The sequence below is a fragment of the Enterobacter sp. Crenshaw genome, from assembly GCF_024734705.1.
GTDB classification, from domain to species: Bacteria; Pseudomonadota; Gammaproteobacteria; order Enterobacterales; family Enterobacteriaceae; genus Enterobacter; species Enterobacter asburiae_B.
In genome coordinates this window covers 979524-1439288 of sequence record NZ_CP102932.1, presented here as the reverse complement: position 1 = coordinate 1439288, position 459765 = coordinate 979524, and the positions used below count along the sequence as shown (strand labels likewise).

The following is a 459765-nucleotide window of genomic DNA, read 5'->3' as shown; positions in this document are numbered from 1 at the left end:
CCCTTTCGCCTCTTCGATGTACTCCTGCACCAGGATGTGGGCATTGAGGCCCCTAAAGGCGTCAATCACGCTCTCCGCCGCCTGACGCGTTTCCGCCAGCACCACGCCAATGCCCTGCGTGCCTTCCACCAGCTTGATGACCAAAGGCGCGCCGCCCACCATGTCGATGAGATCGCTGGTGTCGTCAGGTGAATGGGCAATCCCCGTGACGGGGAGATCGATCCCCTGACGGGCGAGGAGCTGCAGCGAGCGCAGCTTGTCGCGGGCGCGCGAAATGGCGACGGATTCGTTAAGCGGATAGCTGCCCAACATCTCGAACTGGCGCAGCGCGGCGGTGCCGTAATAGGTGATCTGGGAGCCGATGCGCGGGATCACGGCATCAAAGTGCGGCAGCTTGCGGCCTTTGTAGTGAATCGATGAGGCGGCCGGGTCAATGTTCATATAGCAGGACATCGGGTCGAGGATCTCAACCTGATGCCCGCGTTTCGCCGCCGCGTCTCGCAGGCGCTTACATGAATAGAGCGTTCCATCCCGGGACAATATGGCAATTTTCACCCTGCACCTCTCTGAAGACATGGAAAAAGCCTGCATATCATATACGCAGGCAGGCGCAGGCGGAATGGACTATCGCGTCGCCCAGCCCTGTTTGTGCAGGTAATCAAGAATAAACGGGCGGTTTTCTTTAATGATGGTGCGACGAATATGGTCAGTCCAGGTATCCCGACGGTTATTGCTGCCGCGCGTCAGGTAGTAGTTCGCCAGCTCTTCATCATATTGATTCAGGACGTCCTGATCGACCGGCTGGTAGTGGTTTTCGTGCACCAGCATGGCGGCAGGAATGCGCGGCTTCAGATCCGGGTTATCCGCCGGCCAGCCGAGGCACAGGCCGAACAGCGGCAGGACGTGTTTTGGCAGCTTCAGCAGCTCGGTCACGCTTTCGATGTTATTACGCAGGCCACCGATGTAGACACCGCCTAATCCCAGCGACTCCGCCGCCGTAAAGGCGTTTTGCGCCATCAGCGCGGTATCCACCACGCCCAGCAGCAGCTGTTCGGCCAGCCCCAGCTCGGCCTCAGGGCAGATCTGCAGGTGGCGGTTAAAGTCGGCGCAGAACACCCAGAACTCCGCGGCCTGGGCCACATGCTTCTGTCCGCCGGTCAGCGCGACCAGCTGTTCACGCATGGCCGGGTCGGTAATGCGGATAATCGAGCTGCACTGCAGGAAGCTGGAGCTGGAGGTCGCCCTGGCGCTGTTAATAATCGCTTCGCGCTGCGCCTCGGTAATCGGCTCGTCGGTGAAGTGGCGAATGGAACGGTGGGATGTGAGCAGGTCTATGGTTGGCGTCATCTTGTCTCTCTTTGTCTTGCTTAAACCTTATGGCAGCCAGTATAGGCAATGATTTGCGCGGTGTAATTGGCGAAACATAGCCTTACTGTATCAAAGCGACAGGCGAAACCTTCTTTAATGGCGACAGGTTATCGGGCACTATATGTCCTATTCGCCGTCAGGCTTGTTTTTTGAGGAGAGAGAAATGTTTGCAGTAATTTTTGGTCGTCCAGGGTGCCCTTACTGTGTGCGCGCGAAAGAGCTGGCTGAGAAACTGACCGAAGAGCGCGATGACTTCAACTTCCGCTACGTGGATATCCACGCGGAAGGCATCACCAAAGCGGATCTCGAAAAAACCGTCGGTAAGCCGGTTGAAACCGTACCGCAGATCTTCCTCGATCAGAAACACATCGGTGGTTGCACTGACTTTGAAGCTTACGCCAAAGAGCATCTGGGCCTGTTTGCCGCCCAGTAATGCGAAGACGCCCTCACCCGGAGGGCGTTTTTATTTGTGGTGCCGTCGATGCTTAATCAGGCTGCACACAAACAAATAGCACAGCGCGCCGAGGGCGCACCAGAAGACGCCGCTCAGCAACCACGCCATCTCCTGCCAGAAACTTCGCGTTGACACATACAGCATGCGCATCAGCAGCAGACACAGCGGTGCCGCCAGCATTGCGCCAATAAGCGGCTTGACCACCTCCCCTTTACGGGAAAGAAAACTGGCTGCCGCTCCCGGCAGGGTAAAAAAGAGCAGCCCCAGCTCCGGGTGTCCGGCAGCCCTGAATGCCCCCTTCACATTAAAAGCGAGCGACATGCACACGACGGTAAACAGCAAAAAGCAGCTGATCACCCCCGCCCAGTTTCGTTTAATGTTCAAACTATCCTCCTGACTTATCTCTATCAAATACACCTTCGTCGGGTAGACGCCCAGTCAGATAAAGCAATGCGGCAATCCTTGCCAAAGTACGCACAGGGTGATGCGATAATAGGTAGCTGTCAGTAGCTAATACGATTAAACTATCGGCCAGCTAATGTTTTAGGGAATAAATTACGTAACAGGGAGGGTTGAACGCGTTCCCTGGCTCAGAAAACAGTAGCCCAAATAGTCCTTTCATTCAACAACTTACTGGTAAACAAGAAGTTAGCCTCCGTGAATATAAACGTCGCAGACTTGTTAAATGGGAATTACATCCTGTTATTATTTGTGGTACTGGCGCTGGGCCTCTGCCTGGGTAAATTGCGCCTGGGTTCAGTTCAACTTGGTAATTCCATTGGCGTTTTAGTCGTCTCCTTATTATTAGGCCAGCAGCACTTCAGCATTAACACGGACGCGCTCAACTTAGGCTTTATGCTGTTTATTTTTTGTGTTGGCGTGGAAGCGGGACCGAACTTTTTTTCAATTTTCTTCCGCGACGGCAAAAATTATCTGATGCTGGCGCTGGTGATGGTCGGCAGCGCGCTGCTGATCGCGTTAGGACTGGGTAAACTGTTTGGCTGGGATATCGGGTTAACGGCCGGTATGCTGGCAGGCTCCATGACCTCCACCCCCGTGCTCGTGGGTGCCGGTGATACCCTGCGCCATTCCGGTATGGCCGGCGCGCAGCTCTCTACCGCCCTCGACCACCTGAGCCTGGGCTATGCCCTGACCTATCTGATTGGTCTGGTGAGCCTGATCGTCGGCGCGCGCTACCTGCCAAAACTTCAGCATCAGGATCTGCAGACCAGCGCCCAGCAAATCGCGCGCGAGCGCGGTCTCGATACCGATTCCAAACGTAAAGTCTATCTCCCGGTGATCCGCGCCTATCGCGTCGGGCCAGAGCTGGTGGCATGGGCTGACGGCAAAAACCTGCGCGAGCTGGGGATTTATCGCCAGACGGGCTGCTATATCGAACGTATCCGCCGCAACGGCATTCTGGCGAACCCGGACGGCGACGCGGTGCTGCAGATGGGCGACGACATCGCGCTGGTGGGTTACCCGGACGCCCACGCCCGTCTCGACCCGAGCTTCCGTAACGGCAAAGAGGTGTTCGATCGCGATCTGCTCGACATGCGTATCGTCACCGAAGAGATCGTGGTGAAAAACCATAACGCCGTGGGCCGCCGTCTGGCGCAGCTGAAGCTGACCGACCACGGCTGCTTCCTCAACCGCGTGATCCGCAGCCAGATTGAGATGCCGATCGACGATAACGTCGTGCTCAACAAAGGCGATGTTTTGCAGGTCAGCGGCGACGCGCGACGCGTGAAAACCGTTGCCGACCGCATCGGCTTTATCTCCATTCACAGCCAGGTCACCGACCTGCTGGCCTTCTGCGCCTTCTTTATCGTTGGCCTGATGATCGGGATGATCACCTTCCAGTTCAGCAACTTCAGTTTTGGCATCGGTAACGCCGCCGGGCTGCTGTTCGCCGGGATCATGCTGGGCTTCCTGCGAGCCAACCACCCAACCTTCGGCTACATTCCGCAGGGCGCGCTGAACATGGTGAAAGAGTTCGGTCTGATGGTGTTTATGGCGGGCGTCGGCTTAAGCGCGGGAAGCGGCATCGGCCACAGCCTGGGCGCCGTTGGCTGGCAGATGCTGGTTTCCGGACTTATCGTCAGCCTGGTGCCGGTGGTGATCTGCTTCCTGTTCGGCGCCTACGTGCTGCGCATGAACCGCGCCCTGCTGTTCGGGGCGATGATGGGCGCACGTACCTGTGCGCCGGCCATGGAAATCATCAGCGACACCGCGCGCAGCAACATCCCGGCGCTGGGGTATGCGGGCACGTACGCTATCGCTAACGTGCTGCTGACCCTGGCGGGTACGCTGATCATCATCATCTGGCCCGGACTCGGATAACTCCTAAGTTTGCGCGCGGGGAAAATTATTTTCGTCACGCGCAGAACTTTTTTATCAGGGGGCAGTCATAACTATTGCCACTGCTTTTCTTTGATGTCCCCAATTTGTGGAGCCCATCAACCCCGCCGTTTTGGTTCAAGGTTGATGGGTTTTTTGTTGCCTGAAATTTCCGTACCTCTCATCTCCGCTTCTATCCTGCAATCAAAACATATATGATTAAACATATATAAATCATTCCACCTGCAGGAACGCCCATGCTCCACCCACTCCAGCTCTTTAAAACCCTCTCCGACGAAACGCGGCTCGCCATCGTCATGCTGCTCCGCGAAGCGGGCGAGCTATGCGTATGCGATCTCTGCTCCGCAACCACCGAGTCTCAGCCTAAGGTCTCCCGCCACATGGCGTTGCTGCGCGAGTCCGGGCTGGTTATCGACCGTCGCGAGGGGAAGTGGGTCTATTACCGTTTGTCTCCCAACATGCCTGCATGGGCGGCAACCGTTATCGACAACAGCTGGAACTGCCTGCGGGACGAGACGCGCATGAAGCTTAAAAACCGACTCTCAGGCTCGTGCTAGGCAAAACACATTCACAAAAACAGATATAACGGAGTAGAAGATGTTTCTGGCAGGGGCTATTTTTCTGTTTACGCTGGTACTGGTCATCTGGCAGCCCAAAGGGCTCAGTATCGGCTGGAGCGCGACTATCGGCGCCGTACTGGCGCTGGCCAGCGGCGTGATTCACATTAACGATATTCCGGTCGTGTGGAATTTCGTCTGGAACGCCACGGCAACGTTCATTGCCGTCATCATCATCAGCCTGCTGCTGGATGAGTCCGGCTTTTTCGAGTGGGCGGCGCTGCACGTTGCCCGCTGGGGGAACGGTCGCGGGCGATTGCTGTTTACGTATATCGTGCTGCTGGGCGCAGCCGTGGCGGCGCTGTTTGCCAATGACGGTGCGGCGCTGATCCTGACCCCTATCGTGATCGCCATGCTTCTGGCGCTGGGGTTCAGCAAGCAGGCCACGCTGGCGTTTGTGATGGCGGCAGGCTTTATCGCCGATACCGCCAGCCTGCCGCTGATTGTGTCTAACCTGGTCAACATCGTGTCGGCAGACTTCTTTAAGCTGAGGTTCAGCGAATACGCCTCGGTGATGATCCCGGTAGATATCGCCGCGATTGCCGCAACGCTGGTGATGCTGCATCTGTTCTTCCGCAAGGAAATCCCCCCGGAATATGACCTGGCAAAACTCCGCGAGCCCGCGCGGGCCATTCACGACCTCCCGACGTTCAGAACGGGCTGGATCGTCCTGCTGCTGCTTCTCGTCGGTTTCTTTGTGCTTGAACCTCTCGGCATTCCGGTCAGCGCCATCGCGACCGTCGGCGCGCTGATTTTATTCGCTGTCGCAAAACGCGGACATGCGATAAACACCGGAAAAGTGCTGCGCGGCGCGCCGTGGCAGATCGTTATCTTTTCGCTGGGGATGTATCTGGTGGTGTATGGCCTGCGCAATGCCGGGCTGACGGACTCTCTCACAGGCGTACTGGATAGCCTGGCCGGACACGGGCTGTGGGCCACCACGCTGGGAACCGGGTTCATCACCGCGTTTCTGTCATCCATAATGAACAATATGCCCACCGTGCTGATTGGCGCGCTCTCCATCGAGGGCAGTACAGCGACAGGACTAATCAAGGAAGCGATGATTTACGCCAACGTGATTGGCTGCGATCTGGGGCCGAAAATCACGCCTATCGGCAGCCTCGCCACCCTGCTCTGGCTCCACGTGCTGGCGCAGAAAAACATGACGATCACCTGGGGCTACTATTTCCGGACGGGCATCGTTATGACGCTGCCCGTCCTGTTTGTGACGCTCGCCGCGCTGGCGCTACGTCTCTCCTTCACACTGTAATGAGCCACTGATATGAGCCACATCACCATTTATCACAACCCGGCCTGCGGAACCTCGCGCAACACGCTGGAGATGATCCGCAACAGCGGCACGGAGCCAGAGATTATCCTTTATCTGGAAACCCCGCCGTCGCGCGATAAGCTGACCACCCTGATTGCCGAGATGGGCATTTCAGTGCGGGATCTGCTGCGTAAAAACGTGGAGCCCTATGAACAGCTCGGCCTTGCCGACGATAAGTTCACCGACGACCAGCTTATTGATTTTATGCTGCAGCACCCGATCCTGATTAACCGTCCGATCGTGGTGACGCCGCTGGGCACCCGCCTGTGCCGACCGTCTGAAGTCGTCCTCGACATCCTGCCGGATGTGCAGAAAGGGGCGTTTACGAAAGAAGATGGTGAAGCCGTCGTGGACGCCAGCGGCAAAAAAATCTCGCCAAAGTAACCCGTTGATAATGGCGCAGTAAGGCCTTCCAGCCGCATACCCCACCCATCTGCCAGGTTGCATCAGCCGAAACCCGGCACATACTTCTGAGGGTTAATCCTGGTGAGGGTATGCAGCTATGGGCTTTAAGAACAAAACCGCCGTTATCTTCGGCGGAAGCGGCGCCATCGGCAGTTCAGTGGCGCACGCTCTGGCGCGTGAAGGGGCGGATGTGTACCTCGCCGCACGCGACCACGCCAGGCTGGAGCAGGTCGCCAGCAGCATTCGCGCCGCGGGCGGTTCTGCCAGCACGTTTGTTTTCGATGCGCTCGAGGAGTCCTCGCTGCTCCCCGACCTTGCCCGCATTGATATCGTCGTCAACGCCACGGGCTTTATGCACGATCAGGGCAAACGCCTTGAGGCGTTAACGCTCGATGAGTTCAGGCAGGGTTTTGATCCCTTCCTGGCTGCCTACTTTAACATTGCGAAAGCCGTGTCGCCCCGCATGGGCGGCGAGCATGGTGGAGTCATTATTACCGTCGTCGCGCCTGCCGCGAACATGACGATCGCGGGCCACCTCGGGCATATCGTCGGCTGCGCGGGAACGGAAGCCTTGACCCGGGCGCTGGCGGCGGAGCTGGGGACACAAAATATTCGCGTGCTGTGCGTGCGTTCGCACGCGATAGCAGACGCGGTGCAGGCGGGTTCGTATGTGGGAGCCATTTTCGCCGCCAGGGCGCAGACGATGGGGATTACGGTTGAGCAGTTTCTCAGCGGTGCCGCGCAAAGCACCCTGACGCGTCGCCTGCCGACGCTGGCACAGGTGGCAGACACGATTACGTTTCTGGCCTCAGATGCGGCAGGCGCTATGACGGGAACCACCGTCAATATGACCGCGGGCGCAACCTAGCGGCCGCCCTCGCCCGCAATTCTCCCCACCATCGCCCGGATCTCCTCCCGGGTTAACGGCGCCCGGTCGGTGACATAGTGCAGCGTCATCCCTTCGATAAACGCGTCCAGGGCGCGGGTGGTAACCGGGTCGAACCACTGCTCCAGCGTGGTCTGGCTCATCTTCATCCAGTCCTGCATCACCGTTTTCAGCGCCGCGCTGCGGTGCATAAAGGCGTAGAGCTGATACATCAGCGCCATGTTGTGCGGCGTGGTCACCTGCGAGCTGTGTATCAGGGTGGTGATGGATTCGCACGCCATTTCCGGCCCGGTGACGCCCGCAAAGAAATCCCGGTACTGCTGCGACATCTGCCGGGTAAACCACGTGAAGGCCTCCTCCAGCAGCGGCTCCATGCCGTCGAAATAGTAGGTCATCGACCCCAGCGGCACGCCCGCGCAGGTGGCGATTTTACGGTGCGTGACGGCGTGAATACCGTGCTCGGCGATAGTATCGAGCGTTGCCTGCAGGATCTTCTCCCGGCGATGCGGATCGTTCGGTGGTCTGCTCATATATTCCTCACGTGGTTTGTGTACAAATGTACACAAACTTGCTAGTGTTGTCGCTATTGTTGTACTTCTGGTGCTACCCCAATGACGCTGACTTCTCCCCGTAAAGCCCTGCAGCGACGCCTGTGGGCGCTGTTTATGTTCTTCTTTATTCCCGGCCTGCTGATGGCCTCCTGGGCCACGCGCACCCCCGCCATTCGCGATATTTTGTCCGTTTCTACCGCCGAGATGGGCATCGTGCTGTTCGGCCTGTCGATAGGCTCCATGAGCGGCATCCTCTGCTCCGCGTGGCTGGTAAAGCGCTTTGGTACGCGAGCGGTGATCCGCACCACCATGTGCTTTGCCGTGTTCGGGATGGGCATATTAAGCGTGGCGCTGTGGTGTGCCTCGCCGGTGCTGTTCGCCCTGGGCCTGACGGTATTTGGCGGCAGCTTCGGTTCGGCGGAAGTTGCCATCAACGTGGAAGGGGCGGCGGTCGAACGTGAGATGAATAAAACCGTGCTGCCGATGATGCACGGTTTTTACAGCCTCGGCACGCTGGCCGGTGCGGGCGTGGGGATGGCGCTGACGGCCACCGGCGTGAGTGCGAATCTGCATATCCTGCTGGCAGCGCTGGTGTGCATCATTCCGATCCTGACCGGCATCCGGGCCATCCCGGACGGCACCGGTAAGAATTCCGCTGACGAACAGCACTCGGCCGAAAAAGGGCTGCCCTTCTACCGCGACTTCCAGCTGATGCTGATCGGCGTGGTGGTGCTGGCGATGGCGTTCGCGGAAGGTTCCGCCAACGACTGGCTGCCGCTGCTGATGGTGGACGGTCACGGCTTTAGCCCGACCTCCGGCTCGCTGATTTACGCCGGGTTTACGCTGGGGATGACCGTCGGGCGCTTCACAGGCGGCTGGTTTATCGACCGCTACAGCCGCGTGGCGGTGGTGCGCGCCAGCGCCCTGCTGGGCGGCCTGGGTATCGCGATGATCATCTTTGTGGATGTGGACTGGATTGCGGGGGTTTCCGTGATCCTCTGGGGACTGGGGGCATCACTTGGCTTCCCGCTGACCATTTCCGCCGCCAGCGACACCGGCCCGGATGCCCCGACGCGCGTCAGCGTGGTGGCGACCACGGGCTATCTCGCCTTCCTGGTCGGGCCGCCGCTGCTCGGCTTCCTCGGCGAGCACTACGGGCTGCGCAGCGCCATGCTGGTGGTGTTAGGGTTGGTCATCATCGCGGCGCTGGTGGCGCGCGCGGTGGCAAAGCCGGAAACGAATCAAACGACACTGGAGAAGGGATATGAGCGTTAAACTGATCGCCGTCGACATGGATGGTACTTTTCTGAGCGATGCCAAGACCTATAATCGGCCGCGCTTTCTGGCGCAGTACGCCCGCATGAAGGCGCAAGGCATTCGCTTCGTGGTCGCCAGCGGCAACCAGTATTACCAGCTGATCTCCTTTTTCCCGGAGATAGCGCATGAGATCGCGTTCGTCGCCGAAAACGGCGGCTGGGTCGTGAGCGAAGGTGAAGACGTCTTTAACGGCGAACTGCCGAAAGCCCATTTCGAGACCGTCGCGAACGTGTTAAACGAGGTTCCGGGCATTGAGATTATCGCCTGCGGGAAAAGCAGCGCGTACACGCTGAAATGCTATGACGAGGGCTTTAAGGATATCGCGGCGAAGTATTACCACCGCCTCGAAATGGTCAGCGATTTCGATAACCTGAACGATATTTTCTTCAAGTTCGGGCTTAACGTGTCTGACGATGAAATTCCCCGTATTCAGGCGCTGCTGCATGAAAAGCTGAGCGACATCATGGTGCCCGTCACCACCGGTCACGGCAGTATCGACCTGATTATCCCCGGCGTGCACAAAGCTAACGGCCTGCGGATACTGCAAAAGCGCTGGGGCATAGACGATAGCGAAGTGGTGGCCTTCGGCGACAGCGGCAACGACGTGGAGATGCTGCGCCAGTCCGGGTTCAGCTTTGCGATGGCGAATGCCAGACCGCACATCAAAGAGGCGGCGCGTTTTGAAGCGCCGCACAATAACGATGAAGGCGTTTTAAACGTGATTGAGAAGGTGTTGAACGGGGAGGCACCGTTTAATTGATACCGTGCGGTCTGGTGCCCTCGCCCCTCACCCTGGCCCTCTCCCCAAAGGGGAGAGGGAAAAAAGATTATGGTTGCAGGGCGTTCCCGACGCGTTTATCTTTCAGGAACACCACCATCAGGCCAACCCACAGCGCGCCGTTGGCGAGGTTAAACAGGCTGAACAGCCCGTTGCCGCCCATCGCGTAGGCATGCTTGCTCACTTCAATACCGACGGTAAAAATCAACATCTGCAGCATTCCCATCGCCGCTGACACCGTGCCTTTACTCATCTCGCTGGCAAACAGCGTCAGGCGCACCAGCCCGGCGTTGGCCACGCCAATTCCGAAGGCATAGAGGCTGAGCCCCGCCGTCATCCACAGGTAGGCGTGGGATGACGCGACGGTCGCCACTGCAGCCAGAATCAGCCCTGCCGCAATCGGCCAGCCGCCCATGATAATCAGTGAACGCACGGTGCGGCGTGACGTCAGGCGTGCCAGCACCAGGTTCCCGATAATCAGCGCGCCAAAGATCGGCACCTGCAGCAGGCCATACTCGTAGCTGCTGAGCTTTTCACCGCTGATGATAATGACCGGCGACTGCGCGATCCACGCCAGCAGCGGCAGGCTAACGAACCCGGTCGCCAGCGCGCCCGCCACAAAGCGGCCGTTCTTCAGCACTTCTTTATAATCCCGACCCAGCTCTTTCAGCGAGAGTTTCTCGCCGATGCGGGTGGCCGTTTCCGGCATCGCCCGGTGCAGGCCAAAGAACGCGAAGGCGGCGAGAAGCGCAAAGAGCACAAACATCCCTTCCCACGGCGCAACGTGCACCCACGCGGCACCCACCAGCGGCCCGAGTAAGGGGGCGATCAGCGCCACGTTCGCCATCAGCGCGGTAATTTTGATACACACCGCCTCTTCAAACGACTCCTGAATGGCGGCATACCCCACGGCGCCGATAAAGCACAGGCTCACCCCCTGCAGGAAACGCAGCAGGGTAAATTGTTCAATGTTTTGCGCCAGCAGCGTGGCGAGACAGGTGACGATAAACCACACCACGCCCGTCAGCATTACCGGACGACGGCCAATACGATCCGACAGCGGGCCTAACAGCCACTGTAAAAACATGCCGCCGGCCAGATAGGCGGTCATGGAGGTCGGCACCCACTCAATACCCGCGTTGTACTGCGCCACAACGGCCAGCATACCGGGCTGGATCATATCGTTGCCGATATAGGTAGAGAATTCGTAGAGCACCAGACACAGAGGGAAAAGCAACGCCTGACGACCCAGACGTGAACCAGAAGAAGAACGGTTTAACATGCAATCTCTTTATAATGACAAAATCGCGACGAGTTTAATGAAATGCCGCAGCCCGAGATAGTGATTTATTGAGGATAAACAGAAATAAAGCACATATCGTCTTCGTTTAAGGTTTCCTTAAGTTGACACTTTTATGATAGCGCGATTACTCGTCAACGATCCCAAATTATGGCACTCACCTCCAGCCGTTCAGAATTGTCTAACTTACAGACAAATAAGACAAAACGACTTTACCGCTTGCCGACCCGCTTTTATGGTTATCAGCTTTTCGTACTGATTGCCCTTGCCGTGGTGTTTACGTGGCTATCGCGCAGTGAAGCGCTCGACAGATGGATCACCGGCTTTTGGTATGACGCGGCAACGCAGAGCTTTCCGCTGCAGAAGGACCACCTGCTGGATTTGCTGAACCACCGCCTGGCGAAGTACATCGCCATCGGCTTAGGTGCCGTGGCGCTGTTTTACGGCGCCTACAAGCGCAACGCAAGGCTGGTGACGGCGGCGCTACTGATGGGCGTTGGCGCGCTGGTGGTAGGCGCGCTGAAAAGCGTGAGCCATCACAGCTGCCCGTGGGATCTGGTGGAATATGGCGGAAAGGCTATGTCTTATCCCCTGTTCAGCGCCGTCCCTGCTGACAGCGGTCCGGGGCGCTGTTTTCCCGGCGGTCATGCCTCCAGCGGCTTTATGGTGATGGGGCTGTTTTTTGCCTTCTGGCGCGAGCGTCCGCGTCTCGCCTGGTGCTTCGTCGCGCTGGGCGTGGTGTTAGGTCTGGCGATGGGCTACGGCCAGGTCATGCGCGGGGCGCATTTTTTCTCTCACAACCTGTGGGCCGGGTGGTGGGTCTGGTTTTCCCAGGTGGTGGTCTACGGACTTATTTCCATCCGGTTTGCTAAAGAGTGATAACGCTATGTTAGAGAATCTGAATTATCAGCTGTTTTATCTGATCAACGCCACGCCAGCCTCGCCTGAGTGGTCGATCGATTTTGCCACCTTTCTGGCAAAAGATCTGATCAGTATCGTGCCTGCACTGGCTGCGATTCTCTGGCTGTGGGGTCCCCGCAGCCAGGTGAAGGCGCAGCGCCAGCTGGTGATTAAAGTCGCGATGGCGCTCGGGGTAAGCGTCCTGGTCAGCTACATTCTGGGTCACGCCTTCCCGCACGATCGTCCTTTTGTCGATCGCGTCGGCTATACCTTCCTGCACCACGCGCCGGATGACTCGTTCCCGAGCGATCACGGAACGGTGATCTTTACCTTCGCGCTGGCTTTCCTGTTCTGGCATCGCCTGTGGTCCGGTGCGGTCCTGATGGTGGCGGCCCTGGCAATTGCCTGGTCTCGCGTTTACCTGGGCGTTCACTGGCCGCTGGATATGGTGGGCGGTTTCCTGGTGGGGCTGATTGGCTGCGTGAGCGCGGCTATCCTGTGGAGCCTCTTTGGCGAAGCGCTTTACCGCACGCTGTCTTCGCTTTATCGCGCCATTTTCGCTATCCCGATCCGCAAAGGCTGGATACGTGACTAACCCCAACCTGACAGGTTACACTTGAGCCCCCGCCCTGCGGGGGTTCACTTTTTTATCCCGAGGAACTATGGAAACACGTCGCGATGACCGCATTGCTCAGCTGCTACAGGCGCTGAAGCGCAGCGATAAGCTGCATCTTAAGGAAGCCGCCAACCTCCTCGGCGTCTCAGAGATGACCATTCGTCGGGATCTGAACAGCGAAAGCGCGCCCGTCGTGCTGCTCGGCGGGTATATTGTGCTTGAGCCGCGTAGCGCCAGCCATTATCTGATCAGCGACCAGAAGACGCGCCTGGTGGAAGAGAAGCGCAAAGCCGCCCGGCTTGCGGCCTCACTGGTACAGCCGCACCAGACGCTGTTTTTTGACTGCGGAACCACCACACCGTGGATTATCGAAGCCATCGACAACAGCATCCCTTTTACCGCCGTGTGCTACTCCCTGAACACCTTTCTGGCGCTTCAGGAGAAACCGGAGTGCCGGGTGATCCTCTGCGGCGGCGAGTTTCACGCCAGCAACGCCATCTTTAAGCCGCTCAACCTGCAGGACACGCTCAGCAATCTCTGCCCGGATATCGCGTTTTATTCCGCCGCAGGCATCAACGTGCGTCAGGGTGCGACCTGCTTTAACCTGGAAGAGCTGCCGGTGAAACACTGGGCGTTAAGCGCGGCCCAGTATCATGTGCTGGTGGTCGATCACAGCAAGTTTGGCAAGGTGCGTTCGGCAAGAATGGGTGAGCTGGCGCAGTTTGACGCCATCGTCAGCGACTGCCGCCCGGACGACGAGATCGTGGCCCACGCGAAGGCGCAGCAGGTGAAGTTAATGTATTAAGGGGGTGCGGTCTGATGCCCGCACCCCGCCCCTCTCCCACAGGAGAGGGAGAAAAAACGTAGGCCGGGTAAGCGCAGCGTCACCCGGCAAAAAACTTAGCTAAACCAGCTGCCAAACCACCCGTGGAATTTCATCATCACGAAATCCCACATCCGGCTGAAGAAGCCGCCCTCTTCCACCGCCTCCATTACAATCAGCGGACGCTGTTCAATCGACTTACCGTTTAGCTGGAAATCAATCGTCCCGACCACCTGACCTTTTTTCAGCGGAGCCGTAAGCTGCGGGTCGGTCAGGGTATAGCTGGCCTTCAGGTTTTTCAGCTGACCGCGCGGAATGGTCACCGAGCCGCCTTCACCCGCCCCGAGATTAACTTCACTCTTGTCGCCAAACCAGACGCGCTGGCTGACGAACGTGGCATCCGGTTTAATCGGCGTCACGGTTTCATAGAAGCGGAAGCCCCAGGTCAGCAGTTTTTCTGACTCATTAAAGCGAATACGGTCGGTTTTGGTGCCCAGCACCACCGAAATCAGACGCATGTCGCCCTGGGTCGCGGAGGCCACCAGGTTATAGCCCGCGCCCGCCGTAGTGCCGGTTTTCATTCCGTCCACGTTAACGTTACTGCTCCACAGCAGGCGGTTGCGGTTCGGCTGGCGGATTTTATTGAAGGTAAACTCTTTCTCTTTATGGATGGCGTATTCATCCGGCACGTCGTGGATCAGCGCTTTCCCCAGCAGCGCCATGTCGCGCGCGGTACTGAACTGTCCCGGCGAATCCAGACCGTGAACCGTTTTGAACGTGGTGTTGGTTAAGCCCAGTTTCTGCGCGTAGCCATTCATCAAGCCAATGAAAGAATCCTGGCTGCCGGCAACGTAATCGGCCAGCGCGATGCACGCATCATTTCCCGACTGAATAATTACCCCTTTGTTCAGATCGGAAACGGAGACCTGATCCCCAGGCTTCAGGAACATCACCGAAGAGCCCCGCAGCGCCGGGTTGCCGGTCGCCCAGGCATCTTTCCCGATGGTGACCATATCGTCCAGCTTGATCTTGCCCGCTTTCAACGCCTGGCCGACCACATAGCTGGTCATGATTTTGGTCAGGCTTGCCGGATCGAGTTTCTCATCCGCGTTGCCTTCCGCCAGCACTTTACCGCTGGAGTAGTCCATCAGGATCCAGGCGCGCGCATCCACAGGCGGCGCTTCGGGCGCAGCCTGTTCAGCTGCGTAGAGCGTTGGTGCAAACAGGAAAAGGAGCGCAGAGCCTGTCGCAAGGCTGCGCAGAGAAGTCATTTTACGCGTCATAAATGCCACCCGAGTGTCCATTCAAAAATTACGTCACATCACCGTGTCGCAAGAAGCGATGAGTAATAGCGCACTAAAACGGTTAAAGAAACCCAACGAGGGTAAAGTTATTAAAGTTTATGCAATAACATTCAGATACGCTTTGATTCAGACGATTTTTTTGTCTTCTGTTGCGTAATTGTTAGGTTTATCTCACCATGGCGAAAGCTGACCCGGATTCACATCTCATCAGGAGTAAATATGATTACGCTATGGGGCAGGAACAACTCGACCAACGTTAAGAAAGTGCTCTGGACGCTCGAAGAGCTGGATTTACCGTTCAATCAAATCATGGCCGGCATGTCGTTCGGCGTGAACAAAGAGGCCGACTATCTGGCCATGAACCCGAACGGCCTGGTGCCGCTGCTGCGCGATGATGAAACCGACGCGACGCTTTGGGAATCCAACACCATTGTCCGTTACCTCGCCGCTCAGTACGGTCAGGGCCGCCTGTGGGTGGAAAGCCCGGCCCGTCGCGCCCAGGGTGAAAAGTGGATGGACTGGGCGAACCAGACGCTATCGCCAACCCACCGCGTGATCCTGATGGGGTTAGTCAGAACCCCTGAAGCCGAGCGCGACTACCCTGCCATTCATGCCGCTCAGGATGCGTGTGAAAACCTGTTTGCGATGATGGATGACGAACTGGCGAAGCACGCCTGGTTCTCCGGTGAGGCGTTCGGCGTGGGCGATATTGCCGTGGCGCCGTTCGTCTGGAATCTGACCAACCTCGGCCTGAAGTGGACGCCGCGCCCTCACCTTGAGCGCTGGCTAAAACAGCTGAGCGATCGCCCGGCGTACCGCAACGTGGTAATGATCCCGGTCACCTGATTACGCACCGGACGGGCTGACTTTTAACAGCTGCCCGTCCGTCTCGTCGGTCAGAACGTATAAATAGCCGTCCGGCCCCACCCGCACATCACGAATACGTTTATCCCGATCGCCCAGAATTCGCCCATCCTCCGTGACCTTATTGCCGTCCACGCTCAGCACGATAACGTCCTTTTCCTTCAGCGCGCCGATAAACAGCTTGTTTTTCCACTGCGGGAAGACGTCGCTGTTGTAAAACGCCATACCGCTCACGGCGGGCGACACTTTCCAGACGAACAGCGGTTTTTCGGTTCCCTCAACGTGCTCGCCTTTGGCTTCCGGAATTTTCAGACCGCTATAGTTAATGCCGTGCGTCGCCAGCGGCCAGCCGTAGTTCTTTCCTTTCTCCGGGATGTTGATCTCATCCCCGCCGCGCGGACCGTGCTCGTTCAGCCACAGCGCGTCGCTCCAGGGATTCATCGCCATCCCCTGCGGGTTGCGAATGCCGTAAGACCAGATTTCGGGTCGCGCGCCGGGGGTATTCACAAACGGGTTATCCGGCGGCACTTTTCCGTCTTCGGTGAGGCGCACCACTTTACCCTGCAATTTATCCAGATCCTGCGCCGTCGGACGCTGGTTATTCTCGCCGAGTCCGATAAAGAGCGAGCCTTTGCCGTCGAATACCAGTCGCCCACCAAAATGGTTCCCGGTGGAGAGTTTCGGCATCTGGCGGAACACCACCTGGAAGGCTTCAATGCGCGTCAGATCGTCACTCAGTCGGCCATAGCCCACCGCCGTTCCGGCCTTGCCGTCACTCCCGGCTTCGGCGAAGCTCAGCCAGATGCGGCGTGATTTTTTAAAATCCGGGGCGAGGACCACGTCCAGCAATCCTCCCTGACCGTTTGCCCAGACCTTCGGCACGCCGACAATCGGATCGGACAGCCCTTTTCCGGCCTGCCAGCGTTTGAGCTGACCGCCCTTCAGGGTCACCAGCAGGCCTTTATTGTCCGGCAGAAACGCCAGAGACCAGGGATGATCGAGTTTGTTTTGCAGCACCTCAACCTTGACCGCCTCTGGGGCAGCAAGAAGCGAAAACGGAATGAACAGCGCAGGCAGGGAAATTAGCGAGGATCGAGGCATAACGCGCTCCTTTATAGGCATATGGCATAAAGGTTAGCCACTGCATCCGGGCGCGTTACCACTTTTACAAAAGCTTAATCAGAAGGGGGAGTTGCCTCCCCCTGGGTCAGTGCTGTTCAAGCTTCTCGTGCTCGTTCAGGCACATGATGCATAGAGAGAGCGTGGTCAGGCAGTTTTCAAGCTTCTCCGCGTTAACAGCGATAAAATTCGGGCAGTCGTGGCGTCCGTTCATCAAACATACCCCAGCGATGGAAAGTACCTCAGCGGCGCGGCGCAGGGCGATCAGCTCACTTTCGCCGTATTTCGCCTTCAGGGTCGGTGCTTTTTCACGCATGAAATTGCAAAGTTCAAACAGGTTATCACGCAGATGTTCGCTTTCGCTGACTGACATATACCCTTTTGCCTTCCTCAACTGCAGGTACGCGGCCAGGTCGATTCGGGCGTTGATCAGCTTGTTAAGCAGATCGCGTTTTAGTCTGTCAACGGTCATGCTCTTTCCTCCTCTGTCAGCCATTGTGCATAATCAGGATAAGTACATTTTTTGTACAGTTTAATGCCTGGGATCAATTTTTATTAACTGATTAACATTATTTACAATGTTACAACGTCTGCCCGGCGCATCCGCCTTGCAAAGAGTGTATAAATCCCCCGCGATACGCTGTAAAATCCCGCCCTGATAACTCCATAATTGATGAATTTTTAACCTATGAGCAATGTTACGCACCAGCCGAAAATCGGCTTCGTCTCCCTGGGCTGCCCGAAAAACCTCGTGGATTCCGAACGCATCCTGACCGAACTGCGCACCGAGGGCTATGACGTGGTGCCAAGCTACGACAACGCCGATATGGTGATCGTGAACACCTGCGGATTTATCGACAGCGCGGTTCAGGAATCACTGGAAGCCATCGGTGAGGCCCTGACGGAAAACGGCAAAGTGATTGTTACCGGCTGTCTGGGCGCGAAAGAAGACCAGATCCGCGAAGTGCACCCGAAGGTGCTGGAGATCACCGGCCCGCACAGCTACGAGCAGGTGCTGGAACATGTTCATCACTACGTGCCAAAACCAAAGCACAACCCGTTCCTGAGCCTGGTGCCAGAGCAGGGCGTGAAGCTGACGCCGCGCCACTACGCTTACTTAAAAATTTCCGAAGGCTGCAACCATCGCTGCACCTTCTGCATCATCCCGTCCATGCGCGGCGATCTGGTGAGCCGTCCGATTGGCGAAGTGCTGGCGGAAGCTAAACGTCTGGCCGACGCGGGCGTGAAGGAACTGCTGGTCATCTCCCAGGACACCTCGGCTTACGGCGTGGACGTTAAACACCGCTCCGGTTTCCACAACGGCGAGCCGGTGAAAACCAGCATGGTAGGCCTGTGCGAACAGCTGTCTAAACTCGGTATCTGGACGCGTCTGCACTACGTCTATCCGTATCCGCACGTTGACGACGTGATCCCGCTGATGGCGGAAGGCAAAATTCTGCCGTACCTGGATATCCCGTTGCAGCACGCCAGCCCGCGTATCCTGAAGCTGATGAAGCGTCCTGGATCCGTTGATCGCCAGCTGGCGCGCATCAAGCAGTGGCGCGAGATCTGCCCGGATCTGACCCTGCGCTCCACCTTCATCGTCGGCTTCCCGGGTGAAACCGAAGAAGACTTCCAGATGCTGCTCGACTTCCTGAAAGAAGCCCGTCTGGACCGCGTAGGCTGCTTCAAGTACAGCCCGGTTGAAGGCGCTACCGCCAACGAGCTGGCGGACCAGGTGCCGGAAGAGGTGAAAGAAGAGCGCTGGAACCGCTTCATGCAGCTGCAGCAGCAGATCTCTGCCGAGCGTCTGCAGGAAAAAGTGGGCCGCGAGATCATGGTCATCGTTGACGAAGTGGACGAAGAAGGCGCGATTGGCCGCAGCATGGCGGACGCCCCTGAGATCGACGGCGCGGTGTACCTGAACGGCGAAACCAACGTTAAGCCGGGTGATATTATTCGCGTGAAGGTTGAAAACGCGGACGAGTATGACCTGTGGGGTAGCCGGGTTTAATCTCCTTTCCCCCTCACCCTAACCCTCTCCCCACTGGGGAGAGGGGACTGCTGGGTGCGGTTTTTCACCCTCGCCCCTTTGGGGAGAGGGCCGGGGTGAGGGGCAAGCAAAAGCCTACCCCTTAATCCTCGGATCCAGCGCGTCGCGCAGCCCGTCCCCCAGCAGGTTAAACGCCAGCACGGTGAGGAAAATCGCCAGACTCGGGAAGATCGCCACGTGCGGCGCAATCACCATATCCGCCCTCGCCTCGTTCAGCATCGCGCCCCACTCCGGCGTCGGTGGCTGCGCGCCTAACCCCAGAAACGACAGGCTGGCCGCCGAAATAATCGACACGCCAATACGCATGGTGAAATAGACCACGATGGACGATACCGTACCCGGCAAAATATGGCTGAACAGGATGGTGGCATCGCTGGCCCCCATGCTGCGCGCGGATTCGATAAACGTCTGCTGTTTCAGCACCAGCGTATTGCCGCGCACCAGCCGCGCGAACGCCGGAATCGAAAAGACCGCGACCGCAATGATGACGTTCGCCATGCCGCTGCCCATGATCGCCACCACGGCAATCGCCAGCAGAATGCCGGGAAAAGCAAACAGCACGTCGCAGATGCGCATGATGATGCGGTCCCACCAGCCTTCGTAATACCCGGCAACGAGACCCAGCACGGTACCGATGGCCGCGCCAATCAGCACCGCGAACACCCCGGCGGCAAGCGAGATCTGCGCCCCGACCAGCACGCGGCTAAAGATATCGCGCCCGAGTGAGTCCACGCCGAACCAGTGAAGCATCGACGGTCCGTCGTTCAGACGGTCGTAGTCAAAATAGTTTTCCGCATCAAACGGCGCCACCCACGGCGCAATCACCGCCACCGCAATCAGCAGCAGCACAAACAGCCCCGCGGTCATCGCGACCGGCTGACGGCGAAAACGCCGCCAGAATTCAGACCACGGGGTGCGGACGTGGTCCGGTTTTAGCCCCGGCATCGCGTTTAAAACGGCCTGACGTCGCCAGTTCAACAATCGCATCTTACTTGTACCTGATGGCCGGGTTAATGGCGGCGTAGAGCACGTCCACCACTAAGTTGATAAGAATAAACTCCAGTGAGAAAAGCAGGACTTCCGCCTGAATCACCGGGTAGTCGCGCATCTCGACGGAATCAACAAGCAGGCGTCCCAGCCCCGGCCAGTTGAAGACCTTTTCCACGACGATCGAGCCGCCGAGCAGAAAGCCAAACTGCAGCCCCATCATCGTCACCACCGGGATCATCGCATTGCGAAACCCGTGCTTGAGAATGACCCACTTCTCGCTGACCCCTTTCGCCCGTGCGGTGCGAATATAATCTTCGCTCAGCACGTCAACGAACGAGGCGCGGGTAAAGCGCGCCATCACCGCCGAAACGGCAGCGCCCAGCGTCATGGAAGGCAGGATGTAGTGCTTCCAGGTATCAGCCCCGACGGTCGGCAGCCAGCCCAGTTCGACGGAGAAGATCTGCATCAGCAACATTCCCAGCGCGAACGCCGGGAAGGAGATGCCGGTCACCGCCAGCGCCATGCCGAGCTTGTCCGGCCAGCGGTTGCGCCAGACGGCCGCGATAATCCCGGCGCCAAGCCCGAACACGACCGCCCAGCTCATGCTGGCTATCGTTAACCAGAACGTCGGCATAAAGCGGCTGGCAATCTCCTCCGACACCGGACGGCGCGACACCATCGAGATACCAAAATCGCCCTGCAGAACGTTGCAAATGTAATGGATGAACTGCATATACAGCGGCTGGTCGAGGCCAAGCTGCTTACGCACCAGGTCAATAACGGTGGCATCCGCCTCAGGCCCGGCGACCAGACGCGCCGGATCGCCCGGCAGCATATGGACAAACAAAAACACCAGGACCGCCACAATCAGCAGCGTCGGAATAAGCCCCAGCAGGCGTTTACAAACATAATTCAGCATGAGGTTTATTTTAAATCCGCATCGTCAAAGCTAAAGCCCGTGTCCGGCATGATGTAGAACCCGGTCAACGCTTTGTTATGGGCTGACACCAGTTTCTCCACCACCAGCGGCACCCACGGTGACTCTTTCCAGATAATATCCTGCGCGTCTTTATAGAGACGCGCCTTCTCTTCCGGTTTGGTGGTTTTCAGGGCATCGGCCAGGTCTTTGTCCACCTGCGGGTTGCTGTAAAACGCGGTGTTGAACAGGGTTGGCGGCCAGTTTTGCGAGGCAAACAGCGGCGACAGCGCCCAGTCGGCTTCACCGGTCGAGGCCGTCCAGCCGGTGTAGAACATCCGCACGCCGCTCTCTTTCTGCCCTTTCCCTTCCACTTCTGCCGCACGCTGTCCCGCATCCATTGCGGTGACCTGTACCTTGATCCCCACCTGCGCCAGCTGCTGCTGGGTAAACTGCAGCACCTTCTGGGCGGTACTGTGATTATGCGAGGACCACAGCGTGGTGCTGAAACCGTTCGGGAAGCCCGCCTCTTTCAGCAGCTCGCGCGCTTTAGCCGGATCGTACGGCCACGGCTGATAGCTTTGCGCATAGGCGATCGCCGGCGGCAGCACGCCGGTGGCCGGAGTGGCATAGCCGGCAAAAGCGACCTTCACCAGCGCCTGACGGTTAATGGCGTAGTTGATGGCTTCACGCACCTTCGGGTTATCGAACGGCTTTTGCGTGACGTTCATGCTGATGTAGCGCTGCATGATCGACGGGCTGGCGACCAGCTCCAGCTTGCTGTTTTTCTGCAAAATGGCCGCCTGCTCGTAAGGGATCGGGAAGGCAAACTGCGCCTCGCCGGTTTGCAGCATCGCCGCGCGGGTGTTGTTGTCCACCACCGGGCGCCAGGTGATGGTGTCGAGCTTAGGCAGCCCCTGCTGCCAGTATCCCGCGAATTTCTTCACCTTCACAAAATCGGTCTGGTTCCAGGTGAGCAGTTCGTAAGGGCCGGTGCCAACAGGATGGAAACCAATCTCCTTGCCGTATTTCTTCAGCGCGGCAGGGGAAATCATCGCCGTTGCCGGATGCGCCAGAATATTGATAAACGCGGAGAACGGCTCTTTCAGGGTGATTTTGACCGTCGCCGGGTCGACCACCTCGGTGCTGGCGATATTTTTATACAGGTTATAGCGCTTGAGGCTATTTTCCGGATTGCTGGCGCGGTCCAGGTTAACCTTCACCGCCTCCGCATTGAAGTCTGTCCCGTCATGGAACTTCACGCCGGTCCTGAGCTTGATGGTATACACCAGCCCGTCGTCGGACACGGTGTACCCCTCCGCCAGCACGTTTTTGAGCTTCATCTCTTTATCGAGGCCAAACAGGCCCTGATAGAACGATTTCGCCACCGCCTGAGAGAGCGTGTCGTTGGCGTCATACGGATCGAGCGTGGTGAAATTGGAGCCGACGGCAACCACCACGTCTTTGGCAGCGAACGCGGGGGCAGCGGCCAGGGCTGCCGTCACGCTCGCGGCTAACAACCATCTACGCGCTACAAATGTAACCATTGTGTTCTCCTGCCTGTTGTAAGTTATAACCGCGAAAAAGCGTTGTCCTGACGCGGGGGAGCGACGAAATGACCCGGCCCGACCTCGCGCAGCGTCACGCGCTCCACGGCCTCGCCGCGTTTATGAATATTGCTCGGCATTTCATCCTGCAACAGCACGCGCTGGCCGTGACGATGCGCGGGATCGGCAACCGGGACCGCCGCAATAAGCTTGCGGGTGTACGGGTGCTGCGGGTTTTCAAACACCGCCCTTCGCGGCCCAATCTCCACGATCTGCCCCATAAACATCACCGCCACGCGATGGCTGATGCGCTCGACCACCGCCATATCGTGCGAGATAAACAGGAAGGCGATGCCCATATCCCGCTGTAAATCCAGCAGCAGGTTGATGATTTGCGCCCGGATAGAGACATCCAGCGCCGAGACGGACTCATCGGCAATCACCACTTTCGGGTTCAGCGCCAGCGCGCGGGCGATGCAGATACGCTGCCGCTGTCCGCCGGAAAACTCGTGCGGATAACGCCATGCGTGCTCCGGCTTCAGGCCGACGCGCTCCAGCAGCCAGGCCACGCGACGCTGGGCCGCTTCGCCGTCGAGCAGGTTATGTACCCGCAGCGGCTCCATGATCGAATACCCCACCGTGTGGCGCGGATCGAGGGAGGCATACGGATCCTGGAAAATAAACTGAATATCCCGCCGCACCGCCTGCAGCCTGCTGTCCGGAAGGGTATCAATGCGCTCGCCGTTAAAGGTAATGCTGCCTTCCTGTGATTCCACCAGACGGAGCAACGCGCGCCCGGTGGTGGATTTACCGCAACCGGACTCCCCCACCAGCGCCAGCGTTTCGCCCGGCCAGAGATCGAAACTGACGTTTTCCACCGCGTGCACTTCGCGCTTAACGCGGTTCAGTACGCCGCTGCGCAGCGGAAAACGGGTGACCAGATCGCGCACTTCCAGAATGGGCTTACCCGGCACCACGGTGTCCTGCTCTCGCTCCTCCTCCTGCAGCTCAGACGCCTCAAGAGAAATCAGCGGGAAGCGGCGCGGCAAATCGCTGCCGTTCATCGCCCCCAGGCGCGGAACCGCCGCCAGCAGCGCTTTGGTGTAAGGATGCTCGGGCACATGAAAAATCTGCTCAACCGGGCCGGTTTCCACCGCGCTGCCCTTGTGCATCACCAGCACCCGATCGGCGATATCGGCGACTACGCCCATATCGTGGGTGATGAATATCACCCCCATCTCCATCTCCTGCTGCAGCACTTTAATGAGCTGCAGGATCTGCGCCTGAATCGTCACGTCCAGCGCCGTCGTCGGTTCATCGGCGATCAGCACCGCCGGACGGCAGGAGAGCGCCATGGCAATCATCACCCGCTGGCGCATGCCGCCGGAAAGCTGATGCGGGTAGCGACCCAGAATGGCCTGCGCCTCCGGGATGCGCACCAGCTCCAGCATCCGTCGGGCCTCTTTGAGCGCTTCATCGCCGCTCAGCCCCTGATGCAGGCGGATGGACTCGGCGATTTGTTCCCCGACCGGGAAAACCGGGTTCAGGGAGGTCATCGGCTCCTGGAAGATCATAGCAATGTCCGCCCCGCGCACGCCCTGCATCTGCGAACCGCTCAGCTCATTTAAATCAATGACCTGACGGTTACGGCGGCGCAGGAGCATTTTCTCGCTGCTGATTTGCCCGCCCGTCTGTTCCAGCAGGCGCATCAGCGCCAGCGCCGTGACCGATTTACCGGATCCGGATTCACCAACAATCGCCAGCGTCTCGCCGCGCCTGAGCGTGAACGATAAATTCTGTACTGCGGGGATGAACTGCCGCTCTTCCTGAAACGCAATATTGAGCTGATGGACAGCCAGCACTTCGCGGTTGTCCAGTTCTTCACTGTGCGGCACGCGCTGCCCCCTTATTCACGATAGATGCCCGTGCTCGGTTCATCACCGGCATAGCCCCAGGCGCGGTACATACCTTCGCTGTTGAACGGCAGGGCCACGTTGCCCTCACGATCCACCGCAATGAGCCCGCCGACGCCGCCCAGGGCAGGCAGTTTCTCCATCACCACGCGCTCGCAGGCTTCGCTGAGGCTTAAACCGCCGTAATCCATCAGCGCGGTGATGTCGTAGGCCGCGAGGGCGCGAATAAACACTTCCCCGGTTCCGGTACACGACACCGCCGCCGTCGCGTTATTGGCGTAGCAGCCGGCGCCCGGCAGCGGGCTATCGCCGACGCGCCCGGGCAGCTTGTTGGTCATCCCGCCCGTTGAGGTTGCCGCCGCGAGGTTTCCGGCCTTATCCAGCGCCACCGCGCCGACCGTGCCCATTTTGGTGGTTTCATCAAGCGGCGCTGTATGGTCAAGCTGCGTCATGCCCGCCGAACGGGCTTCCAGCAGCTGCTGATAGCGCTCCTCGGTGGAAAACAGATCCGGCGATACCGGTTCCATTCCGTGCCCGAAGGCAAACGCCTCTGCCCCGGCCCCTGTGAGCAGGACGTGCGGACTCGCCTCCATCACCAGACGCGCCGCCAGCACCGGATTGCGCATATGACTCACGCCCGCCACGGCGCCCGCTTTCAGGGTGACGCCGTCCATCACGCAGGCATCCAGCTCGTGCGTTTCATCCCGGGTAAAGACCGAACCGATCCCCGCATTAAATAACGGGCACTCTTCCAGCAGGCGCACCGCCTCGGTGACCACGTCCAGCGCGCTTTCGCCCGCCTCCAGCATTTTCTGACCCGTTTCCACAATGGCGTACAGCGCGTCGATATAGCGCTTTTCCTGCTCGGGACTGAGCTGTGCTCGGGTGATTGCCCCGGCGCCACCATGAATTGCGATTACCGCATTAACCATTCGCATCACCCGTTAGCCTGATTTGCGGCTTTTTCTATAAATATCATTATCGTCGATGAAACTTCAGATGATTTTTGAATATAGAAAGACGTAACTGTGATGTAAAGCGTACACCCATCGGGTCATACAGTTAGCCGCACTTTTCTGCCATAATGAGCGCTTTCGTTGTTACTCCGCAGGAGCCCACCATGGATTTTACCGCCGGACTGATGCCGCTTGAGACGGCACTCACGCAGATGCTTGACCGTATTTCCCCGCTGCATGACGTTGAGACGCTGCCCCTCGTGCGCTGTTTTGGCCGTATTGCCGCGCGCGATATCGTCTCTCCGCTTAACGTGCCGGGGTTTGATAATTCCGCGATGGACGGTTACGCGGTGCGCCTGGCGGATCTCCAGACGGGTAACGCCCTGCCGGTGGCGGGTAAAGCCTTTGCGGGTCAGCCGTTTAGCTGTGAATGGCCTGCGGGCACCTGCGTACGCATCATGACCGGCGCGCCGGTTCCGGCCGGCTGCGACGCCGTGGTGATGCAGGAAGAGACCGAACAGGCCGACGGCGGCGTGCGTTTTACCGCGAACGTTAAAGCGGGCCAGAACATCCGCCGCACGGGTGAAGATATCACCCTTGGCGCAACGGTCTTTGCCGCCGGACAGAAGCTGACGGTAGGTGAACTGCCGGTGCTGGCCTCGCTCGGCGTTGCTGAAATCGACGTTATCCGTAAAGTGCGCGTCGCCGTTTTCTCCACCGGCGACGAGCTGCAGCTTCCGGGCCAGCCGCTGCAGGACGGCCAGATTTACGACACCAACCGCCTGGCGGTACACCTGATGCTGGAGCAGCTGGGCTGCGAGGTGATTAACCTCGGCATTATTCCTGACGATCCGGAAAAACTGCGCGCCGCGTTTATCGAGGCGGATAACGCCGCCGACGTGGTCATCAGCTCCGGCGGCGTCTCCGTGGGCGAAGCGGATTACACCAAAACCATCCTTGAAGAGCTGGGTGAAATCGCCTTCTGGAAGCTGGCCATCAAGCCGGGAAAACCGTTCGCGTTTGGCAAGCTCACGCGCGGCTGGTTCTGCGGCCTGCCGGGTAATCCGGTCTCGGCGGCACTCACCTTCTACCAGCTGGTGATCCCGCTGCTGGCGAAGCTTTCCGGCAACAGCGCCAGCCCGCTGCCGGAACGCCAGCGCGTGCGCGCTTCCACGCGCCTGAAAAAATCGCCGGGCCGCCTCGATTTCCAGCGCGGCATCCTGGCGCGCAACGCGGACGGCGAGCTGGAAGTGAGCACCACCGGGCACCAGGGCTCACACATTTTCAGCTCCTTCAGCCAGGGCAACTGCTTTATCGTCCTGGAGCGCGAGCGCGGCAATGTGGAAGCAGGCGAGTGGGTTGAGATCGAGCGTTTTAACCACCTGTTCGGAGGCTGACATGACGGTGGAGCTGAGCGACCAGGAGATGATGCGCTACAACCGCCAGATTGTGCTGCGCGGGTTTGATTTCGAAGGCCAGGAAGCGCTTAAGGCAGCAAGCGTGCTGGTTGTCGGTCTGGGCGGTCTGGGCTGCGCCGCCGCGCAGTATCTTGCCGCGGCGGGCGTGGGCAGAATGACGCTGCTGGATTTTGATACCGTGTCGGTGTCAAATCTCCAGCGCCAGACGCTGCACAGCGACGCGACGGTTGGCCAGCCGAAGGTGGACTCTGCCCGCACGGCGCTGGCGCGCATCAACCCCAACGTTCAGTTCACCCTGATTGACGCGATGCTGGATGACGAGGCGCTGTCCGCGCAGATTGCACAGCACGACCTGGTGCTGGACTGCACCGATAACGTCACCGTCCGTAACCAGCTGAACGCAGGCTGCTTTGCCCACAAAATCCCGCTGGTTTCCGGCGCGGCGATCCGCATGGAGGGGCAAATCAGCGTCTTCACGTACGGGGAAGGCGAACCCTGCTACCGCTGCCTGAGCCGTCTGTTCGCCGAGAACGCCCTGACCTGCGTTGAGGCGGGCGTGATGGCGCCGCTGGTCGGCGTGATTGGCTCCCTGCAGGCGATGGAAGCGATCAAAGTGCTGGCGCGCTACGGCACGCCTGCCGCGGGGAAAATCGTAATGTATGACGCGATGACCTGCCAGTTCCGCGAGATGAAGCTGATGCGTAACCCGGGGTGTGAGGTTTGCGGAGGTTAAAGCAAACGGCAACCTTCAGGTTGCCGCTTTAGTGTGTGCTCCCTCTCCCTGTGGGAGAGGGTTGGGGTGAGGGCATAAGGCCGCACCCGTCAGATCGACATCCGTCCAAACGCGCCCTGCCAGTCCTGCTCAAACTTCACAATCGCCGCATCCACGGCCGGAGAAGTAATAAACTGCTGCGCCACGTCCAGCGGCAGCGTGATGGACTCGCAGCCCGTCAGCAGGCAGTCCAGCGCCTGACGCGGCGTTTTGAAGCTCGCGGCCAGCACCTTTGACTGCGGGGCGTGCAATGTCAGCAGCTGTTGCAGTTCAACCACGGTCTGGATCCCGTCCCCGCCCTGCGCGTCCACGCGGTTAACGTAAGGCGCTACATACTCCGCCCCCGCCAGCGCGGAGAGCATCCCCTGCGCAGCACCGTAAACCGCCGTACCCAGCGTCGGGATCCCTTCCGCTTTCAGCATCTTGATTGCCGCCAGTCCTTCTGCGGTCACCGGCACTTTCACCACCAGATCGTTGATGATGGCGCGCAGCTTGCGCGCGTCCTCCACCATCCCTTCAGCGGTGGTCGCCATCACCTGGGCGAAAAGACGGCCTTTGCCGCCCAGCGCGTCGTGCAGCGCTGGCAGCAACACGTCCAGCGGCGTTTTACCTGCCGCCACAATGCTTGGGTTGGTGGTTACGCCCGCCAGCGGGAAAATGCGCGCCAGCTTTTTGACTGCCGCAACGTCAGATGTGTCGAGATAAAGTTCCATGGTGTCACCCTCAAATTTAGCCTGCACTTACCCTATCACGACAAAACCTGCTCAGTAGTTGACCTGCATCAAGATAACTTTCATTCGAAAGTAATTTAATCTTCATATGCAATTCGAGAGGCGAAATCATGATCTTCAATATTCAGCGTTACTCTACCCACGATGGCCCCGGTATTAGAACCGTGGTGTTCCTGAAAGGCTGCTCGCTGGGCTGTCGCTGGTGCCAGAACCCGGAAAGCCGCTCCCGCAGCCGGGACGTGCTGTTTGACGCGCGCCTGTGCCTTGACGGCTGCGACCTGTGCCAGCAGGCGGCACCGGGCTGTATCGAACGCGCGCTGAATGGCCTGGTTATCCACCGCGAGAAGCTTGATGAAGCGACGCTCAACGCCCTCACCGACTGCTGCCCGACGCAGGCGCTGACCGTCTGCGGTGAAGAACAGCAGGTCGAGGAGATCATGGCGACCGTACTGCGCGATAAACCCTTCTACGACCGCAGCGGCGGCGGGATCACCCTCTCCGGCGGCGAGCCGTTTATGACCCCTGAGCTGGCACATGCCCTGTTTAAAGCCAGCCACGAACAGGGGATCCATACCGCCGTGGAAACCTGCCTTCACGTGCCGTGGCACTATATCGAGCCGTCATTACCGTACGTCGATCTGTTCCTCGCCGACCTGAAGCACGTCGACGGTGAGGTGTTCAAACAGTGGACGGACGGCTCGGCTAAGCGAATCCTGGACAACCTGAAACGCCTTGCCGTCGCCGGAAAAAAAATCACCATCCGCGTGCCGCTGATCCAGGGCTTTAACGCTGACGAAGCGTCCATCACCGCCATTACCAACTTCGCCGCCGACGAGCTCGGCGTCGACGATATTCATTTTCTGCCGTATCACACGCTGGGCATGAACAAATACACCCTGCTCGGCCAAGCCTACTCTGCCCCTGACAAACCGCTGGATAACCCTGCCCTGCTGGATTTCGCGCAGCAATACGCCTGCCAGAAAGGGTTAACCGCGACCTTACGAGGATAAACCTATGACAACCCTGAATCTCAACACCCTCAGCGAGCGCATTAAAGCGCACAAAACGGCGCTGGTGCATATCGTTAAGCCGCCGGTCTGTACCGAGCGCGCCCAGCATTACACCGAAATGTACCAGCAGCACATGGACAAGCCGATCCCGGTGCGTCGCGCTCTGGCGCTGGCGCATCACCTGGCCGAGCGTACCATCTGGATCAAACACGACGAGCTGATTATCGGTAACCAGGCAAGCGAAGTGCGCGCCGCGCCGATTTTCCCGGAATACACCGTTTCCTGGATTGAGAAAGAGATTGACGATCTGGCGGACCGCCCGGGCGCGGGCTTTGCGGTGAGCGAAGAGAACAAGCGCGTGCTGCACGACATCTGCCCGTGGTGGCGCGGCCAGACGGTGCAGGACCGCTGCTACGGCATGTTCACCGACGAGCAAAAAGGCCTGCTGGAAACCGGCATTATCAAAGCCGAAGGCAACATGACCTCCGGCGACGCGCACCTGGCGGTCAACTTCCCGCTGGTGCTGGAAAAAGGCCTCGACGGCCTGCGCGCTAAGGTGGCCGAGCGCCGCACGCGCATCAACCTGACGGTGCTGGAAGACCTGCACGGCGACCAGTTCCTGAAGGCGATCGATATCGTGCTGGAAGCCGTAAGCCTGCACATCAAACGCTTTGCCGATCTGGCGCGTGAAATGGCGTCCACCGAAACCCGCGAAAGCCGCCGCGACGAGCTGCTGGCGATGGCGGAAAACTGCGACGTGATTGCCCACGAGCCGCCAAAAACCTTCTGGCAGGCGCTGCAGCTGTGCTACTTCATTCAGCTGATCCTGCAGATTGAGTCAAACGGCCACTCCGTCTCCTTCGCGCGTATGGACCAGTATCTCTATCCGTACTACCGCCGCGACGTCGAGTTGAACCAGAGCCTCGACCGCGAACACGCTATCGAGCTGCTGCACAGCTGCTGGCTGAAGCTGCTGGAAGTGAACAAAATCCGCTCCGGCTCGCACTCCAAGGCTTCCGCCGGTAGCCCGCTGTACCAGAACGTCACCATCGGCGGCCAGAAGCTGGTCAACGGTGAGCCGATGGACGCGGTGAACCCGCTCTCCTACGCGATTCTGGAATCCTGCGGCCGCCTGCGCTCCACCCAGCCGAACCTGAGCGTGCGCTACCACGCGGGCATGAGCAACGACTTCCTCGACGCCTGCGTGCAGGTGATCCGCTGCGGCTTCGGGATGCCCGCGTTCAACAACGATGAAATCGTCATTCCGGAATTCATCAAGCTCGGCGTTGAACGAGACGACGCCTACGACTACGCGGCCATCGGCTGTATCGAAACCGCGGTGGGCGGCAAGTGGGGCTACCGCTGCACCGGCATGAGCTTTATCAACTTCGCCCGCGTGATGCTGGCCGCGCTGGAAGGCGGGCGCGACGCCACCAGCGGCAAGGTGTTCCTGCCGCAGGAGAAAGCGCTCTCCGCCGGTAACTTCGACAACTTCGACGAAGTGATGGCGGCGTGGGACAGCCAGATCCGCTACTACACCCGCAAATCCATCGAGATTGAGTACGTGGTGGACACCATGCTGGAAGAGAACGTCCACGACATTCTCTGCTCGGCGCTGGTGGACGACTGCATCGAGCGCGCGAAAAGCATCAAGCAGGGCGGCGCGAAGTATGACTGGGTCTCCGGCCTGCAGGTGGGCATCGCCAACCTCGGCAACAGCCTGGCTGCGGTGAAGAAGCTGGTGTTCGAACAGGGCACTATTGGTCAGCAGCAGCTGGCGGCGGCGCTGGCGGATGACTTCGACGGGCTGACCCACGAGCAGCTGCGTCAGCGTCTGATCAACGGCGCGCCGAAGTACGGCAACGACGACGACAGCGTGGACATGCTGCTGACGCGCGCCTACCAGACCTACATCGAAGAGCTGAAGCAGTACCACAACCCGCGCTACGGCCGCGGCCCGATTGGCGGTAACTACTACGCGGGCACCTCTTCCATCTCCGCAAACGTGCCGTTTGGCGCAGCAACGATGGCCACGCCGGACGGACGTAAGGCGCACACCCCGCTGGCGGAAGGGGCAAGCCCGGCCTCCGGTACGGACCACCTCGGCCCGACGGCGGTAATTGGCTCGGTGGGTAAACTGCCGACGGAAGCTATTCTCGGCGGCGTGCTGCTTAACCAGAAGCTGAACCCGTCGACGCTGGAAAACGACAGCGATCGCCAGAAGCTGATGGTGCTGCTGCGCACCTTCTTCGAGGTGCATAAAGGCTGGCATATCCAGTACAACATCGTCTCGCGCGAAACGCTGCTGGAAGCGAAGAAACATCCTGACCAGTATCGTGACCTGGTGGTGCGCGTCGCGGGCTACTCGGCGTTCTTCACCGCCCTGTCGCCGGATGCGCAGGACGATATTATCGCCCGTACTGAGCATACGCTGTAACGGCATATCCCCTCATCCCGACCCTCTCCCACGGGGAGAGGGAGAAAACACTAACAACGGCAACCTCGGTTGCCGTTTTGCTTTTACTTTCGAATGAAATTAAATTTGTGCTCCCCGTCACCTTGTTATTAGAATGTTTCAAAACGCAGTGACCCAGGAGCACAGTATGACCGTTAAAGTTATCGTCACCGATATGGACGGAACTTTCCTTGATGATGCCAAGCAGTACGATCGTGACCGCTTCCAGGCACAGTTTGAACAGCTTAAAGCCCGCGATATTGAATTCGTTGTCGCCAGCGGCAACCAGTATTACCAGCTCATCTCCTTCTTTCCGGCGCTGAAAGACAGGATCTCCTTCGTGGCGGAAAACGGCGCGCTGGTGTTCGATCGCGGCGAACAGATTTTCCACGGCGAGCTGACGCGTCATGAATCGCAGATCGTGATTGGCGAACTGCTGAAGGACAAAGGGCTGAACTTCGTGGCCTGCGGGCTGGAGAGCGCCTGGGTCAGCGACCAGGCTCCTGAAGAATTCGTGGCGCTGATGTCAAAGCACTATCACCGCTTAAAGCGCATCAGCGATTACCGCGAAATTGACGACGTGCTGTTTAAGTTCTCCCTGAACCTGCCGGACAGCGATATCCCTAATCTGGTGGATAAACTGCACGTCTCCCTGGACGGCATCATGAAGCCGGTCACCAGCGGCTTTGGATTCGTGGATTTGATTATCCCCGGCCTGCACAAGGCCAACGGCATTAGCCGTCTGCTGAAACGCTGGAAAATCTCCCCGCAGGAGTGCGTGGCCATTGGCGACAGCGGCAACGATGCCGAGATGCTGAAGCTGGTGAAATATTCCTTTGCGATGGGCAACGCGGCAGAGAGCATCAAAGAAATCAGCCGCTACGGCACCGACGACAACAACCATCAGGGCGCGCTGAACGTCATTCAGACCGTGCTCGACAACCATTCCCCGTTCGACGTCTGATCCTTTCCTCGCCGGAGCGTCGCTCCGGCCTCTCACTCTTTTTCCGTCCTGTGGCTTGCGTCAAGTTTTTAAACTTGCATTAACTTATTTTTAACTTAAAGTATCACTTGTAGACATTTTTACTTTCGAATGAAAGATGCGAGGCAGTTATGACCTTTACCAGTGAAACCTTGCCAGCGGATCACAAAGCGGCAATCCGTCAGTTAAAACGTGAGCTGCGTGCGCAGATCGGCGACGTGCAGGCAGTGTTTAATAAGCTCAGCGACAAAATTGCCACCCGCGTGGCGGAAATCAACGCGCTTAAGAACAAGGGCAAATCCGTCTGGCCGGAGATCCCGTTTGCGGATGTGAAAAACGGCACCATTACCGACGCACAGCGCGAGGCCGTTAAACGCCGCGGCTGCGCGGTGATTAAAGGTCACTTCCCGCGCGAGCAGGCGCTGGCGTGGGATCGGTCGATGCTCGACTACCTCGATCTGAACAAGTTTGACGAGGTGTACAAAGGCCCGGGCGATAACTTCTTCGGCACCCTGACGGCCTCTCGTCCGGAGATTTACCCGATTTACTGGTCTCAGGCGCAGATGCAGGCGCGCCAGAGCGAAGAGATGGCGCAGGTGCAGTCGTTCCTGAACCGTTTGTGGACATTCGAGAGCAACGGCAAACAGTGGTTCGACCCGGACGTGAGCGTGATTTACCCGGACCGTATCCGCCGCCGCCCGCCGGGAACAACCTCGAAAGGGCTTGGGGCACATACCGACTCCGGCGCGCTGGAGCGCTGGCTGCTTCCGGCTTATCAACAGGTGTTCGCCCGCGTGTTTGACGGCAACGTTGAGAAATACGATCCGTGGAACGCCGCGCACCGTACCGAAGTGGAAGAGTACACCGTCGATAACACCACCAAATGCTCGGTGTTCCGCACCTTCCAGGGCTGGACGGCGCTGTCGGATATGATCCCAGGTCAGGGGCTGCTGCACGTGGTGCCAATCCCGGAAGCGATGGCCTACATTCTGCTGCGGCCGCTGCTGGACGACGTGCCGGAAGACGAGCTGTGCGGCGTGGCGCCGGGGCGCGTGCTGCCGGTTTCAGAGAAATGGCACCCGCTGCTGATCGAGGCGCTGACCAGCATTCCGGCACTCGAGGCGGGCGATTCCGTGTGGTGGCACTGCGATGTGATCCATTCCGTCGCGCCGGTGGAAAATCAGCAGGGCTGGGGCAACGTGATGTACATTCCTGCCGCGCCGATGTGCGAGAAAAACCTCGCCTACGCGAAAAAGGTCAAGGAAGCGCTTGAAACCGGCGCGTCGCCGGGAGACTTCCCGCGCGAGGATTATGAAAAAAGCTGGCAGGACCGCTTTACCGTGAACGATCTCAACATCCACGGCAAGCGCGCGCTGGGCATGGTTTAACTGTCGTACAGCCCTTCCCGCTCTACGGCGGTGCGTCGTTTCCCCTGACGTATCCGCCGTACCGATTCCCGCACGGCCAGCGTGCCGTTAAGCAGCAAGGTTCCCACCGGCGCGTCCGGGCGCATCAGCCGCTGCTGGAGCATATATACCGCTTCGGTTCCCAGCTCATCGCGCGGAACGTGCACCGCCGTTAATGGAACATCCTGAATCGCCGCCAGGTTAAAGCCGTCAATGCTCATCACCGACACGTCCTGCGGCACGCGCAGGCCGTGGTTTTGTAATGCGCTAATGGTGCCCGCCGCCATAAAATCGCCGCCGACCAGGAACGCGGTAGGTAAATCCTTCCCCTGCACTTCACTGAGCCAGCCGCTGACCATCTGTTCCGTTTCGCGCGCGCTGAAGCTGGGCACTACCAGCAGATCGCGTTTATCGTTGAATTGCAGGTTGTGAGACTGCCACGCGTCGCGGATCCCCGCCAGGCGCAGCTCCATGGTGTAGCGGCGCAGGCACAGCACGTTCATCACCTCACGGTGTCCCATCTCGAACAGATATTCCGCCGCCCGCTCGCCGATAGCGCGATGATCCGGCGCGACGGCAGGCAGACGCATGTGCCGGTCGCGGCAGTTAATCAGCATGCAGGGTTTACCCACATCCACCGCCAGATCTTGGATATGGGGATCGTCGATGCCAAGAAGGATTGCCGCCTGAGTGTCCGCTTCGTTCATGCGTGCCAGAAACAGCTGGGCGTCGCTGTCGTTCTCCTCCAGCGCGCAGTAGCGAAGACGCACATCGTGGGACGCCAGGCCTTTACTCACGCTCTGGATCACGCGGTAGTAAAAGATGTCGGACCGCTCGTCAAACGCCCGCTGCGGGGCAAAAACCACCAGGCTGTTAAGCAGCAGACGCCCTGCCGCCATGCCGTCCATCACCCCCAGCTCCCGCGCGCACGCCAGCACCTTTGCGCGCGCTTTTTCACTGGTATTCGCTTTTCCCGCCAGCACTCGCGACACGGTGCTGATCGAGAGCTGCGTCCGGGCCGCGATTTCGGTGATTTTTAGCCTTTTGTCCATTTTGTGATCTGGCTCCATTTGCGGAATGAAAAAATTTTCATAGCGTATTGGTCAGACAATAGCTGACATAAAGGCCATCATGCCAGAGGGTATACGTCAGTTATGAGAAATTTTGCACAAAATCCACTTTTGCCCACTCATTTTCTTCCTTAAGGTGAACTTGTCACACAACTTCCATACTAGTTGTATACCAACTTAAGCATTTTAAACGGATATAAATCAAAGGCATAAAAATCCGTGTGACACCTGAACCTCCGTCCCCTTACCGTCCGTCTTGTGGAGAGTGAAATGAGTCAGGACATCAATAACACCGTAGCGACAAGCAAAACCCGTCGCGTCATCAAGAACCTGCGCTGGTACGTGCTGGTGCTGTTCTTACTTGGCGTCACCGTTAACTACATCACCCGTAACTCACTCGGGATCCTCGCCCCGGAACTGAAAGAGAGCCTCGGGATCACCACCGAGCAATACTCCTGGATCGTCGGTGCGTTCCAGATCGCCTATACCATTTTCCAGCCCCTGTGCGGCTGGCTGATTGACGTCATCGGCCTGAAGATTGGCTTTATGGTCTGCGCCGGGATCTGGGCGCTGATGTGTATTTTCCACGCGGGCGCCGGAAGCTGGCTGCACCTCGCTATTCTGCGCTTCTTTATGGGTGCCTCTGAGGCCGCCGCTACCCCGGCAAACGCCAAAACCATCGGCGAATGGTTCCCGAAATCAGAGCGACCCGTTGCCGCCGGCTGGGCGGGCGTGGGCTTCTCCATCGGCGCGATGCTGGCCCCGCCCATCATCTATTTCGCTCACGCGTCGTTCGGCTGGCAGGGCGCATTTATGTTTACCGGCGTGCTGGCGCTGCTGTGGGTGATCCTGTGGTGGGCGTTCTACCACAACCCGGAGCAGCACCCGAACCTGAGCAAGGACGAGCTGGCGTTCATCAAGCAGGATAACGAACCGCCTGCGGTGAGACTGCCCTTCCTGACCGCGCTGAAAACCGTCTCGAAAAACAAACGCTTTTACGGTATCGCCATCCCGGCCTTTATGGCGGAACCGGCCTGGGCAGTGCTGAGCTTCTGGGTGCCGCTGTACCTCGCCAAAGAGCACGGCATGGATCTGAAGCAGATTGCGATGTTTGCCTGGCTTCCGTTCCTCGCCGCCGACCTCGGCAGCGTGGCGAGCGGCTACCTGACGCGTCTGTACACCCGTCTGTTCGGCTGCTCGCGCGTTAACTCGGTCGTTGCCAGCTCCGTGACGGGCGCGTTTCTGATGATCTCGCTGGGCATCGTGGCCATTACCCGCGACCCGTACATCACCATCGTGCTGATCTCCATCGGCGGTTTCGGGCACCAGATTATCTCCTGCATGCTGAGCGCCCTGGTCGTTGAGTCGTTCGACAAAGGCCAGATGGCGACCGTCAACGGCATGCGCGGCTCTGCGGCGTGGATCGCCAGCTTCCTGTTCTCGCTGTTAATCGGCGTGACCGCCGACAAAATCGGCTTTAACCCGCTCTTTATTGCCATGGGCTTCTTTGACCTGATTGGCGCTGTCTTCCTGGTAGCATTTATTGCTGAACGTCGCGCCAAGCGCGCCTGATAGTGGATGTATTGCATATGAAAACCCTGAAAAACTGGACCCTTGATACGCAGTCGGCAAACCATCTGGAACTGCTGGTCGATAACCAGCACCGCCTGTGCCTGTATGTGCTGGAAGAGAACCTGTTCCGCGTGCTGATTAAACGCAAAGGCGAGCTGGCGCTGGACCGCACCTGGAGCATCGCGCCGGAAAAAGACGTGCCGTGGGAAGGCCGCCGTCGTGAGAATATAAGCGGTTTTTCCTGCCCGGCCTGGACCCTGACGCAACAGGATGAGACGCTCACGGTGGCAACCGAACAGCTGCGCGTGACGGTCCACCAGCCGCTGTGGCTGGAGTGGCACTACCGCAATGAGGCGGGCGAGTGGCAGCCGCTGGTCAACGACCGTCCAACCAGCGCCTACCTGCTGAACGCCCACGGCGACGGCGTGGCGCACTACCTCAGCCGCCGCAAGGACGAGCGTTTCTACGGCCTGGGCGAAAAAGCGGGCGATCTGCAGCGCAACGGCAAGCGCTATGAGATGCGCAACCTCGACGCAATGGGGTACAACGCGGCCAGCACCGACCCGCTCTACAAGCATATTCCGTTCACTATCGCCCGCCGCGACGACGTCAGCTACGGCCTGTTCTACGACAACCTGAGCAGCTGCTGGCTGGATCTGGGTAACGAAATCGACAACTACCACACCGCCTACCGTCGCTGGCAGGCGGAAGCGGGCGATATCGATTACTACATTTTTACCGGCAAGCGCGTGCTGGACGTCACCAAAGCCTTCGTGCGCCTGACCGGGAAAACGCTGTTCGGACCGAAATGGAGCCTGGGCTACAGCGGCTCGACCATGCACTACACCGACGCGCCGGACGCGCAAAACCAGCTGATGAACTTCATCCGCCTGTGCGAAGAGCACGCCATTCCGTGCGACTCGTTCCAGCTCTCCTCCGGCTATACCTCTATCAACGGCAAGCGCTACGTCTTCAACTGGAACTATGACAAGGTGCCGCAGCCGAAGGTGATGAGCCAGGCCTTCCACGACGCGGGGCTGAAGCTGGCGGCAAACATCAAGCCGTGCCTGCTGCAGGACCATCCGCGCTATAACGAAGTGGCGGAGAGCGGCCTGTTCATTCGCGATTCAGAAACCGATGCACCGGAACGTTCCAGCTTCTGGGATGACGAAGGCTCGCACCTCGACTTTACCAACCCGCAGACGGTGCAGTGGTGGCAGAACGGCGTGACCACGCAGCTGCTGGAGATGGGCATCGACTCTACCTGGAACGACAACAACGAATATGAAGTGTGGGACGGGGAGGCGCGCTGCTTTGGCTTCGGCAAAGAGATCGCCATCAAGCACATTCGCCCGGTGATGCCGCTGCTGATGATGCGCGCCTCGCTGGAAGCGCAGCAGCGTTTCGCGCCGGAAAAACGTCCGTACCTGATCTCCCGCTCCGGCTGCGCCGGGATGCAGCGCTACGTTCAGACCTGGAGCGGCGACAACCGCACCAGCTGGGACACCCTGCGCTATAACATCCGCATGGGTCTGGGCATGAGCCTGTCCGGTCTGTTCAACGTCGGTCACGACGTCGGCGGTTTCTCCGGCGACAAGCCAGACGCCGAGCTGTTCGTGCGCTGGGTGCAGAACGGCGTGATGCACCCGCGCTTTACCATTCACTCGTGGAACGATGACCACACCGTGAACGAGCCGTGGATGTACCCGGGCGTCACGCCAGCCATTCGCGGTGCGGTTGAGCTGCGCTACCGCCTGCTGCCGTACCTCTATACCCTGCTCTGGCAGGCGCACGCCGACGACGAGCCGATGCTGCGCCCGACCTTCCTCGATCACGAGCATGATGCGCAGACGTTTGAGGAGTGCGATGACTTCCTGCTGGGCCGCGACCTGCTGGTCGCCAGCGTCGTCGAAGCCGGGCAGCGCGAGCGCCGCGTCTGGCTGCCGGATAACGCCACCGGCTGGTATGATTTTTACACCCACGCGTGGTATGCGGGCGGCCAGTCAATCGTCCTCGACGCGCCGCTGGAAAAACTGCCGCTGCTGGTGCGCGCCGGTGCCGCTCTGCCGCTGAGCGAACGCATTACGCATGTGAGTGCCGAAAACGATACGACCCGCGAGCTGAAGCTGTTCCCGGTGAAGGGCGTCGGCACGACCACCGGAATGCTGTTTGAAGACGACGGCGAAAGCTGGGGCTACCAGAACGGCAACGCGCTGTGGGTGGAGTGGGAAATGGTGTGCGACGGCGCAACCATCAACCTGAAGGTCAACGCGCGCGGGGATTATCGTCCGGCGTGGAAATCGCTTAAGGTGTCGCTGCCTGCAGGGGAAAAACGTTCGCTGCTGGTGAACGGGGTCGAAGGGGGCGAGTGGGTGGTCTAGTGCGGCCTGATGCCCTCACCCTAACCCTCTCCCACGGGGAGAGGGAATAGAACGTAGGCCCGGTAAGCGTAGCGCCACCGGGCTTTTTTTTAGCCGTCGATACCTTTACTGCGCAGGTAATCTTCGTAATTACCGGTGAAGTCCACCACGCGCTCTGGCGTAATTTCGATCACGCGGGTCGCCAGCGAGCTGACGAACTCACGGTCGTGAGAGACGAAGATCAGGGTACCCTGATACATCTCCAGCGCCATGTTCAGGGATTCGATAGATTCCATGTCCAGGTGGTTGGTCGGTTCGTCCATCACCAGGATGTTTGGTTTTTCCATCATCAGCTTGCCGAACAGCATGCGGCCCTTCTCACCACCGGAGAGCACCTTAGCCGGCTTTTTGATGTCGTCCTGGCTGAAAAGCAGACGACCCAGGATGCTGCGCACCGCCTGCTCGTCGTCGCCTTCCTGCTTCCACTGGCTCATCCAGTCGAAGACGGTGAGGTCGTTTTCGAACTCATATTCATGGTCCTGCGCGTAGTAGCCAATCTGCGCGTTTTCAGACCACTTCACGGTGCCGTTATCCGGCTGCAGTTCGCCGACCAGGGTTTTCAGCATGGTGGATTTACCCACGCCGTTGGCACCGAGGATGGCAATCTTCTCGCCCACTTCCAGCAGCAGGTTGAATTTTTTAAACAGCGGACCGTTCTCAAAGCCTTTTTCAAGGGCTTCCACTTCCAGCGCGTTACGGAACAGCTTCTTGTCTTGCTCGAAGCGGATGAACGGGTTCTGACGGCTGGAGGCTTTGACTTCGTCCAGCTTGATTTTGTCGATCTGACGCGCACGCGAGGTCGCCTGACGCGACTTAGAGGCGTTGGCGCTAAAGCGGCTGACGAAGGACTGCAGGTCAGCAATCTGCGCTTTCTTCTTGGCGTTATCCGCCAGCAGACGTTCACGCGCCTGGGTGGCCGCCGTCATGTACTCGTCATAGTTGCCCGGGTAAACGCGCAGCTCGCCGTAGTCCAGATCCGCCATGTGCGTACAGACCATGTTCAGGAAGTGACGGTCGTGCGAAATGATGATCATGGTGCTGTCGCGATCGTTCAGCGTCTGCTCCAGCCAGCGGATGGTGTCGATGTCCAGGTTGTTCGTCGGTTCGTCGAGCAGCAGGATGTCCGGGTTAGAGAACAGCGCCTGTGCCAGCAGCACGCGCAGCTTCCAGCCTGGCGCAACTTCGCTCATCGGGCCGTAATGTTGTTCAACAGGAATACCCACGCCGAGCAGCAGCTCGCCCGCGCGCGCTTCCGCAGAGTAGCCGTCCATCTCGCCGTACTGCGTTTCCAGATCGGCTACTTTATAGCCGTCTTCTTCGCTCATTTCGGCCAGCGCGTAGATGCGATCGCGCTCCTGCTTCACTTCCCACAGTTCCCCATGCCCCATGATCACGGTGTCGAGCACGGTGAACTCTTCGAAGGCGAACTGATCCTGACGCAGCTTACCGATACGCTCGTTAGGGTCGAGCGATACGTTACCGAGCGTCGGCTCCAGGTCACCGCCGAGGATCTTCATAAAGGTGGATTTTCCGCTACCGTTGGCACCAATCAGGCCGTAACGGTTGCCGCCGCCAAATTTGACGGAAATGTTTTCGAACAGCGGCTTACTGCCAAACTGCATAGTGACGTTGCTGGTAACTAACACGGGGAGATTCCTGCGAAAAGTGTGATAAACACGGCATTATGCCACAATTCCGAATTGAGATCCCGTGTTGCGGCAATCCACTAAACTTTAACAAAATCGAAAAAAATGTGATTTCGTACACATCTGAATTCCCTGTTAGCGGGAATGCACATATAATGCGCTCCCATCACAGATTCAGACTTATCAACTCATCGCCAGAATGGCTTAGATACCTCGCACAACATGAACATGAAATTAACAACGCTTTTAGCGGCGGCGTTAGCCGTAGTAGGTTTTTGTAAGACCGCGTCTGCGGTGACGTATCCCCTGCCAACAGACGGTAGCCGTCTGGTAGGCCAGAACCAGGTTGTGACGGTACCAGAAGGTAACTCTCAGCCACTGGAGTATTTCGCTGCGCAGTACCAGCTGGGCCTGTCTAACATGCTGGAAGCGAACCCGGGCGTTGACCCGTATCTGCCGAAAGCGGGCACCGTGCTGAATATTCCTCAGCAGCTGATCCTGCCGGATACCGTTCATGAAGGTATCGTGATTAACAGCGCCGAAATGCGTCTGTATTACTACCCGAAAGGCACCAACACCGTTATCGTGCTGCCAATCGGTATCGGCCAGCTGGGTAAAGACACCCCAATGAACTGGACCACCAAAGTTGAGCGTAAGAAAGCGGGCCCAACCTGGACGCCGACTGCCAAAATGCACGCGGAATACATCGCTGCGGGCGAACCGCTGCCAGCCGTTGTACCGGCAGGCCCGGATAACCCAATGGGTCTGTACGCGCTGTACATTGGCCGTCTGTACGCTATCCACGGTACCAACGCCAACTTCGGTATCGGCCTGCGCGTAAGCCACGGCTGCGTGCGCCTGCGTAACGACGACATCAAATTCCTGTTCGAAAACGTGCCGGTCGGTACGCGCGTGCAGTTCATCAACGAACCGGTGAAGGCGACCTCTGAGCCAGACGGCAGCCGTTACATCGAAGTGCACAACCCGCTGTCCACCAGCGAAGACCAGATCAACAACAACGAAATCGTCCCTGTTACGCTGAACAGCGCGGTGCAGGCGGTGACTTCTCAGCCAGACGTAGAAACGGCGATTGTTGACCAGGCCGTGCAGAACCGCTCCGGTATGCCGGTGCGTTTGAACTGATAGCGAAGCATTAAAAAAGCGGGCCTCGTTGCCCGCTTTTTTTTATCCGTTATTCACGATCACGATCCCGCCGTGGTCGTACCGATAGTGGCAGTGGGCATACTCCAGCGGCGTGCCGTCCTCCAGATAAATCACCTGCTCCACTTCCAGGACGGGATCGGTCTGCTCGCAGACCAGATGCTCCCTGTCCAGCGCGTTGGGCTTAAGCGCCCGCACAACCCGATACGACCCCATAATTTTCAGCCCCAGCGTCTCCTGCACGTACTGGAACACTGAACCTTCAAGATGGTTTTTCGTCAGGCCCGGCACCAGATTCATCGGCATCACCGTGGAATCCAGCGACATCGGTTCGCCGTTCAGCAAACGGAGGCGAATGAAGTCATAGATCGGCGCATCGGCGTTAATCATCAGCGACGCCTGCTCTTTTTCGTTCGGGAAGCGCAGCTCGAAATGCACTACCCGGCTGGTCACCGTGCCCAGATGCGCCCAGGTTTTGGTCGCGCCAAAGTAGTCGCTGCCGGAGAGGTCCCACTGCGAGAGCTGAAGGAAGTTTTTGCGGATGAACGTGCCCTGGCCCTGGCGGGTATAGACCAGACCTTCGACGATCAGCTGGCGCATCGCCTGCTGAATGGTCATCCGGCTGGAGTTGAACTCCGCCGCCAGCGCAAACTGGTCCGGCAGGGGTTCATTGGCGGCGTACTGCTGGCTGATAATGCGTTTCTTAATTTCCCGCGCTATGGTGATGTACTTCGCCGCCATCGTTCTTCCTTTCAGTTAGTTTTCTATCCCGCTGTTTTTCAACGCCACTCTCTCGGCAATCTTGAGGAAAGGCAGGTAGAAGAATACACCAAATACGATGATTGCCAACTGCACCACCACCGCCCGCCAGTCCCCCGCCGTGGCCAGCCAGGCGCTGAGAATGGGCGGCGTGGTCCACGGGATCATCACCACGCAGCGCGACATTAGCCCCAGCGTGGTACAGAGCCAGGCGAAGTAAATGCCGATGGCGGGCAGCAGCACAAACGGGATCATCAGCGGCAGGTTAAACACGATCGGCAGGCCGAAAATCACTGGCTCGTTGATGTTGAACAGACCGGGCGCCAGCGACAGACGCGCCACCTGCTTCGCCGACTTTTGTCGGGAGAAGATAAAGATGGCGATCAGCAGCGAGATCGTGCTGCCCGTGCCGCCCACCATGCCAAACGTCGGCACGAAGATGTTGTTGATGATATGCGGGATGGGCTGACCGTTGGCGAAGGCCAGCATGTTCTCGTTGGTGTTGATCAGCAGGAACGGCTCCAGCACCACGCTGTTAACGACTGACTGATGAATACCGAGCGTGAACAGGAAGTTACCGAAGCTGTAGATAAAAATCGTCCCCGGCAGGCTGGTGTTGATCAGCCGCAGCGGCTGCTGGATAAAGGTGGTAATAAGATGGATCAGGTCCGTGTGCAGCACGTTTGCCAGTATCGCCGCCAACACCGCGAACAGGGAGAGCGTGAGAATGGTCGGGATCAGCGCGGTAAAGGATTTGCTCACCGCCGGAGGCACGTTTTCCCCGAGGGAAATGTGCAGCGCCTTCAGGCGCGAAATGGCGATAAACAGTTCCGTTGAGAGCAGCCCGATCAGCACCCCGGCGAAAATCCCGGTTGAGCCAATATTGGTGAACGTCAGCACCTGGGTGACGTTCACCGCGGCATCGCTGCCGACGGGCGTAATCTGCAGGCGCATCGGCATCATGATGATGAAGCTGCTGACGGCGATAACCACTGCCGAGACCGGATTGTCGAAATCTTTGTTGCGCGCCAGCGACCAGGCAATCATCGGAGCCAGCAGCAGCGCGGCGATGTTCAGCGTGCCGTTGATAATCGCCTCGCCCCATACCTTAAACTGCGCGAGCGTGTCGCCGTGAAAAATCCACGGAAATACCACGTTGTTCACCAGCACCGCCAGACCGGCGAGGATGAAGATGGGCATCACCGTGGCGAAAGCGTCGCGCAGGGAGCGCAGGTGCACCTGATTAGCCAGGCGCGCCGAGAACTCTACAAATTTATCGACAAAAGACTGCATGTGCGGTGTTATTTTTGTTTCAGACATAGCGGATAGTTCCCATCAATCAGTCACAAAAACGGCCCGGCAGCGTACGGCTTACATCTCGCGTCCGTTGGTATGGATAACCTGTTTTAACCACGCGTAGCTCTTCTTCGGCACGCGCTTCAGGTCTTTCAGGTCATGGTTTTCACGGTTGACATAGACCACGCCGTAGCGCTTACGCATGTCGCCCTGGGAGCTGAGAATGTCGATTAACCCCCAGCCGAGGTAGCCGATCACCTCTGCCCCGTCCTCGAACATCGCCTCCTTCATGGCATTGATATGCGCCCGGTGGTAGTCGATGCGGTAGGTGTCCTCGATCGGATTGACGCCGTCCCAGGACTCAATCACCCCGATGCCGTTTTCGATCGGGAAGACCGGCATCCGCCAGTCGTTGGCGTAGCGGGTGATGATGGTGCGAAAGCCCAGCGGATCGATCTGCCAGTTCCACTCGGTGGCCTTCAGGTACGGATTGTTTTTCTCGCCGTGCAGCAGGTAATAGTTCACCGGCGTGCCTTCCGGGATCGCATCGCTGTCCAGCGTTTTGCTGGCGTAGTAGCTGAAGGCCATATAGTCGTTTTTAGTCCGCGCCAGCAGCGCTAAATCCTCGGCGCGGTAGATATCGCCAAAGCCCTCCTGCTCCACCACCGCCATCACCGCCGGGCTGTAGCCCTGCCCTGCGAAGACGCGCAGCAGGTTCTGGTTGAGGAACTCGTCGTACTGCTGGGCGCAGAAGATATCGCGCGGTTTGCAGGTGGCCGGGTAGATCAGCTGGTGCGCCAGCATGCCGCCCATCAGCTGGCCCGGTCTGGTCTGATGCAGATATTCGGTCAGCGCCATGTGCGCCACCATCGTATGGTGCTGCAGCTCGTACAGCTCGCGCAGGGTTTTCTCACCGTGCATATAGCCGGAAATGCGGAACGCTTCAGGCATATGGAAGATGTTCTGCTCGTTGAAGGTCAGCCAGTACTTCACGCGGTCGCCATAGCAGTCGATCATCTTTTTGCCGTAGCGGATAAAGGCCTCCATCACGCGGCGGTCGTTGAAGCCGTTGTACTCCTGCGCCAGCGCCAGCGGCATATCGAAGTGGTACAGGCAGACCATCGGCTCGATGCCGCGGGCGATGAGATCGTCAATAAAGCGGTCGTAAAACGCGATGCCCTCGTCGTTGAACGCGCCGTCGCCCTGCGGGCAGACGCGGCTCCATGAGATCTGAAAGCGATAGCAGTTCATGCCCAGATCTTGCATCAGGTCGAAATCTTCCCGGTAGCGGTGGTAGGAGTCGGTCGCGACTTTCCAGTCGGAGACGTTCTCCCCGGCTTCGCGAATGTCGTACACCGACATCCCTTTCCCGCCCTCGTTCCATGCCCCTTCCGTCTGCATGCTGGACACCGAGTTGCCCCATAAAAAATTGGCCGGCAGCGAATTGTTCATGCTCTCTCCCTATATGACTAGTCATTTAAAATTTCATGACTAGTCATATAGGCGAAGATGAAATGGGGATCAAAGAGGAGGATCGTTTTTTGTGAGCAATGCGGGAAAAAAAGCCCCGGTTAGCGATGCACTACCGGGGCAAGGAAGGTTATTGTTGCGCGAGCTGATTGCGGCGATATTCCCCCTGCCGCTCCAGCATCCAGCCCGGGTATTCGCGCGGCAGCGCGCTCACCGCATCAAGCTGCTTAAGCTCGTCTTCGCTCAGTCGGATCCCGGTCGCGGCGATATTGTCGTCCAGCTGTTCGACGCGTTTCGCGCCAATGATGACGCTGGTCACCGCTTTCTGATGCAGCAGCCAGGCCAGCGCGATTTGCGCGACGGAGACGCCCTTGCTTTCGGCGAGAGTGCGCATCACGTCCACGCAGTCGAAGGCGCGTTCTTTGTTCACAGGCGGGAAGTCAAACTCCAGACGACGACCGCCAGCTTCACTCTGCCCGTCGCGGCCATATTTTCCGCTCAGCAGACCGCCTGCCAGCGGGCTCCAGACCATCAGCCCGACGCCTTCGCTCTGCATCATCGGTACCAGCTCGCGCTCCAGATCGCGCCCGGCAATGGTGTAATACGCCTGCAGCGACGCGAAACGCGCCAGCCCAAGACGTTCAGAAATACCGAGCGCTTTGGCAATCTGCCACGCCGCCCAGTTAGAGACGCCGATGTAGCGCACGTGGCCGTGCTGCACCAGGTTATCCAGCGCGTAGAGCATCTCTTCAATCGGCGTTGCGGGGTCGAAGCCGTGAAGCTGGTAGAGATCGATATGATCGAGCTGCAGGCGGCGCAGGCTCTCCTTCACGCTGCTGATGATGTGATAGCGCGAGCTGCCGCGCGAGTTCACCCCTGCCGTTCCCGTTTCGCCGAACACTTTCGTCGCGACCACCACGTTCTCGCGAGGGATCTTCAGGTTTTTCAGCGCCTGACCGGTGATCTCCTCCGAGCGTCCTTCCGAGTAAACGTCCGCGGTGTCGATAAAGTTGATCCCGGCATCCAGCGCGCGGCCCACCAGCTGCTCGGCTTCACTTTGCTGGAGCTGGCCAATCTTGCCCCACATGCCGCCCTCACCGCCAAAGGTCATGGTGCCGAGGCACAGTTCAGAAACAAACAGACCGGTGTTGCCCAGTTTTTGATAACGCATAAGTTATTCCTCGCATGTCGATTGGGTACCCGATAGTTATACCCGCCCCTCAGCCATCGCGAATGTGGTGTTCCTGTCCGTTTCTTGCCCAATCCTCTGAATTTATCCGCGCGGGGCGTCGCCAAAGACGCTGTAGTCTGGTAACTGCACCTGCTGATACGGCTCCCAGCCGCCGCCGAGGGCCTTGTAGAGCGCCACCAGATCGAGCGCGCTCTGCACCTGCGCCTGTGCGCGCTGCTGCTGGGCCTGCGCCAGCTGACGCTGGGCGTCCAGCACGTCGATAAAGCTGGCGATCCCCTGCCGGTAGCTGTCGCTCGCTAAATCAAAGGCGTTTTGCAGGGCGTCGATCGTTTTTGCGAGACCCGCTTCACGCTGCTGGTCGGTGCGATAGCTCACCAGCGCGTTTTCGACATCGCCGAGCGCGGTCAGCACCGTCTGGCGATAGTCCAGCACCGCCGCCCCCTGCTGCGCGCGCGCCACCTTGACGCTGGAGACCAGTCGACCGCCCTGGAAGATGGGAATGGAGACCTGCGGGCCGAAGCTGTAGAAGTGGCTGCTCCAGTCGGTCAGCCAGTTGGTTTCGCTGTTGCGCAGGCCAAACTGCCCGGAGAGCGTAAAGCTCGGGAACAGCTCCGCCACCGAGACGCCGATTTGCGCCGTGGCGGCGTGGAGGTTCGCCTCCGCTTCGCGCACGTCCGGACGGCGTCGTGCCAGCGTGGACGGAATGCCGGTCTGCACAATATCCGGCAGGGCCGGCATCGGCTGCACGCTTTGCAATTCCGCATCCAGCGCCCCTGGCGGCTTGCCGAGCAGGATCGCCAGGCCGTTCATCGCCTGCCGCTCCTGCGCCTGATATTGCGGAAGCTGGGCCTCAAGATTGCCTAACTGCGCCCGGGCGTTTTCCACGTCCATCTGCGGCGACAGCCCGCCGCGCTGGCGGCTTTCGGTGAGATCCAGCGTCTGCTGCGCGCTTTTAATCTGGGTGTTCAGCGTGGCGATAATGCTCTGCGCCCCGCGCAGCTGGAGCCACGCGCGCGCCACTTCGGCCTCCAGCGATACCAGCGCGTCGTTACGCTGCTCGATAGCCGCTTTCTGCTGCGCTTCGGCGGCTTCCACCTGACGACGCACCTTGCCCCACAGGTCGATTTCCCACTGGGCGTCGAAGCTGCCCTGGTAGAGGTTAATCGGCTGCGTCAGCGGCCCTAGCGCGCCCTTCAGGTTGGGATCGATACTATCCACCTGGTCATACACGCCGTGGGATTTCAGCTCTCCTTCCAGGCCAAGCTGCTGGCGCGTCGCCTGCAGATTGCCGTTGACCGACGGATAAAACGCCCCGCCCGCCTGGTTAATCTGCTCTCGCGCCCCGGCGATGCGCAGCACCGTCTGCTGCAGCGTCAGGTTTCCGGCAATGGCGCGCTCAACCAGGCTGTCGAGCTGCGGCGAGCCGAAGGTCTTCCACCAGCGCGGATTGGTCGCAGCGGAAGTAGTTTGCGATTTCACCGCGCTGTCGCCCTTATCGTTCCAGTGCGTAACGGCGGGCGGCGCAGGCTGCTGGTAGTCAGGCCCGACGGCGCAGCCCGCCAGCAGCATCATTATCATCAGGGGGTGTAAACGTCTGTGTATCATCAATGTGCTCCTGCACTCCCCTCGCTCTTAACCGGCGAGAGCAACAAACAAAACGGAATCAGTAACAAGGCCACCGCGCTCAGGATGGTAAAGACGTCGATGTAGGCCAGGATGCGTGACTGCTCAATCATGGTCTGGTACATGCGTCCGGTGGCGATGCCGGTGGGGTCGCCCACCTGGGTGGTGAAGTTCTGGATCGCCTGGGCGCTTTCGCGTATCGCCTGCTGGAACTGCTCGTTAAGCGGCGAGGCGTGGTACGCAAGATGCGCGCTGTGCGCCTGGGCGCGTTCGGTGATGGCCGCCGTCGAAAGGGATATGCCAATCGAGCCCGCGACGTTGCGGAACATGGTAAACAGCGCCGCCGCATCGGCATTCAGCCGCCTCGGTATTGAGATAAACGCAATCGTCGTGAGCGGCACAAACAGGAACCCCAGCCCTATCGACTGGGCGCTGCGGAACAGCACCAGGGTTTCGAAGTCGATATCCGGCGTCAGCGTTCGCGACCAGAAGAACGACACCGCCAGACAGGTAAAGCCAAAGGCGATGATCCAGCGCGTCTGCACCACCGGCATCAGCTTCAGCACCAGCGGAATGGTTAAAACAATCAGCACCGCGCCGGGCGACAGCACCAGCCCGGACCAGGTAGCGGTGTAGCCCAGGTCCTGCTGCGCCAGCTGCGGGATCACCACCGAGCTGCCGTACAAAATCATCGCCATCCCCGCCATCAGCAGGCTGGAGATGGCAAAGTTGCGGTCCTTCATGCAGTGCAGATCCACCACCGGCTTTCTGGCATACACCAGCCAGTAGATGGCGCCGATAATGCCGACAAGCGTCAACACGCCGAAGGTGCGGATAAAGTTCGAGTAGAACCAGTCCTCATCTTCTCCCCGGTCGAGCATCACCTGCAGACAGCCCAGCCCCAGCGCGATCAGGCCGATCCCCGTCCAGTCGATAGTCAGCTTCTCTTTTGATTTGCTCTCCCACGGCGGATCTTCCAGCAGCTGGTAGATCGCCAGCACCGTGACAATCCCCACCGGAATGTTGATAAAGAACACCCAGCGCCAGGAATAGTTATCGGTGATCCAGCCGCCCAGCGTCGGGCCAAGCACCGGCGCAACGATAATCGCAATGGAGGACAGACCAAACGCTTTGCCCCTGTCTTCGGGTTTGAAGTAGTCGAGCAGCACCGACTGCTGCGTGGGCTGCAGCCCGCCGCCAAAAAAGCCCTGCATCACGCGGAACAGGATGATCTGCCACAGCTCGGTGGCAATCCCGCACAGGAACGAGCAGACGGTGAACATGACGATGCAAATCAGGAAGAACTGCTTGCGGCCAAACACCCGGCTCAGAAAAGCCGAGATGGGCAGCACGATGCCGTTCGCGACCAGATAGCTGGTTAACACCCAGGTGGATTCGTCATAGCTGGACGAGAGCGAGCCTGCCACGTGGGGGAGCGCCACGTTGACGATGGTGGTGTCCAGAATTTCCATGAATACCGCCAGGGTGACGACAATCGCCACCGCCCACGGATTGCTGGCGGGTTTCCAGCTGTCGTGGCTGTGATCCGTCATTCCACCGTCACCTTCGGTGCAACCGACAGCCCCAGCGGCAGCGGTTTGTTTGGATCCAGGCCCTTATCAATCACGATTTTGACCGGCACGCGCTGCACAATTTTGACAAAGTTACCGGTGGCATTTTCTGCCGGGAAGGCGGAGAAGCGCGAGCCGCTGCCCTGCTGGATACTGTCTACGTGCCCTTCAAGCTTCATATCCGGCCACGCGTCGACGGACACGTTGACCTTATCGCCCGGCGTCATGCGCTCAAGCTGCGACTCTTTAAAGTTCGCGACCACCCACACGTTCGGGGAAACCAGCGAGAACAGCGCCGTTCCCGCCTGCACCAGCGTACCGGGCTGTACGTTGCGTTTGGTGACGACGCCGTCGAACGGGGCGCGGACTTCGGTATAGGAGAGATTAAGGTTGGCCGTTTCCAGCTGCGCTTTAGCCTGATCGACCTGACGCTCGCGCGCTTCAACGTTGGTTTCCTGCTGGCGGATTTGCAGCTGGACCTGCTCTGCCACTTCCAGCTGCGCCTGAGCGCTGGCCAGCCCCGCCTGTGCGCTACGCAGCTGTGCGTTCGCGGAATCGATACTTTGCTGAGTGGTCGCACGCGGGTCGACGCCGCGCTGACGACGGTACTCTGCCTGCGCGTTCGCCAGATCGGCCTGCGCTTTCAGCACCTGCGCTTTGGCTTCGTCACGCTGGGCGGGATATTGCACCTTCGAGAGCGCCAGCTGTGCCTGCGCCTGATGCAGTTGCGCGATAGCCAGCCCAAGCTGGGCCTGAGCCTGATCGCGCTGCGCGGTGGTGTCCCGCGGATCGATAACCACCAGCAGATCGCCCTTTTTCACGCGCTGGTTATCGCGCACGCGCAGCTCGGTAACGTAGCCCGCCGTTTTGGGGGCAATCGTCACCACGTCGCCGTCGGTAAAGGCGTCGTCGGTCGTCTCTTCGTTACGGGTTAAAAACCACCAGACCAGCGCCACGACGACCATCACCACCACGACAATGCCGAGGATAATTAACGGTTTCTTGCCCGGGCGCTTACGCTCATTATTGTTTTTGTCCTGCTCGTCAGCAGGCGGGTTTTGATCTTCAGCCATAGTTCAGCAACGGTCCTGTCAGTGAGCGGCATCACACTATGCCGTTCACTAAAGCTAGGACGTTGCTATACGTTTGCCAGGAAAAACTGACAAATTGCGCACTATATGAGAAGGAATATTCCGAAACCGATCGCCGCGGCCCAAACCAGCATCGGAATCGACCAGACGTGGAAACGCCACCAGATACGACGGTCGTTGGCCATGCGCAGAGCGATCAGGTTTGCCAGCGAGCCGGGCAGCAGCCCAAACCCGCCGATGTTCACCGCCCAGGCCAGAAGCGTATCGGGCGGAACATAGTTGAGCAGCAGAATGGTGGACGGTACGTTGCTGATAAACTGCGACAGGCCAATCGCCGTCAGCCACAGTCCCGGCTGAGACAGCGTGCTGACGCTGTGCAGAACGTTCTGCAGTACCGGAAGCTGGATAAGGAGATGCACATCAATAAACATCGCCATAAAGACCAGCAGCAGCGTCCAGTCCACGCTCACCAGCACGCGACGCGCCAGGACGACAAACCCCGCGGCAACGAGCAGGACGCCCGCCAGCTCATACTTCAGCTCCAGCGCGAACAGAAAGACGATGTATAACCCGAGACAGCTCCACACCAGGCGCGGCTGCCACTGCGGGCCCGTTGTGCCGCTGTGGTACTGCAGCTTTTTATCCGGAAACGCAAACCAGCACACCGCCAGCAGCGACAGCATCATCACCAGCGCCAAAGGGGCCATCTGCCAGGTAAAGGCGGCGAACGACAGCCCGGACCGTCCCCACAGAAGGATATTTTGCGGGTTGCCGATTGGCGTCAGAAGCGAGCCAGCATTGACGGCCAGCGCTTCAAAGATGATCAGCCGGCTGACGGGGATCTCGCAAAGCTTACGCAGCGTAAGCGTCAGGGGCACGATGATAAACAGCGCCACATCGTTGGTCAGAAACGTCGACAGCACCGCGGCGGAGAACACCATAAACAGGGACAGCCTGCGCTCGGTGGCAAAGCGGCGCACCATCTTACGGCCCAGAACGTCAAAGTAGCCGCTCAGCTCGACCCCTTTGGTGAGCATCATTAAACCGCTCAGGGTAATGATGGTGCGCCAGTCAATTGCAGCGGGCCAGGCGTGTGGCGCAAACGGCACAAAGAGGCTTAACGCTGCGCCAATGATTAATAAGAGATGGAAGAAACGATCGCGTGCCAGGGCCTGCAGTCCGGGGATTTTCATTCAGCGGAGGGACCATATTTAAGGGTAAATTCGCGAAACTTCACCAGCGTCTCTTCGCTGACGTGGTGTTCCATACCTTCCGCATCCCGGCGGGCGATCTCCGGGCTGACGCCCAGCACCAGTAAAAAATTCTCGACAAGCTGATGGCGCTCGCGGCTCTCCTGCGCGAGTTTCTCCCCTTCCGGCGTCAGAAAAACACCGCGCCAGGGGATCATTTCAATTAAGCCCACGGAAGCCAGGCGTTTTAACATTTTAGCGACAGTTGGCTGTGAAACCCCCAGCCTGGCGGCCATATCGACCTGGCGCGCTTCACCGACCTCACGAATCAGATCGGAAATGAGTTCAACATAATCATCAATCAGTTCACGCCGGTGCGCTTCACGGACCTGGCGAAAACCTTCGACATGTTCTTCAACATTCACCAGTTGCGTCGTTTTCCTCATTGTCGGATGACCTGCGCGACGGTTCATTGTACTTCCTCAGTGGGGTGACGCTTCCAGCGCCCGGATTCGAGAGCGCACATTGTAAACCATAGCTCCGCAAGCACAAAAAATTAACGAAATAGCCATAGCTATACAATATAGCCTGTGCTATATCTGTATGTAATGCAGTCACCCTTCACGGATCGAAGGGATCAAAACTCAGGAGGTCTTATGAACGAATTCAAGAGGTGCATGACCGTGTTTACCCACTCTCCCTTTAAAGTGCGCTTAATGCTGTTGAACATGCTGTGCGATATGTTTAACACCAAACCGCATCAGGACGACAAACCTACCCACTAAGCGGCGTTGCGGTACGCCGCTTCATTTTCCCGTCACAATCTCGCTGTAAACTGGCTTCCAGCCGCCTTATTCCCGATCTTTTTTACGGATTTGCAGTCCCCTTCTCAAAACATCTGCTTAGCAACTGTTGATATTATTCAGCGCTCGCACTATCTTCTTGCAGCCCTGCACAATTTGCGGCTCGCTGAAGCGGACCCTCATTCCCTCTCCACGCACTGTCAGGCAGGTTATGACCCTTGACGCCAGGGTGAGCACATGGCGTTTTCATCCATGATAGTGACCTATGAATGTAACCCTGATAGATACCGTTGTGACCCGCAGCCGGGCCTTAAGCCCGTGGACGGGTTTTTACTTTTTGCAGTCATTACTGATTAACTTTGCGCTGGGTTATCCCTTTAGTCTGCTCTACGCGGTGGCTTTCACCTGCGTTCTGCATGTGCTGTGGCGAACCGCACCGCGCGTGCAAAAAGCGTTAATCGGGATCTGCTCGCTGGTCGCTGCACTCTATTTCCCGTTTGGTCAGGCTTACGGCTCGCCAAACTTTAATACCCTGCTGGCGCTGCACTCGACCAATATGGAAGAGTCAACGGAGATCCTGACGATCTTCCCGTGGTACAGCTACGTGGTCGGGCTCTTTATCTTCGCGCTGGGCGTCATCGCCATCCGCCGTCAGCCGGGCGAGAAAAAACCCTGGGGTAAGATCGAAATACTCTGTCTGGTGTTCAGCGTTGCCGTGGCGTTTGTCGCTCCCATCCAGAATATTCCCTGGGACGGTAAGCTAAGGCTCACCAATATCGGCTATCCGGTTTTCCGCTTCGTGAAGGACGTCGTTGTCAATAATAAAGAGGTTCTCGACGAGCAGGCGCGCATGGCTGAGCTTTCCAATATGAAAGACACCTGGAACGTGCTGGCCGTTAAGCCGAAATATCACACCTATGTGGTGGTGATTGGCGAAAGTGCCCGTCGCGATGCAATGGGAGCCTTCGGCGGACACTGGGATAACACACCGTTTGCCAGTTCGGTTAAAGGCACGCTGTTTACCGATTATGTCGCGGCCAGCGGCTCGACGCAGAAATCGCTCGGCCTGACCCTAAACCGTGTCGTCGACGGCAAACCCCAGTATCAGGATAATTTTGTCACCCTGGCAAACCGCGCGGGTTATCAGACCTGGTGGTTCTCCAATCAGGGGCAAATTGGCGAATACGATACGGCCATCGCCAGTATCGCCAAACGTGCCGACGAAGTGCAGTTCCTGAAGAACGGCGACTTTGAAGCCGACAAAAACACCAAAGACGAAGCGCTGTTGAAAATGACGGCACAGGTCTTCGCCACTCCGCGCACCCAGCCTCAGCTGATCGTCCTGCACCTGATGGGGTCGCACCCGCAGGCCTGCGATCGGACCGGCGGGAAGTACGCGGAGTTCGTGCAGTCCAAAGAGACCTCTTGCTATCTCTCCACCATGACGCAAACCGATGAGCTGCTGAGCAAGCTGTACGATCAGCTGCGCAATACGGGCGACAGCTTCTCCATGGTCTATTTCTCGGATCACGGGCTGGCGTTTAAAGAGCGTGGTAAAGAGGTGCAGTACCTGGCGCACGATGACAAGTTCCAGCAGAACTTCCAGGTGCCGTTTATGGTGCTGTCGAGTGATGATAAAACGCATCGCGTGATTAAAGCGCGCCGTTCGGCTAATGATTTCCTGCAGTTCTTCTCGCAGTGGACGGGGATTACAGCCGAGCAGATAAAAACGGCTTACCCGTTTGTCTCTAACAAGAAAGCTCCCCCAGTGTACGTTACCAACTTCAAGTTACAGAAAGTTGACTACAACCATCTGGGTACGGATATTTTTGATATTAAGAGTAAGTAATTGCCGTCTCGTGCGGACTGATGCCCTCACCCTGGCCCTCTCCCACGGGGAGAGGGAACAAACACTAAAAACGGCAACCTGGGGTTGCCGTTTTGCTTTTACCTTCAAAAAAAAATCCGCCACAGTGGGCGGATTTTTTATTTAATCACCGAAGTGATTAGAAGCGGTAACCTACGCCCGCGATCCAGGTGCCAACGTCAACGTTGCGGATACGGCTCTGCTCATAGGAGAAGTCCAGAGCAACGTCCTGGATTGGGTTGAACTGCAGGCCTGCGCCATAGGAGAAGCCATAGTCGCTGTTGCTTGCAGTGCGGCTTTCGCTCTGGTTTTCAGTCTGCTGGAATTTACCGTAGCCAACACCTACAACACCGTAGATGCTCGCCCAGTCATTCAGACGGTAAGCTGGACCAGCGGTGATACCGTAGTACTGGCCTTTGTTGTATGCGCCGTTTTCAGAACGATCTTTCTCGGTGTAGGTGAAAGAACCGATCACGCCCAGTGGGTTGTTATCCTGCTCGTAGCGATACTTCAGGTTGAAACCGTTAGCTTTGTTCATCACGCCCTGATAGTCGCTCTGAGCGTAACCACCAGTAACAGTAGAAGTAGCAGCTACAGCGGTACCTGCGGAAACAGCCAGTACAGCGGCCAGTGCTGAAAGACATGCAATTTTTTTCATAACCACCTCAAATGTGCTTCAAGTAAGTCCGTAAGTTTTAAATATATCAAAAAAATTTGCGAAACTCTTTGTGATTCGTGATGTCTAATGAAACCTTTCCTGTAACAGAACGTTTCCAGCATCAGCTATCTCTTTCAAATCACATGCAATTTTCACTACTAAATGCGCATATTGCGCGTACGCGCCGTTACATTCATCCAGATTATTCCTAATCTATCAGGCGATAAATCCACCAGCGCTTAACCATTTTACGGATTTGACACGGTTTTTTTTCAACAGCACCTCAACCGTTGCCGCTTATTTCCTTTACACTGCAACCTTTACCTCATTTGACATAAGCTGACAGGAGAAAGGATGCCTGGGTTATCCCGCACGTCGTCGGTCTGGTTGCCGGTGGCAGTCATACTCATTGCCATGTTGTCCATTCAAAGCGGTGCTTCGCTGGCAAAATCACTTTTCCCGCTGGTTGGTGCGCCAGGCGTGACTGCCCTGCGTATCGTGCTGGGCACGGCGATACTGGTGGTCATTTTCAAACCCTGGCGTCTGCGCTTCAAAAAGGAGCAGCGTTTACCCCTGCTGTTTTATGGACTTTCCCTCGGGGCAATGAACTATCTGTTCTACCTCTCTATTCAGACGATACCGCTGGGGATCGCCGTCGCGCTGGAGTTTACCGGCCCGCTGGCGGTGGCGCTTTTCTCCTCGCGACGTCCGGTCGATTTTATCTGGGTCGTGTTAGCCGTTCTGGGCTTATGGTTCCTGCTGCCGCTGGGCCAGAGCGTCGCTGAGATCGATCTGACGGGCGCAGCCCTGGCGCTGGGTGCTGGCGCCTGCTGGGCCGTCTATATACTTACGGGCCAGCGTGCAGGAGAAGAGCACGGTCCGGCGACCGTCGCGTTAGGTTCCCTGATCGCAGCCATCGTCTTCGTGCCTATCGGCATGGCGCAGGCGACCGAATCTATCTGGCAATGGTCCGTCATGCCCATCGGGCTGGCGGTCGCGATTCTCTCTACCGCACTCCCCTACTCTCTGGAGATGATTGCCCTTACGCGTCTGCCGACGCGTATATTTGGCACCCTGATGAGCATGGAGCCTGCGCTAGCCGCCATTTCCGGAATGGTGTTTCTCGGCGAAACCCTGACATTGACCCAGACGCTGGCGCTCTGCTCGATTATCGCGGCATCAATGGGCTCGACGCTCACCATGCGCCCGGAACCTAAAGTTGAGAAAGTGGATATCAGCTAAGGCCATATATTCTGCATGGCTTCCATGCCATGCAGAATAAAGGCCAGAAAGACAGTCGTTATAATTTCTTACACACTTTGTTCTATTTCCGAAATATCCCTCTGCGTTTACATCCCCATCCAGCAATTAAGATTGATCTGTATCAATTTTAAAATTACCCATTCATTTCAATGAATTAAATTCACAAGCCACTTCTCGCTATTAAACCGATAGGCACAGCCAAACCGCAGAGAAAAAATCCGGTGCTATACTTAATTCCGTAATTACCTGGGACATAAACATCAAGAGGATATGAGATTATGAGTACCGCTAAACTGGTGAAAACGAAAGCGTCTAATCTGCTTTATACCCGTAACGATGTATCGGATAGCGACAAAAAGGCGACCATTGAGTTGCTGAATCGCCAGGTGATCCAGTTCATCGATCTTTCGCTGATCACCAAACAGGCCCACTGGAATATGCGCGGTGCAAACTTTATTGCCGTTCATGAAATGCTGGATGGCTTCCGCACAGCACTGGTGACCCACCTCGATACGATGGCTGAACGCGCCGTTCAGCTGGGCGGCGTGGCGCTGGGCACCACGCAGGTGATCAACAGCAAAACGCCACTGAAGAGTTATCCGCTGGATATCCATACCGTTCAGGATCACCTGAAAGAGCTGGCGGACCGCTACGCGATTGTGGCCAATGACGTGCGCAAAGCGATCGGCGAAGCCAAAGACGAAGATACCGCAGATATTTTCACCGCCGCCTCCCGCGACCTGGACCAGTTCCTGTGGTTTATCGAATCTAACATCGAATAATTCATACGAATTTTCTATCAAACCCTCGCCCTCCGGTGAGGGTTTTGCACATCTATGGTGCACAGTTTTTGTCTGCACACCTGCAAAAGTGAACGAAATGTAATAATCACCTCACACAACCGTTAACGGAAGATTGTTTTTTCGTCAGAATTTACGCTAAATATCTCCCCGTCAGTTGAGCCAAACGAAGCGCACCAAAACGGTGCTCCACTTTGGTGCAATAAAGCCTCATTGCCCCATTTATTGTGCAATGCATGACATCATCCCCTTTGCAAAACAATAGCTTGTAAAGTTGGCACGATTTTTTCATTGTGCCACCTGTTCTCGCAGGGGATCGCCCCGTGGATATAAAAGGAAATGCTATGAAGTCTGTATTAAAAGTTTCACTGGCTGCACTTACCCTGGCTTTTGCAGTGTCCTCTCAGGCTGCCGACAAACTGGTTGTGGCGACCGACACGGCGTTCGTTCCGTTTGAATTCAAACAGGGTGATAAATACGTTGGTTTTGATGTGGATCTGTGGGCCGCTGTCGCAAAAGAACTCAAGCTGGATTACACCCTGAAGCCTATGGACTTCAGCGGCATCATCCCGGCACTGCAAACCAAAAACGTTGATCTGGCGCTGGCAGGCATCACCATTACCGATGAACGTAAAAAAGCGATCGACTTCTCTGACGGCTACTACAAAAGCGGCCTGCTGGTCATGGTCAAAGCCGATAATAACGACGTAAAAAGCGTGAAAGATCTCGACGGCAAAGTAGTGGCAGTGAAGAGCGGCACCGGTTCTGTTGATTACGCGAAAGCAAATATCAAAACCAAAGACCTGCGTCAGTTCCCGAACATCGACAACGCGTACATGGAACTCGGCACCAGCCGTGCTGACGCTGTTCTGCACGACACGCCTAACATCCTGTACTTCATCAAGACAGCCGGTAACGGCAAGTTCAAAGCCGTTGGCGAGTCTCTGGAAGCACAGCAGTACGGTATCGCCTTCCCGAAAGGCAGCGACGACCTGCGCACGAAAGTTAACGGCGCGCTGAAAACGCTGAAAGAGAACGGCACCTATAACGAAATCTACAAAAAATGGTTCGGTACCGAGCCTAAATAATAAGACGTAAAAATGACGTTCACTCGGGGGCGACCTTTCGCCCCTGCTATTTTTGAAACACGGTAACAGTAACAGGAAATTATCATGCAGTTTGACTGGAGCGCCATCTGGCCTGCCATTCCTATCTTGCTTGAAGGCGCTAAAATGACCCTGTGGATTTCGGTCCTGGGTCTGGTTGGTGGGTTGATTATCGGTCTTGTCGCCGGTTTCGCCCGCACCTACGGCGGCTGGATCGCAAACCACATCGCACTGGTTTTCATCGAAGTGATCCGCGGCACCCCAATTGTCGTGCAGGTCATGTTCATCTACTTCGCCCTGCCAATGGCGTTCACCGACCTGCGCATCGACCCGTTCAGCGCAGCCGTCGTCACCATTATGATCAACTCAGGCGCCTACATTGCGGAAATCACCCGCGGTGCGGTGCTGTCGATTCATAAAGGTTTCAGTGAAGCCGGTCTGGCGCTAGGTCTTTCTCGTCGCGAAACGATCCGCCACGTTATTCTGCCGCTGGCGCTGCGTCGCATGCTGCCGCCGCTCGGTAACCAGTGGATCATCAGCATTAAAGATACGTCGCTGTTCATTGTTATCGGCGTGGCCGAGCTGACCCGTCAGGGGCAGGAGATCATTGCTGGCAACTTCCGCGCGCTGGAAATCTGGAGTGCGGTAGCCGTTGTCTACCTGATCATTACTCTGGTTCTGAGCTTCGTTCTGCGTCGTCTTGAAAGAAGGATGAAAATCCTGTGATTGAATTTAAAAACGTTTCCAAGCACTTTGGCCCAACCCAGGTGCTGCACAATATCGATCTGAACATCAAACAGGGTGAAGTGGTGGTGATTATTGGGCCATCCGGCTCCGGTAAATCCACCCTGCTTCGCTGCATCAACAAGCTGGAAGAGATCACCAGCGGCGATCTGATCGTCGACGGCCTGAAGGTAAACGACCCAAAAGTGGACGACCGTCTGATTCGTCAGGAAGCGGGCATGGTGTTCCAGCAGTTCTACCTGTTCCCGCACCTGACGGCGCTGGAAAACGTGATGTTTGGCCCACTGCGCGTGCGCGGTGCCAGCAAAGCGGCGGCGGAAGCGCTGGCAAAAGATCTGCTGGCGAAAGTCGGCCTGGCAGAACGTGCGCACCACTTCCCTTCCGAGCTGTCCGGCGGTCAACAGCAGCGTGTGGCGATTGCCCGCGCCCTGGCGGTCAAACCGAAAATGATGCTGTTTGATGAGCCTACGTCCGCACTCGACCCGGAGCTGCGCCACGAGGTGCTGAAAGTCATGCAGGATCTGGCGGAAGAAGGGATGACGATGGTTATCGTAACCCACGAAATCGGCTTTGCCGAGAAAGTGGCGTCCCGCCTGATCTTTATTGATAAAGGCCGTATCGCGGAAGACGGTAACCCGCAGGAATTGATTGCGAACCCGCCGAGCCAGCGTTTGCAGGAGTTCCTGCAGCACGTCTCCTGATCCATCGCTTTACGCTAAGCCGGGCTTGCCCGGCTTTTTTACGCCAGATTGTTCCCAAAAATCCCCCTCCTCGTCTCGACTTCTATACTTATCATTTTGTTCGACATTTTCACCGGAGGACGCCGTGCCGTGGATCCTGCTGCTGTTGATTAGCCTGTTTAGTGCGCCTTCGTTCGCCGTCGCGATCCCCGGCGTCACCACCGGAACCCCTGCGACCCGGCAAAATACGCCGCCTCCGGAACCCGATGTTGAACAGAAAAAAGCCGCCTACGGTGCGCTTGCCGACGTCCTTGAAAACGACACCTCCCGGCAGGAGCTCATTGGCCAGCTGCGCAAAGCCGCCGCCACGCCGCCGCAGGAGTCGGTGCCAACCCTCACCCCGCCGCAGGTTGAGGAGCAAAAAACGGTGCTGGAAAACGTCACCGACGTGAGCCGCCACTATGGGGAAGCGCTCTCCTCACGCTTCGCTCAGCTGTACCGCAACCTGATTGGCTCACCGCACAAGCCGTTTAACCCGCAAACGTTTACCGCCGCCGCCACGCAGTTCCTGATGCTGGCGGGTGCGGTATTTCTTTTTTACTGGCTGGTGCGCCTGTGCGCGTGGCCGCTTTACCGCAAAATGGGGCAATGGGGACGCAGGAAGAATCAGCATAAAAGCAGCTGGCTGCACCTGCCGTTGATGATAGCCTCAGCGTTTATCATCGATTTACTGCTGCTGGCGTTGACGCTGTTTTTAGGCCAGATGCTGGCCGACAGGCTGAATGCAGGCAACAAAACCATCGCCTTCCAGCAGTCGCTTTTCCTGAATGCCTTTGCCCTGATTGAGTTCTTCAAGGCGCTGCTGCGGTTACTCTTTTGTCCGCACGTGCCGGAGCTGCGGCCTTTCTCCATTCGGGATGCGAGCGCGAAGTACTGGGCGCTGCGTCTGAGCGTGCTCAGCGGGCTGATTGGCTACGGCCTGCTGGTTGCCGTGCCGATCATCTCCAACCAGGTGAACGTCCAGTTTGGCGCGCTGGCAAACGTCCTAATCATGATCTGCATTACCGTCTGGTCGCTGTATCTGATCTTCCACAATAAAAAAACCATTACCCAAAGCCTGCTGAATCTGGCCGATCGCTCCCTCTCGTTCTTTAGCCTCTTTATTCGCGCGTTCGCCCTGGTGTGGCACTGGCTGGCAAGCGCTTACTTCATCGTGCTGTGCTTCTTCTCGCTGTTTGACCCGGGCAATAGCCTGAAATTTATGATGGGGGCGACGTTCAAAAGCCTGGCCATTATCGGCATCGCGGCGTTTGTGTCGGGGCTGCTGTCGCGATGGATCTCGAAAACCATCACCCTGTCGCCGCAGGTGCAGCGTAATTACCCGGAACTGCAAAAACGGGTAAACGGCTGGATGTCGGTATCGCTCAAAGTGGCGCGCATTCTCACCGTCTGCGTGGCGATTATGCTGCTTCTGAATGCGTGGAGCCTGTTTGATTTCTGGAACTGGCTGCACAACGGTGCGGGTGAAAAAACGGTCGACATCCTGATTCGCATCGCGCTGATCCTGTTCTTCTCCGCCGTCGGCTGGACGCTGCTGGCGAGCCTTATTGAGAACCGCCTGGTATCGGATATTCACGGCAGGCCCCTGCCCAGCGCGCGGGCAAGAACGTTGTTAACCCTGTTCCGCAACGCGCTGGCGGTGATTATCAGCACCATCACCATCATGATCGTGCTGTCGGAAATCGGCGTGAATATCGCCCCGCTGCTGGCGGGTGCCGGTGCCCTGGGGCTGGCCATCTCCTTCGGCTCACAAACGCTGGTGAAGGATATTATTACCGGCATCTTTATCCAGTTTGAGAACGGGATGAACACGGGCGACCTGGTGACCATCGGGCCGTTAACCGGCACCGTGGAGAGGATGTCCATCCGTTCGGTTGGCGTGCGTCAGGACACCGGGGCCTACCACATCATCCCCTGGTCTTCGATCACCACCTTCGCCAACTTTGTGCGCGGGATTGGTTCCGTTGTGGCGAACTATGATGTGGATCGCCACGAGGATGCGGACAAAGCGAAGCAGGCGCTGCGCGATGCGGTAGAAGAACTGATGGAGATGGAGGATATCCGCGGGCTGGTGATCGGAGAGCCGTCATTTGCCGGCATCGTCGGGCTGACGAACACGGCGTTTACCCTGCGCGTGTCGTTCACCACCCAGCCGCTGAAGCAGTGGACGGTGCGCTTTGCCCTCGACAGCATGGTGAAAAAACACTTCGATCTGGCGAACGTGCGGATGCCCGTGCAGACGTATCAGGTATTGCCGCCGCCCGCATCGCCGCTCCCGCCGCAGGAGCCGACGCTGTAACCGAGCCGGGTGGCGGCTTTCACCTTACCCGGCCTATGACAGGGTGCTATTTGCGACGTTTGTTATTGTCCATAAACGTCCAGGCGATAAACCGGCTCTGTTTCTGGCCCTGCGCCATCTCTTTTTTCACCACTTTTACGGCGCCCGCTTCGGTCAGCGCGCGGTAGAGCGGCGGCAGGTTATCCCCGCGGGAAACCAGCGTAGTGAACCATTTCACCTGGCGGCCAAACTGTTTGCTTTCCGCAATCATGCGCAGGATAAACGCCACTTCGCCCCCGTCACACCAAAGCTCCTGCTGCTGTCCGCCGAAGTTCAGCGCGGCGTCTTCAGCCTGACCCAGGTTACGGCGCTTGCGCTCGCTGCCCGCACGGGCCGATGCCGCCGAATCATGGAACGGCGGGTTGCACATCGTGGCGTCATAGCTTTCGTTTTTGTGAATAATGCCGTTGAAGATCGACGCCGCGTCTTTCTGACGACGCAGGCGAATGGCGCGGCTTAATCCCGGGTTAGCGCTGATAATCGCCTGGGCGCTGGCAAAGGCCTCGTCACCGATTTCGCTTCCGGTAAAGCGCCACTGATATTCATGCGCCCCGATCAGCGGGTAAATCAGGTTCGCCCCGGTGCCAATATCCAGAATGGTAGCCTGCTGTGGCACGACACCCTCATTGCCTTCGGCAAGAAGGTCGGCAAGGTGATGAACGTAATCCGCGCGGCCCGGCACGGGTGGACAGAGAAAGCCTTCCGGAATATCCCAGTGAGCCACACCGTAAAAATGCGCCAGCAGGGCTTTGTTCAGCATTTTAACCGCCTGCGGGTCGGCAAAGTTAACCGAGGGCTCACCCGCTGGGGTCTGAACAAGATAGTCCTGCAGCGGCGGGCAGCTCAGGCATAACGCGTTCATGTCGTAGCGGCTGCGGTGGCGATTTCGCGGGTGCAATCCCGGCTTTTGGGCAGTCATGGCATTCTCCTTTAAACAGCGGCGTAAGATACCCTTTGCTGGCCCAACGGTAAATCTTTCTCTGCGGCGTTCAAAAAATAGCCATAAATCAAACACCTTTATGTCTATGATCCGTCAGCGAATTGTCAATTTATATCGTTCAAAAAATAAGCAGATCATCATCAAATATTTGCGCTAAGTCACACTCGTCAGGCTTCTAAACTTAAAGGGAATCACCTGTTGTTTCCTCATGAGGATGTGATTATGAAAAAGTACCTGACCCTTGCTGTTATCGCAGCCGCCCTCGCGACCGCGTCCTTCTCTGCCATGGCCGTCCAGTCGCTGACCCAGAGTACTGACACCAGCCAGCTACGCCCTGCGGGCACCGTTTCGGTAAGCCGTGCCAGTAACCTTGACGATCTGCAGGCTAAGCTCGCCGAAAAAGCCCGTCAGGAAGGTGCAAAAGGATTCGTAGTGAACTCCGCTGGCGGAGATAACCATATGTACGGCACTGCGACCATCTATAAATAACCTGTCTCTTCCGCAAGACTGCATCTGTCCAACGGGTGCAGTTCTCTTCTCCCTTCGCCTTGATTGTTCATTTTTTAACCCCATAGTAACCATATGGCCTAAACCGATTTCAGGAGGACGCTATGGCTTCCGGCTGGGCAAATGACGACGCTGTTAACGAACAGATCAACAGTACCATTGAAGATGCGGTTGCGCGTGCCCGCGGTGAAATTCCGCGCGGCGAAAGCTTAACGGAATGCGAAGAATGCGGAGAACCCATTCCGGAGGCGCGTCGAAAAGCCATCCCCGGCGCGCGGCTTTGCATTACGTGCCAGCAGCATAAAGATTCGAAAAACTCATCTCACTCAGGATATAATCGCAGAGGTTCGAAAGACAGCCAGTTGCGTTGACTTTACTTTACCCAGGCTAACCGAGCCCGCACGTTCCTTTACGCTCACGGTTTTTAGCCAGACGCGTAGCAAAACGTGCCCTTCGTATTGCTTCTGTAAAGCGCATCCACAAGAAGTGTAAAGCGGCACTTTGAATTTATTAATATTCAATAAGTTATTTGTCATTCAATTTTTTTGAGCAACCAAGTCAATTCTCTTCGATTTTATCTCTCGTAAAAAACCGTGATACTCATCACATCGACGGAACATCGTCCCCTTAACAGAAACACCTGCGAGAGATTAATTATGAAAACCATCAAATATGCTGTAGCTGCTGTTGCCCTGTCCGCTCTGTCTTTCGGCGCTTTCGCCGTAGAGCCTGTCTCTTCTACTCAGGCACAGAACATGAACAAAGTTGGTGTGGTCAGTGCTGATGGCGCCACCACGCTGGACGGCCTGGAAGCCAAACTGGCTGAGAAAGCCGCTGCTGCCGGTGCAAGCGGATACACCATTACCTCCGCTAACGGCAATAACAAGCTGAGCGGTACCGCGGTTATCTACAAATAATCGACTGAATGAATGCTGTACCCTCGCCATACCCTCTGGTGAGCTGCTCCACCCTCATTGACCCTGTTGTTGTTACCCTTGCTTGCCCGTCCGCCACTGGACGGGCTTTTTTTTGTCTAAAACGCCTGCGCCACGCGTTCAAGCCCGGCCTGAACGGATTCCACTTCTCCGGTAGCCAGCAAACAGCAGGCCATCTGCAGCTTGATCGAATGCGGAACAGGAACATTTCCGGCAAGGCACTGCTCAATCCAGTGGGCTGTAGTATGCGGATCTTTTGCCTCAGGCAGTATCACACCGGTATTCTCTTCCCCGCGCTCAAGAATGGCGCGCGTGCCTGCAGAATCAATCAGCATCACCTGCGGGCAGCGCTGCGGGTTCGCATAAACCTCGCCCTCCGTGCCGTGCATCAGCAATGCCCTTGCGCCAATTGCCTCAAAGAACTGCCCCACGCGCGCCACGTATTCCGGGTGCGAAACGCTGGAGAGACGCAGGGCGGCATCTTCGCCAAACGGCGTGGCCAGTTTCGCCAGCGTGTGCGCGCTGTTGCGCACGCCCATGCGCCAGCGCATATCGAGCTGCTTTTCCAGCGGCGGGCAAAGCGTGCCGACCGGGATATAAACAGGCTGATGACCATCCAGCTTCGCCTGCGCCTGGCCGGCATGACGCGTTGGCTCGATGCCCAGCATCCCGAAAATGGTCTCCGTCAGCACGCGAGTGGGATCTTCGCTAACGCCATGCACCACCACCGGGAACCCCAGCTTGTGTAACAGGATAGCGAGCAGCGGGGTTAAGTTTGCCTGCTTGCGCGCGCCGTTATAGCTCGGGATCACAATCGGCATCGGTTTCGCCACCGGCGGCGTTAAGCGCAGCGTTTGCGCCTGCATGGCATCATAGAAGCCGCGCATCTCCGCTTCACCTTCGCCTTTAATACGCAGCGCAATCAGGATACCGCCCAGCTCCAGCTCCGGTACCTCGCCGTTAAGCATGCGGGTATAAAGCGCACGCGCGGTTTCATGGTCCAGATCGCGGGCGTGGTTTTTACCTCTGCCTACCTCTTTGATAATTTTACGATAATCCACGACATTTCTCCTTACAGCAGGTTATCAACAATATAGCCCTGATGATGACTCCGCTGTTAGTTTTTTTGCCCACCCTGCGTTTTTTTATAATCAGTTGTTTTAGTAAGAAAAATTATTTTTCAAGAATTAATTGAATTATTTGGAAGCCGCGCGGGACCTTTCCCGGCCTGAATTTTCTGATTAAATAGCCAGCGGTGAGTAGTTGAGACATAACTTCGAATAATGCGGGATGCAGATGTCGAAAGGAGAAACATACAGGTTTAAATATGAAAAAAGTCACTTTAGGTATATTCATTGCTGCCGCTTTGGGATGCTCTGCATCTTCTTTCGCAGCATCCACCGGTGAAGGGCAAATTAACTTCACAGGTGAAATTATCGATTCCGCCTGTCAGGTGGTTAACGGCTTAAGCAGTCCGCTAAATGTTGCGCTGGGCAAAGTCTCCAAAACAGCGTTTACCGGCGCAGGCTCTACCAGCACCTTAACGAAATTTGATATTCAGTTAAAAAACTGCCCGGAAACGGTCACATCAGCAGCCATCAACTTCGGCGGTACGCCAGATGCGGATAATAACACCACGCTGGCCTTGACCCCGGGTGCGACGACGGCAACTGGCGTGGCGATTCAGCTGGTGGATTCTTCCGAACAGCCCGTCAGTTTATATACGCCTTCGAAGCAGTATCCTTTAGCTGCTGGCACGACGGTAAATAATCTGGAGTTTGGCGCACGTTATATACAGACTCAGGCATCGATCACTGCCGGCCAGGCTAACTCAGCGTCTACTTTTACAGTTATTTATAACTGATACGATCAATAAGGAGATATTCGCCTTCACGCGAAGGTTAATATCTCCTCTTTCTTTGAGACAGATTTATGCGACACAGTTATTTATTAAGCGCACTTTTACTGACCGCAGTAACAGCCCATGCAGGTGTGATTATTAATGGCACCCGACTGGTTTATCAGGGAGAGAAAAAAGAGTCTTCGATTGGGATTTCCAATCCGGATGATATTAACTATCTGGTACAGTCCTGGGTGGATACCGGTTTGAAAAAAGGCGGTAAAGCGCCATTTCTGATTACCCCGCCGCTGTTCCGTCTGAACGCTAAAGAAGATAACGTGCTGCGCGTGGTGCGCACCGGCGGAAATATGCCAGAAGATCGCGAGTCGTTGTACTGGTTAAATATTAAAGCCATTCCTTCTTCAAGTCATGAAGAGGGCGTTAATACATTACAAATAGCCATTAATACCCGTATTAAATTGCTGTATCGCCCTGCATCGATTAAAGGCAAACCTGAAGCAGTGGCTGATAAACTGGAATGGCACCGCGAAGGTAATGATCTGGTGGTAAACAACCCCACGCCTTTCTATATGAATTTCCAGAGCGTAACGCTGAACGGCCAAAAAGTGGCAAAAGCTACCTGGGCTGTGCCAGATACCTCTACCCGCTTTGCCCTTCCGGCAAATATGAACGGTAACACCGTAAGCTGGTCGGTCATTAACGATTACGGAAGCATCAGTAAAACCTGGTCTGCATCCGTTCGTTAATACTCTATTCAACGCCTGGATAATCATGTACAGCACAACTAAGCCGCTATTACGTCGACTGCGTGAAATGCTGCCCACTTTTTGTGGGATAGCGGTGACATGCTGCGCGCTGCAGGCCCACGCTGATGATTATTTTAACCCTGCCCTGCTGGATATTGATAATCCAGAGCAGGCAAAGACCGATCTCTCTGTTTATGAAAACGGTCCCGGTCAGGCGCCAGGTAAATATCAGGTCACGATGTTCGTCAATAATAATAAAATCGACACTCGTGACGTCCTTTTTATATTACAAAAAGATGCGCAGGGAGATGATTCCCTGCAGCCATGCCTGAGTCTGGATGAATTAACGCATCTGGGCATCAAAACCAAAGATTATCCAAAGCTGGCGGCAAAAGGGGAATGCGCGGATCTCAGCGCCATCCCTTCGGCCTCGGCGACTTTCCGTATCAAAAACCAGCAACTACTGCTGAGTATTCCCCAGTCGGCGCTGGGCCAGGTGCCTCGCGGCTACATCGATCCGAAAGAGTATGACGAAGGGATCACCGCGGGCATCCTGAACTATAGCGTTAACGCCAGCCAAAGCCACGCCCGCCAGCATGGGAAAGCGGACAACAGCAGCCAGTTTATTAACCTGCGCCCCGGTTTTAACACCGGTGCCTGGCGCGTGCGAAATTACAGCACCTGGAACCACAATTCGGATGGCGGTCAGGGCGACGGCAAGCTGACCCCGGTCTATACCTATGCCCAGCGCGATATCGTGGGGCTGAAGAGCGAGCTGACCGTGGGACAGAGCAGCACCCAGGCCGACGTTTTCGACAGTGTCTCTTACACTGGCGCACAGCTGGCTACCGAAAGCGACATGCTGCCCGACAGCGAGCGCGGGTATGCCCCGGTGGTACGCGGTACGGCGCACAGTAACGCCCAGGTGGTGGTTCGCCAGAATGGCTACGTTATCTACCAAAACACCGTTGCCCCCGGCGCGTTTGAGATTAACGATCTCTACCCCACCGGCAGCAGCGGCGATCTGAACGTCACGGTAAAAGAGACCGACGGCAGCGAGAGTCACTTCGTGGTGCCGTTTGCCTCCGTGCCGGTGCTGCAGCGGGAAAAACACCTCAAGTACAGCATCGCTGCAGGGCGCTACCGTTCATATGATAAAGAGGTTGAGAAGACCCCTTTCGCCCAGGGCAGCGCCATCTATGGCCTGCCACACGGCGTCACCGTTTACGGCGGTACGCAGCAGAGTTCGCATTACCACTCCACCGCGCTCGGCGCAGGGAAAAACGTTGGTGACCTCGGCGCGTTCTCCGTAGACGTTACCCGCGCCAAAGCGTTACTGAAAAAGCGCAAAACCAGCAAAGGGCAATCCCTTCGTCTGCGCTACAGCAAAAATTTTATCGCGACCGGCACTCACTTTTCGCTGGCGGGTTATCGCTACAACAGCAAAGGCTTTTACACCCTGCAGGACACCATGGAGTCCTGGACCAGTGCAAACGACTGGTCCGCTCCACAGCAGCGCCGCGCACGGGCGGAGGCCACCGTCGACCAGACGCTGGGCGAAAAGTGGGGTTCGGTGACGCTAAGCCTGGTGAAAGAGAGTTACTGGAGCCAGCGTCAGGATATGACCTCCCTGAGCGTTAACTACAACAATAGCTGGCACGGCGTGAGCTATAGCCTGAGCTACAGCATCAATAAAAACAGCGACGACACGGACGAGGACGGTAAATCCATCAGCTATGACCGACAAATCGGCCTTAACGTGTCGGTTCCGCTCGACCGCTGGCTGCCTAACACCTGGGCAAACTACAGCCTGAACAACGGTAAAGACGGCACCACCCACAACCTGGGCCTGAATGGTACCGCGCTGGAGGGAGACAAGCTGAGCTGGAACGTTCAGCAGGGACTGGACAGCGCTAATAACAACACCTCCACCAGTATGAATGCGGATTACAAAGGCACCTACGGTGAAGTGCGCGGCGGCGTAAGCCAGGACAGCCATCAGTACACCGTGAACGCCGGGATCCAGGGCGGCATCGTCGCCCACTCTGACGGCGTCACCTTCGGTCAGACCCTGGGAGAAACCGTGGTGCTGATTAAAGCGCCGGGAACGCACGGCACGCACGTTGCCAACCAGACGGGCGTGGAAACGGACTATCGCGGCTATACGCTGGTGCCCTTTGTCACTCCGTGGCGTCACAACCCAATTTCGCTGGATACCGAGACGCTGCCAGACGATGCCGACGTGACACACGCCTCGCAGACGGTAACACCAACGCGCGGCGCGATAGTTCGCGCCAGCTTCGATACTCGCGTGGGCAACCGCGTCTTAATGACGCTGGCCTGGAAAGACAAACCGCTGCCCTTTGGCGCAACGGTCACCACGGAAGACAAGAGCAGCGAATTTATCGTCGGTAACGACGGCCTGGTGTATCTCACCGGACTGCCGCAGCAAGGACGCCTTTTCGTTTCGTGGGGCAAGGAGGCGAGCGAGCATTGCGTCGCCGATTACGCCCTGACGCAAGAGAAGGATGACACCAACATTATTAACGCTGCCGCGCAGTGTCACTGATTAACACCGGACCGATCATAATGCAGATAGCAAAATCGTTTTTCTTACTTTTAGTTCTGGCGACGGCAGCACTCTTCATGCCGCACGCAAAGGCCAACTGTGTCTCACCAAATTTACCAGCGCTGCTGTCGTTAGCGTCTATTTCAGTACCTACCAGCCTTCCCGTGGGAGAGACCATCCCGGGAACGGAACGTTCGGCTCACATTGCGGGGGGCTGCTATACAGCCGAAGACGCAGGCCGTCAGATCATTGCCTGTTACCACGGCCTGGGTAGAGAGACTCCCAATATCCCTGGTGTTTATGAGTCGGGTGTTGCCGGGATCGGCGTGTCGCTCCGAAACAGTAAAGGGGAGCGTGTGATGGGAGCAGCAGACCAAATCTGCACAACTAAGTCTTCCGTGGGTCAGGTGTCTGATTCGAGCGGTAGCGATGGTTCATTTGCGTTTAGCTTCGACGTCTCTCTGGAACTGGTGAAAACCAGCGAGGTGGTAACCGCCGGTACACTCACATCCAGTAATACACAATTTGGCTTTGGTGTTGAGCAAGTAGAAAGCTTGAGTTATCCAAACACCCTCTCCTACTCAGGTAACGTGGTGGTTAAAGCAGTCACCTGCACCGTATCACCCAAATCTCTGACCGTCACGCTGGGGGATTTTCCGGTGAGCCGTTTTACCGGTCCGGGAACCCTGGTCTCCCAGTCGGTATTCAATATCGACATGCTCTGCGATCAGGATGTACAGCCGGAAATGATGATCACCAGCGCCAATGGCTATGAAACGAATTTTCCTGGCGTGATCAAATTAACGCCGGAAAACGGCGTGGCGACCGGCGTGGGGGTGAGAATGCTCTTTAACGGTCAGATACCTGTTTTCGGGCAATATATGGATACCTTTACCGCCTATGCCAATATCCGCTCGCAATATCCCTTCAGCGTCTCTTACGAACAAACCAGTTCGGAGGTGACGCCCGGAACGGCGAATGCCGTCGCAACCATTACGGTGGCCTACAAATGAAAACCTTATTAGCCCTTTTACTCCTTGGAGTCGCCAGCCAGAGCCTGGCGGAAGAGATTCAGCTCGATATTCGCGGAAACATTTACGCCAACGCCTGCCAGGTAGACAGCGCCAGCCAGAACCTGACGGTCAATCTGGGCAAAGCGAATACCGGCGATTTTAAGGATGTGGGCGATACCGGACAATGGCATTCATTCGACTTAACCCTGTCGAAATGCCCAACCACTTCCGTGCTGGCCACGGCCACCTTTCACGGTCAGCCAGACAGCATTCATCCGACTAAATTCGCCAGCACCGGAACCGCGAAAGGACTGGCGCTGGAGCTTGCCGACCCGCAGGATCAGATCTCGCTTGCCCCGGACGCCAGCTTCAGCGTGTTGATCAACCAGGACAATCACACGGCGGATTTCCCGCTGGCCGCCCGCTATTACGCCACCTCATTGCCGGTCACGGCAGGAACGTTCAGCAGCGTGGTGCAGGTGACCTTCATTTACCAGTAGGACCGCGCCCCTTAGCACGGAGGCTTTTCTTACGCCCGGAAGTCAGTGTTGCCGGGCGTTTTTTTACCTCAGGCACCTCTGGCCGTTCAATCGGGAAGATCGGCAGCGCGTTCAGGAGCCGTTGGCCGTAATTTTTGGTGAGCAGACGTTTGTCATAAATCACCACCTCGCCCCAGCAGCCGTGGCTACGAATCAAGCGCCCGACCTGCTGAATCAGGTTAAACGACGCCGCAGGCAAACTCTGTACCTCAAACGGATAGCGGTTGAGGCTTTTCAGCCACTCCCCCTCGGTGATCACCACCGGGCTATCGATAGGCGGGAAGGCGATTTTATGGATATGCACCTGCGTCAGGTAGTCGCCTTTCAAATCCAGGCCTTCAGCAAACGACTGCAACCCCACCAGCACGCTGCGCTCGCCGTTATCAATGCGCTTACGGTGGGTTTCCACCAGCCGGTAGCGCGGCTGATCCCCCTGCACCAGCAGGAGTAAACGCAGATCGGTGACGTGTTCGAGGAAACGCTGCATCGCCCGCCCGCTGGCAAACAGCACCAGCATACCGGGGTACTTTTTACTCTCGACCTGCTCGCGGAAGTAGGCCGCCATTTCCGCGATGTGCTGCTCTTCGTTGTCGATGAGCGGCTCGAATTTCATGCGCGGAATGACCAGCTTGCCCTGCTCGCAGTGGTTAAACGGCGAGTCCAGCGCCACGAAACGGTCGCCCGCTTTCTCTTTTAGCCCGCTCATCTCCTGCAGCCTTGAGAAGCTGTTCAGGGAACGCAGCGTGGCAGAGGTGACAACCACGTGCGGCACGCTGCGCCAGATCAGCTTTTCCAGCTGATCTGCCACGCGGATGCCCACACAGTGGAAAAAGAGGTGCACCTGCCCGTCCCGCACGTCGCGGGTGGCCCATTTGGTGACCGGCGCGCCGGACGCCTGCGCCATCGAGGCCAGCCGCCAGAGCTTGCTCTGCGCTTCGAACATCCCCAGCGCGCGGTTCATCTGCAGCAGAACGCGGTGCAGACGCACCGCGTCATGCGAGCCGGTTTTCTCGCTGAGATCGTTTAAGAACATCTCCGCCAGCCCGCGCAGCTTTTCCAGATGTTTCGCCAGCTGCTGGCAGATCTCCATCACCTCTTCCGGTAGCTCACCCATCGCAAAGCGGTGTTCGGCTTCCTGGGTTGCCGGAAGATAAAGATTCAGGATGTTGTTCAGGGATGAAATGAGGCTATAGACCTCTTCACAGTGGTCGCTCAGCCGCTCCGGCACCGCCAGCGGCGGCGTGGTTTTCGGGCGGAACTGCTCCATGCAGGTCGCCACCAGCTTACAGAAGAGATCCAGCTGCAGGCGGAACCACGGAGCGGTGATTTCGGCGCTCATCTCCAGCGCATCCCGCGCCACGTCCGGCAGATGGTGGCCTTCATCGAGCACCAGCAGCAGGTTTTTGGGCTCCGGCAGCACCGCTTCGCTCTCCAGCGCCGCCATCACCAGCGCGTGGTTTGCGACCACAACCTCCGCCTCCTGAATCTCGCGCCGGGCGACAAAGAACGGGCACTCGCGGTAGTAGTGACAGTTGCGGTTCAGGCAGCTGGCTTTGTCGGTGCTGAGCCTGCGCCACAGGTCGTCGCTGATGGCCTGGCTGGTGTGATCCCGCAGGCCGTCCCACTTATAGCCGTCGAGCTCGACTTTGAGTTTTGCACATTGCTCCTGCTCGGCCTTATTGTTTGGCGTTAGCTCGTCATCCAGAAACGCGAGCAGATCCTGCTGATTCGGCTCGCTGCTGGCCAGCGCCGCCAGGTTACGCGGGCACACGTAACGCCCGCGCCCAAAGGCTGCCGTAAACCGCAGGTCGGGGATGATTTTGCGCAGCAGGGGCAAATCTTTGCTGAAGATCTGGTCCTGCAGCGCCACGTTGGCGGTGCTGACCACCAGCGTTTTGTCCTCTTCCCGCGCAATCGCGATGCCGGGAATGAGATACGACAAGGTTTTCCCGACGCCGGTCGGGGCTTCAATCGCCAGATGTCGCCCGTCGTCCCCGGCGAGCGTTTTTGCCACGTCAGCAATCATCTGCCGCTGCGGCGCTCGGGGGATAAAGTCGGGGATCTGCTGCTGTAGCGCCTTATACCATGCGCCAATTTGCGCCTTGAGCGCAGCGGTTAAAGCCATTGGAAAACCTGAAATACTGTATAAACAGCCACTATTGTGGCACTTTCTCTTCGCTGCCGCAAAAAGAAAAGCCCGGCTTTACGACCGGGCTTCCAGATTACTGCGGGTTAGCAGGCTTGCGCGGGCGGCGTCGACGCTGCCCTTCTCCTGCCGGTTTCCCCTCGCCGCTGCGCCACGGGTTTTCACCCGCCGGTTTGCTGTCGTTGTTACGACGCGGCGGTTTGCCGGATGATTTCGGCGCACCGCCTTCGGCACGACGCGGCTGCTGACCGCGACCGCCGCCGCCCTGACCACGTCCACCGCCGCCCTGACGACCGTTCTGAATCGGCTCGGCTTTGATCGACGGATCCACTTCGTAACCCGGGGTTTCGATGCGCGGGATCTCTTTCTTCAGCAGGCGCTCGATGTCGCGCAGCAGCTTGTGCTCGTCCACGCAGACCAGAGAGAGCGCTTCACCGGTTGCCGCCGCGCGGCCGGTACGGCCGATACGGTGAACGTAATCTTCCGGCACGTTTGGCAGCTCGTAGTTCACCACGTGCGGCAGCTCTTCAATGTCGAGGCCACGGGCGGCGATGTCGGTCGCCACCAGCACGCGGATGTCGCCGGATTTGAACTCAGCCAGCGCACGGGTACGCGCGCCCTGGCTCTTGTTGCCGTGGATCGCCGCACTGCGAATGCCGTCTTTGTTCAGCTGTTCCGCCAGGTGGTTGGCGCCGTGCTTGGTGCGGGTAAAGACCAGCACCTGCTGCCAGTTGCCCTGGCCGATCATCTGGGAGAGCAGTTCCCGCTTGCGCTTTTTATCCACAAAGTGAACGTGCTGCGTCACCTGTTCGGAGGCGGTGTTGCGGCGCGCCACTTCCACTTCCAGCGGGTTATGCAGCAGCTTTTCCGCCAGCGCCTTGATCTCGTCGGAGAAGGTCGCGGAGAAGAGCAGGTTCTGACGACGCGCAGGCAGCTTGGCCAGCACGCGACGAATATCGTGGATAAAGCCCATGTCGAGCATGCGGTCGGCTTCGTCCAGCACCAGAATTTCAACCTGGTCCAGCTTCACCGCATTCTGGTGCTCCAGATCCAGCAGGCGACCTGGAGTCGCAACCAGAACGTCGACGCCGCTGCGCAGCTTCATCATCTGCGGGTTGATGCTTACCCCGCCGAAAACCACCAGCGAACGAATGTTGAGATAGCGGCTATAGTCACGCACGTTCTCACCAATTTGCGCCGCCAGCTCGCGGGTTGGGGTCAGGATCAGGGCACGAACCGGACGACGGCCTTTGGCGTGCGGCTGGTTTTTTACCAGCAGTTCCAGCAGCGGCAGGGTAAAACCGGCGGTTTTGCCGGTACCGGTCTGGGCGCTCGCCATCAGGTCACGGCCCTGAAGAACGGCGGGGATCGCCTGCTGCTGGATTGGGGTTGGCTCAACGTAGCCCTGCTCTGCGATCGCGCGCAGAATTTCCGGGTTCAGGCCAAGGGAATCAAAAGACATAAAAACTCCGAACCGCCCCGACCATCACAGGTGTAGTTTTCAGGGAGATATAACGAATAGGGGAGGACAAAAACCACAATGTCGCGAAGGAGCGGAGTGTAGCAGCTTTTGTGACGTGGCGCATAAAATATCCCTCAGCGTTCCCTCGACGTTAGCGTGAATCAGGCATAATCTTAATCAATCGATTGATTAATTCTTAATGCCGCCATGAATACGACACCCACAACAACCAAAGGTGAACAGGCCAAAAATCAGCTTATCGCCGCCGCGCTGGCGCAGTTTGGTGAGTACGGGCTGCATGCCACCACGCGCGATATTGCCGCGCTGGCCGGGCAGAACATTGCGGCGATTACCTACTATTTTGGCTCAAAAGAGGATTTATACCTCGCCTGCGCCGAGTGGATCGCCGATTTTATCGGCACGCAGTTTCACCCGCACGTTGAGGAAGCCACCGCGCTGCTCGGCCAGCCGTCGCCCGATCGCGCCGCCGTTCGCCAGCTTATTCTCAATGCCTGCCACGATATGATCCGCCTGCTGACGCACGACGATACGCTCAACCTGAGCAAGTTTATCTCCCGGGAGCAGCTCTCACCGACCGTCGCCTACCAGCGGGTACACGATCGGGTGATTGAGCCAATGCACTCGCACCTGACCCGGCTGATCGCCGCCTATACCGGTCGGGACGCCAGTGATACCGAGACAGTTTTGCATACCCACGCCCTGCTGGGTGAAATCCTTGCCTTCCGTCTGGGCAGGGAAACCATCCTGTTACGCACCGGCTGGACACAATTTGATGAGGATAAAGCCGCGCAGATTAGCAAGGTGATCGCCTGTCACGTCGATCTGATCCTGCAAGGCTTAACGCAAAGGAGCCTGAAGTCATGAAAAAACCTGTCGCCATCATTCTGGTGGTTGTTTTTTTGCTTGCCGCCGGAGTCGGTGGATGGCTGTGGTATCAGAGCCATCAGGATAAAGGCCTGACGCTGTACGGTAACGTGGATATTCGCACGGTGAACATGAGCTTCCGCGTGGGCGGTCGTCTCGCCTCGCTGAGCGTTGACGAAGGCGATGCCATTAAAAGCGGGCAGACGCTGGGGATGCTGGATAAAGCGCCCTATGAGAATGCGTTGCTGCAGGCCAAAGCGGGGGTGTCCGTCGCCCAGGCGCAGTATGATCTGATGCTGGCAGGCTATCGCGACGAAGAGATCGCTCAGGCCGCCGCCGCAGTTAAGCAGGCGCAAGCCGCCTATGACTACGCGCAGAACTTCTACGCGCGCCAGCAGGGATTGTGGAAAAGCCGCACTATTTCTGCCAACGATCTGGAAAATGCGCGCTCGTCCCGCGACCAGGCGCAGGCAACGCTGAAGTCCGCGCAGGATAAATTAAGCCAGTACCACACCGGTAACCGCCCGCAGGATATCGCCCAGGCGAAAGCCAGCCTTGAACAGGCGCAGGCGCAGCTGGCTCAGGCAGAGCTGGATCTGCACGACACCACCTTAATCGCGCCGTCTGACGGCATGCTGATGACCCGCGCCGTGGAGCCGGGCAGCATGCTCAGCGCGGGCAGCACCGTCTTAACGCTCTCCCTGACCCGCCCTGTCTGGGTACGCGCCTACGTTGATGAGCCGAACCTCGGCCAGATGCAGCCGGGCCGCGAGCTGCTGCTCTATACCGACGGTCGCCCGGACAAGCCGTATCACGGCAAAGTGGGCTTTGTCTCCCCTACCGCCGAATTCACGCCGAAAACCGTTGAAACACCGGACCTGCGTACCGACCTGGTGTATCGCCTGCGCATCATCGTGACCGATGCTGACGACGCGCTGCGTCAGGGCATGCCCGTCACCGTAAAAGTGAACAACGGGGAACGACATGAATGACGCGGTTATTCAGCTCAACAATCTGGTTAAACGCTTCGCGGGAATGGACAAACCGGCCGTCGCGCCGCTGAACTGCACCATCCGGAAAGGCTATGTGACCGGGCTGGTCGGTCCGGACGGCGCGGGGAAAACCACGCTGATGCGGATGCTGGCGGGGTTGCTCAAGCCGGATGAAGGAAGCGCCAGCGTGCTCGGCCTTGACCCGATCGAGGATGACGGAGCCCTTCACGCCATGCTCGGCTATATGCCGCAGAAGTTTGGCCTGTATGAAGACCTGACGGTGATGGAAAACCTGAACCTGTACGCCGACCTGCGCAGCGTCACCGGCGAAACGCGGCAAAAAACCTTCGCGCGCCTGCTGGAGTTTACCTCCCTCGGCCCGTTCACCGACCGGCTGGCGGGCAAGCTCTCCGGCGGGATGAAGCAGAAGCTGGGGCTGGCCTGCACGCTGGTTGGCGAGCCGAAAGTGCTGCTGCTGGACGAGCCCGGCGTCGGCGTAGACCCGATTTCGCGCCGTGAACTGTGGCAGATGGTGCACGAGCTGGCGGGCGACGGGATGCTGATCCTCTGGAGCACCTCCTACCTCGACGAAGCTGAACAGTGCCGGGACGTGCTGCTGATGAACGAAGGCGAACTGCTTTATCAGGGCGAGCCGACGACGCTGACGCAGAGCATGGCCGGGCGCAGCTTCCTGCTGCACAGCCCGCAGGAGTCCAACCGCAGGCTGCTGCAGCGGGTGCTCAGGCTGCCGCAGGTCAGCGACGGGATGATCCAGGGCCGCTCGGTGCGCATTATTCTCAAAAAAGAGGCCACCGCCGACGACGTTCGCCAGGCGTCCGGCATGCCTGAGATCGAGATGGAAGAGACCGCGCCGCGCTTTGAGGACGCGTTTATCGACCTGCTGGGCGGCGCGGGTACGTCAGAGTCGCCGCTTGCCGCCATTCTGCATACGGTGGAAGGCACGCCGGGCGAAACGGTGATTGAAGCGAAATCCCTCACCAAAAAGTTCGGGGATTTCGCCGCCACCGACAACGTCAACTTTGCGGTTAAACGCGGGGAGATTTTTGGCCTGCTCGGGCCGAACGGCGCGGGAAAATCGACCACCTTTAAGATGATGTGCGGCCTGCTGGTGCCGACGTCCGGCAAGGCGCTGGTGCTGGATATGGATCTGAAGGTCAGCTCCGGCAAGGCGCGCCAGCATCTGGGGTATATGGCGCAGAAGTTTTCCCTGTACGGCAACCTGACGGTCGAGCAGAATCTGCGCTTTTTCTCCGGCGTGTACGGCCTTCGCGGGCGTGCGCAGAACGAGAAAATCCGGCGCATGAGCGACGCCTTCGCCTTAACCAACATCGCCTCCCACGCCACCGACGAGCTGCCGCTCGGCTTTAAGCAGCGGCTGGCGCTGGCCTGCTCGCTGATGCACGAGCCGGATATTCTGTTTCTTGATGAACCCACTTCTGGCGTTGATCCCATTACCCGCCGCGAGTTCTGGCTGCACATCAACAGCATGGTGGAAAAAGGCGTGACCGTGATGGTGACCACCCACTTCATGGACGAGGCGGAGTACTGCGACCGCATCGGGCTGGTGTATCGCGGCAAGCTGATTGCCCACGGTACCCCGGACGACCTGAAAAACCAGGCCGCCGACGATGAGGTTCCGGATCCGACCATGGAGCAGGCGTTTATCACCCTCATCCATGACTGGGATAAGGAGAATGCCCATGCGCAGTAATGCCATTTCCTGGCGCAGGGTGCGCGCGTTATGCATTAAAGAGACGCGGCAGATCGTGCGTGACCCCAGCAGCTGGCTGATTGCGGTAGTCATCCCCCTGCTGCTGCTGTTTATTTTTGGCTACGGCATTAACCTGGACTCCAGCAAGCTGCGGGTCGGGATTTTGCTGGAGCAGCAGAGTGAGGATGCGCTGGACTTTACTCACGCCATGACCGGATCGCCCTACATTGACGCCACCATCAGCGATAACAGGCAGGAGTTGATCCAGAAAATGCAGGCCGGGAAAATTCGCGGCCTGATCGTCATTCCGGTGGATTTCGCCGCCAACATGGCGCGGGCGAATACCGATGCGCCGATCCAGGTGATTACCGACGGCAGCGAGCCAAACACCGCAAACTTTGTACAGGGCTACGCGGAGGGGATCTGGCAGCTGTGGCAGATGCAGCGCGCGGAGGACCGGGGTGAGGAATTTAAACCGCTGATCGACGTGCAGACGCGCTACTGGTTTAACCCCGCCGCCATCAGCCAGCACTTTATTATTCCGGGCGCGGTGACGATTATCATGACGGTGATTGGCGCGATCCTGACCTCGCTGGTGATCGCCCGCGAGTGGGAGCGCGGGACCATGGAGGCGCTGCTCTCTACCGAAGTGACGCGCGTCGAGCTGCTGCTGTGCAAGCTCATCCCCTACTATTTCCTCGGCATGCTGGCGATGCTGCTCTGTATGCTTGTCTCGGTCTTTATCCTCGGCGTGCCGTATCGCGGCTCGCTGGTGGTGCTGTTTTTTATCACCAGCCTGTTTTTACTCAGCACGCTGGGCATGGGGCTGCTCATCTCCACCATCACCCGCAACCAGTTCAACGCCGCGCAGGTGGCCCTCAACGCCGCCTTTTTACCGTCGATTATGCTGTCCGGGTTTATCTTCCAGATAGACAGTATGCCTGCGGTGATCCGCGCCGTGACCTATGTTATTCCGGCGCGCTACTTTGTGAGCACGTTGCAAAGCCTGTTCCTGGCGGGGAATATTCCGGTGGTGCTGATCGTCAACACGCTGTTTTTAATGGCGTCAGCGGCGATGTTTATCGGATTGACGTGGATGAAAACCAAACGGCGGTTAGATTAAGGAGCGAACATGTTTCACCGATTATGGACGTTGATACGCAAAGAGCTGCAATCCCTGCTGCGCGAGCCGCAAACCCGCGCCATTCTGGTCTTGCCGGTGCTGATCCAGGTTTTACTGTTCCCGTTTGCCGCCACCCTTGAGGTGACCAACGCCACCATTGCCATTTACAACGAAGACAACGGCAAGCATTCCGTCGAGCTAACGCAGCGTTTTGCCCGCGCGAAGGCCTTTACCCACATCCTGCTGCTGAAAAGCCCGCAGGAGATCCAGCCCACTATCGACACGCAAAAAGCGCTGCTGCTGGTGCGGTTCCCGGCGGATTTTTCCCGCAATATCGATACCTTCCAGACCGCGCCGATGCAGCTGATCCTCGACGGGCGTAACTCCAACAGCGCCCAGATAGCGGCCAACTACCTGCAGCAGGTGGTGAAGGATTACCAGCAGGAGCTGATGGAGGGCAAACCGAAGCCCAACAACAGCGAGCTGGTGGTGCGTAACTGGTACAACCCGAACCTGGACTACAAGTGGTTCGTGGTGCCGTCGCTGATCGCCATGATCACCACTATCGGGGTGATGATCGTGACTTCCCTTTCCGTCGCCCGCGAGCGCGAACAGGGCACGCTGGACCAGCTGCTGGTCTCCCCGCTCGCCACCTGGCAAATTTTCGTCGGCAAAGCGGTCCCGGCGCTGATCGTCGCGACGTTTCAGGCCACCATCGTGCTGGGGGTGGGAATTTGGGCCTATCAGATCCCGTTCGCCGGTTCGCTGGCGCTGTTTTACTTCACGATGGTCATTTACGGGCTGTCGCTGGTGGGATTTGGACTGCTGATCTCGGCGCTCTGCTCGACGCAGCAGCAGGCGTTTATCGGGGTCTTCGTCTTTATGATGCCCGCGATTTTGCTCTCGGGTTATGTTTCACCCGTCGAGAACATGCCGGTGTGGCTACAGGACCTGACGTGGGTAAACCCGATTCGGCACTTTACGGACATCACCAAGCAAATCTATCTGAAGGATGCGAGTCTGGATATTGTCTGGGGAAGTTTGTGGCCGCTACTGGTCATAGCGGCCACGACGGGCTCAGTGGCGTACGCGATGTTTAGACGCAACATTGCGTAGCTTTTTCTCTTTGGTCAGCAGCGAGACGACCGCAGGCCCTGCGAGGATAGCCAGACCCGCCAGGGCCAGCAGCAGGTTGTTTTGCAGCACGCGCGACAGCAGCCAAAGCACGATCATCGCCGCACCAAAATACCAGGTGGTGGTGAGCTCTTCGAGCACATCACCCACCTCGCGCCAGCGCGCTTCATGGTGGCGCTGTAAGAACAGCATCGACAGCACGGTGACGCCATAAAGGACGCATAGCCCCAGGCCAACACGCACCAGCGTGCCGCTCATCCAGCCCATCACCAGTACGGCCACGACCAGTAAATGCAACATTATCTGCCAGCAACTCAGGCCAGTTGCGACACGAACACGTTGTTGCCACTTCATGGCTTCTCTCCTGAAGGATTTTTCTCTGCTTAATCAGACTACCGCACTTTACGGAAAATTCCGTAACGCCGCATCTTTTTGTGACGACGACTACACTTTATTTTCATTGGGATAGTCACTCAGGAAGGAGCTTATGACTCAAAAAATGCAGCATTTCTCGCTTAAGGTGCTGACGATAAACATTCATAAGGGCTTCACAGCATTTAACCGCCGCTTCATTTTACCGGAGCTGCGCGACGCGGTACGCACCGTCAGCGCGGATATTGTCTGCCTGCAGGAGGTGATGGGCGCACACGAAGTGCACCCGCTCCACTTTGAGAACTGGCCAGATACGCCGCACTATGAATTTCTGGCCGACACCATGTGGAGTGACTACGCCTACGGCCGCAACGCGGTCTATCCGGAAGGGCATCACGGAAACGCGGTGCTGTCCCGCTACCCCATTGAACATTACGAAAACCGCGACGTCTCCGTCGGGGAAAGCGAAAAACGCGGCCTGCTTTACTGCCGCATTACGCCGCCAGACCTCGAGCGACCTGTCCATGTCGGCTGTGTTCACCTGGGCCTTCGCGAAGCCCATCGTCAGGCGCAGCTGAAAATGCTGGCCGAATGGGCCAACGCCCTTCCCGAAGGCGAACCTGTGGTGGTAGCGGGCGATTTCAACGACTGGCGACAGAGGGCAAACCATCCGTTGAAAGTGGATGCCGGGCTGGAGGAGATTTTTACTCGCGCCAACGGCAGGCCTGCGCGCACTTTCCCGGTCCGTTTCCCGCTGCTTCGGCTTGACCGCATCTACGTGAAAAATGCCCACGCCAGCAGCCCGACCGCCCTGGCGCTCCTTAACTGGCGACATCTTTCCGACCATGCCCCGCTCAGCGCGGAGATCCACCTATGAAATGTTCCTGGCAGGAAGGCAACCGAATCACGCTGCTGGTCAACGGGGACGAGTATTATCCGGCCGTGTTTAAAGCGATTGACCATGCACAGCAGAAGGTGATCCTCGAAACCTTTATCTGGTTCGAAGACGACGTCGGCAAACAGCTGCACGGCGTGCTGCTGCGCGCCGCCCGGCGCGGCGTCAAAATTGAAGTATTGCTTGATGGCTATGGCTCGCCGGATCTCAGCGATACGTTTGTGAATGAGTTGACCGCTGCGGGCGTAGTGTTCCGCTACTACGATCCCGGCCCTCGCCTGTTCGGCATGCGGACCAATCTTTTCCGCCGGATGCATCGCAAAATAGTGGTGGTGGACGAGACGGTGGCGTTTGTCGGCGGCATTAACTACTCCGCTGAGCATATGTCCGACTACGGCCCGGAGGCGAAGCAGGACTACGCTATTCGCATTGAAGGCCCCGTGGTTCAGGACATCTTACTGTTTGAGCTGGAGAACCTGCCGGGTAAAGAGGCCGTTCGCCGCTGGTGGAGACGTCGCCATCGCCCGGAAGAGAACCGGAAGCCCGGCGAAGCACAGGCCCTTTTCGTCTGGCGGGATAACGGCGAACACCGGGACGACATTGAACGTCATTATCTCAAGATGCTCGCCAACGCGAAGCGCGAAGTGATTATTGCTAACGCCTACTTTTTCCCCGGCTATCGTCTGCTGCACGCCATGCGCAATGCGGCCCGACGCGGGGTACGCGTGAAGCTGATTGTGCAGGGCGAGCCGGATATGCCCATCGTCAAAGTCGGCGCACGCCTGCTGTATAACTACCTGGTGAAGGGCGGCGTGCAGATCTACGAATATCGCCGCCGACCGCTGCACGGCAAAGTGGCGCTGATGGACGATCACTGGGCAACCGTGGGTTCGAGTAATCTCGATCCGCTGAGCTTATCGCTCAATCTCGAGGCTAACCTGATCATTCACGATCGCCAGTTTAACCAGACCCTGCGGGATAACCTGCAGGCGCTAATCGTTAACGACTGCGTGCGCGTGGACGAATCCATGGTCCCCAAACGCACCTGGTGGAATCTGGGCATCAGCGTGGTGGTGTTCCACTTTCTGCGTCATTTCCCGGCCATGGTCGGCTGGCTGCCGGCGCATACGCCTAAGCTTGCGCAGGTGGACCCGCCGGTACAACCGGAAATGGAAACCCAGGACCGTATTGAAGCGGAAGACGGAGGCAAACCCTGATGTCGAAATCGCATCCACGCTGGCGGCTGGCAAAAAAGATCCTGACCTGGCTGTTTTTTATTGCGGTCGCGGTTCTGCTGGTGGTCTACGCGCAGAAAGTTGACTGGGAAGAGGTGTGGAAAGTCATCCGCAACTATAACCGGATGGTGCTGCTGGGCGCTGTGGGGCTGGTTATCGTCAGCTACCTGATGTACGGCTGTTATGACCTGCTGGGCCGCGCTTACTGCGGCCACAAGCTGGCCAAACGTCAGGTTATGCTGGTGTCGTTTATCTGCTACGCCTTCAACCTGACGCTGAGCACCTGGGTCGGCGGCATTGGCATGCGCTATCGCCTCTACTCGCGGCTCGGCCTGCCGGGCGGGACCATCACGCGCATTTTCTCGTTAAGCATCACCACCAACTGGCTGGGCTATATTCTGCTCGGCGGGGTGATATTTACTATCGGCGTGGTACAGCTGCCCGCGCACTGGTATATCGATGAGGCCACGCTGCGCATTCTGGGCATCGTACTGCTGCTGATTATCGCCGTTTATCTGTGGGCCTGCGCCTTTGCCCGACGCCGCCATATGACCATTAAAGGGCAAAAGCTGGTGCTGCCCTCGTGGAAGTTTGCGGTGCTGCAAATGGCCGTCTCCAGCGCCAACTGGATGGCGATGGGGGCGATTATCTGGCTGCTGATTGGCGAGGACGTCAATTACTTCTTCGTGCTGGGCGTGCTGCTGGTGAGCAGTATTGCGGGCGTGATTGTACATATTCCGGCGGGGATCGGCGTGCTGGAGGCGGTGTTTATCGCGTTGCTGGCCGGGGAGCATGTCTCTCAGGGAACGATTATCGCCGCACTGCTGGCGTACCGGATGCTGTATTACTTCCTGCCGCTGGCGCTGGCAACGGTCTGTTATCTGGTGCTGGAGAGTCGGGCGAAAAAGCTGAGAGCGAAGAACGAGAAGGCGTTAGCGAAATGAATAGTGTCGTTTGAGGCTGCGGTCTGATGCCCTCACCCCGGCCCTCTCCCACAGGGAGAGGGAGAAATACCCGCACCGTACAATCCCCTCTCCCATAGGGAGAGGGTTAGGGTGAGGGAAAATAACTAGCGACGGTTGCCGAAAATACGCAGCAGCATCAGGAACAGGTTGATGAAGTCCAGATACAGCGTCAGCGCGCCCAGAATCGCGTATTTGCGCAGGTTCGAACTGTCGCGTACGTCGATCTGCTCGCCGATGTTTTTCAGCTTCTGGGTGTCATACGCCGTCAACCCAACGAAGATCACCACCCCGATGTAGGTCACGGCCCACATCAGCGCGTCGCTCTTCAGCCACAGGTTTACCAGCGACGCCAGCACAATCCCAATCAGCCCCATAAACAGCATGCTGCCAAAACCGCTCAGATCGCGCTTCGTGGTGTATCCGTACAGGCTCATCGCACCGAACATCCCGCCGGTGACCACAAAGGTGCTGGCGATGGAGGAGTAGGTGTAGACGATGAAAATACTGGAAAGCGTCAGCCCCGTTAGCGCCGAATAGAGCATAAACAGCGTGGTCGCCATTCCGGCACTCAGCTTTTGCACCAGACCCGAAAGCACAAACACCAGCGCCAGCTGCGCGATAATCAGCCCAAAGAAGGTAATTTTGCTGGAGAAGATAAACATCATCAGTTCAGGCGTGTTCGCCGCATACCACGCGATAAACGCGGTAAGCAGCAGGCCAACCGTCATCCAGCCGTACACCTGAGCCATATACGTCTGCAGGCCGCTACGGGTCTGCTGTACTATTGAATCGGAACGCGGAAATCGGTCCATGATTCACTCCTGATTAAGATTAAGTAGACACACACGTTAAGGTTAACACATCCACGTAAACCGACTACCAACGGCTGGCAGCTTGTTTATCGCTGTCGCGAGATTCTACCCAGCGGTCACCTTCCGGCGTGGCTTCGCGCTTCCAGAACGGCGCTTTGGTTTTGAGGTAATCCATAATGAACTCCCCTGCCGCAAACGCGCTGCTGCGGTGCGCGCTGGTCACCCCGACGAAGACAATCTCCTCGCCAGGCCACATCTCGCCGATGCGGTGAATAACCGTGACGCGGCCAAGCGGCCAGCGGCCTCGCGCCTCGTCGACAATCTCCGCCAGCGATTTCTCGGTCATCCCCGGATAGTGCTCCAGCGTCAGCGCCTTCACGCTGTCACCGAGGTTGTGGTTGCGCACCTTGCCGGTGAAAGTGACGACCGCGCCGTCTTCATCACGTTCCGCCAGCCAGCTGTATTCGGTCCCCACGTTAAAACGCTCGGGACTCACCAGAATTCGGGTTTCAGCCATCTTAGCCCCCCGTAACCGGAGGGAAGAAGGCCACTTCATCGCCCTCCTTCAGCGGATGGGTGAACTCCACCAGCGTTTGGTTAACGGCGGCCAGCAGCTTGCCTTCGTCCAGCGCCAGCGCCCAGCGGTCGCTTTGTGCCGCCAGATGCGCGCGCAGGGCGGCGACGTTTTCGAAGGACGCATCCAGCGTCAGGTTGTCGGTATTCACCAGCTCGCGCACCTGCGCAAAAAAGAGCACCTTAATCATGGCTGTCCACCTTAAAATCACCGGATTTGCCGCCGCTTTTTGCCAGCAGGCGAACCGGGCCAATCACCATATCTTTCTGCACCGCTTTGCACATGTCGTAGATGGTCAGCGCGGCGACTGAGGCCGCCGTCAGCGCCTCCATCTCCACGCCGGTTTTGCCGGTTAAGCGGCAGAGTGACTCAATGCGCACGCGATTATGCTCCGGCTGCGCCTGCAGGTTCACTTCCACCTTGCTCAGCATCAGCGGATGGCACAGCGGAATGAGATCCCAGGTCCGTTTGGCGGCCTGAATACCGGCGATGCGGGCGGTGGCAAAGACGTCGCCCTTGTGATGGCTGCCGTCGATAATCATAGCCAGGGTTTCCGGCAGCATGGTGACGAACGCTTCCGCGCGCGCCTCGCGCACCGTTTCCGCTTTGGCGGAGACGTCCACCATATGCGCTTCGCCGGCGGCGTTAATATGGGTCAGTTGTGACATAGCTTATTTCTTTAAATGGGGATGGAAATTACACGGACGGGTACGGGCGTCCAGCTGCGGGGCGATGATGTTTTCCCACGCGGTGCGGCAGGCTTTGGTCGAGCCCGGCATAGCGAAAATCAGGGTTTTGTTAGCCACCCCGGCAATGGCGCGCGACTGGAGCGTGGAGGTACCAATCTCTTCAAAGGAGAGCATGCGGAACACTTCGCCGAAGCCTTCTACCTCGCGATCGAACAGCGGGATCAGCGCTTCAGGGGCCTGATCGCCTGCGGTAAAGCCGGTGCCGCCGGTGATTAGCACCACCTGCACCTCATCACTCGCAATCCACTGCGAAACCTGAGCGCGAATGGCGTAGCGGTTCTCCTTCACGATCGCTTTATCGACGATGTGATGCCCCGCGTCATGGGCCGCCTCGCGCAGCCAGTGGCCAGAGGTATCATCCTCTTCGCCACGGCGGTCGGAAACGGTAAGGATAGCAATGCGTGTCGGGATAAATTCTGCGCTTACCTGACTCATCTTCTGGTTCCTTCTTAAGCCTGATTACCCGCCGATGTAGGACAGGTTCTGAGTAATACCGGTATTGCCCTGATGCAGGAAGTGGGTCTGTTTTTTATGCGTCAGCGCGTCAGAAATGCGTGCTTCAAGCGCGGCCTGCTGCGCATCGTCCTCCAGCAGATCCCGAAGGTCCACGCCGCCGTCGCCGAACAGGCAAAGATGGAGCTTGCCAACGGAGGAGACGCGCAGGCGGTTGCAGCTGGCGCAGAAGTCTTTCTCATAGGGCATGATAAGCCCAATCTCACCTTTGTAATCCGGGTGGCAGAAGACCTGCGCCGGGCCGTCGCTGCGCTGGCGGATCTGGTGGATCCAGCCGCGTCTCAGCAGCGCGTCGCGCAGCACCATGCCGGAGATGTGATGACGACGGAACAGCTCGCTGCCCTCACCGGTTTCCATCAGCTCGATAAAACGCAGCTGAATGGGGCGTGATTTGATCCACGCCAGGAAGGTATCGAGCTGGTGATGGTTCACATCACGCATCAGCACCGTGTTGACTTTGACTTTTTCGAAGCCCGCCGTGAACGCGGCGTCGATGCCGTGCATGACCTGCTGGAATTTATCCTGGCCGGTAATGGCATGGAACTGACGAGCGTCCAGGCTATCGACGCTGACGTTGATCGCCGTCAGCCCCGCATCGCGCCAGTTCGCCACGTCACGCGCCATACGGTAACCGTTGGTGGTCACCGCAATCTGGCGGATACGTTCGTTTTCACGCACGGCGGCAATGATGTCGGGGAAATCGCGGCGTAGGGAGGGTTCGCCGCCGGTCAGACGCACTTTTTCGGTGCCGAGCTCAGAGAAAGCGCGCGTGACGCGGCGCACTTCATCCACGGAGAGAAAGCCGTTATTGGTGACGCTGCCCGGTTTGTAGCCATCGGGCAGGCAGTAGGTGCAACGGAAATTGCACACATCGGTAATCGACAGACGTAAGTAATAAAACTTACGCGCGAAAGCATCAGTAAGTTGTGAAGCCATGTACACCTTTCCAGTTCGGGAGGCACAGTCATTTCTTTCTGTACCCTGGTGGCAAATTCGCCACGGCCAGAGCGCCATATCTTTCGACACAGGCACAAGGGCTAGAGTGTATGTTTTCAATTTTGAAAACGTGGTTAGGGCGATAGTAGCGCGGAAATTCTGACGACGCCATTATCGCTTCACGCTATATAATTATCTATATAGCGAATCGTTCCTGCATTTTCGCTACAGAATACCTAAAAACCGCATTTTCACATTGATATACGTCATTTTGCATTGGGTGAGGCATCGTCTTTTAGGGGTAGTTAGGTTACTGTTACGCGATCGAACGTGATAAGGAATACGTATGCGCAATCGCACTTTTGCGGATCTTGACCGAGTGGTCGCTCTTGGCGGAGGACACGGCTTAGGCCGGGTTATGTCCTCTTTGTCGTCACTCGGCTCAAGGCTGACAGGGATAGTAACCACCACCGACAACGGCGGCTCAACCGGGCGCATTCGACGTGCCGAAGGCGGCATTGCCTGGGGAGATATGCGCAACTGCCTGAACCAGTTAATTACCGAGCCGAGCGTCGCGTCGGCGATGTTTGAGTACCGTTTTGGCGGTAATGGCGAACTTTCCGGACATAACCTCGGAAATTTGATGTTAAAGGCGCTCGATCACCTGAGCGTAAGGCCTCTGGAAGCCATTAATTTAATCCGTAATCTGCTCAAAGTGGACGCATTCCTGATCCCCATGTCAGAACAACCGGTAGACTTGATGGCCATCGACGCCGAAGGGCATGAAGTTTACGGCGAGGTGAATATCGACCAGCTCATCCTGCCGCCCACGGAGTTAATGACCTATCCGAGCGTACCCGCCACGCGAGAAGCGGTGGAGGCCATCGGAGAAGCGGATCTTATCCTGATCGGTCCGGGCAGTTTTTATACCAGCCTGATGCCCATTCTGCTGGTGAAAGAGCTGGCGCAGGCGCTGCGCCGCACCCCTGCCCCGATGGTTTACATCGGTAACCTGGGACGTGAGCTGAGTCCGGCGGCGGCGAGCCTGTCGCTGGCTGACAAACTGGAATTAATGGAGCATTACGTCGGCAAGAAAATCATTGACGGCGTAGTCGTGGGCCCAAAAGTGGATGTGTCAGGGATTGGCAATCGTCTGGTGGTGCAGGAGCCGCTGGAAGCGAGTGATATTAAATATCGCCATGACCGTCACCTGCTGCGCGAGGCGCTGGAGAAGGCGATTCAGGCGCTAGGCTAGGTTCGTTTTGCGCGGCCTGATGCCCTCATAATAATGCCCGCACGGACGACCCCCTCTCCCTTGAGGGAGAGGGCTGGGGTGAGGGGGAACATACGACTCTGGTGGTCATTCCGTTCACTTTATGTTCCTTGCTACTCTGTAACGACATGGCCTGTGAACGTGCCAGGGTGGCTCAATCGCCACCACCCTGGCGACCCGGGCTCCCGGCGGTAAATCGCCGCTGCGCGGATTGTTCGCCCCATCCCTGGGGCTCACCCCTTCGGGGCCAGCGCAAGCGCTGTCCAAAATTGCTCCCGGCAATTTTGTCATCGGCTTATTCCTTTCGGCTTATCGGGTACGGGCGGAGGTAACGTCCCTGTAAAGCCCGCCCTCTCGGCGCATCCATGCGCCTCGCCCCGGCCTGCAGGAAACGCCTCAGCGATTTACAGCCGGACCAGAGCATCGCTGATAGCCTTCAATCGCTTTGAAATAACATTATTGCTTCTGTTCAAAAATTACTGGGGATCCCTCTCCCACCGGGAGAGGGAGAAAACCACGCTTTACTCAGGATGCCGCGATGAAAAGATCCCGCAGCTGATGAAGCTGGTCGCGGATCTGTGCCGCCTCTTCGAACTCCAGATTCTGCGCGTGCTGCATCATCTGCCCTTCCAGCTCGTGGATTTTCTGCTGCAGCGCTTTCGGCGTCAGCACGACGGTATCCTCTTCCACCACTGAACGCGCCTTGCCGCGGCCTTTCGCTTTGGTTTTGGCGATGTTCTGCCCCAGCGCCAGAATATCCACGACCTTCTTGTTCAGCCCCTGCGGGGTAATGCCGTGCTCTTCGTTGTAGCGCTGCTGTTTCTCGCGGCGGCGCTCCGTTTCGCCAATCGCTTTCGCCATCGACGGGGTGATTTTGTCACCGTACAGAATCGCTTTACCGTTGACGTTACGCGCCGCACGGCCGATGGTCTGGATCAGGGAGCGTTCAGAACGCAGGAAGCCCTCTTTGTCCGCATCCAGAATTGCCACCAGCGAGACTTCCGGCATGTCCAGACCTTCTCGCAGCAGGTTGATCCCCACCAGCACGTCAAACTCGCCCAGACGCAGGTCGCGGATAATCTCCATGCGCTCCACGGTGTCGATATCCGAGTGCAGATAACGTACCTTCTCGCCGTGCTCTTCGAGATATTCAGTGAGGTCTTCCGCCATACGCTTGGTGAGCGTGGTCACCAGCACGCGCTCGTTGATGGCGGAACGGGCGCGGATTTCCGAGAGCAGGTCGTCCACCTGCGTGGCCACCGGACGAACTTCAATAATTGGGTCGAGCAACCCGGTCGGACGCACAACCTGATCGACAACGTCTTCACCGGATTTCTCCAGCTCGTAGTTGCCCGGCGTGGCCGAGACGTAAATGGTTTGCGGCGCTAATGCCTCAAACTCTTCAAACTTCATCGGACGGTTATCCAGCGCCGACGGCAGGCGGAAGCCGTACTCCACCAGCGTCTCTTTACGCGCCCGGTCACCGCGGTACATCCCGCCGATCTGCGGGATCGTGACGTGGGATTCGTCGATTACCAGCAAACCGTCTGCCGGCAGGTAATCAAACAGCGTCGGCGGCGGCTCGCCCGGCCCGCGTCCGGAGAGGAAGCGCGAGTAGTTTTCAATGCCGGAGCAGTAGCCGAGCTCGTTCATCATCTCAAGGTCGAACTGGGTGCGCTGGCTGAGGCGCTGCTCTTCCAGCAGCTTATTGTTCGCCAGCAGCACCTTACGGCGCTCGGCCAGCTCCACTTTGATCTCTTCCATCGCCTGCACGATACGCTCGCGCGGCGTCACGTAGTGCGTTTTCGGGTAGATGGTGAAGCGCTGGATCACTGACTCAACGTGTCCGGTCAGCGGGTCGAAGAGCGACAGGCGTTCAACCTCTTCGTCAAACAGCTCGACGCGCAGCGCCATATCGTCCGATTCCGCCGGGAAGATGTCGATCACTTCGCCGCGTACGCGGAAGGTGCCGCGCTGGAACGCCTGATCGTTACGGGCGTACTGCAGCTCTGCCAGACGACGGACGATGGCGCGCTGGTCGATAATCATCCCCTGCGTCAGGTGCAGCATCATCTTGAGATAGAGATCCGGATCGCCCAGACCGTAGATCGCGGAAACCGATGCGACGACGACCACATCGCGACGCTCCAGAAGCGCCTTCGTGGCCGACAGACGCATCTGCTCGATGTGTTCGTTCACCGAGGCATCCTTCTCGATGAAGGTGTCAGAGCTCGGCACGTAGGCTTCTGGCTGGTAGTAATCGTAGTAGGAGACGAAATACTCCACCGCGTTTTCCGGGAAGAACTCTTTCATCTCGCCGTAAAGCTGTGCGGCCAGGGTTTTGTTGGGTGCCAACACCATCGTTGGACGCTGGAGATCCGCAATCACGTTGGCGATAGTGAACGTTTTACCCGAGCCGGTTACCCCCAGCAGCGTCTGGTGCGCCAGCCCGTCTTCCAGCCCCTCTTCCAGACGACGGATCGCCTCAGGCTGATCGCCAGATGGACGGAAAGCAGAATTCAATTTGAACGGTTTACTCATGGGCGACGACCTGATGACGTTATAAGCGGCAGGTGAGTAATTTTACTCGTTGTTGCCAGGAATGCCAGTAAAAAACACTGGATGAAAAACCAGTAGCATGTCAGGATATTTAGCATAGCGCCTGAATGATTAGCGCGATAGCGGCCAAAATTTGGACTGTGACAATATAAAACACCAGTCAGGTCAGGTTATCCCCAGAACTTTTTCTTTTTTAACATTTGTCAAGCCAGGTAATGATAGTTTTGTGGCAACGGGTGACACTTTCATGACGGGAATTGCTTTTATCTAAGCAATTAAATAATAAACGATATTTTCTAAAGCCGCGTTTCGCGCCAATTTGGGCGTAAGCCGCGTCTTCTCTCGCTTATCGCGTGTTTTCTAACTCTAATGCACATGGTTATCCACAGGAATAGTGGATAACTGCTTCCAGCCCATACAGACTGGCGCTCGGCAAATTCCCGGTTTTTCCCACGAGACGGTAGTAAAAAATTTTTATAGCTATTTTTTGATGATTAACAGTTGCGTCATTCATAACCAACCGATGGGATCTTGCTCACATTTTCATCATTTTGGGTTCTGCACCACAACTCACCACCTCCAGCACCGTCGCTGTGCAATCCGGTTTTTTATAAATCGCTTTCTGGTGATTCATTCCTAAAAAAGCCGTTTTTTTGAACACTTTTCGGTTTCTGGCAGGGGTTTTGCAGATTCAAACACGAGCCTCACCTACACTCATTTTTAAGGAGAAAAAGATGTTGAGTCTGCGTGCTGTGAATCAGTTTTACGGAAGCCAACATACGCTATGGAACGTGAATTTGGATTTTCCGCAAGGGATGTGTACAGGCGTCGTTGGCCTGCCGGGGATGGGGAAAACCACCCTCATGAATTGCATCGCCGGGAGAGTGCCCGTTGAAAGCGGCAGCATCATCTGGCACGAGGCGGGCGCGCCGCCGCGCGATTTGCTTAACCTGCCGCCAGAACAGCGCTCAGGACCGGGAATAGGCTATGTCCCGCAGGACAGGCGGATCTTCTCCCAGCTAACGATTGAGGAGAATCTGCATATCGCCATGCGGGCGATGGGGAAACCCAACCCGGAGGCGAAAAGTGACGTTTACGACCTGTTTCCGGCGCTCTACGCATTGCGGCAGGCCCGCGCCAATACGCTCTCTCCGGACGATCAGTATCAGCTGGCGCTGGCTAATGCGCTGGTGAACCGTCCGCACCTGCTGATCCTCGATGAGCCCCTGCACGGCGCAGGGCACAGCTTCGCCCAGAAGCTGGGGCAGCTGCTGGCGCGCTTAAACCGGGAGTTAGGTATGACGGTGCTATTAGCGGAGCAGCAGCTGTCGTTTATCCGCCGGGTTGCGGACCGTTTCTGCATGCTCTATCGCGGGCGTAACGTGGCGCAGGGCCACGTTAACGAACTGGATGACGAGCTTATCGCGCACTGGATGTCGCGGGAAGCAAGACGCTGAGATCGAGATAACGCCCGGTGTCGGCATTTTCCGCACCCTCAGCAAGCCAGGGAATTTCCCCGAGGCACGGGGCGGGAAGTACGCGCCTGAGCGTCGCCAGATACTCCTGGTGTCGTTTACCCGGCGCAACCACGTCGTTGGCTATCCAGCCCGCCAGCGTCAGCCCGGCCTGCTGGACGGCCTGCGCGGTCAACATGGCGTGATTGATGCAGCCCAGCCTGACGCCGACGACCAGAATGACCGGAAGCTGCTCGGCCTGCACCCAGTCAGCAAACGTCTGCGTCTCCGAAAGCGGCGTAAACCAGCCGCCTGCACCTTCCACCAGCACCCAGTCGGCATGGCTTTCCAGCGTCCGTAACCCGGCTGACAGCACGGTGAAATCAATCGGACGACCTTCGTCAGCGCTGATGATGTGCGGCGAGGTCGGTTCGGCAAAGGTGTACGGATTGACCGCTGAATAGGCGAGTTCAAGGGTGCTGTTACGCTGGAGCGCCAGCGCGTCGGTGTTGCGTAATCCTTCCGCCGTCACCTCGCTGCCGGAAGCAATGGGCTTATATCCGGCGGTGTTTTTTCCGAGCAGTCGTGCCGCCTGCAGCAGCGCCGAGCTGGCCACCGTTTTGCCCACTTCCGTATCCGTGCCGGTAACAAAATAACGTTCAGTCACGTTCGATAATCCCATGAAAAAGTTGATAAGAGAGCGGGAAATGTCCCCGCTGCTGCGGCCAGGCCAGCTCCAGACGCTGCAGCTGGCCCCGGGTCAGCGGTTTTTTCTCCCGTCCGGCGTGCAGGTGCGTGGCGCCGATGCCCTTCAGCGAACGCATAGCGCTGAACGCATCGCCAAAATTGAGGGTGATGGTCTGCACCGTGCTGCGGTAACGCCAGCCTGCCAGCGCCTGCATCACCTGCTCATGCGATAAAAAGCGGTTAGCGTGAGGCTGCTCATCCACCGCTTTCCACGCCTGATTCAGCTCCGGCAGCGAGCTTTCCAGCAGGGTGGTAAAGGCCACCTTCCCGCCCGGTCGCGCCACGCGATAAAGCTCGCGCAAGGCCTGCGGCAGGCTGCTGCACCACTGGACCGCCAGATGACTCCAGACCAGATCGAACTGCGCATCCGCCAGCGGGATCGCCTCGATATCCGCCAGCAGATAATGGTCCGCGGCCTGCCGCTGTCGCGCCTCGTCGAGCATCTGGTCCGAGAGGTCGATAGCCGTGACCTGGCTTCCCGCCCCGCGCCAGTAGCGGCTGTTGCTGCCGGGACCACAGCCCGCGTCCAGCACCTGCGGAAAACGGTTCTCGCCAAGCGCGACCAGAAGACCCTGCGCGCTCTGACGCTGCAGCTCATCGTGCTGCGAATAGCTCTGCGCGGCCCGGCCAAATGCCGCCGCGACGGCCTGCTTATTCACCGGCGTCATTGAGCGCCTCCAGCAGCGTCTGGATATCCCGTGCCTCATGTGCCGCCGTCAGGGTTAAACGCAGCCGCGCGGTACCCGGCGGGACCGTTGGCGGGCGGATGGCGGTCACCCACATCCCGCGCTCGCGCAGCGCCTGTGCCAGCGCCAGCGCGCGGCCGTTTTCGCCGACAATCACCGGCTGGATGGCGCTTTGCGAATCGGGACTGTGGAAGGGCAGCGCCGCTAACCCCTTGCGGAAGCGGGAGATATGCTCTGCCAGCCGCTGACGACGTTCATCCCCTTCTGCGCTGCGGATCACCGCCAGCGACGCAGACAGCGCCACGGCCTGCGCCGGGGGCATGCTGGTGCTGTAGATCAGGTGTCGGGCAAACTGCAGCAGATAGTCGGCGACGGACTCGCTGCACAGCACGGCGGCGCCGCTGGCGCCAAAGCCCTTGCCGAAGGTGACGATCAGCAGCTCCGGCTTCACGTTTTGCTGGTATGCGCTGCCGCGACCTTCGTCGCCCATTACGCCAATGCCGTGGGCATCGTCGACCAGCAGCCAGGCGTTTTGCCGCTTTGCTGCCTCGTGCAGCGCGGCAAGCGGCGCGCTGTCGCCGTCCATGCTGAACACCCCTTCCGTAACCGCCAGCTGTTGTCCGTCGCAGGGTTTATCCAGCAGCCCGGCGAGCTGCCCCGCATCGTTATGGGCAAAGCGGCGCAGCTGCGCCGGGCTTAAACTTGCCGCCTCCAGCAGCGAGGCGTGGCTCAGGCGGTCGGCGACAATACGGTCCTCTTTTCCCATCAGGGCGGTAATGACCGCCTGGTTGGCGGCAAAGCCGGAGATGAACAGCAGCGCGCGCGGGTAGCCGAGCCAGTCGGCAAGCGCCTCTTCCAGCGCCTGATGCGCGGTGGTATATCCGCTGACGTGTCCCGAGCCGCCGCTGCCCACGCCAAACCGCTCCGCACCCTGCTGCCAGGCGCGGATGATGGCCGGATGCTGGCTCAGCCCGAGATAGTCGTTGCTGGAGAAATTACAAAACTGCCGCCCCTCGCGGGTAAGAAAACGGCCCGCGCCGTTTTCCACCACCCTGCGAACGCGAAACGCCTCTGCCGCCCGGCGTTCGTCCAGCGCGGTATTTATTCGTGCCTGCCAGGTCATACGGCTGCCGCGTTGTAGAACTGGTCGGTGTCGGCGTTGAAAATCTGCTGCTCCAGCTGCTGCTGTTGCTCGTTATCGCCCGTCAGCACTTCGGTCTGATGCGGGTTAAGCCCCAGCTTGCGGAACAGCTGAACGTCTTTGTCTTCTTCCGGGTTCGGCGTGGTCAGCAGCTTGCAGCCGTAGAAGATGGAGTTGGCTCCGGCCATAAAGCACATCGCCTGGGTCTGCTCGTTCATCTGCTCGCGACCGGCAGAGAGGCGCACGAAAGAGGTCGGCATCATGATGCGCGCCACCGCGATGGTGCGAATAAAATCAAACGCATCCACGTCGTCGTTGTCCGCCAGCGGCGTGCCCTTGACCTTCACCAGCATGTTGATCGGCACGCTTTCCGGCGGGGTCGGCAGGTTCGCCAGCTGCAGCAGCAGGCCCGCGCGGTCTTTCACCGTTTCGCCTAAGCCCACGATACCGCCCGAGCAGACCTTGATCCCCGCGTCACGCACTTTATCCAGCGTGTCCAGACGCTCCTGATAGGTCCGCGTGGTGATGATGTTGCCGTAAAACTCCGGCGAGGTGTCGAGGTTATGGTTGTAGTAGTCCAGCCCCGCCGCAGAGAGGCGCTGCGCCTGCTCCTCGTTCAGCGTGCCGAGCGTCATACAGGCTTCGAGGCCCATCTCCTTCACGCCCTTCACCATCTGCTCCAGATACGGCATGTCGCGGTCGTGAGGGTTCTTCCACGCTGCGCCCATGCAGAAGCGGGTTGAACCGGCGTTTTTCGCCTTGCGAGCGGAGTCGAGCACCTGCTCCACCTCCATCAGCCGTTCGGATTCGAGACCGGTTTTGTAGCGCGCGCTCTGCGGGCAATATTTGCAGTCTTCAGGACAGGCACCGGTTTTGATCGACAGCAGCGTGCTGACCTGAACATGGCGCGGATCGAAGTGCTGACGATGCACCTGTTGGGCTTCGAACATCAGCTCAAGGAAAGGTTTGTTGAATAATTCAGTGACTTGCGACATCGTCCAGCGTGCGTGGTGAGCCATCGGGCTTCTCCAAAGGGTTTTGTTAATTTTCGGTTCGGTTTATACTCGTAAACCTAAAACTTTTCAAAATGGTTTACAAGTCGATTATGACCCAGGACGATCTCGCCTTCGACAAGCAGCATATCTGGCACCCTTACACCTCCACTACCCGCCCTCTTCCCGTCTATCCGGTGGCTTCGGCCCACGGCTGCGAGCTGCACCTCGCCAGCGGCGAGCGGCTCGTTGACGGGATGTCTTCGTGGTGGGCGGCCATTCACGGGTACAACCACCCGCGCCTGAATGCGGCGATGAAGGCCCAGATTGATCAGATGTCGCACGTGATGTTTGGCGGAATCACCCATCAGCCCGCGGTGGATTTATGCCGTCGCCTGGTGGCGATGACGCCTGAATCGCTGGAGTGCGTGTTCCTGGCCGATTCCGGCTCCGTGGCGGTGGAAGTGGCGATGAAAATGGCGCTGCAGTACTGGCACGCGAAGGGCGAAACGCGCCAGCGGTTCCTCACCTTCCGCAACGGCTATCACGGGGATACCTTCGGGGCGATGTCGGTGTGCGATCCGGACAACTCCATGCACAGCCTGTGGAAGGGCTATCTGCCGGAAAACCTGTTCGCCCCTGCCCCGCAGAGCCGCTTCGACGGCGAGTGGAACGAGATGGACATGGTCGGTTTCGCGCGGCTGATGGCGGCGCATCGCCATGAAATCGCCGCCGTGATCCTGGAGCCGATTGTGCAGGGCGCAGGCGGAATGCGGATGTACCACCCGGAATGGCTGAGGCGCATTCGCAGGATGTGCGACCGCGAGGGCATTCTGCTGATTGCCGATGAGATCGCCACCGGCTTTGGCCGCACCGGCAGGCTGTTTGCCTGCGAGCATGCGGGCATTGCGCCGGATATTCTGTGTCTGGGTAAAGCGCTGACCGGCGGCACCATGACGCTCTCCGCCACGCTCACGACCCGCCAGGTGGCCGACACCATCAGCGACGGCGAGGCGGGCTGCTTTATGCACGGCCCGACGTTTATGGGCAACCCGCTGGCCTGCGCCGTCGCAAGCGAAAGCCTTGCCATTCTGGAGAGCGGCGAGTGGCAGACGCAGGTTGCGGCGATTGAGGCGCAGCTGAAAGATGAACTGAATGCCGCCTCGGGCGCGAATTTTGTGGCAGACGTGCGCGTGCTGGGCGCCATCGGCGTGATTGAAACCACCCATCCGGTGAATATGGCGGCGCTGCAGCGCTTCTTCGTTGAGCAGGGCGTCTGGGTGCGGCCTTTCGGCAAGCTTATCTACCTGATGCCGCCGTACAGCATTACGCCGGAGCAGCTGCGTAAATTAACCGACGCGGTTGTAACAGCCGTTAACATTCCCGCGCATTTCACGATGTAACCCTATGCATTACACTTGCTGAACGAGCGATCAACGAGGGTAAACCGTATGAAAATCATCAGTAAAGATCTGCGCGACGGTGAAAAACTGCCGGAACGCCACGTATTCAACGGCATGGGGTATCAGGGAGACAATATCTCCCCGCACCTGGCGTGGGACGAGGTTCCGGCCGGAACCAAAAGCTTTGTCGTGACCTGCTACGACCCGGATGCGCCGACCGGCTCCGGCTGGTGGCACTGGATTGTGGCGAACCTGCCTGCCGACACGCGCGTCCTGCCGCAGGGTTCCGGTTCAGACCTGGTTGCCCTGCCTGAAGGCGCCATTCAGACGCGCACCGATTTTGGTAAAGCGGGCTACGGCGGCGCGGCGCCGCCAAAAGGGGAAACCCACCGCTATATCTTCACGGTGCACGCGCTGGATGTGGAGAAGATTGAGGTCGATGAAGGGGCGAGCGGCGCGATGGTCGGGTTTAACGTGCATTTCCATTCGCTGGGCAGCGCGTCGATTACGGCGATGTATTCATAATAGTGCGGGCTGATGCCCTCACCCCGGCCCTCTCCCACAGGGAGAGGGAGAAAACCTGGCAATTCCCTCTCCCTGTGGGAGAGGGTTAGGGCAAAAAATCACAGCACCGAAGGTAACAGCCCCACCAGCCGCCCTTCTTCCAGAAGCTGCATCGCCTTATCAATATCCGGCGCAAAGAAGCGGTCGTCATCGTAGTGCGATACGTGCTCGCGCAGCGCATGACGCGCCTGCTCCAGCAGCGGGCTGGATTTTAGCCCTTCACGCAGATCGACACCCTGACTTGCCGCCAGCCATTCCACCGCCAGCACGCCGCGAGTGTTGGAGGCCATTTCCCACAGACGACGTCCGGCAGCCGGTGCCATCGAAACGTGATCTTCCTGGTTCGCTGACGTTGGCAGGCTGTCCACGCTGTGCGGGTGCGACAGGGCTTTGTTCTCGCTCGCCAGCGCCGCTGCGGTCACCTGGGCAATCATAAAGCCCGAGTTGACCCCGCCGTTACGCACCAGGAACGGCGGCAGCTGGGACATATGTTTATCCATCATCAGCGCGATGCGGCGCTCGGACAACGCACCGACTTCGGCAATCGCCAGGGCGATATTATCCGCCGCCATTGCCACCGGCTCGGCGTGGAAGTTACCCCCGGAAACCACCTCGTTTTCCTGGGCGAACACCAGCGGGTTATCGGACACCGCGTTGGCCTCCACCAGCAGCACTTCTGCCGCCTGGCGCAGCTGCGTCAGGCACGCGCCCATCACCTGCGGCTGGCAGCGCAGGGAATACGGATCCTGCACCTTTTCACAGTTGTGGTGTGAATCCGCGATCTCGCTGGTGTCGGTAAGCACGTGACGGTACATCGCGGCGGCATCAATCTGCCCGCGCTGACCGCGCACCTCGTGGATGCGGGCATCGAACGGGCGACGCGAGCCCAGCACGGCTTCGGTGGTCAGCGCACCGCACACCACCGCCGAGGCAAACAGATCTTCCGCTTCAAACAGGCCGCGCAGCGCGAAGGCCGTCGATGCCTGCGTGCCGTTCAGCAGCGCCAGCCCCTCTTTCGCCGCCAGGGTGATCGGGTTTAACCCGGCTTTTTTCAGCGCCTCTTTCGCAGGAAGCCACTCGCCCTGCCAGCGCGCTTTGCCTTCGCCCAGCAGCAGCAACGACATGTGCGCCAGCGGCGCAAGATCGCCGGATGCGCCGACGGAACCTTTTGCCGGGATCCACGGATAGACTTCCGCATTGACCAGCGCCATCAGCGCCTGAATCACGCTCAGGCGAATGCCGGAGAAGCCGCGCGCCAGGCTGTTGATTTTGAGCACCATCATCAGACGGACAATCTCATCGTCCAGCGGCTGACCCACGCCCGCCGCATGTGACAGCACCAGCGAACGCTGTAAGTTTTCCAGATCGTGCGTGGCGATGCGGGTCTGCGCCAGCAGGCCAAATCCGGTGTTAATCCCGTAGGCGGTGCGCCCTTCTGCAACGATGGCTTCGACGCAGGCAACGCTGTCGTTAATGGCGGCGTGGGCGCTTTCATCAAGCGACAGGGTGACCGGCTTACGCCAGACGTTACGCAGCTGCTTGAGCGTCAGCGAGCCGGGAGTGAGTGTTAGTGCGTTCATTAATGCTTTCCTTGTGTGGCAGGGATCATCGGCAGGTTAAGGCCCTGCTCTTTGGCACAGTCAATGGCAATCTCATAGCCCGCATCCGCGTGACGCATCACGCCGGTGGCCGGGTCGTTGTGCAGCACGCGAGCGATACGCGCGGCGGCTTCATCGGTTCCGTCGCAGACGATGACCATCCCGGAATGCTGGGAGAAGCCCATCCCCACGCCGCCGCCGTGGTGCAGCGACACCCAGGTCGCGCCGCTGGCGGTATTCAGCAGAGCGTTCAGCAGCGGCCAGTCTGAGACCGCATCCGAGCCGTCGCGCATGGCTTCGGTTTCGCGGTTCGGGCTGGCGACGGAGCCGGAATCCAGGTGGTCGCGGCCGATGACGATCGGCGCGGAGACTTCACCGCTGCGCACCATTTCGTTGAAGGCGAGGCCGAGTTTTTGACGCCACTCCAGCCCTACCCAGCAGATACGCGCCGGCAGGCCCTGGAAGTTAATGCGCTCGCGGGCCATGTCCAGCCAGTGATGCAGGTGTTCGTCATCGGCGACGATCTCCTTCACTTTGGCGTCGGTTTTGTAGATGTCCTCCGGGTCGCCGGACAGGGCAACCCAGCGGAACGGACCGATGCCGCGGCAGAACAGCGGGCGAATATAGGCAGGAACGAAGCCCGGGAAGTCAAAGGCGTTATTCACGCCCATCTCTTTCGCCATCTGGCGGATGTTGTTGCCGTAGTCAAAGGTCGGAATGCCCATCTGGCTGAAGGCCAGCATGGCGGAGACGTGCTCAGCCATGGCGCGTTTCGCGGCAAGCACCGTGCCTTCCGGGTCGGTTTCCGCCTTTTGCTGATATTCTTCCCACGTCCAGCCTTTTGGCAGGTAACCGTGCAGCGGGTCATGGGCGCTGGTCTGGTCGGTGACCAGATCCGGACGCACGCCGCGGGCGACGAGCTGCGGGAGAATGTCCGCCGCGTTGCCGCACAGGGCAATCGACACCGCTTTGCCTTCGGAGGTGTATTTTTTGATGCGCGCCAGCGCATCGTCCAGATCGGTTGCCTGCTCATCGACGTAGCGGGTGCGCAGACGGAAATCAATGCGGCTCTGCTGGCACTCAATGTTGAGCGAGCACGCGCCAGCAAGCGTGGCGGCCAGCGGCTGCGCGCCGCCCATGCCGCCAAGACCTGCGGTCAATACCCAGCGGCCTTTGAGCAAGCCGTTATAGTGCTGGCGACCGGCTTCCACGAAGGTTTCGTAGGTGCCCTGCACGATCCCCTGGCTGCCGATGTAGATCCAGCTACCCGCGGTCATCTGGCCATACATCGCCAGCCCTTTCGCGTCCAGTTCGTTGAAGTGTTCCCAGGTGGCCCAGTGCGGCACAAGGTTAGAGTTAGCGATCAGCACGCGCGGCGCGTTTTTGTGCGTTTTGAACACGCCAACCGGCTTGCCGGACTGCACCAGCAGGGTTTCGTCGTGTTCGAGTTCGGTCAGGGATTTTACAATTGCGTCATAGCATTCCCAGTTGCGCGCGGCGCGGCCTATGCCGCCGTAGACCACCAGCTCGTGGGGGTTTTCCGCCACCTCAGGGTCGAGGTTGTTCATCAACATGCGCAGCGGGGCTTCGGTGAGCCAGCTTTTGGCGGTAAGCGTGGTGCCGCGCGCGGCGCGGACGTCCTGCTGGCGGTATTTACCTGACGACATTGTGTGCTCCTCATAGGGGACAGATGATGCATTTAGATATACTTGTATAGACAAGCACACACAAGGTCAGATTTAACAAAAAAGATACAATTTTGTTATATTGCGTTAGCGATCACGCTTATAAAACTTATGACATGAAGTGGCCCTGCAGCCGGTAGCGATTCCCCGGGAAAAGCAGCCGGGCATGCGACACAATGTGCGACGAGGACCAGGTTCGACGGCGGATCAGCAGGCACGGATCGTGCTCTTTAATGCGTAGCCTTTCGCACTCCTGCGGCGTGGCGCGCACGGCCTCCACAATGTGCTCCCCTTCCGTCAGCGGTGCGACGAGCGAGAGATAGGCATGCGGCGTGGTCTGGGTGTAATCCTGGTTCAGATAGTCCGGTATCCGCTCAGCGTTCACGCAGCGATCTTCAATCTGCACCGGAATGTCGTTTTCGAAATGCACCATCACGGAGTGGAAGATGCGGCTGCCTTCCTTGACGTTAAGCTCTGTGGCCTGCTCGGCGCTGGCCTGAGTCTCTTCGAGCACCAGCACCTCACAGTGGTGCTGATGATTACGCGCGGCAATCTCGTCCGCAATGCTGCGGATTTCAAACAGCGCCGACTGTCCTTTCGGTTCCGCCACAAACGTCCCCACGCCCTGCAGGCGCACCAGAAGCCCTTCGTCGGTCAGCTCGCGCAGCGCCCGGTTGACGGTCATCCGGCTAAAACCAAACTGCGCCACCAGCTCGGCCTCCGAAGGAATGCGATCGTGCGGGCGCCAGACGCCGGTAGCGATTTTTTCGCTAATTGCCTGCTTCACCTTTTCATAGAAAGGCGCGGGAGGGCTCGACTGCGGCAGAGGTGAGCGTGAAAACATCGTGACTCCTTGAATAGTGTTATGCCCACCAGTGAGCAATTTGCCAGGCCAGGCGGGCGGCGAGCTTAGCGCCCTGTCCGTCCCGATCGTACTGCGGGTTAAACTCTACCAGATCGGCGGCCTGTAGCTTACCGCTACGGCAGATTTGTTCGATAACCGGGAGAAGATCCAGCGCCGGTATGCCTAACGCAGCCGGTGCGGACACGGCAGGCATTTCGCTGGCGGAGAGGACGTCCAGATCGATCGTCAGATAGATACGATCGGCCTGCGCCAGCACCCTTTCCAGGGCGGATAGCGCATCGCGCCTGAAATGGAGATCTTCCACCAGCGTGACGTTCAGGCGTTCGGCCTCGTCCCACAGCGCCAGCGTGTTCGCCGCCCGGCTCACGCCAAGGCAGGCGTAGTGAAATTCCCGCCCGCGCTCATCGCAGTAGCGCGCCAGCTGGCGAAACGGGGTGCCGGATGTGGCCCGGTCGGCCTTGCGCAGATCGAGATGGGCATCAAGGTTGATAATGACAACCCGCTCGTTCGGGAAGGCGTCCAGCACGCCGCGACCGTGCGCCCACGCGGTTTCGTGCCCGCCGCCAAACACCAGCGTCCGCATCCCGGACTGCTGGCAGGCCGTGACGGCATCGCTTAACGCCTGCTGTGCCGCTTCCAGCTCGTGGCCTTCAACATACACCGAGCCCATATCCGCCAGCCGATCATGTCCCTCATGGCTTGCCATATTTGCCAGCGCCTTTCGCAGCATATCCGGTGCCTGCACGGCGCCGGGCCTGCCCTGATTGCGTTTTACCCCTTCATCACATTCAAAGCCTATCAGCGCGATGCCGGATGAAAGCGGCGTGAACTGGCCCTGCTGCTTTATCGTCTGGAAAATGCGCTTTGCACTGCTGGCCTCGGCGCTGTCATCGCGCCCCTGCCAGACGGTTTCGGCTACGGGCCGCCATAACCTCATACTGCCTCCCCACGGAAAATACGTTGATACAGCGGATTGCGTCCCGGCTCGTAGACCATCTCAACCGGATGATGAGCATCCCAGACGATAAAATCGGCGACAAACCCTGCCCGCAGCTGCCCGTGGGTTGCGCCACGGCCCAGCGCCTGCGCGGCATGGCGCGTGACGCCAGCCCAGGCTTCTTCCGGAGTCAGGCCAAACTGGACGCAGGCCATGTTCATCGCCAGGTGCAGGCTCGCAAACGGGCTGGTGCCGGGGTTATAGTCGGTGGCGACGGCCATCGGCACGCCCTGTTTTCTGAGCCGTTCAACCGGCGGACGCTGGCGCTCCTGCAGAAAATAGAACGCACCCGGCAACAGGACGGCAACCGTGCCGCTTTCCGCCATCGCCTGAACGCCTGCGTCGTCGAGATACTCAATATGATCGGCGGAAAGGCCCTTATACTGGCTGACCAGCGCCGCGCCGCCCTGATTCGACAGCTGCTCGACATGCCCTTTCACCGGGATACTCAGCTCGGCGGCGGCCTTGAAGAGGCGCTCGGTCTGCGACGGGGTAAAGCCGACGTTTTCACAAAACACGTCGACTGCTTCATATAACTCTTTTTGCCACAGCGTGGGCAGTATCTGCTCGCAGACCAGCGTGAGGTAGGCATCCGGATCCTGCCGGTATTCCGGCGGAACCGCATGGGCCGCCAGCAGCGTTGGGCTGATATCGATCGGATTATTGAGGCCCAGCTGGCGGGCAACCTGCAGCATCTTCTCTTCGGCCTCGGCGTTGAGCCCGTATCCCGATTTGATTTCAACGGTCGTCACGCCTTCATTCATGAGACGCTGGAGCCGCTGCTGCGCCAGTTTCAGCAAGGTTTCGGCTGAGCTGCTGCGCGTCGCCGTCACGGTCGCGTTAATCCCGCCCCCCTGGGCGCTGATGGTTTGATAAGAGACGCCGTTCAGACGCTGCTCCCACTCCGCCGCGCGGTCGCCGCCAAATACCAGGTGGGTATGGCAGTCAATCAGGCCAGGCGTGACCAGACGTCCCTGAAGATCGACACAGTGACGGTGTCCGGAAGGAATGTCAGATTCAGGGATCGCGGCCAGAATAGTGTGGCCGCGCACGACCAGGGCGTGTTGCTCTTTCAGTCCATAAGGCGCAGGTACGTCCGGCGCCATCGTAGCCAGTCGCGCATTTCGCCATATTACATCGTCGGGATGAATCTGCTGCATGGGGCATTCCACTTGTCTTAGGTTGTATAGACATTTATTTGCATCCACCGTCTACTGTCAACCGCCTTGACGGAAAATGTTATTTATTTGTGATCACCTACCTGCCGCTCCGGGGCTAAAAATGCAACTTTTACCCTTTTTATCTTCCCGTTTCGCTCAACTTAGTATAAAAAAGCAGGCTATTTCGTCTATCCCGTTTAAGACTTGCATACCCAGGAGCTCTACCTTGAACATTTCCAGGATTTCCCGTCTGGCGTTAGCACTCGCCTTTGGCGTGACCTTATCCGCATGCAGTTCAACACCACCGGATCAGCGCCCTTCTGAGCAGGTTGCGCCCGGTACCGCCTCCCGCCCGATTTTGTCCGCTGATGAAGCGAAGAACTTCGATCGTGCGCACTACTTCTCGGCGATGGATCCTAACGCTGCGCCGTGGACACCGTCTTCTATTAACCTGCCTAAACAGCCTGACTTCGTGGTTGGCCCGGCGGGTGCGCAGGGCGTAACGCATACCTCTATTCAGGCTGCGGTTGATGCTGCCATCACTAAACACAGCGCGTCTCGCCAGTACATCGCGATCCTGCCGGGTGAATATGAAGGCACCGTGTATGTTCCGGCGGCCCCTGGCAGCATTACGCTTTACGGTCTGGGCGAAAAAGCGATCGACGTAAAAATTGGCCTGGCGATTGATTCCGAAATCGACAGCAACACCTGGCGTCACCTGGTGAATCCGGCCGGTAAATATATGCCGGGCAAACCGGCGTGGTATATGTTTGATAACTGCCAGAGCAAGCGCTCCGCCACCATTGGCGTGATGTGCTCGGCGGTATTCTGGTCTCAGAATAACGGTCTGCAGCTGCAGAACCTGACCATTCAGAATACCCTGGGCGACAGCGTTGATGCCGGCAGCCACCAGGCCGTTGCGCTGCGTAGCGATGGCGATAAGGTGCAGATTAATAACGTCAACATTCTGGGCCGTCAGAACACCTTCTTCGTGACCAACAGCGGCGTGCAGAACACCCTGCAGAATAACCGCCTGACCCGTACTCTGGTGACCAACAGCTACGTTGAAGGTGACGTGGATCTGGTGTCCGGTCGCGGCGCGGTGGTGTTTGATAATACCGATTTCCGCGTGGTGAACTCACGCACTCAGCAGGAAGGTTACGTGTTTGCTCCGGCAACCCAGTCTAACCTCTTCTACGGCTTCCTGGCCGTGAACAGCCGCTTTAACGCTGCCGGCGACGGCGTGGCGCAGCTGGGACGCTCCCTGGACGTGGACTCTGCGACCAACGGTCAGGTCGTGATCCGCGACAGCGTGATCAATGAAGGCTTCAACATGGCGAAGCCGTGGGCTGATGCCGCGATCTCCAAACGTCCATTCTCCGGCAATACCGGTGCGGTGGATGATAAAGGGAACGTGCAGCGCAACCTGAACGACGCTAACTTCAACCGCATGTGGGAATACAACAACCGCGGTCTGGGTAGCAAAGTGGTTGCTGAGCCGAAGCAGTAAGCTGTTTTGCCCGGTGGCGCTGCGTTTACCGGGCATAAAAAAACCTCGCATTCGCGAGGTTTTTTGTTTTTAGCCGCTTAGTGAGCGTTGACCACCACCCACATTGGCCCCTGGCCTACGGCGTAACGCCCTTTCTCTTCCAGCAGCCCCTGCTCGCCTTTAATTTCATACAGCGCGATGTGGTGGGATTTCTGCCCCGCCGCAATCAGGTATTTACCGCTGTGATCGATATTAAAGCCGCGCGGCTGGGTTTCCGTTGGCTGGAACCCTTCAATCGCCAGCACGCTGCCGTCTTCAGAGATGCTAAAGACGGTAATCAGGCTGGAGGTACGGTCGCAGGCGTACAGATGGCGGCCATTTGGCGTAATGTGGATATCCGCCGCCCAGCGGGTATCGGAGAAATCAGACGGCATCATGTCCAGCGTCTGCACGCACTCAATCTGACCGTTTGGATCTTTCAGCTCCCATACGTCCACAGAGCTGTTCAGCTCATTGACCACGTAGGCGTACTGCTGGTTCGGATGGAAGACCATATGGCGCGGGCCGGCACCTTCAACGGTAGTCACTTCGGCAGGATTCTGCGCCACCAGATGACCGTCGTCGCTCAGGGTGAACAGGCAGATACGATCCTGCTTCAGCGCAGGCACCCACAGCGTGCGGTTATCCGGAGAGATATTCGCCGAGTGGCAGCCTTCAAGCCCTTCCACCACATCCACGGTTTCGACCGGAATACCATCTTCCAGACGCGTTACGCTGACGCAGCCCGCGTTATACGATCCGCTGAAGACAAAGTTGCCTTTACGATCGGTCGAGATATGGGTTGGGCTGCCCGGCAACGGGGCTTCGGCAGTGTACGTCAGCGCGCCATCGTCCGGAGAAATGCGATAGGCCAGCACGCGGAACTCCGGGCGCACACCCACGTACAAGAAACGTTTATCCGGGCTGATGACCATCGGTTGCACCTGGCCTGGAACATCAACAACCTGAACCAGCGTGAGTGTCCCTTCGGTATTTAAACGCCAGACGTGGATCTGCTGGCTTTCAGGACTGGCGGTATAAACGGTTTGTTTCATGAATATTCACTCCTCACTGCGCATGAAAGTAGTTAACTTTTGACGGTGAATGCTGAATTGTCGACAGGAGTTTTGAAGCGTTCGCCTCTCGGTGTACCATCCCATCAAAACGTAAATTCAATATTAACCCGGGAAAACAGATGACCTCGCGTGTGATTGCTCTGGATTTAGACGGTACCTTACTGACGCCGCAAAAAACCCTTCTCCCCTCCTCCCTTGAGGCGCTAAAACGCGCGCAGGAAGTGGGATATCAACTCCTTATCGTAACGGGTCGACATCACGTTGCCATTCACCCTTTTTATCAGGCACTGGCGTTAGATACACCTGCAATTTGTTGTAATGGCACTTATTTGTATGATTATCAGGCAAAAAAGGTTTTAGAATCCGACCCGCTGCCGGTTCCCCAGGCGCTGCAGCTGATCGATCTGCTGGATGAGCATGCCGTTCACGGCCTGATGTACGTGGATAACGCGATGGTGTACGAGCGCCCTACAGGCCACGTGGTGCGCACCAGCAACTGGGCGTTGTCCCTGCCTGAAGCGCAGCGTCCGGTCTTTACCCAGGTTTCCTCCCTGCGTCAGGCAGCCCAGGACGTTGAGGCTATCTGGAAATTCGCCCTGACCGATGAAGACACCACCAAACTGAATACCTTCGCAAAACACGTGGAACACACGCTGGGTCTGGAGTGCGAATGGTCCTGGCATGACCAGGTGGATATTGCCCGCAAAGGCAACAGCAAAGGCAAGCGCCTGACGCAGTATGTGGAATCGCAGGGCGGGTCGATGCGTGACGTGATCGCCTTCGGCGACAACTATAACGACATCAGCATGCTGGAAGCCGCCGGTACCGGCGTGGCGATGGGCAATGCCGACGACGCGGTAAAAGCCCGCGCCAACGTGGTGATTGGCGACAACACCACCGACAGCATCGCGCAGTACATTTATACCCACCTGCTGTAATCAGGCGGTAATCGAGACGCTCTTAATTTGCGCGTAAAGCCACAGGCCGGGTTTGATCCCTAACTCATCCCTCGCCCACGGGCTGATGCGCGCCCAGAGCGTCCTGCTGCCGACTTCAAGCTTCACTTCCACCTGCCCGTTATCATCAAAACACTCCGCGACTTTGGCGCGCAGAATATTTCGAATACTGGTTTGCAGCGGCGGCTGCAGCACCAGCGAGACGTCCGACGCCTGGATGCGAATTCGCAGCGCGGACTGTAGCGGTTTGTCGATCTTATTGACCCACAGATGCTGGTCGCCCAGCGCCAGGGCGGTCATCGCGTAGTGCGGATGATGTTCCAGAACGCTCACTTTAAGAATGCTGCTCTGCTGTTCCCGGGGTAACCAGGGGTGCATTACGCTGCTGCCCCACACCTCTTCCAGGTTGCCGAAGGCCTTCACGCTGCCCTCTTCCAGCACCAGCACCTTGTCGGCCAGATGGAGGATCTCATCCAGCGAATGGCTGACGTAGAGCATTGGAATATTAATTTCGCGCGTCAGTCGCTGTAGATAAGGCAGAAGTTCGCGTTTACGCGGAATATCGAGCGAGGCCAGCGGCTCGTCGAGCAGCAGCAGCTCGGGGGCGGTCAGCAACGCGCGTCCAATGGCCACACGCTGTTTTTCTCCGCCGGAGAGTGAGGATGGCAGCCTGTCGAGCAGAGGCTCAATGCCTAAAAGCGTCACCAGCTTGTCAAACTGCCCGGCCATGCTTTTCGCCATGCCGTAACGCAGGTTGCCGCGCACGCTGTAGTGCGGGAACAGGCGCGCGTCCTGGAAAACATAGCCGATGCGGCGTTTATCCGGCGAGAGGTAAATTTTGTTCTCCACGTCATTCAGGACGCGGTCATTCAGGACAATACGGCCTGACTGCGGGCGGGTCAGGCCGCTGATGGCATTAATCAGCGACGTTTTTCCCGCTCCCGACACGCCAAAGATGGCGGTGATTCCGCTTGCCGGCAGCGTCTCGTTAAGCGTCAGGGTATGGTTTCCCAGCGTCTGGGTGAAATGGAGTTCCAGCATGCTTATTTCCCCATCCGCTCGCGGCTGAGCCGCGCCAGCCATTCAGACACCATTAGCGATGCCAGCGCCAGCACAATTGAAATAATACACAGCCGCGCCGCCGCGCCTTCACCGCCCGGCGTTTGAATCAGAGTATACATTGCCGACGGGATGGTTCGCGTCTCGCCGGGGATGTTCGACACAAAGGTGATCGTGGCGCCAAACTCGCCCAGCGAGCGGGCGAAGGCCAGCACCGTGCCGACAATAATACCCGGCAGCGTCAGCGGAAGCGTGATGGTGAAAAAGACGCGCCAGCGCCCTGCGCCCAGCGTGCGGGCCGCCTGTTCGAGCTTCATGTCCACGCCTTCCAGCGCGAGGCGTATTGCCCTCACCATCAGCGGGAATGACATCACCGCTGCCGCCAGTACCGCACCGCGCCAGCTAAACGCAAACGTCAGCCCAAACCAGTCGTAGAGCTTCTCGCCGATAAAACCGCGTCGCCCCATCGAAATCAGCAGCAGATAACCGACCACCACGGGCGGCAAAACGAGCGGAAGATGCAGCACGCTGTCGAGCAGCGTTTTGCCGGGAAACTGACAGCGAACCAGTAGCCAGGCAAAGAAGATCCCAAAGGGCAAACTCAGCGCAACCGCCAGGGAAGAGACTTTTAGGCTCAGCAGAACAGCCTGCCATTCAGGATCGGTCAATATCATCAGTGAGTCGTAAATCCATAACGTTTAAAGATTGCGGACGCCTCCGGCCCTTTCAGGTAATCGCGGAAGGCCGTCACGGCCGCATTTTTATGTCCATCAACAATCGCAACAGGATATTCCACTTTCTTGTGGGAGTCTTCCGGGAACGTTGCGACCACTTTTACACCTTTACTGGCAACGGCATCAGAGCCGTACACAATGCCCAGCGGGGCTTCGTTGCGCTCAACCAGCGCCAGCGCGCCGCGCACGTCTTCCGCCGGGGCCAGCTTCGGTGACAATGTCTCCCATGCACCCAGCTTTTGCAGCGCTTCTTTGGCATAAATCCCGGCCGGAACGTGCTCCGGGTCGCCCACGGCCAGACGGCCACCGTTCAGCAGGCTCGTCCAGTGGGTCTCTTTGGTGATGGTGAAGTCCGCCTGCGCGCTGGCTTTTGGCGCCACGACAACCAGGCTATTCCCCAGCAGCGTTTCGCGGGTTGTGGCATCAATCGATTTCTTCTCCGCCGCGTAATCCATCCACTTCTGGTCAGCCGAGATGAACAGATCCGCCGGTGCGCCCGCTTCTATCTGGCGCGCCAGCGTCGAGGAAGAGGCAAAAGAGGAGACCACCTCGACGTTTTTCTCTTTTTTATACGCCGCCGCGATGTCCTGCAGCGCGTTGGTCAGCGACGCCGCGGCAAAGACGGTGATTTTACCCTCGTCCGCCAGCGCGTGTCCGGTAAGTGAAAGCGTCAGCGTTGCCCCTGCGAAAAGGCGTACCCATGAACGTGCCATCTGTAACTCCTGTGAGTAGCGTTATATACATCTTAATATAACGATAACGTCAGGGAGATCCCAGCGTTTAATCGTACCGCTGAAGGGGTAAACCGGTGTAATGCGTTAAATGATATCGGCGTAAACGGGAAAATCTTGAGAGCAAAACGCCCGGACCGGCCGGGCGTTTTGTGGGGAATCAATGCTGCTTTTTAGCCTGGTCTTTGTGACCAATGTTCGAAAAGACGTTGAACACTTCACCCAGGCCGTAGATGGCACCGAGGATGATGGCCATCACTACTGGTACCATGATCACGGCGAATACCAGACTTTTCAACAACTCTAACATGGTTTTCTCCAGATATTGTGAACGGCTCATTCTACCCTTTCAAATGAGAAAAACATCCCCTTTTGTGCGGTACCCTATGCGCCTTGCACCATTTAGGCCACAATACTCTTTTTGCCAGGATACTGTTATGCAGGCCGAAATTCTTCTCACTCTACGACTTCAGCAAAAGCTTTTCGCCGATCCGCGACGTATCGCCCTGCTTAAACAAATAGAACAAACGGGCTCAATTAGCCAGGGGGCGAAAAACGCGGGCATCAGCTACAAAAGTGCCTGGGACGCTATCAACGAAATGAACACCCTGAGCGAACACCCGCTGGTGGACAGAGCCACAGGCGGCAAAGGCGGCGGCGGTGCGATCGTGACGCGCTATGGCCAGCGCCTTATTCAGCTTTACGATCTGCTGGCCCAGATCCAGCAAAAGGCGTTCGATGCGTTGAGCGACGACGATAACGTTCCGCTGGACAGCTTGCTGGCCGCCATTTCCCGCTTCTCGTTACAAACCAGCGCCCGCAACCAGTGGTTTGGAACGGTGACGGCGCGCGACAATCTCCAGGTACAGCAGCATATTGAGATCCTGCTTGCCGATGGCACCACCCGTCTGAAAGCCGCAATAACGGCGCAGAGCGCAGAGCGCCTTGAGCTTCATGAAGGTAAAGAGGTGCTGGTGCTGCTGAAAGCGCCGTGGGTCAATATCACGCGCGATCCCGACGCCGCAAAGGGAGCAGATAACCAGCTGCAGGGCACCATCAGCCATATCGAACACGGTGAAGCGCAGTGCGAAGTGCTGATGACCCTCGCAGATGGGCAACCGCTTTGCGCGACGATACCGCTTAGCGAAGCGGACGGTTTAGAAGAAGGTACTGTCGTTACCGCCTGGTTCAACGCAGATCGGGTGATTATCGCCACATTGTGCTGAGCGCATTGACAATCGCGCCGACAGTGCGTATCCCTGATATCTATTGCTGCAAAAACAGGGATAAACCATGTCATCATTGCATATTTCGCAAGGCACGTTTCGTCTTAGCGATACCCGAACGCTGACGATTGCTGATTTAACGATACGCGCGGGTGAAAGCTGGGCGTTTGTCGGCACAAACGGCAGCGGTAAATCCGCGCTGGCCCGTGCGCTGGCCGGCGAGCTCCCCCTCCTCAAGGGCGAATGCCAGGGCGACTTTACGCGCCTGACGCGCCTGTCATTTGAACAACTGCAAAAGCTGGTGAGCGACGAGTGGCAGCGCAATAACACTGATTTACTCAGCCCTGGCGAAGAAGATACCGGCCGTACGACGGCGGAAATTATTCAGGATGAGGTGAAAGATCCCGCCCGCTGTCTACGCCTGGCAGAACGGTTCGGCATCACCGCCCTGCTCAACCGACGCTTTAAATACCTTTCTACCGGCGAGACGCGAAAAACGCTGCTTTGCCAGGCGCTGATGAGCGAGCCCGAACTGCTTATCCTCGACGAACCGTTTGACGGCCTTGACGTGCAGTCCCGTGCGCAGCTCGCTTCTCTGCTGGAGTCGCTTAATCAGCAGGGATATACCCTGGTTTTGGTGCTTAACCGCTTCGATGAAATTCCGGACTTTATTCAGCACGCGGGCGTACTGGCCGACTGTAACCTGACCGAGACCGGTGAAAAAACCGCGCTGCTTAAGCAGGCGCTCATTGCCCAGCTCGCACACAGTGAACAACTCGACGGTATTACGCTTCCGGAACCTGACGCCCCTTCGGCCCGCCATGCGCTCGATCCCCACCAGCCGCGCATCGTGCTGCGAGATGGGATTGTCTCTTATGACGATCGCCCGATCCTCAACCGTCTTAGCTGGACGGTCAATCCCGGCGAACACTGGCAGATTGTCGGCCCTAACGGCGCGGGAAAATCCACGCTGCTGAGCCTTATCACCGGCGATCACCCGCAGGGCTATAGCAACGATCTGACGCTGTTTGGTCGGCGTCGCGGCAGCGGCGAAACCATCTGGGATATTAAAAAACATATCGGCTACGTCAGCAGCAGCCTGCATCTGGATTACCGGGTCAGTACCACGGTACGCAACGCGATCCTTTCCGGGTATTTTGATTCCATCGGTATTTATCAGGCGGTGTCTGACAAACAGCACAAGCTCGCCCAGCAGTGGCTGGATATTCTGGGCATGGACAACCGGGTCGCTGACGCGCCGTTTCATAGTCTGTCGTGGGGGCAGCAGCGTCTGGCCCTGATCGTTCGCGCGCTGGTGAAACACCCTACGCTTCTGATCCTCGACGAACCGCTGCAGGGACTCGATCCGCTGAATCGCCAGCTTATCCGCCGCTTTGTGGACGTGCTGATTAGCGAAGGTGAAACGCAGCTGCTGTTCGTTTCACATCATGCCGAAGATGCCCCCGCCTGCATCACGCATCGTCTGGAGTTTGTGCCGGACGGTGAGGGTTATCGCTATCTTCTCAGCAACGTCGATTAACCGTGGAGGGCTCTGCCCTCCTCTTTTTCAGATAACTTGCATCAATACATCGCTATCTCTTTGATCTAGAATGCACTCAGTCATTAAAAAAGCGAGTGTGAAAACGAGTGTAAACGATTCCACTATTTTATCCCATGTCACACTTTTCGCGTCTCTGTTATGCTATGGTTATTACATACCATAAGCCCAATGGAGCGAAATATGCGAGTTCTGGTAACAGGTGGTAGCGGTTACATAGGTAGTCATACCTGCGTGCAACTGCTGCAAAACGGTCACGACGTCATCATCCTCGACAACCTGTGCAACAGTAAGCGCAGCGTGCTGCCGGTGATTGAACGCCTTGGCGGTAAACAACCGACTTTCGTGGAAGGCGACATCCGCAACGAAGCGCTGATGACCGAGATCCTTCACGACCACGCCATCGAAGCGGTGATCCACTTCGCGGGTCTGAAAGCGGTCGGTGAATCCGTTGCGAAGCCGCTCGAGTATTACGACAACAACGTCAACGGTACTCTGCGTCTCATCTCCGCCATGCGCGCGGCCAACGTCAAAAACTTCATCTTTAGCTCCTCCGCCACCGTCTACGGCGATCAGCCCAAAATCCCTTACGTTGAAAGCTTCCCGACCGGTACCCCGCAAAGCCCGTACGGCAAAAGCAAGCTGATGGTGGAGCAGATCCTGACCGACCTGCAAAAAGCGCAGCCGGAGTGGAGCATCGCGCTGCTGCGCTACTTCAACCCGGTCGGCGCGCATCCGTCAGGCGATATGGGTGAAGATCCGCAGGGCATCCCGAACAACCTGATGCCGTATATCGCCCAGGTTGCCGTGGGTCGCCGCGACTCGCTGGCGATTTTTGGCAATGACTACCCTACCGAAGACGGTACCGGCGTGCGCGACTACATCCACGTGATGGATCTGGCCGACGGTCACGTTGCGGCCATGCAGCAGCTGGCCAACAAACCGGGCGTGCATATTTACAACCTCGGCGCCGGGGTCGGCAGCAGCGTGCTGGACGTGGTTAACGCCTTCAGCAAAGCCTGCGGTAAGCCGGTGAACTACCACTTCGCTCCGCGTCGAGATGGCGACCTGCCTGCTTACTGGGCCGATGCCACCAAAGCCGACAAAGAGCTCAACTGGCGTGTGACGCGCACGCTTGATGAAATGGCACAGGATACCTGGCACTGGCAGTCACGCCACCCGCAAGGCTATCCGGACTAAGGATCCGTCATGACGCAATTTAATCCCGTCGATCATCCGCATCGTCGTTTTAACCCGTTAAGCGGGCAATGGATTTTGGTTTCTCCGCATCGCGCCAAGCGCCCCTGGCAGGGGGCGCAGGAGACGCCTGCAAAACAGACGCTGCCACAGCACGACCCGGACTGCTTCCTCTGTCCGGGCAACACGCGCGTCACCGGGGATAAAAACCCGGACTACAAAGGCACCTTCGTGTTCACCAACGATTTTGCCGCGCTGATGACCGACACGCCGGACGCGCCGGAAAGCCACGATCCGCTGATGCGCTGCGAAAGCGCGCGCGGAACCAGCCGCGTGATCTGCTTCTCGCCCGATCACAGCAAAACGCTGCCGGAGCTGAGCGTGGACGCGCTGAAAGAGGTCGTCAGCACCTGGCAGGCGCAAACCGCAGAGCTGGGGCAGAGCTATCCGTGGGTGCAGGTGTTCGAAAACAAAGGCGCGGCCATGGGCTGCTCTAACCCGCACCCGCACGGCCAGATCTGGGCGAACAGCTTCCTGCCTAACGAAGCCGAGCGTGAGGACCGTCTACAGAAAGCGTATTACGCGGAAAACGGTTCGCCGATGCTGGTGGATTACACCCAGCGCGAGCTGGCCGACGGCAGCCGCACCGTGGTGGAAACCGAACACTGGCTGGCCGTCGTCCCTTACTGGGCCGCCTGGCCGTTTGAAACGCTGCTGCTGCCGAAAGTGCACGTGCAGCGCATCACCGATCTTAGCGACGCGCAGCGCGACGACCTTGCCCTGGCGCTGAAAAAGCTGACCAGCCGTTACGACAACCTCTTCCAGTGCTCTTTCCCGTACTCCATGGGCTGGCACGGCGCCCCGTTTAACGACGAAGAGAATCAACACTGGCAGCTGCACGCCCATTTCTATCCGCCGCTGCTGCGCTCTGCGACGGTGCGTAAATTCATGGTGGGCTATGAAATGCTGGCGGAAACCCAGCGTGACCTGACGGCGGAACAGGCGGCAGAACGTCTGCGTGCCGTTAGCGACGTCCACTATCGCGAATCAGGAGTCTAAAAAATGAGTCTGAAAGATAAAACACAATCCCTGTTTGCTGAGAAATTTGGCTACCCTGCCACCCACGTTATTCAGGCGCCAGGCCGCGTTAACCTGATCGGTGAACACACCGACTATAACGACGGTTTCGTGCTGCCGTGCGCCATCGATTACCAGACCGTCATCAGCTGCGCGAAGCGCGACGACCGTAAAGTTCGCGTGATTGCGGCGGATTACGGTAATGAAACGGACGAGTTTTCCCTCGATGCCCCGATTGTGACGCACGACAGCCAGCAGTGGTCTAACTACGTGCGCGGCGTGGTGAAACACCTTCAGAAGCGTAACAAGAACTTTGGCGGTGCCGATTTAGTTATCAGCGGCAACGTGCCGCAGGGTGCGGGCTTAAGCTCCTCTGCGTCGCTGGAAGTCGCCGTGGGCACCGTGTTCCAGCAGCTTTATCATCTGCCGCTGGATGGCGCGCAAATCGCCCTGAACGGTCAGGAAGCAGAAAACCAGTTCGTGGGCTGCAACTGCGGCATTATGGACCAGCTGATCTCCGCGCTGGGCAAAAAAGAGCATGCCCTGTTAATTGATTGCCGCTCGCTGGGCACCAAAGCCGTTCCCCTGCCGAAAGGCGCGGCTGTGGTGATCGTCAACAGCAACTTTAAGCGCACGCTGGTGGGCAGCGAATACAACACCCGCCGCCAGCAGTGCGAAACCGGCGCCCGCTTCTTCCAGCAGCCTGCCCTGCGCGACGTGACGCTCAATGAATTTAACAAAGTGGCGCACGAGCTTGATCCGGTTGTCGCCAAACGCGTTCGTCACGTGCTGACGGAAAATGCCCGTACCGTTGAAGCCGCGTCCGCGCTGGCAAAAGGTGACCTGAAACGCATGGGTGAGCTGATGGCGGAATCTCACGCCTCCATGCGCGATGATTTTGAAATCACCGTTCCGCAGATCGACACCCTGGTGGACATCGTTAAAGCCACCATTGGCGACAAAGGCGGCGTGCGCATGACGGGCGGCGGTTTTGGCGGCTGCATCGTTGCGCTGGTGCCAGAAGAGCTGGTCCCTGCCGTACAGGATGCCGTGGCGAAGCAGTACGAAGCAAAAACGGGTATCAAAGAAACCTTCTATGTTTGTAAAGCATCACAAGGAGCCGGACAGTGCTAAACGAAACACCTACCCTTGCACCGGATGGTCTGCCGTATCGCCTGTTAACCCTGCGCAACAGCGCGGGGATGGTCGTTACGGTGATGGACTGGGGGGCAACCCTTCTTTCTGCCCGCGTACCGATGCCGGACGGCAGCGTGCGCGAGACACTGCTCGGCTGCGCCTCGCCTGAGCAGTACGTCAATCAGTCCGCCTATCTGGGCGCGTCCGTCGGGCGCTATGCTAACCGCATCGCGAAGAGCCGTTTTGAACTCGACGGCGTGCAGTACACCCTGCTTCCAAGCCAGGGTGAGAACCAGCTGCACGGCGGACCGGACGGGTTTGATAAACGCCGCTGGAAGATTGTTCGTCAAAACGATGGCGAAGTGCTGTTCTCGCTGGATTCGCCTGATGGCGATCAGGGCTTCCCGGGGAACCTTGTCGCGTCCGCGCGCTTTACGCTGACCGACGACAACCGTATCGCCATTGAATACCGTGCGACGGTCGACAAGCCGTGTCCGGTCAACCTGACCAACCACGCGTACTTTAATCTGGACGGTAACCAGTGCGACGTGCGTGAGCACAAGCTGCAGATCCTGGCGGATGCGTATCTGCCGGTTGACGAGATGGGCATTCCGTATCAGGGCCTTAAAGACGTGAGCGGCACCAGCTTTGACTTCCGCAGCGCGAAGTCCATCGCCCAGGATTTCATGAGTGATGACGATCAGCGCAAGGTGAAAGGCTACGACCACGCTTTCCTGCTGCAGGCCAAAGGCGATGTGAAACAGCCTGCCGCGCAGGTCTGGTCTGCGGATGAGAAACTGCAGATGACGGTTTATACCACTGCCCCTGCCCTGCAGTTTTACTCAGGCAACTACCTCGGCGGCACGACGGCGCGCGAACATGATGAGTACAGCGACTGGCAAGGCCTGGCGCTGGAGAGCGAGTTCCTGCCGGACAGCCCGAACCATCCGGAATGGCCGCAGCCGGACTGCGTGCTGCGCACGGGTAAAGAGTACGTGAGCATGACGGAATATCATTTTATTCCACATTAATATCCAGCCCTCCCTCCGGAGGGCTTTTTTCTGCGCGCCTTGCTGAAAATAGCGCCGATCGCAGACAAAATCATAACCCTGGATTCACAAGCATCTTACACTCAGAGACTATTTTCGCTATGGTTAGGGTTAAGCGTTGCTGGTGGCACGGCCACGGCAATATAATGAGAATTGTTATCATTCTAAAAATGCTTGAGGAGTAAGAGATGGCTATAACTAAGCTGGTCCTGGTGCGTCACGGCGAAAGCCAGTGGAACAACGAAAACCGCTTTACCGGTTGGTACGACGTTGATCTATCTGAGAAAGGCGTAAGCGAAGCAAAAGCAGCGGGTAAACTGCTGAAGGAAGAAGGCTTCAGCTTTGATTTTGCTTACACCTCTGTGCTGAAACGTGCCATCCACACCCTGTGGAACGTGCTGGACGAACTGGATCAGGCCTGGCTGCCGGTTGAGAAGTCCTGGAAACTGAACGAACGTCACTACGGTGCGCTGCAGGGCCTGAACAAAGCGGAAACCGCTGAGAAATATGGCGATGAGCAGGTTAAACAGTGGCGTCGCGGCTTCGCAATCACTCCACCAGAACTGACCAAAGATGACGAGCGTTACCCGGGCCACGACCCGCGCTACGCGAAGCTGACCGACGCTGAGCTGCCAACCACCGAAAGCCTGGCGCTGACCATCGACCGCGTTGTGCCTTACTGGAACGAAACCATTCTGCCACGCCTGAAAAGCGGCGAGCGCGTGATCATCGCTGCTCACGGTAACTCCCTGCGTGCGCTGGTGAAATACCTGGACAACATGGGTGAAGACGAAATCCTCGAACTGAACATCCCAACCGGCGTACCGCTGGTGTATGAGTTCGACGAAAACTTCAAGCCAATCAAACACTACTATCTGGGTAACGCAGAAGAGATCGCGGCGAAAGCAGCGGCTGTCGCGAACCAGGGTAAAGCGAAGTAACTTTCGCAAGGCATAAAAAAAGCGCGGAGCCTTCCGCGCTTTTTTATTTGTGCCTGAGAATTCAGCCGCGGCGCGCTTTTACCGCATTCGCCAGCTGACGCAGGATGGTATCGGTATCGTCCCAGCCAATGCAGGCATCGGTGACGCTTTTGCCATACACCAGCGGCTCGCTGCCTTCCAGGTTCTGGTTACCTTCAACCAGATGACTTTCGATCATTACCCCAATCACCGCCTTCTCACCGCCGGCAATCTGCTGGCAGACGTCTGCACCCACTTCCATCTGCTTTTTAAACTGCTTGCTGGAGTTGGCATGGCTGAAATCGATCATCACCTGCGGTGGCAGCCCGGCTTTTTCCAGCCCGACCTTCACTTCCGCCACGTGTTTCGCGCTGTAGTTCGGCTCTTTGCCGCCGCGCAGAATGATATGGCAGTCACCGTTACCGCTGGTGTTAACGATGGCGGAATGGCCCCATTTGGTCACGGACAGGAAGCAGTGCGGCGCACCCGCTGCGTTGATGGCGTCGATAGCCACCTTAATGGTGCCGTCAGTGCCGTTTTTGAAACCCACCGGGCAAGAAAGACCGGACGCCAGCTCACGGTGAACCTGAGATTCGGTTGTGCGGGCACCGATTGCGCCCCAGCTCATCAGGTCTGCCAGATATTGTGGCGTAATCATGTCGAGGAATTCACCGGCCGCAGGCAGGCCGCTGTCGTTGATCTCCAGCAGCAGCTTGCGCGCAATGCGCAGGCCGTCGTTGATCTGGAAGCTGTTATCCATATGCGGATCGTTAATCAGCCCTTTCCAGCCCACGGTGGTGCGCGGTTTTTCAAAATAAACGCGCATCACGATTTCCAGCTCATCCTTCAGCTCTTCACGGAGGGTGAGCAGACGGGCTGCGTACTCTTTCGCAGCTGCAGGATCGTGAATAGAGCACGGACCAATCACCACCAGAAGACGATCGTCATTACCTTTCAGGATCTTATGGATCGCTTTACGAGCATGAGAAACCGTATTTGCGGCATTTTCAGTGGCGGGGAATTTCTCAAGGAGCGCTACAGGAGGTAATAACTCATTGATCTCTTTAATACGTAAATCGTCGTTCTGATAATTCATTTTCTTTCCAGCTCTGCCATATCTTTAGTAATGAAAGCAATCCTTTCAATCTATCTTGTCGACCAGGAAGTGTAAACACGGTTTTACACTTCACGCAGATAATTCCTGGAATTCGCCTAAAAATCGCCACAAAATAGCGAAAAATGAGATCTAACCTAAGCTTTTTAACTGTAACAACCAATTTTACACGCTTAAACGCGATTCCCTACTGACGTAAGTCCGTAAGGCGGAATCTTTCGCCTCAGAAAAAGATGCACTGTTGGAGAATGTTATCCAGCGTAACGACAAGAACAGGAGCACCATGATGAAAATGACAAAACTGGCAACCCTCTTCCTGACCGCCACACTCACTCTGGCCAGCGGCAGCGTCCTGGCCGCGGAAACGGGCACATCAGACAGCAACGGTGATGCGAATGCCGCTGCGGCAGCAGGCCAGCCCGCACCTGATGCGAAACAGAATATCGCCCCGAATAATGTCGACAACAGCCAGATCAATACCGGCAACACTAACACCGGAGGTACCATGCTGCATCCCAACGGCAGCGGCTCCGGCACCATGAATCATGACAATATGAGTTCGGACGAGGTTCATAAGAACTCAATGTGCAAGGACGGCAAATGCCCTGACCCTAATGACAAAGTAGGAAACGACGCGAATACCAAAACCGATGGCACCACCCAGTAATGGGGATGTTCGGTAAGAAAAAGGAGAGCTCTGGCTCTCCTTTCTTTTTGGAGTAACCTATTAAAAACGCTACACTAAAAACAATAACACATCAGGAAAGCAGACATGGCGCACTCCCATTCCCACTCACCCTCTCCCGGCAACGACAACGCTAAACGACTGATGCTGGCCTTTGGCGTCACGGCAACGTTTATGGTTATCGAGGTCATTGGCGGCCTGATTTCCGGCTCTCTGGCGCTACTGGCTGATGCCGGGCATATGCTGACCGATGCCGCAGCGCTGCTCTTCGCCCTGCTAGCGGTGCAGTTTGCGCGTCGTCCTCCCAATGCGCGCCATACCTTCGGCTGGCTGAGGCTAACAACCCTCGCCGCGTTTGTTAACGCCATTGCGCTGGTGGTCATTACCGTTCTTATCGTCTGGGAGGCCGTACAGCGCTTCAGACACCCGCAGCCGATCGCCGGGGCGACAATGATGGTGATTGCCGTGGCGGGGCTGCTGGCGAATATCCTCGCCTTCTGGATTTTGCACCGCGGCAGCGGGGAAAAGAACCTCAACGTGCGCGCTGCGGCTCTGCATGTTCTGGGTGATTTACTCGGCTCAGTCGGGGCGATTGTCGCCGCGCTGGTGATCCTCTACACCGGCTGGACGCCTGTCGATCCGATTCTGTCCGTGCTGGTGTCATGTCTGGTCTTGCGCAGCGCCTGGCGACTGCTGAAGGAGAGCGTGAATGAACTGCTTGAAGGGGCACCGGCATCGATGGATATTGACGAGCTGAAGCGCAACCTGCGCCGTTCAGTCCCGGAAGTCCGCAATGTTCATCACGTGCACGTCTGGCTGGTGGGGGAAAAACCGGTCATGACGCTGCACGTCCAGGTGATCCCGCCTCACGACCACGATGCGCTGCTTGAACGCATCCAGCATTTTCTTGAACATCACTACGAAATTGGCCACGCCACCATCCAGATGGAGTATCAGCCCTGTAACGGGCCGGACTGCCACCTTAACGAGGCGCAGTCCGGATATTCACATCAGCATCACCACTAGCTGGAAAGCGCGTGAGAACCTCGCTCACGCGCGCTCTTAATCCACATCCGGCTGCCGTTCAGCGCGATGAAAGTCAGCAGCAGATATTCCAGCGACATCGCATAGACGCCCTGCAGGGCGAAGATCGCCACGCTGATCACGTTGATGATCACCCACAGCAGCCAGTTCTCAACGTATTTACGGGTCATCAGGATCATCGCCGCAATCGACAGCACCATCATGCAGGAATCCCAGAACGGGAAGGCATCCGGCTGGAGCTCGGGCATCGTCACGTTCAGGCCGAAACCGGACATGACCGAAACGGCAACGCGGGTCAGGAACGCAAACACCGGGTTGATATAGACGGTCATTAAACCAATGGCGACCACGCAGGCGACAAACCAGGCGATGGCTTTCGGCAATGGAAGCCAGCGGATCTGCAGTTCTGCCTCCTGCTGGCTGTTCTGACGCGACCACGCGTACCAGCCGTAAATATTGGCGGCGAAGAAGAACAGCTGCAAAAGCAGGCTGGCGTACAGCTGGATCTGGAAGAAGATAATCGCAAACAGCGTAACGTTAATCAGCCCGAACGCGTAGTTGCTAATCTTCTCCAGGCTTGCCAGCCAGATACAGAGTAATCCCGCCAGCGTGCCAACGGCCTCAATCCATGACAGGTCATAGCCACCTGCACCAATCGGTATATGAACCAGAATGTTCTGCGTGCTAAAAAAATCCATCTTTTCCCCGGTCGTTTTGAATTAAGTACGTAGTGTAGCCGCAAAATCCAGCATGCGGTTAAGCGGAATTAATGCACCTTCACGCAGGGCGGCATCCACATGGATTTCATGTGCTGCCCCGCCCGTCTCGAGCCCTTCGGCAATGGCCTTCAGGCCGTTCATAGCCATCCACGGACAATGCGCACAGCTGCGACACGTTGCGCCCTCGCCCGCCGTTGGCGCTTCAAGGAGCTCTTTCTCCGGCACGGCCTGCTGCATCTTGTAGAAGATACCGCGATCGGTTGCCACGATGAGCTGCCTGTTAGGCAGCGTTCTGGCCGCGTTGATAAGCTGGCTGGTTGAGCCCACGGCGTCCGCCATCTCGACAATAGACTGCGGTGATTCAGGGTGAACAAGAATCGCGGCGTCAGGATAAAGTGCCTTCATGCGCGCCAGCGCCTGGGTTTTGAATTCGTCGTGCACAATGCAGGCACCCTGCCAGCAGAGAACGTCAGCCCCTGTCTGCTTCTGGACATAATTTCCAAGATGGCGGTCAGGCGCCCAGATAATTTTCTCGCCCAGGCTATCCAGATGTTCAATCAGCTCAACGGCGATGCTGGAGGTGACAACCCAGTCTGCCCGCGCTTTTACCGCCGCAGAGGTGTTGGCGTAAACCACCACGGTCCGGTCGGGGTAGGCGTCACAGAAGGCCGTGAATTCGTCAATCGGGCAGCCGAGATCCAGTGAACACTCCGCATTAAGCGTCGGCATCAGAATGGTTTTTTCAGGGCTCAGGATCTTTGCCGTTTCGCCCATAAAACGCACGCCAGCAACCAGCAGCGTGGAAGCAGGATGTTTTGCACCGAAGCGTGCCATCTCCAGTGAGTCAGAAATACAGCCGCCGGTCTCTTCCGCCAGCTGCTGAATTTCCGGGTCGGTGTAGTAATGGGCCACCATCACCGCATCTCGTTCTTTGAGAAGACGTTTGATCTTCTCACGGTAGAATTGCTTTTCGTCCTGGCTCAGCGGGACAGGCTTTGGCGGAAACGGATAGATTGCGGCTTCAGGATCAAACATCACACTCATTATGGCTTCTCGTTTTACGGGCTTAACAATATTGCCTTTCTTTTGCATGACATAGCAAAACGCATGGCAATTGTGTTTTGTATACTAAACAAGATAGCGAATATGAGAGGAAAAGTCACCGGAAATAGGTGCGGATAGCATTTGTCGGCTGGCGGATTCGCCTTGCCCGACCTGCACAGACGGCAGATAGCAAAAAGGCGCCTTTAGGGCGCCTTTCTACACTGGTGGGTCGTGCAGGATTCGAACCTGCGACCAATTGATTAAAAGTCAACTGCTCTACCAACTGAGCTAACGACCCCTTGCGGGATGTACTTCAAATTTATTCAGGCTGGTGGGTCGTGCAGGATTCGAACCTGCGACCAATTGATTAAAAGTCAACTGCTCTACCAACTGAGCTAACGACCCTTTTGGGTGTTGCCTGAATTATCACTCGGAACCAATAAAATTGGTGGGTCGTGCAGGATTCGAACCTGCGACCAATTGATTAAAAGTCAACTGCTCTACCAACTGAGCTAACGACCCGAGTGGTGGGTGATGACGGGCTCGAACCGCCGACCCCCTCCGTGTAAAGGAGATGCTCTACCAACTGAGCTAATCACCCACTCTGTACTGCTGCTGTGCGTTAAGTGGTGGGTCGTGCAGGATGACTCGGCTTCGCCTCGCCCTATGGGCCGTTGCTGACGCAACGTTATCCTTCACGTTTTACTACTACTTCCACCTGACTTAGTGGTGGGTCGTGCAGGATTCGAACCTGCGACCAATTGATTAAAAGTCAACTGCTCTACCAACTGAGCTAACGACCCACTTTTACGCTGTTTTCACGTTGTTTGATATCCCGTGGCAACGGCGGCATATATTACTGATTTAAGAATTCAGCGCAACAAAAATTTCGATGAAGATCACTTAACTGCTTACGAATCATGCTGCACGACCAGAAATAACGCGATTTCTGGTCATGCGATAATCATCCCATCGAATTCAGACGTTTTTGCGCCTGCTTAGCACCTTCGGTACCCGGGAATTTGGAGACCACCTGCTGGTAAACCGCTTTGGCTTTCGCAGTGTCGCCTTTGTCCTGCATGATGACGCCCACTTTATACATCGCATCAGGCGCTTTTGGCGATTTCGGGTAATTTTTCACCACTGAGGCAAAATAAAACGCCGCATCGTCCTTTTTACCCTTGTTGTAATTCAGCTGACCGAGCCAGTAATTCGCATTTGGCTGATAAGTGGAATCAGGGTATTTCTTAACAAAGTTCTGAAACGCAGCAAGCGCGTCATCCTGACGAGATTGATCCTGCACCAGGGCAATGGCCGCGTTGTAGTCCGTATTCGCGTCACCGCTCTGTACAGGCGCACCTGTTGCAGCAGAAGCATCCGCAGCCGGAGCTGATGTCGCCGCACCGGTCTGATCGCCCGCGGCTGGCTGTGCTTGTGCTGCTGCACCACCGCTGCTCAGACTATCCATCTGCAGCAAAATCTGCTTCTGACGTTCCACAACCTGGTTCAACTGATACTGGCTTTCCTGAATCTGGCCGCGGAGAGAGTCAATATCGTTTTGGTTATCAGAAAGTTGTTGCTGGAGTTGGGTTAAAAGCTGGCTGTGAGCGTTAGAAATACGCTCGAGTTGAGTGACCCGGTCTTCTACCGAGCCTGAGCCGACACTACTGATTGGTGCCTGAGCAAAAGCGGCCCAGGGGGCCGCTATTCCAACCAGTAACGACAGACTCAACAGATGATGTCTGAAGTTACTGCTCATGCAATTCTCTTAGTAAACCAGTACGGCACGACGGTTTTTGGAGTAAGCCGCTTCGTCGTGACCCAGTACTGCAGGTTTTTCTTTACCGTAAGAAACGATGGAGATCTGGTCAGCAGAAACGCCTTTACCCTGCAGGTACATTTTAACAGCGTTAGCACGACGTTCACCCAGGGAGATGTTGTACTCTGGAGTACCACGTTCGTCCGCGTGACCTTCTACGGTGACTTTGTAAGATGGGTTGCTACGCAGGAAGTTAGCGTGAGCGTCCAGCATCGCAGCGAAGTCAGAACGGATGTCGTATTTATCCAGATCGAAGTAAACGATGTTGTTCTGCTGCAGCTGCTGCATCTGAAGACGCGCCTGCTCTTCAGAAGACATGTTGCCATTGCCGTTCGCGTCCATACCGGTGCCGGCACCCATCATGCCTTCGCCGCTCTGGTCATTGCTGGCGTTCTTGTTAGAAGAACACGCTGCGATTGCCATTACAGGCAGAGCGATCATCAGCCCCTTCAGCACTTTGTTCAGTTGCATTTCTATGATTCCTTTAGTAATCAATTAATTATTATTTACAGATACGGCGACCAGGCAGGTGATTTTACCTGTCCATCAGTTGCCGGAATACGCGCTTTGAAACGCCCATCTGTAGAAACCAGATTCAGCACAGATCCCATCCCCTGAGAAGAGCTGTAGATTACCATCGTGCCGTTAGGTGCCAGACTTGGCGTTTCATCCAGGAACGTTGACGACAGAACTTGAACGCCACCCGCTACCAGATCCTGTTTGGCAATGTGCTGCTGCCCACCGTTGGAGCTCACCATTACCATAAATTTACCGTCGCTGCTCACGTCTGAGTTCTGGTTCTGCGAACCTTCCCAGGTAATACGCTGCGGAGCACCGCCGTTGATGTTGACTTTATAGATTTGTGGACGGCCAGCCTGGTCAGAAGTAAACGCCAGGTTTTGACTATCCGGGAACCATGAAGGTTCAGTGTTGTTGCTGCGACCGTCGGTCACCTGACGGATCTGGCCAGAGCCAATGTCCATCACGTACAGGTTCAGGCTACCGGTTTTTGACAGCGCAAACGCCAGTTTAGACCCGTCCGGAGAGAAGGAAGGTGCACCGTTGTGACGTGGGAAAGACGCCACCTGACGAACAGCTCCGTTTGCCAGCGTCTGGATAACCAGCGCTGAACGGCCGCTTTCGAAGGTTACATAGGCCAGTTTAGAACCGTCCGGAGACCAGGCTGGAGACATCAGCGGCTGAGAAGAACGTTTCACCAGGAACTGGTTGTAGCCGTCGTAGTCAGATACGCGCAGCTCATACGGGAACTGACCACCGTTGGTCTGTACCACATAAGCAATACGGGTACGGAACGCCCCTTTAATGCCGGTCAGTTTTTCAAATACCGCATCGCTGGCAGCGTGTGCCGCGTAGCGCAGGTACTGCTTAGTGACCTTGTAAGAGTTCTGTGCCAGAACGGTACCCGGTGCACCGCCGGTATCCACCAGCTGCCAGGCCACGTTGTAAGAGCCGTCCGGGTTAGGCGTAACCTGACCCACAACCACGGCATCAATACCCAGTGCAGACCATGCTGCAGGCTGTACTTCCTGCGCGCTGCCCGGCTGCTGAGGCAGACGAGAACGATCTAACGGGTTGAATTTACCGCTGTTACGCAGGTCAGCCGCCACGATGCCACCGGCATCTTCAGGTGCAGCGCCAGGACCGGCCCACTGGAACGGAACAACACCGATTGGGCGTGCCGAGTCCACCCCCTGGGTGATCTCGATACGTACTTCTGCGTGCAGTACTGCTGCCCACAGCATTAAAAAACTAAATGCTACACGTAATGCCTGCTTCATCATATCTCCCTTATCCGGGTAACCTTACCCACGATAATTTAGCAGAATGTTAACAAACTCAAATAGACAAAACTACCAGAACCCTGTGACTAAACCTGGTCTATTTTTCCCCGTTTGCACGGGGAAAATGTAACTTAAGGTTTGAAGTCCAGCGGCGCATTTTTGAAGACTTCGTAAACTGCCTGAGACGGCGGTTTAGGCATCTTCGCCTGACGCGCTGCAGCCAGGGCCGCAGTACATAAAGCCGGGTCGCCACCTTCAGACTTGATATCCAGCAGCATGCCGTCCGGAGCCAGTTTTATACGCAACGTACACGTTTTACCGGTATAGGAAGACGCATCATAGAATCGGCTTTCAATAGCGGATTTAATCTGCGCGGCATAACCGTTGATTTCAGCCCCTGTCGCACCGTTACTCTTAGTGTTACCACTTCCCGTCGGCGCTGCGTTGTTTCCTTTCGCCCCACCGCCCGTTTTCGGTGCATTCTTACCGGAGCTTAAATCGCCCAGCAGATCGTCAACCCCTGCGGCAGCAGCGGCTTTTTCAGCAGCCGCGGCCTTTTTGGCCGCCGCTTTATCAGCAGCAGCTTTCTTATCGGCAGCGGCCTTCTCAGCTGAAGCTTTCTTATCGGCTGCAGCCTTCTCAGCTGCAGCTTTTTTATCGGCAGCGGCTTTTTCAGCGGCGGCAGCTTTTTCTGCAGCCGCTTTCTCAGCAGCAGCCGCTTTCTTCGCGGCCTCGGCAGCAGCTTTCTTCTCTGCTTCCTGAGCGGCTTTTTTCGCGGCTTCCGCTTCGGCTTTCTTCTGAGCATCGGCAGCGGCTTTCTTCGCGGCTTCCGCTTCAGCTTTCTTCTGAGCATCGGCTGCGGCTTTCTTCGCGGCTTCCGCTTCAGCTTTCTTCTGAGCATCGGCAGCGGCTTTCTTCGCCGCTTCTGCCGCTAATTTTGCCTGGGCATCAGCCTGTGCTTTCGCGTCCGCTGCGGCTTTTGCTGCCGCCTCTTCCGCCTGCTTTTGCTGTTCCTGTGCTTTCTTCGCGGCCTCTTCGGCTTGCTTCTGCTGTTCCGCCTGCTCTTTCGCAGCTTCCTGCGCCTGCAAACGCTCTTTCTCAAGCTGCTTCAGACGCTCCTGCTCTGCGGCCTGCTTTTCACGCAGTTCTTCCGCCTGCTGTTGCGACTGTTTTTCACGCTGCTCTTCAGCCCGTTTGGCACTCGCCTTCTGCTGCTGTTCGCGATTATAGTTCTGTACTACCGCACCGGGATCCACCATCACGGCGTCAATGGAAGACCCTCCACCGCCGCCGGCTGATGCATCAATATGCTCGTCGAACGAACTCCAGATCAGCGCTGCAAAGAGAATCACGTGCAGCACTGCGGAGACGATTATCGCTCGCTTAAGCTTGTCGTTCTGTTCGGTTGCCTTTGACACTATCGGTTCCCAAAAACTACGCGGATGATCAAATAGGTTGGGTCATTAAGCCAACTGACTTAACACCCGCACTATGTAGCAAGTTCAGCGCTTTAATAATTTCATCGTAGGGTACGTCTTTCGCGCCACCGATTAAGAAGACCGTTTTCGGATTTGACTCCAGACGACGCTGCGCTTCAGCAATAACCTGCTCAGGCGGCAGCTGATCCATACGATCTTTCTCTACCACGACGCTGTATTGCCCTACGCCGGAAACCTCAATGATAACCGGAGGATCGTCATTGGTGCTCACCGCCTGTGATTCTGTCGCATCCGGCAGATCCACTTCCACGCTCTGAGTAATGATTGGCGCTGTCGCCATGAAGATCAGCAGCAGTACCAGCAGGACGTCCAGCAGTGGAACGATATTGATTTCGGACTTGAGCTCGCGACGACCTCGTCCACGCGATCTGGCCATGGTTTACCCCTTGTTGCTCTCGGTGCTGGTAAACGCCTGACGGTGCAGAATCGCAGTGAACTCTTCCATAAAGTTGTCGTAGTTCAGTTCCAGTTTGTTCACGCGCTGGTTCAGACGGTTGTAAGCCATAACCGCAGGAATTGCCGCAAACAGACCGATAGCGGTCGCAATCAGTGCTTCAGCGATACCCGGTGCAACCATCTGCAACGTCGCCTGCTTCACCGCGCCCAGCGCGATAAAGGCGTGCATGATCCCCCACACGGTACCAAACAGGCCGATATACGGGCTGATGGAACCGACAGTGCCGAGGAATGGAATATGCGTTTCGAGATTTTCCAGCTCACGGTTCATAGAGATACGCATCGCACGCGAGGCACCTTCTACAACCGCTTCCGGCGCATGATTGTTTGCACGATGCAGACGAGCAAACTCTTTGAAACCGCTATAAAAAATTTGCTCGGAGCCTGTAAGGTTTTCACGGCGTCCCTGGCTTTCCTGATAAAGACGAGAAAGCTCAATACCCGACCAGAACTTATCTTCAAACGCTTCAGCTTCACGGCCAGCGGCATTGAGGATACGCGTTCTCTGGATGATGATGGCCCAGGATGCGATTGAAAAACCAATCAAAATCAACATGATAAGTTTAACCAGAAGGCTTGCCTTCAGGAACAAATCAAGGATATTCATGTCAGTCACTGCTTAAACTCCGCGACAATAGACTTAGGAAGCGCACGAGGCTTCATTATGGTTGGATCAACACAAACAATCAGCACTTCAGCTGAGTTCAGTACGGTATTCTCTGCGTTGACTATCCGCTGCGTGAAAACCAGTGAGGTCCCGCGCATTGATGTAATTTCAGTTTGGACTTCGAGCATATCGTCGAGTCTGGCAGGCGCAAAATACTCAAGCGTCATCTTGCGTACCACAAAGGCAACTCGCTCAGCCAACAGCACCTGTTGACTAAAGTGATGATGGCGCAGCATCTCTGTGCGTGCCCGTTCATAAAAAGCAACGTAGCTGGCGTGGTATACCACACCACCGGCATCGGTATCTTCGTAATAGACACGAACCGGCCATCGAAACAGCGTTGTATTCACTTTACATCCCGGTAATGCAACAAAAGTTAATGCTTTTAAACTTCGCTACTATACGCGCGGGAAAGAGGGTTGGGAATGGGAGAAAGTAAACGGAGAGTAAATTTTTATGGGCTCGGGTAAGCCCATAACGTTAACGGACATTTCTTATTCAGAAGAAGAAGAAAATCAAACCGGCGAGAAGCACCAGATCGGCAATCAGCGGGCAAAAAATTCCCTGCCAGTGAATGGCTTTCGGACGAAAGCCGACGCCGTGGATCACACCTGCACAGACCGCCCACATAATGAGAAAGCCGTGCCAGATTTCAAGCTCGCTGGTTTTCGCTGCAAAGCGCGAAGGGTCCCAGAAGATACAACCTGCCAGCAGTAATGCCATCACTAAAGAAAGCGCCCGTAACGGGCGCTTGTCCATTACCGCGTAAAGCGTCGCGATAATATTCATCAGTGTTTTTCTTCACCCGCTTTGGTCGCTTCGACGTGCTCAAGCGCCAGGGCAGTGATGACACCAAATGCACAGGCAAGAAGCGTCCCTAAAATCCATGCGAAATACCACATATTCAGCTCCTTACTTAGTACATAGAGTGGGTGTTGCTTTCGATATGTTCTTTAGTGATGCGACCGAACATTTTCCAGTAACACCAGGTGGTGTAGAGCAGGATAATCGGTACGAACACGCAAGCAACATACGTCATCAGGTTCAGCGTCAGCTGGCTGGACGTTGCGTCCCACATGGTCAGGCTAGCATTCAGCATGGTGCTGGATGGCATGACGAATGGGAACATCGCAATACCCGCCGTCAGGATGATGCACGCCAGGGTCAGCGAAGAGAACACGAACGCCAGCGCGCCTTTCTCCAGACGAGACGTCAACACGGTCAGCAGCGGCAGCAATACGCCCAGAGCCGGGATCGCCCACAGCGCAGGGGTGTTATTGAAGTTCACCAGCCATGCGCCAGCCTGACGCGCCACTTCTTTGGTCAGCGGGTTAGACGGTGCCGAGTGGTTAATTGCAGAGGTCACCACATAACCATCAATGCCGTACACCACCCACACACCGGCCAGTGCGAAGCAGACCAGCGTGACCAGCGCAGCGACCTGAGCCATCGCGCGAGAACGCAGGTGCAGTTCACCAACCGTACGCATCTGCAGATAGGTTGCGCCCTGAGTGATGATCATCGCCACGCTCACCACGCCGGCCAGCAGGCCAAACGGATTCAGCAGCTGGAAGAAGTTACCGGTGTAGTAAAGACGCATGTATTCGTCCAGGTGGAACGGTACGCCCTGAAGCAGGTTACCGAACGCCACGCCGATCACCAGCGGTGGAACGAAGCTACCGATAAAGATGCCCCAGTCCCACATGTTGCGCCAGCGGGTGTCTTCAATCTTGGAACGGTAGTCGAAACCAACCGGACGGAAGAATAAAGAGGCCAGCACCAGAATCATCGCCACGTAGAAGCCGGAGAACGCAGCCGCGTAGACCATCGGCCAGGCAGCGAACAGCGCGCCGCCAGCGGTGATCAGCCACACCTGGTTACCGTCCCAGTGAGGGGCGATGGAGTTGATCATGATTCGACGCTCGGTGTCATTACGACCGAGGAAACGGGTGAGCATCCCCACCCCCATGTCGAAACCATCCGTGACGGCAAAACCGATCAGCAGAACGCCAACCAGCAGCCACCAGATAAAACGCAATACTTCATAATCGATCATTTGATGACTCCTGTCTTAGCGTGCCGGCTGAGTAGTCGCAGTGGACTGCTCGTAGTGATAGCGACCGGTTTTCAGGCTGCTTGGGCCAAGGCGCGCGAACTTGAACATCAGGAACAGTTCAGCCACCAGGAACAGGGTGTACAGACCACAGATCAGCAGCATGGAGAAGATCAGGTCGCCCGCTGTCAGGGACGAGTTCGCTACCGCCGTTGGCAGTACCTCACCAATCGCCCATGGCTGACGGCCGTACTCTGCAACAAACCAGCCGGATTCGATCGCGATCCACGGCAGTGGAATACCGTACAGCGCGGTGCGCAGCAGCCATTTTTTCTCGCCGATGCGGTTACGAATCACGGACCAGAAGGACGCCGCAATGATCAGCAGCATGATGATGCCGCAGCCCACCATGATACGGAATGCGAAGTACAGTGGCGCAACGCGTGGAATCGAATCTTTGGTTGCCATCTGGATCTGCGCTTCTGTCGCATCAGAAACGTTCGGGGTATAACGCTTCAGCAGCAAACCGTAACCCAGATCTTTCTTCACGTTGTTGAACTGGTCGCGAACGGCCTGGTCGGTAGAACCGGCACGCAGCTGTTCCAGCAGCGAGTAGGCTTTCATACCGTTACGGATACGCTCTTCGTGCTGAACCATCAGCTCTTTCAGACCGGTCACCTGCTTATCAACAGAACGGGTGGCGATGATACCCAGCGCATAAGGGATCTGAATGGCGAAGCGGTTTTCCTGCGCGTCCTGATCCGGAATACCGAACAGCGTAAAGGCAGCAGGCGCCGGTTGGGTTTCCCATTCGGCTTCGATGGCGGCCAGTTTGGTTTTCTGCACGTCACCCATTTCGTAACCGGATTCATCACCCAGAACGATAACAGAGAGGATTGCAGCCATACCGAAGCTTGCAGCGATAGCAAAGGAGCGCTTAGCAAACGCGAAGTCACGACCGCGCAGCATGTAGTAAGAGCTGATGCCCAGTACAAACATCGCGCCGCACACGTAGCCAGAAGCCACGGTGTGAACGAATTTAACCTGCGCAACCGGGTTCAGGACCAGCTCGGCAAAGCTGACCATCTCCATACGCATGGTTTCGAAGTTGAAATCAGACGCGATAGGGTTCTGCATCCAGCCGTTCGCCACCAGAATCCACAGCGCGGACAGGTTCGAACCTAATGCCACCAGCCAGGTTACCGCCATATGCTGGACTTTACCCAGACGATCCCAGCCGAAGAAGAACAGACCTACAAAGGTGGATTCGAGGAAGAATGCCATCAGACCTTCAATGGCCAGCGGCGCACCGAAGATATCCCCTACATAGTGGGAATAGTAAGACCAGTTAGTCCCGAACTGGAACTCCATGGTCAAACCGGTTGCCACGCCCAGCGCGAAGTTGATACCAAACAACTTGCCCCAGAACTTGGTCATATCTTTATAAATCTGTTTGCCGGAGAGAACGTATACCGTTTCCATAATGGCCAGCAGGAACGCCATACCGAGCGTCAGTGGCACAAACAGGAAGTGGTACATCGCGGTCAAGGCAAACTGTAAGCGCGACAGTTCGACTATATCTAACATCATGACTCCTTGCTCATCGCATGAAGACTCCGAGAGTGAACCCCGTCAGAGAGAGATCCACACGCATGCCCCAATACAAATTATTCGCATCCTTGTCGTCGTTATTACCCTGAAGGAGGATAAAAACGATGACGTGAGGTTACAAATACGTTAATAAAAAACTCAAATTGATCCCGCAAATATAATACGCTGCAAAACCCTTACAATAAACAGGTTTTTATTGAATCACATTTACGTTTTTCGACGGCGATCAATTTATAGCAAAATTACCACTTTTCGGCCATTTTGATCGGGGACAATTTACCGCCTTTTGATGGGTTTTTCCAAGGATTAAACATTGATTTAAATCAAAAACAATCCGTTGTGTTAAATGTGTTTTGATGCGGTGAACATAGTAAAAACCATGTTAAAGATATGTATATAAAATACAATTAAGGTTATCAAGTCGATTGATGAATATAAACAGAAGTGATTTTTATTAACTCAGAAGCCCGAATGCCTAATTTATTCAGGACATAAATTTTAGTGCGTTTTTCGTTTTTTTCCATCCGCTCTCTTTAAGGTAAATAAATAACAATTATTTTACTTTTACCCCCCTCTCTAATTAACACCATTTAGTGACTATTGCATGACACCCGGCAGGCAATAAAAAAGGCCGCTTTACAGCGGCCAACCATGTCGAAACGGACATTTTTATACTTCAACGCCCCCCTTTCGGGGAGCAGAGAGGACTTACTTAATGATGGATTTCAGTGCTTCGCCGATATCCGCCAGGCTGCGAACGGTTTTCACGCCTGCGGCTTCCAGCGCTGCGAATTTCTCATCAGCCGTACCCTTACCACCGGCGATGATCGCGCCTGCGTGACCCATACGTTTGCCTTTCGGCGCGGTCACACCCGCGATGTAACCGACTACTGGCTTGGTCACGTGTTCTTTGATGTAAGCAGCGGCTTCTTCTTCCGCGCTACCACCGATCTCACCGATCATCACGATCGCTTCGGTCTGTGGATCTTCCTGGAACAGCTTCAGGATGTCGATGAAGTTAGAGCCCGGAATTGGGTCACCGCCGATGCCCACGCAGGTGGACTGGCCGAAGCCGTAATCGGTAGTCTGCTTAACGGCTTCATAGGTCAGCGTACCGGAACGGGACACGATGCCCACTTTACCCGGCTTGTGAATGTGGCCCGGCATGATGCCGATTTTGCATTCGCCCGGGGTGATAACGCCAGGGCAGTTCGGGCCGATCATGCGCACGCCTGCTTCATCCAGCTTCACCTTCACGGTCAGCATATCCAGCGTCGGGATGCCTTCAGTGATGGTGATGATCAGCTTGATGCCTGCGTCGATCGCTTCCAGAATGGAGTCTTTGCAGAACGGTGCCGGAACGTAGATCACGGTCGCGGTTGCGCCCGTCGCTTCAACGGCTTCACGCACGGTGTTGAATACCGGCAGGCCCAGATGCGTGGTGCCGCCTTTACCTGGCGTTACGCCGCCAACCATCTGCGTGCCGTAGGCAATCGCCTGTTCGGAGTGGAAAGTCCCCTGGCTACCGGTGAAGCCCTGGCAGATAACCTTGGTATCTTTATTAATTAAAACTGACATTATTTCCCCTCCACTGCGGCAACAACCTGCTGAGCTGCATCCGTCAGACTTTTCGCTGCAATAATATTCAGGCCGCTGTCAGCCAGTTTTTTCGCGCCGAGTTCAGCGTTGTTACCTTCCAGACGCACAACCACCGGAACGTTAACACCCACTTCTTCTACCGCACCGATGATACCGTCGGCGATCAGGTCGCAACGAACGATGCCGCCGAAGATGTTAACCAGAACGGCCTTCACGTTGTCGTCAGAGAGGATGATTTTGAACGCTTCGGTTACGCGCTCTTTGGTTGCGCCACCGCCTACGTCGAGGAAGTTTGCTGGCTCACCGCCGTGCAGCTTAACGATGTCCATGGTGCCCATTGCCAGGCCCGCACCGTTAACCATGCAGCCGATGTTGCCGTCCAGCGCCACGTAGTTCAGCTCCCACTGTGCAGCCTGCGCTTCACGCGGATCTTCCTGAGACTGGTCGCGCATTTCGCGCAGATCGGACTGGCGGAACAGCGCGTTGCCGTCAGCGCCCAGCTTGCCGTCGAGGCAGATCAGGTCGCCCTGGGTGGTGATCACCAGCGGGTTGATCTCGATCAGCGCCAGATCGCGCTCCAGGAAGATGTTCGCCAGACCCATGAAGATCTTGGTGAACTGCTGAACCAGCTTGCCTTCCAGGCCCAGTTTGAACGCCAGCTCGCGCCCCTGGTAAGGCATTGGGCCTGCCAGCGGATCGATTGCCACTTTGTGGATCAGGTGCGGTGTTTCTTCCGCCACTTTTTCGATTTCCACGCCGCCTTCGGTAGACGCCATGAACACCACGCGACGGGAGCTACGGTCAACAACCGCGCCCAGGTACAGTTCTTTCGCGATATCGGTCGCCGCTTCAACCAGGATCTGGTTAACCGGCTGGCCGTTCGCATCTGTCTGGTACGTTACCAGACGCTTGCCGAGCCAATGTTCAGCAAACGCACGAATCTCTTCTTTACTCTTAACAACCTTCACACCGCCCGCTTTACCACGGCCACCAGCGTGAACCTGACACTTAACTACCCAAGGGCCGGAACCGATTTTAGATGCGGCTTCTTCTGCTTCACGCGGGGTAGTACAGGCATAACCCACCGGAGCCGGTAAGCCATACCGGGCAAACAGCTGTTTGGCCTGATATTCATGTAAGTTCATGTGTTCTATCCATCCTTCAGGTAATCGTTAGGTCGTGCTTTTATTGGCCCGGCAGCCATACGCCGCCGGGCAAGACTGCAAAACTAGACGTCCAGCAGCAGACGGGTTGGATCTTCCAGCAGCTCTTTAATCGCGACCAGGAAGCCCACGGACTCGCGGCCGTCGATCAGGCGGTGATCGTAAGAGAGCGCCAGGTACATCATTGGCAGGATCTCAACTTTACCGTCTACCGCCATCGGGCGATCTTTAATGGCATGCATACCCAGGATCGCGCTCTGCGGCGGGTTAATGATCGGGGTGGACATCAGCGAGCCGAATACGCCGCCGTTGGTAATGGTGAAGTTACCGCCGGTCAGGTCGTCTACGGTCAGCTTGCCGTCGCGGCCTTTAACAGCCAGCTCTTTAATGTTTTTCTCGATGTCAGCCATACCCAGGGTATCCACATCACGCAGAACCGGGGTGACCAGGCCGCGTGGAGTAGAAACCGCCATGCTGACGTCGAAATAGTTGTGGTAAACCACGTCATCGCCGTCAATAGACGCGTTCACTTCCGGGTAGCGTTTCAGCGCTTCAACTACCGCTTTCACGTAGAAGGACATAAAGCCCAGACGGATACCGTGACGTTTTTCAAACGCGTCACCGTACTGCTTGCGCAGGTCCATGATTGGCTTCATGTTCACTTCGTTGAAGGTGGTCAGCATCGCGGTGGAGTTTTTCGCTTCCAGCAGACGCTCGGCCACGCGCTTGCGCAGGCGAGTCATTGGCACGCGTTTTTCGCTGCGGGCACCCAGAGCAGGCTGTGCTGCTGGTGCTGCCGCAGGGGCTTTCGCTTCCGCCTGAGCAGGCGCTTTCGCAAGGTGTTTGTCGATGTCTTCGCGGGTCAGACGACCGCCCACACCGGTGCCTTTGATGGCTGCCGGGTCAAGGCTGTGTTCAGCCAGCAGGCGACGGATCGCCGGGCTGAGGGCGTCGTTAGACTGTTCTTCCAGAGAAGCCTGCTGGCGCTGAGCCGGCGTAGAGGCTTTCTCTTCAGATTTCGCGCTGGACTCTTTGCCCGCGCTGTTGCCTTCACGCAGGCGACCCAGGATCTGACGAGAGGTTACGGTGGTACCTTCATCTTCCAGCACCGCGTCCAGAACGCCATCCGCCGAAGCCGGTACTTCCAGTACCACTTTGTCAGTTTCGATTTCTACCAGCACTTCATCGCGCTTAACGGCATCGCCTGGTTTTTTGTGCCAGGTAGCGACGGTCGCATCTGCTACGGATTCAGGCAGGTCGGGAACAAGAATATCTACGCTACTCATTTTGTATCCTTTAATTAATCGACGTTCAGCGCGTCATTGACCAGATCTTGTTGCTGCTTCTGGTGAACGGACATATACCCTACCGCCGGAGAGGCGGAGGCCGGGCGACCTGCATAACGCAGGGCTGACCCAAATGGAATCACTTCACGGAAATGATGCTGGCTGCAGTACCATGCGCCCTGGTTGAGCGGCTCTTCCTGGCACCAGACAAAATCATGTACGTGAGCATATTGTTTCAGCACTTCCTGCATCGCCTGATGCGGGAACGGATAAAGCTGTTCGATACGCACGATGGCGACATCTTTCTGATCGTTCTTGCGGCGCTGTTCCAGCAGGTCGTAATAAACCTTACCAGAACACATCACCACGCGCTTCACGCCCTGCGGATCCAGCTCGTCAATTTCACCGATGGCTGGCAGGAAGGTTCCGTTCGCCAGTTCTTCCAGGCTCGACACCGCCAGCGGGTGACGCAGCAGGGATTTCGGCGACATCACCACCAGCGGACGGCGCATACCGCGCAGCGCCTGACGACGCAGCATGTGGTATACCTGAGCCGGGGTGGACGGCACGCAGACCTGCATATTCTGCTCGGCGCAGAGCTGCAGATAACGTTCCAGACGCGCGGAGGAGTGCTCCGGACCCTGACCTTCATAACCGTGCGGCAGCAGCATTACCAGGCCACACATACGGCCCCACTTCTGCTCGCCGGAGGAGATGAACTGGTCGATAACCACCTGCGCACCGTTGGCGAAGTCACCGAACTGCGCTTCCCAGATGGTCAGGGTGCGTGGTTCAGCGGTGGCATAACCGTATTCGAAGGCCAGAACCGCTTCTTCAGACAGCACGGAGTCCCAGACCTTGAACTGGCCCTGACCGTTGTGCACGTGCTGCAGCGGGGTGTAGGTTGAACCGTTGGACTGGTTGTGAACAACCGCGTGACGGTGGAAGAAGGTCCCACGGCCCGCATCTTCACCGGACAGACGAACAGGAATGCCTTCGTCAACCAGCGTTGCGTAAGCCAGCGTTTCCGCGCCGCCCCAGTCGAACAGCTTCTCGCCTGCCGCCATGGACTGACGGTCAGCGTAAATTTTCGCCACGCGAGACTGCATCTCGATAGCGTCCGGTACGGTGCTGATGCGTTTAGCCAGCTCCTGCAGGCGCTTCATCTCAACCTTGTTCGGGTAGCTCTCATCCCACTCGTGGTTGAGGTACGGCGACCAGGTAAAGGAGTGCATGTTCATCGGGCGCAGTTCTTTCACCACGCATTCACCCGCATCCAGCGCGTCGCGGTAAAGGTTGACCATTTCGGTCGCATCTTCCAGCGTCGTCACTTTGTCGCTCTCCAGCTTGTCAGCATAGATTTTGCGCGGGGTCGGGTGTTTTTTGATTTTCTGATACATCAACGGCTGGGTTGCACTTGGCTCGTCCGCTTCGTTGTGGCCGTGACGGCGGTAGCAGAAGAGGTCAATGAACACATCGCGTTTAAAGGTATTACGGAAGTCCAGCGCCAGACGGGTAACGAAAGCAACGGCTTCCGGGTCATCCGCGTTAACGTGGAAGATTGGTGCCTGCACCATCTTACCGATGTCGGTGCAGTACGGGGTAGAACGCGCGTCCAGCGGGTTAGAGGTGGTGAAGCCCACCTGGTTGTTGATCACGATGCGAACGGTACCGCCCACTTCATAACCACGCGCTTTCGACATGTTCAGGGTTTCCTGAACCACGCCCTGCCCTGTTACCGCCGCATCGCCGTGGATGGTAATTGGCAGAACTTTATTGCTGCTCGGCTCGTCCAGACGATCCAGACGCGCACGCACGGAACCGATAACCACCGGGCTAACGATTTCCAGGTGTGACGGGTTAAACGCCAGCGCCAGGTGAACCAGACCGCCTTCGGTTTCGATATCCGACGAGAAGCCCATGTGGTACTTCACGTCGCCGGTGCCGAGGTGTTCTTTATGTTTGCCCGCGAATTCGTCGAACAGGTCCTGCGGTTTTTTACCCAGCACGTTGACCAGCACGTTCAGACGACCACGGTGCGCCATGCCCAGTACCACTTCACGGGTGCCGCTCTTGCCTGCGTGACGAATCAGCTCTTTGAGCATCGGCACCAGCGCGTCGCCGCCTTCCAGCGAGAAGCGTTTTGCGCCCGGGAATTTCGCGCCCAGATAGCGCTCAAGCCCTTCCGCTGCGGTCAGTTCGTTCAGGAAGCGTTTTTTCTCGTCAGCCGAGAAGGTCGCGTGGCCCGCTACGGATTCGATGCGCTGCTGGATCCAGCGTTTCTCTTCGGTAGAGGTAATGTGCATGTATTCCGCGCCGATGGAGCCGCAGTAGGTTTGCTTGAGCGCGTCAATCAGATCGCCCAGCTTCATCGTGTCTTTGCCGATGGCAAAGGAACCTACGTTAAAGCTTTCCTGGAAATCGGCCTCGGTCAGATCGTGATACGCCGGATCGAGATCGGCCACACGGTCTTGCTGCCACAGTCCCAGCGGATCGAGATTCGCATGCTGGTGACCACGGAAGCGATAAGCGTTGATAAGCTGCAGGACTTTAACCTGCTTCGCATTAGTGTCAGGGTCGGAAATCGCAGAAGAGTAACGTGAGGCATCCTTCGCCAGACGACGGAAATAATCACGTGTTTTGGAATGGAATTGATCCGGTTTGACCCCTGTGCCAGGCAACTGCTGGAACATGGAACGCCAGTTTGCGTCCACTGAGTCAGGATCGGTTAAGAAGTCTTCATAGAGCTGTTCAATCCAGCTCTGGTTTGCACCAGAAAGGAAAGAAGAGTCCAGCCAGGCTTTCATTGCGCCGTTCTGCATCGTGATCCCTTAAGCATTTTTATGCTTACTTTCGCCGTAGAAACTACCACGCACACCATGTGTACGTGCCGGGGTTCACCTGCGAGCTCTTTGTGGCCCGCGAAGGAACCTTTAGAAACTGTCTAGACTTCAGGGCAGTTTTTAAAGGTTTCTGCAAACTGTCCCCTCTCCCTTGGGGAGAGGGTTAGGGTGAGGGGAACAGCGCTCCCCTCTCACTACTTACGCACTGCGCTGCAACAGCATCGACTTAATATGGCCGATGGCGCGCGTCGGGTTCAGCCCCTTCGGACACACACTGACGCAGTTCATGATGCTATGGCAGCGGAATACGCTGAAAGCGTCACTCAGCCCTTCCAGACGGCTATCGGTTTCGGTGTCGCGGCTATCGATCAGGAAGCGATAGGCAGCCAGCAGACCGGCCGGGCCGATAAACTTGTCCGGGTTCCACCAGAACGACGGGCAGGACGTTGAACAGCATGCGCAGAGAATACACTCGTACAACCCATCGAGTTTTTCACGCTGCTCAGGAGACTGTAAGTGCTCGCGAGCGGGTGGATTTTGCCCATTATTCAATAAGTAAGGCTTAATCTTCTCATATTGTGCATAGAATTGCCCCATGTCTACCACCAAATCACGCACGACCGGCAGGCCTGGCAGAGGACGGATAACAATTTTCTGACCAGGACGCTGCAGCGCTGAAATTGGCGTGATGCAGGCCAGGCCATTTTTGCCGTTCATGTTCACACCGTCAGAGCCACAAACCCCTTCACGGCAGGAGCGGCGGAACGACAGCGTAGGATCTTTTTCTTTCAGCTGGATTAACGCATCCAGCAGCATCATGTCGCGACCTTCTTCCGCTTCCAGGGTGTAGTCCTGCATACGCGGAGCATCATCAACATCCGGGTTATAACGATAAACTGAGAATTCGAGTTTCATTATCCTGTCTCCGCATTAGTAAGTACGAATCTTCGGCGGGAACGCCGGACGCAGTTTCGGTTCCATATTGACGCTACGACGCGTCATGGATTCCGACTCTGGCAGATACAGGGAATGGCACAGCCAGTTTTCGTCATCACGATCCGGGAAGTCGAAGCGGCTATGCGCGCCACGGCTTTCGGTACGGAAGTTTGCCGACATCGCCGTCGCGAACGCGGTTTCCATCAGGTTATCCAGCTCCAGGCACTCAACGCGCTGGGTGTTGAATTCGCTGGAGGTGTCGTCCAGACGGGCATTTTTCAGACGCTCGCGGATCGCTTTCAGCTGCTCAAGACCTTTGGCCATCGCGTCGCCTTCGCGGAATACCGAGAAGTTGTGCTGCATGCATTCCTGCAGCGCTTTACGGATTTCCACCGGATCTTCGCCGTTACGGTTACCGTTCCAGCGGTTGAGGCGCTCAAGAGAGGCATCAATTTCGTCGTCGGTTGCGTCACGCAGCGCGCCCTGCTCGGCAATGGATTCCTGCAGATGCAGACCGACTGCACGACCAAACACCACCAGGTCCAGCAGGGAGTTGCCGCCCAGACGGTTTGCACCGTGTACGGATACGCAGGCAATTTCGCCTACCGCGAACAGGCCAGGAATGACCACGTCTTCGCCCTGCTCGTTTACGGTCAGCGCCTGACCGGTCACTTTGGTCGGAATACCGCCCATCATGTAGTGGCAGGTTGGGATAACCGGAATCGGCTCTTTCACCGGGTCGACGTGTGCGAAGGTGCGGGACAGTTCCAGGATGCCCGGCAGACGGGACTCCAGAACTTCTTTACCCAGATGGTCGAGCTTCAGCTTCGCGTGTGGACCCCACGGGCCGTCACAGCCGCGGCCTTCACGGATTTCGATCATGATGGAACGCGCCACCACGTCACGACCCGCCAGGTCTTTCGCATTCGGGGCATAACGCTCCATGAAGCGCTCGCCGTGCTTGTTCAGCAGGTAGCCACCTTCACCGCGGCAGCCTTCTGTTACCAGAACGCCCGCACCGGCGATACCGGTTGGGTGGAACTGCCACATCTCCATATCCTGCACCGGCACGCCCGCGCGGATAGCCATACCGACGCCGTCACCGGTATTGATGTGGGCGTTGGTGGTGGACTGATAGATACGGCCTGCGCCGCCGGTAGCCAGCACGGTAGCGCGGGCTTTGAAGTAAACCACTTCACCGGTTTCGATGCACAGCGCGGTACAGCCGACGATTGCGCCATCGGCGTTTTTCACCAGATCCAGCGCGTACCACTCGGAGAAGATGGTGGTGTGGTTTTTCAGGTTCTGCTGATACAGGGTGTGCAGCAGTGCGTGACCGGTACGGTCAGCCGCCGCCGCGGTACGTGCCGCCTGCTCGCCGCCGAAGTTTTTCGACTGGCCGCCAAACGGACGCTGATAGATGGTGCCATTTTCCAGACGGGAGAACGGCAGACCCATGTGGTCCAGCTCCAGAATCGCTTCCGGGCCGGTTTTACACATATATTCGATGGCATCCTGGTCGCCGATGTAGTCGGAACCTTTTACCGTGTCGTACATGTGCCATTCCCAGTTATCTTCATGGGAGTTGCCCAGCGCAACGGTGATACCGCCCTGCGCAGACACAGTGTGGGAACGGGTCGGGAAAACTTTAGAGAGCAGCGCACAGGTCTGGCCGCTCTGGGAAATTTGCAGTGCGGCACGCATACCTGCGCCACCGGCACCAATTACAACAGCATCAAATTCTCTGACTGGCAGTTTCATTACACACCCCACACCACAACGAATCCATAAATAACGTAAACCACCAGTGCAACAACAATGGCCAGCTGCAGTGGGAGGCGAATCGCCAGCGGTTTAACGTAATCGGTCAACACCTGCCACATGCCAATCCACGCATGAATAAGGATGGAGAACAGAGCCAGCAGGGTGAACACTTTGGTGAAGGCGGATCCGAAGAACCCACTCCAGATTTCCCACGTCAGCGTGCCGCTGGTCGCGAAGAAACCGATCATATAGATGATGTAAAGAGTGAGAACGATGGCGGTAGCACGGACCAGAATGAAGTCATGTACGCCGTTGCGTCCTAATGCGGAGGCGTTGCTTACCATACGAGAACTCCTGCGAGAAGTGAAAGCACGACAGTAATCACAAATGAAATGTTAGCGGAGCGTTTCCCGGCTTCGAAAGTCTCTTCCAGGTAGCCAAAGTCCATCAGCATATGGCGAACACCCACGACGACGTGGTACGCCAGCGCGGTCAGAATGCCCCACATGATAAATTTCACGAAGAAGCTGTTCATGATGGCGGAGGCCTGGAGGAATCCTTCAGGGGAAGAGAGGCTGGTGCCCAGTAACCACAGCAAAATACCGACCGCCACAAACGTAATCACACCAGAAACACGGTGCAGAATGGACGCTATTGCTGTTACAGGGAACCGGATCGTTTTGAGATCCAGATTGACAGGTCTTTGTTTTTTCACATTTCTTATCATGAATAACGCCCACATGCTGTTCTTATTGTTTCCTTCCTCCGGACTGCGATGCGGGTCAAGCAGCGTTCCTTTTCTATAACTGCGCGTCATGCAAAACACTGCTTCCAGATGCTTAAACGACACGTTACAACGCTGGGTGGCTCGGGATTGCAGGGTGTTCCGGAGACCTGGCGGCAGTATAGGCCGTTCACAAAATCATTACAATTAACCTACATACAGTTTGTCGGGTTTTCTCTGGAACAGTGATCAGGGTCACGATAACAACATCTTTTTAATTTTTAATCATCTGATTTGACAAATGTTAAACAATATTGTTACAAACGTCATCAGAAAAGGCATATAATGCGCAAAAGTTATGAGGTCTCTCTTTCACCTGACAAATAGTTATGTAACAGTGTGATGGTATTGACCGAAGTTATCAGGACAGTTATTAGTGATATACAGGTTTGAATAATTCGGACTGCAAAAACGCTGATTTGCTGTTGTTTCACTGATATTTCATTCGTTTACCTGCAAGGCGCCATAGCTCTGTACCCTGGTTTGTCCTCGTGAGCTGAGCGGTAAGCCAAATAACAATCTGGTAACGGTGATTAACAGCTGAAAGCAAATCCGGTAAAGCGCAGTCTTAAGCATAAGGCGCTAAGGAGACCGTAAATGGCTGATACAAAGGCAACGCTCACCCTAAATGGTGACACTGCTATTGAACTGGATGTGCTAAAAGGCACGCTCGGTCAGGATGTTATTGATATCCGTACGCTGGGCTCTAAAGGTGTATTCACCTTTGACCCTGGATTTACCTCTACCGCATCTTGCGAATCCAAAATCACCTACATTGACGGTGACGAAGGTATCCTGCTCCATCGCGGCTTCCCCATCGATCAGTTAGCCACCGAATCCAACTATCTGGAAGTGTGCTACATCCTGCTGAACGGCGAAAAACCGACGCAGGCACAGTACGATGAATTCAAAACCACCGTGACCCGTCACACCATGATCCATGAGCAGATTACCCGTCTGTTCCATGCGTTCCGTCGTGACTCTCACCCGATGGCGGTGATGTGCGGGATTACCGGTGCGCTGGCGGCGTTCTACCACGACTCCCTTGACGTGAATAACCCGCGTCACCGCGATATCGCGGCGTTCCGCCTGCTGTCCAAAATGCCTACCATGGCGGCGATGTGTTACAAATACTCCATCGGCCAGCCGTTTGTGTATCCGCGCAACGACCTCTCCTACGCGGGTAACTTCCTGCGCATGATGTTCTCCACGCCGTGCGAAGAGTACGAAGTGAACCCGGTGCTGGAACGCGCGATGGACCGTATTCTGATCCTGCACGCTGACCACGAACAAAACGCCTCTACCTCTACCGTCCGTACCGCGGGCTCTTCAGGCGCGAACCCGTTCGCCTGTATCGCTGCGGGCATCGCCTCCCTGTGGGGACCGGCGCACGGCGGCGCGAACGAAGCGGCACTGAAGATGCTGGAAGAGATCAGCACCGTTGAGCACATTCCTGAGTTCGTACGTCGTGCGAAAGACAAGAATGACTCCTTCCGCCTGATGGGCTTCGGTCACCGTGTTTACAAAAACTACGACCCGCGCGCTACCGTTATGCGTGAGACCTGCCACGAAGTGCTGAAAGAGCTGGGTACCAAAGATGACCTGCTGGAAGTGGCGATGGAGCTGGAACACATCGCGCTGAACGACCCGTACTTCATCGAGAAGAAACTCTACCCGAACGTCGATTTCTACTCTGGCATTATTCTGAAAGCGATGGGCATTCCGTCTTCCATGTTCACCGTGATCTTCGCCATGGCCCGTACCGTAGGCTGGATTGCGCACTGGAACGAAATGCACAGCGAAGGCATGAAAATCGCCCGTCCTCGTCAGCTGTACACCGGCTACGAGCAGCGTGATTTTAAGTCTGATATTAAGCGCTAACAGGAGTTGGGTGCGGCCTGATGCCCTCACCCCGGCCCTCTCCCACAGGGAGAGGGTGAACACCTTAAAAACGGTAACCCCTGAGTTACCGTTTTACTTTTATTTCTGGCAGTGCGGGCACCAGTAAAAGGGTCTCGAAGAGAGCATAATCCTGTCAATAATCCCGCCGCATCGCTCGCACTTTTTCCCCGCCCGATGAAACACCTTGAACCGGAACAGCGCCCCGTGATGCGTGTTCTCATCCACCACGCCGCGCGTGTTGTACGACAGCCGCGGAATATCCAGCAGCGCGTGGGATAACGCCTCCAGCTGTTCATCGCTCAGCTGAGACGCTTTATGCTGCGGCGCCAGCCCGACTTCCCATAAGATTTCAACCCGCAAATAGTTGCCTAAACCAGCCAGGAAAGCCTGATCGAGCAATAACCCGGAAAACTGCCGGTTGCGGAATTTAGGGGATAGCAGCCGGGCCTTCACGTCGCTTGCCGTCAGGCGCATGTCCAGCACGTCCGGCCCGACCCGCTGCAGGAACGGGTGCGTCAGCAGCTGCTCCGGCGTTAACATTTCGATATCCGACGCGCTATAGAGCAGGATCGCCTTATCCGCCGTTTGCAGCCTGACGCGCAGCACGCGGGTGGTTTGTGGCTGCTCGTCCGCCTCCACCACGCGCCAGACTCCGTAAAGCTGGTTATGGCTATATAACGTCAGGTTATGGGAAAAGTGCGTGAGCAAGGCCTTGCCGCGCGTTTCAATATGGGTCACCGTCTGGCCCACCAGCTGTGATTCAAACGGTTTCAGTTGAGGAAAAGCAAACCAGACATCCGTCAGGGGTTTGCCCTTTATCGCCGCCTCCAGGCTATCCGCCGCGCGGCGGATCTCCGGACCTTCTGGCATTTTTGTGTCCTTATCGTCATTATTCGGCGCTGACGAGGATGCCCTCTTCAGAGAACGCTGCCCGCAAGCGGCGCGCGAACTGGAGCGCATGCTCGCCGTCGCCGTGTAAACATACCGTATCGGCCTGAACGTTTGCCGGTGTTCCATCCACGGCGATCACCCGCCCGGCGCGCACCATCTCCAGCGTCTGCGCCAGCGCTTTGCCTTCATCGGTAATCAGCGCCCCGGCCTGCGTCCGCGGAACCAGGCTGCCGTCCGGCAGGTATCCCCGATCGGCAAACACTTCCTGACGCGTGGTCAGCCCCAGCCGTTGTCCGGCGCGAATCAGCTCGCTTCCCGCCAGACCCACAAGGATCAGCTGCGGGCTGCAGTCCCGCACCGCGCGGGCAATGGCGTCCGCCAGATCCGCATCTTTCGCCGCCTGGTTGTAAAGCATGCCGTGCGGCTTCACGTGGCGCATCACGCCGTTCTGGGCGCGCACCATCGCCTCCAGCGCGCCGATCTGGTAGAGCACCTGCGCGTAGACCGTCTCAGGGGGAAGATCCATCGCCGTGCGGCCAAAGTTTTCCCGATCGGGAAAGCTGGGGTGAGCCCCAATCGCGACGCCGTTTTTAATAGCATTACGCACGCTCTCCAGCATGGTTTGGGCATCCCCCGCGTGAAAGCCGCAGGCGATATTGACCGAGGTGACCAGGGTCATCAGTTCCGCATCAGCGCTGCTTCCCTCCCCCAGATCGGCGTTCAAATCAATCTTTACCATCAAGCCTCCACGCCAGCTGTTCGAGATAACGCTGCTGATCCTGCCGCGCTTTCAGCGCCTCCTCCAGCGAACACTGCACGAAGTGAATCGGCTGGCCGAGAGGAATTTGCGCCAGATGGTAGCGATCCGCTTCAATAATGCAGGCAATGCGCGGATAACCGCCGGTAGTTTGCGCATCGTTCATTAACACGATGGGCTGACCGTTCCCCGGCACCTGAATAACCCCAGGCAATAAACCGTGGGAGAGCAGTTCCCGGTCCGTCGTGCGGGTCAGCGGCTGACCCTGCAGGCGGTAGCCCATGCGGTTACTCTGCGGGCTGATCTTCCACGGCGCGCGCCAGAAGGACTCTTTAGAAGCCTCGTCAAACTCATGATATTCCGGCCCCGGTAAGGCACGGATCTGGTTTCCCCACAGCAGCTGTTTTACGCCCTGCGTGGTCGAGAAATGGCGCGCGGAGGGTTTGATTGCCAGCCGATCGCCGTCGCGCAACAAACGTCCTTCGTGACCGCCGATCCCGGCTTTTTGATCGGTACTGGATGAACCCAATACCTCCGGCACGTCGATGCCGCCAGCCACCGCGAGATAGCTACGCACGCCGTGCAGCGGACGTTTGAGCGTCAGGCGCTGCCCGGCTTTCGCCCGCAGCCGCCAGCCGGTCCACACCGCTTTGCCATCCAGCGTCGCATCACACCCTGCGCCGGTTAAGGCAAACCAGGTCTCCTGACCAAACTCAATCACACACTGACCCAGCGTAATTTCTAGCGCCGCCGTGCTGCCTGGGTTGCCCACAAGCAGGTTGGCAATCTCCAGCGAAGGACGGTCAAGCGCACCGCAGTAGCTCACGCCCGACTGGCGAAGACCAAAGCGCCCGGCATCCTGTACGGAGGTGTAAAGCCCGGCGCGAATAAGCGTTAACATACCCCCTCCTTCTGCGGGATAAAGCGAAGGGTATCGCCGGGACGCAGGAGTATTGGCGTCTCCAGCCCGGGTTCAAATAACGGTGTAGCGGTATGCCCAATAAGCTGCCAGCCGCCAGGCGATGTCAGCGGATAAACGCCGGTCTGCTCGCCGCCGATAGCCACCGTTCCCGCCGGGACGCTCAGGCGCGGCTCGGCACGGCGTGGCGTATGCAGCCGGGGAGATAATCCGCCCAGATACGGGAATCCGGGCTGAAACCCCAGGAACCAGACCACGTAGTCAACCGAGCTGTGCAGCTCAACAACCTGCTTTTCGGTTAATCCGCAGTGGTCTGCCACCACGCCAAGATCCGGCCCACCCGTACCGCCATAAACGACCGGGATCTCAATGGCGCGCGATTCCGGCTCCAGCGCCTCGCTCTCTTCCCACCAGCGCTGCAAACGCTCAATGGCATCCAGCGCCAGGGTATGCGGGCTACGCAGCACCACGGTGATGTTATTCATCCCCGGAATGGCTTCAACCACCTCCGGTAGTTCGGCCAGACGCTGGGTCAGCCGCCAGATACGCTTTTGCGTGGCAAGCGTCACCGGTGGTTCAAGCTCCAGAACCACGGCGGTTTCACCCAGAAGATAACAACGCGCTCGCTGCACTTAACTACCTCTCGTCAGGCTGGGTTAGGGATATCAATAAAGGTCACATCCAGATCGGTATTTTCCGTCAGCCACTCGCTGAGGGCGCGAATGCCGCCGCGCTCGGTGGCATGATGGCCAGCCGCATAAAAATGCAGCCCCTGTTCACGCGCCGAATGAATGGTCTGCTCGGAAACCTCGCCGGTGATAAAAGCATCGACGCCGAAACGCGCGGCGCTGTCGATAAAGCCCTGACCACCGCCGGTACACCATGCGACACGCTTCACCGTATCCGGACCGGTATCACCGCTCCACAGCGGACGACGGCCCAGGCGCGCTTCAATCCACGAGGCCAGCTCCAGCCCCGGAACCGGCATCGCCAGCTCGCCCCACGGCACCAGCGGTTCAATTTCCCCCATCACGGTAATCCCCAGTAGCTGCGCCAGCTGGACGTTGTTGCCGAGCTCCGGGTGCGCATCCAGCGGCAGATGATAGCCGTACAGGTTGATGTCATTAGCCAGCAGCGTTTTCAGACGATTGCGCTTCATCCCGCGAATAATCGGCGATTCGTTTTTCCAGAAGTAACCGTGATGAACAATCACCGCGTCGGCGTTCTGACGAACGGCCTCGTCCAGCAGCGCCTGGCTTGCCGTCACGCCGGTGATAATTTTTTGCACCGTCTCACGACCTTCAACCTGGAGCCCGTTCGGGCCGTAATCGCTGAAAGAGGTACTGTTCAGTTTTTCGTTAATCAGGCTTTCCAGTTCGCTGTTTTTCATCATCACTCTCTTATGCTTTGCGGGCAGCTTCGTACGCCGCCAGCGTGGCGACACGCGCCTGTTTATGGTCGACAATCGGACGAGGGTAATCCAGCTTTACACGCTGTTTATCCGCCCATGCCCACGGTTCGTGGATCGCTTTAGCAGGTATAGCGTTAAGTTCAGGAACCCAGCGGCGGATAAACTCGCCGTCCGCATCAAATTTTTGCCCCTGAGTGGTCGGATTGAAAATCCGGAAATAGGGCGCGGCATCGGTGCCGGTAGAGGCTGCCCACTGCCAGCCGCCGTTATTCGCCGCGAGATCGCCATCGATCAGCTGAGAGATAAAATAGCGCTCTCCGATACGCCAGTCGATAAGCAGATCCTTCACCAGAAAGCTGGCGGTAATCATCCGCAGGCGGTTATGCATCCACCCCGTCTCATTAAGCTGACGCATGGCGGCATCGACTATCGGGTAACCCGTCTGCCCTGTTTGCCAGGCTTTCAGCTGCTTATCATTCGATTGCCACTTTACGTTATCGGTCCAGCCAATGAAGGGCAGATGCTTACATAAACCTGGATGAAAGGTCATCAGATGGCGATAAAACTCGCGCCAGATAAGTTCATTCAGCCAGACGGACCCTGCGCCACCCTCCAGCGCCTGCGGCTGCTCCGCCAGCAGACGATGCAGACACTGGCGCGGTGAGATCGCGCCCAGCGCCAGACAGGCCGACAGGCGGCTGGTGCCCTCGATGGCGGGAAAATCCCGACGCGCGTCGTAATAGCCCGCGTCCTGCTTGCAGAACTGGCGCAGTTGGGCGATAGCCGCTTTCTCATCGGCGGGGAACAGCGTTTCATCAAACGGCTGCTGAGGGTAATCAAACGTCAGTTCAGGAAGATCCTTTATGGCTTCGCCTCGCACGGCAGGCGCGGCCACGCACTCCGGCAGCGCCTCTTTCAGACGTTTGATAAAGGCGTTTTTAAACGGCGTAAAAACTTTATACATCTCGTGGTTGCCGGTCATCACGCTGCCCGGTGCCAGCATCACGCTGTCATCAAACCCTTCGCAGACCACCCCTTCCAGCATCTTCTCCAGCTGGCGGTCGCGCTGCTGCTCGTTGAATTCGTACTGATAGTTGTAAAAAAGATGCGTGACGTTGTGCTGCTTACAGATCTCCTGCACCGTCTGAAGCTGTGCGGCAAAATCACCCACTTCTTTATAGAGAAGCGGTATGCCTTTTCCAGCGAGCGAGTGCTGCAGATCGTTCAGATACGCCCGGAGCAAGGCCGCCTGCCGGGGGGCCATATCGTGCTGCCGCCACTGCTCGGGCGTGGCCATAAACAGGGCCAGTACGTTAGCGTCTTTGGCGCGGCAGGCTGCCGCAAGGGCGATATTGTCATGTACGCGCAGGTCCGCGCGAAACCAAACCAGATGGGTGGGCATAAAACTCCAGGCAATTATCCATTATGTCCGTAAGGGCATGCCGTAAAAGGAAAAAGCATGCATTGAACTACTTTGCCATGAAGTGTAGACGGGATGAAATAAAAAAGGCCGCCCGAGGCGGCCTTAGCGCTACTTGTCCTGCGCTATCGTGGTTAACGCGACAAACCCATTAGGTTCATCGCTCTTTACAACGAGTACGCTGGCGACAATGAACGCGATGCAAAAATAGCGTTTCATTATGCGGTCCCTGCTGCTAACCGCTCCACCGTTCACCACCGGTGATAAGTCGGTGGACACAAGCCCGGGTAGGCGGGCTGCTTTACGGCTGTAAATACACCTTTCCCAGGACCGATGCCCATTTGCGAGATGGCGGAAAGGGACGCAGCATCATAATTAACATCCGCTGCGAAGGTAAGATACTCGAATAAAATTAGGAATGTATAAAGGCTTCGAGGGATTGCCATCTGCTTACAGGAGGGTATGATAAAAATCCCGGGTAGGGGCTGCAAGACCACCCAACGGACCGCGAATCCCGAGGGACAAAAAAACCGCCAACAGTTAATGTGGCGGTTTTTTTTATTGCTATGTGTAGTCTTAGTATCAGTAGAAATCGCAGGTCGCTTTCTCGGCCTGATCCATCCACACCGGCTTCTCGCTGGTTTTCGCCCAGACGCGGTGCAGATAGCTGTAAAAACGTGCACGATCTTTCCAGAACAGCATCACCGGCAGAGCCAGCACGCCAGCCACTACGGCGAAAGCGCGGCGCAAAAACACGATATGAGCCGGATACTCTTTATAAAGATCCATATTTTCTCCCCTATAGTTGGCCGGAAACGTCATCCGGAAAATTCAAAATCTGTGACCTGGCTAAAATAATATCGCTTTGTTTGTAATTTTACTACTCATCCGACCACTTATTTTTGCCCATTTAGTGAATATTTACATTCACGCCGTAATTAAGTTACAAAAAAGTTAACGGTTTACTTATCAATAGTTAAATTGTGGGCTTTGCCATTTTTATACTTTTTTTACACCCGCCCTCCCCATTTTTGCGAAATCTTTGCGCCGGAAATCCTACCGTTAGTACAACAACGAAAGTCACCTGGAGGTGGATTGTGAGTGCAGGTCTTATTGCCGGCATCGTGCTGGTGTTCCTGTTATTGGGTTATCTGGTCTATGCCCTGATAAATGCGGAGGCCTTCTGATGGCTGCTCAGGCGTTTCTGCTTATTGCCAGCTTCTTAGTGGTACTGTTCATTCTGGCAAGGCCACTGGGATCGGGACTGGCACGATTGATCAACAACGTTCCTTTGCCCGGCACGGGAAGCGTTGAAAAAGGGATCTGGCGCGTGCTGGGAATAGACGATCGGGAGATGAACTGGCGTCAGTATCTGATCGCCATTTTGCTGCTGAATATCGTTGGGCTCATTGCGCTTTTTGCCATGCTGATGCTGCAGGGCATCCTGCCGCTGAATCCGCAACAGTTACCGGGCCTGTCCTGGCATCTTGCGCTGAACACGGCGGTGAGCTTTGTCACTAACACCAACTGGCAGTCCTACGCCGGTGAAACCACGCTGAGCTATTTCAGCCAGATGGTCGGGTTAACCGTGCAAAACTTCCTCTCGGCCGCCAGCGGTATCGCCGTGATCTTCGCACTGACGCGTGCGTTTGCGCGTCAGAAAATCAATACCCTGGGTAACGCGTGGGTGGATTTGACGCGCATTACGCTATGGATCCTGCTGCCAATTGCGCTGCTGATCGCGCTGTTCTTTATCCAGCAGGGCACCCTGCAAAACCTGATGCCTTACGCGCCCTATACCTCGCTGGAAGGTGCAAAACAGCTCCTGCCGATGGGGCCAGTAGCGTCACAGGAAGCCATCAAAATGCTCGGGACGAACGGGGGTGGCTTCTTCAACGCCAACTCTTCGCATCCGTTTGAAAACCCTACCGCATTAACCAATTTTGTGCAGATGCTGGCGATTTTCCTGATCCCCGCCGCGCTCTGCTTCGCCTTTGGTGACGTGGTTAACGATCGACGTCAGGGCCGCACCCTGCTCTGGACGATGTCACTTATCTTTGTAGTCTGCGTGGCGCTGGTGATGTGGGCTGAATGGAGCGGCAACGGCCATTTCATGCAGCTGGGGGCCAACAGCAATATCAATATGGAAGGTAAAGAGAGCCGCTTTGGCATTCTTGCCAGCAGCCTGTATGCGGTAGTCACCACGGCGGCCTCGTGCGGGGCAGTCAACGCCATGCATGATTCCTTTACGGCGCTGGGTGGCATGATCCCGATGTGGCTGATGCAGATTGGCGAAGTCGTCTTTGGCGGCGTGGGCTCGGGTCTTTACGGCATGCTGCTGTTCGTGCTGCTGGCGGTATTTATTGCCGGTTTGATGATTGGCCGCACTCCGGAATACCTCGGTAAAAAAATCGACGTTCGCGAGATGAAATTAACCGCGCTGGCGATTCTGGTTACCCCGGCGCTTGTGCTGCTCGGTACCGCGCTGGCGCTGATGACCGAGGCCGGACGCAGCGGCATCTTTAACCCCGGCATTCACGGTTTTAGCGAAGTGCTGTATGCCGTCTCCTCTGCCGCCAACAACAACGGCAGCGCCTTTGCGGGCTTAAGCGCCAACTCACCGTTCTGGAACTGCCTGCTGGCATTCTGCATGTTTGTGGGTCGCTTTGGGATCATTGTGCCGGTGTTGGCGATTGCCGGATCGCTGGTGAATAAAAAAATCCAGCCGACCACCACCGGGACATTACCAACCCACGGCGCGCTGTTTATCGGCCTGCTGACGGGCACCGTGTTACTGGTCGGCGCCCTGACCTTTATCCCCGCCCTCGCGTTAGGCCCGGTCGCGGAATACCTCTCTTTACGCTGATTTTGCGGAGAAATTGTCATGAGTCGTAAACAACTGGCCCTGTTCGAACCGTCATTAGTTCGCCAGGCGCTCATGGATGCGGTGAAAAAGCTGAGCCCGCGCGTGCAGTGGCACAACCCGGTGATGTTTATTGTCTGGGCGGGAAGCGTCCTGACCACCGCCCTGGCGATTGCCATGGGAACGGGCCACATGCCGGGAAATGCAACGTTTACCGGCGCCATCAGCCTGTGGCTGTGGTTTACCGTGCTGTTCGCCAACTTTGCGGAAGCGCTGGCGGAAGGCCGGAGTAAAGCGCAGGCCAACAGCCTGAAAGGGGTGAAGAAAACCGCCTTCGCGCGCAAGCTGCGTGAACCGAAATACGGCGCGCAGATGGACCACGTTCCGGCGGATGAACTGCGTAAAGGCGATGTGGTGCTGGTGGAAGCCGGGGACATTATCCCTTGCGACGGTGAAGTCATCGAAGGGGGCGCCTCGGTGGACGAAAGCGCCATTACCGGGGAATCCGCGCCGGTTATCCGCGAATCCGGCGGCGATTTCGCCTCCGTGACGGGCGGGACGCGCATTCTCTCCGACTGGCTGGTGATCCAGTGTAGCGTTAACCCGGGGGAAACATTCCTCGACCGGATGATCGCCATGGTGGAAGGCGCGCAGCGCCGTAAAACGCCGAACGAGATCGCCCTGACCATCCTGCTGGTGGCCCTGACCATCGTCTTCCTGCTGGCAACCGCGACCCTGTGGCCGTTCTCCGCCTATGGCGGCACCGCGGTCACTATCACGGTGCTGGTGGCGCTGCTGGTCTGCCTGATCCCCACCACCATTGGTGGCCTGCTGTCAGCCATCGGCGTAGCCGGCATGAGCCGTATGCTCGGTGCCAACGTCATCGCCACCAGCGGGCGTGCGGTGGAAGCCGCCGGTGACGTGGACGTCTTACTGCTGGATAAAACCGGGACCATTACCCTCGGTAACCGCCAGGCGTCAGATTTCCTGCCCGCCCCAGGCGTGGATGAAAAAACGCTGGCAGATGCCGCACAGCTCTCTTCGCTTGCCGATGAAACCCCGGAAGGACGCAGTATCGTGATCCTCGCCAAGCAGCGCTTTAACCTGCGCCAGCGCGACGTTCAGAGCCTGCACGCCACTTTCGTGCCCTTCACGGCGCAAACCCGCATGAGCGGCATTAACATTCAGGATCGCATGATCCGTAAAGGCTCTGTTGACGCCATCCGTCGCCACATTGAGGCTAACAACGGCCACTTCCCACCGGAAGTGGACACCCTGGTCGAAAGCGTGGCCCGTCAGGGGGCGACGCCGCTGGTGGTGGCCGAAGGGGCACACGTGCTGGGGGTAATTGCCCTGAAGGATATCGTCAAAGGCGGCATCAAGGAGCGCTTTGCCCAGCTGCGTAAAATGGGGATCAAAACGGTGATGATCACCGGGGATAACCGTCTTACCGCCGCGGCGATTGCCGCCGAAGCGGGCGTGGATGATTTTCTTTCTGAAGCCACACCGGAAGCGAAACTGGCGCTGATTCGTCAGTATCAGGCGGAAGGCCGTCTGGTGGCGATGACGGGCGACGGCACCAACGACGCCCCTGCCCTGGCGCAGGCCGACGTGGCGGTGGCAATGAACTCCGGTACCCAGGCGGCAAAAGAGGCGGGCAACATGGTCGACCTCGACTCTAACCCGACCAAGCTGATTGAAGTGGTGCACATTGGCAAGCAGATGCTGATGACGCGCGGGTCGCTGACCACGTTCAGTATTGCCAACGACGTGGCGAAATATTTCGCCATCATTCCGGCGGCGTTTGCTGCGACCTACCCGCAATTAAACGCGTTGAACGTGATGCACCTGCACTCTCCGGCATCGGCCATTCTGAGCGCAGTGATCTTTAACGCCCTGATTATTGTCTTCCTGATCCCGCTGGCGCTAAAAGGCGTGAGTTATAAGCCGCTCACCGCCGCCGCCATGCTGCGCCGCAACCTGTGGATTTACGGCCTGGGCGGGCTGGTGGTGCCTTTCATCGGTATCAAGGTTATCGACCTGCTGTTGACGCTGTTCGGCCTGGTTTAAAAGGTGAATCAAATGACGATGTTACGCCCCGCTATACTTCTGTTTATTCTGCTGTCTCTCATTACCGGCGGGCTGTACCCGCTGGTGACCACCGCGCTGGGACAGTGGTGGTTTAAGGATCGGGCCAACGGCTCGCTGATTATGCAAAACGGTGAAAACCGCGGTTCGCGCCTGATTGGTCAGAACTTTACGGATGCCCGTTACTTCCAGGGACGCCCTTCCGCCACTGCCGAAAGCCCGTATAATCCGATGGCATCCGGCGGCAGTAACCTGGCGGGCAGCAACCCCGAGCTGGACAAAGCCGTTGCTGAGCGCGTGGCAGCCCTGCGCGCCGCTAATCCGCAGGCCAGCCGTGAGGTGCCCGTAGAGCTGGTGACCGCCTCGGCCAGCGGGCTGGACTACAGCCTGACGCCGGCAGCCGCGGCATGGCAAATCCCGCGCGTCGCCGCCGCCCGTCAGCTGACCGTCGAACAGGTTAGCCAGCTGGTTGCAGAGCACACGCAAAAGCCGCTGGTCAGCTTTATCGGCATGCCCGTGGTGAATATTGTTGAGCTGAATCTGGCGCTGGACGCGCTAAGGAAAAACTAAATGACCGACGAGCCCATGCGCCCGGATCCGGACAGGCTGCTTGAACAGACGGCCGAAGCCCATCGCGGCAAACTGAAAATTTTCTTTGGCGCCTGCGCAGGCGTCGGGAAAACCTTCGCCATGCTGACGGAAGCCCAGCGGCTTCGGGCGCAGGGGCTTGATATATTGATAGGCGTGGTAGAAACCCACGGACGCAAAGAGACCGCATCGCTGCTGAAGGGGCTGGCCACCCAGCCGCCCCGCCGCATCAGCCACCGCGGTCGGCTAGTCACCGAATTCGATCTCGATGCCGCCCTCGCCCGCCGTCCCGCCCTTATCCTGATGGACGAACTGGCGCACAGCAATGCGCCAGGCTCACGCCACCCAAAGCGCTGGCAGGATGTAGAAGAGCTGCTCGAAGCCGGCATCGATGTATTCACGACGGTTAACGTTCAGCATCTCGAAAGCCTGAACGACGTGGTCAGCGGCGTGACCGGCATTCAAGTGCGCGAGACGGTGCCCGACCCCTTCTTTGATTCCGCCGATGAAGTGGTGCTGGTTGACCTGCCCCCTGACGATTTGCGCCAGCGCCTGCACGAAGGCAAGGTTTATATTGCCGGCCAGGCCGAGCGCGCCATCGAACATTTCTTCCGTAAAGGTAACCTGATTGCCCTGCGCGAGCTGGCCCTGCGTCGTACTGCCGATCGCGTCGACGATCAGATGCGCGCCTGGCGCGACCTGCAGGGCCAGGAGCGCGTCTGGCATACGCGAGATGCCATCCTGCTGTGCGTAGGCCACGGCAGCGGCAATGAAAAGCTTGTCCGCACCGCCGCGCGCCTGGCGGCCAAATTTGGCAGCGTCTGGCATGCGGTGTATGTCGAAACGCCGCAGCTGCACGCGCTGCCCGAGAACCAGCGCCGCGCGATATTGAGTTCGCTTCGCCTGGCGCAGGAGCTGGGTGCCGAAACCGCCACCCTTTCCGACCCTCAGGAAGATAAAGCCATCCTGCGCTACGCCCGTGAGCACAATCTGGGGAAAATCGTGATTGGCCGTCGCCAGCATCGACGCTGGTTTAGCCGCGAATCGTTTGCCGACAAGCTGGCCCGCCGCGCACCGGATCTGGACCTGGTGATCGTGGCGCTGGATGATAAGCCCACGCCGTTACCCAGCCGCGCGCCGGACAGCCGTGCCTTCAGCGATAAATGGCGCATTCAGCTGCGCGGCTGTCTTGTCGCCGTCGTGCTCTGCGCCCTGATTACCGTGATTGCCAGCCAGTGGCTGATCGCATTTGATGCCGCCAACCTGGTGATGATCTACCTGCTTGGCGTAGTGGTGGTGGCGCTCTTTTACGGGCGCTGGCCGTCGGTACTGGCGACGGTGATCAACGTCATCAGCTTCGATCTGTTCTTTATTGCCCCCCGCGGGACGCTCGCCGTGTCGGATGTGCAGTACATCCTCACCTTCGCGGTAATGCTCACCGTCGGGCTGGTAATCGGGAATCTGACGGCGGGCGTGCGCTACCAGGCACGTATTGCCCGCTATCGCGAACAGCGCACGCGCCATCTCTATGAGATGTCGAAATCGCTGGCGGTGGGCCGCACGCCGCTGGATATCGTGCAGACCAGCGAGCAGTTCATTCGCTCGACCTTTCATGCCAGCAACCTGATTTTGCTCCCGGACGAACACGGCAAGCTGCGCCCGCTGACGTCGGCCTCAGGCATGACGCCCTGGGACGAAGCCATCGCGCGCTGGAGCTTTGATAAAGGGTTACCTGCGGGCGCAGGGACCGACACCCTGCCCGGCGTGCCCTACCAAATTCTGCCGCTGCGCAGCGCCGATAAAAATCAGGGGCTGGTGATTGTTGAGCCCTCAAACCTGCGCCAGCTGATGATCCCCGAACAGCAGCGGCTGCTGGAGACCTTTACGCTGCTGGTTGCCAGCGCGCTGGAGCGGCTGGCCCTCACCGCCAGCGAAGAGCAGGCCCGGCTGGCGAGCGAGCGTGAAAGCATTCGTAACTCGCTGCTGGCGGCGCTCTCTCACGATCTGCGAACCCCGCTCACCGTCCTGTTTGGTCAGTCAGAAATCCTGACGCTGGACCTGGCGGCCGAAGGCTCTAAACACGCCCTTCAGGCCAGCGAGATCCGCCAGCATGTGCTGAATACCACGCGTCTGGTGAATAACCTGCTCGATATGGCGCGTATCCAGTCAGGCGGTTTTAACCTCAAAAAAGAGTGGCTCACGCTTGAAGAGGTGGTGGGCAGCGCCCTGAAAATGCTCGAACCCGGCCTGGGCGGGCGGCATATTGCGCTGAACATGCCCGAGCCCCTGACCTTAATTCACGTTGATGGTCCGCTGTTTGAACGGGTGCTGATCAACCTGCTGGAAAATGCCGGTAAATATGCGGGCGCCAGCGCGCGAATTGGCGTGGATGCGACGGTAGACGACGGCACGCTTCGCCTTGACATCTGGGATACCGGACCCGGCATTCCCGCCGGGCAGGAGTTGGCTATTTTCGAAAAATTCGCGCGTGGCAATAAGGAGTCTGCCATTCCGGGCGTGGGCCTTGGGCTGGCGATTTGCCAGGCGATCATTGACGTCCATGGCGGGTCCATCTCCGCTGAGAATCGCCCCGAAGGCGGCGCGCGGTTTTGTGTTACACTTCCTCTGGAAACCCCGCCAGAACTTAATGAATTACCAGAGGATTTGTGATCAACGTTCTGATTGTTGAAGATGAGATCGCCATTAGCCGTTTTCTGCGCGCTGCGCTGGAAGGGGACGGTCTGCGCGTTCATGATGCGGGTACGCTTCAGCGGGGTTTAATTGAAGCCGCCACCCGCAAGCCGGACCTGGTGATCCTCGATCTTGGCCTGCCGGACGGCGACGGCATCGATTTTATCCGGGAAGTGCGTCAGTGGAGCCAGATGCCGATCCTCGTGCTCTCCGCGCGTACGGAAGAGACGGATAAAATCGCGGCGCTGGATGCCGGGGCGGATGACTATCTGATTAAACCTTTTGGTATCGGCGAGCTTCAGGCTCGCCTTCGCGTGGCGCTGCGTCGCCACAGCGCAACCACGCCCGCTGACCCAACCTACACGTTTGGGGATATCCGGGTTGACCTGGCCGCGCGACGCATTGTGCGCGGTGAAGAAGAAATCCATCTGACGCCAATAGAATTTCGCCTGCTCGCCGTTCTGCTCAACAACCACGGCAAGGTTCTCACCCAACGCCAGCTGTTAAGTCAGGTGTGGGGGCCCAACGCGGTGGAACATAGTCATTATTTACGCATATATATGGGACATCTTCGTCAGAAACTCGAAGTTGACCCCGCTCGCCCTCGCCATTTATTAACTGAAACCGGTATCGGTTATCGGTTTATGCTTTGAATAACTATTCATTTTATTTTTAAATAAAATAGAAATACCTCAGACAATATTTCATAAATAACCCATAAATTATTTTTACGGGCTATTTTCGCTCATTTAAAACATTGGCAACACAACCTGTTAACGCATCATCAACAAATCAGAATTTTGATCTGCGATATTCATCTAAAACGAATATTTATTTCTGATTTGATCGGTTAACGGTGATCTACCTCACGGTTAATCGCCTTTCCCTGGATAAAATGACCATGCTTTCAATTACTGAAAGGAAAATGAAACATGGAAAACAACAATCGCTTAATGCCCCATATAAGGCGGACAACACATATCATGATGTTTGCCCACCGAAACTGCTTTGACTTTCATCTCTTTAATGCCCGGTAGTCCTTCGACTTCTGGCGCACTCGCTTACAGGTTATCCTGAAATACCTTATTTTACAGGCCATTGCCTGTGAACTCGTGCGCTCATTCATTTTAATTCAGACTCATCCGCACCGGGCGGACTGAATTTCAATCATCAAAAAAGCAATTCACTGATTTTAATCAGCGGCCACCCTTTGCTTTTTTTCCGGAAAATTATCGATTTCTTTCTTGCAAGAAATCGAGGGACGCTTATTACCTAAAATAAAGAGAGAAAGATGAAAAGTTTAAAAATCGCAGCCAGCCGTGCATGTCCGGATTGCTTTACTACCCAGCGTGAACTGGTAGATGTCCGCGCCTCTGATTATATTGATGTTGCCGCCATTGTTCTGGCGGTCACGGATATTGCCAGCGGTATCCTGGACGAAATAGAAGCCACCGGTTTTGGCATTCCTGTTTTTGTCGCGACCCACAAAGAAGAGCTCATCCCGGCAGACTATTTATCGCGCATTCACGGCGTATTTGAGTATTCAGACACCAGCAACGACTTTTATGGACGCCAGCTGGAAGCGGCCGCCCAGAAGTATGAAACCCAGCTGCGCCCGCCGTTTTTCCGCGCCCTTGTCGACTATGTGAAGCAGGGCAATAGCGCGTTTGACTGCCCGGGGCATCAGGGTGGTCAGTTCTTCCGCCGCCATCCAGCCGGTAATCAGTTTGTCGATTTCTTTGGTGAGACGCTTTTCCGCTCCGACCTGTGTAACGCCGACGTGGCGATGGGCGATCTGCTGATCCACGAAGGCGCACCGTGCATCGCCCAGCAGCATGCTGCAAAAGTCTTTAATGCTGATAAGACCTACTTCGTGCTGAATGGCACCTCGTCATCCAACAAAGTGGTGCTTAACGCCCTGCTCACCCCGGGCGACCTGGTACTGTTCGACCGTAACAACCACAAATCCAACCATCACGGTGCCCTCCTCCAGGCTGGCGCAACGCCGGTCTATCTGGAAACCGCGCGCAACCCGTACGGCTTTATTGGCGGCATTGACGCCCACTGCTTTGAAGAAAGTTATCTGCGCGAGCTGGTGGCAGAGGTAGCGCCAGGCCGTGCACGCGATGCGCGTCCGTTCCGCCTGGCGGTGATCCAGCTGGGTACCTACGATGGCACCATCTATAACGCTCGTCAGGTAGTGGATAAGATTGGACACCTGTGTGATTACATCCTGTTTGACTCGGCCTGGGTGGGTTACGAGCAATTTATTCCGATGATGGCCGACTGCTCTCCGCTGCTGCTGGAGCTGAACGAAAACGATCCGGGGATCCTGGTCACCCAGTCCGTGCATAAACAGCAGGCCGGCTTCTCGCAGACCTCGCAAATCCATAAGAAAGACAGCCACATCAAAGGGCAACAGCGCTATGTCCCGCATAAGCGCCTGAATAATGCCTTTATGATGCACGCCTCCACCAGCCCGTTTTATCCGCTGTTCGCTGCGCTGGACATCAACGCCCGTATGCACGAAGGCCAGAGCGGCCGCAACATGTGGATGGACTGCGTGGTGAACGGTATCGAAGCGCGCAAGCTGATCCTGGAGAACTGCCGGTATCTGCGCCCCTTCGTGCCGGAAACGGTGGATGGCCGTCCGTGGGAAAGCTGGGACACGGCGGAAATTGCGACCGATCTGCGCTTCTTCCACTTCGTACCGGGTGAAAACTGGCACGCTTTTGAAGGCTACGCTGAGCATCAGTATTTTATCGACCCGTGCAAGCTCCTGCTGACCACGCCGGGTATTAACGCCCGCACCGGGGAGTATGACGACTTCGGCGTGCCCGCCACTATCCTCGCCAACTTCCTGCGTGAAAACGGCATCGTGCCGGAAAAATGCGATCTCAACTCGATCCTGTTCCTGCTCACGCCTGCGGAAGATATGGGCAAACTGCAGCAGCTGGTGGCGCAGCTGGTGCGCTTCGAAAAACTGCTCGAGAGCGATGTTCCGCTGAAAGACGTCCTGCCATCTCTCTACAAACAGCATCCGGAACGTTACGCGGATTACACCCTGCGCCAGATCTGCCAGGAAATGCATGACCTGTACGCCCGCCACAACGTGAAACAGCTGCAGAAAGAGATGTTCCGCAAGTCTCACTTCCCGCGCGTGATGATGAACCCGCAGGACGCAAACTACGCCTATCTGCGCGGTGAAGTTGAACTGGTCTCTCTGCGCGATGCGGAAGGCCGCATCGCCGCCGAAGGCGCCCTTCCTTATCCACCGGGGGTGCTGTGCGTGGTCCCAGGGGAAGTCTGGGGCGGTTCCGTGCTGCGCTACTTTGCCGCGCTGGAAGAAGGCATCAACCTGCTGCCGGGCTTCGCGCCGGAGCTGCAGGGTGTGTACGTTGAGGAGTGTGAGGGTCGCAAACAGGTTCGCTGTAACGTCATCAAACAACCCGTCGCTCAGCCCGCGCTGCTGAAAGGAGAGAAATTATGAGTAAGTCCAATAAGATGGGCGTGGTGCAGCTGACCATCCTCACCATGGTGAATATGATGGGCTCCGGGATTATCATGCTGCCAACCAAACTGGCAGAGGTGGGTACCATCTCTATCATCTCCTGGCTGGTGACGGCAGTCGGTTCAATGGCGCTGGCGTGGGCGTTTGCCAAGTGCGGGATGTTCAGCCGTAAGTCAGGCGGGATGGGCGGCTATGCCGAATACGCCTTTGGCAAGTCGGGCAACTTTATGGCCAACTATACCTACGGGGTATCGCTGCTGATCGCCAACGTGGCGATTGCCATCTCCGCCGTGGGTTACGGTACGGAGCTGTTTGGCGCGACGCTCAGCCCGGTGCAAATTGGGCTGGCGACCATCGGGGTGCTGTGGATCTGTACCGTGGCTAACTTTGGCGGCGCGCGTATCACCGGACAGCTCTCCAGCATCACCGTCTGGGGCGTGATTATCCCGGTTGTCGGCCTGTGCATCATCGGCTGGTTCTGGTTTAGCCCGACACTCTACGCCAACTCCTGGAACCCGCACCATGTGCCGTTCTTTACCGCGGTCGGCTCTTCAATCGCCATGACGCTCTGGGCCTTCCTGGGTCTGGAATCCGCCTGCGCGAACGCGGAAGTGGTAGAGAATCCGGAAAAGAACGTGCCGATTGCGGTCCTCGGCGGAACGCTGGGCGCGGCGGTGATCTATATCGTCTCGACTAACGTGATTGCCGGGATTGTGCCAAACATGGATCTGGCAAACTCTACGGCGCCGTTCGGTCTGGCCTTCGCGCAGATGTTCACGCCTGAGGTCGGGAAAGTGATCATGGGGCTGATGGTGATGTCCTGCTGCGGTTCACTCCTCGGCTGGCAGTTCACCATCGCACAGGTGTTTAAATCATCGGCTGATGAAGGTTACTTCCCAAAAATTTTCTCCCGCGTGACCAAAGCGGATGCGCCGGTGCAGGGCATGCTGGCGATTGTTATCTTCCAGAGCGGATTGTCGCTGATGACCATTAGCCCGTCGCTGAACAGCCAGTTCAACGTGCTGGTCAACCTGGCGGTGGTGACGAACATCATTCCGTATATTCTGTCGATGGCAGCGCTGGTGATCATTCAGAAGGTGGCGAAGGTGGATCCTCGCAAAGCGCGCGCGGCCAATATCGTGGCGCTGATCGGGGCAATCTACAGCTTCTATGCGCTCTACTCATCCGGCCAGGAAGCGATGCTCTACGGGGCAATGGTGACCTTTATGGGCTGGACGCTTTACGGTCTGGTGTCACCACGGTTTGAATTGAAGAATAAGCATAGTTAGGTAAAAGCAAAACGGCAACCCAGGGGTTGCCGTTTTTAGTGTTTTCTCCCTCTCCCTGTGGGAGAGGGCCGGGGTGAGGGCATCAGCCCGCCCCGAACATCACTTACGCGTTTTTCAGCACTTCGCTGACAATCTCTACCGCCTCTTTCTCAATCTGCTGACGGTGCTCAGCGCCGAGGAAGCTTTCGCAATAGATTTTGTACGCATCTTCCGTACCGGACGGACGCGCGGCGAACCAGCCGTTCTCGGTCATCACTTTCAGACCACCAATGGATGCGCCGTTGCCCGGTGCAGCCGTCAGACGGGCAGTGATCGGATCGCCCGCCAGGGTGCTTGCGCTGACCATCTCCGGAGAGAGTTTGGACAGGGCCGCTTTCTGGGCTGACGTCGCGCTAGCCTGAATACGGTTATAGCTTGGTGCACCAAAGCGTGCCGCCAGGTCGTTGTAGTGTTCCTGCGGGTTCTTACCGGTGACCGCGGTGATCTCCGCCGCCAGCAGGCACATGATGATGCCGTCTTTATCGGTTGACCATGGCGTGCCGTCGAAACGCAGGAAAGATGCGCCCGCGCTCTCTTCACCGCCGAAGCCGAAGCTGCCGTCGTGCAGACCGTCAACGAACCATTTGAAGCCCACCGGCACTTCCACCAGCTTGCGGCCCAGCGCCTCAACCACGCGGTCGATCATCGCGGAGGAAACCAGCGTTTTACCGACAGCCACCTCTTTGCCCCACTGCGGACGGTGCTGGAACAGATAGTTAATTGCAACTGCCAGATAGTGGTTCGGGTTCATCAGCCCGGCAGGAGTGACGATACCGTGACGGTCATAATCCGGGTCGTTAGCAAACGCCAGATCGAATTTATCACGCAGCGCCAGCAGGCCCGCCATCGCGCACTCGGAGGAGCAGTCCATACGGATCGCGCCGTCTTTGTCCAGGTGCATAAAGCGGAAGGTCTGATCGACGTGATCGTTCACGATGGTCAGATCCAGCTTGTAGTGCTCGGCGATACGTTTCCAGTATTCGATACCGGAGCCGCCCAGCGGATCCACGCCCAGCTTCAGGCCGGCTTTCTGGATGGCCGCCATATCGACGATATCCGCCAGCCCTTCCACGAACGGCTGAACCAGATCCTGCTCGTTCACGTGACCGGACGCCATGGCAGCATCCAGAGAAATACGCTTCACGCCTTTCAGACCGTCAGCCAGCAGCGCGTTCGCACGATCTTCCACTACTTTGGTGACGTTAGTGTCGGCCGGGCCACCGTTAGGCGGGTTGTATTTTATACCACCGTCTTCCGGCGGGTTGTGGGATGGCGTGATAACGATACCGTCCGCCAGCGCGCCACCTTTTTTGTTGTGCACCAGGATGGCGTTAGAGACCGCAGGCGTTGGGGTGAAGCCATTGTTCTCCTGAACAATCACATCGACGCCGTTTGCCGCCAGCACTTCCACAACAGAGATGAACGCCGGTTCAGACAGGGCATGGGTATCTTTCCCCACATAGCACGGACCGGTAACGCCGTTTTTAGCGCGCTCTTCCGCAATGGCCTGAGCAATGGCCAGAATGTGCGGTTCGTTAAAGCTATGGCGCGCCGCGCTGCCGCGGTGACCAGATGTACCAAACTTCACTGCGTGTTCTGCGTTGCCCACGACCGGTTTCAGCACGTAATACTGCGCGGTCAGCTGAGCGACGTTAATCAAATCGCTTTGTTGTGCAGGTTGGCCTGCACGGCTGTGATTTGCCATTACCGGGTCCTTCTGATGCAAGGGTTAAATTGTACCGCAAACCTTTTCAATCAATTCCGCCGGGAACTGCATAGACTGCATGATGTGTTCAATCATGCTGCACTTGCGGCCCGTATTGGTATTGGTGATCACCCAGTACGGGGTGCCAGGAACATGTTTGGGTTTGGTTTGATTGCCATTTTGCAGCAGCGTCTGCTCGTCGCCCGCGAAATAGACGCGAGTACGGCCGTGAAGCGACTCGGTCGCTTCAGCAAACGCTTTGTTATCCAGTGAGTAAAGTGTAGACAGCACCAGCATAAAGCGGTTAACCGCCTTTTTCTGCTCCGCGTATTCATCGGAGAGCAGCAGCTCGCGCATCGCGCGCACTTTATCTTTTGCCGGCGTCACGGCAGGTTTTGCTTGTGCAACAACGCTCGGCTGAGACACGACATCTTTGGTGACTGGGGTAGCAGGCTGTGAAGCGGCGGAAATTTTAAGCATGCGCCGTAAAATGTCGGACGCGCTCTCCCCGATATGCCGCGTCTGGCTGGCAATATACTGATAGAGTTCGTCATCAACTTCGATTGTTTTCATCTTAATCCAGTGCGATATCTTATCTGAATACAAGTCATTGGGATTATAAGGTCAAATCCCAACAGCGGATAGCGTCAAACCAGGTTGGCAGCAAAAGTCAGATTAAACTGGAACCTTGCAGCCGGGCGGCAGAATGGTCAACATGATACCCTAACCTGACATACGTAAAAAAAGAACTTTGCCATGAAATTGAATACCCGAGCGCAAACTGCACAATCGCCGAACAATAATTCTCCCATCGTACTGGTTCACGGGCTTTTTGGCAGTCTGGATAACCTGGGCGTGCTGGCGCGCGATCTGGTTACCGACCACGATATTTTACAGGTCGATATGCGCAATCATGGTCTTTCCGGGCGTTCCGACGAGATGACCTACGCGGCGATGGCACAGGATCTGCTGGATACGCTGGATGCCCACGACCTGCAAAAGGTGACCCTCATCGGGCATTCAATGGGTGGCAAAGCGGTGATGGCCCTGACGGCACTGGCCCCGGACCGTATTAGCGGCCTGGTGGTGATTGACGTCGCGCCCGTGGATTATGACGTCCGCCGTCACGACGAGATTTTTGCCGCCATCAATGCGGTCACAGAAGCGGGTGTCGCGACGCGCCAACAGGCGGCTGCCGTCATGCGTGAGCATCTTGATGAAGAAGGCGTCGTGCAGTTCCTGCTGAAGTCATTTGTTGACGGGCAATGGCGTTTTAACGTGCCGGTACTCTGGGATCAATACAATAACATCGTGGGCTGGGAAACCGTCCCCGCCTGGCCACACCCTACTCTCTTTATTCGCGGCGGAAACTCACCTTACGTTACCGACGCGTACCGCGACACGCTGCTGGCCCAATTCCCGCAGGCTCGCGCCCACGTGATTGCCGGTGCCGGGCACTGGGTGCATGCGGAAAAACCGGATGCTGTACTGCGCGCCATTCGCCGCTATCTCACTGATACTGCAAATTGATTAAAAAGAAAGCGACTGGAAGGCTGCGGGCTTCCAGTCGTTGGCGTGCCGTTTTTGGTGATGTATGATGGCGCGCTTATCGCCCGGGCATTAGCAGGGCGGCGTGTTTCCCCCGAAGTCTCAGAATCATGGCCAAAGAACAAACGGACCGTACGACACTAGATCTGTTCGCGAATGAGCGTCGCCCGGGACGACCCAAGACGAATCCGCTTTCGCGCGATGAACAGCTGCGTATCAATAAACGCAACCAGCTTAAACGCGATAAAAATCGTGGGCTTAAGCGTGTCGAACTGAAGCTTAACGCCGACGCCGTCGACGCGCTGAACGAGCTGGCTGACGCGCGAAATATCAGCCGCAGCGAGCTCATTGAAGAGATGCTGATCGCCCAGCTTGAGACGTTACGCAGCCAGGCATAAGTCTGAAAATCCCCTTTATCACCCTTTTCATGTAGCACAGAGTGCAGTCCTGCGCGATAGCTGTTTCCGCAGGGTTGCCAGTTCTGCTATTATTGCCCTTATCCGTGGCCGAATTGCGCCACCATACTATTAAGTTTCAAGAGGTTATTTTACTCATGGCAATCATCGGCATTTTCTTTGGCAGTGATACCGGCAATACCGAAAATATCGCAAAAAACATTCAAAAACAGCTCGGTAAAGACGTTGCTGATGTGCATGACATCGCCAAGAGCAGCAAAGAAGATCTGGAAGGCTATGACATTCTGCTGCTGGGTATCCCAACCTGGTACTACGGTGAAGCCCAGTGCGACTGGGATGATTTCTTCCCGACGCTGGAAGAAGTGGACTTCAACGGTAAGCTGGTCGCCCTGTTTGGCTGTGGCGATCAGGAAGACTACGCCGAATACTTCTGTGACGCGCTGGGCACCATCCGCGATATCATTGAGCCGAACGGCGCGGTTATCGTAGGCCACTGGCCGACCGCCGGTTACCACTTCGAAGCGTCTAAAGGCCTGGCCGATGACGATCATTTCGTAGGCCTGGCCATCGACGAAGACCGTCAGCCAGAACTGACCGCAGAGCGCGTTGAGAAGTGGGTGAAGCAGATCCGTGAAGAACTGCACCTGGATGATATTCTGAACGCCTGATTTTATCGCGGCGCAACTGCGGTTGCGCCCATGCTCCAGGTCAAACCGATTAAATTAATCGCTACAATCTTTTAACTTTTTCGCCCAGACCTGTACAATGTCTCCCTGATAAAACGTGGTTTTCCATTGAGCAAGTTTGTTGGTGATACCACGTTTTTATAAGCATATTTTGCCTGAGACTTGCAGTTTTCATTTAGCCATGGCAGTTCTATAATGAGACGCATTATCCCGGGTGCATTTTCTGTCACTTCCTACAGAAGTGAATCGTTTAGCAACAGGACAGATTCCGCATGACTGACAACAATACCGCATTAAAGAAGGCTGGCCTGAAAGTTACGCTTCCTCGGTTAAAAATCCTTGAAGTGCTTCAGGGTCCAGACAATCACCATGTCAGTGCGGAAGACCTTTATAAACGTCTTATCGACATGGGTGAAGAGATTGGGCTGGCTACCGTCTATCGCGTGCTGAACCAGTTTGATGACGCGGGCATTGTTACCCGTCATAATTTCGAAGGCGGTAAATCTGTTTTCGAACTGACCCAGCAGCAGCACCACGATCACCTGATCTGCCTCGATTGCGGCAAGGTCATTGAATTCAGCGATGATTCCATCGAAGCGCGCCAGCGTGAAATCGCGGCGCGTCATGGCATCCGCCTGACGAACCACAGCCTGTACCTTTACGGTCACTGCGCTGAAGGCGACTGCCGCGAAGACGATCACGCGCACGACGCGAAATAATAAGATTCATACTCTGAGCCAGCCGCAAGGTTGGCTTTTTTTTGCCTAAAAAAAGCCCGGTGGCGCAGAGCCACCGGGCATGATAACAGCGAATTAGTTACTGTTATTGCTTCGTATTTCTTTCCAAATCTGGTCGCAACGCTTCGCCACTTCCTGATCGTTACCGGTTTTACGCGCCTGGATGCAGGCCTGATAATCCATCACGCGGACGTTTTCCTGCGTCGCGAACTGCTCATGCGCTTTCTCTTTCTTCAGCACGTTCAGCACGCTCTGACAGGCTTGAATTTTCTCCGGCGATCCTTCCGCAGTATTTATGCAGGCGCTATACGCCTCCTTCAGACGGGAGTCCTCTTTCGGCGCCTGATTCTGAGCACACGCCACCAGCCCTGATGCCAGCAACGCGACGATTACGATTTTTTTCATCATGTGCAGTCTCCATGCCGGCGGGACTCAGCCCGCCGGTGCGTTCATCAGAAGATGGTGAATGGGGCAATAACCATGAATTTCACGTCACGCTCATCCTGGAAGATGTTGCCGTAACCGCCCGCATAGCTCGGGATATCGGAGTGGTTGTCATACTGGGTGAAGTGCAGTTTGAACATCGTGCCTTTCGCACGGCCATCCTGCAGGGTGTAGATAGCATCTAAGCTGTAGGAAGACTCTTTCAGGCGATAGTTGGGATCGTAGTATGCGTCCGGCGTGGCCATATCGGCAGGTTTTGCGTCCCAGGCGTAAGCGTAAGAAGCGCCCACCGCCCAGCCAGGCAGGTTCCAGTTTTTCAGGTCATACATTGCGCCGAAGAAGACCGCTTTCTCGCCGTCGGCGTTGAAGTCTGAGCGGTTATCCCACCAGATATCAAGACGACCGTTGGAGGAGGCGTAGGTCGGGGTCATACGCTGCAGGAAGTAGCCCTGCTGCCCTTCCGCCTTCACCCATGTGCCTTCCAGACGCAAATCAACCTGACCGACCTTGTAGCCGAAGGTTAACGCCTGCAGCCACGCGGTGCCGTCATAAATGTCGTTGACGCCACCGTTGCTGACTTTGTCGCGCGTACCGTAGAACTGATAGCTGGTGCTCAGCGGGCTACCCGCGACATCGAATTTATAGCTGGCCTTAGCAAAGTACTGATCGACATAGCCCTGTGCCTGACCAAATGCCGCTTCTAGCACCAGATCGTTTTTGAAGTCGTACTTCGCGCCCAGCGAGTGCAGGTAATCGACTTTGGTTTTTTTATCGTTCTGGTAGAACTTGTCCATTTCGATGTGCCACGGTGCTTTGTACTCATTGGTCCACATATAGGAGAAGCTCAACGCACCCGCATCACCGTAGTCAAAGTTCGCCCCGGCTTCGGCACCCTGATAGGTACCCGGCATAAAGCTCCAGTGCGGTGCTAACAGAGTCTGGCCGGTTGGCTGAATATAACCACCACGCGCCCAAACCGGACCGTATTTAAATTTTGCAGCGGCTTTGTAAAGGCTGATACCGCTCTTATCCCCGGACCAGTCTTCTTTATAGGCTTTGTTGCTGGAGGAGAAGGCAATTTCGTTCGGGTGGGCGCTGTCGCCGTTTTCCGCCATTTCAATCGCGGTAAACGCAGCAATATCCAGACCGAACATATCCGCGGCATAGCCTGACTGGAAGTCCAGGTTGGCGTTCCAGGTGGAGTGCGAAAGGTTGGTTTTGTATTTGTCTTCGGTGACGTCTTTACGGTCACGTTCACGCTGCCAGTAATAAATACCGCCCGTGAGGGTAGAATCTTCGATGAAGCCCGCCGCTTTCGCCTCTGGTGTCACCACCAGGCCCGACATTGCTGTCACACCGGCAATAGCCAGCGCCAGCGCACTACGTTTGCCACTGAACGTACGCATAGATTATTCCTCTTTGACGAATTAAAACGCCTGAAGCGGCGTAAATAAAAAAGACCAAATGGTCAGGGGTAGCTTTAAATACCCTCGAATTAACTACCGTCTTTAGGTTATTTTTCGCGACGCGAATTATCAATGCTTTTTAGCGGACAAAAGTCAGGATTATGACGAAGTGCACATAATTGGTAGCGCTTTGTAACATTTGTGAGGAGGCGAGGAATGGCGGGGAATTATTAAGTATTTCAGTAGATAGACGTGAGAATCCTTTCCTTTTTTATCACCTTTTTAATTTCCACAATGATACAAACTTTTTTTTGAAAAATAAGTAGCACCTCATTGACCTGATATTTTTATCACGCCTTTTTAGGCCCTGTCTTAATACCCTGATCGTTAAATAAAAAAACGCCGCATAGTGCGGCGTTTGTCTCTCATTGACCAGAGCAGCAATATTATTCGCCGATCTTCGTCCAGGTATCACGCAGGCCTACGGTACGGTTGAATACCGGTTTTTCCGCCGTGCTGTAACGGCTGTCCAGGCAGAAGTAACCTTCACGTTCGAACTGGAACGCTTTGCCCGCTTCAGCGGCTTTCAGAGAAGGCTCCGCATAACCCTGCTTGATCACCAGAGATTCCGGGTTGATGGTCGCCAGGAAGTCTTCCGCTGCACCTGGGTTAGGCACGCTAAAGAGACGATCGTACAGACGGATTTCTACCGGCAGCGCGTGGGAAGCGCTCACCCAGTGAATCACGCCTTTCACCTTGCGGCCATCCGCCGGATCTTTGCTCAGCGTTTCAGCGTCATATGAACAGAAGATGGTAGTGATATTCCCTTCCGCATCTTTCTCTACGCGCTCGGCTTTGATGACGTAGGCATTACGCAGACGCACTTCTTTACCCAGCACCAGACGCTTGTACTGCTTGTTGGCTTCTTCGCGGAAGTCAGCGCGGTCAATCCAGATGTCACCGCTGAACGGCACGTCACGGCTACCCATTTCCGGTTTGTTCGGATGGTTAGGCATGGAGACCAGCTCGCTTTCACCCTGCGGATAGTTTTCGATAACCAGTTTCACCGGGTCGATAACGGCCATCGCGCGCGGGGCGTTTTCGTTAAGATCTTCGCGAATGCAGGATTCAAGGGAGGCCATCTCGATGGTGTTGTCCTGCTTGGTCACGCCGATGCGTTTGCAGAACTCACGAATAGAGGCTGCAGTGTAACCACGACGACGCAGACCAGAGATGGTTGGCATACGTGGGTCATCCCAGCCCTCAACGTGCTTGTCGGTCACCAGCAGGTTCAGCTTACGCTTGGACATCACGGTGTATTCCAGATTCAGACGAGAGAACTCGTACTGGCGTGGATGCACAGGAATGGTGATGTTATCCAGCACCCAGTCGTACAGACGACGGTTGTCCTGGAACTCCAGCGTACACAGGGAGTGCGTAATGCCTTCCAGCGCATCGCTGATGCAGTGCGTAAAGTCGTACATCGGGTAGATGCACCACTTGTTGCCGGTCTGATGGTGTTCCGCGAACTTGATGCGGTACAGCACCGGATCGCGCATCACGATGAACGGAGACGCCATGTCGATTTTGGCACGCAGGCACGCTTTGCCTTCTTCGAAGCCGCCGGCACGCATTTTTTCAAACAGCGCAAGGTTCTCTTCCACGCTGCGATCGCGGAACGGGCTGTTTTTGCCCGGGGCGGTCAGCGTACCGCGATATTCACGGATTTCATCAGCAGACAGTTCGTCAACGTACGCCAGACCTTTGTTGATCAGTTCAACCGCGTAGGCGTACAGCTGATCAAAATAGTCAGAGGAGTAGCAGATATCGCCAGACCAGTTGAAGCCCAGCCATTGCACGTCATTCTTGATGGACTCAACGTATTCGATGTCTTCTTTTACTGGGTTGGTGTCATCGAAACGCAGGTTGCACTGTCCCTGGTAGTCTTGTGCAATGCCAAAGTTCAGGCAGATGGACTTTGCATGCCCGATATGCAGGTAGCCGTTCGGCTCCGGCGGGAAGCGGGTATGAACTGTGGTGTGCTTACCACTGGCCAGATCTTCATCGATGATCTGACGAATAAAGTTACTCGGGCGGGCTTCTGCCTCACTCATCGTGGATTCCTCAAAGCGTAAACAACGTATAACGGCATATGATCTTATAAGCCGGACGTAGTGACAACCCTTAAAACGTCTCTGAAGAAAATAATGGGGGCGTTTGCTGCAAAAAAAAGCGGCGGAGGATATCCCCCGCCGCTTAAGGCATGACTCTACTCAGGAGCGATTACTTGCCTTTAATCTCATACAGCGGTGTTTGCCCCGCAACAACCAGACCTTTCGCCTGAATGACCAGGCCACTGAAGTCATCGATGTTGCTGCAAACGACCGGGCTTATCATGGAGCGCGCGTTGGCGTTCAGGAAGTCCAGATCCATTTCCAGAATCGGCTGCCCGGCCACCACTTCAGCGCCCTCTTCCACCAGGCGAGTAAAGCCCTGACCGTTCAGCGCAACGGTATCGATACCCATATGGACAACGATCTCCGCGCCATTTTCGGTTTCGAGGCAGAACGCGTGGTTGGTGTTGAAGATTTTCACGATGGTACCGGCCGCCGGAGACACAACGGTTTTTTCCGTTGGTTTCACCGCCACACCGTCACCAACCGCTTTGCTGGCGAAGGCTTCGTCAGGCACCTGCTCAATCGCAACCACTTCACCTGTTACCGGTGAAACCAGCGCGGCTACCGTTTTGGCGTTCGGTACCGCCTGCGGTTTTGCAGCCGCTGGCGCGGCGGCAGGTGCGGCAGAAGCTTCTGCTGCGGCTACCGGACCAGTGGTTTTCATGGCATTAGCAATTTTCTCTGCCACGAAGCCAACGATAATCTGCACGCTGGTTTTGTTCAGGCGAATAACACCGGAAGCACCCAGACGTTTAGCCAGCGCTTCGTTCACCAGGGAAGAGTCTTTGACGTTCAGACGCAGACGAGTGATACAGGCGTCGATACCGGTCAGGTTGTCAGAACCGCCGACAGCGGCGATGTACTGACGCGCCAGGCCTGAAACGTCCTGATCCTGAGCACCGCTCACGTTCACATCCTGACCATCCGCTTCGCTACCGGCCACGGCCAGTTCACGACCCGGGGTCATCAGGTTGAATTTGGTAATAGTGAAACGGAACACCATGTAGTAGATCGCGAAGAACACCAGACCTTGCGGGATCAGCATCCACCAGTGGGTCGCCAGCGGGTTACGGGACGACAGCACCATATCCACCAGACCGGCGCTGAAGCCGAAACCGGCAATCCAGTGCATGCTGGCAGCGATGAACACGGAGATACCGGTCAGCACGGCGTGGATCACATACAGAACCGGCGCCACGAACATGAAGGAGAACTCCAGCGGCTCGGTGATACCGGTGAAGAAGGCCGCGAACGCCCCCGCCATCATGATACCCAGCACTTTTGCTTTGTTCTCTGGACGCGCGCAGTGGTAGATAGCCAGCGCAGCACCCGGCAGACCAAACATCATGATCGGGAAGAAGCCCGCCTGGTAACGACCGGTGATACCGACTACCGCTTTACCTGCTTCGATGGACTGTGCGCCACCCAGGAAGTTAGGGATATCGTTAATACCGGCAACGTCGAACCAGAATACGGAGTTCAGCGCGTGATGCAGACCGACCGGGATCAGCAGACGGTTGAAGAACGCGTACACGCCCGCACCGACAGAACCCAGCTTCTGGATGTGCTCACCGAAGTTCACCAGACCGTCGAAGATCATCGGCCAGACGTACATCATGATGAACGCGACAACGATCATCACAAACGAGGTCAGGATAGGAACCAGGCGGCGACCGCTAAAGAAGGAGAGCGCTTTTGGCAGCTCTACGCTGCTGAAGCGGTTATACAGTTCGGCGGAGATGATACCCACAAGGATACCGACAAACTGGTTGCTGATCTTACCGAACGCCGCCGGAACCTGGTCCGCCGGAATTTTTTGGATCATGGCCACCGCTGCAGGCGAGCAGAGGGTGGTTAACACGAGGAAACCAACAAAACCGGTTAGCGCAGCGGCACCGTCTTTGTCTTTGGACATACCGTAAGCCACACCAATCGCGAACAACACGGACATGTTGTCGATAATGGCGGAACCTGACTTGATAAAGAACGCCGCCAGCGCGCTGGTATTACCCCAGCCGTTGGGGTCGATCCAGTAGCCGACACCCATCAGGATGGCTGCGGCAGGCAGCGTGGCGACCGGCACCATAAGCGCGCGGCCAACCTTTTGTAAATAACCTAGAATACTCACTTTCTTCCCCCTATGAGACCCCGTTTAAGGCATGTTCTCAGCTCTGTTTTTTATTGTGTCACGAACTATAGATACAGTTGATGCTTCACTGGCATTGTGAGTGTGTGAAAAATTAATTCGTATCGCAAATTAAACGCGTACTTTTTGTGATTTTTGTCACCAAATATCGTTATTCACCCTCCCTTACACTGGCTAACAGCGAAAACTTATTTTATCATTCAAAAAATCAAGACGGATTGATCCGGCCTGAAAGTTTCCAGGTTACGCTTAAGTATCAGGTCCCGATAGCCATCCGCCCACTCTTCTACTTAAACTCTTGAGGTGAACAATGAGACTGATTCCCCTGGCAACTGCTGAACAAGTCGGTAAATGGGCCGCTCGCCATATCGTTAACCGTATTAACGCCTTTAAACCGACCGCCGATCGTCCTTTCGTTCTTGGACTTCCGACAGGCGGCACGCCGCTGACCGCCTATAAGGCGCTGGTTGAGATGCATAAAGCAGGCCAGGTTAGCTTTAAACATGTTGTGACCTTCAATATGGATGAATACGTTGGCTTACCGAAAGACCACCCGGAAAGCTACCATAGCTTTATGCACCGCAATTTCTTTGATCACGTTGATATTCCATCTGAAAATATTAACCTGCTGAATGGAAACGCGCCTGATATTGACGCAGAATGCCGTCAGTATGAAGAAAAAATCCGTTCTTACGGTAAGATCCACCTGTTCATGGGTGGTGTAGGTAATGATGGTCATATCGCGTTTAACGAACCGGCGTCATCTCTGGCTTCCCGCACCCGTATTAAAACGCTGACCCATGACACGCGCGTGGCAAACTCCCGCTTCTTTGACGGCGATGTTAACCAGGTTCCAAAATACGCCCTGACCGTAGGCGTAGGCACCCTGCTGGATGCCGAAGAAGTGATGATTCTGGTGCTGGGCGGCGTGAAAGCGCAAGCGCTCCAGGCAGCCGTTGAAGGCAACGTTAACCATATGTGGACCATCAGCTGTCTGCAGCTGCATCCGAAATCAGTCATCGTCTGCGACGAACCGTCCACGATGGAGCTGAAGGTTAAAACGCTGAAATACTTCAACGAGTTAGAAGCTGAGAACATCAAAGGTCTGTAATTGAATAACCGCCTCTTCATCAAGAGGCGGCCGCTTTTTTTAACCGGGGGTCGTTATGTACGCTTTAACCCACGGTCGGATTTATACCGGCCATGAAATTCTGGATGACCATGCGATTGTTATCGCTGATGGCCTGATTGAACGTGTTTGCCCGCTGGCAGAACTGCCGCCGGAGATTGAACAGCGCTCACTCAATGGAGCAGTAATCTCCCCCGGTTTCATCGACGTACAGCTCAACGGCTGCGGCGGTGTGCAATTCAATGACACCGCGGATGCGGTGACGGTCGAAACGCTGGAGATCATGCAGAAAGCCAACGAGAAATCGGGCTGCACGAGCTATCTGCCAACGCTCATCACCAGCAGTGATGACCTCATGAAGCAGGGTATCCGCGTGATGCGCGAATACCTGGCCAAACACCCTAACCAGGCGCTGGGTCTGCACCTTGAAGGGCCATGGCTGAATATGGTCAAGAAAGGAACGCATAACCCGAATTACGTGCGTAAACCTGATGCGGAGCTGGTTGACTACATGTGTGCGAACGCCGATGTGATCACCAAAGTGACGCTGGCACCTGAAATGACGGGTACGGATGTCATCAGCAAACTGGCTGGTGCCGGGATTATCGTTTCAGCAGGCCACTCAAACGCGACGCTGAAAGAAGCGAAAGCCGGTTTCCGCGCGGGCATTACTTTCGCAACGCACCTTTACAACGCTATGCCGTATATCACAGGCCGTGAACCGGGTCTGGTCGGGGCGATTCTGGATGAGCCAGACGTCTACTGCGGCATTATTGCCGACGGCTTACATGTCGATTACACCAACATCCGCAACGCTAAGCGGCTGAAAGGTGACAAGCTTTGTCTGGTGACAGATGCCACCGCACCGGCAGGTGCAAATATTGAGCAGTTCATTTTTGCCGGTAAAACAATATACTACCGCAATGGACTGTGTGTGGATGAAAACGGTACGCTGAGCGGTTCCTCTTTAACCATGATTGAAGGGGTGCGTAACCTGGTTGAACATTGCGGGATTGCGCTTGATGAAGTCCTGCGTATGGCCACCCTTTATCCGGCGCGCGCAATGGGCGTGGATAAACAGCTCGGCGAAATTGCACCAGGTATGGTTGCAAACCTGACGGCATTCACACACGATTATAAAATTATTAAGACCATCGTTAATGGTAACGAGGTCGTCACTGAGTAAGTAAAAGTATGACACCTGGCGGACAAGCTCAAATCGGTAATGTCGATCTCGTTAAACAACTTAACAGTGCGGCGGTATACCGCCTGATTGACCAGCACGGACCAATCTCGCGAATTCAGATAGCCGAACAAAGCCAGCTTGCTCCCGCCAGCGTGACAAAAATTACCCGCCAGCTCATTGAGCGCGGTCTGATCAAAGAAGTCGATCAGCAGGCCTCCACCGGGGGCCGCCGCGCCATCTCCATTATTACCGAAACCCGCAATTTTCAGGCCATTGGCGTCCGTCTGGGCCGACATGACACCACGCTAACGCTGTACGATCTGAGCAGTAAAGCCATTGCGGAAGAGCACTACCCTCTTCCGGAGCGCACCCAGGAGACGCTTGAGCATGCGCTGCTGAATACCATCGCGCAGTTTATTGAAAGCTGTCAGCGCAAGATCCGTGAACTCATTGCCATCTCCGTGATTCTGCCCGGCCTGGTCGACCCGGAAAGCGGCGTGATCCGCTATATGCCGCACATTCAGGTTGAAAACTGGGGGCTGGTCGACGCGCTGGAAAAGCGTTTTAAGGTGACCTGCTTTGTGGGCCACGACATTCGCTCTCTGGCGCTGGCAGAGCACTACTTTGGTGCGAGCCAGGACTGTGAAGACTCTATTCTGGTGCGCGTTCACCGCGGAACGGGCGCCGGTATTATCTCTAACGGCCGTATTTTTATTGGTCGCAACGGTAACGTCGGCGAGATCGGCCACATTCAGGTTGAACCCCTCGGAGAGCGCTGCCACTGCGGCAACTTCGGCTGCCTTGAAACGATTGCCGCCAACACGGCCATCGAGCAGCGCGTTCGCCATCTCCTTGAACAGGGTTATCAAAGCCGCGTCACGCTGGACGATTGCAAGATAGGCACCATCTGCAAAGCCGCCAATAAAGGCGACGCCCTGGCCTGCGAAGTGATTGAGCAGGTAGGCCGTCATCTGGGGAAAACCATCGCCATCGCCATTAACCTGTTTAACCCCCAGAAAGTGGTTATCGCCGGTGAAATTGTGGAAGCGGAAAAGGTGCTGCTCCCCGCCATTGAAGGCTGTATTAACACCCAGGCGCTGAAAGCATTCCGCCAGAACCTCCCAGTGGTTCGTTCAAAGCTTGATCATCGCTCGGCGATTGGCGCGTTCGCGCTGGTCAAACGCGCCATGCTCAACGGAATTCTGCTGCAGCATTTGCTGGAAAGTTGATCGGACCTTATAGTAACGCCTTCTTTTTTTGATGTCGGACTGTCCATGACCATTAAGAATGTAATTTGTGATATCGACGGCGTGCTGATGCACGACAACGTTGCCGTGCCGGGTGCTGCGGAGTTTCTTCACCGCATCATCGACAAAGGAATGCCTCTGGTTCTGCTCACGAACTACCCTTCCCAAACCGGTCAGGATCTGGCTAACCGCTTTGCCACGGCGGGCGTCGACGTTCCGGACAGCGTGTTTTATACCTCGGCAATGGCCACGGCGGATTTTCTGAAGCGTCAGGAAGGTAAAAAAGCCTACGTGGTGGGTGAAGGTGCGCTGATACACGAGCTGTACAAAGCTGGCTTTACCATCACTGACGTGAACCCGGACTTCGTGATTGTCGGCGAAACGCGTTCCTTTAACTGGGAGATGATGCATAAGGCAGCATACTTTGTCGCCAGCGGCGCACGCTTTATCGCGACCAACCCGGATACGCACGGCCGTGGTTTTTATCCGGCCTGCGGCGCGCTGTGCGCCGGTATCGAAAAAATCTCAGGTCGTCAGCCGTTTGTGGTCGGTAAACCGAGCCCGTGGATCATTCGTGCCGCGCTCAACAAGATGCAGGCCCACTCTGAAGAAACCGTTATTGTCGGCGACAACCTGCGCACCGATATTCTGGCCGGATTCCAGGCGGGTCTGGAGACGATTCTGGTCCTCTCCGGCGTCTCTCAACTTGATGACATTGATTCGATGCCGTTCCGGCCAAGCTGGATCTACCCCTCCGTCGATGAAATCGACATCATCTGATAACGAACCACGCCTCAGGGCGTGGTTTTTCATTTATGGCCTGCACAAATAAAACCCCATCTAACAAAAAGCACTTTTTATTGCATAATCATCAATAAAAGAATTCATGGCGTACTCTTTTTTCACTATTCCGCAATCACCATTGCACTATTTCCGTTTTCACCCGTAAAACGCTTGCGCGCCCTGCCCCTTTGCGGCATTTTCATAAGCAAGCAACATTACAAAGCAACAGGATTAACGGAGAAGGTTATGTGTTCAATTTTTGGCGTACTGGATATTAAAACTGACGCGGGCGAACTGCGTAAAAAGGCACTCGAACTGTCCCGCCTGATGCGCCACCGCGGTCCGGACTGGTCAGGCGTTTACGCCAGTGATAAAGCGATTCTGGCTCACGAACGTCTGTCCATTGTTGACGTCAACGCCGGTGCACAGCCGCTGTATAACGAGAAAAAAACGCACGCGCTGGCTGTCAACGGTGAAATCTACAACCACCAGGCGCTGCGCGCCGAATACGGCGACCGCTACGCTTTCCAGACCGGTTCTGACTGTGAAGTGATCCTGGCGCTGTATCAGGAGAAAGGGCCCGAGTTCCTGGACGACCTGCAGGGCATGTTTGCCTTCGCCCTGTACGACAGCGAAAAAGACGCTTACCTAATTGGCCGTGACCACATCGGCATTATCCCGCTGTACATGGGCCACGATGAGCACGGCAACTTCTACGTCGCCTCTGAAATGAAAGCCCTGGTGCCGGTATGCCGCACCATTAAAGAGTTCCCGGCGGGTAGCTATCTGTGGAGCAAAGACGGCGAGATCCGTTCCTATTACCAGCGTGACTGGTTCGACTATGATGCGGTAAAAGACAACGTCACGGACAAAGCCGAGCTGCGCCAGGCCCTGGAAGATTCCGTGAAAAGCCACCTGATGTCTGATGTGCCCTACGGCGTGCTGCTCTCCGGCGGTCTGGACTCCTCCGTGATCTCCGCGATCACCAAGAAATTCGCGGCCCGTCGCGTGGAAGATCAGGAGCGCTCAGAAGCCTGGTGGCCACAGCTGCACTCTTTTGCCGTTGGCCTGGAAGGGGCTCCTGACCTGAAAGCCGCGCAGGAAGTGGCGAACCACCTCGGCACCGTGCACCATGAGATTCACTTCACCGTGCAGGAAGGTCTGGATGCGATCCGCGATGTGATCTATCACATTGAAACCTATGACGTGACCACCATCCGCGCCTCAACGCCGATGTACCTGATGTCGCGTAAGATCAAAGCGATGGGCATCAAGATGGTGCTCTCCGGTGAAGGTTCTGACGAAGTGTTTGGCGGCTACCTGTACTTCCACAAAGCGCCGAACGCCAAAGAGCTGCACGAAGAGACCGTGCGTAAGCTGCAGGCGCTGCACATGTTCGACTGTGCGCGTGCCAACAAAGCGATGTCGGCCTGGGGCGTGGAAGCGCGCGTGCCGTTCCTGGATAAGAAATTCCTCGACGTGGCGATGCGCATCAACCCGCAGGACAAGATGTGCGGCAACGGCAAAATGGAAAAACATATCCTGCGTGAGTGTTTTGAATCCTACCTGCCGGCGAGCGTGGCATGGCGTCAGAAAGAGCAGTTCTCTGATGGCGTTGGTTATAGCTGGATCGACACCCTGAAAGAGGTCGCGGCAAAACAGGTTTCTGACCAACAGCTGGAAACCGCGAGCTTCCGCTTCCCGTACAACACGCCGGGCTCGAAAGAAGCCTATCTGTATCGTGAAATTTTTGAAGAGCTGTTCCCGGTACCGAGTGCCGCGGAGTGCGTACCGGGTGGCCCGTCCGTCGCCTGCTCTTCTGCCAAAGCGATTGAATGGGATGAATCTTTCAAATCCATGAACGATCCGTCAGGACGCGCGGTAGGCGTTCACCAGTCAGCCTACAAATAATCACTCCGATCGCAATCAGGCCCCTCAGGGGCCTGATTTTTTTGCCTCACATTTCACCGTCTAAATCTGATTAATAACCAATAATTGCCGAATATTCGGCCACGCTGTTCGCAACCTAACCAAACAGTCACATTCCGGCTATTTTCGTTGAAAAAGGTGTTGACGCTGCAAGGGTCTATACGCATAATGCGCCCCGCAACGCCGATAAGGTAACGCGAAAAAAGATGGCTACGTAGCTCAGTTGGTTAGAGCACATCACTCATAATGATGGGGTCACAGGTTCGAATCCCGTCGTAGCCACCATCTTTTTTGCGGGAGTGGCGAAATTGGTAGACGCACCAGATTTAGGTTCTGGCGCCGCAAGGTGTGCGAGTTCAAGTCTCGCCTCCCGCACCATTCCCGGGTAAGCGTTGCACGGATGGGGTATCGCCAAGCGGTAAGGCACCGGTTTTTGATACCGGCATTCCCTGGTTCGAATCCAGGTACCCCAGCCATATTTCTTCGATTTTGCGGTTCTCCGCGGTATTGGGGTATCGCCAAGCGGTAAGGCACCGGTTTTTGATACCGGCATTCCCTGGTTCGAATCCAGGTACCCCAGCCATCGAAGATTGCAGTACTGGCTACGTAGCTCAGTTGGTTAGAGCACATCACTCATAATGATGGGGTCACAGGTTCGAATCCCGTCGTAGCCACCAAATTAAGATTGTCGATTTTTCGGTAATCAAGACAAATTGTTGGGGTATCGCCAAGCGGTAAGGCACCGGATTCTGATTCCGGCATTCCGAGGTTCGAATCCTCGTACCCCAGCCAATTTAAAAAGTCGTTAAGCAGTTTGTTTAACGCAATTGGGGTGTCGCCAAGCGGTAAGGCTCTGGTTTCTGATACCAGCATTCCGGGGTTCGAATCCCTGCACCCCAGCCACTTAAGTAACAAAAAAGCCCGCTCTGCGGGCTTTTTTGTTTTTGTTGTTCAGGATGGTGCGGCCTGATGCCCTCACCCTGCCCCTCTCCCACTGGGAGAGGGGAAAAGATTAGAGTCCCAGCGCGTATTTCAGCGCCTGACGCTTCAGACCACCGGCACGTTCCGCTGCCATCAATCCAATATTACGCAGAATGCGCACCGGGGCTAAGTCATTGCTGAACCCGGCATAAAACAGATCCATCCCCGACTGCATAATAAAGTTATCCGCCATGCGTCGCGTCTGGTAACGCTTCAGGATCTGATGGCTGGCCCAGTTTTCCGCGTGCCCGCGGGCGCTGCTCAGCACATCCAGTAACGCATCGACATCACGGTACCCCAGGTTCACGCCCTGCCCGGCCAGCGGATGAATGGTGTGTGCCGCATCGCCCACCAGCGCCAGCCCTTCACGGGCATACTGCAAAGCATGGCGGCGCGTGAGCGGAAATGCACCTGCAGCCACCGGCGTAACGTTGCCCAGACGGCCCGGGAAATGCAGGCGGATTTCCCGCTGCAATTGTTCCATTGAAAGCCCCTGCAGCTGACGAATGCGTGCTGGTTTGTCGTACCAGACCAGCGATGCCCAGTTATCAAACAGCGGTAAAAACGCATGCGGGCCATTCGGCGTAAAGTGCTGCCACGTGCTTTCTCCCGGCGCATGCTCGCACTCGACGGTAATCAGCATGCAGGACTGCTCATACTGCCAGGCATGAACGCCAATTCCCGCCATCTGTCTGACCTGCGAGTTAGCGCCGTCCGCTCCGACGACGAGCTTAACGGCCAGTTCATCGCCGCTGTCGAGCGTCAGCGAATACCCGCTCTCCTGGGGATGCAGTGCCTTAATCGACGCCGGAACACGCAGCGTCACCTTCGGATGCGCCTCCAGCGCCTGCCAGAGCGCCTGCTGGAGCACGTTGTTTTCCACCATATAACCCAGGCGCGGCAGCTTCAGCTCAGCGGCATCAAACGCGACGTGGGCATTTTCCCACTCCCAGGTTTCAAGACGGCTGTAAGGATGGGCGCGCATCGCCAGCACCGCCTCCCAGACGCCCAGCCCGCGCAGCAGATCGACGGACGCCGCGCTGATCGCGGAAATGCGCACATCCGGTTTGCTGGCGGGATCGAAGGCCGGCGGAGCAGCCTGTTCAATTACCGTTACCTCAAATCCCTGCTGCGCCAGCCCCAGCGCCAGCGCGCCGCCGACCATACCGCCGCCGACAACGGCAACTTCGGTGTGTAGGAGTGTCATGGTCAATTTTCCTTATTGGAGAATCCCTTAAGTTTACCGGATTTTTGCGGTCCTGAGACACATAACCTTCATACTGGTCACAACCCCACCAAAGCATTACAATACGCGGCTTGCAATCCTGAGCTGAGCAAGTCGATGACTAAAAAACTCCATATAAAAACCTGGGGCTGTCAGATGAACGAATACGATTCATCCAAGATGGCCGATCTGCTGGATTCAACCCACGGATACCAGCTGACAGAAAATGCGAAAGATGCGGACGTGCTGCTGCTGAACACCTGTTCGATTCGTGAAAAAGCGCAGGAAAAAGTCTTTCACGTGTTAGGCCGCTGGAAGCTTCTCAAACGAAAAAATCCGGACCTGATCATCGGGGTGGGTGGCTGCGTCGCGTCGCAGGAAGGTAAGCTGATCCGCCAGAGAGCGCCGTATGTGGATATTGTCTTTGGCCCTCAGACCCTGCACCGCCTGCCGGAGATGATCAATCAGGTTCGCGGCAACCGTAGCCCGGTCGTTGACGTCAGCTTCCCGGAAATCGAAAAGTTTGACCGTCTGCCGGAGCCGCGCGCCGATGGCCCGACCGCCTTCGTCTCCATCATGGAAGGCTGCAACAAATATTGCACTTACTGCGTGGTGCCTTACACCCGTGGTGAAGAAGTCAGCCGTCCGGCAGACGATATTCTGTTTGAAATTGCGCAGCTTGCCGCACAGGGCGTTCGCGAAGTGAACCTGCTGGGCCAGAACGTGAACGCCTGGCGCGGGGAAAACTACGACGGCACCACCGGCAGCTTTGCCGAACTGCTGCGTCTGGTGGCCGCGATTGACGGTATCGACCGCATTCGCTTTACCACCAGCCATCCGATGGAGTTTACCGACGACATCATTGACGTGTATCGCGATACGCCAGAGCTGGTGAGCTTCCTGCACCTTCCGATTCAGTGTGGATCTGACCGCGTGTTGAACCTGATGGGCCGCCCGCATACGGTGCTGGAGTACAAGTCCACCATTCGCAAGCTGCGTGAAGCGCGTCCGGATATCCAGATCAGCTCCGACTTTATCGTCGGCTTCCCTGGCGAAACCGCTGATGACTTCGAGCGCACCATGAAGCTCATCGGTGAAGTGAATTTTGACGTCAGCTACAGCTTCATCTTCTCTGCGCGTCCTGGAACACCTGCGGCCGATATGGTTGACGATGTGCCGGAAGAAGAGAAAAAGCAGCGTCTGTATATTCTGCAGGAGCGTATTAACCAGCAGGCCAACGCGTGGAGTCGCCGTATGCTCGGCACCGTTCAGCGCATTCTGGTGGAAGGCACCTCCCGCAAGAGCATTATGGAACTCTCCGGTCGTACCGAAAACAACCGCGTGGTGAACTTTGAAGGCACCCCGGATATGATCGGTAAATTCGTGGACGTCGAGATTGTCGAAGTGCTGACCAACTCGCTGCGCGCGAAGCTGGTACGCACCGAGGACGAAATGGGCCTGCGTATTGCCGAGTCACCGGAATCCGTGATCTCTCGAACCCGTAAAGAAAACGATTCTGGCGTGGGGATTTACCAGCCTTAATCCTCCTGGCCTGCCTTTCCGGCAGGCCTTGTATTTCCTCTCATCGTCCCCAATATCTTCCGCAACGCTTGCGCCTTTATTCTGTGGCGTGAATAATTTCGGTAATGACCGTTTTATTACGTCCTATAGCAATGGGTCAGTTAACCAATTAAAGAGGAACAGTTTGAATATAGATACGCGTGAAATTAGCCTTGAGCCAGCAGACAACGCTCGCCTGCTGAGCCTGTGCGGGCCGTTTGATGACAACATCAAACAACTGGAGCGACGTCTGGGTATCGAAATCAATCGTCGCGATAATCATTTCAAACTTACCGGACGCCCTATCTGCGTCAACGCCGCTGCGGACATTCTGCGTAGCCTGTATGTGGATACATCACCCATGCGCGGCGAAATTCAGGATATCGAACCGGAACAAATTCACCTCGCCATTAAAGAGGCGCGCGTGCTTGAGCAAAGCGCGGAAAGCGTGCCGGACTACGGCAAGGCCATTAACATCAAGACCAAACGTGGCGTTATTAAGCCGCGTACGCCAAACCAGGCGCAGTACATCGCCAATATCCTCGACCACGACATCACCTTCGGGGTGGGCCCTGCGGGTACGGGTAAAACCTATCTGGCCGTTGCCGCTGCGGTAGATGCGCTGGAACGCCAGGAGATCCGTCGTATTCTGCTGACCCGTCCGGCCGTTGAAGCGGGCGAAAAGCTGGGCTTCCTGCCAGGCGATCTGAGTCAAAAGGTCGACCCGTATCTGCGCCCTTTATACGATGCACTGTTCGAGATGCTCGGCTTTGAGAAGGTTGAGAAGCTCATTGAGCGTAACGTTATCGAAGTTGCCCCGCTCGCCTACATGCGCGGTCGTACGCTGAACGATGCGTTCATCATTCTCGATGAGAGCCAGAACACCACCATCGAACAGATGAAGATGTTCCTGACGCGTATCGGCTTTAACTCGAAAGCGGTCATTACCGGTGACGTCACCCAGATCGACCTGCCGCGCAGCACCAAATCCGGCCTGCGCCACGCCATTGAGGTGCTGGCCGAGGTCGACGAAATCAGCTTTAACTTCTTCCACAGTGAAGACGTGGTACGCCACCCGGTGGTCGCGCGTATCGTTAACGCCTATGAAGCCTGGGAAGAGGCGGATCAGAAGCGTAAGGCCGAACTGGCCGCAGAACGTAAGCGCGAAGCGCAGGAGCAAGAACAGAAATGAGTCAGGTGATCCTCGATTTACAGCTGGCCTGTGAAGACAATTCCGGCATGCCAGATGAGGCACAGTTTCAGAAATGGCTGGATGGCGTTATTCCTCAGTTTCAGGAAGAATCAGAAGTCACGATTCGCCTGGTGGATGAAGCAGAAAGCCATGAGCTTAACCTGACCTATCGCGGGAAAGATAAGCCGACCAACGTGCTCTCTTTCCCGTTCGAAGCGCCGCCGGGTATTGAGATGCCGCTGTTGGGCGATCTGATCATCTGCCGTCAGGTGGTTGAACAGGAAGCCAAAGAGCAGCAAAAGCCGCTTGAGGCCCACTGGGCGCATATGGTGGTACACGGCAGCCTGCACCTGCTCGGCTACGATCACATTGAAGATGACGAAGCGGAAGAGATGGAGTCCCTCGAGACAGAGATAATGCTTGCTCTGGGCTATGAGGATCCGTACATTGCCGAGAAAGAATAGTCCGTCACCTGACGGACTCACATGCCGCCACGAAAGGACATCGCGTGGCGGTAAACGTTGAACTAACAAGAGAACCCTTAACAAACGCCATGAGCGACGACAATTCACACAGTAGCGACACGACAACCAGTAAAAAGGGATTTTTCTCCCTCATTCTGAACCAGCTTTTCCACGGCGAACCCAAAAACCGTGATGAACTGCTGGAGCTGATTCGTGATTCCGGGCAGAACGACCTTATCGACGAAGATACGCGCGAAATGCTCGAAGGGGTTATGGACATCGCCGACCAGCGCGTTCGCGATATCATGATCCCCCGCTCGCAGATGATCACCCTGAAACGTAACCAGACCCTGGACGAGTGCCTCGATGTGATCATCGAATCCGCCCACTCGCGTTTCCCGGTCATCAGCGAAGACAAAGATCACATCGAAGGGATTTTGATGGCCAAAGATCTGCTGCCGTTTATGCGCAGCGATGCCGAAGCCTTCAGCATGGAAAAAGTGTTACGCCAGGCCGTGGTTGTGCCGGAAAGTAAACGTGTGGATCGGATGCTGAAAGAGTTTCGCTCTCAGCGTTACCACATGGCGATTGTTATTGATGAGTTTGGTGGCGTTTCCGGTCTGGTCACGATCGAGGATATTCTTGAGCTGATCGTGGGCGAAATCGAAGACGAGTACGACGAAGAAGAAGATATCGACTTCCGGCAGCTTAGCCGCCACACCTGGACCGTGCGCGCGCTGGCCTCTATTGAGGACTTTAACGACGCCTTCGGTACCCACTTCAGCGATGAAGAGGTCGATACCATTGGCGGGCTGGTGATGCAGGCCTTTGGCCACCTCCCGGCGCGCGGTGAGACCGTTGACATCGACGGTTACCAGTTCAAAGTGGCAATGGCCGACAGCCGACGTATTATACAGGTTCACGTCAGAACGCCGGACGACTCACCGGTGCCAAAACTGGAAGATTAATGTAAATGGCATTTGCCCCACTGCTTGAACGCCAGCGCATCCGTTTGCTGCTGGCGCTGTTACTTGGAGCCAGCGGTACGCTGGCTTTTTCTCCTTACGATATCTGGCCCGCCGCCATTCTCTCCCTGATGGGGCTTCAGGGCCTGACCCTGAATCGTCGTCCGGTACAGGCTGCGGCTATCGGTTACTTCTGGGGACTGGGGCTGTTTGGCTCAGGCATCAACTGGGTTTATGTCAGCATCGCCCAGTTTGGCGGTATGCCTGGCCCGGTTAACGTCTTCCTGGTGGTATTGCTCGCCGCGTATCTCTCGCTCTATACCGGTCTGTTCGCCGGTATCCTTTCTCGCCTGTGGCCAAAAACCACCTGGCTGCGCGTCGCCATTGCCGCGCCGGTGGTCTGGCAGATAACCGAGTTCCTGCGCGGCTGGGTGCTGACGGGCTTCCCGTGGCTGCAGTTCGGCTACAGCCAGATTGACGGCCCCCTGAAGGGTCTGGCGCCGGTAATGGGCGTTGAGGCCATCAACTTCCTGCTGATGGTGGTCTGCGGCCTGCTGGTCCTGGCGCTGGTCCAGCGCTGCTGGAAGCCGCTGGCTGTGGCGCTGGTGCTGTTTGCCCTGCCCTTCCCGCTGCGCTATATCCAGTGGTTCACGCCTGAGCCAGAGCGCACCCTGCAGGTGTCCATGGTGCAGGGGAATATTCCGCAGTCTATGAAGTGGGATGAGAAAGAGCTGCTGAATACGCTGAAGATCTACGCCAACGCCACCGAAGAGGTGATGGGTAAATCCCAGCTGATTATCTGGCCGGAATCTGCGATCCCCGATCTGGAAATTAACCAGCAGCCGTTCCTCAACATGATGAACGACCTGCTGCTGGCGCACGGCAGCACGCTGATCACCGGGATTGTCGATGCGCGTCTGAATCAGCAGAACCGCTACGACACCTACAACAGCATCATTACGCTCGGGAAAGATAGCGAGTACAGCTACCACTCCACTGACCGGTACAACAAGAACCACCTGGTGCCGTTTGGTGAATTTGTCCCGCTGGAGTCGATTCTGCGCCCGCTGGCCCCGTTCTTTGACCTGCCGATGTCCTCTTTCAGCCGCGGCCCGTACGTACAGCCTCAGCTGCACGCGCACGGCCTGGCCCTGACGGCGGCCATCTGCTACGAAATCATTCTCGGCGAGCAGGTACGCGATAACTTCCGCCCGGATACTGACTATCTGCTGACCATCTCCAACGACGCCTGGTTTGGTAAGTCAATCGGCCCGTGGCAGCACTTCCAGATGGCACGTATGCGCTCTCTGGAGCTGGCGCGTCCGCTGCTGCGCAGCACCAACAACGGCATCACCGCCGTGATTGGTCCGCAGGGCGAGATTCAGGCGATGATCCCGCAGTTTACCCGTGAGGTACTGACCACTAAAGTCACGCCAACCACCGGGCTGACGCCATACGCGCGCACCGGCAACTGGCCGCTGTGGATACTGACCGTGCTGTTCGGCTTTGGCGCGGTGCTGATGAGCCTGCGTCAGCGTCGGAAGTAACCTTCCCTTCTGTTGTCGGGTGGCGTAGCCGCCACCCGGCAATTTTCTCCAGACTCCCATTCTGGCACGCCTATTGCTTTGTTTATTCAGGTAAACGCAGTTTGGCTTAACGTGCAACTTTGTCGCACCAGCGTAGATCATCGGTAGCACCGAAACGGTGCAACGGGAGATATTTGCCTCTGAATGGTGCGGCGCGCTTCGCAAAAATAAACAATAACGCAGCAAAATCTTTACATTAAGCCAGACTAAATGTTAACAAGCTTGCATAACACTGCACTCGCATTGCGCGAGATATAACAACATCACAATGGGTATCAATGCGTCGCTGGCGCTGATAAAAAAGGAGTTGGGTATGCAATTACGTAAACTGGCCACAGCAATGCTGGTTATGGGAATGTCTGCAGGCGTGGTTCACGCTGAAGATGCTCCGGCAGCAGGCAGCACTCTCGACAAGATTGCCAAAAACGGCGTCATCGTGGTCGGCCACCGTGAATCTTCAGTCCCGTTCTCTTACTACGACAACACGCAAAAAGTCGTGGGCTATTCACAGGATTACTCCAACGCCATCGTTGAAGCTGTGAAGAAAAAGCTGAACAAACCTGACCTGCAGGTGAAGCTGATCCCAATCACTTCACAGAACCGTATTCCACTGCTGCAAAACGGCACCTTTGACTTCGAGTGTGGCTCCACCACCAACAACCTCGAGCGTCAGAAACAGGCTGCCTTCTCTGACACCATCTTTGTCGTGGGCACCCGTCTGCTGACGAAGAAAGGCGGTGAGATCAAAGACTTCGCTGATCTGAAAGGCAAAGCGGTTGTTGTGACCTCCGGTACCACGTCAGAAGTGCTGCTGCACAAGCTGAACGACGAGAAGAAAATGGATATGCGCATCATCAGCGCGAAAGACCATGGCGACTCCTTCCGTACCCTGGAAAGCGGTCGTGCCGTCGCGTTTATGATGGATGACGCCCTGCTGGCGGGCGAACGTGCGAAAGCGAAGAAACCAGACAACTGGGATATCGTCGGTACCGCGCAGTCCAAAGAAGCCTACGGCTGTATGCTGCGTAAAGACGATCCGCAGTTCAAAAAGCTGATCGATGACACCATCGCTCAGGTGCAGACCTCCGGCGAAGCGGAAAAATGGTTCGACAAATGGTTCAAGAACCCGATTCCACCAAAAAACCTGAACATGAATTTTGAACTGTCTGACGACATGAAGGCGCTGTTCAAATCTCCAAATGACAAGGCTCTTAACTAATTAGAACTACAGGGGCGGGATCTCCTGCCCTCTCGATTGTCGGGAAGCATGGACAGACTATACGTTGAGTGGTCGTTCCCCACTCAGCGCGAAAAATGAGCTTCTCACCAATCTTCGAGGGTAGCGCTGCTACCCTTTTTTTTCTGGAGTTTATTATGTCAATAGACTGGAACTGGGGCATATTCCTGCAACAAGCCCCGTTCGGCAACACCACCTATCTTGGCTGGCTGTGGAGCGGCTTTCAGGTCACCGTGGCACTATCGATAACGGCGTGGATTATCGCGTTTCTTGTCGGTTCTCTGTTCGGTATTCTGCGCACCGTCCCTAACCGTTTTCTTTCAACGCTTGGCACCCTGTATGTGGAACTGTTCCGTAACGTTCCGCTGATCGTGCAATTCTTTACCTGGTATCTGGTCATCCCGGAACTGCTGCCGGAAAATATTGGCATGTGGTTCAAGTCGGAACTGGATCCGAACGTGCAGTTCTTTGTCTCCTCCATGATGTGTCTGGGGCTGTTTACCGCTGCGCGCGTTTGCGAGCAGGTGCGTGCCGCCATTCAGTCATTGCCGCGCGGACAAAAAAACGCGGGCCTGGCAATGGGCCTGACGCTGCCCCAAACCTACCGCTACGTGCTGCTGCCTAACGCCTACCGCGTTATCGTTCCACCGATGACCTCCGAGATGATGAACCTGGTGAAAAACTCGGCCATCGCCTCGACTATCGGCCTGGTCGACATGGCCGCGCAGGCGGGCAAGCTGCTGGATTATTCCGCTCACGCGTGGGAATCCTTCACCGCGATCACGCTCGCGTATGTTCTGATTAACGCTTTCATCATGCTGGTGATGAACCTGGTTGAACGCAAAATCCGCCTGCCGGGTAATCTGGGGGGCAAATAATGTACGAATTTGACTGGAGTTCTATCGTTCCATCCATGCCTTACCTGCTTGATGGCCTGGTGATTACCTTAAAAATCACCGTTATTGCCATCATCATTGGTATCGTCTGGGGCACCCTGCTGGCCGTTATGCGCCTGTCGAGCTTTAAGCCGCTCGCCTGGTTTGCGACCGCCTACGTTAACGTGTTCCGCTCCATCCCGCTGGTGATGGTGCTGCTGTGGTTTTACCTGATTGTGCCCGGCTTTCTGCAGAAAGTGCTGGGGCTGTCGCCGAAAACCGATATCCGTCTGATCTCCGCCATGGTGGCGTTCTCAATGTTCGAGGCCGCTTACTACTCGGAGATTATCCGAGCGGGCATTCAGAGTATCTCCCGCGGGCAATCCAGCGCCGCGCTGGCACTGGGAATGACGCACTGGCAGTCCATGCAGCTTATTATTCTGCCGCAGGCGTTTCGCGCCATGGTTCCGCTCCTGCTGACCCAGGGTATCGTGCTGTTCCAGGATACCTCGCTGGTCTACGTTCTGAGTCTGGCAGACTTCTTCCGTACCGCGTCAACCATCGGTGAACGTGATGGTACGCAGGTCGAGATGGTGCTCTTTGCGGGTGCGGTCTATTTTGTGATTAGTTTAAGCGCGTCGCTGTTGGTCAGCTGGCTGAAGAAAAGGACGGTATAATGATTTCCCTGAAAAATGTTTCTAAATGGTATGGGCACTTTCAGGTGCTGACCGACTGCTCCACCGAAGTCAAAAAAGGCGACGTGGTGGTGGTATGCGGGCCGTCCGGCTCCGGTAAATCGACGCTGATTAAAACCGTCAACGGACTGGAGCCGGTGCAGCAGGGTGAGATCGTTGTCAACGGCACCAAAGTCAACGATAAGAAAACCAACCTCGCCCAGCTTCGCTCTCACGTTGGCATGGTGTTCCAGCATTTTGAGCTGTTCCCTCACCTCTCCATTATTGAGAACCTGACGCTGGCGCAGGTAAAAGTGCTTAAGCGTGATAAAAAAGCGTCGCGCGAGAAAGGTCTGAAGCTCCTGGAACGCGTTGGGCTTTCGGCGCATGCCGATAAGTTCCCGGCACAGCTTTCTGGCGGCCAACAGCAGCGCGTGGCGATCGCCCGCGCGCTGTGTATGGATCCGGTGGCAATGCTGTTTGATGAGCCAACGTCGGCGCTCGATCCAGAGATGATCAACGAAGTGCTGGACGTAATGGTCGAGCTTGCGCACGAAGGGATGACCATGATGGTGGTGACCCACGAAATGGGCTTTGCCCGTAAAGTGGCTAACCGCGTGATCTTTATGGACGAAGGGAAAATTGTCGAAGACTCACCGAAAGAAGAGTTCTTCGCTAACCCGAAATCAGAGCGTGCGAAAGATTTCCTCGCGAAAATCCTGCACTAATCTTCCCGGTGCGCAATCTGCGGATTGCGCACTGCTTCACGCTTTCACTCAGTTCCTCTCGTCGGCGTCACATTGCAGCGTTAACCTTGTCACAAAATAACGCTACGTATGGAGAACGCTATGGCACAGCCTATTATTCTCGATTGCGATCCGGGTCATGACGACGCGATCGCGCTCGTCCTCGCTCTTGCCTCCCCTGAACTCGAGGTAAAAGCCGTCACCTCGTCCGCTGGAAACCAGACGCCGGACAAAACCCTGCGCAACGTGCTGCGCATGCTCACGCTGCTCAAACGCACCGACATTCCTGTCGCCGGCGGGGCCGTGAAGCCGCTGATGCGCGAGCTGATTATTGCCGACAACGTTCATGGTGAAAGCGGGCTGGACGGTCCGGCACTGCCGGAGCCGGGTTTCACGCCGCAAAACTGTACCGCAGTGGAGCTGATGGCGAAGGTGCTGCGTGAGAGCGCAGAACCGGTAACGCTGGTGGCTACCGGACCGCAAACCAACGTTGCGCTGCTGCTGAACAGCCATCCTGAGCTGCATAATAAAATTGCCCGTATTGTGATTATGGGTGGCGCCATGGGGCTCGGTAACTGGACGCCAGCGGCGGAGTTCAACATCTTTGTCGACCCGGAAGCGGCGGAAATCGTCTTCCAGTCCGGCTTACCAATTGTAATGGCGGGACTGGACGTTACCCACCGCGCGCAGATTATGGCGGACGATATTGAGCGATTCCGCTCCGTGGGTAATACTGTCGCGACAACCGTGGCAGAGCTGCTCGACTTCTTTATGGAGTATCACAAAGCCGAGAAGTGGGGATTCCACGGCGCGCCGCTGCATGACCCGTGCACCATTGCCTGGCTACTGAAGCCGGAGATGTTCACTACGGTGGACAGATGGGTTGGTGTTGAGACGCAGGGAAAATACACCCAGGGAATGACGGTGGTGGATTACTACTCGCTGACGGGGAATAAACCTAATACCACGGTGATGGTGGACATCGACCGCGAGGCGTTTGTGGATTTGCTGGCGGAGAGACTGGCTTACTATAGTGCGGCCTGATGCCCTCACCCCACCCCTCTCCCACGGGGAGAGGGGGCAAACACTAAAAACGGCAACGTGGTTGCCGTTTTGCTTTTACCATGTGCAGCCTGATGCCCTCACCCCAACCCTCTCCCACGGGAGAGGGAGCAAACAGTTTTGCTTTTACCTAGGGCTCAAACGGCCGACGCTGGAACTGATCGTGGCCGCATTTCGGACACAGCGGCAGGACATCCGGCGTATATACCGCAAAATGATGGTGGCAATTCTCACATACCAGATTTCCCAAGCCGACCACCTCACCACTGTGATACACACCGTGATGGTTCAAATCCTGAAAGACCTCGCGCCACTCCAGCTGCGTTTTATCCGTGATGTCGGCCAGCTCTTGCCACAGGCTCTCTTTAATCACCCGCATAAAAACGCTGTCCGTGACCTCCTCCTGGCTCTCCTGGTAGCTGCGCGCGAACTCTTCCAGATCGCGACGCACGGCGCGCGTCACCTCTTCCACTTCGGTTCGCGTTAACTCACCCGTTTGCGTCACGCGGGCACGCGCCTGCTCCACCAGCGCGTCGATATCTCGCTCGCCGTTACGCAGCCGTTCCGTCAGTGTCGCCACCAGTTCGCGGTAAAATTGAGCAACCTTGTTCATCATTTTGCCTCCCGGGTAAGTAACTATTTCTAATAATAGACCTTATTTCATCGCCGCTTTGTCAGGTGAAGCACAGACCCGGTAAATTCCTGCAAAGCGCATTTGTGCGAAAGGCTGTTTTGACGCGGGCGTTTGGGCTATGCTATGCGGATCTGAATTACCACATCCATTGGCTACATTTGTAGCTGTATTGAAAACAGGACCACTGGCTGCCATGCAAGAGCAATACCGCCCGGAAGAGATAGAATCAAAAGTCCAGCAACACTGGGACGAGAAGCGCACCTTTGAAGTAACCGAAGACGAGAGCAAAGAGAAGTATTACTGCCTGTCGATGCTTCCCTATCCTTCTGGTCGACTACACATGGGCCATGTGCGTAACTACACCATCGGCGATGTGATTGCACGCTACCAGCGCATGCTGGGCAAAAACGTTCTGCAGCCTATCGGCTGGGATGCGTTCGGTCTGCCTGCGGAAGGCGCGGCGGTCAAAAACAACACCGCACCGGCACCGTGGACGTACGACAACATCGCGTACATGAAAAACCAGCTCAAAATGCTGGGCTTTGGCTATGACTGGAGCCGCGAGCTGGCAACCTGTACTCCGGAATACTATCGCTGGGAGCAGAAGTTCTTCACCGAGCTGTACAAAAAAGGCCTGGTATATAAGAAGACCTCTGCCGTTAACTGGTGTCCGAACGACCAGACCGTTCTCGCGAACGAACAGGTTATCGACGGCTGCTGCTGGCGCTGTGACACCAAAGTTGAGCGTAAAGAGATCCCACAGTGGTTTATCAAAATCACCGCTTACGCTGATGAGCTGCTGAACGATCTGGATAACCTCGACCACTGGCCAGATACCGTTAAGACCATGCAGCGCAACTGGATCGGCCGTTCTGAAGGCGTGGAGATTACCTTCAACGTTGAGAACTATGACCAGACCCTGACTGTCTACACCACCCGCCCGGACACCTTCATGGGCGCGACCTACCTGGCCGTAGCCGCAGGTCACCCGCTGGCGCAGAAAGCGGCAGAGAATAACCCGGAGCTGGCCGCCTTCATTGACGAGTGCCGCAACACCAAAGTGGCCGAAGCCGACATGGCGACGATGGAGAAAAAAGGCGTCGCGACAGGCTTCTATGCGAAGCATCCGCTGACTGGCGAAGCGATCCCTGTCTGGGCAGCGAACTTCGTGCTGATGGAGTACGGTACAGGCGCGGTAATGGCCGTTCCGGGCCACGATCAGCGCGACTACGAGTTTGCCACCAAATACAGCCTGCCGATTAAAGCCGTTATTCTGGCCGCCGATGGTTCTGAACCCGACCTGTCCGAACAAGCGCTGACCGAAAAAGGCACCCTGTTCAACTCCGGTGAATTCAGCGGCCTGAGCTTCGAAGAGGGCTTCAACGCCATCGCCGATAAGCTGGCCTCTCTGGGCGTGGGCGAGCGTAAAGTTAACTTCCGTCTGCGCGACTGGGGCGTGTCCCGTCAGCGTTACTGGGGCGCGCCAATCCCAATGGTGACGCTGGAAGATGGCACCGTGATGCCAACGCCGGAAGATCAGCTCCCGGTGATCCTGCCGGAAGACGTGGTCATGGACGGTATCACCAGCCCGATCAAAGCCGATCCTGAGTGGGCAAAAACCACCGTCAACGGTCAGCCTGCGCTGCGTGAAACCGACACCTTTGACACCTTTATGGAGTCATCCTGGTACTATGCGCGCTACACCTGCCCGCAGTATCAGGACGGTATGCTCGATTCCGATGCGGCAAACTACTGGCTGCCGGTTGATATCTATATCGGCGGCATCGAACACGCCATCATGCACCTGCTCTACTTCCGCTTCTTCCACAAACTGATGCGCGATGCAGGCATGGTGAACTCTGACGAACCAGCAAAACAGCTGCTGTGTCAGGGCATGGTACTGGCAGATGCGTTCTATTACGTCGGTGCTAATGGCGAACGTAACTGGGTTTCTCCGGTTGATGCGATCGTCGAGCGCGACGAGAAAGGCCGTATCGTTAAGGCGAAAGACGCCGAAGGTCATGAACTGGTCTATACCGGCATGAGCAAGATGTCCAAGTCGAAAAACAACGGCATCGATCCGCAGGTGATGGTTGAGCGTTACGGTGCGGACACCGTGCGTCTGTTCATGATGTTTGCCTCTCCGGCCGACATGACCCTGGAATGGCAGGAGTCTGGCGTGGAAGGCGCGAACCGCTTCCTGAAACGCGTCTGGAAACTGGTTTACGAACACACTGCACTGGGCAATGCCCCGGCGCTGAACGCCGCCGCACTGACTGAAGATCAGCAGGCGCTGCGTCGCGATGTTCATAAAACGATTGCGAAAGTGACCGATGATATTGGTCGTCGTCAGACCTTCAATACCGCAATTGCGGCTATTATGGAACTGATGAACAAGCTGGCGAAAGCCCCGCAGGACGGTGAGCAGGATCGTGCCTTAATGCGTGAAGCGCTGCTGGCCGTCGTTCGCATGCTGAACCCGTTCACTCCACACGTCAGCTTCACCCTGTGGCAGGAGCTGAAAGGCGAAGGCGATATTGACAACGCGCCGTGGCCGCAGGCTGACGAAGCCGCGATGGTGGAAAACACGACGCTGGTTGTGGTCCAGGTAAACGGCAAAGTCCGCGGTAAAATTACCGTGGCGGTCGATGCAACCGAAGAACAGGTTCGCGAGCGCGCGGGCCAGGAACCTCTGGTCGCAAAATATCTTGAGGGCGTTACCGTACGTAAAGTGATCTACGTACCGGGTAAACTGCTCAATCTGGTCGTTGGCTAAGCGCGGGAGGAAACGTGCGACAACTGGCAACAATACTCTTATCACTGGCGGTGCTTGTCACCGCTGGCTGTGGCTGGCACCTGCGCAATACCACGGCAGTGCCTGCTGAGATGAAAACGATGATTTTCGACTCATCGGATCCGAATGGTCCACTCAGCCGGGCAGTTCGTAATCAGCTGCGTCTGAACGGCGTTGAGCTTGTTGAGAAACAAACGCTGCGCCAGGATGTACCGTCTCTGCGTATCATCGGAGGAGGTCTGTCGAGAGATACGGCCTCAATCTTCCAGGACGGTCGTACAGCTGAATATCAGATGGTGCTGACGGTCAACGCAGCGGTCCTGATCCCGGGTAAAGACATCTATCCGATCAGCACGAAAGTGTTCCGTTCGTTCTTCGATAACCCGCAGACGGCATTGGCAAAAGATGCCGAACAGCAGATTATCATCAACGAAATGTACGACAAGGCGGCGGAACAGCTGATCCGTAAACTGCCAGGTATTGCAGCGTCTACCCGACAAGGCTCTGACATTGTTGAAAAACCGGTTGCTGGCACGCTTCCTGCTGCTAACTCTCTGGGTAAATGATGATCAGGCTGTATCCTGAACAACTCCGCGCGCAGCTCAAAGAAGGGCTGCGCGCGGCGTATCTGCTTCTTGGAAACGATCCGTTATTGCTTCAGGAAAGTCTGGATGCCGTGCGGCATGAAGCCGCCTCTCAGGGCTTCGATGAACACCACACCGTCCAGCTGGATAACAACACCGACTGGAATGCCCTCTTCTCACTCTGTCAGGCGATGAGCCTTTTTGCGTCGCGCCAGACTATTCAGATCCTGCTGCCGGAGAACGGCCCTAACGCGGCCATCAATGAACAGCTGGCCACGCTGGTCAGCCTGCTTCACAGCGATCTGCTACTGATTGTGCGCGGCAACAAGCTCACCAAAGCGCAGGAAAATGCGGCGTGGTTCACCCAACTCGCAGCCCACGCGGTGCAGGTCACCTGTCAGACGCCTGAACAGGCGCATCTGCCCAAATGGGTGGCAGCGAGAGCGAAGCAGAACAACCTTCAGCTGGATGATGCGGCGAACCAACTGCTCTGCTACTGCTATGAAGGTAACCTGCTGGCCCTGGCGCAGGCGCTGGACAGACTCTCCCTGCTCTGGCCGGATGGCAAGCTGACCTTGCCGCGCGTCGAGCAGGCCGTTAACGACGCGGCGCACTTCACGCCGTTCCACTGGGTGGACGCGCTGCTGTCGGCGAAAAGCAAACGCGCCATGCATATTCTGCAACAGCTGCGTCTCGAAGGGAGCGAACCGGTTATTCTGCTGCGTACGCTGCAGCGCGAGTTGCTGCTGCTGATTACGCTCAAGCGTCAGTCTGCCCATACGCCGCTGCGTTCGCTGTTTGATAAACACCGCGTGTGGCAAAATCGCCGGGCTTTGATCACCGAGGCCGTCAACCGCCTGGGTCATGAACAGCTTCGTCAGGCAGTGCAGCTTCTGATGCGCGCTGAGCTCACGTTAAAACAAGATTATGGCCAGTCGGTCTGGGCGGAGCTGGAAAGTCTTTCTCTCCTGCTCTGCCACAAGGCGCTGGCAGACGTTTTTATTGATGGATAGCATGCATTCTTTACAGGCCTTATATGGCGGCACCTTCGACCCGGTACATTACGGGCATCTGAAGCCGGTTGAAATTCTGGCAAATCTGATCGGCCTTCAGCGCGTCACCATCATGCCCAACAATGTCCCGCCCCATCGTCCACAACCCGAGGCGACCAGCGAGCAGCGAAAAGAGATGCTTGCCCTTGCCATCGCAGATAAACCGCTATTCCGACTTGACGAGCGTGAGCTGCGTCGCGACACGCCCTCCTGGACGTCTCAGACGCTTCAGGAGTGGCGCGCCGAACAAGGGCCAGACCAGCCGCTTGCCTTTATCATCGGCCAGGATTCTCTGCTGAATTTCCCTACGTGGCATCAGTATGAAACCATCCTGGAGAACAGCCATCTGCTCGTCTGCCGCCGTCCCGGCTATCCGCTGACCATGCGCGAAGAGCAGTACCAGCAGTGGCTGGAAGACCACCTCACCGATAATGTTGAAGATCTTCACAACCAGCCTGCCGGGAAGATCTATCTGGCGGAAACGCCGTGGTTTGATATCTCTGCAACCCTCATTCGCGAGCGTTTACAGCAGGGTTTAGCGTGTGACGATCTGCTGCCAACCCCGGTGCTGGCCTATATCCATGCGCACGGTTTGTATCAGAAAAGCGCAGATGAATAGCCGGAGAGCATAAAAAGCGGCTTATTGTTTATCCTGCCTTGACAGGGTAAGCCATACTGTTATTCTCCGCTGCCAGACTTTCCCGCCGATCATTGCTTTACAGAAATTGTTTTACAAAAATGGCAATGCAATCTCAGGCGGAGGGTGGGATGATACCCGCCTTCAAAAGCCCGGCCGGAGACATTTGTCCCGACGCAGGCGTGAGTTCAGGTATACTGTCTGGCTACGAATTCAAAGTTTTACAATCTCATTCACCCCAGGGGGAAAACTTGCAGGGTAAAGCACTCCAGGATTTTGTTATTGACAAAATTGATGACCTGAAAGGTCAGGACATCATCGCTATCGACGTTAAGGGTAAATCCAGTATTACCGACTGCATGATCATCTGCACCGGTACATCGACGCGTCATGTTGTTTCAATTGCCGATCACGTGGTTCAGGAATCGCGTGCAGCAGGGCTGTTGCCGCTGGGTGTTGAAGGTGAAGCGACGGCTGACTGGGTGGTAGTCGACCTCGGCGATGTGATTGTCCACGTCATGCAGGACGAGAGCCGTCGCCTGTATGAGCTGGAAAAACTCTGGGGTTAATGCGTGAAGTTACAGCTGGTCGCCGTCGGCACCAAAATGCCGGACTGGGTACAAACCGGTTTTACTGAATATCTGCGTCGTTTTCCAAAAGACATGCCGTTCGAGCTGGTGGAAATTCCCGCCGGGAAGCGCGGCAAGAACGCTGATATCAAACGTATTCTCGATAAAGAGGGCGAACTGATGCTGGCTGCCGCTGGCAAAAACCGCATCGTCACCCTCGATATTCCAGGTAAACCCTGGGATACGCCGCAGCTGGCACAAGAACTGGAGCGCTGGAAGCAGGATGGCCGTGACGTCAGTCTGTTGATTGGCGGACCAGAAGGGTTATCCCCTGCCTGCAAAGCAGCGGCTGAACAAAGTTGGTCCCTCTCCGCGCTGACGCTTCCCCACCCGCTCGTTCGGGTACTGGTGGCAGAAAGCCTGTATCGCGCGTGGAGCATTACTACCAACCACCCCTATCACCGCGAGTAATGACTGACCAGGGTAGATTAAGCAGCGGATGAAACTACAGAATTCTTTTCGCGACTATACGGCTGAGTCCGCGCTGTTTGTGCGCCGGGCGCTGGTCGCCTTTACCGGGATTTTGCTGCTTACCGGCGTGCTGATCGCCAACCTCTATAATCTGCAAATTGTCCGCTTTACCGACTACCAGACGCGTTCAAACGAAAACCGCATTAAGCTGGTGCCTATCGCACCCAGCCGCGGCATTATTTACGATCGTAACGGCACCCCGCTGGCGTTGAACCGCACCATCTATCAAATCGAGATGATGCCGGAAAAAGTCGATAATGTTCAGGATACGCTGGAAGCGCTGAAAAGCGTTGTAGACCTTAACGATGACGATATCGCGGCGTTTAAAAAAGAGCGCGCCCGCTCTCACCGCTTCACCTCGATTCCGGTTAAAACCAATCTTACGGAAGTCCAGGTGGCCCGCTTTGCGGTGAATCAGTACCGTTTCCCCGGCGTGGAAGTGAAGGGATATAAGCGTCGCTACTATCCCTACGGCTCCGCGCTGACGCATGTGATTGGCTACGTTTCCAAGATTAATGACAAAGACGTCGACCGCCTTGATAAAGACGGCAAGCTGGCCAACTACGCTGCTACTCACGATATCGGTAAGCTGGGGATCGAACGTTACTACGAAGACGTTCTGCACGGGCAAACCGGCTATGAAGAGGTTGAGGTTAACAACCGCGGCCGCGTGATCCGTCAGCTAAAAGAAGTGCCGCCTCAGGCGGGGCATGACGTCTATCTGACGCTCGACCTCAAACTTCAGCAGTATATCGAAACCCTGCTGGCGGGTAGCCGTGCAGCCGTTGTGGTCACCGATCCTCGTACCGGCGGCATCCTGGCAATGGTCTCCATGCCTAGCTATGACCCGAACCTCTTTGTTGACGGCATTTCCAGTAAAGACTATTCCGGTCTGCTGAATGACCCTAACACGCCGCTGGTCAACCGCGCGACGCAAGGGGTTTACCCGCCGGCATCCACGGTTAAACCGTACGTGGCGGTCTCTGCGCTGAGTGCCGGCGTCATCAACCGTAATACCAGCCTGTTTGACCCGGGGTGGTGGCAGCTGCCGGGTTCAGATAAGCGCTATCGTGACTGGAAAAAATGGGGCCACGGTCATCTCAACGTCACCAAATCGCTGGAAGAATCTGCGGATACCTTCTTCTATCAGGTGGCGTATGACATGGGTATCGACCGCCTGTCAGAGTGGATGAGCAAATTCGGCTACGGGCATTACACCGGCGTGGACCTTTCAGAAGAACGTTCTGGCAACATGCCAACGCGTGAATGGAAGCTGAAGCGCTTTAAAAAACCGTGGTATCAGGGTGACACCATTCCGGTAGGTATCGGTCAGGGCTACTGGACGGCAACGCCGCTTCAGATGAACAAGGCCATGATGATCCTCATCAATGACGGCGTGGTAAAAGTGCCGCATCTGCTACAGAGCACGGTTGAAGACGGCAAAAAAGTACCGTGGAACCAGCCGCACGAGGCCCCGGTGGGTGACATCCATTCCGGCTTCTGGGAAATTGCGAAAGACGGTATGTACGGCGTGGCAAACCGCCCGAACGGTACCGCGCATAAATACTTCGCCGGTACGCCGTACAAAGTGGCCGCGAAATCCGGTACTGCGCAGGTGTTTGGTCTGAAAGCCAACGAAACCTATAACGCGCACCGCATTGCTGAACGTCTGCGTGACCATAAGCTGATGACGGCGTTTGCCCCTTATGATAACCCGCAGGTCGCGGTGGCGATGATTCTGGAGAACGGCGGTGCCGGGCCAGCAGTAGGTACCATCATGCGCCAGATCCTTGACCACATTATGCTGGGTGATAACAACACCGAACTGCCGGCTGAAAACCCGGCCGCCGCTGCGGCGGAGGACCAATAATCATGACGGATAATCCAAATAAAAAATCGCTGTGGGATAAAATCCACATCGACCCAGCCATGCTGCTGATCCTGCTGGCTCTGCTGGTTTACAGCGCCCTGGTTATCTGGAGCGCCAGCGGCCAGGACATCGGCATGATGGAGCGCAAAATCGGCCAGATCGCCATGGGTCTGATCATCATGGTGGTGATGGCGCAAATCCCGCCGCGCGTCTACGAAGGCTGGGCGCCCTATCTTTACATCTTCTGTATTATTTTGCTGGTTGCGGTAGATGCGTTTGGCGCCATTTCAAAAGGGGCGCAGCGCTGGCTGGATCTGGGCGTTGTCCGCTTCCAGCCCTCGGAAATTGCCAAAATCGCCGTTCCATTGATGGTGGCACGCTTTATCAACCGCGACGTCTGTCCGCCGTCTCTGAAAAACACGGCCATCGCGCTGGTGCTGATTTTTCTGCCGACGCTGCTGGTTGCGGCGCAGCCTGACCTTGGCACCTCAATTCTTATCGCCCTTTCCGGCCTGTTTGTCCTTTTCCTGTCGGGACTGAGCTGGCGCCTGATTGGTATCGCGGTGGTGCTGATTGCAGCGTTCATTCCTATCCTCTGGTTCTTCCTGATGCATGATTACCAGCGCCAGCGCGTCATGATGCTTCTCGATCCGGAAACCGATCCGCTGGGCGCGGGCTATCATATTATTCAGTCCAAGATTGCGATTGGCTCCGGCGGCCTGCGCGGTAAAGGCTGGCTGCACGGCACGCAGTCGCAGCTGGAATTTTTACCGGAACGCCACACCGACTTTATCTTCGCCGTACTGGCGGAAGAGCTGGGGCTGGTTGGCATCTTAATATTGCTGGCGCTGTACGTACTGCTGATCATGCGGGGATTGTGGATTGCAGCACGCGCGCAAACCACCTTTGGTCGCGTCATGGCCGGCGGGTTGATGCTGATTTTATTCGTTTATGTCTTCGTAAATATTGGTATGGTGAGTGGTATTCTGCCGGTGGTAGGCGTACCGCTGCCGCTGGTGAGTTACGGAGGCTCGGCACTGATCGTGTTGATGGCCGGGTTTGGTATCGTGATGTCGATCCATACCCACAGAAAAATGTTGTCAAAAAGCGTATAAAAATAAGGGGATCGGAATGCGTAAGCAGTGGCTGGGGATCTGCATCGCGGCAAGTTTACTTGCGGCCTGCACAAGTGATGATGGTCAGCAACAGGCAACCGTCGCGCCGCCGCAGCCTGCGGTGTGTAATGGCCCGATCGTTGAAATCAGCGGTGCCGATCCCGTTTATGAACCGCTGAATGCCAGTGCCAATCAGGATTACCAGCGCGACGGCAAAAGCTATAAAATTGTTCAGGATCCTTCCCGTTTCAGCCAGGCGGGCTTTGCCGCCATTTATGATGCCGAGCCGGGCAGTAACCTGACGGCTTCCGGGGAAGCGTTCGACCCAATGCAGCTGACGGCAGCACACCCGACGCTGCCGATCCCGAGCTACGCTCGTATCACCAACCTGGCGAATGGCCGTATGATCGTCGTGCGTATCAACGACCGTGGTCCTTACGGGAATGACCGGGTGATTTCCCTCTCACGCGCGTCTGCCGATCGCCTGAACACCTCAAACAACACCAAAGTCCGTATTGACCCGATTATCGTCGCACAGGATGGTTCGCTCTCCGGGCCGGGTACCGCGTGTACGACGGTGGCAAAACAGACCTATGCCCTTCCTGACCGCCCAAATCTTGACGGCGGAATGGGAAGCGTCTCGTCTCCGGCAGAGCCTGCTCAGCCGGGGGGAGAAATACGCCCGATCAGCAATGACACGCTGCAAAGCGAGGATTCTACCGGCGCGCCGGTAAAGAGTAGCGGCTTTCTTGGCGCACCGACGACCTTAGCCTCGGGCGTTCTGGAAGGCAGTGAGCCGACCCCAGCCCCTGCTCCCGTTGCGGCACCAGCAACCCAGCCGGCTCCCGTAACGGCGCCAGCGGCCACGCAAAGTGCGGCGGTGACGGCTCCAGCAGCGGCAAGCGGCAGCTATGTGGTTCAGGTAGGCGCAGTAAGCGATCAGGCCCGGGCCAGGCAGTATCAACAGCGTCTGAGCCAGCAGTTTGGCGTACCGGGACGCGTTGAGCAGAACGGCGCGGTCTGGCGCATTCAGATGGGGCCGTTTGCCAGCAAATCGCAGGCCGCATCCCTGCAGCAGCGTCTGCAGAATGAAGCTCAACTTCAGTCATTTATCGCTGTTGCGAAATAATTAACCGGCGGTATCCGAATTGTCAGTTAGTGTAAAACACATTCACAAACTCATGCTTAAAGTCGGATGCCTGCCTGAATAGCATTTGCTATAGTAAGGCACTTTTTTTAATTCCATCACGGATGTCGTAGTTCTGACCATGAAGACCACTTTTTCTGCTCGTTTTGTGCAGCGCATGGCGCTGACCACGGCCCTTTGCGCTGCTGCGCTCTCTGCAGCTCACGCCGATGACCTGAATATCAAGACCATGATCCCTGGCGTTCCGCAAATCGACGCGGAATCCTACATCCTGATCGATTACAACTCTGGCAAAGTGCTGGCAGAACAGAATGCCGATGCCCGCCGTGACCCGGCCAGTCTGACCAAAATGATGACCAGCTACGTTATCGGCCAGGCGATGAAAGCAGGTAAATTCAAAGAATCGGATCTGGTCACCATCGGTAACGATGCGTGGGCAACCGGGAACCCTGTTTTCAAAGGTTCCTCTCTGATGTTCCTGAAGCCGGGTATGCAGGTTCCTGTTTCCCAGCTGATTCGCGGTATCAACCTGCAGTCTGGTAACGATGCCTGCGTGGCGATGGCCGACTTCGCCGCCGGTAGCCAGGATGCCTTCGTGGGCCTGATGAACAGCTACGTTAACGCGCTGGGTCTGAAAAACAGCCATTTCCAGACCGTACACGGACTGGACGCAGACGGTCAGTACAGCTCCGCACGTGACATGGCCCTGATTGGTCAGGCGCTGATCCGCGATGTACCGAATGAATACTCTATCTATAAAGAGAAAGAGTTCACCTTCAACGGTATTCGTCAGACCAACCGTAACGGCCTGCTGTGGGATAACAGCCTGAACGTTGACGGCATCAAAACTGGCCACACCGATAAAGCGGGCTACAACCTGGTGGCCTCTGCCACTGAAGGTCAGATGCGTCTGATCTCTGCCGTGATGGGCGGCCGTACCTTTAAAGGTCGTGAAACAGAAAGCAAGAAACTGCTGACCTGGGGCTTCCGCTTCTTCGAAACCGTGAACCCACTGAAAGCAGGCAAAGAGTTTGCGTCTGAACCCGTCTGGTTCGGCGACAATGACCGTGCTTCACTCGGCGTTGATAAAGATCTCTATCTGACCATTCCACGCGGTCGCATGAAGGATCTGAAAGCCAGCTACGTGCTGAACAGCACCGAGCTGCATGCCCCGCTGCAGAAAAACCAGGTTGTGGGTACGATCAACTTCCAGCTGGATGGAAAAACGATCGATCAGCGTCCGCTGGTTGTTCTGCAAGAAATTCCTGAAGGCAATTTCTTCGGCAAAATCATTGATTACATTAAATTGATGTTCCACCACTGGTTTGGTTAAAAATTGAACACTTGAAAGTGTGATTTTGATCCCCATATACTAAGTATCCTGATAACTCCCACCTGACGTGGGAGTTATTATTTTTTGACGTTACGCCGGAGCTGACATGAAAACCAAACTTAACGAACTGCTTGAATTCCCAACCTCATTTACCTACAAAGTAATGGGTCTGGCGAAACCTGAGCTGGTTGATCAGGTGGTTGAAGTGGTACAGCGCCATGCGCCGGGTGACTACTCTCCGTCAGTAAAACCAAGCAGCAAGGGCAACTACCACTCGGTTTCTATTACCATCACTGCGACACACATTGAGCAGGTGGAAACGCTGTACGAAGAGCTCGGCAATATCGAAATTGTTCGTATGGTGCTGTAGTCCCTTTGCGGTTACCCGGTTTGCCGGGTAACCCCTCTCCCCCGCTGTGATATACTCCCCCACACCTTTTGTCCCTCGTCTTCGGAGACGCAGTTTTGTATCAGGATAAAATTCTGGTCCGTCACCTCGGCCTGCAACCTTATGAGCCTGTCTCCCAGGCTATGCATGACTTCACCGATTCACGCGATGACAGCACCCCGGATGAAATCTGGCTGGTCGAGCACCTGCCGGTATTTACGCAGGGCCAGGCGGGTAAAGCAGAGCATTTGTTAATGACGGGAGATATCCCGGTTATTCAGAGCGATCGCGGCGGTCAGGTCACTTATCATGGGCCCGGACAGCAGGTGATGTACGTCCTGCTCAATCTGAAGCGCAGAAAGCTGGGCGTGCGTGAACTGGTTACCTTACTGGAACAAACTGTCGTCAACACGCTGGCGGAATATGGTATTGACGCGCATCCACGCGCCGATGCGCCTGGCGTCTACGTTGGGGAAATGAAGATCTGCTCACTGGGGCTGCGTATTCGTAAAGGCTGCTCTTTCCATGGCCTGGCCTTGAATATTAATATGGACCTCGCGCCTTTCCAGCGCATTAACCCCTGCGGCTACGCCGGCATGGAAATGACGCAAATGTGCCAGTGGGTAGAAACCGCTAAGCCAGAACATATTCGTCCCGTGCTTTTAAAGCAGATGTTAGCGCTACTTAACAATCCCCCGTACGAATATATCCCTGCTTAATACATCATACAACATGGCTCGATAATTTGGCGGGCCACTGTTTATTTACAGCTTTTGCACTTTACAATAATCCACAGATTCTATATTTTCGAAGCGCCCGAATATTACCGCCACATATTATTTAGCCTCCAGCAAGCATGGCAAACACGGCATAAGTAAGGTGAGCAATTATCACACAACCGTTTGCCCTTGATAAACAAGTGAAACAAAACCAACACTTTACGAATCTCTACAAGCATAATAAATAAATTCAACTATCATTCATATTGTGAATGTATACGGAGTGAAAGCGTGGAGTATAATAATTTACCAGCCAAACGACTGAATGAACCCGGTGGCGAAGACAAGCCGCAAATTTTTCGGACTTTACGTAATATTGATCTCAATTTACTGACTATTTTTGAGGCGGTATATGTCCATAAGGGTATCGTTAACGCTGCGAAAATTCTTAATCTCACGCCATCAGCAATAAGCCAGTCAATCCAAAAGCTTCGCGCTATATTTCCTGACCCATTATTTATCCGCAAGGGCCAGGGGGTAACGCCGACGGCTTATGCCACGCATCTCCACGAGTACATCAGCCAGGGGCTGGAGTCGATTCTGGGCGCACTGGATTTAACCGGGAGCTATGATAAGCAGCGAACCATCACCATCGGCTGTTCCCCTTCTGTCGGGGTGCTGGTGATGCCAGCGATCTTCCAGGCCGTAAAAGAGCATGCTCCGCAGCTCCTGCTTCGCAATGTGCCTCTCAATGAACCTGACATTCAGCTTGCCCAGTTCCAGACGGACCTGATTATTGAAAGCGGCAGCTTCAGTGCCAGAGCGCTGGGGCAAAATGTGCTTTATGCGGATAATCTGGTGCTGGTTTGCCGCCAGCAGCACCCTGCTCTTAGCGAGCCGTTAACCATCGAAAACCTGCGCAACTACGACCACTCGTCTTTCATGACCGAAGGGCAATCTAATCATGCACTTCGTCAGCGTATTGATGAAATTTTCCCGGAACGTCAGATCAGCTTCAGCAGTTACAATATGTTTACCACCGCATCCCTGATCGGCAGCAGCGATATGCTGTGCGTTATGCCATCACGCCTGTACAGCCTGCTACAAAAATGCTGGCCGCTGGAAAGCATCCCGCTCAGCCAGCTTAATGCGGAATCTATCGAGATTTCACTGCATTACAACAAGCTGAGTTTGCGCGATCCGGTCCTGGAAAACGTCATCCGCATCATCCGTCAGGCCTTCTGACAGGTTTAGCCAGCACAAGCCCCTGCAACCCGCAGGGCAAAAGGCACAAAACAACAACTATTTTACAAATTGGCGATCTGGCAGGCTGCTTTAACGACCGTTTCAATGATATACTGCCTGTCGTTCGTTCAAAAATAGTTGATAAATACAACATTCCCTTGAATTGAAACGCTTTCCTTCGATATTCGCAACTGGAACACGCACGCTATGAGTAAACCCATTGTGATGGAACGCGGTGTTAAATACCGCGATGCCGATAAAATGGCCCTTATCCCGGTTAAAAACGTGGCTACAGAGCGCGAGGCGCTGTTAAGAAAACCGGAATGGATGAAAATCAAACTTCCGGCCGACTCTTCGCGTATCCAGGGGATCAAAGCGGCGATGCGCAAGAATGGTCTTCACTCCGTCTGTGAAGAAGCTTCTTGTCCGAACCTTGCTGAATGTTTCAATCACGGTACCGCGACGTTTATGATTCTGGGTGCTATCTGTACCCGCCGCTGCCCGTTCTGCGATGTTGCTCATGGCCGTCCAGTCGCGCCTGATGCTAACGAACCCCAGAAACTGGCGCAGACCATCGCTGACATGGCGCTGCGTTATGTGGTTATCACATCCGTTGACCGTGACGACCTGCGTGATGGTGGTGCTCAGCACTTCGCCGACTGTATTACGGCCATTCGCGAGAAAAGCCCTAACATCAAAATCGAGACGCTGGTGCCTGACTTCCGCGGCCGTATGGACCGCGCGCTGGATATCCTGACCGCGACGCCGCCAGATGTGTTTAACCACAACCTGGAGAACGTGCCGCGTCTTTACCGTCAGGTGCGTCCGGGCGCTGACTATAACTGGTCCCTGAAACTGCTTGAGCGTTTCAAAGAAGCGCATCCGCATATTCCGACCAAGTCTGGTCTGATGGTGGGTCTGGGTGAAACCAATGATGAAATCATCGAGGTGATGCGCGATCTTCGCCGCCACGGTGTGACCATGCTGACCCTGGGACAGTATCTGCAGCCAAGCCGTCACCACCTGCCGGTTCAGCGCTACGTGAGCCCGGACGAGTTCGATGAAATGAAAGCCGAAGCGATGGCGATGGGCTTCACCCACGCTGCCTGCGGCCCATTCGTTCGCTCCTCATACCATGCCGATATGCAGGCTAAAGGCGAAGAAGTTAAATAATGCTGTAATATTCATTTACAGTAATACAAAAAAACCGGCCTCATGAGCCGGTTTTTTTTCGCAAGCCCTGAGGCGTTGCTGTCACTCTTTGTGAGAAAGCTTGTCTGCCGGGACGTCATCCTCGGCGCTTTTCTTCGCCGCTGCATCATCATCGTTCATCGCTTTCTTAAAGCCTTTGATGGCAGCCCCCAGGTCACCACCCAGCGTGCGTAACTTCTTGGTACCAAACAGCAGGACGACCAGTGCGGCAACCACCAGCAGTTTGGTAATACTAATCTCACCCATAGATACCTTCTTTACTTAAAACAGGCTGCATTCAGCGCCAAAACCTGACTGTATTAACGGTCATTTAGCGCGTGCACACAATAGCAATCTGTAACAAGGTGAATCAAGCATTGTTGAAAAAAACATCACAATAATTGCGGTGGCGCAAATCGACGATTACGAAGAACGGGTAATTGCTGACGCGCAAGCGCGATTCTTTCTGAGTTTATCTCCGCCACCAGCACATGCGGGGCTTCAGCGGCGGCGGCGATCGTCACCCCCAGCGGATCAACCACCCTGCTTTGCCCTATGTTTTTCGTGCCACATTCCCCTGCGGCAACGACATAGCAGGTTGTATCCAGCGCGCGTGCCGCAAGCAGCGTTGCCCAGTGATGCTCTTTTAACGGCCCTTTGACCCACGCGGCAGGCAGTACCAGTACGTCCGCCCCCTGCAGCGCCAGATGGAGCGCCAGCTCGGGAAAACGCAGGTCATAGCAGGTCATCAGTCCAATCTTAAATCCGTCAATCTCCAGCAGCGGTGGGATATTGTCTCCGGGGTCAACGCGTCGCGACTCCTGGATGCTGAACGCATCATAGAGGTGAAGCTTGGCGTAACGTGCCACGATAGCCCCGTCACGAATCGCCACGAGCGTATTCACCGCGCGACCCGGCGTGGAGGGAACATGGATCGTTAAGATCGTCGTCATCGTATTGCCCGCGCTCTGGGCAAGCAGCTGCTGCACAAATTCGCCGTCCAGCGGCTGCGCGGACTTCACGGATAAATCCGGGTCGTTATCATCTCTGGCCAGCAGCGCCTCAGGGAGAACCAACAGCGACGCGCCTTTCTGCCGGGCCTGCATCATCAGGTTGACGCATGTTCTCGCATTTTCACGCCAGTCAGGCGTGACCACAAATTGCCCTACCGCTACATACATATTTGTCCCCTCATCATAAACGGCGTTAAACTCGCTACTCTTACACATCAAATAGCAGGTATTTAGCGTGTTACAACTACTTTTAGCCGTTTTTATTGGTGGGGGAACGGGTAGCGTTGCGCGATGGTTTCTGAGTATGCGGTTTAACCCCCTGCATCAGGCGATTCCTATGGGGACACTTGCCGCAAACCTGATTGGTGCCTTTATCATTGGTATGGGGCTGGCCTGGTTTAACCGAATGACGCACATTGACCCAATGTGGAAGGTGTTGATTACCACCGGATTCTGCGGCGGTTTGACCACCTTCTCAACCTTTTCTGCGGAGACGGTTTTTCTCTTTCAGGAAGGCCGTATCGGCTGGGCGCTGATGAATGTGGCGATCAATATGCTCGGCTCCTTTGCGATGACGGGGATCGCATTTTGGCTATTTTCTTCCGCAAGCGCGCATTAACAGCCGAACCGTTAATGTTGGCTTAATTTTTCTCTGTCACTCTGAATGTAATACTGAACGAGGGTGACAGAATGAAACAGAGTCTGATGAGCGCAGGAATGGTGTTGTTGAGCGTGCTGATCGTTGCCAGCTTCCTGAAAATGTATCTGCTTGGCTGATTCAAAACGAAAAAAACCCGCTCAGTGAGCGGGTTTTGAAATTCTTGCTGACGCGTCTGAATTACAGAGCGATTACGTTAGCAGCAGAAGGGCCTTTGGCACCGTTAGTGATTTCGAACTCTACACGCTGACCTTCAGCCAGAGTTTTGAAACCATTAGACTGGATTGCAGAGAAGTGTACGAACACGTCTTTGCTGCCATCTTCAGGAGTAATGAAACCGAATCCTTTGGACTCATTAAACCACTTAACGTTACCTTTAATCTTAGACATCAAAATTACCTTTACATTAAAAAACGACACAAATGCTGTGTCGGTTATCAGTACATCAATTGTGGGACCTTTTGTCCAGCGGATCTTTGATAAAAAGTGACTAAAGTCGCGTTAATTTTCACTGACAGATTTTTATCGCTTATGAATCAACGCCTGCGCGTTTTTTCACCAGCATGTAACGTTTTGTCAGTTAAAACTGAAAACGCATCCAGGCGAAGTAAACGTTACCGTTGTTGTACGTACCCGGAATGTAGGTCATCTGGAACGTTGCGGGGCCATAGCCAATAGAGGCCAAAGGCAGCAGCACCGGGATTGGAATGTATTTCCAGTTGTCACGTGCAGTAACCCCGGCGGTATAGCCCAAACCGACGTGGAAGTTCTCGTCCGCTAGCGGGCGCCAGGTTTTTTCCCAACCATACCCCCCAATCGGCTCCCATTTATTAAACGAGTCTTTGAAGGCCATCAGATAGATGCCATGCCAGTTTCCCTTTTCATCCCAGCGCGACTGGCCAAAACCCGCGCCCCACGGACGCTCGTTGTATTTATCGGTTTTCTCTTTGTCATAAGCAAAACGCGCATGCCACGTTATTGCCGGGACATAGAGATCATAATGTTCAGGTGCCGTCCATGTCTGGGAAACATTATCCGTAAAGGTTGAGAACCAGCCTTTATCCGTCGCGTTGCCTTCTGCCTGAGCAACAGAACAAAACGTTAACTGCCCAAAAATAAACAACAAAATAGAGAAAAATGTATTACGTACAATCACAATGCAATTACCATTCTTAGTATTCGAGGCAAAGTTTACCATAAAGTAGTTGAATCAAAGCTTAACGACATCGGCGTTATTCCTAATTATTCAGCTTCTTTTCGGGAATATTCTTAAGGAAAGGCGGCGATGCGTTCAAAATAAACCCACAAGGGGTGTGACTTTACCCATTTAATGTTCTGAATCAGTGACATGTAAAACCACACAAAACATTAACAATTTGTTATCATTATTAGGACATGTTGCGCTATTTCTGACGGTCAAGACCCTCATGACATAAATGTATGGGCCATGGCAAAAAGACGGTTGTTCTGTTCTTTAGTCGTCTGTTTATTGATTTTAATCAGCAAGAACAGGCCAATTATTCGGCACATTTTCATCCTTCTTTTTTTTGATTTTTTGTGCTCCATTGCAGCAGAGATACAGGGGAAATCATGCTTACGTTATTCGAACTCCTTATTGGAGTCGTCGTCATTGTCGGCGTCGCACGCTACATCATTAAAGGCTACTCGGCCACGGGCGTATTATTTGTCGGCGGTCTAACGCTGCTGATTATCAGCGCAATAATGGGGCACCAGGTGTTACCTGCCAGCGCGACCAGCACCGGTTACACGGCTACAGATATTGTTGAATACATTAAAATATTGCTCATGAGCCGCGGCGGTGACCTGGGTATGATGATCATGATGCTGTGCGGTTTTGCAGCCTACATGACCCATATCGGCGCCAACGACATGGTCGTTAAGCTTGCCTCTAAACCCCTGCAATACATCAACTCGCCGTATCTGCTGATGGTCGCCGCCTATTTCCTCGCCTGCCTGATGTCACTGGCCGTTTCGTCGGCTACCGGGCTTGGCGTACTGCTCATGGCGACGCTGTTCCCGGTCATGGTGAACGTCGGTATCAGCCGTGGCGCGGCCGCGGCAATTTGCGCGTCTCCGGCAGCGATTATTCTCTCCCCGACCTCCGGCGACGTTGTGCTGGCGGCAAAGGCGGCGGAGATGTCACTCATCGACTTCGCCTTTAAAACCACGTTACCGATCTCAATTGTTGCCATCATGGGCATGGGGATCGCGCATTTCTTCTGGCAGCGCTATCTCGATAAGAAAGAAAACATCAACCATGAAATGATGGACGTGAGTGAAATCACCACGACCGCTCCCGCGTTCTATGCCATTCTGCCGTTCACCCCGATCGTCGGAGTGCTGATTTTTGACGGAAAATGGGGTCCACAGCTGCACATCATCACCATTCTGGTCATCTGTATGCTGCTGGCCGCCGTGCTGGAGTTTGTGCGCGGTTTTAACACGCAAAAAGTTTTCTCGGGTCTGGAAGTTGCGTATCGCGGTATGGCGGATGCCTTCGCTGGCGTGGTGATCCTGCTGGTTGCAGCGGGCGTTTTTGCCCAGGGTCTGAGCACGATCGGCTTTATCCAGAGCCTGATTTCTATCGCCACCTCGTTCGGCTCCGCCAGTATTATCCTGATGCTGGTTCTGGTGGTGCTCACCATGCTGGCGGCGATGACCACCGGTTCCGGTAATGCGCCTTTCTACGCTTTCGTTGAGATGATCCCGAAACTGGCTCACTCCTCCGGTATTAACCCGGCCTACCTTTCCATTCCCATGCTGCAGGCGTCAAACCTGGGCCGTACCATTTCGCCGGTGTCGGGTGTGGTCGTCGCCGTTGCCGGGATGGCGAAAATCTCGCCATTCGAAGTCGTCAAACGCACCTCAGTGCCCGTTATAGTTGGTCTGATTATCGTGATTATCGCCACGGAAGTGCTGGTACCCGGCGCGGCCTAAGCTAAATTAGGGATATCCAAAAAGCGCCTGTAGGCGCTTTTTGTGCTTTAATAACTTCCAGAAATTAATCGTGCTCATTCGATCAGGAAATCATATGTTCAGGAAGGATATCGTCATCCCGTCTGGCGCAATCGCGCTTGCTCTCTGTCTCTTCTCCGCACAGGCGGAACCGCTGAAGGCAACACAGTATGGCGATTTCGATCGCTATGTGCTGGCTCTGTCCTGGCAAACCGGTTTTTGCCAGAGCATGGTCGAACGCAACCGCAATGAACCTGACGAATGTCGCCTGCAAAAAGAGCGCGATAATAAAGCCGATTTTCTGACCGTTCACGGTCTATGGCCTGGCCTGCCGAAATCTATTGCCGCACGCGGCGTGGATGAACGTCGGTGGATGCGTTTTGGCTGCGCCACGCGCCCCATTCCGAACATGCCGGAAGTAAAGGCTAGCCGCAAATGCGATGCCGCCGAAACCGGACTGTCGCTTTCCGCAGCCGCAAAGCTCAACGACGTGATGCCGGGCGCGGGCGGTAATTCCTGCCTGGAACGTTATGAATATGCCAAACATGGCGTCTGCTTTGGTTTCGATCCGGATGCCTATTTCGGCACGATGGTGCGGATGAATCAGGAAGTTAAAAACAGCGCGGTCGGTAAATTCCTCGCCGATAATTACGGGAAAACCGTCAATCGCAGCGACTTTGACGGTGCCGTTGCCAAAAGCTGGGGCAAAGAAAACATCAAAGCGATCAAGCTGACCTGCAACGGCAATCCGGCGTATCTGACCGAGATGCAGGTTTCGCTGAAGGCGGACACCATTAACAACCCGCTTTCTGCTGCGTCATTTGCCCCGCAGCCACATCCGGGTAACTGCGGAAAACAGTTCGTGATTGATAAAGCCGGCTACTGATCCGCGCCCGGGCGCACCATATCAAACCGGTTTTCATCACTGATGCCATAATACGCCGTCGGCCCTCCCGCACGCAGGATGGGCTGCGCTTTCGCCGTCTGGTAAATCCCCTCTTCCAGCAGCGTTTCGGCAATATGGATACCGACCACCTCCCCCAGCACCAGCCAGGTATCGACCGGTGTGCCGTCAGCACCGGTAAGCTGAATGCACTGCGACAGGCGGCACTCAAAGTTCACCGGGCTTTCTGCGACGCGGGGCGCGTTAACCAGCTGGCTCGCCGCTGGCGTAAGTCCGGCAAAGCTGAATTCATCCCGATCGTGCGGAAGCATCGCAGAGGTTTGGTTCATCGCTTGCGCGAGATCGCGCGTCGCAAGGTTCCAGACAAATTCCTTTGTTTCGGTAATATTACGCACGCTGTCCTTCCAGCCGTTGCTGGAAAAGCCGATGATCGGCGGGCGATAGTTAAAGCAGTTAAAGAAGCTATACGGTGCGAGGTTGAGCTGACCGGCCTTGTCGCATGAGGAGATCCAGCCGATCGGACGTGGACCAATAATGGCGTTCAGCGGATCGTGCGGCAGGCCGTGCCCCTGAGACGGTTGGTAGAAGTACATAGTTCTCTCTCGTTGGTGGGCTGACGCGAATAGCGCTTCGCGCAACGCCCGGGTTCAGGACACTCAGCGTAACGTATTCCGCCCGGAATGAAGACTGAATAAATTTCAGCGAAAATTCATATGGACCATGAATGTGACCTTCATCACTTCAAACTTGCGCGCTCAGCCAGTATCATCGGGAGAGTTAAACCCTCGCTGCCAGACGGCGAGGGTTTTCTTTTGGATTGGTTTCTGCGTTACGCGCAGCATTAACGACATGGAGTAAAAATGTCCAGACCTACAATTATCATCAACGAGCTCGACGCAGAACGTATCGACAGGCTGCTGGAAAAAGCGGAGTTTGCCTCACTTCCCGTGGCCGACGCCCTGAATGAGGAGCTCGACCGGGCGCAGATGTGCACGCCTGAGACGATGCCGCATGACGTGGTCACCATGAACAGCCAGGTAAAATTCCGCAACCTGACCACCGGTGAAGAGCTGACCCGCACGCTGGTTTACCCGGCTCAGATGACCGACAGCAGCACACAGCTTTCTGTTCTTGCGCCTGTGGGTGCCGCACTGCTGGGCCTGCGCACGGGCGATACCATCCACTGGGAGTTGCCGGGCGGCGCCTCTGCCCATCTTGAAGTGCTGGCGCTGCTCTACCAGCCAGAAGCCGCGGGCGATTACCTGCGTTAACCACTTCTGAACAAGCGCCCACCCGCTTTGCACAGAGGATGCAGCCGCATCCTCTTTCCGTAAATTCACCCCATTTTCTTATATCGCGCAAAAAGCCCTTAATCCACGCTTAATCTGTTTTGGTGCCGTGGGGACGGTCATGAGTGAGATACTGGCTATCACACTTATTTTTCTGATTATTGCGGCGATTATCGTCTTGGGCGTGCTTTATCTTGAACGCCACAGCTAGGCGAGTATTCATGCAACCCCACCGGGGAAAGCATTCACCAGGCCCTTAACTTTCTGCTCTGCGGCCTCAGGCGTTTCTGCGCCAGGGACCAGAATCACCTTCCGGCACTCCTCCTCCCGTTTTTCGAATACCTTATAGGCGCGTTCCGCATCGGCAAGGGGGAGATAATGGGTCACGATCTCTTCCGGGGTAAGCAACCCTTTTTCGATCAGCGGCAGCAGTTCACCCAGCCAGGCATGGACGTGGGTCTGGCCCATCTTGAACGTCAGCCCCTTATCAAAGGCATCGCCAAACAGGAAACCATGAATAAACCCAGCGTACACGCCGGGTACGCTAACCACGCCACCGCGTCGAACGGCAGCAATGCACTGCCGCAGCGCTTTGCCGCTGCTGCCTTCAATTTTAAGATTGCTGAGGATCGTTTCCGTGGTGCTGCCTTTCGCTTCGAACCCAACCGCATCAATCACGGCGTCAACGCCGCGCTGGCCAGCGGTCTGCTCGATGATTTTTTCCGCCGCGTCGTTATCATCATCAAAGTTGATGGGGATTGCGCCGTAACGCGCCTCGGCAAATCGCAAACGGTACGGGTGGTGATCGATAACAAAGATCTGCTCAGCGCCTAGCAACCGCGCGCAGGCAATAGTCAGGAGTCCCACCGGCCCGGCGCCGAAAACCGCAACGCTTGAGCCTTTTTCAATCTGCGCATTTTTTGCCGCCTGCCAGGCCGTGGGCAAAATATCGGACAGGAACAGTGCCTTATCATCAGAGAGGAGTTGCGGGACCTTAAACGGCCCGACGTTGCCTTTTGGCACGCGGACATATTCCGCCTGTCCCCCCGGCACGCCGCCGTAGAGATGGCTGTAGCCAAACAGCGCGGCCGGCGCGGGGATTTGCTTTTTGTTCAGCGCGGCGCCCTGCCCGGCATTGGTATTCTCACAGGCCGCGTATTGCTGCAACCGACAGAAGAAACAGTCCCCACAGGCAATGACAAAGGGGATCACCACGCGATCGCCTTTTTGCAAATTCTTCACCTCTGTGCCGCACTCGACGATTTCCCCCATAAACTCATGGCCAAAAATGTCGCCGTGCTGCACCTTCGGGATCTTTCCGCGATAGAGATGCAAATCGGAGCCGCAGATAGCCGTGGCCGTGACGCGCAGAATGATATCGTCGGGCTGTTCGATAATGGGATCGGGGACATTCTCGACGCGTACATGGTGCGGACCGTGATACGTAAGTGCTTTCATGCGACCTCCGAAAGGTTCCAGGTAAGTGTATAAGGGTAGCTACCCTTGAAGGTCTGCCCCGGAATACGGGCATTTTGAGATTTATCCTGGCAACTTAAGAAAACTGACGGGGCGCTTACAGAAACCATATCTATTTTATGGTTGAATGAGTTCAGCGTTTATAAACAAGGAGAAACGGGTATGTATCAGAGAATCATTATGCCGGTTGATGTTTTTGAGATGGAGCTGAGCGACAAGGCCGTACGCCATGCGGAGTTCCTGGCGCAGCAGGACGGTGTTATCCATCTTTTACACGTACTGCCGGGCTCCGCCAGCCTGAGCCTGCACCGCTTTGCCGCCGACGTGCGTCGCTTCGAGGAGCATTTGCAGCATGAAGCGGAAACTCGCCTGCAAACCATGGTCAGCCACTTCAGCATCGACCCTTCGCGCATCAAAACGCACGTCAGATTCGGCAGCGTTCGCGATGCGGTAAACGAACTGGCGAACGAGCTGAAAGCAGACGTGGTGGTCATCGGTTCGCGCAACCCTTCCATTACCACGCATCTGCTGGGCTCTAACGCCTCCAGCGTGATCCGCCACACCCATATACCGGTGATGGTCGTAAGATAAAAAAAGAGGCCACCTTTCGGTGGCCTCTCGCTATTGCAGGTGTAGCCTTACTTTCTTCTGTTATGCGGTTTTGGTGCGAATCAGGTAGTCAAAGGAACTCAGAGACGCCTTCGCCCCTTCGCCCGTGGCGATAATGATCTGTTTGTACGGCACGGTGGTGCAGTCGCCCGCCGCAAACACGCCTTTCACGCTGGTTTCACATTTCGCATCAATGATGATTTCGCCCATGCGGTTGCGCTCAATCGCGCCTTCCAGCCAGGTGGTATTTGGCAGCAGACCAATCTGCACGAAGATCCCTGACAGCTGAACGCTGTGCACGTCGCCGCTCATGCGGTCGCGGTATTCCAGGCCGGTCACTTTGCTGCCGTCGCCCTTCACTTCCGTGGTCTGCGCGTTCAGTACGATGTCGACGTTTTTCAGGCTGCGAACTTTATCCTGCAGAACCTGGTCGGCCTTCATCTCTGGAGCGAACTCCAGAAGGGTAACGTGCTCAACAATCCCCGCCAGGTCGATAGCCGCTTCAACGCCGGAGTTACCGCCGCCGATCACCGCCACGCGTTTACCTTTAAACAGCGGGCCGTCGCAGTGCGGACAGTAGGTCACGCCTTTGGTACGGTACTGATCTTCGCCCGGAACGTTCATGTTGCGCCATTTCGCGCCGGTGGCAATGATAATGCTGCGCGCTTTCAGCACCGCGCCGGACGCGGTTTCAATCTGGTGTAAACCACCCTCGACCGCTGCCGGAACCAGCTTGCTGGCGCTCTGACTGTCGATCACGTCTACGTCATAGTCGCTGACGTGCGCCTTCAGCGCCCCCGCCAGCTTCTGGCCTTCGGTCTTCGGCACGGAAATGTAGTTTTCGATGTCCACGGTATCGAGCACCTGGCCGCCAAAGCGTTCACCCATCAGGCCGGTACGAATACCTTTACGCGCGGAGTACACCGCTGCCGCCGCGCCCGCAGGGCCGGAACCGACGATAAGCACGTCGTAAGCATCGCGTTTGTTCAGCTCTTCCGCCGCACGTTTTTCAGCACCGGTATCCACTTTGGCAACGATCTCAGTCAGCGTCATGCGGCCCTGGCCGAACTCTTTGCCGTTCATGTAGACCGCCGGAACGCCCATCACGTTGCGATCGGTGATTTCATTCTGGAAGGTACCGCCGTCAATCGCCGTGTGCTTGATGCGCGGGTTCAGAACCGACATCAGGTTCAGCGCCTGCACCACGTCCGGGCAGTTGTGGCAGGAGAGCGAGTAATAGGTTTCAAATTCGAAATCACCGTCGATATCGCGGATCTGCTCCAGCAGCGCCTGCGCTTCTTTTGACGGATGACCACCGGTCCACAGCAGCGCCAGCACCAGTGAGGTAAATTCGTGACCCAGCGGCGAGCCGGCAAAGCGCGGTCCCTGGTCGGAGCCTGGGTTGGTAATCAGGAAAGAGGGCTTACGGACCGGCAGCGCGTTGTCTTCTTTAAAGGTCACTTTCGGCGACAGCTCGGCGATCTCCGCCAGCAGTTCCTTGATCTCTGCCGATTTGGCGCTGTCGTCCAGCGTGGCAATCAGCTCAACGGGTTTGGTCAGTTTCTCAAGGTAGGCCTTGAGCTGGGTTTTCATGTTAGTGTCGAGCATTGTTCTTCCCTCTCTTAAGACGTCATCATGCAAGCTGCCTTATACGGGCGGCCTGAATGCAACTTGCATCATGGTGCTGGAATGAAATGGGCGCGGGTGCGCCCATTGATTGCCGGGTGGCACTTCGTTTACCCGGCCTACGATACTGTAGGCCTGTGCAAGCGCAGCGCCGCCAGGCTTTACAGACTTAGATCTTGCCGACCAGGTCCAGAGATGGAGCCAGCGTCGCTTCGCCTTCTTTCCATTTCGCCGGGCATACTTCGCCTGGGTGAGAAGCCACGTACTGAGCAGCTTTCACTTTACGCAGCAGGTCAGAAGCATCACGGCCGATACCTTCAGCGGTAACTTCGATAGCCTGGATAATGCCCTGCGGGTCAACAACGAAGGTGGCGCGGTCAGCCAGGCCTTCATCTTCACGCATATTGTCGAAGTTACGGGTCAGGGCGCCAGTCGGGTCGCCGATCATCGCGTATTTGATTTTCGCGATGGTTTCGGAGCTGCTGTGCCATGCTTTGTGGGTGAAGTGGGTATCGGTAGAGACGGAGTAAACGTCTACGCCCAGCTTCTGCAGTTCATCGTAATGGTCTGCAACGTCACCCAGTTCAGTCGGGCAAACGAAGGTAAAGTCAGCCGGATAGAAGAAGAAGACGCTCCAGCGGCCTTCGGTATCTTTCTCGGTAACTTCGATGAACTCACCGTTTTTGAACGCCTGGTTTTTGAAAGGTTTAATTTTGGTGTTAATCAAAGACATCTGTACTTCCTCCGTGTTTTCGTTGAGGTGTAAGGTAACCAACTTTATTCATCGGGGCTAATGCGTATGCTTTATCAAATCAATCAGCCAAACCTTACAACGTCGACAAGACAACAAGGTGAACCTTTTACAGGAAAGCCTGAAAGTAAAAAGGCCGCCTCAACGGGCGGCCCTGATACCTGAATTCCCCGCAGGTACATTCAGTGCCAGCCGAAACTGGCGTTGCGTTGCGCTCTACAACCCTTTATATCAAGGCGGTAACAGCCGTTTGATTACATCACCCGCGCAGGGATTGAGCAATCCATAAGAGATACATTCCTGCCTATGGCTGTGATAGGTTGTGCCGAACATCATTACGGTGCGTTATAAATTTATTTTTATTATAAAACTATCGCAATATATAAATGACAGTTGTCATTTAAAATGATTACTCCCTTTCTTAAGATAAAATTGTCTTAATCGCTTTTGAAGCGCTATTTCAATAATCTGCCACCGTGATATATTAAGATGATTTTAATTTAAAACTAAGAGAGCTAACCTATAGAGTTATAAATGGTTAGCCTTAAACTATTGTTATCAGTTATATGATAACCACAGCAAACGCAGTACCCTCAGGACGAAACATGGCAAACCTGTATGACCTTAAAAAATTCGATCTTAATCTGTTAGTCATTTTCGAGTGCATTTACCAGCACCTTAGTATCAGTAAAGCCGCCGAGACGCTGTATATCACTCCCTCTGCCGTGAGCCAGTCACTGCAGCGTCTGAGAGGACAACTCAACGATCCTCTGTTTATCCGTTCCGGTAAAGGGATCACGCCCACGACCGTCGGCGTCAATCTGCATCATCATCTGGAACAGAACCTGAACCAGCTGGAGCAGACTATCAATATCATGCACAGCAGCGGGTTGAAGAAGAACTTTGTCATTTATTGCCCGCATTTTATGAGTACGAAAGCAACGCTTGACCCTATAAAACTGCTGATGGAAAACCATAACTATTCAATTGAATTACATGATGTTTTTCTTTCGTCTGATTCAGCAGAAGATCTCTTAGCCTACAGAAGAGCCGACCTGATATTTTCGTTTTCTTCTTCTAACAATCATTCTGTCGCCTGTAGCCTCTACCATAAACTTCCTTTCGTACTCGTTTGTCGGGAGGGCCATCCCCGTCTCAGTGAAAATCCCACGCGTGAAGAGATTCTGAATGAAAACTTCACCGCCTACCTGAACGATGAAAACAGCTTCAAAGACTATCAGGAAAAGGCCGAAAACCTGTTAACCGAAAGAAATATTGTATATCGCAGCGACTCTTTTATATCCCTTCTGTCGGTGATTGGTTCGTCCGACCTCATAGGATTAGTGCCCGCGCCGGCCTTCGAACAATATGGGCCAGCCCTCAACCTGCGAAAAGTGGAAACTGACATTCAATTCCCCAGCATTGATATTTACATGATGTACAATCGTTCCGCGCTCAATAGCTCGGCATTCGCGAGTTTTATTGAAGAAATATCCTTACCGTGAGATATTGCTGTGGTTCTCGCACAAAATGGGAACCACACCGTTAAAACATACACCACCGTTATAGAATTACGCGGCATAACCGTTACATATCCAATTAATTATTGACTGATATAATCCTCTTATTAGTATTGACGCTACAGTCAGGTATTTATTCCTCAGGATGAGAATAAGCATGTCAATTTATAAATACCCTTTAAATCAGGATGTTCTTACCGCTGCTCGGGAGCGAATAAAATGGACGCTCGAAAACTTACCCAGAATCTGTGTTTCTTTTTCAGGAGGTAAAGACTCCACCGTCATGCTGCATCTGGTTGCCCAGCAGGCGCGACTGATGAACATCAAAATAGATGTGCTCTTTATCGACTGGGAAGCGCAGTTTTCCCATACCATTATCCATGTGGAACATATGCGCGAGTTGTACAGCGATGTCATCGACCATTTCTGGTGGGTCGCGCTCCCCCTGACAACGCAAAATTCACTGTCGCAATTCCAGCCGGAATGGCAATGCTGGGAACCCGGCACACAATGGGTCCGCCAGCCTCCTGACGATGCGATAACCGATCTCACTTTTTTTCCCTTCTACCAGCCAGGCATGACGTTTGAAACCTTTGTCCGCGGTTTCTCCGACTGGTTCTCTTGCAATCGCCCGGCGGCGGTACTGATTGGCATCCGCGCCGATGAGTCATACAACCGTTTTCTGGCTGTCGCGTCGGCGCGTAAACAGCGGTTTGCCGACGATAAACCCTGGACAACCGTCGCACCGGGAGGACATGCCTGGTATATCTACCCTCTCTACGACTGGAAAACCGCCGATATATGGACCTGGTTCGCCAAATCAGGGTGTTGCTATAACCCACTCTATGACCTGATGTTTCAGGCCGGCGTGCCGCTACGCTACATGCGGATTTGTGAACCCTTTGGTCCGGAGCAGCGCCAGGGATTATGGCTCTACCACGTTGTTGAGCCCGATCGCTGGGCGGCCATGTGTGAGCGCGTGAGCGGTGCGCGCAGCGGGGGGATGTACGCCGGACACGATAACCATTTTTATGGTCACCGAAAAATTCTGAAACCCGAACACCTGTGCTGGCGCGAATATGCCATGCTGCTCCTCGACAGCATGCCGCAAAATACGGCTGAGCATTACCGCAATAAAATCGCCATTTATCTGCACTGGTATCAGAAGAGAGGCACAGAGGAGATTCCCGATACGCAGGACGGTGATATCGGTGCCAAAGATGTTCCCTCATGGCGCCGTATTTGTAAGGTTCTCCTGAATAACGACTACTGGTGCAGGGCGCTATCGTTCAGCCCAAATAAACCCAAACATTATCAGCGCTACAGCGACAGAGTGAAGGCGAAACGCAAGGAGTGGGGCATATTATGCGACAAAAACTAATCAACGAGATGGAAACGTACCTTCAGTCACTTCCCGAAGAGGAACGCATTAACGCCATAAATGCCTTTCGTGAAGCGATCCATAAACACAGTCCGTTTCGTGCGCAACCGATAGACTGCGTCCTCTGGATCAGACAGGACGCTATTACCGCTAACGACTACAACCCCAATAATGTTGCCCCGCCAGAAAAAAGGCTGCTCAGTAAGTCGCTGGAACTCGATGGATTCACCCAACCTATCGTTGTGACAGAAAGTGAACCGCAACACTATGAAATTGTGGATGGTTTTCATCGCCATGAAATCGGTACAAATCGGGCGGCACTGAAGCACCAGCTCAAGGGTTATCTCCCTGTGACCTTCCTGCGCCAGGACCGACAAGATAAACATGACCGTATGGCTGCCACTATTCGTCACAACCGGGCGCGGGGTCGACACCAGATTAACGCTATGTCGGAGATCGTTCGCGAGCTGGTGCAGCTTGGCTGGAATGACGAGAGAATAAGCAAGGAGCTGGGAATGGACAGCGATGAAGTCTTGCGCCTCAAGCAAATCAACGGTCTGCTGGAGCTGTTTGCAGACCGTCGTTACTCAGAAGCCTGGACGGTGAAATAATCAGAGCGTGATCAGGCGCTCTGCCGCCGCCAGCAGCGTCGATTCCTGCTTCGCAAAGCAAAGACGAATCAGCTTATGCGGGAAGGGATCGGCGCAGAATACAGACAGCGGAATGGCGGCCACGCCCACCTCTTTCGTCAGCCACTGGCAGAAACTCACGTCGTCCAGTTCCGATATCGCGCTGTAGTCGGCGAGCAGGAAATAGGTCCCTTCTGAGGGCAAAATCTCCAGACGGCTTTTGCTGAGCGCCGTCACAAACAGATCCCGACGTTCACGATAGAAGTGCGGCAGCTCGCGATAGTGCTCCGGCTCGGCGCGCAGCATATCCGCCAGCGCCAGCTGAGCCGGCGTGTTCACGGCAAAGGTCAGGTACTGGTGCACCTTGCGCAGCTCGGCGCTGATAGCCGCCGGTGCGACGCAGTAGCCCACTTTCCAGCCGGTCATATGGTAAGTCTTACCGAATGACGAGACGGCGATAGCACGCTCGCGAAGCTGCGGATGGGCCAGCACGCTGGCGTGTCCTTCTTCTGCAAAGCAGATGTGCTCGTAGACTTCATCGCTGAGCACGTAAATTTCACGTTCCGCAATCGCCTGCCACAGCGCGGCGAAATCGGCCTTTTGCCACACCGTCGCCGACGGGTTGTGCGGGGTATTCAGGATCACCAGGCGGGTTTTGTCGCTCAGCAGCGCAGCAAACGCCTGCCAGTCAGGGCGAAAATGCGGCGGCTGGAGCGCCACGCGTTTCACCACGCCGCCGGAGAGTTCAACCGCAGGCGCATAGCTGTCGTAGCTCGGATCAAAGCAGATAACTTCATCGCCCGTACGCACCAGCGCGGTGATTGCCGCATACAGCGCTTCGGTCGCCCCTGCCATCACCGTAATGTCGCTGTTCGCATCGGGCTTATGGCCGTACAGCTCCGCCGTTTTATCCGCAATGGCTTCCCGCAGCGCCTGCACGCCCGTCATCGGGGCATACTGATTCGCCCCCTGCGCCACGTGGTACGCCAGGCGCTCCTGCAGATAGGTCGGGCCGTCGAAATCCGGGAATCCCTGCGAAAGGTTAATGGCGTTGTGCTGCTGCGCCAGAGCGCTCATCTGCGTAAAGATGGTAGTACCGAGATTGGGAAGTTTACTCTGAGGAATCAATGCGTTATTGCTCATTGTGTCATGCCTGCTTGTAATACTTATGTTGCTGCCACTATAACACGATGTTAGTCTTTGGCAATCAAGACGCTTAGACGTCTAAACCATATGAATATTCCTGGCCGCGAGGGTAAAAGGAAATGACAGACAACCTGCAACTCACACATCTTGTCGACGCCTGCCGCTGGATTGGCGCCAAAGGCTGGGCAACCGCCACCGGCGGCAACATGTCGGTGCGTCAGGACGAGCGCCTCTGCTGGCTCAGCGAATCCGGCAAAGACAAAGGCAGCCTGACAACGGCGGATTTTCTGCAGGTTGAAATTGCCACCAACCGCGCGCCGTCTGGCCGCAGGCCGTCGGCGGAAACCGGTCTTCACACGCTGATTTATCGCCTGTTCCCGGAAGCCAACGCCGTCCTGCACGTTCATACCGTCAACGCCACGGTGCTGTCGCGTCTGGTCAAAGAAGCCGAGCTCTACATCAGCGGCTTTGAGATGCAAAAATCCCTCACCGGGCAGACCACGCATCTGGATACGGTGGCTATCCCGGTCTTCGATAACGACCAGGATATTGACGCCCTCGCCTCCCGAATCGCCCATTACGCACAGGAACGCCCGCTTAATTATGGTTTTCTTCTGCGCGGTCATGGCTTAACCTGCTGGGGACGCGACGTGGCCGAGGCCCGCCGTCATCTGGAAGGACTAGAATTCTTATTTGAATGCGAAATGCGTTTACGACAACTGGAGAGAGTATGATTCGCGCGATTGTGACGGATATTGAAGGGACCACCAGCGATATCCGTTTTGTCCATGACGTTTTGTTCCCCTACGCGCGTGAGCGGCTGGCGGCCTTCGTGACCGCGCAGCAGTACGCCGAGCCGGTCAAATCCATTCTGGACAACCTGCGTGATGAAATCGGTAACCCGCACGCCAGCGTCAGCGAGCTTATCGACGCCCTGTTTGCCTTTATGGATGAAGACCGCAAATCCACGGCGCTCAAAGCCCTGCAGGGGATCATCTGGCATGACGGCTACGTGAACGGCGACTTTACCGGCCACCTCTACCCGGACGTACTGCCTGCGCTGGAAAAGTGGAAAGCGCAAGGGATTGATCTCTATGTTTATTCCTCTGGCTCCGTCGCCGCGCAGAAACTGTTATTTGGCTACAGCGACGAAGGTGATATTACTCATCTGTTCAGCGGCTATTTTGATACCCACATCGGCGCCAAGCGCGAGGTGCAGTCCTATCAGAACATTGCGGCACAAACGGGCATCGCCCCGTCGCAGATCCTGTTCCTGTCCGATATTCATCAGGAGCTGGACGCGGCTGAACAGGCAGGTTTTCGCACACTGCAGCTGATTCGCGGTGATGATGACGGCGCAAGCCATCACCATCAGGTCCACCAGTTTGACGAGATTAATCCGGAGCAGATCCCTTCATGAGCGCATTGACCATTTATTCCGATAAAGACGCCAGTCAACACCAGTGGCACAGCACCGACGCCGCCGAGATCGCCCAGCAGCTCAACGCCAAAGGCGTGCGGTTTGAACGCTGGGCGGCGGATCGCGATTTAGGACACGATCCCGCACCTGAAGCCGTGATCGAGGCGTATCAGCATGCGATCGACAAGCTGGTGGCGGAAAAAGGCTACCAAAGCTGGGACGTGATCAGCCTGCGCGCCGACAACCCGCAGAAAGAGGCGCTGCGCGCGAAGTTCCTGAACGAACACACCCACGGCGAAGACGAAGTGCGCTTCTTCGTAGAAGGCGCGGGGCTGTTCTGCCTGCACATTGGCGATGAGGTGTATCAGGTGCTGTGCGAGAAAAACGACCTGATTTCCGTTCCCGCGGGCACGCCGCACTGGTTTGATATGGGCTCAGAGCCGAACTTTACGGCGATCCGCATTTTCGATAACCCGGAAGGCTGGGTGGCGCAGTTTACGGGCGATGCCATCGCGGATGCGTATCCACGGTTGGCATAGGTAAAAGCAAAACGGCAGCTAGAGCTGCCGTTTTTAGTGTTTGCTCCCTCTCCCTGTGGGAGAGGGTCGGGGTGAGGGCATCAGGCCGCTCGAGCTTCAACGCTCCAGTCCTTTCACATACCCCACCAGCTGATCCAGCACAATCCCCCACCCTTCGTGGAAGCCCATCTGCTCATGCTGTTCGCGGATTTCCTTCGTCGGATGACGCGCAATCGCCGTGTAGCGGGTCTTGCCCTCGCCCACATCCTCCAGCAGCAGGATCGCCGTCATAAACGGCTTCTCGGCCGGCTTCCAGCCTTCGGTATAGCCATCGGTAAAGACCAGCTTTTTCCCCGGGTCGATTTCAAGAAACACGCCCCGGTTATCCATCCGCTGCCCGTCCACCTCAAACACGGTGTTGAACCGCCCGCCCACGCGCAGGTCGAGGTCGCATTCGGTCACCTTATGGGGAGCAGGAATGAAGAAGTTTTTGATGTGCTCCGGCGTGGTCCAGCACAGCCACAGCAGGTCGCGCGGTGCATCCACCACGCGCTCCAGTTTTAAGTCAGTTTCAGGATCGAGCGTCACGATATTGTCCTCTCAGGGGAACCCCTTAAAGGATAGCCGGACTCAGGCGAATTTCCCGTTTGCCACCGCTTCCGGCGTGACTACGCCCGTATCCAGCACCCAGCCGCTGATCAGCGAGGCAGGCGTAACGTCAAACGCCGGGTTATAGACCTGCGCGTTTTCCGGCGCCCACTGCACCGCGCCAAAGCTTCCGGCCACGCCCGTCACCTCGCTGGCGGCGCGCTGCTCAATGGGGATCGCGTCCCCGTTCGGGCAGTCCGGATCGAGGGTCGTTTGCGGGGCGGCCACGTAGAACGGAATGCCGTGGAATTTCGCCAGCACCGCCAGAGAATAGGTGCCGATCTTGTTCGCCACGTCGCCGTTGGCGGCAATGCGGTCTGCGCCCACCCACACGGCGTCCACCAGCCCTTTTGCCATCAGGCTGGCGGCCATGGAATCGGTAATCAGCTGATACGGCACGCCCAGCTCGCCAAGCTCCCACGCGGTCAATCTGCCGCCCTGCAGCAGCGGACGGGTTTCATCCACCCAGACGTTGCTGACGTTACCCTCCTGATGCGCGCGGGCAATCACGCCCAATGCGGTGCCAACGCCCGCCGTTGCCAGCCCGCCGGTGTTGCAGTGGGTCAGCAGACGGCTGCCGGGCTTCACCAGCGCGCTGCCGGCTTTGGCAATCGCGTCGCAAAGCCGTTTGTCTTCGTCAATCAGGCGCAGCGCTTCGGCCACCAGCGCCGGAACATACTCTTCCTGCCACAGCGCAATCTTCATGCGGTCGAGATTGTTCATCAGGTTCACCGCCGTCGGGCGGGAGGCGCGCAGGGTTTCCAGCGCCGCCGCCAGCTCGTCGCGGCTTTTGCCGTTTTCCGCCAGCAGCGCCAGCAGCAGGCTTGCAGAGAGACCAATTAGCGGCGCGCCGCGCACGCGCAGGGCGTGGATATGTCCGACCAGCGCCTCTACCGTCGAGGCATCCAGCCAGCGTTTCTCCTGCGGAAGCGCCTGCTGATCGAGAATAAAGAGCTGATTATCCGCCACCCGCAGGCTGGTCGTCTGTAATGTCTGCATGTCGTTAATTCCCTGTTGCGTTGTTGTAGCACATTGTGTCAGGATGAAATCCAGATGTATAGACGTCTACATGTCTTAATTAGAAAACTCGTGAGGAGCAGGCCATGTCGCAATACCGTACCTTTACCGCTCAGGACGCCGTGGAGTATGCCAGGCAGTTTGGCGGACTTGACGATCCTTCATCGCTGGTAGAGGCGCAGGAAGTAGGCGACGGCAACCTCAATCTGGTATTCAAAATTTTCGACGGCGCGGGCGTGAGCCGAATCGTCGTTAAGCAGGCGCTGCCCTACGTGCGCTGCGTCGGCGAATCCTGGCCGCTGACGCTGGACCGCGCCCGCCTTGAAGCGCAAACGCTGGTCGAGCACTACCAGCACAGCCCGCAGCACACCGTGAAAATCCACCACTTTGACCCGGAGCTGGCGGTGATGGTGATGGAAGACCTCTCCAGCCATCGCATCTGGCGCGGCGAGCTGATTAAAAACATTTACTACCCGCAGGCGGCCCGTCAGCTGGGCGAATACCTCGCCCACGCGCTGTTCCACACCAGCGATTTCTACCTGCACCCGCACGCGAAAAAAGCGCAGGTGGCGAAATTCATCAACCCGGAGATGTGCGAGATCACCGAAGATCTGTTCTTCAACGATCCGTACCAGATCCACGAACGCAACAGCTACCCGGCCGAGCTGGAAAATGACGTCGCGGCCCTGCGCGACGACGCTCAGCTTAAAATTGCCGTAGCTTCCCTGAAGCACCGCTTCTTCTCGCACGCCGAAGCGCTCCTGCACGGCGATATTCACAGCGGCTCGATTTTTGTGGCCGACGGTAGCCTGAAGGCCATCGACGCCGAATTCGGCTACTTTGGCCCGATTGGCTTTGACGTCGGTACCGCCATCGGCAACCTGCTGCTGAATTTCTGCGGCCTGCCGGGGCATCTGGGCATTCGCGATGCCGCCGCCGCGCGCGAGCAGCGCCTGACCGATATTCAGGAGCTGTGGAACACCTTCGCGGAACGCTTCCAGGCGCTGGCAAACGAGAAAACGCGCGACGCCGCGCTCGGCGCGCCGGGCTATGCCTCCGCGTTCCTGAAAAAGGTCTGGCATGACGCCATCGGCTTCTGCGGCACCGAGCTCATTCGCCGCAGCGTCGGGCTTTCCCACGTCGCGGATATCGACACCATCCAGGACGAGTCGATGCGCCACGAGTGTCTGCGCCACGCGATAACGCTCGGTAAAGCGCTGATTGTCATTGCCGACCGCATCGACAGCGCGGAAGATCTGGTGGCACGAGTGCGGCAGTACAGCTGAGTGCCGGCTTTGTGCCCGGTGGCGCTGCGCTTACCGGGCCTACGATTCTGATTTTCTCCCTCTCCCTGTGGGAGAGGGCCGGGGTGAGGGCATCAAACCGCACTCATCCCAGATACTCAATCACCGACAGCCCGCCGTTATAATCCGTGCTGTAAATTATCCCCTGCGCATCCACAAACACGTCGCACGACTGGATCACCTGCGGGCGATTCGGCCGCGTGTCCATCATTCTCTCCGGCGCGGCGGGCACCAGCGCACCGGTTTCCACCGGTCGATACGGATTGGAAATGTCATAAGCCCGCACGCCCGCATTCTGATACGTCGCAAAAATCAGCGTCGAGCTGACGAAGCTCCCCGGCCGATTCTCGTGCAGGTTATGCGGGCCAAAATGCGCCCCTTTCGCCACGTAGTCGGTTTCATCCGGCTGCGGGAAGGTCGAGATGCTGACCGGGTTCGACGGCTCGCGGATATCAAACAGCCAGATCAGCTTTTCGCCGTCCTCCTGGTTATCGAGCACCGCTTCGTCCAGCACCACCAGCAAATCGCGGTCCGGCAGCGGCAGCGCGGTGTGCGTCCCGCCGCCAAACGGCGGACTCCAGTTGCGGTGGCTAATCAGCTTCGGCCGGGTGCGGTCCTTCACGTCCAGCAGCGTCAGGCCGCCGTCGCGCCAGCTGCCGTAGGCGGTATCGCCCGCGATAATCGCGTGATGCAGCGCGTAGCGTTTCCCTTCCGGCCAGTTCGGCTTCTCCCCTTCGGCCTGGTTCATCCCCGGCAGCCACCAGCGCCCCGCCACTTCAGGCTTACGCGGGTCCGCCAGGTCGATGGTCAGAAAGATGTAGTCGGTAAAGCCGTCGATCAGCGCTGACACATACGCCCAGCGGCCGCCGACGTACCAGATGCGGTGGATGCCGATGCCGCTCAGCGACAGAAAGCCGATTTCGCGCGGCCTGTCGGGCGTGGAGATATCAAACACCCGCAGCCCGGCGCTCCAGCCTTTGTCCTGCACATCGCTGACGGTCTCCCCCACCTGGCGTGTGTAGTAGACCTTCTCGTCGGCAAAGCGGGCATCGGCAAACAGATCCCGGGCGTTAATCACCAGCAGCAGGTCGTCATGCGCCTGCAGGTGCACGTTCCAGGTGCCGGGCGGCGCGGGCACGTAGCCCGCCGCTTTCGGGTTTTTCGGGTCGCGCACGTCGACAATCGAAAATCCCTGCGACACCATATGGCCGATATAGGCGAAACCGCGATGGACCATCAGCTGCACGCCGTCCGGGCGACCGCCCTGATCGCTATGGCCAATCAGCCGCATATTGCGGCTGTATTCTGGAAGGGGTACTTGCGTCACCGTTAGCTCCTTTGGGTTTTCCCCCTCTCCCTGCGGGAGAGGGCCGGGGTGAGGGCATCAGGCCGCACCTGACGCCACCCGGCCTGGTTTTATTTATTTTTCGCTTCCAGCGTCGCAAACCACGGCGCGATAAAATCTTCCGTCTGGCCCCAGCCCGGAATGATTTTCCCCAGCGACGCCACGTTCACCGGGCCCGGCTGGGCGGTCAGCAGCGCCTGAGGAATGGCCGCCGCTTTGAAATCGTAGGTCGCGGGCGTCGCTTCCCCGGCAATCTTGTTCGCCACCAGTCGCACGTTAGTCGCGCCAATCAGCTTCGGATCCACCGCCACGCTCACCTTCCACGCGCTGCCCGGCTCGCGCATCAGCTGCAGATCCTGGTTGGAGATGTCGATGCTGTAGAGCTTAATCTCGGTGCGGCCATTCTCCTTGAGCGCCTTGTACGCGCCCTGGCTGAAGGCGTCCCAGGTTCCCCAGATGGCGTCGATTTTGCCTTTCGGGTATTTCGCCAGGATCGCACCCACCTTGTTGGCGGTATCGCCCTGCACGTCAGAGGACACGGCGCCGATAGACTCCAGCTCTTTGATGTCCGGATACTGCTTTTGCAGCTCTTTATAGGCCGCCTGACGACGCTCCATCGGCGGGAAGCCCGCCACCCACAGCTTGACGATATTGGCCTTGCCGTTAAAATCTTTCGCCAGCTGGCCGAAGGAGAGGTTCGTCAGGGAGGCATCGTCCTGCTGGGTGACGGTCACGCCCGGGATCTCACCGTTAACGGCGGTATCAAAGACGGCGACTTTGATCCCGGAATCCACCGCTTTCTTCACCAGCGCGGTGGAGTACGGATCGCGCCCCTGAGAGAGAATAATCCCGTCATACTTCTGGCTGATGGCCTGGTTCACGAAGTCCTGGAATTTGGCGTCGTCCCCGTTGCTTAAAAAGGTGCTGACCTTAAAGCCGAGCTTCTTCCCTTCCTGAATTGCGCCAGCAATAAACTGCGTGGTGTTGTCATCTGAGCCGAGGTTACGGATCACCGCGATGCGGATCGGGCCGTCATGGTTCGCAATGGCTGCCGGAAGCGGCGCGGGCGTGGCCGCGAAGCCTGGCAGAGCCGTGAGCAACCCAAGTGCCACCAAAGAGAGTGCAATCTTTTTCATTTTTTTATCCCGTTGTGTTGTCAGCGTTTTTGTATGTAGGTAATCGCCAGCGCTACCGCGAGCACCAGCCCTTTTATAATGTCCATGGCGTAATACGGCACGGAGAGCATCACCAGCCCGTTCGACAGCACGCCGAGAATGACCGCCCCAACCAGGGTTCCCAGCGCGTTCGGCTTGCCGGATCCGGCCAGCGAGAAGCCAATCCACGCCGCCGCCACCGCATCCATCAGGTATCCGCCGCCCGCATTCACCTGCGACGAGCCGATGCGTGAAGCCAGCAAAATCCCTCCCAGACCCGCCAGCAGCGAGGCAATCACGTAGGCCGCCACCTTGTAGCGCGTGGTGCGAATGCCGGAGAGGCGCGCGGCTTCGGGGTTACCGCCGATGGCGTACATGCGTCGGCCATGCGTAGTGAGCGACAGGCCCAGCTGCGCCAGCACGGTCACCACCAGCATGACGATCACGATGGTCGGCACCTGCCCCAGCAGGCTGAACGCCGCCGGAATGGTCCCTTCCGCCATGTCGCCGCTCGGCAGCACCATGTTCTCGGTAATCGACCCGCCGTAGCTGTAGGTCATCGCCACGCCCTGGATCACAAACAGGCTGGCAAGCGTCGCCAGCATGTCCGGAATGCGCAGGATGACGATCAGGAAGGCGTTAAACAGACCCACCAGCGTGCAGAGCGCGAGGGTGATCAGAATCGACTCGGTGGTGCCAAAGCCGTGCCAGACGAAAAGGGAAATCACCAGCGCGTTCGCCAGCGAGGCGGTGGATCCCACGGAGAGATCGAACCCGCCGATGGTCAACGAGATCGACACGCCAATGGCAATCACCGTCACGATGGCAATCGAGCGCAGAATATTGATGATGTTGTTCGGATCGAGGAAGCTGTCCGACGCCAGGCCAAAGACGGCCACCAGCGCGACGACGGTTAACAGCATGCCCCACCTGTAGAGAAAATCGAAAATCTGCTGGCGGCCAGACGCCGCCGCGTTCACTGAAAGGGCCTTGCTCACGACGCCGTTCCTCCGGTTGAATAATAAAGTAGTGTCTCTTCGCGGGCCTCGGCCCCGGCGATTTCCGCCACGATGCGCCCGTCCCACAGTACGCAGATGCGGTCGCACAGCCCGACCAGTTCGGCAAATTCGCCCGAGGCGTAAATCACCCCTTTGCCCTCGCGCGCCAGGCCGTCAATCAGCTGGAACAGGTCGGTTTTGGCCTTCACGTCCACGCCTTTGGTCGGCTCGTCGAATATCAGCACGCTGGCGTCATTGCGCAGCCATTTACCGATGGCGACCTTCTGCTGGTTGCCGCCGGAGAGACGGCGCAGCACCTGCCCCGGCCCACGCGCGCGCACGCCGACGCGGGCGATGACCTCTTCCGCCCAGCGCCACGCCTGACGATGGCCAAACAGGCTCCAGCGCGAAAAGCTGTTATCGGCGCACACGGCGAGGTTCATGCTCACCGGCTCGTCGATAAAAATGCCCTCTTTCCGCCGCTCCTCCGGCACCAGCGCCAGACCGCGCAGCACGGAGTCGGCCGGGTCGCGCGGCTGCCAGGATTGATGATTCAGCTCACCGCGCGCCACGCGGCTTTTGCTGGCGCCAAACAGCGCCTTGCAGAGTTCGGTTTTCCCCGCCCCCGCCAGCCCGGCAATCCCGAGAATTTCGCCTTTGCGCAGGTGCAGGGAGATATCTTTCAGCAGCGCGTCGTCGTGAAGCCCCTCAACGCGTAACAGCGTTTCGTCGCCGTGCGGCGGCCGCGCGGGCGGATAGATATCGCTCAGCACGTGGCCGAGCATCTTCTCGACGATCGCTTCGCCGCTAAGATCGGCCATCGGGCCGGACTCGATCAGCTTGCCGTCGCGCAGCACCGTCAGGGTGTCGCAGATGGCCTTCAGCTCGTGAATGCGGTGAGAGATAAACACCACGCCGATGCCCTGCTGCTTTAAACGTCTCACTACCTCAAACAGGCGCTCGCTCTCGTGCGCGTCCAGCGGCGCGGTGGGTTCATCAAGAATCAAAAAACGGCAGTGATGGGACAGCGCCCGCGCCAGCAAAATCTGCTGCTTTTCGGCCAGCGAACAGCCATCGATGGAACGGCGAACGTCCAGCGTCACGTCGAGCTGCGCCAGCGCCTGTCTCGCCTGCTGGCGGATAGCGCGCCAGCTGAAGCGATGCCCCGGCTGCGCCAGCTGGTCGAGCATGATGTTCTCGGCAATGCTTAACCCCGGGATCAGCGCTACGTCCACTTCCTGCTGCACAAGGTGGATCCCCAGCCGTTTGGCATCGAGCGGTTCGCGGATGCTCACCGGCTGGTTGTTGATGCTGATCTCACCCTCATAGTGGTCGTGCGTCCCGCACAGCACCGCCATCAGGGTCGATTTTCCCGCGCCGTTGGCACCGGTCAGCGCGTGTACGGATCCGCCGGTTAAGGTGAAATTCACGCGCGACAGCGCCTGAAAGCCGGAAAAGGCCAGGCTGATACCGCGCATCTCAAGGCGACTGGAAACCATCCGCGTAAATCCTTCATTACTCTTCTGATTTATCGAATTTTTCACAGCTCTGGTTGACTGACAACGACGGAAAAGGCATAAGTTAAAGCGAAATATTATTAGCCATCCGGATGTCCAGACATAACATCGGGTTAGCGCTTCGGCAAAAAAGGACACCATCATGAGCAACACCGATATCCGCGTCGTGCCTGGCCCGGCGAACTACTTCTCTCATCCCGGAAGCCTTGCGCAGCTGGATAACTTCTTTACCCCGGAACAGCTTTCCCGCGCGGTGTGGATTTACGGCGAGCGCGCTATCGAAGGCGCGCGCCCTTTCCTGCCGGCGAGCTTTAACGCGCCGGGAGCGAAACGTCTACTGTTTAAAGGCCACTGCAGCGAGCGCGACGTCACCCATCTGGTGAATGAATCCGGCAGCGACGCCAGCGTGGTGATTGGCGTCGGCGGCGGCGCGGTGATGGATACCGTCAAGGCCGTGGCGCGCCGCTTAGGGGTGCCGTTTGTGGGCATCCCCACCATTGCCGCCACCTGTGCGGCGTGGACCCCGCTCTCCGTCTGGTATAACGATGCCGGTCAGGCGCTGCATTTTGAGATCTTCGACGACGCCAACTTCCTGGTGCTGGTGGATCCGCAGATCGTCCTTAACGCCCCGGCGGATTACCTGCTGGCGGGCATCGGCGATACGCTGGCGAAGTGGTACGAAGCGGTGGTATTGGCACCTGAGCCTGAGAACCTGCCACTGACGGTGCGGCTGGGCATCAACGGCGCGCTGGCGATCCGCGACGTGCTGCTGGCGCGCAGCGAAGAGGCGCTGGCCGACCAGCAGCGCGGCGAACAGACGCAGGCGTTCCGGGACGTGGTGGATGCAATCATCGCCGGCGGCGGGATGGTCGGCGGCCTGGGCGAACGCTATACGCGCGTGGCGGCGGCGCATGCGGTACACAACGGCTTAACCGTGCTGCCACAGACGGAGAAATACCTGCACGGCACCAAGGTGGCCTACGGCATTCTGGTGCAGAGCGCCCTGCTCGGCCAGGACGACGTGCTGGCGCAGCTGGTGACGGCTTACCAGCGTCTTAACCTGCCGACCACGCTTCGCGAGCTGGACGTCGACATCACTAACCGCGACGAGCTGGATAAGGTCATTGCCCACACCCTGCGCCCGGTGGAGTCGATTCACTATTTACCTGTTACGTTAACGCCTGACGTTCTGCGCGCCGCGTTTGAGAAAGTGGAATCCTTCAGCCGTTAATCGCGCCGACAGGCTATACCTAATGATGATTCTTACCACTCTCGTAACGAGGTCATCATGCAGATCGATTTAACAGGTAAAAAGGCGCTGGTTACCGGTGCCAGCCGCGGATTGGGTCGTGCGATTGCCCTGTCGCTGGCGCGCGCCGGTGCGGATGTGATTATTACGTATGAAAAATCTGCCGATAAGGCCCAGGCGGTCGCCGATGAGATTAAGGCGCTGGGGCGCCACAGCGAAGCCGTGCAGGCCGACAGCGCCAGCGCGCAGGCGATTCAGGATGCCGTCACCCATGCGGCGCGTTCTCTTGGCGGGCTGGACATTCTGGTCAACAACGCCGGGATCGCGCGCGGCGGTCCGCTGGAGTCCATGACGCTGGCGGACATTGACGCCCTTATCAACGTCAACATCCGCGGCGTGGTGATCGCCATTCAGGAAGCGCTGGTGCACATGTCCGACGGCGGGCGCATTATCAACATCGGCAGCTGTCTGGCAAACCGCGTGGCGCAGCCGGGCATTGCCGTTTACTCGATGACCAAATCGGCGCTGAATTCCCTCACCCGCGGGCTGGCCCGTGATTTAGGGCCGCGCGGCATTACCGTTAACCTGGTACATCCCGGGCCCACCAACAGCGATATGAACCCGGAAGACGGGGAACAGGCTGACTCTCAGCGTCAGCTTATTGCTTTGGGTCATTACGGTCAGCCGGAAGACGTCGCGGCGGCGGTCACGTTTCTTGCCAGTCCGGCGGCCGGGCAGATCTCCGGTACCGGCCTGGACGTGGACGGCGGTTTGAACGCCTGATCGCAATCTCACTGCAAGCCTCTGTCGTCCGACAGAGGCGTTTCCGAGCGCCCTCGACGGTTTGCGTTTTGCCGCTTTCTCCGGTTATTTCCCCGCTCTACAGTACCCCATTAGAAATTCGGAATTTATCTAATAGCCTTATTATTTCCTTATACTTTGTGTGGGCGTACAGTGGAGGTACGGATGAAGATTGTCTGGTCCAATGGTGCAAAAAAGGCATTTTCCAGAATTGACGAGCGGTATCAGCGTCGAATTGAGGTAAAGCTCTCCGAGCTGGATGACCGCTCGGCTCCCCGGCCCGATATCAAAAAAATATCGGCAACAGAAAATCATTTCCGGCTTCGCGTAGGCGATTACCGCATCGTCTATACGCTTCGGAACGATCCCGATGACCATTGTTATGTTTTGGCCGTCAAGCGCAGAACTTCAAAGACTTACCTGCATGAGGAGAGTGCCAACTATGGCTGTACAGCTAATCAAGGACGATAACGGGAAAACGCAGTACGTCGTTATTCCCTATCACGAATATTTTCGTATGCTCTTACAGATGGCAGAAATTGACGACGAAACCGACGACGATCTGGAGGATATTGAAGTCGAACACGATAGTCTGGATGACGTGGAATTGCCGGGAGAAGTATGCAGCATCATGACCTGGCAGAACGTCAGCCTGCAGGCCGCGTGGCGTATCCTGCGCGGCATGTCCCAGCAGGAGGTGGCTGAGAAACTCGGCATCACCCAGTCCGCCGTGTCACAGCTGGAAGCGCTGGACTCCCGTCCGCAAAAGCGCACCCGCGAAAAGCTGGCTGCTATCTACGGCTGCAAGCAGGAACAGATAAGCCTCTATCTACCGAAAGAGGGTTAACAGCACTTCGCCCCGCCCTTGCCGCCGTAGCGGGCATCCTGGCGGTCGCGGAAAAATTCTTCGTAGGTCATGGGCGTCTGGTCCGGATGGTTGACGCGCATATGCTCGACGTAGTTGTCGTAGTCCGGCACGCCAATCATCATTTTGGCGGCCTGGCCCAGGTATTTACCTGCTTTGGAAAGGGTGTCGAACATAATCAGTTTCTCGTTTGTTTCCTGCCCTCTCCCGGAGGGAGAGGGCGGAGAAGAAATGTAGGCCGGGTAAGGCGAAGCCGCCACCCGGCACACAGGTTAGTGCGCCCCTTTCGCCTGGGTCACAATCTCTTCCAGGTTTTCAGGCATCGGCTCGTACGGCGTCTCTTTCGCCGTTGGCTGATCGTTTTTCAACGCCGCCAGCGCGGTCTTGAGAGAATACAACGCCAGCACCACGACCACCACCATAAAGAAGATAGTCAGCCCGGCATCCAGACGGTTGTTAAACACCAGCTGGGACAGCTGCGACTCGGTGTACTGCGCCGGGATCTTGCCGCTGTCGATCATCGCCTGGAACTTGTTGGCGATCGCCAGGAAGCCCACCTTGTTGTCCGGGCTGAAGGCCTTCTGCCAGCCCGCCGTCAGGGTACAGATCAGCAGCCACGCGGTTGGCACCAGTGCCACCCAGGCGTAACGCTGGCGCTTCATCTTGAACAGCACCACCGCGCAGAGCATCAGCGCCATGCCTGCCAGCATCTGGTTGGCGATACCAAACAGCGGCCACAGGGTGTTAATCCCGCCGAGCGGATCGACCACGCCCTGGTGCAGGAAGTAGCCCCACGCCAGCACGCACAGCGCCGTCGCCAGCAGGTTAGCCGGGAGCGAATCGGTACGCTTCAGGTTCGGGGAGATCACCCCCAGCAGGTCCTGCAGCATAAAGCGCGCCGCACGAGTTCCCGCATCCACCGCCGTCAGGATAAACAGCGCCTCGAACAGGATGGCGAAGTGATACCAGAACGACACGTCCATCAGCCCGCCCAGCGCGCCGTGAAGAATATACGCCATGCCGACCGCCAGCGTCGGCGCTCCGCCCGCACGGGAGATAATCGACTGCTCGCCCACTTCACTGGCGATGCTCGTCAACGTATCAGGGGTAATCGCAAAGCCCCAGCCGCTCACCACCTGCGCGGCGGACGCCACCACGTCAACGGTGCCAGCCGGTGCCAGTACCGCCATCGGGCTGTTCATCGCGAAGTACACGCCCGGGTCGATGATACAGGCCGAGACCAGCGCCATGATGGCGACAAAGGATTCCATCAGCATGCCGCCGTAGCCGATCAGGCAGGCCTGATTTTCATTCGCCAGCATCTTCGGCGTGGTTCCGGATGCGATCAGCGCGTGGAAGCCCGACACCGCGCCGCAGGCGATGGTGATAAACAGGAACGGGAACAGGTTACCGGTCCAGACCGGGCCGGTACCGTCGATGAATTTGGTTAACGCAGGCATGGTCAAGGTCGGACGCATAATCAGAATGCCAATCGCCAGCCCGACGATGGTGCCGATTTTCAGGAACGTAGAGAGATAGTCACGCGGAGCCAGCAGCAGCCATACCGGCAGCACCGCCGCCACAAAGCCGTAGCCCACCAGCATCCAGGTCAGCTGGACGCCGGTAAAGTCGAAGAACGGCGCCCAGGTAGGGCTTTCCGCCACCCAGCCGCCGGAGATAATGGCGAACACCAGGAATACCAGGCCAATTACCGACACCTCACCAATGCGGCCCGGGCGCAGGTAGCGAATATAAATCCCCATAAACAGCGCCAGCGGAATGGTGAAGGCAACGGTATAGGTCCCCCACGGGCTGTGGGTCAGCGCTTTCACCACGATCATCGCCAGCACCGCGAGGATGATCACCATGATCATAAAGGTCGCCACCAGCGCAATCACCCCGGCGGTTGCCCCCATCTCCTCTTTCACCAGCTCACCCAGCGAACGCCCGTCGCGGCGGGTCGAGACGAACAGCACCATAAAGTCCTGCACCGCGCCCGCCAGCACCACGCCCGCGAGGATCCAGATCATCCCCGGCAGGTAGCCCATCTGCGCCGCCAGCACCGGCCCCACCAGCGGACCCGCCCCGGCAATCGCCGCAAAATGGTGACCGAACAGCACTTTTTTGTCGGTCGGCACGTAGTCCAGCCCGTCGTTATGGCGGACGGCAGGCGTCATGCGCGTCGCATCAACGCCCAGAACGTTCTTCGCAATATAGCGGCCATAAAAACGGTACGCGATCAGATAAATGCAGACGGAGGCGACGACGATCCAGAGCGCATTGATCTGTTCCCCCCGGTTGAGGGCGATATAGCCCAGGGCAAAGGCTCCCACAACGGAGAGCCCTGCCCATATAAGGTATTTCCCTGAGTTGTTCATAGTTGTTGTCCGTTGTTGTGAAACAGTGAGATGTTACATTTTGTTTCTAGAACAACCGGAAAAATTTAACAACTTTGAAACGCAATAATGCGTGGTCAAACCAGAGATTTACACCACAGTGTTAAGCCGATCACTTTGATCTGCCTGGCTTAGCCCAACACCATCGTACTCAACCGACAGGTACAGCACCGCCGCCCCTGCTCGTCGAATACCACAATCTCCCAGCTCTGGCTCGACCGCCCCAGATGCAGCGGCTGGCAAACGCCGCGCACTTTGCCGTGAGAGACCGCACGATGGTGCGTGGCGTTAAGCTCCGTCCCCACCACGCTCTGACCGTCGCGGGTCATCAGAAAGCCGGCCATCGACCCCAGGGTTTCCGCCAGCGCCGCCGACGCGCCGCCGTGCAGCAGGCCAAACGGCTGATGGGTACGCGCATCCACCGGCATCTCCGCTTCCAGCGTGTCGTCGCCGAGGCGGGTATAGACGATACCGAGATGCGCCACCAGCGTATTCAGGCTGGTCGCGTTCAGCTCCTCGAGCGGTAAATGACGTTTCCAGATCATCTTACGCCCCCAGCGTGGAGCCGCCGTCCACCACGATATCCTGCAGGGTGATATGGCTGGCGGCATCGGAAGCAAGGAACAGCACCGTGCTGGCTATCTCCTGCGGACGAGCGATTTTGCCCAGCGGAATGCCGAGCTTGAACTGCTCGCCAAAGCCGCGAATACGCTGCTGCTCCGCGTCGTCGCTTTTCCACAGGGTGCGCTGCATATCGGTGTCCGTTGAGCCCGGCGACACCAGGTTACAGCGCACGCCGCTGCCCGCCAGCTCCAGCCCGACGGTCAGGGCCAGGCTTTTCAGCGCCGCCTTCGACGCGCCGTAGGCGCTCATGTCGATGCGCGGCGCGTGCGCCGCGTCGGACGCCACGGTGACTATCGCCCCGCCCTGCTGACGGCGGAACTGGCCCATCGTCTGCTGGAACAGGTTGAACGCGCCGCCGACGTTGACCGCGAAGGTCTGCTGCCAGTCCTCCTGCGAAAGCTGGTCCGTCGCCCCCATGCGCAGAATGCCCGCCGCGTTGACCAGCACGTCCAGCCGTTCAAGCGACGCCAGCGCCCGCCCGCACACTTCATGCACCTGCGCGGCATCCGCCACGTCCAGGGTTTCAGTGGCGAACGGATAATCCCCCAGCGGAAAAGCCAGATCGAAGCCGGTCACCCGTGCGCCCGCCTCCACAAACGCCAGCGCCGTCGCGTAGCCAATCCCCTTACCCGCGCCCGTCACCCAGACGGTTTTACCGGTGAAATCCAGCCCCATCACTTCACCTCGCGGGACAGCAGCGCCCACCAGGCGTCGATGGTTGGATTTTTGGCCAGCATCACGAAGTCAATATCGCCGTGCACTTTGCGCCAGCGGGCGGCCAGCGCCATCATGCGCACCGAGTCCAGGCCGTAGTCGATCAGGTTTTCGTCATCCATCGGCTCGTCGGACTCGTCCAGCAGCGGCAGGATCAGCTCACGCAGCGCGGCTTTGGTCGCCGGAACGGACGGCAGCAGCTCGTCGGTCATCACCACGCGGCCCGAGCGTCCGGCCACATAGTTCAGCGACATCAGGTGCTCGTCACGGGTGAAATCCGCCAGCGCGTCGGCGATAAAGAACGGTTTGATGTCGCGCATAAAGGCATCGGTGGCGGTGGTCATACAGCCGATGTGGGCGTAAACGCCGGTAATCAGCAGCTGGTTGCGTCCGGTTTCTTTCAGCATCTGCTCCAGCGGCGAGCGGTGAAACGCGCTGTAGCGCCACTTCACCAGCACCGTGTCCGCTTCGTCCGGGGTCAGTTCGCGGACAATGCGCTGCTGCTCCGGCGAGCGGGTCAGGCCCGGCCCCCACATGTCGTTCAGCAGGGCGCGGTCTTCGTCGCTCTGCTCTTTCGGCTGAGCGGTGTAGTACACGGGAATATTGTGCGCTTTGCAGTAAGCGCGCAGTCTGGCGATATTCGCCACCACCTGCTGCATCATTGCGCTGTTTTCGCCCCAGAAGTTCAGGAAATACTCCTGCATATCGTGGATCAACAGCGCGGCACGTTCAGGCTCAAACGCCCAGTTTACTTTACTGGTCGGCAGCTCTGCGGCAGTCGGCAGCGCGTAAGCGGTTAATTTTGGAATGGCCATACTCTGTTCCTCAGCCCCGGGCGCGTTCAGCAAGCCACAGGCGCAACTGTTTCTTATCGACTTTGCCGACCGGCGTCAGCGGGAGCGCATCCACGCTCTCCACGCGGTCCGGCAGCTTGAATTCGGCAACGCCCTGCTCGCGCAGGAAGCGGCGCACTTCAACCGCGCGCAGGGGCTGTTTCACCACCAGATACGCGCAGCTTTTTTCGCCCAGCAGGCTGTCCTCCATGCTCACCAGCGCGGCGTGGATCACCGCCTCGTGGCGCAGCAGCAGGTTTTCAATCTCTTCGGCGGCGATCTTCTCGCCGCCGCGGTTGATCTGATCCTTCTCGCGCCCCTGCACGGTGATGTAGCCCTGCTCGTCGATGGCGATCAGATCGCCAGAGCAGTAAAAGCCGTCGGCGTCAAAGGCGCTGGCGTTGTGTTCCGGGCTGTTGAAATAGCCGCGGAAGGTGTACGGCCCGCGCGTCATCAGACGCCCGACCTCACCGCGCGGCAGCGGGTTGCCATGTTCGTCCGCCACCCACACTTCGTCGTCCGGGCACATCGGGCGACCCTGGGTGTTGATGATGCGCTCCGGCAAGTCGTCGAGCGCGGTGTAGTTCACCAGCCCTTCCGCCATGCCGAACACCTGCTGAAGCTGGCAGCCGATTTCCGCCGGAATGCGCGCCGCGAGCGTGGCGGAGAGGCGTGCGCCCCCCACCTGCAGCAGCCTGAGGGATTTGAGCTGCGCGTTGCCCGCGCCGTCGGCAATCGCCTGCAGCCAGAGGCTTACCGCCGGAGGAACCAGCGAGGTGACGTTAATCTGATGCCGTTCAATCAGCGGGAAGCAGAGCGTGGCGCTCGGATCGTTCGCCAGCACCACGCAGCCGCCGGCGGTGAAGACGCCTAACGATCCCGGCGAGCTCATGGCGTAGTTATGCGCCGCGGGCAGCGCGTTCAGATAACGGGTGTGTGTATTGATTCCGCAGATCTCGTTGCTGCGGCGGATGCTGTAGTCGTAGTCGTTATGCGTGCGCGGGATCAGCTTCGGCGTGCCGGTGCTGCCGCCGGAAAGCTGGAAAAACGCCACTTCGTCAGCGGGCGTCGGGTTCGGGATGAAGTTGTCCGCCGGACGCGCAATCGCCGCTTCCAGGGCGTGTTCGCCCTTATCGCCGCGCAGCAGTACAAGGCGTACCGAGCGATGCGCATCCACAAAGGCGTTGAGGAAATCATCGCCCGCAAACAGCGCGTGGTCGCGATCGGCAATCAGCACGGCGGGTTTGATCTGCTCCGCGTAGGCGTTCAGCTCGCTGCGCTGATGGCTAAAGAGCGCGTTAACCGGCGCGACGCCAATTTGCAGCAGCGCAAAGAAAGTGACGTAGAACTCGGCCACGTTACCGAGCTGCACCAGCGCGGTCTCGCCGCGCTGCAGCCCGCGCGCCTGAAGAGCGGACGCCAGATTGTTCACCGCCTGATTAAACGCGCGGTAGGTGATGTGCCGCTCGCCGTCGACAATCGCCACGGCATCGCTTTCAGCGCGATCCGTCAGGATGTGGGTCAGCGGCAGATCCTGCCAGTAGCCTTTTTCGCGGTAGCGGCGGGCGAATTCCTCAGGCCAGCGGGTAAAAGGAATGGTCATGAGCGATCCTTAGTGCAAGCCAAACACGTTGAGCATGGTGGAGAGCTTCACGCCCGTTTCGCGCCATTCGCCCACCGGCGAAGAGGCAGGCACAATGCCCGCGCCGGCAAACAGGCGAACGCTATTTTCGCGAAGACGCGCGCAGCGGATGGTCACCACCCACTCGCCGTTGCCTTCGCTGTCGCACCAGCCGACGATGCCGCCGAACAGCTCGCGGTCGAACGGCTCCAGCTCGGCGATCAGCTCTTTTGCCGCCTCATGCGGGAAGCCGCTCAGCGCCGGGGTCGGGTGCAGCAGGCAGGCCAGAGTCAGGGCGTTTTCGTTTTCACGCGCGTCACCTTCAACCGGCGTCGCCAGATGCCACAGCGTCGGCGTGGTGATGAGCTGCGGGGAAGACGGCATGCTCAGGTGGTGGCTGCGCGGTGCCAGAATGGCCTTCATCGCCTGAGTCACCAGGTCGTGCTCGTGACGGTCTTTTTCGGAGGCCAGCAGCTTATTGCCCGCTTCGCGATCCAGCACGTCGTCCGGCTGACGGCGCGCGGAGCCTGCCAGCGGCAGCGAGCTAAAGTGCGCGCCCTCTTTACGCAGCAGCAGTTCGGGGCTGGCGCCGAGCAGCACGCCGCCGTCTTCCAGCGGCACGTGGAAGTTAAAGCTCGCCGGGTTCTGGGCGATCAGCCTCTCCATCAGCGCGCCGCTGTCCATGTGTTTGTCGGTCGCGATATCAATCAGGCGCGACAGCACCACCTTGTTCACCTGCGGCGTGGCGGTGAGCGACGCGGCGCGAGCGACCATCTCTTCAAACACGGGCTGCGGCGGGATCTCGGTGCGTTGTTCCACCTTCAGCGCCTGCGAGCCGGAAAAATAGCGTGCGGACTGCTGACGTGCCGGACGGGAAAAGGTCTGCCAGCGCTGCGGAATAAACAGAGAAGATGGCTTGCGGGTATCGAACGGAATAGCCCCTGCCATCACCGGATGAGCGATACCGTTAGCTTTCGCATTCCGGAAGGCCTGGGCTAATTTTTGCTGGAATTGCCCGGCCGGATCGTCACCGCCGACGGCGGGTTCAGAGAAGCGGGCAAAACAGCCTGAGGTAGTAAAACTGCGGTAAGGCGACATAAAGAAAAAGCTGTCTGATTGCAGCGTGGTCGCGGTGTGCTGAACTTCCTCAGCCAGGGACGTGTCCATATCATCCTCCTCAAAATGATAAAAGAAGCAATAATGATTATCATTTATATTTTCGTCGGCTAACCTAATCCCACATCGCTGCGCTGTCAACCGTCGGACAAATAACTTATGCGACAAAAGCTTGCATCCCTTCGCATCAACCATGAAAATGAGAAGCATTATCTTCAACAAAAACAGGATGTCGCGCTGTGAAATTCCCTGCCCTATTCCGTAATACCCTGCTTTTATCTGGACTTTTAGTTTTAGGACTTGCCTCAGCCGTTGCCGCCGACTGGCCGCGTCAGGTGACCGACAGCCGAGGCGTTCACACGCTTGAGAGCAAACCGACGCGCATTGTCTCCACCAGCGTGACCTTAACCGGCTCCCTGCTGGCGATTGACGCGCCGGTCGTTGCCAGCGGCGCGACCACGCCGAACAACCGCGTGGCGGATGCGCAGGGCTTTTTGCGTCAGTGGGGTGATATTGCGAAACAGCGCAAGGTTGCGCGGCTGTACATTGGCGAGCCGAGCGCCGAAGCGGTCGCCGCGCAAATGCCGGATCTGATTTTGATCAGCGCCACCGGCGGGGATTCCGCGCTGGCGCTGTACGATCAGCTCTCCGCCATCGCCCCAACGCTTATCATCAACTACGACGACAAGAGCTGGCAGGAACTGCTGACGCAGCTGGGCACCCTCACCGGGCAGGAAAAACAGGCCGCAGAGCGCATTGCCGCGTTTGATAAACAGCTCGCGCAGGTAAAACAGCAGATGAAGCTGCCGCCGCAGCCGGTGAACGCCATCGTCTACACCGCCGCTGCGCACAGCGCCAACCTGTGGACTGCGGAATCCGCTCAGGGCAAGCTGCTGCACCAGCTGGGCTTTACGCTGGCGGATCTACCCGCCGGGCTGCACACCTCAAAAAGCCAGGGCAAACGCCACGACATCATCCAGCTGGGCGGTGAAAATCTGGCGACGGGGCTGAACGGCGAAGGGCTGTTTGTGTTTGCCGGCGATCGGAAAGACGTGGATGCGATTTACGCCAACCCGCTACTGGCGCATTTGCCGTCGGTGAAAAACAAACGGGTCTGGGCATTGGGAACGGAGACGTTCCGCCTGGATTATTACAGTGCGATGTTGGTGTTAGACAGATTGAATACGTTGTTTAAGTAGGCATTTTCCTCCCTCTCCCTGCGGGAGAGGGCCGGGATGAGGGCATCAGGCCGCACCGTCGTTCAACACACTCTCCTGCCTGAATCGGCGCAATTCTGCCAACGACATGAATAAAACCACGCCAATAATTGCCAGTACAAACCCGCCGCAGCTCGCTGAGGCCACCGGAGTCATCATCGCCCCCAGCCCGCCGAGGATCGCCGCACCAATCGCATCCCCCGTGACGTTCTGCGCCGTCCACAGGCCGTTAATGCGCCCGAGCATCCCTTCCGGCGTTTGGGTCTGGATCAGGGTGTACTGCAGCAGCGAACTGATGGCGCTCAGCCAGCCGAAAATCACGAGGCACAACGCGCCCAGCGCCCACACCGGCATCAGGCTGAAGAAGCCGATGGCGATAAACGAGGCCAGCGTGGCAAGCAGCATAATCAGCCCCGGACGCGCGTTCTGCGCCAGGTTGCCGCTGGTCAGCGCCCCGCACGCCGCGCCGAGCGGAATGGCAGCGTAGAGAATGCCAATCTCCGAGGCGCTCATCTGCCACTCTCCCGCCAGCGCCGGGTAGAGCACGCGCACGGCGCTCGCCATGGTCAGCAGGCCGCCGAGCAGCGCAATCCCGCCAATCAGCGGGTTGCTGAACAGGAAACGAATCGCGGCCATCAGCGATTTCAGCGGATGCTCGCGCGGCTGCGGCGGAGGCGGCAGCAGCGGCAGGCGCAGCAGCGTCAGCGTGGTGATGAAGGTTCCCGCCGCCGCCAGCCCGTAGTTCCACGCCACGTTGCCGGTCGCCAGCAGCAGGCCGCCCACCATCGGCGAAATCACCGAGCCCAGACGCACGGTGAGCATGGTAATCGCCCCCGCCTGCATCAGATTCTCACGCCCGACCAGCGCGGGCGTCGCCGCCAGCAGCGCCGTCACGCCCAGCGAGGCAAAAAAGCCGTCCCACAGCCCCAGCGCGTAAATGGCGATCAGCGACGGCTCCGGCAGCATCGCGTTCAGACACAGCCCGATAAAGCCCACGCCGCAGGTGCCGCGCGCCAGCAGGATCAGCTTTTTACGCTCGTAGCGGTCCGCCAGCACGCCGCCGACCATCAGGCCGATGAACATCGCCCCGCCGGTTAAGGTGACGGATAACCCCACCAGCCAGCTGGAGTGCGTCATGGTCTGGATCTGGACCGGCACGGCGACGCCAAGCAGCCCGAGGGACAAAATGGAGATAAAGCGAGCGATAAAAACGGCGCGATACGCCGGGTGCGTTTTCAGCAGGCTGAGGTTGAGCAGCCAGGATTTTTGATTCATGACAAAGCCTTGAGTCTATTTCTACCCATTCCATGGGCGCACATGCTAACATAGCCAAATAAGATAGATAACGATAATCACTATCATTATCAAATCATGGATGTTGCTATGTCGTTTTCCTCTTCTTCGGTGCGCGCCGTTGCCGTGCCCGTTTTATTGCTGCTGTTGATCCTTGCGGCTGCACTCAGCCTGCTGGTCGGCGCGAAGCCGCTGCCCGCGTCCGTTATCGTTGATGCGCTCTCCGGCACCTGCCAGAGCGCCGACTGCGTCATCGTGCTCGACGCCCGACTGCCCCGCATGCTTGCCGGACTGCTGGCCGGTGGCGCGCTCGGCCTTGCCGGCGCCCTGATGCAAACCCTCACCCGTAACCCGCTGGCGGACCCCGGCATCCTCGGCGTTAACTCCGGCGCCAGCTTTGCCATCGTGCTCGGCGCGGCGCTGTTCGGGTTGACATCTCCTTCCGAGCAGCTGGTGATGGCCTTCTGCGGCGCGCTGGCCGCCTCGCTGGTGGTCGCCTTTACCGGCAGCCAGGGCGGCGGGCAGCTGAGCCCGGTACGCCTGACGCTTGCGGGCGTGGCGCTCGCGGCGGTGCTGGAGGGCTTGTCCAACGGCATCGCCCTGCTCAACCCGGACGTCTACGACCAGCTGCGCTTCTGGCAGGCCGGCTCGCTGGATATCCGCACCCTCGAAACCTTAAAAGTTGTGGCGATCCCGGTCATTATCGCCGCCGCCGTGGCGCTGTTTTTAAGCCGGTCGCTCAACAGCCTGAGCCTCGGCAGCGACACCGCGACCGCCCTCGGCAACCGGGTGGCGCGCACGCAGCTGATTGGTCTGTTCGCCATCACCGTGCTGTGCGGCAGCGCGACCGCCGTGGTCGGTCCGATCGCCTTTATCGGTCTGATGATGCCGCACATGGCGCGCTGGCTGGTGGGAGCGGATCACCGCTGGTCGCTGCCGGTCACGCTGCTGGCAACCCCTGCCCTGCTGCTGTTTGCCGACGTGCTGGGTCGCCTGCTGGTGCCCGGCGAGCTGCGCGTCTCGGTGGTCAGCGCCTTTATCGGCGCGCCGGTGCTGATCTTCCTGGTACGCCGTAAACGCGGAGGTGACGCATGATGGCCCCGTCCCGTCGTTTACTCACCAGCGTATGCCTGCTTTGTATTGCCATTCTGCTGCTGGCGGTCTGGAGCCTGCGCAGCGGCGCGGTGACGCTCGATTTTGCGCAGTTGCTTAACGCCCTGCTCGGCAGCGCGCCGCGCAACATCACCATGGTGGTGACGGAGTGGCGTCTCCCGCGCGTGGCGATGGCGATTCTGGTTGGCGCGGCGCTCGGCGTGAGCGGTGCGATTTTCCAGTCGCTGATGCGCAACCCGCTCGGCAGCCCGGACGTGATGGGCCTCAACACCGGGGCCTGGAGCGGCGTGCTGGTGGCGATGGTGCTGTTTGGTCAGCACCTGACGGCCATTACCTTTACGGCGATGGCGGGCGGCATTCTGACGTCATTACTGATCTGGGCGCTGGCCTGGCGCAACGGTATCGACACCTTTCGCCTGATCATCATCGGGATCGGCATCCGCGCCATGCTGATGGCCTTTAACACTTGGCTTTTACTGCAGGCCTCGCTGGAAACCGCGCTCTCCGCCGGGCTGTGGTACGCCGGATCGCTCAACGGCCTGACATGGGGCAAAACCTGGCCCGCCGCGCCGCTGATTTTGCTGATGTTTATCGGCGCGCTGCTGCTGGTGCGGCGCATGCGTCTGCTGGAGATGGGCGACGACAGCGCCTGCGCGCTGGGCGTGGGCGTCGAGCGCTCGCGCCTGATGCTGATGCTGGTCGCCGTACTGCTGACCGCCGCCTCCACCGCGATTGCCGGGCCAATCTCGTTTATCGCCCTCGTGGCACCGCACATCGCCCGGCGACTTAGCGGCACGGCGCGCTGGGGATTAACCCAGGCGGCGCTGTGCGGCGCGCTGCTGCTATTGGCCGCCGATCTCTGCGCCCAGCGGCTGTTTATGCCTTATCAACTGCCGGTGGGCGTGGTGACCGTCAGCCTCGGCGGGATTTACCTCATCGTCTTGCTCGTTCAGGAGTCACGCAGGAAATGACTGATTCAACCACCCGCTTGCGCGGCGAAAACTTAACCCTCGGCTACGGCAAAAAAATCATTGCCCGTGACTTATCCGTCGCCATTCCGGACGGCCACTTTACGGCAATTATCGGCCCGAACGGCTGCGGCAAATCGACCCTGCTGCGCACCCTGAGCCGCCTGATGACGCCGGCTGAGGGCAGGGTGTTCCTCGACGGGGAGCAGATCCAGCGCTTCGCCAGCAAAGAGGTAGCACGGCGCATCGGTCTACTGGCGCAAAACGCCACCACGCCGGGCGACATCACGGTGCAGGAGCTGGTCTCGCGCGGACGCTATCCGCATCAGCCGCTGTTTACCCGCTGGCGCAAAGAGGATGACGAGGCGGTGAACCGCGCGATGCAGGCGACGGGCATCACCGATCTTGCTCAGCAGAGCGTGGACACCCTCTCCGGCGGGCAGCGTCAGCGGGCGTGGATCGCGATGGTGCTGGCACAGGAAACGTCGATCATGCTGCTGGACGAGCCGACGACCTGGCTCGACATCAGCCATCAGATTGACCTGCTGGAGCTGCTGAGCGAGCTGAACCGCACGCAGGGGTATACCCTGGCGGCGGTGCTGCACGACTTAAACCAGGCGTGTCGCTACGCCACGCATCTGATTGCGCTTCGCGACGGTGAGATTGTGGCGCAGGGCGCGCCGAAAGAGATTGTGACGCCGGATCTGATCGAGCGGATCTACGGCATGCGCTGCATGATTATTGACGATCCGGTGGCGGGTACGCCGCTGGTGGTGCCGCTGGGCAAGCGTGCGGTCTGATGCCCTCACCCCGGCCCTCTCCCACAGGGAGAGGGAGCAAAGCATCCCCTCGCCCCGTTGGGGAGAGGGTTAGGGTGAGGGGAAATCACTACCCCAAAATCTCCCTCAACACCGGCCCTATCTTCTCAAACGCCTGCGGTGAAATGATATCCACGTGGGCGCAGTCCTGGCTGTACACCTCAAGCTCCGCCACCCACGGCGCCCAGGCGACCTGCGGATCCATCGTTCGCGTGCGCTCGGCGACAAACAGCGTCGCTTTGCCGTCAAAGCGTGCGCTGCGCGCCGTGGTGAGCAGCCGCACCGCGTCGGCGTAGTTGCCCTCGATAGCGTTAAACAGCTCGCTGGAGCCCTGACCCTGCTGGGCGGCGATAAACGCCTGACGCTCGCGCTCGATTTCCGCCAGCACCTCGGGGTCGAGGCCGTTGGCCTCTTTCTCCGACCAGTTCTGGGTTTCCGGCGGCCAGGTGTCCAGCAGGCCGAGGAAGGCCACCGCTTCACCCTGCTCGCGCAGACGGGCGGCAATACCCTGCGCCAGCGTGCCGCCGAGGGAATAGCCGAACAGGTAATACGGCCCCTGCGGCTGCTGCTTACGCAGCGTAGCCAGGTGATGCTCAATCACCCCATCCAGATCCGCACGCTGCTGCATTGGACCGTCCGGACGCGGCGACTGAATGCCGACGATGGACCAGCGCGGGCTGAGGTAGCGTGCCAGGACGCTAAACTGCCAGGCAAAGCCGGACGCCGGATGGAAACAGAACAGCGTCGGACCGTCGCTTTCCCTCAGCGGAAGAAGTGTTTCATACCCCAGACGCTGCGCCTGCTCGTCGCTCATCTGCGAGTCCAGCAGCGCGCTGAGCTTGCTCACCGTCGAGGCGACCATTATCTGCCCCGGCGTGACCCTGCGGCCAAACGCGCGGCTGAGCTGTGCCGCCAGGCGCATCGCCAGCAGCGAGTGTCCGCCGAGGGCAAAGAAGTCGGCGTCGATGTCGTTGACCTCGCAGCCCAGCAGGGCAGAAAACGCCTGCGCGACGGCGATTTCGGTTTCCGTCTCCGGCGCACGGCCGGAGGATTTACTCGTCAGCTCCGGCAGCGGCAGCGCCTTGCGGTCAAGCTTGCCGTTCGCGCTGAGCGGCAGCGCGCTGATTTGCAGCAGCACCACCGGGACCATATGCGGCGGCAGCTGTGCTTTTAGTGCTTCAAGCAGCGCGTCGCGATCCAGCGGTAAGCCGGATTCGGAAACCACATACCCCACCAGCTGGCGGGCATCGCCGCCGGTGGCTGCCGCCTGGTTGAACACGCAGGCATGCGCCACGGCCTGGGCCACGTCCGGCAGCGACAGCATCGCCCGGTCGATTTCGCCCAGCTCGATGCGCTGTCCGCGGATTTTTAACTGGTCATCGCTGCGGCCGAGATATTCCACCGCCCCGTTGTCCAGCCAGCGGGCAACGTCGCCGGTGCGGTACATCCGCTCGCCGGGGGCAAACGGGTCGGCAATAAAGCGGCTGGCGGTGAGGTCAGGACGGCCCAGATACCCCTGCGCCAGCTGAATCCCGGTGAGATAAAGGTCCCCCGCCACGCCGAACGGCACCGGGCGCATCATCGCATCCAGAATGCGCAGCCCCGTGTTCCACACCGGGAAGCCGATCGGCACGCTGTTGCCTTGCACCGCCGCCAGCTCGGGGCCAAACGCCGGATACCAGCTGACGTCCACCGCCGCTTCGGTTGGGCCATAGAGGTTGTGCAGCGGCGCACGGGTGAGCTGCTCCCACTCGCGGCACAGCTCGGTCGGCAGCGCTTCGCCGCTGCAGAACACCTGCTTAAGCGTTCTGCAGCAGTCGACGTTTTCCGGCGTCAGCGAGGCGACAAACGCCGCCAGCATCGACGGCACGAAGTGGGTAGTAGTCACGCCGTACTGCGCGAAGAAGCTCTGCATCGCCTGCGGATCGCGGTGCGCGTCCGGCTCGGCCATCACCAGCTTCGCCCCTGCGATAAAGGGCCACCAGAACTCCCACACCGACACGTCAAAGCTGCACGGCGTTTTCTGCGCCACCACGTCCGTCGCGTCCAGCGGGTAATGATCCTGCATCCACTTCAGGCGGTTAACGATGGCGGTATGGCCGACCATCACCCCTTTTGGACGCCCCGTCGAACCGGAGGTAAAGATGATGTACGCCGTCTGCTCCGGCTTCGCCAGGCGCAGCGGTTTTGCATCCGCAGCCGGTAAAAGGGTGTTGTAACTAAATGCACTAATCGGCAGATCGCTAAAGCGCGGAAGCTGCTCGTCGGTGGTAATGAGCAGGGACGGCTTAGCGTCTTCGAGCATCATCCGCAGGCGGTCGTCCGGGTAGCCGGTATCCAGCGGCAGCCACGCGGCACCGGCCTCGACGATGCCGTGCAGCGCCAGCGTCAGGAACACCGAGCGCGGCAGGGCCACCGCCACGCTGTCGCCCGGCTTCACGCCGCGCGCGCGCAGCAGGTTTGCCAGCGCCACCACCTGCTCGCGCATCTGACGGTAGCTGAGCTCAATATGCGCGTCCGCCAGCGCGGGGGCGTCCGGCGTTTTGCTCGCCTGCTCCGCCACCAGATCCGCCAGCGTGGTGGCCGGCAGCGCCAGTCCGGTATCGTTGATGCGCGCAAGCCTCTGGTATTCCTGCTCTGAAACGGTTTCCACTTCGCCGCAGCGCAGGTCCGGGTTGGCCGCAAACTGCATCAGCATCGCGTTCAGGCGCGCGACGTGACGGGAAAGCGTCGCCTCATCGTAACGCTGCTTACTGGCGAGGATCTCAATGCTCAATCCGCCCTGTTCGTCCGGGAACAGCGCCAGCTCAAGGTCGTTCACCGGGCCGGTGGCCAGCGTGTGGGTGATGGCCTCCACGCCGTCGATATCCAGCTGATAATCAAACACCTTCACGTTCAGCACCGGGCCAAACAGGGCTTCTTCGCCTGCGGCACGCCCGCTGTCGCGCACGATCTGCTCGGCGTCGTAGCGCTGGTGGCGGCGCATTTTTTTCAGCTGGTTGGCCAGGCGCAGCGCCAGCTCCGGCAGGCTCTCCTGCGGATTGATATTCACCGCCAGCGGCAGGACGTTGAGCACCGGCCCGGTCGCGGTCAGCGCGGCGGAGCCCATGCGTCGCATAAAGATAAACCCGGCGGCGTAGTCCAGCCTTCCGGTCAGGCGGCCCAGCCACAGCGCCACCAGCGCAAGGGCCAGATCGGTACGCTGCGCCTGCCCTGCCGCCTGTGCAAGCTGGCTAAAGGCGCGACCGTCGGCGGCGATTTTGAGGCGCAGAATATCGGTAGTAGCGGCGCGTCCCGGCAGCGGCGCGGAAGAGAGCGAGACCGGAGAAGGAAGCTGCCTGCGCTGCTCCGCCCAGAAGGCGCCGTCGCGCTGATACGCCTCGCTGTCGCGATAGCGCTGATACTCCTCCACCACTTCAGCAAATGGCGTAAACGGGGAGTCAGGAGTCGGTTCATCCTTTTTCCACGCGGCGTAAAGCGCGGCGATCTGGCGGGTAATGGCCGGGAAGCTGAAGCCATCCACCACCAGATGGTGATAGCGCTGATACCAGTACCAGTGGCTTTCACCCACCTGAATCAGCTGGTGAAACGCCAGCGGCTGACCGCTGTCGACGCGCAGGTTCTGGTGGAGATCGGCCTCCATCAGCGCCACGGCGGCCGCGTGGTCGTCAACGCGAACGATGGACGGATCCGGCAGAACGTAGGTGTTATCCACCCACTGCCACACCTCGCCGTTCTCCTCGGCAAAACGCATCCGCAGGGTATCGGCCTGCATCATGCCTTCAGCGATGGCTTTTGCCAGCAGCGGCGCGTCGATATCGCCTTTCAGCTCGGTGTAGTGCGCCACGCTCCAGGCGTTTGGCAGGGAAGAAAGCTGTTCCGCCATCCAGATACCCGGCTGGGCGGCGACGAGAGGAAGACGGTTCATGCGCTCCCCTCCGCAAAATGGGACGGTTCAAGCGTTCGCCAGTGCCCGGCCAGCCATTGCTGGCACGCCTCCTGAGACTGCGCCTCGCACACCACGCGCCACCCCGCCGGCAGTTCGCACTGCTGCGGCCACAGGCTGTACTGCCCACGGTCGTTTTGCAAAATGGCAAACTGTCCCTGCGGATTATCGAAAGGATTGCTGAATTCCATACAGACTCCGTTATTGAATGAGCGGCTGCCAGAGGGTCATCAGCCCCTGCGTCAGCCCACCGCGCCAGCAAAGCGCATCGTGTCCGCCGTCAACCTGACGCCAGGTAACCTGCTGCTGCGCGTGTAGTTCGGCGTAAATCGCCTGATTGGCATTGAAAATCAGCGGCTCGTTGCGCCCGGCTTCGAGGACGATACGCAGCCCGCTCGCGGTCAGCTCACCGGCTCTGAGCTGTTCGTTGAGGCGCCCTTCCTGCTGCCCACCGCGGTGCGGCCACCAGTACGAGCCGGACTGGCTCAGCACGCAGCCAAACCGCTGCGGCCAGCTGAGGCCAGCATAAAGCGAAGAGAGTCCGCCAAAGCTCTGGCCCGCCACCACGGTACGGTCGGCGCGGTCGCTGAAGGGGGCGAGATGTTTTACAAGAGGGAGAAGTTCTTCCTGTACCGCCAGCCAGAAATCGGGGTTACAGGGCAATTCGCGGTTGCGGTGTTCCATGTCGATCGCATCGATTAATACGTAGACCGCAGGGGGCAGTTGGCGCCCGGTGGTGAGCGACGTCAGCGCAGGCCAGACGGGCATGCTTTCGGCCCAGAACTGCCCGTCGAGCAGTACCGCCAGCGGGCGCTCGGGGCCGTCGTCCCCGGTGGTAAAAATCCACACGCGCCGACGGTTGTTGAGACGCTCGCTGTTCCACTCAATGCAGACCGGCGGCTGATACGGCGTATCGGGACGGTCCCAGCCGGGCTGAACGGGCGCGTCCGGCATCTCCAGCGCAGAAACGGCATGACCGCGCCCGCCGCGCCAGCTCTGCCGATTCAGCGGGTCGGAAACCGCGTGCGGCAGCAGCCTGCGCCAGCCTTCGCGCAGCGCCATGCGGTCCGGCAGTTCGCCTTCAAACACGGTATCGGCAAAATCGTTTTCATTTTCAGAAGGGATAAAACAGTAGCTCCCGCGCCACTCGGGGCTGAATTCGCCCTGCCACTGCCAGACGTCGGTATCAGGAATGCGTTCGAGGGACTGCGGGCGGGCATTTTGATGGTGATCGGTCACGCCGGTAACGTAGAGCCAGACGCGTTTGACCGATGAGGTTTTCTGCGTGCCTGCCGGATCCCGCCACCAGAAGGTGACGCGACAGTTATCCTTCAGACGTTCCCATTCAGGTCCGTTTTTCGACTGCCACCACGCTTCACTTCCGGTTGTTAACGTCGTCACCCTTATAACCCCATGTTTCACAGTCTTTTTTGTTTCAGAGCAAATTTTATTGATAATATTATTGATAACTATTTGCATTTGCAATAGCGTAATGCCCGCGCTGTGGGAAGCGCGCTCATTAAATAACCATAAAAGCGGGACGTACAATGAATAAGAAGATTCACTCTCTGGCCTTGCTGGTCAATTTAGGGATTTATGGTGTCGCGCTGCCCGCTATGGCAGACGACAAGTCCGCCTCTGCGCAGCATGAAGATACGATGGTGATCACCGCCGCCGAACAGAATTTACAGGCGCCGGGCGTGTCAACCATCACCGCCGACGAGATCCGCAAAAACCCGCCCGCGCGGGACGTGGCGGAAATCATCCGTACCATGCCGGGCGTTAACCTGACCGGGAACTCCACCAGCGGCCAGCGCGGCAACAACCGTCAGATTGACATTCGCGGCATGGGCCCGGAAAACACGCTGATCCTGATCGACGGCAAGCCGGTGACCAGCCGTAACTCCATCCGTCTGGGCTGGCGCGGCGAGCGCGACACCCGTGGCGATACCGGCTGGGTGCCGCCAGAGATGATCGAACGTATTGAAGTGATCCGCGGTCCGGCCGCCGCGCGCTACGGCAACGGCGCGGCAGGCGGCGTGGTGAACATCATCACCAAAAAATTCGACGACCAGTGGCACGGCTCATGGAACACCTACCTGAACGCGCCTGAACATAAAGATGAAGGTTCCACAAAGCGCACCAACTTCAGCCTGAGCGGCCCGCTGGGCGGCGACTTCAGCTTCCGCATGTTCGGTAACCTCGATAAAACCCAGGCCGACGCGTGGGACATCAACCAGGGCCACCAGTCCGATCGTACCGGTGCCTACGCCAACACCCTGCCGGCTGGCCGCGAGGGCGTGGAAAACAAAGACATCAACGGCGTGGTGCGCTGGGACTTCGCGCCTATGCAGTCCCTGGAGTTCGAAGCGGGCTACAGCCGCCAGAACAACCTCTACGCGGGCGACACGCAGAACACCAACAACGACAGCGCGCTGGTGAAGAAGAACTACGGCAAAGAGACTAACCGTATCTACCGCCAGAACTTCGCGGTGACCTGGAACGGCGGCTGGGATAACGGCATCACCACCAGCAGCTGGGCGCAGTACGAACACACCCGCAACTCCCGCCTGGGCGAAGGGCTTGCGGGCGGTACGGAAGGCTTGTTCAACAGCAATAAATTCACCGACACCGACCTGGCCGACGTGATGCTGCACAGCGAAATCAACCTGCCGATTGATTTCCTCGTCAACCAGAACCTGACGCTGGGCACCGAGTGGAACCAGCAGCGCATGAAGGACTCCACCTCCTTCACGCAAACCCTGCAGGGCGGCACCATTCCGGGCATGAGCAACGACCGCAGCCCGTACACTTCGGCGGAGATTTTCTCCCTGTTCGCCGAAAACAACATGGAGCTGACCGACAGCACTATGCTGACCCCTGCCCTGCGCTTCGATCACCACACCATCGTCGGCAACAACTGGAGCCCGTCCCTGAACCTGTCGCAAGGTCTGGGCGATGACTTCACGCTGAAGATGGGGATCGCGCGCGCCTATAAAGCGCCGAGCCTGTACCAGACCAACCCGAACTACCTGCTCTACAGCAAAGGCCAGGGCTGCTACGCCAGCTCGGACGGCGTGGGCTGCTACATGATGGGCAACGACGACCTGAAAGCGGAAACCAGCATCAACAAAGAGATTGGTCTGGAGTGGAAACGCGACGGCTGGCTGGCTGGCGTGACCTGGTTCCGCAACGACTATCGCGACAAGATTGAAGCGGGCTACGCGCCGATCGGTCACACCTCTTCCGGTAAAGTGCAGACGGATATCTACCAGTGGGAAAACGTTCCGAAAGCGGTCGTCGAAGGGCTGGAAGGCTCCCTGAACGTGCCGGTCAGCGACACAATCAACTGGACCAACAACATCACCTGGATGCTGCAGAGCAAGAACAAGGAGACCGGCGACCGTCTGTCGATCATTCCGGAGTACACGCTGAACTCGACCCTGAGCTGGCAGGTCCATCAGGACGTGTCGCTCCAGTCGACCTTTACCTGGTACGGCAAGCAGCAGCCGAAGAAGTACAACTACAAAGGTCAGCCGGTGACCGGGTCTGAGAAAGACGAAATCAGTCCGTACAGCATCGTTGGCCTGAGCGCGACCTGGGACATGACCAAAAACGTCAGCCTGACCGGCGGCGTGGATAACGTCTTCGACAAGCGTCAGTGGCGCGCGGGTAATGCCCAGACGACCGGAAATTCCACCACCGGTGCGTATATGTACGGTGCGGGAGCGTATACGTATAATGAGCCGGGCCGTACCTGGTACATGAGCGTGAATACGCGTTTCTGATTCAGGCAGTAACTCCCCCCTCTCCCCGTGGGAGAGGGCCGGGGTGAGGGCATCAGGCCGCACAATTCTGAAGGGAAAAACATGCACACAACCCACACCACGTTCATTATTGCCGGCCACACCGTCCACAACGTCACCTTCGACCCCACCACCTTCACCGACGCCGACCTTCTCTGGCTCCCCCACTACGCTGAGCTTTTAAACGCCGGACGCAAACGCAAAGCCGAGCATCTTGCAGGCCGCATCGCCGCCGCGCATGCGCTCGGCGCGATAAATGAACGCGCGACCCCCGGCATCGGCCCCAGCGGCGAACCGCTCTGGCCGGAAGGAGTTTCGGGGAGCATTACCCACAGCGGCGCGCAGGCGATGGCGGTTGTCGTCTGTCATCAAGATGCGCTCGTAGGTATTGATTGCGAAGCCATTCTTCCAGACCACGAAGCCCGCGAAATCCAGGACGGCATCGTTGATGCGCAGGAAGCGATGTACCTGACGCACTCGGGCTACCCTTTTGCGCTGGCGCTGACGCTGGCATTTAGCGCAAAAGAGAGTTTGTTTAAGGCGCTCTTTCCAAAGGCAAATACTTACATGGGGTTTGAGTGGGCCAGAGTCACAGAGTTAACGGAAAAAACAATCACGCTGGCGCTTTCGAACCCGGCTGGAGGCTATCCTGAGGGTAAACGCTTCATCCTCATCTGGCAGAATAATGATACGAGCGTGTTTACGCTGCTAAAAGCCTGATGGCGCTACGCTTATCAGGTCTTCGGTAAAGCGGTGTTGTAGGCCAGGTAAGGCATCGCCGCCACCCGGCATAAATTGTACAGATAGATATCAGCTCACTGCCCCGCAAGCGCTCTGAAAAACGCGGGATTATCTCTAATCACATTTAGCACTTTCGCCGCTAATCCCGTTGGGTTTCGCCGTTTCGACTCCCAGCTTTTAATCGTATCAACACTTGTACCCAGAGCCTTCGCCATTTCGCTTTGAGTGACATTTAACTGCTCTCTTATCGCCCGAACGTCCGCGACCTCATAGCGAGTGACTCGTGATGGAGTTTTCTTACCACGTTGGATCTCGGCAGCCTCTTCAAGCGAAGCCTTAAGTTCATCAAAGATACTCATTGTCTGCCCCTTCTTGCCTGGTGGAGTACATAGTACACCTTTAATTGACGGAACTGGAAGCGCTATTGGTGAGAACAGACGTGAGTTTTCTGAGTTCGGCTTTCTCTACATCGGTCAGGCTGTCCTTCATGCTTTTTGGATAGGCCATGAGGAAAAAAATCACCTCTTCAGTAGCCAGAAAGTAGATGACTCTGGCCCCGCCGCTTTTTCCCTTTGAGCCAACAGCCATTCTTATTTTACGTAGCCCGCCTGTATGCTGGATCAAATCGCCTTTATGAGGCCAGGCAATGAGTTCCTTTTGGAGATCCCTTAATTCATCATCCGTAGCAATACTTTTGAACTGCCGGGTAAAAAGTGATGTTTCGATAAATTCTATCGCGTGGCTCATGCATGATTCCTTCCCTGATGCAGCAAAAGCCTGAATGCTTCAGCATCAGGCTTTTGCTGCAATATGACTCTTCCATGAGTAATATCGCATTGAATAACTGTATTTATATACAGATATATTGTTATTTAAGAATCCGTTTAGACATCCGGGAACATCACGCTATTACCCGGCGCTTCCCTGTGCAGATGGATAAAGTTCAGGTGCCGTTCATACTGGTCCAGAATGTCCGTAATTACCTGCTCCTTGCTGTAGTCCATCAAATCATTCCCCTGGCTCCCTTCCAGCAGGAAGGTCTCAAGCCGGTAGTAGGTCGATTTCCCGCTGCGCGCCCGGTAGGTAAACCCGGGTACTGAATACTGCTGCGGCCAGATCTGATAAACAAAGTTCTGCTCGTCGCCCATGTGCACCAGCAGATCCAGGTGCCCCAGGGTCTCGCCCTCCTCCGGCGGCAGGTTTTTCAGCTCCACGTACGCGCCGCGCAGCTTCAGCTCCTGCGCGACCTCTTCCATCGCCGGGAAGCAGACCGTCTCCATCATCTGTTTGGTGTAGCGCGTGCCCGGGTAATTCATCAGGCGCGAGAGACGTTTTTTCCAGCTCAGCCGGTCCTGCGCGCCCATCGGACGCGGCGCGGTGTCGCGGCTGGCGCTGACGCGGCGATAGTCTTCCACCTTGAGCGATTTATACAGCCCGGCCATCACGAAGAAGATGACGAAGCTGAACGGCAGGCCCATGATCACCGTGGTGTTCTGCAGCGCCGAGATACCGTTGGTCATCAGCATGCCGAGCGTCAGCAGGCCGATGGCGACGGACCAGAAGATGCGCAGCCAGTTCGGCGCGTCGCTGTTGATATCCTTGAGCTTCGAGGTGAAGTTGCCCAGCACCAGCGCGCCGGAATCCGCCGAGGTGACGTAAAACAGCAGGCCGGTGATGGTCGCCACGGAGGCGCTAAAGGTAAACGCCGGGTACTGCGCCAGCAGGCTGTAGAAGCCGCGCTCCGGGTGCGCCATCGCTTCCTGCGCGAAGGTGGCATTGCCGTGGATGATCTCATGCAGCGCGCTGTTGCCGAAAATCGACAGCCACAGCAGGGTAAAGGTGAACGGGATAATCAGCGTGCCCATCACAAACTGGCGGATGGTGCGGCCACGCGAAATACGCGCCAGGAACAGGCCGACAAACGGCGACCACGCGACCCACCACGCCCAGAAGAACAGCGTCCAGTTGTTCATCCACTCCACCGGACGGTCAAAGGCGAAGCTGTTCAGCGTCATGCCCATAAAGCGGTTTACGTAGTCGCCCACGTTGAGCACTAGGGCATTGAGCAGGAACGAGGTATCGCCCATAAACAGCACGAACAGGATCAGACCCAGCGCCAGCGCCACGTTCAGCTCGGAGAGCACGCGGATGCCTTTATCGACGCCCGACGTCACCGAGATGGTGGCGATAATGACGGAGAGCGCAATCAGCGCCGCTTTGGCCGCCATCGAATCCGGGATATCAAACAGCACACTCAGCCCGTAGTTGAGCTGCACCACGCCAATCCCGAGCGTTGTCGCAATACCGAAGATGGTGCCGATCACCGCCGCGATATCAACGCTGTGGCCAATCGGGCCGTTAATCTTTTTACCGAAGATCGGGTACAGCGCGGAGCGGATGGTGAGAGGCAAATTATAACGATAGCTAAAGTATCCGAGCGCCATGCCCATCAGGGCGTACATCGACCAGCCCGTCAGGCCGTAGTGGAACAGCGTCCAGACCATCGCCTGGCGCGCGGCCTCCATCGTCTGCCCTGCCCCTTCCGGCGGCTGCATATACTGCGTGACCGGTTCCGCCACGGAGAAGAACATCAGGTCAATGCCGATGCCCGCGGCAAACAGCATCGCGGCCCAGCTCAGCAGGCTGAATTCGGGCTTGGACTGCTCAGGCCCGAGCTTCACGGAACCAAAGCGCGAGCAGGCAATGCAGACCACGAAGACGATATAGAGCGTCGCGGCCAGCAGATAGTACCAGCCGAAGGTCTTCGACACCCAGTTCAGGGTGCGCCCAATCCACTCGGCAGAAAAATCACGAAAGAAGATGGTCGTCAGGGAAAACAACAAAATCAGCCCGGCGGACGTATAAAAAACGACCGGGTTGATTTTGTCTTTTTCTCTGTCTTGTGAAAGGTCTGTCATCCAGTATCCCCACTGTTTTTGTAACTATTGAAATCCAAATCCGCAACAATTAAGACACATTTTATATTGAACGTCCAATCAAAAACCGCTTTAATGTATTACCAACGCTGATGAATGGAGTGGCAAAAATGCCCAAAGTGGGGATGCAGCCGATCCGGCGCAGGCAGCTTATCGACGCCACGCTGGAAGCAATAAATGAAGTGGGAATGCACGACGCGACGATCGCGCAGATCGCCCGTCGGGCGGGCGTTTCCACGGGGATCATCAGTCACTACTTCAAAGACAAAAACGGTCTGCTGGAAGCGACCATGCGCGACATTACCGCCCAGCTGCGCGACGCGGTTTTGAGCCGCTTACGCGCCCTGCCGGACGGCAGCGCGGAGCAACGCCTGCAGGCCATTGTCGGCGGCAATTTTGATGAAACCCAGACCAGCGGCGCGGCAATGAAGGCCTGGCTGGCCTTCTGGGCGAGCAGCATGCACCAGCCAATGCTCTACCGCCTGCAGCAGGTGAGCAGCCGTCGTTTATTGTCAAACCTGGTGTACGAGTTCCGCCGTGAGCTGCCGCGCGAACAGGCCGAAGAGGCGGGCTACGGCCTGGCAGCGCTGATCGACGGGCTGTGGCTGCGCGCCGCGCTGAGCGGCAAGCCGCTGGATAAGCCCCTGGCGCAGTCGCTCACCAGCCACTTTATCAGCCAGCATTTACCGACCGAATAACCGAGGAGAATTTATGTCCCGAATGGCAGAACAGCAGCTTTATATTAATGGTGGTTATACCTCCGCCACCAGCGGTCGCACCTTCGAGACCATCAACCCGGCCAACGGTGAAGTTCTGGCGAGCGTACAGGCCGCCGGGAGAGAAGACGTCGACCGCGCAGTCGAAAGCGCAAAACGCGGGCAAAAAATCTGGGCGGCGATGACCGCCATGGAGCGCTCGCGCGTTCTGCGTCGCGCCGTTGATATCCTGCGCGAGCGCAACGACGAGCTGGCGAAGCTGGAAACCCTCGACACCGGTAAAGCGTACTCCGAAACCTCCACCGTCGACATCGTCACCGGCGCGGACGTGCTGGAGTACTACGCGGGGCTGATCCCGGCGCTGGAAGGCAGCCAGATCCCGCTGCGTGAGACCTCATTCGTCTACACCCGCCGCGAGCCGCTGGGCGTGGTGGCGGGTATCGGCGCGTGGAACTACCCGATCCAGATCGCCCTCTGGAAATCCGCTCCGGCGCTGGCGGCGGGCAACGCGATGATCTTCAAGCCGAGCGAAGTGACGCCGCTCACCGCCCTGAAGCTTGCGGAGATCTACACCGAAGCGGGCGTTCCGGACGGCGTGTTTAACGTCCTGCCTGGCGTGGGCGCGGAGACCGGCCAGTACCTCACCGAGCATCCGGGCATCGCCAAAGTCTCCTTCACCGGCGGCGTCGCCAGCGGCAAGAAGGTGATGGCCAACTCGGCGGCCTCGTCCCTGAAAGAGGTAACGATGGAGCTGGGCGGTAAATCCCCGCTGATTATTTTCGACGACGCCGATCTGGATCTCGCGGCAGACATCGCCATGATGGCGAACTTCTTCAGCTCCGGCCAGGTGTGCACCAACGGCACCCGCGTGTTTGTACCCGAGAAATTCAAGGCCGCGTTTGAGCAGAAAATCGTTGAGCGCGTGGGCCGCATCCGCGCGGGCGATCTGTTCGATGAACGCACCAACTTTGGGCCGATGGTCAGCTTCCCGCACCGCGACAGCGTGCTGCGCTACATCGCCAAAGGCAAAGAGGAAGGTGCGCGCGTGCTGTGCGGCGGCGACGCGCTGAAGGGCGAAGGTTTTGACAACGGCGCGTGGGTCGCCCCGACCGTGTTCACCGACTGCACCGACGAGATGACCATCGTGCGCGAAGAGATCTTCGGCCCGGTGATGTCCATCCTCACCTATGAAAGTGAAGAAGAAGCGATCCGCCGCGCCAACGACACCGACTACGGCCTGGCGGCGGGCATCGTCACTGCCGACCTGAACCGTGCGCACGGCGCCATTCATCAGCTCGAAGCGGGCATCTGCTGGATCAACACCTGGGGTGAATCCGCCGCAGAGATGCCGGTCGGCGGCTACAAACACTCCGGCATTGGCCGCGAGAACGGCGTGATGACGCTGCAGAGCTACACCCAGGTGAAGTCCATCCAGGTTGAGATGGGTAAATTCCAGTCCATATTTTAACCGGGAGGTTTATTTGCAATTTGACTACATCATTATCGGGGCCGGCTCTGCCGGCAACGTACTGGCAACGCGACTGACTGAAGATCCGAATACCACCGTTCTGCTGCTTGAGGCAGGCGGGCCGGACTACCGCTTTGACTTCCGCACCCAAATGCCCGCCGCGCTGGCGTTCCCGCTGCAGGGCAAGCGCTACAACTGGGCGTATGAAACCGAGCCAGAGCCGTACATGAACAACCGCCGCATGGAGTGCGGACGCGGCAAAGGTCTGGGCGGCTCGTCGCTGATCAACGGCATGTGCTACATCCGCGGTAACGCGATGGACCTCGACAACTGGGCGAAAGAATCTGGCCTTGAGCACTGGAGCTACCTCAACTGCCTGCCCTACTACCGCAAGGCGGAGACGCGCGACGTGGGGCCGAACGACTACCACGGCGGCGACGGTCCGGTGAGCGTCACCACCTCTAAGCCGGGCGTGAACCCGCTGTTTGAGGCGATGGTGGAGGCGGGCGTACAGGCGGGCTACCCGCGCACCGACGATCTCAACGGCTATCAGCAGGAAGGCTTCGGCCCGATGGACCGCACGGTCACGCCGCAGGGCCGACGCGCCAGCACCGCGCGCGGCTATCTGGACCAGGCCAAAAAGCGCCCGAACCTGACCATCCGCACCCACGCCATGACCGATCATATTATTTTTGACGGCAAGCGCGCGGTGGGCGTCGAGTGGCTGGAGGGCGAAAGCACTATCCCGTCCAGAGCGACGGCGAATAAAGAGGTGCTGCTGTGCGCGGGCGCGATTGCCTCCCCGCAGATCCTCCAGCGCTCCGGCGTGGGCAGCGCGGAGCTGCTGAAGCAGTTCGATATCCCGCTGGTGCACGACCTGCCCGGCGTGGGCGAAAACCTGCAGGATCACCTGGAGATGTACCTCCAGTACGAATGCAAAGAGCCGGTCTCCCTCTACCCTGCCCTGCAGTGGTGGAACCAGCCGAAGATTGGCGCCGAGTGGCTGTTTGGCGGCACCGGCGTGGGCGCGAGCAACCACTTCGAAGCGGGCGGGTTTATCCGCAGCCGCGAAGAGTTTGAATGGCCGAACATTCAGTACCACTTCCTGCCGGTGGCGATTAACTACAATGGCTCGAACGCGGTAAAAGAGCACGGCTTCCAGTGCCACGTTGGCTCCATGCGCTCCCCAAGCCGCGGGCACGTGCGCATCAAGTCGCGCGATCCGCACCAGCATCCGGCGATCCTGTTCAACTATATGTCTCACGAGCAGGACTGGCAGGAGTTCCGCGACGCTATCCGCATCACCCGCGAGATCATGCACCAGCCCGCGCTGGACAAATATCGCGGTCGCGAAATCAGCCCGGGCGTCGAATGCCAGACCGACGAGCAGCTCGACGAGTTCGTGCGTAACCACGCCGAAACCGCCTTCCACCCGTGCGGCACCTGCAAGATGGGTTACGACGAGATGGCGGTGGTCGACGGCGAAGGCCGCGTTCACGGGCTGGAAGGGCTGCGCGTGGTGGATGCGTCGATCATGCCGCAGATCATCACCGGCAACCTGAACGCCACCACTATTATGATTGGCGAGAAGATTGCCGACGCCATTCGCGGGCTCGAGCCGCTGGCGAAGAGCACGGCGGCGTATTATATGGCGAACGGGGCACCGGTTCGACGCTGAGGGTATTTCCCCTTACCCTGGCCCTCTCCCCATAGGCTGAGGGATCCCCAGTAATTTTTAAGCAGCAATAACGTTGTTTAAGAACGACTGAAGCCTTTCAGCGATGCCCTGGTCCGGCTGTAAATCGCTGAGGCGTTTGCCTTCCGGCCGGGGCGAGGCGCATGGATGCGCCGAGAGGGCGGGCTTTACAGGGACGTTACCTCCGCCCGTCCCCGATAAGCCGGAGGGAATAAGCCGATGACAAAATTGCCGGGAGCAATTTTGGACAGCGCTTGCGCTGGCCCCGAAGGGGTGAGCCCCAGGGATGGGGCGAACAATCCGCGAAGCGGCGATTTACCGCCGGGAGCCCGGGTCGCCAGGGTGGTGGCGACTGAGCCACCCTGGCACGTTCACCGGTTACGGGGTTACAGAGTAGCAAGGAACATAAAGTGAACGGAATGACCACTACAGCTGTATGTTCCCCTCACCCTAACCCTCTCCCCGGAGGGGCGAGGGGACTGTTCCGTGCTGGCATTACTTTGTGGGGCCCCCTCAGCCCCATAGGGGAGAGGGGATTAACCTACCCCGCCAAAAATTTATTTTCATTTGCCTGCATCCAGTTTCCCCCCTGCCCTCGTATGTGAGTATGTGAGCAACGCCTTTGCTCCTTAATCCGAGGATAAATGATGAAAAAGCTACTCAGTGTTGCATTCGTATCCAGCGCTTTACTCTTCTGTGCAGGCGCATCAGCAGCCATGACGTCAGGCTCCGTGATGGTGGGCGGAGCGGAAATGTTCCCGAGCAAAAACATTGTTGAAAACGCCGTGAACTCTAAAGATCACACGACGCTGGTGGCGGCGGTTAAAGCGGCCGGGCTGGTGGATACGCTGCAGAGCAAAGGGCCATTCACCGTTTTTGCGCCCACCGATGCGGCGTTTGCGAAATTGCCTGCGGGTACGGTCGACAATCTGGTGAAGCCGGAAAATAAAGCGCTGCTCACCAGTATTCTGACCTATCACGTGGTCGCCGGTAATTACGATATGAAAGCGCTGGAGCAGAAAATTAAACAGGGCGGCGGCCACGCGGAGCTGAAAACCGTTAACGGTCAACCGCTGTGGATCATGAGTAACGGCCCGCACAATATTCAGCTCAAGGATGGTAAAGGCAACGTGGCGAATATCAGCACCTATGACGTCCATCAGAAAAATGGCGTGATCGATGTGATTGATACCGTCCTGATGCCTAAGTAGTTGTCTATACTTCGGAAGTGTGACGTTGCCTTCCGGGAAAAACATGGATAACGCGCTGGCTGAACAGCAGTTGAAATTAATGCAGGCGGTCGCAAACGGCGATCGCCGCGCATTTGAACAGCTTTACCGACTCACTTCACCGCATCTGTTTGCCGTCGCGCTGCGCATGCTACGCCATCGCGCCTGGGCAGAAGAGATCCTTCACGACTGTTTTGTCACCGTCTGGAGTAAAGCCGACACCTATAACGCCGCCCTGAGCTCTCCGATGACCTGGCTTACGCATATTGTTCGCAACCGCTGTATTGACTGGCTGCGCAGCGGGCAAACCCGCGCTGCCGCCCGCGAGGAGTCGTATTCCGAAGAGAGTCTGCTTAGCGAAAACGATGAGCAAAACAACTGGTACGACGACGCGCAGGCAGCACGACTCAGGCATTGTCTGGATCATCTAAGTCAGGAACAGCGCCAGAGCATTACGCTCGCCTACTATCAGGGCATGTCCCACAGCGACATTGCCGACTGGCTCCAGCAGCCCGTGGGCTCGGTAAAAAGCTGGATCCGCCGCGCGATGGATCATCTTCGGGAGTGCGTGGGCCTATGAATGACAGCGAAAAACGCGATGACATGCTGGCTGCGGAATATGCCCTCGGCACTCTGCGCGGAGGGGCGCGGCTTCAGTTCCAGAAAAGGCTTGCCGCTGAGCCCGGCCTGACAGCGCGCGTGGCGTACTGGCAGGAAATGTTCAGCACGCTCGACAGTCACCTTACGCCCGTTCACCCACCCGAGACGGTGTGGAAGAGGATCGCCCTCGATCTGCCACCGAAAAAGCCTTTGCGCCAAAGCCGGCCCTATCTCGGCTGGATGGTCGCGGCCGGCCTCGCCGCCGTTACCGTAGTGACCTGGTATTCCACCCGCACGCCGGAACTCGCACCGCTGATGGTGCTCAACGATGCCCACCAGCACGGGCAATGGATCGTCAGTGCGGACAGCCGCCGCCAGTATCTGAGCATCACCCCTCTCAGACCGAACGCTGTCGCGGCGCAAAAAAGCCTGCAGCTTTGGCTTATTCCTGCCGGTAAGGCCCCGATATCCCTTGGGCTTCTGCTAAGTGATATACCGACTCATGTTGCCCTCAGGAACAACACCCTTACCCCTGACGCGATGATAGCCATAAGCCTTGAACCTAAAGGGGGATCACCCACCGGTCAACCCACCGGCCCCGTGCTGTACAGCGGCAAGATTTAATCCTCCGGCCCCTTTCGCAGGGCCGCGGGGGTCACCAAATTTTATTCTGTTCATATGATTGTTACATATAAGAATTAAATATTAAGCTTGCAATTAATTTAATTATTTAAAACGTCATTGACATTTTCTTCCGCACTCCATTAAGTTTTAAGCGAGAATTATTTCATTCCAGATACAGAATATATCAAAAACGAGCGTTTAAGAATTTTTCATAATTCTTAAACCGCTCCCTTATTTTTATTTATTTTGAATCACACAACAGTGAGATAAGATCATGAATAATAGTGCAAACAAAGTTGTTGTTATCACCGGTGCCAGCAGCGGTATTGGTGAGGCCATCGCCCTTCATCTGGCAAATAAACCTTTCTCTCTGGTGCTGGTTGCCCGTCGTCTGGAGAGAATTAACGCCCTGGTGGATCGCATTATTCAGCAGGGCGGCCAGGCGATTGCCGTGAAGGCGGACGTGACCCGACAGGAGGAGGTTCAGCGCGCGATTGACGCTGCCGTTGCCGCATACCAGCGCGTCGACGTGCTGATCAACAACGCGGGCTTTATGGCGATAGCCCCCCTCAGCGAGCTGAAAACCGACGAGTGGGACCGGATGATCGATACCAATATCAAAGGCGTGCTGTACGGTATCGCAGCGGCATTTCCGGTATTCCAGCGTCAGGGGAGCGGACACTTTATTAACGTGGCCTCCGTGGCGGGTATCAAGGTCCTTGCCCCCGGCGGCGTGGTGTACAGCGCCACGAAATTCGCCGTCCGCGCCCTGAGTGAAGGCTTACGTCAGGAAGCGGGGAAAACCGTTCGGACGACCCTTATTTCCCCCGGCGCCGTTGAAAGCGAGCTGCAGTTTGGCAGCTCTGATGCCCCGAGCAAACAGTTCCTGCATGAATTTTATAAGCAGGCTATTCCGGCAGAGTCGATTGTCAGAGCCGTATTATTTGCTATCGAACAGCCTGGCGACGTTGATGTAAATGAAATAATTGTCCGTCCTACGCAGGAAGAATTTTAGCATGAGTTAAATAACGCTGAACGAGGTGTCATTATGATTAAATCATTAACGTCCCTGTCAGATTTAAATATGCGATCGGGTGCCGATATTCTCCTTGAAGTGCTGGAGAGTGAAGGTGTGGAATATATTTTTGGCAACCCCGGCACCACCGAACTTCCGCTCATTGATGCCCTTCTTCGCCATGAAAATATTCACTATATTCTGGCACTCCAGGAGAGCAGCGTGGTCGCCATTGCCGACGGCTACGCGAAAGCCTCCGGCAAGACCGGTTTTATCAATTTGCATACCGCCAGCGGTCTTGGGCACGGCATGGGGAATCTCATTAATTCGCGGATCATGAAAACGCCACTGGTTGTCACCGTCGGGCAACAGGATACCCGTCACTACGTACGCGACCCGCTCCTGTACGATGACATTGTCTCCATTGGATCGCCCGTGGTGAAATGGGCGCAGGAGGTCACCAGCGCCGACCAGCTTCCGGTGCTGGTGCGTCGGGCGTTTCATGCCGCCAGCTACCCTCCCGCGGGTCCGGTGCTGCTATCCCTGCCAATGAACGTGATGGAAGAGCTCAGCGACGCCGGGATACAAACGGCCTCTAAAGTGAACTATCACACCGTGGCGGGCTCGCTGGACGAACTGGCCGAAGAGTTGAGCCAGGTTACACCCGGCAGGATCATGATTGTGGCGGGGGATGAAGTTCACTCCAGCGGCTCGACGCAGGAGATCGTCCAGCTTGCTGAAGCGCTAGGCGCCCACGTCTACGGCTCCTCCTGGCCGTTGAATTTACCCTTCCCCACGCAGCACGCGCTCTGGCGAGGCAATATGCCCACCACCGCAAAGGAAATCGCCAGCGTCGTTAACGCCTACGATGCGGTGTTTATCATCGGCGGCAGAAGCCTGATTACCATTTTGTATAGCGAGGGCGAGGCGATTCCGGAAACCTGCGCGGTGTATCAGCTCTCGGCGGATATGAACGAGCTGGGACGCACCTACGCCACTCGCCTCTCGGTGATGGGGGATATCACACTCTCCCTGAAGGAACTGTTGCCGAAGCTTGAGCAGCGCCGGGTGGCAAGCAAATTGACGCATCAGCGGCTGCTCAAAGCGGCACGCGCTGAACGTGAAAAAGAGTGGCAACTGCAGGAAGAGCGTCTGGCAGCCGAGCGGCTGCGCCCGGCGATTTCGCCGATGGTCGCGGCCTACGAGGTGATAAAGTCTGTTCCACCGGGCATAACGATTGTCGACGAAGCGATTGCAACGGCCAGACACGTTCGCCGGTTTATCTCCGACCAGCAGCACCCGCGCTACTACTTTATGCGCGGCGGCGGTCTGGGCTGGGGAATGCCTGCAGCAGTAGGTCACTCGCTGGGGCTGGGGCGCGAGCCGGTTGTGTGTCTGGTTGGCGACGGCGCCTCCCTGTACTCGCCGCAGGCGCTCTGGACGGCGGCGCACGAAAATCTGCCCGTCACCTTTATCGTGATGAATAACCTGGAGTACAACATCCTGAAAAACTTCATGAAAGGACAGCCGGGCTACAGTTCGACGAAACTGGGGCGTTTTATCGGGATGGATCTGATTAACCCGCAAATTGATTTCCAGTCACTGGGCGCCGCGATGGGTATCCGCTGCTGCCAGGTGACCCAGGCCGCGGATATCGCCACGGCGGTGACGCAGGGGCTACGGTCCGGAAAAACCAATTTGATTGAAATTGCCATTTCCGCAGATTGATCGCCCGTTTCAGATGTACCCTACATAAAAAACTTATAACCGAAACGCCTCAAGCCGCTTAATCTGCCGCCCTTCTCCGTCAAAATTCTCCGCCGCCAGCCAGGCGCGCAGCTCGGCGTCTCTTTGCGGCCACTCGACGTCAATAATAGAAAGCATATCGCTGTCGCGGTTGCGCCCTTTGCGCACCAGCTTCTGGCGCAGGCGTCCTTCCCAGATAAACCCCAGCCGCTCCGCCGCATTGCGTGACGCAACGTTCATGGAATCGCACTTCCACTCGACGCGCCGGTAGCCGTGCTCAAACGCATTTTTCAGCAGTAGCCACACCGTTTCGGTGCCCATCCGGGTTCCTTTCATCCTGCGCGACCAGGTCACGTGCCCGATCTCCACCGACCCCAGCAGCCGCTCGTTAGCCATATAGCTCACCAGCCCCACCGCGCGTTCGGTGCGTAAATCAATGACGGCAAACGGCACCAGCTCATCGTCCATCACCTTACCCACGATCCAGTGCGCGGTGGCTTCCACGCTCGCTGGCTGCGTGCTGGCAAGCCACGTCCAGTCGCTGTCGTCGCCCAGCGCGTAGGCCTCATAGAGATCGGCCGCGTGGCGATCGGCGTCCAGCGGCTCCAGGCGGCAATACTGGCCGAATAGCGGCGTGCGGGTTAATACGCGCGCGCCTCGCCAGTCGGGAACGATATCGTTAACGGTTTGACCATGTTGATTGATTTCGGGCACGGCGGTGACTCCCTGAAAGGTAAGGAGTTTGTTATAGCAGGTTAAAAAGCGGGCGAAAAGCAGCGTATTTTAATAGCCCGAACGCATGCGATATTCCCGAAAGGCATAAGCAAAGCTGAATTTCGACTTTGCGGAATGTCAGAGTCGCCCTAACGTAGCGGAGCATAAAACAATCACAATATATTCTTCTCAGGGATCGCTATGACGAAAAAACTGTTGCCGTTACTGGTGCTGGCTGCGCTCTCAGGTGCCGTCCACGCCGCTACTCCGCCCAACACGCTGGTTGTTGCCCAGGGGCTGGATGACATCGTGAGCCTCGACCCGGCCGAAGCCAACGAGCTTTCCAGCATCCAGACCGTGCCGAGCCTGTATCAGCGTCTGGTACAGCCGGACCGCGATAACCCGGAAAAAATCACCCCGATTCTGGCAGAAAGCTGGGAAGCGGACGCGGCAGCAAAAACCCTGACGATTAAGCTTAAGCCCGATGCCAAATTCGCCTCCGGCAACCCGCTGCGCCCGGAAGACGTGATTTTCTCGTACACCCGCGCCGTGACGCTGAACAAATCCCCGGCCTTTATCCTCAACGTGCTGGGCTGGGACGCGAGCAACATCGCCAGCCAGCTGAAAAAGGTGGACGACCATACCCTCCAGCTTCACTGGACGGCGGACGTTAGCCCGTCGGTGGCGCTGAATATTCTCTCAACGCCGATTGCCTCCATCGTCGATGAAAAGCAGGTTGCGGCGAACGTGAAGGATAACGACTTCGGTAACGCCTGGCTGAAAATGCACTCGGCGGGCAGCGGCGCGTTCAAAATGCGCGTCTATCAGCCGCATCAGGCTATCGTGCTGGAAGCTAACGAATCGGCGCCCGGCGGCGCGCCGAAGCTCAAAAGCATCATCATTAAAAACGTCCCCGATCCGGCCTCACGCCGCCTGCTGATCCAGCAGGGTGATGCGGACGTGGCGCGCGATCTCGGTGCAGATCAGATAAGCGCCCTGGACGGCAAGCCGGGCGTGAAGGTACTGAGCATTCCGTCCGCCGAGCAAAATTACCTGGTGTTTAACACCGGCAACAGCGCCAACCCGCTGCTGAACAACCCGGCGTTCTGGGAAGCCTCGCGCTGGCTGGTCGATTATGAAGGCATCACCAAAAATCTGCTGAAAGGCCAGTACTTTGTTCATCAGAGCTTCCTGCCGGTCGGCCTGCCGGGCGCGCTGGAAGACAACCCGTTTAAATTTGACCCGGCAAAAGCGAAAGCCATTCTCGCCAAAGCGGGCATTAAAGACGCGCACTTCACGCTGGACGTTGAGAACAAGCCGCCGTTTATCACCATCGCCCAGTCGATACAGGCGAGCTTTGCTCAGGGCGGCGTGAAGGTCGATCTGCTGCCTGCCGCCGGGAGCCAGGTCTATGCCCGCGTGCGCGCAAAGCAGCATCAGGCGGCGATCCGTCTGTGGATCCCGGACTACTTCGACGCGCACTCAAACGCCAGCGCCTTTGCGTGGAACGACGGCAAATCCAGCACCGTGGCCGGGCTTAACGGCTGGAAAATTCCCGAGCTGAACAAAGCCACGCTGGCGGCGGTAGCCGAGCCGGATCCGGCGAAGCGTCTGGATCTCTACAAAAAGATGCAGGAACAGCTGCAGCAGAATTCGCCGTACGTGTTCGTCGATCAGGGGAAAACCCAGATCGTGGTGCGCGATAACGTGAAGGGGTATCAGCAGGGGCTGAACGCGGATATGGTCTGGTACGATCGCGTCACGAAGTAGCCCTTCTCCCTCTCCTTCTCCCTCTCCCGTGGGAGAGGGTTGGGGTGAGGGCAACATCGCGCAACAGAGCCGCCTGTTCCCCCTCACCCCGCCCTCTCCCAGAGGGAGAGGGGGTCGTCCGTGCATATTTTCAGTTTTTGTAGGCCGGGTAAGGCGGAGCCGCCAGCCGGCATGAAGAGATTACCCATGCCACATCTTTCCACCCGCGTTCTCCAGGGGCTGCTGACCCTGCTGCTCACTCTCCTCGGGCTGCTGCTCGTCACGTTTGCGCTCTCGGCGTTTTCACCGGTCGATCGCGTGCTGCAGATCGTGGGCGATCACGCCAGCCAGTCAACCTACGATCAGGTTCGCCACCAGCTTGGGCTGGATCGCCCTCTGCCCGTGCAGTTCTGGCACTACCTGCAAAACCTTGCCCACGGTGATTTAGGCACTGCCAGCGCCACCGGGCAGCCGGTGCTGCAGGATCTGCTGCACGCGTTTCCCGCCACGCTGGAGCTGGCGACTTTGGCGTTAATCATCGGCGCCGTGCTCGGCGTGATTGCCGGGGTGCTGTGCGCCCGCTACGCCGGTTCGCCGCTCGATTTAGCCATCAGAACGCTCACCCTGCTCGGCAACTCGGTACCGATTTTCTGGCTCGGCCTGCTGATGCTGGCCCTGTTCTACGCGAAGCTGCAGTGGAGCGCGGGTCCCGGCAGGCTGGATGATATCTGGCAGTTCACCGTCGAGCCGCGTACCGGCTTTGCGCTGGTGGATACCTGGCTTTCCGGCGATCGCGAGGCGTTCCGCAACGCCCTCAGCCACCTGGTGCTGCCGGTGCTGGTGCTGGCCTATTATTCGCTGGCGAGCATCACGCGCCTGACGCGTTCCGCCTGCCTGAGCGAAATGAACAAAGAGTACATCCTGCTTGCCCGCGCCAAGGGCGCCGGGGAGATGACCATTCTGCTGCGCCACGTGCTGCCAAACATTCGCGGTACCCTGCTGACGGTAATCGCCCTCGCCTACACCAGCATGCTGGAAGGCGCGGTACTGACTGAAACCGTCTTCTCCTGGCCGGGGATCGGGCGCTACCTCACCACCGCCCTGTTCGCCGGAGACACCACCGCCGTCATGGGCGGCACGCTGCTGATTGGCGTCTGCTTTGTGCTGATCAATAACCTTACCGACCTGCTTGTGCGGGCGACCGATCCCAGGGTGCGCTGATGCCGTTTTATCTTTTCTTACGCCGCCTGCGCCGCTCCCCCGCCGCGTTTTGCGGGCTGGCTGCCATCGCGCTGCTGGTGGTTATCGCCCTGTTCGCGCCGTGGCTCGCGCCGCTTGACCCGAACTGGCAGGACGCCGCCGCGCGCCTGCAGGCACCGAATACTCAACACTGGCTGGGCACCGACAGCTACGGGCGGGACCTGCTTTCGCGCCTGATTTACGGCACCCGTCCGGCGCTCGGGCTGGTGGCATTAGTTACCGTAATCACCCTGCCCGCCGGGCTGCTGGTGGGGATTTTGTCCGGCTACTACGGCGGCTGGCTGGAGCGCATCCTGATGCGTTTTACCGACGTGGTAATGTCGATGCCGCGCCTGGTCCTCGCCTTCGCGTTTGTGGCGATGCTTGGCCCGGGGCTGGTCAACGGCGCGCTGGCGCTGGCCTTAACCACCTGGCCCGCCTACGCGCGTCAGGCGCGGAGCGAGATCCAGCGGCTGCGCCACAGCGATTATCTGGCCGCCGCCGAGATGATGGGCATTCGCGGCCCGCGCCTGCTGGTCGGCCATATCCTGCCCCTGTGCCTGCCGTCCGCGATTGTGCGGCTGGCGCTGGATCTGGCGGGGATTATTCTGGCGGCTGCCGGTCTGGGCTTCCTCGGCCTTGGCGCGCGTCCGCCGATGGCCGAATGGGGCGCGATGATCGCTGACGGCATGCAGGTGATTTTCGACCAGTGGTGGATTGCCGCCATTCCGGGCGGCGCGATTCTGTTTGCCAGCCTGGCCTTTAACCTGCTGGGCGATGGCCTGCGCGACGTACTGGAGCCACAGCATGACTGAACACCGCGTCATCGTCGATGCGCTGAATATCGACTACCCCGCCGAGCGCGTGGTCAACAACCTCAGCTTCACGCTGGGCAACGAGCGGCTGGCGCTGGTGGGGGAATCCGGCTCGGGCAAATCAATGTCCGCCCGCGCCCTGATGGGGCTGGTGCGTAAGCCCGGCATCGTGAGCGCGAACCGGCTTAACGTGCTCGGCAACGACCTACTGAGCATGAATAACCGCCGCTGGCAGGCGCTGCGCGGCAACGGGATTGCGATGGTCCTGCAGGACCCGCGCTACGCGCTGAATCCGGCGAAAAACGTCGCCGCTCAGCTCGATGAAGCGCTGACCCTGCACCAGCGCCTGCCCCGCGCCGAGCGCCTGGGGCGCATTCACGACATCATCCGCGCCGTCGGGCTCAACGAACACGTCCTCCAGCGCTACCCCGGCGAGCTCTCCGGGGGCATGGGCCAGCGGGTGATGATCGCCATTGCGCTGATCAACAACCCGCAGGTGCTGATTGCCGACGAACCCACCTCCGCGCTGGACGCCCGCCTGCGCAACCAGATCCTCGAACTGCTGGTGCAGCAGAGCGAAGAACGCCAGATGGCGATGCTGTTAATCAGCCACGATCTGCCGCTGGTGGCGGAGCACTGTGACCGCGTGCTGGTGATGTATCAGGGCGAGAAGGTCGATGAGATGGCGGCAAGCCGACTTCCGCAGGCGACGCATCCGTACACCCGCACCCTGTGGACCTGCCGACCCAATGCGCAAACGTTCGGCCAGATGCTGCCGACGCTGGACCGCACGCAGTCGTGGAAGGAGGCCGATAATGGCGCTCGTTGAGGTTAAGGATCTCCAGGTGAGATTCGGGGAGAAAACGGCGGTGTCCGCCGCCAGCTTTGGCATCGAGAAAGGTGAAACCTTCAGCCTGATCGGCGAATCCGGCTGCGGGAAATCGACTATTCTGCGCGTGCTGGCGGGATTGCAGCGCGAGTGGAACGGCCATATTTCGATCCTGGGAGACGCGCTACGGCCAGGACGGCGTTTTGAAGACGAGCTTCGCCGCAACGTGCAGATGGTGTTTCAGGATCCGTGGGCGTCGCTGCACCCGAACCACACCGTTGCGCGCACCCTGTCGGAGCCGTTAAACATCCACGGCGAAACGCAGATTGCCGAAAAGGTAGCGGATGCGCTGCAGCAGGTGGGGCTTTCCGCCGACGCGGGTAAACGTTATCCGCACCAGCTTTCCGGCGGCCAGCGTCAGCGCGTGGCCATTGCCCGCGCGCTGCTGCTGCGCCCGCAGCTTCTGCTGCTGGACGAGCCGACTTCGGCGCTGGATATGTCCGTGCAGGCGGAAATTTTGAACCTGCTCAACCGCCTGAAGGCCGAGCACGGCATGACCTACCTGCTGGTGAGCCACGACGCGGACGTGATTGCCCATATGTCCGACCGGGCGGCGTTTATGGCGCACGGGGAGATCCAGAAGGTGTTTGACCGTGAGGCGATGTTGCGGGGCGAGCACAGGATGGGGTAAACCGCGTGGCGGCGAGCGCCGCGCGGGTTTTCCAGGCCGGGTAAGGCGTCGCCGCCACCCGGCAAAAAAATCACTTCAGCAGCTTCACCGTGGCGTCGATGTCGATCTCATCTTCGGTGAAGATCAGCGTCGTGTTCTGGAAGGTAGTGATCGCCAGCTTCTTCACCGTGCGCATTTCGCCCGGCTTTTTCTCGGATTTCGGCTTGATGCTGTTCATCAGCAGCCCCACCGACAGCACCGCGTTCTCTTTGTCGATTTTGGTATCAGCCGGCTCTTCTTCGTTAAACACCACGAAGGATTTGATGGAGGAGAGCTTCACGCGCTCGCCGGCAATAAAGAGATGTTTGCTTTCGGGGATCACCTTCACCGCGTAGGCGGAAAGGCCTTTGTTGTTGGTGGTTGGCTCAAAGGTCACCGCGGCATCTTTCTTAATCAGATCGGGGTTCGCGACCTTAATCACATGAAAATAGCGGTTGTCGCCGTTTTCATCTTTGATAAATCCAAAGCCTTTATCTTTAAACCACGTTGTGATTGTACCGTTCATCGCTGTTACCGCCTGTCAGATCGTAATGACTAAAGTTTTGCAGCGCGCAGTGTAATGCACAATGACGGAGGAGACAAAAAAAAGCCCCTGCACGGGTGCAGGGGAAAACTCATGTCAGAGCTTTTACCCTAAATAATTCGAGTTGCATGAAGGCGGCGACGCAGCGAATCCCCGGGAGCGTACATCAGTACGTGACTGGGGTGAGCGAGGAAAGCCAACGCACAGGCAACTTGAAGTATGACGGGTATATTAGTATTTAGTTGAACACCATCCCTCCATCGATTAAGAGCGACTGGCCGGTCATGTAGTCGGAATCCGGGCCTGCCAGGTATGAGACGCAGGCGGCGACATCTTCCGGCTCGGACAGGCGGCCAAGCGTAATGCGTTTGGCAAAGGTTTCGGTCCCGTAGCCGAGCGGTTTACCCGCCGCCTCGGAGACCTGACGGTCGATTTCCGCCCACATCGGCGTTTTGACGATGCCCGGGCAGTAGGCGTTAACGGTGATCCCCAGCGGCGCGAGATCCCGTGCCGCGGTCTGGGTTAAGCCGCGCACCGCGAACTTGCTGGAACTGTAGACCGCCAGTTCCGGGTTGCCGGTGTGTCCCGCCTGGGAGCAGGCGTTGATGATCTTGCCGCCGTGTCCCTCTTTGCGGAAGGCGTCAATCGCGGCCTGGATCCCCCAGATCACCCCTTTCACGTTGATGTTGTAGACCTTGTCGACAATGTCCGGCGTGATGGATTCGATAGGGGTAGACGGCGCAATCCCGGCGTTATTCACGATCACGTTAAAGCCGCCCAGCGCGGTGCGCGCTTTCTCCACCGCCGCAAATACCTGTTCGCGGTCAGAGACATCGACCTTCACGGCGACGGCGTTGCCGCCGTTACGGATGATTTCATCGGCGACGGCTCTTGCCGTCTCAACGTTATAGTCGGCGATGGCGACGGCAAAGCCATCTTTCACCAGGCGAAGCGCGATCGCTTTACCAATCCCCTGGCCTGAGCCTGTTACGAGAGCAACTTTTTGCATTTCTCTGTCCTTATATTGAGTCACAAAATCTGGCTGAGATGGAGCTGGCCCATCAGCAGCGGGTTATCGCTGTAGTCGACGGGAATGGCCACCACGGCCGGGCCATCCACATCCATCGCCGCACGCAGCGTCGGCTCAAGCGCCTCGGCGCTCTCCACGGCAAAGCCTTTCGCGCCGAAGGCGTCGGCATACGCTTTGAAATCGACCGGACCAAACTCGACGCCGGAAAGGCGCTGGTATTTTTTCTCTTCCTGAATCGCCACCATGTTGTAGGCGTTATCCACCCAGATGATGTGCAGCACGTTGGCGTTGAGGCGCACCGCGGTTTCCAGCTCCATGCTCGACTGCAGGAAGCCGCCGTCACCGGAGACTGAAACCACCTTGCGGCCCGGGTTCACCAGCCACGCGCCAATCGCCCACGGCAGCGCGACGCCCATGGTCTGCTGACCGTTGGAAATCATCACCTGACGCGCCCGGAAGCTGTAGAGGTAGCGGGCGATCCAGATGTGGAAGCTGCCCATGTCGACGGTGAGCGTCACGTCGTTATTCACAATGTCCTGCATGGCGCGCACGATGCGCAGCGGATGCAGGGCAAACTGGTTGAGCGAGGCGCCGCGGCGGTCGAGCAGATCGCGCTGATGCTGGCGATCGACCAGAATTTCGGAGGCCCGCTGGCTCAGCTCGAGCTTACGATCGATCCGGTTAGCGAGCAGGTTCAGCGTCTCGGCGATATCCCCCACCAGCTCCAGATCCGGGACGTAGTTTCGCTCTTCATAAGCGGGCAGCACATCGATATGCACCAGCGTCGCGTCGCCGCTGTTCCACATGGACGGCTCGTACTCCACCGGGCTGTAGCCGATGCAGATAATCAGGTCCGCCAGATGCAGCAGCCGGTCGCCCGCCTGGTTATTGAACAGGCCGACGCGTCCGGCGAAGCGGGTGAAGTGTTCCTGGTTTACCGCCCCGGCGGCCTGATAGGTGCTGGTCACCGGAATGCGGCTTTTCTCCAGCAGCTTGCGCAGCGCGGCGCTGTTCGCGGGCTGGCTGGCCATCAGGCCGAGTAAGATAACCGGGTTTTTGGCGTTTTCGATAAGCTTCGCCACGTCGTTAATCGCCGACTCCGGTGCCGGGCCCATCAGCGCCGGGCCGCTGGCGGGTAAAATCGCCCCCGTCGCGGGCTGGTCGACAATATCCTGCGGCAGGCTGACGAACGCGCCCCCCGGTCTGCCGTGCTCGGCGGCGCGAAACGCGTTCGATACCACCTCGGCAATCGCGTCTGGCGAACTGACCTCCACGGCGTATTTAGTGACAGGGCTGAACATGGCGACGGTGTCCATGCTCTGGTGCACCAGCTTGGCTTTATCCGCCCGCTTCACCGCCCCGCCCAACGCTACTACCGGGTCGCCCTCGCTGTTGGCGGTGGCGATGCCGGTGATCAGGTTGGAACAGCCCGGCCCAGAGGTGACCAGCGCCACCCCGGCCTTGCCGGTCAGCCGCCCGACCGCCGCCGCCATAAACGCCGCGTTGGCCTCGTGGCGTACCGGGATGATCTCGATGGAGGAGTCCAGCAGGGAGTCAAAGACCTTGTCGATTTTCGCACCCGGGATCCCGAACACCTGCTTCACGCCCTGCGCTTCCAGCTGGCCGACAACCATATCGGCGCCGTGCGCCCACTGACGTGACTGTTTCTCACTGTTCACGGTAGTTCTCCTGTTAGTTTTCGACGGAACGGATCGCTGCATCAAGATTGCTGGGGTGAAGGTTGGCCTGTAAGAACGCGCTGTCGGCGGGCAGGTCAATCATCAGCTTGTGAATTTCACCGAAGGTGAGCACGCCGTTCTCCAGCTGGTAGTCGAGCAGATGGCCCCCGCCCTGACGGTCGTCGGTGATGAAATGCTCGTGATAACCCGCCACGTTGATGCCCTGCATGTGCTGCGGCGTGCGGAACCCGACCAGCACCCCTTCGCGCTGGTTAAAGCGGAACACCGGCTGGTCGTCCAGCACGTCGGTCATCGCGCGGTACGGCGGCTTCTGGCGCGGTACCGTGCGGGTGTGGGCGTGGCGGAAGTTGCCGTCAATGCGCAGCGCGCAGAACAGGTTGTCGGAGGGGATCTGCTGGTCGATGACGTCGTGGATCTGCTGACGGCTGACCGGCGCATCGAAGGTTTTGCGGTACTGCGGCTGGAACCAGGTCATCACCGCAAACGGCGTTTTCTGCTCCGGCTTCGCGGCCCGGGCGCTGCCGTCGGCGCGCAGCTGGTACACCTGGCTGCTGAAGGCAATCATTTCACCGTCCAGCTCGTTGAAGGTGCCCAGACCAAAATCACCGTGTGCCAGCAGATCGGCGATGGTGGTCTCTCCTTCGTACACGCCGCTTAGCAGGGCGCTCATTAGCGATGTCTGATAGATCACGCTGTCAGGATGCTGGGCGGAGAACCCCCGCAGGGTCTCGCACAGGCTGGCCTCACAGTCGCAGGCAGATGAATGCATCATCGTGCTCGTCCTCTTCAACTTTATTTAGAAAGGTTAAATAAATGTTGACCCGATTCAGCAGAGAGTTCCAATATAGAAACCATGCTGGTTTGAGACGTTTTAGATATGGAACTTCGTTATCTGCGGTATTTTGTCGCGGTTGCACGCGAGCGACACTTCACCAGGGCGGCCGAAGCGCTGGGTATTTCACAGCCTCCTCTGAGTCAGCAGATCAAACGGCTCGAAGAGGAAGTGGGCACGCCGCTGTTCAGACGCCTGACGCGGGGCGTGGAGCTGACCGAGGCGGGAGAAGCCTTCTACGAGGATGCCTGCAAAATTCTGGCGCTGAGCGATGCCGCGCTGGAAAAAGCCCGCGGCATCGCGCGCGGGCTGAACGGCAACCTGTCGATTGGCATCACCAGCTCCGACGCTTTTCATCCCAAAATTTTCGCGCTGATCCGCCAGTTTCAGGTGCAGAACATGGCGGTGCAGGTTCACCAGGTGGAAGCCAATATGTCGTCGCTGACGACGATGCTGGCGGAGGGTGAACTGGATATCGCCTTCGTGCGCCTGCCGTGCGAGAGCAGCAAGGCGTTCGAGTTAAAAATCCTCGACCGGGAGCCGATGGTGGTGGCGCTGCATCGCGATCATCCGCTGGCGGCGTGCGATTCGCTGGCGTTAGAACAGCTTCGGGATACGCCGGTGGTGCTGTTCCCGCAGGAGGTCGCGCCGGGGCTGTACGAACGGGTTCACGGCTGCTGCGAGCGGGCCGGAATTGACGTGCAGCACGCGCTGCAGTCGTCGCAGCTTTCCTCCTCCCTGAGCATGGTTTCCGCAGGCGGCGGGTTCGCGCTGGTGCCGAAATCCATGGCGGCCATTTCACCGCCGAATGTCACCTATCACGCGCTGAGCTCGCCGGAGCTTTATACCGATATCGCGCTCTGCTGGCGGCGCTTTGAACGCTCGCGGACGGTGAAGCGGTTTTTGATGATGATGAGCGAGGGGTGACGGCAATAGAGGGGTTTTGGTTTTTTGTAGACCGGGTAAAGCGCAGCCGCCCCCCGGCAATGTCAGCCTCTGTCGGTTCTTAGAACGGTAAAGGTCATGTTGATGCACGCTTAGGTACTACGTTTTCCTGGTAATTGTCTGCCGCAAACCATCTGTTACTCTGGCTGCACTCAAGGGATGACAAGGAAGAGAGATGCTGAATCCAGGCTGGCAAGATGCCTTGAAATACCCTGAACAATGGAGGTTTTGATGACTACACGAGTTATTGCATTTTTGCTTATACTCGGCGCATTCGCTGTAAATGCTGCCGATGGCGGCAATGGTGGGGATGGCGGAAACGGTTCTGATGGAGGAAACGGTTCGGATGGCACCGTCTCAGCTCCGGGCCGTGCGGGTTGTCCGGGCGGAACAGATCCGGACGCGTCGGGAAAATTTTATCTTCCAGGAACAAAACAGCAATGCAATCCCGGGAAGCAGGATGCCGTGAAAAGCGCCAGGCAATCAGATGCAGAGTGACAGTATGCTAACGCATCCTGGCTCCACATCCTCACTTGCCTCCTGCTTCAGGCATTAATATATGCGCCGGAATACGCAGAACTAGACTTTCGCCTCCGCACGTAATGCGGCCTGCACCGCGGGTCGGGTACTGATTTTTTCCCTGTACGCCAGTAGCGCTGGCCAGTCGTTGAGTTCAATTGAGAAGAACGTGCACCATCCCAGCACGGTGAAAAGATAGGCATCCGCCACGCTGAAAGATGCTCCCGTCAGATAAGCGCTAGTGGAGAGCGTTTCCTGAAGAAAATCGAACCGCCTGAACAGCTTCTCACGAAAAATCGATTTGGCCTCTTCGGGCAGCACGCGGTTGAAAAGAGGTGCCGATCCCGCGTGTATTTCGCTGGTGATAAAGTTTAGCCATTCCTGAAGCCGCACCCGCTCCCAGCCGTCTGCTCGCGGTGCCAGCCCACTTTCTGGCTTGAGGTCTGCCAGGTACTGCAAAATGGCTGGCCCCTCGGTCAGGATTTTCCCGTCATCCAGTTCAAGCGCAGCGACATAACCTTTAGGGTTGATGGTCAGGAAGTCGCGCCCGTCAGCGGTAAGCTTGCTCCTGTTGTCCACTTTAACCAGTTCAAACTCAATCGCCAGTTCGCGAAGCACGATATGGGGTGAGAGTGAACAGGTGTCCGGGGCGTAATAGAGTTTCATGATCTCTCCGTTAAAGCGGCTGTGTGATTTACATACACTGTGCTTAAAGCCATTCTCACTGTAAAATTAATGATTCATAAAATAGCTATTAGCTGAGCTACTGATATCCATGATGAATCTTTTACACTGGCGCTTGCTGGTTGCAGTGGCCGATGCCAGTAATATTTCCCGTGCCGCTGAAGAGGTCGGTATGACGCAGTCGGGCGCCAGCCAGGCGATCGCTCAGTTAGAGGCCTCATTAGGATTTGCGGTATTCACGCGAGAGCGACGCCACATCGGCGTGACTGCCCTGGGCGAGCGGGTTGTCAAAGAAGCAAGGAGTATGCTGGCACGGCTGGATGCCATCCGTGCACTGGCGGATGAGAGCCGGGGGCTGAGCGGCGGACGCATTCGTCTTGCCAGTTTTCCTTCGGTGACATCCACGTTTTTGCCCGGGCTGCTGCGCGACTTTAAGCGCCTGCATCCTGAAATCGAGGTGGTCGTACTGGAAGGGACGGACCAGGAGGTCGAAGAGTGGCTGGCAGCAGATACGGCTGATGTGGGCGTGGTCATGAACCCTGTTCCCGGGCGTGCTGAAGCGATCTTAGGGCAGGATGCATGGGTCGCGGTGCTGCCAGCCAGCCACCGTCAGGCTCTTTATGCACGTACGCGCGGCATCACCCTTGAGGAACTGGCAGACCAGCCCTTCGTGCTCGCAACGGGCGGTTGTGCCGTCAATGGAAAAAGTCTGATGGAACAGGCTGGCTTGCAGCTGTCTGACGTGCGGGTGACCGTCCGCGACTGGATCAGCGCCTGCCTGCTGGTACGCGAAGGCATGGGCGTCGCGCTGATACCTGAATCCGCCCTGCCGGGTGAATTACGCGGCTTGTGCGTCGTGCCCGTGACGCCTTCGCTGTGCCGGGAGTTTGGGCTGGTTTGTTCGCAGGCTGGCAAATCCTCCCGCGCGACGCAGGCGTTATTAGAAGGATTGCTCAAAATGAAAAGGTCTGCGTGAAGGAGTAACCGTGGTTCAAACTGTGCCCGGCGGCGCTGCGCTTGCGCGGGCCTACGGTTCGTGTCGCGGGTTGGTTGGCGGTTTTGCAGACCGGGTAAGCCGTAGCCGCCATCCGGCAGTGCCCTTCTGGAAGCCGCCTCGCAAACTTTCAAGAAATCCTATGTAATTCAGGGTGATCCCTTTCCTTCCCTTTTGCGCCGCCGTAAAGTGCCTGCGTTGCGGCACATCCGTAACCGGGCGTAGGAACCCGTTAGCATAACATGACGTTTTTTTGGACAAAGAGGATGCTAAATGGCGACTACCCCTGGATTTTCTTACGCGCTCTCTGAGGAAAGCGCAGTTCATCACCTCATCAACACTTCAATTTCCGATTCTGCGGATCTCTTCGAACTGGCCGATGCCTGCACTGCGTATGTCAGCGTGCTGGTGGAAACTGACGACGCGGTGACGTTTGCCACGCTCTGTAAGAGATTGCTGGCTGCGCTTAAGCGGCTGCGGGAGTGCTGTGACTCGGAACTTCCGCCGTACCTGGTTGAACAGTTGATTGCGGGTGAAAAGATAACCTCGTGTGTACCGGACTGCTGGCAAGAGACAACGCTACAGGTGGATTATGCCGTAGCGTTAACGCTGGCGGTGATGGGCGGGACGTTGCCTGTGAGCGTGGCGAAAGAACTCACCGGGCTTCTGCATGATATGGTCTGGTTGCTGGCGGAATTTGTAAAGGAGCCTTATATTTCGGCACATTGAGGTGGGTGATAGGTGGCCGGAATCCTGCTGGTTAGAAGCAGGATTTCGGACTTATGCAAAGAACATTTTTTGTTGAATATTCGTTAAGAACCTGAAGCGGCCCTCTATTGCTCTAATTCTAGCAATAGCCGGTTCATCGATTATTACTCTCCATATTACAAACCTTCAACATATCACTAGCCAAAAATTACTTAATAATGCTAACATTTAGTTACAACCCAATAAAAACCACATAAAAGGAAAAGCATGAAGATCAAAGATATTGAAATCATAAATATTGGCGGAATCTCTAATATTTTACTAACTGAAATCAACTCTCAAATTAATATTATATGCGGCGAAAATGGAGTTGGCAAAACAAATATCCTAGATTCAATTGCCTCTTGCTTTAGCGAATATGACAGGAACACAATCAGTAAAAAATCTGGAAGTATTAGTGGAACAATAAAAATCAATGCCATTCAGGATTCAGAACCCTCACCAGTCCATTTCCATGTTAAGATTGACAGCTTTGAACCTAGTGAATATGAAAAATATATACATAACCAAGCCTACCACGAAAACAAACACCTTCTACTTTATTTAAAAACGAACAGAGGAATAAACTATAGAAAAATCGCATCAATCAGTTCTGATCCAGATATTACAAATCGCGCAAGAAATAACGCTTCAGGCATTAGCAATGAAGATATTAAAGAATGGCTACTCAACAGAATTTTACACAGCAAACATAAAAACCACCTATCTAAAACACAACTAAAAAACCTCGAGCTATCAAAAATTTGCTTTAGCATATTAAATCCTTTGTATAAATACAGTCGATTGGATACGAAAAACGAATTATTCGTAGAAACACCGACAGGAGAAATATATTTCGAGTATCTATCATCAGGTTTTAAATCAACCATTTTTATTTTACTTGGTATAATCAAAGAGATCGATTATAGATTTGAGAGCAACAGAATAGCAGCTGTAGATTATGATGGGCTTATTCTAATTGATGAAATTGAACTGCACTTGCATCCAGAATGGCAGGGGCGGATATGTAATATTTTAAAAATTATTTTTCCAAAGGCACAATTTTTCATTACAACTCACAGTCCGCATGTCGTCCAGACAGCCGCCTACGGCGAAGTCATAGCACTTGAAAGAAATAGTGATGGCCTAATTTCTCAAAGACCTCTCCCATCCTCAGAATATGGGTACCAAGGTTGGACAATTGAAGAAATTCTAGACGACATTATGGGAATGCCAGATTTAAGAACGATGAAATATAATGAAACCAAACGTTCATTTGATGATGCCCTTAATCGTGAGGATAAGTTAAAAGCTCAGGAAGCTTATGAAAAATTAGATAAAATGCTACATCCTCAATATCCACTGCGACCAGTTTTTAAAATGCAATTGGATAAAATCCTAGGTGGTGAAAAATGATAAAACTACAAAGGGGTGAAAAACCAGTTTATTTGACAAACGAAAAACAAAAAGAATTAACAGAAGCTTTTAAAAATGATAATAAAAAGCAAGTTTGGAAGCACGAAGAAATCGGAAAGTCGCTATTAGAGAGCAGTTCATATAAATGTGCATATTGTGAATGCAAACTGCAAACTCAAGATTCATATATGCAAGTTGAACATTTTAAAGATAAAGATAGTTACCCTGACGACGTTGTAAATTGGGATAATTTACTTCCTTCATGTTCACGCTGCAATCGTAAAAAATGGACTTTAGATGTTGTTGCCAAGCCAATAATAAATCCATATATTGATAACCCAAAATCACATTTATGTCAACAAGCTTTCAGATTATATAGCAAAGATATAAAAGGGGAAACAACTATAACCGAACTATTTCTTAATGATGATGATCGTGTGGTTTACCCTAGATTTTTAGCTTCAAATGAAATAGGGAAACAGTTGACGGAACTTATTAGTGATACAAACGAGTTAAAAAAAATAAGAAATGGTTTAAACAGATTACTGTTAGCTTGCCAAGCTAATAAAGCTTATTCAGCTTTCATTGCTTATTCTTTACATTCAAATAATGATTATACAATATTAAAACAGTTGTTAATCGATAATAATTTTTGGGATGAGGACCTAATTGAGCTAGATCAAAACTCAGCTAATATAGCACTGGATCCGAGATAAAAATCATTCTACAGAAACTTAATATTCGTTTATACAAACCGGTCTAAATTAAAGTAATTAGCCCGGTTTTTTTTACTCTTCAATATCAATTTCAATAAGCCATATATTTCATCCAAACTTTTTACTTTACTAATAATTAATGCTGTAACTTTCTAAAATCTTCCCTTGCACAAACCGGAGTTAAAATCTAGATACTTGTATATAATTTGGTAAGCATAACTATGACCCTCCCCTCGCTCTGATCAAAAACATCCTGAATATGCTAAGTAAATTAAACAAATATTCCAAACCGGGCCTTACCAACCACTTTAATCTCTCCCGATCACCCAAACTATCCATACTCATTAAACGAGTTCCAATCCCACAGTCATACAGGACCAGCACTTTTCTCGCAGTTTCCACATTGTCAACTCACCACTCACCACTCATCACTCATCACTCATCACTCATCACTCATCACTCATCACTCATCACTCATCACTCATCACTCATCACTCATCACTCATCACTCATCACTCATCACTCATCACTCATCACTCATCATCAATGATGTTTCCAGCCTGGAAACAAAGTGCAAGGACGAACGTAGTCTCAAGAGCACCTTTCGACGCAGCCACCAGCCAATTTCCGAATTAAGCACTCGCGATGGACGATCTTTACCAGGTACTAAAAAGGAGCATTACCCGTCACCAGACGACATGCGAAAACGCTTCCCCAGCCTGGACAGGATCGTCAGTGAAAGAGGCCTTGAAATACAGCGGAAAGTAACGCTCAGTGACGATGAAATTCTGTATTGGTTTGTGGAAAGTGCCGTGGCGGGGATGGCCTCAACCTATGCAGCAAGCCATTCATCTGAACGAGAATTTAGAGAGGTTTATTTCAGAAGGCAATATAGTTTAATGCTCTCTATCAAACCTGAATGGGCAACAAGAAAGCGCAAAGAAATCACTGAGCTCCTCCATTCGCAAAGAAGCGAACGTGGTTAACCCAACCGGCTCGTTACATTTACTTCCCTGTTGCCCTCTCTTTTCCTGGTAATTGCCTGCAACACACCATCTGTTACTCTGGCAGGACGCAAGGGATGACAAGGAAGAGAGATGCTTAACCCAGGATTCGTTACCCGCAAAGCGCTTGCTCAGTGGAAGGATGTTCCCGCTTTTCTCCCCCAGTTCCAGTTTCATGAAAAACACCTGACGGTCATTCACACTAGCCGCCCTGAAAATATTCTGCCAATGATTGCCAGCTTTGACATCCGGCAAGATGCCGTGATTCGGCGGTTAATGTCATTGCGTCAAATACCGCAAAAATTTCTGCGCAACCAGAAGCCACAGTCGATCGGCAACTTTGGTTTGCACAGTTTTACCCTTTTGAAGAACTCTGCATCTGAGCTCTGCTATGGCTTAAGAGGGCAATACTGGCGTACCGATTTCGGTCTGGAAAACGTGCCGGATGCCAGTGCTTTTCAGACCCCAGCCGAGCCGGGCAGCGCGAAACTGTTGCTGCGCTACAAGGTAACGGAGCTGGCGCCCGGCAAACATGAGCTCTCTACGGAAACATTCATCTATTGTCCGGACAGACGCACTCGACTAAAAATGTCGGCTTACTGGCTGATAATACGTGCGGGAAGCGGCTGGATCCGTAAAAGGACGCTGAAGGCTGTTAAATCGAATATTGAAGGACGGGAGTCATAAGATGCTGGCTTATATCACAATAGGTACAAACAACTTTCAGCGCTCCGTGAATTTTTATGACGCAGTTTTTAACGTTCTGGGCTATTCACGTCTGCCGGCATGGACTGAAAGCTGGGCAATGTGGGGAGATGAAAATAATCCCGGCGAGGGGTTCAGCTTCTGTCTTTGTCCTCCTTTTGACCAGCAGCCCGCGACGGCGGGAAACGGGACAATGTTCGCATTCAGTGCAGATAACGCGGATCTTGTCAGACGGTTCCATGCAGCTGGCCTCCTTGCGGGAGGAACGGATGAAGGCGAGCCTGGTACGCGAAGCGCGTACGGCCCCGACTTTTATGTTGCCTATCTGCGCGATCCTGACGGGCATAAGCTCGCATGCGTTTATCAGCATTACTCTTCTGAAGCCAACAAGTTTGTAGACAAGGAATAGTCGCTTCAATCCTTATCTACCGCCCCACTGCCACGCTCGCCGACAGCCCCGCCACCAGCTCAACCCCCTGCGGTAACCTGTCGATATGAATGCGCACCGGCACGCGCTGCGCCAGGCGCACCCAGCTAAAGGTGGGCTCGACGTCGGGCAGGCCCAGCCCGCCCGCCTCATCGTTGCTGTCCCCGATCCCATGCCCGATGCTCTCCACATGGCCCGTGATGACCGGCTCGTAACCCATCAGCACCACCTGCGCGGCATCCCCGACGCGAATATGGCGTAGCTTGGTCTCCTCAAAGTACCCCACCACCCAGAAGCTATGGGCATCAACGATGGCGACCTTCGTCTCCCCCGCCGTCGCGTAGTCTCCGGGGCGAAGCCGCAGGTGCGTGACGTACCCCGAGACCGGCGCGCGCACGGTGGCGTGCGCCAGATTCAGCTCTGCCAGATCCAGCGCGGCCAGCGCGCCGTGATAATTGGCCGCCGCGACGTTTGCCGCGCTGCCGGTTTGCTGTAAATCCTCGCTCGAGATGGCGTTTTTAATCAGCGTGCGTCGGTGGGCCGCGTCCTGGCGCATCAGCATCTCATGGCGTTTCGACTCGACGTCCGCCTGCGCGCTGACCACCGCCAGCTTAAGCCAGCGCGGATCGATGGTGTAAAGCACATCGCCCCGGTTCACCCACTGATTGTCCCGCACGGCCACGCTTATGACCGGCCCGGATACGTCCGGCGCAATCTGCACCACGTCCGCCCGCACGCGGCCGTCGCGGGTCCACGGCGTTTGCGCGTAGTGTTTCCACATCATAAAGGCCAGAAGCGAGGCCGCCGCGGCCGCGCTTAAGGTCAGCGCATAGCGAGCCAGTAAAGAGAGCAGTGATTTCATGACAATAACCCCAACGCGATCAGACCCTGCATCAGCAGGAAAAAGGTGACGATCCAGGTTGAAACATCCATCAGCGGGCGAAACGGCAAGCGCCGGTAGAGCCTGCTGAGCGAGAAAAGCGCGACGAGGCCCAGCGTGCAGACCAGCGCCGCGAGGGCGACCATCAGCAGCCCCGGAATAAAAACGCCGCCGATATTGAGATCGTTAACCATTGTCTGGCCCCCGTAATGCACAGTGCAGATCCACCAGCCTGAAGACCAACTGGCGCGCGTGTTCATCTGCCGCAGGCAGATGGCGCGCGATAAGGGCAGCGATGCGTTCGCGCAAGGCGTGACGGTCCGCGGCGTTTAACCGATGAAAAAGCGCGTCAACCTCCCTGCCGGGCGGTGCGTCACTGCGGCGTAAATGCATGACCGCCAGCCCCAGACGCAGCGCGTGTAACAGTCGATCCAGCGCCTGCTCCGGCGCGCGCTCGCTGCGCGGCAGGCGCGGCAGCAACAGGGCGGTTCGGTCCATCATCAGGTTGATCCAGTGCGTTTCATTAACCCGCAGCGTGCCCTTCACGCTGCGGCGAATGTCGCGCCGGCAGAGGTTCAGCAGACGCGCGATGGCGCCGTCCGCCTGCACGGTTTGCAGCAGGCTCATGCTGACGACGGCAAAGCCGGTCGCGGCAAAGAGCGCAATGGCGGTGTTGGCCGCAACGGCGAAGTCTCCGCTGTAGTGCGCCCCCAGCTCGCACAGAATGGGCAGCGTCAGGGTGATGCCCATCGCCATAAACGTGGTGGGCGGGCGCGCCTGAAGCGACCCGGCCAGCAGATACGCCGGGGCAAGCACCGCCACCAGCACCGGGAAATCGCTTACCTGCGGCAGCAGCGCAAAGCTGTAGAACAGGCTAATGACCACGCCCCAGAATGAGCCAATGATGTATTTCAAGATATGCGGCGCCGGGGTGTCGAAGCTGCCAAACAGCGTGCAGCAGACGCCGAGTATCGAAACCGCCGTACCGCCATCCGGCCACGCCGAGAAGATCCAGACCAGACAGCCGCTCAGGATGATGCCGAAAGCCCCCAGCGCCGTGCGGGCGGCAGTAAGAGGATCGCGATGGAAAACGTAGCCTTTCGCCGCGCGGGTTTGCACCTCCCCTAACACGGGTTTGGCACGGTGGATGGCCCCGGAAAGACGTTCGCACTGCTGCAGAAGCGCGATCGCCTCCGAGAGGTAGCGGATAAAACTGACCTGCAGCGCGTCGTCAAACGTCTGCGCCTGCGCGGCATACCGATCCATGAGAAGCGCACAGCGGAGCCGCAGCGACTCTGCCGTACTGCCGGCATCAGTGCCTTCAGCGGCAAGCCAGGCCTGAACGTCGCCCATCAACGCCTGCACGTCGGCGGGCAGGGTTCCGCTCGCTGGCAGGCGATCGTGTAGTTCACAGTTGACGATAACCAGCCGCGCCAGCCGGTCGTGGATCGCTTTTCTGGCCTGCCGCACCGGGGCTGAAAGAGCAAAATCGTACGGAATATGATGGCTGATGCCCTGCAGGAACTGCAGCGCCAGGGCCAGATGCAGGGGGCCGGAAGCCGCGTCGGGTTTGCCCGCTAAGGTGTCAGCCACCCGCCCGCGCGCGGCCTGTAGCGTCTGGGATAATTTAGCGTTGAACTGGCCCGATACGCGCGCGGGCAGCACGTAGCGGTGGATCAGCGCCGCGCAGAAAATCCCAATCGCGATCTCCTGCACGCGGACAATGGCGACGTTAAAGATACCGCCGGGATCGGACACCGCAGGAAAACCAATCAGGCTCGCGGTGTAGCCCGCCAGCACAAACGCGTAAGCCCGGGGCGTGCGTTCCAGCAGGGAGAGCCACAGGCAGAAAGCGATCCAGCCCGTCAGCACCGCGCTGCACAGGACTGGCGTATTTGCGAAGGCAGGCACAATCAGAACGGTCGCGCTGGCACCTACCGCGGTGCCGGCCAGCCGGTAGAGGCTTCTGCTCAGCGATGCGCCGACTGACGTCTGCGACACGATGTAAACCGTAATAATGGCCCACGAGGGGCGCTCGAGGCCGATCGACAGCGCAAGGTAATAAGCCAGCATCGCCGCGGCAAAACTCTTCGCAGAGTAGATCAGCGCGCCCGCATCGCTTCGCAGCGCGGCGGGGAGACGCACGGGATGTGAGAAGATTTTATTCATGCCGGGATTATTACCGGCTTGCAGACCCGCTTAAATACTCTATTCTGTCAAAAAATACCTAAATGTTGCCAGAATCATGAAGCCTCAACCTGCTACTACGCTGTATGATCCTGACTCTACCGCCTCTCCTGCCGTGGCGCGTCATCTGGACTTTGTGGATTACGCTGCGGAAGTGCCGGTGCATACCCACCGCAAGGGCCAGCTGATTATTGCCCGATACGGTGCGGTCAGCTGTTACGCGGAGAATGACATCTGGATCGTGCCGCCGGACTGCGCCGTCTGGATCCCCGGCGGGATCCCGCACAGCGCCAAAGCGACCTGGAACGCGCATCTTAATTATCTGTTTATTGAGCCCGACGCGGCGGCGCTGCCGGAAAGATGCTGCACGCTGGCGATCTCGCCGCTGATTAAGGAGCTGGTAGATCGTCTGACGCGCGAAGGCGTGGATTATCCCCCCGACGGCCACGTCGCCAGATTGACCCGGGTCACGCTTGACGAACTCGCCAGCATGCCGCAGCAGAAGCTAAGCCTGCCGGTCTCAACCGATCCGAAAATTCGCGCCATGGCGGACGCGCTGGTCAGCCGCCCTGAGGACAGAAGCACCCTGAAGGACTGGGCGAAACGGCTCGCCCTCAGCGAGCGCTCGTTTGCCCGCCTGATGCAGCGTGAAACCGGGCTGAGCTTCGGGCGCTGGCGCCAGCAGCTGCATTTGATTATTGCCCTGCGGGAGCTGGCCAGCGGCGCGCCCGTCCAGAACGTGGCGGCAACGCTCGGGTATGAATCGGTGAATGCGTTTATCACCATGTTCCGAAAAGCGATGGGCAGTACGCCCGCCCACTACTTTGCCGAACGGAAAAACAGCGGCCGTTAGCCCGGCCCCTCGCTCCCCGCCGCCAGCAGCGGCACCACCACGTCGCTGATGGGCACCGCAATACCGTGTTTGCGGCCGCAGCGCTGGATAACCCCGTTGCGGATATCCCACTCCATCGGGCGATCGGCCTGACGGTCGGCCAGGATCGAGGTTCCCAGGTCCTCAGGCGCACGCTGGAAGTTCGCCAGGATCTCCTGGGCCACGCCATCGTCCAGCTTCGCCCCTTCGGCGCGGGCAACGGCAAGCCCCTCGCGCAGGTAGGCCAGCGCAAGATCGCTGATATCCTCGCGCCTGAACATCCCGGCGCGGCGGTTGGAAAGCACCATCAGCCCGGCGACCGCGTTTTGCAGCAGCTTGCGCCAGGCGACGGTGGCGAAATCTGCCGAGATCTCAACCGCGCAGCGCGTATCGCGAAGCGCCTCCACCACCCGCTGCGCCTGCGGCACGTCCGGCAGCGTCAGGCGTGGTTTGGCGCGCAGCCACACGGAGGCATCCGGCTCGCGCTGGGCCGGGAACCAGACCACCGACGGCAGTACCGTCGCGCCGTTGACCCACGGCTCCAGCTGGGCTTTTTGCTCCACGCCGTTTTGCAGCGCGCAGACCACGGTGTTTTCATCGCACAGGGCCCTCAGCCATCCGGCGCTGTCGGCATTTTGCGTCGTTTTTACCGCCACGAAAACGAGATGGACGGGGCGCGTGATGACGGCCGGATCGGTCAATACCGGACCGGGCACCACGGTTTCACCCTCGTCGTGGCGCAGGCGCAATTCCGGGTGCGCGGTGCGCCCGCACAATAGCGGCGTACGGCCCGCGTCATGCAGCACCGCGGCAATGGTGGTCCCAATTGCACCCGGTCCAATCAGCGCAATGGTTGGATAGTCAGACATGAATCACTCCCCTTTTGCTAAGCCTGCTATCAGTTATACCACCCTGAGACGAGCGCGCCACACCCGTTGTCTATACTCAACACACAACAGACAACGGAGTGCGCCATGCCTTTACCCGATTTTAAGTCCTCTGAACCTTTCACCCTCGGCATCGAACTCGAACTGCAGGTGGTTAACCCGCCGGGCTACGATCTGAGCCAGGACTCCTCCGCGCTTATCGCCGCCGTCAAAGACGACATCAAAGGCGGCGAGGTCAAACACGACATCACCGAAAGCATGCTCGAAATCGCCACCGGCGTGTGCCAGAACATCGACCAGGCGGCGGCGCAGTTCTCGGTGATGCAGCAGAGCATCCTGCGCGCGGCGGCGGAGCAGCATATCCAGATCTGCGGCGGCGGGACGCACCCGTTCCAGAAGTGGCAGCGGCAGGAGGTATGCGACGACGAGCGCTATAACGTTACGCTGGAGCGCTTTGGCTACCTGATTTTGCAGGCGACGGTGTTCGGCCAGCACGTGCACGTCGGCTGCAGGACCGGGGACGACGCGATTTACCTGCTGCACGGCCTGTCGCGCTTCGTGCCGCACTTTATCGCCCTGGCGGCCGCCTCGCCGTATATGCAGGGCACGGACACGAAGTTCTCCTCGTCGCGTCTCAACATCTTCTCGGGGTTCCCGGATAACGGCCAGATGCCGTGGGTCAACAGCTGGCAGGAGTTCGAGGGACTGTTCCGACGCCTGAGTTCGACCAGCATGATCGACAGCATTAAGGATCTGCACTGGGACATCCGCCCCAGCCCGCACTTCGGCACCGTTGAGGTGCGGGTGATGGATACGCCGCTGACGCTCGGCCACGCGATTAACATCGCCGGGCTTATTCAGGCGACGTCGCACTGGCTGCTGACCGCGCGGCCCTATAAGCATCAGGAAAAAGATTTTCTGCTGTACCGCTTTAACCGCTTTCAGGCCTGTCGCTACGGGCTGGAGGGAATATTGACGGACGTGCACACCGGCGAGCACAAAACCGTGGCGGAAGACATTGCCTGGCTTCTCGAGCAGGTTGCGCCGTCGGCCGAGAAGCTCGGCGCGACGAGCGCAATCAATGAAATTGCCCTGCTGTTAAAGCAGGGCAAGAGCGAGGCGCAGCGCATGCGGGACTTTATCGCCGACGGCGGCTCGCTGATTTCTCTGGTTCAGAAGCACTGCGAGCTGTGGGCGACGAGTCCGTAAGTCCGTGACTCCACTCGCGCAGGCGCTGGAACAGCACGAACAGCGCGGGGATAAACACAATCCCCACCACGGTCGCTACCAGCATGCCGCTGAACACCGTGGTGCCGATGATGCGGCGGCTCTGGGCACCCGCCCCGGTCGCCAGCATCATCGGCAATACGCCGATAATGAACGACACGGCGGTCATCATCACCGCGCGGAAGCGGCGCGATGCCCCTTCCCGCGCGGCATCGACAATCGCCATTCCGTCCATGCGCCGCGCGCGGGCGAACTCCACGATAAGAATTGCGTTCTTGGCGGCGAGGGCTATCAATAGCACCAGACCTATCTGCACGTACACGTCGTTGGCATAGCCCGCCAGCCACAGCCAGACCAGCGCCCCGCCGATGGCGAACAGCACCGAGAGCATCACGCTCGCCGGGAGCGTCCAGCTCTCGTACTGGGCAACGAGGAACAGCCACGCCATCACCACCGCCGCCAGCACGATCCACATCGCCTGGTTACCGGTCTGCTGCTCCTGATAAGACATACCGCTCCAGGCGTAGTCGTACCCTGCTGGCAGATTCTGCGCCAGAAGCTCGCCCATCGCCGCCATCGCGGTGCTGCTGCTCACCCCAGCCGCCGCCGAGCCGCTCACCGACACGGACGGGAACTGGTTGTACTGCTGCAGGAACGGCGCGCCGACGGTCGGCGTGATGGTGACGAGGTTGCTCAGGCGCACCCGCTCGCCGCTGTTGCTGCGCACGAACAGCTCGCTGATTTGCCCGGCGCGCTCGCGCCACTGCATCTCGTTCTGCATCACCACGTGGTAGACGCGGTTGTTGACGCTGAAATCCCCGGCGCGCGTGCCGCCAAAGGCGGTTTGCAGGCTGCTGAAGATGCGCGACACCGGCACGTCGAGGCGCGCGGCGCGCTCGCGGTCAACGGTCAGCGTCAGCTGCGGCACGTTGCTGCTCCAGGTGGTGAACACGCGGCTCAGCTGCGGGTGCTGGTTAGCTTTCGCCAGCACCTCGCGGGTCACGCGCTCCAGCTCCGCCGGGCTCTGCCCCGCCTGCGCCTGGATGCGCAGGTCGAAGCCGGAGGCGTTGCCCAGCCCCGGCAGCGTCGGCGGGGCGAAGGTCATGATGGTCGCTTCCGGCAGGGCCAGCAGCTGGCGCTGCAGGGTACCCATCACCTCGTCCAGCGGCGGGCGCTCGCTCCAGTCCTTGAGCATGATGGAGATAAACCCGCCGTTGGAGGCGCTGGTGCCGTTGAGAATGTTAAATCCGGAGACCTGAATCACGTCCTCCACCGCCGGATTTTTTGCGATGAGTTCGCGTGCCGTGGTCATCACCGCTTCGGTGCGCTCCAGCGAGGCCGCCTCCGGCAGCTGGACGCTGGCAAAGAAGTAGCCCTGATCCTCCTGCGGCAGGAAGCCTTTAGGCATCGACGTAAAGCTGAACGCCACCACGGCCGCCGCGCCTGCGGTGGCCAGCAGCGCCAGCCACGGGCGAAGGTTGAAGACAGTCACGATGCGGGTGTAGACGCCACGCGTGGCCTCCAGCCCCCGGTTGAACCCACGGAAAATCGCTGCGGGCTGCGCCGGGCGCGGGCGCAGCAGCATCGCGCACAGGGCGGGCGTCAGGGTCAGCGCCACGAGGCTTGAGAGCGTGACGGCCGTCGAGAGCGTCACCGCAAACTGGCGGTACAGCTCGCCGACAATCCCCGGCAGGAGCGCTACCGGCACAAACACCGCCAGCAGCACCAGCGTCGTGGCGATGACCGGCCCGGCGATCTGGCGCAGCGCCAGCGCGGTCGCCGCCGTGCGGCTCTGCCCTTCCGCCATCAGCGTTTCGACGCTCTCCACCACCACGATGGCGTCATCCACCACCATGGTCAGCGCCAGAATAATGGCGAACAGGCTGAGCGTGTTGGCGGAGTAGCCGAGCGCGTAGAGCACCGCGAAGGTGCCCACCAGCGATACCGGAATGGCGAGCGCGACAATCAGCGTCGCACGCCAGCTTTGCAGGAACAGGGACACCACGACCACCACCGCCAGCATCGTCAGCGCCAGCGAGACGCCGATCTCTTTAATGGTGGCGGCAACAAAGGAGGTGGTGTCGAATTTCACCTCGTAGACCAGGTCGTCCGGGAAGCGCGTCGAGAGGCGATCCAGCTCCGCGCGCACCGCGTCGGCCACGCGCAGGGCGTTGGCGGACGGCGTCGGGTAGATGCCGAGGTAGGCGGAATCGTGCCCGTTCAGCTGCGCGCCGGAGCTGTAGCTGCGCGAGCCGAGCTCGATGGTGGCGACGTCCTTCAGGCGCACCAGCTGGCCCATCTCGCCCGCGCGGATGATGATGTCGGCAAAGTCTTCGGCCTGGCTTAAGCGCCCCAGGCCGTTGATGGTCAGGGTCTGCTGCTGGCCGTTAAACACCGGCGGCGTGCCGACCTGGCCTGCCGCCCCCTGCACGTTCTGCTCGCGCAGCGCCTGCGCCACGTCGTCGGTGGTGACGTTCAGGGCGTTCATGCGGTCCGGACGCAGCCAGATGCGCATGCTGTAGTCGCGCGCGCCAAACATCTGCACCTGCCCGACGCCCGGCAGGCGTGACAGCGCCTCGCGCGCCTGGGTGCTGGCGTAGTTACTCACAAACAGCGGCGTGTGGGTGTTGTCCGGTGAGTAAAGACTTACCCCCATCATCAGGTTGGTGGCGCGCTTGCGCACCTGCACGCCGTTTTGCTGCGCTTCGGTCGGGAGCTGCGCCACGGCCTGCGAGACGCGGTTTTGCACGTCGATGGCGGCGAGATCCGGATCGGTGCCCGCCGCGAAGGTGATGTTCAGACTGTACGAGCCTTCGTCCGAGCTGGTGGACTCCATGTAGAGCATATGATCCACGCCGTTCAGCTGCGTCTCCAGCGGCGTGGCGATAGCCTCCGCCACGTCAGCCGAGCTGGCGCCCGGCCAGCTGGCAGACACATTCACCACCGGCGGCGCGATCTGCGGGTACTGCTCCACCGGGATAATCCTCAGCGCAATGGCCCCCAGCAGGGTGATGACCAGCGCAATCACCATCGCGAAGCGCGGGCGTTTGATGAAAAACGTCAGCATGATGGCTCCTTAATTCAGTATCTGGACGGCCGCGCCGGGCTGCACGCGCTGCGCGCCGTCAGTAATCGCTCGCTCACCGGACTTCACGCCGGATGAAATCCGGAACTGCTGGCCGATCTGTCCGGCGACCTTCAGCGGGCGCATTTCGGCTTTGCCGTCGGCGTTAACCACCCAGGCAAAGAACCCGTCGCCGTTCTGCTGGACCGCCGCGGCGGGCAGGGTCAGAACCGGCTGCTCGCTGGCCGGGCGCAGCGTCACGTTCACGCTGCCGCCGGGCAGCAGCTGATGGCGCGGGTTGGCAAACTCGGCGCGCAGCATCACGCTGGCGGTGCGCGGATCGATGCGGTTGTCCACGGACGTCAGCTCGCCGCTGACGCGCTGGCCGTTGCTGTCTATGAACGCCTGCCAGGCCTGCTTCATGGCGCTGATATCCGCATGCTGTCCGGCTTTGGTGGCAAACGCGCCCTCTTCCAGCGCAAAGGCGATGCGGATGGGATCGAGCTGCACCACCTCCACCAGCACGCCGCTGGCAGGGTTGACCAGGCTGCCGACGTGGAACTGGCTGTGCCCCACGCGACCGTCGATCGGCGAGGTAATGCGGGTGTAGTTCAGGGTGACATTACGGGTTTCGAGCCGGGCTTTGGCCTGCTCCAGCGCGGCGCTGGCGACGTCCCTTTGCATGCGGGCGTTGTCCACGTCGTGACGGCTGATGGCGTTGCTGCTGCCCAGGCTTTCAAAGCGGGACAGCTGCTGCTGCGCCTGGCGCAGCGTGGCTTCAGCGCTTCTCACCTCAGCCTGCGCCAGACGCAGGGCGGCGCGCGGCTCGGCGTCGTCCAGCTCGAACAGCAGGTCGCCTTTTTTCACGTACTGCCCGTCGCGGAAGTGGATTTTGGCGATCGCGCCTTCGGTACGCGCGCGCAGCTCAACGGTGTGGACGGCTTCGATGCGGCCCGGGATCTGGCGCTCGGCGGCGTGGGCGGTCTGCTCCACGGTGGCGACGCGGACGGGGATGGCGGCAGCGAATACGGGTTGCAGGGTGCAGGCGAGGAGCGCGAACAGGAGTGGGAGTTTCATTAAGAGGTACCTCAGATGTGTTCCCCTCACCCCGGCCCTCTCCCACAGGGAGAGGGAGGTCAGAGTCCCCTCTCCCCGTGGGAGAGGGTTAGGGTGAGGGCAAAAGGTTATGCAGCCTTACGGAACCTGCGGGTCAGTCGCTTCTCAATTTCGACGACGAAGAACATCACGCCCGCTACCGCCAGGGTCACAAACCAGTAGCGCAGCGGCAGGGCTTCGGTGCCGAACAGCATCTGCATCAACGGCAGGTAGATAATCGCCGCCTGGAGCAGGAACAGCACGCCCGTCACCAGCCAGATCCCTTTGTTCGCCAGCAGGCCGCGGTTCAGGGAGAACCCTTCGGTGTTGCGGCAGTTAATCATGTACACCCACTGGGCGCAGACCAGCATCTGCAGCAGCACGGTGCGGATGAACTCCGCGCTGTGGCCGCGCGGGGCCAGCCAGGCTTCCAGCGCAAAGGCGGCGATGGCAATCATGGTGCCGACGAAGGCCACGCGCCAGACGGCGTAGGCATCCATCACGTGCTGCCCGGTCTGACGCGGCGGACGACGCATGATGTTGCGCTCGGCGGCTTCGAAGGCCAGGCCGAAGGAGAGCGTGGCGGAAGTGGCCATGTTCATCCACAGGATCAGCACCGGCGTCAGCGGAATGATGTTCCCCGCCAGCAGCGCAATCACAATCAGCAGCCCCTGCGCGAGGTTGGTCGGCATGATGAACAGAATCGTCTTCTTCAGGTTGTCGTAAACGCGACGCCCCTCTTTCACCGCGCTGGCGATGGTGGCGAAGTTGTCGTCCGTCAGGACCATGTCCGCCGCCTCTTTGGTCACTTCCGTGCCCTTGATGCCCATCGCGATGCCGACGTCAGCCTGACGCAGCGCCGGGGCGTCGTTCACGCCGTCGCCGGTCATGCCGACGATTTCACCCTTGTCCTGCAGCGCTTTCACCAGGCGCAGCTTATGCTCCGGGCTGGTACGGGCGAAGATGTCATACTTCACCGCCGCTTCCGCCAGCGTGGCGTCGTCCATCTTCTCCAGCTCGTAGCCGGTGACCGCCTGCTCGCTGTTGGCGATCCCCAGCATCTGGCCAATGCTCATCGCCGTCTGCGGGTGATCCCCGGTGATCATCTTCACGCGGATCCCCGCCTGCTGGCAGGCGTTAATCGCATCAATGGCTTCCGGACGCGGCGGATCCATCATCCCGGCGATGCCGAGGAAGATCAGGCCATGGCTCAGGTCATCATGCGTCAGTTCCTGCTCGCCGTTCGCCGGCTTGAACGCCGCGGCCACCATGCGCAGCCCCTGACGCGCATAGCGCTCCATCTCGCTTTCCCAGTACGCGCGGTTGAAGGCTTCCGCACCGTTGCGGGTCTGCTGCTGCGCGCACAGGGCGAAAATGACGTCCGGCGCGCCGGTGATCAGGATCTGCTCCTCACCGCCAATCTGGTAGTGGGTGCTCATGTACTTGTACTGCGAGTCGAACGGGATTTTGTTAACCAGCGTGGTCATGACCGGCTCAAGGCTGGCCTTCGCCGCCAGCACCTTCAGCGCGCCCTCGGTCGGCCCACCGGTGATGCCCCACAGGCCGCGCTCGTCCTGAATCAGCTGGCTGTCGTTACACAGGTCGATGGTGCGCAGGTAGTGCTCCAGCACGGTGCCCGGCTGGATGTGGACCGGCTCATCGCTGCCTTCCAGGTAGATGTTGCCCACCGGCTCGTAGCTGTTGCCGTCCACGCGGTAGCAGGCGTCAGCGGTGATAATGGCTTTAACCGTCATCTCGTTCATGGTCAGGGTGCCGGTTTTATCCGAACAGACCACGGTCATCGCGCCGAGCGTTTCCACCGTCGGCAGCTTGCGGATAATCGCCCGCTTGCGCGCCATCGCCTGCACGCCCAGCGAGAGGATGATGGAGATAATCGCCGGCAGACCTTCCGGCACGGAGGCCACCGCCAGGCTAATCAGGGAGAGCAGCAGCTCGCCCATCGGGATCTCGCGGAACACCAGGCTGAAGACAAACAGCGCGGCCATCATCGCCAGAATAATCGCGAAGATCGCTTTACCCAGCTTGTCCATCTGCACCAGCAGCGGCGTGCGGTGCTTTTCGATACCCGCCATCATCTGGTTGATGTGGCCAAGCTCCGTATCCTTACCGGTCGCGGTGACCACGCCGACGCCGCCGCCCGCGCTTACGGTCGTTCCGGAGAAGACCATATTGGTGCGATCGCCCAGCGGCAATTCACCGCTCAGCGGATTAACGTGTTTATCCACCACGGTGGATTCACCGGTCAGAATCGCCTCTTCCACGCGTAAATTATGCGCTTCGATTAAACGCATATCCGCCGGAATACGATCTCCCGCGCGTAATACAATAATATCGCCCGGGACTATTTCAGTTGTGGGTAGAGTTTCGTGATTGCCGTTACGAATAACGCGCGCCTCGCTGGAGAGCATATTGCGAATACTCTTCAGGGATTTTTCCGCGTTGCTTTCCTGAATATGGCCAATTAAGGCATTGATTACCGCCACGCCCAGAATAACCAGCGTATCAACCCAGTGGCCCATTATTGCCGTTAATACGGCAGCGGCCAGCAGGACATAAATCAGCACATCATTAAAATGGGCCAAAAAACGCAGCCAGGCGGGTTTGCCTTTTTTCTCCGGCAGCGCGTTCGGACCTGATTTTTGCAGACGCGCCTGCGCCTCTGCACGATCCAGACCGCAGGCCTGGCTCTGCGTGTGGGTAAGCACCTGCTCTACGGTCTGCTGGTATGCCAGCCCGCCGGAAGGCGGCATGTTTGGGGACAATTTTTTTTCGGTCATCGTATTTTTCCTTCAATATCCGGTGAACAGAAGCCTGAATTCCTTTCTGGCTAAATAAATTCATTTTAAAGTCTTGCGGGTAAAATTGATCTACCGCAATATAATGACTTCTCGGTTATTCAAAACTGATTAAAACTATTTCGATGGCCTGATTTTTACAAAATATTTCTAAACCAACATTAAACGAGGGGGAACCATGTGGGGTATTTATCGCGGACGCCGACTGGTGTTATACGTTATCGCGGCCATTGTTATTGCCACGTTAATTGGTTATAGCACCTATACATTTGTAAAATTATTTTCCTGATAAAGACGTTTATTTACATAACGCGATATTAATATAAATGCCGGGCCATATTTTGTTATTTATTCGAAAAATAATATCTTCGTTTTGTTCAATAACGTCTTAGTCGCTGATATTGCTTTACGTTACAGGATGCCGGACAATGACATTTTTAACTGACGATTAACATTACGATGAAACACCCGTTAGAATCGCTGCTTACGGCAGGCGGCATTTTATTGCTGGCCCTGCTCTCCTGCCTGCTGTTGCCCGCGCCGTCGCTGGGTCTGGTGCTGGCGCAGAAGCTGGTTCAGACCTTTCACATGGTCGATCTAAACCAGCTTTACACCATTCTGTTCTGCGTGTGGTTTTTACTGCTGGGTGCCATCGAATTCTTCGTGCTGCGTTTCGTCTGGCGCCGCTGGTTTTCACTGGCGTCGTAAGCCAATAAAAAAGCCGGGTGGCGACTTCGCCTTACCCGGCCTGTGATGGCAATTTTTGTGACCCGCCAGGGCGGAAAACAGCTCAGTGCGTCTGACTGTGGTTCTCCTTGCGGTACGCACCAGGCGGCTGGTTGAACGTCCGGGTGAAGATACGGGTAAACGTCTGCTGCGAGTCAAACCCGTAACGCAGGCAGATGTCGTAGACCCGAGCGTCGGACTCACGCAGATCGCGCGCCGCCAGCAGCAGCTTGCGCTCACGGATATAACGCCCCAGGCTCTCCCCTTTGTACTGCATAAACAACCGCTGCAGGTGCCACTTCGAGTAGCCCGCGTGGCGGGCAATCTCTTCTATACGTAATGGCTGGTGCAGATTGTCGTCGATCCATTCGACGATAGTGTCGATGACTTGAGCGGAAATGGTCATGCTGCTGTCCCCCTCTGCTTCTCGCTTAAACATTATTCCCACCACGCGCGAAAGGTTTGCGCGGCGTCATTCACCCGGACGGGCTCGCCCAGCGCCGGTGTCAGTAGCCGATAGTTTTTATCCTTGCTGGCTTTAGCCAGCTGGATCAGCGGATCGTTCCACGTATGTTTCGCCAGCACGAAGCGTCCGTTATGCCCGGGTACCACGGCTTTCGCGTTCAGATCCACCGAGGCCTGCGCCGTTTCCTCCGGCAGCATGTGGATGTACTTCCAGTCCTGGTCGTACTGGCCGTTTTCCATGATGGCAACATCCACGCCATCAAACTGCTCGCCGATGGCCTTAAAGTGCGGGCCGTAGCCGGAGTCCCCGCTGTAATAAACCTTCCGCTCTGGCGTGACGAACATAAAGCTGCCCCACAGGGTTCGATCGCGCTTGATGCCGCGCCCGGAGAAGTGACGCGCCGGCAGAACATGCACCGTCAGTTCATCGCTGATGCGTACCGACTGGTTCCAGTCGCGTTCGTCAATAATCTCAGGCTTCATCCCCCAGTAGCGCAGATGGGATCCCACGCCCAGCGGCGTCACCACGCGCTTCACCTTCGGCAGTAGCGCCCTGATGGTGGCGTAATCCAGATGATCGTAGTGATCGTGCGAGATAATCAGCAGGTCGATTTCCGGCATGCTTTCAGCGCGCCACGGATACTCCCCGGCAAAGGCTTTATTCAGGAACGAGAACGGCGCGGCGTAGTTGCCGAGCACCGGGTCAATCAGGATGCGTTTGCCCGCGAGCTGCAGGTACCACGAGGAGTGGCCGAGCCACACCAGGGTGTCCTGCTCCAGCGGCAGGCTCGCAAGATCGGTTTTCACCAGCGGCAGCGGCTGGGCCGGGCGCGCGTTTTCGGTTTTTTTGGTCAGAAAATCCCACGTCGCGACCAGCATGTTTTTGTCGCCGTTATAGCCCGGCGTCGGCAGCGTATTGTGGAATTTCCCGTCGCGATACTGGGGAGAGGCCTCCACTTCAGTGAGCTGCTCACCCTGCGGCGGCTGGCCGAATCCGGCATTCAGAACAAACGGTAAACTCGCAGCTGAAGCAATAATCATGATTAACACCACGCAGATGAAGAGAGGTTTTTTCATATCCAGACCCGAAAACGCGCCCCATCCGATAGTTTGCGCGGGGTAAACTTGATTATGAGTGAGTAAGCACTCATTATAGATATGATGATAAAGTCGTCAAGACGTTTTCGATCTTTGACATTCCGCGTTGCAGCGTGTCAAAGCACGTGTTTCAATCAGGGTTTTTATAATTGACAGGGGGAAAAATTTAGTGGCACGTCCGAAGAGTGAAGATAAAAAACAGGCCTTACTGGAAGCCGCAACGGTGGCGTTTGCACAGTCAGGTATTGCCGCCTCAACGTCGTTAATCGCCCGTAACGCGGGCGTCGCCGAAGGGACCCTGTTTCGCTACTTTCCCACTAAAGACGATCTGCTGAATGCCCTCTATCTGCACCTGAAGCAGGATCTCTGCCAGGCCATGCTGGCAAACCTCGATCGCACCATCACGCTGCCCAAAGAACATACCCGCAATATCTGGAACAGCTACGTGGACTGGGGTATTCGTAACCCCGTTTCTCATGCGGCTATCCGCCAGATTGGCGTCAGTGAAAAGCTGAGCGCCGAAACGGAACAGGCGGTGAAAGAGATGTTCCCGGAACTCCATGAACTGTGCCGCCGCTCGGTGCGTCAGGTGTTTATGTCAGATGAATTTAAAACCTTTGGCGATGCGCTTTTCTTATCGCTGGCCGAATCCACGATGGAATTTGCCACTCGCGACCCTTCCCGCGCCGTTGATTTTAAAGCGCTCGGTTTTGAAGTGATGTGGCGCGGGCTGGCCCAGGAAGAGAGCGATGGACAGTAAATCCTTGCAGGAGCACGCAATGCGCGTGGCCCTTGAGTTGCCCTTCACCGAACACTGCTGGCCGTTTGGGCCGGAGTTTGACGTGTTTAAAGTGGGCGGAAAGATTTTCATGATCGCCGCGGTCGCGCACGGGCGACCGCACGTCAGCCTGAAGTCAGACCCGGAGAAATCGCTGTTAAATCAGCAGATCTATCGCGGGATAGAGCCGGGCTACCATCTGAGTAAGAAGCACTGGATCTCCCTTTACGGCACCGACGACGTGACGCCGGAACTGGTTACCGACCTCATTCATGATTCCTGGAATCTGGTGGTGGATAAGCTGCCGAAAAAAGACCAGAAGTGGATCCGTCCGGTCTGATTGTTCGTCTGAGACGAACAGATTAAGCGCTCGAATTGCACTTATCTTTTTCCGCATCCCGCTGTAATCTGCTTTCCTTTCGCGCCCGCGAGCGGGCGAATTTCATCACCAGGAGTTGTTATGGATATCATTTCTGTCGCCCTGAAACGCCACTCGACCAAGGCGTTCGACCCAAGCAAAAAACTGACCGCGGAAGAAGCGGAAAAAATCAAAACCCTGCTGCAGTACAGCCCGTCCAGCACCAACTCCCAGCCGTGGCACTTCATTGTGGCCAGCACCGAGGAAGGAAAAGCGCGCGTGGCAAAATCCGCCGCGGGCACCTATGTGTTCAACGAACGCAAAATGCTGGATGCTTCTCACGTGGTGGTGTTCTGCGCGAAAACCGCGCTGGATGACGCATGGCTGGAGCGCGTCGTGGATCAGGAAGAGGCCGATGGCCGTTTCAACACGCCGGAAGCCAAAGCAGCAAACCACAAGGGCCGCACCTACTTCGCCGACATGCACCGCGTGGACCTGAAAGATGACGACCAGTGGATGGCGAAGCAGGTTTACCTGAACGTCGGTAACTTCCTGCTGGGCGTAGGCGCGATGGGCCTGGACGCGGTACCGATTGAAGGTTTCGACGCCGCTATTCTCGACGAAGAGTTTGGCCTGAAAGAAAAAGGCTTTACCAGCCTGGTGGTAGTACCGGTTGGGCACCACAGCGTGGAAGATTTCAACGCCACGCTGCCGAAGTCTCGCCTGCCGCTGAGCACGATTGTCACTGAGTGCTGATCTCCTCTGGCACGCTGGGATCCGGCGTGCCTGTTTTCAATACCGCGTACTCCCGTTGTGTATAGATGCATCCGTTAGCAGGCAAATTATTTGTAACAGCACAGAAATACTTAAATCGGAAATTTCGCATACAATTTTATAATTAATAATTACGTTCTTTTATGTGATATCAACCAGTTATAGCCGCTCAGCACTCCAATCAATAACCCTCAAAAATATATCCATTTATTTTTTGTCACGCTCACGTTAATTATTCCATTCTGGTGCAGCATTAATTAATGCGCATTTTGTATGAATTGTTACATGTCTATTTTTGTAATCGAGGTTGTGCATGTTTTTATGTGCGTCCATTTCGCATAAAGAGAAATGGGAATACTTTTTCAAGGAATTACAAGGATAGATATATGAAAAATAAAAGTGCAGTGAGCACACAGGCTAATTCAAAGGTATTGCACGCCAAACTGGCGCCGACCTGCTTTGCGACCATGCTTGCGCTGGGCATGATTATGCCAGCTCAGGCTGCCATCGTGGCAGGTAATACCGATAAACCGGCCATTCATACGGATGCAAGTGGCGCTACCATTGTTGATATCAACAAGGCGAGCGCAGGTGGAGTTTCCCATAACATTTATTCCGAATTTAACGTCGACAGCAACGGCGTGATCCTGAATAACAGCGGCACAGCAACCAACACCCAATTAGCAGGCCAGATCAATGGCAACGCTAATATGGCCGGCGGCAGCGCTAAAGTGATCCTGAACGAAGTGCGTTCATCCGATCCGAGCCAGCTGAACGGCATGGTCGAAGTGGCAGGCCAGTCCGCGCAGGTGATTATCGCCAACCCATCAGGCATCACCTGTGACGGTTGCGGCTTTATCAATACCAACCACGCTACGCTGACCACCGGTACTGCCACCTACGACAACAAGGGTGATGTTAGCGGTCTGGATGTGAGCAAAGGTCAGGTGACCATCACCGGTAAAGGGATGGATACTCGTTCTACGCAGTACACCGACATTATTGCCCGTTCAGTGAAGGTCAATGCGAAACTTCAGGCTAACGAACTGAATATCGTCACGGGTAACAACCACATTGATAAATATGGCCGTGTGCAGAAGAAGTATGACAGCAGCAATGCCCCTGACGTAGCGCTGGATGTGTCTGCGCTGGGCTCCATGTACGCGAATAAAATCTATATGGAAGGCACTGACGCCGGCGTTGGCGTGCATATCGATCGTGCTGACCTGACGGCATCCGACACGCTGTCAATCAACGTTGATGGTGTGGTCGAAAACAACGGTGGACATATCAGCGGTAAAAATTCAGCTACCGTGATGGGAAGTGATGTCCTGAACCATAACGGTCAGATTACCTCTGAAGGTATGGTGTCCGTAGCCGCAGACAACACGCTGGACAACACTAACGGCGTCATTAAAGCTGCGATGGTGAATGTTTCCGGCAAAAATACCGTTAACAGCCATGGTTCCATTCAGGGCAGCCAGAATACCTTTATTACCGCTGACTCGCTGGACAACCGCGACGGTGAAATTCTCAGCAATGGCGATTTGACGATCGAACGCGCCTCATGGAATTACAACGCGCAGGGCGTGAATAATACCCATGGCCGCATTGTTGCTAAGGGTGCCCTCAACGTTGACGCTGCCAGCCTGAACAACTCCGCTGGCCGCGTAGAAACCAACGGTGCGATGAGCGTCAATGTCGACACGCTGACGAACGACAACGGTCTCATTTCCGCCGGGAACGGCTGGAACATGATTAGCGCCTCCATGCTGAATAACGATAACGGTGTGATTCAGTCTCTGGGATCTGACAGCCAGCTTCAGGTGAGCGGCAACAACATGCTCTCTAACCGCAATGGATCAATCCACAGCGACGGCTCTGTTTCAATCAATGGCGCGCTGGATAATATGTCCGGCACCATCGCAGCCGAAAAAGACCTCTTTATGTACGGCACGTCCTACTATTCTGACCTTGCCAGTAAGATGGAAGCAGGCGGCAATATCGACATGACCGTGACCGGTACGTTCCAGAACGCCGGAACCCTTAAAGCGGGTCAGGATATGATGTTAACCATCGGTTCTAATGGCTGGAATAACTATGGCGGCCCGGTGCAGAACAGCGGTTCCATCGCGGCTGGCGGTCGCCTGGCGCTGCAGATGAACAGCAGTCAGTTCGACAACAGCGGCGACATTACCGCTAATCAGATGGATCTTCAGCTGGCAGACCTGTCCAACAGCGGCTCGATCGTCAGCAAGAATGATATCAACCTGAACACCACTAGCCTGGAAAACCGGGGTAACGGTACGCTCGTCGCAGACCATAACATCAACATTACCGCCTCTTATCTGATGACCGATGCAGGCAGCCAGATCAACGCGGGTTCTGATGCCATGCTGTTTGTCATGAACAATCTGGACAACAGCGGTGACATCCGCGCGGCGCATGACATTAATCTCGACGTAATGGGCAGCTACGGCTGGTCTCAAAGCACCGCGTATAACTACGGCACGATTGTGGCGGGTAATACCCTGAACGCACAGATGGACCGCGTAACCCTCATCAACGGCGGTACGCTGTCTGCTGATAACGGTATTACCCTGGTCAGCAACTACCTGACCAACAGCGGTAACATCACCAGTGCAAGCGGTATTACGCTGAACACGGCAAACGGCATTAACAACGAAGCCAGCGGTAAAATTACCGGCGATCGCGTGTACACCATGGGTTACGTCAATAACATGGGTGTGATTAACGAGACCGGTACAGCAAATCAAGATAACGGTAGTAACACTGCTGATAACAATAATACCAACCCAGATTCAGATACCACGGCGAATAATAGTGGAAATACCACCGTTAAGCCAAACGGTACACCTGAAGGTAATGGCGTTTGGGAAAACGGCGTTGTCTATTATCCGGGCGATCTGTATTACGGGTATCCCATTCAGGATATCGTTTATTACCCAGGCGGCTACTCCATTTATACCGCGTAATCGTTTGACATAAACCAAAGCCCCATTCCTGGAATGGGGCTATCTATTTTTTCGTTATATTCAGGATCCTTCGCGGTCCATAAAGTTATTTACATGACTAATTATCGATCTGGCCTCGTTCTGCTATCACTGCTCGCGTCACTTCCCGACACTGTACATGCTGAACCGGCCACCACTCAGCAGCAGGATCAGGCGAGGCACGAACAGCTTGCACCGCCTGGGAAGTCAGTCCTTTCATCAGAAGGCATGCTCGCAACTGATGCGCTTGCACTGCCACATGAGACAGTGTGCTACGACATTCAGCATCTGAACATCGACAATACGCAGTCGCTTCCTCACTGGCTCACTTTTCGCGATATCATTCGTCAGGCTGAGAATAACTGTATCGGCGTGAAGGGAATTAAAGCCATACATACGGCCGTGCAGAATCGATTAATATCCCACGGATTTATTACTACCCGCGTATTAATACCGGAGCAAAATTTGCACAAGGGAACGTTAACCCTGCGAATTCTGCCTGGACGCGTCAGTGATGTCATTATTCAGGATGAAAGCGGCCTCCCCGTTCATCGCTGGAATAACGTCCCACAAGGGCCGGACGATCTCCTCGATTTACGCGGTCTGGAACAGGGGCTGGAAAACCTGCAGCGTATTCCCGGTTCGCAGGCCAGTATTCGTCTGGTGCCGGGGGAAAATCCTGGCGATACCCGCGTTGAGATCAAGCGCGACCAGCGTAAAGCCTGGCGACTGGGCAGCTGGTTTGATGATTCCGGTAGTAAATACACCGGACGGTACCAGGGGGGCCTGGCGCTGTATCTGGATAACCCCACCTCGCTCAACGATATGTTTTATGCCGCGTATGGCGGTGGTTTCAAGAATGAAAACGGCAAGCGTAACGATAATACCTCGGCGTTTTACTCCGTTCCCTGGGGATACTGGGCGCTGGAACTTTATGCCAGCCAGTACAGAACGACGCAGACTCTCCATAGCGGTGATTTTAACTACCGGTACAGTAGCGATGAAAAGTTAATGACCGCCGCGCTTAACCGCGTGGTTTACCGCAGCGCGAGCCAGAAAACCACGCTGGGCTTTAAAGGGATCAAGCGGGATTCCCGCTACGATCTTAACGACGTGGAAGTGGAGGTTCAGCACCGGGACACCAGCAGCTGGCAGCTCAGCCTGGAACATTTAGCCTATCTTCCCTTCGGTCAGCTTACGGCAAGCCTCGGTTATCAACATGCCGCACCGTGGTTTGGTGAAGAACCCGATGCTGAAGAGATAGTGGGCAGTGCCGACGCGCAGGCGCGCATCATTACGCTGAGTGCAGACGGTACTTTCCCATTCAAACTGGGCAAGTTTTCCCTCAGCTATGAACCGCATTTCAAGCAACAGACCACTCCGGACAGGCTGACCCAGCCCGATAAGTTCACCATCGGCAACCGCTGGACGGTGCGCGGCTTTGACGGAGAGTCCTCATTGTATGCCGACAAAGGCTGGTATCTGCGCAACGATATCAACCTGAATCTGCCGGTATGGGGAATGCAGCCGTACATTGGCGCAGACTATGGCGAAGTCAGCGGCTCAGAAAATGATTACTGGAGCGGGGCGCACATTGCCGGTGCGGTCGCAGGCGTGCGCGGGATAAAAGGCCATCTGGGGTATGACCTTTTTGCGGGTGTGCCTTTGGCAAAACCGGATGAGATGCATACCAGTCCCGTCACGCTTGGGTTTTCGGTGCAATGGCAGTACTGACACTGAAAGCCTCAGATTGGACGCAGGAGCGTTAGCCCCTGTCGGAGGGGGTAAATACAATCATGATTTACCCTCTTCAGGCGCAAATGAACATGCAGATGTCTTCTTTGATCACTCCAGCAAACACGCTGCCGCAGACCCGCACGATACGCATGCTAAATACTGTCTATTATTAGTCTTTACTGGCTGGTACTGATGCATCTTCCCTGGCCAAACAGCGGCGATTACGGCTTGAACCTGCTGAGTTTGGGAATTATCGCGCTCCTGGGCCCCATCGTGTGGCTGTGCCTGAGGGCAAAAACGGTGAGTATCACCCCCACTTGTTTACTATTATTTGCAAGCGCAGTGCTGTTTACTCTTCCGGCATTTTGGAGGGAGTTTTCGCTTATCTTACGCTCCTGCAGCAACCCATCAGGGAAAAGGAAACGGTTGCCCTTTTTTTATCTACTTGCCGCCGCAGCTGTTATTGAGTGCGCACTCTCTTTGGCCGGGTTTTACTGTCCGCAATATCTACCCAATTCACTGGCCGAAAAATACTCCGGCTACGCGCCCGGCATCTTTCAACAGGTAAACGTGACCGCCTCGTTTCTTGCGACCGGGCTTGCCGCCCTGCTCGGCACGGTGATACTTCAGCCGTCGGTTGTGGCATCGCTCCAGCATAAAGGCTCTAACCAACAGCGCTGACTGACCCTGGCGTACACGCTGCGCATGATCGGCGTTCACCCCTGGCAGGGCTGGGGCTGGGTGGTACTGTGCCGCCGACGCAAAAACCTCTGGCAGTGGGCGGCGTTGCTAACCACGCTGCCGATCCTGCTGCTTACGCAGGTGGAGTTTCCGCTTTACTATTCTGTGCGCATTTCTTCGCCGTGCTGCTGTTGCTGGCCGCCTCAGAAGGGAATGCTCCTGTCGTCACCCTGCGCCTTGCTCTGTTCCGCTTGCCGTTGGTGGCGATTGCTTTATACGGCATCATGCTCTCATTCCAGCTCTTTTGCGCCAGCATCACGCTGGGCAATTTTGAAACTGCCCGGCTTGCGGATCGGCAGAGCATTACTCGTCTGCATGTTCCCTGGCTGATGCAGATGCGCTATCAGCGCGATATTACACTGTTGCATCTGGCGAATTTCAATGAACACGGGGATTTGGGAAGCTGGAAATATTCATGCGTAGTAACGCCCAGTGGATAAAGCTGCATATGGAAGAAGATGCGTATAACGTTCAGATCAATATTCTTTATTTTTTAAAACGGCATACAGAAGCGGAAAAATTAAAAATGGAGGCCCATCGGTTAATGCCGTGGAACGACAGATTTAAACCGTGAGAGAAAGCCCATGAATATTAAGCTATAATTTAAATAAAAATTTTAGTATTTCTAAACGGACTCTACCCCGCCAGCTGGATCTGTAGTATTCATCTGTATTTAGGTCGTAGTGGAAAACGGACAGAGGTGATAACGGCGCAGCTTAAGCCAGAGACGTTCGTGGTAAAAGAAGTGATATTAGCTCTGGCGGTGCGAGAGACGAGGGAATTGAAAAGAAGCGCGGGTGAAGAATGCGAGGCCGGGCATCCTGCCCGGTTTATCTCAAATGAATTTACTGATAGGTTAGGTTCAGCGTTGCAATCCCGTTAGCGGTGCCAGGTTTTACTTGGCTCTTCGTTTAATAATAATGGGCGGTTATTGGGAGGATTTACTGTCCTCCATTAGATCGCATAAGGTTTATGCAGTTTATTTAATTCCAGAGGCTGACCATCATACACTATTTCAATATCCACACCATCCGCCACTCCGGGCTGACCTTGATTACTTAAAGACAACACTGAATCTTTAGATGAGTCAGGATTTTTAACCCCAGTCAACACAATATTAATATTTGAATTTGCATCACAGTTAAGTACCCTATTTTGAATGGCACTCTTGTACGGTGAAAAACCTGTTTGTGATGAAAATTTATCAATATCAATATTTTGCAAATCAAACAACAACTTATCATTCATCAACGTACATTTATTTTATGTCCTGGCAAGCGATCCGGTAACGCTGAACATTACAGGTAATGTGATTGCCTCTCCATGTGAAGTGAGCGCTGCCAGCGCAAATATGACAATTGGCCTGGGGGGCGGTAAAGACCTGCAAACTGCGGATCTGAATGCTGCAGGCAGCAGTTCGCCTTGGGTGCCAATTACCGTCTCACTGGGAAATTGCCCGGCAGGAACATCCGCATGACAGCTACTTTCCACGGCACCGCTGATGCTGTTGTTGCATACCCCTGGTACGGCAACCAACGTAGCTGTTCAACTGGAAGGGAAGTCCGAAGAGCCGTACGGTAACGGTAAGACGTCAACCATTAATATTGCTGATGCCACCGACGGCAAACCAACCTGGGATCTACAGACGCGAGCATTCAGCAAATCAGGTGGTGTGACTCCGGTAACAATCAGCTCAGTGATTACGATGTCCTTTGCCTACAACTCATCCTGTTTTGTTTCACCCGTTTACAGCCAGAACATGATATTGTTTTACTTCTGATATACTTTTGATACCTCTCATTGGGATCGTTAGACATCATGAAACCAATACATGACATAAATAAAATTATTTCCGTTGTCTCAGAACCGTCTCTTATCCGCACGGCGAAAATGCGCCAGATTATCTCATTGGCTTCCTTTCCGGAGCCTATGGTTATCGTGATTCATGAAGGTCTTGTAGCGGCATACAGAAACTCCGATCAGTTGTTATTAAGCTATTTTCAGGGGCCATTGATTGTTGGCATCAATGAATTTAGCGAGTTAAATAATTTTTTCCTTTACAAAGCGTATAGCGAAGTGCGGTATGAAATACAGCCGCGAAAAGAAGTGCTCGAAAAAATCGATAATGCTTCCATCTGGCGTGAAACTGCTTATCTCTATATGTATGCCCTGAAGCGTTTTTCTGAGGTGTACCAAAACTCTGCGGGTCTGTCGACGTACGAACTGATTCGCATCAACCTTAACGCGCTCATGGAAGAGGAGGAAGAGCTCCGTCTTTCAATTAACGTCAGTGATTATATTCAGGATAAAACAAGGCTCTCGCGCAGTCGGGTAATGAAAATTCTTAGCGATCTGCGCGAAGGCGATTTTATTGAGGTCAAAAGAGGCATTTTATTGAAGGTGAACAAACTGCCGGCAAATTACTGATCGGCGATCGTTACCCGGCGGCGCTTCGCTCGCCGGGACGACAAATCTCACACAGCCCCGCGCTCCGCCAGCCATTCCATCGCCCGCTCCCCCGCCTCATCCACCGGTAAATACACCAGCAGCCGCGACCCGTTTCGCGGCGCTGAGTACCAGTACATCTGCTGCAGCGTAAAATCCCCCAGCTCGGGATGGGTGAACAGCTTGAGCTGGTTCTCCACGCCGCGCACGTCGTTGCGCTGGTGCCACAGGGTTTTAAACTCTTCCGACACCGCAAAGAAGCGCGCCAGTTTGGCCTCCCACAGCGGATCGCCCCGGTGCTCGGCCATCGCTGCCCGGAAATAGGAGACAAATATCGGCAGCACATCGTCACGTCTGCCGAGACGCGCGCGCCACGCCGGATGGGTGAGGAACAGGTAAATACAGTTGCGGTCTTCCGGCGGGATTTCATTGAAATCGACGCCCATCAGGTGCCCGAAGCTGTCGTTCCACGCCACGATGTCGAAATTCGGTTTCTGAATGCTGGCGGGTTTAGGCATCAGCGTATCCAGCAGGCGGCGCGTGCCCTCGCTGATACCCTCGCAGCAAACCGCCTGCGGCGCTTCACCCGGCGGCAGCCCGGCTAACACAAACAGGTGTCGGGCCTCGGTCGGGGTGCATTGCAGCGCTCTTGCCACAGCAGCCATCACCGCGCTGGACGGATTGACGTCCCTGCCCTGCTCAAGCCAGGTGTACCAGGTCACTCCCACGTCCGCGAGCATCGCCACCTCTTCCCGGCGCAGGCCCGGCGTGCGGCGACGACCGCTGCGCGGCAGGCCAAGACGCTGCGGATCGAGGCTTTCGCGTCGCGCGCGTAAAAATGCCCCCAGCTGTTTTCGGGTGTCATCCTGAAGTGAGACGACGGGTTCAGACATCAAGGCCATAAATCCCCCTGCATGGTAGTGCCAGTACCAGTATAAGCAAGAACTGGTACCCGTTTATCAGATGGTTGATGCTACGACCATCTGTTGAATGACGCAATGGAGTTACCATGAATACGTCAGTTGTTTCACCCGGCCGCGCTGGCCTGATATTGCTGCTAACCGGCCAGATGCTGCCGATGATTGATACCTCAATCACCAACGTCGCGCTGGACGCCATCACCCATTCGCTGAACGCCACCGCCACAGAGCTGGAACTCATCGTCGCCCTCTACGGCGTGGCCTTCGCCGTCTGCCTCGCGCTCGGCAGCAAGCTGGGGGATAACTTTGGCCGTCGGCGTCTGTTCATGTGGGGCGTCGCGAGCTTTGGCCTGGCCTCGCTGCTGTGCGGGATGGCGGGGAACATTGAACAGCTGCTGGCCGCGCGCATCGTTCAGGGGGCGGGAGCCGCGCTGATCGTGCCGCAAATTCTTGCTACCCTGCACGTGACGCTGAAAGGTACGGCGCACGCTAAGGCCATCAGCCTGTTTGGCGGCATCGGTGGGATTGCGTTTATCGTCGGCCAGATGGGCGGCGGCTGGCTGGTGTCGGCGGATATCGCCGGGCTGGGCTGGCGTAACGCCTTCTTCATCAACGTGCCGATTTGTCTGGTGGTGCTGGGGCTGAGCCGCCATTTCGTACCCGAAACCCGTCGCGAGACGCCGTCACGCATCGACTGGACCGGAACCGTGCTGCTGGCGATCATTCTTTGCTGCCTGCTGTTCCCGATGGCGCTCGGCCCACAGTGGCACTGGTCGTGGCCGCTGAAGGTTATGCTTCTCGCCATTATTCCTTTGGGCTGGCTGACGGCGCTGAATGCGCGCAAAAAAGAGCGAGAGAATGCCCACCCGCTGATCCCGCCGCGCCTGCTGCAGCTTCGCAGCGTTCGCTTTGGCATTCTGATTGCGATGCTCTTTTTCAGCGTCTGGTCCGGGTTTATGTTCTGTATGGCGCTGACCATGCAAACCGGTCTGGGGATGGCACCGTGGCAGTCCGGAAACAGTTTTATCGCGCTGGGCGTAACTTACTTTATTTCGGCGTGGTTCGCGCCGCGGCTGATTGCTCGCTACAGCACCAGTACCATTCTGCTGACGGGTCTGGCGATCCAGATTGCCGGCCTGCTGGCGCTGATCGCTACGTTCCGCGTCTGGGGAATGGAGAATACCGCCCTGACGCTGGCGCCCGCGACCGGGCTGGTCGGCTACGGGCAGGCGCTGATCGTGAACAGCTTCTACCGCATCGGGATGCGCGATATTCAGCCTGACGACGCGGGGGCCGCGAGCGCTATTCTCAGCACGCTACAGCAGGCCGCGCTGGGGCTTGGCCCGGCCATTTTTGGCGCGATTTTGCTGCACGCGCTGCATAACCATCACGGGGATTACACCCAGTCGGTGAACATCTTCCTGATGGTGGAAACGGTCATGATGGTGGTGCTTGCCCTGGCGACGCTGCGCATCCGCCATCGCCTGTGCCTGCCGGTGGTGAAGGTCTGCCAGGCCACCAAATAAGCCCGTGAATTTGCATAATAGATCCGCAGCCGCCATTATGGGGCTGCATCAATACAGGAGACGTTATGCAGGAATTAATTGCTCAGGTTGAAGAGTTAGGCATTGAAATTAATCACACCACCTCTTTAGTGATTATCTTTGGTATTATTTTTCTTACCGCCATCATCGTTCATTTTATTCTGCACAAAGTGGTGCTTCGCGCGTTCGAAAAACGCGCGCAGGCCAGCAGCCATTTATGGCTGCAGATCATTACCCAGAATAAATTATTTCACCGTCTGGCCTTCACCCTTCAGGGGATAATCGTCAACGTTCAGGCGGTACTGTGGCTGCAAAAAGGCAGCGAAGCGGCGGAAATTCTCACTACCTGCGCAAAGCTGTGGGTCATGGTGTATGCCCTGCTCTCCTTCTTCTCGCTGCTGGACGTGATTTTTAATCTGTCGCAGAAAATGGCCACCGCATCACAGCTGCCGCTGAAGGGGATCTTCCAGGGCATCAAGCTGGTGAGCGCCATCCTGGTGGGGATATTGATTATCTCCCTGCTGATCGGCCAGTCCCCGGCGATTCTGATAAGCGGTCTCGGCGCCATGGCCGCCGTGCTGATGCTGGTGTTTAAAGACCCGATACTGGGACTGGTGGCAGGGATTCAGCTTTCCGCCAACGACATGCTCAAGCTCGGCGACTGGCTGGAGATGCCAAAATACGGTGCCAACGGCACGGTAACGGACATCGGTCTGACCACCGTTAAAGTGCGCAATTTTGATAACACCATCACCACCATTCCGACGTGGGCCCTGGTGTCCGACGCCTTTATCAACTGGAGCGGCATGTCCGCCTCCGGCGGGCGACGCATTAAGCGCAGCCTGAATATTGATACCACCAGCATTCATTTTCTCGACGAGCAGGAGCAGCAGAAACTCATTCAGGCGAAGCTGCTGAAGCCCTATCTGGCCGCGCGACATGAGGAAATTAGCCTGTGGAATCAGAAGAACGGTGAAGGGGAATCGGTATTAAATCTGCGTAAGATGACCAATATTGGTACCTTCCGCGCCTACCTGAATGAATATCTGCGCAACCATCCGCGTATTCGCAAAGATATGACGCTGATGGTGCGCCAGCTAGCGCCTGACGCGAATGGTTTGCCGATTGAAATATATGCCTTCACCAACACGGTGGTCTGGGCAGAATATGAGGAGATTCAGGCCGACATCTTCGACCATATATTCGCGGTGGTGGATGAATTTGGGCTGCGTATTCATCAGTCCCCGACCGGGAACGATATTCGATCCCTGGCGGGCGTTATCGCCAGATAATCCGTTTGTAGGCCCGGTAAGCGAAGCGCCACCGGGCGTGAAGGCAGGTGCGGTTTGGTGTGGTGCCCTCACCCCGGCCCTCTCCCACGGGGAGAGGGAGAAAAGCGGATCACTTTTTGCGGGAAAGCTTAAACGCCACAAACAGGAAGATAACCCACACCGGCAGCAGCATCGCCGAAAGACGCATCTCATCCATAGTGCACATCAGCACCAGAATCAGCCCGAGGAAAGCGATACAGATGTAGTTCCCCGCCGGGTAAAGCAGCGCTTTGAACTGCGTCTCGCGTCCCTTGCGGCGCATCGCGGCGCGAAAGCGCAGGTGCGCCAGGCAGATCATGATCCAGTTCAGCAGCAGCGTAGCGACAACCAGCGCCATCAGCAGGCCAAAAGCCTCTTTCGGCAGCAGATAGTTAATCAACACCACCAGCGAGGTGATAGCGCCGGAAAGGAACAAGGAATTCACCGGCACGCCGCGACGGCTGACGCGGGTGAGGAACTTCGGCGCGTTGCCCTGCACGGAGAGGCCGAACAGCATGCGGCTGTTGGAGTAAACGCCGCTGTTATAGACCGACAGAGACGCCACCAGAATGACGAAGTTCAGCGCCGATGCCACCAGGTTGCTGTTCATATCGTGGAAAATCATCACGAACGGACTGCTGTCGGACTTCACTTCCACCCACGGATAGAGCGCCAGCAGCACCACCAGCGAGCCGATGTAGAACAGCAGAATACGGTACACCACCTGGTTGACCGCTTTGGGAATGCTTTTATGCGGGTCGCGCGCTTCCGCGGCGGTAATGCCGATCAGCTCTAGTCCACCGAAGGAGAACATGATCACTGCCAGGGAGAGGATCAGCCCTTTCCAGCCGGTGGCGAGGAAGCCGCCGTGCTGCCAAAGGTTGTCGATCGTGGCGCGCTCGCCGCCGTGGCCGGAGAACAGCAGCCACAGGCCAAAGCCGATCATCCCGATAATCGCCAGCACCTTGATCAGCGCAAACCAGAACTCGGTTTCACCGTACAGGCGCACGTTCACAAGGTTAACGGCGTTAATAATGATGAAGAAGGCCGCCGCCCAGATCCACGTCGGGACGTCCGGCAGCCAGTACTGCATATAAATGCCTGCGGCGGTCAGCTCCGCCATCCCCACCAGCACGAACATCACCCAGTAGTTCCAGCCGGACAAGAAGCCTGCAAACGGGCCCCAGTATTTATAAGCAAAGTGCGCGAAGGAGCCTGAAACCGGCTCTTCAACGACCATTTCGCCAAGCTGGCGCATGATCAGGAAGGCGATAATCCCGGCGATACCGTAACCCAGCAGCACCGCCGGGCCAGCCATCTGAATAGCGGGGCCGATGCCGAGAAACAGCCCGGTACCGATCGCGCCGCCAAGGGCAATGAGCTGAATATGTCGATTTTGCAAACCACGTTGCAGCGTCGGATTCTGATCCGACGAGGCTTCAGCGCTACCATGGCCTGAAGCGGATGACGCGTCTTTCACGTCCTACCCCTGTCTCTTTTTTAGAAGGGGCACGTTTTAACACTTCATGCTGGAGGTAGCAAGGGATTGGGGCATCCCTGCCCCGGATAACGAGGTGGAACGCTTAAAACGCGTAGCCAACCGAGACCTTAAAGGTGCGCGGTTCGCCCTGCGTAATATAGGTACCGGAATCGTCCACGCTGGCCCAGTAGTTTTCATTGGTCACGTTGTCGATGCCCGCGCGAACCGTCATCTGGTTTTCATTGTGGTTCACCGCGAAGCGATAACGCATCCCCAGATCCAGCGTGGTGTAGCTGTCCAGCTTTTTGGTGTTTGCCAGGTCAGCGTACTGCGCGCCGGAGTGGTTCACGCGGGCGGTGGCGGTCAGGCCGTCAACCGGCTTGATGTCGTACTCTGCGCCCACTACGGCGTAAAAGTTCGGAATACCGATCGCATCGTTACCCTGATTCACGCCATTTTTGGTTTTGGTCAGCTCGGCCTGCAGCCAGGTGGCGCTGGCGTTCAGGCGCATCCCCAGCATTGGCTCGCCGAAGACGTTCAGCTCCACGCCACGGTTACGCTGCTCGGCGTCCAGGCCGTAGTGGCCGCTGTCGTCAAGGATCGCCGACGGCATTTTGATTTCAAACAGCGCAAGCGACCCGCCCACGCGGCCGAAGTCTGCCTTCACGCCCACTTCGTTCTGCTTAGAGTGAACGATACCGGTGCTCTGACCATAGTTGGTGGCGGTGTTAGGTGCGGTTTTGCCCGGCTGCAGCGCTTCGGTGTGGTTTGCATAGAGGGAAATTACCTCCCACGGCTTGTAGACCACGCCGTAGGTGGGCATCCAGCGGCTGCCGTCGAAGCCGTCCGCCGCGTTTTCCGCACCGGTGACTTTGTTATACCCGCGAATGACGACTTTCTGATGGCGGGCACCTGCGGTGAACAGCAGCTTGTCGTCCAGCACGCCCAGCGTATCGCTCAGCAGCCAGCCCTGGGTACGGGTGCGCCCGCTGGTCAGCGGATCGCTGTACTTTCCGCCGGAGCCGCTGAAGTTGGTGCTGTCCGGCATGTCGACGCCGGTGTTGTGGTAGATGTTGGTGGTCGGGTTATCCTTCGCCGCCGACATTTTCCACGCGATTTTTTCATTTTTGGTCATCGCCGAATAGCCAACGTTGACCTTGTGCGAGACGAAGCCGGTATTGAAATTACCGCGAACGCCCGCCATGCCGCTGACGGAATCGCTGATGCGGTTGGTATCAAGACGGCTGACCGTTGCCTTGCCGCTTTTATCCACCAGCTTCGGCGCGCTGTAGATGCCTTCCTCGTGCGCGTGCTGCGCGCCAAGACCGGTATAGGCGGTCCAGCCGTCGGTGATGTCGTACTCGCTGCGCCACATCCCGAATTCGTTTTCGATGTTGCTATAGGCCCACTTCTGCGAGAAGTTGCGATCGTTTTTCGGCGGCTCGGGAACGAAATCCACCGCGGAAATATTGACGCTGGTCGGGCTGCCGTGGAAGGTTTTCTTCTGATAGCCCAGATCCAGCGAGGTGCGGAAGCGGTCGCCGGTGTAATCCAGGCCGGTAGAGAGCAGCGTGGTGCGGCGGCGGTCATTCGGTATGCCGGTTTCCCCTTCGCGATGAACCAGGTTCACCCGCGCGCCAAGCTGGTCGCTGTCACCGTAGCGACGGCCCGCATCCAGCGTGGTGCCAATCTGGGAATCCGAGGTGTAGTCCACGCCGACTTTCGCCTGCGGGAGTTCGCCCGCGTGTTTTGGCTCAAGGTTGATCATCCCGCCCACGCCGGAACTTGCCGCGCCGTTCATCAGCGAGTTGGCCCCTTTGAAGATCTCGATGCGGTCGACCATCTGGGTATCCACCACCTGGCGCGGCAGCACGCCGGACAGGCCGCCAAAGGTCATGTCGTCGCCGTCGAACTTCAGGCCACGGATGCGGTAGGTCTCCGCGCTGTTGCCGTACCCCTGAACGAACTGCACGCCCGCGTCGTTCGCGACGACATCGGCAATGGTTTTCGCCTGCTGATCTTCCACCAGCTTCGAGGTGTAGCTGATGATGTTGAACGGCACGTCCATGGCGTTTTGCTGGCCCAGCATACCCATGCGCCCGCCGTTCGCCACCTGTCCGTCAAGGAAGGCCGGTACCAATTGATCGCCGCCGGGTTTGAAATCGCTGGCTGGTGCAGCCTGGACAACGAGGGTGTCCTCTTTTTGATTGTCCGCCGCAAAGGCGGAATGTGTCGCCGCGCCAACGGCGAGCGCCAGCAGCGTCTTGTGTATTTTGGTGTTGTTCATCGTTAACTCATTTTAAAGTGCGCGCAAAAATGACCCGTTGTCGGGCCTTAGAATGTATTGAATGCAATGCAAATGAGAACTATACGCATTATCCATGCGTTAGCAAGTGTAACCGCGTTCATAAGGAGATTTGGCGAGAAAAGAGGGGGAACAGCCACCCCGTTTCGGGGATGGCTGGAATAACATTATTTTTTCTTGTAGATATTGGCCGTACCGTGAATTTTATTGTTGGTGTTCCCTGAAGTGAGCACCAGGACATCCGCGCCTTGCTTATCGGCTTTCTCAATCAGTTCTTTTTTCGCATCATCCACCGATACTTCATTCGAGGTGTTTACCGTACCGATTTTTTTATATTGAGATGCAACTTTCTTGAACTCGCTTTTAGTGAGTAGCTGGGCAGCAAAAGCATTGGTCGTAAACAGTAACGCCGTTCCCAACAAAATAGCAGTCGTCTTTTTCATAACCTTTTTCCTTGAGATTAATCAGCAACTACGAAAAACCTCACGCATTGTGGTGAGGTTTTATGAGCATGGTAGAGAATCTCAGGAATTGCCATGCGTTCGGGAAAAATCTTTTATAACAACCCGTTGCATGAAATTACTAACGAATATTAAGAATATTCGAATACCCGCGCGGTGCCAGCAATATCAATGCGTACAGCCGTGCCCGGGTTCCATCCTGGCTGGCTTACGGTCTTCAGAATTACGGGCTGCTGCTGCCCGGCTAATCCCAGGGTGAGCGTTGACAGCTGGCCGGTGAAGTCCACGTCGAGAATCGAGATCGGGCTTTCATGCGCTGCACATGCCGTCACGCGTAATTGTTCAGGGCGCATCATTACCCTGCCCTGCCCTGTTGCATGCGCGTTGTCCGTCGGCACTTCACCCAGCGCGCACACGGCATACCCGGCAGCGAGCTGAGCAGGGAGGATCACGGCATCGCCAAGAAACAGCGCCGTCTCTTCGTCAACCGGACGGGTGTAGACGTCATAAGGCGTACCGACCTGCGTGAAGCGTCCGGAGCGCATGACGGCGACCTGCGTAGCAAAGGACAACGCTTCGTTCTGGTCGTGGGTGACCAGAATCGAGGCCACGCCCGCTTCGGCCAGCAGATCGGCCGTTGCCTTACGCGTCATCGCGCGCAGGCCGGTATCCAGAGCCGAGAACGGTTCATCCAGCAGCATCAGTGAAGGTCGCTGGGCCAGCGCACGGGCAAGCGCCACGCGCTGCTGCTGTCCGCCGGAAATCTCGTGGGGCCAGTGCGTTGCGAGCTGCCTGTCCAGAGAAACCATCTCCATCAGCGCCTCAACGCGCTGGCGCTTCTCGTGGCGAGTGCCGTCCAGCCCCCAGGCGATGTTGTCTGCCACATTGAGGTGCGGGAACAGCGCCCCCTCCTGAGGCACAAAACCGATCCGGCGCAGGTGGGCGGGAACAAAACTATTTTCATCGAACAGCGTTCTCCCCTGCATGACAATGCGCCCGGTGTCAGGCGTTTCGAACCCGGCCAGAATACGCAGCAGCGTGGTTTTCCCCGACCCGGACGGCCCGACAATCGCCGTCCTGCTCCCCGGCGCCACGCTCAGGTTTAAGCTGTCGAGCACCTGCACATCAGAAAACGATTTAGAAATGGCGGTTAATTCAAGCATGTCATAGCCCTGCAATTTTTTTCGACTGCATATAGAGAATGGCGGTCAGCGGGAGTGAAATCAGGATCATCAGCATCGCGTAAGGCGCGGCGGCAACATAGTCAATTTCACTGGTCAGCGCCCAGAATCCGGTGGAGAGCGTGCGCGTGCCCAGCGGAGAGAGCAGCAGCGTGGCGGTCAACTCGTTGCTGACGCCGAGGAAAACCAGCGCGGCCCCCGCCGCCGCACCCGGCGCGGCCAGCCGCATCGTGACGCTCCAGAGCGCCTTCGCGGGCGTGCTGCCCAGGCTGCGCGCCACGTTCTCCAGTTCGACCGGCGCCTGCGCAATCCCCGCCCGCAGGTTGATGAGCGCACGGGGCATAAACATCAGCAGGTAGGCAAGGAACAGGGTAATTTCCGTCTGGTAAATGGGACGGGCGTAGTGAATGGTGACGGTGACCAGCGCCAGCGCCGTGACGATGCCCGGCAGCGAGCTGGTGATATAGATACACCCTTCCAGCGTCCGGAAGATGCGGTGCGGATAGCGGATACCGAGCCACGCGATGGGGATCACGCACGCCGTCGTCAGAAGCGCGCCGCCCACGCCGAGCATCAGCGTCTGGCGCAGGGAGTGCCAGAGATCGGCACTCATCCAGTTTTGCACGCCGCCGAGCCAAATCCAGCGACACAGGACAATTAACGGCACGCCCAGCGCCAGCACGATCAGCACGATGAAAAACAGCTGGCCCAGCGCGGCGGCCGCAGGCTTCAGCGGCCAGCGTTTCTGCTCGCGCGCGGCCCCGGCGCCAATGCGCGCGTAGCGTGCTTTTCCGCGCGTCACGCCTTCCAGCATTAATATAGCCAGACAGCACAAGGCCAGCACGCCCGCCAGCATGTTCGCCGCCGGGCCGCTGAAGGTAGACTGGAACTGGTCATAAATTGCCGTGGTGAAGGTATCAAAGCGGATCATCACGTACAGGCCATATTCCGCCAGCAGGTGCAGCGCCACCAGCAGCGCGCCGCCGCAGATAGCGAGCTTAAGCTGGGGAAGCACCACGCGGAAAAAGACCCGCCACGGCGGCGTACCCAGCGAAGCGGCGACATCTTCCAGCGTCGGGTCAAGGCGACGCAGCACCGCCGCAACCGGCATATAGATAAACGGATAGTAGGCAAGAACCGAGAGAAACACGCCCGCGGAGAGCCCGTGCATGGAAGGGACAGCGCTCACCCAGGCATAGCTTTGCACAAACGCGGGGATCGCCAGCGGGGCGACCGCCAGTGCGGACCAGATCCCTCGCCCGGCAAGCTGCGTGCGCTCCGTGAGCCAGGCGATTGCCACGCCCGTCACGATACACAGCGGAACCGCTAAAGCCGTCAGCCACAGCGTGTTGCTGAGCAGCTCAGCAACACGCGGGCGAAACACCAGCGCCTTAATGGTTTCCCAGCCGGTCTCAATGCCAATGGCAATGATAAAACCCAAAGGCAGAAGCGCCATTAATGAAAACAACACAGCTAACGCAACCATCGGCAGTGCAGGACGCCTGCGGGCAGGCTCCTGCACTCTGTTTTTTCCGATGTCGAGACTCAGACCAGACATAAGACGTTCACTTCACTCTCAGGATCACAGCAGGCCGGCTTGCGTCATCAGCTCGATAACTTTTTTACTGTTGAGCGTTGAAGGTTCAACTTTCGGCGCATCAAGATCTTTCAGCGGGACCAGTTTCGGGTTTGAGGCCGCGTTCACGCCCACGGCATATTCAAAGGCGTTGTTGGTCCGCAGGCTTTCCTGGCCTTCTTTACCGGTAATGTATTTGATGAAGGCCTGCGCCTGCGCTTTGTGTTTGCTGGACACCAGCACGCCGCCGCCAGAGAGGCTCACGAACGCGCCCGGATCCTGGTGTTTGAAGTAGTAAAGCTGGGTATTTTTGCTGTTTTCACCGGTTTTGGACTGATCGACAAAACGGTAGTAGTGATAAATCACGCCGCCATCAATCTGACCGGCATTGACCGCTTTCATCACGGTGCTATTGCCTTTATAGGCAACGAAATTGGCTTTCATCGCCTTGAGCCATTCCAGCGTGGCCTTTTCGCCTTTCAGCGCCAGCATCGCGCTCACGATGGCCTGGAAATCCGCGCCTGACGGTGATGCCGCCCAGCGGCCTTTCCACTCGGGTTTTGCCAGATCCATCAGCGATTCAGGCAGCTGCTTTTCGTTCAGCTTTTCCGGGTTATACACAAACACCGTGCTGCGGGCCGCGATGCCAATCCAGCGGCCGTGCGCCGGACGATATTCTGCCGGTACCTGCTTCAGGGTGTCTGCATCCAATGGCGCAAACAGGTTGGCATTATCCACCAGCACCATAGAAGGAGAGTTCTCCGTCAGGAACACGTCTGCCGGTGACGCGCTGCCTTCCTGAACCAGCTGGTTACCCAGCTCGCTGTCATCGCCATTACGCAGAGTGACTTTAATGCCGGTTTCTTTGGTAAAACCGTCAACCCACGACTTCACCAGGTTTTCGTGCTGCGCGTTATAAACAACGATACCTTCGTTGTTATCAGCGGCAACCGCTTGTGTGGAAAGGAAAAGGGATGAAGACAACAAGGCAAGCGAGAAGCAGGACAGCAGGCGAGAATTCATGAACATATCCTTTATAGACCAACGGGATTAACGACTCATAGCTTTGTGGGACAGGATTAAAGCATACAACAACGCTAATGATAATTAGTATCAATCGAGTTTAGTCGTAAAAGTGTAAAATTTCTTTTTAGCAGGTTTTAGAATGATAAAAATCCAAATTTTAATGAGAGATAATTTTTAAATTAAGAAAACCTTAAGCCTGCCTACAGTGAAATTCATTAGCCTTCTATTCATTATGACGCGAAGGTAAATCTGTTATTCATGCGCCCGGCAGATATAAAAGCCCCGATCTTGCGGGGCTTTTTATGCTTATCCGGAGGTCGCTAAATTTATAAGGCGACTAATTTTAAAAGCATCACATAACCGCATGAGGGGCATACATAGGATAGGTGAAGAACAATAAATGCACGCAGTTAAGCCCAAAATGGAATAACGTTGCAACCCAGAGCCTGCCGCTCCACATCCACGCCAGGCCGTAAATAATGCCGGAGAGGCTGGCAAAAATAATCAGAAGTAAACCGCCGCTATAATGCATCAGTCCAAAGATGACTGAGGCAATCAACAGCGCGACAACAGGATGAATAATCCGGGACAAGCGTTGCTGCAGGTAGCCTCTGAACAAGGCTTCCTCAGCCAAAGAGACGAAAAAAATATTCGCAAGGGCAAATTGAGCGAACCATTCTGGCGCATGCGGCTCAATTCTAAGTCCACCCAACGCAACAGCCAGAAGTAACAGCACGGGTATCGCAAGAACCAATATTCCCCAGCCGACCTTGCCCGCTTTATAGAGGGGTTTTGCGACGAATAACGTTGGCATGCACGTAATTAAAAAGAACGGCACCACTGCCTTGTCCATATTAAAGTACATACTGAACGGTATGCTTTGCGGACCAACGACGACAGCATCCAGCACTTTGGGGTTATGAAAACCCGGGATCACATGCAAAACCAGGGCAACGGCGATGGCCACGCACAGGCCTTCGACCAGATATGTATATTTATTATTTTTATTCCGTAGCCATTCAACAACAGACCAGCCAACGACGATTGATGCAATAACCAGCAGCGCCGGGGCGTCAAGAATGCCCTGTTTCCAGCCGAGAAATGCCGTTAATCCCAGCATTAGATAAGCCAGGCTTTTATTAAGGGAGAGTGCGGCAAGCGAAGTTGCGAGTAGATACCACATAAATGTCCTTCTTGACCGGTAAATTTTAGGGGCGATGTCCCAAATATGTCCCACAGCGGAAATCAGGAGGATGTGAAAGAGGCGTAACTCTATGAAATGAAATGGCACGCCCTGTAGGATTCGAACCTACGACCTACGGCTTAGAAGGCCGTTGCTCTATCCAACTGAGCTAAGGGCGCACTGATATGCGTGTACTTCGCGGTGGTGAAACGCGAAGAATTATACGGTCAATGGCAGGTGAGTCAATGCCTTTTCCGTTTTCAGGGCCAATTACCGCTAGCCGATTGTAAATACGGCTATTTTCTCAACATTTCGCCCTGTTTCACCGTAAAATTTAGCGCTGCGAAAAGGCTTAGTTGCATTTAAGTAACGCCTGCTGTTTTCCTGACCGTCAGCTCGTCACACTAGAGTCAGGTATCCCGGCCGCCTGGAGGCTGACAGACAACAGGACAATGGAGTGACAGCGCAAAACCTGATCGATACGCCCCCCCGGTTACAGTACATTTCTCAGGACATCGTCGGCATTAAGCTTGAGCCCATCGTCGCCCTTTCCTCCTTGCGCCAGGTTGGCGTGGAGGTCCTTAGCGTTCTTTCCGACACGCGGGACAGCGAGAACTTTTTTTGCGATCGCTCCGCAGAGTGGTCGATAACGCTGCTTGAAGCGCAGCTTGCCGCGTTAAAAAATACGCCGCACGGTCATAATCTTTTTATTAATCTGCCGATAACCGTCCTGACAGAGCCCGCGTCTTTTCAGCGACTTATCCGGTTAACAGGCGTGCCGCTCAATATTGAGATTGTCGACCTCGCGTCCTTTTTGGCGCTTTCCCTCGTAGAGAAGCAGCATGTCGTTCAAAATTTGCGGCAACTTTGCAGACAGGGACACGCAATCTGGCTTGATGACGTGGATGACGTCACAGTGCAGTCGTTTTTATCCTGCCGACTCCCGTTAAGCGGCATCAAAATAGATAAGGAAGCATTCTGGCGTTTACGCGACACCCCTGCGCTGAGGCAACTGGTTTCCCTTTGCTTTCAGCTTGCCGGGAAAGTGCTTATTGAAGGTATTGAGACTGAACGCGATCGTACCTGGGCACTGCAGGCAGGCGCAGACCTCGGCCAGGGATATTACTGGCCGTCCTGGACATGGCCGGAGGATTAAAACGCCATTTCCAGGAGGGAGACCATGCGAATGACAGTGCGCCGTTACCGGCGGCGGCGTACAGGAAGTGATGCACTGGGATTTACGCGCTCACCTTTTGCTCCCCCCTTTTTCGACCGGCTCGAATTTTTGAGCCAGTCCATCAGCCAGCCCCGCAAAACAGACGCCCCGTTTATCCTTCTGGTGACGGAGGATCACTACCTGCGCACCGGTTTTCTCCACGGGCAGTTTCCCCTGAGCAGCTGCTGCGACTACGCCACGCTGGACGACGCCCTTATCGCTCAGACGCAGTGGCCCTCAGCCCGTCTGGTCGTGGATATTGAAAGCCGATCCACGGGGCTTCTGGAGAAACTGGATCAGTTGAGACGGCATAGCCTGTTTCCTCCGTTCCTGACGCCCTGGCTGTTGGTCCGGGCCGATAATTACGACACCCGCCTCTTCTGTAAAGCGGCAGGTCCCTTTCATGTACTCGAACGTCAGCTGAACGCCGCCGCGCTCCAGCACAGCCTGCAGGATCCCCTCCCTCCGCCGGGAACCGAGAAAGACTGGTTCTCACGCAACGAATGGCCGATCCTGCAGGAACTTTCCCGGGGCAAGACGTTACGTCAGATTGCCCTTATGCAGAATCGCCCCTATAGCCGCATTATCTATCGTCTCAGCTGCATCCTCCTAAAGCTGGGGCTAAGCCATCGCCAGGAATTGCTGCATCTTCTTAATAACCTCTCAGACTGCACGTTTTCACTCACCTCCTAACCCCTTATTTCCTAAAGCGGTTTAAGAATTTACTTACCACTTGCGTTGCGAAAATGTTAATTTTTAACAATATAATCGAATTTATAACTATTCCTAATTTATGGGCGCGAACCTTGTGAAATGCCACAGATTAGCGGAACGGCAGCACTTTCCTCCATCCGTTAAGCGAATGCAGAAGGCGTTAACAAGATGATAATGATGTAAAAACAAGCAGCTTAGCGACAACTGCCAGGAGTAAAAAGCAAAGCGGGCAGCACGTTCTCCTGTGCACCAGACGCCGTTATCCGGATCGGCGTAAGCACTTTCAGATGAAGGTCAGACGGCCTGCGAGAGCAATTTTTAACCTCACTTTTGCGGGTTCGTCCCTTTCAAAGAGGCGTATTATTGTTAACAATTAATCAACATACAGAGATATCTGTTATTTTTTGTTATTACATAAAGATGAAAATATGCGGTAAATGAGATAACAGGATATTTCCGCTAAATTTAAAAAAATAGCGATTCAGATCCAGAAGATAATACAAACCAATACCCTCATATTAATTTACAGGGTTTTCGGAAAAAACTTACCCTGTATAATAAGATGCGTATCAAATATGAATAAGAAAAACCTTTTTGCCAACACCAGCCTAATGAGATGACCGCGCTGAGGCATAGTTCTTTTCATTACGTAAACAAGGATGCGTTCGCTCTTTCCAGGGAAATACTACGGTATAGGGATCTGCACATTATATCCTTCCGGCATTTCGAGAGTTTTACCAAACTCTGCATAACGCTTTTAACAATCTGAGGCATTAAAAATGAAACCGGCATCCGTTATCATTATGGACGAACATCCTATCGTCAGAATGTCGATAGAAGTCCTGCTACAGAAAAATAAGAATATCACAGTCAAGCTCAAGTCTGGCGATAGCCATGAAGTCCTTGACTGTATCCGCAATCACCCTATCGATCTGGTGATCCTTGACATTGAACTCACGGGCACGGATGCCTTCTCTTTACTAAAGAGAATCAGGAACTTAAACAAAAATATTAAGGTTCTGTTCCTCTCGTCTAAATCAGAGTTGTTTTACGCAGGTCGCGCCATTCGCGCCGGGGCAAATGGCTTCGTCAGTAAACGAAAAGATTTGGGTGAGATCTACAACGCCGTAGAAATGATTCTGATGGGCTATTCCTTTTTCCCGTCAGAGACGTTGAACTTTATAAACCATTTGGGTTCCGGGAAAGGGATGGCAGTAGATATGCCATTATCGAATCGCGAGGTCACGGTATTACGGTATCTGGCGAATGGATTATCCAACAAGGAAATAGCTGAACAGCTACTATTAAGCAACAAGACCATTAGCGCGCATAAATCCAATATTTATTCCAAGCTGGGTGTGCAAAGCATCGTGGAATTAATTGATTACGCCAAAGCCCACGAGCTGCTATAACCTGAATTCACTCCCTGCAGCTTATCTGAGCTGCAGGGAGTGCGGTCAGTGCTAATTATAATTAATCATGAAGGTGGCATCCGCATCAGCCCGTCCGGGCTGAGGGTTATCGGCAGTGGCAATATAATTGGCATAAAATGACAGAATCGCATTTCCCTGCGCATCAACCGAGACCGGCTGGCTGGCCTGCTGAAGCGCCAGCCGCGTTTTATCCGCATCCCTGATCTCAACGGCGACATGGCTTGCAGTACTGGCGTCATTCAGCGCCAGCAGGCCGCTATTGCTTCCGTCGGCTTTACCCGAAAACGTAATGGACGCCGCGCCCGGCGGGCAGCCGGTCAGCTTCAGCGTAAACGGCATCGGCTGCGTGCGGCTCCCGGTGGTACTGAGCTGTTTCGTGGGCCAGGTGCCCAGCGGGACGGCCTTGTCGCTGTCGCTGCCCTCGGCAACGCAGGTAAAATCGACGATATTGCCGTAGAGCCGAATGTTAATCTCGCCCAACGCGGTGTCCGCCTGAGCCTGCGTGCAAAGCGCAAAGAGCGCTACGGTGAGAAAACGGATCCTGTTTCGCATATCGGCTCCTTAGTCGTAATCCACGCGCAAATACCCGCGCGAGGTGAAGCGCCCTTCCGCTGGCTTATTGCCCGTCACGCTCACCGGCCAGACCCGGATCCCCACCTGCGCCTGCGCGCTGTCGTCGAGGCGGAACGGAATTTTGCTCGTCAGGTTGTTGGGCGTCAGCGGCGCCCCGCTCTCGTTGGCGATGATGAACCCCACATCCGGGTTATCCGACACCAGCACATTATCAGAGACTTTTTCCGCCTCGACCCGCATCGTCAGCATGGCGTTCGCCTCCACGTTGGTGCATTTGATGGCGATGGTTTTGCTTTGCGATGAGACCCCCTCCGGCTTGTTACCCACGCCCGCCTTGCTGAACAAGGAGGCGCCAATGTCGCCGAAATCAAACTCCACCACGTTACCGGCATTGATGGCGCAGCTTTGCGGCACCTGAATGGTTCCGCTGTAGCTGATGGTATAGACCGGCGTGGTTAACGGATCGGAAGAGGTAGTGGTGACGTAAACGCGGAACATGGTGGCACGCGGGATCACCACCATGTTGATAAAACGCCGGGTCACCTTAAGACGGAAGACCAGGCTGGAGTCCTGAACGCCAAACGGTTTGTTTTTGGAGACGTTAGGATGGCTCCCCATCTGGATATAGCTTTTTGGCGGGTAAAACACGCCAGCATAGCTGTCCGTGATTTTCATCGCCCCGTCCAGATAGTCGTTAAGCTTCAGATACTGATAGCCATCGCTCGTTCCCGTTACCGGGTAGTCGGTCACATAGCTGCGCTTGGTGGTATTCCCGGTCGTGCCCTTCGGGCAGACGGCATTCACCCCTACCCACTGCGATTTCTCGCTGAGCGTCACGACCTGCCCAATCTGGTTATTCGAGCTGTTGAATTTATCCGTCAGGTCGTAATGCACTTCCGTCGGCACGCCTTTTTCATTGACGCACACGGTCGCTAATGCGTTTGTCGCGGGCAGTAACGCCAGCAGCGACAAGGCAAAGAGTTGAGTTTTAATCACAGCCGATCCCCTTAAGTGTGATTGCCTGTTGCAGGCTCTGTTCAGACAAGCTGTAAGGTGCGCGACACTGGGACTGCGCCCCGTCGCCCCACTGGATCAGCAGTTCGCCCTCCAGCGGCAGCCCACTCAGGTAAATTTGCCCGTCATCCCCCACCATGCTGGTGACGCCGCTTTTGGTCTCGCGCACCACCGCGCCGAACGGCACCGGCTGGTTGCCGCGCGTTACCGTCAGCAGGGCGCGCACGCCAATGCGGGTATCAAAGCTGGCGCGCACCAGCGCGCCTTTGGTCGGCACCACGCTGCTCACGTTGTTTTCGATATCGGTGTTGTTGCTCATGGTGTTGGTATCCAGCGCCACGCGGTTGTAGCGATAGACGGTGGCATACGGCATCACCGCGTAGCCTCGCCAGTCGGTTTTCACGCCGGTCTGGTTTTCAATACTGACGCCCGATGCCCCCGGCGCTTTGATCAGCACGTTGGTGTCGCCCAGCGGCTGGCTGAAGGTCACGCCGTCGGCGTGGCCGACCACCCCGCCGGAGAGCTGCCAGTTGAGATCGTGCTGGTCGCGGGAATAGTTGTAGCCCACGCCCAGCGTGCCGTAGGTCGCCTGCCAGTTGGCGCTGGCGCTTCCGCTTCCGCCGTTGGTGCTGGCGTGTCCCTGGGTCACGCTGTAGTTCAGGTTGCGATCCTCCAGCAGCGTTCCGCTGACGCCGGTTTGCCAGCTAGTGTCGCCGTCGCTGTTTCGACTGGCGGATGCCGTAGCGTAGGCGCGGTCAATCGCGCTGTCCCGGCGATAGCCCTGACGGGTAAAGAGGCTGAACGGTACGGAGACGTTAAACGACGCGATCCGATCGGTGCCGTCTATCCCAACGGATTTGTTCCACGACCACGAGACAGAGTAGTTGATCCCCTTCACGCCGCCCGCGTAGCCCAGCTGGTACCAGAGGTTCGTCTCGTCTGTTCCCCAGTAGGTCTGCTCGCTACCGGAGATATAGACCGAGCCGTAGTCCCCCAGCGACTGAGAGACGTTGAGCTGAAAGCGGCCTTTTTTATTCCACGTCAGGTTGTGATAGCTCTGCACGTCCGGCACATCGTTATCGTTCTGGCTATCGGCATACTGATAGCCCTCCATTGAACGCCAGGCGACGTCGTCGAGGGTGTAAAACCCTTTTGTGGAGTAGCGGTAGCCCAGCAGCTGGAAGTTGGTGCCAAAGCCGTTAAGGGATTTCGCGTAGAGGAAGCGCAGAGACTGCCCTTCGTGCCTGCTGTCGTCCGCGAGCTGGCTGCGGGCGTGGGTGATATCGAGCGAGACCGCGCCCCAGTCGCCCAGGTTTTTCCCGGCCCCAACGGCCACCGCGGTATAGCGTGACGCCAGCTGCGTCCCGCCGTAGAGCGTGTAACCGTTGGCAAGACCGGTAATCAGGGTGCCCTGAGTGAAGAACGGCGTATCCTGATCGCTGTTCCCGCTGCGGTAATCCCCCGCGACGAGGTCGTACTTCCAGCGCCCTTCACGCTGCAGGAGCGGCACGGTGGAGTACGGCACGGTATAGCGCTGCTGGGTGCCGTCTTTCTCTTCGACCGTGACTTCCAGGTCACCGCTTGAGGAGGTCGGGTTAAGATCGGTAATGGCAAATGCGCCCGGCTGGACGTAGCTTTGATAGATAACGTAGCCGTTCTGGCGAACCACCACTTTGGCGGGCGTACGGGCGATCCCGCGCACGGTCGGCGCGTAGCCCTGCAGGCTGTCCGGGTACATGCTGTCAGACGAGAAAAGCCGCCCACCGCGAAAACCCATGCTGTCGAAGACGTCATTCCCGGTATTGCTGTCGCCCAGCACCAGTTCGCTTTTGAGCGGGATGACGGTGCGCTGCGCCCAGGTGCCAATATTCTGCCACTCGCTGTGCCGCTGCCCGTTATTCTGCGTGTACCGCCATGCGCCGTTGTTACGTAAACGCCAGGCGCCATAGTTCAACCCGCTCTGCAGGTTCAGATAATAGCTGTCGTCTTCGCTTCCCCGGTTACCGGTGAAGCTGTAGTTCACCAGCGCGGCGGGAATGCCTTCATCCCACTGTTCAGGCGGAATGTAGCCCCGGGCGCTGTTTTGCAACGCCACCTGCGGCAGGCTGACGTCCAGACGCTGAGAGGCAAAATTGAATACCGTTTCGCTGCCGGGTATGGCCGTGGCCAACGGAACGCAGGTGTCGCCCTGCACCTTAGCCAGCTCGGGAAACGCCGCGACGTTGACGCCAAAGCGATCGAGCATCGCGCGCGTAATGCACGCGGACAAACCGCCCGCCACCGGCGGCGTGTTCTCGGCCTGCTCGAAACGCACGTCCTGGGTACCGATAAACTCATCGTTACGCCAGATATCCACGCGATAAACGCCGGGTGCCTGCTGGTGTCCTTGTTCAAAACGCGACAAATCCGCCACGCTGGCGGTGTCGTCCGACAAGAAGGCCGGGTTGAAATAACTTTCGCTCCAGCCAGCCTGCGGCCAGAGCGCAGCCATCAGCGCCAGTGCAACCGGGCAGTAACGTCCCTGGTGGTTTTTCATCGACCTGACTCTGCTCACAGGTTGACGCTACGCGCCGGGGTGATGGCACCGTAGTCATTCACGCTCTGCCAGGAAAGCGTACCGCCAGCACCGGCTGGCAGCACCTGCTGAGCCGAGCTTTTCGGCGCAACCATCAGGTTATCCAGCTGCTGCCCGCCCAGCTTCAGGTTGACGAGGGTGATGTAATACGGGGAAGCGTTGCTGACTTTGAGATGGCTGCCCGCGCGCTCAAACCGCAGCTGGGAAAGCGCCTCTTCCGGCTGCATCGCCAGGTTGTTCGGGCGCACAAACAGCTTGATGCGTGAGAGGATCGCCAGCTGCAGCACGTTATTGTTTTCCGTTTTCGCTTTATTCACCGACGGGATCGCCTTCACGTTCATGTAAAAGAGCGATTCGCGATCGGCAGGCAGCGCTGGCCCGGCGTAAATAATACGCAGCGTGTTTTCACTGTTCGGCTCGCTGACAAACAGGGGCGGAGTGACGGCAAAGGTTTTTTCTTTTTGCCCGCTCGCATTTTCGATCCACGCGTTAATTAAATAGCGTTCCTGTTTGTTGCTGTTAGTGATCGCCAGCGACGTTTGCTTCGCCTCTGCGGGATAAATAACGCGCGTGGCCCCCAGCGCAATACCGCCGGAAGCATTTGCGCAGGCAGAAACCATCATCAAAATAAACGATAAAAAAAGTCCTGGTTTAATTAGGGTATTCATCACAACCGTACCTTTAATAATGTGTTCGCAGGTGTTATGGATAAATCAACGTAAACCAGACATCCGACTGAATTTTGCCTGGCTCGAGGTGTTCGGAAATAGCCCGATAGCGGGCGCTAAAATGGAACGCGAGCTCGCGGGTATCGATCGGCAGCCAGCTGACGGCCGTGGCATTTGGGATAATCTGACGCTGCTGTTCGTCAAAAAGCGCCAGCCCCACGCCGCTGCTGACGGGCGTTTCACCCGGCCGCGAGGTCGCCAGAAAGACCTGCGGATCTTCTGCGGGCGTCACGCCCTGAAACTGGATCCCCACGGTGCGCGAAACATCAACGCTGCAGTCCAGCAGCCGCACGGTAAAAGGCACGTTAACCGTGGAAAAACTGCCCACACCGGAAAATGAATTGGTTCGGTACTGCCCCATGTCGATGCGCATATTCTGGCTGTCTGGCGCCACGGCGCAGCCGCCGTTCACCAGTTCACCTCTGAGATGAACCTTGCCACCTTCGATCACCACGGTATGCGCCGATGCCGGGCAAGCCATCGCAAGGGTTAACAGCAGTAGTGTTCCAGTCCTTGTCATCCTTCGTTCCTGGCATTAGCGTATGACGGGCCTCGTCCGTGAGGCCTGAACATCCCTGTGCGGAGGAATTACTCGTATTTCATTACGAAGGTGGCGTCAGCGTTTGCCTGGCCTGGCTCAGTGGTGGCAGCCGTTGATTTGTAACGTGCGGTGAACTTCAGGGTGTTGGTCCCTTCGATCAGCGTCTGCGCAGCAGAGAAGGTCGCGCCGTCTGGGGTCAGAACGCTGGATTTGCTGTCGAGGATCTCGATACCTACGCCTTTCGCGGTGTTGTCGTTGTTACCGGAGGTCACGGCCAGCAGGGTTTTGTCGGTTGGGTCGATCTGACCGGTGAACGCAACAGCGGCAGTTTTGGCAACCAGCGGATCGCAATCATTCAGTTCAATGTTGAATGGAATATTAGAGGTGGTGTCGCCCACTTTGGTAAATTTCGCGGTGCGATACTGACCCAGATTAACGGTCTGCTCGGAAGAATCAGTATTTACTGAACAAGCCGCATTAACCAGCTCACCTTTAAAATGTACGGTACCGCCATTTACGGAAACCGGCGCAGCAGGATCTGCTGCATTTGCGGCACCTGCAACCAGGGCCAAAGTAGCAATAACAGTAGAAGCAATGTTGCTGAGTTTCATGTCTATTCCTTTAAAATGTAAATAATCCTTCCCGCGAATAATCGGGAATAAGAAATACGTTCAATTGATTAATTGAAAGCTTATTTCGGAGGAGACAAAGTAGCTCAGGACGCGTTTTTTAAATATGTCAAAACGCTGCCATTTCGCCAGGTCACATCCTAATCCCGCCTAAGAAATTGACCATCCCTTAAGAAGGGTTTTTGCGTCTCACTGATAAAAACGCGTAAAGGGTGACTGACAGCGACGCTCGCTTCTGCCAAAATACACGCCATCCCCCCTTTCAAACGTTACAGACGGAATCTTCTCTCTGATGGCAGCAAAGATTATTGACGGTAAAACGATTGCGCAGCAGGTGCGCTCTGAGGTCGCGGAAAAAGTGAAGGCGCGTAAAGCTGCCGGAAAACGCGCCCCCGGGCTGGCCGTTGTGCTGGTTGGCAGCAACCCGGCATCGCAGATTTATGTCGGCAGCAAGCGCAAAGCGTGTGAAGAGGTGGGCTTCGTCTCCCGCTCTTACGATTTGCCGGAAACCACCAGCGAAGCAGAGCTGCTGGAACTTATTGACACCCTGAATGCTGACAAAGAGATCGACGGTATTCTGGTTCAGCTGCCGCTGCCGGCGGGTATCGACAACGTGAAGGTGCTGGAACGTATCGCGCCGGATAAAGACGTGGACGGTTTCCATCCGTACAACGTTGGCCGCCTGTGCCAGCGCGCGCCGCGTCTGCGCCCGTGCACGCCGCGCGGCATTGTGACGCTGCTGGAGCGCTATAACATCGACACCTACGGTCTGAACGCCGTGGTTATCGGTGCGTCCAACATCGTGGGCCGCCCGATGAGCATGGAGCTGCTGCTGGCGGGCTGCACCACCACCGTGACCCACCGCTTCACCAAAAACCTGCGTCACCACGTCGAAAACGCCGATCTGCTGATCGTCGCGGTCGGCAAGCCGGGCTTTATTCCGGGCGAGTGGATCAAAGAGGGCGCGATTGTCGTGGACGTCGGGATTAACCGTCTGGAAAACGGCAAAGTGGTCGGCGACGTGGTGTACGAAGATGCCGCCGCGCGCGCGTCTTACATCACCCCCGTACCGGGCGGCGTAGGCCCGATGACCGTAGCAACGCTGATTCAGAACACGCTGCAGGCGTGCGAAGAATATCATGACGTAGAGGACGCGTAAGATGGCGACTTTTTCATTAGGTAAACACCCGCACGTTGAGCTGTGCGATCTGCTGAAGCTGGAAGGCTGGAGCGAAAGCGGCGCGCAGGCGAAAATCGTTATCGCCGACGGGCTGGTAAAAGTCGACGGCGTGGTAGAAACGCGCAAGCGCTGCAAGATTGTCGCGGGTCAGACCGTGAGCTTTGAAGGGCAGAGCGTAACCGTTACGGCCTGAGCCGTTATATGCCCTTACCCTAACCCTCTCCCACAGGGAGAGGGGATATAAAATCCCCTCACACCCATCGCGGTTATTTATCGATCAACTTCAAATAATCACTATTTCATCTGTTGAAACATGAAAATTCTGTTGCGCGTTTTTCACTCTTTGCCCACGATAAGTAGAACGTTCTACTAAAACGTTATACTTACAATAACAGCGCCAGAAAAGCGCTACTCGGGGGAAATCAGCATGAGTCTGATATCAGGGTTTGTTAAATCGCTGTCTAAGTTATCGATGATTGGTCGCGCCTTAATGCTGCCAATTTCACTGCTTCCCGCTGCGGGCCTGCTGCTGGCCTTCGGCGATAAGTTCCATCTGCCGCTGATGATGAACGCGGGCGGGGTTATTTTTGATAACCTGCCGATGCTGTTTGCCATTGGCTCCGCCGTGGGTCTGGCGTCAGAATCCGGCATCGCGGCGCTGTCTGCGGCGGTGTCGGTGTTTGTCACGAATATCACCATCAGCACCGTGCTGAGCATCACGCCGGAAATGGCCTCCCAGGGTGGGAAATACGCCATGGTGGTCGGCATCCCGACGCTGCAGATGGGCGTCTTCGGCGGCCTGATCTGCGGTATTCTCGCGGCCTGGTGCTATAACCGCTTCCACACCATGCAGCTGCCGGAGTTCCTGGGCTTCTTCTCCGGCAAGCGCTTCGTGGCCATTGCAACGGCGTTTCTGTCGTTCCTGATGGGGCTGCTGCTGCCGTACGTATGGCAGCATATCCAGGCCGGTATCGACGCGCTCTCCGTGGTGGTTAACGGCGATAATCAGGCGGCGTCGACCTTTATCTTCGGTCTGGTAGAGCGCGCGCTGATCCCGCTCGGCCTGCACCACATCTGGTATCCGTCCTTCTGGTATTCGTTCGGGGATTACACCACCCAGGCTGGACAGGTGATCCACGGCGACCAGACCATCTGGTTTAAGATGCTGGAAGAAGGAGTGAAGTCCTTCAGCAGCGACACCTACCAGAATGCCGGTAAATTCATGCAGGGCGAATTCCCGCTGATGCTGTTCGCGCTGCCCGCCGCGTGCCTGGCGATGTATCACGAAGCCCATACGAAGAATAAGAAAATCGCGGCCGGTATTCTGTTCTCTGCGGCGCTGACCTGCTTCCTGACGGGGATCACTGAACCGGTAGAGTTTACCTTTATCTTCGTGGCGCCGATCCTGTACGTCTTTAACGCCATCATGGCGGGCCTGGCCTACATGACCATGTATTTACTGCATGCGCATATCGCCAAGTCGTTCTCCGCAGGCTTTATCGACTATCTGTCATTCGGGATCCTGCCGTCCTTTAACGGCTACAAGACCAACTTCCTGAATGCGATTATCATCGGCATTCCAATGGGTCTGATTTATTACTTCACGTTCCGCTTTGTGATCCGTCGTTTCGACGTGAAAACGCCGGGCCGCACTGAAGTGACCGCCAACGCGGATGATAAGTCTGATTCAGAACTCGCGACCGAGATCATCACCCTGCTGGGCGGGGCGCACAACATCGACTCCGTCGGCGCCTGTATCACCCGCCTTCGCCTGGAAGTGGCAAAAAGCGAGGTGGTCGATAAGGACGGCCTGAACGGACTCGGCGCGCGCGGCGTGGTCTTCGTCGGCGACAACGGTATTCAGGTGATTTTCGGTGCCAGAGCACAGTTTATCGCCCAGACCATGTCCACCATGATCGGCAAATAATAAGATGCCTGAACGACGCGTCTCCTGTAGTCTGGGAGACGCATTGTCGTATCTGACTGATAATCGGTGAATTTCAGGGAGCGGTTTTGAAGAAAGTCAGCATTATTGATGTCGCAAAGCACGCGGGCGTATCGGTCTCAACCGTCTCGCTGGTTTTGCGCCAGAAAGGGAAAATCTCAGAGGCAACGATCGAGAAGGTCAACGCTGCCATCAATACGCTGGGCTATGTTCATAACGTTGCCGCTGCCAACCTCCGCGCCAATACGTCCAATCTGATTGGCCTGATCCTCCGCGACTTTAGCGACAGTTTCTCCATCAAGGTGATGGCGAGCATCGTCCAGGATCTTGAAAAACAGGGGTATATGGTTTTTCTCGGCCAGCCCCAGAACGACCATGACCATCTTGAGCGCTGCCTGCTGTCGTTTAAGCAGCAGGGCGTCGCCGGGGTTATCTATCTGGCCTCGGATACCCGCACCTCCACCCTGCCGGAGCAGATTCGCCGCTGCCCGCTGCCGCTGGTGGTGGTTTCTCAGTCGCTGCTGGATGAAAAATGCAATCTGGTGATGCGCGATAACCGTCAGGCGGCAAACCTGGCGGTGCGTTATCTTATCGAGCGCGGCCATCGCAATATCGCCTACATTGGCGGACGTGAAGGCTGCCTTATCCGCGAGCAGCGCCTGCTCGGTTTTCGCAGCGCGATGACGCAGAACGGGCTGGTCTGGCGCGATGAATACTCTCCGGCCTGCAGCGATGACACGCTGGCGGCGGGTTTCGCCACCCGCCAGCTGCTGGAAAAAAACAACACCATCACCGCCCTGCTCTGCCACTCGCCGGATGCCATGATCGGCTCCATCTCCGGTATTCATCAGGTTGGACGAACGGTGGGTAAAGATGTGTTTTTGACGCAGCAGGTCGCGCTGGTCGGTTTCGAAGATATGCTCCACGTTAACCTCACCTCGCCGTCCTTTACCTACGTCTCGTCAGCCAGCGAAGAGACCGGGCGTCAGGCTGCCGGGCTGATTATTCGTACGCTGAAGGAGCCGACGCTGCAAACCCAGCGCATTACGCTTTCCGGACAGCTTATCGCGCGCGAGTCGGCGTAAAAATAAGAATTTGACGCGGGTCTGCCGGCGCGGGATTGCTGCTATATTTCCATGATTTGCCATGGATAATCGCAATGCCTACCGTTATTACACACGCTGCTGTTCCGCTTTGTCTGGGCTTAGGCCTGGGAACCAAAGTGATTCCTCCCCGCCTGCTGTTTGCCGGGATTGTCCTCGCCATGCTGCCGGATGCCGACGTGCTGGCGTTCAAGTTCGGCGTCGCGTACGGCAATGTTTTCGGCCATCGCGGCTTTACCCACTCCCTGCTGTTCGCCTTTGTGGTGCCGATACTCTGCGTGCTGACTGGACGACGGTGGTTCCGGGCCAGCCTGACGCGGTGCTGGCTGTTTTTAACCGTGTCATTGCTTTCGCACAGCCTGCTGGATTCGATTACCACGGGCGGGAAAGGCGTCGGCTGGCTGTGGCCGTGGTCAGATGAACGCTTCTTTGCGCCGTGGCAGGTGATTAAGGTCGCGCCGTTTGCGCTGTCGCGCTACACCACGCCGTACGGGCATCAGGTGATCGTGTCGGAGCTGCTGTGGGTGTGGCTGCCGGGAGTCGTGCTGGTGGGGTTGCTGTGGTGGAGAAAACGTGGGCGCTGATGCCCTCACCCCGGCCCTCTCCCACGGGGAGAGGGAGAATACCTAATAATTCCCTCTCCCTTTGGGAGAGGGTTAGGGTGAGGGGAAAATTACTTACGGCGCCAGGTAGTCCCCTGCGGGCCATCTTCCAGAATGATTCCCATCTCGGTCAGACGGTTGCGCGCCGCATCTGCCGCCGCCCAGTCTTTTGCCTGACGCGCTTCCAGACGCGCTTTGATCAACGCTTCAATTTCCGCCACTTCACCGTCGTCCGCCTGCGCACCGCTCTGCAGGAACGCGTCCGGATCCTGCTCCAGCAGGCCGAGCACGGAGGAGAGCTTACGCAGATGGGACGCCAGCGCATTCGCCGCGGCCATATCTTCTGACTTCATGCGGTTCACTTCGCGCGCCATGTCGAACAGCACGGAGTACGCTTCCGGGGTGTTGAAGTCATCGTTCATCACCTCAACAAAGCGGGCTTCGAACGCTTCGCCGCCTGCAGCAGGAACAGACCTGTCGGTACCGCGCAGCGCGGTATACAGACGCTCCAGCGCAGAGCGCGCCTGTTTCAGGTTCTCTTCGCTGTAGTTCAGCTGGCTGCGATAGTGGCCGGACATCAGGAAGTAGCGCACGGTTTCCGCGTCGTAATACTTCAGCACGTCGCGCACGGTGAAGAAGTTACCCAGCGATTTAGACATCTTCTCGCGGTCAACCATTACCATGCCGGAGTGCATCCAGTAGTTCACGTACTCGCCGCCGTGGGCGCAGGTGGACTGCGCGATTTCGTTTTCGTGGTGCGGGAACATCAGGTCTGAACCGCCGCCGTGGATATCGAAGTGCTTGCCCAGCTGCTTGCAGTTCATCGCGGAACATTCAATGTGCCAGCCCGGACGGCCTTCGCCCCACGGTGATGGCCAGCTTGGCTCGCCCTCTTTGGACATTTTCCACAGCACGAAGTCCATCGGGTTACGCTTCACGTCAACCACGTCAACGCGCGCGCCGGCCTGGAGCTGGTCCAGATCCTGACGGGAAAGCGAACCGTAGGTTGGGTCCGTCGGCACCGAGAACATCACGTCACCGTTGTCCGCAACGTAGGCATGACCGCGAGCGATCAGCTTTTCGGTGATCTCGATGATTTCGTGAATATGGTGGGTCGCGCGCGGCTCGCTGTCCGGGCGCTGAATATTCAGGGCGTCGAAATCTTTGTGCATTTCGACAATCATGCGATCGACCAGCGCAACGAAGCTTTCGCCGTTTTCATTAGCGCGCTTGATGATTTTGTCGTCGATGTCGGTGATATTACGCACGTATTTCAGGGTGTAGCCCAGAAAACGCAGGTAGCGTGACACCACGTCAAAAGCGACAAAGGTACGGCCATGGCCAATGTGACAGAGATCGTAAACCGTAATACCACACACGTACATGCCGACTTCCCCGGCATGGATAGGTTTAAATTCCTCTTTCTGGCGCGTCATTGTATTAAAGATTTTTAACATCGAAGATTCCATGTAAACACGTGTGTGGTTGAAAACCGGCTATTCTACCCGTAATTCAAACCCGAAGCAGCACACAATGCAAGGTGATCGCATCCTGTGGTTATGCTATAACAAGCCCCTATAGATGACCCGAACGCGGGTCGACGTACCACAATAACGGAACAGGATGCAAAAATGGTTACTTTCCACACTAATCATGGCGATATCGTAATCAAAACCTTTGATGACAAAGCGCCTGAAACAGTTAAAAACTTCCTGGACTACTGCCGCGAAGGTTTCTACAACAACACCATTTTCCACCGCGTGATCAACGGCTTTATGATCCAGGGCGGCGGTTTCGAACCTGGCATGAACCAGAAAGAGACCAAAGAAGCGATCAAAAACGAAGCGAACAACGGTCTGAAAAACACCCGCGGTACGCTGGCAATGGCCCGTACTCAGGCGCCACACTCTGCCACCGCGCAGTTCTTCATCAACGTGGCGGACAACGACTTCCTGAACTTCTCCGGCGAAAGCCTGCAGGGTTGGGGCTACTGCGTATTCGCAGAAGTGGTTGAAGGTATGGACGTGGTTGACAAGATCAAAGCCGTCGCTACTGGCCGCAGCGGTATGCACCAGGACGTTCCTAAAGAAGACGTTGTGATTACAAGCGTGACCGTCAGCGAGTAATTCGTGGCGACACTCTTTATTGCGGATCTGCATCTGCAAACAGAAGAACCGGCGATAACCGCCGGTTTTCTGCGTTTTTTACGCGGTGAAGCGAAAAACGCCGATGCGCTGTACATCCTGGGCGACCTCTTTGAAGCCTGGATTGGCGACGACGACCCTAACCCGCTGCACCGTGAAATGGCCGCCGCCATTCACGCGCTCGTGGATTCCGGCGTCCCCTGCTACTTCATTCACGGCAACCGTGATTTCCTGATCGGCAAGCGCTACGCCCGCGAAAGCGGCATGACGCTGCTGCCGGAAGAGCAGGTGCTCGACCTCTATGGCCGCAGGGTTCTGATCATGCACGGCGACACGCTCTGCACCGACGATACCGGCTACCTGGCGTTTCGCGCCAAAGTCCACACCCCGTGGATCCAAAAGGTGTTCCTTGCGCTGCCGCTGTTTATCCGTAACCGCATAGCTGCCAGAATGCGCGCGGGCAGTAAAGCCGCCAACAGCAGCAAATCCATGACCATCATGGACGTGAACCCGCAGGCCGTGGTGAGCGTGATGGAAAAGCATGGCGTTCAGTGGTTGATCCACGGTCATACCCATCGTCCTGACGTCCATTCCCTTATCGCCAACGGCGAACCGGCCCATCGCGTGGTATTAGGTGCCTGGCACACCGAAGGCTCCATGGTCAAAGTCACGCCAGAGGGCGTGGAGCTGATCGCCTTTCCGTTTTAACCCCTCGCACCATCATTCTATTTTTTTGAACAATATCGGCAAATTGTTTCGATTTTAATCAGCCCGTGGTCGGCCTATTATTTATCACATCAGGGCAATACGCCCTATCCCAGATAAAATACTTAAGGAATACGACCATGAAATCTATCAAAACTTTCGTTGCAGTTGCCGCTCTTTCCCTGGTTTCTTTCGGTTCTTTCGCTCAAAGCGTGAGCGCAACCGCCTCTACCCTTGACCGCGCAGAAGCGAAAATTGCCGCGCAGGCCGCCGAGCAGAATGCCTCTTATAAAATCACGAGCGCGAAGGTCAACAACCGCGTGTACATGACCGCAGAACTGACTAAATAAAAACCCTGATTGCCGTGCCGCCAGCGAAGACGTGCGACAGCGACAATACGATGAGGAAGGAACAGAGAATGAAAAACATCAGCATCGTAAGTACCCTGCTGCTGGCAGTCGTGGTGTCCACTGGCGCACAGGCCGCGGAGAATCGCTTCTCCGTGCCAAAATCGGGCTCGAATGCCGACACCGGCATGGTGAATCATATCGATGTCAGCCGCGCGTTCGACAACGAGAACCTGTCCGCAGGGGATCTTCAGTAACATCACATAAAAGACCGCTATCGTGCGGTCTTTTTTGTTATCGCTTTCTCGCCATAACTGCTCGCCTTTTAACCGCGCAACCGTTTTCCTTGCCCGTATAACATGCTATTCTCTGTGCCCTCGAAAGCAGTGTGTTTCGCACCACAGGAGTTTTAAGACGCATGTCTTCCCGCAATAATCCGGCGCGTGTCGCCATCGTGATGGGGTCCAAAAGCGACTGGGCTACCATGCAGTTCGCCGCCGAAATCTTTGAAATCCTGAATGTTCCGCACCACGTTGAAGTGGTCTCCGCGCACCGTACACCGGACAAACTGTTCAGCTTCGCCGAAAGCGCCGAAGAGAACGGTTATGAGGTGATCGTTGCCGGCGCGGGCGGCGCAGCACATCTGCCAGGCATGATTGCCGCTAAAACCCTGGTGCCGGTACTGGGCGTTCCGGTCCAAAGCGCCGCGTTAAGCGGTGTGGATAGCCTCTACTCCATCGTCCAGATGCCGCGCGGTATTCCTGTCGGCACGCTGGCGATTGGTAAAGCGGGTGCGGCGAACGCAGCCCTGCTGGCGGCGCAAATTCTTGCGACGCACGATAAAGCATTACACCAGCGTCTGGCGGAGTGGCGTAAAGCCCAGACCGACGAGGTGCTGGACAATCCGGACCCGCGGGGTGCGGCATGAAGCAGGTTTGCGTCCTCGGTAACGGCCAGCTAGGCCGCATGCTGCGTCAGGCCGGTGAGCCGCTGGGTATTGCCGTCTGGCCCGTCGGGCTGGACGCCGAACCGGAAGCCGTACCGTTCCACCAGAGCGTGATCACCGCCGAGATCGAACGCTGGCCGGAAACGGCTCTGACCCGCGAGCTGGCGCGTCATAACGCCTTCGTTAACCGCGACGTGTTCCCGATCATCGCCGACCGTCTGACGCAAAAGCAGCTGTTCGACAAGCTTGGTCTGCCGACCGCGCCGTGGCAGCTCCTGTCCGATAAAAGCGAGTGGAATGACGTTTTCGCGATGCTGGGCGAGCTGGCAATCGTGAAGCGCCGCGTGGGCGGTTACGACGGCCGCGGCCAGTGGCGCCTGCGTGCAGATGAAACGGCAGAACTGCCGGACGACTGCTACGGCGAGTGCATCGTTGAGCAGGGCATTAACTTCAGCGGTGAAGTGTCGCTGGTTGGCGCGCGCGGGCACGACGGGCATACCGTCTTTTATCCGCTGACGCATAACCTGCATCAGGACGGCATTCTGCGCACCAGCGTCGCCTTCCCGCACGCCAATGCTGACCAGCAGGCGCAGGCGGAAGATATGCTCTCTGCCATCATGCACGAACTCGGGTATGTGGGCGTCATGGCGATGGAGTGCTTTATCACCCCGTCCGGTCTGCTGATCAACGAACTTGCGCCGCGCGTGCACAACAGCGGCCACTGGACGCAAAACGGCGCGTCCATCAGCCAGTTCGAGCTGCACCTGCGTGCAATCACCGACCTGCCGCTGCCGCAGCCGGTGGTGAACAGCCCGTCGGTGATGATCAACCTGATCGGCACCGATCTGAACTACGACTGGCTGAAGCTGCCGCTCGTGCATCTGCACTGGTATGACAAAGAGGTACGCGCGGGTCGTAAGGTCGGTCACCTGAACCTGAACGACAGCGACACGGGCCGCCTGAGCGCCACCCTGGAAGCGATGATCCCGCTCCTGCCGCCGGAATATGCGAGCGGTATTGTCTGGGCACAGTCTAAGCTCAAGTAAGACATCTGCGCCGGGGAGTTGATCTTCCCCTTCCCCGGCGTACAATCCCCGCCCATTGCTGCTGAGTTTTCTTCTGGAACAACCATGAACGATGGAACGGACTATCGCGCGATCCTCGCGTCTGATACCCCTTTAATCGACGTTCGCGCGCCGATCGAATTTGCCCAGGGCGCGATGCCTGCGGCGGTCAACCTGCCCTTAATGAACGACGACGAGCGCGCCGCCGTCGGTACCTGCTATAAACGCCAGGGGCCCGACGCCGCGCTGGCGCTCGGCCATCAGCTGGTGAGCGGCGAGACGCGAGAGGCACGCATCAACGCCTGGCGGGAAGCCAGCCTTGCCCATCCTGAGGGCTATCTCTGCTGCGCGCGCGGCGGCCAGCGCTCGCATATCTCGCAGGCCTGGCTGAAAGAGGCGGGCGTCGACTACCCGCTGATCCGCGGCGGCTATAAGGCCCTGCGTCAGACGGCGATTCAGGTGACCATCGAGCAGTCGCAAAAGCCGATGGTGCTTATTGGCGGCTGTACCGGAAACGGTAAAACCCTGCTGGTGAAACAGCACGCGCAGGGGATCGATCTGGAAGGGCTGGCGCACCATCGCGGTTCGTCGTTTGGCCGCACGCTCACGCCGCAGCTTTCCCAGGCCAGCTTTGAAAATCACCTTGCGGCTGAGCTCCTGAAAAAAGACGCCGCGCGCTGGGTGCTGGAAGATGAAGGCCGGATGATTGGCTCCAACCATCTGCCGGAGTGCCTGCGCGACCGCATGGTTGAAGCCCCTATCGTTGTCGTCGAAGACCCGTTTGACGTCCGTCTTGAGCGCCTGCGCGAAGAGTATTTCGACCACATGTGGGCGGATTTTTCTGCCGCCTACGGCGAAGACGCGGGCTGGAAGGAGTACAGCGAGTATCTGCACCATGGCCTGTTCGCCATTCGCCGCCGTCTGGGGCTGCAGCGGTATGCAGAATTCACCGCGCTGTTAGATTCCGCGCTGCTGGAACAGCAACGCTCCGGCAGCACAGAGGCGCACTTCAGCTGGCTTGCGCCGCTGCTGAAGGACTATTACGACCCGATGTACGGCTATCAGCTGGAGAAAAAAGCGGAGAAGATTGTGTATCGCGGGACGTACGAAGAGGTTGCTGACTGGCTTGATCGCTAAAACAAAGCCAGGTAGCGAGGTAAAAGCAAAACGGCAACCAGGGTTGCCGCTTTTAATGTTTGTTCCCTCTCCCCGTGGGAGAGGGTCAGGGTGAGGGCATCAGGCCGCACCCTACAAGACGACTTAGAAGTCGTAACGCAGACGCACCAGGTTCATGTCGCCCAGGTTGTCGGTGCTGGAGGTGAACACGTGTTCGTAATCCACGCGGAAACCGTAATCCAGCTGGAAGCTGATACCCACGCCGTTGTCGATGCGCTGGTAGTTACGGCCGTTCACGTACTCAATACGGTCACCCATGAAGTAAGGCTGGATGGATTTAACCGCGTACTGGCCGACTGGGAACTTGTAGCCCGCAAAGTATTCAATACCCCATGCATCACCGGCGAAGTAGTCGTTAACCGACACTTTTTTGGTGGTCAGGAAGTTCTGGTACCAGCCGCCGCCTGCGGAGAAGGTCCAGTTGTCCGGGATCCAGCTCAGCGCGGTACCGAGAATGTTCTGGTCGTAGGTTTTGCTGTCGCCGTTGTCCGGGTTACGCATGTCCGCGCGGGTGTAGTTCCACGCGGCGCCCCAGGTCAGATCGGTAGTCAGGTGGTAATCCAGACCCAGCGAGCCGCCGCCTTTACGCTTGTAGCGCAGGCCGTTGCCCGGCAGGTATTCGCTGTCTTCAAACAGGTAAGATGCGTAGATGTCGGCATCGCCCACGGTTTTCTTATATTTCAGCATCTGGCGTGAACGGTAAGATCCGTCGTAATCGCCGTTGATCCCGTTACCTGGCGCCTGACCGATCATGTCGTAGTCCCAGATATCGGTTTTCGCGCCCACCACATCATAGTAAACGCTGTTCTGTTGACCGAAGGTCAGCGTACCCCAGGTGTCGCTCTTCAGACCGGTGTAGAGCATACGACGCGTGGTGTCATGTGCGCCGTCGGCGTAGTGGTGATCCCAGTTAAACTGCGCAGGAATATTGACACCAAGCTCGTAGTAGCTGATCCAGCTGATGTCATCAAACAGGTAGTAATCAGCCGCGAAACGGAAACGGGTGCCGCCGTCAAAGCCGTTACGCTTGTAGCTGTTTTTACCGTCGTCGCCGGTCATGTTCTGGAACTGAGGACGAATACTGCCGCCAACGGTAAAGTTCAGGCGGCTCAGCGGGTTACCCGCCTGAGGATCCTGCTTAAGAACGGTGATTTCCGCCTGAGAAGCGAAGGTAGTCAATGCCACTGCCGCGCCGATCGTTGCCGCCAGCGCTGATTTTTTTATAGTCATTATTTTTCCTTAATAGACACGCTGCTAAATATTTAGCGGGTGAATATTAACTGGAAATAATCGGGCCGTGTGGTCGGGTTTTTAATGTTTTGTGCTACTAAATGAGTGGGTATTATCACTTTGTGCTATTTAAACGCTGCGCACCGGCATTAAAACCCGGCGTGCAACTATCACCGTACTAAATCAACTCGCAAACTGACGGAACAGGGCTTTCCCCTTTAACAGCCGCGTGCCGAGCCAGCCTCCGCAAAGAGAAAGCAGCACCGCGCCGCTGAGAGGCAGGATCAGCCAGAGACGCCAGTCAGGCTCCCACGGGAAGTCGAAAACCTTTGTCTGCAGCACCGCCAGCGCCGTTTCCGCGCCAATGGCCGCTACCAGACCCGCCACCAGCCCCAGCAGCGCAAACTCGCTCCAGAGCGTCATCCGCAGCAGCCGCTTTCCAGCCCCCAGCGTGCGGTAGACCACCAACTCCTGATGGCGCTGGCGCATGCCCACCTGCACCTGGGCCAGCAGCAACAGCACGCCGCAGATCGTCACCAGCACCACCATCACCTCCAGCGCGCGGCTCACCTGCTCCAGCACCTGCCCCACCTGCTTCAGGATCGCCCCAATATCCAGCAGGCTGACCGTCGGAAATTCCCGGTTGAGCTGGGTCAGCATGCCGTTGCCGTTTTCCCAGCGGAAGCTGGTCAGCCAGCTCTGCGGCTGACCGTCCAGCGCGCCCGGCGGGAAGATAAAGAAGAAGTTTGGCCGCAGGCTTTCCCAGTCCACCTTGCGCAGGCTGGTGACTTTCGCCGTGAAATCCTGGGTATCGCCGGTAAAGGTCACGCTGTCCCCGAGCTTCACGTTCAGCCGCGTCGCCAGCCCCTCTTCCATCGACACCTCACCCGCTTTCGGCGGCCAGGTGCCGGCGGTTATCGGGTTGTGGTCAGGGCGTTTCTCCTGCCAGGTCAGGTTCAGCTCGCGGTTCAGCGACTCGTCCTTGTTCCCCTCCGCTGGCTGGCCGTTGATCTGCGTCAGACGCGCGCGAACGATGGGATAGAACGACTCAGGGATAATGTGATGCTCCGCCAGGAAGCCCTTCAGCGGCGTGACCTGCTCAGGGGCGATATTGATCAGGAAATAGTTCGGGCTTTCCGGGGGAAGCTGCTGCTGCCAGCGATCCAGCAGATCGCCGCGCAGCACTAACAGCAGCGCCAGCAGCATAAACGACAGCGAAAACGCCGACAGCTGGCTGAGCGTTGACCACGGCTGATGCAGCAGGCGGTTGACCGCCAGGCGCACGGGCAGGGATTTCACCGTGAGCCGCTTCAGGACGTTGAGCAGTATCCAGCCCAGCACGCCGCACAGCAGCGCCAGCACAACCGCCCCGGCCAGAACCGCCCAAAGCAGCGTGCTGCCTCCCATCAGCCACGCCAGCAGCCCCACCGCCACGGCAATAATCACCGGAAGGTAGAACTTCAGCGGCCAGACGTTCGCCACCACATCGTTGCGAAGCACGCGCAGGGGCTGCGTTGCGAGCAGCAGGCGGTACGGGCGTAGCCCCACCAGCAGCGAAATCACCGTCATTGCGCCCATCGCCCACAGCCACGGCCAGAGGCTGGCCGGCGGCAGGGCGGCCGGAAGCACCGGTTTCAGCATCACCATCAGCAGTTTTTCAAACAGCAGCCCCATTATTCCGCCAGTAATCGCGGAAAGGACCAGCAGCATCAGCCACTGGCCGACAATCAGCTTGCGCAGCTGCGCCCTGCCAGCCCCCAGGGTTTTGAGGATCGCCACCAGGTCGTAGCGGCTGCGGCAGTAGTGCCCCATCGCCACGGCAACCGCCGCAATGGCCAGCAGCAGAGTCAACAGTGCCGAAAGCAGCAGGAACTGCTGAGAACGCTCAAGTGATTTACCGAGCGCCCCTTCGTCCTGCTCCAGCCCGTACCAGCGGTGCTCCGGCTTGAGCTGCGGCAGAAGCCATTTTTCATACGCGTCAAGCTGCGCAGGCGTGCCGCCAAACTTGTAGCGCCAGGTGACGCGGCTGCCCGGCTGAACGGCATGGGTTGCCGCAACATCCGCGGTGTTTATCATCAGGCGCGGCGCGAGCTGGAAGGGGTTAAAGCCGGAATCAGGTTCCTGCACCACTTCCCCGGCAATGTTGAGGGTGGCGTCGCCGACGTCGATGCTATCGCCGGGTTTTAGGTTCAGAAGCGCCATCAGTCGCGATGCCAGAAGCACCGTACCGGGCTTCGGCTTCAGCCCGGGCGGGCTGGTCTGCAATTCGCCGTACATCGGGTAGATATCATCGACGGCCTTCACGCTGGCGAGCTGCGGCGTGTCGCCCGCAAAGGTCATGGTCTGGAAGGTTATCTGCTCCCCCACCTTCAGCCCTTCTTTTCGCGCTTCGTCAATCCAGCCCGACGGCACCGGGCGGGAGCTTTGCAGCGTCCTGTCCCCCGCCATAAACTCCCGGCTCTGCTGGCTGAGCCCTTTTTCCATGCGGTCGCTGACGCTGCCGAGCGCCAGCACGCAGGCCACCGCCAGGCTTAGCGCCAGCCAGACGATAAGCAGCGAGGGCGAGCGCCACTCGCGCCAGAACCAGCGGGTAATCATGCCTCCTCCTGAAGAATACCGTTGACCAGCCGCAGGCGGCGGTCGCAGCGGGCGGCGAGCTGCGGATCGTGGGTGACGAGGATCAGCGTGGTGCCGTGCTCGCGGTTGAGCGAAAACAGCAGGTCGGCAATTTTGTCGCCGGTTTTACGGTCAAGGTTACCGGTGGGCTCATCGGCAAACAGGACTTCGGGACGGCCGCTAAACGCCCGCGCCAGCGCCACGCGCTGCTGCTCACCGCCGGAAAGCTGTGCGGGAAGGTGGTCGAGACGCTTGCCCAGACCGAGCTGCTCCAGCAGCGCCTTCGCGTGCGCCCGGCTTTCACGGCTGTTTTCACCGCGCAACAGCGCCGGGAGTTCGACGTTTTCCAGCGCGTTCAGGGTGGGGATCAGCATGAAGGACTGGAAGACAAAACCAACGTGACGCGCGCGCAGCGCGGCCCGCGCCTCTTCATCAAGCTGATGCAGCGGTTGCCCGACAAGATGGACCTCGCCGCTGCTGCCGTCGTCCAGACCGGCCAAAATCGCCAGCAGCGTGGACTTGCCGGAGCCGGATTCGCCAATCAGCGCGATGGTTTCAGCGCGTTTGACAACGAGTTCAACTCCAGTAAGGATGGAAAGCTCGTGTTCCCCCTGACCGACGGACTTCTTAAGATGATGAACTTCAACACTGTTTTCCGCTGGCATTTGCCCTTCCTGTTTTTGATTCTGATGACCTTCCGCGCGGCGGCAGCGGACACGTTACTGGTTCTCGGCGACAGCCTGAGCGCAGGCTATCGCATGGCGGCCAGCGCGGCCTGGCCTGCTCTGCTCAACGACAAATGGCAGAGCAAGACGTCGGTAATTAACGCCAGCATCAGCGGCGATACCTCGCAGCAGGGCCTGTCGCGCCTGCCTGCACTGCTCAAACAGCATCAGCCGCGCTGGGTGCTGGTGGAGCTTGGCGGTAACGATGGATTGCGCGGTTTTCAGCCTCAGCAAACCGAGCAAACGCTGCGCACCATTTTGCAGGATATCAAAGCGGCAAACGCCCAGCCGCTGCTGATGCAAATTCGCCTGCCCGCCAACTACGGTCGTCGGTATAATGAAGCCTTTAGCGCGATCTACCCTAAGCTTGCCAAAGAGTTTGATATTCCGCTGCTGCCATTTTTCATGGAAGAGGTCTATCTCAAACCCCAGTGGATGCAAGACGACGGGATCCACCCCAATCGCGATGCTCAGCCGTTTATTGCCGACTGGATGGCAACGCGGCTGGCTCCTTTAGTTAAACATGACTCCTGATTAAGCGGAGATCCTGACAGGTAAAGTTATGCAAAAATCGGTCTTAATTACAGGATGTTCCAGTGGAATCGGCCTGGAAAGCGCGCTCGAACTGAAGCGCCAGGGGTTTCGGGTGCTGGCGGCGTGTCGCAAACCCGACGATGTCGAACGCATGAACGGGCTGGGCTTTACCGGCGTGCTGCTGGATATGGACTCGCCGGAGAGCGTTGAACGCGCCGCCGATGAGGTGATCGCGCTGACCGACAATCGTCTCTACGGGCTCTTTAACAATGCCGGCTACGGCGTGTATGGCCCGCTGGATACGCTCTCCCGCGAAACGCTGGAGAAACAGTTTTCGACCAACTTCTTCGGCGTGCATCAGCTCACCATGCGCCTGCTCCCCGCGATGCTGCCGCACGGTGAAGGGCGCATCGTGATGACATCGTCAGTGATGGGGCTGATTTCCACCCCGGGCCGCGGCGCCTACGCCGCCAGCAAATATGCGCTGGAGGCCTGGTCCGACGCCCTGCGCATGGAGCTGCGCCACAGCGGCATCAAGGTCAGCCTGATTGAGCCCGGCCCGATCCGCACCCGCTTTACCGAAAACGTGAACCAGACCCAGGCGGATAAGCCGGTCGAGAACCCCGGCATTGCCGCACGTTTTACCCTCGGGCCAGAGGCGGTGGTGGCCAAAGTGCGCCATGCTTTTGAGAGCGAACATCCTAAAATGCGCTATCCGGTGACGCTGGTCACCCATGCCGTAGGCTGGTTAAAACGCCTGCTGCCGGGCCGGATGATGGACAAAATTTTGCACGGTTGAGTTGAAGCGACGACGCTCATCCCCATGTAAAGAACAAACCGACAAAAGAGAAAGCCGCATGTCCGTACAGAATATCGTCAATATTACAGAAGCTAACCTGCAACAGACCCTTGAACAGTCGATGACCAAACCGGTCCTGTTCTACTTCTGGTCTGAACGCAGCCAACACTGCCTGCAGCTGACGCCGGTGCTGGAAAGCCTTGCCGCCCAGTACAACGGTCAGTTCATTCTCGCTAAGCTGGACTGCGACGCCGAGCCGATGGTGGCGTCTCAGTTTGGTCTGCGCGCCATCCCAACCGTCTATCTGTTCCAGAACGGCCAGCCCGTTGACGGTTTCCAGGGGCCGCAGCCGGAAGAGGCTATCCGCGCCCTGCTGGATAAAGTGCTGCCGCGTGAAGAAGAGCTGAAAGCGCAGGAAGGCATGGCGCTGATGCAGGAAGGTAAATACGACGAGGCGCTGCCGCTGCTCAAAGAGGCGTGGCAGCTGTCGAATCAGAACAGCCAGATTGGCCTGCTGCTGGCGGAAACGCAGATCGCCCTGCACCGTTCAGAAGACGCGGAAGCCGTACTCAAGACGGTTCCGCTGCAGGATCAGGACACCCGCTATCAGGGTCTGGTCGCGCAGATTGAGCTGCTGAAACAGGCCGCGGACACCCCGGAAATTCAGCAGCTGCAGCAGCAGGTTGCCGACAACCCGGCCGATGCCGCGCTGGCAAGCCAGCTGGCGCTGCAGCTGCACCAGGTGGGGCGTAACGAAGAGGCGCTGGAGCTGCTGTTCAGCCACCTGCAAAAAGACCTGGCAGCAGCAGACGGTCAGGCGCGCAAGATGTTCCAGGAAATTCTGGCCGCGCTGGGCACCGGAGACGCGCTGGCGTCGAAGTATCGTCGTCAGCTGTACGCGTTGCTCTACTAACAAAAAAATGCCCGGTGGCGCTAACGCTTACCGGGCCTACAAAACAGGCTTAACCCGTTTTCTTTAATTGCGTTACCACCAGCTGGTGGCGCGTGTTGTAGAACTTCCGATAGGTCAGGTAGCAGGCAATGATGGTTGACAGGCTTGCCGTGGAGAGCAGCATAAACGTCACCATGATCTGATACTTAATCGCTTTGACCGGATCGATACCGGCAAAAATCAGCCCCGACATCATGCCCGGCAGGCTCACCAGCCCCACCGTTTTGGCTGAATCTACCGTTGGGATCAGCGATGAGCGAATGCTCTCACGGATCAGCCGCGCCGAGGCCACTTTAGGCGTCGCTCCCAGGCTTAATTTCTCCTGCAGCTGCTGCTGTTCACTGCTGAAGCGCTGGCCGAGATTGTTATAACAGAGCCCAACGGCCACCATGGCGTTCCCCGCAATCATCCCGGAGATAGGGATAACCTGCATCGGCGTAAAGGCAATCGAGCCGGAGAGCACCAGCACCGCCAGCGTGAGCGCCGTCCCGGTGGTAATGGCGATAAACGACGAGATAAAGGCCTTATCTATGTATTTACTGCGCTTTTTCGCATTCCACGCCGCGTTGAAACAGATAAAGAGCACCATCAGCAGCGTCAGCACCGCGTGGTTGACGTTGAAAATATACTTCAGCACATAGCCGACGATGATGAGCTGAACCACCGCGCGGCAGATACTCCACACAATATCTTTTTCCAGCCCCAGCTTTTCCCGATAGCTGACTACAATCGCAATCAGCACCAGCACCATCGAAAACGCCAGGGATTCATTGGTAATGTTATGCTCACCCACAGTTAGCCTCCTGCATTTTCCCACCGTGCGGCTGAAGCGTAATCACGTCATCCGCATGGGTTATTTCGCTAGCGTCGTGCGTCACCCATAGCACGGCAATATTCTGCTCCCGGGCGTAGCGATGAATAATCTCGTTAACGTTGCGCTTGTTGACGTCATCGAGCGCGCTGGTGATTTCGTCCAGCAAAAGCACCTTCGGTAAAAACTGCAGGTTGCGGATCAGCGAGACGCGCTGCTTTTCTCCGCCTGACAGCGCAGTGATGGATTTGGTTAACGTCTCCTGCGCCAGGCCAAAGCGGGCCAGATCGCTGATAAACTTTTCCGGCTCCGGCGTTTTATTGCGGATTTGCCACGGGAAAATCAGGTTGTCATAAACCGTATCGCCAAACAGCGCGGGGGTTTGCACGCAGTAGGAGACCTGCTGGCGGTAGTTTTCCGGGGACAGGGTTGAGATATCCTGTCCTTCAAACAGAATGGTGCCCTCCGTCGGGCTGAGGAGTGAGGCCACAATTTTCAGCAGCGTGCTTTTACCGCAGCCCGAAGGGCCCGTGATTAATTTAAACTCGCCCGGCGACAGGCTAAACCCGACGTGCTGAAGAATAATGTTTTCTCCAACACGAAATCCAATATCCCTGAGATGTAATAGTTCTTTTTTATCGTTCATTACGCTTCCGTTAACCGCTTCGTGTAATAACCGCCTGTAGCATAATCCTTTCGTGCGCACAGAGCGAATAGCCTCACGCTAAAGCAAGTGTTAAACTTTTTGTTTGTTATTTGTCTCCACCATCACTACAGGAAGTAAGCAGCATGGCACATATCTTTTATGAGTTTCCTTCCCTGAAGCCTGGTGTTCCTGATGTCGAAACATTAATGGAAGTCATCAAATCGTCGGAACTCACGCGTTTTGTCATCGGTGCAGAGGTGGTGGATTTTGTTAAGAAGGCGCTTATCGTGAACACCACGATCGGCAGTTTCAAAAATTGCTATTTCGCCTTCGACAACGGGACACACTTCCTGGAATTTGACGGCAAGGGAAAATCCAAACGTTTCAATGAGGTACCCGACTGGTTCGTCTCTCCGGCTGAATTTTCTCGTACCCAGTGGCTTATCAACCACGATCTTGCGGATGTAAAGGCCACCCAATTCATTGACGTGCTGATGTCCTATCCGCTGAAAGAGCGCCGTGCGCACTGTAATTTGTTATTCGGGCTGGAGCTGGAAAAGGTGAATGCGGTTCCGGCCCCAGCGTCAGCCGCAGGGAAAATCGGCAATAAAAACGGCAAAACGACCAAACCACGCGTGACCGATCTGGGATCGTTTGAATTGTTCAGCCAGTTCTTTGTGCGCATGAAAACCGCCGTGCTGGCCGATGAGTTTCCCACCCTGCAGGTTCTGACGGGCATGGATAACCTGACTAAAGCGCCGCATAATTTAAAGCAGGGTATCAGAACGTGGTTCAAGGCCATCGCGGGCGACCTTCCCCCTAATAACAAGCGCGTTGAAGCGGGGAATGCCGTTCTGTTCTGCGCCCCCATTCGCGAACAGATCCAGCGTATCGAAGCGCTGGGGCTGGAGAAGTACTACCAGGGATTATCCAAAGCCATTGCCGAAGCGGGTGATGGATTCATCTCTGACTTTACCTATACTTACGAGCAATAAACACACACTTTCACTCATCACAGCATGCAAAACAGGAGGTTTTTATGCTTATCGTTGTTCCTGTCCTTATTTTCGTTGCGCTGGTTATTGTGGGCGCAGGCGTCAAAATTGTCCCTCAGGGCTATCAGTGGACCGTCGAGCGTTTCGGTCGATATACCAATACCCTCCAGCCAGGCTTAAGCCTGATTGTTCCGTTCATGGACCGGATTGGTCGCAAGATCAACATGATGGAGCAGGTACTGGACATTCCTTCTCAGGAGATCATCTCCAAGGATAACGCCAACGTCACCATTGACGCCGTCTGCTTTATTCAGGTGATTGATGCGCCGAAAGCGGCCTATGAGGTCAGCAACCTGGAGCTGGCGATCGTCAACCTGACGATGACCAACATCCGTACCGTGCTCGGCTCGATGGAGCTGGACGAAATGCTTTCCCAGCGCGACAGCATCAACACCCGCCTGCTGCACATTGTCGATGAGGCAACGAACCCGTGGGGGATCAAAGTCACCCGTATTGAGATCCGCGACGTGCGTCCGCCGGCGGAGCTGATCGCCTCCATGAACGCCCAGATGAAGGCCGAGCGAACCAAGCGTGCCTACATTCTGGAAGCCGAAGGGGTACGCCAGGCGGAGATCCTCAAAGCGGAAGGGGAAAAACAGTCGCAGATCCTGAAAGCGGAAGGCGATCGTCAGTCCGCATTCTTACAGGCGGAAGCGCGTGAACGTTCAGCCGAGGCGGAAGCCCGCGCCACCCAGATGGTGTCCGAGGCAATCGCCGCCGGTGATATCCAGGCCGTGAACTACTTTGTCGCGCAAAAATATACCGACGCGCTAAAACAGATCGGATCGGCGAACAACAGCAAAGTGGTGATGATGCCGCTGGAGGCCAGCAGCCTGATGGGCTCTATCGCCGGTATTGCCGAACTGATTAAAGACAGCGGAAACGAGCGTAAAAAATGATTGAGCTGATCGCTGCACATCCTCATGCCTTCTGGCTAAGCCTCGGCGGCTTATTGCTGGCGGCGGAGATGCTGGGCGGCAACGGCTACCTGCTCTGGAGCGGTGTTGCCGCCGTCATTACGGGCCTTCTGGTCTGGATCCTTCCCCTGGACTGGGCGTGGCAGGGTGCGCTATTTGCCGTGCTCACGCTGGTGGCCGCGTGGCTGTGGTGGCGCTGGCTAAACCGGCGGGTTACCGAGCAAAAGCCGCTGGACGCGCACCTCAACCAGCGCGGACAGCAGATTGTCGGCAAGCGTTTTACGCTCGACACCGCGCTGGTAAACGGACGCGGGCACATGCGCGTGGGCGACAGCTCGTGGCCGGTAGTCGCCGACGACGACCTCAGCGCCGGCACGCGGGTTGAGGTCATTGCGGTGGAAGGCATTACCCTGCGGGTGAAGGCCTGTTAGACAGAGGCCTTACGATGACAGCAGCCGGCAAGATTATCGATAATCGGGCAGTCGGCGCTGTCATCCCCCGGACAGGATTCCGCGAGCTGCAGCAGCTGTTCGCGCATCGCCTGCAGCTCGATGATGTGGCGTTCGATCTCGGCCACTTTTTCCAGCGTGCGTTTTTTCACGTCGGCGCTGTGACGCTTCGGATCGTTAAACAGGTTCACCAGCTCGCCGCACTCTTCCAGATTAAACCCCACCTGTCTTGCCTGGCGCAGCAGCGTCAGTTCATCCAGATGCAGCTGCGTGTAGCTGCGGTAGCCGTTTTCGCTGCGCAGCGGTGGCGTTACCAGCCCCTTCTCTTCATAAAAGCGGATTGCCTTGCTGGTTAAGCCGGTTTTTTTTGCCACGTCACTGATATTCACAATTCCCCCTTGACCTTCCCCTTGATGGAAGGTTTAACCTTCATAACAGTTAGCGAAAAGCGTTACTCCGGTCAACTACTGACCAGTTCATTATACGGGAGTTTTGTTATGTCTCACACTATCGACCTGACGCTGGACGGCCTCTCCTGCGGCCACTGCGTCAAACGCGTTAAAGAAAGCCTGGAACAGCGCCCTGACGTTGAAAGCGCTGACGTGACTATCGATCATGCCGCCGTCACCGGCAGCGCCAGCGCGGATGCGCTGATTGATACCATCAAGCAGGCCGGTTACGGGGCGGAGTTAAGCCACCCAAAGGCTAAACCGCTGGCAGAGTCATCATCCCCGTCGGAAGCACTGACAGCGGCCACTCCTGAGCTTCCGGCAGCTGATGATATTGACGACAGCCAACAGCTGCTGATCAACGGCATGAGCTGCGCCAGCTGCGTCTCCCGGGTACAAAACGCCTTGCAGGCCGTACCGGGCGTCGCGCAGGCACGGGTAAACCTCGCGGAGCGCACTGCGCTGGTGATGGGCAGCGCCTCCGCCGCAGATTTAGTGCAGGCCGTTGAGAAAGCGGGCTACGGGGCGGAGGCCATCGAAGATGATGCCGAGCGCCGCGAGCGCCAGCAGGAAACGGCTATCGCCACCATGAAGAGCTTCCGCTGGCAGGCGATTGTCGCCCTGCTGGTGGGTATTCCGGTGATGGTGTGGGGCATGATGGGTGACAACATGATGGTCACCGACGACAACCGCACGCTGTGGCTGGTGATTGGTCTGATTACTCTTGCGGTGATGGTGTTTGCAGGCGGGCATTTCTATACCAGCGCCTGGAAGAGCCTGAAAAACCGCACCGCGACGATGGATACGCTGGTGGCGCTCGGAACCGGCGCGGCGTGGCTCTATTCGATGAGCGTGAACGTCTGGCCGCAGTGGTTCCCGATGGAGGCGCGCCATCTCTATTATGAAGCCAGCGCGATGATTATCGGCCTGATTAACCTGGGCCACATGCTGGAAGCCCGCGCCCGCCAGCGCTCCTCGAAAGCGCTGGAAAGGTTGCTTGATTTAACCCCGCCGACGGCGCGCGTGGTCACGGATGAGGGGGAGAAAAGCGTCCCGCTGGCGGAAGTTCAGCCCGGCATGACGCTGCGCCTGACGACGGGCGATCGCGTTCCCGTTGACGGCAAGATAACCCAGGGCGAAGCCTGGCTGGATGAAGCTATGCTGACCGGCGAGCCCATTCCCCAACAGAAATCAGACGGCGACGCCGTTCATGCGGGTACGGTGGTGCAGGACGGCAGCGTGCTGTTTACCGCCAGCGCCGTCGGCAGCCACACGACGCTGTCGCGTATTATCCGCATGGTGCGTCAGGCCCAGAGCAGCAAGCCGGAAATTGGCCAGCTTGCAGACAAAATCTCGGCCATTTTTGTGCCGGTGGTGGTCGGCATTGCCCTGTTGAGCGCAGCTATTTGGTATTTCTTCGGCCCGGCACCGCAGATTGTTTACACCCTGGTGATCGCCACCACGGTGCTGATCATCGCCTGTCCTTGCGCCCTTGGCCTGGCGACGCCGATGTCGATTATCTCCGGCGTAGGCCGCGCGGCCGAATTTGGCGTACTGGTGCGGGATGCGGACGCGCTGCAGCGGGCCAGCACCCTCGACACGCTGGTGTTTGATAAAACCGGCACGCTGACCGAAGGCAAACCGCAGGTGGTGGCCGTCACTACCGCAGGCATTACGGAAGAGGAGGCGCTGCGCCTCGCCGCCGCGCTGGAGCAAGGCTCAAGCCATCCGCTGGCGCGCGCCATTCTCGATAAAGCGAATGCTTCTGCCCTGCCGCAGGTCAGCAATTTCCGCACCCTGCGCGGGCTCGGCGTCAGCGGTGAAGCAGAAGGCCACGCGCTGCTGCTGGGCAACCAGGCATTGCTTAATGAAAACGGTATTGATACCGCCGCGCTGGAAAGCGAGCTGAAGGCGCAGGCGTCCCAGGGCGCCACGCCGGTTCTGCTGGCGGTGGATGGCAAAGCCGCCGCGCTGCTGGCCGTGCGCGATCCGCTTCGCCAGGACAGCGTGGACGCCCTGCAGCGCCTGCACCGCGCCGGCTACCGTCTGGTGATGCTGACCGGGGACAATCCGACAACGGCCAACGCCATCGCGAAAGAAGCCGGAATTGATGAGGTCATTGCAGGCGTACTGCCGGACGGTAAAGCGGACGCCATCAAGAAGCTGCAAAGTCAGGGTCGTCAGGTGGCGATGGTCGGCGACGGCATCAACGATGCCCCGGCGCTGGCCCAGGCGGACGTGGGGATTGCCATGGGGGGCGGGAGCGATGTCGCCATCGAAACCGCTGCGATTACGCTGATGCGCCACAGCCTGATGGGCGTTGCCGACGCGCTGGCCATTTCAAAAGCCACGCTGCGCAACATGAAGCAGAACCTGCTGGGAGCGTTCGTCTATAACACCCTCGGTATCCCAATCGCGGCCGGGATTTTATGGCCGCTGACCGGCACGCTGCTTAACCCGGTGGTCGCGGGCGCGGCGATGGCGCTCTCCTCCATAACCGTGGTGAGCAACGCCAACCGCCTGCTGCGCTTTAAACCGAAGGATTGAACCTTGTACCCGTACGCGCTAGCATGAACCTTTCCATCCATGGAGCGCGTATGGGTCTGTTTAATCGTATAAAAGCATCGTTTCGCGCCCTCTTTCCCCGCCGTTATGCCTGGCCCGGTCTGGATATCTCTCTCCCCGGCGGGCAGCACCTGCACCTGGTCGGCAGCATTCATATGGGTACGCAGGATATGTCTCCCCTGCCACCCGGGCTGATTAAACTGCTGAAACACGCCGACGCGCTGGTCGTTGAGGCGGACATTTCGGGTCAGGAGTCGCCGTTTGCCGGGCTGGAAAGCGATCTCAGCCTGGCGGAACGTCTGGATGATCCCCGGCTTGCGGAACTGACGCGCGTCGCGGATGAAACCGGCGTGTCGCTCTCCATGATTGACACCCTGCCGCTCTGGCAAATTGCGATGGTGCTGCAGGCTACGCAGGCGCAGCGTCTGGGACTGCGCGGTGACTACGGCATTGATTACCAGCTGCTGAACGCGGCAAGGGCGCGCAGCCTGCCCGTCATCGAGCTGGAAGGGACGGACAGCCAGATTGCGCTTCTGCGCCAGCTTCCCGACGACGGCCTGATGCTGCTGGATGATACGTTGACCCACTGGCACACCAACGCGCGCCTGCTGCAGACCATGATTGGCTGGTGGCTGGACGCGCCGCCTGAGGACGGTAAGCTGGCGTTACCGTCGACGTTCAGCGAATCGCTGTATGATGTGCTGATGAATGCGCGCAACAAAGCCTGGCGGCAGACGCTGCATGCTTTGCCCGCGGGGCATTACGTGGTGGCGGTTGGGGCGTTACATTTGTACGGAGAAGGGAATTTGCCGTCACTGTTGAAATAAAAAAATGGCCAATATTTCTATTGGCCCGTCAAAGAGGAATTTCATCGTTTTTATTATGCCGAAGGAGACCTTCGGTTGAGCCGATTGTCGCTCAAAGTGACCATCACTGCCAATACTATTGCGCAAGATGGTGCTATTTTTTAGACAAACGTCAGGCGTATGCTGATGGCATGATTTGTCTGTCGTAAGAAGGATAGCTATGACTCCCGCCGTTAAATTACTCGAAAAAAACAACATTTCTTTCCGGATCCACACTTACGATCACGATCCGAATGAAACTAACTTTGGTGATGAAGTGGTGCGCAAGCTGGGGCTGAATGCTGACCAGGTTTATAAAACGCTGCTGGTGGCGGTGAATGGCGATATGAAACACCTCGCCGTCGCGGTTACTCCGGTGGCGGGACAGCTGGATCTGAAGAAAGTCGCCAAAGCCCTGGGGGCGAAGAAGGTGGATATGGCGGATCCGATGGTGGCGCAACGCACCACGGGCTATCTGGTGGGCGGGATCAGTCCGCTCGGGCAGAAAAAACGCCTGCCGACGCTGATTGATGCCCCTTCGCAGGAGTTTGAAACCATCTTTATATCCGGCGGCAAACGCGGGCTGGATATCGAGCTGGCGGCGGGCGACCTGGCGAAAATGCTGGACGCGAAGTTTGCGGATATTGCGCGCCGGGATTGAGAAAATTGCCCGGTGGCGGCTGCGAGGTAAAAGCAAAACGGTAACAGGCGTTACCGTTTTTTGTGTTAGCGCCCTCTCCCGGTGGGAGAGGGTTGGGGTGAGGGCATCAGGCCGCACACCACTACTGCCAGCTCACCTCACCTTTCGGCTCGTAGGCATTCACGTCAATCGGCGAATTCTGCTCGATAAACTGCTTCAGCACTTCCGCATCGATAAAGCCGGTATTCACGTATCCCGGTTTGTTATCAATATGCGGATAGCCGTCGCCGCCGGTGGCGTTAAAGCTTAACGTCGCCAGACGGTAGGTCTTAGCCGGATCAACCGGTTCGCCTTTGATCTTCAGGTCGTTAAGCTTGCCGTCTTTCGCCACAAAGCTGACGTTGGCAAACTGCGGATAGGCCCCGGAATCCGGCTTCATCTGCGCCACGGCGGTCAGGTAGTCAATCACCTCTTTCCCGCTCATGTCCGCATAGACCACCACGTTGCCGAACGGCTGCACCTTCAGGACGTCCTTATAGGTAATGTTTCCGCCCTCGATGGAATCACGAATACCGCCGCCGCTCATCACGCCGAAGTCAGCGCCGGTGCGCGCCATTTGCGCCGCCAGCACCAGGTGGCCCATGTTGGTCTGCACGAAGCGAACTTTGCTGCGGTCCCCCTCCAGACGACCGTTCAGCGTGCCGATTTTCACGTCCAGCTGCGCCTTGCCCTTGTTCTGGAACGGCGTCAGCAGGGAGAGCATCTGCTGGTTTTCAGCGATCTCCGGCGTGTAGAGTACGCGCTCGCTTTTCCCGTCCGGGTAGGTGACTTTCTTCTTCAGGTTGACCGGGATGAGCTGATAATGAACCAGCTTCATCTCGCCGTTACGGAACTCAAAATCCGCCCGGCCGACGTATTTGCCCCACTCGTGCGCCTGAACAATCCAGATACCGTTCTGACGGTCCGGCGCGCACGGCGTGCCCGGCACGTAGTCCACCTGCTTTTTGTTCTCCGGGGCCATACACACCGGATCCTGTGAGTGACCGCCCACAATCATTGCCAGAGAGCCCGCGGGCAGGCTGCGCGCCATCTCCACGTCGCCGGGCGCGTTAGAGCCGTGCTCGCCGTTGTCGTAGTGCCCCATGTGCGTGGTGGCGATAATCACGTCCGGCTTTTCGTTTTGCTGCAGCTCCTGAATCACCAGCTTCGCTTCGTCTGCCGGTTTGCGGAATTCAATATCGGTAAAGAACTCGGGGTTACCAATTTTCGCCGTATCGTCAGTGGTTAAGCCGATGACCGCGATCTTCAGATCCTGACGCTTAAACAGCGCCCACGGCTTAAACAGGCGTTCGCCGGTGCTTTTCTGGTAAATATTGGCGGAGAGGAAGGGAAATTTGGCCCATTTTTCCTGCTGACGCAGCACGGTCAGCGGATTATCGAACTCGTGGTTACCCACGGCCATCGCGTCGTAGCCAATCAGGTTCATGCCGCGAAAATCAGGTTCCGCGTCCTGTAAATCGGATTCCGGCACGCCGGTATTGATATCGCCCCCCGACAGCAGCAGCACGCTGCCGCCCTGGGCAGCCACCTCTTTACGAATGCCGTCCACCAGCGTTTTTTGTGCCGACAGGCCATATTCGCCGTATTCGCTGCGCCAGAAATGACCGTGGTGATCGTTGGTATGCAGAATGGTGATTTTATAGGTTTTGTCTTTTTCATACGCCTGCGCGGGCAGGCTTACCAGGCCCCATGCGGCGATGAGCGCCAGCGCGACGCCCCGCTTCATTAACTTCATCTTCTCTCTCCCTGACCAATAGACAAAGGCAAAAATTACAGTGACTAATAAGAATAGACAAATAAGTTTTCAGAATTGCGACTTTCTTCAAATGTCCCGGGCGGGTATGTTAGTCGGATAATAATTACACCCTGCATCTCTAATAACGAAAAACGTGGTACTTCTCTCTATGGCAATCAGTGAATCAACCCAGCCCGTTCCGGGCGCGCCGGCGTCGCGCACCTCCTTTAAAGTCTTAGGCGCAATCAGTCTCTCGCACCTGCTCAACGACATGATCCAGTCGTTGATTCTGGCCATTTATCCGCTGCTGCAGTCCGAGTTTTCGTTAACGTTCGTGCAGATCGGGATGATCACCCTGACCTTCCAGCTGGCTTCCTCACTGCTGCAACCGGTGGTGGGCTACTGGACGGATAAATACCCGATGCCGTGGTCGCTGCCGATTGGCATGTGCTTCACCCTAAGCGGGCTGGTGCTGCTGGCCATGGCGGGGAGCTTTGAAGCGGTGCTGATTGCCGCCGCGCTGGTGGGCACCGGCTCGTCCGTTTTCCATCCGGAGTCCTCCCGCGTGGCGCGTATGGCCTCCGGGGGACGTCACGGTCTGGCGCAGTCTCTCTTCCAGGTGGGCGGTAACTTTGGTAGCTCTCTCGGCCCGCTGCTGGCCGCGGTGATTATTGCCCCTTACGGTAAAGGCAACGTGGCATGGTTTGTACTGGCCGCGCTGCTGGCGATCATCGTGCTGGCGCAGATCAGTCGCTGGTATGCCGCTCAGCATCGCGTGAATAAAGGTAAACCTAAAGCGAAGGTTATCAATCCCCTTCCGCGCAACAAGGTTATCCTGGCGGTTTCCGTGCTGCTGGTACTGATTTTCTCGAAATACTTCTATATGGCGAGCATCAGCAGCTATTACACCTTTTATCTGATGCAAAAATTCGGATTATCGGTGCAGAATGCGCAGATCCACCTGTTTGCCTTCCTGTTCGCCGTTGCAGCCGGTACGGTCATTGGCGGGCCTGTAGGTGATAAGATTGGGCGTAAATACGTCATTTGGGGCTCTATCCTCGGCGTGGCGCCGTTTACCCTTATTTTGCCGTACGCGAGCCTTGAATGGACGGGGATTTTAACCGTGATCATTGGTTTTATTCTCGCATCCGCGTTTTCCGCCATTCTGGTCTATGCCCAGGAGCTGCTGCCTGGCCGTATCGGTATGGTTTCCGGGCTCTTTTTCGGTTTCGCCTTCGGCATGGGCGGACTTGGCGCGGCGGTGTTGGGGATGGTGGCGGATCACACCAGCATCTTCCTGGTTTATAAAATCTGCGCTTTCCTGCCACTTCTTGGGATGTTGACCATATTCCTGCCTGATAACCGTCATAAAGCGTAAATTACGGGTAGCCAAAGTTTAACTTTGGCTACCTGATACCCTGATGCCATAAGGGTTTCTTCTTCTTCCCCTCGCTGAATTTATCAAAACGCGCTTTTTTACGTGCATATTGCTGTTTTATTCAAACTTCAACAATAATTCATAAACATAAGGGTAAAAATTGTCATAAACTATTACTCGGTTTTTTGGTTTTCGCCAAAAAGGAACACCCACAACGAAAGGAGACGGAATGCACCACGCCACACCGCTTATCACCACCATTGTTGGTGGACTTGTGCTCGCTTTTATCCTCGGCATGATTGCCAATAAGCTGCGTATTTCTCCTCTTGTCGGCTATCTGTTAGCGGGTGTACTGGCGGGACCCTTTACGCCAGGCTTCGTGGCGGATACCAAGCTGGCCCCTGAGCTGGCGGAATTGGGCGTGATTCTGCTGATGTTTGGCGTCGGCCTGCACTTCTCCCTGAAGGATTTGATGGCGGTAAAGTCGATCGCCATACCGGGAGCGATCGCCCAGATTGGGGTGGCGACGCTGCTGGGGATGGCGCTTTCGGCGGTGCTGGGCTGGTCGTTAATGACCGGTATCGTATTTGGGCTGTGTCTCTCAACCGCCAGTACCGTGGTGCTGCTGCGCGCGCTTGAAGAGAGACAGCTGATAGACAGCCAGCGCGGGCAAATCGCGATAGGCTGGCTGATTGTTGAAGACCTGGTGATGGTCCTGACGCTGGTGCTGCTGCCTGCCGTCGCCGGGATGATGGAAAAAGACAACGTCGGCTTTGCCTCGCTGGCGCTGGATATGAGTATAACCATCGGTAAGGTGGTGGCGTTTATCGCCATCATGATGCTGGTGGGACGCCGTCTGGTGCCGTGGATCATGTCCCGCAGCGCGGCAACCGGCTCGCGCGAGCTGTTTACCCTCTCCGTGCTGGCGCTGGCGCTGGGTATCGCTTTTGGTGCCGTAGAGCTGTTTGATGTCTCCTTTGCCCTGGGCGCGTTCTTCGCCGGGATGGTGCTGAACGAGTCCGAGCTGAGCCACCGCGCGGCGCATGACACTCTGCCGCTGCGCGATGCCTTCGCCGTGCTGTTCTTCGTCTCCGTCGGGATGCTGTTTGATCCGATGGTTCTGATTCACCAGCCGCTGGCCGTGCTGGGCACGCTGGCGATCATCATCTTTGGTAAGTCGCTTGCCGCCTTCTTCCTGGTGAGAATGTTCGGCCACTCCCCGCGCACGGCGTTGACCATCGCCGCCAGCCTGGCGCAGATCGGTGAGTTTGCCTTTATTCTGGCCGGTCTGGGCATGGCCCTGAACCTGCTGCCGCAGGCGGGGCAAAACCTGGTGCTGGCGGGAGCGATCCTGTCGATTATGCTGAACCCGGTGCTGTTTGCCCTGCTGGAAAAATACCTCGATAAAACCGAAACGCTGGAAGAACAGACGCTGGAAGAGGCCATCGAAGAAGAGAAGCAGATCCCGGTGGATATTTGCAATCACGCCCTGCTGGTCGGCTTTGGCCGCGTGGGCAGCCTGCTCGGTGAGAAGCTGATGGCGCAGGGCATTCCGCTGGTGGTGATTGAGACCTCACGCACCCGCGTCGACGAGCTGCGCGAGCGCGGTATTCGTGCGGTGCTGGGCAATGCGGCAAACGAAGAGATCATGAATCTGGCGCATCTGGACTGCGCCCGCTGGCTGCTGCTGACCATCCCTAACGGCTATGAAGCGGGCGAGATTGTGGCTTCCGCGCGCGAGAAGTGCCCAACGATTGAGATTATCGCCCGGGCGCACTATGACGACGAGGTCGAGTACATTACCGAGCGCGGGGCGAATAAGGTGGTGATGGGCGAGCGCGAGATTGCGAATACGATGCTGACGCTGCTGGAGAAACCGCCGGTTGAAGAGGCTGTGACGGGGTAAGTTTGGTGCGGCCTGATGCCCTCACCCCGGCCTCTCCCCATAGGGGCGAGGGAGAAAAGACGGCTTCGTGCTATCCCCTCTCCCCTAAGGGGAGAGGGTTAGGGTGAGGGGTTTTCTTTTACCTGTCCCAGTAAGCCTCTTCGAGGCTGTCTTCTCTTTCAGGCAGACCGCGCGTTAAGCGCGGAGAATGCTGGTTCAGTACCTGATAGCTCACGCGGTTGGCATATTTACACACCTGCGCCAGCGAGGAATAGGTCAGCCAGCTGAACTTATGCTTGCTGGAGTTCGGCACGTTGGTTTTATGGTAGGCGTTAGCGGTGATGTCGTGCAGCAGTGCGGCCAGCGCGCCGTCGCCCGCACCGTTGGTGTTCATGATCTTCTCCGGCCCGCCCATGTATGGCGCGATATGAGAGTAGATTCGCAGCGGATTCACGCAATCTTTGTAGCGCATGCCGCGGCTGAACTCGTACTGGTTGAACTCGGCAATCGCACCGGGCAGCAGCGGGTGCTGGGTTTTGCGCTTGCTCTCTTCTTCCGTGAAGCCCGCCATGTACAGCCCAACCGGGCCGGCGGTACAGAGCACCAGATCCACCCAGTCCAGCGCTTTGTCAGACGCCAGCAGCGGATCGCTTTCGCCGGTCAGCGCTTCGGCCTCTTCTTCGTTCATCGCCAGAATCGAGACGTGCTCTTTCAGGAACGCCTGCCACCACTCCGGGTTATCGGCGATAACGAATTTTGTGCCCAGCGTCAGAACGACCGGCACGTTGTATTTCTTCGCGTACTCGATCGCTTTCATGGTCGCTTCCGGCATCGGCTCGCCCGGCTTACAGCGCACCAGGTAGGAGGTCAGCACCAGCGCCGAGGCGCCCGCGATCACCTCTTCCGGAATACTCTCGGCGCGCAGCTTGTTCATATGACCCGGGCTGATGGCAAAAGTACGCTCGCCGGAATCGCTAATCAGCGTAAAGCAGCGGCCAATAGGCCCGTCGACGCCCTGAAGGTAGTTCAGATCGGTACGGCTGGAGGTGTTGCAGAGATAGCGGTAGGCATAGCCACCGATTTCGATATTGCTGCACATCACGCCGAGCAGCACCGAGCGGTCGTCGGCCAGCACGGAGTAGTTGTGCATGGTATTGCCGATGGTGCCACCGGCGAACTGATGGGTAATCAGGTTTTCGCGCACCAGCTCCTGATACAGCGCTTCGGCAACGTCGTCCTCAATCACCAGCGAGTGACCGGCGCTCAGACCGTAACGGGCGACAAACGCATCATCCACTTTCGCTTCAATGTCCACCAGCGTCTGATCGATACCGACGACCCATGCCGCGCTGGTTTCGTTTTCTGGCTGGATTTGCTGCAGGAGCGGGTCGCGGGCATCGACGGGGAAGTAGTGTTTGGATTTGCGTTTACCGGGAAATTTCATGGTCTGAACTGTACGAAGAATATGGGCCGGGAATGGTAGCACAAACCCGGCCCGGAGTGCGATCAGCGGCTGTTCGTTACCAGCGAGACCATCATGTCGATATGCTCAGGCGAGTCGTTAAGCGCCGGAATGTACTCATACTTTTCGCCGCCAGCCTCAAGGAAAAATTCCCGGTTTTGCACCGCGATCTCCTCCAGCGTTTCCAGACAGTCTGCCGAGAAGCCCGGCGACATCACCTGAATGTGCTTCACGCCCTTCTCACCCAGCATTTTGAGGGTTTCATCGGTATAAGGCGTCAGCCACGGCTCGCGACCGAAGCGCGACTGGAAGGTCATCATCACCTTCTCCGGCGGCAGGCCAAGGGCGGAAACCAGCTCGCGCGTGGTATCGCGGCAGCGCTGCGGATAATCATCCCCTTCATTGGCGAAACGCTGCGGGATCCCGTGATAGGAGAGCAGCAGCAGATCCGGCTCGCCGTGCTTTTCAAACGACGCGCGCGCGCTGTTGGCAAGCGCCTGGATGTAGAGATCGTTATCCGCGTAGTCGCGAATAAAGGTCACGCCCGGAATGCGGCGGCGGGTCGCCAGAATGCGGGCCAGCTCGTCCCAGACGGCGGCCACCGTCGAGCAGGAGTACTGCGGGTAGAGCGCCAGCACGACGATATGGTCCACGCCCTGCGCCAGCAGTGATTCCACCGCGCTTTGCAGGGACGGTTTTCCGTAGCTCATGCCGAGCGCGACGGGCATATCCGGCAGTCGGGCGGCCAGCGCTTTTTCCTGGCGACGGCTGTAAACCATCAGCGGCGAGCCCTCTTCCATCCAGACGGACTGATAGAGTTTGGCGACGCGCGGAGAACGAATCGGCAGAATGACGCCACGCAGCAGCGGCCACCACAGCAGTCTCGGGAAATCCACGACGCGCGTGTCGCTTAAAAATTGTCGCAGGTAGCGTTTTACCGCGTCTGATGTAGGTGCTTCTGGAGTGCCCAGATTGGCAAGCAGGATGCCGGTTTTCGCCTGACTCATTCACGCCTCTTAACCATTTGATAGGTTGTCAATTGTAGCGGAAATGCGTTTAAACGAAACCCATTGCTGTAATAGGTAAGATGAGAATATTTCTCACCCGGGAGCCCGGGTGAGAGGCGCGCGATTAGCCGAGGATTTTTTCCAGCTCTGCACGTACGTCAGCCACGGCTTTGGTGCCGTCAACTTTGGCGTATTTGGTGTTACCCGCCTGCGCTTCTTTGGTGTAGTAGCCGATCAGCGGCGCGGTCATCTGATGGTATTCCACCAGGCGTTTACGCACGGTCTCTTCCTGATCGTCTTTACGGGTAGTCAGCTCTTCGCCGGTCACGTCGTCTTTGCCTTCAACCTTAGGCGGGTTGAATTTGATGTGGTAAACGCGGCCAGAAGCAGCGTGTACGCGACGGCCAACGATACGGTCAACGATCAGCTCGTCCGGTACGTCGAACTCCAGAACGTAATCCACGTTGATGCCCGCTTCTTTCATGGCGTCAGCCTGAGGAATGGTGCGTGGGAAGCCGTCCAGCAGGAAACCGTTACGGCAGTCTTCCTGCGCAATGCGCTCTTTGACCAGAGCAATAACCAGCTCGTCGGTCACCAGCTTGCCTGCGTCCATGATGTCTTTCGCTTGTTTACCCAGCTCGGAGCCAGATTTAACAGCGGCGCGCAGCATGTCACCGGTGGAGATTTGCGGAATACCGTATTTCTCCATGATGAACTGAGCCTGAGTTCCTTTACCCGCGCCCGGAGCGCCAAGCAGAATAATACGCATTGCGAAAATCCCCTCAAAAGTCGTTTCAATTTTTCAAAAGCGCTAAACAATACCACCAGAACGGGCATCGCTCAAGGAAGGCGGGAAGGCTGAAACGGTTAACGGGGGGAGATTATTTGGGTTAGTGCGGTCTGGTGCCCTCACCCCGGCCCTCTCCCACGGGAGAGGGAGAAGACCAGGGGAGGCGTGCTCAATTACGCCAGCAGCAGCGCATTCACACGTTTAATGAACAGGTTAGGATCTTCCAGCGTGCCGCGCTCGGCCAGCAGGGACTGATCCAGCAGCAGTTCAACCCACTCGGCAAAGCGGGCGTCGTCCTGGGTATCCGCCGCGCGTTTCACCAGCGGATGATCCGGATTAAGCTCAAAGATATATTTCACTTCCGGCATCGCCTGGCCCGCCGCCGCGAACAGTTTCGCCATCTGGGTGCTCATTTCGTCCGCATCGGTGGTGACAATCGCCGGGGTGTCGGTCAGACGGTGCGTGAAGCGTACCTCTTTCACGCGCTCGCCCAGCAGGGTTTTCACGCGCTCAACGAACGGCTCCAGCGCCTTCTCGGCTTCTTTCGCGCTTTCGTCCACTTCATCCGCCAGCTTGTCGATGGACTCGTCGGCTTTGGCTACGGACTGGAAGGATTTACCGTCGAACTCGGTCAGGTAGTTCATCATCCACTCGTCGATGCGGTCAGAAAGCAGCAGCACTTCGATGCCTTTCTTGCGCAGCAGCTCCAGGTGCGGACTGCTCTTCGCCGCCGCGTAGCTGTCGGCAGTGATGTAGTAGATCTTCTCCTGCCCTTCTTTCATGCGGGAGACGTACTCTTCCAGCGACACGGTCTGCGCGGAGGAGTCGGTGTGCGTAGAGGCGAAGCGCAGCAGTTTGGCGATCGTTTCAACGTTCGCGGTGTCTTCTGCCGGGCCTTCTTTCAGCACCAGGCCAAACTGTTTCCAGAAGGTCTGATATTTTTCCGCATCGTCTTTCGCCAGTTTTTCCAGCATCTGCAGCGCACGTTTGGTCAGGGCGTTGCGCAGGTTACGGGTGACGGTGCTGTCCTGAAGGATCTCACGGGAGACGTTCAGCGGCAGATCGTTGGAATCGATCAGACCGCGCACAAAGCGCAGGTAGTTCGGCATGAACTGCTCGGCGTCGTCCATGATGAATACGCGCTGCACGTACAGCTTCAGGCCGTGCTTGTGATCGCGGTTCCACATGTCCCACGGCGCCTGTGCCGGGATGTACAGCAGGCTGGTGTACTCCTGCTTACCTTCCACGCGGTTGTGGCTCCAGGTCAGCGGGTCGGTAAAGTCGTGGGCGATGTGCTTGTAGAACTCGTTGTATTCGTCGTCTTTAATTTCAGACTTGTTGCGCGTCCACAGCGCCTGCGCCTTGTTGATCTTCTCCCAGGAAACCACGGTTTCACCGTCTTTCTCTTCCTGTTTTTCAATCTCTACCGGCAGGGCGATGTGATCGGAATATTTGCTGATGATGGAGCGCACGCGCCAGTCGTTCAGGAAATCGTCTTCCCCTTCACGCAGGTGCAGGGTGATTTCGGTACCGCGATCCGCTTTGGTGATGTCATCAACGGTGTATTCGCCTTCCCCTTTGGATTCCCACAGGACGCCGTTCTCGGCGCTGTCGCCTGCCGCACGGGTACGGACGGTAACTTTGTCGGCCACGATAAACGCCGAGTAAAAACCGACGCCGAACTGGCCGATCAGCTGGCTGTCTTTCGCCTGGTCAGAGCCCATGGACTCAAGGAACGCTTTGGTGCCGGATTTGGCGATGGTGCCGAGGTGGTCGATCACCTCGTCGCGGTTCATCCCGATGCCGTTATCGGCGATGGTCAGGGTGCGGTTCTCTTTATTGAACGAGACGCGCACGCGCAGCTCGCCGTCACCTTCGTACAGGTCCGGGTTGGACAGCGCGCGGAAGCGCAGCTTGTCCGCCGCGTCCGAGGCGTTGGAAATCAGCTCACGCAGGAAAATTTCTTTGTTGGAATACAGGGAATGGATCATCAGGTGCAGAAGCTGTTTTACTTCTGACTGGAAACCACGGGTTTCTTGTCCTTTCATCTATGTCGACCTCAACAATGCCATTTAATGGGGTTTTAAAACGTTGAGTGAGAGATGGGGATAAGGGGGGAAATTTTCAAGCGGAGGCCGCGCGCGCAGCCTCCGTTTGGTCAGAAAATAATCTTGTGACGCCCTGCCAGAGAGTGCGACAGCGTGGTGCCGTCGACCATTTCCAGCTCGCCGCCCACCGGCACGCCGTGGGCGATGCGGCTGGCGTCAACGCCGTACTGCGAGCACAGTTCGGCGATGTAGTTGGCGGTTGCCTCCCCTTCCACCGTTGGGTTGGTGGCGAGGATCACCTCTTTGATGGTTTCGGACTCAAGACGCTGTTCAAGGCGGTCAAGACCGATATCATCCGGGCCAATACCGTCCAGCGGGGAAAGATGCCCCATCAGCACGAAGTAGCGGCCGGAAAACTGCCCGGTTTGTTCGATGGCGTAGATGTCCGCCGGACTCTCCACCACGCAAATCTGACCGTTTTCCTGACGACGCGGGTTCGTACAGATGTTACACACGTCCTGCTCGGTAAAGGTGCGGCAATCCGCACAGTGACCAATTTCTGACATGGCGCGGGTTAAAGCCTGCGCCAGGCGCATCCCGCCGCTGCGGTCGCGCTGCAATAGCGTAAACGCCATGCGCTGCGCCGACTTCGGGCCAACGCCCGGCAGGCAGCGCAGTGCTTCCATTAACTGCGTGAGCAGCGGACTGGTTTGCATCAGAATGGCATCTTGAAGCCAGGCGGCAGCTGCATACCGCTGGAAACAGAGGCCATTTTCTCTTTCTGAGTTTCGTCGATACGGCGAGCGGCATCGTTAAACGCGGCTGCAACCAGATCTTCCAGCATCTCTTTGTCGTCTTCGAGCAGGCTCGGGTCGATTTCCACGCGACGGCAGTTGTGCGCACCGTTGATGGTCACTTTGACCAGACCGGCACCGGACTCACCCGTGACTTCCAGCTGAGCGATCTCTTCCTGCATCTTCTGCATTTTTTCCTGCATCTGCTGAGCCTGCTTCATCAGGCCACCCAGACCGCCTTTTCCACCAAACATAGGCTTCTCTCTTCTTTCACGTTTAAGGATTACAACCGTAAGTCAGACTCACGATCAAATGGGGCGAATACTCTCTTCATCCAGATCGGCGTCGAAGAACCGGCGCAGGGTCTGAATGTTGTTATCCGCAATAATCGCCTCGCGCGCCTGCGCGAGCTTTTCTTCATAAATGGCCTGGCGCCACTCGAGCGGCGTTTTCACTGCCGGATTATCATCTTCAATGATAGTCAATTCAACCGGCGCACCCTGTAATGCGGTGAGCGCCTCGGCCAGCGCCTTTTGCGCGCCAGGGGAATTGAGGTGCCGCTGGCCCGGACGCAGGTGTAAACGCACCTGATTACCGTCCTGCTCTTTCCAGGCATTCAGCGCGACCTGCTCTACCAGCTTCGGCAGCTGGAGTTTGCTGACCTCGGCGGCCCAGGGGTCGCGCGCAATGGACTCTTCAGCAAGCTTCGCGGAAAGCTCCGGCGTTTTCTCATGCTCCAGCGCCTTTTTCAGCGCTTTCGGCGTGGCGACCTCTTCCTTCACCTCTTCGGTGACGGTGGTTGCCTTCCAGCGGTAAGCCTCTTCTTTCACCGGGGCTTTCTGCTCGAGCGCGGACGGTGCCGGACGCGACTGTACGCGCTCCGTTACCGAGGCCAGTCGTTCAAGCGCGGCGTTGTTCACCGGCCGCGCTCTTCCTGGCGCTGCCGGTTCACTCTTTTTTGGTTTGGTTACTCCCTGCGCACGCTGCAGCTGGCTGCGTGCGGCAAGCACCGAACTGGTGGCATCCGACAGCGGCACGTTTTGCGGCGGCGGCGGTGTCGGCTGCGCTGGCACCTGCTGCGGCGACATCACCGCCGTAGGGGCGACCGGCGCGAAAGACTGCCGCGGTACCTCAGGCTCGGGCAACGGCATACGCGGATGGAACGCCAGCGCGCGCAGCAGCGTCATTTCAACGCCCATCCGTGGATCCGGTGCGAAAGGTAGTTCTTTGCGGCCAATCAGCAGCGTCTGGTAGTACAGCTGCACGTCGGCAGGCGGCACGGTGCGGGCAAGCTCACGCATCCGCTGTTCAATAGCGGCCATATCCGCACCGATGGCGGACGGAGAAAGCTGCAGCATCGCCACGCGGTGCAGCAGGCTGAGCATCTCAACCAGCAGTCCTTCCCATTCGATACCCCGGGCAGCGGCGGCATTCACCTGAGACATCACGCGTTCGCCGTTGGCGGCAATCATCGCCTCGATAAGCGACAGCGCCTGATCGTCATCCAGCGTGCCGAGCATGGTGCTGACCGCCTCGGTGGAGAGCTTGCCGTCACCGCTGGCAATCGCCTGGTCGGTCAGGCTGAGCGCATCACGCAGGCTGCCGTCCGCCGCGCGGGCCAGCAGCTGCAGAGCGCGCGGTTCGTGGACAATTTTCTCTTCATCAAGAATGTGCTCAAGCTGCGCGCGGATCTGCTCAACGTCCAGCGCCTTCAGATGGAACTGCAGGCAGCGCGACAAAATCGTGACCGGCAGCTTTTGCGGATCGGTGGTCGCCAGCAGGAACTTCACGTGCGCGGGCGGCTCTTCCAGCGTTTTCAGCAGGGCGTTGAAACTGTGGCGCGACAGCATGTGCACTTCATCGATCAGGTAGACCTTGAAGCGGCCACGCGCCGGGGCGTACTGCACGTTATCGAGCAGATCGCGGGTATCTTCCACTTTGGTACGCGAGGCGGCGTCGATCTCGATCAGATCGACAAAACGCCCCTGCTCGATCTCCCGGCAGTTATCACATACGCCGCACGGCGTGGCGGTGATCCCGGTTTCGCAGTTGAGACCTTTTGCCAGCAAACGGGCAATAGAGGTCTTACCGACGCCGCGGGTGCCGGAGAAAAGATAGGCGTGATGGATGCGACCTAGCGACAAGCCGTTCGCCAGGGCCGTCAGCACATGTTCCTGACCGACAACGTCAGCAAAGGTTTGTGGTCGCCATTTACGGGCTAACACCTGATAACTCATGGGCAGGCTCTGCAACGCTGGAAGGTGAATTTATGGAGGGGAATGCTATCACAACCTCACCCATTGAGCGAGGTTGTGAAAACCGGGATTAATGACCCGGGAAAGGCACCAGGCTGTAGCTGGTGATGCCCTGTTTTTCCAGGCGCTGTTCACCGCCGAGATCGAACAGGTTGATGATGAATGCCGCGTCGGTCACTTCACCACCCAGACGACGGATCAATTTCACGGTCGCTTCAATGGTACCGCCGGTTGCCAGCAGATCGTCCACCACCAGCACTTTGTCGCCAGGCTTGATCGCATCAACGTGGATCTCCAGCTGATCGGTGCCGTACTCCAGCTCATAGCTCTCAGCAATGGTTTCACGCGGCAGTTTGCGCGGCTTACGCACCGGCACAAAACCCACGCCCATTGCCAGCGCAACCGGTGCGCCAAACAGGAAGCCACGGGCTTCGGTACCTACTACTTTGGTGATCCCGGCGTTTTTATAACGCTCGACCAGCAGTTCAATGCTGAGCGCGTACGCTTTCGGGTCTTCCAGCAAGCTGGTGACATCACGGAAAAGAATGCCAGGCTTTGGATAGTCCTGGATGCTTTTGATGCTGTTTTTCAGATATTCAAGCTGCTGTGCAGTTGCGGTCATCGGTTTTGCCTAAATGAAACAGTGTTACTCACAGCGCGCAACGAGTCGGCCAAGGCAACAATTGTTTAACCTTTGACCAGGCGCACCTGTGCTCGAAAACGGTCGAATTTACTGGCTGCGCGTGATAATTGCAACAGCCATGATTAGGCTTCAGTGCTTTTGTTGCTTTTCATCAACCACGGGGATCCGCCACATGAAGAAAAGCAGGCAGGAGAGGATCGCCAGCAGCAGAATACGTACCCACATCATTTTCACCAGCCATAATGAAATAGCGAAGGTGATGAGGATCACCGCGATCGCGCGCGGCTTCGCGCCTGGCGGCATGGCCCGGTGTTTTTGCCAGTGCCGCAGATAGCCGCCAAACCATGAGCGATAGAGCAGCCAGTGGTGAAAACGCGGCGATGAGCGGGCGAAGCACCAGGCCGCCAGCAGGATAAACGGGGTGGTCGGCAGCAAGGGTAAAAACACACCCAGCGTGCCAAGCACTACCGCGAGCCAGCCAATGATGATTAAAATAGTACGCTTCATAATGCGAATCGTTATCAAACTGAACGGCTACTTTACCACTGGAGAGCGCCTTGAAAACAGCACTGCTTCTTGAGAGGCTGCAAAATCAGCTTATTGCTCTGCGGGAACAGGCTACACCGCTGATGGGCCACGCCACGCTGAAACCGCGCTTTGATCGGCAGCTTTTTCGTACCCGCAGCACCGTCATTCAGGATTACCTGGCGGAAGCGCAGACCAACCTCGACGAGCTTCGCCATGCGGTTGAGAGTGAACAGCAGGAACAGGTGGCGTGGCTCGCAGAGCATCTCACAGAGCAGATCACCGCTCTGCATCGCGAAATCGCCGCCTGGCCGCTGCGCGCCTGGGACAGCGCCTCGCCGGGGCTCGGTAAATGGCAGCGCAAGCGGCTGGAGAACCAGGAGTTTGAGCGCCGGCTGTTTGAGATGAAGCGCGAGCGCGAGACGCGGCTGAACAACAGCGAGACGCTGGAAGAGCAGCAGCTATTGATGCGCGAGATTAGCGCGCTGGAAGGACGTATCGTCCGCTGCCGACAGGCGCGGGATGAGATTGAGCGCGTCATAGAACGTTTGACCCGTTAACAGGAGCCACACCCATGTCACTGGAAAATGCACCCGATGAGGTCAAGCTGGCCGTCGATTTGATTATGCTGCTGGAGAATCATGAGATCCCGGCGGAGACGGTGCTTAAGGCGCTGGAGATTGTGCGGCGGGATTTTGAAGGTAAATTACCCTCACCCCAGCCCTCTCCCTGAGGGAGAGGGGGAAAATCGTTCCCTCGCCCCTGAGGGCTGAGAGAAAATAGATTAAGCAGGTGTAGGATCGTCACCCTTAATGTCGCGCTTCACTTCCGTATGCTCATCACCTTTCTCGTTGCGCAGGTGAACCTCGAGCTGGTTGAAGGCGATATTAATATCGTTTTCACGGCACAGACGATCGATAGAGCGGTTAAGCTCATCCACCGTGTAGCTGCGGTCACGCAGCTCGCGCACGTATAAACGCAGCTCGTGATCCAGCGTGCTCGGCCCAAAGGTGGTGAAGAAGACCGCCGGAGCCGGATCGTGCATCACTTTCGGGTGTTCTGACGCCGCCTTGAGCAGCACCTCTTTCACCTTCTCCAGATCCGATCCATAGGCTACGCCCAGGCGGATCACCACGCGCGTCACCGTATCGGAGAGCGACCAGTTGATCAGACGCTCGGTCACGAACGCTTTGTTCGGGATGATCACCTCTTTGCGATCGAAGTCGGTGATGGTGGTGGCACGAATACGGATCTTGCTGACCGTACCGGAGAAGGTGCCGATGGTAACGGTATCGCCGATTCGTACCGGACGTTCGAACAGGATGATCAGGCCGGACACGAAGTTACCGAAGATCTCCTGCAGGCCAAAACCAAGACCGACCGAGAGGGCGGCCGCCAGCCACTGCAGTTTATCCCACGAGACGCCAAGCGAGCCGAAGACCGTCATCGCCCCAACAATAATGATCACGTAGTTGAGGATCGTGGTAATGGCGTAGGACGCCCCCTGGCGGAGATTCAGACGTGACAGGAGCAGCACTTCGAGCAGGCCTGGCAGGTTGCGAATTAGCGCCCAGGCCACCACCGACGACACCAGCGCAAACAGCAGACTGCCCATGGTCACGCTTTTCATGACCGCCGCGCCCGCTTCGGTACCGTTGTATTGCCAGAGGGTAATACTGTCGAGATAGGCGAAAACGGTAATAAGATCGGACCAGATGGCCCAGAACATCACCGCAAACAGGGCGATCATCACCAGCATGGTGATGCGCAGCGTCTGCTGGTTAACCTGCTCCAGGGCGATGGTCGGCTCTTCCTGCGGCTCCGCGCCTTCGGCCCCCTCTTTCACCTGATGCTGACGACGCGCGATAGCACGGCGATAGGCAATGCGGCGAGCCGCCACGCTCAGGCCGCGCAGCACGGTCTGATAGAGCAGGTTCCAGACGATCACCAGATAGACCGTTTCAATCCAGCGCCCGGACAGGCGCAGCGTGGTATAGAAGTAGCCCGTTGCCGTCAGCACCATTAGCGCCAGCGGAATGATCGCCAGCACCGTCACGGTGGCCAGGCGAATATTGTGGGACTCTTTATCACGCCAGCTGTCGCGGCACATCGGCCACATCAGGATCGCGATCAGCAGCAGGTTCAGCAGGATAACCAGCTGGCCCAGCACGTCATCCATCAGGTGCAGCGGAGAAAGCTCAGAGACAACCGACCAGAAGTGCAGCGGCAGGAGCGCCAGGCTGATGCGCACAATCTGACGACGCCAGTGGCTGGTCAGCTGCGCAGGCATGTTGAAATGACGCACCGCCACGCCGTCTTTTTCCAGCACCTTCCAGCACACGCCAAACACCAGCCAGAACAGCGCCAGTTTTTTACTGAACGCCCACAGCAGATCGCTGACGTTGAGCTGCATGGTGAGCAGAATCAGGCCCACGGCCAGAATAATCAGACATACCGGCAGGGCGCGGATGAGATCGATCAGAATCGCTTTTGGCGTATGGAGCTGGCTATCGTTGCGCAGCTGACCCACTTCGGAGGCCAGCTTCGCCTGGTATTTTTTCAGCCAGCCCAGACGCCAGCGGATCAGGCCGGCAATCAGCAGCAGCGGTAATCCAGCCAGCAGGGCAATCGTCACCGCGGGCCAGGCTTTCTCCCAGTTCACGGTGATCTTCATGCTCTTAATCTGCGTTTTCAGCGTCTCCGGGAAGGATTTAATCCAGTCCCAGTCCATCGGTTTGTTGCTGTTCACCCAGAAAATCTGCTGGGTCAGGATCTCCTGCAGACTTTTCGAGACGCTCACCAGCTGCTGCTGGTTGATTTGCAGGTTAATGGCCATCATCAGCTGGTTGCCCAGCTGTTTGTTGAGCTGGTCCAGCAGCTCGCGACGCATATCGACGACCTGGAGCAGCGCGTCGTGCACTTCCGGGTTCACGTCGCTGGAATGCCCCTCTTCAATTTTGGCGACAAAGGCATCGCTCTGGAAAAGGGCATCGCGCTGCTGGTTGACGTCAAACTGTTCCAGACGTAAATCCGCAATGCGGTTGGTCATGTCCTCCAGCTCATCGGCGGACGGGAGCGTCTGCTGCTGCTGGTAGAGAATACGCGACAGCAGGAGGCTGCCCTTCAGGACCGCAATCTGCTCTTTGATGTTGCGCTCAGCCTGCAGCGCGCGATCCAGCCAGTTCTTCACTTTGATATTTTGCTGAACCAGCGAGTTGCCGTTTTCCGTCGCCAGTATCAGGCGCTGGCTAAGCTGGTGGTTGGCCTCGAGCTCCTGTTTCACCAGCGGATTCGCCTGAATGCGGGCGGTTTCGTCAGGCGATACGGCCTCCTGGGCGGTTTTTTCCGTCAGGGTCAGGCGTTTGCTGTTTACCGCCTCCTGCAACAGCTGAAGCTGGTGTTCCAGGCGGTTAATATTCGCGGTGACGTAATCACGCTGTTTCTGAAGCGTGTCCTGCAGCACCGTATTCCCTTCCAGGCTTTTACGCTGCTGTTCAATCTGTGCATTGAGCAAGGTCTGCTGAACCAGCAGCAGGGTTTGCTGCGTCGGGCGCAGCGTGCCTTCGCCGACCGTCGTGCCGTTCAGACGGTTGCGGATCTGCTGCAGCTGCTGAGACGCGGCGTACATCGCGTTTTGCACGCGCTCGGGCTGGGTCTGCAGCGAGACAAGCTGGCTGTTATAGGTTGCGAGATCCGACTGCGCGGTTTGCAGGTCGTCGAGCAGTTGCGCGACGCGGGACTCCAGCTGGCGTAAAGAGAGCGTCGAGAGCGTCTTGCGCGTCTCGTCGTCGTTATCCACATCGCTGAGGGCATTCAGCGCGTCGGTGGCCTTACGCATGTTTTCAGGCGCCTGCGCCACCTTCTGACGAAGCTGGACGGTTTCCGCTTTGATGCGTTCAATTTTATCCAGCGTTTCCAGCGTTTCAGTCAGATCCTGCTGGACGAGTTTATCCTGAGGGGAGAGATCTTTTTGTTTATTCAGCGTGTCGAGCTGCGACTGAACATCGCTGCGCGAGGGAATATCGTTGCTGTTATCGGCGCGGGCCCAGGTCAGCGGCGCCGTGGCGAAGAAAAACAGCATCGCAAAGAGCAATGCAAAAACAGGATGTTGCGAGCGATTGATGGGCAGCATAGTTGTGAATGATGTCAGAAGATGACCGAAAATAGTCCGGCGTGAAGAATATCACGCTCGCTGAAAGCAGAATAGCGCGAACGTTATCCTCTGAGATAAATCCTGGAAAGGGATCAGGCCGTTAGCGAAGGCGCGTCGCTGCGCAGCGTGGGGCAGAGCTGTAGCATTTCCAGTAAAATCGCCACGTAGCTGCGGGCTTCCTCTTTGAGGTCAAAGGATTGCGGCGAGAAAAGCCAGTTTTCCATCAGACCTGAAATGTAGCTGCGCATCAGGATTGCCGCCCGTCGGGTCAAGAGATTGGCCGGTAAGAGTTTTGCCTGCATACACAGGTTCAGATTCTGTTCAATACGATCATAGCTCTCCAGGCTAAGGCTGCGTTGCGCCTGCTGCACCACCGCCATCTCGCCCACGAACTCGCATTTATGAAAAATAATCTCCATCATTAATCTGCGACGTTCTTCAACTACCGTTGCTTCAAGGATATATACTAATATTTCTCTCAATACTGAGAGTGGATCGTCAGGGAATTTTGCCCGATACTCACTCTCGAGATCGCTAATGCTGGACTCTGAAAGCTCCCAGATTTCACTGAACAGATCTGACTTATCTTTAAAATGCCAGTAAATCGCTCCTCGCGTCACACCGGCAGCCTGAGCAATCTGCGCCAGCGAGGTGGATGAAACACCCTGCTGCGAGAACAAACGTATTGCCACATCCAGAATGTGTTGTCGGGTTTCCAGCGCTTGTTGTTTAGTTTTTCGTGCCATAGGTGGGTGAATTTACAGGAGTCAGATTTACATACATTTGTGAATGTATGTACCATAGCATGACGATAATATAAACGCAGCAATGGGTTTTTAGACTCAGGACCCTTGATCAATTTGAAATCGGACACTCGAGGTTTACATATGAACAAAAACAGAGGGTTAACGCCTCTGGCGGTCGTTCTGATGCTCTCAGGCAGCTTAGCGCTAACAGGATGTGACGACAAACCAGCTCAACAAGGAGCTCAGCAGGCGCCAGAAGTAGGCGTCGTGACGCTCAAATCTGAACCTCTACAAATCACCACCGAATTACCAGGCCGTACCAATGCTTACCGCATTGCGGAAGTGCGTCCTCAGGTTAGCGGCATTATCCTGAAGCGTAACTTCACCGAAGGTGGTGATGTGAAAGCCGGTGAGTCTCTGTATCAGATTGATCCAGCAACCTATCAGGCCTCTTATGAAAGTGCGAAAGGCGACCTGGCGAAAGCACAAGCCGCGGCCAAAATTGCTCAGCTGACGTTGAACCGCTACCAAAAGCTGCTCGGTACCAAGTACATCAGCCAACAGGATTACGATACCGCTCTGGCCGATGCACAGCAGGCTAACGCGGCCGTGGTGGCAGCCAAAGCGGCCGTCGAAACCGCGCGCATTAACCTGGCCTATACCAAAGTGACCTCCCCTATCAGCGGTCGTATTGGTAAATCTTCCGTCACGGAAGGGGCGCTGGTGCAGAACGGTCAGACCAATGCGCTGGCAACCGTGCAGCAGCTTGATCCGATCTACGTTGACGTGACGCAGTCCAGCAACGATTTCCTGCGCCTGAAACAGGAGCTGGCTAACGGCACCCTGAAACAGGAAAACGGCAAAGCCAAAGTGGAGCTGATTACCAATGACGGTATCAAGTTCCCGCAGGAAGGTACCCTGGAATTCTCTGACGTGACGGTCGACCAGACCACCGGTTCCATCACCTTACGTGCGATTTTCCCGAACCCTGACAAAAATCTGCTGCCAGGTATGTTCGTTCGCGCGCGTCTGGAAGAAGGAACGAATCCAACCGCACTTCTGGTTCCACAGCAGGGTGTGACCCGTACGCCACGCGGCGATGCGAGCGCGCTGGTTGTTGGGGCTGATGACAAAGTCGAAACGCGCAATATCACCGCCACTCAGGCGATTGGCGATAAATGGCTGGTGACGGAAGGTCTGAAAGATGGCGATCGCGTGATTGTTACTGGTTTGCAAAAAGTTCGTCCTGGCGCGCAGGTTAAAGCACAGGAAGTGAAATCTGACGATAAACAACAAGCTTCGGCCGCTGGCCAGTCAGAACAAACCAAGTCTTAACTTAAACAGGAGCCGTTAAGACATGCCTAATTTCTTTATCGATCGCCCCATATTTGCGTGGGTGATCGCCATAATCATCATGCTGGCCGGGGGACTTGCGATCCTGAAGCTGCCTGTCGCGCAATATCCAACGATTGCGCCACCGGCGGTGACAATTTCCGCAACCTACCCGGGGGCTGATGCGAAAACGGTGCAGGACACCGTCACCCAGGTTATCGAACAGAACATGAACGGTATCGATAACCTGATGTACATGTCCTCAAACAGTGACTCCACCGGTACGGTGCAGATCACCCTGACCTTCCAGTCAGGTACGGATGCTGACATTGCGCAGGTTCAGGTGCAGAACAAACTGCAGCTGGCAATGCCTTTGCTGCCGCAGGAAGTACAACAGCAGGGTGTGAGCGTCGAGAAATCGTCCAGTAGCTTCCTGATGGTTGTCGGCGTTATCAACACCAACGGCACCATGACGCAGGAGGATATTTCCGACTACGTGGGCGCCAACATGAAGGACGCCATCAGCCGTACTTCCGGTGTGGGTGACGTGCAGCTGTTCGGTTCCCAGTACGCGATGCGTATCTGGATGGATCCGAACAAGCTGAACAACTTCCAGCTGACGCCGGTTGACGTGATCAGCGCGATTAAAGCGCAGAACGCCCAGGTAGCGGCCGGTCAGTTAGGCGGTACGCCGCCGGTGAAAGGCCAGCAGCTTAACGCCTCGATCATCGCGCAGACCCGTCTGACCTCTGCCGATGAATTCAGCAAAATTCTGCTGAAGGTGAATCAGGACGGTTCGCAGGTTCGCCTGCGCGACGTGGCGAAAGTTGAGCTGGGCGGTGAGAACTACGACATCATCGCGAAGTTCAACGGTAAACCGGCTTCCGGTCTGGGTATCAAACTGGCGACAGGCGCTAACGCCCTGGACACCGCCACGGCGATCCGCGCAGAGCTGAAGAAGATGGAACCGTTCTTCCCGTCAGGTCTGAAAATCGTTTACCCGTACGACACCACGCCGTTCGTCAAAATCTCGATTCATGAAGTGGTTAAGACGCTGGTTGAGGCGATCATCCTGGTATTCCTGGTGATGTACCTGTTCCTGCAAAACTTCCGCGCGACGCTTATCCCAACGATTGCCGTGCCGGTGGTATTGCTCGGGACCTTTGCGATCCTGTCGATATTTGGCTACTCGATAAACACCCTGACGATGTTCGGGATGGTGCTCGCCATCGGCCTGCTGGTGGATGACGCCATCGTCGTGGTCGAGAACGTCGAGCGTGTGATGGCGGAGGAAGGTCTGCCGCCGAAGGAAGCGACCCGTAAATCAATGGGCCAGATCCAGGGCGCGCTGGTCGGTATCGCGATGGTGCTGTCTGCGGTATTTATCCCGATGGCCTTCTTCGGGGGCTCTACCGGTGCGATTTACCGCCAGTTCTCCATTACCATCGTTTCCGCGATGGCGCTGTCGGTGCTGGTGGCGTTGATCCTGACCCCTGCCCTGTGTGCCACCATGCTGAAGCCGATTCAGAAAGGCGGTCACGGCGAGCACAAAGGGTTCTTCGGCTGGTTTAACCGCATGTTCGATAAGAGCACGCATCACTACACCGACAGCGTGGGTAACATCCTGCGCAGCACCGGTCGTTACCTGCTGCTCTATATCATCATCGTGGTGGGCATGGCCTTCCTGTTCGTTCGTCTGCCAAGCTCGTTCCTTCCAGATGAAGACCAGGGCGTGTTCCTGACGATGGCACAGCTTCCGGCGGGTGCCTCGCAAGAGCGTACCCAGAAAGTGCTGGATGAAGTGACGGACTACTATCTCACCAAAGAGAAAGACAACGTTGAGTCCGTGTTTGCGGTTAACGGCTTTGGCTTTGCGGGTCGTGGTCAGAACACCGGTATTGCCTTCGTTTCTCTGAAAGACTGGTCTGAACGTCCGGGCGAAAAGAACAAGGTTGAAGCCATCACCGGTCGTGCAATGGGCACCTTCTCGCAGATTAAAGATGCGATGGTCTTTGCCTTTAACCTGCCAGCGATTGTTGAACTGGGTACCGCGACCGGCTTCGACTTCCAGCTGATTGACCAGGGCGGTCTGGGCCACGAGAAACTGACGCAGGCGCGTAACCAGCTGTTTGGTGAAGTCGCTAAACACCCTGACCTGCTGGTCGGCGTGCGTCCAAACGGCCTGGAAGATACGCCACAGTACAAGATCGATATCGACCAGGAGAAAGCTCAGGCGCTGGGCGTATCCATCAGTGACATCAACACCACGCTGGGCGCTGCCTGGGGCGGTAGCTACGTTAACGACTTCATCGACCGCGGTCGTGTGAAGAAAGTGTACGTGATGTCCGAGGCGCAGTACCGTATGTTGCCTAACGATATCAACAGCTGGTTCGTGCGCGGCAGCAATGGTCAGATGGTACCGTTCTCGGCGTTCTCAACCTCACGCTGGGAATACGGTTCGCCGCGTCTGGAACGCTATAACGGTCTGCCATCGATGGAGATCCTGGGTCAGGCTGCTCCGGGCCGAAGCACCGGTGAAGCCATGAACCTGATGGAAGAACTGGCAAGCAAACTGCCTGCGGGTATCGGCTATGACTGGACCGGTATGTCCTATCAGGAACGTCTGTCCGGTAACCAGGCTCCAGCCCTGTACGCCATTTCACTGATTGTGGTCTTCCTGTGTCTGGCGGCACTGTACGAGAGCTGGTCGATTCCGTTCTCCGTTATGCTGGTGGTTCCGCTCGGGGTTATCGGTGCGCTGCTTGCGGCAACGTTCCGTGGACTGACCAACGACGTTTACTTCCAGGTAGGCCTGCTGACAACCATTGGCTTGTCGGCGAAGAACGCGATACTTATCGTTGAATTCGCCAAAGATCTGATGGAGAAAGAAGGCAAAGGTCTTATTGAGGCGACGCTTGAAGCGGTTCGTATGCGTCTGCGCCCAATCCTGATGACGTCGCTGGCGTTTATCCTCGGCGTACTGCCGCTGGTTATCAGCTCCGGCGCAGGCTCCGGCGCGCAGAACGCGGTAGGTACAGGCGTGATGGGCGGTATGGTTACCGCGACCGTACTGGCTATCTTCTTCGTACCGGTGTTCTTCGTGGTGGTTCGCCGCCGCTTTAGCCGCAAGAATGAAGATGTTGAACACAGTCATTCGGTAGAACCTCACTGATACCGGTTCCACATGATAAAAAGGCCGCATTAGCGGCCTTTTTCATTTTCAGAAAAAATCATAAATTACGCTTATTGTGGCTCTATTTATTTTCTGCCATCTTAAATAGACATATCATAATTAACTGATACCTTAATCGGTGAATTCAGGATTTTTTTAATTTCATTTCCCCGCTTAAGCTATTAGGAATATTCCTAATAAGAAGTTCTTACAAAGATAAGTCTGAATCTGAACTTTTCTCATCATTTTTGCTAAGCCGATGAAACGTAAGGAAGGGATAAAACCCCGTCGTTAATTTGGATAAAAACGTTGAGTCCAGGGTGACCATTTGCGTACACGCTCCCAGCCTGCGGTTTTTATTTGTAATTTTTCGTAATAGCGCGGTGAAATCCAGGAAGGAGTGGCTTATAGTTAGGTTATCAGGAACACAGCACTCATGTAGCTAAGTCAGTTGTATCCATCCCGACAATGATGTTCGGTGAGTAAGAAATCACTCAGAAGGGGATGCGCTATGGACGAGTACTCGCCAAAAAGGCATGATATCGCGCAGTTGAAATTTCTCTGCGAATCCTTGTACCATGACTGCCTTGCCAATCTTGATGAAAGTAACCATGGCTGGGTAAACGACCCAACGTCTGCCATCAATTTACAGTTGAATGAGCTGATAGAGCATATCGCAACCTTCGCACTTAATTATAAAATTAAGTACAATGAAGATAATAAGCTCATTGAGCAAATTGATGAATACCTGGACGACACCTTTATGTTGTTCAGCAGTTACGGCATTAACGCTCAGGATTTGCAAAAATGGCGTAAATCGGGAAATCGGCTATTCCGCTGTTTCGTCAACGTGAGCAGAGCTAACCCGGTGAGTCTTTCCTGTTAAAATTATTACAATTACTAAGGTGAATTTATGTCTGATAAACCACTCACAAAAATCGATTATTTGATGCGCTTACGACGTTGTCAGTCAATTGACACGCTTGAGCGCGTCATTGAAAAGAATAAATACGAGCTTTCTGATAATGAGCTGGCGGTATTTTATTCAGCCGCTGACCATCGTCTTGCTGAACTGACAATGAATAAGCTGTATGACAAAATCCCTACTTCTGTGTGGAAATTTGTCCGTTAATCTTTGAAGGGTGTCTGTAGAGTTCTACGCCTCGTTCTGAGTATTTACCTGTCCCGTTATGCTCCCTGTGCCCAGGCCAGGCCTCCGTGTAAAACGTGTTCATCAGCAGCAATGTTGTGACGTCAGTCACATCGGCTTTTCGGGAACGTTCCCCTTCTGGCCTGTTCCGATTACCCTTCGGTAATAACATCCAGAGAGGTTTCCAATGAGCTTAGAAAAACAGAAAATGATTGCCGGTGAACATTACCGCCCCGGCGATGAGACGTTACGGGCTGACCGACTGCGGGCCCGCCATCTGGTTTACCGCTATAACCACACCGCGCCTGATGAAAAAACAGAACGCCAGAACATTCTGGCGGAACTTCTGGGACAAAGCGCAGGTGCTTATATTGAGCCGAGCTTCCGCTGCGACTATGGATATAACATTTATCTGGGCAAAAACTTTTACGCTAACTTCGACTGCGTGATGCTGGATGTCTGCCCTGTGCATATTGGCGATAACTGCATGCTCGCGCCGGGTGTTCATATTTATACGGCTACCCATCCCCTGGACGCGGAAGAACGAAACAGCGGCGTGGAGTTTGGAAAACCCGTCAATATTGGCAATAACGTCTGGATTGGCGGCAGGGCAGTCATTAACCCTGGCGTCACCATTGGTGATAATGTGGTCGTGGCCTCCGGCGCCGTCGTGACGAAAGACGTCCCGGCTAACGTCGTCGTTGGCGGCAATCCGGCAAAAATCATCAAAACGCTGTGAGGTTGCGGAGGAGTCAACTGTTATAGTCTTTTAGCGCCAGACTGTTACTTTTTTCAGCCTGATGGCTCCCCTAAAATTGGCAGACCCCCTGTATTGTCAACTCTTATGAAGGCAAAAAATGACCGAGATACAGCGCCTGCTTACCGCCACCATCGACGATCTTAACCTCCGCGAAAAGCGCGACAATCGCCCGCGCTTTAGCATTAGCTTTATTCGCAAACATCCTGGACTGTTTGTCGCCATGTATGCCGCCTGGCTGGCGACGCTTATTGTGATGCTGAAGTCCGAAACGCTGGTGGACTCCGTCTGGCTGCTGGTTGTACTGTTTGTCGTCTTTAACGCCTTTTTCTTTTTCGACGTGAATCCGCGCTACCGTTACGAAGATATCGACGTGCTCGATTTCCGGGTCTGCTATAACGGCGAATGGTACAACACGCGTTACGTGCCAGAGGAGCTGATCGAAAACATCATGCACTCTCCGGCGGTTGAAGCCGGGCAAAAAGAGAAGCTGCAGAAAATGGTCTCCACCAAAGGTCAGCTCTCATTCTATGATGTTTTTACCCTTTCCCGCCCTGCTGCTGCGTAATTAACGCCTGCAGGCGTCGGATCCCCGGCGCAAACTGAGAAGCAGAGGTATTGCCGTAACCTAAAACCAGACCGGTTTGCCCCTGCTTCGCCTCCAGGTAGTACCCGCTCAGCGCAGCGGGTGCCAGCTGAAACGCCCTCGCCTGCTCCACCAGCTTCTGGTCGTCAATACCGTCTATCGCCAGCGTCAGATGCATTCCCCCTTCGCCTGCCAGAATGCGATGCGGAGAATGAAGCTCTGCGCTCAGCACCTCCCGCAGCTGGCGGTAGCGTTTACGGTAGAGCCGACGCATGGCGGCAAGATGACGGGCATAGTGACCTTCTTCAATGAACAGCGCCAGGGTACGCTGCTCCGCACGATGCCCTCCGCGCAACAGCGAGCCGATGGCCGGGCGAGCCGCTTTCGCCAGCGCTGGCGGTAGCACCATGAACCCCATTCTGAGCGAGGGAAACAGCGTTTTACTGAACGTCCCCAGATACACAACGGGCGCATTGTTGACCATTCCCAGCATCGCCGGTACGGGCTCACCGGCATAGCGGAACTCGCTGTCGTAATCGTCTTCAATGATCCACGCGTTATGCTGCCGGGCCAGCTCCAGCAGCGCCAGCCGCCGCCGCGCGCTGAGCACGCTCCCGTAAGGGAACTGATGCGAAGGTGAGGTAAAAATCATTGAGGGCGCAGGCGCATCCAGCCCTTCCCAGCACATTCCCTCGTCATCTACCGGTATTCCCGTCATTGCCAGGCCAGTTTTAACAAACGCACTCTTTGCCCCGCTATAGCCGGGGTTTTCTACCCAGGCGACATCGGCAGGCTCGCTTAACAGCATCGTGCAGAGGTTGACGCCTTCAAGCGCCCCTTCGGTTATCACAATCTGGCTGGCGTCGCAGTCGATACCGCGGGACAGGGCGAGATGCCGGGCAATCGCGGCGCGCAGCGACGGCTCGCCGGCCGGGTCGCCATAGCCTAACAGGGCGCTTCCCTCCTCGCGCAGGACACGATCGTACAATCGCCGCCACAGCGGCAAGGGGAAATAGTTAATGGCAGGCGTTCCCGGCGTAAACGCCATCACCGGGGTGTCGCGCGGCACGGGCGCGGGCAGCAGGGCGACCCGTTTTGTCAGACTGACGTCAGGATCCGGCAATGTCCGGGCAATCGTACGATGAGCGAATTGCCCCACCCGCGTCCCCTGACGGTTACGCAGTAAATAACCTTCGAGCGTGAGCTGGTCCAGCGCCGCATTGACCGTGTTTCGGGAAACCGAGATCTGCTGCGCCAGCGTTCGCGAACCGGGCAGCTGGCTGCCGGACCGAAGCCTTCCGCTCAGTATGGCCTCCCGCAAAGCGAGATAGAGCGCGCGCTGAAGCGTCTCCTGCCCACGCTTTTTCAGCGCAGCATGGAGCAAAGTGTAAAGCTCATCACCCGGTATATTCATCTTCCCTCCTTGTGGTACCAGAAAAACATACCCTGGTGGTTCTTTTTAAGGAACCAGCAATTCACTAATCTGGAGATCTTTTCAACGTCATGGAAATAAAGATGAATACTTTCAACGAGTTTGGACAACCTGTAGGCGAAGCCCTTATCGACTGGCAGCCTCGTCAGCACCCGTCCCGGGTGGTCCTTCAGGGTCACTATTGTCGGCTTGAGCCGCTGCGCGTGGAGCATGCCCACGCGTTGTTCTCCGCCTATTCACTGGCCGAAGATACCCGCAGCTGGACGTGGCTGCTGCGTGAACCCGATGCCACCGCAGAGGAGTTTGCCGACTGGGTGGCGAGCGTAAGTGAGTTATCCGATCCCATCCACTTTACCGTTATGGACAACCGGACCCAGTCTCCTGTCGGGACGCTGTCCCTGATGCGGATCGATCCTAAAAACGGGGTCGTGGAAGTGGGGCACGTTCACTTCTCTCCTCTGTTAAGCCGCACGCCAGGGTCGACAGAAGCGCAGTATCTGCTGATGCGATACGTATTCGATACCCTGGGGTACCGGCGTTATGAATGGAAGTGCAATAGCCTGAACGAACCTTCCCGTAAAGCGGCGCTGCGTCTGGGCTTTCAGTTTGAAGGACGCTTTCGCCAGGCGCTGGTCATAAAAGGCCGTAACCGGGATACCGACTGGTTTTCGATTCTCGACAAAGAATGGCCGGCGCTGGCTAACGCCTTTGAAAGCTGGCTTGCCACCGACAATTTTACTGCCGATGGCAAACAGAAAAGATCCCTGGAAAGCTGGCGAGAAACGCGCGTTTAGCGTCTTTTTTTACGTCCCTGAACCGCCTTAAAGCGCGGATTGGATTTACAAATCACGTATAAGCGTCCCTTGCGTTTGACTATCTGGCAATCCGGGTGACGCTGCTTTGCACTGCGTAATGAGTTAAGTACCTGCATGGTTAGCCCCGCTTCGCATTGAGAAAACCGCCAAAACGCTTACGGAAGCGCGCTGCGCTGCCGTCCGTGGAGAACGTTTTCTGCTTACCGGTATAAAACGGGTGCGATTTTGAAGAAACCTCGATGGTGATGTACGGATACGTTTCACCGTCGAGTTCAATTTCGCGGTCGGTTTTAATGGTTGAGCCGACTTTGAAGTATTCATTAGCGCTGGTGTCGTGGAATACCACGGTGCGATAGGCTGGGTGGATATCGGGTTTCATCGTAAATCCTTTATGTTTTGTTATAACATAACAAAATAATATCCAGGCGAGGTTGAAAAAACAACCCCTCTCTTCTGACGATAATTTCTCGTATGCCTGAGATAAAATGAAAACCATGCCAACCACGTGCTATAACTATATCATTTCGCGGTAAAATCTTTCTTTTCAGGCAGGGAACTCAATGCCCAGGAACGGGCATACGAGGAAGGACACGACAGCATGAAAACCCGACATCTGGTCAGTCTGGTGACTGGCGTACTTATCTTTTCTGTGCTGGTCCCCATTTGCCTGAGCATCTGGCTGGCCCATCGCCAGGCGGAAGATAAATTCGCCGATGCGCTGGATAACTATGCCTCCCGCGTGCTGGTACGCACCGACAGGGTTGTGGATCAGGCAAAAGAAGCGCTCGATCACCTGCAGGCCTTTGAGGGCGTGCCGTGTAGCCCCTTGCAATTGCGGGAAATGCGCCGGGTCGCTTTCTCGTGGCGATATGTCCAGGAAGTGATTTATATCGACAACCTTCGACCGCTCTGCTCCTCCCTGGAGCAAACCAGCCATGCGTCCCCTTTCCCTCCTCCAATGCGCATTACCGAAGATGGTTACAGCGCGTGGCTGACCACGCAAAACGATCTTGGGTTTAACCGCTACATGACGGTGCTGGGAAAAGGCCACTACCTTGTCATGATCGATCCTGCCTCGCTGGTGGACGTGATCCCTTTCGGCGAGATAGCGATTGATGCCGCCCTGGTAGGAAGCGCAACGCACCGCATATTTGCCAGCAGCAGCAAGCTCGACTCTCACATCCGCGACATGGTTCAGGAGCGGGGTGTGAAAAGCGTGCAGTACAACGGTTCAATGTACGTTATGAAGTCTGTACCTGAGCTTGGATTTACCGTCGTTGCATGGGCAACGCTCAAACCGCTGGCTGAAACCTGGCACCGGCAGCTTCTTTTCTGGTTACCGTTCGGCATGTTGATAAGCCTGCTCGCCGCACTGTTTGTCCTGCGGATCCTGCGGCGTATCCAGTCGCCGCGCAATCGCCTGCTTGACGCCATTAACAGCCGGGATTTTGTGGTGCACTATCAGCCCATCGTGGCGCTCTGTAGCGGAAAAATTGTGGGCGCTGAGGCGCTGACGCGCTGGCCACAGCCGGACGGAAGCTGCCTCTCGCCGGATATTTTTGTCCCCCTTGCCGAGCAAACGGGGCTCATCTCGAAGCTGACACAGTTAGTCATCGAAAAGGTGTTTGAAGATATGGGCCACTGGCTGCAACGCTATCCGGATCAGCATATCTCCATTAACCTCGCCCCTGCCGATTTAACCTCCGGCATCCTGCCGCCTCTGCTGAGCCAGCTCCTGAACAAGTGGCAGATCCACCCCCGGCAAATCGCCCTGGAGCTCACCGAGCGCGGCTTTGCCGATCCCAAAATTAGCGCACCGGCTATCGCCGCATTTCGCCGTTCAGGCCACCCTGTCTATATTGATGATTTTGGCACGGGCTATTCCAGCCTGAGCTATCTGCAGGATCTGGACGTCGACACGCTAAAAATTGATAAATCGTTCGTGGATGCGCTGGAGTATAAAAACGTGACGCCGCACATCATTGAAATAGCGAAGTCGCTGAAGCTGGCGATGGTGGCGGAGGGCGTCGAAACCGCAGGGCAACTCGCCTGGCTACACCAACACGGCGTGCAGTACGGGCAGGGGTGGTACTACAGCAAAGCGCTGCCAAAAACGGAATTTATTCTCTGGGCAGAAAATAACCTCGGCACGCACGCTACTTGAGATAGGATTTCATCACCCGCAACACCACGCCAAGATCGGCTTCACGCTGCGCTTCTTCAGGCTCTTTCACCACATGATCGGTTAAATGCCCTTCGATCACCTGCATCATCATGCCATTGACCGCCCCGCGGATCGCCGCCAGCTGCTGTAACACCTCGGCGCATTCGTGATCGCTGTTGAGCATTTTCTCCAGCGCGGTGCTCTGCCCCTGAATTTTCTTCAGGCGAGTCAGTAACATCTTCTTGTCTCGAACGGTATGTGACATCTCTGTATCCCTTATTTTTTGGCTTTTAAAGCATATCACGCTCTACTCCCCCTGAGTATTTTTCTACTGGGGGGTAGTATTGAACTACTGGGGGGGAGTAGTATCTCCGCACGCTTTCCACTCCGGAATTTCCCATGACCGATTTTGCTTCACTCCTTCAGCAGGGCAACGCCTGGCTGTTTGTTCCCAGCGCTATCCTGCTCGGTGCGCTACATGGCCTGGAACCGGGCCATTCAAAAACAATGATGGCCGCCTTTATCGTGGCCATCCGCGGCACGCTGAAACAGGCGGTGCTGCTCGGCCTGGCGGCCACGCTCTCCCATACGGCGGTGGTCTGGCTCGTTGCGATGGCGGGATTATGGTTTGGTCGGGGCTGGGATGCACACACGTCCGAACCCTGGTTCCAGCTGATTTCCGGGGGGCTGATCGTTGCGATCGCCCTGTGGATGGCGTGGCGAACCTGGAAAGAGAGCCAGCCGCACGATCATCATCATCACGACCATGATCACCACCACAATGACCATGACCACCATCATGATCATCACCACCACCACCACGAACACTCGCTGGTTGAAGAAGAGTGGCAGGACGCCCACCAGCGCGCTCACGCGCAGGATATTAACCGGCGCTTCAGCGGTCAAAACGTCACCACCGGCCAGATCGTGATGTTTGGCCTGACCGGCGGGCTTATCCCCTGTCCGGCGTCCATCACCGTGCTGCTGATCTGCCTGCAGCTGAAGCATTTCGCCCTCGGCGCGACGCTGGTGTTCAGCTTCAGCATTGGTCTGGCGTTAACGCTGGTCGCTTCCGGCGCGATTGCGGCCTTAAGCCTCAAGCACGCGACCAAACGCTGGCCCGGGTTTAGCGAATTATCCCGTAAAGCGCCGTGGATCTCCGCTGCGCTGATTACCGTAGTAGGGATTTACATGAGCCTGCATGGCCTGAGCGGCATTCTGGCGTAAGACTGCGGCCACGCTCTGTGGCCGCATCTTCATGGTCAGCTAAGGGTTCTGCTGCCAGCTGAAGGTATAGCGAAGCTGGCGTGTCTGCAGGATGAACTCCGGAGAGACGCTGGGGCTCCAGGAGTCGTCGCCGCCCACGCCCATATGGAACGCATCGAGATTGAGCCAGCATCCCGGCTCTTCGCGCAGCAGATGATGATGGGTTGTCTCACGCAGCTGCTGCTGGCCGTAGCGGCTCACCGAGAAATGGAACCGGCCGTTCAGCTGATGCGTTCCCACCACAAGTTCCCGGGTATCGCAGCGCAAACCATTTTCCGTCGGGAAGATATACGGCGTGTGCATGGCCTCGAGAGGTAATGTCCAGCGACCCTGCTGCGCCGCCAGCTTTCTGTCCGGGTAGTTTTCATGCGGCCCCAGCCCCAGCCAGTGAACGTTTTCCGGCGTTTCGGCAAGATGAACGCTCAGGCCAACGCGCGCGGGTTCAGGGATATCAGACGCAACGTCAATCTGAATATCGCCATGCAGAACGCCACGATCGTCCACCCGCCAGACTTTACGGCTCATGAACAGGGCTTTGCCGCGATACTCAAGCACGTGCTGGGTTGTGACCACCACGTCGCCTGCGTGCTGCCGTGCCTCACAGTGCAGAACGCGCGAGGTGAGTTCATACATGCCCGCCGCTTTCCAGCGTTCAACCCAGGCGTTCGGATCGATCTGCGTCGCTTCACTCACGCCAATGTCGTTGTCCAGCGGCGCGCGGCTGACGTTGTCCGTCAGAGGTGAAAGGAGCGTTTCAACACCATTTCGCCACCATTGGGACAGGTTTCCGGTTACGCGATCGAACTGCCAGCGCTGTTGACGATGGGCGATCTCCAGAATGCGATCGCTTTGCGTTAACACCGGCGGCTCGCCCGCCGGGACTGGCGGAGCAATAAAGAGGGGAGCCGGAAGCGGCCACTGCTCCCACGCGCAGCGATGGTCAGCCGGAGACCACGGCGTTGCCCGCGGCTGACGTACTTCAACGTTCAGCCAGACCTCACCCGGCACGGCTTTCAGCGCCGGCAGGTCAATCTCCAGACGCTGGGTGCCTTCAGGCGCCATCGAGAGCGTCACCTCGCCCGCGGCCAGCACGTCCCCGTCCCGGGCAACCGTCCAGTTCAGCACTTCGTTATCGGTGTGGCGGAACAGGTAGCCGCTTTGCACCTCAATCACCAGCGGAGAAGTGCTGACCTGCGTAAAGGTAAAGAACTGCTGGGCGCGCTGCGCCTCGAACAGCGCCGGGTGCGGCGAGCGATCGGGGAACACCAGCCCGTTAAGACAGAACTGCCGATCGTTCGGCTTATCGCCGAAGTCTCCGCCGTAGGCCCAGAACAAGTTGCCCTTTTCGTCCCGTTTCGTCAGGGCCTGATCGACCCAGTCCCAGACAAACCCACCCTGCAGGCGAGGATGGCTGCGAAACGCTTCCCAGTATTTCGCAAACCCGCCAAAGCTATTTCCCATCGCGTGGGCGTATTCACAGAGGATCAGCGGGCGCGTTTCGTCCGGCATGCCGATCCATTTCTTGATTGACCATTTAGGCACTGCCGGGAAGGGCTGATCCCGATCGACCCGGGCGTACATCGGACAGACAATATCGGTCGCCGCCGTGTTCGCGCCGCCGCCTTCATACTGCACCGGACGCGTAGGATCGGTGGTTTTCAGCCAGCGGTACAGCGCATCGTGATTCGCGCCGTGGCCCGACTCATTGCCCAGAGACCAGATGATAACCGAGGGATGATTACGATCGCGCTGCACCATGCGGGTCACGCGTTCGCTCATGGCGGGCAGCCAGCGCGGATCGTCAGCAAGGCGGCTCATCGGCACCATGCCGTGCGTTTCGATATTGGCTTCGTCAACGACGTACAGCCCGTAGCGGTCGCAAAGCCGGTACCACATGGGATGGTTCGGATAGTGCGAGCAGCGCACGGCGTTGAAGTTGTGCTGCTTCATGATTTCGATATCGCGGCGCATGGTCGCTTCGTCCATCACCTGGCCGTTTTCCGGGTGATGCTCGTGCCGGTTAATCCCGCGGATCAGCAGCGGTTTACCGTTAAGCTTCAGTAGGCCATTGCCGATCTCAACGCGGCGGAAGCCCACGTCACACGCCTCAACCTCCAGCACCTCACCCTGCGGGTTAAGAAGCGCAATCGTCAGGCGATACAGTTCTGGCGTTTCAGCGCTCCAGAGCGCGGGCTGGTCAACAGGGATCGCCGCCGTTAGCCGCTCTGCCCAGCTGCCGCGCTCGTCGACGATGGCAGATCCTGGACGCCGGGAAACGCTGGCGCATTTTTCACCCGTGCGCCACAGGGTCATGACCACCTCGCAGTCTGCAAAGCCAGCGCCTGCCAGCGCGACATCCACCTTCAGCACCGCGCGGTCCAGCTCCGCATTCAGATCCGTCACCACGTGATAATCGGCAATCTGCGTCTCGGGTTTATGCAGCAGCGCCACATCGCGGAAGATGCCGCTCATGCGCCACATGTCCTGATCTTCCAGATAGCTGCCGTCGCACCAGCGCAATACCATGACCGCCAGCCGGTTCTGCCCGGGGCGCAAGGCCGCCGAGAGGTCAAATTCGGCGGGCAATCGGCTGTCCTGGGAATAGCCCATCCACTGCCCGTTGCACCAGAGATGGAACGCCGAGTTCACGCCGTCGAAGATGATGCGGGTCTGCCCGCTTCGAAGCCAGGCGTCATCCACCTCAAATGTGAGCGAGTAACAACCGGTCGGGTTTTCCTGCGGCACGAAAGGCGGGTTAACGGGAATAGGATAGGTGACATTGGTATAGATGGGCGTGTCGAACCCCTGCATCTGCCAGTTAGACGGCACGGGCATCGCAACGGCATCCGCGCAATCTTCGGTTACCCATGCCTGAGGAACCCGTTCCGGCGCGGTAAAGAAGCTAAACTGCCACACTCCGTTCAGATAGTGCCTGCTGGTCGATCCAGCGTCCTCTCTGGCAGAGGGCTCATTGCGCCAGCTGTGTAACGGCGCGTGTGCGGCCAGACGGTTCCACTGGGTGACGCCAGGATTTTCCCAGTCCCGACGGGCCAGAATGGCGCTGAGGGTCAGCGGTGAAGTGGTGGACATAGTAATCTCTTTGCGAAGCGCTCACAATTTTGGTTAACATGCCCTGGCACCCGACAACGGTAAAGCGTTCAATCGCGGGGTAGCGAGTCCGATCACAAAGTTTTATTTGCGGGCAATCTGCTCGGCAAGGAGTGCCAGGCTTCTGAGCTGCTGCGCCAGATCCTCGCGTTCGGCCTGCTTCGGATTGCGGCGCGCGCTGGAATGACGGGTAACCAGCGTCACCGGCAGCTGAACCTGCCGGCACGCTTCGCCCCCGGAAGGTGCCAGCAGCCACTCCACGCTGCGTTCGCCCGCCTCGCGAAACGCCTGACGAATGGTTGCCAGCGGCGGGGAAAACCAGGCGCTGTCAGCGGTATCGTCAAACCCAACCACCGAAAGCTGGCCAGGGATCGCGATCCCTTTTTCCGCGCAGGCGCGCATCACCCCGAGCGCCATCTGATCGTTCGCCACCAGAATCGCGTCCGGTAATGCCGCACCCGACAGCAGCACGTGTCCCTTCTCATAACCGCTGGCCGCGCTCCAGTCACCGTAGGCCACAGCCGTCGCGTTAAGACCCGCCAGCGCCAGCGTCGCTTTCCAGCCCGCCAGGCGCGCCCGCGCAGAGACCGAGCTTTCCGGCCCGCTCAGCAGGGCAATGCGCTGATGCCCCAGAGAAAGCAGATGCTCAACGCCCAGACGCGCCCCCTGCTCCGCGTTAAACACGAGGCTGTTTACCCGCGCTGAGGGCGCCACATCGAGGAACAGCACCGGGACGGGCGACGCCAGCGCCCCGAGCTCTTCGGCGAGCGGATCGTCAAGCGGCACATTCACCAGCAGCGCGTCCACCCGCTGTGCCAGCAGCGCCTGAAGCGCGGCCTGACACTGCTGGGGTTGCTCTACCATGGAGATAAGGACGCTCGCCCCCTGTTCCGCCGCACGCGATTTGACCGCCGACACAATTTGCGAAGGCGCGTGCAGGGCCAGATCGGTGGTGATGAGGCCCAGCGTACGGGTGCGTTTCCCCGCCAGCTGCTGCGCCCGAAGGTTAGGAACGTAGTGCAGCTCCGCCATCGCCTGCTGCACCTTTTCTCGCGTGCGGGCAGACACATGTTCCGCGTCGTTAATGACGCGGGAAACGGTCTGATAAGAAACCCCCGCAAGGAGGGCGACATCATAGAGAGTGATTGCTTTCATGCTTTCTGGCATCGCGATTTTCGAAGCGTCTATTCTGGCACAGCGACGCCGTTAAAACATGTGAGCGCTTCGCAAAATTAAACAACCCGCTCCGGCTGGGGAATTTCCGCAATGCGTGGCTTCTGGCGGAACCAGGGCAGACAGAGCTGGATAAGCGGGCCAATGGTCAGGGCATACAGTACGGTTCCCACCCCAAACGTGCCGCCAAGCACGCACCCAATCAGCAGAACGGACACCTCAATTGAGGTACGCACGCTGCGAATGGACCACCCCAGCCGGGCGTGAATGCCGGTCATCAGGCCGTCGCGCGGGCCTGGTCCGAAACCGGCCCCGATGTACATGCTGGTCGCAATCGCATTCATCACGATGCCCGACACCAGGAAAGCAATTCGAACGGGTAACGAATCCAGCTCCGGGATAAGCGCCATGCTGGCGTCCGCCGCCAGACCGATACAAATCACGTTGCTGATCGTGCCAAGCCCCGGCATCTGGCGCAGCGGGATCCACAGCAGCAGCACCGCAGCGCCGACTAAAATGATCACCGTCCCGATAGTCATCCCCAGCTGCATCCCCACCCCGAGGTGAAAAACATCCCAGGGATCGACCCCCAAATCGGAACGAATAAACATTGCGGTGGAAAGGCCATACAGTCCTAAACCGACATAGAGTTGTAGCAGACGACGTACCATTTTTATCTTCTCCAGTGAACCAGGCTTTCATCCTGACCTAAAATGGCACTATGATTAATGTCCAGTTTTCAAATAGTGGACTGCATATGTCATCACGTCGCTTCGGAAGCCAGTCTCTGGTACGCCTTTTAGGCCACTGGCAGCAAGCCTCATCCCGCACCCCGCTCTGGCGACAGCTGGCCGACGCGCTGCGTTTGTTAATTCTTGATGGGCGTCTGGCACTGAATACGCGGCTGCCGGGCGAGCGTGAGCTGGCCACGGCGCTGGACGTGAGCCGAACCACCATCAGCAGCGCGCTCGCCCACCTGCGTGAAGAGGGGTACCTTGAAAGCCGCCACGGCAGCGGGTCGCGGGTCATTCTCCCGGACACACGCGCCGTTCCCACCCTTTCCGCGGCGAGCGCCGCACTGGATCTCTCCACTGCCGCCCTGAATGCCGGGCCGGAGATCCATCAGGCTTATGCCCATGCGCTCACGGCCATTACCCCGCATCTCTCGCTGACGGGCTACGATCAGCTGGGGCTACCGACGCTGCGGGAGGCCATCGCTGCGCGCTATACCGCGCGGGGTCTTCCCACCCGCGCAGATGAAGTGATGGTGGTTAATGGCGCCGTCAGCGGCTTTGCGCTGATACTGCGGATGATGACCGGGCCGGGGGACCGCGTCGTGGTCGATCATCCCACCTATCCGCTGGCGATTGCCGCCATTCAGGGGGCGCAGTGTCGGCCAGTCGGGGTGTCGCTGCCGGAAACCGGCTGGGATACGGATGGCTTTGCCGCAACGCTTGCCCAGACGGCGCCGCGCCTGGCCTATCTGATGCCAGATTTTCATAATCCGACCGGGCGCTGTATGGATATCGCCACCCGTCAGGCCATCACGGATATTGCAGCCCAAACCCGCACGGCGCTGGTGGTGGATGAAACGATGGTGGATCTCTGGTTTGATGCGCCTCCCCCGCCACCGCTGGCCGCCTTTAACCCGCAGGCCACCGTCATCACCTTAGGCTCTGCCGGAAAAAGCTTCTGGGGCGGGCTGCGTCTCGGCTGGATCCGCGCCTCATCGCGCACCATCGCCACCCTTGCCCAGACGCGGGATACTCTGGATTTAGGCTCGCCGCTGCTCGAACAGCTGGCAATGCAGTGGCTCATTAACAACAGCGAGACGTTTCTGCCCGCACGCCGGAAGATGCTGGCGGAACGGCGCGATCGATGCGGTGACCTGCTGCGCGAACATTTCCCGGAGTGGAAATTCCACGAGGCGGAAGGCGGGCTCTCTTACTGGATAGAGCTTCCGGGCATGCTGGCGACACAGCTTGCCGCGCGGGCAGAAATAATCGGGATTAACCTGGGAACCGGGACGCGATTTGGTTTATCGGGGGCGTTTGATCGCTATTTACGGATGCCCTTCTCGCTCGAATCGACAGAGCTTGAGCAGGCGTTGCTGAGGATCAAACCGTTATGGCTCGCCCTGAATAAAAACGTGCCATCGTTAAAACGCAGCGTGATCTAATATTAAAATATTTGAAGCAGATCATAAAATAAAAACTGCTGACTGTAATATATGCAGTCAGCAGTTTTCACTGGTCAGGGTTTAATGTTGAGGAGGAATAGGAAAGCCTTTTAGTGAAATAACGAAGTTATCACCGTCTTTCTTTATTTTTGCACCGGTATCACACCAGTCAGACGCAATACGAAAGAACTCATCGCTTCCAACATTCCAGCCAAGACGTACATGCTTCACGTAGCCTGAACGCAACAAATCGCAGGCCTCGTTGTAGTCACTGGCGGTTGACAGTTGTTGTTTCATTTTCTCTTCTTCAGAAGTTTACGTAGAGCCTTGATTTCTTTAGGAGTAAAAGGAGAAACACTCTCTTCTTCCGTATGCTGATTATCAATATCCTCTTCCGATACTCCCGCCTCTTCTACTGCTTCGAACGCCAGCAGCAGCAGTTTCTCTGTCGTCACGCTTAAATTCTCGTTATTGACTTCCGCATAGTGGCGAAGCCTTTCTTTTAGCGCGTCATCAATCTTAACGTTTAATACCGCTGTAGCCATGTTTGTCACTTCCCTTCGGAATAAGTACTTTATTTAATACACGAACTTAACAATGTTATCCAGATATATATTTTTTTGAGTTATGGAACAAAATAACCGTCCGATTATAAAATGACAGTCTATTATTACAGGTTTATGACAATAATATTTCAGTGCAATGAAATATATATTACACGATACAGGCGTAGTTTTATTGTGGAGTAATGCTTTGAGGGAGAGGTGAAGCTGAAGAATCTTATGAGGCTACAAATGGGTGGGGGCCCTGCCAGCTACATCCCGGCACACACGTCGTCTGCCCTGGCTGCTTCCTTCCGGACCTGACCTGGTGAACAGAGTAGCGTTGCGGGAGAACCAACAGAGCCCCCATTGAGAGCGTTGATAACCAACGCGCTGGCGCATTATCCCTGTGCTAAAGCCCAATTGCAAGCGACCAGCAACCGGATGCTGGTTTCTTGCGCAAACAGGCGCAGCAATCATGAAGATCTTCGTTTACCATAGCTTTCCAGAAACTCCCCACAGGTAAAGGTATGGACGAACACGACTCCTTTCCACAGCGCGTATGGCAAATCGTGGCCTCAATCCCGGAAGGCTACGTCACCACCTATGGTGATGTCGCGCGTCTGGCCGGTTCCCCGCGCGCGGCGCGACAGGTTGGCGGCGTCCTGAAACGGCTGCCGGAAGGCAGTACGCTGCCCTGGCATCGGGTGGTGAACCGTCATGGCGCCATTTCACTCACCGGGCCGGATCTTCAGCGTCAGCGTCAGGCATTACTTTCAGAGGGTGTGCAGGTGTCAGGGTCGGGTCAGATCGATTTGCAGAAGTTTCGCTGGGTGTATTGACCCCTCTCCCGGAGGAGAGGGGAAATGCAGAAATTACATCTGAGTCGGTGGAGTTGGCAGAGACGGCTGATTGGTCTGCGGTGCGACCGGCACTTCGGTCTGCTGCACCGGCACCAGGTTCAGATCGATTTTTGTCCCACCGTTGTTGATCGCTTCCTGGACCGTATCGGTGATAAAGACCAGCTTGCCGTTGATGGTTACCGCTGCGCTCAGCAGGATACGGGCGTTAGGCTGCACGTCCGACGGGTTATACGGCAATACGAAGCTAAACGGCGCCTGCTTGCCTTCAGTACGAACGGCACGCTGGGCAACGACTTTCGACGGCGCGTCGGCCAGAGAAGCATCAGACAGCGTTACGGTTAATACCGCATCCGGCGGCAACGCCACTTTCTGTTTAATCCAGATGGTACCGGAAACATTAGGCTGCTGAATGGATTGCTGTGAAAGGGTATTAATCCCGTTCGGGTCGGCTGCTGGTACTGGCACTTGGGCGCTTTTACCGGCACAGGCGGACAACGCCACCGCAATAGCTACACCACTTAGCATGGGCACGAGTTTCATTGAAGTCTCCTTATCAATGCACCAGCGGGATCGATCCCATCCGATGTCGTTTCAATCACATAACGTATTCAAGTGTGGCACAGATCACCGATTTATGCCTGAAAACGTGCCGATATTCAGATTATTCTACCCATCGGACCACTTTCATTTCTGCGTTATACTCTGCCTATCTTTCGCTACGGCGTTTATTGAGGACAACTATGAGTCAGGCACTGAACAATCTGCTGACATTACTGAATCTGGAAAAAATTGAGGAAGGACTCTTTCGCGGACAGAGCGAAGATCTCGGCTTACGCCAGGTCTTCGGGGGGCAAGTCGTTGGACAAGCTCTGTACGCAGCAAAGGAGACTGTCCCGGCAGACCGTCTGGTGCATTCATTCCACAGCTACTTCTTACGCCCTGGCGATAGCGCAAAACCGATTGTGTATGACGTTGAAGTCCTGCGAGACGGCAACAGCTTCAGCGCGCGCCGCGTAGCAGCCATTCAAAACGGCAAGCCGATCTTTTACATGACCGCCTCTTTCCAGGCGCCGGAACCCGGCTATGAGCATCAAAAAGTGATGCCCCCGGCTCCGTCGCCCGACTCTTTAAAATCAGAGACGGATATCGCCCGCGCGCTGGCGCATCTGCTTCCGCCGCAGGTCAAAGAGAAGTTTCTCTGCGATAAGCCGCTGGAGATCCGCCCGGTTGAGTTCCACAACCCGATGAAAGGCCATGCCGCCGAGCCGAAACGCCAGGTCTGGATCCGTGCCAACGGGACCGTGCCGGAAGATTTCCGCGTGCATCAGTATCTGCTCGGCTATGCGTCAGATTTCAACTTCCTGCCGGTGGCGCTGCAGCCGCACGGGGTTGGTTTCCTGGAAAAAGGGATGCAGGTCGCGACGATCGATCACTCCATGTGGTTCCACCGCCCGTTCAACATGAATGAGTGGCTGCTTTACAGCGTGGAGAGTACGTCAGCGTCGAGCGCGCGCGGGTTTGTGCGCGGGGAATTTTATACTCAGGACGGCGTGCTGGTCGCGTCTACGGTGCAGGAAGGGGTGATGCGTAATCGCGGGTGATTGTGTGCGGCCTGATGACCTCACCCTGACCCTCTCCCACGGGGAGAGGGGATACACATTAAAAACGGCAACCAAAGGTTGCCGTTTTGCTTTTGCCTTGTACGGCCTGATGCCCTCACCCTGACCCTCTCCCACGGGGAGAGGGAATACACATTAAAAACGGCAACCAAAGGTTGCCGTTTTGCTGTTTATTATGCGTTATACGCATTCTCGCCGTGGCTGTTGACGTCCAGACCTTCGCGCTCCTGCTCTTCCGGTACGCGCAGACCCACCGTCATATCCGCCAGCTTATAGCCAATGAAGGCCACAACGGCAGACCAGACAACGGTGATTGCAATACTTTCCAGCTGCACCAGCACCTGATGAACCATGGTCACGCCTTCTGCGTAGCCCACGCCACCGAGCGACTTCGCGGCAAAGATACCGGTCATGATACAACCTACGATGCCGCACACGCCGTGCACGCCAAACACATCGCATGGGTCATCAACGCGCAGCACACGTTTCAGTGCGGTCACGCCCCACAGACCCGCCAGACCGGACACCAGGCCGACCAGCAGCGCGCCACCCACGCCGACATAACCACACGCTGGCGTAATGCCAACCAGACCGGCAATGGCACCCGAACAGGCACCCAGCAGAGAAGGTTTGCCGCGTACCGCCCACTCGCCAAACACCCAGGAGAGGATTGCACCCGCCGTCGCCACAACGGTGTTCACGAAGGCCAGCGCGGCGATTTCGTTTGCAGCACTTGCCGAGCCGGCGTTGAAGCCAAACCAGCCAAAGTAGAGGATAGCCGTACCGGTAAACACCATCGGCAGGTTGTGCGGTTTGAACGCTTCTTTACCGAAGCCCACGCGTTTACCAATCAGGTAGGCACCCACCAGACCCGCTACCGCGGCGTTGATGTGTACAACGGTACCGCCCGCGAAGTCCAGCGCGCCGTGCGTTGCCAGCAGACCGCCACCCCAGACCATGTGCGCAATCGGCACATAGGAGAGCGTCATCCAGACCACCACGAAGATCAGCACGGCAGAGAAACGAATACGCTCGGCGAGCGCGCCCACAATCAGCCCGACGGTAATACAGGCGAAGGAGCCCTGGAACGCAACGTGGATGTACTGATAGAAACTGCCCATCAGCGCGGTCAGCTCAATATTTTTCAGCATCACCCAGTCGAAGTTACCAAAGAACGCGTTGCCCGTACCGAACGCCAGCGAGTAACCGTAAACCACCCACAGGACGCAGACCAGTGCGAACGTCACGGCAACCTGCGTCAGCATGGAGAGAACGTTTTTGCCACGGATCAGGCCGCCGTAGAACAGCGCAATGCCCGGAATTGACATGAACAGCACCAGCGCGGTGCTGATCATCATAAAGGCGTTATCGGCTTTGTCGACCACCGCAGGGGTAGCAGCCAGCGCCAGGCCCGGCAGCAGAGCCAGCGAACCCAGACCCGTTTTAAGTGTTGCTATCTTCATTTTCTCGATCCCTATCACTGTGTGCCAGGCGTTATTTACAATGCCGCTTCGTCAGATTCGCCGGTACGGATGCGAATGACGCGCTGCAGTTCGGCAACGAAAATTTTGCCGTCGCCAATTTTGCCGGTATAGGCCGCTTTGCTAATGACATCAATGACTTCATCAAGCTGATCGTCAGCAATCGCGACATCAATTTTTACTTTTGGCAGAAAGTTAACGCTGTATTCCGCCCCGCGATAAAGCTCGGCATGACCCTTCTGACGACCAAAGCCTTTCACTTCGGTGACAGTCAGTCCCTGAATACCCATGGAAGACAACGCTTCACGCACGTCTTCGAGTTTGAATGGTTTGATTACAACCGTAACCAGCTTCATAGATCCCCTCCAGTCAGAATTCGGTAATGGCCGCAGCTTACGCAGAAGGTATTGCAAGGGGTGTGCCAGAAATGAAAACGAGGGGGAACGGCGGCGCACAGAGCATTACGCGGCCGTAATAATCAAACAGGCGAAAAAAAACGCACCATGCCGGTGCAGGGTGCGTTTCAGTTTTGCACCAACAGGAATGACTGTTAGCGCGTCGCCTCATTTTGGTGCATCAGGCGCTAAGCGACTCTTCATCACGCACGCTGGCCGCCAGCTCCTCGCCCGCCAGCTGCAGCTGGTACATCTGCCAGTAGCGCCCTTTTGCTTCCAGCAGTTCACGGTGCGTACCGCGTTCAACGGCCTGTCCGCGATGTAGCACCAGAATAGTGTCTGCTTCGACGATGGTGGAAAGACGGTGGGCAATCACCACCAGCGTCGTATGGTCGCGTACGGCGGCCAGCGCCTGCTGGATGGCCTGCTCGGTACCGGAGTCAATACTGGCCGTCGCTTCATCCAGAATCAGTATCTGCGGCGTTTCAATCAGCACCCGCGCCAGCGCCAGGAGCTGCTTTTGCCCGACGGAGAGATTGTTCCCCTGCTCGCCCAGTTTGGTATTGATCCCATCGCTAAACCCGCGCGCCAGCTCTGCCAGCTGCACTTTCTCCAGCACGTCCCAGACCTGCTCCTGGGAGTAGTCTCGCCCCAGGGTCACGTTGGCATAGAAGGTATCGGCCAGCACGACCGGATCCTGCTGCACCATCGCGACGCCTTTACGCAACACGGTGTGGCTGAGAGACGCAAGCGGGCGCCCGTCGAGGCGGATTTCGCCGTGCGTGACCGGGTAATAGCCCATCAACAGGCTGGCAAGCGTGCTCTTACCGCTGCCGGTATGCCCCACCAGCGCCACGAAACCGCGCGACGGAACGTCAAGCGTGATGTCCTGCAGCACCAGCCTGTCTTCGCGATAGGCAAACGAGACGTTATCAAAGGCGATAGTCCCGCTTTGCAGAGGTCGCTCGTCATTGCCGTAGGCCTGGCGCGGCCTGTCCATCAGCTCAAACACGCGCTCACCGGCGACAACCGCCTGCTGCAGCATCGATTGCTGGGTGGTAAGCTCGATCAACGGTTCGTTAAGGCGCCCCAGATAGCTAATAAACGCGTACAGCACGCCCACTTCAATCGTACCGTTTGAGCTCAGCCCGAAGAGCATCAGCAGCCCGCAAAGCACCAGCGCCGAGAAAAGGCTCAGCAGCGGACGCAGCAGGAAACCATCAAGCCGCAGCGTCTGCATACGCGCCATGTAGTGCGAACGGCTGGCTTCCCCCATGCGTTCGCCAAAGCGCGCCTGCTGGCGGAACTGCTGGATGACGCTCATGCCGTTGATCACTTCGTTGAAGCCATCGTTAATGTCGGCCAGATACGCGCGCACCCGACGCACAATCGGCGTGCTGTAGCGCTGGTAAATGACCATGACAATCAGCACCGCCGGGAAGATGGTGATCGCCACCAGCGCCATGCGCCAGTCGAGGCTGAACATCGCCACCAGCATCGCGCCAATCAGCGCCGCGCTGCGTAACACCGTCGCGACCACGGTAACGTACAGATCGCGGATCACCTCGGTATCGTTGGTCACGCGCGAAATCACCTGCCCGACCGGCTGGATGTCAAACTCGCTGAGCGGCTGGCGAAGCGCCGCGTCCATCACATCCGTACGCAGCTGCTGAACAACGCCCACGGCTGCGCGGTTAAACAGCAGCGACTGCGCATAGTGCAGCCCTGCCGCCGCCAGCTGCAGGCCAACGTAGGCCACGCCTAAGCCCGCCACCAGCCCCAGCGGAAGGTAGCTTTTCGCGACCATGTTGTCGATAAAATAGCTGATGAGCAGCGGACCGCTCACTTCAGTAATCGCCGCTATCCAGAGTAGAAGCACGGCCACGGAGAGCGGTTTACGCCACGGCGAGCCGTAGGCCAGCAGACGTTTGAGCGTTGGCCACATCGTTCCGAGCTTACGCATTGGCGGCCTCCTCATCCTGCTCCGGCGCATCGTCCAGCGCCGCCTCAAGCTGTTGATAGCGGTACATATCGCGATACCAGCCCGGCTGCTCGGCAAGCGTTTCATGCTGCCCGCGCTGGGCAATGTGCCCGTGCTGTAAGACCACAATTTCGCTGGCTTCGGTGAGCGCAGACAAACGGTGGGCGCTGATTATCACCGTGCGCCCGTCGCCCCACTGGCGCAGGTTATGCAGAATTTGATGCTCGGTACGGCCGTCCACGGCGGAAAGCGCATCATCCAGGATCAGAATTTCAGCATTCAGCAGCAGCGCGCGGGCAATCGATATACGCTGCTTTTGCCCGCCGGACAGCATAACGCCGCGTTCCCCGACTTCCGTTTCGTACCCCTGCGGCAGACGCAAAATATCATCATGAACGCTGGCCAGACGCGCCACATGTTCAATCTCTTCCTGCGTCGCCCCGGGGCGTCCCAGGGCAATGTTGTTTGCCACGGTGTCCGAAAATAAAAACGGCGTCTGGCTGACGACCGCCAGTCGACCGCGCCACTCGTCCAGCAGCAGTCTGGTCAGGGGGATATCGTGAAAGCGGATATCGCCCTCGGTGACGTCAAAGTGGCGCTGAAGCAGAGAGAGCACGGTACTTTTGCCGGATCCCGTCGGGCCGCAGATCCCCAGCATCTGGCCCGGCTGAAGCGTAAAGCTGACGTTCTCCAGCACCGGATGCTCCGTATGCGGATAGACAAACTTGCGGACGTCGACGGTCATGACGCCGCGCCCTTCCGGTACGGCCTCGCTACCGTCGATGACCACCGGTGCTTCGGCCAGCATGGCGCGAATGCGGCTGTAGGCAGCGCTGCCGCGCTCCACGATGTTAAACATCCAGGCCAGCGCCAGCATCGGCCAGATCATGAGCCCCAGATACATCGCAAAGCTGGTCAATTGCCCCAGGGTAAGCGTGCCCTGCACCACCATCCAGCTTCCGCCGCCAATCGCCAGCATATTTGCCATGCCGATTGCGATATAAATCGTCGGGTCAAAACGGGCGTCGATACGCGCGACGCGCATGTTTTTCGCCCCCGTGTCTGCCGCATCGGCGGCAAACAGCGCAGACTGACGGTCTTCCAGGCCAAACGCTTTGATCATGCGGATGCTGGTCATGCTCTCCTGGGTGCGATCGTTCAGAGACGAAAACGCCGCCTGCGCCAGCTTGAAGCGCTCGTGCAGCTGTTCGCCATAGCGATTGATCGCCAGCGCCATGATCGGCATCGGCAGCAGGGCGAGCAGGGTCAGCTGCCAGCTGATCTGCGTGGACATCACGATCAGCACCGCACAGCCCATCACCAGCGAGTCCACCAGCGTCAGCACTCCTTCCCCGGCGGCAAAGACCACGCGATCGACGTCGTTCGTCGCGCGGGCGATGAGATCCCCGGTGCGATGACGAAGATAAAATTCGGGATGCTGTCGGCTCAGCTGGCGGTAAAAATCTTCACGTAGCTCAACGGCCAGCTGATAGGACGCACCAAACAGCAGCACGCGCCAGACGTAGCGCAGCAGATAAACAATGACCGCCGTCAGCACCAGCGTGCCGACCCACATCAACACCCGTGCGGTGGTGTAATGCTGCTCGGTGACGCCATCCACGACGTACCCCACCACTTTCGGCGGGATCAGCTGCAGGATGGCAATAATAATAAGCAGGGCGACTGCACCGAGGTAGCGTTGCCACTCCCGACGAAAGTACCAGCTTAGTTGGGCAAATAATCGCACGCGGTTTGTTCCTGAAGGTATTTTACGAAGTTATTCAATGGGTAATGCTGTGGTGTATTTAATCTGTTCCATGGCAAAGCTTGAGGTGACGTCCGACAAACCCGGAACGCTGTTCACCAGCCGCTTGTAGAAATCATCATAGCGCTTCATGTCGGCCACCTGGACGCGCATCAGGTAATCATACTCTCCGGCCATACGCCAGAAACCGAGCACCTCGGGCATCTCAGACACCTGAGTGACGAAGCGGCAATACCACTCGCTGCTGTGATGCTGGGTTTTTATCAGCACAAATGCCGTCAGCCCAAGCCCCAGTTTTTCGGGATCTAACAACGCGACGCGCCCCAGAAGAATGCCGTCATCTTCCAGCTTCTTAAGCCGCTTCCAGCACGGGGTGGTGGTCAGATTAACGGCATCTGCCAGCGCCTGCAAAGAGAGGGTACAGTCATTTTGCAGCAATGAAAGGAGCTTGCGGTCAATTTTATCTAGCATACCCACCTCAAAGAGAAAATTTTTCTCTCTTCATTCTATTTTAAAGGCCAGATAGCAACAATTTTTTCTGTGCTTTTCGCTATCCTAGGCACAAAATGACAAACGGATAACGATGATGAATAGCACCTGGGTTAAACATGCGATCAGCGAAATCAATGCCGACTATCAGCGCTCGGCGGATACGCACCTGATTCGCCTTTCCCTGCCGGGATTTGACGGCATTCAGCTCTATCTGAAAGATGAAAGCACCCATCCCACCGGTAGCCTGAAGCATCGCCTGGCGCGCTCGCTGTTTTTATACGGTTTATGTAACGGCTGGATTAAAGAAGGCACCACTATTATTGAATCTTCGTCCGGTTCAACGGCGGTGTCCGAAGCCTATTTCGCCCGCCTGCTGGGCCTGCCGTTTATCGCGGTAATGCCGTCCTGCACCGCAAAACGCAAAATCGAACAGATCGAATTTTACGGCGGACGCTGCCACTTTGTGGAAAGCGCCTGCGAAATCTACGCCGCCTCCGAAATGCTGGCCCGTGAGCTGAACGGTCACTATATGGACCAGTTCACCTTCGCCGAGCGCGCGACCGACTGGCGCGGCAATAACAACATTGCCGACAGTATTTTCCGCCAGATGACCCACGAACCGCATCCGGTTCCGTCCTGTATCGTCATGAGCGCCGGTACCGGCGGCACGTCAGCCACGATTGGACGCTACATCCGCTGTCAGGGATACGATACCCAACTGATGGTGGTTGACCCGCAGAACTCCGTGTTCCTCGACTACTGGCAAAACCGCAATGCGGAGCTGCGCAGCCCGGTGGGCAGTAAAATTGAAGGGGTTGGCCGCCCGCGCGTGGAGCCCTCTTTCATCCCCGACGTCGTGGATGAGATGATGCGCGTGCCGGATGCCGCAAGCGTGGCAACGGCGCACTGGCTGGAAACGCAGCTGGGCCGCAAAGTGGGCGCATCGACGGGCACAAATATGTGGGGCGCACTGCAGCTTGCCGCCCGTATGCGCGAAGAGGGCCGTACCGGTTCCATCGTCACGCTGCTGTGCGACAGCGGCGAACGCTACCTTGAAACTTACTACAACGCGGAGTGGGTGCAGGCCAACATCGGCGATATCGCTCCGTGGAAAGCGCAGATTGCAGAACTGGTGAAATAAAAAAAGCCAGACCGAAGTCTGGCTTGCTGGAAGGGTCTCACTATTCGGGGGAATACGGGAGATTGTTGTTGTCCAGCCAATGCGTCAAAAAATGGGACACTGCTTCATTGCGGCAGTGGCCAATAACCGGCAGATGGGGAAGTTCTGCTTTCAGCTGCGCCATCGCATTCCCCATGATCAGACCGCGACCTACGCTACCCAGCATTTCGCGGTCGTTCATGGCGTCACCAAACGCCATACACTCCTTCAGCGTTAAGCCCAGGTGGTCGCTCAGCACCGCCAGAGCGGAGCCTTTGTTACAACCCACCGGCAGCACTTCCAGACAATCCACCGCCGAGAAAGTAAGGTGCGCCCGGTCACCCAGCGCCTCATTCAGCTGAATCCGTAAGCGACACAGATCGTCATGATCGCCGCAGAAGCAGATCTTGGTTACCGCATGAGCGGGGATCCGACGCAGATCGATAAGCTGATATTTGAAACCGCTGTATACATGCGCGTGCAGCAGTTCAGGAATTTCACGTCCGGTAAACCAGCCCCGATCGTTAAAGACGTGGATACTGGCCTGCGTGTCCCAGGTGCTGTGCAGCACGATGTCCGCCACTTCCGGGTTGAGATCCTGCCGGTGCAGCACATCACCTTCTACGGAGTGAATTCGCGTCCCGTTGCCGGTAATTAGAAAGGCGTCGAGGGAAAACGCGCCCAGCAAATGGCGCATCTCCAGCACATGGCGGCCAGTGGCAAACGTCAGGGTGACATCACGCTCGCGCAGGCGCTTCAGCGTGTTCAGGGTTTTTTCCCCTAAACGGTGATCCGGCATTAACAGCGTACCGTCCATATCAAATGCAGCGAGCCGAGCCATGATTACTCCCGAAATGTGATGCGGTTAACTTGTGCAACAGTATCGTGTGAGATATACGGAAGTAATAGTGAATAGATGAAAATTATTGTTCCGGGTTTCTTATGCGCCAGCTCAATCGACTCAACCAGTATCACCGCCTCTGGCAGCCTTCTCAGGGTGCAACGCAACAGGTCACCATCAGCGAGCTGGCCGCCCGCTGTTTTTGTAGCGAGCGGCATGTCCGAACCCTACTGCGCCAGGCCCAGGAGGCGGGCTGGCTCAGCTGGCGAGCGCAGTCTGGCCGCGGTAAGCGCGGTGAGCTAACGTTCCATGTCGCCCCGGAGTCACTGCGCAATGCGATGATGGAAGAAGCGCTGAAAAGCGGGCAGCAGCATAACGCGCTGGAACTGGCGCAGCTTGCCCCTGAAGCGCTGCGGTCATTGCTGCATCCTTTTTTGGGCGGGCAGTGGCAAAACGACACGCCGACGCTGCGCATCCCCTACTATCGCTCGCTGGAGCCGCTTCAGCCGGGTTTTTTACCGGGCCGGGCAGAGCAGCATCTGGCGGGAGAGGTCTTCTCAGGCCTGACGCGTTTTAACGGTAATAGCAGTGAACCTACGGGCGATCTGGCGCATCACTGGGATGTCTCTGCTGACGGCCTGCGCTGGCATTTCTACATTCGCTCCACCCTGCACTGGCATAACGGCGATAAAATAGAAACGGCGCAACTCCAGCGAAGTCTGACAGCGCTGTTGACGCTTCCCGCCCTGCGCACTCTGTTTCAGAGCGTCTTATGTATTGAAACAACGCATCCACAGTGTCTGACGTTTAGGCTGCATCAACCGGACTACTGGCTGCCGCACAGGCTGGCAACCTACTGCAGCCGTCTGGCGCATCCCGACCATCCTGTGGTTGGCAGTGGCCCGTTTCGGCTGGCCGCCTTTGAGCCCGACCTGGTTCGTCTGGAAAGCCATGAGCAGTATCACCTGAGCCATCCGCTGCTCAAAGCCATCGAATACTGGATCACTCCCCAGCTTTTTGATTACAGCCTGGGCACCAGCTGTCGCCACCCGGTGCAAATCGCGATCGGCGAGGCCGACGAGCTGGAAAGTCTGCGGCTGGTAAGCAGCAGCACCAGCCTGGGGTTCTGTTACCTCACGCTAAAACAGAGCGCGCACCTGAGTGAGATCCAGGCAAAGCGGCTTATCAATATCATTCATCTCTCCAGGCTTCTTCACACACTTCCGCTAAACGAAGGGCTCATCACACCCACCCAGGAACTGCTTCCCGACTGGACAATCCCCGAATGGCCTGATTTATCGGACGTCACCCTCCCTGAAGCGTTGACGCTGGTTTACCATCTCCCTGTTGAGCTTCACACCATGGCCAGCCAGTTGAAGGCATACCTGGCGCTACAGGGGTGTGAACTGACCGTCATCTTTCACGACGCCAAGACGTGGGACGGATGCCTGGAGCTTGCCGATGCAGACATCATGATGGGGGACAGGCTGATTGGCGAAGCGCCGGAATATACGCTTGAACAGTGGCTGCGCTGCGATGCCCTCTGGCCGCACGTTCTTAGCGCACCGGCTTACGCCCATCTGCAAGCCACGCTGGATGCGGTACAGACTCAGGCCGAGGCTCGGGATAGACACGCGGGACTGCAAGCCATCTTTAACCGGCTAATGGAGAGTGCGGTGCTGACGCCACTCTTTAATTATCAATACCAAATCAGTGCTCCGCCTGGCGTGAATGGTATACGCCTCAACACCCGCGGCTGGTTTGACTTTACCGAAGCCTGGTTGCCCGCGCCCAAATCGTGAAGAAGCTGGTCGCCGTCGTGGTCAGACGGTAACATAACGTTTTTACCGTAACAGTCGAGATGATTTATGAAACGTGCCGTCGTCGTGTTCAGCGGAGGACAAGACTCTACTACCTGCCTGGTCCAGGCCCTTCATCAGTACGATGAAGTTCACTGTGTCACTTTCGATTATGGTCAGCGTCATCGCGCTGAAATCGACGTTGCCCGTGAACTTGCCCTGAAACTGGGCGCACGCGCGCACAAGGTGCTGGACGTTACGCTGTTAAATGAACTGGCCGTGAGCAGCCTCACCCGCGACAGTATTCCTGTGCCAGACTATGAACCCGATGCCAGCGGCATTCCAAATACCTTCGTGCCGGGCCGTAATATCCTGTTCCTGACTCTGACGGCGATCTACGCCTACCAGGTAAAAGCCGAAGCGGTGATCACGGGCGTGTGCGAGACCGACTTCTCCGGCTACCCGGACTGTCGTGATGAGTTCGTAAAAGCATTAAACCACGCCGTCAATCTGGGGATGGCGAAAGAGACGCGCTTTGAAACTCCGCTCATGTGGCTGGATAAAGCCGAAACCTGGGCGCTGGCGGACTACTGGGGCAAGCTGGACCTTGTTCGCAACGAAACGCTCACCTGCTATAACGGCATCAAAGGCGACGGTTGCGGCCAGTGTGCGGCCTGTAATCTGCGCGCTAACGGGCTGAACCACTATCTTGCCGATAAATCCGGCGTGATGGCCGCGATGCAGAAAAAGACCGGTCTTAAATAGGGTTATTTGACCGTGCTGTCGAATAATTTCACACCGGCAGCACGGGTGACTTTCATCAGCGTTGTCAGCGTTGGGTTGCCGTTGTCTGATAAGGTTCGGTATAGCTGCTGACGGGACAGACCTGCTTTGGCAGAAATTTCTCCAATACCGCCTCGCGCTTCAATGACCTGACGGAGTGCAATGAGATAGGCAGGGATTCCCTGCTCTTCATAGATCTCTTCCAAGGCTGTTTGCAGATAACGCTGAGCGTAGGAAGGATTCTCTCGCAGCATTTTCACAACAGCATCATGGTGGCTAACGGAGCTCGAATATTTTCGTTCAGTGGCGCTCATAGGAATGTCCTTTTGTTTGATGATCTTTCCAGTAATCTATTGCCAGTTTGATATCCGCTTTTTGGCTCTTTTTGTCACCACCGATCAGTAACAATAAAACCTGCCGATTCTCTACTGAAAAATAGATTCTGTAGCCGGGGCCACTGTCGACTCGCATCTCCCAAACACCTTCCCTGAGATACCTGTAATCGCCAAAATTACGTTTTATCGCGCGGTTAATCCGCATAAGGATCCGGAAAACCATATCCGGATCCCTTCGATTCATTCTGGCTACCCACTCCTCAAACGGTACTTTCCCGTCACGGGTCCGGTAGCGTTCAACGACATAGTCCCTATCCATTATTCTATCCCTGAAAAATCCTTTTGTCTTTTATAAAAGACAACCTTTCTAAGCGATCATCAACTCCAGCTTTTCCCGCAATTCCCCTTCCAGCGGCAGCGCTTTCTGCGTTTTCAGATCGATACAGACGAACGTGATCAACGCATCTGCGACCACCTGCCCTTCTGGATCGAGCGTCACCACCTGGCTTAAGACCCCGCTTTTGCCATTGATCTGTTGCACCTGGCTGGTGACCGTGAGCACATCACCCAGCACGGCTGGACGGCGGTAGTTGATGTTGATATTGACAACCACAAACGCGATGTTGTGCGCGGTCAGCCACTGAAAGCTTTCGCTGTTTTCCAGCCCGTCCCAGCGCGCTTCTTCAAGAAACTCAAGATAGCGAGCATTGTTCACATGCTGATAAACGTCGAGATGAAAACCGCGTACTTTGATTTTTGTCTGCATAGCGCAATAGCCTTTACTGTTATTGTAGGAAGAGAGGTCATAACTGGTATGACCTCTTTATCCTGGCAAAATTTTGCCGCAGTGCAAGAAATTGCGTAATTACAGCTTCAGGTGTGAGAGGTTGCGCTCAACCAGCGCGCTGCCCATGCCCGGCACCTGCTTGAGATCATCGACCGTTTTGAAAGGACCATACTCTTCGCGGTAGCTGACGATGGCCTGCGCTTTTTTCAGGCCCACGCCGTTCAACGCACGGGCGAGATCTTCCGCTGAGGCCGAATTGATACTGACCCGCGTACCGTCATCATCCGCATTTTTACCGGCATCTGTCGCTTTGGTTTGCCCTTGCACCGGCGCTGCCGCATCGGCCTTGCTCTGCGTAGCCTGTGCTTTGGCAGCAGGCGTCGCCGCCAGCGCGCCCGCGCTCATCCCGGTGGTGGCAATAGCCAGCGTAATTAACAGTGCTTTGATTCCACATTTCATGCTGTTATCTCCTTGTTTGTTGACAGCCACGTCACGATAGCCGCCAGTTAAAACCGGCACAAACAGCAGATTGCAGAAATGGAAAAGGCCGCGAAAGCGGCCTTTAGTTTTTGCAGAGCGTTACGAAAATCTGCGAGCAGACACGTAATTACTGCTGCTGAGTCATTACATCACCCAGCTTGATTTTGGCTTCTTTACGCAGGTTGCTCATCATGGCTTCGAAGGCAATCTGAGCATTGTTCTGGGTAATCCCCTGAACCATAGCTTTCTTCTGCGCTTCTGGCAGGGTACCGGCTTTCACTTCATCCAGCGCCAGCAGAACGACGTTACCCTGCGTATCGGTGGTGGTACCAAAGCTTGGCTTGTCCTTCGCAGGCAGAGTCAGACCAAACGCGGCCTGGCTGATTGGGTCCTGGCCGGTACGGCTCAGCGTTTTCGCTTCACCGAAGCTCAGGCCAGCTGCTTTCAGCGCGTCTTCTTTACCCGCTTTCAGATCGGACAGAATCTTCTCAGCATCCAGTTTCGCCTGCTGTTCCGCTTTGTTGTGCTTAACCTGAGCGACGACCTGATCCTTCACTTCCGCCAGCGGTTTGACCGCTTCTGGCTTGTGCTCGCTGACGCGCAACACAAACGCACGATCGCCGTCGACGGTAATGATGTCAGAGTTACTGCCCGGCGTACCGTTCTCGCCCACCAGACCACCGTTGAAGATGGCATCGGAAACCGGTTTGAAATTCAGCTCTTCCGGAAGGTTGTCACGACCAAACCAGCCTGTCTCAACCGCCTTCACGCCAGCCGCCTGCTCTGCGCCTGCCAGAGATTCGTTGTCGTTGCTGGCAGCATCGCTTACCTTCTGCTGCAGCGCGTAGTAGGCATCCAGCGCTTTTTCCTGTTTCACTTTCGCCGCGATATCATCACGAACGTCAGCCAGCGGCTTGGTTTTCGCCGCGGTGATGTCGTCCAGACGCACGACCAGGAAACCAACGGAAGACTTAATGACGCCAGAAAGCTGGCCTTTCTCTTTCAGACCGGCATTTTTCAGCTCGTCAGGCGTGGTCGCATCTTCCAGCCAGCCCATATCACCGCCGTTTTTCGCAGAGATAATGTCGGTGGATTTCGCTTTCGCAACGGTCGCGAAATCAGCGCCTTTGCTCAGCTCATCCAGCGCCGCTTTAGCATCAGCCTCGGTTTTCGTCTGAATTACGCTGTAGCGGTTACGCTGCGGCTGAGTGAACTGATCCTGATGCTGATCGTAGTAAGACTGGATTTCAGCATCAGACGCGGTTTCCTGCAGCGCGGCCGCATCCAGCTTGATGTAGCTCACGCGGAACTGCTCTGGAGAAACAAAGGAATTCTTGTTCTGCTCGTAGTAAGCGTTGACGTCAGCGTCGCTCATCTGCTGTTTCGCCGCCAGGGCGTTCACATCAATGGTCGCTTCGCGTACAACACGCTGCTGCGCCACCAGCGCGGCCAGTTCATCCGTTTCACCTTTGAGCATGAAATCGGTGCCCACGACGGCATTGATGAGCTGCTGGGTGGTCAGCTGGTTACGCAGCGCCTGAGCGTACTGGTCGGCCGTCATCCCCATTTGATTGACGATGCTGTTGTAACGCGCGTTGTCGAATTTACCGTTAGACTGGAAGGCTTGCGTGGAGAAGATGGCTTTTTTCACCTGCTCATCGCTGATGCCAAGGCCCAGTTTTTTGGCATACTGATCAAGCAGCGCTTCGTCGATAAGACGGTTCAGTGTCTGTTGGCGCAGGGTCTTCATGTACCCTTCGTTCGCCGCCAGTTCAGAGAATTGGTCGCCCAGCTGTTGCTGCATACGGTTACGTTCACCGGCAAAAGCATTCTCGAACTGACCACGGCTGATTTCCTGGCCATTCACTTTTGCGGCATAGTTTGCGCCACCGCCAATAAGGTAACTGCTCACGCCGGTCAATATGAACGACACGATAATGATACCGAAAATAATCTTGAGCACGAGACTGTTAGCAGCCGTGCGTAAGCTGTCCATCATGGTGTAACAACACTCCGCTGTAGGTGACTGGTTACCTGACGCTGACGGAAAATCCTGCCCGTCGCGCGTGAAGGCGTATTGTGACAAGAAAACGGGGCGATTGTCAGCCCACAACTCGCATAAACTCGCACAAATCAGGTCTGGACAAACAAAAAAGGCACATCAAATGATGCGCCCTTGTACTTTCCGGCTTCCCTGAAACGGGAAAGCAATCAGTTTACTGCGTCTTTCAGCGCTTTACCTGCACGGAAACCCGGCACTTTAGCAGCAGCAATGGTGATCTCTTTACCGGTCTGAGGGTTGCGGCCAGTACGGGCAGCACGCTCTTTAACAGCAAAAGTACCGAAACCTACCAGTGCAACGTCGTCCCCAGCCTGCAGAGATTCAGTAACAGAAGCAATTAAGGCATCTAACGCACGTCCAGCTGCAGCTTTAGAAATATCAGCACCCGCAGCAATTTTGTCAATCAGTTGAGATTTATTCACTGTTCTCTTCCTCTCTTTATAATTTATATCGCGCCTGAATCCTTCACAACGCGACCGCGCAGCAGTTATATCAGGCCTGCCATGACCTTACAACACCCGTTGTTGATGACGGACCTAATCAGCAATCTAAATTAGCTATACAAAAAAAGGCTGGCAAGTGCGAAATGACTTACCAGCCTTGTTTTTATTGACGCTCTTTGCGCGAGGTCACTATTTTGCTGTTACAACCTGCATTCCGGAGGGTTCATTCTGCAGTGCGAGACTGAGAACTTCCTCAATTCGCTTCACAGGATGGATCTGCAGGTCGGCAATCACATTGTCCGGAATCTCTTCCAGATCGCGTTTGTTTTCGTAAGGGATCAATACGGTTTTGATCCCACCGCGGTGTGCCGCCAGCAGTTTTTCTTTTAAACCACCAATCGGCAGAACCTGACCACGCAACGTAATTTCACCGGTCATTGCCACATCGGCACGCACCGGATTTCCTGTCAGGCAGGAAACCAGAGCGGTACACATCGCAATACCCGCGCTTGGGCCATCTTTCGGCGTCGCCCCTTCCGGAACGTGCACGTGGATGTCGCGTTTTTCGTAGAAATCAGGGTTGATACCCAGTTTCTCCGCGCGCGCGCGCACCACGGTCAGCGCTGCCTGGATGGATTCCTGCATCACTTCACCCAGAGAGCCGGTGTAGGTCAGCTTGCCTTTGCCCGGGACACAGGCGGTTTCGATGGTCAGCAGATCGCCGCCCACTTCCGTCCATGCCAGGCCGGTCACTTGGCCAACGCGGTTTTCGTTGTCCGCTCGACCGTAGTCGAAGCGCTGAACGCCGAGATAGGCATGCAGATTGTCGCCGTTAATCACAATGTGCTTCAGGCTCTTATCCAGCAGCAGCTGTTTCACCGCTTTACGACACAGTTTCGAGATTTCACGCTCAAGGCTACGCACGCCCGCTTCACGGGTGTAGTAGCGAATGATGCCGATAATCGCGCTGTCCTCGACGGTCAGCTCGTTGGCTTTCAGCGCGTTACGCTCAATCTGTTTCGGCAGCAGGTGCTGCTTAGCGATGTTCAGCTTCTCATCTTCGGTATAACCGGAGAGACGGATCACTTCCATACGGTCCAGCAGCGGGGCCGGAATGTTCATGGAGTTGGAGGTCGCCACGAACATCACATCGCTCAGGTCGTAGTCCACTTCCAGGTAGTGATCGCTGAACGCTACGTTCTGTTCTGGATCAAGCACTTCCAGCAGCGCAGACGCAGGGTCGCCACGCATGTCCGACGACATCTTGTCGATCTCATCGAGCAGGAACAGCGGGTTTTTAACCCCCACTTTCGCCATCTTCTGGATCAGTTTACCCGGCATAGAACCGATGTAGGTACGGCGGTGACCGCGGATTTCCGCTTCATCACGTACGCCACCCAGCGCCATACGGATATACTTACGTCCGGTCGCTTTGGCGATGGACTGACCCAGAGAGGTTTTACCCACCCCCGGCGGCCCCACCAGGCACAGAATTGGGCCTTTAATTTTGTTTACACGGCTTTGTACCGCGAGGTACTCAAGAATGCGGTCTTTCACGCGTTCCAGACCGTAGTGGTCGGTATCCAGGATTTCCTGCGCCTGACGCAGGTCTTTTTTGACCTTGCTGCGGGCGTTCCACGGAACCTGCACCATCCACTCAATGTAGCCGCGTACAACGGTCGCTTCAGCCGACATTGGAGACATCATTTTCAGCTTCTGCAGTTCTGCTTCAGCCTTCTCTTTCGCCTCTTTCGGCATCTTCGCCGCGTCGATCTTACGCTTCAGCGCTTCGTTTTCGTCCGGCGCGTCGTCCATCTCGCCCAGTTCTTTCTGAATGGCCTTCATTTGCTCGTTCAGATAGTACTCACGCTGAGATTTCTCCATCTGCTTTTTGACGCGGTTGCGAATGCGCTTCTCAACCTGCAGCAGATCGATTTCAGACTCCATCATCGCCATCAGGTATTCCAGACGTTCGTTAACGTCGGACATTTCCAGCACGGACTGCTTGTCAGCCAGCTTCAGCGGCATATGCGCAGCGATGGTGTCCGCCAGACGCGCAGGATCGTCGATGCTGTTCAGCGACGTCAGCACTTCTGGTGGAATTTTCTTGTTCAGCTTGATATAGCCTTCAAACTGGCTAATCGCGGTGCGAACCAGGACTTCCTGTTCGCGCTCATCAAGCTCAGGCGAATCAAGGTACTCTGCCTTTGCAGAGAAGTGTTCGCCGTCATCTGACAGAGTGGTAATACGCGCACGCTGCAGGCCTTCTACCAGCACCTTCACGGTGCCGTCAGGCAGCTTCAGCATCTGCAAAATAGAGGCCACGGTCCCGACGGTGAAAAGATCGTTTACACCCGGCTCATCCGTTGATGCTTCTTTCTGCGCGACCAGCATGATTTTTTTATCATGATCCATGGCGGCTTCGAGGCAACGGATAGATTTTTCCCGCCCTACAAATAAGGGTATGACCATGTGCGGATAAACCACCACATCGCGCAACGGCAATACGGGGATTTCAATGCGTTCAGAACGCTCAGGATTCATAGAGCTCTCTCTTAGTTAGTGTCCGCCAGGTAAGCTGGTCATGTCACTGTGCTTCACATAACCATTAACATGTATCCAGTATATGGGGATGTTTCCCACACATTCAACGCTATGAATACGGAAAAAGTAAAGGGGAGATAAAATCCCCCCTTTTTGATTAACTGCTTGTATGATTTGGTTAATTATTCGCCAGATGCCTGCTGCGCTTCCGGTTTGCCGTAAATCAGCAGCGGCTTGGTTTGACCGCTAATGACGGATTCGTCAATCACCACTTTCTCAACGTCTTCCATCGACGGAAGATCGTACATGGTGTCGAGCAGTGCCGCTTCAACAATTGAACGCAGACCACGGGCACCGGTTTTACGGACCATCGCTTTCTTGGCAATAGCATCCAGCGCTTCGTCGCGGAATTCCAGATCAACGCCTTCCAGATTGAACAGCGCCTGATACTGCTTGGTCAGCGCATTTTTCGGCTCTTTCAGGATCTGGATCAGCGCGTCTTCGCTCAGTTCATTCAGCGTTGCCACAACCGGCAGACGGCCGATGAATTCAGGGATCAGACCGAATTTGATCAGATCTTCCGGTTCAACCTGAGACAGCAGTTCGCCTTCGTTTGGTTTTTCGGACGTTGCTTTCACCGTTGCGCCAAAACCAATGCCGGAGCCGGTTTCAACACGGTGGGAGATGACTTTGTCCAGACCAGCAAACGCGCCACCACAGATGAACAGGATCTTGGAGGTATCAACCTGCAGGAACTCCTGCTGCGGATGTTTACGACCACCCTGTGGCGGAACGGCAGCAACCGTACCTTCAATCAGCTTCAGCAGTGCCTGCTGTACGCCTTCACCCGATACGTCACGGGTAATGGACGGGTTGTCAGATTTACGGGAGATCTTGTCGATCTCATCGATGTACACAATCCCGCGCTGGGCTTTCTGTACGTCGTAATCGCACTTCTGCAGCAGTTTCTGAATGATGTTTTCGACGTCCTCACCCACATAACCGGCCTCGGTCAGGGTGGTGGCATCCGCCATCGTGAACGGAACATCAAGCAGACGCGCCAAGGTTTCAGCCAGCAGCGTTTTACCGGAACCGGTTGGGCCGATCAGCAGAATGTTACTTTTACCCAGTTCTACGCCATTGCTGGTGTCGCCGTTACGCAGACGTTTGTAGTGGTTATAGACCGCTACCGCCAGCACTTTCTTGGCCTGCTCCTGTCCGATGACGTAGTCGTCAAGGTGATGACGAATTTCATGCGGCGTTGGTAGCGCGCTGCGCTCACGGTGCGGTGCGACTTCTTTAATCTCTTCGCGAATGATGTCGTTACATAAATCGACACATTCGTCGCAGATATACACGGACGGCCCGGCAATCAGTTTACGCACTTCATGCTGGCTTTTGCCGCAAAAAGAGCAGTACAGCAGTTTGCCCGAACCATCTTTGCGTTTATCTGTCATGAGTCCAAACCTCTTTTTAAGTTCTTTGTGCCGCACATGACGACGCAAATGCCATTCTAAGACGCAAGCTGCAATCAGCAGCGTGCCGCCCTACCTTAGTATAGCGGCACACTCGCGTCGCGGGCATCAATTACGATGGGTCAACACGGAGTCGACTAAGCCGTACTCAACTGCCTCTGGAGCAGAGAGGAAGCGATCGCGCTCGGTATCGCGCTCGATCTGCTCGAGTGGTTGACCCGTATGCTGCGCCATAAGTTCATTCATGCGCGCTTTTACTTTCAGAATTTCGCGGGCGTGGATTTCGATATCCGTCGCCTGCCCCTGGTAACCGCCCAGCGGCTGGTGAATCATCACGCGGGAATTTGGCAAGCAGAAACGCTTACCTTTCGCCCCTGCTGTTAACAGGAATGCGCCCATAGATGCAGCCTGACCCATACAGATAGTGCTTACATCAGGCTTGATGAATTGCATGGTGTCATAAATCGACATTCCTGCTGTAATCACGCCACCCGGGGAGTTAATGTACAGGTAAATGTCTTTTTCCGGGTTTTCCGCTTCCAGAAACAGCATCTGCGCAACGATCAGGTTAGCCATGTGGTCTTCCACCTGGCCGGTCAGAAAGATAACGCGTTCCTTGAGCAGACGGGAATAGATATCAAAAGAACGCTCACCACGTGAGGTCTGTTCAATAACCATTGGCACCAGAGCCATATGGGGTGCAAAGTTATCTCGTTCGCCACTGTATGACATTTCCGTCTCCTGGATCAAAATTGAAAACACCTGCTGTACTGATTGTAACCTTACGGACGGATTATCAGCCAGTCTCATTCATCATGATTACGTACTTATGGGGTTCACAGTGCCCTATTTCAAGCATAACAACCTTTTGTTGTTACGCTAACACCGAAAGGGCGTTTTAGCACTCTTCCTGGGCTATCGCTGCGATAAAAAAAACCCGCTGCCGCAAGGCAACGGGTTTTCTGTTCAAACTTTAAACCGTTGGGGCGAAATTACGCCTGCTGGTTCATCAGTTCGTTGAAAGAGGTCGCTTTTTCGGTCACTTTCGCTTTCGCCAGTACCGCTTCAACAGCCTGCTCTTCCAGGGCAACGTTGCGCATGTTGTCCATCAGTTCTTTGTTCTTACCGTAGAACTCGATCACTTCTGATGGATCTTCGTATGCAGAAGCCATCTCTTCGATCAGGCCTTTCACACGCTCTTCGTCAGCTTTCAGCTCGTGGGTACGAATTACTTCGCCCAGCAGCAGGCCAACAACAACGCGGCGTTTCGCTTGCTCTTCGAACAGCTCGCGTGGCAGTTCCATCGCTTGCTGCTGGTTGCCACCGAAACGCTGTGCAGCCTGACGGCGCAGAACGTCGATTTCGCTGTCGATCAGGGCAGCTGGAACGTCGATTTCGTTGGCTTTCACCAGACCTTCGATCGCCTGAGATTTCACGCGGTTACGCACCGCGCCATTCAGTTCGCGTTCCATGTTCTTACGCACTTCGGTACGCAGGCCCGCTACGGAACCATCTTCCACGCCGAAACGCTTGATGAATTCTTCAGTCAGTTCTGGCAGTTCGCGCTCTTCAACTTTCTTCAGGTTGATAGCGAACTTCGCTGCTTTCCCTTTCAGGTTTTCAGCGTGGTATTCTTCCGGGAAGGTCACGTCGATGGTGAACTCTTCGCCAGCCTTGTGGCCTTTGATACCGTCTTCGAAGCCTGGGATCATACGACCCTGGCCCATCGCCAGTACGAAGTCAGACGCTTTACCGCCTTCGAACTCTTCGCCGTCTACAGAACCGGTGAAGTCGATGGTGACACGGTCTTCAGCGTCAACAGCGCCTTCTTTCTCTTTCCAGTTCGCCTGCTGCTTGCGCAGGGTATCCAGCATGCCGTCAACGTCTTCGTCAGTCACGGAAACAACTGGTTTTTCAACTTCGATAGATTCCAGACCTTTCAGCTCAACTTCCGGGTACACTTCGAACTCTACGGAGTAGGTGAAGTCTTCGCCCAGTTTGTATTCGCCTGGAACGTAGTTAGGCGCGCCGGCCGGATTGATTTTTTCTTTGATGATCGCATCAATAAAGTTACGGCTCATCAGTTCACCCAGCACATCCTGACGCACGGAAGCGCCATAACGCTGAGCAACAACATTCATTGGTACTTTGCCCTTGCGGAAGCCGTCAATACGTACTTTTTTTGCTACGTTGACCAGCTCGCTTTTCACAGCAGTTTCGATGCTGTCAGCAGCGATAGTAATCGTTACACGGCGGCCAAGGCCTTGAGTGGTTTCAACTGAAACTTGCATCTTGTTACCTCAAAAAAATCACAGTGCTCGGTCAACTCTGAATCTGTCTGTTATACCGGGATGCTCTCTTAGTGCAGATTCACATTCCCTGTCGCCAGAATCATCCCGAAGACATTCAATAAGACGCGGCATTATAGCGGCATCACTTAGGTGAGTCGAGAACGGTTGGGGCATGTTGCTGCGGCTTTTTTCACACTTTAAGGCTATTTTTAGTCTTAAAATCGCTCCATTCGCTCAAAACTCAGACAAAACAAAACGGCCCGGAGGCCGTTTTGAGGAAATCTGTAAGCAACATACTGGAAAAGCTCCAGCCGTTGCAAATCCGATTTATCAGGCGATAGTGCCTGCACCGCGACAGGGCGGCGATGCGAAAACCGTATCCTGCAGGCCTTCCCATTCCTTAATGGTGTAGGTATGCAGTGCCAGCGCATGCACGGTCGTGGAGAGCTCTTCCGTCAAGGTGCTGTAGATCAAGCGGTGTCGATTCAGGAAACGTTCTCCCGTGAAGCGATCGCTAACCAGAACCACTTTAAAGTGGCTTTCAGAACCTGCCGGCACGTTATGACGATAGCTTTCGTCGACGACTTCGAGGAACACAGGGTTGAACGCTGCCCTTAATTTATCTTCTATATGCTCACGTATCATCATGAAATTACTCCTCCGACAACGCCAGGATGTCACCCATCCCTTTAAATGTTAGCCGCTTTTACCGTTTCCATTACACCTTGACAACAAATATTTAGCTTTCGTCTGATTTTCTCATTCAAACGAATGAAGTTCACTGTGAGACTCATACGTTTTGTCATACACGGATTGGGAAAAACGGTGAACTGGTCAGTTTTCGGACAAGGCGATGAATTTACATGCGTTGACCACTTCCCCTCGCCGTTGGCGATGTTATGATGGCGGCAATTTTTCTCTTTATATGCTTACGATTCGTTGAGAACCCGAAAATGTTAAAAAAACTCTTCTTTCCGTTGATAGCCCTTTTTATGCTGGCAGGCTGTGCTACCCCGCCTACCACCATTGATGTCTCACCAAAAATCACCCTGCCTCAGCAGGACCCAAGCCTGATGGGCGTCACCGTGAGCATTAACGGTGCCGATCAGCGTCAGGATCAGGCGCTGGCTAAAGTGACCCGCGATAACCAGCAGGTTACTCTCACCGCCTCCCGCGACCTGCGCTTCCTGCTCCAGGAAGTGCTGGAGAAACAGATGACCGCTCGCGGCTATATGATTGGCCCAAGCGGCGCGGTTGATCTGCAGATCATCGTGAATAACCTGTACGCTGACGTGTCTCAGGGCAACGTGCGCTACAACATTGCGACCAAAGCGGATATCGCCATCATTGCCACCGCGAAGAATGGCAACAAGATGACCAAAAACTACCGCGCCAGCTACTCTGTTGAAGGTGCCTTCCAGGCTTCTAACCAGAACATTGCTAACGCCGTGAACAGCGTGCTGACCGATACCATCGCCGATATGGCGCAGGACACCAGCATTCACGACTTCATCAAGCAGAACGCGCGTTAATCCCGCTCTCTGACCCGGTGTATCACCGGGTCAGTTTTATAAGAACATGTCCAGCCATTACTTACGCATTTTCCAGCAACCGAAATCAGCGATCCTGCTGATCCTCGGCTTCGCCTCGGGTTTACCCCTCGCACTCACTTCCGGCACGCTTCAGGCGTGGATGACGGTTGAGAACATCGATCTTAAAACCATCGGTTTCTTCTCGCTTGTTGGCCAGGCCTATGTCTTTAAGTTCCTGTGGTCTCCGGTCATGGATCGTTACACGCCGCCTTTCCTCGGACGTCGACGCGGCTGGCTAGTGATGACGCAGATCCTGCTGCTGCTGGCTATTGCGGCGATGGGATTTCTTGAACCCACCACCCAGCTTCGCTGGATGGCAGCGCTTGCGGTGGTGATTGCCTTCTGTTCCGCCTCTCAGGATATTGTGTTCGACGCCTGGAAGACGGACGTGTTACCTGCTGAAGAGCGCGGCGCCGGTGCGGCAATCAGCGTGCTGGGCTATCGCCTCGGGATGCTGGTTTCAGGCGGGCTGGCGCTGTGGCTGGCCGACCGTTACCTCGGCTGGCAGGGCATGTACTGGCTGATGGCCGCCCTGCTGATCCCCTGCATTATCGCGACGCTGTTCGCGCCCGAACCGAGTGACGTCATCCCGGTTCCCCGCTCGCTGGAGCAGGCCGTCGCCGAACCGCTCCGTGACTTCTTTGGCCGCAACAACGCCTGGCTGATCCTGCTGCTCATCGTCCTTTATAAGCTGGGCGATGCCTTTGCCATGAGTTTGACCACCACCTTCCTGATCCGGGGCGTCGGTTTTGACGCCGGTGAAGTGGGTGTGGTGAATAAAACGCTGGGGCTGTTTGCGACGATTGTCGGCGCGCTTTATGGCGGCGTGCTGATGCAGCGCCTGACACTGTTTCGCGCGCTGCTGATTTTCGGCATCCTTCAGGGCGCCTCTAACGCAGGCTACTGGCTGCTGTCGATTACCGACAAACATACGATCAGCATGGCCGCGGCGGTGTTCTTCGAAAACCTCTGCGGCGGCATGGGAACCGCGGCGTTTGTTGCCCTGCTGATGACCCTGTGCAATAAGTCGTTTTCCGCTACCCAGTTCGCTCTGCTCTCGGCGCTTTCCGCCGTTGGCCGCGTGTACGTTGGCCCGATTGCCGGCTGGTTCGTGGAAGCACACGGCTGGCCAACATTTTATCTCTTCTCGGTCGTGGCTGCCGTGCCGGGGATTTTATTGCTGCTGGTCTGCCGTCAGACGCTGGAATATACCCAGCGGACAGAACATTTTATGCCGCGCACCGAATATCGCCGCGCCTACCGTTTTGCGCTACGTCTGTTAATGGCGGGCTGCATTGCTCTGGCGCTCTGGTTTGTGGTGCTTATTATCAATGCCAGCACCTCTCTGGAGCTCCCTTTCGAAGCCCTTCTGCTGGACGCAGGCGCCCTGCTGGCTATCGCCGGGATCCTGATCGGAGGTCTGCTTGATTTCATGGCGTTGCGTAAAACGCAGATGACCTGAAGAAAAATGCGAAAGGTTATTTCCCGTTGTAATCACTAACCGAAATTATAACGGCGAAATAGCCGCCAGGCGCAAAAAAAATATTTGTTGTTTTGTGCGGGATAGGATTTGGAAATTATTGGCTCCCATTCCAAAACGCTATTTTTCATTAAACGATTCAGCATACGAGAGTTTGATTTTTCGTTTTTCAGATGTCTTTTTATTGATAATTAATTGTTAATTTTTTGTTTATTTTCAACAATGGTTATACCAATTGCCCCTTTTAGAGTATGCTTGGGGGTCCTTTCGTTATAAAGCCCATGCCATGCGGCTTCGGTCATAAAAACCGACATAATTTGCAACACTTGTGACACGTGCGGCAGAACCCGGTAACACCTTCCTGACACAGGCCTAATGATGTTTACAGTAATGTAACCTTCCCGTAAAATGCCCGCACACTTTAAACGCCACCAGACTCCGTGGAATTGAGGTCGTTAAATGAGACTCGGGAAATACAATAAAAGTTTGGGATGGTTGTCATTATTCGCGGGCACTGTATTACTCAGTGGCTGCGATTCTGCACTACTAGACCCCAAAGGACAGATTGGACTGGAACAACGTTCACTGATATTGACGGCTTTTGGCCTGATGTTGATTGTGGTTATTCCTGCCATTTTGATGGCTGTTGGTTTCGCCTGGAAGTATCGTGCGAGCAATAAAGATGCGAAGTATAGCCCTAACTGGTCACACTCCAATAAAGTGGAAGCTGTGGTCTGGACGGTACCTATTCTGATCATCCTGTTCCTTGCCGTACTGACCTGGAAAACCACTCACGCACTTGAGCCAAGCAAACCGCTGGTTCACGATGAGAAACCTATTACCATTGAAGTGGTCTCCATGGACTGGAAATGGTTCTTCATCTATCCAGAGCAGGGTATTGCTACCGTGAATGAAATCGCCTTCCCGGCGAACACTCCGGTTCAGTTCAAAGTGACCTCCAACTCCGTAATGAACTCCTTCTTCATCCCACGTCTGGGTAGCCAGATTTACGCGATGGCCGGTATGCAGACCAACCTGCATCTGATCGCGAATGAAGCAGGCACCTATGATGGTATCTCCGCCAGCTATAGCGGCCCGGGCTTCTCAGGTATGAAGTTCAAAGCTATTGCGACGCCAGACCGTGCCGCTTTCGACCAGTGGGTTGAAAAAGCGAAGCAGTCTCCAAACACCATGTCTGACATGGCGGCGTTCGAAAAAGTGGCTGCACCAAGCGAATACAACAAGGTGGAGTACTTCTCTAATGTGAAACCAGATTTGTTCAAAGACGTTATTGGCAAATTTATGGATCACGGCAAGAGCATGGACATGACCCAGCCTGAAGGCGAGCACAGCGCGCACGAAGGTATGGAAGGCATGGACATGAGCCACGCGGAAACCGCTCACTAAGGGGCCGAGGAAGAAAATGTTCGGAAAATTGACACTGGATGCAGTGCCCTACCATGAACCGATTATCGTGGTTACGGTGGCTGCAATTATCATTGGTGGCGCGGCCTTACTGGCCCTGATCACTTACTTCGGTAAGTGGAGCTACCTGTGGAACGAGTGGCTGACTTCGGTTGACCACAAAAAACTCGGTATCATGTACTGCATCGTCGGTATCGTCATGTTAATTCGTGGCTTTGCGGATGCGATCATGATGCGTAGCCAGCAGGCACTCGCTTCTGCGGGCGAAGCCGGCTTCCTGCCACCGCACCACTACGATCAGATCTTTACCGCCCACGGCGTTATCATGATCTTCTTCGTGGCGATGCCGCTGGTTATCGGTCTGATGAACGTTGTCGTTCCGCTGCAAATCGGCGCGCGCGACGTGGCGTTCCCGTTCCTGAACAACCTGAGCTTCTGGTTCACGGTTGTCGGCGTTATCCTGGTTAACCTGTCACTGGGTGTGGGCGAATTCGCGCAGACCGGCTGGCTGGCTTACCCGCCGCTGTCAGGAATTGAGTACAGTCCGGGCGTTGGCGTCGACTACTGGATTTGGGCGCTTCAGCTCTCCGGTGTCGGTACTACCCTGACCGGTATCAACTTCTTCGTGACCATTATCAAGATGCGTGCCCCAGGCATGACCATGTTCAAGATGCCGGTATTTACCTGGGCATCTCTGTGCGCCAACATCCTGATTATTGCCTCCTTCCCAATTCTGACCGTTACCATCGCGCTGCTGACCCTGGACCGCTACCTGGGCACCCATTTCTTCACGAATGATATGGGTGGCAACATGATGATGTACATCAACCTGATTTGGGCCTGGGGTCACCCGGAAGTGTACATTCTGGTTCTGCCTGTGTTCGGTGTGTTCTCCGAAATCGCGGCAACCTTCTCGCGTAAACGTCTGTTTGGTTACACCTCTCTGGTGTGGGCAACCGTGTGTATTACCGTTCTGTCGTTCATCGTTTGGCTGCACCACTTCTTCACCATGGGTGCGGGCGCGAATGTAAACGCCTTCTTCGGTATTACCACCATGATTATCGCCATCCCTACCGGGGTGAAGATCTTCAACTGGCTGTTCACCATGTACCAGGGCCGTATCGTGTTCCACTCAGCGATGCTGTGGACCATCGGCTTCATCGTGACCTTCTCCGTAGGTGGGATGACCGGCGTACTGCTGGCGGTACCAGGTGCTGACTTCGTTCTGCACAACAGCCTGTTCCTGATTGCGCACTTCCATAACGTTATCATCGGTGGCGTGGTCTTCGGCTGCTTCGCTGGCGTAACCTACTGGTGGCCAAAAGCGTTCGGCTTCACGCTGAACGAAAAATGGGGTAAACGCGCGTTCTGGTTCTGGATCATCGGCTTCTTCGTGGCATTTATGCCGCTGTACGTGCTGGGCTTCATGGGTATGACCCGTCGTCTGAGCCAGCAGATCGATCCTCAGTTCCACCCAATGCTGATGGTTGCAGCGGGCGGCGCCGTGCTGATTGCCTGCGGTATCGCGTCTCAGCTGATTCAGTTCTACGTGTCTATTCGCGACCGCGACCAGAACCGTGACCTGACCGGTGACCCATGGGGTGGCCGTACGCTGGAGTGGGCGACCTCTTCTCCACCTCCTTTCTATAACTTTGCCATCGTGCCGCAGGTTCATGAACGCGACGCATTCTGGGAAATGAAAGAAAAAGGTGAAGCGTACAAGCAACCTGCTCATTACGAAGAAATCCACATGCCGAAAAACAGCGGTGCGGGCATTGTGATTGCCGCCTTCGCAACGGTATTTGGTTTCGCAATGATCTGGCACATCTGGTGGATGGCGATTGTTGGCTTCGCCGGCATCGTAATCAGCTGGATTGTGAAGAGCTTTGACGAGGACGTGGACTACTACGTACCAGTCCGTGAAGTTGAGAAGCTGGAAAATCAGCATTTCGACGAGATTTCTAAAGCGGGGCTGAAAAATGGCAACTGATACTCTGGCGCACTCAACTGCCCACGCGCATGAACATGCGCACCACGATACAGGACCGACCAAAGTCTTCGGTTTCTGGATCTACCTGATGAGCGACTGCATTCTGTTCTGCTGTCTGTTCGCGACCTACGCCGTTCTGGTGAACGGCACGGCGGGCGGCCCGGCTGGCAAGGACATCTTTGAACTGCCGTTCGTTCTGGTTGAAACCGCACTGCTGTTATTCAGCTCCATCACCTACGGCATGGCGGCTATCGCCATGTACAAAAACAACAAGAGCCAGGTTGTGTCCTGGCTGGCGTTGACCTGGCTGTTTGGTGCTGGATTTATCGGGATGGAAATCTATGAATTCCATCACCTGATTCTGGAAGGTTTCGGTCCGGATCGCAGTGGCTTCCTGTCAGCGTTCTTCGCGCTGGTCGGTACCCACGGTCTGCACGTGAGCTCTGGTCTGATCTGGATGGCGGTACTGATGTTCCAGGTATCCCGTCGCGGCCTGACCAGCACTAACCGTACCCGTATCATGTGCCTGAGCCTGTTCTGGCACTTCCTGGACGTGGTGTGGATCTGTGTGTTCTCTGTTGTATATCTGATGGGGGCGATGTAATGAGTCATTCAAACGATCATGGCGCTTCCCACGGTAGCGTAAAAACCTACATGACAGGTTTCATCCTGTCGATCATCCTGACGGTGATCCCGTTCTGGATGGTGATGAGCGGTTCTGCGTCTAAGCCGGTTATTCTGGGTGCAATCCTGGTGACCGCGGTGATTCAGATTCTGGTGCATCTGGTTTGCTTCCTGCACATGAACACCAAGTCCGATGAAGGCTGGAATATGACCGCCTTTATCTTTACCGTGATTATCATCGCTATCCTGGTAGTCGGTTCCATCTGGATTATGTGGAACCTCAACTACAACATGATGGTTCACTAAGAGCGGCGAGTATGTTTAAGCAATACCTGCAAGTAACGAAACCAGGCATCATCTTTGGCAACCTGATCTCCGTGATCGGAGGGTTCCTGCTGGCCTCTAAGGGCAGCATTGATTACACCCTCTTTATCTACACGCTGGTCGGTGTGTCACTGGTTGTTGCGTCCGGTTGTGTATTTAACAACTACATCGACATGGATATCGACAAGAAGATGGAAAGGACCAAAAATCGGGTGCTGGTGAAAGGCCTGATCGCCCCTTCCGTCTCGCTGGTGTACGCCACCTTGCTGGGTATTGCTGGCTTTATGCTGCTGTGGTTTGGTGCTAACCCGCTGGCCTGCTGGCTGGGGGTGATGGGGTTCGTGGTGTATGTGGGCGTCTACAGCCTGTATATGAAACGCCACTCCGTCTACGGCACGCTGATTGGTTCTCTCTCCGGCGCTGCGCCGCCGGTGATTGGCTACTGCGCGGTCACGAACGAGTTCGACAGCGGTGCGCTGATCCTGCTGGCTATCTTTAGCCTGTGGCAGATGCCGCACTCCTATGCCATCGCGATTTTCCGCTTTAAGGATTATCAGGCAGCGAACATCCCGGTTCTGCCGGTCGTGAAAGGCATTTCTGTTGCCAAGAACCACATCACGCTGTACATCATCGCCTTTGCCGTGGCAACGCTGATGCTCTCTCTGGGTGGTTACGCCGGGTATAAATATCTGGCGGTAGCGGCTGCGGTGAGCGTCTGGTGGCTCGGTATGGCGCTGCGCGGTTACAAAGTGGAAGATGACAAAGTCTGGGCGCGCAAACTGTTTGTGTTCTCGATTGTGGCCATCACCTCGCTGTCCGTGATGATGTCCGTGGACTTCATGGTGCCAGATTCACACAACCTGCTGACTTACGTCTGGTAAGCCAAAACAGGTCAATAAAGGGGTGCTTCGGCACCCTTTTTTATTCACTGAATCTACTAATAACGCATGTAATATTTGTTAAATAACCCTTTATTTACCCCACCCCTTCCCCGCACTACACTATGGCCTGCTTTTGAACTGAGGTGGTAATGAACGATTATAAAATGACGCCAGGCGAGCTACGCGCGACCTGGGGCTTAGGGACTGTCTTCTCGCTACGGATGCTTGGCATGTTTATGGTCCTGCCTGTTCTGACCACGTACGGTATGGCGCTGCAGGGGGCCAGCGAGGCGCTGATTGGCCTCGCGATCGGCATCTACGGTCTGGCGCAGGCGGTTTTCCAGATCCCGTTTGGCCTGCTCTCTGATCGGGTGGGCCGAAAGCCGCTGATCGTCGGCGGGCTGCTGGTCTTTGTGCTCGGAAGCGTGATTGCCGCCCTCTCCCACTCCATCTGGGGGATTATTCTCGGCCGCGCCCTGCAGGGTTCCGGCGCGATTGCCGCCGCGGTGATGGCGCTGCTGTCAGACTTAACCCGTGAGCAGAACCGTACCAAAGCAATGGCGTTCATCGGCGTGAGCTTTGGCGTGACCTTTGCGATTGCGATGGTGCTGGGCCCCATCATTACGCACACGCTGGGTCTGCACGCCCTGTTCTGGATGATTGCCGTGCTGGCGACCATCGGTATTGCCTTAACCCTGTGGGTCGTGCCGGACAGCAAAAACCACGTTCTGAACCGCGAATCAGGGATGGTAAAAGGCTGCTTCAGCAAAGTGATTGTCGAGCCGCGCCTGCTGAAGCTCAATTTTGGCATTATGTGCCTGCATATCCTGCTGATGTCGACCTTTGTCGCCCTGCCCGGCCAGCTTGCCGCAGCGGGTTTCCCGGCGGCTGAGCACTGGAAAATCTATCTGGTCACGATGCTGATTTCGTTTGTCTCCGTCGTGCCGTTCATCATCTACGCCGAAGTGAAGCGCAAAATGAAGCGCGTCTTCGTGGGCTGCGTGGCGGTCCTGCTGATTGCCGAAATTGTGCTCTGGGGTGCTGGCCCGCACTTCTGGGAGCTGATTGCCGGCGTGCAGCTGTTCTTCCTGGCCTTTAATCTGATGGAAGCGCTGTTGCCGTCGCTGATCAGCAAAGAGTCCCCTGCCGGATATAAAGGCACCGCGATGGGCATCTACTCCACCAGCCAGTTTCTCGGCGTGGCGATCGGCGGCTCGCTCGGCGGCTGGGTGGACGGCCTGTTTGATTCACAAACCGTGTTTCTCGCCGGTGCGCTATTGGCGACAGTCTGGCTGCTGGTCGCCAGCACCATGAAAGAGCCGCGCTACGTGAGCAGCCTGCGCGTGGAAATCCCGGATGATGTGGAAATCAGCGATGTGCTTAAGCAGCGTCTGGAAGCCAAAGAGGGTGTGACAGAGGTGCTCATCGTCCCGGAAGAGCGCAGCGCTTACGTCAAAATAGACAGTAAAATGACCAACCGCTTCGAGGTCGAGCAGGCGCTCAAAGCGTGAAAAAAAGCCCGGTTAAACCGGGCTTTTTTATATCAATCGCGGAAGTTTTTAAACTGGAACGGTTGCCCCAGATCGCCGCCGCGCACCAGCGCCATTACGGACTGGAGGTCATCGCGGGACTTACCGGTCACGCGAATTTCTTCGCCCTGGATCTGCGCCTGCACCTTCAGCTTGCTGTCTTTAATAAGCTTAACGATCTTCTTCTGCACCGCGCTCTCGATGCCCTGCTTCAGCCTGGCTTCAACAAACCAGTTTTTACCGCTGTGCACAAACTCTTCCGGCACGTCCAGAGACGTCCCTTCGATGCCGCGCTTTAACAGCTTGGCGCGCAGAATGTCGAGCAGCTGATTCACCTGGAAATCAGACTCGCTCAGCACCTTAATAGTCTTATTTGCGTCGTTCAGCTCAAACGACGCCTCAACGCCACGAAAATCGAAACGTGACTCAACTTCACGGGTTGCGTTCTCAACGCCGTTGCGAACTTCCTGGATATCAACTTCGGAAACAATATCGAAAGATGGCATCTTTTCTTCTCCCTTCACTTTTGTTGCGTTGCATAATACCCGCTACGAGGCATAACTCAACAGAAGCTTAGCTGTATAATTAAGCTGTAACACCTGGCGCAGTTGCAGGTGAGGAGGAACAATGAAAATTACGGTGCTCGGATGCGGAGCGCTTGGTCAGCTGTGGCTGACCGCGCTGTGCAAGCACGGACATGAGGTTCAGGGCTGGCTGCGCGTGCCCCAGCCCTATTGCAGGGTAAACCTGATTGGTGAAGACGGAAGCATCTTTAACGAATCCCTCACCGCGAACGATCCTGATTTCCTGGCGCAAAGCGACCTTTTACTGGTGACGCTCAAAGCGTGGCAGGTCTCAGACGCGGTAAAAACGCTGGCCGCGCAGCTCCCCCCCACTTCGCCCATACTGCTGCTGCATAACGGCATGGGGACCCTTGATGAGCTGAAAAGCGTCCCGCAGCCACTGCTGATGGCGACAACCACGCACGCTGCACGTCGCGACGGCAACATCATCGTGCATGTCGCCAGCGGCGTGACGCACATCGGGCCCGCCAGAACTCAGGATGGAGATTACAGCTATCTTGCCGATGTGCTGCAGAAGGTGCTGCCGGACGTCGCCTGGCACAACAACATCCGCCCTCAGCTGTGGCGCAAGCTGGCGGTAAACTGCGTAATCAATCCGCTGACGGCGCTGTGGAACTGCCCGAACGGAGAGCTGAAAAATCATCCGCAGGACATTGCCATGCTGTGTGCGGAAGTCGCGGCGGTCGTTGAGCGGGAAGGCCTGCATACCTCGGCCGACGATTTGCGCTGCTATGTCGAGCAGGTCATTGAGAGCACGGCAGAAAACATCTCCTCGATGCTGCAGGATGTTCGGGCATTACGCCACACGGAGATCGACTACATTACCGGCTATCTGCTAAAACGCGCCCGCGCGCACGGTATCGCCGTGCCGGAAAACGCCCGTCTGTATGACCTGGTTAAACGTAAGGAGAGTGAATATGAGCGCGTCAGCACTGATCTGCCTCGCCCCTGGTAGCGAAGAGATGGAAGCGGTCACCACCATTGATTTGATGGTGCGCGGCGGCATTAAGGTCACCACCGCCAGCGTCGCCAGCGACGGTAATCTGGCAATCACCTGCTCGCGCGGGGTGAAAATCCTCGCGGATGCCCCCCTTGTTCAGGTGGCTGACGGCGATTACGACATCATCGTGCTGCCCGGCGGCTTAAAAGGCGCGGAATGTTTTCGCGACAGCCCGCTGCTGGTCGAGACCGTGCGTCAGTTTCATTTATCCGGCCGCATCGTCGCGGCTATCTGTGCCGCAGCAGGAACGGTTCTGGTTCCGCACGATATCTTCCCCATCGGCAACATGACCGGCTTCCCGGGGTTGAAGGATACGATCCCGGAAGAGCACTGGGTGGATAAACGCGTCGTCTGGGATCCGCGCGTCAACCTGCTGACCAGCCAGGGGCCAGGCACCGCGATTGATTTTGGCTTAAAGATTATTGACCTGCTGGTCGGGCGCGAGAAAGCGTACGAAGTGGCGTCGTCGCTGGTGATGCCGGCGGGGATTTATAATTATTACGAATAGGTGTTCTCCCTCTCCCTGTGGGAGAGGGCCGGGGTGAGGGCTTCAGGCCGCACTCCCCGGCAATAAACTACGGGCGATACACCTTCACGTTCGCAAAGCCCTGCTCGCGCAGATACAGCGCCTGCAGGCGACTCATCACCCCGCGCTCGCACCACAGCAGATACGTTTTGCTCTGGTCGAGATCGCCAAACTTGGTGCTCAGCTTATAGAACGGCAGAGAAACCACGTCGACGCCTTCAACCTGAAGCGGCTTGTCATCCTGCTCGTCAATGGAGCGGATATCCAGAATCGCATCGTTAGCGCCGAAACCGCTCACGGTTTCAACTTCAACGACTTCCTGCTCGGTCTGCTGGGCAATCTCGCGGATGTCGATGTTGGATGCTTCCTCCACCACTTTTTCCAGAATGCTGAAATCGAAGTTCTCTTCTTCCGCTTCGATCTTCGCCTTCACCGCCTTCACCGTTGGGCTTTTTGAGATCACGCCGCAGTATTCCGGCATGGTGCGGGCAAAATCTTCGGTGCCGATTTCGCGCGCCAGATCGATGATGTGCTCTTTATCGTGGGAGATCAGCGGGCGCAGGATCAGCGTATCAGACACGTTGTCGATCAGACGCAGGTTGGTCAGCGTCTGGCTGGATACCTGGCCCAGCGCTTCACCGGTGACCAGCGCCTGCACGCCGTAGCGCTCGGCAACTTTGGACGCCGCACGCACCATCATGCGTTTCAGCACCACGCCCATCTGGCCGTCGTCCACTTTTTCGAGGATTTCGCCGACCACAGGTTCGAAGTTGATCGCCACGAAACGCACGCGGTGGGAGCTGCCGAAGCGGTTCCACAGGTAATGCGCGACCTGACGAACGCCGATTTCGTGCGCCGCGCCGCCCAGGTTGAAGAAGCAGTAGTGCACACGGCAGCCGCGACGCATCAGCATATAGCTGGAGACGCCGGAGTCGAAGCCGCCGGAGATCAGGGACAATACGTCTTCCTGGGTGCCAATCGGGAAGCCGCCGATACCTTCATAGCGCCCTTTCACCAGCAGCAGGCGATCGTTTTCGATCTCCAGGTTCACGGTTACGTCCGGGTTGGTCAGACGAACGCGCGCCGTTTCAACGTGCTGGTTCAAACCGCCGCCGACGTAACGTTCCACTTCAATAGAGCTGAACTCGTGCTTACCGCGACGCTTCACGCGCACGCAGAAGGTTTTGCCTTCGATCTGGTCGCGGTACTGCACCAGCGCTTTCTCGAAGATGTCGTGCATATCGCTGAACGGAACATCTTCCACTTCCAGGATATGGTGGATCCCCGGAATACGGGTCAGCGCGTCGCGAATATCCTGACGTTTGTTTTCGTCTTTGGCGCGCACTTCAACGTGGTCCCAGTGGCGCACCACGGCGAGGGTTTCGTCGTAGTGCTTTAATACGTTACGAATGTTCCCGGTGAGAATTTTAATAAAGCGCAAACGCACAGATTGGCTTTTGATGGTGATTTCAGGGAACAATTTAATGATAAACTTCATGGCGGCAATGTTTCTTAGGCAAGCGTATTAAGGCTTGTAATGGAAAAGAGTACAGCAGCCCACACCCGTGGCTGCATCCAGGCGCGCAAGTATACCACCATCGCGCCGCTCCTGTGCACATTGCGCGTTATTTGATAATTGCCCTGAGTCCGTTACCATGTCGGGGCTGAGAATATAAGAGTCAATTCACTATGCCGAAGAAGAACGACGCACCGGCCAGTTTCGAAACTGCGCTGAGTGAACTGGAGCAAATCGTTACCCGTCTTGAGAGCGGCGATCTCCCGCTGGAAGAGGCGCTCAATGAATTCGAGCGTGGCGTGCAGCTGGCGCGCCAGGGGCAGGTCAAACTGCAGCAGGCCGAGCAGCGCGTGCAGATCCTGCTTTCCGACAGCGAAGACGCGAAAACCACGCCTTTTACACCGGACGCCGAGTAAATGGATTTTTCCAACGAGCTTCAGGCGCGTGTCGTACGCGCCAACGACGCCCTGCGCCGTTTTATTGCGCCACAGCCTTTTCAGAACACTCCACTGGTTGAAGCCATGCACTATGGCGCACTCTTGGGTGGAAAGCGCCTGCGCCCGTTCCTGGTCTACGCCACAGGCAATATGTTTGGCATCAGCGACAACACGCTGGACGCCCCGGCAGCCGCCGTGGAGTGCATCCACGCCTACTCGCTGATCCACGACGATCTCCCGGCCATGGACGACGACGATTTGCGTCGGGGTCAACCCACCTGCCATATCAAGTTTGGCGAGGCGAATGCCATTCTGGCGGGTGATGCCCTGCAAACGCTGGCGTTCTCGATTCTGAGCGACGCGCCGATGGCGGAAGTGGCCGACCGCGACCGCCTGGCGATGATCTCCGAGCTGGCGATGGCCAGCGGCGTGGCCGGCATGTGCGGCGGACAGGCGCTGGATCTTGAAGCGGAAGGACGTCAGGTTAATCTGGAACAGCTGGAGCGTATTCATCGCCATAAAACCGGGGCGTTGATTCGTTCCGCCGTTCGCCTGGGCGCGCTGAGCGCGGGTGAACAAGGGCGCAAAGCCCTGCCGATTCTGGACAGATACGCAGAAAGTATCGGTCTGGCATTCCAGGTTCAGGATGACATTCTGGATGTGGTGGGCGATACTGCAACATTGGGTAAACGTCAGGGTGCGGACCAGCAGCTTGGCAAAAGTACCTACCCCGCCCTGCTGGGTCTTGAGCAAGCCCAACGTAAAGCCCGGGATCTGATTGACGATGCCCGCCAGTCCCTAAATGAACTGGCCGCGCAATCGCTGGATACCTCGGCACTGGAAGCGCTAGCGGACTATATAATCCAGCGTGATAAATAAACTATATATCTCGATGAGCCTTTGATGAGTTTTGATATTGCCAAATACCCGACACTGGCGTTAGTTGACTCCACCCAGGAGTTACGTCTGTTGCCGAAAGAGAGCCTGCCGAAGCTGTGCGACGAGCTGCGTCGCTACCTGCTCGACAGCGTAAGCCGCTCCAGCGGCCATTTCGCCTCCGGGCTTGGCACGGTAGAGCTGACCGTGGCGCTGCACTACGTCTATAACACGCCGTTCGATCAGCTCATCTGGGACGTGGGGCACCAGGCCTATCCGCACAAAATTCTGACCGGACGTCGCGATAAAATTGGCACCATTCGTCAGAAGGGCGGCCTGCACCCGTTCCCGTGGCGCGGTGAGAGCGAGTACGACGTGCTGAGCGTCGGCCACTCCTCCACCTCCATTTCGGCGGGCATCGGTATTGCCGTTGCCGCCGAGAAAGAGAACAAGCAGCGCCGCACCGTCTGCGTGATTGGCGACGGCGCCATTACCGCCGGTATGGCCTTCGAAGCCATGAACCACGCGGGCGATATCAAGCCGGACATGCTGGTTATCCTCAACGATAACGAAATGTCGATTTCCGAGAACGTCGGCGCGCTGAACAACCATCTGGCCCAGCTGCTCTCCGGCAAGCTTTACTCCTCGCTGCGCGAAGGCGGCAAAAAAGTCTTCTCCGGCGTACCGCCGATTAAAGAGCTGCTCAAGCGTACCGAAGAACACATCAAAGGCATGGTCGTGCCGGGCACCCTGTTTGAAGAGCTGGGCTTTAACTATATAGGCCCGGTTGACGGCCATGACGTGCTGGGTCTGGTGACCACGCTCAAGAACATGCGCGACCTAAAAGGCCCGCAGTTCCTGCACATCATGACCAAAAAAGGGCGCGGTTACGAACCGGCGGAAAAAGATCCGATCACCTTCCACGCGGTACCGAAATTTGACCCGTCCAGCGGCTGTCTGCCAAAAAGCAGCGGCGGCATGCCGAGCTATTCCAAAATCTTCGGCGACTGGCTGTGCGAAACCGCAGCCAAAGACAACAAGCTGATGGCGATCACCCCGGCCATGCGTGAAGGCTCTGGCATGGTGGAGTTCTCCAGAAAATACCCTGACCAGTATTTTGACGTCGCCATTGCCGAGCAGCATGCGGTGACGTTTGCAGCGGGCCTCGCCATTGGCGGCTACAAGCCCGTTGTCGCTATCTACTCCACCTTCCTGCAGCGCGCCTACGATCAGGTGATCCACGACGTGGCGATTCAAAAGCTGCCGGTACTGTTTGCTATCGATCGTGCGGGCATCGTCGGTGCCGACGGCCAGACGCACCAGGGCGCGTTTGATTTGTCGTTCCTGCGCTGTATTCCGGATATGGTTGTCATGACGCCAAGCGACGAGAACGAATGTCGTCAGATGCTGTTTACCGGCTACCACTATCAGGATGGCCCAAGCGCCGTTCGCTACCCGCGCGGCAATGCGGTAGGCGTTGAGCTGCAGCCGCTGGAAAAACTGCCGATCGGTAAAGGTCTGGTTAAGCGTCGCGGTGAGAAAGTGGCGATCATGAACTTCGGCACGCTGATGCCCGAGGCCGCGAAAGCGGCTGAAGCGCTGAATGCCACCCTGGTGGACATGCGCTTTGTGAAGCCCCTCGATGAATCTCTGATCCTGAGTATGGCTGAGACCCACGACGTGCTGGTCACGCTGGAAGAAAACGCCATCATGGGCGGCGCGGGCAGCGGCGTGAATGAGGTGCTGATGGCGAACCGTAAAGCCGTGCCGGTGCTGAACCTCGGCCTGCCGGATCGCTTCATTCCGCAAGGTACTCAGGACGAAGCCCGTGCGGCGATTGGCCTGGACGCCGCCGGTATCGAAGCCAAAATCCGTACCTGGCTGGACTGACCCCTCCCCCTTTTCCGCTCCTGCTATGCTTAAAGCTGGTGTTTAAACAGCAGGAGCGGAACCGTGCAATACACAACATTAGGAAGAACGGACCTTAAGGTTTCCCGACTTTGTCTGGGATGCATGACCTTTGGCGAGCCCGATCGGGGAAACCACGCCTGGACGCTGCCGGAAGAGAGCAGCCGTCCGATTATCAAACGCGCCATCGAGGGCGGCATTAACTTCTTTGACACCGCTAACAGCTACTCAGACGGCAGCAGCGAGGAAATTGTCGGCCGCGCACTGCGCGACTTTGCCCGCCGTGATGACGTCGTCGTCGCCACCAAGGTCTACTATCCGGTGGGCGATCTGGCTGAGGGCCTTTCTCGCGCGCAGATCCTGCGCTCCATTGATGACAGCCTCAGACGCCTGAACATGGAGTACGTCGACCTGCTGCAAATTCACCGCTGGGATTACAACACGCCGATCGAGGAGACGCTTGAAGCGCTGAACGACGTGGTCAAAGCCGGTAAAGCACGCTACATCGGCGCGTCGTCTATGCACGCGTCGCAGTTTGCTCAGGCGCTGGATCTCCAGGCGCAGCACGGCTGGGCGCGCTTTGTCACCATGCAGGATCACTACAATCTGATTTATCGTGAAGAAGAACGCGAGATGCTGCCGCTATGCCATCAGGAGGGCGTGGCGGTGATCCCGTGGAGCCCGCTGGCGCGCGGCCGCCTGACCCGCCCGTGGGGGGAAACCACGGCTCGCCTGGTATCGGATGAAGTGGGAAAAAATCTTTATGCCGGTACAGAAGCCAGCGATGCGCTGATTGCCGAACGTTTAGCCGGGATCGCCGACGATACCGGTGCAACCCGCGCTCAGGTGGCCCTGGCGTGGCTGCTGGGCAAGCGCGGGGTCGCAGCGCCGATTATTGGAACGTCGCGGGAAGAACAGCTTGATGAGCTGCTGAATGCGGTGGATATCACGCTGACGCAGGAGCAGGTTGCCGAGCTGGAAACACCGTATAAGCCGCATCCGGTGGTGGGGTTTAAATAAGCCCATCTTTTGTAGGCCGGGTAAGGCGAAACCGCCACCCGGCAGTACAGCGCGCACAAACTTACGCGAAGTGATCGTACCCTTTCCAGTCCAGCATAACGGGCGCACCGTCTTTCACAAACTTCAGCCCTTCACTCTCCGGCATGATCTGACCGATGCAGGTAAACTTCGCGCCGAGATGCGCTAACGCCACGTCCAGCGTTCCACGGTTGAGCTCAGGCACCGTGAAGCACAGCTCATAGTCTTCACCACCGGACAGCGCCCAGCGCAGGGCCTGCTCAGGCTCTACATGGCGAAGCAGTTGCTCCGAAAGCGGAAACAGATCCAGGTCAACGCGCGCGCCTACGCCGCTGGCCTTCAGGATATGCCCGAGATCCGAGATCAGCCCGTCAGAGAGATCGATAGCCGAGCTTGCCCGTTCGCGCAGCGCCTGGCCGTGCAAAATACGCGGCGTTGGCCGCAGATGGCGTTTCACCAGATACGCCGCGTCGTCAGCATCTTCAATCGTTAAACGATTCTGAAGGATCGCCAGCCCTGCCGCGCTGTCGCCCGGCGTACCGGTCACGTAGATCCAGTCGCCCGGTTTTGCACCTGAGCGCTTCAGCGCGCGGCCGAGCGGCACGTAGCCATGGATCGCCAGCGTCATCGACAGCGGACCGGCAGTCGTGTCGCCGCCAATCAGCTGCATATCGTAATAGCTAAGCTGCTCAAACAGCGCATCGCTAAAGGCTTCCAGCCAGGCTTCATCCACCTCTGGCAGGGTCAGAGCCAGCGTCAGCCACGCGGGATCGGCACCCATCGCCGCCAGATCGCTGACGTTAACCACCAGGGCTTTATACGCCAGATCGGCAGGATCGATATCCGGTAAGAAATGACGGCCGCACACCAGGGTGTCGGTGCTGATTGCCAGCGTCTGTTTTTCGGGAATATTGAGAAGTGCACAGTCATCGCCAATGCCGGTTTCAACATCAAGACGAGAGGTTCTGACACGGTCGAAATAACGGGCAATCAGGGAGAATTCGCCGCATGCCATACGTTATGCCTCAGCAAATAAAAGAAAAAACCGGAGCCGCACTGCCCGTCAGGCAATGCAGGACTCCGGTTTGCGGATCACTTTTTGTGGGGACGGATCGCAGGTGCTGCTTTATCAAGTACGCCGTTTACAAACTTGTGGCTGTCTTCAGCGCCGAAGGTTTTCGCCAGTTCGATCGCTTCGTTGATGGCCACTTTATACGGCACATCATCACGTTTAGACAGCTCAAACAGCGCGATACGCAACACTGCTTTTTCCACCTGGCCCAGCTCTTCGAGCAGACGGGACAGGTATGGCTTCATCAGGCCATCGAGATACGCGCTATTAGTCGCCACTCCCGACAGCAGTTCGCGGAAGTACAGAACGTCAACGTCTTTTACGTCCTGTTCTGACAGGAACTGGTATTCAACATCAGCGATGTCGTTCTGGGACAACTGCCAGGAGTAAAGTGCCTGGACGGCACATTCACGGGCGCGGCGACGAGCAGCAGGTTTCACGGAATTCCCCTTACAAAAAAATCAGGCCTTGATGGCTTTCAATACATTGATCATTTCAAGCGCGGTCAGTGCAGCTTCTGCACCTTTGTTACCGGCTTTGGTGCCAGCACGTTCGATGGCTTGTTCAATACTTTCGGTGGTCAGCACGCCGAACGCGACAGGAATTTCAGCATCCTGCGCAACGTGTGCCAGACCGTTGCTTGCACCGCCCGCAACGTATTCGAAGTGCGCAGTGCCGCCACGAATAACGGTACCCAGCGCAATCACCGCGTCGTATTTACCGGTTTTCGCCAGCGCGCCCGCCGCCAGTGGCAGTTCGTAAGCGCCTGGAACCCAAACAACGGTAATGTTGTCATCTTTAACCTGGCCGATACGTTTCAGGGCGTCAATCGCACCTTCCAGCAGGCTGTCGTTGATGAAGTTGTTGAAACGCGCAATGGTGATGGCGACGCGAGCGTCCGGGGTAGCTACAGCAGCTTCAATAATGTTCATACTCTTCCTTTACGGGTTCATTTGGCCCCGCAGGGGGGCGGATTTTATCATAATACTTTGCGCACTGCTTCCCTATTTCAGGAGCAATTACGCTGTCGTTAAGTGGAGGCAGACATCCGGGCCTACCGGACGAATCTCGCTAAATTTGAGTTGCGGTGCGTCGGCCAGTTTTTCAAGGCCGGGCAGCACAAACAGCCCGCGCGCGTCGTGACCTAACAGTTTAGGCGCAACGTAAACAATCAGCTCATCCACCAGCCCGGCCTGTAAAAGCGCACCGGCGAGCGTTGGCCCCGCTTCAACCCAGATGCTGTTCACCTGCTGCTTGCCGAGCAGCATCATCAGCACCACCAGATCCAGATGACCGTTATGCTCCGGCACCATAATGCTGCGCACGCCTTCCGGCCATTCGCGCGTATCTTCTTTAGTGCGGGCAATCCAGGTTTCACCCGGCTGCTGGACGATGCGGTGCTCCGGCGTCACCCGGTTCTGGCTATCAATAATAATACGCAGCGGCTGGCGCAGGTTCTCCTGCGGGTACAGCGCCTGAGTATCGGCATTCAGCTCGTCCCAGCGCACGGTCATGGCCGGATCGTCAGCCAAAACGGTTTCACTGCTGGTGAGAATAGCATGGCTTTGCGCGCGCAGACGTTGCACATCGCGCCTTGCCTGTGGTGAGGTTACCCACTGGCTTTCGCCGTTTGCCATCGCCGTACGACCGTCCAGCGAGGCGCCCAGCTTGAGCTGAATATACGGGAACCCCGTGCGCATGCGCTTCAGAAAGCCTTTGTTGATCGCTTCCGCGTCCTGCATCATCAGCCCATGGCTGACGTCGATGCCTTCCTGCTGCAGGCGATACAGACCGCGTCCGGCAACCTGCGGATTCGGGTCCTGCATCGACGCGACCACGCGTGAAACGCCTGCCGCGATCAGCGCTTCGCAGCACGGCGGCGTACGCCCGTGATGGCTGCAGGGCTCCAGCGTGACGTAGGCTGTGGCGCCGCGCGCCTTCTCACCCGCCATGCGCAACGCATGAACCTCGGCATGCGGCTCGCCGGCACGATAGTGAAACCCCTCCCCCACGATCTCGCCATCTTTAACGATAACGCACCCGACGTTCGGGTTGGGATGGGTGGTAAAACGACCGCGCTGCGCCAGCTTCATGGCTCGCGCCATGTAAATCTCATCCTGCATGAGCTTAATCCTGTAAGCGGGCGATCTCTTCGCCAAACTCTTTGATGTCTTCGAAGCTGCGGTAGACCGAGGCGAAGCGGATATAGGCAACCTTATCGAGCTTTTTCAGCTGCTCCATCACCAGGTTACCGATCATTTTGCTCGGCACTTCACGCTCACCCAAACCACGAAGGTAAGATTTTATGTGGTTTAACGCCATCTCAACGTCATCCGCGCTGACGGGACGTTTTTCCAGGGCCTTCAGCATCCCGCTGCGCAGTTTCTCTTCGTTAAACGGCTCGCGCACGTCGTTGCTTTTCACCACGCGCGGCATTACCAGCTCTGCAACCTCAAAGGTCGTGAAACGCTCGTTGCACACCAGACACTGCCGACGACGGCGTACGGATGACCCTTCGCCCACAAGACGAGAGTCGATGACTTTGGTATCCACAGCGGAGCAGAATGGGCAATGCATACGGTATCCCTGTTATGTGGTTAACTAATTTTCATTTTACCCTGATCTGGCCTGACAACAAAGGAAGAGCTTTTTGAGACAAAGGATCTATGTCTGACACGTTGAGGCTGGCTACCATTAAGGCGATCCGTTATTTCAAGGAAATAAACGCAATGACAAGACGTTACCTTAAAATTTTGCTGGTGGGGAGCCTCTTCACCCTTAGCGCCTGTGCACAGCAAACCGAAGTCCGTCAGATGAAACAGAGCGTGAACACGCTCAATGCGGCGATGGACAAACTGAACAAAGAAACGGTGAAGATCACCCAGCAAAACGCGCTAAATGCCAAATCCAGCAGCGGGGTTTATCTGCTGCCGGGAGCGAATACGCCTGCGCGTCTCAATAGTCAGATTGGCACGCTAAAAATGTCTCTGGTGAATGTGGCGGCGAATGCAAATGGTACTCGCGCAACATTACGCATTCAGGGCGAGTCCAACGATCCGTTGCCCGCCTTCAGCGGCACCGTCGAATGGGGACAGATTCAGGGCACCACTGAGAGCTACCAGGAGGTGAATGTTAACAGTCAGCTGTTCACCGCTCCGGCCAGCGTGCTGGCACCAAGCGATGTTAACATTCCGCTGCAGCTTAACGGACTGACTCCGGATCGGTTAGATTTCATCCGCATTCACGATATCCAGCCCGCCGCGCAATAACCCTCCCTTTAGCGGAGTGAAATGTCACTCCGCTAACATTTACATTTCGTATGGATTGGCAACATAAATGATTGCCGCTACAATCCCGCCCGTTTAAAGTACGCAAACGTGAACGCAATCGATTACGCTCGTGAGAGATATGTGAAACAACACATATTTTTGTGAGCAGGGATTCCTATAATAGGCACCGCAGAAACACGAAATATTTAGAAACGCAATTCGCGCATTTTTCACTCCCGGAAGGGAATTTCAATCAGTGGCATGATTATGAAAAAAACATTACTCGCAGCCGGCGCCGTGCTGGCACTTTCTTCCTCTTTCACTGTTAACGCAGCGGAAAACGATAAACCACAATACCTCTCCGACTGGTGGCACCAGAGCGTTAACGTGGTCGGCAGCTACCACACGCGCTTTTCTCCAAAGCTGAACAACGACGTCTACCTGGAATACGAAGCGTTTGCTAAAAAAGACTGGTTTGATTTCTACGGCTACATCGATATTCCTAAGACCTTTGACTGGGGCAACGGCAACGATAAAGGTATCTGGTCAGACGGTTCCCCGATGTTCATGGAAATCGAACCGCGTTTCTCTATCGATAAGCTGACGGGCACTGATCTGAGTTTTGGTCCGTTCAAAGAATGGTACTTCGCCAACAACTATATCTACGATATGGGCGATAACAAAGGCAGCCGTCAGAGCACCTGGTACATGGGTCTGGGTACAGACATCGATACCGGTCTGCCTATGGGACTGTCCCTGAACGTGTACGCGAAATACCAGTGGCAGAACTATGGCGCTTCCAACGAAAACGAGTGGGATGGCTACCGTTTCAAAGTGAAATACTTTGTGCCAATCACTCAGGTTTGGGGTGGCCAGCTGACCTACATCGGCTTCACCAACTTCGACTGGGGCTCAGATCTGGGTGATGACAAGAACCGTACCAGCAACTCTATCGCGTCCAGCCACGTTCTGGCTCTGAACTACGATCACTGGCACTACTCCGTAGTCGCGCGTTATTTCCATAATGGCGGCCAGTGGAAAGGTGGAGATACCGTGAACTGGGGTGATGGTGACTTCACGTCAAAATCAACCGGTTGGGGTGGCTACCTGGTTGTAGGTTATAACTTCTAACCTGTTCGGGACTGTGCGGGCTGATGCCCTCACCCTGACCCTCTCCCACAGGGAGAGGGAACAAATACAAAAAACGGCAACATTCGTTGCCGTTTTACTTTTACCTCGCCGCCGGGCAAAAAAAGCCAGCTCAAGCGCTGGCTTTTTACTGCTTAACCTTCCGCAAAAAATCCGCCAGCGATCTGTCCGCACTCTCGCTAAACCGCCTCTCCGTCTGCACAATATTGAGACAGCGGTCGAGCCGGAAACAGCGATAGTCGTCGCGCCGTTCGCACCACGCCGCCAGCAGCCAGCGCTCCCCCCAGAAGAACAAACCCAGCGGCTGGACCTCGCGCTTTGAGAGCTGTCCGGCTTCATCACGGTAATGCAGCGCCAGCACGCGCTGGGCGGAAATCGCCTGATGAATCCTGTCAAAATCGCTGCGGGAGTGGCTTTGCATGCAAAAATCCGGGGCGTAGATCCGCGTCTGCTCCGCCTTTCGACGACTCTCCTCGGGCAGGATAGCCAGCACCTTCTCCTGAGCCGACTCCAGCTCGCGCGAAAGCGATTCCCCTCCCCAGGTTTTGAGCAGGCGAATCGCGACGATCAGCGCCTCTGACTCCTTATTTGTCAGCATCAGCGGCGGCAGGTCAAAACCCGACATCAGCCGATATCCGCTCCCCGCCTCACCTTCCACCGGCACGCCGGAAAGCGACAGATCGCGGATATCGCGGTAGACCGTGCGCTCGGACACGCCAAGCCGGTCCGCCAGATGCGCTGCCGTTGTCAGACGCCTGCCCCGCAGGATCTGCACAATCTGAAACAAACGGTCAGCGCGTCGGGTCATATCTTATTCCGCTCTCAGGCAGGTTGATGGAGGCCGACGCGGTTACCCTCGCTGTCGGTAAACAATGCGATAGTGCCAATACCATGCGGCAGTTCCAGCGGGCCAAACACGCACTCGCCGCCCGCGGAGGCGATGCGATCGAGCGTGACCGCCAGATTGTCAGTATGCAGGTAAATAATAGCGCCCTGCAAAGACGGTGTAACGCCGTCAAATTTTGCCAGCGCCCCGCCGGTATACGGATCCTCATGCGGGAAAACGGCCAGCTCCGCACAGTCCATTTTCTCGCGACGCAGCGCGAGCTGCATCACCGGTTCATAAAATTTGATGGCGCGATCCATATCCGCGACCGGAATTTCAAACCAGTTAATGACGCTTTTCATACATCCTCCTGCCTGTTGTTTGGGTTCAGAAGGAGTCTACGACAGGGCTCCTGACAGCATACTGTCAGGAGTGTTTGTCAGGAGCAGATAAAAAAAATCCCGGTCAACAGACCGGGATTTCGATAACGCGCTAAAGGTCGCCTTACGGCAGAATGGACGGCTGATCCGCCCCTTCTTTCTCGACTTTCTGCTGGAGCAGGTGCTCGCGCTTCATGCCGAGTTTCAGTGCCAGAGCGGATGCGACGTAGATAGACGACGCCGTACCGATGGTGACACCAATCAGCATGGTCAGCGAGAAGCCTTCCAGTACCGGACCACCGAAGAGGAACAGCATCAGGATCACCATCAAAGTGGTACCGGATGTGATCAAGGTACGGTGCAGCGTCTGGGTCAACGACACGTTAAAGATTTCGTACGGCGTACCGCGACGGATCTTACGGAAGTTTTCACGGATACGGTCAGATACCACGATACTGTCGTTCAGTGAGTAACCGATAACGGACATCAGGGATGCCACAATCGTCAGGTCAATCTCAATGTGGAACAGCGACAGTATGCCCATGGTGATCACCACGTCGTGCGCCAGAGCGATAACCACACCGGCCGCCAGTCGCCACTCAAAGCGGAAACCGACGTACACCAGGATGGAGATCAGCGCTACCAGCAGCGCCATCGCACCGGTCTGCGCCAGGTCAGCACCCACGCTTGGGCCGACGAACTCAATACGCTTGACCGCCGCGTTCTGGCTGGTTGTTTCGTTAATCACGCTAACAACCTTGCTGCCCAGCTCCTGGCTGCCGTTGGCATCGTGCACCGGCGGCATACGCACCATGATGTCGCGGCTGCTGCCGAAGTTCTGCAGCAGCGGCTCTTCAAAGCCCGCTTTCTGCAGAGACAAACGCATCTGGTCCATATCGACCGGTTTTTCCAGGGAGATCTCGATGACCGTACCGCCTGTGAAATCCAGCCCCCAGTTAAAGCCTTTCACGCTCATAATGCCGATGGACAGAATCAGCAGGAAACCTGAAATGCCGAAGGCCCAGTAGTCCCAGCGCATAAAGTCCCAGACTTTACGGCCGTGGTTCAATTGTTCAACAGTATATTCCTGTGCCACAACGCACTCCTCAGATAGACAGCTTTTTGACGCGCTTGCCGCCGTACAGCAGGTTCACGATGGCACGGGTGCCGACAATAGCGGTAAACATTGACGTTGCGACACCGATACCGGTTGTAATCGCAAAGCCTTTGATCGCGCCAGTACCCACTGCATACAGGATAAGAACCTTAATCAGTGTTGTTACGTTCGCATCGAAGATGGAGCTGAACGCGCCTTTATAGCCTTCGTCAATCGCCTGCTGAACAGAGCGACCGTTGCTCAACTCTTCTTTGATACGTTCGTTAATCAGTACGTTGGCGTCGACCGCCACCGCAAGGGTAAGAACGATACCTGCAATGCCCGGCATGGTCAGCGTCGCCCCCGGCAGCAGGGACATAATGCCGATGATCAGCACCAGGTTGGCGATCAGCGCGGAGGTCGCAATCAGACCAAACTTCTTGTAGAAGAAGATCATGAAGAGGATAGAGACCACCAGACCGGCCAGACACGCTTCCAGACCCTGCTGGATGTTTTGCATACCCAGAGTTGGACCAATGGTACGTTCTTCAACAATCTGAATTGGCGCAATCAGCGCACCGGCACGCAGCAGCAGAGAAAGCTGACGCGCTTCGTTCGGGTTGTTGATACCGGTAATACGGAAGCTGTTACCCAGACGAGACTGGATGTTGGCGATGTTAATCACCTCTTCCTCTTTCACCAGCACCGCACGACCGTTTGCATCTTTCTTACCGCTGTCTTTGTACTCCACGAACAGGGTCGCCATCGGTTTGCCGATGTTGTCCTTGGTGAAGTTAGACATGATGTTACCACCCGCGCTATCCAGCGAGATGTTAACCTGCGGCTGGTTGTATTCGTCCTGGCTCGACGTGGAGTCGGTGATGTGGTCACCGGTCAGAATCACGCGTTTGTACAGCACCACTGGCTGACCTTCGCGGGTCTGTTTCACTTCGGAGTCACCCGGAATACGCCCTGCGGCGGCAGCGGACTGATCGACGTTGGAGTTCACCAGACGGAATTCCAGGGTTGCGGTCGCACCCAGAATCTCTTTCGCACGCGCGGTATCCTGGATACCCGGCAGTTCAACCACGATACGGTCAGCACCCTGACGCTGCACCAGCGGCTCAGCCACGCCCAGCTGGTTTACACGGTTGCGCAGAATGTTGATGTTCTGCTGAACGGCATATTCACGCGCTTCTTTCAGACGCGCATCGGTCATCACCGCGCGCAGCTGGTTGCTGCCCTGAGAGGTGATCACCAGGTCACGGTGACGTTGGGTCAGGTAATCTACAGCCTGATCGCGCGCCGCGCTGTCGCGGAACGTGATGCTCATGCCGTAGTTATCTTCTTTACGCACGGTGGTGTAAGCGATGCCTTTATCACGCAGATCGCTGCGCAGGCTGTCGATATTCTGTTCCTGCAGCTTGCCAAGCGCGGTATCCATATCCACTTCCATCAGGAAGTGAACGCCGCCACGCAGGTCAAGACCGAGTTTCATTGGCTCTGCTTTCATCGCAGCCAGCCAACGCGGGGTTGCAGGGGCAAGGTTAAGCGCCACGACGTATTTGTCACCCAGCACGCCCATCAGCGCTTCGCGAGCGCGGAGCTGCGTGTCGGTGGTGTCGAAGCGAGCAAGAATTGCACCCTCTTCCAGAGCCACAGACTTAGCGGTAATTTTTTCTTCTTGTAACGTTTTCTGGACCTGGATCAGCGTTTGCTCACTGGCGGCGACACCGCGCGCGCCAGTGATTTGAACAGCCGGATCCTCACCATACAGGTTGGGAAGCGCGTACAGCAGGCCGACGAGAATCACGACGACCAGCATGATGTACTTCCACAAAGGATAACGGTTTAACACGGCAGTTCCCTTTGGGAAAAGTTGGGATTACAGCGCCTTCATGGTGCCTTTCGGCAGAACGGCAGCTACGAAGTCACGTTTGATGACCACTTCAGTGGTGTCGTTCAGGGCGATAGCAATGTAGCCGTTTTCAGCCACTTTGGTTACGCGACCCACCAGACCACCGTTAGTCAGTACTTCATCGCCTTTCGCAATGGAGTTCATCAGGTTTTTGTGCTCTTTGGTGCGCTTCTGCTGTGGACGCAGGATCATGAAGTAGAAGATCAGACCGAACACAACCAGCATCAGAATCAGAGACATCGGGCTGCCCTGCGCTGGAGCACCTGTTGCCGCTACCGCATCAGAAATAAAAAAGCTCATTCAAATTCCCTCATTATTAAAATTAATCAACGTTCAACGGTGGAACATCCCGCCCCTGACGTTGGTAGAAATCGGTCACGAAGCTCTCTAATTTACCCTCTTCGATAGCCTTACGTAAACCAGCCATTAAGCGCTGATAATAACGAAGATTATGAATGGTATTGAGACGCGCGCCCAAAATCTCGTTGCAACGATCGAGATGATGCAGATACGCGCGAGAATAATTGCGACAGGTATAGCAATCGCACTCGGAATCGAGCGGGCTGGTGTCACTCTTATGCTTCGCGTTACGGATTTTCACCACGCCATCGGTAACGAACAAATGGCCGTTACGCGCGTTGCGGGTTGGCATGACGCAGTCGAACATATCAATGCCGCGGCGTACGCCTTCAACCAGATCTTCTGGTTTACCCACGCCCATCAGGTATCGTGGTTTATCCGCCGGGATTTGCGGGCAGACATGCTCCAGAATACGGTGCATATCTTCCTTCGGCTCACCCACAGCCAAACCGCCGACAGCGTAGCCATCAAAACCTATCTCTACCAGACCTTTAACAGAGATATCGCGTAAATCTTCGTAAACGCTGCCCTGGATAATGCCGAACAGTGCATTTTTGTTCTGCAGCGAGTCAAAACGGTCACGGCTACGCTTCGCCCAGCGCAGAGACATCTCCATGGAGCGTTTTGCGTAATCCCAGTCGGCCGGATACGGCGTACATTCGTCGAAGATCATCACGATGTCAGAGCCGAGATCGTACTGAATCTCCATCGATTTTTCGGGATCGAGGAAAATCGGATCGCCGTTGATCGGGTTACGGAAGTGTACGCCCTGCTCGGTGATCTTGCGGATATCGCCCAGGCTGAAGACCTGGAAGCCGCCGGAGTCGGTCAGGATTGGGCCTTTCCACTGCATGAAATCGTGCAGGTCGCCGTGGAGCTTCATGATCTCCTGACCCGGACGCAGCCACAGGTGGAAGGTGTTGCCGAGGATAATCTGTGCGCCAGTGGCTTCTACTTCTTCCGGCGTCATCCCTTTTACGGTGCCGTAAGTGCCCACAGGCATAAACGCGGGGGTTTCCACCACGCCGCGATCAAACACCAGGCGACCGCGACGCGCGCGGCCATCGGTGGTATCGAGTTCAAATTTCATTTTTTCTCCGACGTCAGAAAAACAGTCCAACGTTGTAAAACGGTGCCGCGGACTTATTCCCCGACACGCTCATTCAAAGCCAGCGGATTGTACGTGATAAACATCGCGTCCCCGTAGCTAAAAAAGCGATATTTTTGTTCTACCGCAGACTTGTAGGCCGCCATCGTGTTCTGATAACCGGCAAATGCCGACACCAGCATAATCAACGTCGATTCAGGCAGATGGAAGTTGGTCACCAGCGCGTCAATCACTTTGTACTGATAGCCCGGGTAGATAAAGATCTGCGTATCGCCAAAGAACGGCTCGATAAGATTGCGCTTCGCCGCCTGCGCGGCGCTCTCGAGTGAGCGCACGGACGTTGTACCGACCGCCACGACGCGGCTACCGCGCGCTTTCGCCGCCAGCACCGCGTCCACCACATCCTGAGGCACTTCGGCATACTCAGAGTGCATGATGTGATCTTCAATGCTGTCCACGCGCACCGGCTGGAAGGTTCCCGCGCCGACGTGCAGCGTCACGAACGCCATCTCCACGCCCTTCGCGCGCAGTTTCTCCAGCAGCGGCTCATCAAAATGCAGGCCCGCGGTCGGCGCAGCGACGGCGCCAGGCTTCTGGCTGTAGACGGTCTGGTACAGCTCGCGATCGGCCTCTTCGTCCGGACGCTCAATATACGGCGGCAGCGGCATGTGGCCGATGGCGTTAAGGATATCAAGCACCGTGCGTTCGTCATCGAACGCCACCTCAAACAGCGCATCGTGGCGCGCGGTCATGGTCGCTTTGATGCTCTCATCATCGCCCAGCAGCAGTTCAGCGCCCGGCTTCGGCGCCTTAGACGCGCGAATATGTGCCAGAATACGTTTATCATCGAGCATACGTTCGACCAGCACTTCAATCTTGCCGCCGCTGGCTTTACGGCCAAACAGGCGCGCCGGGATCACGCGGGTATTATTAAAGACCAGCAGATCGCCAGGGTTGAGCTTGTCGAGCAAATCGGTGAAAGTACCGTGCGTCAGCTCGCCCGTTGGCCCATCCAGTGACAGTAAGCGACAGCTGCTGCGCTCAGGCATGGGATAGTGAGCAATCAGGGATTCAGGTAGTTCAAAGGAGAAATCGGCGACGCGCATGACGTATACTCGTGACTTAAAAACAGGCGGCATAGTCTAGTGCTCACACCCTTTTGCTGCAACAACTAGCCGCCCCCGGACAAATAAAACGCATGAATTTTCTCGCTCACCTGCATCTCGCTCACCTCGCGGACAGCTCCCTGTCCGGCAATTTGCTGGCCGATTTCGTACGCGGCAACCCCGCTGAGGACTATTCCCCTGAGGTTGTCGACGGGATTTTTATGCACCGCCGCATCGACGTACTGACGGATAAGCTGCCGGAAGTGACGGAAGCCAAAGCGTGGTTTCGCCCTGAAACGCGCCGCGTTGCGCCGATCACGCTCGACGTGATGTGGGATCACTTTCTGTCGCGCCACTGGGAACAGCTGTCGCCGGAGATGCCCTTGCCGGCGTTTGTGCGCTATGCCCACCAGCAGGTGTCGATCATTCTGCCCGACTCGCCGCCGCGCTTTGTGAATCTGAATAACTACCTGTGGTCGGAACGCTGGCTGGAGCGCTATCGCGAGATGGATTTCATCCAGAACGTGCTGAACGGGATGGCGAGCCGCCGACCGCGACTGGATGCGCTGCGGGATTCCTGGTATGACCTGGATGAACATTACGATGCCCTGGAAGCGCGTTTCTGGCAGTTTTACCCGCGGATGATGGTGCAGGCGAAAAACAAACAGCTCTGACAGAATTCACATTGATAGGTAAAAGCTGGCGGAACGATTGTCACCACCTCTTTGTCTTATCCATGAACACTCTCTATACTGGCTCGCGTTGCGTTCCAAATAACCTTAGTATCTACAGGAGAATCATATGGTTCTGGTAACTCGTCCGGCTCCGGATTTTACAGCTGCAGCAGTTTTGGGCAACGGTGAAATCGTTGAAAACTTCAACTTCAAACAGCACACCAACGGTAAAGCGACCGTTCTGTTCTTCTGGCCAATGGACTTCACTTTCGTTTGCCCGTCTGAGCTGATCGCCTTCGACAAACGTTATGAAGAATTCCAGAAGCGTGGCGTGGAAGTTGTTGGCGTCTCCTTCGACTCTGAATTTGTACACAACGCATGGCGTAACACCCCTGTCGACAAAGGCGGCATCGGTGCGGTGAAATACGCAATGGTTGCGGACATCAAACGCGAAATCCAGCAGGCTTACGGTATCGAACATCCGGACGCTGGCGTTGCGCTGCGTGGTTCCTTCCTGATCGACGCAAACGGCATCGTTCGTCACCAGGTTGTGAACGATCTGCCGCTGGGTCGTAACATCGACGAAATGCTGCGCATGGTTGACGCGCTGCAGTTCCACGAAGAGCACGGCGAAGTGTGCCCGGCTCAGTGGGAAAAAGGTAAAGAAGGCATGAACGCGTCTCCAGACGGCGTTGCTAAATACCTGTCTGAGAACGTATCCAGCCTGTAATCGGCACGGTTTACGAAAAAGGCCCGCTTATGCGGGCCTTTTTTTATGCCTTACGCTGCGTCTCTCGCCAGATGCGCCAGGCCATGCCCGCCAGCAGAATCACTCCCGCAATCAGCACGCCCCATACCAGCAGCGTGTTCATCCTGCTCTCCCGCTCGGCCGCAGAGGTAGCGGTCAGACGCTCCTGGCCGCCTAACGCGACATCATCCAGAATGTCGGCCTGCGGCAGGTTCGCCATATCATAAGTCTTGCGCAGGTCGGCCGGGATCAGCATGCCGGGCTCCACGCTGGCAGGCTTCGCGGCGCCGTTGCCCCAGGCGAGCACGTACGGCGCTTTCCCCTGCGCGTTGAACACCAGGTCATAGCGGTCGCGATGTCCCGTGACGCTCGGCAGGTATTCTGGCAGACGCGCATTCAGCGTCGTGATTTTCACGGCCTGCACCAGCCCCCCGTTAAGCGAAACCGGTGGC

The 459765-nt window shown here is 56.8% G+C and carries 431 protein-coding genes, 13 tRNA genes, 1 other RNA gene, 2 pseudogenes, 1 riboswitch and 1 other annotated feature (2 of these 449 running past the window's edge); of the genes and pseudogenes, 231 read left to right on the top strand and 216 right to left on the bottom strand.

Going from position 1 to position 459765, the window contains the following annotated elements:
* Both rimK and nfsA read right to left on the bottom strand, forming a co-directional pair.
* Nucleotides 1-555, bottom strand: partial view of a 30S ribosomal protein S6--L-glutamate ligase gene (gene rimK / locus NWV12_RS06760; protein ID WP_033145042.1) — the 5' portion only. Its footprint begins 348 nt before the window's first position; only the first 555 of its 903 coding nucleotides appear in the window; its start codon is at nt 553-555; the stop codon falls past the left edge of the window.
* A gap of 69 nt (nt 556-624) precedes the next feature.
* Nucleotides 625-1347, bottom strand: a complete 723-nt coding sequence (nfsA, locus tag NWV12_RS06755; RefSeq protein WP_033145041.1) for a nitroreductase NfsA — start codon at nt 1345-1347, stop codon at nt 625-627.
* A 184-nt stretch (nt 1348-1531) separates the two neighbouring features.
* Between nfsA and NWV12_RS06750 the strand changes: the two genes are divergently transcribed.
* Nucleotides 1532-1801 carry a GrxA family glutaredoxin gene (locus NWV12_RS06750; RefSeq protein WP_006809455.1) on the top strand — a complete coding sequence of 90 codons (270 nt, stop codon included), beginning with the start codon at nt 1532-1534 and terminating at the stop codon, nt 1799-1801.
* A gap of 30 nt (nt 1802-1831) precedes the next feature.
* Here NWV12_RS06750 and NWV12_RS06745 read toward each other — a convergent pair whose 3' ends face one another.
* Complete coding sequence (locus NWV12_RS06745; RefSeq protein ID WP_033145040.1) at nt 1832-2206, bottom strand: inner membrane protein YbjM; 375 nt, start codon at nt 2204-2206, stop codon at nt 1832-1834.
* Nucleotides 2207-2479: 273 nt separating this feature from the next.
* On the opposite strand from NWV12_RS06745, the gene NWV12_RS06740 reads away from it, so the two are divergent.
* From NWV12_RS06740 to NWV12_RS06720, 5 genes are all read left to right on the top strand, one after another.
* Nucleotides 2480-4165 carry an aspartate:alanine antiporter gene (locus NWV12_RS06740; RefSeq protein ID WP_014169303.1) on the top strand — a complete coding sequence of 562 codons (1686 nt, stop codon included), beginning with the start codon at nt 2480-2482 and terminating at the stop codon, nt 4163-4165.
* Between the two features lie 254 nt (nt 4166-4419).
* Complete coding sequence (locus NWV12_RS06735; RefSeq protein WP_033145039.1) at nt 4420-4740, top strand: metalloregulator ArsR/SmtB family transcription factor; 321 nt, start codon at nt 4420-4422, stop codon at nt 4738-4740.
* 40 nt (nt 4741-4780) lie between these two features.
* Complete coding sequence (locus NWV12_RS06730) at nt 4781-6070, top strand: arsenic transporter (protein WP_048979679.1); 1290 nt, start codon at nt 4781-4783, stop codon at nt 6068-6070.
* 12 nt (nt 6071-6082) lie between these two features.
* Nucleotides 6083-6514, top strand: a complete 432-nt coding sequence (arsC, locus tag NWV12_RS06725) for a glutaredoxin-dependent arsenate reductase (RefSeq protein ID WP_047061470.1) — start codon at nt 6083-6085, stop codon at nt 6512-6514.
* A gap of 118 nt (nt 6515-6632) precedes the next feature.
* Nucleotides 6633-7403 (top strand): SDR family NAD(P)-dependent oxidoreductase, encoded by a 771-nt coding sequence (locus tag NWV12_RS06720; protein WP_048979677.1) that lies wholly within the window; start codon nt 6633-6635, stop codon nt 7401-7403.
* Here the strand turns inward: NWV12_RS06720 and NWV12_RS06715 are convergent.
* Complete coding sequence (locus tag NWV12_RS06715) at nt 7400-7951, bottom strand: TetR/AcrR family transcriptional regulator (RefSeq protein WP_033145035.1); 552 nt, start codon at nt 7949-7951, stop codon at nt 7400-7402. The two genes, NWV12_RS06720 and NWV12_RS06715, sit on opposite strands and share 4 nt — an antisense overlap.
* A gap of 81 nt (nt 7952-8032) precedes the next feature.
* On the opposite strand from NWV12_RS06715, the gene NWV12_RS06710 reads away from it, so the two are divergent.
* On the top strand, nt 8033-9247 hold the full coding sequence (locus NWV12_RS06710; protein ID WP_048979676.1) for an MFS transporter: 1215 nt from the start codon (nt 8033-8035) through the stop codon (nt 9245-9247).
* Complete coding sequence (locus tag NWV12_RS06705) at nt 9237-10049, top strand: Cof-type HAD-IIB family hydrolase (protein WP_048979671.1); 813 nt, start codon at nt 9237-9239, stop codon at nt 10047-10049. Before NWV12_RS06710 ends, NWV12_RS06705 begins: the two co-directional genes overlap by 11 nt.
* A 67-nt stretch (nt 10050-10116) precedes the next feature.
* On the opposite strand, the gene NWV12_RS06700 is transcribed toward NWV12_RS06705, so the two are convergent.
* Nucleotides 10117-11349 carry an MFS transporter gene (locus NWV12_RS06700; RefSeq protein WP_032661345.1) on the bottom strand — a complete coding sequence of 411 codons (1233 nt, stop codon included), beginning with the start codon at nt 11347-11349 and terminating at the stop codon, nt 10117-10119.
* A gap of 168 nt (nt 11350-11517) precedes the next feature.
* On the opposite strand from NWV12_RS06700, the gene NWV12_RS06695 reads away from it, so the two are divergent.
* From NWV12_RS06695 to deoR, 3 genes are all read left to right on the top strand, one after another.
* The gene (locus tag NWV12_RS06695; RefSeq protein WP_033145032.1) at nt 11518-12246 is read left to right on the top strand and encodes a phosphatase PAP2 family protein; all 729 of its coding nucleotides are present in this window, start codon (nt 11518-11520) and stop codon (nt 12244-12246) included.
* Nucleotides 12247-12253: 7 nt separating this feature from the next.
* Nucleotides 12254-12862 (top strand): undecaprenyl-diphosphate phosphatase, encoded by a 609-nt coding sequence (ybjG, locus tag NWV12_RS06690; protein WP_039261467.1) that lies wholly within the window; start codon nt 12254-12256, stop codon nt 12860-12862.
* Between the two features lie 67 nt (nt 12863-12929).
* Nucleotides 12930-13688 (top strand): DNA-binding transcriptional repressor DeoR, encoded by a 759-nt coding sequence (deoR, locus tag NWV12_RS06685; RefSeq protein WP_033145030.1) that lies wholly within the window; start codon nt 12930-12932, stop codon nt 13686-13688.
* Nucleotides 13689-13783: 95 nt separating this feature from the next.
* On the opposite strand, the gene dacC is transcribed toward deoR, so the two are convergent.
* Nucleotides 13784-14989 (bottom strand): serine-type D-Ala-D-Ala carboxypeptidase, encoded by a 1206-nt coding sequence (dacC, locus tag NWV12_RS06680; protein WP_032661393.1) that lies wholly within the window; start codon nt 14987-14989, stop codon nt 13784-13786.
* Nucleotides 14990-15229: 240 nt separating this feature from the next.
* Between dacC and NWV12_RS06675 the strand changes: the two genes are divergently transcribed.
* Entirely contained in the window at nt 15230-15856 is a 627-nt protein-coding gene (locus NWV12_RS06675; RefSeq protein WP_039261465.1) for a glutathione S-transferase family protein, read from the top strand.
* On the opposite strand, the gene NWV12_RS06670 is transcribed toward NWV12_RS06675, so the two are convergent.
* Nucleotides 15857-16975: a PQQ-dependent sugar dehydrogenase gene (locus tag NWV12_RS06670; RefSeq protein WP_047061462.1), complete on the bottom strand. Its 1119-nt coding sequence runs from the start codon at nt 16973-16975 to the stop codon at nt 15857-15859.
* Between the two features lie 106 nt (nt 16976-17081).
* A complete protein-coding gene (bssR, locus tag NWV12_RS06665) occupies nt 17082-17465 on the bottom strand; it encodes a biofilm formation regulator BssR (protein WP_023310914.1) in 384 nt (127 codons plus the stop codon).
* Between the two features lie 216 nt (nt 17466-17681).
* Here bssR and rimO point away from each other — a divergent pair, with 216 nt between their 5' ends.
* Nucleotides 17682-19007, top strand: a complete 1326-nt coding sequence (gene rimO / locus NWV12_RS06660) for a 30S ribosomal protein S12 methylthiotransferase RimO (RefSeq protein WP_023310913.1) — start codon at nt 17682-17684, stop codon at nt 19005-19007.
* Between the two features lie 114 nt (nt 19008-19121).
* Here rimO and gsiD read toward each other — a convergent pair whose 3' ends face one another.
* The 5 genes from gsiD to iaaA are packed head-to-tail and all read right to left on the bottom strand — an operon-like array spanning nt 19122 to nt 25344.
* Nucleotides 19122-20033, bottom strand: coding sequence for a glutathione ABC transporter permease GsiD (gene gsiD, locus NWV12_RS06655; RefSeq protein ID WP_024908682.1), 912 nt, complete (start codon nt 20031-20033; stop codon nt 19122-19124).
* Nucleotide 20034: 1 nt separating this feature from the next.
* The gene (gene gsiC / locus NWV12_RS06650) at nt 20035-20955 is read right to left on the bottom strand and encodes a glutathione ABC transporter permease GsiC (protein WP_023310911.1); all 921 of its coding nucleotides are present in this window, start codon (nt 20953-20955) and stop codon (nt 20035-20037) included.
* 5 nt (nt 20956-20960) lie between these two features.
* Complete coding sequence (gene gsiB, locus NWV12_RS06645) at nt 20961-22499, bottom strand: glutathione ABC transporter substrate-binding protein GsiB (protein ID WP_048979655.1); 1539 nt, start codon at nt 22497-22499, stop codon at nt 20961-20963.
* A gap of 23 nt (nt 22500-22522) precedes the next feature.
* Complete coding sequence (gsiA, locus tag NWV12_RS06640) at nt 22523-24394, bottom strand: glutathione ABC transporter ATP-binding protein GsiA (RefSeq protein ID WP_048979653.1); 1872 nt, start codon at nt 24392-24394, stop codon at nt 22523-22525.
* 11 nt (nt 24395-24405) lie between these two features.
* Nucleotides 24406-25344 carry a beta-aspartyl-peptidase gene (gene iaaA, locus NWV12_RS06635; RefSeq protein WP_048979750.1) on the bottom strand — a complete coding sequence of 313 codons (939 nt, stop codon included), beginning with the start codon at nt 25342-25344 and terminating at the stop codon, nt 24406-24408.
* A gap of 188 nt (nt 25345-25532) precedes the next feature.
* Between iaaA and moeA the strand changes: the two genes are divergently transcribed.
* Together moeA and moeB are read left to right on the top strand one after the other, a co-directional pair.
* Nucleotides 25533-26765: a molybdopterin molybdotransferase MoeA gene (gene moeA / locus NWV12_RS06630; RefSeq protein WP_048979652.1), complete on the top strand. Its 1233-nt coding sequence runs from the start codon at nt 25533-25535 to the stop codon at nt 26763-26765.
* 1 nt (nt 26766) lies between these two features.
* The gene (moeB, locus tag NWV12_RS06625) at nt 26767-27519 is read left to right on the top strand and encodes a molybdopterin-synthase adenylyltransferase MoeB (protein WP_048979651.1); all 753 of its coding nucleotides are present in this window, start codon (nt 26767-26769) and stop codon (nt 27517-27519) included.
* 89 nt (nt 27520-27608) lie between these two features.
* On the opposite strand, the gene fsa is transcribed toward moeB, so the two are convergent.
* Entirely contained in the window at nt 27609-28271 is a 663-nt protein-coding gene (gene fsa / locus NWV12_RS06620; RefSeq protein ID WP_048979650.1) for a fructose-6-phosphate aldolase, read from the bottom strand.
* A gap of 128 nt (nt 28272-28399) precedes the next feature.
* Between fsa and NWV12_RS06615 the strand changes: the two genes are divergently transcribed.
* From NWV12_RS06615 to NWV12_RS06600, 4 genes are all read left to right on the top strand, one after another.
* Nucleotides 28400-29299, top strand: coding sequence for a glycyl-radical enzyme activating protein (locus NWV12_RS06615; RefSeq protein WP_048979649.1), 900 nt, complete (start codon nt 28400-28402; stop codon nt 29297-29299).
* A gap of 4 nt (nt 29300-29303) precedes the next feature.
* Nucleotides 29304-31736: a formate C-acetyltransferase/glycerol dehydratase family glycyl radical enzyme gene (locus tag NWV12_RS06610; RefSeq protein WP_048979648.1), complete on the top strand. Its 2433-nt coding sequence runs from the start codon at nt 29304-29306 to the stop codon at nt 31734-31736.
* A 166-nt stretch (nt 31737-31902) separates the two neighbouring features.
* The gene (locus NWV12_RS06605; protein ID WP_048979647.1) at nt 31903-32718 is read left to right on the top strand and encodes a Cof-type HAD-IIB family hydrolase; all 816 of its coding nucleotides are present in this window, start codon (nt 31903-31905) and stop codon (nt 32716-32718) included.
* Nucleotides 32719-32867: 149 nt separating this feature from the next.
* Entirely contained in the window at nt 32868-34124 is a 1257-nt protein-coding gene (locus NWV12_RS06600) for a DUF1479 domain-containing protein (RefSeq protein WP_048979646.1), read from the top strand.
* Here NWV12_RS06600 and NWV12_RS06595 read toward each other — a convergent pair.
* A complete protein-coding gene (locus NWV12_RS06595) occupies nt 34121-35194 on the bottom strand; it encodes a LacI family DNA-binding transcriptional regulator (protein WP_048979644.1) in 1074 nt (357 codons plus the stop codon). The genes NWV12_RS06600 and NWV12_RS06595 overlap by 4 nt on opposite strands.
* A 288-nt stretch (nt 35195-35482) precedes the next feature.
* Between NWV12_RS06595 and NWV12_RS06590 the strand changes: the two genes are divergently transcribed.
* Nucleotides 35483-36784, top strand: a complete 1302-nt coding sequence (locus NWV12_RS06590) for an MFS transporter (protein WP_023335029.1) — start codon at nt 35483-35485, stop codon at nt 36782-36784.
* A gap of 17 nt (nt 36785-36801) precedes the next feature.
* Nucleotides 36802-39165, top strand: a complete 2364-nt coding sequence (locus NWV12_RS06585) for a glycoside hydrolase family 31 protein (RefSeq protein ID WP_048979643.1) — start codon at nt 36802-36804, stop codon at nt 39163-39165.
* An 89-nt stretch (nt 39166-39254) separates the two neighbouring features.
* Here NWV12_RS06585 and NWV12_RS06580 read toward each other — a convergent pair whose 3' ends face one another.
* Nucleotides 39255-40850 (bottom strand): ABC-F family ATPase, encoded by a 1596-nt coding sequence (locus tag NWV12_RS06580; protein WP_045887590.1) that lies wholly within the window; start codon nt 40848-40850, stop codon nt 39255-39257.
* Between the two features lie 222 nt (nt 40851-41072).
* Here NWV12_RS06580 and ldtB point away from each other — a divergent pair, with 222 nt between their 5' ends.
* Nucleotides 41073-41993, top strand: a complete 921-nt coding sequence (gene ldtB, locus NWV12_RS06575; RefSeq protein WP_023310896.1) for a L,D-transpeptidase — start codon at nt 41073-41075, stop codon at nt 41991-41993.
* Between the two features lie 42 nt (nt 41994-42035).
* Here ldtB and NWV12_RS06570 read toward each other — a convergent pair whose 3' ends face one another.
* The 9 genes from NWV12_RS06570 to mntR all read right to left on the bottom strand — a co-directional run bounded on the left by NWV12_RS06570 (nt 42036) and on the right by mntR (nt 52676).
* Entirely contained in the window at nt 42036-42752 is a 717-nt protein-coding gene (locus NWV12_RS06570; RefSeq protein WP_048976797.1) for a GntR family transcriptional regulator, read from the bottom strand.
* Nucleotides 42753-42767: 15 nt separating this feature from the next.
* A complete protein-coding gene (locus tag NWV12_RS06565; protein ID WP_047061446.1) occupies nt 42768-44090 on the bottom strand; it encodes a PTS sugar transporter subunit IIC in 1323 nt (440 codons plus the stop codon).
* A gap of 51 nt (nt 44091-44141) precedes the next feature.
* Nucleotides 44142-45518: a glycoside hydrolase family 1 protein gene (locus tag NWV12_RS06560; protein WP_045887588.1), complete on the bottom strand. Its 1377-nt coding sequence runs from the start codon at nt 45516-45518 to the stop codon at nt 44142-44144.
* A 148-nt stretch (nt 45519-45666) separates the two neighbouring features.
* On the bottom strand, nt 45667-46707 hold the full coding sequence (locus NWV12_RS06555) for an aldo/keto reductase (RefSeq protein WP_033145005.1): 1041 nt from the start codon (nt 46705-46707) through the stop codon (nt 45667-45669).
* A 102-nt stretch (nt 46708-46809) separates the two neighbouring features.
* Nucleotides 46810-48333 (bottom strand): efflux transporter outer membrane subunit, encoded by a 1524-nt coding sequence (locus NWV12_RS06550; protein ID WP_048979640.1) that lies wholly within the window; start codon nt 48331-48333, stop codon nt 46810-46812.
* Nucleotides 48333-49904, bottom strand: a complete 1572-nt coding sequence (locus NWV12_RS06545) for a DHA2 family efflux MFS transporter permease subunit (protein WP_047061442.1) — start codon at nt 49902-49904, stop codon at nt 48333-48335. Before NWV12_RS06545 ends, NWV12_RS06550 begins: the two co-directional genes overlap by 1 nt.
* Nucleotides 49901-50995, bottom strand: a complete 1095-nt coding sequence (locus tag NWV12_RS06540; RefSeq protein WP_048979638.1) for an HlyD family secretion protein — start codon at nt 50993-50995, stop codon at nt 49901-49903. The genes NWV12_RS06545 and NWV12_RS06540 overlap by 4 nt, the downstream gene beginning before the upstream one ends.
* A 101-nt stretch (nt 50996-51096) precedes the next feature.
* Nucleotides 51097-52206, bottom strand: coding sequence for an anion transporter (locus NWV12_RS06535; RefSeq protein WP_048976792.1), 1110 nt, complete (start codon nt 52204-52206; stop codon nt 51097-51099).
* Entirely contained in the window at nt 52203-52676 is a 474-nt protein-coding gene (gene mntR / locus NWV12_RS06530) for a manganese-binding transcriptional regulator MntR (protein ID WP_023310887.1), read from the bottom strand. The genes NWV12_RS06535 and mntR overlap by 4 nt, the downstream gene beginning before the upstream one ends.
* A gap of 183 nt (nt 52677-52859) precedes the next feature.
* Here mntR and mntS point away from each other — a divergent pair, with 183 nt between their 5' ends.
* Nucleotides 52860-52988 carry a manganase accumulation protein MntS gene (gene mntS / locus NWV12_RS06525; RefSeq protein ID WP_048979635.1) on the top strand — a complete coding sequence of 43 codons (129 nt, stop codon included), beginning with the start codon at nt 52860-52862 and terminating at the stop codon, nt 52986-52988.
* A 283-nt stretch (nt 52989-53271) separates the two neighbouring features.
* Nucleotides 53272-54855 (top strand): phosphoethanolamine transferase, encoded by a 1584-nt coding sequence (locus NWV12_RS06520; RefSeq protein ID WP_048979633.1) that lies wholly within the window; start codon nt 53272-53274, stop codon nt 54853-54855.
* A 157-nt stretch (nt 54856-55012) separates the two neighbouring features.
* On the opposite strand, the gene ompX is transcribed toward NWV12_RS06520, so the two are convergent.
* Complete coding sequence (gene ompX / locus NWV12_RS06515; protein WP_023310884.1) at nt 55013-55531, bottom strand: outer membrane protein OmpX; 519 nt, start codon at nt 55529-55531, stop codon at nt 55013-55015.
* 354 nt (nt 55532-55885) lie between these two features.
* Between ompX and rhtA the strand changes: the two genes are divergently transcribed.
* The 6 genes from rhtA (at nt 55886) to ybiO (ending at nt 62483) form a co-directional block, all read left to right on the top strand.
* The gene (gene rhtA / locus NWV12_RS06510; RefSeq protein ID WP_023334998.1) at nt 55886-56773 is read left to right on the top strand and encodes a threonine/homoserine exporter RhtA; all 888 of its coding nucleotides are present in this window, start codon (nt 55886-55888) and stop codon (nt 56771-56773) included.
* Between the two features lie 299 nt (nt 56774-57072).
* Nucleotides 57073-57576, top strand: coding sequence for a DNA starvation/stationary phase protection protein Dps (dps, locus tag NWV12_RS06505; RefSeq protein WP_010428924.1), 504 nt, complete (start codon nt 57073-57075; stop codon nt 57574-57576).
* 362 nt (nt 57577-57938) lie between these two features.
* Nucleotides 57939-58682, top strand: coding sequence for a glutamine ABC transporter substrate-binding protein GlnH (glnH, locus tag NWV12_RS06500; protein WP_033144999.1), 744 nt, complete (start codon nt 57939-57941; stop codon nt 58680-58682).
* An 84-nt stretch (nt 58683-58766) separates the two neighbouring features.
* On the top strand, nt 58767-59426 hold the full coding sequence (glnP, locus tag NWV12_RS06495) for a glutamine ABC transporter permease GlnP (RefSeq protein WP_014169254.1): 660 nt from the start codon (nt 58767-58769) through the stop codon (nt 59424-59426).
* Nucleotides 59423-60145, top strand: coding sequence for a glutamine ABC transporter ATP-binding protein GlnQ (gene glnQ / locus NWV12_RS06490; RefSeq protein ID WP_032641580.1), 723 nt, complete (start codon nt 59423-59425; stop codon nt 60143-60145). Before glnP ends, glnQ begins: the two co-directional genes overlap by 4 nt.
* Before the next feature lie 124 nt (nt 60146-60269).
* Nucleotides 60270-62483, top strand: coding sequence for a mechanosensitive channel protein (gene ybiO, locus NWV12_RS06485; RefSeq protein ID WP_048979632.1), 2214 nt, complete (start codon nt 60270-60272; stop codon nt 62481-62483).
* A 46-nt stretch (nt 62484-62529) separates the two neighbouring features.
* On the opposite strand, the gene rlmF is transcribed toward ybiO, so the two are convergent.
* Nucleotides 62530-63441: a 23S rRNA (adenine(1618)-N(6))-methyltransferase RlmF gene (rlmF, locus tag NWV12_RS06480; RefSeq protein ID WP_048976788.1), complete on the bottom strand. Its 912-nt coding sequence runs from the start codon at nt 63439-63441 to the stop codon at nt 62530-62532.
* Between the two features lie 243 nt (nt 63442-63684).
* Here rlmF and mcbA point away from each other — a divergent pair, with 243 nt between their 5' ends.
* The 3 genes from mcbA (at nt 63685) to ybiJ (ending at nt 64886) form a co-directional block, all read left to right on the top strand.
* On the top strand, nt 63685-63951 hold the full coding sequence (gene mcbA / locus NWV12_RS06475; protein ID WP_032661263.1) for a DUF1471 family periplasmic protein McbA: 267 nt from the start codon (nt 63685-63687) through the stop codon (nt 63949-63951).
* Between the two features lie 122 nt (nt 63952-64073).
* A complete protein-coding gene (locus tag NWV12_RS06470) occupies nt 64074-64340 on the top strand; it encodes a DksA/TraR family C4-type zinc finger protein (protein WP_048979630.1) in 267 nt (88 codons plus the stop codon).
* Between the two features lie 285 nt (nt 64341-64625).
* Nucleotides 64626-64886 (top strand): DUF1471 family protein YbiJ, encoded by a 261-nt coding sequence (gene ybiJ / locus NWV12_RS06465; protein ID WP_023310874.1) that lies wholly within the window; start codon nt 64626-64628, stop codon nt 64884-64886.
* A gap of 116 nt (nt 64887-65002) precedes the next feature.
* Here the strand turns inward: ybiJ and ybiB are convergent, their stop codons facing one another.
* On the bottom strand, nt 65003-65965 hold the full coding sequence (ybiB, locus tag NWV12_RS06460) for a DNA-binding protein YbiB (RefSeq protein WP_048979628.1): 963 nt from the start codon (nt 65963-65965) through the stop codon (nt 65003-65005).
* Nucleotides 65966-66231: 266 nt separating this feature from the next.
* On the opposite strand from ybiB, the gene NWV12_RS06455 reads away from it, so the two are divergent.
* From NWV12_RS06455 to NWV12_RS06435, 5 genes are all read left to right on the top strand, one after another.
* Nucleotides 66232-66768, top strand: coding sequence for a fimbrial protein (locus tag NWV12_RS06455; protein WP_029739812.1), 537 nt, complete (start codon nt 66232-66234; stop codon nt 66766-66768).
* Between the two features lie 68 nt (nt 66769-66836).
* Complete coding sequence (locus tag NWV12_RS06450; RefSeq protein ID WP_048979626.1) at nt 66837-67511, top strand: molecular chaperone; 675 nt, start codon at nt 66837-66839, stop codon at nt 67509-67511.
* Between the two features lie 25 nt (nt 67512-67536).
* Nucleotides 67537-70080 carry a fimbria/pilus outer membrane usher protein gene (locus NWV12_RS06445; protein ID WP_101744455.1) on the top strand — a complete coding sequence of 848 codons (2544 nt, stop codon included), beginning with the start codon at nt 67537-67539 and terminating at the stop codon, nt 70078-70080.
* A 20-nt stretch (nt 70081-70100) separates the two neighbouring features.
* The gene (locus tag NWV12_RS06440) at nt 70101-71093 is read left to right on the top strand and encodes a fimbrial protein (RefSeq protein ID WP_045887598.1); all 993 of its coding nucleotides are present in this window, start codon (nt 70101-70103) and stop codon (nt 71091-71093) included.
* Nucleotides 71090-71593 (top strand): fimbrial protein, encoded by a 504-nt coding sequence (locus NWV12_RS06435; protein ID WP_033144991.1) that lies wholly within the window; start codon nt 71090-71092, stop codon nt 71591-71593. The genes NWV12_RS06440 and NWV12_RS06435 overlap by 4 nt, the downstream gene beginning before the upstream one ends.
* Here NWV12_RS06435 and dinG read toward each other — a convergent pair.
* Entirely contained in the window at nt 71580-73757 is a 2178-nt protein-coding gene (gene dinG, locus NWV12_RS06430; protein ID WP_101744454.1) for an ATP-dependent DNA helicase DinG, read from the bottom strand. The genes NWV12_RS06435 and dinG overlap by 14 nt on opposite strands.
* A 97-nt stretch (nt 73758-73854) precedes the next feature.
* On the bottom strand, nt 73855-75240 hold the full coding sequence (gene rhlE / locus NWV12_RS06425; protein WP_033144989.1) for an ATP-dependent RNA helicase RhlE: 1386 nt from the start codon (nt 75238-75240) through the stop codon (nt 73855-73857).
* A 207-nt stretch (nt 75241-75447) separates the two neighbouring features.
* On the opposite strand from rhlE, the gene cecR reads away from it, so the two are divergent.
* The 5 genes from cecR to NWV12_RS06400 are packed head-to-tail and all read left to right on the top strand — an operon-like array spanning nt 75448 to nt 81088.
* On the top strand, nt 75448-76125 hold the full coding sequence (gene cecR, locus NWV12_RS06420; protein ID WP_039261402.1) for a transcriptional regulator CecR: 678 nt from the start codon (nt 75448-75450) through the stop codon (nt 76123-76125).
* Nucleotides 76122-77117, top strand: a complete 996-nt coding sequence (gene hlyD, locus NWV12_RS06415) for a secretion protein HlyD (RefSeq protein ID WP_048979622.1) — start codon at nt 76122-76124, stop codon at nt 77115-77117. The genes cecR and hlyD overlap by 4 nt, the downstream gene beginning before the upstream one ends.
* A complete protein-coding gene (locus tag NWV12_RS06410; protein WP_048979620.1) occupies nt 77110-78849 on the top strand; it encodes an ATP-binding cassette domain-containing protein in 1740 nt (579 codons plus the stop codon). The genes hlyD and NWV12_RS06410 overlap by 8 nt, the downstream gene beginning before the upstream one ends.
* On the top strand, nt 78839-79972 hold the full coding sequence (locus tag NWV12_RS06405; RefSeq protein ID WP_045142921.1) for an ABC transporter permease: 1134 nt from the start codon (nt 78839-78841) through the stop codon (nt 79970-79972). Before NWV12_RS06410 ends, NWV12_RS06405 begins: the two co-directional genes overlap by 11 nt.
* Before the next feature lie 9 nt (nt 79973-79981).
* On the top strand, nt 79982-81088 hold the full coding sequence (locus tag NWV12_RS06400; RefSeq protein WP_048979619.1) for an ABC transporter permease: 1107 nt from the start codon (nt 79982-79984) through the stop codon (nt 81086-81088).
* Here the strand turns inward: NWV12_RS06400 and NWV12_RS06395 are convergent.
* On the bottom strand, nt 81050-81460 hold the full coding sequence (locus NWV12_RS06395) for a YbhQ family protein (RefSeq protein ID WP_014883088.1): 411 nt from the start codon (nt 81458-81460) through the stop codon (nt 81050-81052). The genes NWV12_RS06400 and NWV12_RS06395 overlap by 39 nt on opposite strands.
* A 133-nt stretch (nt 81461-81593) precedes the next feature.
* Between NWV12_RS06395 and NWV12_RS06390 the strand changes: the two genes are divergently transcribed.
* Genes NWV12_RS06390 through NWV12_RS06380 form a run of 3 tightly spaced genes read left to right on the top strand, consistent with a single transcriptional unit; the run spans nt 81594 to nt 84552 of the window.
* On the top strand, nt 81594-82355 hold the full coding sequence (locus NWV12_RS06390; RefSeq protein ID WP_023334979.1) for an endonuclease/exonuclease/phosphatase family protein: 762 nt from the start codon (nt 81594-81596) through the stop codon (nt 82353-82355).
* Nucleotides 82352-83590, top strand: coding sequence for a cardiolipin synthase ClsB (clsB, locus tag NWV12_RS06385; protein ID WP_048979617.1), 1239 nt, complete (start codon nt 82352-82354; stop codon nt 83588-83590). Before NWV12_RS06390 ends, clsB begins: the two co-directional genes overlap by 4 nt.
* Complete coding sequence (locus tag NWV12_RS06380; protein ID WP_033144983.1) at nt 83590-84552, top strand: YbhN family protein; 963 nt, start codon at nt 83590-83592, stop codon at nt 84550-84552. The genes clsB and NWV12_RS06380 overlap by 1 nt, the downstream gene beginning before the upstream one ends.
* A 125-nt stretch (nt 84553-84677) precedes the next feature.
* Here NWV12_RS06380 and NWV12_RS06375 read toward each other — a convergent pair whose 3' ends face one another.
* The 6 genes from NWV12_RS06375 to moaA form a co-directional block, all read right to left on the bottom strand.
* Nucleotides 84678-85385, bottom strand: coding sequence for a Bax inhibitor-1/YccA family protein (locus tag NWV12_RS06375; protein WP_033144982.1), 708 nt, complete (start codon nt 85383-85385; stop codon nt 84678-84680).
* 64 nt (nt 85386-85449) lie between these two features.
* Nucleotides 85450-85902 (bottom strand): molybdopterin synthase catalytic subunit MoaE, encoded by a 453-nt coding sequence (gene moaE, locus NWV12_RS06370; protein WP_029742165.1) that lies wholly within the window; start codon nt 85900-85902, stop codon nt 85450-85452.
* 1 nt (nt 85903) lies between these two features.
* Nucleotides 85904-86149: a molybdopterin synthase sulfur carrier subunit gene (gene moaD / locus NWV12_RS06365; protein ID WP_101744453.1), complete on the bottom strand. Its 246-nt coding sequence runs from the start codon at nt 86147-86149 to the stop codon at nt 85904-85906.
* Nucleotides 86142-86627, bottom strand: a complete 486-nt coding sequence (gene moaC, locus NWV12_RS06360) for a cyclic pyranopterin monophosphate synthase MoaC (RefSeq protein ID WP_008501142.1) — start codon at nt 86625-86627, stop codon at nt 86142-86144. The genes moaD and moaC overlap by 8 nt, the downstream gene beginning before the upstream one ends.
* Nucleotides 86628-86630: 3 nt before the next feature.
* Nucleotides 86631-87143 carry a molybdenum cofactor biosynthesis protein B gene (gene moaB / locus NWV12_RS06355; RefSeq protein WP_048979615.1) on the bottom strand — a complete coding sequence of 171 codons (513 nt, stop codon included), beginning with the start codon at nt 87141-87143 and terminating at the stop codon, nt 86631-86633.
* Nucleotides 87144-87167: 24 nt separating this feature from the next.
* Nucleotides 87168-88157: a GTP 3',8-cyclase MoaA gene (gene moaA / locus NWV12_RS06350; RefSeq protein WP_048979613.1), complete on the bottom strand. Its 990-nt coding sequence runs from the start codon at nt 88155-88157 to the stop codon at nt 87168-87170.
* Nucleotides 88145-88278, bottom strand: a riboswitch (molybdenum cofactor riboswitch). Its footprint overlaps the gene before it by 13 nt.
* A 225-nt stretch (nt 88279-88503) precedes the next feature.
* Here moaA and yvcK point away from each other — a divergent pair.
* The gene (gene yvcK, locus NWV12_RS06345; RefSeq protein ID WP_039261383.1) at nt 88504-89412 is read left to right on the top strand and encodes a uridine diphosphate-N-acetylglucosamine-binding protein YvcK; all 909 of its coding nucleotides are present in this window, start codon (nt 88504-88506) and stop codon (nt 89410-89412) included.
* 543 nt (nt 89413-89955) lie between these two features.
* On the opposite strand, the gene uvrB is transcribed toward yvcK, so the two are convergent.
* Nucleotides 89956-91971 (bottom strand): excinuclease ABC subunit UvrB, encoded by a 2016-nt coding sequence (gene uvrB / locus NWV12_RS06340; protein ID WP_029742168.1) that lies wholly within the window; start codon nt 91969-91971, stop codon nt 89956-89958.
* Between the two features lie 752 nt (nt 91972-92723).
* Between uvrB and NWV12_RS06335 the strand changes: the two genes are divergently transcribed.
* The gene (locus NWV12_RS06335; protein WP_032661226.1) at nt 92724-93446 is read left to right on the top strand and encodes an ABC transporter ATP-binding protein; all 723 of its coding nucleotides are present in this window, start codon (nt 92724-92726) and stop codon (nt 93444-93446) included.
* Here NWV12_RS06335 and bioD read toward each other — a convergent pair.
* From bioD to bioB, 4 genes are read right to left on the bottom strand one after another with little or no spacing between them, the layout of a single operon-like run.
* Nucleotides 93409-94110: a dethiobiotin synthase gene (gene bioD, locus NWV12_RS06330; protein ID WP_048980863.1), complete on the bottom strand. Its 702-nt coding sequence runs from the start codon at nt 94108-94110 to the stop codon at nt 93409-93411. The genes NWV12_RS06335 and bioD overlap by 38 nt on opposite strands.
* Entirely contained in the window at nt 94103-94858 is a 756-nt protein-coding gene (bioC, locus tag NWV12_RS06325; protein ID WP_048980864.1) for a malonyl-ACP O-methyltransferase BioC, read from the bottom strand. The genes bioD and bioC overlap by 8 nt, the downstream gene beginning before the upstream one ends.
* Nucleotides 94842-95999 (bottom strand): 8-amino-7-oxononanoate synthase, encoded by a 1158-nt coding sequence (bioF, locus tag NWV12_RS06320; RefSeq protein WP_048980865.1) that lies wholly within the window; start codon nt 95997-95999, stop codon nt 94842-94844. The genes bioC and bioF overlap by 17 nt, the downstream gene beginning before the upstream one ends.
* Nucleotides 95996-97036 (bottom strand): biotin synthase BioB, encoded by a 1041-nt coding sequence (gene bioB / locus NWV12_RS06315; protein ID WP_033144975.1) that lies wholly within the window; start codon nt 97034-97036, stop codon nt 95996-95998. The genes bioF and bioB overlap by 4 nt, the downstream gene beginning before the upstream one ends.
* Before the next feature lie 86 nt (nt 97037-97122).
* Between bioB and bioA the strand changes: the two genes are divergently transcribed.
* Nucleotides 97123-98412 (top strand): adenosylmethionine--8-amino-7-oxononanoate transaminase, encoded by a 1290-nt coding sequence (bioA, locus tag NWV12_RS06310; protein WP_048980867.1) that lies wholly within the window; start codon nt 97123-97125, stop codon nt 98410-98412.
* Between the two features lie 48 nt (nt 98413-98460).
* Complete coding sequence (locus NWV12_RS06305) at nt 98461-98937, top strand: kinase inhibitor (RefSeq protein WP_008501131.1); 477 nt, start codon at nt 98461-98463, stop codon at nt 98935-98937.
* Nucleotides 98938-99035: 98 nt separating this feature from the next.
* On the opposite strand, the gene hutH is transcribed toward NWV12_RS06305, so the two are convergent.
* From hutH to hutI, 5 genes are all read right to left on the bottom strand, one after another.
* On the bottom strand, nt 99036-100556 hold the full coding sequence (gene hutH / locus NWV12_RS06300; protein WP_048980869.1) for a histidine ammonia-lyase: 1521 nt from the start codon (nt 100554-100556) through the stop codon (nt 99036-99038).
* Nucleotides 100556-102241: a urocanate hydratase gene (gene hutU / locus NWV12_RS06295; RefSeq protein ID WP_048980870.1), complete on the bottom strand. Its 1686-nt coding sequence runs from the start codon at nt 102239-102241 to the stop codon at nt 100556-100558. Before hutU ends, hutH begins: the two co-directional genes overlap by 1 nt.
* A 127-nt stretch (nt 102242-102368) precedes the next feature.
* Nucleotides 102369-103103, bottom strand: a complete 735-nt coding sequence (locus NWV12_RS06290) for a histidine utilization repressor (protein WP_048980872.1) — start codon at nt 103101-103103, stop codon at nt 102369-102371.
* Between the two features lie 19 nt (nt 103104-103122).
* Nucleotides 103123-104061 (bottom strand): formimidoylglutamase, encoded by a 939-nt coding sequence (gene hutG / locus NWV12_RS06285; RefSeq protein ID WP_048980874.1) that lies wholly within the window; start codon nt 104059-104061, stop codon nt 103123-103125.
* Nucleotides 104058-105281 carry an imidazolonepropionase gene (gene hutI, locus NWV12_RS06280; RefSeq protein ID WP_048980876.1) on the bottom strand — a complete coding sequence of 408 codons (1224 nt, stop codon included), beginning with the start codon at nt 105279-105281 and terminating at the stop codon, nt 104058-104060. The genes hutG and hutI overlap by 4 nt, the downstream gene beginning before the upstream one ends.
* A 226-nt stretch (nt 105282-105507) precedes the next feature.
* On the opposite strand from hutI, the gene NWV12_RS06275 reads away from it, so the two are divergent.
* Nucleotides 105508-106791, top strand: coding sequence for a putative acyl-CoA thioester hydrolase (locus tag NWV12_RS06275; RefSeq protein ID WP_033144970.1), 1284 nt, complete (start codon nt 105508-105510; stop codon nt 106789-106791).
* A 77-nt stretch (nt 106792-106868) separates the two neighbouring features.
* Here NWV12_RS06275 and pgl read toward each other — a convergent pair whose 3' ends face one another.
* Nucleotides 106869-107864 (bottom strand): 6-phosphogluconolactonase, encoded by a 996-nt coding sequence (gene pgl, locus NWV12_RS06270; protein WP_033144969.1) that lies wholly within the window; start codon nt 107862-107864, stop codon nt 106869-106871.
* Nucleotides 107865-108004: 140 nt separating this feature from the next.
* Here pgl and NWV12_RS06265 point away from each other — a divergent pair, with 140 nt between their 5' ends.
* Complete coding sequence (locus NWV12_RS06265; protein WP_033144968.1) at nt 108005-108823, top strand: pyridoxal phosphatase; 819 nt, start codon at nt 108005-108007, stop codon at nt 108821-108823.
* Here NWV12_RS06265 and modC read toward each other — a convergent pair whose 3' ends face one another.
* The 4 genes from modC to NWV12_RS06245 all read right to left on the bottom strand — a co-directional run bounded on the left by modC (nt 108824) and on the right by NWV12_RS06245 (nt 111675).
* Nucleotides 108824-109882, bottom strand: coding sequence for a molybdenum ABC transporter ATP-binding protein ModC (gene modC, locus NWV12_RS06260; protein ID WP_029742082.1), 1059 nt, complete (start codon nt 109880-109882; stop codon nt 108824-108826).
* A 2-nt stretch (nt 109883-109884) separates the two neighbouring features.
* Nucleotides 109885-110574, bottom strand: a complete 690-nt coding sequence (modB, locus tag NWV12_RS06255) for a molybdate ABC transporter permease subunit (RefSeq protein WP_032641645.1) — start codon at nt 110572-110574, stop codon at nt 109885-109887.
* Nucleotides 110574-111347 carry a molybdate ABC transporter substrate-binding protein gene (gene modA / locus NWV12_RS06250; RefSeq protein ID WP_048980879.1) on the bottom strand — a complete coding sequence of 258 codons (774 nt, stop codon included), beginning with the start codon at nt 111345-111347 and terminating at the stop codon, nt 110574-110576. Before modA ends, modB begins: the two co-directional genes overlap by 1 nt.
* Before the next feature lie 178 nt (nt 111348-111525).
* Nucleotides 111526-111675: an AcrZ family multidrug efflux pump-associated protein gene (locus tag NWV12_RS06245; RefSeq protein ID WP_023310811.1), complete on the bottom strand. Its 150-nt coding sequence runs from the start codon at nt 111673-111675 to the stop codon at nt 111526-111528.
* A gap of 127 nt (nt 111676-111802) precedes the next feature.
* Here NWV12_RS06245 and modE point away from each other — a divergent pair, with 127 nt between their 5' ends.
* From modE to gpmA, 7 genes are all read left to right on the top strand, one after another.
* Complete coding sequence (gene modE / locus NWV12_RS06240) at nt 111803-112591, top strand: molybdenum-dependent transcriptional regulator (RefSeq protein ID WP_048980881.1); 789 nt, start codon at nt 111803-111805, stop codon at nt 112589-112591.
* Between the two features lie 67 nt (nt 112592-112658).
* The gene (modF, locus tag NWV12_RS06235; protein WP_048980882.1) at nt 112659-114131 is read left to right on the top strand and encodes a molybdate ABC transporter ATP-binding protein ModF; all 1473 of its coding nucleotides are present in this window, start codon (nt 112659-112661) and stop codon (nt 114129-114131) included.
* 201 nt (nt 114132-114332) lie between these two features.
* Nucleotides 114333-115349 carry a UDP-glucose 4-epimerase GalE gene (galE, locus tag NWV12_RS06230; protein ID WP_023334950.1) on the top strand — a complete coding sequence of 339 codons (1017 nt, stop codon included), beginning with the start codon at nt 114333-114335 and terminating at the stop codon, nt 115347-115349.
* Nucleotides 115350-115358: 9 nt separating this feature from the next.
* A complete protein-coding gene (galT, locus tag NWV12_RS06225) occupies nt 115359-116405 on the top strand; it encodes a galactose-1-phosphate uridylyltransferase (protein WP_048980884.1) in 1047 nt (348 codons plus the stop codon).
* Between the two features lie 3 nt (nt 116406-116408).
* The gene (gene galK, locus NWV12_RS06220) at nt 116409-117557 is read left to right on the top strand and encodes a galactokinase (RefSeq protein WP_029739550.1); all 1149 of its coding nucleotides are present in this window, start codon (nt 116409-116411) and stop codon (nt 117555-117557) included.
* Nucleotides 117551-118591, top strand: coding sequence for a galactose-1-epimerase (gene galM, locus NWV12_RS06215; RefSeq protein ID WP_048980885.1), 1041 nt, complete (start codon nt 117551-117553; stop codon nt 118589-118591). Before galK ends, galM begins: the two co-directional genes overlap by 7 nt.
* Before the next feature lie 206 nt (nt 118592-118797).
* Nucleotides 118798-119550: a 2,3-diphosphoglycerate-dependent phosphoglycerate mutase gene (gpmA, locus tag NWV12_RS06210; RefSeq protein ID WP_023310804.1), complete on the top strand. Its 753-nt coding sequence runs from the start codon at nt 118798-118800 to the stop codon at nt 119548-119550.
* A 61-nt stretch (nt 119551-119611) separates the two neighbouring features.
* On the opposite strand, the gene aroG is transcribed toward gpmA, so the two are convergent.
* Nucleotides 119612-120664, bottom strand: a complete 1053-nt coding sequence (gene aroG / locus NWV12_RS06205; protein ID WP_024908788.1) for a 3-deoxy-7-phosphoheptulonate synthase AroG — start codon at nt 120662-120664, stop codon at nt 119612-119614.
* A 304-nt stretch (nt 120665-120968) separates the two neighbouring features.
* On the opposite strand from aroG, the gene NWV12_RS06200 reads away from it, so the two are divergent.
* Nucleotides 120969-121349 (top strand): protein YbgS, encoded by a 381-nt coding sequence (locus tag NWV12_RS06200; protein WP_032661161.1) that lies wholly within the window; start codon nt 120969-120971, stop codon nt 121347-121349.
* 105 nt (nt 121350-121454) lie between these two features.
* Nucleotides 121455-122393, top strand: coding sequence for a CDF family zinc transporter ZitB (zitB, locus tag NWV12_RS06195; RefSeq protein ID WP_048980887.1), 939 nt, complete (start codon nt 121455-121457; stop codon nt 122391-122393).
* Here zitB and pnuC read toward each other — a convergent pair.
* From pnuC to sdhC, 26 genes are all read right to left on the bottom strand, one after another.
* Nucleotides 122390-123109, bottom strand: coding sequence for a nicotinamide riboside transporter PnuC (gene pnuC / locus NWV12_RS06190; RefSeq protein ID WP_047061376.1), 720 nt, complete (start codon nt 123107-123109; stop codon nt 122390-122392). The genes zitB and pnuC overlap by 4 nt on opposite strands.
* Nucleotides 123110-123130: 21 nt before the next feature.
* Entirely contained in the window at nt 123131-124174 is a 1044-nt protein-coding gene (gene nadA / locus NWV12_RS06185) for a quinolinate synthase NadA (RefSeq protein WP_048980890.1), read from the bottom strand.
* Between the two features lie 222 nt (nt 124175-124396).
* Nucleotides 124397-124472 (bottom strand) — tRNA-Lys (locus NWV12_RS06180).
* Between the two features lie 31 nt (nt 124473-124503).
* A tRNA-Lys gene (locus tag NWV12_RS06175) sits at nt 124504-124579 on the bottom strand.
* Nucleotides 124580-124620: 41 nt separating this feature from the next.
* A tRNA-Lys gene (locus tag NWV12_RS06170) sits at nt 124621-124696 on the bottom strand.
* A gap of 3 nt (nt 124697-124699) precedes the next feature.
* Nucleotides 124700-124775 (bottom strand) — tRNA-Val (locus NWV12_RS06165).
* Between the two features lie 126 nt (nt 124776-124901).
* A tRNA-Lys gene (locus NWV12_RS06160) sits at nt 124902-124977 on the bottom strand.
* Between the two features lie 161 nt (nt 124978-125138).
* Nucleotides 125139-125933, bottom strand: coding sequence for a cell division protein CpoB (gene cpoB, locus NWV12_RS06155; RefSeq protein WP_047061372.1), 795 nt, complete (start codon nt 125931-125933; stop codon nt 125139-125141).
* A 9-nt stretch (nt 125934-125942) separates the two neighbouring features.
* A complete protein-coding gene (gene pal / locus NWV12_RS06150) occupies nt 125943-126464 on the bottom strand; it encodes a peptidoglycan-associated lipoprotein Pal (RefSeq protein ID WP_003858578.1) in 522 nt (173 codons plus the stop codon).
* 35 nt (nt 126465-126499) lie between these two features.
* Nucleotides 126500-127792: a Tol-Pal system beta propeller repeat protein TolB gene (tolB, locus tag NWV12_RS06145; protein ID WP_008501103.1), complete on the bottom strand. Its 1293-nt coding sequence runs from the start codon at nt 127790-127792 to the stop codon at nt 126500-126502.
* A gap of 134 nt (nt 127793-127926) precedes the next feature.
* On the bottom strand, nt 127927-129213 hold the full coding sequence (gene tolA / locus NWV12_RS06140; protein WP_048981068.1) for a cell envelope integrity protein TolA: 1287 nt from the start codon (nt 129211-129213) through the stop codon (nt 127927-127929).
* Between the two features lie 28 nt (nt 129214-129241).
* Nucleotides 129242-129670, bottom strand: a complete 429-nt coding sequence (tolR, locus tag NWV12_RS06135) for a colicin uptake protein TolR (protein ID WP_003858589.1) — start codon at nt 129668-129670, stop codon at nt 129242-129244.
* A gap of 3 nt (nt 129671-129673) precedes the next feature.
* A complete protein-coding gene (tolQ, locus tag NWV12_RS06130; protein ID WP_008501101.1) occupies nt 129674-130366 on the bottom strand; it encodes a Tol-Pal system protein TolQ in 693 nt (230 codons plus the stop codon).
* A complete protein-coding gene (ybgC, locus tag NWV12_RS06125) occupies nt 130363-130767 on the bottom strand; it encodes a tol-pal system-associated acyl-CoA thioesterase (RefSeq protein ID WP_003858593.1) in 405 nt (134 codons plus the stop codon). Before ybgC ends, tolQ begins: the two co-directional genes overlap by 4 nt.
* Before the next feature lie 148 nt (nt 130768-130915).
* The gene (gene ybgE / locus NWV12_RS06120; protein ID WP_014831116.1) at nt 130916-131206 is read right to left on the bottom strand and encodes a cyd operon protein YbgE; all 291 of its coding nucleotides are present in this window, start codon (nt 131204-131206) and stop codon (nt 130916-130918) included.
* Nucleotides 131206-131319 carry a cytochrome bd-I oxidase subunit CydX gene (gene cydX / locus NWV12_RS06115; RefSeq protein ID WP_003858598.1) on the bottom strand — a complete coding sequence of 38 codons (114 nt, stop codon included), beginning with the start codon at nt 131317-131319 and terminating at the stop codon, nt 131206-131208. The genes ybgE and cydX overlap by 1 nt, the downstream gene beginning before the upstream one ends.
* A gap of 14 nt (nt 131320-131333) precedes the next feature.
* A complete protein-coding gene (gene cydB, locus NWV12_RS06110; protein WP_048981067.1) occupies nt 131334-132473 on the bottom strand; it encodes a cytochrome d ubiquinol oxidase subunit II in 1140 nt (379 codons plus the stop codon).
* Between the two features lie 15 nt (nt 132474-132488).
* Nucleotides 132489-134057 carry a cytochrome ubiquinol oxidase subunit I gene (gene cydA, locus NWV12_RS06105; RefSeq protein WP_023310795.1) on the bottom strand — a complete coding sequence of 523 codons (1569 nt, stop codon included), beginning with the start codon at nt 134055-134057 and terminating at the stop codon, nt 132489-132491.
* 732 nt (nt 134058-134789) lie between these two features.
* Entirely contained in the window at nt 134790-135659 is an 870-nt protein-coding gene (gene sucD / locus NWV12_RS06100) for a succinate--CoA ligase subunit alpha (protein ID WP_008501094.1), read from the bottom strand.
* Nucleotides 135659-136825: an ADP-forming succinate--CoA ligase subunit beta gene (gene sucC / locus NWV12_RS06095; RefSeq protein ID WP_023310791.1), complete on the bottom strand. Its 1167-nt coding sequence runs from the start codon at nt 136823-136825 to the stop codon at nt 135659-135661. Before sucC ends, sucD begins: the two co-directional genes overlap by 1 nt.
* A gap of 83 nt (nt 136826-136908) precedes the next feature.
* Nucleotides 136909-138129 (bottom strand): 2-oxoglutarate dehydrogenase complex dihydrolipoyllysine-residue succinyltransferase, encoded by a 1221-nt coding sequence (odhB, locus tag NWV12_RS06090; RefSeq protein WP_008501093.1) that lies wholly within the window; start codon nt 138127-138129, stop codon nt 136909-136911.
* A gap of 14 nt (nt 138130-138143) precedes the next feature.
* Complete coding sequence (gene sucA / locus NWV12_RS06085; protein ID WP_033144953.1) at nt 138144-140951, bottom strand: 2-oxoglutarate dehydrogenase E1 component; 2808 nt, start codon at nt 140949-140951, stop codon at nt 138144-138146.
* A gap of 219 nt (nt 140952-141170) precedes the next feature.
* Nucleotides 141171-141887: a succinate dehydrogenase iron-sulfur subunit SdhB gene (gene sdhB / locus NWV12_RS06080; protein WP_008501090.1), complete on the bottom strand. Its 717-nt coding sequence runs from the start codon at nt 141885-141887 to the stop codon at nt 141171-141173.
* A gap of 15 nt (nt 141888-141902) precedes the next feature.
* A complete protein-coding gene (gene sdhA, locus NWV12_RS06075; protein WP_023310789.1) occupies nt 141903-143669 on the bottom strand; it encodes a succinate dehydrogenase flavoprotein subunit in 1767 nt (588 codons plus the stop codon).
* Nucleotides 143669-144016 carry a succinate dehydrogenase membrane anchor subunit gene (sdhD, locus tag NWV12_RS06070; RefSeq protein ID WP_008501088.1) on the bottom strand — a complete coding sequence of 116 codons (348 nt, stop codon included), beginning with the start codon at nt 144014-144016 and terminating at the stop codon, nt 143669-143671. The genes sdhA and sdhD overlap by 1 nt, the downstream gene beginning before the upstream one ends.
* Entirely contained in the window at nt 144010-144414 is a 405-nt protein-coding gene (gene sdhC / locus NWV12_RS06065) for a succinate dehydrogenase cytochrome b556 subunit (protein ID WP_020684965.1), read from the bottom strand. The genes sdhD and sdhC overlap by 7 nt, the downstream gene beginning before the upstream one ends.
* Before the next feature lie 639 nt (nt 144415-145053).
* On the opposite strand from sdhC, the gene NWV12_RS06060 reads away from it, so the two are divergent.
* Nucleotides 145054-146337 carry a citrate synthase gene (locus NWV12_RS06060; protein ID WP_023334930.1) on the top strand — a complete coding sequence of 428 codons (1284 nt, stop codon included), beginning with the start codon at nt 145054-145056 and terminating at the stop codon, nt 146335-146337.
* Nucleotides 146338-146436: 99 nt separating this feature from the next.
* On the opposite strand, the gene nei is transcribed toward NWV12_RS06060, so the two are convergent.
* From nei to NWV12_RS06025, 7 genes are all read right to left on the bottom strand, one after another.
* On the bottom strand, nt 146437-147228 hold the full coding sequence (nei, locus tag NWV12_RS06055) for an endonuclease VIII (protein WP_048981065.1): 792 nt from the start codon (nt 147226-147228) through the stop codon (nt 146437-146439).
* 19 nt (nt 147229-147247) lie between these two features.
* Entirely contained in the window at nt 147248-147988 is a 741-nt protein-coding gene (gene pxpA, locus NWV12_RS06050; protein WP_048981063.1) for a 5-oxoprolinase subunit PxpA, read from the bottom strand.
* The gene (gene pxpC, locus NWV12_RS06045) at nt 147975-148907 is read right to left on the bottom strand and encodes a 5-oxoprolinase subunit PxpC (RefSeq protein ID WP_048981061.1); all 933 of its coding nucleotides are present in this window, start codon (nt 148905-148907) and stop codon (nt 147975-147977) included. Before pxpC ends, pxpA begins: the two co-directional genes overlap by 14 nt.
* Nucleotides 148901-149557, bottom strand: coding sequence for a 5-oxoprolinase subunit PxpB (gene pxpB / locus NWV12_RS06040; protein ID WP_045887708.1), 657 nt, complete (start codon nt 149555-149557; stop codon nt 148901-148903). The genes pxpC and pxpB overlap by 7 nt, the downstream gene beginning before the upstream one ends.
* Nucleotides 149558-149571: 14 nt before the next feature.
* A complete protein-coding gene (locus NWV12_RS06035; protein ID WP_023310783.1) occupies nt 149572-150315 on the bottom strand; it encodes a type 2 GTP cyclohydrolase I in 744 nt (247 codons plus the stop codon).
* A 10-nt stretch (nt 150316-150325) separates the two neighbouring features.
* Nucleotides 150326-151738 (bottom strand): deoxyribodipyrimidine photo-lyase, encoded by a 1413-nt coding sequence (gene phrB, locus NWV12_RS06030; RefSeq protein ID WP_048981058.1) that lies wholly within the window; start codon nt 151736-151738, stop codon nt 150326-150328.
* Between the two features lie 600 nt (nt 151739-152338).
* Nucleotides 152339-152545 carry a YbfA family protein gene (locus NWV12_RS06025; RefSeq protein ID WP_023310781.1) on the bottom strand — a complete coding sequence of 69 codons (207 nt, stop codon included), beginning with the start codon at nt 152543-152545 and terminating at the stop codon, nt 152339-152341.
* A gap of 308 nt (nt 152546-152853) precedes the next feature.
* Between NWV12_RS06025 and kdpF the strand changes: the two genes are divergently transcribed.
* The 9 genes from kdpF to potE all read left to right on the top strand — a co-directional run bounded on the left by kdpF (nt 152854) and on the right by potE (nt 164786).
* Nucleotides 152854-152943 carry a K(+)-transporting ATPase subunit F gene (gene kdpF, locus NWV12_RS06020; RefSeq protein WP_014069365.1) on the top strand — a complete coding sequence of 30 codons (90 nt, stop codon included), beginning with the start codon at nt 152854-152856 and terminating at the stop codon, nt 152941-152943.
* On the top strand, nt 152943-154622 hold the full coding sequence (kdpA, locus tag NWV12_RS06015; RefSeq protein ID WP_048981056.1) for a potassium-transporting ATPase subunit KdpA: 1680 nt from the start codon (nt 152943-152945) through the stop codon (nt 154620-154622). Before kdpF ends, kdpA begins: the two co-directional genes overlap by 1 nt.
* Nucleotides 154623-154640: 18 nt before the next feature.
* The gene (gene kdpB, locus NWV12_RS06010; protein WP_048981055.1) at nt 154641-156689 is read left to right on the top strand and encodes a potassium-transporting ATPase subunit KdpB; all 2049 of its coding nucleotides are present in this window, start codon (nt 154641-154643) and stop codon (nt 156687-156689) included.
* 12 nt (nt 156690-156701) lie between these two features.
* Nucleotides 156702-157277: a potassium-transporting ATPase subunit KdpC gene (kdpC, locus tag NWV12_RS06005; protein WP_023310778.1), complete on the top strand. Its 576-nt coding sequence runs from the start codon at nt 156702-156704 to the stop codon at nt 157275-157277.
* Nucleotides 157278-159965, top strand: a complete 2688-nt coding sequence (kdpD, locus tag NWV12_RS06000) for a two-component system sensor histidine kinase KdpD (protein ID WP_048981053.1) — start codon at nt 157278-157280, stop codon at nt 159963-159965.
* Nucleotides 159962-160639: a two-component system response regulator KdpE gene (kdpE, locus tag NWV12_RS05995; RefSeq protein ID WP_008501074.1), complete on the top strand. Its 678-nt coding sequence runs from the start codon at nt 159962-159964 to the stop codon at nt 160637-160639. The genes kdpD and kdpE overlap by 4 nt, the downstream gene beginning before the upstream one ends.
* Before the next feature lie 279 nt (nt 160640-160918).
* Entirely contained in the window at nt 160919-161023 is a 105-nt protein-coding gene (gene speFL, locus NWV12_RS05990) for a leader peptide SpeFL (RefSeq protein WP_003858645.1), read from the top strand.
* A gap of 254 nt (nt 161024-161277) precedes the next feature.
* Entirely contained in the window at nt 161278-163476 is a 2199-nt protein-coding gene (speF, locus tag NWV12_RS05985) for an ornithine decarboxylase SpeF (protein ID WP_048981052.1), read from the top strand.
* On the top strand, nt 163473-164786 hold the full coding sequence (gene potE, locus NWV12_RS05980; RefSeq protein WP_014831099.1) for a putrescine-ornithine antiporter: 1314 nt from the start codon (nt 163473-163475) through the stop codon (nt 164784-164786). Before speF ends, potE begins: the two co-directional genes overlap by 4 nt.
* 103 nt (nt 164787-164889) lie before the next feature.
* Here the strand turns inward: potE and pgm are convergent, their stop codons facing one another.
* Nucleotides 164890-166530: a phosphoglucomutase (alpha-D-glucose-1,6-bisphosphate-dependent) gene (gene pgm / locus NWV12_RS05975; protein ID WP_048981050.1), complete on the bottom strand. Its 1641-nt coding sequence runs from the start codon at nt 166528-166530 to the stop codon at nt 164890-164892.
* A 24-nt stretch (nt 166531-166554) separates the two neighbouring features.
* Complete coding sequence (seqA, locus tag NWV12_RS05970; RefSeq protein WP_008501070.1) at nt 166555-167103, bottom strand: replication initiation negative regulator SeqA; 549 nt, start codon at nt 167101-167103, stop codon at nt 166555-166557.
* A gap of 183 nt (nt 167104-167286) precedes the next feature.
* On the opposite strand from seqA, the gene ybfF reads away from it, so the two are divergent.
* The 4 genes from ybfF (at nt 167287) to fur (ending at nt 169899) form a co-directional block, all read left to right on the top strand.
* Nucleotides 167287-168060, top strand: coding sequence for an esterase (ybfF, locus tag NWV12_RS05965; RefSeq protein WP_048981048.1), 774 nt, complete (start codon nt 167287-167289; stop codon nt 168058-168060).
* Nucleotides 168061-168188: 128 nt separating this feature from the next.
* Nucleotides 168189-168476 (top strand): LexA regulated protein, encoded by a 288-nt coding sequence (gene ybfE, locus NWV12_RS05960; protein WP_023334913.1) that lies wholly within the window; start codon nt 168189-168191, stop codon nt 168474-168476.
* Between the two features lie 155 nt (nt 168477-168631).
* Complete coding sequence (gene fldA / locus NWV12_RS05955; protein WP_008501067.1) at nt 168632-169162, top strand: flavodoxin FldA; 531 nt, start codon at nt 168632-168634, stop codon at nt 169160-169162.
* 290 nt (nt 169163-169452) lie between these two features.
* A complete protein-coding gene (fur, locus tag NWV12_RS05950; protein ID WP_014169146.1) occupies nt 169453-169899 on the top strand; it encodes a ferric iron uptake transcriptional regulator in 447 nt (148 codons plus the stop codon).
* 93 nt (nt 169900-169992) lie between these two features.
* Here fur and chiQ read toward each other — a convergent pair whose 3' ends face one another.
* The 4 genes from chiQ to nagE all read right to left on the bottom strand — a co-directional run bounded on the left by chiQ (nt 169993) and on the right by nagE (nt 176072).
* The gene (gene chiQ, locus NWV12_RS05945) at nt 169993-170322 is read right to left on the bottom strand and encodes a ChiQ/YbfN family lipoprotein (RefSeq protein WP_047061876.1); all 330 of its coding nucleotides are present in this window, start codon (nt 170320-170322) and stop codon (nt 169993-169995) included.
* Between the two features lie 47 nt (nt 170323-170369).
* Complete coding sequence (gene chiP, locus NWV12_RS05940; protein WP_048981045.1) at nt 170370-171767, bottom strand: chitoporin; 1398 nt, start codon at nt 171765-171767, stop codon at nt 170370-170372.
* Nucleotides 171768-172213: 446 nt separating this feature from the next.
* Complete coding sequence (glnS, locus tag NWV12_RS05935; protein WP_029740147.1) at nt 172214-173881, bottom strand: glutamine--tRNA ligase; 1668 nt, start codon at nt 173879-173881, stop codon at nt 172214-172216.
* A 169-nt stretch (nt 173882-174050) separates the two neighbouring features.
* The gene (gene nagE / locus NWV12_RS05930; protein ID WP_075204761.1) at nt 174051-176072 is read right to left on the bottom strand and encodes an N-acetylglucosamine-specific PTS transporter subunit IIBC; all 2022 of its coding nucleotides are present in this window, start codon (nt 176070-176072) and stop codon (nt 174051-174053) included.
* A 328-nt stretch (nt 176073-176400) separates the two neighbouring features.
* Between nagE and nagB the strand changes: the two genes are divergently transcribed.
* The 12 genes from nagB to NWV12_RS05870 all read left to right on the top strand — a co-directional run bounded on the left by nagB (nt 176401) and on the right by NWV12_RS05870 (nt 183267).
* Nucleotides 176401-177201 (top strand): glucosamine-6-phosphate deaminase, encoded by an 801-nt coding sequence (gene nagB, locus NWV12_RS05925; protein ID WP_023310765.1) that lies wholly within the window; start codon nt 176401-176403, stop codon nt 177199-177201.
* Between the two features lie 55 nt (nt 177202-177256).
* Nucleotides 177257-178405, top strand: a complete 1149-nt coding sequence (gene nagA, locus NWV12_RS05920) for an N-acetylglucosamine-6-phosphate deacetylase (protein WP_045887716.1) — start codon at nt 177257-177259, stop codon at nt 178403-178405.
* Between the two features lie 8 nt (nt 178406-178413).
* A complete protein-coding gene (locus tag NWV12_RS05915) occupies nt 178414-179634 on the top strand; it encodes an N-acetylglucosamine repressor (RefSeq protein ID WP_021242995.1) in 1221 nt (406 codons plus the stop codon).
* A gap of 45 nt (nt 179635-179679) precedes the next feature.
* Complete coding sequence (gene nagD / locus NWV12_RS05910; protein ID WP_023310763.1) at nt 179680-180432, top strand: ribonucleotide monophosphatase NagD; 753 nt, start codon at nt 179680-179682, stop codon at nt 180430-180432.
* A 249-nt stretch (nt 180433-180681) separates the two neighbouring features.
* The gene (gene asnB, locus NWV12_RS05905) at nt 180682-182346 is read left to right on the top strand and encodes an asparagine synthase B (RefSeq protein WP_023310762.1); all 1665 of its coding nucleotides are present in this window, start codon (nt 180682-180684) and stop codon (nt 182344-182346) included.
* Nucleotides 182347-182572: 226 nt separating this feature from the next.
* Nucleotides 182573-182649, top strand: a tRNA-Met gene (locus NWV12_RS05900).
* Between the two features lie 8 nt (nt 182650-182657).
* Nucleotides 182658-182742, top strand: a tRNA-Leu gene (locus NWV12_RS05895).
* A 23-nt stretch (nt 182743-182765) separates the two neighbouring features.
* Nucleotides 182766-182840 (top strand) — tRNA-Gln (locus NWV12_RS05890).
* A gap of 32 nt (nt 182841-182872) precedes the next feature.
* Nucleotides 182873-182947, top strand: a tRNA-Gln gene (locus NWV12_RS05885).
* Between the two features lie 17 nt (nt 182948-182964).
* Nucleotides 182965-183041, top strand: a tRNA-Met gene (locus tag NWV12_RS05880).
* Nucleotides 183042-183081: 40 nt separating this feature from the next.
* A tRNA-Gln gene (locus tag NWV12_RS05875) sits at nt 183082-183156 on the top strand.
* Between the two features lie 36 nt (nt 183157-183192).
* Nucleotides 183193-183267, top strand: a tRNA-Gln gene (locus NWV12_RS05870).
* Between the two features lie 109 nt (nt 183268-183376).
* Here NWV12_RS05870 and ubiF read toward each other — a convergent pair.
* The gene (gene ubiF, locus NWV12_RS05865) at nt 183377-184552 is read right to left on the bottom strand and encodes a 3-demethoxyubiquinol 3-hydroxylase (protein ID WP_048980728.1); all 1176 of its coding nucleotides are present in this window, start codon (nt 184550-184552) and stop codon (nt 183377-183379) included.
* A gap of 135 nt (nt 184553-184687) precedes the next feature.
* Between ubiF and miaB the strand changes: the two genes are divergently transcribed.
* The 10 genes from miaB (at nt 184688) to rihA (ending at nt 194913) form a co-directional block, all read left to right on the top strand.
* Nucleotides 184688-186112: a tRNA (N6-isopentenyl adenosine(37)-C2)-methylthiotransferase MiaB gene (miaB, locus tag NWV12_RS05860; RefSeq protein WP_048980731.1), complete on the top strand. Its 1425-nt coding sequence runs from the start codon at nt 184688-184690 to the stop codon at nt 186110-186112.
* A 163-nt stretch (nt 186113-186275) separates the two neighbouring features.
* Nucleotides 186276-187322: a PhoH family protein gene (locus tag NWV12_RS05855; RefSeq protein WP_008501053.1), complete on the top strand. Its 1047-nt coding sequence runs from the start codon at nt 186276-186278 to the stop codon at nt 187320-187322.
* A complete protein-coding gene (gene ybeY, locus NWV12_RS05850) occupies nt 187319-187786 on the top strand; it encodes an rRNA maturation RNase YbeY (protein WP_048980733.1) in 468 nt (155 codons plus the stop codon). Before NWV12_RS05855 ends, ybeY begins: the two co-directional genes overlap by 4 nt.
* 89 nt (nt 187787-187875) lie before the next feature.
* Nucleotides 187876-188754 carry a CNNM family magnesium/cobalt transport protein CorC gene (corC, locus tag NWV12_RS05845; protein WP_021242574.1) on the top strand — a complete coding sequence of 293 codons (879 nt, stop codon included), beginning with the start codon at nt 187876-187878 and terminating at the stop codon, nt 188752-188754.
* A 5-nt stretch (nt 188755-188759) separates the two neighbouring features.
* Nucleotides 188760-190298 carry an apolipoprotein N-acyltransferase gene (gene lnt / locus NWV12_RS05840; RefSeq protein WP_048980735.1) on the top strand — a complete coding sequence of 513 codons (1539 nt, stop codon included), beginning with the start codon at nt 188760-188762 and terminating at the stop codon, nt 190296-190298.
* A 352-nt stretch (nt 190299-190650) separates the two neighbouring features.
* Nucleotides 190651-191556 (top strand): amino acid ABC transporter substrate-binding protein, encoded by a 906-nt coding sequence (locus NWV12_RS05835; protein WP_008501049.1) that lies wholly within the window; start codon nt 190651-190653, stop codon nt 191554-191556.
* Nucleotides 191557-191711: 155 nt separating this feature from the next.
* Complete coding sequence (locus NWV12_RS05830) at nt 191712-192452, top strand: amino acid ABC transporter permease (protein ID WP_023310756.1); 741 nt, start codon at nt 191712-191714, stop codon at nt 192450-192452.
* On the top strand, nt 192452-193126 hold the full coding sequence (gene gltK, locus NWV12_RS05825) for a glutamate/aspartate ABC transporter permease GltK (RefSeq protein ID WP_101744452.1): 675 nt from the start codon (nt 192452-192454) through the stop codon (nt 193124-193126). The genes NWV12_RS05830 and gltK overlap by 1 nt, the downstream gene beginning before the upstream one ends.
* On the top strand, nt 193126-193851 hold the full coding sequence (locus tag NWV12_RS05820) for an amino acid ABC transporter ATP-binding protein (protein WP_014883001.1): 726 nt from the start codon (nt 193126-193128) through the stop codon (nt 193849-193851). The genes gltK and NWV12_RS05820 overlap by 1 nt, the downstream gene beginning before the upstream one ends.
* Before the next feature lie 120 nt (nt 193852-193971).
* A complete protein-coding gene (gene rihA, locus NWV12_RS05815) occupies nt 193972-194913 on the top strand; it encodes a pyrimidine-specific ribonucleoside hydrolase RihA (RefSeq protein ID WP_045887719.1) in 942 nt (313 codons plus the stop codon).
* 148 nt (nt 194914-195061) lie between these two features.
* On the opposite strand, the gene NWV12_RS05810 is transcribed toward rihA, so the two are convergent.
* Nucleotides 195062-195544, bottom strand: coding sequence for a zinc ribbon-containing protein (locus tag NWV12_RS05810; RefSeq protein WP_048980791.1), 483 nt, complete (start codon nt 195542-195544; stop codon nt 195062-195064).
* A 214-nt stretch (nt 195545-195758) separates the two neighbouring features.
* On the opposite strand from NWV12_RS05810, the gene leuS reads away from it, so the two are divergent.
* The 14 genes from leuS to lipA all read left to right on the top strand — a co-directional run bounded on the left by leuS (nt 195759) and on the right by lipA (nt 210722).
* Nucleotides 195759-198341: a leucine--tRNA ligase gene (gene leuS, locus NWV12_RS05805; RefSeq protein ID WP_048980738.1), complete on the top strand. Its 2583-nt coding sequence runs from the start codon at nt 195759-195761 to the stop codon at nt 198339-198341.
* Nucleotides 198342-198355: 14 nt separating this feature from the next.
* Nucleotides 198356-198925: an LPS assembly lipoprotein LptE gene (gene lptE, locus NWV12_RS05800; RefSeq protein WP_039261260.1), complete on the top strand. Its 570-nt coding sequence runs from the start codon at nt 198356-198358 to the stop codon at nt 198923-198925.
* A complete protein-coding gene (gene holA, locus NWV12_RS05795; protein WP_048980740.1) occupies nt 198925-199956 on the top strand; it encodes a DNA polymerase III subunit delta in 1032 nt (343 codons plus the stop codon). Before lptE ends, holA begins: the two co-directional genes overlap by 1 nt.
* A complete protein-coding gene (gene nadD, locus NWV12_RS05790) occupies nt 199949-200614 on the top strand; it encodes a nicotinate-nucleotide adenylyltransferase (protein ID WP_029740134.1) in 666 nt (221 codons plus the stop codon). Before holA ends, nadD begins: the two co-directional genes overlap by 8 nt.
* Before the next feature lie 269 nt (nt 200615-200883).
* Nucleotides 200884-201201: a ribosome silencing factor gene (rsfS, locus tag NWV12_RS05785; RefSeq protein ID WP_023334893.1), complete on the top strand. Its 318-nt coding sequence runs from the start codon at nt 200884-200886 to the stop codon at nt 201199-201201.
* 3 nt (nt 201202-201204) lie between these two features.
* The gene (gene rlmH, locus NWV12_RS05780) at nt 201205-201672 is read left to right on the top strand and encodes a 23S rRNA (pseudouridine(1915)-N(3))-methyltransferase RlmH (RefSeq protein WP_023310748.1); all 468 of its coding nucleotides are present in this window, start codon (nt 201205-201207) and stop codon (nt 201670-201672) included.
* 28 nt (nt 201673-201700) lie between these two features.
* A complete protein-coding gene (mrdA, locus tag NWV12_RS05775) occupies nt 201701-203602 on the top strand; it encodes a peptidoglycan DD-transpeptidase MrdA (RefSeq protein ID WP_032638848.1) in 1902 nt (633 codons plus the stop codon).
* A 2-nt stretch (nt 203603-203604) separates the two neighbouring features.
* The gene (mrdB, locus tag NWV12_RS05770) at nt 203605-204717 is read left to right on the top strand and encodes a peptidoglycan glycosyltransferase MrdB (protein WP_023310746.1); all 1113 of its coding nucleotides are present in this window, start codon (nt 203605-203607) and stop codon (nt 204715-204717) included.
* A 16-nt stretch (nt 204718-204733) separates the two neighbouring features.
* Nucleotides 204734-205846 carry an endolytic peptidoglycan transglycosylase RlpA gene (rlpA, locus tag NWV12_RS05765; protein WP_048977190.1) on the top strand — a complete coding sequence of 371 codons (1113 nt, stop codon included), beginning with the start codon at nt 204734-204736 and terminating at the stop codon, nt 205844-205846.
* 139 nt (nt 205847-205985) lie between these two features.
* On the top strand, nt 205986-207197 hold the full coding sequence (gene dacA / locus NWV12_RS05760) for a D-alanyl-D-alanine carboxypeptidase DacA (protein ID WP_032638844.1): 1212 nt from the start codon (nt 205986-205988) through the stop codon (nt 207195-207197).
* Nucleotides 207198-207303: 106 nt separating this feature from the next.
* Complete coding sequence (gene ybeD, locus NWV12_RS05755; RefSeq protein WP_006177135.1) at nt 207304-207567, top strand: DUF493 family protein YbeD; 264 nt, start codon at nt 207304-207306, stop codon at nt 207565-207567.
* A gap of 95 nt (nt 207568-207662) precedes the next feature.
* Nucleotides 207663-208304 (top strand): lipoyl(octanoyl) transferase LipB, encoded by a 642-nt coding sequence (lipB, locus tag NWV12_RS05750; RefSeq protein WP_048980742.1) that lies wholly within the window; start codon nt 207663-207665, stop codon nt 208302-208304.
* A gap of 291 nt (nt 208305-208595) precedes the next feature.
* Nucleotides 208596-209549, top strand: coding sequence for a YbeF family transcriptional regulator (locus NWV12_RS05745; protein WP_032665064.1), 954 nt, complete (start codon nt 208596-208598; stop codon nt 209547-209549).
* A gap of 207 nt (nt 209550-209756) precedes the next feature.
* Nucleotides 209757-210722, top strand: a complete 966-nt coding sequence (gene lipA, locus NWV12_RS05740) for a lipoyl synthase (RefSeq protein WP_013097595.1) — start codon at nt 209757-209759, stop codon at nt 210720-210722.
* A gap of 81 nt (nt 210723-210803) precedes the next feature.
* Here lipA and tatE read toward each other — a convergent pair whose 3' ends face one another.
* Complete coding sequence (gene tatE / locus NWV12_RS05735) at nt 210804-211007, bottom strand: twin-arginine translocase subunit TatE (RefSeq protein ID WP_023310742.1); 204 nt, start codon at nt 211005-211007, stop codon at nt 210804-210806.
* Between the two features lie 125 nt (nt 211008-211132).
* Nucleotides 211133-211921: a deaminated glutathione amidase gene (locus NWV12_RS05730; RefSeq protein ID WP_048980745.1), complete on the bottom strand. Its 789-nt coding sequence runs from the start codon at nt 211919-211921 to the stop codon at nt 211133-211135.
* A 67-nt stretch (nt 211922-211988) separates the two neighbouring features.
* Here NWV12_RS05730 and crcB point away from each other — a divergent pair, with 67 nt between their 5' ends.
* Entirely contained in the window at nt 211989-212372 is a 384-nt protein-coding gene (gene crcB, locus NWV12_RS05725; RefSeq protein ID WP_033144922.1) for a fluoride efflux transporter CrcB, read from the top strand.
* Between the two features lie 219 nt (nt 212373-212591).
* Here crcB and cspE read toward each other — a convergent pair whose 3' ends face one another.
* Nucleotides 212592-212801, bottom strand: a complete 210-nt coding sequence (gene cspE, locus NWV12_RS05720) for a transcription antiterminator/RNA stability regulator CspE (protein WP_002439184.1) — start codon at nt 212799-212801, stop codon at nt 212592-212594.
* Between the two features lie 190 nt (nt 212802-212991).
* Nucleotides 212992-213609, bottom strand: a complete 618-nt coding sequence (gene pagP, locus NWV12_RS05715; protein ID WP_045142917.1) for a lipid IV(A) palmitoyltransferase PagP — start codon at nt 213607-213609, stop codon at nt 212992-212994.
* Between the two features lie 392 nt (nt 213610-214001).
* On the opposite strand from pagP, the gene dcuC reads away from it, so the two are divergent.
* On the top strand, nt 214002-215369 hold the full coding sequence (dcuC, locus tag NWV12_RS05710) for an anaerobic C4-dicarboxylate transporter DcuC (protein WP_048980746.1): 1368 nt from the start codon (nt 214002-214004) through the stop codon (nt 215367-215369).
* Nucleotides 215370-215463: 94 nt separating this feature from the next.
* A complete protein-coding gene (gene rna, locus NWV12_RS05705) occupies nt 215464-216273 on the top strand; it encodes a ribonuclease I (protein WP_045887730.1) in 810 nt (269 codons plus the stop codon).
* Here the strand turns inward: rna and NWV12_RS05700 are convergent.
* Entirely contained in the window at nt 216267-216884 is a 618-nt protein-coding gene (locus NWV12_RS05700; RefSeq protein ID WP_023310735.1) for a flavin reductase family protein, read from the bottom strand. The two genes, rna and NWV12_RS05700, sit on opposite strands and share 7 nt — an antisense overlap.
* Before the next feature lie 267 nt (nt 216885-217151).
* Between NWV12_RS05700 and rnk the strand changes: the two genes are divergently transcribed.
* Nucleotides 217152-217562: a nucleoside diphosphate kinase regulator gene (gene rnk, locus NWV12_RS05695; protein WP_033144918.1), complete on the top strand. Its 411-nt coding sequence runs from the start codon at nt 217152-217154 to the stop codon at nt 217560-217562.
* A 139-nt stretch (nt 217563-217701) separates the two neighbouring features.
* The gene (gene yldA / locus NWV12_RS22075; RefSeq protein WP_274621601.1) at nt 217702-217791 is read left to right on the top strand and encodes a small membrane protein YldA; all 90 of its coding nucleotides are present in this window, start codon (nt 217702-217704) and stop codon (nt 217789-217791) included.
* An 8-nt stretch (nt 217792-217799) separates the two neighbouring features.
* On the opposite strand, the gene NWV12_RS05690 is transcribed toward yldA, so the two are convergent.
* Nucleotides 217800-219038 (bottom strand): zinc-dependent alcohol dehydrogenase, encoded by a 1239-nt coding sequence (locus NWV12_RS05690; protein WP_048980747.1) that lies wholly within the window; start codon nt 219036-219038, stop codon nt 217800-217802.
* Between the two features lie 180 nt (nt 219039-219218).
* On the opposite strand from NWV12_RS05690, the gene uspG reads away from it, so the two are divergent.
* Complete coding sequence (gene uspG, locus NWV12_RS05685; RefSeq protein ID WP_023310731.1) at nt 219219-219647, top strand: universal stress protein UspG; 429 nt, start codon at nt 219219-219221, stop codon at nt 219645-219647.
* Nucleotides 219648-219707: 60 nt separating this feature from the next.
* On the opposite strand, the gene ahpF is transcribed toward uspG, so the two are convergent.
* Nucleotides 219708-221273, bottom strand: a complete 1566-nt coding sequence (gene ahpF, locus NWV12_RS05680; protein WP_048980748.1) for an alkyl hydroperoxide reductase subunit F — start codon at nt 221271-221273, stop codon at nt 219708-219710.
* 187 nt (nt 221274-221460) lie between these two features.
* On the bottom strand, nt 221461-222024 hold the full coding sequence (gene ahpC / locus NWV12_RS05675; RefSeq protein ID WP_008501015.1) for an alkyl hydroperoxide reductase subunit C: 564 nt from the start codon (nt 222022-222024) through the stop codon (nt 221461-221463).
* Nucleotides 222025-222647: 623 nt separating this feature from the next.
* Between ahpC and NWV12_RS05670 the strand changes: the two genes are divergently transcribed.
* The 3 genes from NWV12_RS05670 to NWV12_RS05660 all read left to right on the top strand — a co-directional run bounded on the left by NWV12_RS05670 (nt 222648) and on the right by NWV12_RS05660 (nt 225554).
* Nucleotides 222648-223547, top strand: coding sequence for a LysR family transcriptional regulator (locus NWV12_RS05670; RefSeq protein WP_039261223.1), 900 nt, complete (start codon nt 222648-222650; stop codon nt 223545-223547).
* A 172-nt stretch (nt 223548-223719) separates the two neighbouring features.
* Nucleotides 223720-224943 carry a phosphoadenosine phosphosulfate reductase gene (locus tag NWV12_RS05665; RefSeq protein ID WP_048980750.1) on the top strand — a complete coding sequence of 408 codons (1224 nt, stop codon included), beginning with the start codon at nt 223720-223722 and terminating at the stop codon, nt 224941-224943.
* A complete protein-coding gene (locus NWV12_RS05660) occupies nt 224928-225554 on the top strand; it encodes a ParB/RepB/Spo0J family partition protein (RefSeq protein ID WP_039261219.1) in 627 nt (208 codons plus the stop codon). The genes NWV12_RS05665 and NWV12_RS05660 overlap by 16 nt, the downstream gene beginning before the upstream one ends.
* Here NWV12_RS05660 and NWV12_RS05655 read toward each other — a convergent pair whose 3' ends face one another.
* The gene (locus tag NWV12_RS05655) at nt 225555-226715 is read right to left on the bottom strand and encodes a pyridoxal phosphate-dependent aminotransferase (protein WP_048980752.1); all 1161 of its coding nucleotides are present in this window, start codon (nt 226713-226715) and stop codon (nt 225555-225557) included.
* Between the two features lie 122 nt (nt 226716-226837).
* Here NWV12_RS05655 and NWV12_RS05650 point away from each other — a divergent pair, with 122 nt between their 5' ends.
* Genes NWV12_RS05650 through NWV12_RS05640 form a run of 3 tightly spaced genes read left to right on the top strand, consistent with a single transcriptional unit; the run spans nt 226838 to nt 228677 of the window.
* Nucleotides 226838-227452 carry a methylthioribulose 1-phosphate dehydratase gene (locus NWV12_RS05650; protein ID WP_048980754.1) on the top strand — a complete coding sequence of 205 codons (615 nt, stop codon included), beginning with the start codon at nt 226838-226840 and terminating at the stop codon, nt 227450-227452.
* Entirely contained in the window at nt 227449-228138 is a 690-nt protein-coding gene (gene mtnC, locus NWV12_RS05645) for an acireductone synthase (protein WP_033144912.1), read from the top strand. The genes NWV12_RS05650 and mtnC overlap by 4 nt, the downstream gene beginning before the upstream one ends.
* Complete coding sequence (locus NWV12_RS05640) at nt 228135-228677, top strand: acireductone dioxygenase (RefSeq protein ID WP_015571163.1); 543 nt, start codon at nt 228135-228137, stop codon at nt 228675-228677. The genes mtnC and NWV12_RS05640 overlap by 4 nt, the downstream gene beginning before the upstream one ends.
* Nucleotides 228678-228773: 96 nt before the next feature.
* Here the strand turns inward: NWV12_RS05640 and NWV12_RS05635 are convergent, their stop codons facing one another.
* Both NWV12_RS05635 and mtnA read right to left on the bottom strand, forming a co-directional pair.
* Nucleotides 228774-229244 carry an SRPBCC family protein gene (locus tag NWV12_RS05635; RefSeq protein ID WP_032641748.1) on the bottom strand — a complete coding sequence of 157 codons (471 nt, stop codon included), beginning with the start codon at nt 229242-229244 and terminating at the stop codon, nt 228774-228776.
* A gap of 42 nt (nt 229245-229286) precedes the next feature.
* Entirely contained in the window at nt 229287-230303 is a 1017-nt protein-coding gene (gene mtnA / locus NWV12_RS05630; RefSeq protein ID WP_048980756.1) for an S-methyl-5-thioribose-1-phosphate isomerase, read from the bottom strand.
* A 104-nt stretch (nt 230304-230407) separates the two neighbouring features.
* Here mtnA and mtnK point away from each other — a divergent pair, with 104 nt between their 5' ends.
* Nucleotides 230408-231607, top strand: coding sequence for an S-methyl-5-thioribose kinase (mtnK, locus tag NWV12_RS05625; RefSeq protein ID WP_048980758.1), 1200 nt, complete (start codon nt 230408-230410; stop codon nt 231605-231607).
* A 103-nt stretch (nt 231608-231710) separates the two neighbouring features.
* On the opposite strand, the gene NWV12_RS05620 is transcribed toward mtnK, so the two are convergent.
* From NWV12_RS05620 to NWV12_RS05605, 4 genes are all read right to left on the bottom strand, one after another.
* The gene (locus tag NWV12_RS05620) at nt 231711-232952 is read right to left on the bottom strand and encodes an LVIVD repeat-containing protein (protein ID WP_033144907.1); all 1242 of its coding nucleotides are present in this window, start codon (nt 232950-232952) and stop codon (nt 231711-231713) included.
* A gap of 89 nt (nt 232953-233041) precedes the next feature.
* Nucleotides 233042-234106 carry a sugar ABC transporter substrate-binding protein gene (locus tag NWV12_RS05615; protein WP_048980760.1) on the bottom strand — a complete coding sequence of 355 codons (1065 nt, stop codon included), beginning with the start codon at nt 234104-234106 and terminating at the stop codon, nt 233042-233044.
* 20 nt (nt 234107-234126) lie between these two features.
* Nucleotides 234127-235122, bottom strand: coding sequence for an ABC transporter permease (locus tag NWV12_RS05610; protein ID WP_023334863.1), 996 nt, complete (start codon nt 235120-235122; stop codon nt 234127-234129).
* Entirely contained in the window at nt 235119-236621 is a 1503-nt protein-coding gene (locus tag NWV12_RS05605) for a sugar ABC transporter ATP-binding protein (protein ID WP_048980761.1), read from the bottom strand. Before NWV12_RS05605 ends, NWV12_RS05610 begins: the two co-directional genes overlap by 4 nt.
* 160 nt (nt 236622-236781) lie before the next feature.
* Here NWV12_RS05605 and NWV12_RS05600 point away from each other — a divergent pair, with 160 nt between their 5' ends.
* The 4 genes from NWV12_RS05600 (at nt 236782) to NWV12_RS05585 (ending at nt 239536) form a co-directional block, all read left to right on the top strand.
* The gene (locus NWV12_RS05600; RefSeq protein WP_048980763.1) at nt 236782-237870 is read left to right on the top strand and encodes an oxidoreductase; all 1089 of its coding nucleotides are present in this window, start codon (nt 236782-236784) and stop codon (nt 237868-237870) included.
* A 57-nt stretch (nt 237871-237927) separates the two neighbouring features.
* Entirely contained in the window at nt 237928-238671 is a 744-nt protein-coding gene (locus NWV12_RS05595) for an SDR family NAD(P)-dependent oxidoreductase (protein ID WP_032661029.1), read from the top strand.
* Between the two features lie 183 nt (nt 238672-238854).
* Nucleotides 238855-239160, top strand: coding sequence for a type II toxin-antitoxin system RelE/ParE family toxin (locus NWV12_RS05590; protein WP_048980765.1), 306 nt, complete (start codon nt 238855-238857; stop codon nt 239158-239160).
* The gene (locus tag NWV12_RS05585; protein ID WP_029740113.1) at nt 239132-239536 is read left to right on the top strand and encodes a helix-turn-helix domain-containing protein; all 405 of its coding nucleotides are present in this window, start codon (nt 239132-239134) and stop codon (nt 239534-239536) included. Before NWV12_RS05590 ends, NWV12_RS05585 begins: the two co-directional genes overlap by 29 nt.
* On the opposite strand, the gene NWV12_RS05580 is transcribed toward NWV12_RS05585, so the two are convergent.
* The 7 genes from NWV12_RS05580 to entC form a co-directional block, all read right to left on the bottom strand.
* Complete coding sequence (locus tag NWV12_RS05580) at nt 239533-239730, bottom strand: YbdD/YjiX family protein (RefSeq protein ID WP_006809671.1); 198 nt, start codon at nt 239728-239730, stop codon at nt 239533-239535. The genes NWV12_RS05585 and NWV12_RS05580 overlap by 4 nt on opposite strands.
* 96 nt (nt 239731-239826) lie before the next feature.
* Nucleotides 239827-241932 (bottom strand): pyruvate/proton symporter CstA, encoded by a 2106-nt coding sequence (cstA, locus tag NWV12_RS05575; RefSeq protein ID WP_033144900.1) that lies wholly within the window; start codon nt 241930-241932, stop codon nt 239827-239829.
* A 149-nt stretch (nt 241933-242081) separates the two neighbouring features.
* Nucleotides 242082-242495, bottom strand: coding sequence for a proofreading thioesterase EntH (gene entH / locus NWV12_RS05570; protein WP_023310710.1), 414 nt, complete (start codon nt 242493-242495; stop codon nt 242082-242084).
* 1 nt (nt 242496) lies between these two features.
* Nucleotides 242497-243252, bottom strand: a complete 756-nt coding sequence (gene entA / locus NWV12_RS05565; RefSeq protein ID WP_101744451.1) for a 2,3-dihydro-2,3-dihydroxybenzoate dehydrogenase EntA — start codon at nt 243250-243252, stop codon at nt 242497-242499.
* Entirely contained in the window at nt 243249-244103 is an 855-nt protein-coding gene (locus tag NWV12_RS05560; protein ID WP_033144898.1) for an isochorismatase, read from the bottom strand. Before NWV12_RS05560 ends, entA begins: the two co-directional genes overlap by 4 nt.
* 10 nt (nt 244104-244113) lie before the next feature.
* Complete coding sequence (gene entE, locus NWV12_RS05555) at nt 244114-245724, bottom strand: (2,3-dihydroxybenzoyl)adenylate synthase EntE (protein ID WP_048980767.1); 1611 nt, start codon at nt 245722-245724, stop codon at nt 244114-244116.
* 9 nt (nt 245725-245733) lie between these two features.
* Nucleotides 245734-246909 carry an isochorismate synthase EntC gene (gene entC / locus NWV12_RS05550; RefSeq protein ID WP_048980768.1) on the bottom strand — a complete coding sequence of 392 codons (1176 nt, stop codon included), beginning with the start codon at nt 246907-246909 and terminating at the stop codon, nt 245734-245736.
* A gap of 188 nt (nt 246910-247097) precedes the next feature.
* On the opposite strand from entC, the gene fepB reads away from it, so the two are divergent.
* Complete coding sequence (fepB, locus tag NWV12_RS05545; protein ID WP_048980770.1) at nt 247098-248057, top strand: Fe2+-enterobactin ABC transporter substrate-binding protein; 960 nt, start codon at nt 247098-247100, stop codon at nt 248055-248057.
* A gap of 45 nt (nt 248058-248102) precedes the next feature.
* On the opposite strand, the gene entS is transcribed toward fepB, so the two are convergent.
* Entirely contained in the window at nt 248103-249350 is a 1248-nt protein-coding gene (gene entS, locus NWV12_RS05540) for an enterobactin transporter EntS (protein ID WP_048980771.1), read from the bottom strand.
* 108 nt (nt 249351-249458) lie between these two features.
* Here entS and fepD point away from each other — a divergent pair, with 108 nt between their 5' ends.
* From fepD to fepC, 3 genes are read left to right on the top strand one after another with little or no spacing between them, the layout of a single operon-like run.
* The gene (fepD, locus tag NWV12_RS05535; RefSeq protein WP_048980773.1) at nt 249459-250463 is read left to right on the top strand and encodes a Fe(3+)-siderophore ABC transporter permease; all 1005 of its coding nucleotides are present in this window, start codon (nt 249459-249461) and stop codon (nt 250461-250463) included.
* Nucleotides 250463-251452: an iron-enterobactin ABC transporter permease gene (fepG, locus tag NWV12_RS05530; RefSeq protein ID WP_075204842.1), complete on the top strand. Its 990-nt coding sequence runs from the start codon at nt 250463-250465 to the stop codon at nt 251450-251452. The genes fepD and fepG overlap by 1 nt, the downstream gene beginning before the upstream one ends.
* Nucleotides 251449-252249 (top strand): iron-enterobactin ABC transporter ATP-binding protein, encoded by an 801-nt coding sequence (gene fepC, locus NWV12_RS05525; protein WP_048980776.1) that lies wholly within the window; start codon nt 251449-251451, stop codon nt 252247-252249. The genes fepG and fepC overlap by 4 nt, the downstream gene beginning before the upstream one ends.
* Before the next feature lie 88 nt (nt 252250-252337).
* Here fepC and entF read toward each other — a convergent pair whose 3' ends face one another.
* Genes entF through fes form a run of 3 tightly spaced genes read right to left on the bottom strand, consistent with a single transcriptional unit; the run spans nt 252338 to nt 257614 of the window.
* Nucleotides 252338-256195: an enterobactin non-ribosomal peptide synthetase EntF gene (gene entF / locus NWV12_RS05520; RefSeq protein WP_048980777.1), complete on the bottom strand. Its 3858-nt coding sequence runs from the start codon at nt 256193-256195 to the stop codon at nt 252338-252340.
* A complete protein-coding gene (locus NWV12_RS05515) occupies nt 256192-256404 on the bottom strand; it encodes an MbtH family protein (RefSeq protein ID WP_048980779.1) in 213 nt (70 codons plus the stop codon). The genes entF and NWV12_RS05515 overlap by 4 nt, the downstream gene beginning before the upstream one ends.
* A gap of 10 nt (nt 256405-256414) precedes the next feature.
* Nucleotides 256415-257614 (bottom strand): enterochelin esterase, encoded by a 1200-nt coding sequence (gene fes, locus NWV12_RS05510; RefSeq protein WP_048980780.1) that lies wholly within the window; start codon nt 257612-257614, stop codon nt 256415-256417.
* Nucleotides 257615-257760: 146 nt separating this feature from the next.
* On the opposite strand from fes, the gene NWV12_RS05505 reads away from it, so the two are divergent.
* Nucleotides 257761-260001, top strand: coding sequence for a TonB-dependent siderophore receptor (locus NWV12_RS05505; protein WP_048980782.1), 2241 nt, complete (start codon nt 257761-257763; stop codon nt 259999-260001).
* 81 nt (nt 260002-260082) lie between these two features.
* Nucleotides 260083-260739 carry an enterobactin synthase subunit EntD gene (entD, locus tag NWV12_RS05500; RefSeq protein WP_048980784.1) on the top strand — a complete coding sequence of 219 codons (657 nt, stop codon included), beginning with the start codon at nt 260083-260085 and terminating at the stop codon, nt 260737-260739.
* A 95-nt stretch (nt 260740-260834) separates the two neighbouring features.
* On the opposite strand, the gene nadS is transcribed toward entD, so the two are convergent.
* The 3 genes from nadS to betT all read right to left on the bottom strand — a co-directional run bounded on the left by nadS (nt 260835) and on the right by betT (nt 263678).
* Nucleotides 260835-261119 carry a NadS family protein gene (nadS, locus tag NWV12_RS05495; protein WP_033144885.1) on the bottom strand — a complete coding sequence of 95 codons (285 nt, stop codon included), beginning with the start codon at nt 261117-261119 and terminating at the stop codon, nt 260835-260837.
* A gap of 40 nt (nt 261120-261159) precedes the next feature.
* The gene (locus tag NWV12_RS05490) at nt 261160-261507 is read right to left on the bottom strand and encodes a type II toxin-antitoxin system RelE/ParE family toxin (protein ID WP_033144884.1); all 348 of its coding nucleotides are present in this window, start codon (nt 261505-261507) and stop codon (nt 261160-261162) included.
* A 137-nt stretch (nt 261508-261644) separates the two neighbouring features.
* On the bottom strand, nt 261645-263678 hold the full coding sequence (gene betT / locus NWV12_RS05485; protein ID WP_029741651.1) for a choline BCCT transporter BetT: 2034 nt from the start codon (nt 263676-263678) through the stop codon (nt 261645-261647).
* 128 nt (nt 263679-263806) lie between these two features.
* On the opposite strand from betT, the gene betI reads away from it, so the two are divergent.
* The 8 genes from betI to NWV12_RS05445 all read left to right on the top strand — a co-directional run bounded on the left by betI (nt 263807) and on the right by NWV12_RS05445 (nt 272772).
* Complete coding sequence (gene betI / locus NWV12_RS05480) at nt 263807-264394, top strand: transcriptional regulator BetI (protein ID WP_048980785.1); 588 nt, start codon at nt 263807-263809, stop codon at nt 264392-264394.
* Nucleotides 264395-264407: 13 nt separating this feature from the next.
* On the top strand, nt 264408-265880 hold the full coding sequence (betB, locus tag NWV12_RS05475) for a betaine-aldehyde dehydrogenase (protein WP_048980787.1): 1473 nt from the start codon (nt 264408-264410) through the stop codon (nt 265878-265880).
* A gap of 13 nt (nt 265881-265893) precedes the next feature.
* The gene (betA, locus tag NWV12_RS05470; protein ID WP_048980789.1) at nt 265894-267558 is read left to right on the top strand and encodes a choline dehydrogenase; all 1665 of its coding nucleotides are present in this window, start codon (nt 265894-265896) and stop codon (nt 267556-267558) included.
* 665 nt (nt 267559-268223) lie between these two features.
* Nucleotides 268224-268787, top strand: coding sequence for a fasciclin domain-containing protein (locus NWV12_RS05465; protein WP_023334833.1), 564 nt, complete (start codon nt 268224-268226; stop codon nt 268785-268787).
* Nucleotides 268788-268830: 43 nt separating this feature from the next.
* Nucleotides 268831-269385, top strand: a complete 555-nt coding sequence (locus NWV12_RS05460) for an RNA polymerase sigma factor (RefSeq protein ID WP_048979585.1) — start codon at nt 268831-268833, stop codon at nt 269383-269385.
* Entirely contained in the window at nt 269382-270029 is a 648-nt protein-coding gene (locus tag NWV12_RS05455) for an anti-sigma factor domain-containing protein (RefSeq protein ID WP_048979586.1), read from the top strand. Before NWV12_RS05460 ends, NWV12_RS05455 begins: the two co-directional genes overlap by 4 nt.
* Nucleotides 270030-270303: 274 nt before the next feature.
* The gene (locus NWV12_RS05450) at nt 270304-271044 is read left to right on the top strand and encodes an SDR family oxidoreductase (protein WP_048979589.1); all 741 of its coding nucleotides are present in this window, start codon (nt 270304-270306) and stop codon (nt 271042-271044) included.
* Nucleotides 271045-271077: 33 nt separating this feature from the next.
* Nucleotides 271078-272772: a thiamine pyrophosphate-binding protein gene (locus NWV12_RS05445; RefSeq protein ID WP_048979590.1), complete on the top strand. Its 1695-nt coding sequence runs from the start codon at nt 271078-271080 to the stop codon at nt 272770-272772.
* Between the two features lie 33 nt (nt 272773-272805).
* Here the strand turns inward: NWV12_RS05445 and NWV12_RS05440 are convergent, their stop codons facing one another.
* Nucleotides 272806-273504 (bottom strand): GNAT family N-acetyltransferase, encoded by a 699-nt coding sequence (locus NWV12_RS05440; protein ID WP_048979592.1) that lies wholly within the window; start codon nt 273502-273504, stop codon nt 272806-272808.
* A 201-nt stretch (nt 273505-273705) separates the two neighbouring features.
* On the opposite strand from NWV12_RS05440, the gene NWV12_RS05435 reads away from it, so the two are divergent.
* The 5 genes from NWV12_RS05435 to NWV12_RS05415 all read left to right on the top strand — a co-directional run bounded on the left by NWV12_RS05435 (nt 273706) and on the right by NWV12_RS05415 (nt 278827).
* Entirely contained in the window at nt 273706-275274 is a 1569-nt protein-coding gene (locus NWV12_RS05435) for an ABC transporter substrate-binding protein (RefSeq protein ID WP_048979593.1), read from the top strand.
* A gap of 186 nt (nt 275275-275460) precedes the next feature.
* Nucleotides 275461-276474 (top strand): ABC transporter permease, encoded by a 1014-nt coding sequence (locus NWV12_RS05430; protein WP_048979595.1) that lies wholly within the window; start codon nt 275461-275463, stop codon nt 276472-276474.
* The gene (locus tag NWV12_RS05425; RefSeq protein ID WP_048979596.1) at nt 276474-277307 is read left to right on the top strand and encodes an ABC transporter permease; all 834 of its coding nucleotides are present in this window, start codon (nt 276474-276476) and stop codon (nt 277305-277307) included. Before NWV12_RS05430 ends, NWV12_RS05425 begins: the two co-directional genes overlap by 1 nt.
* Nucleotides 277300-278136 carry an ABC transporter ATP-binding protein gene (locus NWV12_RS05420; protein ID WP_048979597.1) on the top strand — a complete coding sequence of 279 codons (837 nt, stop codon included), beginning with the start codon at nt 277300-277302 and terminating at the stop codon, nt 278134-278136. The genes NWV12_RS05425 and NWV12_RS05420 overlap by 8 nt, the downstream gene beginning before the upstream one ends.
* Nucleotides 278123-278827: an ABC transporter ATP-binding protein gene (locus tag NWV12_RS05415; RefSeq protein WP_048979598.1), complete on the top strand. Its 705-nt coding sequence runs from the start codon at nt 278123-278125 to the stop codon at nt 278825-278827. The genes NWV12_RS05420 and NWV12_RS05415 overlap by 14 nt, the downstream gene beginning before the upstream one ends.
* 70 nt (nt 278828-278897) lie before the next feature.
* Here the strand turns inward: NWV12_RS05415 and NWV12_RS05410 are convergent, their stop codons facing one another.
* The 4 genes from NWV12_RS05410 to budA all read right to left on the bottom strand — a co-directional run bounded on the left by NWV12_RS05410 (nt 278898) and on the right by budA (nt 282891).
* Nucleotides 278898-279371, bottom strand: a complete 474-nt coding sequence (locus tag NWV12_RS05410) for a cold-shock protein (RefSeq protein ID WP_023310683.1) — start codon at nt 279369-279371, stop codon at nt 278898-278900.
* 256 nt (nt 279372-279627) lie between these two features.
* A complete protein-coding gene (locus tag NWV12_RS05405) occupies nt 279628-280398 on the bottom strand; it encodes a (S)-acetoin forming diacetyl reductase (protein ID WP_024906954.1) in 771 nt (256 codons plus the stop codon).
* Between the two features lie 20 nt (nt 280399-280418).
* The gene (alsS, locus tag NWV12_RS05400; protein WP_198922085.1) at nt 280419-282140 is read right to left on the bottom strand and encodes an acetolactate synthase AlsS; all 1722 of its coding nucleotides are present in this window, start codon (nt 282138-282140) and stop codon (nt 280419-280421) included.
* Nucleotides 282112-282891, bottom strand: a complete 780-nt coding sequence (gene budA, locus NWV12_RS05395; RefSeq protein ID WP_039264046.1) for an acetolactate decarboxylase — start codon at nt 282889-282891, stop codon at nt 282112-282114. The genes alsS and budA overlap by 29 nt, the downstream gene beginning before the upstream one ends.
* Before the next feature lie 105 nt (nt 282892-282996).
* On the opposite strand from budA, the gene NWV12_RS05390 reads away from it, so the two are divergent.
* Nucleotides 282997-283878 (top strand): LysR family transcriptional regulator, encoded by an 882-nt coding sequence (locus NWV12_RS05390; RefSeq protein WP_038417608.1) that lies wholly within the window; start codon nt 282997-282999, stop codon nt 283876-283878.
* 249 nt (nt 283879-284127) lie between these two features.
* The gene (locus tag NWV12_RS05385) at nt 284128-284394 is read left to right on the top strand and encodes a hypothetical protein (protein ID WP_072015502.1); all 267 of its coding nucleotides are present in this window, start codon (nt 284128-284130) and stop codon (nt 284392-284394) included.
* 81 nt (nt 284395-284475) lie between these two features.
* On the opposite strand, the gene gstA is transcribed toward NWV12_RS05385, so the two are convergent.
* Nucleotides 284476-285081: a glutathione transferase GstA gene (gstA, locus tag NWV12_RS05380; protein WP_048979600.1), complete on the bottom strand. Its 606-nt coding sequence runs from the start codon at nt 285079-285081 to the stop codon at nt 284476-284478.
* 109 nt (nt 285082-285190) lie between these two features.
* On the opposite strand from gstA, the gene NWV12_RS05375 reads away from it, so the two are divergent.
* From NWV12_RS05375 to NWV12_RS05345, 7 genes are all read left to right on the top strand, one after another.
* Nucleotides 285191-286075 (top strand): LysR family transcriptional regulator, encoded by an 885-nt coding sequence (locus tag NWV12_RS05375; RefSeq protein WP_048979602.1) that lies wholly within the window; start codon nt 285191-285193, stop codon nt 286073-286075.
* A 291-nt stretch (nt 286076-286366) separates the two neighbouring features.
* The gene (locus tag NWV12_RS05370) at nt 286367-286822 is read left to right on the top strand and encodes a hypothetical protein (RefSeq protein ID WP_045889072.1); all 456 of its coding nucleotides are present in this window, start codon (nt 286367-286369) and stop codon (nt 286820-286822) included.
* A 246-nt stretch (nt 286823-287068) separates the two neighbouring features.
* Nucleotides 287069-288256 carry an AAA family ATPase gene (locus NWV12_RS05365; protein ID WP_048979606.1) on the top strand — a complete coding sequence of 396 codons (1188 nt, stop codon included), beginning with the start codon at nt 287069-287071 and terminating at the stop codon, nt 288254-288256.
* Nucleotides 288253-288972, top strand: coding sequence for an HNH endonuclease (locus NWV12_RS05360; RefSeq protein WP_075204814.1), 720 nt, complete (start codon nt 288253-288255; stop codon nt 288970-288972). The genes NWV12_RS05365 and NWV12_RS05360 overlap by 4 nt, the downstream gene beginning before the upstream one ends.
* A 698-nt stretch (nt 288973-289670) precedes the next feature.
* Nucleotides 289671-289958, top strand: coding sequence for an Imm63 family immunity protein (locus NWV12_RS05355; RefSeq protein ID WP_053085577.1), 288 nt, complete (start codon nt 289671-289673; stop codon nt 289956-289958).
* A gap of 111 nt (nt 289959-290069) precedes the next feature.
* On the top strand, nt 290070-290663 hold the full coding sequence (locus NWV12_RS05350) for a hypothetical protein (RefSeq protein ID WP_048978890.1): 594 nt from the start codon (nt 290070-290072) through the stop codon (nt 290661-290663).
* Nucleotide 290664: 1 nt separating this feature from the next.
* Complete coding sequence (locus NWV12_RS05345; RefSeq protein WP_048978891.1) at nt 290665-291090, top strand: VOC family protein; 426 nt, start codon at nt 290665-290667, stop codon at nt 291088-291090.
* Nucleotides 291091-291106: 16 nt separating this feature from the next.
* Here NWV12_RS05345 and NWV12_RS05340 read toward each other — a convergent pair whose 3' ends face one another.
* The 3 genes from NWV12_RS05340 to NWV12_RS05330 are packed head-to-tail and all read right to left on the bottom strand — an operon-like array spanning nt 291107 to nt 294157.
* Nucleotides 291107-291970, bottom strand: a complete 864-nt coding sequence (locus tag NWV12_RS05340; protein WP_048978892.1) for an HlyD family secretion protein — start codon at nt 291968-291970, stop codon at nt 291107-291109.
* Nucleotides 291967-292182, bottom strand: coding sequence for a DUF1656 domain-containing protein (locus tag NWV12_RS05335; protein ID WP_048976666.1), 216 nt, complete (start codon nt 292180-292182; stop codon nt 291967-291969). Before NWV12_RS05335 ends, NWV12_RS05340 begins: the two co-directional genes overlap by 4 nt.
* The gene (locus NWV12_RS05330; RefSeq protein WP_048978893.1) at nt 292175-294157 is read right to left on the bottom strand and encodes an FUSC family protein; all 1983 of its coding nucleotides are present in this window, start codon (nt 294155-294157) and stop codon (nt 292175-292177) included. Before NWV12_RS05330 ends, NWV12_RS05335 begins: the two co-directional genes overlap by 8 nt.
* 76 nt (nt 294158-294233) lie before the next feature.
* On the opposite strand from NWV12_RS05330, the gene NWV12_RS05325 reads away from it, so the two are divergent.
* Nucleotides 294234-295028: a helix-turn-helix domain-containing protein gene (locus NWV12_RS05325; protein ID WP_048978894.1), complete on the top strand. Its 795-nt coding sequence runs from the start codon at nt 294234-294236 to the stop codon at nt 295026-295028.
* Here the strand turns inward: NWV12_RS05325 and NWV12_RS05320 are convergent.
* A complete protein-coding gene (locus NWV12_RS05320; RefSeq protein WP_048978895.1) occupies nt 295025-295915 on the bottom strand; it encodes an oxidoreductase in 891 nt (296 codons plus the stop codon). The two genes, NWV12_RS05325 and NWV12_RS05320, sit on opposite strands and share 4 nt — an antisense overlap.
* Before the next feature lie 105 nt (nt 295916-296020).
* On the opposite strand from NWV12_RS05320, the gene NWV12_RS05315 reads away from it, so the two are divergent.
* The gene (locus NWV12_RS05315) at nt 296021-297142 is read left to right on the top strand and encodes a YbdK family carboxylate-amine ligase (RefSeq protein ID WP_101744450.1); all 1122 of its coding nucleotides are present in this window, start codon (nt 296021-296023) and stop codon (nt 297140-297142) included.
* Here the strand turns inward: NWV12_RS05315 and NWV12_RS05310 are convergent.
* The 3 genes from NWV12_RS05310 to NWV12_RS05300 all read right to left on the bottom strand — a co-directional run bounded on the left by NWV12_RS05310 (nt 297072) and on the right by NWV12_RS05300 (nt 304117).
* Nucleotides 297072-300227: an efflux RND transporter permease subunit gene (locus NWV12_RS05310; RefSeq protein ID WP_048978897.1), complete on the bottom strand. Its 3156-nt coding sequence runs from the start codon at nt 300225-300227 to the stop codon at nt 297072-297074. The genes NWV12_RS05315 and NWV12_RS05310 overlap by 71 nt on opposite strands.
* Nucleotides 300228-300236: 9 nt before the next feature.
* Complete coding sequence (locus NWV12_RS05305) at nt 300237-301301, bottom strand: efflux RND transporter periplasmic adaptor subunit (protein WP_048978898.1); 1065 nt, start codon at nt 301299-301301, stop codon at nt 300237-300239.
* A 107-nt stretch (nt 301302-301408) separates the two neighbouring features.
* Nucleotides 301409-304117, bottom strand: a complete 2709-nt coding sequence (locus NWV12_RS05300) for a cation-transporting P-type ATPase (RefSeq protein ID WP_048978899.1) — start codon at nt 304115-304117, stop codon at nt 301409-301411.
* 477 nt (nt 304118-304594) lie between these two features.
* On the opposite strand from NWV12_RS05300, the gene NWV12_RS05295 reads away from it, so the two are divergent.
* The gene (locus NWV12_RS05295) at nt 304595-304843 is read left to right on the top strand and encodes a DUF1158 domain-containing protein (RefSeq protein ID WP_013097677.1); all 249 of its coding nucleotides are present in this window, start codon (nt 304595-304597) and stop codon (nt 304841-304843) included.
* Nucleotides 304844-304925: 82 nt separating this feature from the next.
* Here the strand turns inward: NWV12_RS05295 and NWV12_RS05290 are convergent, their stop codons facing one another.
* Nucleotides 304926-305267: a RamA family antibiotic efflux transcriptional regulator gene (locus NWV12_RS05290; protein ID WP_010428317.1), complete on the bottom strand. Its 342-nt coding sequence runs from the start codon at nt 305265-305267 to the stop codon at nt 304926-304928.
* 32 nt (nt 305268-305299) lie between these two features.
* Nucleotides 305300-306403, bottom strand: a complete 1104-nt coding sequence (locus NWV12_RS05285; protein ID WP_048978900.1) for an MBL fold metallo-hydrolase — start codon at nt 306401-306403, stop codon at nt 305300-305302.
* A 190-nt stretch (nt 306404-306593) separates the two neighbouring features.
* Here NWV12_RS05285 and NWV12_RS05280 point away from each other — a divergent pair, with 190 nt between their 5' ends.
* The 7 genes from NWV12_RS05280 (at nt 306594) to NWV12_RS05250 (ending at nt 314266) form a co-directional block, all read left to right on the top strand.
* Complete coding sequence (locus tag NWV12_RS05280; RefSeq protein WP_039264021.1) at nt 306594-307184, top strand: TetR/AcrR family transcriptional regulator; 591 nt, start codon at nt 306594-306596, stop codon at nt 307182-307184.
* A complete protein-coding gene (locus NWV12_RS05275) occupies nt 307174-307542 on the top strand; it encodes an MmcQ/YjbR family DNA-binding protein (protein WP_045889435.1) in 369 nt (122 codons plus the stop codon). The genes NWV12_RS05280 and NWV12_RS05275 overlap by 11 nt, the downstream gene beginning before the upstream one ends.
* 120 nt (nt 307543-307662) lie before the next feature.
* Nucleotides 307663-308316, top strand: a complete 654-nt coding sequence (gene nfsB, locus NWV12_RS05270; RefSeq protein ID WP_039264018.1) for an oxygen-insensitive NAD(P)H nitroreductase — start codon at nt 307663-307665, stop codon at nt 308314-308316.
* Between the two features lie 404 nt (nt 308317-308720).
* Nucleotides 308721-311330: a filamentous hemagglutinin N-terminal domain-containing protein gene (locus NWV12_RS05265; protein ID WP_101744449.1), complete on the top strand. Its 2610-nt coding sequence runs from the start codon at nt 308721-308723 to the stop codon at nt 311328-311330.
* A 93-nt stretch (nt 311331-311423) separates the two neighbouring features.
* On the top strand, nt 311424-313082 hold the full coding sequence (locus tag NWV12_RS05260; RefSeq protein ID WP_048978901.1) for a ShlB/FhaC/HecB family hemolysin secretion/activation protein: 1659 nt from the start codon (nt 311424-311426) through the stop codon (nt 313080-313082).
* Between the two features lie 195 nt (nt 313083-313277).
* Nucleotides 313278-313766 carry a pilin glycosylation ligase domain-containing protein gene (locus tag NWV12_RS05255; RefSeq protein WP_048978902.1) on the top strand — a complete coding sequence of 163 codons (489 nt, stop codon included), beginning with the start codon at nt 313278-313280 and terminating at the stop codon, nt 313764-313766.
* Nucleotides 313767-313834: 68 nt separating this feature from the next.
* On the top strand, nt 313835-314266 hold the full coding sequence (locus tag NWV12_RS05250; RefSeq protein ID WP_143345986.1) for a hypothetical protein: 432 nt from the start codon (nt 313835-313837) through the stop codon (nt 314264-314266).
* A 514-nt stretch (nt 314267-314780) separates the two neighbouring features.
* Here NWV12_RS05250 and NWV12_RS05245 read toward each other — a convergent pair.
* Complete coding sequence (locus NWV12_RS05245) at nt 314781-315074, bottom strand: hypothetical protein (protein ID WP_162531705.1); 294 nt, start codon at nt 315072-315074, stop codon at nt 314781-314783.
* A gap of 253 nt (nt 315075-315327) precedes the next feature.
* Here NWV12_RS05245 and NWV12_RS05240 point away from each other — a divergent pair, with 253 nt between their 5' ends.
* A complete protein-coding gene (locus NWV12_RS05240; protein ID WP_048978903.1) occupies nt 315328-315606 on the top strand; it encodes a hypothetical protein in 279 nt (92 codons plus the stop codon).
* A 110-nt stretch (nt 315607-315716) separates the two neighbouring features.
* A complete protein-coding gene (locus tag NWV12_RS05235; RefSeq protein WP_176690013.1) occupies nt 315717-316253 on the top strand; it encodes a helix-turn-helix domain-containing protein in 537 nt (178 codons plus the stop codon).
* Nucleotides 316254-316300: 47 nt separating this feature from the next.
* Here the strand turns inward: NWV12_RS05235 and NWV12_RS05230 are convergent, their stop codons facing one another.
* The gene (locus NWV12_RS05230; RefSeq protein WP_048978904.1) at nt 316301-317173 is read right to left on the bottom strand and encodes a helix-turn-helix transcriptional regulator; all 873 of its coding nucleotides are present in this window, start codon (nt 317171-317173) and stop codon (nt 316301-316303) included.
* Nucleotides 317174-317280: 107 nt separating this feature from the next.
* On the opposite strand from NWV12_RS05230, the gene NWV12_RS05225 reads away from it, so the two are divergent.
* Together NWV12_RS05225 and NWV12_RS05220 are read left to right on the top strand one after the other, a co-directional pair.
* On the top strand, nt 317281-318717 hold the full coding sequence (locus NWV12_RS05225; protein ID WP_048978905.1) for an MFS transporter: 1437 nt from the start codon (nt 317281-317283) through the stop codon (nt 318715-318717).
* 65 nt (nt 318718-318782) lie between these two features.
* Nucleotides 318783-320027, top strand: coding sequence for a mechanosensitive ion channel family protein (locus NWV12_RS05220; RefSeq protein WP_048978906.1), 1245 nt, complete (start codon nt 318783-318785; stop codon nt 320025-320027).
* A gap of 109 nt (nt 320028-320136) precedes the next feature.
* Here the strand turns inward: NWV12_RS05220 and pheP are convergent, their stop codons facing one another.
* The 8 genes from pheP to NWV12_RS05180 all read right to left on the bottom strand — a co-directional run bounded on the left by pheP (nt 320137) and on the right by NWV12_RS05180 (nt 329436).
* Nucleotides 320137-321525 carry a phenylalanine transporter gene (gene pheP / locus NWV12_RS05215; protein WP_029741065.1) on the bottom strand — a complete coding sequence of 463 codons (1389 nt, stop codon included), beginning with the start codon at nt 321523-321525 and terminating at the stop codon, nt 320137-320139.
* Nucleotides 321526-321628: 103 nt separating this feature from the next.
* On the bottom strand, nt 321629-323812 hold the full coding sequence (locus tag NWV12_RS05210) for a TonB-dependent siderophore receptor (protein WP_048978907.1): 2184 nt from the start codon (nt 323810-323812) through the stop codon (nt 321629-321631).
* A 185-nt stretch (nt 323813-323997) separates the two neighbouring features.
* Nucleotides 323998-324273, bottom strand: coding sequence for a DUF1471 family periplasmic protein YahO (gene yahO / locus NWV12_RS05205; RefSeq protein ID WP_033144835.1), 276 nt, complete (start codon nt 324271-324273; stop codon nt 323998-324000).
* A gap of 149 nt (nt 324274-324422) precedes the next feature.
* Nucleotides 324423-325454 (bottom strand): ABC transporter ATP-binding protein, encoded by a 1032-nt coding sequence (locus NWV12_RS05200; protein ID WP_048978908.1) that lies wholly within the window; start codon nt 325452-325454, stop codon nt 324423-324425.
* Nucleotide 325455: 1 nt separating this feature from the next.
* The gene (locus NWV12_RS05195; protein ID WP_048978909.1) at nt 325456-327030 is read right to left on the bottom strand and encodes an iron ABC transporter permease; all 1575 of its coding nucleotides are present in this window, start codon (nt 327028-327030) and stop codon (nt 325456-325458) included.
* A 24-nt stretch (nt 327031-327054) separates the two neighbouring features.
* Nucleotides 327055-328071, bottom strand: coding sequence for an iron ABC transporter substrate-binding protein (locus NWV12_RS05190; RefSeq protein ID WP_048978910.1), 1017 nt, complete (start codon nt 328069-328071; stop codon nt 327055-327057).
* Nucleotides 328072-328426: 355 nt separating this feature from the next.
* Nucleotides 328427-329257 carry a CPBP family intramembrane glutamic endopeptidase gene (locus NWV12_RS05185; protein ID WP_048978964.1) on the bottom strand — a complete coding sequence of 277 codons (831 nt, stop codon included), beginning with the start codon at nt 329255-329257 and terminating at the stop codon, nt 328427-328429.
* Nucleotides 329258-329359: 102 nt separating this feature from the next.
* A tRNA-Arg gene (locus NWV12_RS05180) sits at nt 329360-329436 on the bottom strand.
* A 278-nt stretch (nt 329437-329714) separates the two neighbouring features.
* On the opposite strand from NWV12_RS05180, the gene NWV12_RS05175 reads away from it, so the two are divergent.
* From NWV12_RS05175 to fimZ, 3 genes are all read left to right on the top strand, one after another.
* Nucleotides 329715-330413, top strand: coding sequence for an EAL domain-containing protein (locus NWV12_RS05175; RefSeq protein WP_048978911.1), 699 nt, complete (start codon nt 329715-329717; stop codon nt 330411-330413).
* A 24-nt stretch (nt 330414-330437) separates the two neighbouring features.
* Nucleotides 330438-331166 (top strand): response regulator transcription factor, encoded by a 729-nt coding sequence (locus tag NWV12_RS05170; RefSeq protein ID WP_048975481.1) that lies wholly within the window; start codon nt 330438-330440, stop codon nt 331164-331166.
* Between the two features lie 800 nt (nt 331167-331966).
* Entirely contained in the window at nt 331967-332599 is a 633-nt protein-coding gene (fimZ, locus tag NWV12_RS05165) for a fimbria biosynthesis transcriptional regulator FimZ (RefSeq protein WP_032661427.1), read from the top strand.
* 51 nt (nt 332600-332650) lie between these two features.
* Here fimZ and sfmF read toward each other — a convergent pair whose 3' ends face one another.
* From sfmF to fimA, 6 genes are all read right to left on the bottom strand, one after another.
* Entirely contained in the window at nt 332651-333172 is a 522-nt protein-coding gene (gene sfmF, locus NWV12_RS05160) for a fimbria assembly protein (protein ID WP_039263992.1), read from the bottom strand.
* 9 nt (nt 333173-333181) lie between these two features.
* On the bottom strand, nt 333182-334189 hold the full coding sequence (gene fimH, locus NWV12_RS05155) for a type 1 fimbria D-mannose specific adhesin FimH (protein WP_033144826.1): 1008 nt from the start codon (nt 334187-334189) through the stop codon (nt 333182-333184).
* Nucleotides 334182-336743 (bottom strand): fimbrial biogenesis usher protein, encoded by a 2562-nt coding sequence (locus tag NWV12_RS05150; RefSeq protein ID WP_048978912.1) that lies wholly within the window; start codon nt 336741-336743, stop codon nt 334182-334184. Before NWV12_RS05150 ends, fimH begins: the two co-directional genes overlap by 8 nt.
* Nucleotides 336744-336757: 14 nt before the next feature.
* Nucleotides 336758-337450 carry a type 1 fimbria chaperone FimC gene (fimC, locus tag NWV12_RS05145; protein WP_032661434.1) on the bottom strand — a complete coding sequence of 231 codons (693 nt, stop codon included), beginning with the start codon at nt 337448-337450 and terminating at the stop codon, nt 336758-336760.
* A 34-nt stretch (nt 337451-337484) separates the two neighbouring features.
* Nucleotides 337485-338030 (bottom strand): type 1 fimbrial protein subunit FimI, encoded by a 546-nt coding sequence (fimI, locus tag NWV12_RS05140; RefSeq protein WP_023310642.1) that lies wholly within the window; start codon nt 338028-338030, stop codon nt 337485-337487.
* Between the two features lie 68 nt (nt 338031-338098).
* Nucleotides 338099-338662, bottom strand: coding sequence for a type 1 fimbrial major subunit FimA (gene fimA / locus NWV12_RS05135; protein ID WP_023310641.1), 564 nt, complete (start codon nt 338660-338662; stop codon nt 338099-338101).
* A gap of 310 nt (nt 338663-338972) precedes the next feature.
* Between fimA and folD the strand changes: the two genes are divergently transcribed.
* The 5 genes from folD to NWV12_RS05110 all read left to right on the top strand — a co-directional run bounded on the left by folD (nt 338973) and on the right by NWV12_RS05110 (nt 343492).
* The gene (gene folD / locus NWV12_RS05130; protein ID WP_008499332.1) at nt 338973-339839 is read left to right on the top strand and encodes a bifunctional methylenetetrahydrofolate dehydrogenase/methenyltetrahydrofolate cyclohydrolase FolD; all 867 of its coding nucleotides are present in this window, start codon (nt 338973-338975) and stop codon (nt 339837-339839) included.
* A 1-nt stretch (nt 339840) separates the two neighbouring features.
* Nucleotides 339841-340053: a ribosome-associated protein YbcJ gene (gene ybcJ, locus NWV12_RS05125; RefSeq protein WP_023334767.1), complete on the top strand. Its 213-nt coding sequence runs from the start codon at nt 339841-339843 to the stop codon at nt 340051-340053.
* Nucleotides 340054-340287: 234 nt separating this feature from the next.
* Nucleotides 340288-341787, top strand: coding sequence for a PTS transporter subunit EIIC (locus tag NWV12_RS05120; protein WP_029741054.1), 1500 nt, complete (start codon nt 340288-340290; stop codon nt 341785-341787).
* Nucleotides 341788-341873: 86 nt separating this feature from the next.
* Entirely contained in the window at nt 341874-342890 is a 1017-nt protein-coding gene (gene malI, locus NWV12_RS05115; protein WP_023310638.1) for a Mal regulon transcriptional regulator MalI, read from the top strand.
* A 74-nt stretch (nt 342891-342964) separates the two neighbouring features.
* Nucleotides 342965-343492, top strand: coding sequence for a metal-dependent hydrolase (locus NWV12_RS05110; protein ID WP_048978913.1), 528 nt, complete (start codon nt 342965-342967; stop codon nt 343490-343492).
* Nucleotides 343493-343581: 89 nt separating this feature from the next.
* Here NWV12_RS05110 and cysS read toward each other — a convergent pair whose 3' ends face one another.
* A complete protein-coding gene (gene cysS / locus NWV12_RS05105) occupies nt 343582-344967 on the bottom strand; it encodes a cysteine--tRNA ligase (RefSeq protein WP_048978914.1) in 1386 nt (461 codons plus the stop codon).
* 174 nt (nt 344968-345141) lie between these two features.
* Here cysS and ppiB point away from each other — a divergent pair, with 174 nt between their 5' ends.
* The 7 genes from ppiB to mnmH all read left to right on the top strand — a co-directional run bounded on the left by ppiB (nt 345142) and on the right by mnmH (nt 349853).
* A complete protein-coding gene (gene ppiB / locus NWV12_RS05100) occupies nt 345142-345636 on the top strand; it encodes a peptidylprolyl isomerase B (RefSeq protein WP_023310635.1) in 495 nt (164 codons plus the stop codon).
* A gap of 3 nt (nt 345637-345639) precedes the next feature.
* Complete coding sequence (gene lpxH / locus NWV12_RS05095) at nt 345640-346362, top strand: UDP-2,3-diacylglucosamine diphosphatase (RefSeq protein WP_048978915.1); 723 nt, start codon at nt 345640-345642, stop codon at nt 346360-346362.
* Between the two features lie 137 nt (nt 346363-346499).
* Complete coding sequence (locus NWV12_RS05090) at nt 346500-346709, top strand: YdgH/BhsA/McbA-like domain containing protein (RefSeq protein WP_023310633.1); 210 nt, start codon at nt 346500-346502, stop codon at nt 346707-346709.
* 68 nt (nt 346710-346777) lie between these two features.
* Nucleotides 346778-346963: a hypothetical protein gene (locus NWV12_RS05085; RefSeq protein ID WP_045887960.1), complete on the top strand. Its 186-nt coding sequence runs from the start codon at nt 346778-346780 to the stop codon at nt 346961-346963.
* A gap of 161 nt (nt 346964-347124) precedes the next feature.
* Complete coding sequence (gene purE / locus NWV12_RS05080; RefSeq protein WP_023310631.1) at nt 347125-347634, top strand: 5-(carboxyamino)imidazole ribonucleotide mutase; 510 nt, start codon at nt 347125-347127, stop codon at nt 347632-347634.
* Nucleotides 347631-348698 (top strand): 5-(carboxyamino)imidazole ribonucleotide synthase, encoded by a 1068-nt coding sequence (purK, locus tag NWV12_RS05075; protein ID WP_032661448.1) that lies wholly within the window; start codon nt 347631-347633, stop codon nt 348696-348698. The genes purE and purK overlap by 4 nt, the downstream gene beginning before the upstream one ends.
* Before the next feature lie 84 nt (nt 348699-348782).
* Nucleotides 348783-349853: a tRNA 2-selenouridine(34) synthase MnmH gene (mnmH, locus tag NWV12_RS05070; protein WP_048978916.1), complete on the top strand. Its 1071-nt coding sequence runs from the start codon at nt 348783-348785 to the stop codon at nt 349851-349853.
* Between the two features lie 123 nt (nt 349854-349976).
* Here the strand turns inward: mnmH and NWV12_RS05065 are convergent, their stop codons facing one another.
* The 3 genes from NWV12_RS05065 to ybbA form a co-directional block, all read right to left on the bottom strand.
* Nucleotides 349977-351122, bottom strand: coding sequence for a porin (locus tag NWV12_RS05065; protein ID WP_048978917.1), 1146 nt, complete (start codon nt 351120-351122; stop codon nt 349977-349979).
* Nucleotides 351123-351305: 183 nt separating this feature from the next.
* The gene (ybbP, locus tag NWV12_RS05060; RefSeq protein WP_048978918.1) at nt 351306-353720 is read right to left on the bottom strand and encodes a putative ABC transporter permease subunit YbbP; all 2415 of its coding nucleotides are present in this window, start codon (nt 353718-353720) and stop codon (nt 351306-351308) included.
* Nucleotides 353717-354403 (bottom strand): putative ABC transporter ATP-binding protein YbbA, encoded by a 687-nt coding sequence (gene ybbA, locus NWV12_RS05055; RefSeq protein ID WP_048978965.1) that lies wholly within the window; start codon nt 354401-354403, stop codon nt 353717-353719. Before ybbA ends, ybbP begins: the two co-directional genes overlap by 4 nt.
* Between ybbA and tesA the strand changes: the two genes are divergently transcribed.
* Genes tesA through NWV12_RS05040 form a run of 3 tightly spaced genes read left to right on the top strand, consistent with a single transcriptional unit; the run spans nt 354374 to nt 356709 of the window.
* Nucleotides 354374-354997, top strand: coding sequence for a multifunctional acyl-CoA thioesterase I/protease I/lysophospholipase L1 (gene tesA / locus NWV12_RS05050; protein WP_032661743.1), 624 nt, complete (start codon nt 354374-354376; stop codon nt 354995-354997). The two genes, ybbA and tesA, sit on opposite strands and share 30 nt — an antisense overlap.
* Before the next feature lie 28 nt (nt 354998-355025).
* Nucleotides 355026-355796 (top strand): SDR family oxidoreductase, encoded by a 771-nt coding sequence (locus NWV12_RS05045; protein WP_014882827.1) that lies wholly within the window; start codon nt 355026-355028, stop codon nt 355794-355796.
* Nucleotides 355797-355854: 58 nt separating this feature from the next.
* Complete coding sequence (locus tag NWV12_RS05040; RefSeq protein ID WP_023310624.1) at nt 355855-356709, top strand: co-chaperone YbbN; 855 nt, start codon at nt 355855-355857, stop codon at nt 356707-356709.
* Between the two features lie 49 nt (nt 356710-356758).
* Here the strand turns inward: NWV12_RS05040 and fetB are convergent, their stop codons facing one another.
* Nucleotides 356759-357499, bottom strand: a complete 741-nt coding sequence (fetB, locus tag NWV12_RS05035) for an iron efflux ABC transporter permease subunit FetB (protein ID WP_198922155.1) — start codon at nt 357497-357499, stop codon at nt 356759-356761.
* A gap of 34 nt (nt 357500-357533) precedes the next feature.
* Nucleotides 357534-358205: an iron efflux ABC transporter ATP-binding subunit FetA gene (fetA, locus tag NWV12_RS05030; RefSeq protein ID WP_048978920.1), complete on the bottom strand. Its 672-nt coding sequence runs from the start codon at nt 358203-358205 to the stop codon at nt 357534-357536.
* A 143-nt stretch (nt 358206-358348) separates the two neighbouring features.
* Here fetA and NWV12_RS05025 point away from each other — a divergent pair, with 143 nt between their 5' ends.
* The 3 genes from NWV12_RS05025 to NWV12_RS05015 are packed head-to-tail and all read left to right on the top strand — an operon-like array spanning nt 358349 to nt 360608.
* Nucleotides 358349-359200 (top strand): hypothetical protein, encoded by an 852-nt coding sequence (locus NWV12_RS05025; protein WP_048978921.1) that lies wholly within the window; start codon nt 358349-358351, stop codon nt 359198-359200.
* Between the two features lie 44 nt (nt 359201-359244).
* The gene (locus NWV12_RS05020) at nt 359245-360159 is read left to right on the top strand and encodes an SPFH domain-containing protein (protein ID WP_023310620.1); all 915 of its coding nucleotides are present in this window, start codon (nt 359245-359247) and stop codon (nt 360157-360159) included.
* On the top strand, nt 360156-360608 hold the full coding sequence (locus NWV12_RS05015; RefSeq protein WP_039263977.1) for an NfeD family protein: 453 nt from the start codon (nt 360156-360158) through the stop codon (nt 360606-360608). Before NWV12_RS05020 ends, NWV12_RS05015 begins: the two co-directional genes overlap by 4 nt.
* On the opposite strand, the gene cueR is transcribed toward NWV12_RS05015, so the two are convergent.
* The gene (gene cueR / locus NWV12_RS05010; RefSeq protein ID WP_039263976.1) at nt 360605-361015 is read right to left on the bottom strand and encodes a Cu(I)-responsive transcriptional regulator; all 411 of its coding nucleotides are present in this window, start codon (nt 361013-361015) and stop codon (nt 360605-360607) included. The genes NWV12_RS05015 and cueR overlap by 4 nt on opposite strands.
* Before the next feature lie 108 nt (nt 361016-361123).
* On the opposite strand from cueR, the gene copA reads away from it, so the two are divergent.
* The 3 genes from copA (at nt 361124) to ybaK (ending at nt 365146) form a co-directional block, all read left to right on the top strand.
* Nucleotides 361124-363622, top strand: a complete 2499-nt coding sequence (gene copA / locus NWV12_RS05005; protein WP_101744447.1) for a copper-exporting P-type ATPase CopA — start codon at nt 361124-361126, stop codon at nt 363620-363622.
* 50 nt (nt 363623-363672) lie between these two features.
* Entirely contained in the window at nt 363673-364467 is a 795-nt protein-coding gene (locus NWV12_RS05000; protein WP_048978923.1) for a TraB/GumN family protein, read from the top strand.
* Nucleotides 364468-364666: 199 nt separating this feature from the next.
* Nucleotides 364667-365146, top strand: coding sequence for a Cys-tRNA(Pro)/Cys-tRNA(Cys) deacylase YbaK (gene ybaK / locus NWV12_RS04995; protein ID WP_023310615.1), 480 nt, complete (start codon nt 364667-364669; stop codon nt 365144-365146).
* 121 nt (nt 365147-365267) lie between these two features.
* Here the strand turns inward: ybaK and ushA are convergent, their stop codons facing one another.
* Nucleotides 365268-366920, bottom strand: a complete 1653-nt coding sequence (gene ushA / locus NWV12_RS04990) for a bifunctional UDP-sugar hydrolase/5'-nucleotidase UshA (RefSeq protein WP_048978924.1) — start codon at nt 366918-366920, stop codon at nt 365268-365270.
* Nucleotides 366921-367089: 169 nt separating this feature from the next.
* Here ushA and NWV12_RS04985 point away from each other — a divergent pair, with 169 nt between their 5' ends.
* Entirely contained in the window at nt 367090-368298 is a 1209-nt protein-coding gene (locus tag NWV12_RS04985) for an MFS transporter (protein WP_045887946.1), read from the top strand.
* 229 nt (nt 368299-368527) lie between these two features.
* A complete protein-coding gene (gene ybaL, locus NWV12_RS04980) occupies nt 368528-370204 on the top strand; it encodes a YbaL family putative K(+) efflux transporter (protein WP_032661465.1) in 1677 nt (558 codons plus the stop codon).
* 118 nt (nt 370205-370322) lie between these two features.
* On the opposite strand, the gene NWV12_RS04975 is transcribed toward ybaL, so the two are convergent.
* The 9 genes from NWV12_RS04975 to NWV12_RS04935 form a co-directional block, all read right to left on the bottom strand.
* Entirely contained in the window at nt 370323-371627 is a 1305-nt protein-coding gene (locus NWV12_RS04975) for an inosine/guanosine kinase (RefSeq protein ID WP_029741032.1), read from the bottom strand.
* A 62-nt stretch (nt 371628-371689) separates the two neighbouring features.
* Nucleotides 371690-372652, bottom strand: a complete 963-nt coding sequence (gene hemH / locus NWV12_RS04970; protein ID WP_033144798.1) for a ferrochelatase — start codon at nt 372650-372652, stop codon at nt 371690-371692.
* A 124-nt stretch (nt 372653-372776) separates the two neighbouring features.
* Complete coding sequence (gene adk, locus NWV12_RS04965; protein WP_006809841.1) at nt 372777-373421, bottom strand: adenylate kinase; 645 nt, start codon at nt 373419-373421, stop codon at nt 372777-372779.
* 194 nt (nt 373422-373615) lie between these two features.
* Nucleotides 373616-375490 carry a molecular chaperone HtpG gene (gene htpG, locus NWV12_RS04960; RefSeq protein ID WP_039263967.1) on the bottom strand — a complete coding sequence of 625 codons (1875 nt, stop codon included), beginning with the start codon at nt 375488-375490 and terminating at the stop codon, nt 373616-373618.
* A 110-nt stretch (nt 375491-375600) separates the two neighbouring features.
* Nucleotides 375601-376206: a recombination mediator RecR gene (gene recR, locus NWV12_RS04955; protein ID WP_008499298.1), complete on the bottom strand. Its 606-nt coding sequence runs from the start codon at nt 376204-376206 to the stop codon at nt 375601-375603.
* Complete coding sequence (locus tag NWV12_RS04950; RefSeq protein WP_003858972.1) at nt 376206-376538, bottom strand: YbaB/EbfC family nucleoid-associated protein; 333 nt, start codon at nt 376536-376538, stop codon at nt 376206-376208. The genes recR and NWV12_RS04950 overlap by 1 nt, the downstream gene beginning before the upstream one ends.
* 54 nt (nt 376539-376592) lie before the next feature.
* Complete coding sequence (dnaX, locus tag NWV12_RS04945) at nt 376593-378521, bottom strand: DNA polymerase III subunit gamma/tau (protein ID WP_048978925.1); 1929 nt, start codon at nt 378519-378521, stop codon at nt 376593-376595.
* Nucleotides 377199-377263: a sequence feature (DnaX frameshifting element), on the bottom strand. Its footprint overlaps the gene before it by 65 nt.
* Before the next feature lie 88 nt (nt 378522-378609).
* A complete protein-coding gene (gene apt, locus NWV12_RS04940) occupies nt 378610-379161 on the bottom strand; it encodes an adenine phosphoribosyltransferase (protein WP_000127359.1) in 552 nt (183 codons plus the stop codon).
* 150 nt (nt 379162-379311) lie between these two features.
* Entirely contained in the window at nt 379312-379689 is a 378-nt protein-coding gene (locus NWV12_RS04935; protein ID WP_033144794.1) for a DUF454 family protein, read from the bottom strand.
* A gap of 50 nt (nt 379690-379739) precedes the next feature.
* Here NWV12_RS04935 and priC point away from each other — a divergent pair, with 50 nt between their 5' ends.
* On the top strand, nt 379740-380267 hold the full coding sequence (priC, locus tag NWV12_RS04930) for a primosomal replication protein N'' (protein WP_033144793.1): 528 nt from the start codon (nt 379740-379742) through the stop codon (nt 380265-380267).
* A 14-nt stretch (nt 380268-380281) separates the two neighbouring features.
* A pseudogene (gene rsmS / locus NWV12_RS04925) lies at nt 380282-380480 on the top strand (pleiotropic regulatory protein RsmS).
* Between the two features lie 11 nt (nt 380481-380491).
* Here the strand turns inward: rsmS and mscK are convergent.
* Both mscK and acrR read right to left on the bottom strand, forming a co-directional pair.
* Nucleotides 380492-383839 carry a mechanosensitive channel MscK gene (gene mscK / locus NWV12_RS04920; RefSeq protein WP_048978927.1) on the bottom strand — a complete coding sequence of 1116 codons (3348 nt, stop codon included), beginning with the start codon at nt 383837-383839 and terminating at the stop codon, nt 380492-380494.
* A 113-nt stretch (nt 383840-383952) separates the two neighbouring features.
* Nucleotides 383953-384606, bottom strand: coding sequence for a multidrug efflux transporter transcriptional repressor AcrR (gene acrR / locus NWV12_RS04915; RefSeq protein WP_033144791.1), 654 nt, complete (start codon nt 384604-384606; stop codon nt 383953-383955).
* A 141-nt stretch (nt 384607-384747) separates the two neighbouring features.
* Here acrR and acrA point away from each other — a divergent pair, with 141 nt between their 5' ends.
* From acrA to NWV12_RS04885, 6 genes are all read left to right on the top strand, one after another.
* Nucleotides 384748-385941, top strand: coding sequence for a multidrug efflux RND transporter periplasmic adaptor subunit AcrA (acrA, locus tag NWV12_RS04910; protein WP_029741963.1), 1194 nt, complete (start codon nt 384748-384750; stop codon nt 385939-385941).
* Nucleotides 385942-385963: 22 nt separating this feature from the next.
* Entirely contained in the window at nt 385964-389110 is a 3147-nt protein-coding gene (acrB, locus tag NWV12_RS04905) for a multidrug efflux RND transporter permease subunit AcrB (protein ID WP_029741964.1), read from the top strand.
* 511 nt (nt 389111-389621) lie between these two features.
* Entirely contained in the window at nt 389622-389996 is a 375-nt protein-coding gene (gene tomB, locus NWV12_RS04900; protein ID WP_008499288.1) for an Hha toxicity modulator TomB, read from the top strand.
* Nucleotides 389997-390023: 27 nt separating this feature from the next.
* Nucleotides 390024-390242: an HHA domain-containing protein gene (locus tag NWV12_RS04895; RefSeq protein ID WP_008499287.1), complete on the top strand. Its 219-nt coding sequence runs from the start codon at nt 390024-390026 to the stop codon at nt 390240-390242.
* A gap of 205 nt (nt 390243-390447) precedes the next feature.
* The gene (maa, locus tag NWV12_RS04890) at nt 390448-390999 is read left to right on the top strand and encodes a maltose O-acetyltransferase (protein ID WP_023310599.1); all 552 of its coding nucleotides are present in this window, start codon (nt 390448-390450) and stop codon (nt 390997-390999) included.
* Between the two features lie 118 nt (nt 391000-391117).
* Complete coding sequence (locus NWV12_RS04885) at nt 391118-391585, top strand: YlaC family protein (RefSeq protein ID WP_023310598.1); 468 nt, start codon at nt 391118-391120, stop codon at nt 391583-391585.
* Here the strand turns inward: NWV12_RS04885 and NWV12_RS04880 are convergent.
* The gene (locus NWV12_RS04880) at nt 391557-393017 is read right to left on the bottom strand and encodes a PLP-dependent aminotransferase family protein (RefSeq protein ID WP_048978928.1); all 1461 of its coding nucleotides are present in this window, start codon (nt 393015-393017) and stop codon (nt 391557-391559) included. The two genes, NWV12_RS04885 and NWV12_RS04880, sit on opposite strands and share 29 nt — an antisense overlap.
* A gap of 101 nt (nt 393018-393118) precedes the next feature.
* Between NWV12_RS04880 and NWV12_RS04875 the strand changes: the two genes are divergently transcribed.
* A complete protein-coding gene (locus NWV12_RS04875; RefSeq protein ID WP_048978929.1) occupies nt 393119-393829 on the top strand; it encodes a GNAT family N-acetyltransferase in 711 nt (236 codons plus the stop codon).
* Here NWV12_RS04875 and ykgO read toward each other — a convergent pair.
* On the bottom strand, nt 393826-393966 hold the full coding sequence (ykgO, locus tag NWV12_RS04870) for a type B 50S ribosomal protein L36 (protein WP_003859006.1): 141 nt from the start codon (nt 393964-393966) through the stop codon (nt 393826-393828). The two genes, NWV12_RS04875 and ykgO, sit on opposite strands and share 4 nt — an antisense overlap.
* Before the next feature lie 2 nt (nt 393967-393968).
* Nucleotides 393969-394229 carry a type B 50S ribosomal protein L31 gene (locus NWV12_RS04865; RefSeq protein ID WP_010428154.1) on the bottom strand — a complete coding sequence of 87 codons (261 nt, stop codon included), beginning with the start codon at nt 394227-394229 and terminating at the stop codon, nt 393969-393971.
* A gap of 219 nt (nt 394230-394448) precedes the next feature.
* Here NWV12_RS04865 and NWV12_RS04860 point away from each other — a divergent pair, with 219 nt between their 5' ends.
* The gene (locus tag NWV12_RS04860) at nt 394449-396014 is read left to right on the top strand and encodes an EAL domain-containing protein (RefSeq protein WP_047061248.1); all 1566 of its coding nucleotides are present in this window, start codon (nt 394449-394451) and stop codon (nt 396012-396014) included.
* Here NWV12_RS04860 and NWV12_RS04855 read toward each other — a convergent pair.
* On the bottom strand, nt 396007-396279 hold the full coding sequence (locus NWV12_RS04855) for a metal-sensing transcriptional repressor (protein WP_023310594.1): 273 nt from the start codon (nt 396277-396279) through the stop codon (nt 396007-396009). The two genes, NWV12_RS04860 and NWV12_RS04855, sit on opposite strands and share 8 nt — an antisense overlap.
* Nucleotides 396280-396413: 134 nt before the next feature.
* Between NWV12_RS04855 and NWV12_RS04850 the strand changes: the two genes are divergently transcribed.
* Complete coding sequence (locus NWV12_RS04850) at nt 396414-397241, top strand: nickel/cobalt efflux protein RcnA (RefSeq protein ID WP_048978930.1); 828 nt, start codon at nt 396414-396416, stop codon at nt 397239-397241.
* 39 nt (nt 397242-397280) lie between these two features.
* On the opposite strand, the gene NWV12_RS04845 is transcribed toward NWV12_RS04850, so the two are convergent.
* From NWV12_RS04845 to NWV12_RS04835, 3 genes are all read right to left on the bottom strand, one after another.
* Nucleotides 397281-400370 carry a beta-galactosidase gene (locus NWV12_RS04845; RefSeq protein ID WP_048978931.1) on the bottom strand — a complete coding sequence of 1030 codons (3090 nt, stop codon included), beginning with the start codon at nt 400368-400370 and terminating at the stop codon, nt 397281-397283.
* A gap of 102 nt (nt 400371-400472) precedes the next feature.
* A complete protein-coding gene (locus tag NWV12_RS04840) occupies nt 400473-401543 on the bottom strand; it encodes a LacI family DNA-binding transcriptional regulator (RefSeq protein ID WP_048978932.1) in 1071 nt (356 codons plus the stop codon).
* Between the two features lie 77 nt (nt 401544-401620).
* Complete coding sequence (locus NWV12_RS04835) at nt 401621-402232, bottom strand: YitT family protein (RefSeq protein WP_023334724.1); 612 nt, start codon at nt 402230-402232, stop codon at nt 401621-401623.
* Between the two features lie 86 nt (nt 402233-402318).
* Between NWV12_RS04835 and NWV12_RS04830 the strand changes: the two genes are divergently transcribed.
* Nucleotides 402319-403740: a PLP-dependent aminotransferase family protein gene (locus NWV12_RS04830; RefSeq protein ID WP_048978933.1), complete on the top strand. Its 1422-nt coding sequence runs from the start codon at nt 402319-402321 to the stop codon at nt 403738-403740.
* Between the two features lie 81 nt (nt 403741-403821).
* Here the strand turns inward: NWV12_RS04830 and NWV12_RS04825 are convergent, their stop codons facing one another.
* From NWV12_RS04825 to ffs, 3 genes are all read right to left on the bottom strand, one after another.
* Entirely contained in the window at nt 403822-404037 is a 216-nt protein-coding gene (locus NWV12_RS04825) for a hypothetical protein (RefSeq protein ID WP_023310588.1), read from the bottom strand.
* On the bottom strand, nt 404034-404285 hold the full coding sequence (locus tag NWV12_RS04820) for a hypothetical protein (RefSeq protein WP_023310587.1): 252 nt from the start codon (nt 404283-404285) through the stop codon (nt 404034-404036). The genes NWV12_RS04825 and NWV12_RS04820 overlap by 4 nt, the downstream gene beginning before the upstream one ends.
* Nucleotides 404286-404545: 260 nt before the next feature.
* An RNA gene (ffs, locus tag NWV12_RS04815) (signal recognition particle sRNA small type) lies at nt 404546-404642 on the bottom strand.
* Between the two features lie 84 nt (nt 404643-404726).
* Here ffs and NWV12_RS04810 point away from each other — a divergent pair.
* Nucleotides 404727-405124 (top strand): annotated as a pseudogene (locus tag NWV12_RS04810) (MGMT family protein).
* Nucleotides 405125-405157: 33 nt separating this feature from the next.
* Here the strand turns inward: NWV12_RS04810 and NWV12_RS04805 are convergent.
* Nucleotides 405158-405685 carry a YbaY family lipoprotein gene (locus NWV12_RS04805; protein WP_008503301.1) on the bottom strand — a complete coding sequence of 176 codons (528 nt, stop codon included), beginning with the start codon at nt 405683-405685 and terminating at the stop codon, nt 405158-405160.
* A gap of 200 nt (nt 405686-405885) precedes the next feature.
* Here NWV12_RS04805 and tesB point away from each other — a divergent pair, with 200 nt between their 5' ends.
* Nucleotides 405886-406746 carry an acyl-CoA thioesterase II gene (tesB, locus tag NWV12_RS04800; protein WP_039263948.1) on the top strand — a complete coding sequence of 287 codons (861 nt, stop codon included), beginning with the start codon at nt 405886-405888 and terminating at the stop codon, nt 406744-406746.
* Nucleotides 406747-406937: 191 nt separating this feature from the next.
* Here tesB and amtB read toward each other — a convergent pair whose 3' ends face one another.
* The 5 genes from amtB to NWV12_RS04775 all read right to left on the bottom strand — a co-directional run bounded on the left by amtB (nt 406938) and on the right by NWV12_RS04775 (nt 412857).
* Nucleotides 406938-408227 (bottom strand): ammonium transporter AmtB, encoded by a 1290-nt coding sequence (amtB, locus tag NWV12_RS04795; RefSeq protein ID WP_023310584.1) that lies wholly within the window; start codon nt 408225-408227, stop codon nt 406938-406940.
* A 35-nt stretch (nt 408228-408262) separates the two neighbouring features.
* Nucleotides 408263-408601 carry a P-II family nitrogen regulator gene (gene glnK, locus NWV12_RS04790; protein WP_008503304.1) on the bottom strand — a complete coding sequence of 113 codons (339 nt, stop codon included), beginning with the start codon at nt 408599-408601 and terminating at the stop codon, nt 408263-408265.
* A gap of 220 nt (nt 408602-408821) precedes the next feature.
* A complete protein-coding gene (locus tag NWV12_RS04785) occupies nt 408822-410603 on the bottom strand; it encodes a SmdB family multidrug efflux ABC transporter permease/ATP-binding protein (protein ID WP_101744446.1) in 1782 nt (593 codons plus the stop codon).
* A complete protein-coding gene (locus tag NWV12_RS04780; RefSeq protein WP_033144778.1) occupies nt 410596-412368 on the bottom strand; it encodes a SmdA family multidrug ABC transporter permease/ATP-binding protein in 1773 nt (590 codons plus the stop codon). Before NWV12_RS04780 ends, NWV12_RS04785 begins: the two co-directional genes overlap by 8 nt.
* 30 nt (nt 412369-412398) lie before the next feature.
* Nucleotides 412399-412857 (bottom strand): Lrp/AsnC family transcriptional regulator, encoded by a 459-nt coding sequence (locus NWV12_RS04775; protein WP_023310581.1) that lies wholly within the window; start codon nt 412855-412857, stop codon nt 412399-412401.
* 112 nt (nt 412858-412969) lie between these two features.
* Here NWV12_RS04775 and NWV12_RS04770 point away from each other — a divergent pair, with 112 nt between their 5' ends.
* Entirely contained in the window at nt 412970-414019 is a 1050-nt protein-coding gene (locus NWV12_RS04770) for a PLP-dependent cysteine synthase family protein (RefSeq protein WP_232056990.1), read from the top strand.
* 40 nt (nt 414020-414059) lie between these two features.
* Here NWV12_RS04770 and cof read toward each other — a convergent pair whose 3' ends face one another.
* The gene (cof, locus tag NWV12_RS04765) at nt 414060-414878 is read right to left on the bottom strand and encodes an HMP-PP phosphatase (protein ID WP_047061242.1); all 819 of its coding nucleotides are present in this window, start codon (nt 414876-414878) and stop codon (nt 414060-414062) included.
* A 101-nt stretch (nt 414879-414979) separates the two neighbouring features.
* Here cof and NWV12_RS04760 point away from each other — a divergent pair, with 101 nt between their 5' ends.
* Both NWV12_RS04760 and queC read left to right on the top strand, forming a co-directional pair.
* Entirely contained in the window at nt 414980-416680 is a 1701-nt protein-coding gene (locus tag NWV12_RS04760; RefSeq protein ID WP_048978936.1) for an SgrR family transcriptional regulator, read from the top strand.
* Nucleotides 416681-416746: 66 nt separating this feature from the next.
* Nucleotides 416747-417442 (top strand): 7-cyano-7-deazaguanine synthase QueC, encoded by a 696-nt coding sequence (queC, locus tag NWV12_RS04755; RefSeq protein WP_045143097.1) that lies wholly within the window; start codon nt 416747-416749, stop codon nt 417440-417442.
* 2 nt (nt 417443-417444) lie between these two features.
* Here the strand turns inward: queC and NWV12_RS04750 are convergent, their stop codons facing one another.
* The 11 genes from NWV12_RS04750 to bolA all read right to left on the bottom strand — a co-directional run bounded on the left by NWV12_RS04750 (nt 417445) and on the right by bolA (nt 428525).
* Nucleotides 417445-417774, bottom strand: coding sequence for an addiction module antidote protein (locus NWV12_RS04750; RefSeq protein ID WP_048978937.1), 330 nt, complete (start codon nt 417772-417774; stop codon nt 417445-417447).
* The gene (locus tag NWV12_RS04745; RefSeq protein ID WP_047061239.1) at nt 417761-418114 is read right to left on the bottom strand and encodes a type II toxin-antitoxin system RelE/ParE family toxin; all 354 of its coding nucleotides are present in this window, start codon (nt 418112-418114) and stop codon (nt 417761-417763) included. The genes NWV12_RS04750 and NWV12_RS04745 overlap by 14 nt, the downstream gene beginning before the upstream one ends.
* 48 nt (nt 418115-418162) lie before the next feature.
* Nucleotides 418163-418561, bottom strand: coding sequence for a YbgC/FadM family acyl-CoA thioesterase (locus tag NWV12_RS04740; protein WP_024906822.1), 399 nt, complete (start codon nt 418559-418561; stop codon nt 418163-418165).
* Between the two features lie 99 nt (nt 418562-418660).
* A complete protein-coding gene (locus NWV12_RS04735) occupies nt 418661-419041 on the bottom strand; it encodes a helix-hairpin-helix domain-containing protein (protein WP_048978938.1) in 381 nt (126 codons plus the stop codon).
* Nucleotides 419042-419189: 148 nt separating this feature from the next.
* A complete protein-coding gene (ppiD, locus tag NWV12_RS04730) occupies nt 419190-421061 on the bottom strand; it encodes a peptidylprolyl isomerase (protein WP_048978939.1) in 1872 nt (623 codons plus the stop codon).
* A gap of 212 nt (nt 421062-421273) precedes the next feature.
* A complete protein-coding gene (gene hupB / locus NWV12_RS04725; RefSeq protein ID WP_002444653.1) occupies nt 421274-421546 on the bottom strand; it encodes a nucleoid-associated protein HU-beta in 273 nt (90 codons plus the stop codon).
* A 210-nt stretch (nt 421547-421756) separates the two neighbouring features.
* Nucleotides 421757-424111 (bottom strand): endopeptidase La, encoded by a 2355-nt coding sequence (lon, locus tag NWV12_RS04720; protein WP_023334706.1) that lies wholly within the window; start codon nt 424109-424111, stop codon nt 421757-421759.
* 182 nt (nt 424112-424293) lie between these two features.
* Nucleotides 424294-425568, bottom strand: coding sequence for an ATP-dependent protease ATP-binding subunit ClpX (clpX, locus tag NWV12_RS04715; RefSeq protein ID WP_048975532.1), 1275 nt, complete (start codon nt 425566-425568; stop codon nt 424294-424296).
* A gap of 126 nt (nt 425569-425694) precedes the next feature.
* The gene (clpP, locus tag NWV12_RS04710) at nt 425695-426318 is read right to left on the bottom strand and encodes an ATP-dependent Clp endopeptidase proteolytic subunit ClpP (RefSeq protein ID WP_010428105.1); all 624 of its coding nucleotides are present in this window, start codon (nt 426316-426318) and stop codon (nt 425695-425697) included.
* Nucleotides 426319-426578: 260 nt separating this feature from the next.
* Nucleotides 426579-427877: a trigger factor gene (gene tig, locus NWV12_RS04705; protein WP_023310569.1), complete on the bottom strand. Its 1299-nt coding sequence runs from the start codon at nt 427875-427877 to the stop codon at nt 426579-426581.
* A gap of 330 nt (nt 427878-428207) precedes the next feature.
* Nucleotides 428208-428525 carry a transcriptional regulator BolA gene (gene bolA / locus NWV12_RS04700; protein WP_021241655.1) on the bottom strand — a complete coding sequence of 106 codons (318 nt, stop codon included), beginning with the start codon at nt 428523-428525 and terminating at the stop codon, nt 428208-428210.
* 305 nt (nt 428526-428830) lie between these two features.
* Between bolA and NWV12_RS04695 the strand changes: the two genes are divergently transcribed.
* From NWV12_RS04695 to NWV12_RS04660, 8 genes are all read left to right on the top strand, one after another.
* Nucleotides 428831-429409: a lipoprotein gene (locus tag NWV12_RS04695; protein ID WP_048978940.1), complete on the top strand. Its 579-nt coding sequence runs from the start codon at nt 428831-428833 to the stop codon at nt 429407-429409.
* Nucleotides 429410-429455: 46 nt separating this feature from the next.
* On the top strand, nt 429456-430931 hold the full coding sequence (gene ampG / locus NWV12_RS04690; RefSeq protein ID WP_048978941.1) for a muropeptide MFS transporter AmpG: 1476 nt from the start codon (nt 429456-429458) through the stop codon (nt 430929-430931).
* Nucleotides 430932-431408: 477 nt separating this feature from the next.
* Nucleotides 431409-432356, top strand: coding sequence for a cytochrome o ubiquinol oxidase subunit II (gene cyoA / locus NWV12_RS04685; protein WP_014882770.1), 948 nt, complete (start codon nt 431409-431411; stop codon nt 432354-432356).
* A 16-nt stretch (nt 432357-432372) separates the two neighbouring features.
* Nucleotides 432373-434364, top strand: coding sequence for a cytochrome o ubiquinol oxidase subunit I (gene cyoB, locus NWV12_RS04680; RefSeq protein ID WP_014168864.1), 1992 nt, complete (start codon nt 432373-432375; stop codon nt 434362-434364).
* The gene (locus NWV12_RS04675) at nt 434354-434968 is read left to right on the top strand and encodes a cytochrome o ubiquinol oxidase subunit III (RefSeq protein WP_048978942.1); all 615 of its coding nucleotides are present in this window, start codon (nt 434354-434356) and stop codon (nt 434966-434968) included. The genes cyoB and NWV12_RS04675 overlap by 11 nt, the downstream gene beginning before the upstream one ends.
* Nucleotides 434968-435294, top strand: coding sequence for a cytochrome o ubiquinol oxidase subunit IV (locus NWV12_RS04670; protein WP_006176899.1), 327 nt, complete (start codon nt 434968-434970; stop codon nt 435292-435294). The genes NWV12_RS04675 and NWV12_RS04670 overlap by 1 nt, the downstream gene beginning before the upstream one ends.
* 11 nt (nt 435295-435305) lie before the next feature.
* Nucleotides 435306-436193, top strand: a complete 888-nt coding sequence (gene cyoE, locus NWV12_RS04665) for a heme o synthase (protein WP_013095848.1) — start codon at nt 435306-435308, stop codon at nt 436191-436193.
* Between the two features lie 149 nt (nt 436194-436342).
* A complete protein-coding gene (locus NWV12_RS04660; RefSeq protein ID WP_045887932.1) occupies nt 436343-437704 on the top strand; it encodes an MFS transporter in 1362 nt (453 codons plus the stop codon).
* A gap of 32 nt (nt 437705-437736) precedes the next feature.
* On the opposite strand, the gene NWV12_RS04655 is transcribed toward NWV12_RS04660, so the two are convergent.
* Nucleotides 437737-438228: a YajQ family cyclic di-GMP-binding protein gene (locus tag NWV12_RS04655; protein ID WP_033144770.1), complete on the bottom strand. Its 492-nt coding sequence runs from the start codon at nt 438226-438228 to the stop codon at nt 437737-437739.
* 121 nt (nt 438229-438349) lie between these two features.
* On the opposite strand from NWV12_RS04655, the gene panE reads away from it, so the two are divergent.
* Nucleotides 438350-439261: a 2-dehydropantoate 2-reductase gene (gene panE, locus NWV12_RS04650; RefSeq protein ID WP_101744445.1), complete on the top strand. Its 912-nt coding sequence runs from the start codon at nt 438350-438352 to the stop codon at nt 439259-439261.
* Complete coding sequence (gene yajL, locus NWV12_RS04645; RefSeq protein WP_033144768.1) at nt 439224-439814, top strand: protein deglycase YajL; 591 nt, start codon at nt 439224-439226, stop codon at nt 439812-439814. Before panE ends, yajL begins: the two co-directional genes overlap by 38 nt.
* A 67-nt stretch (nt 439815-439881) precedes the next feature.
* Here yajL and thiI read toward each other — a convergent pair whose 3' ends face one another.
* Nucleotides 439882-441330 carry a tRNA uracil 4-sulfurtransferase ThiI gene (thiI, locus tag NWV12_RS04640; protein WP_048978945.1) on the bottom strand — a complete coding sequence of 483 codons (1449 nt, stop codon included), beginning with the start codon at nt 441328-441330 and terminating at the stop codon, nt 439882-439884.
* A gap of 191 nt (nt 441331-441521) precedes the next feature.
* Here thiI and xseB point away from each other — a divergent pair, with 191 nt between their 5' ends.
* From xseB to NWV12_RS04620, 4 genes are all read left to right on the top strand, one after another.
* Nucleotides 441522-441764, top strand: a complete 243-nt coding sequence (gene xseB, locus NWV12_RS04635) for an exodeoxyribonuclease VII small subunit (RefSeq protein WP_008503331.1) — start codon at nt 441522-441524, stop codon at nt 441762-441764.
* On the top strand, nt 441765-442664 hold the full coding sequence (ispA, locus tag NWV12_RS04630; protein WP_048978946.1) for a (2E,6E)-farnesyl diphosphate synthase: 900 nt from the start codon (nt 441765-441767) through the stop codon (nt 442662-442664). It abuts the gene before it with no gap.
* A 24-nt stretch (nt 442665-442688) separates the two neighbouring features.
* Nucleotides 442689-444551, top strand: a complete 1863-nt coding sequence (dxs, locus tag NWV12_RS04625; protein WP_033144766.1) for a 1-deoxy-D-xylulose-5-phosphate synthase — start codon at nt 442689-442691, stop codon at nt 444549-444551.
* 63 nt (nt 444552-444614) lie between these two features.
* Nucleotides 444615-445589 (top strand): aldo/keto reductase, encoded by a 975-nt coding sequence (locus NWV12_RS04620; RefSeq protein ID WP_048978947.1) that lies wholly within the window; start codon nt 444615-444617, stop codon nt 445587-445589.
* Nucleotides 445590-445650: 61 nt separating this feature from the next.
* On the opposite strand, the gene thiL is transcribed toward NWV12_RS04620, so the two are convergent.
* The 5 genes from thiL to nrdR all read right to left on the bottom strand — a co-directional run bounded on the left by thiL (nt 445651) and on the right by nrdR (nt 449256).
* Nucleotides 445651-446622 carry a thiamine-phosphate kinase gene (thiL, locus tag NWV12_RS04615; RefSeq protein ID WP_101744444.1) on the bottom strand — a complete coding sequence of 324 codons (972 nt, stop codon included), beginning with the start codon at nt 446620-446622 and terminating at the stop codon, nt 445651-445653.
* A gap of 77 nt (nt 446623-446699) precedes the next feature.
* On the bottom strand, nt 446700-447119 hold the full coding sequence (gene nusB / locus NWV12_RS04610; protein WP_006809908.1) for a transcription antitermination factor NusB: 420 nt from the start codon (nt 447117-447119) through the stop codon (nt 446700-446702).
* Nucleotides 447120-447140: 21 nt separating this feature from the next.
* Nucleotides 447141-447611, bottom strand: a complete 471-nt coding sequence (gene ribE, locus NWV12_RS04605) for a 6,7-dimethyl-8-ribityllumazine synthase (RefSeq protein ID WP_006176874.1) — start codon at nt 447609-447611, stop codon at nt 447141-447143.
* 87 nt (nt 447612-447698) lie between these two features.
* A complete protein-coding gene (gene ribD / locus NWV12_RS04600) occupies nt 447699-448802 on the bottom strand; it encodes a bifunctional diaminohydroxyphosphoribosylaminopyrimidine deaminase/5-amino-6-(5-phosphoribosylamino)uracil reductase RibD (RefSeq protein ID WP_048975541.1) in 1104 nt (367 codons plus the stop codon).
* Between the two features lie 4 nt (nt 448803-448806).
* Nucleotides 448807-449256, bottom strand: a complete 450-nt coding sequence (gene nrdR / locus NWV12_RS04595) for a transcriptional regulator NrdR (protein ID WP_008503337.1) — start codon at nt 449254-449256, stop codon at nt 448807-448809.
* Nucleotides 449257-449408: 152 nt separating this feature from the next.
* Between nrdR and NWV12_RS04590 the strand changes: the two genes are divergently transcribed.
* Together NWV12_RS04590 and NWV12_RS04585 are read left to right on the top strand one after the other, a co-directional pair.
* Nucleotides 449409-449948: a DUF3251 domain-containing protein gene (locus tag NWV12_RS04590; protein ID WP_101744705.1), complete on the top strand. Its 540-nt coding sequence runs from the start codon at nt 449409-449411 to the stop codon at nt 449946-449948.
* Between the two features lie 267 nt (nt 449949-450215).
* Nucleotides 450216-451079 (top strand): nucleoside-specific channel-forming protein Tsx, encoded by an 864-nt coding sequence (locus NWV12_RS04585; RefSeq protein WP_028015691.1) that lies wholly within the window; start codon nt 450216-450218, stop codon nt 451077-451079.
* A 145-nt stretch (nt 451080-451224) separates the two neighbouring features.
* On the opposite strand, the gene NWV12_RS04580 is transcribed toward NWV12_RS04585, so the two are convergent.
* The 7 genes from NWV12_RS04580 to queA all read right to left on the bottom strand — a co-directional run bounded on the left by NWV12_RS04580 (nt 451225) and on the right by queA (nt 457891).
* Entirely contained in the window at nt 451225-451905 is a 681-nt protein-coding gene (locus NWV12_RS04580; RefSeq protein ID WP_039263922.1) for a YafY family protein, read from the bottom strand.
* Nucleotides 451906-451919: 14 nt separating this feature from the next.
* Complete coding sequence (locus NWV12_RS04575; protein WP_048975544.1) at nt 451920-452285, bottom strand: VOC family protein; 366 nt, start codon at nt 452283-452285, stop codon at nt 451920-451922.
* Between the two features lie 142 nt (nt 452286-452427).
* On the bottom strand, nt 452428-453399 hold the full coding sequence (gene secF, locus NWV12_RS04570; protein ID WP_023310552.1) for a protein translocase subunit SecF: 972 nt from the start codon (nt 453397-453399) through the stop codon (nt 452428-452430).
* A 10-nt stretch (nt 453400-453409) separates the two neighbouring features.
* Nucleotides 453410-455257: a protein translocase subunit SecD gene (gene secD / locus NWV12_RS04565; protein ID WP_071884810.1), complete on the bottom strand. Its 1848-nt coding sequence runs from the start codon at nt 455255-455257 to the stop codon at nt 453410-453412.
* A 27-nt stretch (nt 455258-455284) separates the two neighbouring features.
* Nucleotides 455285-455617: a preprotein translocase subunit YajC gene (gene yajC, locus NWV12_RS04560; protein WP_003859109.1), complete on the bottom strand. Its 333-nt coding sequence runs from the start codon at nt 455615-455617 to the stop codon at nt 455285-455287.
* Between the two features lie 22 nt (nt 455618-455639).
* Nucleotides 455640-456767 (bottom strand): tRNA guanosine(34) transglycosylase Tgt, encoded by a 1128-nt coding sequence (gene tgt, locus NWV12_RS04555; protein WP_003859110.1) that lies wholly within the window; start codon nt 456765-456767, stop codon nt 455640-455642.
* 53 nt (nt 456768-456820) lie between these two features.
* Nucleotides 456821-457891, bottom strand: a complete 1071-nt coding sequence (queA, locus tag NWV12_RS04550; protein ID WP_039263914.1) for a tRNA preQ1(34) S-adenosylmethionine ribosyltransferase-isomerase QueA — start codon at nt 457889-457891, stop codon at nt 456821-456823.
* Nucleotides 457892-457983: 92 nt separating this feature from the next.
* Here queA and acpH point away from each other — a divergent pair, with 92 nt between their 5' ends.
* Together acpH and NWV12_RS04540 are read left to right on the top strand one after the other, a co-directional pair.
* The gene (acpH, locus tag NWV12_RS04545; RefSeq protein ID WP_029741678.1) at nt 457984-458565 is read left to right on the top strand and encodes an ACP phosphodiesterase; all 582 of its coding nucleotides are present in this window, start codon (nt 457984-457986) and stop codon (nt 458563-458565) included.
* Nucleotides 458566-458692: 127 nt separating this feature from the next.
* Nucleotides 458693-459295: a peroxiredoxin gene (locus NWV12_RS04540; RefSeq protein WP_014168840.1), complete on the top strand. Its 603-nt coding sequence runs from the start codon at nt 458693-458695 to the stop codon at nt 459293-459295.
* Between the two features lie 43 nt (nt 459296-459338).
* Here the strand turns inward: NWV12_RS04540 and NWV12_RS04535 are convergent, their stop codons facing one another.
* Nucleotides 459339-459765, bottom strand: partial view of a DUF3999 domain-containing protein gene (locus tag NWV12_RS04535; RefSeq protein WP_048978950.1) — the 3' end only. Its footprint extends 959 nt past the window's final position; 427 of the gene's 1386 nt are visible here — the last part of the coding sequence; the start codon falls outside the window, past its right edge — the gene reads right to left on this strand; the stop codon is at nt 459339-459341.

Bases quoted from the DNA above. Each gene is read 5' to 3' on its own strand.
- ykgO (WP_003859006.1), bottom strand. From the start codon at position 393,966: ATGCAGGTACTTAACTCATTACGCAGTGCAAAGCAGCGTCACCCGGAT.
- NWV12_RS06410 (WP_048979620.1), top strand. From the start codon at position 77,110: ATGAATGACGCGGTTATTCAGCTCAACAATCTGGTTAAACGCTTCGCG.
- tolR (WP_003858589.1), bottom strand. From the start codon at position 129,670: ATGGCCAGATCGCGTGGACGAGGTCGTCGCGAGCTCAAGTCCGAAATC.
- NWV12_RS05285 (WP_048978900.1), bottom strand. From the start codon at position 306,403: ATGAAAAAACCTCTCTTCATCTGCGTGGTGTTAATCATGATTATTGCT.
- NWV12_RS05375 (WP_048979602.1), top strand. From the start codon at position 285,191: ATGATGAATCTTTTACACTGGCGCTTGCTGGTTGCAGTGGCCGATGCC.
- tesB (WP_039263948.1), top strand. From the start codon at position 405,886: ATGAGTCAGGCACTGAACAATCTGCTGACATTACTGAATCTGGAAAAA.
- NWV12_RS05040 (WP_023310624.1), top strand. From the start codon at position 355,855: ATGTCCGTACAGAATATCGTCAATATTACAGAAGCTAACCTGCAACAG.
- yajL (WP_033144768.1), top strand. From the start codon at position 439,224: ATGAGCGCGTCAGCACTGATCTGCCTCGCCCCTGGTAGCGAAGAGATG.
- NWV12_RS05190 (WP_048978910.1), bottom strand. From the start codon at position 328,071: ATGAATTCTCGCCTGCTGTCCTGCTTCTCGCTTGCCTTGTTGTCTTCA.
- NWV12_RS04855 (WP_023310594.1), bottom strand. From the start codon at position 396,279: ATGTCACATACCGTTCGAGACAAGAAGATGTTACTGACTCGCCTGAAG.
- NWV12_RS05000 (WP_048978923.1), top strand. From the start codon at position 363,673: ATGGGTCTGTTTAATCGTATAAAAGCATCGTTTCGCGCCCTCTTTCCC.
- NWV12_RS05640 (WP_015571163.1), top strand. From the start codon at position 228,135: ATGAGCGCATTGACCATTTATTCCGATAAAGACGCCAGTCAACACCAG.
- cstA (WP_033144900.1), bottom strand. From the start codon at position 241,932: ATGAACAACTCAGGGAAATACCTTATATGGGCAGGGCTCTCCGTTGTG.
- hutH (WP_048980869.1), bottom strand. From the start codon at position 100,556: ATGAACGCACTAACACTCACTCCCGGCTCGCTGACGCTCAAGCAGCTG.
- NWV12_RS06545 (WP_047061442.1), bottom strand. From the start codon at position 49,904: ATGACGGATCACAGCCACGACAGCTGGAAACCCGCCAGCAATCCGTGG.
- NWV12_RS06245 (WP_023310811.1), bottom strand. From the start codon at position 111,675: ATGTTAGAGTTGTTGAAAAGTCTGGTATTCGCCGTGATCATGGTACCA.
- NWV12_RS05580 (WP_006809671.1), bottom strand. From the start codon at position 239,730: ATGTTCGACACCCTTTCCAAAGCAGGTAAATACCTGGGCCAGGCCGCC.
- NWV12_RS04770 (WP_232056990.1), top strand. From the start codon at position 412,970: ATGATGAATAGCACCTGGGTTAAACATGCGATCAGCGAAATCAATGCC.
- NWV12_RS05245 (WP_162531705.1), bottom strand. From the start codon at position 315,074: ATGAATGATAAGTTGTTGTTTGATTTGCAAAATATTGATATTGATAAA.
- NWV12_RS05450 (WP_048979589.1), top strand. From the start codon at position 270,304: ATGAATAATAGTGCAAACAAAGTTGTTGTTATCACCGGTGCCAGCAGC.
- glnP (WP_014169254.1), top strand. From the start codon at position 58,767: ATGCAGTTTGACTGGAGCGCCATCTGGCCTGCCATTCCTATCTTGCTT.
- NWV12_RS06060 (WP_023334930.1), top strand. From the start codon at position 145,054: ATGGCTGATACAAAGGCAACGCTCACCCTAAATGGTGACACTGCTATT.
- NWV12_RS05370 (WP_045889072.1), top strand. From the start codon at position 286,367: ATGGCGACTACCCCTGGATTTTCTTACGCGCTCTCTGAGGAAAGCGCA.
- fimC (WP_032661434.1), bottom strand. From the start codon at position 337,450: ATGAATACCCTAATTAAACCAGGACTTTTTTTATCGTTTATTTTGATG.
- rhtA (WP_023334998.1), top strand. From the start codon at position 55,886: ATGCCTGGGTTATCCCGCACGTCGTCGGTCTGGTTGCCGGTGGCAGTC.
- holA (WP_048980740.1), top strand. From the start codon at position 198,925: ATGATCAGGCTGTATCCTGAACAACTCCGCGCGCAGCTCAAAGAAGGG.
- tatE (WP_023310742.1), bottom strand. From the start codon at position 211,007: ATGGGTGAGATTAGTATTACCAAACTGCTGGTGGTTGCCGCACTGGTC.
- thiI (WP_048978945.1), bottom strand. From the start codon at position 441,330: ATGAAGTTTATCATTAAATTGTTCCCTGAAATCACCATCAAAAGCCAA.
- NWV12_RS04785 (WP_101744446.1), bottom strand. From the start codon at position 410,603: ATGCGTAAGCTCGGAACGATGTGGCCAACGCTCAAACGTCTGCTGGCC.
- sfmF (WP_039263992.1), bottom strand. From the start codon at position 333,172: ATGCGAAACAGGATCCGTTTTCTCACCGTAGCGCTCTTTGCGCTTTGC.
- NWV12_RS05650 (WP_048980754.1), top strand. From the start codon at position 226,838: ATGACAGACAACCTGCAACTCACACATCTTGTCGACGCCTGCCGCTGG.
- NWV12_RS05355 (WP_053085577.1), top strand. From the start codon at position 289,671: ATGCGAAAACGCTTCCCCAGCCTGGACAGGATCGTCAGTGAAAGAGGC.
- ybgE (WP_014831116.1), bottom strand. From the start codon at position 131,206: ATGAATATTATCGCGACGCTTTACGCGGTAATGGACAAGCGCCCGTTA.
- chiP (WP_048981045.1), bottom strand. From the start codon at position 171,767: ATGCGTACGTTCAGTGGCAAACGTAGTGCGCTGGCGCTGGCTATTGCC.
- gsiC (WP_023310911.1), bottom strand. From the start codon at position 20,955: ATGCTGAATTATGTTTGTAAACGCCTGCTGGGGCTTATTCCGACGCTG.
- sucD (WP_008501094.1), bottom strand. From the start codon at position 135,659: ATGTCAGTTTTAATTAATAAAGATACCAAGGTTATCTGCCAGGGCTTC.
- NWV12_RS05465 (WP_023334833.1), top strand. From the start codon at position 268,224: ATGAAAAAGCTACTCAGTGTTGCATTCGTATCCAGCGCTTTACTCTTC.
- NWV12_RS06555 (WP_033145005.1), bottom strand. From the start codon at position 46,707: ATGCGTTATCAAAAACTGGGCAACACCGGTCTGTTTGTTTCTGAACTG.
- lon (WP_023334706.1), bottom strand. From the start codon at position 424,111: ATGAATCCTGAGCGTTCTGAACGCATTGAAATCCCCGTATTGCCGTTG.
- uspG (WP_023310731.1), top strand. From the start codon at position 219,219: ATGTATCAGAGAATCATTATGCCGGTTGATGTTTTTGAGATGGAGCTG.
- NWV12_RS05195 (WP_048978909.1), bottom strand. From the start codon at position 327,030: ATGTCTGGTCTGAGTCTCGACATCGGAAAAAACAGAGTGCAGGAGCCT.
- NWV12_RS05700 (WP_023310735.1), bottom strand. From the start codon at position 216,884: ATGTACTTCTACCAACCGTCTCAGGGGCACGGCCTGCCGCACGATCCG.
- NWV12_RS05020 (WP_023310620.1), top strand. From the start codon at position 359,245: ATGCTTATCGTTGTTCCTGTCCTTATTTTCGTTGCGCTGGTTATTGTG.
- acrB (WP_029741964.1), top strand. From the start codon at position 385,964: ATGCCTAATTTCTTTATCGATCGCCCCATATTTGCGTGGGTGATCGCC.
- cyoA (WP_014882770.1), top strand. From the start codon at position 431,409: ATGAGACTCGGGAAATACAATAAAAGTTTGGGATGGTTGTCATTATTC.
- dinG (WP_101744454.1), bottom strand. From the start codon at position 73,757: ATGGCTTTAACCGCTGCGCTCAAGGCGCAAATTGGCGCATGGTATAAG.
- tolB (WP_008501103.1), bottom strand. From the start codon at position 127,792: ATGAAGCAGGCATTACGTGTAGCATTTAGTTTTTTAATGCTGTGGGCA.
- NWV12_RS05260 (WP_048978901.1), top strand. From the start codon at position 311,424: ATGACTAATTATCGATCTGGCCTCGTTCTGCTATCACTGCTCGCGTCA.
- betI (WP_048980785.1), top strand. From the start codon at position 263,807: ATGCCCAAAGTGGGGATGCAGCCGATCCGGCGCAGGCAGCTTATCGAC.
- mrdA (WP_032638848.1), top strand. From the start codon at position 201,701: ATGAAACTACAGAATTCTTTTCGCGACTATACGGCTGAGTCCGCGCTG.
- clpX (WP_048975532.1), bottom strand. From the start codon at position 425,568: ATGACAGATAAACGCAAAGATGGTTCGGGCAAACTGCTGTACTGCTCT.
- NWV12_RS05210 (WP_048978907.1), bottom strand. From the start codon at position 323,812: ATGAACAACACCAAAATACACAAGACGCTGCTGGCGCTCGCCGTTGGC.
- ompX (WP_023310884.1), bottom strand. From the start codon at position 55,531: ATGAAAAAAATTGCATGTCTTTCAGCACTGGCCGCTGTACTGGCTGTT.
- NWV12_RS05065 (WP_048978917.1), bottom strand. From the start codon at position 351,122: ATGACTATAAAAAAATCAGCGCTGGCGGCAACGATCGGCGCGGCAGTG.
- fetB (WP_198922155.1), bottom strand. From the start codon at position 357,499: ATGGTGCTGGTGCTGATTGCGATTGTAGTCAGCTATCGGGAAAAGCTG.
- gltK (WP_101744452.1), top strand. From the start codon at position 192,452: ATGTACGAATTTGACTGGAGTTCTATCGTTCCATCCATGCCTTACCTG.
- fsa (WP_048979650.1), bottom strand. From the start codon at position 28,271: ATGGAACTTTATCTCGACACATCTGACGTTGCGGCAGTCAAAAAGCTG.
- entD (WP_048980784.1), top strand. From the start codon at position 260,083: ATGCACACAACCCACACCACGTTCATTATTGCCGGCCACACCGTCCAC.
- ushA (WP_048978924.1), bottom strand. From the start codon at position 366,920: ATGAAGTTAATGAAGCGGGGCGTCGCGCTGGCGCTCATCGCCGCATGG.
- NWV12_RS05730 (WP_048980745.1), bottom strand. From the start codon at position 211,921: ATGTATGTAGCGGTAGGGCAATTTGTGGTCACGCCTGACTGGCGTGAA.
- NWV12_RS05290 (WP_010428317.1), bottom strand. From the start codon at position 305,267: ATGACCATTTCCGCTCAAGTCATCGACACTATCGTCGAATGGATCGAC.
- xseB (WP_008503331.1), top strand. From the start codon at position 441,522: ATGCCGAAGAAGAACGACGCACCGGCCAGTTTCGAAACTGCGCTGAGT.
- ybeY (WP_048980733.1), top strand. From the start codon at position 187,319: ATGAGTCAGGTGATCCTCGATTTACAGCTGGCCTGTGAAGACAATTCC.
- NWV12_RS05230 (WP_048978904.1), bottom strand. From the start codon at position 317,173: ATGGCCTTGATGTCTGAACCCGTCGTCTCACTTCAGGATGACACCCGA.
- mtnC (WP_033144912.1), top strand. From the start codon at position 227,449: ATGATTCGCGCGATTGTGACGGATATTGAAGGGACCACCAGCGATATC.
- mrdB (WP_023310746.1), top strand. From the start codon at position 203,605: ATGACGGATAATCCAAATAAAAAATCGCTGTGGGATAAAATCCACATC.
- NWV12_RS04840 (WP_048978932.1), bottom strand. From the start codon at position 401,543: ATGAAAGCAATCACTCTCTATGATGTCGCCCTCCTTGCGGGGGTTTCT.
- NWV12_RS04850 (WP_048978930.1), top strand. From the start codon at position 396,414: ATGACCGATTTTGCTTCACTCCTTCAGCAGGGCAACGCCTGGCTGTTT.
- NWV12_RS04865 (WP_010428154.1), bottom strand. From the start codon at position 394,229: ATGAAACCCGATATCCACCCAGCCTATCGCACCGTGGTATTCCACGAC.
- cof (WP_047061242.1), bottom strand. From the start codon at position 414,878: ATGGCTCGGCTCGCTGCATTTGATATGGACGGTACGCTGTTAATGCCG.
- pxpA (WP_048981063.1), bottom strand. From the start codon at position 147,988: ATGGTAAAGATTGATTTGAACGCCGATCTGGGGGAGGGAAGCAGCGCT.
- NWV12_RS04695 (WP_048978940.1), top strand. From the start codon at position 428,831: ATGTTAAAAAAACTCTTCTTTCCGTTGATAGCCCTTTTTATGCTGGCA.
- NWV12_RS04580 (WP_039263922.1), bottom strand. From the start codon at position 451,905: ATGACCCGACGCGCTGACCGTTTGTTTCAGATTGTGCAGATCCTGCGG.
- NWV12_RS05320 (WP_048978895.1), bottom strand. From the start codon at position 295,915: ATGTCTGACTATCCAACCATTGCGCTGATTGGACCGGGTGCAATTGGG.
- recR (WP_008499298.1), bottom strand. From the start codon at position 376,206: ATGCAAACCAGTCCGCTGCTCACGCAGTTAATGGAAGCACTGCGCTGC.
- nagD (WP_023310763.1), top strand. From the start codon at position 179,680: ATGACCATTAAGAATGTAATTTGTGATATCGACGGCGTGCTGATGCAC.
- NWV12_RS05415 (WP_048979598.1), top strand. From the start codon at position 278,123: ATGGCGCTCGTTGAGGTTAAGGATCTCCAGGTGAGATTCGGGGAGAAA.
- bioC (WP_048980864.1), bottom strand. From the start codon at position 94,858: ATGACGCCGGTGAATAAGCAGGCCGTCGCGGCGGCATTTGGCCGGGCC.
- bioA (WP_048980867.1), top strand. From the start codon at position 97,123: ATGACCCAGGACGATCTCGCCTTCGACAAGCAGCATATCTGGCACCCT.
- NWV12_RS06290 (WP_048980872.1), bottom strand. From the start codon at position 103,103: ATGTTTTCACGCTCACCTCTGCCGCAGTCGAGCCCTCCCGCGCCTTTC.
- NWV12_RS05335 (WP_048976666.1), bottom strand. From the start codon at position 292,182: ATGGTTAACGATCTCAATATCGGCGGCGTTTTTATTCCGGGGCTGCTG.
- NWV12_RS04745 (WP_047061239.1), bottom strand. From the start codon at position 418,114: ATGGATAGGGACTATGTCGTTGAACGCTACCGGACCCGTGACGGGAAA.
- NWV12_RS04670 (WP_006176899.1), top strand. From the start codon at position 434,968: ATGAGTCATTCAAACGATCATGGCGCTTCCCACGGTAGCGTAAAAACC.
- NWV12_RS06700 (WP_032661345.1), bottom strand. From the start codon at position 11,349: ATGTTAAACCGTTCTTCTTCTGGTTCACGTCTGGGTCGTCAGGCGTTG.
- NWV12_RS06585 (WP_048979643.1), top strand. From the start codon at position 36,802: ATGAAAACCCTGAAAAACTGGACCCTTGATACGCAGTCGGCAAACCAT.
- modA (WP_048980879.1), bottom strand. From the start codon at position 111,347: ATGGCACGTTCATGGGTACGCCTTTTCGCAGGGGCAACGCTGACGCTT.
- rlpA (WP_048977190.1), top strand. From the start codon at position 204,734: ATGCGTAAGCAGTGGCTGGGGATCTGCATCGCGGCAAGTTTACTTGCG.
- NWV12_RS05915 (WP_021242995.1), top strand. From the start codon at position 178,414: ATGACACCTGGCGGACAAGCTCAAATCGGTAATGTCGATCTCGTTAAA.
- NWV12_RS05015 (WP_039263977.1), top strand. From the start codon at position 360,156: ATGATTGAGCTGATCGCTGCACATCCTCATGCCTTCTGGCTAAGCCTC.
- queA (WP_039263914.1), bottom strand. From the start codon at position 457,891: ATGCGCGTCGCCGATTTCTCCTTTGAACTACCTGAATCCCTGATTGCT.
- entE (WP_048980767.1), bottom strand. From the start codon at position 245,724: ATGACCATTCCTTTTACCCGCTGGCCTGAGGAATTCGCCCGCCGCTAC.
- nadS (WP_033144885.1), bottom strand. From the start codon at position 261,119: ATGAGTATCTTTGATGAACTTAAGGCTTCGCTTGAAGAGGCTGCCGAG.
- aroG (WP_024908788.1), bottom strand. From the start codon at position 120,664: ATGAATTATCAGAACGACGATTTACGTATTAAAGAGATCAATGAGTTA.
- acpH (WP_029741678.1), top strand. From the start codon at position 457,984: ATGAATTTTCTCGCTCACCTGCATCTCGCTCACCTCGCGGACAGCTCC.
- ybbA (WP_048978965.1), bottom strand. From the start codon at position 354,403: ATGCCAGCGGAAAACAGTGTTGAAGTTCATCATCTTAAGAAGTCCGTC.
- NWV12_RS05085 (WP_045887960.1), top strand. From the start codon at position 346,778: ATGAAAAACATCAGCATCGTAAGTACCCTGCTGCTGGCAGTCGTGGTG.
- fetA (WP_048978920.1), bottom strand. From the start codon at position 358,205: ATGAACGATAAAAAAGAACTATTACATCTCAGGGATATTGGATTTCGT.
- NWV12_RS06400 (WP_048979619.1), top strand. From the start codon at position 79,982: ATGTTTCACCGATTATGGACGTTGATACGCAAAGAGCTGCAATCCCTG.
- sdhD (WP_008501088.1), bottom strand. From the start codon at position 144,016: ATGGTAAGCAACGCCTCCGCATTAGGACGCAACGGCGTACATGACTTC.
- NWV12_RS05240 (WP_048978903.1), top strand. From the start codon at position 315,328: ATGCTGTTGTTGCATACCCCTGGTACGGCAACCAACGTAGCTGTTCAA.
- NWV12_RS05235 (WP_176690013.1), top strand. From the start codon at position 315,717: ATGCGCCAGATTATCTCATTGGCTTCCTTTCCGGAGCCTATGGTTATC.
- NWV12_RS06265 (WP_033144968.1), top strand. From the start codon at position 108,005: ATGACCTCGCGTGTGATTGCTCTGGATTTAGACGGTACCTTACTGACG.
- NWV12_RS05200 (WP_048978908.1), bottom strand. From the start codon at position 325,454: ATGCTTGAATTAACCGCCATTTCTAAATCGTTTTCTGATGTGCAGGTG.
- yldA (WP_274621601.1), top strand. From the start codon at position 217,702: ATGAGTGAGATACTGGCTATCACACTTATTTTTCTGATTATTGCGGCG.
- glnS (WP_029740147.1), bottom strand. From the start codon at position 173,881: ATGAGTGAGGCAGAAGCCCGCCCGAGTAACTTTATTCGTCAGATCATC.
- ribE (WP_006176874.1), bottom strand. From the start codon at position 447,611: ATGAACATTATTGAAGCTGCTGTAGCTACCCCGGACGCTCGCGTCGCC.
- leuS (WP_048980738.1), top strand. From the start codon at position 195,759: ATGCAAGAGCAATACCGCCCGGAAGAGATAGAATCAAAAGTCCAGCAA.
- NWV12_RS04775 (WP_023310581.1), bottom strand. From the start codon at position 412,857: ATGCTAGATAAAATTGACCGCAAGCTCCTTTCATTGCTGCAAAATGAC.
- fimA (WP_023310641.1), bottom strand. From the start codon at position 338,662: ATGAAACTCAGCAACATTGCTTCTACTGTTATTGCTACTTTGGCCCTG.
- cyoE (WP_013095848.1), top strand. From the start codon at position 435,306: ATGTTTAAGCAATACCTGCAAGTAACGAAACCAGGCATCATCTTTGGC.
- queC (WP_045143097.1), top strand. From the start codon at position 416,747: ATGAAACGTGCCGTCGTCGTGTTCAGCGGAGGACAAGACTCTACTACC.
- NWV12_RS04540 (WP_014168840.1), top strand. From the start codon at position 458,693: ATGGTTCTGGTAACTCGTCCGGCTCCGGATTTTACAGCTGCAGCAGTT.
- NWV12_RS06305 (WP_008501131.1), top strand. From the start codon at position 98,461: ATGAAAATCATCAGTAAAGATCTGCGCGACGGTGAAAAACTGCCGGAA.
- nagB (WP_023310765.1), top strand. From the start codon at position 176,401: ATGAGACTGATTCCCCTGGCAACTGCTGAACAAGTCGGTAAATGGGCC.
- NWV12_RS06750 (WP_006809455.1), top strand. From the start codon at position 1,532: ATGTTTGCAGTAATTTTTGGTCGTCCAGGGTGCCCTTACTGTGTGCGC.
- NWV12_RS05425 (WP_048979596.1), top strand. From the start codon at position 276,474: ATGCCGTTTTATCTTTTCTTACGCCGCCTGCGCCGCTCCCCCGCCGCG.
- fepC (WP_048980776.1), top strand. From the start codon at position 251,449: ATGACTGATTCAACCACCCGCTTGCGCGGCGAAAACTTAACCCTCGGC.
- corC (WP_021242574.1), top strand. From the start codon at position 187,876: ATGAGCGACGACAATTCACACAGTAGCGACACGACAACCAGTAAAAAG.
- NWV12_RS05300 (WP_048978899.1), bottom strand. From the start codon at position 304,117: ATGACCGAAAAAAAATTGTCCCCAAACATGCCGCCTTCCGGCGGGCTG.
- NWV12_RS06570 (WP_048976797.1), bottom strand. From the start codon at position 42,752: ATGGCGGCGAAGTACATCACCATAGCGCGGGAAATTAAGAAACGCATT.
- kdpB (WP_048981055.1), top strand. From the start codon at position 154,641: ATGAGTCGTAAACAACTGGCCCTGTTCGAACCGTCATTAGTTCGCCAG.
- NWV12_RS05600 (WP_048980763.1), top strand. From the start codon at position 236,782: ATGAGCAACACCGATATCCGCGTCGTGCCTGGCCCGGCGAACTACTTC.
- NWV12_RS04935 (WP_033144794.1), bottom strand. From the start codon at position 379,689: ATGAAGCGTACTATTTTAATCATCATTGGCTGGCTCGCGGTAGTGCTT.
- NWV12_RS06035 (WP_023310783.1), bottom strand. From the start codon at position 150,315: ATGAAAAACAGCGAACTGGAAAGCCTGATTAACGAAAAACTGAACAGT.
- NWV12_RS05615 (WP_048980760.1), bottom strand. From the start codon at position 234,106: ATGAAAAAGATTGCACTCTCTTTGGTGGCACTTGGGTTGCTCACGGCT.
- NWV12_RS05110 (WP_048978913.1), top strand. From the start codon at position 342,965: ATGCCTACCGTTATTACACACGCTGCTGTTCCGCTTTGTCTGGGCTTA.
- NWV12_RS05315 (WP_101744450.1), top strand. From the start codon at position 296,021: ATGCCTTTACCCGATTTTAAGTCCTCTGAACCTTTCACCCTCGGCATC.
- yvcK (WP_039261383.1), top strand. From the start codon at position 88,504: ATGCGCAATCGCACTTTTGCGGATCTTGACCGAGTGGTCGCTCTTGGC.
- NWV12_RS05255 (WP_048978902.1), top strand. From the start codon at position 313,278: ATGCATCTTCCCTGGCCAAACAGCGGCGATTACGGCTTGAACCTGCTG.
- lnt (WP_048980735.1), top strand. From the start codon at position 188,760: ATGGCATTTGCCCCACTGCTTGAACGCCAGCGCATCCGTTTGCTGCTG.
- cydA (WP_023310795.1), bottom strand. From the start codon at position 134,057: ATGTTAGATATAGTCGAACTGTCGCGCTTACAGTTTGCCTTGACCGCG.
- entH (WP_023310710.1), bottom strand. From the start codon at position 242,495: ATGATCTGGAAACGTCATTTACCGCTCGAGGAGCTGAACGCGACCAGC.
- moaD (WP_101744453.1), bottom strand. From the start codon at position 86,149: ATGATTAAGGTGCTCTTTTTTGCGCAGGTGCGCGAGCTGGTGAATACC.
- entF (WP_048980777.1), bottom strand. From the start codon at position 256,195: ATGAACCGTCTTCCTCTCGTCGCCGCCCAGCCGGGTATCTGGATGGCG.
- rihA (WP_045887719.1), top strand. From the start codon at position 193,972: ATGGCACAGCCTATTATTCTCGATTGCGATCCGGGTCATGACGACGCG.
- NWV12_RS04880 (WP_048978928.1), bottom strand. From the start codon at position 393,017: ATGAATATACCGGGTGATGAGCTTTACACTTTGCTCCATGCTGCGCTG.
- hlyD (WP_048979622.1), top strand. From the start codon at position 76,122: ATGAAAAAACCTGTCGCCATCATTCTGGTGGTTGTTTTTTTGCTTGCC.
- tesA (WP_032661743.1), top strand. From the start codon at position 354,374: ATGAACTTCAACACTGTTTTCCGCTGGCATTTGCCCTTCCTGTTTTTG.
- ybeD (WP_006177135.1), top strand. From the start codon at position 207,304: ATGAAAACCAAACTTAACGAACTGCTTGAATTCCCAACCTCATTTACC.
- pxpC (WP_048981061.1), bottom strand. From the start codon at position 148,907: ATGTTAACGCTTATTCGCGCCGGGCTTTACACCTCCGTACAGGATGCC.
- nadA (WP_048980890.1), bottom strand. From the start codon at position 124,174: ATGAGTGTGATGTTTGATCCTGAAGCCGCAATCTATCCGTTTCCGCCA.
- panE (WP_101744445.1), top strand. From the start codon at position 438,350: ATGAAAATTACGGTGCTCGGATGCGGAGCGCTTGGTCAGCTGTGGCTG.
- NWV12_RS06675 (WP_039261465.1), top strand. From the start codon at position 15,230: ATGATTACGCTATGGGGCAGGAACAACTCGACCAACGTTAAGAAAGTG.
- ybfF (WP_048981048.1), top strand. From the start codon at position 167,287: ATGAAATTGAATACCCGAGCGCAAACTGCACAATCGCCGAACAATAAT.
- ribD (WP_048975541.1), bottom strand. From the start codon at position 448,802: ATGCAGGATGAGATTTACATGGCGCGAGCCATGAAGCTGGCGCAGCGC.
- iaaA (WP_048979750.1), bottom strand. From the start codon at position 25,344: ATGGTTAATGCGGTAATCGCAATTCATGGTGGCGCCGGGGCAATCACC.
- galE (WP_023334950.1), top strand. From the start codon at position 114,333: ATGCGAGTTCTGGTAACAGGTGGTAGCGGTTACATAGGTAGTCATACC.
- ybbP (WP_048978918.1), bottom strand. From the start codon at position 353,720: ATGATTACCCGCTGGTTCTGGCGCGAGTGGCGCTCGCCCTCGCTGCTT.
- NWV12_RS05490 (WP_033144884.1), bottom strand. From the start codon at position 261,507: ATGAGCCACGCGATAGAATTTATCGAAACATCACTTTTTACCCGGCAG.
- modC (WP_029742082.1), bottom strand. From the start codon at position 109,882: ATGCTGGAACTCCATTTCACCCAGACGCTGGGAAACCATACCCTGACG.
- NWV12_RS06375 (WP_033144982.1), bottom strand. From the start codon at position 85,385: ATGGACCGATTTCCGCGTTCCGATTCAATAGTACAGCAGACCCGTAGC.
- NWV12_RS04760 (WP_048978936.1), top strand. From the start codon at position 414,980: ATGCGCCAGCTCAATCGACTCAACCAGTATCACCGCCTCTGGCAGCCT.
- NWV12_RS05430 (WP_048979595.1), top strand. From the start codon at position 275,461: ATGCCACATCTTTCCACCCGCGTTCTCCAGGGGCTGCTGACCCTGCTG.
- NWV12_RS05390 (WP_038417608.1), top strand. From the start codon at position 282,997: ATGGAACTTCGTTATCTGCGGTATTTTGTCGCGGTTGCACGCGAGCGA.
- acrR (WP_033144791.1), bottom strand. From the start codon at position 384,606: ATGGCACGAAAAACTAAACAACAAGCGCTGGAAACCCGACAACACATT.
- ybiJ (WP_023310874.1), top strand. From the start codon at position 64,626: ATGAAAACCATCAAATATGCTGTAGCTGCTGTTGCCCTGTCCGCTCTG.
- NWV12_RS04585 (WP_028015691.1), top strand. From the start codon at position 450,216: ATGAAAAAAACATTACTCGCAGCCGGCGCCGTGCTGGCACTTTCTTCC.
- cpoB (WP_047061372.1), bottom strand. From the start codon at position 125,933: ATGAGCAGTAACTTCAGACATCATCTGTTGAGTCTGTCGTTACTGGTT.
- ybjG (WP_039261467.1), top strand. From the start codon at position 12,254: ATGTTAGAGAATCTGAATTATCAGCTGTTTTATCTGATCAACGCCACG.
- tomB (WP_008499288.1), top strand. From the start codon at position 389,622: ATGGACGAGTACTCGCCAAAAAGGCATGATATCGCGCAGTTGAAATTT.
- thiL (WP_101744444.1), bottom strand. From the start codon at position 446,622: ATGGCATGCGGCGAATTCTCCCTGATTGCCCGTTATTTCGACCGTGTC.
- rhlE (WP_033144989.1), bottom strand. From the start codon at position 75,240: ATGTCTTTTGATTCCCTTGGCCTGAACCCGGAAATTCTGCGCGCGATC.
- rimO (WP_023310913.1), top strand. From the start codon at position 17,682: ATGAGCAATGTTACGCACCAGCCGAAAATCGGCTTCGTCTCCCTGGGC.
- NWV12_RS06390 (WP_023334979.1), top strand. From the start codon at position 81,594: ATGACTCAAAAAATGCAGCATTTCTCGCTTAAGGTGCTGACGATAAAC.
- NWV12_RS04575 (WP_048975544.1), bottom strand. From the start codon at position 452,285: ATGAAAAGCGTCATTAACTGGTTTGAAATTCCGGTCGCGGATATGGAT.
- mntR (WP_023310887.1), bottom strand. From the start codon at position 52,676: ATGAACCGTCGCGCAGGTCATCCGACAATGAGGAAAACGACGCAACTG.
- NWV12_RS05305 (WP_048978898.1), bottom strand. From the start codon at position 301,301: ATGAAACTCCCACTCCTGTTCGCGCTCCTCGCCTGCACCCTGCAACCC.
- sdhC (WP_020684965.1), bottom strand. From the start codon at position 144,414: ATGTGGGCGTTATTCATGATAAGAAATGTGAAAAAACAAAGACCTGTC.
- dacA (WP_032638844.1), top strand. From the start codon at position 205,986: ATGAAGACCACTTTTTCTGCTCGTTTTGTGCAGCGCATGGCGCTGACC.
- NWV12_RS05310 (WP_048978897.1), bottom strand. From the start codon at position 300,227: ATGCTGACGTTTTTCATCAAACGCCCGCGCTTCGCGATGGTGATTGCG.
- fldA (WP_008501067.1), top strand. From the start codon at position 168,632: ATGGCAATCATCGGCATTTTCTTTGGCAGTGATACCGGCAATACCGAA.
- cysS (WP_048978914.1), bottom strand. From the start codon at position 344,967: ATGTTAAAAATCTTTAATACAATGACGCGCCAGAAAGAGGAATTTAAA.
- hutU (WP_048980870.1), bottom strand. From the start codon at position 102,241: ATGTCGTCAGGTAAATACCGCCAGCAGGACGTCCGCGCCGCGCGCGGC.
- speF (WP_048981052.1), top strand. From the start codon at position 161,278: ATGAAAAGTTTAAAAATCGCAGCCAGCCGTGCATGTCCGGATTGCTTT.
- NWV12_RS05410 (WP_023310683.1), bottom strand. From the start codon at position 279,371: ATGAACGGTACAATCACAACGTGGTTTAAAGATAAAGGCTTTGGATTT.
- fimZ (WP_032661427.1), top strand. From the start codon at position 331,967: ATGAAACCGGCATCCGTTATCATTATGGACGAACATCCTATCGTCAGA.
- hutI (WP_048980876.1), bottom strand. From the start codon at position 105,281: ATGCAGCAGATTCATCCCGACGATGTAATATGGCGAAATGCGCGACTG.
- NWV12_RS05025 (WP_048978921.1), top strand. From the start codon at position 358,349: ATGGCACATATCTTTTATGAGTTTCCTTCCCTGAAGCCTGGTGTTCCT.
- purE (WP_023310631.1), top strand. From the start codon at position 347,125: ATGTCTTCCCGCAATAATCCGGCGCGTGTCGCCATCGTGATGGGGTCC.
- pgl (WP_033144969.1), bottom strand. From the start codon at position 107,864: ATGAAACAAACCGTTTATACCGCCAGTCCTGAAAGCCAGCAGATCCAC.
- NWV12_RS05810 (WP_048980791.1), bottom strand. From the start codon at position 195,544: ATGAACAAGGTTGCTCAATTTTACCGCGAACTGGTGGCGACACTGACG.
- sdhB (WP_008501090.1), bottom strand. From the start codon at position 141,887: ATGAAACTCGAATTCTCAGTTTATCGTTATAACCCGGATGTTGATGAT.
- cydX (WP_003858598.1), bottom strand. From the start codon at position 131,319: ATGTGGTATTTCGCATGGATTTTAGGGACGCTTCTTGCCTGTGCATTT.
- fepD (WP_048980773.1), top strand. From the start codon at position 249,459: ATGTCGTTTTCCTCTTCTTCGGTGCGCGCCGTTGCCGTGCCCGTTTTA.
- NWV12_RS04830 (WP_048978933.1), top strand. From the start codon at position 402,319: ATGTCATCACGTCGCTTCGGAAGCCAGTCTCTGGTACGCCTTTTAGGC.
- bioF (WP_048980865.1), bottom strand. From the start codon at position 95,999: ATGACCTGGCAGGCACGAATAAATACCGCGCTGGACGAACGCCGGGCG.
- nagA (WP_045887716.1), top strand. From the start codon at position 177,257: ATGTACGCTTTAACCCACGGTCGGATTTATACCGGCCATGAAATTCTG.
- maa (WP_023310599.1), top strand. From the start codon at position 390,448: ATGAGCTTAGAAAAACAGAAAATGATTGCCGGTGAACATTACCGCCCC.
- clpP (WP_010428105.1), bottom strand. From the start codon at position 426,318: ATGTCATACAGTGGCGAACGAGATAACTTTGCACCCCATATGGCTCTG.
- betB (WP_048980787.1), top strand. From the start codon at position 264,408: ATGTCCCGAATGGCAGAACAGCAGCTTTATATTAATGGTGGTTATACC.
- NWV12_RS06600 (WP_048979646.1), top strand. From the start codon at position 32,868: ATGACCTTTACCAGTGAAACCTTGCCAGCGGATCACAAAGCGGCAATC.
- glnH (WP_033144999.1), top strand. From the start codon at position 57,939: ATGAAGTCTGTATTAAAAGTTTCACTGGCTGCACTTACCCTGGCTTTT.
- NWV12_RS04845 (WP_048978931.1), bottom strand. From the start codon at position 400,370: ATGTCCACCACTTCACCGCTGACCCTCAGCGCCATTCTGGCCCGTCGG.
- NWV12_RS05655 (WP_048980752.1), bottom strand. From the start codon at position 226,715: ATGAGCAATAACGCATTGATTCCTCAGAGTAAACTTCCCAATCTCGGT.
- NWV12_RS05605 (WP_048980761.1), bottom strand. From the start codon at position 236,621: ATGGTTTCCAGTCGCCTTGAGATGCGCGGTATCAGCCTGGCCTTTTCC.
- mntS (WP_048979635.1), top strand. From the start codon at position 52,860: ATGAACGAATTCAAGAGGTGCATGACCGTGTTTACCCACTCTCCCTTT.
- cydB (WP_048981067.1), bottom strand. From the start codon at position 132,473: ATGATCGATTATGAAGTATTGCGTTTTATCTGGTGGCTGCTGGTTGGC.
- speFL (WP_003858645.1), top strand. From the start codon at position 160,919: ATGGAAAACAACAATCGCTTAATGCCCCATATAAGGCGGACAACACAT.
- ampG (WP_048978941.1), top strand. From the start codon at position 429,456: ATGTCCAGCCATTACTTACGCATTTTCCAGCAACCGAAATCAGCGATC.
- NWV12_RS06395 (WP_014883088.1), bottom strand. From the start codon at position 81,460: ATGAAGTGGCAACAACGTGTTCGTGTCGCAACTGGCCTGAGTTGCTGG.
- hemH (WP_033144798.1), bottom strand. From the start codon at position 372,652: ATGAGTCAGGCGAAAACCGGCATCCTGCTTGCCAATCTGGGCACTCCA.
- NWV12_RS06615 (WP_048979649.1), top strand. From the start codon at position 28,400: ATGATCTTCAATATTCAGCGTTACTCTACCCACGATGGCCCCGGTATT.
- NWV12_RS05505 (WP_048980782.1), top strand. From the start codon at position 257,761: ATGAATAAGAAGATTCACTCTCTGGCCTTGCTGGTCAATTTAGGGATT.
- NWV12_RS05560 (WP_033144898.1), bottom strand. From the start codon at position 244,103: ATGGCCATTCCAAAATTAACCGCTTACGCGCTGCCGACTGCCGCAGAG.
- rna (WP_045887730.1), top strand. From the start codon at position 215,464: ATGTTCAGGAAGGATATCGTCATCCCGTCTGGCGCAATCGCGCTTGCT.
- entS (WP_048980771.1), bottom strand. From the start codon at position 249,350: ATGAATCAAAAATCCTGGCTGCTCAACCTCAGCCTGCTGAAAACGCAC.
- amtB (WP_023310584.1), bottom strand. From the start codon at position 408,227: ATGAAGATAGCAACACTTAAAACGGGTCTGGGTTCGCTGGCTCTGCTG.
- NWV12_RS04660 (WP_045887932.1), top strand. From the start codon at position 436,343: ATGAACGATTATAAAATGACGCCAGGCGAGCTACGCGCGACCTGGGGC.
- fepG (WP_075204842.1), top strand. From the start codon at position 250,463: ATGGCCCCGTCCCGTCGTTTACTCACCAGCGTATGCCTGCTTTGTATT.
- moeA (WP_048979652.1), top strand. From the start codon at position 25,533: ATGGATTTTACCGCCGGACTGATGCCGCTTGAGACGGCACTCACGCAG.
- NWV12_RS04820 (WP_023310587.1), bottom strand. From the start codon at position 404,285: ATGGCTACAGCGGTATTAAACGTTAAGATTGATGACGCGCTAAAAGAA.
- ppiD (WP_048978939.1), bottom strand. From the start codon at position 421,061: ATGATGGACAGCTTACGCACGGCTGCTAACAGTCTCGTGCTCAAGATT.
- dps (WP_010428924.1), top strand. From the start codon at position 57,073: ATGAGTACCGCTAAACTGGTGAAAACGAAAGCGTCTAATCTGCTTTAT.
- asnB (WP_023310762.1), top strand. From the start codon at position 180,682: ATGTGTTCAATTTTTGGCGTACTGGATATTAAAACTGACGCGGGCGAA.
- zitB (WP_048980887.1), top strand. From the start codon at position 121,455: ATGGCGCACTCCCATTCCCACTCACCCTCTCCCGGCAACGACAACGCT.
- adk (WP_006809841.1), bottom strand. From the start codon at position 373,421: ATGCGTATTATTCTGCTTGGCGCTCCGGGCGCGGGTAAAGGAACTCAG.
- pal (WP_003858578.1), bottom strand. From the start codon at position 126,464: ATGCAACTGAACAAAGTGCTGAAGGGGCTGATGATCGCTCTGCCTGTA.
- NWV12_RS05830 (WP_023310756.1), top strand. From the start codon at position 191,712: ATGTCAATAGACTGGAACTGGGGCATATTCCTGCAACAAGCCCCGTTC.
- nfsB (WP_039264018.1), top strand. From the start codon at position 307,663: ATGGATATCATTTCTGTCGCCCTGAAACGCCACTCGACCAAGGCGTTC.
- ldtB (WP_023310896.1), top strand. From the start codon at position 41,073: ATGAACATGAAATTAACAACGCTTTTAGCGGCGGCGTTAGCCGTAGTA.
- NWV12_RS06695 (WP_033145032.1), top strand. From the start codon at position 11,518: ATGGCACTCACCTCCAGCCGTTCAGAATTGTCTAACTTACAGACAAAT.
- lipA (WP_013097595.1), top strand. From the start codon at position 209,757: ATGAGTAAACCCATTGTGATGGAACGCGGTGTTAAATACCGCGATGCC.
- NWV12_RS04805 (WP_008503301.1), bottom strand. From the start codon at position 405,685: ATGAAACTCGTGCCCATGCTAAGTGGTGTAGCTATTGCGGTGGCGTTG.
- kdpC (WP_023310778.1), top strand. From the start codon at position 156,702: ATGACGATGTTACGCCCCGCTATACTTCTGTTTATTCTGCTGTCTCTC.
- NWV12_RS05150 (WP_048978912.1), bottom strand. From the start codon at position 336,743: ATGAAAAACCACCAGGGACGTTACTGCCCGGTTGCACTGGCGCTGATG.
- kdpA (WP_048981056.1), top strand. From the start codon at position 152,943: ATGGCTGCTCAGGCGTTTCTGCTTATTGCCAGCTTCTTAGTGGTACTG.
- ppiB (WP_023310635.1), top strand. From the start codon at position 345,142: ATGGTTACTTTCCACACTAATCATGGCGATATCGTAATCAAAACCTTT.
- NWV12_RS04590 (WP_101744705.1), top strand. From the start codon at position 449,409: ATGACAAGACGTTACCTTAAAATTTTGCTGGTGGGGAGCCTCTTCACC.
- NWV12_RS05595 (WP_032661029.1), top strand. From the start codon at position 237,928: ATGCAGATCGATTTAACAGGTAAAAAGGCGCTGGTTACCGGTGCCAGC.
- gstA (WP_048979600.1), bottom strand. From the start codon at position 285,081: ATGAAACTCTATTACGCCCCGGACACCTGTTCACTCTCACCCCATATC.
- arsC (WP_047061470.1), top strand. From the start codon at position 6,083: ATGAGCCACATCACCATTTATCACAACCCGGCCTGCGGAACCTCGCGC.
- NWV12_RS05585 (WP_029740113.1), top strand. From the start codon at position 239,132: ATGGCTGTACAGCTAATCAAGGACGATAACGGGAAAACGCAGTACGTC.
- ispA (WP_048978946.1), top strand. From the start codon at position 441,765: ATGGATTTTTCCAACGAGCTTCAGGCGCGTGTCGTACGCGCCAACGAC.
- modB (WP_032641645.1), bottom strand. From the start codon at position 110,574: ATGATATTGACCGATCCTGAATGGCAGGCTGTTCTGCTGAGCCTAAAA.
- moaC (WP_008501142.1), bottom strand. From the start codon at position 86,627: ATGTCACAACTGACCCATATTAACGCCGCCGGCGAAGCGCATATGGTG.
- odhB (WP_008501093.1), bottom strand. From the start codon at position 138,129: ATGAGTAGCGTAGATATTCTTGTTCCCGACCTGCCTGAATCCGTAGCA.
- ybcJ (WP_023334767.1), top strand. From the start codon at position 339,841: ATGGCGACTTTTTCATTAGGTAAACACCCGCACGTTGAGCTGTGCGAT.
- NWV12_RS04950 (WP_003858972.1), bottom strand. From the start codon at position 376,538: ATGTTTGGTGGAAAAGGCGGTCTGGGTGGCCTGATGAAGCAGGCTCAG.
- cyoB (WP_014168864.1), top strand. From the start codon at position 432,373: ATGTTCGGAAAATTGACACTGGATGCAGTGCCCTACCATGAACCGATT.
- galK (WP_029739550.1), top strand. From the start codon at position 116,409: ATGAGTCTGAAAGATAAAACACAATCCCTGTTTGCTGAGAAATTTGGC.
- NWV12_RS05265 (WP_101744449.1), top strand. From the start codon at position 308,721: ATGAAAAATAAAAGTGCAGTGAGCACACAGGCTAATTCAAAGGTATTG.
- chiQ (WP_047061876.1), bottom strand. From the start codon at position 170,322: ATGAAAAAAATCGTAATCGTCGCGTTGCTGGCATCAGGGCTGGTGGCG.
- tgt (WP_003859110.1), bottom strand. From the start codon at position 456,767: ATGAAATTTGAACTCGATACCACCGATGGCCGCGCGCGTCGCGGTCGC.
- NWV12_RS06610 (WP_048979648.1), top strand. From the start codon at position 29,304: ATGACAACCCTGAATCTCAACACCCTCAGCGAGCGCATTAAAGCGCAC.
- NWV12_RS06670 (WP_047061462.1), bottom strand. From the start codon at position 16,975: ATGCCTCGATCCTCGCTAATTTCCCTGCCTGCGCTGTTCATTCCGTTT.
- gsiD (WP_024908682.1), bottom strand. From the start codon at position 20,033: ATGCGATTGTTGAACTGGCGACGTCAGGCCGTTTTAAACGCGATGCCG.
- NWV12_RS05670 (WP_039261223.1), top strand. From the start codon at position 222,648: ATGGCAAACCTGTATGACCTTAAAAAATTCGATCTTAATCTGTTAGTC.
- NWV12_RS05295 (WP_013097677.1), top strand. From the start codon at position 304,595: ATGAAACACCCGTTAGAATCGCTGCTTACGGCAGGCGGCATTTTATTG.
- yajC (WP_003859109.1), bottom strand. From the start codon at position 455,617: ATGAGCTTTTTTATTTCTGATGCGGTAGCGGCAACAGGTGCTCCAGCG.
- NWV12_RS06520 (WP_048979633.1), top strand. From the start codon at position 53,272: ATGAATGTAACCCTGATAGATACCGTTGTGACCCGCAGCCGGGCCTTA.
- glnK (WP_008503304.1), bottom strand. From the start codon at position 408,601: ATGAAGCTGGTTACGGTTGTAATCAAACCATTCAAACTCGAAGACGTG.
- NWV12_RS05220 (WP_048978906.1), top strand. From the start codon at position 318,783: ATGCAGGAATTAATTGCTCAGGTTGAAGAGTTAGGCATTGAAATTAAT.
- dnaX (WP_048978925.1), bottom strand. From the start codon at position 378,521: ATGAGTTATCAGGTGTTAGCCCGTAAATGGCGACCACAAACCTTTGCT.
- NWV12_RS04985 (WP_045887946.1), top strand. From the start codon at position 367,090: ATGGCAATCAGTGAATCAACCCAGCCCGTTCCGGGCGCGCCGGCGTCG.
- ubiF (WP_048980728.1), bottom strand. From the start codon at position 184,552: ATGACACTCCTACACACCGAAGTTGCCGTTGTCGGCGGCGGTATGGTC.
- bioB (WP_033144975.1), bottom strand. From the start codon at position 97,036: ATGGCTCACCACGCACGCTGGACGATGTCGCAAGTCACTGAATTATTC.
- moeB (WP_048979651.1), top strand. From the start codon at position 26,767: ATGACGGTGGAGCTGAGCGACCAGGAGATGATGCGCTACAACCGCCAG.
- ahpF (WP_048980748.1), bottom strand. From the start codon at position 221,273: ATGCTCGACACTAACATGAAAACCCAGCTCAAGGCCTACCTTGAGAAA.
- gsiB (WP_048979655.1), bottom strand. From the start codon at position 22,499: ATGGTTACATTTGTAGCGCGTAGATGGTTGTTAGCCGCGAGCGTGACG.
- NWV12_RS04750 (WP_048978937.1), bottom strand. From the start codon at position 417,774: ATGAGCGCCACTGAACGAAAATATTCGAGCTCCGTTAGCCACCATGAT.
- dacC (WP_032661393.1), bottom strand. From the start codon at position 14,989: ATGACGCGTAAAATGACTTCTCTGCGCAGCCTTGCGACAGGCTCTGCG.
- NWV12_RS06435 (WP_033144991.1), top strand. From the start codon at position 71,090: ATGAAAACCTTATTAGCCCTTTTACTCCTTGGAGTCGCCAGCCAGAGC.
- NWV12_RS06380 (WP_033144983.1), top strand. From the start codon at position 83,590: ATGTCGAAATCGCATCCACGCTGGCGGCTGGCAAAAAAGATCCTGACC.
- NWV12_RS06715 (WP_033145035.1), bottom strand. From the start codon at position 7,951: ATGAGCAGACCACCGAACGATCCGCATCGCCGGGAGAAGATCCTGCAG.
- NWV12_RS06605 (WP_048979647.1), top strand. From the start codon at position 31,903: ATGACCGTTAAAGTTATCGTCACCGATATGGACGGAACTTTCCTTGAT.
- yahO (WP_033144835.1), bottom strand. From the start codon at position 324,273: ATGAAAAAGACGACTGCTATTTTGTTGGGAACGGCGTTACTGTTTACG.
- pnuC (WP_047061376.1), bottom strand. From the start codon at position 123,109: ATGGATTTTTTTAGCACGCAGAACATTCTGGTTCATATACCGATTGGT.
- NWV12_RS04860 (WP_047061248.1), top strand. From the start codon at position 394,449: ATGAAAACCCGACATCTGGTCAGTCTGGTGACTGGCGTACTTATCTTT.
- NWV12_RS05090 (WP_023310633.1), top strand. From the start codon at position 346,500: ATGAAATCTATCAAAACTTTCGTTGCAGTTGCCGCTCTTTCCCTGGTT.
- NWV12_RS04675 (WP_048978942.1), top strand. From the start codon at position 434,354: ATGGCAACTGATACTCTGGCGCACTCAACTGCCCACGCGCATGAACAT.
- fimI (WP_023310642.1), bottom strand. From the start codon at position 338,030: ATGACAAGGACTGGAACACTACTGCTGTTAACCCTTGCGATGGCTTGC.
- apt (WP_000127359.1), bottom strand. From the start codon at position 379,161: ATGACCGCAACTGCACAGCAGCTTGAATATCTGAAAAACAGCATCAAA.
- NWV12_RS04975 (WP_029741032.1), bottom strand. From the start codon at position 371,627: ATGAAATTTCCCGGTAAACGCAAATCCAAACACTACTTCCCCGTCGAT.
- pagP (WP_045142917.1), bottom strand. From the start codon at position 213,609: ATGGTAAACTTTGCCTCGAATACTAAGAATGGTAATTGCATTGTGATT.
- NWV12_RS06735 (WP_033145039.1), top strand. From the start codon at position 4,420: ATGCTCCACCCACTCCAGCTCTTTAAAACCCTCTCCGACGAAACGCGG.
- NWV12_RS06200 (WP_032661161.1), top strand. From the start codon at position 120,969: ATGAAAATGACAAAACTGGCAACCCTCTTCCTGACCGCCACACTCACT.
- NWV12_RS05330 (WP_048978893.1), bottom strand. From the start codon at position 294,157: ATGAATAAAATCTTCTCACATCCCGTGCGTCTCCCCGCCGCGCTGCGA.
- NWV12_RS05275 (WP_045889435.1), top strand. From the start codon at position 307,174: ATGGACAGTAAATCCTTGCAGGAGCACGCAATGCGCGTGGCCCTTGAG.
- NWV12_RS05690 (WP_048980747.1), bottom strand. From the start codon at position 219,038: ATGAAAGCACTTACGTATCACGGTCCGCACCATGTACGCGTCGAGAAT.
- NWV12_RS05820 (WP_014883001.1), top strand. From the start codon at position 193,126: ATGATTTCCCTGAAAAATGTTTCTAAATGGTATGGGCACTTTCAGGTG.
- pgm (WP_048981050.1), bottom strand. From the start codon at position 166,530: ATGGCAAATCACAGCCGTGCAGGCCAACCTGCACAACAAAGCGATTTG.
- moaB (WP_048979615.1), bottom strand. From the start codon at position 87,143: ATGAGTCAGGTAAGCGCAGAATTTATCCCGACACGCATTGCTATCCTT.
- clsB (WP_048979617.1), top strand. From the start codon at position 82,352: ATGAAATGTTCCTGGCAGGAAGGCAACCGAATCACGCTGCTGGTCAAC.
- NWV12_RS05360 (WP_075204814.1), top strand. From the start codon at position 288,253: ATGATAAAACTACAAAGGGGTGAAAAACCAGTTTATTTGACAAACGAA.
- deoR (WP_033145030.1), top strand. From the start codon at position 12,930: ATGGAAACACGTCGCGATGACCGCATTGCTCAGCTGCTACAGGCGCTG.
- dcuC (WP_048980746.1), top strand. From the start codon at position 214,002: ATGCTTACGTTATTCGAACTCCTTATTGGAGTCGTCGTCATTGTCGGC.
- bolA (WP_021241655.1), bottom strand. From the start codon at position 428,525: ATGATGATACGTGAGCATATAGAAGATAAATTAAGGGCAGCGTTCAAC.
- NWV12_RS06540 (WP_048979638.1), bottom strand. From the start codon at position 50,995: ATGGCTGAAGATCAAAACCCGCCTGCTGACGAGCAGGACAAAAACAAT.
- NWV12_RS06705 (WP_048979671.1), top strand. From the start codon at position 9,237: ATGAGCGTTAAACTGATCGCCGTCGACATGGATGGTACTTTTCTGAGC.
- galT (WP_048980884.1), top strand. From the start codon at position 115,359: ATGACGCAATTTAATCCCGTCGATCATCCGCATCGTCGTTTTAACCCG.
- modF (WP_048980882.1), top strand. From the start codon at position 112,659: ATGTCATCATTGCATATTTCGCAAGGCACGTTTCGTCTTAGCGATACC.
- NWV12_RS05445 (WP_048979590.1), top strand. From the start codon at position 271,078: ATGATTAAATCATTAACGTCCCTGTCAGATTTAAATATGCGATCGGGT.
- NWV12_RS05460 (WP_048979585.1), top strand. From the start codon at position 268,831: ATGGATAACGCGCTGGCTGAACAGCAGTTGAAATTAATGCAGGCGGTC.
- NWV12_RS05225 (WP_048978905.1), top strand. From the start codon at position 317,281: ATGAATACGTCAGTTGTTTCACCCGGCCGCGCTGGCCTGATATTGCTG.
- NWV12_RS06335 (WP_032661226.1), top strand. From the start codon at position 92,724: ATGTTGAGTCTGCGTGCTGTGAATCAGTTTTACGGAAGCCAACATACG.
- NWV12_RS05345 (WP_048978891.1), top strand. From the start codon at position 290,665: ATGCTGGCTTATATCACAATAGGTACAAACAACTTTCAGCGCTCCGTG.
- NWV12_RS05665 (WP_048980750.1), top strand. From the start codon at position 223,720: ATGTCAATTTATAAATACCCTTTAAATCAGGATGTTCTTACCGCTGCT.
- NWV12_RS05660 (WP_039261219.1), top strand. From the start codon at position 224,928: ATGCGACAAAAACTAATCAACGAGATGGAAACGTACCTTCAGTCACTT.
- NWV12_RS04655 (WP_033144770.1), bottom strand. From the start codon at position 438,228: ATGCCATCTTTCGATATTGTTTCCGAAGTTGATATCCAGGAAGTTCGC.
- htpG (WP_039263967.1), bottom strand. From the start codon at position 375,490: ATGAAAGGACAAGAAACCCGTGGTTTCCAGTCAGAAGTAAAACAGCTT.
- NWV12_RS04885 (WP_023310598.1), top strand. From the start codon at position 391,118: ATGACCGAGATACAGCGCCTGCTTACCGCCACCATCGACGATCTTAAC.
- ybaL (WP_032661465.1), top strand. From the start codon at position 368,528: ATGCACCACGCCACACCGCTTATCACCACCATTGTTGGTGGACTTGTG.
- nei (WP_048981065.1), bottom strand. From the start codon at position 147,228: ATGCCAGAAGGTCCGGAGATCCGCCGCGCGGCGGATAGCCTGGAGGCG.
- NWV12_RS05435 (WP_048979593.1), top strand. From the start codon at position 273,706: ATGACGAAAAAACTGTTGCCGTTACTGGTGCTGGCTGCGCTCTCAGGT.
- budA (WP_039264046.1), bottom strand. From the start codon at position 282,891: ATGATGCATTCATCTGCCTGCGACTGTGAGGCCAGCCTGTGCGAGACC.
- cecR (WP_039261402.1), top strand. From the start codon at position 75,448: ATGAATACGACACCCACAACAACCAAAGGTGAACAGGCCAAAAATCAG.
- ybfE (WP_023334913.1), top strand. From the start codon at position 168,189: ATGGCCAAAGAACAAACGGACCGTACGACACTAGATCTGTTCGCGAAT.
- NWV12_RS05385 (WP_072015502.1), top strand. From the start codon at position 284,128: ATGACTACACGAGTTATTGCATTTTTGCTTATACTCGGCGCATTCGCT.
- NWV12_RS06405 (WP_045142921.1), top strand. From the start codon at position 78,839: ATGCGCAGTAATGCCATTTCCTGGCGCAGGGTGCGCGCGTTATGCATT.
- sdhA (WP_023310789.1), bottom strand. From the start codon at position 143,669: ATGAAACTGCCAGTCAGAGAATTTGATGCTGTTGTAATTGGTGCCGGT.
- miaB (WP_048980731.1), top strand. From the start codon at position 184,688: ATGACTAAAAAACTCCATATAAAAACCTGGGGCTGTCAGATGAACGAA.
- dxs (WP_033144766.1), top strand. From the start codon at position 442,689: ATGAGTTTTGATATTGCCAAATACCCGACACTGGCGTTAGTTGACTCC.
- copA (WP_101744447.1), top strand. From the start codon at position 361,124: ATGTCTCACACTATCGACCTGACGCTGGACGGCCTCTCCTGCGGCCAC.
- NWV12_RS05120 (WP_029741054.1), top strand. From the start codon at position 340,288: ATGAGTCTGATATCAGGGTTTGTTAAATCGCTGTCTAAGTTATCGATG.
- NWV12_RS06025 (WP_023310781.1), bottom strand. From the start codon at position 152,545: ATGGATCTTTATAAAGAGTATCCGGCTCATATCGTGTTTTTGCGCCGC.
- nrdR (WP_008503337.1), bottom strand. From the start codon at position 449,256: ATGCATTGCCCATTCTGCTCCGCTGTGGATACCAAAGTCATCGACTCT.
- mtnK (WP_048980758.1), top strand. From the start codon at position 230,408: ATGTCGCAATACCGTACCTTTACCGCTCAGGACGCCGTGGAGTATGCC.
- seqA (WP_008501070.1), bottom strand. From the start codon at position 167,103: ATGAAAACAATCGAAGTTGATGACGAACTCTATCAGTATATTGCCAGC.
- modE (WP_048980881.1), top strand. From the start codon at position 111,803: ATGCAGGCCGAAATTCTTCTCACTCTACGACTTCAGCAAAAGCTTTTC.
- nfsA (WP_033145041.1), bottom strand. From the start codon at position 1,347: ATGACGCCAACCATAGACCTGCTCACATCCCACCGTTCCATTCGCCAC.
- moaE (WP_029742165.1), bottom strand. From the start codon at position 85,902: ATGGCTGAAACCCGAATTCTGGTGAGTCCCGAGCGTTTTAACGTGGGG.
- NWV12_RS06560 (WP_045887588.1), bottom strand. From the start codon at position 45,518: ATGAACAATTCGCTGCCGGCCAATTTTTTATGGGGCAACTCGGTGTCC.
- alsS (WP_198922085.1), bottom strand. From the start codon at position 282,140: ATGCAGCGATCCGTTCCGTCGAAAACTAACAGGAGAACTACCGTGAAC.
- NWV12_RS06590 (WP_023335029.1), top strand. From the start codon at position 35,483: ATGAGTCAGGACATCAATAACACCGTAGCGACAAGCAAAACCCGTCGC.
- nadD (WP_029740134.1), top strand. From the start codon at position 199,949: ATGGATAGCATGCATTCTTTACAGGCCTTATATGGCGGCACCTTCGAC.
- sucA (WP_033144953.1), bottom strand. From the start codon at position 140,951: ATGCAGAACGGCGCAATGAAAGCCTGGCTGGACTCTTCTTTCCTTTCT.
- uvrB (WP_029742168.1), bottom strand. From the start codon at position 91,971: ATGAGTAAACCGTTCAAATTGAATTCTGCTTTCCGTCCATCTGGCGAT.
- potE (WP_014831099.1), top strand. From the start codon at position 163,473: ATGAGTAAGTCCAATAAGATGGGCGTGGTGCAGCTGACCATCCTCACC.
- NWV12_RS04825 (WP_023310588.1), bottom strand. From the start codon at position 404,037: ATGAAACAACAACTGTCAACCGCCAGTGACTACAACGAGGCCTGCGAT.
- NWV12_RS06730 (WP_048979679.1), top strand. From the start codon at position 4,781: ATGTTTCTGGCAGGGGCTATTTTTCTGTTTACGCTGGTACTGGTCATC.
- tig (WP_023310569.1), bottom strand. From the start codon at position 427,877: ATGCAAGTTTCAGTTGAAACCACTCAAGGCCTTGGCCGCCGTGTAACG.
- folD (WP_008499332.1), top strand. From the start codon at position 338,973: ATGGCAGCAAAGATTATTGACGGTAAAACGATTGCGCAGCAGGTGCGC.
- NWV12_RS05350 (WP_048978890.1), top strand. From the start codon at position 290,070: ATGCTTAACCCAGGATTCGTTACCCGCAAAGCGCTTGCTCAGTGGAAG.
- moaA (WP_048979613.1), bottom strand. From the start codon at position 88,157: ATGGCTTCACAACTTACTGATGCTTTCGCGCGTAAGTTTTATTACTTA.
- betT (WP_029741651.1), bottom strand. From the start codon at position 263,678: ATGACAGACCTTTCACAAGACAGAGAAAAAGACAAAATCAACCCGGTC.
- NWV12_RS05170 (WP_048975481.1), top strand. From the start codon at position 330,438: ATGCGAATGACAGTGCGCCGTTACCGGCGGCGGCGTACAGGAAGTGAT.
- acrA (WP_029741963.1), top strand. From the start codon at position 384,748: ATGAACAAAAACAGAGGGTTAACGCCTCTGGCGGTCGTTCTGATGCTC.
- NWV12_RS05185 (WP_048978964.1), bottom strand. From the start codon at position 329,257: ATGTGGTATCTACTCGCAACTTCGCTTGCCGCACTCTCCCTTAATAAA.
- NWV12_RS05045 (WP_014882827.1), top strand. From the start codon at position 355,026: ATGCAAAAATCGGTCTTAATTACAGGATGTTCCAGTGGAATCGGCCTG.
- mtnA (WP_048980756.1), bottom strand. From the start codon at position 230,303: ATGCAGACATTACAGACGACCAGCCTGCGGGTGGCGGATAATCAGCTC.
- purK (WP_032661448.1), top strand. From the start codon at position 347,631: ATGAAGCAGGTTTGCGTCCTCGGTAACGGCCAGCTAGGCCGCATGCTG.
- rnk (WP_033144918.1), top strand. From the start codon at position 217,152: ATGTCCAGACCTACAATTATCATCAACGAGCTCGACGCAGAACGTATC.
- hutG (WP_048980874.1), bottom strand. From the start codon at position 104,061: ATGAGGTTATGGCGGCCCGTAGCCGAAACCGTCTGGCAGGGGCGCGAT.
- gpmA (WP_023310804.1), top strand. From the start codon at position 118,798: ATGGCTATAACTAAGCTGGTCCTGGTGCGTCACGGCGAAAGCCAGTGG.
- NWV12_RS05340 (WP_048978892.1), bottom strand. From the start codon at position 291,970: ATGAAATCACTGCTCTCTTTACTGGCTCGCTATGCGCTGACCTTAAGC.
- NWV12_RS06440 (WP_045887598.1), top strand. From the start codon at position 70,101: ATGCAGATAGCAAAATCGTTTTTCTTACTTTTAGTTCTGGCGACGGCA.
- NWV12_RS04895 (WP_008499287.1), top strand. From the start codon at position 390,024: ATGTCTGATAAACCACTCACAAAAATCGATTATTTGATGCGCTTACGA.
- entC (WP_048980768.1), bottom strand. From the start codon at position 246,909: ATGGACACGTCCCTGGCTGAGGAAGTTCAGCACACCGCGACCACGCTG.
- NWV12_RS05455 (WP_048979586.1), top strand. From the start codon at position 269,382: ATGAATGACAGCGAAAAACGCGATGACATGCTGGCTGCGGAATATGCC.
- NWV12_RS06550 (WP_048979640.1), bottom strand. From the start codon at position 48,333: ATGATACACAGACGTTTACACCCCCTGATGATAATGATGCTGCTGGCG.
- NWV12_RS05835 (WP_008501049.1), top strand. From the start codon at position 190,651: ATGCAATTACGTAAACTGGCCACAGCAATGCTGGTTATGGGAATGTCT.
- NWV12_RS05405 (WP_024906954.1), bottom strand. From the start codon at position 280,398: ATGCAAAAAGTTGCTCTCGTAACAGGCTCAGGCCAGGGGATTGGTAAA.
- NWV12_RS06455 (WP_029739812.1), top strand. From the start codon at position 66,232: ATGAAAAAAGTCACTTTAGGTATATTCATTGCTGCCGCTTTGGGATGC.
- NWV12_RS05590 (WP_048980765.1), top strand. From the start codon at position 238,855: ATGAAGATTGTCTGGTCCAATGGTGCAAAAAAGGCATTTTCCAGAATT.
- NWV12_RS06595 (WP_048979644.1), bottom strand. From the start codon at position 35,194: ATGGACAAAAGGCTAAAAATCACCGAAATCGCGGCCCGGACGCAGCTC.
- NWV12_RS05325 (WP_048978894.1), top strand. From the start codon at position 294,234: ATGAAGCCTCAACCTGCTACTACGCTGTATGATCCTGACTCTACCGCC.
- phrB (WP_048981058.1), bottom strand. From the start codon at position 151,738: ATGCCCACCCATCTGGTTTGGTTTCGCGCGGACCTGCGCGTACATGAC.
- mscK (WP_048978927.1), bottom strand. From the start codon at position 383,839: ATGCTGCCCATCAATCGCTCGCAACATCCTGTTTTTGCATTGCTCTTT.
- NWV12_RS06720 (WP_048979677.1), top strand. From the start codon at position 6,633: ATGGGCTTTAAGAACAAAACCGCCGTTATCTTCGGCGGAAGCGGCGCC.
- NWV12_RS06445 (WP_101744455.1), top strand. From the start codon at position 67,537: ATGTACAGCACAACTAAGCCGCTATTACGTCGACTGCGTGAAATGCTG.
- NWV12_RS04875 (WP_048978929.1), top strand. From the start codon at position 393,119: ATGAATACTTTCAACGAGTTTGGACAACCTGTAGGCGAAGCCCTTATC.
- NWV12_RS04740 (WP_024906822.1), bottom strand. From the start codon at position 418,561: ATGCAGACAAAAATCAAAGTACGCGGTTTTCATCTCGACGTTTATCAG.
- mcbA (WP_032661263.1), top strand. From the start codon at position 63,685: ATGAAAAAGTACCTGACCCTTGCTGTTATCGCAGCCGCCCTCGCGACC.
- NWV12_RS06470 (WP_048979630.1), top strand. From the start codon at position 64,074: ATGGCTTCCGGCTGGGCAAATGACGACGCTGTTAACGAACAGATCAAC.
- kdpD (WP_048981053.1), top strand. From the start codon at position 157,278: ATGACCGACGAGCCCATGCGCCCGGATCCGGACAGGCTGCTTGAACAG.
- NWV12_RS05420 (WP_048979597.1), top strand. From the start codon at position 277,300: ATGACTGAACACCGCGTCATCGTCGATGCGCTGAATATCGACTACCCC.
- bssR (WP_023310914.1), bottom strand. From the start codon at position 17,465: ATGACCGTTGACAGACTAAAACGCGATCTGCTTAACAAGCTGATCAAC.
- NWV12_RS04735 (WP_048978938.1), bottom strand. From the start codon at position 419,041: ATGAAATGTGGAATCAAAGCACTGTTAATTACGCTGGCTATTGCCACC.
- NWV12_RS06535 (WP_048976792.1), bottom strand. From the start codon at position 52,206: ATGAAAATCCCCGGACTGCAGGCCCTGGCACGCGATCGTTTCTTCCAT.
- NWV12_RS06710 (WP_048979676.1), top strand. From the start codon at position 8,033: ATGACGCTGACTTCTCCCCGTAAAGCCCTGCAGCGACGCCTGTGGGCG.
- NWV12_RS05365 (WP_048979606.1), top strand. From the start codon at position 287,069: ATGAAGATCAAAGATATTGAAATCATAAATATTGGCGGAATCTCTAAT.
- NWV12_RS04835 (WP_023334724.1), bottom strand. From the start codon at position 402,232: ATGGTACGTCGTCTGCTACAACTCTATGTCGGTTTAGGACTGTATGGC.
- fur (WP_014169146.1), top strand. From the start codon at position 169,453: ATGACTGACAACAATACCGCATTAAAGAAGGCTGGCCTGAAAGTTACG.
- mnmH (WP_048978916.1), top strand. From the start codon at position 348,783: ATGAACGATGGAACGGACTATCGCGCGATCCTCGCGTCTGATACCCCT.
- sucC (WP_023310791.1), bottom strand. From the start codon at position 136,825: ATGAACTTACATGAATATCAGGCCAAACAGCTGTTTGCCCGGTATGGC.
- NWV12_RS06565 (WP_047061446.1), bottom strand. From the start codon at position 44,090: ATGTCTGAAACAAAAATAACACCGCACATGCAGTCTTTTGTCGATAAA.
- cspE (WP_002439184.1), bottom strand. From the start codon at position 212,801: ATGTCTAAGATTAAAGGTAACGTTAAGTGGTTTAATGAGTCCAAAGGA.
- ahpC (WP_008501015.1), bottom strand. From the start codon at position 222,024: ATGTCTTTGATTAACACCAAAATTAAACCTTTCAAAAACCAGGCGTTC.
- ybaK (WP_023310615.1), top strand. From the start codon at position 364,667: ATGACTCCCGCCGTTAAATTACTCGAAAAAAACAACATTTCTTTCCGG.
- NWV12_RS06450 (WP_048979626.1), top strand. From the start codon at position 66,837: ATGCGACACAGTTATTTATTAAGCGCACTTTTACTGACCGCAGTAACA.
- rlmF (WP_048976788.1), bottom strand. From the start codon at position 63,441: ATGACTGCCCAAAAGCCGGGATTGCACCCGCGAAATCGCCACCGCAGC.
- NWV12_RS05515 (WP_048980779.1), bottom strand. From the start codon at position 256,404: ATGGAATTCAGCAATCCTTTCGATAATCCGCAGGGACAGTTTGCCATT.